The sequence below is a fragment of the Nocardia sp. NPDC050712 genome, assembly GCF_040654295.1.
GTDB lineage: Bacteria > Actinomycetota > Actinomycetes > Mycobacteriales > Mycobacteriaceae > Nocardia.
Window position 1 is genome coordinate 479751 of the sequence record NZ_JBFAHT010000004.1, and the last position, 461373, is coordinate 941123.

377 protein-coding genes, 6 tRNA genes and 2 pseudogenes (2 of these 385 running past the window's edge) are annotated in these 461373 nt (G+C 69.1%); 152 read left to right on the forward strand and 233 right to left on the reverse strand.

Annotation, left to right across the window (positions count from 1 at the left end; translation table 11 throughout):
* The 6 genes in view from AB0H76_RS30480 to AB0H76_RS30505 are tightly spaced (each overlapping or abutting the next) and all read right to left on the reverse strand, a layout consistent with a single transcriptional unit that may run on beyond the window.
* Positions 1–178, reverse strand: the 5' end (the start) of a protein-coding gene (locus AB0H76_RS30480) for a nitroreductase family protein (RefSeq protein ID WP_357330470.1). The gene continues 434 nt to the left of window position 1, outside the view; the window shows 178 of its 612 coding nt (coding positions 1–178); it begins with the start codon at positions 176–178; the stop codon falls past the left edge of the window.
* Entirely contained in the window at positions 178–1152 is a 975-nt protein-coding gene (locus AB0H76_RS30485; protein WP_357330471.1) for a ScbA/BarX family gamma-butyrolactone biosynthesis protein, read from the reverse strand. Before AB0H76_RS30485 ends, AB0H76_RS30480 begins: the two co-directional genes overlap by 1 nt.
* Positions 1149–2051, reverse strand: coding sequence for a nucleoside-diphosphate kinase (locus AB0H76_RS30490; protein WP_357330472.1), 903 nt, complete (start codon positions 2049–2051; stop codon positions 1149–1151). Before AB0H76_RS30490 ends, AB0H76_RS30485 begins: the two co-directional genes overlap by 4 nt.
* Positions 2048–3127 carry an SDR family oxidoreductase gene (locus tag AB0H76_RS30495; protein ID WP_357330473.1) on the reverse strand — a complete coding sequence of 360 codons (1080 nt, stop codon included), beginning with the start codon at positions 3125–3127 and terminating at the stop codon, positions 2048–2050. Before AB0H76_RS30495 ends, AB0H76_RS30490 begins: the two co-directional genes overlap by 4 nt.
* Positions 3124–4863, reverse strand: a complete 1740-nt coding sequence (locus tag AB0H76_RS30500) for a nucleotidyltransferase domain-containing protein (RefSeq protein ID WP_357330474.1) — start codon at positions 4861–4863, stop codon at positions 3124–3126. Before AB0H76_RS30500 ends, AB0H76_RS30495 begins: the two co-directional genes overlap by 4 nt.
* Positions 4853–7591, reverse strand: a complete 2739-nt coding sequence (locus AB0H76_RS30505; protein WP_357330475.1) for a phosphoenolpyruvate synthase — start codon at positions 7589–7591, stop codon at positions 4853–4855. The genes AB0H76_RS30500 and AB0H76_RS30505 overlap by 11 nt, the downstream gene beginning before the upstream one ends.
* Before the next feature lie 203 nt (positions 7592–7794).
* On the opposite strand from AB0H76_RS30505, the gene AB0H76_RS30510 reads away from it, so the two are divergent.
* The 3 genes from AB0H76_RS30510 to AB0H76_RS30520 all read left to right on the forward strand — a co-directional run bounded on the left by AB0H76_RS30510 (position 7795) and on the right by AB0H76_RS30520 (position 10195).
* The gene (locus AB0H76_RS30510) at positions 7795–8505 is read left to right on the forward strand and encodes an ESX secretion-associated protein EspG (protein WP_357330476.1); all 711 of its coding nucleotides are present in this window, start codon (positions 7795–7797) and stop codon (positions 8503–8505) included.
* A gap of 83 nt (positions 8506–8588) precedes the next feature.
* A complete protein-coding gene (locus tag AB0H76_RS30515) occupies positions 8589–8963 on the forward strand; it encodes a hypothetical protein (protein WP_357330477.1) in 375 nt (124 codons plus the stop codon).
* Entirely contained in the window at positions 8960–10195 is a 1236-nt protein-coding gene (locus AB0H76_RS30520; RefSeq protein WP_357330478.1) for a hypothetical protein, read from the forward strand. Before AB0H76_RS30515 ends, AB0H76_RS30520 begins: the two co-directional genes overlap by 4 nt.
* 10 nt (positions 10196–10205) lie before the next feature.
* On the opposite strand, the gene proB is transcribed toward AB0H76_RS30520, so the two are convergent.
* The 10 genes from proB to AB0H76_RS30570 form a co-directional block, all read right to left on the reverse strand.
* Complete coding sequence (proB, locus tag AB0H76_RS30525) at positions 10206–11306, reverse strand: glutamate 5-kinase (protein WP_357330926.1); 1101 nt, start codon at positions 11304–11306, stop codon at positions 10206–10208.
* A 73-nt stretch (positions 11307–11379) separates the two neighbouring features.
* On the reverse strand, positions 11380–12858 hold the full coding sequence (gene obgE, locus AB0H76_RS30530) for a GTPase ObgE (protein ID WP_357330479.1): 1479 nt from the start codon (positions 12856–12858) through the stop codon (positions 11380–11382).
* Between the two features lie 112 nt (positions 12859–12970).
* A complete protein-coding gene (gene rpmA / locus AB0H76_RS30535; protein WP_194819063.1) occupies positions 12971–13237 on the reverse strand; it encodes a 50S ribosomal protein L27 in 267 nt (88 codons plus the stop codon).
* Between the two features lie 22 nt (positions 13238–13259).
* Positions 13260–13571, reverse strand: coding sequence for a 50S ribosomal protein L21 (gene rplU, locus AB0H76_RS30540; RefSeq protein WP_357330480.1), 312 nt, complete (start codon positions 13569–13571; stop codon positions 13260–13262).
* Positions 13572–13778: 207 nt separating this feature from the next.
* On the reverse strand, positions 13779–16883 hold the full coding sequence (locus AB0H76_RS30545) for a translation initiation factor IF-2 N-terminal domain-containing protein (protein ID WP_357330481.1): 3105 nt from the start codon (positions 16881–16883) through the stop codon (positions 13779–13781).
* A 529-nt stretch (positions 16884–17412) separates the two neighbouring features.
* A complete protein-coding gene (gene ndk / locus AB0H76_RS30550; protein ID WP_357330482.1) occupies positions 17413–17829 on the reverse strand; it encodes a nucleoside-diphosphate kinase in 417 nt (138 codons plus the stop codon).
* Between the two features lie 52 nt (positions 17830–17881).
* Complete coding sequence (locus AB0H76_RS30555) at positions 17882–18223, reverse strand: DUF4233 domain-containing protein (RefSeq protein ID WP_357330927.1); 342 nt, start codon at positions 18221–18223, stop codon at positions 17882–17884.
* 77 nt (positions 18224–18300) lie between these two features.
* Positions 18301–19674 (reverse strand): folylpolyglutamate synthase/dihydrofolate synthase family protein, encoded by a 1374-nt coding sequence (locus AB0H76_RS30560; protein WP_357330928.1) that lies wholly within the window; start codon positions 19672–19674, stop codon positions 18301–18303.
* Between the two features lie 104 nt (positions 19675–19778).
* Complete coding sequence (locus AB0H76_RS30565) at positions 19779–22451, reverse strand: valine--tRNA ligase (protein ID WP_357330483.1); 2673 nt, start codon at positions 22449–22451, stop codon at positions 19779–19781.
* A 172-nt stretch (positions 22452–22623) separates the two neighbouring features.
* A complete protein-coding gene (locus tag AB0H76_RS30570; RefSeq protein ID WP_357330484.1) occupies positions 22624–23562 on the reverse strand; it encodes an NAD(P)/FAD-dependent oxidoreductase in 939 nt (312 codons plus the stop codon).
* 92 nt (positions 23563–23654) lie between these two features.
* Here AB0H76_RS30570 and AB0H76_RS30575 point away from each other — a divergent pair, with 92 nt between their 5' ends.
* Positions 23655–24242, forward strand: a complete 588-nt coding sequence (locus tag AB0H76_RS30575) for an XRE family transcriptional regulator (protein WP_357330485.1) — start codon at positions 23655–23657, stop codon at positions 24240–24242.
* 143 nt (positions 24243–24385) lie between these two features.
* Complete coding sequence (locus AB0H76_RS30580) at positions 24386–25072, forward strand: AAA family ATPase (protein WP_357330486.1); 687 nt, start codon at positions 24386–24388, stop codon at positions 25070–25072.
* 20 nt (positions 25073–25092) lie between these two features.
* On the opposite strand, the gene AB0H76_RS30585 is transcribed toward AB0H76_RS30580, so the two are convergent.
* Together AB0H76_RS30585 and AB0H76_RS30590 are read right to left on the reverse strand one after the other, a co-directional pair.
* On the reverse strand, positions 25093–26043 hold the full coding sequence (locus AB0H76_RS30585; RefSeq protein WP_357330487.1) for a YegS/Rv2252/BmrU family lipid kinase: 951 nt from the start codon (positions 26041–26043) through the stop codon (positions 25093–25095).
* Positions 26043–27692, reverse strand: coding sequence for an FAD-binding oxidoreductase (locus tag AB0H76_RS30590; protein WP_357330488.1), 1650 nt, complete (start codon positions 27690–27692; stop codon positions 26043–26045). The genes AB0H76_RS30585 and AB0H76_RS30590 overlap by 1 nt, the downstream gene beginning before the upstream one ends.
* A 45-nt stretch (positions 27693–27737) precedes the next feature.
* Between AB0H76_RS30590 and AB0H76_RS30595 the strand changes: the two genes are divergently transcribed.
* Positions 27738–28337, forward strand: coding sequence for a helix-turn-helix domain-containing protein (locus tag AB0H76_RS30595; RefSeq protein ID WP_357330489.1), 600 nt, complete (start codon positions 27738–27740; stop codon positions 28335–28337).
* 39 nt (positions 28338–28376) lie between these two features.
* Positions 28377–29912 (forward strand): glycerol-3-phosphate dehydrogenase/oxidase, encoded by a 1536-nt coding sequence (locus tag AB0H76_RS30600; RefSeq protein ID WP_357330490.1) that lies wholly within the window; start codon positions 28377–28379, stop codon positions 29910–29912.
* Between the two features lie 6 nt (positions 29913–29918).
* Here AB0H76_RS30600 and AB0H76_RS30605 read toward each other — a convergent pair whose 3' ends face one another.
* Both AB0H76_RS30605 and AB0H76_RS30610 read right to left on the reverse strand, forming a co-directional pair.
* Positions 29919–30446 carry a GNAT family N-acetyltransferase gene (locus AB0H76_RS30605; RefSeq protein WP_357330491.1) on the reverse strand — a complete coding sequence of 176 codons (528 nt, stop codon included), beginning with the start codon at positions 30444–30446 and terminating at the stop codon, positions 29919–29921.
* Between the two features lie 19 nt (positions 30447–30465).
* Complete coding sequence (locus tag AB0H76_RS30610; RefSeq protein WP_357330492.1) at positions 30466–31131, reverse strand: TetR/AcrR family transcriptional regulator C-terminal domain-containing protein; 666 nt, start codon at positions 31129–31131, stop codon at positions 30466–30468.
* A 108-nt stretch (positions 31132–31239) separates the two neighbouring features.
* Here AB0H76_RS30610 and AB0H76_RS30615 point away from each other — a divergent pair, with 108 nt between their 5' ends.
* The 5 genes from AB0H76_RS30615 to AB0H76_RS30635 all read left to right on the forward strand — a co-directional run bounded on the left by AB0H76_RS30615 (position 31240) and on the right by AB0H76_RS30635 (position 37460).
* On the forward strand, positions 31240–32070 hold the full coding sequence (locus AB0H76_RS30615) for an NAD(P)H-binding protein (protein ID WP_357330493.1): 831 nt from the start codon (positions 31240–31242) through the stop codon (positions 32068–32070).
* A gap of 246 nt (positions 32071–32316) precedes the next feature.
* Positions 32317–33684, forward strand: a complete 1368-nt coding sequence (locus AB0H76_RS30620; RefSeq protein ID WP_357330494.1) for an FHA domain-containing protein — start codon at positions 32317–32319, stop codon at positions 33682–33684.
* Between the two features lie 48 nt (positions 33685–33732).
* Entirely contained in the window at positions 33733–36042 is a 2310-nt protein-coding gene (locus AB0H76_RS30625) for an FdhF/YdeP family oxidoreductase (RefSeq protein WP_357330495.1), read from the forward strand.
* A complete protein-coding gene (fdhD, locus tag AB0H76_RS30630) occupies positions 36039–36851 on the forward strand; it encodes a formate dehydrogenase accessory sulfurtransferase FdhD (protein WP_357330496.1) in 813 nt (270 codons plus the stop codon). Before AB0H76_RS30625 ends, fdhD begins: the two co-directional genes overlap by 4 nt.
* A gap of 75 nt (positions 36852–36926) precedes the next feature.
* Positions 36927–37460, forward strand: coding sequence for a hypothetical protein (locus tag AB0H76_RS30635; RefSeq protein WP_357330497.1), 534 nt, complete (start codon positions 36927–36929; stop codon positions 37458–37460).
* Between the two features lie 52 nt (positions 37461–37512).
* Here the strand turns inward: AB0H76_RS30635 and AB0H76_RS30640 are convergent, their stop codons facing one another.
* Together AB0H76_RS30640 and mihF are read right to left on the reverse strand one after the other, a co-directional pair.
* Complete coding sequence (locus AB0H76_RS30640; protein ID WP_357330498.1) at positions 37513–37920, reverse strand: NUDIX domain-containing protein; 408 nt, start codon at positions 37918–37920, stop codon at positions 37513–37515.
* Between the two features lie 38 nt (positions 37921–37958).
* On the reverse strand, positions 37959–38273 hold the full coding sequence (gene mihF / locus AB0H76_RS30645) for an integration host factor, actinobacterial type (protein WP_194819046.1): 315 nt from the start codon (positions 38271–38273) through the stop codon (positions 37959–37961).
* 196 nt (positions 38274–38469) lie between these two features.
* Between mihF and AB0H76_RS30650 the strand changes: the two genes are divergently transcribed.
* Together AB0H76_RS30650 and AB0H76_RS30655 are read left to right on the forward strand one after the other, a co-directional pair.
* Positions 38470–38700 carry a hypothetical protein gene (locus tag AB0H76_RS30650; RefSeq protein ID WP_357330499.1) on the forward strand — a complete coding sequence of 77 codons (231 nt, stop codon included), beginning with the start codon at positions 38470–38472 and terminating at the stop codon, positions 38698–38700.
* Between the two features lie 293 nt (positions 38701–38993).
* Positions 38994–39371 (forward strand): nuclear transport factor 2 family protein, encoded by a 378-nt coding sequence (locus AB0H76_RS30655; protein WP_357330500.1) that lies wholly within the window; start codon positions 38994–38996, stop codon positions 39369–39371.
* Positions 39372–39454: 83 nt separating this feature from the next.
* Here the strand turns inward: AB0H76_RS30655 and AB0H76_RS30660 are convergent, their stop codons facing one another.
* The 6 genes from AB0H76_RS30660 to AB0H76_RS30685 form a co-directional block, all read right to left on the reverse strand.
* Positions 39455–39877 carry an STAS domain-containing protein gene (locus AB0H76_RS30660; RefSeq protein ID WP_357330501.1) on the reverse strand — a complete coding sequence of 141 codons (423 nt, stop codon included), beginning with the start codon at positions 39875–39877 and terminating at the stop codon, positions 39455–39457.
* Positions 39878–40105: 228 nt separating this feature from the next.
* The gene (gene clpX / locus AB0H76_RS30665) at positions 40106–41386 is read right to left on the reverse strand and encodes an ATP-dependent Clp protease ATP-binding subunit ClpX (protein WP_357330502.1); all 1281 of its coding nucleotides are present in this window, start codon (positions 41384–41386) and stop codon (positions 40106–40108) included.
* Between the two features lie 390 nt (positions 41387–41776).
* Positions 41777–42442, reverse strand: a complete 666-nt coding sequence (locus tag AB0H76_RS30670) for an ATP-dependent Clp protease proteolytic subunit (protein ID WP_357330503.1) — start codon at positions 42440–42442, stop codon at positions 41777–41779.
* A gap of 43 nt (positions 42443–42485) precedes the next feature.
* Positions 42486–43073: an ATP-dependent Clp protease proteolytic subunit gene (locus AB0H76_RS30675; RefSeq protein WP_357330504.1), complete on the reverse strand. Its 588-nt coding sequence runs from the start codon at positions 43071–43073 to the stop codon at positions 42486–42488.
* A gap of 190 nt (positions 43074–43263) precedes the next feature.
* Complete coding sequence (gene tig / locus AB0H76_RS30680; protein ID WP_357330505.1) at positions 43264–44628, reverse strand: trigger factor; 1365 nt, start codon at positions 44626–44628, stop codon at positions 43264–43266.
* Positions 44629–44828: 200 nt separating this feature from the next.
* Positions 44829–45344, reverse strand: coding sequence for an FKBP-type peptidyl-prolyl cis-trans isomerase (locus tag AB0H76_RS30685; protein ID WP_357330506.1), 516 nt, complete (start codon positions 45342–45344; stop codon positions 44829–44831).
* A 121-nt stretch (positions 45345–45465) separates the two neighbouring features.
* On the opposite strand from AB0H76_RS30685, the gene AB0H76_RS30690 reads away from it, so the two are divergent.
* The 3 genes from AB0H76_RS30690 to AB0H76_RS30700 are packed head-to-tail and all read left to right on the forward strand — an operon-like array spanning position 45466 to position 52118.
* Positions 45466–47934 carry a phosphoketolase family protein gene (locus AB0H76_RS30690; RefSeq protein ID WP_357330507.1) on the forward strand — a complete coding sequence of 823 codons (2469 nt, stop codon included), beginning with the start codon at positions 45466–45468 and terminating at the stop codon, positions 47932–47934.
* Positions 47935–47958: 24 nt separating this feature from the next.
* On the forward strand, positions 47959–49515 hold the full coding sequence (locus AB0H76_RS30695) for a 3' terminal RNA ribose 2'-O-methyltransferase Hen1 (RefSeq protein WP_357330508.1): 1557 nt from the start codon (positions 47959–47961) through the stop codon (positions 49513–49515).
* Positions 49515–52118, forward strand: a complete 2604-nt coding sequence (locus AB0H76_RS30700) for a polynucleotide kinase-phosphatase (RefSeq protein WP_357330509.1) — start codon at positions 49515–49517, stop codon at positions 52116–52118. The genes AB0H76_RS30695 and AB0H76_RS30700 overlap by 1 nt, the downstream gene beginning before the upstream one ends.
* Here the strand turns inward: AB0H76_RS30700 and AB0H76_RS30705 are convergent, their stop codons facing one another.
* Positions 52119–53045 carry an AraC family transcriptional regulator gene (locus tag AB0H76_RS30705; protein WP_357330510.1) on the reverse strand — a complete coding sequence of 309 codons (927 nt, stop codon included), beginning with the start codon at positions 53043–53045 and terminating at the stop codon, positions 52119–52121.
* Between the two features lie 122 nt (positions 53046–53167).
* Here AB0H76_RS30705 and AB0H76_RS30710 point away from each other — a divergent pair, with 122 nt between their 5' ends.
* Positions 53168–53842, forward strand: coding sequence for an NAD(P)H oxidoreductase (locus AB0H76_RS30710; protein WP_357330511.1), 675 nt, complete (start codon positions 53168–53170; stop codon positions 53840–53842).
* Between the two features lie 3 nt (positions 53843–53845).
* On the opposite strand, the gene AB0H76_RS30715 is transcribed toward AB0H76_RS30710, so the two are convergent.
* The 7 genes from AB0H76_RS30715 to AB0H76_RS30745 form a co-directional block, all read right to left on the reverse strand.
* On the reverse strand, positions 53846–54562 hold the full coding sequence (locus tag AB0H76_RS30715) for an ESX secretion-associated protein EspG (protein WP_357330512.1): 717 nt from the start codon (positions 54560–54562) through the stop codon (positions 53846–53848).
* Positions 54559–55128, reverse strand: coding sequence for a hypothetical protein (locus tag AB0H76_RS30720; RefSeq protein WP_357330513.1), 570 nt, complete (start codon positions 55126–55128; stop codon positions 54559–54561). Before AB0H76_RS30720 ends, AB0H76_RS30715 begins: the two co-directional genes overlap by 4 nt.
* The gene (locus tag AB0H76_RS30725) at positions 55125–55493 is read right to left on the reverse strand and encodes a hypothetical protein (RefSeq protein ID WP_357330514.1); all 369 of its coding nucleotides are present in this window, start codon (positions 55491–55493) and stop codon (positions 55125–55127) included. The genes AB0H76_RS30720 and AB0H76_RS30725 overlap by 4 nt, the downstream gene beginning before the upstream one ends.
* A gap of 242 nt (positions 55494–55735) precedes the next feature.
* Positions 55736–56812 carry a CaiB/BaiF CoA-transferase family protein gene (locus AB0H76_RS30730; RefSeq protein WP_357330515.1) on the reverse strand — a complete coding sequence of 359 codons (1077 nt, stop codon included), beginning with the start codon at positions 56810–56812 and terminating at the stop codon, positions 55736–55738.
* Between the two features lie 62 nt (positions 56813–56874).
* Entirely contained in the window at positions 56875–58143 is a 1269-nt protein-coding gene (locus tag AB0H76_RS30735) for a DUF6596 domain-containing protein (RefSeq protein ID WP_357330516.1), read from the reverse strand.
* The gene (locus tag AB0H76_RS30740) at positions 58140–58541 is read right to left on the reverse strand and encodes a YciI family protein (RefSeq protein WP_357330517.1); all 402 of its coding nucleotides are present in this window, start codon (positions 58539–58541) and stop codon (positions 58140–58142) included. Before AB0H76_RS30740 ends, AB0H76_RS30735 begins: the two co-directional genes overlap by 4 nt.
* A 100-nt stretch (positions 58542–58641) precedes the next feature.
* Complete coding sequence (locus AB0H76_RS30745; RefSeq protein WP_357330518.1) at positions 58642–59856, reverse strand: FAD-dependent oxidoreductase; 1215 nt, start codon at positions 59854–59856, stop codon at positions 58642–58644.
* Positions 59857–60034: 178 nt separating this feature from the next.
* Here AB0H76_RS30745 and AB0H76_RS30750 point away from each other — a divergent pair, with 178 nt between their 5' ends.
* A complete protein-coding gene (locus AB0H76_RS30750; protein ID WP_357330519.1) occupies positions 60035–60679 on the forward strand; it encodes a disulfide bond formation protein DsbA in 645 nt (214 codons plus the stop codon).
* Between the two features lie 4 nt (positions 60680–60683).
* Here the strand turns inward: AB0H76_RS30750 and AB0H76_RS30755 are convergent, their stop codons facing one another.
* The gene (locus AB0H76_RS30755) at positions 60684–61571 is read right to left on the reverse strand and encodes a M48 family metallopeptidase (protein ID WP_357330929.1); all 888 of its coding nucleotides are present in this window, start codon (positions 61569–61571) and stop codon (positions 60684–60686) included.
* A gap of 201 nt (positions 61572–61772) precedes the next feature.
* Here AB0H76_RS30755 and AB0H76_RS30760 point away from each other — a divergent pair, with 201 nt between their 5' ends.
* Positions 61773–62246, forward strand: a complete 474-nt coding sequence (locus AB0H76_RS30760) for a ribose-5-phosphate isomerase (RefSeq protein ID WP_357330520.1) — start codon at positions 61773–61775, stop codon at positions 62244–62246.
* Position 62247: 1 nt separating this feature from the next.
* Positions 62248–63045 (forward strand): DNA-formamidopyrimidine glycosylase family protein, encoded by a 798-nt coding sequence (locus AB0H76_RS30765; RefSeq protein ID WP_357330521.1) that lies wholly within the window; start codon positions 62248–62250, stop codon positions 63043–63045.
* Positions 63046–63139: 94 nt separating this feature from the next.
* Here AB0H76_RS30765 and AB0H76_RS30770 read toward each other — a convergent pair whose 3' ends face one another.
* Positions 63140–64093 (reverse strand): GGDEF domain-containing protein, encoded by a 954-nt coding sequence (locus tag AB0H76_RS30770; protein WP_357330522.1) that lies wholly within the window; start codon positions 64091–64093, stop codon positions 63140–63142.
* A 428-nt stretch (positions 64094–64521) separates the two neighbouring features.
* Here AB0H76_RS30770 and AB0H76_RS30775 point away from each other — a divergent pair.
* Positions 64522–64592: transfer RNA gene (locus tag AB0H76_RS30775), tRNA-Gly, on the forward strand.
* A 47-nt stretch (positions 64593–64639) separates the two neighbouring features.
* Positions 64640–64713: transfer RNA gene (locus AB0H76_RS30780), tRNA-Pro, on the forward strand.
* A gap of 127 nt (positions 64714–64840) precedes the next feature.
* Here the strand turns inward: AB0H76_RS30780 and AB0H76_RS30785 are convergent.
* From AB0H76_RS30785 to AB0H76_RS30805, 5 genes are all read right to left on the reverse strand, one after another.
* Positions 64841–65002 carry a hypothetical protein gene (locus AB0H76_RS30785; protein WP_357330523.1) on the reverse strand — a complete coding sequence of 54 codons (162 nt, stop codon included), beginning with the start codon at positions 65000–65002 and terminating at the stop codon, positions 64841–64843.
* 92 nt (positions 65003–65094) lie between these two features.
* Positions 65095–65379: a hypothetical protein gene (locus tag AB0H76_RS30790; protein WP_357330524.1), complete on the reverse strand. Its 285-nt coding sequence runs from the start codon at positions 65377–65379 to the stop codon at positions 65095–65097.
* 55 nt (positions 65380–65434) lie between these two features.
* Entirely contained in the window at positions 65435–65986 is a 552-nt protein-coding gene (locus AB0H76_RS30795; RefSeq protein ID WP_357330525.1) for a dihydrofolate reductase family protein, read from the reverse strand.
* Between the two features lie 88 nt (positions 65987–66074).
* On the reverse strand, positions 66075–66569 hold the full coding sequence (locus AB0H76_RS30800) for an AAA family ATPase (RefSeq protein ID WP_357330526.1): 495 nt from the start codon (positions 66567–66569) through the stop codon (positions 66075–66077).
* 10 nt (positions 66570–66579) lie between these two features.
* Positions 66580–67287: a GNAT family N-acetyltransferase gene (locus AB0H76_RS30805; protein WP_357330527.1), complete on the reverse strand. Its 708-nt coding sequence runs from the start codon at positions 67285–67287 to the stop codon at positions 66580–66582.
* A 215-nt stretch (positions 67288–67502) separates the two neighbouring features.
* Between AB0H76_RS30805 and AB0H76_RS30810 the strand changes: the two genes are divergently transcribed.
* Together AB0H76_RS30810 and AB0H76_RS30815 are read left to right on the forward strand one after the other, a co-directional pair.
* Positions 67503–68807, forward strand: coding sequence for an NtaA/DmoA family FMN-dependent monooxygenase (locus AB0H76_RS30810; protein WP_357330528.1), 1305 nt, complete (start codon positions 67503–67505; stop codon positions 68805–68807).
* A gap of 15 nt (positions 68808–68822) precedes the next feature.
* Complete coding sequence (locus AB0H76_RS30815) at positions 68823–69299, forward strand: NUDIX domain-containing protein (RefSeq protein WP_357330529.1); 477 nt, start codon at positions 68823–68825, stop codon at positions 69297–69299.
* Here AB0H76_RS30815 and AB0H76_RS30820 read toward each other — a convergent pair.
* Positions 69296–70120, reverse strand: a complete 825-nt coding sequence (locus AB0H76_RS30820; RefSeq protein ID WP_357330530.1) for a phosphoribosylaminoimidazolesuccinocarboxamide synthase — start codon at positions 70118–70120, stop codon at positions 69296–69298. The two genes, AB0H76_RS30815 and AB0H76_RS30820, sit on opposite strands and share 4 nt — an antisense overlap.
* Before the next feature lie 143 nt (positions 70121–70263).
* Between AB0H76_RS30820 and pepN the strand changes: the two genes are divergently transcribed.
* Positions 70264–72843: an aminopeptidase N gene (pepN, locus tag AB0H76_RS30825; RefSeq protein ID WP_357330531.1), complete on the forward strand. Its 2580-nt coding sequence runs from the start codon at positions 70264–70266 to the stop codon at positions 72841–72843.
* 49 nt (positions 72844–72892) lie between these two features.
* On the opposite strand, the gene AB0H76_RS30830 is transcribed toward pepN, so the two are convergent.
* The 4 genes from AB0H76_RS30830 to AB0H76_RS30845 form a co-directional block, all read right to left on the reverse strand.
* Positions 72893–73693 (reverse strand): NAD(P)H-binding protein, encoded by an 801-nt coding sequence (locus AB0H76_RS30830; protein ID WP_357330532.1) that lies wholly within the window; start codon positions 73691–73693, stop codon positions 72893–72895.
* A 115-nt stretch (positions 73694–73808) separates the two neighbouring features.
* Positions 73809–74678, reverse strand: coding sequence for an alpha/beta hydrolase (locus AB0H76_RS30835; protein ID WP_357330533.1), 870 nt, complete (start codon positions 74676–74678; stop codon positions 73809–73811).
* 55 nt (positions 74679–74733) lie between these two features.
* Positions 74734–75933, reverse strand: a complete 1200-nt coding sequence (locus AB0H76_RS30840; protein WP_357330534.1) for an MFS transporter — start codon at positions 75931–75933, stop codon at positions 74734–74736.
* Complete coding sequence (locus AB0H76_RS30845; protein WP_357330535.1) at positions 75930–76079, reverse strand: hypothetical protein; 150 nt, start codon at positions 76077–76079, stop codon at positions 75930–75932. The genes AB0H76_RS30840 and AB0H76_RS30845 overlap by 4 nt, the downstream gene beginning before the upstream one ends.
* 227 nt (positions 76080–76306) lie before the next feature.
* On the opposite strand from AB0H76_RS30845, the gene AB0H76_RS30850 reads away from it, so the two are divergent.
* On the forward strand, positions 76307–77311 hold the full coding sequence (locus tag AB0H76_RS30850) for an AraC family transcriptional regulator ligand-binding domain-containing protein (protein ID WP_357330536.1): 1005 nt from the start codon (positions 76307–76309) through the stop codon (positions 77309–77311).
* A 60-nt stretch (positions 77312–77371) separates the two neighbouring features.
* On the opposite strand, the gene AB0H76_RS30855 is transcribed toward AB0H76_RS30850, so the two are convergent.
* From AB0H76_RS30855 to AB0H76_RS30870, 4 genes are read right to left on the reverse strand one after another with little or no spacing between them, the layout of a single operon-like run.
* The gene (locus AB0H76_RS30855) at positions 77372–77836 is read right to left on the reverse strand and encodes a DUF5130 domain-containing protein (protein WP_357330537.1); all 465 of its coding nucleotides are present in this window, start codon (positions 77834–77836) and stop codon (positions 77372–77374) included.
* A complete protein-coding gene (locus AB0H76_RS30860; protein ID WP_357330538.1) occupies positions 77823–78095 on the reverse strand; it encodes a hypothetical protein in 273 nt (90 codons plus the stop codon). The genes AB0H76_RS30855 and AB0H76_RS30860 overlap by 14 nt, the downstream gene beginning before the upstream one ends.
* Positions 78096–78152: 57 nt before the next feature.
* Entirely contained in the window at positions 78153–79736 is a 1584-nt protein-coding gene (locus AB0H76_RS30865; RefSeq protein ID WP_357330539.1) for a glycoside hydrolase family 13 protein, read from the reverse strand.
* A 56-nt stretch (positions 79737–79792) separates the two neighbouring features.
* Positions 79793–80194, reverse strand: coding sequence for a globin (locus AB0H76_RS30870; protein WP_357330540.1), 402 nt, complete (start codon positions 80192–80194; stop codon positions 79793–79795).
* Positions 80195–80435: 241 nt separating this feature from the next.
* Here AB0H76_RS30870 and AB0H76_RS30875 point away from each other — a divergent pair, with 241 nt between their 5' ends.
* On the forward strand, positions 80436–81143 hold the full coding sequence (locus tag AB0H76_RS30875; RefSeq protein ID WP_357330541.1) for an HNH endonuclease: 708 nt from the start codon (positions 80436–80438) through the stop codon (positions 81141–81143).
* On the opposite strand, the gene AB0H76_RS30880 is transcribed toward AB0H76_RS30875, so the two are convergent.
* Complete coding sequence (locus tag AB0H76_RS30880; protein ID WP_357330542.1) at positions 81140–81694, reverse strand: XRE family transcriptional regulator; 555 nt, start codon at positions 81692–81694, stop codon at positions 81140–81142. The two genes, AB0H76_RS30875 and AB0H76_RS30880, sit on opposite strands and share 4 nt — an antisense overlap.
* 120 nt (positions 81695–81814) lie before the next feature.
* On the opposite strand from AB0H76_RS30880, the gene AB0H76_RS30885 reads away from it, so the two are divergent.
* Both AB0H76_RS30885 and AB0H76_RS30890 read left to right on the forward strand, forming a co-directional pair.
* Positions 81815–82537, forward strand: coding sequence for an AzlC family ABC transporter permease (locus AB0H76_RS30885; RefSeq protein ID WP_357330543.1), 723 nt, complete (start codon positions 81815–81817; stop codon positions 82535–82537).
* Entirely contained in the window at positions 82537–82845 is a 309-nt protein-coding gene (locus tag AB0H76_RS30890) for an AzlD domain-containing protein (protein WP_357330544.1), read from the forward strand. Before AB0H76_RS30885 ends, AB0H76_RS30890 begins: the two co-directional genes overlap by 1 nt.
* Before the next feature lie 6 nt (positions 82846–82851).
* Here the strand turns inward: AB0H76_RS30890 and AB0H76_RS30895 are convergent, their stop codons facing one another.
* The 3 genes from AB0H76_RS30895 to AB0H76_RS30905 form a co-directional block, all read right to left on the reverse strand.
* On the reverse strand, positions 82852–83517 hold the full coding sequence (locus tag AB0H76_RS30895; protein ID WP_357330545.1) for a hypothetical protein: 666 nt from the start codon (positions 83515–83517) through the stop codon (positions 82852–82854).
* A 56-nt stretch (positions 83518–83573) separates the two neighbouring features.
* Positions 83574–83990 (reverse strand): thioesterase family protein, encoded by a 417-nt coding sequence (locus AB0H76_RS30900; RefSeq protein WP_357330930.1) that lies wholly within the window; start codon positions 83988–83990, stop codon positions 83574–83576.
* A gap of 317 nt (positions 83991–84307) precedes the next feature.
* Positions 84308–87433 carry a BTAD domain-containing putative transcriptional regulator gene (locus AB0H76_RS30905; protein WP_357330546.1) on the reverse strand — a complete coding sequence of 1042 codons (3126 nt, stop codon included), beginning with the start codon at positions 87431–87433 and terminating at the stop codon, positions 84308–84310.
* Between the two features lie 125 nt (positions 87434–87558).
* Between AB0H76_RS30905 and AB0H76_RS30910 the strand changes: the two genes are divergently transcribed.
* From AB0H76_RS30910 to AB0H76_RS30925, 4 genes are read left to right on the forward strand one after another with little or no spacing between them, the layout of a single operon-like run.
* Positions 87559–88131 (forward strand): NAD(P)H-dependent oxidoreductase, encoded by a 573-nt coding sequence (locus tag AB0H76_RS30910; protein ID WP_357330931.1) that lies wholly within the window; start codon positions 87559–87561, stop codon positions 88129–88131.
* Between the two features lie 15 nt (positions 88132–88146).
* Positions 88147–89586 carry an MFS transporter gene (locus tag AB0H76_RS30915; RefSeq protein ID WP_357330547.1) on the forward strand — a complete coding sequence of 480 codons (1440 nt, stop codon included), beginning with the start codon at positions 88147–88149 and terminating at the stop codon, positions 89584–89586.
* Between the two features lie 32 nt (positions 89587–89618).
* Positions 89619–90491 carry an NAD(P)-binding domain-containing protein gene (locus AB0H76_RS30920; RefSeq protein ID WP_357330548.1) on the forward strand — a complete coding sequence of 291 codons (873 nt, stop codon included), beginning with the start codon at positions 89619–89621 and terminating at the stop codon, positions 90489–90491.
* On the forward strand, positions 90488–91381 hold the full coding sequence (locus AB0H76_RS30925; protein ID WP_357330549.1) for an arylamine N-acetyltransferase: 894 nt from the start codon (positions 90488–90490) through the stop codon (positions 91379–91381). Before AB0H76_RS30920 ends, AB0H76_RS30925 begins: the two co-directional genes overlap by 4 nt.
* Here the strand turns inward: AB0H76_RS30925 and AB0H76_RS30930 are convergent.
* Positions 91351–92226, reverse strand: a complete 876-nt coding sequence (locus AB0H76_RS30930) for a LysR family transcriptional regulator (RefSeq protein ID WP_357330550.1) — start codon at positions 92224–92226, stop codon at positions 91351–91353. The genes AB0H76_RS30925 and AB0H76_RS30930 overlap by 31 nt on opposite strands.
* 82 nt (positions 92227–92308) lie before the next feature.
* Here AB0H76_RS30930 and AB0H76_RS30935 point away from each other — a divergent pair, with 82 nt between their 5' ends.
* Both AB0H76_RS30935 and AB0H76_RS30940 read left to right on the forward strand, forming a co-directional pair.
* On the forward strand, positions 92309–93553 hold the full coding sequence (locus AB0H76_RS30935) for an MFS transporter (protein WP_357330551.1): 1245 nt from the start codon (positions 92309–92311) through the stop codon (positions 93551–93553).
* 112 nt (positions 93554–93665) lie between these two features.
* Positions 93666–93935 (forward strand): GlsB/YeaQ/YmgE family stress response membrane protein, encoded by a 270-nt coding sequence (locus AB0H76_RS30940; protein WP_357330552.1) that lies wholly within the window; start codon positions 93666–93668, stop codon positions 93933–93935.
* A gap of 64 nt (positions 93936–93999) precedes the next feature.
* On the opposite strand, the gene AB0H76_RS30945 is transcribed toward AB0H76_RS30940, so the two are convergent.
* From AB0H76_RS30945 to AB0H76_RS30965, 5 genes are all read right to left on the reverse strand, one after another.
* Positions 94000–98964, reverse strand: a complete 4965-nt coding sequence (locus AB0H76_RS30945; RefSeq protein WP_357330553.1) for an NAD-glutamate dehydrogenase — start codon at positions 98962–98964, stop codon at positions 94000–94002.
* A 477-nt stretch (positions 98965–99441) separates the two neighbouring features.
* Positions 99442–101118: an energy-dependent translational throttle protein EttA gene (gene ettA, locus AB0H76_RS30950; protein WP_357330554.1), complete on the reverse strand. Its 1677-nt coding sequence runs from the start codon at positions 101116–101118 to the stop codon at positions 99442–99444.
* Positions 101119–101171: 53 nt separating this feature from the next.
* Positions 101172–101687 carry a single-stranded DNA-binding protein gene (locus AB0H76_RS30955; protein WP_357330555.1) on the reverse strand — a complete coding sequence of 172 codons (516 nt, stop codon included), beginning with the start codon at positions 101685–101687 and terminating at the stop codon, positions 101172–101174.
* A 212-nt stretch (positions 101688–101899) separates the two neighbouring features.
* Positions 101900–102886 (reverse strand): threonine/serine dehydratase, encoded by a 987-nt coding sequence (locus tag AB0H76_RS30960; protein ID WP_357330556.1) that lies wholly within the window; start codon positions 102884–102886, stop codon positions 101900–101902.
* Between the two features lie 10 nt (positions 102887–102896).
* The gene (locus AB0H76_RS30965) at positions 102897–104939 is read right to left on the reverse strand and encodes a cytochrome c oxidase assembly protein (RefSeq protein ID WP_357330557.1); all 2043 of its coding nucleotides are present in this window, start codon (positions 104937–104939) and stop codon (positions 102897–102899) included.
* A gap of 187 nt (positions 104940–105126) precedes the next feature.
* On the opposite strand from AB0H76_RS30965, the gene AB0H76_RS30970 reads away from it, so the two are divergent.
* From AB0H76_RS30970 to AB0H76_RS30980, 3 genes are all read left to right on the forward strand, one after another.
* A tRNA-Arg gene (locus AB0H76_RS30970) sits at positions 105127–105200 on the forward strand.
* A 363-nt stretch (positions 105201–105563) separates the two neighbouring features.
* Positions 105564–106838 carry a hypothetical protein gene (locus AB0H76_RS30975; protein ID WP_357330558.1) on the forward strand — a complete coding sequence of 425 codons (1275 nt, stop codon included), beginning with the start codon at positions 105564–105566 and terminating at the stop codon, positions 106836–106838.
* Position 106839: 1 nt separating this feature from the next.
* Complete coding sequence (locus tag AB0H76_RS30980; RefSeq protein WP_357330559.1) at positions 106840–108159, forward strand: lipase family protein; 1320 nt, start codon at positions 106840–106842, stop codon at positions 108157–108159.
* Between the two features lie 6 nt (positions 108160–108165).
* Here AB0H76_RS30980 and AB0H76_RS30985 read toward each other — a convergent pair whose 3' ends face one another.
* Both AB0H76_RS30985 and AB0H76_RS30990 read right to left on the reverse strand, forming a co-directional pair.
* A complete protein-coding gene (locus tag AB0H76_RS30985; RefSeq protein ID WP_357330560.1) occupies positions 108166–109584 on the reverse strand; it encodes an NAD-dependent succinate-semialdehyde dehydrogenase in 1419 nt (472 codons plus the stop codon).
* The gene (locus AB0H76_RS30990; protein WP_357330561.1) at positions 109581–110699 is read right to left on the reverse strand and encodes an alcohol dehydrogenase catalytic domain-containing protein; all 1119 of its coding nucleotides are present in this window, start codon (positions 110697–110699) and stop codon (positions 109581–109583) included. The genes AB0H76_RS30985 and AB0H76_RS30990 overlap by 4 nt, the downstream gene beginning before the upstream one ends.
* A gap of 96 nt (positions 110700–110795) precedes the next feature.
* Between AB0H76_RS30990 and AB0H76_RS30995 the strand changes: the two genes are divergently transcribed.
* Positions 110796–112664, forward strand: a complete 1869-nt coding sequence (locus AB0H76_RS30995; RefSeq protein ID WP_357330562.1) for a helix-turn-helix domain-containing protein — start codon at positions 110796–110798, stop codon at positions 112662–112664.
* Positions 112665–112864: 200 nt separating this feature from the next.
* Entirely contained in the window at positions 112865–113527 is a 663-nt protein-coding gene (locus AB0H76_RS31000; RefSeq protein WP_357330563.1) for a response regulator transcription factor, read from the forward strand.
* Here the strand turns inward: AB0H76_RS31000 and AB0H76_RS31005 are convergent.
* Positions 113521–114489 (reverse strand): hypothetical protein, encoded by a 969-nt coding sequence (locus AB0H76_RS31005; RefSeq protein ID WP_357330564.1) that lies wholly within the window; start codon positions 114487–114489, stop codon positions 113521–113523. The genes AB0H76_RS31000 and AB0H76_RS31005 overlap by 7 nt on opposite strands.
* 146 nt (positions 114490–114635) lie before the next feature.
* Positions 114636–115319, reverse strand: a complete 684-nt coding sequence (locus AB0H76_RS31010) for a TetR/AcrR family transcriptional regulator C-terminal domain-containing protein (RefSeq protein ID WP_357330565.1) — start codon at positions 115317–115319, stop codon at positions 114636–114638.
* A 106-nt stretch (positions 115320–115425) separates the two neighbouring features.
* Between AB0H76_RS31010 and AB0H76_RS31015 the strand changes: the two genes are divergently transcribed.
* Positions 115426–115911 (forward strand): nitroreductase family deazaflavin-dependent oxidoreductase, encoded by a 486-nt coding sequence (locus AB0H76_RS31015; RefSeq protein WP_357330566.1) that lies wholly within the window; start codon positions 115426–115428, stop codon positions 115909–115911.
* A gap of 21 nt (positions 115912–115932) precedes the next feature.
* Here AB0H76_RS31015 and AB0H76_RS31020 read toward each other — a convergent pair whose 3' ends face one another.
* The 5 genes from AB0H76_RS31020 to AB0H76_RS31040 all read right to left on the reverse strand — a co-directional run bounded on the left by AB0H76_RS31020 (position 115933) and on the right by AB0H76_RS31040 (position 123297).
* Complete coding sequence (locus tag AB0H76_RS31020) at positions 115933–117633, reverse strand: AMP-binding protein (protein ID WP_357330567.1); 1701 nt, start codon at positions 117631–117633, stop codon at positions 115933–115935.
* Complete coding sequence (locus AB0H76_RS31025) at positions 117630–118673, reverse strand: MaoC family dehydratase N-terminal domain-containing protein (protein WP_357330568.1); 1044 nt, start codon at positions 118671–118673, stop codon at positions 117630–117632. Before AB0H76_RS31025 ends, AB0H76_RS31020 begins: the two co-directional genes overlap by 4 nt.
* A gap of 131 nt (positions 118674–118804) precedes the next feature.
* On the reverse strand, positions 118805–121297 hold the full coding sequence (locus tag AB0H76_RS31030) for an FtsX-like permease family protein (RefSeq protein WP_357330569.1): 2493 nt from the start codon (positions 121295–121297) through the stop codon (positions 118805–118807).
* Positions 121294–121992 carry an ABC transporter ATP-binding protein gene (locus AB0H76_RS31035; protein WP_357330570.1) on the reverse strand — a complete coding sequence of 233 codons (699 nt, stop codon included), beginning with the start codon at positions 121990–121992 and terminating at the stop codon, positions 121294–121296. Before AB0H76_RS31035 ends, AB0H76_RS31030 begins: the two co-directional genes overlap by 4 nt.
* A gap of 270 nt (positions 121993–122262) precedes the next feature.
* Positions 122263–123297 carry a helix-turn-helix domain-containing protein gene (locus tag AB0H76_RS31040; RefSeq protein WP_357330571.1) on the reverse strand — a complete coding sequence of 345 codons (1035 nt, stop codon included), beginning with the start codon at positions 123295–123297 and terminating at the stop codon, positions 122263–122265.
* 97 nt (positions 123298–123394) lie between these two features.
* Here AB0H76_RS31040 and AB0H76_RS31045 point away from each other — a divergent pair, with 97 nt between their 5' ends.
* From AB0H76_RS31045 to AB0H76_RS31055, 3 genes are read left to right on the forward strand one after another with little or no spacing between them, the layout of a single operon-like run.
* Complete coding sequence (locus tag AB0H76_RS31045) at positions 123395–124285, forward strand: alpha/beta hydrolase (RefSeq protein ID WP_357330572.1); 891 nt, start codon at positions 123395–123397, stop codon at positions 124283–124285.
* A gap of 47 nt (positions 124286–124332) precedes the next feature.
* Positions 124333–125277: an alpha/beta hydrolase gene (locus AB0H76_RS31050; protein ID WP_357330573.1), complete on the forward strand. Its 945-nt coding sequence runs from the start codon at positions 124333–124335 to the stop codon at positions 125275–125277.
* A 32-nt stretch (positions 125278–125309) separates the two neighbouring features.
* Positions 125310–126122, forward strand: coding sequence for an MBL fold metallo-hydrolase (locus AB0H76_RS31055; RefSeq protein WP_357330932.1), 813 nt, complete (start codon positions 125310–125312; stop codon positions 126120–126122).
* On the opposite strand, the gene AB0H76_RS31060 is transcribed toward AB0H76_RS31055, so the two are convergent.
* Together AB0H76_RS31060 and AB0H76_RS31065 are read right to left on the reverse strand one after the other, a co-directional pair.
* Complete coding sequence (locus tag AB0H76_RS31060; RefSeq protein ID WP_357330574.1) at positions 126123–127445, reverse strand: bifunctional o-acetylhomoserine/o-acetylserine sulfhydrylase; 1323 nt, start codon at positions 127443–127445, stop codon at positions 126123–126125.
* 68 nt (positions 127446–127513) lie between these two features.
* Positions 127514–128044, reverse strand: coding sequence for a CGNR zinc finger domain-containing protein (locus tag AB0H76_RS31065; RefSeq protein WP_357330575.1), 531 nt, complete (start codon positions 128042–128044; stop codon positions 127514–127516).
* Between the two features lie 38 nt (positions 128045–128082).
* On the opposite strand from AB0H76_RS31065, the gene AB0H76_RS31070 reads away from it, so the two are divergent.
* Complete coding sequence (locus AB0H76_RS31070) at positions 128083–129084, forward strand: DMT family transporter (RefSeq protein ID WP_357330576.1); 1002 nt, start codon at positions 128083–128085, stop codon at positions 129082–129084.
* Here AB0H76_RS31070 and AB0H76_RS31075 read toward each other — a convergent pair.
* The 3 genes from AB0H76_RS31075 to AB0H76_RS31085 form a co-directional block, all read right to left on the reverse strand.
* Positions 129044–130660 carry an AMP-binding protein gene (locus AB0H76_RS31075; protein WP_357330933.1) on the reverse strand — a complete coding sequence of 539 codons (1617 nt, stop codon included), beginning with the start codon at positions 130658–130660 and terminating at the stop codon, positions 129044–129046. The genes AB0H76_RS31070 and AB0H76_RS31075 overlap by 41 nt on opposite strands.
* A 138-nt stretch (positions 130661–130798) precedes the next feature.
* Positions 130799–131659 (reverse strand): LuxR C-terminal-related transcriptional regulator, encoded by an 861-nt coding sequence (locus tag AB0H76_RS31080; RefSeq protein WP_357330577.1) that lies wholly within the window; start codon positions 131657–131659, stop codon positions 130799–130801.
* Positions 131660–131761: 102 nt separating this feature from the next.
* Positions 131762–132928 carry a hypothetical protein gene (locus tag AB0H76_RS31085; RefSeq protein ID WP_357330578.1) on the reverse strand — a complete coding sequence of 389 codons (1167 nt, stop codon included), beginning with the start codon at positions 132926–132928 and terminating at the stop codon, positions 131762–131764.
* A 135-nt stretch (positions 132929–133063) separates the two neighbouring features.
* Here AB0H76_RS31085 and AB0H76_RS31090 point away from each other — a divergent pair, with 135 nt between their 5' ends.
* The 3 genes from AB0H76_RS31090 (at position 133064) to AB0H76_RS31100 (ending at position 134732) form a co-directional block, all read left to right on the forward strand.
* The gene (locus AB0H76_RS31090; RefSeq protein ID WP_357330579.1) at positions 133064–133501 is read left to right on the forward strand and encodes a MarR family winged helix-turn-helix transcriptional regulator; all 438 of its coding nucleotides are present in this window, start codon (positions 133064–133066) and stop codon (positions 133499–133501) included.
* A gap of 100 nt (positions 133502–133601) precedes the next feature.
* On the forward strand, positions 133602–134045 hold the full coding sequence (locus AB0H76_RS31095; RefSeq protein WP_357330580.1) for a hypothetical protein: 444 nt from the start codon (positions 133602–133604) through the stop codon (positions 134043–134045).
* A gap of 24 nt (positions 134046–134069) precedes the next feature.
* Positions 134070–134732: an HD domain-containing protein gene (locus AB0H76_RS31100; protein WP_357330581.1), complete on the forward strand. Its 663-nt coding sequence runs from the start codon at positions 134070–134072 to the stop codon at positions 134730–134732.
* 3 nt (positions 134733–134735) lie between these two features.
* On the opposite strand, the gene AB0H76_RS31105 is transcribed toward AB0H76_RS31100, so the two are convergent.
* Genes AB0H76_RS31105 through AB0H76_RS31170 form a run of 14 tightly spaced genes read right to left on the reverse strand, consistent with a single transcriptional unit; the run spans position 134736 to position 156915 of the window.
* Positions 134736–137297, reverse strand: coding sequence for an FtsX-like permease family protein (locus tag AB0H76_RS31105; RefSeq protein WP_357330582.1), 2562 nt, complete (start codon positions 137295–137297; stop codon positions 134736–134738).
* A complete protein-coding gene (locus AB0H76_RS31110) occupies positions 137297–137986 on the reverse strand; it encodes an ABC transporter ATP-binding protein (protein WP_357330583.1) in 690 nt (229 codons plus the stop codon). Before AB0H76_RS31110 ends, AB0H76_RS31105 begins: the two co-directional genes overlap by 1 nt.
* Positions 137986–139620 (reverse strand): SDR family NAD(P)-dependent oxidoreductase, encoded by a 1635-nt coding sequence (locus AB0H76_RS31115; RefSeq protein WP_357330584.1) that lies wholly within the window; start codon positions 139618–139620, stop codon positions 137986–137988. The genes AB0H76_RS31110 and AB0H76_RS31115 overlap by 1 nt, the downstream gene beginning before the upstream one ends.
* 20 nt (positions 139621–139640) lie before the next feature.
* On the reverse strand, positions 139641–140570 hold the full coding sequence (locus AB0H76_RS31120; protein ID WP_357330585.1) for a diacylglycerol kinase family protein: 930 nt from the start codon (positions 140568–140570) through the stop codon (positions 139641–139643).
* Entirely contained in the window at positions 140555–141298 is a 744-nt protein-coding gene (locus AB0H76_RS31125; protein WP_357330586.1) for an HAD family hydrolase, read from the reverse strand. Before AB0H76_RS31125 ends, AB0H76_RS31120 begins: the two co-directional genes overlap by 16 nt.
* Complete coding sequence (locus tag AB0H76_RS31130) at positions 141295–142662, reverse strand: nucleotidyltransferase family protein (RefSeq protein WP_357330587.1); 1368 nt, start codon at positions 142660–142662, stop codon at positions 141295–141297. The genes AB0H76_RS31125 and AB0H76_RS31130 overlap by 4 nt, the downstream gene beginning before the upstream one ends.
* Positions 142659–143927: a pyridoxal phosphate-dependent aminotransferase family protein gene (locus AB0H76_RS31135; RefSeq protein WP_357330588.1), complete on the reverse strand. Its 1269-nt coding sequence runs from the start codon at positions 143925–143927 to the stop codon at positions 142659–142661. Before AB0H76_RS31135 ends, AB0H76_RS31130 begins: the two co-directional genes overlap by 4 nt.
* A complete protein-coding gene (locus AB0H76_RS31140) occupies positions 143924–146626 on the reverse strand; it encodes a PEP/pyruvate-binding domain-containing protein (RefSeq protein ID WP_357330589.1) in 2703 nt (900 codons plus the stop codon). The genes AB0H76_RS31135 and AB0H76_RS31140 overlap by 4 nt, the downstream gene beginning before the upstream one ends.
* Positions 146623–148053 (reverse strand): cytochrome P450, encoded by a 1431-nt coding sequence (locus tag AB0H76_RS31145; RefSeq protein WP_357330590.1) that lies wholly within the window; start codon positions 148051–148053, stop codon positions 146623–146625. Before AB0H76_RS31145 ends, AB0H76_RS31140 begins: the two co-directional genes overlap by 4 nt.
* Positions 148050–149759, reverse strand: coding sequence for a fatty acyl-AMP ligase (locus AB0H76_RS31150; RefSeq protein ID WP_357330591.1), 1710 nt, complete (start codon positions 149757–149759; stop codon positions 148050–148052). Before AB0H76_RS31150 ends, AB0H76_RS31145 begins: the two co-directional genes overlap by 4 nt.
* The gene (locus tag AB0H76_RS31155) at positions 149756–150031 is read right to left on the reverse strand and encodes an acyl carrier protein (RefSeq protein ID WP_357330592.1); all 276 of its coding nucleotides are present in this window, start codon (positions 150029–150031) and stop codon (positions 149756–149758) included. Before AB0H76_RS31155 ends, AB0H76_RS31150 begins: the two co-directional genes overlap by 4 nt.
* A complete protein-coding gene (locus tag AB0H76_RS31160; protein WP_357330593.1) occupies positions 150024–150869 on the reverse strand; it encodes a hypothetical protein in 846 nt (281 codons plus the stop codon). The genes AB0H76_RS31155 and AB0H76_RS31160 overlap by 8 nt, the downstream gene beginning before the upstream one ends.
* Positions 150866–156679, reverse strand: coding sequence for an aminotransferase class III-fold pyridoxal phosphate-dependent enzyme (locus AB0H76_RS31165; RefSeq protein ID WP_357330594.1), 5814 nt, complete (start codon positions 156677–156679; stop codon positions 150866–150868). The genes AB0H76_RS31160 and AB0H76_RS31165 overlap by 4 nt, the downstream gene beginning before the upstream one ends.
* On the reverse strand, positions 156679–156915 hold the full coding sequence (locus AB0H76_RS31170) for an acyl carrier protein (protein WP_357330595.1): 237 nt from the start codon (positions 156913–156915) through the stop codon (positions 156679–156681). The genes AB0H76_RS31165 and AB0H76_RS31170 overlap by 1 nt, the downstream gene beginning before the upstream one ends.
* A gap of 555 nt (positions 156916–157470) precedes the next feature.
* Here AB0H76_RS31170 and AB0H76_RS31175 point away from each other — a divergent pair.
* From AB0H76_RS31175 to AB0H76_RS31185, 3 genes are all read left to right on the forward strand, one after another.
* Entirely contained in the window at positions 157471–158397 is a 927-nt protein-coding gene (locus AB0H76_RS31175) for an SMP-30/gluconolactonase/LRE family protein (protein ID WP_357330596.1), read from the forward strand.
* 200 nt (positions 158398–158597) lie between these two features.
* A complete protein-coding gene (locus AB0H76_RS31180) occupies positions 158598–159212 on the forward strand; it encodes a TetR/AcrR family transcriptional regulator (protein WP_357330597.1) in 615 nt (204 codons plus the stop codon).
* 26 nt (positions 159213–159238) lie between these two features.
* A complete protein-coding gene (locus tag AB0H76_RS31185; RefSeq protein ID WP_357330598.1) occupies positions 159239–159580 on the forward strand; it encodes a hypothetical protein in 342 nt (113 codons plus the stop codon).
* A 16-nt stretch (positions 159581–159596) separates the two neighbouring features.
* On the opposite strand, the gene AB0H76_RS31190 is transcribed toward AB0H76_RS31185, so the two are convergent.
* Positions 159597–160460, reverse strand: coding sequence for an NAD-dependent protein deacetylase (locus AB0H76_RS31190; protein ID WP_357330599.1), 864 nt, complete (start codon positions 160458–160460; stop codon positions 159597–159599).
* Between the two features lie 291 nt (positions 160461–160751).
* On the opposite strand from AB0H76_RS31190, the gene AB0H76_RS31195 reads away from it, so the two are divergent.
* Positions 160752–164246, forward strand: coding sequence for an indolepyruvate ferredoxin oxidoreductase family protein (locus tag AB0H76_RS31195; RefSeq protein ID WP_357330600.1), 3495 nt, complete (start codon positions 160752–160754; stop codon positions 164244–164246).
* 163 nt (positions 164247–164409) lie between these two features.
* Here the strand turns inward: AB0H76_RS31195 and ectB are convergent, their stop codons facing one another.
* The gene (gene ectB, locus AB0H76_RS31200) at positions 164410–165669 is read right to left on the reverse strand and encodes a diaminobutyrate--2-oxoglutarate transaminase (RefSeq protein ID WP_357330601.1); all 1260 of its coding nucleotides are present in this window, start codon (positions 165667–165669) and stop codon (positions 164410–164412) included.
* A 188-nt stretch (positions 165670–165857) separates the two neighbouring features.
* On the opposite strand from ectB, the gene AB0H76_RS31205 reads away from it, so the two are divergent.
* Genes AB0H76_RS31205 through AB0H76_RS31215 form a run of 3 tightly spaced genes read left to right on the forward strand, consistent with a single transcriptional unit; the run spans position 165858 to position 168485 of the window.
* Positions 165858–166664, forward strand: coding sequence for an ABC-2 family transporter protein (locus tag AB0H76_RS31205; RefSeq protein WP_357330602.1), 807 nt, complete (start codon positions 165858–165860; stop codon positions 166662–166664).
* Complete coding sequence (locus AB0H76_RS31210) at positions 166657–167490, forward strand: ABC-2 family transporter protein (protein WP_357330603.1); 834 nt, start codon at positions 166657–166659, stop codon at positions 167488–167490. Before AB0H76_RS31205 ends, AB0H76_RS31210 begins: the two co-directional genes overlap by 8 nt.
* Before the next feature lie 2 nt (positions 167491–167492).
* Positions 167493–168485, forward strand: coding sequence for an ATP-binding cassette domain-containing protein (locus tag AB0H76_RS31215; protein WP_357330604.1), 993 nt, complete (start codon positions 167493–167495; stop codon positions 168483–168485).
* On the opposite strand, the gene AB0H76_RS31220 is transcribed toward AB0H76_RS31215, so the two are convergent.
* Positions 168467–169180 carry a DUF4389 domain-containing protein gene (locus AB0H76_RS31220; RefSeq protein WP_357330605.1) on the reverse strand — a complete coding sequence of 238 codons (714 nt, stop codon included), beginning with the start codon at positions 169178–169180 and terminating at the stop codon, positions 168467–168469. The two genes, AB0H76_RS31215 and AB0H76_RS31220, sit on opposite strands and share 19 nt — an antisense overlap.
* A gap of 171 nt (positions 169181–169351) precedes the next feature.
* Between AB0H76_RS31220 and AB0H76_RS31225 the strand changes: the two genes are divergently transcribed.
* The gene (locus AB0H76_RS31225) at positions 169352–169675 is read left to right on the forward strand and encodes an excalibur calcium-binding domain-containing protein (RefSeq protein WP_357330606.1); all 324 of its coding nucleotides are present in this window, start codon (positions 169352–169354) and stop codon (positions 169673–169675) included.
* 356 nt (positions 169676–170031) lie between these two features.
* Here AB0H76_RS31225 and AB0H76_RS31230 read toward each other — a convergent pair whose 3' ends face one another.
* The gene (locus AB0H76_RS31230) at positions 170032–170352 is read right to left on the reverse strand and encodes a hypothetical protein (RefSeq protein ID WP_357330607.1); all 321 of its coding nucleotides are present in this window, start codon (positions 170350–170352) and stop codon (positions 170032–170034) included.
* Between the two features lie 421 nt (positions 170353–170773).
* Between AB0H76_RS31230 and AB0H76_RS31235 the strand changes: the two genes are divergently transcribed.
* Positions 170774–171316 carry a DUF4254 domain-containing protein gene (locus AB0H76_RS31235; protein WP_357330608.1) on the forward strand — a complete coding sequence of 181 codons (543 nt, stop codon included), beginning with the start codon at positions 170774–170776 and terminating at the stop codon, positions 171314–171316.
* Positions 171317–171320: 4 nt separating this feature from the next.
* Here the strand turns inward: AB0H76_RS31235 and AB0H76_RS31240 are convergent, their stop codons facing one another.
* From AB0H76_RS31240 to AB0H76_RS31250, 3 genes are read right to left on the reverse strand one after another with little or no spacing between them, the layout of a single operon-like run.
* On the reverse strand, positions 171321–171650 hold the full coding sequence (locus AB0H76_RS31240; RefSeq protein WP_357330609.1) for a hypothetical protein: 330 nt from the start codon (positions 171648–171650) through the stop codon (positions 171321–171323).
* A complete protein-coding gene (locus AB0H76_RS31245; RefSeq protein ID WP_357330610.1) occupies positions 171651–172799 on the reverse strand; it encodes an acyl-CoA desaturase in 1149 nt (382 codons plus the stop codon). It abuts the gene before it with no gap.
* 25 nt (positions 172800–172824) lie between these two features.
* Positions 172825–173937: an FAD-binding oxidoreductase gene (locus AB0H76_RS31250; RefSeq protein ID WP_357330611.1), complete on the reverse strand. Its 1113-nt coding sequence runs from the start codon at positions 173935–173937 to the stop codon at positions 172825–172827.
* Positions 173938–174111: 174 nt separating this feature from the next.
* On the opposite strand from AB0H76_RS31250, the gene AB0H76_RS31255 reads away from it, so the two are divergent.
* The gene (locus AB0H76_RS31255; protein WP_357330612.1) at positions 174112–174726 is read left to right on the forward strand and encodes a TetR family transcriptional regulator; all 615 of its coding nucleotides are present in this window, start codon (positions 174112–174114) and stop codon (positions 174724–174726) included.
* 151 nt (positions 174727–174877) lie between these two features.
* Entirely contained in the window at positions 174878–176284 is a 1407-nt protein-coding gene (locus AB0H76_RS31260; protein ID WP_357330613.1) for a serine hydrolase domain-containing protein, read from the forward strand.
* A 40-nt stretch (positions 176285–176324) separates the two neighbouring features.
* Here AB0H76_RS31260 and AB0H76_RS31265 read toward each other — a convergent pair whose 3' ends face one another.
* Complete coding sequence (locus AB0H76_RS31265; protein WP_357330614.1) at positions 176325–177680, reverse strand: MFS transporter; 1356 nt, start codon at positions 177678–177680, stop codon at positions 176325–176327.
* 106 nt (positions 177681–177786) lie between these two features.
* Here AB0H76_RS31265 and AB0H76_RS31270 point away from each other — a divergent pair, with 106 nt between their 5' ends.
* The 3 genes from AB0H76_RS31270 (at position 177787) to cmrA (ending at position 181265) form a co-directional block, all read left to right on the forward strand.
* Complete coding sequence (locus tag AB0H76_RS31270; protein WP_357330615.1) at positions 177787–178371, forward strand: PadR family transcriptional regulator; 585 nt, start codon at positions 177787–177789, stop codon at positions 178369–178371.
* Positions 178368–180398: an NADPH-dependent 2,4-dienoyl-CoA reductase gene (locus AB0H76_RS31275; RefSeq protein ID WP_357330616.1), complete on the forward strand. Its 2031-nt coding sequence runs from the start codon at positions 178368–178370 to the stop codon at positions 180396–180398. The genes AB0H76_RS31270 and AB0H76_RS31275 overlap by 4 nt, the downstream gene beginning before the upstream one ends.
* A 72-nt stretch (positions 180399–180470) precedes the next feature.
* Positions 180471–181265 carry a mycolate reductase gene (cmrA, locus tag AB0H76_RS31280; protein WP_357330617.1) on the forward strand — a complete coding sequence of 265 codons (795 nt, stop codon included), beginning with the start codon at positions 180471–180473 and terminating at the stop codon, positions 181263–181265.
* Here the strand turns inward: cmrA and AB0H76_RS31285 are convergent.
* The 4 genes from AB0H76_RS31285 to AB0H76_RS31300 form a co-directional block, all read right to left on the reverse strand.
* Positions 181262–182800 carry a polyamine aminopropyltransferase gene (locus AB0H76_RS31285; RefSeq protein ID WP_357330618.1) on the reverse strand — a complete coding sequence of 513 codons (1539 nt, stop codon included), beginning with the start codon at positions 182798–182800 and terminating at the stop codon, positions 181262–181264. The two genes, cmrA and AB0H76_RS31285, sit on opposite strands and share 4 nt — an antisense overlap.
* The gene (locus AB0H76_RS31290; RefSeq protein WP_357330619.1) at positions 182800–183231 is read right to left on the reverse strand and encodes a DUF350 domain-containing protein; all 432 of its coding nucleotides are present in this window, start codon (positions 183229–183231) and stop codon (positions 182800–182802) included. Before AB0H76_RS31290 ends, AB0H76_RS31285 begins: the two co-directional genes overlap by 1 nt.
* A gap of 24 nt (positions 183232–183255) precedes the next feature.
* Positions 183256–183789, reverse strand: a complete 534-nt coding sequence (locus AB0H76_RS31295; protein WP_357330620.1) for a DUF4247 domain-containing protein — start codon at positions 183787–183789, stop codon at positions 183256–183258.
* 88 nt (positions 183790–183877) lie between these two features.
* Complete coding sequence (locus AB0H76_RS31300) at positions 183878–185533, reverse strand: helicase HerA-like domain-containing protein (protein ID WP_357330621.1); 1656 nt, start codon at positions 185531–185533, stop codon at positions 183878–183880.
* Positions 185534–185715: 182 nt separating this feature from the next.
* Here AB0H76_RS31300 and orn point away from each other — a divergent pair, with 182 nt between their 5' ends.
* The 3 genes from orn to AB0H76_RS31315 all read left to right on the forward strand — a co-directional run bounded on the left by orn (position 185716) and on the right by AB0H76_RS31315 (position 186964).
* Entirely contained in the window at positions 185716–186360 is a 645-nt protein-coding gene (gene orn / locus AB0H76_RS31305) for an oligoribonuclease (protein ID WP_357330622.1), read from the forward strand.
* 55 nt (positions 186361–186415) lie between these two features.
* Positions 186416–186488, forward strand: a tRNA-His gene (locus AB0H76_RS31310).
* Positions 186489–186688: 200 nt separating this feature from the next.
* Positions 186689–186964, forward strand: a complete 276-nt coding sequence (locus AB0H76_RS31315; protein WP_357330623.1) for a hypothetical protein — start codon at positions 186689–186691, stop codon at positions 186962–186964.
* A gap of 73 nt (positions 186965–187037) precedes the next feature.
* Here AB0H76_RS31315 and AB0H76_RS31320 read toward each other — a convergent pair whose 3' ends face one another.
* Positions 187038–188243: an Ig-like domain-containing protein gene (locus tag AB0H76_RS31320; RefSeq protein ID WP_357330624.1), complete on the reverse strand. Its 1206-nt coding sequence runs from the start codon at positions 188241–188243 to the stop codon at positions 187038–187040.
* Positions 188244–188600: 357 nt separating this feature from the next.
* On the opposite strand from AB0H76_RS31320, the gene AB0H76_RS31325 reads away from it, so the two are divergent.
* Positions 188601–188673: transfer RNA gene (locus tag AB0H76_RS31325), tRNA-Lys, on the forward strand.
* 52 nt (positions 188674–188725) lie between these two features.
* On the opposite strand, the gene AB0H76_RS31330 is transcribed toward AB0H76_RS31325, so the two are convergent.
* On the reverse strand, positions 188726–189589 hold the full coding sequence (locus AB0H76_RS31330; RefSeq protein WP_357330625.1) for a helix-turn-helix transcriptional regulator: 864 nt from the start codon (positions 189587–189589) through the stop codon (positions 188726–188728).
* Positions 189590–189689: 100 nt separating this feature from the next.
* On the opposite strand from AB0H76_RS31330, the gene AB0H76_RS31335 reads away from it, so the two are divergent.
* The 3 genes from AB0H76_RS31335 to AB0H76_RS31345 all read left to right on the forward strand — a co-directional run bounded on the left by AB0H76_RS31335 (position 189690) and on the right by AB0H76_RS31345 (position 193377).
* Positions 189690–190406 carry an SDR family oxidoreductase gene (locus AB0H76_RS31335; RefSeq protein WP_357330626.1) on the forward strand — a complete coding sequence of 239 codons (717 nt, stop codon included), beginning with the start codon at positions 189690–189692 and terminating at the stop codon, positions 190404–190406.
* 80 nt (positions 190407–190486) lie between these two features.
* Positions 190487–190888 (forward strand): hypothetical protein, encoded by a 402-nt coding sequence (locus tag AB0H76_RS31340; protein ID WP_357330627.1) that lies wholly within the window; start codon positions 190487–190489, stop codon positions 190886–190888.
* A gap of 425 nt (positions 190889–191313) precedes the next feature.
* Positions 191314–193377 (forward strand): BTAD domain-containing putative transcriptional regulator, encoded by a 2064-nt coding sequence (locus tag AB0H76_RS31345; protein ID WP_357330628.1) that lies wholly within the window; start codon positions 191314–191316, stop codon positions 193375–193377.
* Positions 193378–193383: 6 nt separating this feature from the next.
* On the opposite strand, the gene AB0H76_RS31350 is transcribed toward AB0H76_RS31345, so the two are convergent.
* From AB0H76_RS31350 to AB0H76_RS31375, 6 genes are all read right to left on the reverse strand, one after another.
* Entirely contained in the window at positions 193384–193875 is a 492-nt protein-coding gene (locus AB0H76_RS31350) for a nuclear transport factor 2 family protein (RefSeq protein WP_357330629.1), read from the reverse strand.
* A 7-nt stretch (positions 193876–193882) separates the two neighbouring features.
* On the reverse strand, positions 193883–194740 hold the full coding sequence (locus AB0H76_RS31355) for an ABC transporter permease (RefSeq protein WP_357330630.1): 858 nt from the start codon (positions 194738–194740) through the stop codon (positions 193883–193885).
* Positions 194740–195594, reverse strand: a complete 855-nt coding sequence (locus AB0H76_RS31360) for an ABC transporter ATP-binding protein (RefSeq protein WP_357330631.1) — start codon at positions 195592–195594, stop codon at positions 194740–194742. Before AB0H76_RS31360 ends, AB0H76_RS31355 begins: the two co-directional genes overlap by 1 nt.
* A complete protein-coding gene (locus AB0H76_RS31365; RefSeq protein WP_357330632.1) occupies positions 195591–200591 on the reverse strand; it encodes an acyltransferase domain-containing protein in 5001 nt (1666 codons plus the stop codon). The genes AB0H76_RS31360 and AB0H76_RS31365 overlap by 4 nt, the downstream gene beginning before the upstream one ends.
* A gap of 14 nt (positions 200592–200605) precedes the next feature.
* Positions 200606–211231 (reverse strand): type I polyketide synthase, encoded by a 10626-nt coding sequence (locus AB0H76_RS31370; protein WP_357330633.1) that lies wholly within the window; start codon positions 211229–211231, stop codon positions 200606–200608.
* A 150-nt stretch (positions 211232–211381) separates the two neighbouring features.
* The gene (locus AB0H76_RS31375; RefSeq protein WP_357330934.1) at positions 211382–212134 is read right to left on the reverse strand and encodes an alpha/beta fold hydrolase; all 753 of its coding nucleotides are present in this window, start codon (positions 212132–212134) and stop codon (positions 211382–211384) included.
* Positions 212135–212423: 289 nt separating this feature from the next.
* Here AB0H76_RS31375 and AB0H76_RS31380 point away from each other — a divergent pair, with 289 nt between their 5' ends.
* The 6 genes from AB0H76_RS31380 to AB0H76_RS31405 all read left to right on the forward strand — a co-directional run bounded on the left by AB0H76_RS31380 (position 212424) and on the right by AB0H76_RS31405 (position 229873).
* Positions 212424–220667, forward strand: a complete 8244-nt coding sequence (locus tag AB0H76_RS31380; RefSeq protein WP_357330634.1) for a type I polyketide synthase — start codon at positions 212424–212426, stop codon at positions 220665–220667.
* Positions 220668–220671: 4 nt separating this feature from the next.
* Positions 220672–226482, forward strand: coding sequence for an SDR family NAD(P)-dependent oxidoreductase (locus AB0H76_RS31385; RefSeq protein WP_357330635.1), 5811 nt, complete (start codon positions 220672–220674; stop codon positions 226480–226482).
* Positions 226483–226512: 30 nt separating this feature from the next.
* Entirely contained in the window at positions 226513–227667 is a 1155-nt protein-coding gene (locus tag AB0H76_RS31390; protein WP_357330636.1) for an acyl-CoA dehydrogenase family protein, read from the forward strand.
* 788 nt (positions 227668–228455) lie between these two features.
* Entirely contained in the window at positions 228456–229040 is a 585-nt protein-coding gene (locus AB0H76_RS31395) for a transglycosylase SLT domain-containing protein (RefSeq protein WP_357330637.1), read from the forward strand.
* Positions 229041–229121: 81 nt separating this feature from the next.
* On the forward strand, positions 229122–229451 hold the full coding sequence (locus AB0H76_RS31400; RefSeq protein ID WP_357330638.1) for a hypothetical protein: 330 nt from the start codon (positions 229122–229124) through the stop codon (positions 229449–229451).
* Positions 229452–229579: 128 nt separating this feature from the next.
* On the forward strand, positions 229580–229873 hold the full coding sequence (locus tag AB0H76_RS31405) for an excalibur calcium-binding domain-containing protein (RefSeq protein WP_357330639.1): 294 nt from the start codon (positions 229580–229582) through the stop codon (positions 229871–229873).
* 71 nt (positions 229874–229944) lie between these two features.
* Here the strand turns inward: AB0H76_RS31405 and AB0H76_RS31410 are convergent, their stop codons facing one another.
* Positions 229945–230169 carry a DUF3618 domain-containing protein gene (locus AB0H76_RS31410; RefSeq protein WP_357330640.1) on the reverse strand — a complete coding sequence of 75 codons (225 nt, stop codon included), beginning with the start codon at positions 230167–230169 and terminating at the stop codon, positions 229945–229947.
* 73 nt (positions 230170–230242) lie between these two features.
* Here AB0H76_RS31410 and bcp point away from each other — a divergent pair, with 73 nt between their 5' ends.
* Complete coding sequence (gene bcp, locus AB0H76_RS31415) at positions 230243–230713, forward strand: thioredoxin-dependent thiol peroxidase (protein WP_357330641.1); 471 nt, start codon at positions 230243–230245, stop codon at positions 230711–230713.
* Here bcp and AB0H76_RS31420 read toward each other — a convergent pair.
* Positions 230710–231441: a TetR/AcrR family transcriptional regulator gene (locus AB0H76_RS31420; protein WP_357330642.1), complete on the reverse strand. Its 732-nt coding sequence runs from the start codon at positions 231439–231441 to the stop codon at positions 230710–230712. The two genes, bcp and AB0H76_RS31420, sit on opposite strands and share 4 nt — an antisense overlap.
* Positions 231442–231619: 178 nt before the next feature.
* Here AB0H76_RS31420 and AB0H76_RS31425 point away from each other — a divergent pair, with 178 nt between their 5' ends.
* Together AB0H76_RS31425 and AB0H76_RS31430 are read left to right on the forward strand one after the other, a co-directional pair.
* A complete protein-coding gene (locus tag AB0H76_RS31425; protein ID WP_357330643.1) occupies positions 231620–232570 on the forward strand; it encodes an ATP-binding cassette domain-containing protein in 951 nt (316 codons plus the stop codon).
* Positions 232570–233364, forward strand: a complete 795-nt coding sequence (locus AB0H76_RS31430) for an ABC transporter permease (protein WP_357330644.1) — start codon at positions 232570–232572, stop codon at positions 233362–233364. The genes AB0H76_RS31425 and AB0H76_RS31430 overlap by 1 nt, the downstream gene beginning before the upstream one ends.
* A 57-nt stretch (positions 233365–233421) precedes the next feature.
* Here AB0H76_RS31430 and AB0H76_RS31435 read toward each other — a convergent pair whose 3' ends face one another.
* A complete protein-coding gene (locus AB0H76_RS31435) occupies positions 233422–234723 on the reverse strand; it encodes a hypothetical protein (RefSeq protein ID WP_357330645.1) in 1302 nt (433 codons plus the stop codon).
* A gap of 252 nt (positions 234724–234975) precedes the next feature.
* On the opposite strand from AB0H76_RS31435, the gene AB0H76_RS31440 reads away from it, so the two are divergent.
* Both AB0H76_RS31440 and AB0H76_RS31445 read left to right on the forward strand, forming a co-directional pair.
* Positions 234976–235596, forward strand: coding sequence for a TetR/AcrR family transcriptional regulator (locus AB0H76_RS31440; protein ID WP_357330935.1), 621 nt, complete (start codon positions 234976–234978; stop codon positions 235594–235596).
* Between the two features lie 16 nt (positions 235597–235612).
* Positions 235613–236281 carry a Uma2 family endonuclease gene (locus tag AB0H76_RS31445; protein ID WP_357330646.1) on the forward strand — a complete coding sequence of 223 codons (669 nt, stop codon included), beginning with the start codon at positions 235613–235615 and terminating at the stop codon, positions 236279–236281.
* Between the two features lie 11 nt (positions 236282–236292).
* On the opposite strand, the gene AB0H76_RS31450 is transcribed toward AB0H76_RS31445, so the two are convergent.
* Both AB0H76_RS31450 and AB0H76_RS31455 read right to left on the reverse strand, forming a co-directional pair.
* Positions 236293–236730, reverse strand: a complete 438-nt coding sequence (locus AB0H76_RS31450) for a holo-ACP synthase (protein WP_357330647.1) — start codon at positions 236728–236730, stop codon at positions 236293–236295.
* Positions 236731–236821: 91 nt separating this feature from the next.
* Positions 236822–246151, reverse strand: coding sequence for a fatty acid synthase subunit beta domain-containing protein (locus AB0H76_RS31455; RefSeq protein ID WP_357330648.1), 9330 nt, complete (start codon positions 246149–246151; stop codon positions 236822–236824).
* A gap of 387 nt (positions 246152–246538) precedes the next feature.
* Here AB0H76_RS31455 and AB0H76_RS31460 point away from each other — a divergent pair.
* Positions 246539–246620 (forward strand) — tRNA-Leu (locus tag AB0H76_RS31460).
* 201 nt (positions 246621–246821) lie between these two features.
* Here the strand turns inward: AB0H76_RS31460 and AB0H76_RS31465 are convergent.
* The 29 genes from AB0H76_RS31465 to AB0H76_RS31605 all read right to left on the reverse strand — a co-directional run bounded on the left by AB0H76_RS31465 (position 246822) and on the right by AB0H76_RS31605 (position 272705).
* Positions 246822–247583 (reverse strand): hypothetical protein, encoded by a 762-nt coding sequence (locus AB0H76_RS31465; RefSeq protein WP_357330649.1) that lies wholly within the window; start codon positions 247581–247583, stop codon positions 246822–246824.
* Between the two features lie 122 nt (positions 247584–247705).
* A complete protein-coding gene (locus AB0H76_RS31470) occupies positions 247706–248443 on the reverse strand; it encodes a hypothetical protein (protein WP_357330650.1) in 738 nt (245 codons plus the stop codon).
* Positions 248444–248545: 102 nt separating this feature from the next.
* A complete protein-coding gene (locus tag AB0H76_RS31475) occupies positions 248546–251428 on the reverse strand; it encodes a hypothetical protein (RefSeq protein WP_357330651.1) in 2883 nt (960 codons plus the stop codon).
* A gap of 290 nt (positions 251429–251718) precedes the next feature.
* Positions 251719–252162: a hypothetical protein gene (locus AB0H76_RS31480; protein ID WP_357330652.1), complete on the reverse strand. Its 444-nt coding sequence runs from the start codon at positions 252160–252162 to the stop codon at positions 251719–251721.
* Between the two features lie 26 nt (positions 252163–252188).
* The gene (locus AB0H76_RS31485) at positions 252189–252539 is read right to left on the reverse strand and encodes a hypothetical protein (RefSeq protein WP_357330653.1); all 351 of its coding nucleotides are present in this window, start codon (positions 252537–252539) and stop codon (positions 252189–252191) included.
* 63 nt (positions 252540–252602) lie between these two features.
* The gene (locus tag AB0H76_RS31490) at positions 252603–252938 is read right to left on the reverse strand and encodes a hypothetical protein (protein WP_357330654.1); all 336 of its coding nucleotides are present in this window, start codon (positions 252936–252938) and stop codon (positions 252603–252605) included.
* A complete protein-coding gene (locus tag AB0H76_RS31495) occupies positions 252935–253327 on the reverse strand; it encodes a hypothetical protein (RefSeq protein ID WP_357330655.1) in 393 nt (130 codons plus the stop codon). The genes AB0H76_RS31490 and AB0H76_RS31495 overlap by 4 nt, the downstream gene beginning before the upstream one ends.
* Before the next feature lie 133 nt (positions 253328–253460).
* Positions 253461–254885 carry a hypothetical protein gene (locus tag AB0H76_RS31500; RefSeq protein ID WP_357330656.1) on the reverse strand — a complete coding sequence of 475 codons (1425 nt, stop codon included), beginning with the start codon at positions 254883–254885 and terminating at the stop codon, positions 253461–253463.
* 12 nt (positions 254886–254897) lie between these two features.
* The gene (locus tag AB0H76_RS31505) at positions 254898–256238 is read right to left on the reverse strand and encodes a hypothetical protein (RefSeq protein WP_357330657.1); all 1341 of its coding nucleotides are present in this window, start codon (positions 256236–256238) and stop codon (positions 254898–254900) included.
* Complete coding sequence (locus tag AB0H76_RS31510) at positions 256235–256555, reverse strand: hypothetical protein (protein ID WP_357330658.1); 321 nt, start codon at positions 256553–256555, stop codon at positions 256235–256237. Before AB0H76_RS31510 ends, AB0H76_RS31505 begins: the two co-directional genes overlap by 4 nt.
* Positions 256556–256631: 76 nt before the next feature.
* Positions 256632–258020: a hypothetical protein gene (locus tag AB0H76_RS31515; protein ID WP_357330659.1), complete on the reverse strand. Its 1389-nt coding sequence runs from the start codon at positions 258018–258020 to the stop codon at positions 256632–256634.
* The gene (locus tag AB0H76_RS31520) at positions 258017–258454 is read right to left on the reverse strand and encodes a DUF2744 domain-containing protein (RefSeq protein ID WP_357330660.1); all 438 of its coding nucleotides are present in this window, start codon (positions 258452–258454) and stop codon (positions 258017–258019) included. Before AB0H76_RS31520 ends, AB0H76_RS31515 begins: the two co-directional genes overlap by 4 nt.
* Before the next feature lie 42 nt (positions 258455–258496).
* Entirely contained in the window at positions 258497–260176 is a 1680-nt protein-coding gene (locus tag AB0H76_RS31525; protein WP_357330661.1) for a phage tail protein, read from the reverse strand.
* Positions 260173–261057 carry a phage tail protein gene (locus AB0H76_RS31530; RefSeq protein ID WP_357330662.1) on the reverse strand — a complete coding sequence of 295 codons (885 nt, stop codon included), beginning with the start codon at positions 261055–261057 and terminating at the stop codon, positions 260173–260175. Before AB0H76_RS31530 ends, AB0H76_RS31525 begins: the two co-directional genes overlap by 4 nt.
* Before the next feature lie 34 nt (positions 261058–261091).
* Positions 261092–261490: a hypothetical protein gene (locus AB0H76_RS31535; protein ID WP_357330663.1), complete on the reverse strand. Its 399-nt coding sequence runs from the start codon at positions 261488–261490 to the stop codon at positions 261092–261094.
* 27 nt (positions 261491–261517) lie between these two features.
* Complete coding sequence (locus AB0H76_RS31540) at positions 261518–261907, reverse strand: hypothetical protein (RefSeq protein ID WP_357330664.1); 390 nt, start codon at positions 261905–261907, stop codon at positions 261518–261520.
* A complete protein-coding gene (locus AB0H76_RS31545; protein WP_357330665.1) occupies positions 261904–262350 on the reverse strand; it encodes a hypothetical protein in 447 nt (148 codons plus the stop codon). Before AB0H76_RS31545 ends, AB0H76_RS31540 begins: the two co-directional genes overlap by 4 nt.
* 38 nt (positions 262351–262388) lie before the next feature.
* Positions 262389–262721, reverse strand: coding sequence for a hypothetical protein (locus tag AB0H76_RS31550; RefSeq protein ID WP_357330666.1), 333 nt, complete (start codon positions 262719–262721; stop codon positions 262389–262391).
* A gap of 30 nt (positions 262722–262751) precedes the next feature.
* Complete coding sequence (locus tag AB0H76_RS31555) at positions 262752–262922, reverse strand: hypothetical protein (RefSeq protein WP_357330667.1); 171 nt, start codon at positions 262920–262922, stop codon at positions 262752–262754.
* Between the two features lie 140 nt (positions 262923–263062).
* Entirely contained in the window at positions 263063–263725 is a 663-nt protein-coding gene (locus AB0H76_RS31560; RefSeq protein ID WP_357330668.1) for a hypothetical protein, read from the reverse strand.
* 101 nt (positions 263726–263826) lie between these two features.
* A complete protein-coding gene (locus AB0H76_RS31565; RefSeq protein ID WP_357330669.1) occupies positions 263827–264276 on the reverse strand; it encodes a hypothetical protein in 450 nt (149 codons plus the stop codon).
* Positions 264276–264509 carry a hypothetical protein gene (locus tag AB0H76_RS31570; protein ID WP_357330670.1) on the reverse strand — a complete coding sequence of 78 codons (234 nt, stop codon included), beginning with the start codon at positions 264507–264509 and terminating at the stop codon, positions 264276–264278. The genes AB0H76_RS31565 and AB0H76_RS31570 overlap by 1 nt, the downstream gene beginning before the upstream one ends.
* A gap of 244 nt (positions 264510–264753) precedes the next feature.
* The gene (locus AB0H76_RS31575) at positions 264754–265419 is read right to left on the reverse strand and encodes a hypothetical protein (RefSeq protein ID WP_357330671.1); all 666 of its coding nucleotides are present in this window, start codon (positions 265417–265419) and stop codon (positions 264754–264756) included.
* Positions 265420–265438: 19 nt separating this feature from the next.
* Positions 265439–266218 carry a PE-PPE domain-containing protein gene (locus AB0H76_RS31580; RefSeq protein WP_357330672.1) on the reverse strand — a complete coding sequence of 260 codons (780 nt, stop codon included), beginning with the start codon at positions 266216–266218 and terminating at the stop codon, positions 265439–265441.
* Between the two features lie 429 nt (positions 266219–266647).
* Positions 266648–267076 carry a hypothetical protein gene (locus AB0H76_RS31585; RefSeq protein ID WP_357330673.1) on the reverse strand — a complete coding sequence of 143 codons (429 nt, stop codon included), beginning with the start codon at positions 267074–267076 and terminating at the stop codon, positions 266648–266650.
* Entirely contained in the window at positions 267076–267552 is a 477-nt protein-coding gene (locus AB0H76_RS31590; protein WP_357330674.1) for a DUF6301 family protein, read from the reverse strand. Before AB0H76_RS31590 ends, AB0H76_RS31585 begins: the two co-directional genes overlap by 1 nt.
* A gap of 30 nt (positions 267553–267582) precedes the next feature.
* Positions 267583–270612: a hypothetical protein gene (locus AB0H76_RS31595; protein ID WP_357330675.1), complete on the reverse strand. Its 3030-nt coding sequence runs from the start codon at positions 270610–270612 to the stop codon at positions 267583–267585.
* Between the two features lie 304 nt (positions 270613–270916).
* Positions 270917–271696, reverse strand: a complete 780-nt coding sequence (locus AB0H76_RS31600; RefSeq protein WP_357330676.1) for an N-acetylmuramoyl-L-alanine amidase — start codon at positions 271694–271696, stop codon at positions 270917–270919.
* A gap of 262 nt (positions 271697–271958) precedes the next feature.
* The gene (locus tag AB0H76_RS31605) at positions 271959–272705 is read right to left on the reverse strand and encodes a hypothetical protein (protein WP_357330677.1); all 747 of its coding nucleotides are present in this window, start codon (positions 272703–272705) and stop codon (positions 271959–271961) included.
* A gap of 373 nt (positions 272706–273078) precedes the next feature.
* Here AB0H76_RS31605 and AB0H76_RS31610 point away from each other — a divergent pair, with 373 nt between their 5' ends.
* Positions 273079–273504, forward strand: coding sequence for a hypothetical protein (locus tag AB0H76_RS31610; protein ID WP_357330678.1), 426 nt, complete (start codon positions 273079–273081; stop codon positions 273502–273504).
* An 82-nt stretch (positions 273505–273586) separates the two neighbouring features.
* Here AB0H76_RS31610 and AB0H76_RS31615 read toward each other — a convergent pair whose 3' ends face one another.
* From AB0H76_RS31615 to AB0H76_RS31635, 5 genes are all read right to left on the reverse strand, one after another.
* Entirely contained in the window at positions 273587–275224 is a 1638-nt protein-coding gene (locus AB0H76_RS31615) for a fatty acyl-AMP ligase (protein ID WP_357330679.1), read from the reverse strand.
* Entirely contained in the window at positions 275221–275493 is a 273-nt protein-coding gene (locus AB0H76_RS31620; protein ID WP_357330680.1) for a phosphopantetheine-binding protein, read from the reverse strand. Before AB0H76_RS31620 ends, AB0H76_RS31615 begins: the two co-directional genes overlap by 4 nt.
* Positions 275494–275553: 60 nt before the next feature.
* A complete protein-coding gene (locus AB0H76_RS31625) occupies positions 275554–276384 on the reverse strand; it encodes a BTAD domain-containing putative transcriptional regulator (RefSeq protein ID WP_357330681.1) in 831 nt (276 codons plus the stop codon).
* A 776-nt stretch (positions 276385–277160) separates the two neighbouring features.
* Positions 277161–277946 carry a helix-turn-helix domain-containing protein gene (locus AB0H76_RS31630; RefSeq protein WP_357330682.1) on the reverse strand — a complete coding sequence of 262 codons (786 nt, stop codon included), beginning with the start codon at positions 277944–277946 and terminating at the stop codon, positions 277161–277163.
* Positions 277947–278031: 85 nt separating this feature from the next.
* Positions 278032–278766 (reverse strand): hypothetical protein, encoded by a 735-nt coding sequence (locus tag AB0H76_RS31635; RefSeq protein ID WP_357330683.1) that lies wholly within the window; start codon positions 278764–278766, stop codon positions 278032–278034.
* A 245-nt stretch (positions 278767–279011) separates the two neighbouring features.
* Here AB0H76_RS31635 and AB0H76_RS31640 point away from each other — a divergent pair, with 245 nt between their 5' ends.
* The 6 genes from AB0H76_RS31640 (at position 279012) to AB0H76_RS31665 (ending at position 290728) form a co-directional block, all read left to right on the forward strand.
* Complete coding sequence (locus tag AB0H76_RS31640) at positions 279012–284918, forward strand: amino acid adenylation domain-containing protein (RefSeq protein WP_357330936.1); 5907 nt, start codon at positions 279012–279014, stop codon at positions 284916–284918.
* Between the two features lie 339 nt (positions 284919–285257).
* Positions 285258–286325, forward strand: coding sequence for an acyl-CoA desaturase (locus tag AB0H76_RS31645; RefSeq protein WP_357330684.1), 1068 nt, complete (start codon positions 285258–285260; stop codon positions 286323–286325).
* 31 nt (positions 286326–286356) lie between these two features.
* Positions 286357–286833, forward strand: coding sequence for a MarR family winged helix-turn-helix transcriptional regulator (locus AB0H76_RS31650; protein WP_357330685.1), 477 nt, complete (start codon positions 286357–286359; stop codon positions 286831–286833).
* Between the two features lie 73 nt (positions 286834–286906).
* Positions 286907–288337, forward strand: coding sequence for an MFS transporter (locus AB0H76_RS31655; RefSeq protein ID WP_357330686.1), 1431 nt, complete (start codon positions 286907–286909; stop codon positions 288335–288337).
* Positions 288338–288365: 28 nt separating this feature from the next.
* Entirely contained in the window at positions 288366–289604 is a 1239-nt protein-coding gene (locus tag AB0H76_RS31660; protein WP_357330687.1) for an SGNH/GDSL hydrolase family protein, read from the forward strand.
* A 98-nt stretch (positions 289605–289702) separates the two neighbouring features.
* Positions 289703–290728 carry a 2-oxoglutarate and iron-dependent oxygenase domain-containing protein gene (locus AB0H76_RS31665; RefSeq protein WP_357330688.1) on the forward strand — a complete coding sequence of 342 codons (1026 nt, stop codon included), beginning with the start codon at positions 289703–289705 and terminating at the stop codon, positions 290726–290728.
* A gap of 4 nt (positions 290729–290732) precedes the next feature.
* On the opposite strand, the gene AB0H76_RS31670 is transcribed toward AB0H76_RS31665, so the two are convergent.
* Together AB0H76_RS31670 and pucD are read right to left on the reverse strand one after the other, a co-directional pair.
* Positions 290733–291323, reverse strand: a complete 591-nt coding sequence (locus tag AB0H76_RS31670; protein WP_357330689.1) for a phosphatase PAP2 family protein — start codon at positions 291321–291323, stop codon at positions 290733–290735.
* A 333-nt stretch (positions 291324–291656) separates the two neighbouring features.
* The gene (gene pucD, locus AB0H76_RS31675; protein WP_357330690.1) at positions 291657–293969 is read right to left on the reverse strand and encodes a xanthine dehydrogenase subunit D; all 2313 of its coding nucleotides are present in this window, start codon (positions 293967–293969) and stop codon (positions 291657–291659) included.
* 235 nt (positions 293970–294204) lie between these two features.
* Between pucD and AB0H76_RS31680 the strand changes: the two genes are divergently transcribed.
* Positions 294205–295203 carry a LacI family DNA-binding transcriptional regulator gene (locus tag AB0H76_RS31680; RefSeq protein ID WP_357330691.1) on the forward strand — a complete coding sequence of 333 codons (999 nt, stop codon included), beginning with the start codon at positions 294205–294207 and terminating at the stop codon, positions 295201–295203.
* A gap of 47 nt (positions 295204–295250) precedes the next feature.
* On the forward strand, positions 295251–296042 hold the full coding sequence (locus tag AB0H76_RS31685) for a GntR family transcriptional regulator (protein WP_357330692.1): 792 nt from the start codon (positions 295251–295253) through the stop codon (positions 296040–296042).
* 4 nt (positions 296043–296046) lie between these two features.
* Here the strand turns inward: AB0H76_RS31685 and AB0H76_RS31690 are convergent, their stop codons facing one another.
* Entirely contained in the window at positions 296047–297042 is a 996-nt protein-coding gene (locus AB0H76_RS31690; protein ID WP_357330693.1) for an amidohydrolase family protein, read from the reverse strand.
* A 435-nt stretch (positions 297043–297477) separates the two neighbouring features.
* Here AB0H76_RS31690 and AB0H76_RS31695 point away from each other — a divergent pair, with 435 nt between their 5' ends.
* The 9 genes from AB0H76_RS31695 to AB0H76_RS31735 all read left to right on the forward strand — a co-directional run bounded on the left by AB0H76_RS31695 (position 297478) and on the right by AB0H76_RS31735 (position 307038).
* Positions 297478–298884, forward strand: a complete 1407-nt coding sequence (locus AB0H76_RS31695) for an amidohydrolase (protein ID WP_357330694.1) — start codon at positions 297478–297480, stop codon at positions 298882–298884.
* Positions 298885–298990: 106 nt separating this feature from the next.
* Positions 298991–300340, forward strand: a complete 1350-nt coding sequence (locus tag AB0H76_RS31700) for a nucleobase:cation symporter-2 family protein (RefSeq protein WP_357330695.1) — start codon at positions 298991–298993, stop codon at positions 300338–300340.
* A gap of 6 nt (positions 300341–300346) precedes the next feature.
* Positions 300347–301693 carry a nucleobase:cation symporter-2 family protein gene (locus AB0H76_RS31705; RefSeq protein ID WP_357330696.1) on the forward strand — a complete coding sequence of 449 codons (1347 nt, stop codon included), beginning with the start codon at positions 300347–300349 and terminating at the stop codon, positions 301691–301693.
* Positions 301690–302298, forward strand: a complete 609-nt coding sequence (locus AB0H76_RS31710) for a UbiX family flavin prenyltransferase (RefSeq protein ID WP_357330697.1) — start codon at positions 301690–301692, stop codon at positions 302296–302298. The genes AB0H76_RS31705 and AB0H76_RS31710 overlap by 4 nt, the downstream gene beginning before the upstream one ends.
* On the forward strand, positions 302295–303698 hold the full coding sequence (locus AB0H76_RS31715; protein ID WP_357330698.1) for a UbiD family decarboxylase: 1404 nt from the start codon (positions 302295–302297) through the stop codon (positions 303696–303698). Before AB0H76_RS31710 ends, AB0H76_RS31715 begins: the two co-directional genes overlap by 4 nt.
* On the forward strand, positions 303691–304677 hold the full coding sequence (locus AB0H76_RS31720) for a GTP-binding protein (RefSeq protein ID WP_357330699.1): 987 nt from the start codon (positions 303691–303693) through the stop codon (positions 304675–304677). The genes AB0H76_RS31715 and AB0H76_RS31720 overlap by 8 nt, the downstream gene beginning before the upstream one ends.
* Positions 304678–304705: 28 nt before the next feature.
* Positions 304706–305584 carry an FAD binding domain-containing protein gene (locus tag AB0H76_RS31725; protein WP_357330700.1) on the forward strand — a complete coding sequence of 293 codons (879 nt, stop codon included), beginning with the start codon at positions 304706–304708 and terminating at the stop codon, positions 305582–305584.
* Positions 305584–306054 carry a (2Fe-2S)-binding protein gene (locus AB0H76_RS31730; RefSeq protein ID WP_357330701.1) on the forward strand — a complete coding sequence of 157 codons (471 nt, stop codon included), beginning with the start codon at positions 305584–305586 and terminating at the stop codon, positions 306052–306054. The genes AB0H76_RS31725 and AB0H76_RS31730 overlap by 1 nt, the downstream gene beginning before the upstream one ends.
* A 12-nt stretch (positions 306055–306066) precedes the next feature.
* The gene (locus tag AB0H76_RS31735) at positions 306067–307038 is read left to right on the forward strand and encodes an XdhC family protein (protein ID WP_357330702.1); all 972 of its coding nucleotides are present in this window, start codon (positions 306067–306069) and stop codon (positions 307036–307038) included.
* Here the strand turns inward: AB0H76_RS31735 and AB0H76_RS31740 are convergent.
* Positions 307006–307644 carry a TetR/AcrR family transcriptional regulator gene (locus AB0H76_RS31740; RefSeq protein WP_357330703.1) on the reverse strand — a complete coding sequence of 213 codons (639 nt, stop codon included), beginning with the start codon at positions 307642–307644 and terminating at the stop codon, positions 307006–307008. The two genes, AB0H76_RS31735 and AB0H76_RS31740, sit on opposite strands and share 33 nt — an antisense overlap.
* 105 nt (positions 307645–307749) lie before the next feature.
* Here AB0H76_RS31740 and AB0H76_RS31745 point away from each other — a divergent pair, with 105 nt between their 5' ends.
* From AB0H76_RS31745 to AB0H76_RS31760, 4 genes are all read left to right on the forward strand, one after another.
* On the forward strand, positions 307750–308679 hold the full coding sequence (locus AB0H76_RS31745; protein ID WP_357330704.1) for a metal-dependent hydrolase: 930 nt from the start codon (positions 307750–307752) through the stop codon (positions 308677–308679).
* Complete coding sequence (locus AB0H76_RS31750; protein WP_357330705.1) at positions 308679–309830, forward strand: hypothetical protein; 1152 nt, start codon at positions 308679–308681, stop codon at positions 309828–309830. The genes AB0H76_RS31745 and AB0H76_RS31750 overlap by 1 nt, the downstream gene beginning before the upstream one ends.
* 88 nt (positions 309831–309918) lie before the next feature.
* Entirely contained in the window at positions 309919–310464 is a 546-nt protein-coding gene (locus tag AB0H76_RS31755) for an N-acetyltransferase (protein WP_357330706.1), read from the forward strand.
* Between the two features lie 29 nt (positions 310465–310493).
* Entirely contained in the window at positions 310494–311315 is an 822-nt protein-coding gene (locus tag AB0H76_RS31760; protein ID WP_357330707.1) for a hypothetical protein, read from the forward strand.
* Here the strand turns inward: AB0H76_RS31760 and AB0H76_RS31765 are convergent, their stop codons facing one another.
* The 5 genes from AB0H76_RS31765 to AB0H76_RS31785 all read right to left on the reverse strand — a co-directional run bounded on the left by AB0H76_RS31765 (position 311316) and on the right by AB0H76_RS31785 (position 317334).
* A complete protein-coding gene (locus AB0H76_RS31765; RefSeq protein WP_357330708.1) occupies positions 311316–312329 on the reverse strand; it encodes an SCO2521 family protein in 1014 nt (337 codons plus the stop codon).
* A 3-nt stretch (positions 312330–312332) separates the two neighbouring features.
* Entirely contained in the window at positions 312333–313328 is a 996-nt protein-coding gene (locus AB0H76_RS31770) for an SCO2522 family protein (RefSeq protein WP_357330709.1), read from the reverse strand.
* Entirely contained in the window at positions 313328–314266 is a 939-nt protein-coding gene (locus AB0H76_RS31775; RefSeq protein WP_357330710.1) for an SCO2523 family variant P-loop protein, read from the reverse strand. Before AB0H76_RS31775 ends, AB0H76_RS31770 begins: the two co-directional genes overlap by 1 nt.
* On the reverse strand, positions 314263–316107 hold the full coding sequence (locus tag AB0H76_RS31780; protein ID WP_357330711.1) for an SCO2524 family protein: 1845 nt from the start codon (positions 316105–316107) through the stop codon (positions 314263–314265). The genes AB0H76_RS31775 and AB0H76_RS31780 overlap by 4 nt, the downstream gene beginning before the upstream one ends.
* 174 nt (positions 316108–316281) lie before the next feature.
* On the reverse strand, positions 316282–317334 hold the full coding sequence (locus AB0H76_RS31785; RefSeq protein WP_357330712.1) for an alpha/beta fold hydrolase: 1053 nt from the start codon (positions 317332–317334) through the stop codon (positions 316282–316284).
* A gap of 134 nt (positions 317335–317468) precedes the next feature.
* Between AB0H76_RS31785 and AB0H76_RS31790 the strand changes: the two genes are divergently transcribed.
* The gene (locus AB0H76_RS31790; protein WP_357330713.1) at positions 317469–317921 is read left to right on the forward strand and encodes a flavodoxin domain-containing protein; all 453 of its coding nucleotides are present in this window, start codon (positions 317469–317471) and stop codon (positions 317919–317921) included.
* 103 nt (positions 317922–318024) lie between these two features.
* Positions 318025–319557, forward strand: coding sequence for a protein kinase (locus tag AB0H76_RS31795; protein ID WP_357330714.1), 1533 nt, complete (start codon positions 318025–318027; stop codon positions 319555–319557).
* Between the two features lie 13 nt (positions 319558–319570).
* On the opposite strand, the gene AB0H76_RS31800 is transcribed toward AB0H76_RS31795, so the two are convergent.
* On the reverse strand, positions 319571–319996 hold the full coding sequence (locus tag AB0H76_RS31800) for a DUF4189 domain-containing protein (protein ID WP_357330715.1): 426 nt from the start codon (positions 319994–319996) through the stop codon (positions 319571–319573).
* Positions 319997–320010: 14 nt separating this feature from the next.
* Positions 320011–320463, reverse strand: a complete 453-nt coding sequence (locus tag AB0H76_RS31805) for a DUF4189 domain-containing protein (RefSeq protein ID WP_357330716.1) — start codon at positions 320461–320463, stop codon at positions 320011–320013.
* Between the two features lie 89 nt (positions 320464–320552).
* Here AB0H76_RS31805 and AB0H76_RS31810 point away from each other — a divergent pair, with 89 nt between their 5' ends.
* Complete coding sequence (locus AB0H76_RS31810) at positions 320553–321203, forward strand: NAD(P)H-binding protein (protein WP_357330717.1); 651 nt, start codon at positions 320553–320555, stop codon at positions 321201–321203.
* On the opposite strand, the gene AB0H76_RS31815 is transcribed toward AB0H76_RS31810, so the two are convergent.
* The gene (locus AB0H76_RS31815; protein ID WP_357330718.1) at positions 321200–321730 is read right to left on the reverse strand and encodes a gluconokinase; all 531 of its coding nucleotides are present in this window, start codon (positions 321728–321730) and stop codon (positions 321200–321202) included. The genes AB0H76_RS31810 and AB0H76_RS31815 overlap by 4 nt on opposite strands.
* Positions 321731–321926: 196 nt before the next feature.
* On the opposite strand from AB0H76_RS31815, the gene AB0H76_RS31820 reads away from it, so the two are divergent.
* Positions 321927–322973, forward strand: coding sequence for a glucose 1-dehydrogenase (locus AB0H76_RS31820; RefSeq protein ID WP_357330719.1), 1047 nt, complete (start codon positions 321927–321929; stop codon positions 322971–322973).
* 6 nt (positions 322974–322979) lie between these two features.
* Here AB0H76_RS31820 and AB0H76_RS31825 read toward each other — a convergent pair whose 3' ends face one another.
* Genes AB0H76_RS31825 through AB0H76_RS31845 form a run of 5 tightly spaced genes read right to left on the reverse strand, consistent with a single transcriptional unit; the run spans position 322980 to position 331060 of the window.
* On the reverse strand, positions 322980–324407 hold the full coding sequence (locus tag AB0H76_RS31825) for a sugar porter family MFS transporter (protein ID WP_357330720.1): 1428 nt from the start codon (positions 324405–324407) through the stop codon (positions 322980–322982).
* Complete coding sequence (gene narI, locus AB0H76_RS31830) at positions 324404–325135, reverse strand: respiratory nitrate reductase subunit gamma (protein ID WP_357330721.1); 732 nt, start codon at positions 325133–325135, stop codon at positions 324404–324406. The genes AB0H76_RS31825 and narI overlap by 4 nt, the downstream gene beginning before the upstream one ends.
* A complete protein-coding gene (gene narJ, locus AB0H76_RS31835) occupies positions 325132–325764 on the reverse strand; it encodes a nitrate reductase molybdenum cofactor assembly chaperone (protein WP_357330722.1) in 633 nt (210 codons plus the stop codon). Before narJ ends, narI begins: the two co-directional genes overlap by 4 nt.
* The gene (narH, locus tag AB0H76_RS31840; protein ID WP_357330723.1) at positions 325761–327362 is read right to left on the reverse strand and encodes a nitrate reductase subunit beta; all 1602 of its coding nucleotides are present in this window, start codon (positions 327360–327362) and stop codon (positions 325761–325763) included. The genes narJ and narH overlap by 4 nt, the downstream gene beginning before the upstream one ends.
* Positions 327362–331060, reverse strand: a complete 3699-nt coding sequence (locus AB0H76_RS31845) for a nitrate reductase subunit alpha (protein ID WP_357330724.1) — start codon at positions 331058–331060, stop codon at positions 327362–327364. Before AB0H76_RS31845 ends, narH begins: the two co-directional genes overlap by 1 nt.
* Before the next feature lie 449 nt (positions 331061–331509).
* Between AB0H76_RS31845 and AB0H76_RS31850 the strand changes: the two genes are divergently transcribed.
* Together AB0H76_RS31850 and AB0H76_RS31855 are read left to right on the forward strand one after the other, a co-directional pair.
* Positions 331510–333498 (forward strand): ATP-binding protein, encoded by a 1989-nt coding sequence (locus tag AB0H76_RS31850; RefSeq protein ID WP_357330725.1) that lies wholly within the window; start codon positions 331510–331512, stop codon positions 333496–333498.
* An 84-nt stretch (positions 333499–333582) separates the two neighbouring features.
* Positions 333583–334176, forward strand: a complete 594-nt coding sequence (locus tag AB0H76_RS31855) for a phosphoribosylanthranilate isomerase (RefSeq protein WP_357330726.1) — start codon at positions 333583–333585, stop codon at positions 334174–334176.
* On the opposite strand, the gene AB0H76_RS31860 is transcribed toward AB0H76_RS31855, so the two are convergent.
* From AB0H76_RS31860 to AB0H76_RS31880, 5 genes are all read right to left on the reverse strand, one after another.
* Positions 334173–334571 carry an NYN domain-containing protein gene (locus AB0H76_RS31860; protein WP_357330727.1) on the reverse strand — a complete coding sequence of 133 codons (399 nt, stop codon included), beginning with the start codon at positions 334569–334571 and terminating at the stop codon, positions 334173–334175. The genes AB0H76_RS31855 and AB0H76_RS31860 overlap by 4 nt on opposite strands.
* Positions 334572–334668: 97 nt before the next feature.
* Complete coding sequence (locus AB0H76_RS31865; protein WP_357330728.1) at positions 334669–335544, reverse strand: metal ABC transporter permease; 876 nt, start codon at positions 335542–335544, stop codon at positions 334669–334671.
* A 2-nt stretch (positions 335545–335546) separates the two neighbouring features.
* Complete coding sequence (locus tag AB0H76_RS31870; RefSeq protein WP_357330729.1) at positions 335547–336302, reverse strand: metal ABC transporter ATP-binding protein; 756 nt, start codon at positions 336300–336302, stop codon at positions 335547–335549.
* Positions 336299–337234 (reverse strand): metal ABC transporter substrate-binding protein, encoded by a 936-nt coding sequence (locus AB0H76_RS31875; RefSeq protein WP_357330730.1) that lies wholly within the window; start codon positions 337232–337234, stop codon positions 336299–336301. The genes AB0H76_RS31870 and AB0H76_RS31875 overlap by 4 nt, the downstream gene beginning before the upstream one ends.
* A gap of 157 nt (positions 337235–337391) precedes the next feature.
* Entirely contained in the window at positions 337392–338633 is a 1242-nt protein-coding gene (locus AB0H76_RS31880) for a VWA domain-containing protein (RefSeq protein WP_357330731.1), read from the reverse strand.
* 176 nt (positions 338634–338809) lie between these two features.
* Here AB0H76_RS31880 and AB0H76_RS31885 point away from each other — a divergent pair, with 176 nt between their 5' ends.
* Positions 338810–340588: a DUF3556 domain-containing protein gene (locus tag AB0H76_RS31885; RefSeq protein ID WP_357330732.1), complete on the forward strand. Its 1779-nt coding sequence runs from the start codon at positions 338810–338812 to the stop codon at positions 340586–340588.
* On the opposite strand, the gene AB0H76_RS31890 is transcribed toward AB0H76_RS31885, so the two are convergent.
* Complete coding sequence (locus AB0H76_RS31890; RefSeq protein ID WP_357330733.1) at positions 340526–342031, reverse strand: YfcC family protein; 1506 nt, start codon at positions 342029–342031, stop codon at positions 340526–340528. The genes AB0H76_RS31885 and AB0H76_RS31890 overlap by 63 nt on opposite strands.
* Positions 342028–343377 carry a M20/M25/M40 family metallo-hydrolase gene (locus AB0H76_RS31895; RefSeq protein ID WP_357330734.1) on the reverse strand — a complete coding sequence of 450 codons (1350 nt, stop codon included), beginning with the start codon at positions 343375–343377 and terminating at the stop codon, positions 342028–342030. The genes AB0H76_RS31890 and AB0H76_RS31895 overlap by 4 nt, the downstream gene beginning before the upstream one ends.
* 117 nt (positions 343378–343494) lie before the next feature.
* Here AB0H76_RS31895 and AB0H76_RS31900 point away from each other — a divergent pair, with 117 nt between their 5' ends.
* Together AB0H76_RS31900 and AB0H76_RS31905 are read left to right on the forward strand one after the other, a co-directional pair.
* Positions 343495–345537: a M3 family metallopeptidase gene (locus tag AB0H76_RS31900; RefSeq protein ID WP_357330735.1), complete on the forward strand. Its 2043-nt coding sequence runs from the start codon at positions 343495–343497 to the stop codon at positions 345535–345537.
* Between the two features lie 107 nt (positions 345538–345644).
* Positions 345645–346583 (forward strand): hypothetical protein, encoded by a 939-nt coding sequence (locus tag AB0H76_RS31905; protein WP_357330736.1) that lies wholly within the window; start codon positions 345645–345647, stop codon positions 346581–346583.
* Between the two features lie 10 nt (positions 346584–346593).
* On the opposite strand, the gene AB0H76_RS31910 is transcribed toward AB0H76_RS31905, so the two are convergent.
* Complete coding sequence (locus AB0H76_RS31910; protein ID WP_357330737.1) at positions 346594–347250, reverse strand: TIGR03086 family metal-binding protein; 657 nt, start codon at positions 347248–347250, stop codon at positions 346594–346596.
* A 103-nt stretch (positions 347251–347353) separates the two neighbouring features.
* Here AB0H76_RS31910 and AB0H76_RS31915 point away from each other — a divergent pair, with 103 nt between their 5' ends.
* The gene (locus tag AB0H76_RS31915; RefSeq protein ID WP_357330738.1) at positions 347354–347782 is read left to right on the forward strand and encodes a MarR family transcriptional regulator; all 429 of its coding nucleotides are present in this window, start codon (positions 347354–347356) and stop codon (positions 347780–347782) included.
* Positions 347783–347789: 7 nt separating this feature from the next.
* On the opposite strand, the gene AB0H76_RS31920 is transcribed toward AB0H76_RS31915, so the two are convergent.
* From AB0H76_RS31920 to AB0H76_RS31940, 5 genes are all read right to left on the reverse strand, one after another.
* Positions 347790–348617: an SGNH/GDSL hydrolase family protein gene (locus AB0H76_RS31920; RefSeq protein WP_357330739.1), complete on the reverse strand. Its 828-nt coding sequence runs from the start codon at positions 348615–348617 to the stop codon at positions 347790–347792.
* A 24-nt stretch (positions 348618–348641) separates the two neighbouring features.
* Complete coding sequence (locus AB0H76_RS31925) at positions 348642–349292, reverse strand: response regulator transcription factor (protein ID WP_357330740.1); 651 nt, start codon at positions 349290–349292, stop codon at positions 348642–348644.
* Positions 349289–350434: a histidine kinase gene (locus AB0H76_RS31930; RefSeq protein ID WP_357330937.1), complete on the reverse strand. Its 1146-nt coding sequence runs from the start codon at positions 350432–350434 to the stop codon at positions 349289–349291. The genes AB0H76_RS31925 and AB0H76_RS31930 overlap by 4 nt, the downstream gene beginning before the upstream one ends.
* A gap of 103 nt (positions 350435–350537) precedes the next feature.
* Positions 350538–351266, reverse strand: coding sequence for a hypothetical protein (locus AB0H76_RS31935; RefSeq protein ID WP_357330741.1), 729 nt, complete (start codon positions 351264–351266; stop codon positions 350538–350540).
* Between the two features lie 91 nt (positions 351267–351357).
* Complete coding sequence (locus AB0H76_RS31940; protein ID WP_357330742.1) at positions 351358–351948, reverse strand: TIGR03086 family metal-binding protein; 591 nt, start codon at positions 351946–351948, stop codon at positions 351358–351360.
* Between the two features lie 167 nt (positions 351949–352115).
* On the opposite strand from AB0H76_RS31940, the gene AB0H76_RS31945 reads away from it, so the two are divergent.
* On the forward strand, positions 352116–352463 hold the full coding sequence (locus AB0H76_RS31945) for a DoxX family protein (RefSeq protein ID WP_357330743.1): 348 nt from the start codon (positions 352116–352118) through the stop codon (positions 352461–352463).
* A gap of 60 nt (positions 352464–352523) precedes the next feature.
* On the opposite strand, the gene katG is transcribed toward AB0H76_RS31945, so the two are convergent.
* Positions 352524–354746 (reverse strand): catalase/peroxidase HPI, encoded by a 2223-nt coding sequence (gene katG, locus AB0H76_RS31950; RefSeq protein WP_357330744.1) that lies wholly within the window; start codon positions 354744–354746, stop codon positions 352524–352526.
* Positions 354747–354779: 33 nt separating this feature from the next.
* Positions 354780–355220, reverse strand: a complete 441-nt coding sequence (locus AB0H76_RS31955) for a Fur family transcriptional regulator (RefSeq protein ID WP_357330745.1) — start codon at positions 355218–355220, stop codon at positions 354780–354782.
* A 225-nt stretch (positions 355221–355445) separates the two neighbouring features.
* Between AB0H76_RS31955 and AB0H76_RS31960 the strand changes: the two genes are divergently transcribed.
* The 4 genes from AB0H76_RS31960 to AB0H76_RS31975 all read left to right on the forward strand — a co-directional run bounded on the left by AB0H76_RS31960 (position 355446) and on the right by AB0H76_RS31975 (position 365345).
* Positions 355446–356891, forward strand: a complete 1446-nt coding sequence (locus AB0H76_RS31960; protein WP_357330746.1) for a cytochrome P450 — start codon at positions 355446–355448, stop codon at positions 356889–356891.
* Complete coding sequence (locus AB0H76_RS31965) at positions 356884–357516, forward strand: GNAT family N-acetyltransferase (RefSeq protein WP_357330747.1); 633 nt, start codon at positions 356884–356886, stop codon at positions 357514–357516. The genes AB0H76_RS31960 and AB0H76_RS31965 overlap by 8 nt, the downstream gene beginning before the upstream one ends.
* A gap of 84 nt (positions 357517–357600) precedes the next feature.
* Positions 357601–363948 carry an SDR family NAD(P)-dependent oxidoreductase gene (locus AB0H76_RS31970; protein ID WP_357330748.1) on the forward strand — a complete coding sequence of 2116 codons (6348 nt, stop codon included), beginning with the start codon at positions 357601–357603 and terminating at the stop codon, positions 363946–363948.
* Positions 363945–365345, forward strand: coding sequence for an aminotransferase class I/II-fold pyridoxal phosphate-dependent enzyme (locus AB0H76_RS31975; protein ID WP_357330749.1), 1401 nt, complete (start codon positions 363945–363947; stop codon positions 365343–365345). Before AB0H76_RS31970 ends, AB0H76_RS31975 begins: the two co-directional genes overlap by 4 nt.
* Here the strand turns inward: AB0H76_RS31975 and AB0H76_RS31980 are convergent.
* The 5 genes from AB0H76_RS31980 to AB0H76_RS32000 form a co-directional block, all read right to left on the reverse strand.
* Positions 365338–365958 (reverse strand): Uma2 family endonuclease, encoded by a 621-nt coding sequence (locus AB0H76_RS31980; RefSeq protein ID WP_357330750.1) that lies wholly within the window; start codon positions 365956–365958, stop codon positions 365338–365340. The genes AB0H76_RS31975 and AB0H76_RS31980 overlap by 8 nt on opposite strands.
* 42 nt (positions 365959–366000) lie before the next feature.
* On the reverse strand, positions 366001–381678 hold the full coding sequence (locus AB0H76_RS31985; protein ID WP_357330751.1) for an amino acid adenylation domain-containing protein: 15678 nt from the start codon (positions 381676–381678) through the stop codon (positions 366001–366003).
* A 192-nt stretch (positions 381679–381870) separates the two neighbouring features.
* Complete coding sequence (gene hrpB / locus AB0H76_RS31990; RefSeq protein WP_357330752.1) at positions 381871–384300, reverse strand: ATP-dependent helicase HrpB; 2430 nt, start codon at positions 384298–384300, stop codon at positions 381871–381873.
* Between the two features lie 46 nt (positions 384301–384346).
* A complete protein-coding gene (locus AB0H76_RS31995; RefSeq protein ID WP_357330753.1) occupies positions 384347–385918 on the reverse strand; it encodes an alpha/beta hydrolase in 1572 nt (523 codons plus the stop codon).
* Positions 385919–386016: 98 nt separating this feature from the next.
* On the reverse strand, positions 386017–387918 hold the full coding sequence (locus tag AB0H76_RS32000) for a CocE/NonD family hydrolase (RefSeq protein ID WP_357330754.1): 1902 nt from the start codon (positions 387916–387918) through the stop codon (positions 386017–386019).
* A gap of 330 nt (positions 387919–388248) precedes the next feature.
* Here AB0H76_RS32000 and AB0H76_RS32005 point away from each other — a divergent pair, with 330 nt between their 5' ends.
* From AB0H76_RS32005 to AB0H76_RS32015, 3 genes are all read left to right on the forward strand, one after another.
* Positions 388249–389526 (forward strand): cytochrome P450, encoded by a 1278-nt coding sequence (locus AB0H76_RS32005; RefSeq protein ID WP_357330755.1) that lies wholly within the window; start codon positions 388249–388251, stop codon positions 389524–389526.
* Positions 389527–389663: 137 nt separating this feature from the next.
* Positions 389664–390971 carry a phosphatase PAP2 family protein gene (locus AB0H76_RS32010; RefSeq protein ID WP_357330756.1) on the forward strand — a complete coding sequence of 436 codons (1308 nt, stop codon included), beginning with the start codon at positions 389664–389666 and terminating at the stop codon, positions 390969–390971.
* A 55-nt stretch (positions 390972–391026) separates the two neighbouring features.
* A complete protein-coding gene (locus AB0H76_RS32015) occupies positions 391027–391314 on the forward strand; it encodes a hypothetical protein (RefSeq protein ID WP_357330757.1) in 288 nt (95 codons plus the stop codon).
* A 4-nt stretch (positions 391315–391318) separates the two neighbouring features.
* On the opposite strand, the gene AB0H76_RS32020 is transcribed toward AB0H76_RS32015, so the two are convergent.
* Complete coding sequence (locus AB0H76_RS32020; RefSeq protein WP_357330758.1) at positions 391319–391588, reverse strand: DUF2277 domain-containing protein; 270 nt, start codon at positions 391586–391588, stop codon at positions 391319–391321.
* 382 nt (positions 391589–391970) lie between these two features.
* Between AB0H76_RS32020 and AB0H76_RS32025 the strand changes: the two genes are divergently transcribed.
* On the forward strand, positions 391971–392603 hold the full coding sequence (locus tag AB0H76_RS32025; protein ID WP_357330759.1) for an NlpC/P60 family protein: 633 nt from the start codon (positions 391971–391973) through the stop codon (positions 392601–392603).
* 4 nt (positions 392604–392607) lie between these two features.
* Here the strand turns inward: AB0H76_RS32025 and AB0H76_RS32030 are convergent, their stop codons facing one another.
* The 4 genes from AB0H76_RS32030 to AB0H76_RS32045 all read right to left on the reverse strand — a co-directional run bounded on the left by AB0H76_RS32030 (position 392608) and on the right by AB0H76_RS32045 (position 394311).
* The gene (locus AB0H76_RS32030; RefSeq protein ID WP_357330760.1) at positions 392608–393084 is read right to left on the reverse strand and encodes a lytic transglycosylase domain-containing protein; all 477 of its coding nucleotides are present in this window, start codon (positions 393082–393084) and stop codon (positions 392608–392610) included.
* An 80-nt stretch (positions 393085–393164) separates the two neighbouring features.
* A complete protein-coding gene (locus tag AB0H76_RS32035; protein WP_357330761.1) occupies positions 393165–393356 on the reverse strand; it encodes a hypothetical protein in 192 nt (63 codons plus the stop codon).
* A gap of 4 nt (positions 393357–393360) precedes the next feature.
* Complete coding sequence (locus AB0H76_RS32040; protein WP_357330762.1) at positions 393361–393828, reverse strand: hypothetical protein; 468 nt, start codon at positions 393826–393828, stop codon at positions 393361–393363.
* A 60-nt stretch (positions 393829–393888) separates the two neighbouring features.
* Positions 393889–394311 carry an Rv3235 family protein gene (locus AB0H76_RS32045; RefSeq protein WP_357330763.1) on the reverse strand — a complete coding sequence of 141 codons (423 nt, stop codon included), beginning with the start codon at positions 394309–394311 and terminating at the stop codon, positions 393889–393891.
* 394 nt (positions 394312–394705) lie between these two features.
* On the opposite strand from AB0H76_RS32045, the gene AB0H76_RS32050 reads away from it, so the two are divergent.
* Positions 394706–396283 (forward strand): ATP-binding protein, encoded by a 1578-nt coding sequence (locus AB0H76_RS32050; RefSeq protein WP_357330764.1) that lies wholly within the window; start codon positions 394706–394708, stop codon positions 396281–396283.
* Between the two features lie 5 nt (positions 396284–396288).
* Here the strand turns inward: AB0H76_RS32050 and AB0H76_RS32055 are convergent, their stop codons facing one another.
* From AB0H76_RS32055 to AB0H76_RS32085, 7 genes are all read right to left on the reverse strand, one after another.
* On the reverse strand, positions 396289–396975 hold the full coding sequence (locus AB0H76_RS32055) for a Mut7-C RNAse domain-containing protein (RefSeq protein WP_357330765.1): 687 nt from the start codon (positions 396973–396975) through the stop codon (positions 396289–396291).
* A gap of 54 nt (positions 396976–397029) precedes the next feature.
* Positions 397030–398424, reverse strand: a complete 1395-nt coding sequence (locus AB0H76_RS32060; protein WP_357330766.1) for an AIM24 family protein — start codon at positions 398422–398424, stop codon at positions 397030–397032.
* Between the two features lie 85 nt (positions 398425–398509).
* Positions 398510–399379 (reverse strand): PHB depolymerase family esterase, encoded by an 870-nt coding sequence (locus tag AB0H76_RS32065; RefSeq protein WP_357330767.1) that lies wholly within the window; start codon positions 399377–399379, stop codon positions 398510–398512.
* Between the two features lie 79 nt (positions 399380–399458).
* A complete protein-coding gene (locus tag AB0H76_RS32070) occupies positions 399459–400202 on the reverse strand; it encodes a hypothetical protein (protein WP_357330768.1) in 744 nt (247 codons plus the stop codon).
* A complete protein-coding gene (locus tag AB0H76_RS32075; RefSeq protein WP_357330769.1) occupies positions 400202–400366 on the reverse strand; it encodes a hypothetical protein in 165 nt (54 codons plus the stop codon). Before AB0H76_RS32075 ends, AB0H76_RS32070 begins: the two co-directional genes overlap by 1 nt.
* A gap of 74 nt (positions 400367–400440) precedes the next feature.
* On the reverse strand, positions 400441–402981 hold the full coding sequence (locus AB0H76_RS32080) for an MFS transporter (protein ID WP_357330770.1): 2541 nt from the start codon (positions 402979–402981) through the stop codon (positions 400441–400443).
* Positions 402982–403277: 296 nt separating this feature from the next.
* Positions 403278–404963: a hypothetical protein gene (locus AB0H76_RS32085; protein ID WP_357330771.1), complete on the reverse strand. Its 1686-nt coding sequence runs from the start codon at positions 404961–404963 to the stop codon at positions 403278–403280.
* Between the two features lie 556 nt (positions 404964–405519).
* Between AB0H76_RS32085 and AB0H76_RS32090 the strand changes: the two genes are divergently transcribed.
* A complete protein-coding gene (locus tag AB0H76_RS32090) occupies positions 405520–406236 on the forward strand; it encodes a PaaX family transcriptional regulator C-terminal domain-containing protein (protein ID WP_357330772.1) in 717 nt (238 codons plus the stop codon).
* Here the strand turns inward: AB0H76_RS32090 and AB0H76_RS32095 are convergent.
* On the reverse strand, positions 406233–407864 hold the full coding sequence (locus AB0H76_RS32095; RefSeq protein ID WP_357330773.1) for an acyl-CoA dehydrogenase family protein: 1632 nt from the start codon (positions 407862–407864) through the stop codon (positions 406233–406235). The genes AB0H76_RS32090 and AB0H76_RS32095 overlap by 4 nt on opposite strands.
* Positions 407865–407936: 72 nt before the next feature.
* Here AB0H76_RS32095 and AB0H76_RS32100 point away from each other — a divergent pair, with 72 nt between their 5' ends.
* Both AB0H76_RS32100 and AB0H76_RS32105 read left to right on the forward strand, forming a co-directional pair.
* A complete protein-coding gene (locus AB0H76_RS32100; RefSeq protein ID WP_357330774.1) occupies positions 407937–408965 on the forward strand; it encodes a crotonase/enoyl-CoA hydratase family protein in 1029 nt (342 codons plus the stop codon).
* A 169-nt stretch (positions 408966–409134) separates the two neighbouring features.
* Positions 409135–409341, forward strand: a complete 207-nt coding sequence (locus AB0H76_RS32105; RefSeq protein WP_357330775.1) for a CsbD family protein — start codon at positions 409135–409137, stop codon at positions 409339–409341.
* Between the two features lie 55 nt (positions 409342–409396).
* Here AB0H76_RS32105 and AB0H76_RS32110 read toward each other — a convergent pair whose 3' ends face one another.
* The 3 genes and pseudogenes from AB0H76_RS32110 to AB0H76_RS32120 all read right to left on the reverse strand — a co-directional run bounded on the left by AB0H76_RS32110 (position 409397) and on the right by AB0H76_RS32120 (position 411065).
* On the reverse strand, positions 409397–410065 hold the full coding sequence (locus tag AB0H76_RS32110) for a S1 family peptidase (protein ID WP_357330776.1): 669 nt from the start codon (positions 410063–410065) through the stop codon (positions 409397–409399).
* A gap of 110 nt (positions 410066–410175) precedes the next feature.
* Positions 410176–410319, reverse strand: a pseudogene (locus AB0H76_RS32115) (ANTAR domain-containing protein); the annotation flags it as partial.
* Between the two features lie 74 nt (positions 410320–410393).
* On the reverse strand, positions 410394–411065 hold the full coding sequence (locus AB0H76_RS32120; RefSeq protein ID WP_357330938.1) for a PAS and ANTAR domain-containing protein: 672 nt from the start codon (positions 411063–411065) through the stop codon (positions 410394–410396).
* A gap of 177 nt (positions 411066–411242) precedes the next feature.
* On the opposite strand from AB0H76_RS32120, the gene AB0H76_RS32125 reads away from it, so the two are divergent.
* Positions 411243–412019 carry a DUF72 domain-containing protein gene (locus AB0H76_RS32125; protein ID WP_357330777.1) on the forward strand — a complete coding sequence of 259 codons (777 nt, stop codon included), beginning with the start codon at positions 411243–411245 and terminating at the stop codon, positions 412017–412019.
* 3 nt (positions 412020–412022) lie between these two features.
* Here the strand turns inward: AB0H76_RS32125 and AB0H76_RS32130 are convergent, their stop codons facing one another.
* Both AB0H76_RS32130 and AB0H76_RS32135 read right to left on the reverse strand, forming a co-directional pair.
* A complete protein-coding gene (locus AB0H76_RS32130) occupies positions 412023–412952 on the reverse strand; it encodes a phosphatidylinositol mannoside acyltransferase (RefSeq protein WP_357330778.1) in 930 nt (309 codons plus the stop codon).
* Between the two features lie 336 nt (positions 412953–413288).
* Entirely contained in the window at positions 413289–414572 is a 1284-nt protein-coding gene (locus tag AB0H76_RS32135) for an acyl-CoA desaturase (protein WP_357330779.1), read from the reverse strand.
* Positions 414573–414871: 299 nt separating this feature from the next.
* Between AB0H76_RS32135 and AB0H76_RS32140 the strand changes: the two genes are divergently transcribed.
* Entirely contained in the window at positions 414872–415207 is a 336-nt protein-coding gene (locus tag AB0H76_RS32140) for a DUF5994 family protein (protein WP_357330780.1), read from the forward strand.
* On the opposite strand, the gene AB0H76_RS32145 is transcribed toward AB0H76_RS32140, so the two are convergent.
* The 3 genes from AB0H76_RS32145 to AB0H76_RS32155 all read right to left on the reverse strand — a co-directional run bounded on the left by AB0H76_RS32145 (position 415208) and on the right by AB0H76_RS32155 (position 418217).
* Positions 415208–416476: a hypothetical protein gene (locus tag AB0H76_RS32145; protein WP_357330781.1), complete on the reverse strand. Its 1269-nt coding sequence runs from the start codon at positions 416474–416476 to the stop codon at positions 415208–415210. It lies immediately after the preceding gene.
* A 92-nt stretch (positions 416477–416568) separates the two neighbouring features.
* Positions 416569–416757: a ferredoxin gene (locus AB0H76_RS32150; protein WP_357330782.1), complete on the reverse strand. Its 189-nt coding sequence runs from the start codon at positions 416755–416757 to the stop codon at positions 416569–416571.
* Complete coding sequence (locus tag AB0H76_RS32155; protein ID WP_357330783.1) at positions 416754–418217, reverse strand: cytochrome P450; 1464 nt, start codon at positions 418215–418217, stop codon at positions 416754–416756. Before AB0H76_RS32155 ends, AB0H76_RS32150 begins: the two co-directional genes overlap by 4 nt.
* Positions 418218–418317: 100 nt before the next feature.
* Here AB0H76_RS32155 and AB0H76_RS32160 point away from each other — a divergent pair, with 100 nt between their 5' ends.
* Positions 418318–418974: a TetR family transcriptional regulator gene (locus AB0H76_RS32160; protein ID WP_357330784.1), complete on the forward strand. Its 657-nt coding sequence runs from the start codon at positions 418318–418320 to the stop codon at positions 418972–418974.
* On the opposite strand, the gene AB0H76_RS32165 is transcribed toward AB0H76_RS32160, so the two are convergent.
* Positions 418971–419879: a cation diffusion facilitator family transporter gene (locus AB0H76_RS32165; RefSeq protein ID WP_357330785.1), complete on the reverse strand. Its 909-nt coding sequence runs from the start codon at positions 419877–419879 to the stop codon at positions 418971–418973. The two genes, AB0H76_RS32160 and AB0H76_RS32165, sit on opposite strands and share 4 nt — an antisense overlap.
* 330 nt (positions 419880–420209) lie before the next feature.
* On the opposite strand from AB0H76_RS32165, the gene AB0H76_RS32170 reads away from it, so the two are divergent.
* Positions 420210–421019 (forward strand): SAM-dependent methyltransferase, encoded by an 810-nt coding sequence (locus AB0H76_RS32170; RefSeq protein ID WP_357330786.1) that lies wholly within the window; start codon positions 420210–420212, stop codon positions 421017–421019.
* 25 nt (positions 421020–421044) lie between these two features.
* Positions 421045–422334 carry a diguanylate cyclase gene (locus AB0H76_RS32175; protein ID WP_357330787.1) on the forward strand — a complete coding sequence of 430 codons (1290 nt, stop codon included), beginning with the start codon at positions 421045–421047 and terminating at the stop codon, positions 422332–422334.
* Here AB0H76_RS32175 and AB0H76_RS32180 read toward each other — a convergent pair.
* Positions 422331–422498, reverse strand: coding sequence for a hypothetical protein (locus AB0H76_RS32180; protein ID WP_357330788.1), 168 nt, complete (start codon positions 422496–422498; stop codon positions 422331–422333). The genes AB0H76_RS32175 and AB0H76_RS32180 overlap by 4 nt on opposite strands.
* 25 nt (positions 422499–422523) lie before the next feature.
* On the opposite strand from AB0H76_RS32180, the gene AB0H76_RS32185 reads away from it, so the two are divergent.
* Positions 422524–423045: a CGNR zinc finger domain-containing protein gene (locus tag AB0H76_RS32185; protein ID WP_357330789.1), complete on the forward strand. Its 522-nt coding sequence runs from the start codon at positions 422524–422526 to the stop codon at positions 423043–423045.
* A 49-nt stretch (positions 423046–423094) separates the two neighbouring features.
* Here AB0H76_RS32185 and AB0H76_RS32190 read toward each other — a convergent pair whose 3' ends face one another.
* Positions 423095–423481, reverse strand: a complete 387-nt coding sequence (locus AB0H76_RS32190) for a hypothetical protein (RefSeq protein ID WP_357330790.1) — start codon at positions 423479–423481, stop codon at positions 423095–423097.
* A 245-nt stretch (positions 423482–423726) separates the two neighbouring features.
* Between AB0H76_RS32190 and AB0H76_RS32195 the strand changes: the two genes are divergently transcribed.
* Entirely contained in the window at positions 423727–424626 is a 900-nt protein-coding gene (locus AB0H76_RS32195; protein ID WP_357330791.1) for a bile acid:sodium symporter family protein, read from the forward strand.
* Here AB0H76_RS32195 and AB0H76_RS32200 read toward each other — a convergent pair.
* The 6 genes and pseudogenes from AB0H76_RS32200 to AB0H76_RS32225 form a co-directional block, all read right to left on the reverse strand.
* Positions 424623–425801: an ROK family protein gene (locus tag AB0H76_RS32200; protein ID WP_357330792.1), complete on the reverse strand. Its 1179-nt coding sequence runs from the start codon at positions 425799–425801 to the stop codon at positions 424623–424625. The two genes, AB0H76_RS32195 and AB0H76_RS32200, sit on opposite strands and share 4 nt — an antisense overlap.
* A 20-nt stretch (positions 425802–425821) precedes the next feature.
* Positions 425822–427063 (reverse strand): ABC transporter permease, encoded by a 1242-nt coding sequence (locus AB0H76_RS32205; RefSeq protein WP_357330793.1) that lies wholly within the window; start codon positions 427061–427063, stop codon positions 425822–425824.
* Positions 427060–427833, reverse strand: coding sequence for an ATP-binding cassette domain-containing protein (locus tag AB0H76_RS32210; protein ID WP_357330794.1), 774 nt, complete (start codon positions 427831–427833; stop codon positions 427060–427062). The genes AB0H76_RS32205 and AB0H76_RS32210 overlap by 4 nt, the downstream gene beginning before the upstream one ends.
* A gap of 123 nt (positions 427834–427956) precedes the next feature.
* A complete protein-coding gene (locus tag AB0H76_RS32215; RefSeq protein WP_357330795.1) occupies positions 427957–429033 on the reverse strand; it encodes a substrate-binding domain-containing protein in 1077 nt (358 codons plus the stop codon).
* A gap of 114 nt (positions 429034–429147) precedes the next feature.
* Positions 429148–429852: a 2OG-Fe(II) oxygenase gene (locus tag AB0H76_RS32220; protein WP_357330796.1), complete on the reverse strand. Its 705-nt coding sequence runs from the start codon at positions 429850–429852 to the stop codon at positions 429148–429150.
* Positions 429845–430331 (reverse strand): annotated as a pseudogene (locus tag AB0H76_RS32225) (methylated-DNA--[protein]-cysteine S-methyltransferase). Before AB0H76_RS32225 ends, AB0H76_RS32220 begins: the two are co-directional and overlap by 8 nt.
* Before the next feature lie 361 nt (positions 430332–430692).
* Here AB0H76_RS32225 and AB0H76_RS32230 point away from each other — a divergent pair.
* From AB0H76_RS32230 to AB0H76_RS32265, 8 genes are all read left to right on the forward strand, one after another.
* Positions 430693–431358, forward strand: a complete 666-nt coding sequence (locus AB0H76_RS32230; RefSeq protein ID WP_357330797.1) for a phosphoribosylanthranilate isomerase — start codon at positions 430693–430695, stop codon at positions 431356–431358.
* 53 nt (positions 431359–431411) lie between these two features.
* Positions 431412–432512, forward strand: coding sequence for a BMP family ABC transporter substrate-binding protein (locus AB0H76_RS32235; RefSeq protein ID WP_357330798.1), 1101 nt, complete (start codon positions 431412–431414; stop codon positions 432510–432512).
* Between the two features lie 3 nt (positions 432513–432515).
* Complete coding sequence (locus AB0H76_RS32240; protein WP_357330799.1) at positions 432516–434033, forward strand: ABC transporter ATP-binding protein; 1518 nt, start codon at positions 432516–432518, stop codon at positions 434031–434033.
* Positions 434030–435286, forward strand: a complete 1257-nt coding sequence (locus tag AB0H76_RS32245; protein ID WP_357330800.1) for an ABC transporter permease — start codon at positions 434030–434032, stop codon at positions 435284–435286. The genes AB0H76_RS32240 and AB0H76_RS32245 overlap by 4 nt, the downstream gene beginning before the upstream one ends.
* Entirely contained in the window at positions 435283–436572 is a 1290-nt protein-coding gene (locus AB0H76_RS32250; RefSeq protein WP_357330801.1) for an ABC transporter permease, read from the forward strand. The genes AB0H76_RS32245 and AB0H76_RS32250 overlap by 4 nt, the downstream gene beginning before the upstream one ends.
* A 137-nt stretch (positions 436573–436709) precedes the next feature.
* Positions 436710–437852: an RNA-guided endonuclease TnpB family protein gene (locus tag AB0H76_RS32255; RefSeq protein WP_357330802.1), complete on the forward strand. Its 1143-nt coding sequence runs from the start codon at positions 436710–436712 to the stop codon at positions 437850–437852.
* A gap of 40 nt (positions 437853–437892) precedes the next feature.
* Entirely contained in the window at positions 437893–438942 is a 1050-nt protein-coding gene (locus AB0H76_RS32260) for a MerR family transcriptional regulator (RefSeq protein WP_357330803.1), read from the forward strand.
* Positions 438943–438968: 26 nt separating this feature from the next.
* Positions 438969–439460 (forward strand): hypothetical protein, encoded by a 492-nt coding sequence (locus AB0H76_RS32265; protein WP_357330804.1) that lies wholly within the window; start codon positions 438969–438971, stop codon positions 439458–439460.
* 46 nt (positions 439461–439506) lie between these two features.
* Here AB0H76_RS32265 and AB0H76_RS32270 read toward each other — a convergent pair whose 3' ends face one another.
* Together AB0H76_RS32270 and AB0H76_RS32275 are read right to left on the reverse strand one after the other, a co-directional pair.
* Positions 439507–439920: a nitroreductase family deazaflavin-dependent oxidoreductase gene (locus tag AB0H76_RS32270; RefSeq protein ID WP_357330805.1), complete on the reverse strand. Its 414-nt coding sequence runs from the start codon at positions 439918–439920 to the stop codon at positions 439507–439509.
* Positions 439921–439993: 73 nt separating this feature from the next.
* Complete coding sequence (locus AB0H76_RS32275; protein WP_357330806.1) at positions 439994–441451, reverse strand: NAD(P)/FAD-dependent oxidoreductase; 1458 nt, start codon at positions 441449–441451, stop codon at positions 439994–439996.
* Between the two features lie 9 nt (positions 441452–441460).
* Between AB0H76_RS32275 and AB0H76_RS32280 the strand changes: the two genes are divergently transcribed.
* Positions 441461–442522 carry an AraC family transcriptional regulator gene (locus tag AB0H76_RS32280; RefSeq protein ID WP_357330807.1) on the forward strand — a complete coding sequence of 354 codons (1062 nt, stop codon included), beginning with the start codon at positions 441461–441463 and terminating at the stop codon, positions 442520–442522.
* Here the strand turns inward: AB0H76_RS32280 and AB0H76_RS32285 are convergent.
* A complete protein-coding gene (locus AB0H76_RS32285; protein WP_357330808.1) occupies positions 442519–443226 on the reverse strand; it encodes a DUF5642 family protein in 708 nt (235 codons plus the stop codon). The genes AB0H76_RS32280 and AB0H76_RS32285 overlap by 4 nt on opposite strands.
* A gap of 165 nt (positions 443227–443391) precedes the next feature.
* On the opposite strand from AB0H76_RS32285, the gene AB0H76_RS32290 reads away from it, so the two are divergent.
* From AB0H76_RS32290 to AB0H76_RS32320, 7 genes are all read left to right on the forward strand, one after another.
* Positions 443392–443769, forward strand: a complete 378-nt coding sequence (locus AB0H76_RS32290; protein WP_357330809.1) for a hypothetical protein — start codon at positions 443392–443394, stop codon at positions 443767–443769.
* Positions 443770–443800: 31 nt separating this feature from the next.
* Positions 443801–444361, forward strand: a complete 561-nt coding sequence (locus AB0H76_RS32295) for a YdcF family protein (RefSeq protein ID WP_357330810.1) — start codon at positions 443801–443803, stop codon at positions 444359–444361.
* 69 nt (positions 444362–444430) lie between these two features.
* Complete coding sequence (locus AB0H76_RS32300) at positions 444431–446011, forward strand: GMC family oxidoreductase (protein WP_357330811.1); 1581 nt, start codon at positions 444431–444433, stop codon at positions 446009–446011.
* 39 nt (positions 446012–446050) lie between these two features.
* Positions 446051–446773 (forward strand): VIT family protein, encoded by a 723-nt coding sequence (locus AB0H76_RS32305; RefSeq protein WP_357330812.1) that lies wholly within the window; start codon positions 446051–446053, stop codon positions 446771–446773.
* A gap of 166 nt (positions 446774–446939) precedes the next feature.
* Positions 446940–447710, forward strand: coding sequence for a GAF and ANTAR domain-containing protein (locus tag AB0H76_RS32310; protein ID WP_357330813.1), 771 nt, complete (start codon positions 446940–446942; stop codon positions 447708–447710).
* Between the two features lie 108 nt (positions 447711–447818).
* Positions 447819–448526, forward strand: coding sequence for a phosphoribosyltransferase family protein (locus tag AB0H76_RS32315; protein WP_357330814.1), 708 nt, complete (start codon positions 447819–447821; stop codon positions 448524–448526).
* Positions 448527–448651: 125 nt separating this feature from the next.
* Entirely contained in the window at positions 448652–449332 is a 681-nt protein-coding gene (locus AB0H76_RS32320; RefSeq protein WP_357330815.1) for a phosphoribosyltransferase family protein, read from the forward strand.
* Between the two features lie 70 nt (positions 449333–449402).
* Here AB0H76_RS32320 and AB0H76_RS32325 read toward each other — a convergent pair whose 3' ends face one another.
* From AB0H76_RS32325 to AB0H76_RS32335, 3 genes are read right to left on the reverse strand one after another with little or no spacing between them, the layout of a single operon-like run.
* A complete protein-coding gene (locus AB0H76_RS32325) occupies positions 449403–449612 on the reverse strand; it encodes a CsbD family protein (RefSeq protein ID WP_357330816.1) in 210 nt (69 codons plus the stop codon).
* A gap of 9 nt (positions 449613–449621) precedes the next feature.
* Entirely contained in the window at positions 449622–449777 is a 156-nt protein-coding gene (locus AB0H76_RS32330; protein ID WP_357330817.1) for a hypothetical protein, read from the reverse strand.
* Between the two features lie 55 nt (positions 449778–449832).
* On the reverse strand, positions 449833–450258 hold the full coding sequence (locus AB0H76_RS32335; protein WP_357330818.1) for a hypothetical protein: 426 nt from the start codon (positions 450256–450258) through the stop codon (positions 449833–449835).
* A gap of 129 nt (positions 450259–450387) precedes the next feature.
* Here AB0H76_RS32335 and AB0H76_RS32340 point away from each other — a divergent pair, with 129 nt between their 5' ends.
* A complete protein-coding gene (locus AB0H76_RS32340; RefSeq protein ID WP_357330819.1) occupies positions 450388–450582 on the forward strand; it encodes a hypothetical protein in 195 nt (64 codons plus the stop codon).
* On the opposite strand, the gene AB0H76_RS32345 is transcribed toward AB0H76_RS32340, so the two are convergent.
* Entirely contained in the window at positions 450579–452159 is a 1581-nt protein-coding gene (locus tag AB0H76_RS32345) for a Na+/H+ antiporter (protein ID WP_357330820.1), read from the reverse strand. The two genes, AB0H76_RS32340 and AB0H76_RS32345, sit on opposite strands and share 4 nt — an antisense overlap.
* A 150-nt stretch (positions 452160–452309) precedes the next feature.
* Between AB0H76_RS32345 and AB0H76_RS32350 the strand changes: the two genes are divergently transcribed.
* Positions 452310–453473, forward strand: a complete 1164-nt coding sequence (locus AB0H76_RS32350; protein WP_357330821.1) for a cytochrome P450 — start codon at positions 452310–452312, stop codon at positions 453471–453473.
* A 6-nt stretch (positions 453474–453479) separates the two neighbouring features.
* Here AB0H76_RS32350 and AB0H76_RS32355 read toward each other — a convergent pair whose 3' ends face one another.
* From AB0H76_RS32355 to AB0H76_RS32400, 10 genes are all read right to left on the reverse strand, one after another.
* Positions 453480–454481, reverse strand: a complete 1002-nt coding sequence (locus AB0H76_RS32355; protein WP_357330822.1) for a DUF418 domain-containing protein — start codon at positions 454479–454481, stop codon at positions 453480–453482.
* A gap of 66 nt (positions 454482–454547) precedes the next feature.
* Positions 454548–454748: a hypothetical protein gene (locus AB0H76_RS32360; RefSeq protein ID WP_357330823.1), complete on the reverse strand. Its 201-nt coding sequence runs from the start codon at positions 454746–454748 to the stop codon at positions 454548–454550.
* A gap of 143 nt (positions 454749–454891) precedes the next feature.
* Positions 454892–455140 carry a hypothetical protein gene (locus AB0H76_RS32365; RefSeq protein ID WP_357330824.1) on the reverse strand — a complete coding sequence of 83 codons (249 nt, stop codon included), beginning with the start codon at positions 455138–455140 and terminating at the stop codon, positions 454892–454894.
* A gap of 8 nt (positions 455141–455148) precedes the next feature.
* Entirely contained in the window at positions 455149–455784 is a 636-nt protein-coding gene (locus AB0H76_RS32370; protein WP_357330825.1) for a hypothetical protein, read from the reverse strand.
* Between the two features lie 243 nt (positions 455785–456027).
* On the reverse strand, positions 456028–456990 hold the full coding sequence (locus tag AB0H76_RS32375) for an MlaD family protein (protein WP_357330826.1): 963 nt from the start codon (positions 456988–456990) through the stop codon (positions 456028–456030).
* Positions 456987–458069: an MlaD family protein gene (locus AB0H76_RS32380; protein WP_357330827.1), complete on the reverse strand. Its 1083-nt coding sequence runs from the start codon at positions 458067–458069 to the stop codon at positions 456987–456989. The genes AB0H76_RS32375 and AB0H76_RS32380 overlap by 4 nt, the downstream gene beginning before the upstream one ends.
* Positions 458066–459169 (reverse strand): MlaD family protein, encoded by a 1104-nt coding sequence (locus AB0H76_RS32385; RefSeq protein WP_357330828.1) that lies wholly within the window; start codon positions 459167–459169, stop codon positions 458066–458068. Before AB0H76_RS32385 ends, AB0H76_RS32380 begins: the two co-directional genes overlap by 4 nt.
* The gene (locus AB0H76_RS32390) at positions 459169–460200 is read right to left on the reverse strand and encodes an MlaD family protein (RefSeq protein WP_357330829.1); all 1032 of its coding nucleotides are present in this window, start codon (positions 460198–460200) and stop codon (positions 459169–459171) included. Before AB0H76_RS32390 ends, AB0H76_RS32385 begins: the two co-directional genes overlap by 1 nt.
* Positions 460188–461192: an MlaD family protein gene (locus AB0H76_RS32395; RefSeq protein WP_357330830.1), complete on the reverse strand. Its 1005-nt coding sequence runs from the start codon at positions 461190–461192 to the stop codon at positions 460188–460190. The genes AB0H76_RS32390 and AB0H76_RS32395 overlap by 13 nt, the downstream gene beginning before the upstream one ends.
* On the reverse strand, positions 461189–461373 hold the 3' end of the coding sequence (locus tag AB0H76_RS32400) for an MlaD family protein (protein WP_357330831.1). 871 nt of this gene lie beyond the right edge of the window; only the last 185 of its 1056 coding nucleotides appear in the window; its start codon lies off the right edge, out of view; it ends in the stop codon at positions 461189–461191. The genes AB0H76_RS32395 and AB0H76_RS32400 overlap by 4 nt, the downstream gene beginning before the upstream one ends.

A 461373-nucleotide genomic window follows, 5' to 3' on the forward strand; every position in this document is an offset into this window, starting at 1 on the left:
CCGCCTCCTTGAGCGCCGGTTCCTCGACGACGAGGAAGCGCCACGGCTGCCGGTTGGTGCCGCTGGGCGCGTGCACGGCGATGTCGAGGCAGTCCAGCAGTTCCGGGCGAGTGACCGGGCGGGTCAGGTCCAGGCGGCGGCGGAAGGCGCGGGTGGTGGTGAGCAGGTCGGCATTCATCAGGGTGTCCCGTCCAGGTCGGAAAGAACCGGATCCGTGCCGAATTCCAGATCGACCCGGGCCGCCACCGCGCCGGCCTGCTCGAGGACGCACCGCACCACCAGCGGGTCGACCTCGGACTCGACGATCTCCGCCACGCACCCGGCGGGGCGATCCAATTCCACGAATCGCTCGAATCCACTGGCCACACTGACCAATCGCGGCAGCTCCGGCAGCAGGGTCAGCGCGGTCTGCCGCGCGGCTTCGATCAGCAGGCTGCCGGGCACGTGGTCGAGTTGATGATCGAACAGGAACGGGTGCGTGAGATCGGGCACCAGCGCGGCCCGGGCGGTGCGGCCGGCCACCTCCGGCGGGCCGATCACCACATTGCGCCGGTTCTCCCGGCCCACCGAGGCGGAGCCGGCCCGCTCCGACAGCGGGCTCGCGCCCTGGAAAAGGCCCAGCCCCAGGCTGTTCCGGAAATCGGTGCGCATCGCCTCCCACCGCTGCGGCGTCGTCCAGGAGAAGGACCCGTCCACGGTCATCATCGGCGCACCGCCGCAGGCGATCTCGAGCACCAGGTCCAATCCGTGCGGCACGCCGCCACGCTCATGCCGCCCAGACACCCGCACGACCATCACGAGATCTGCTGGGGCGGTGCAGGTTTCCCACACCGCGGTATCGCTGCCGGTGCCGTTGAAGGTGCGCACGATGAACGCCATCTCGGGCGGCACACCGAAGAATTCGTGGGTCACCGCGATCGCCGCCTGCCGGGCCGCCTCCATCACCACCAGCGGATCGTGGCGCAGCCCGAGCGCGCCCGTGTGATCGCCGTAGTAGGCGTGCATGCGCGGCAGTTGGGCGCCCACCAGGAACTCGTCCGGCCCGATCCGGTCCAGGGAGGTGACGAACACCTCCGACACGGCACACCGGTGCGCCAGCACCCGGGAAACGGTGCGCAGATGCGATGCCGCCACGGCAGAGGTCTGGGTCATGATCGGCCCTCCAACCAGGTTTTCGCCGTCACCGGCGGTAGCGTCTGCGAACCGCTGCCGGTCCGCATCGGGAGTACGAAGGAGCCGAGCACGAGCACCGACCACGGGTCGAGTGCGCGGCCGGCGTCCCACGCGTCGTACAGCAGCCGCGCGCAGTCGGCATCGGAGCGTGCCGCCGCGACCGGCACCCCGGCGTCGGCGCATAGGCGCGCGAGCGCCTCGGCCCGATCGAAACTGCGCGCCGGGGCCGCCGCGTAGAGCTCCTGTGCGAGCTCGGCGGCCACCGCCGCACCGTCCACGGTCCGGGTGAGCAGGTCCCGCCGGACCGCTTCGTCGAAGAAGATCGTGAACTCGCGCAGCACGTCGGCCGGATCGTCGGGCGAGTGCACCAGGTTCAGCAGGAAGTTGTGCCGACCCAGGACATAGCGCAACTCGCCGGGCTGCCGCTTGCGCGGGTCGGTGGGCCCCTTGGCCTCGGTGAGCCGCACCGAGACCGGCAACTCGCCGTCCGCGCCGCGCACCACCAGCACCAGGGCGTCGGAGATATCGACGAGCAGATCCGCCAGCCGCCGCCGTTCCGCCGTGGCGATGTTCCAGGCGAAGTACCAGACCGCGCGCGCCAGGTGCCGGTTCACCGGCAGCCGGTGCGCCCCGATCACCTGGAAATCGTTCTCCGCCAGCCACTCCAGGGTCGGCTCGACCGCGCGGGCGACGATGGCGTCCGGCTTGAGCAGCAGCAGGGAATGCTGTCGCGCGAACGCGTCCGGCTCGATGCCGAGCCGCTCGAGGTGCTGGACGGTCTCGTGGACGTAGGTGTCCTCGGCGTAGATATCGGCCTTCGCCGCCGTGGGCGTCAGCGCGGCCAGCAGGGTCCGCACCTCGAGCTCGACGGCGGTCACCGGTGCGCTCCGTCGGGACCGTCGGTCGCGAGCGCGACTCCGGGCAGCGCGCCCAGGAATCCGGATTCGAGGCAGTAGTCCAGCAGCACCCGCAGGTACTCCTGGCCCGAGGGCGGTGCGGGCCGGCCGAGCAGGATCTCGGCGTGCGTGGTGTCGAAAGCCAGGCGGCGCTGGAAATAACTGGTGTAGCGGGAGCCGACCCGGCGATAGGCGACCCGCTCGGCCTCGGTGAGTTCGGACTCGTCGAACGCGGTCTCCGGGACGAAGGTCGCCACCTCGAAGGACGGATACTCGGCGAGCACATCGGAGATCTCCCGCAGCGAGAGCGCGTCCCGGCCCACCGCGTGCAGCGTGCGACCGGAGGCCGAGTCGAAATCCAGGACGGCCGCGGCGATCACATCGGCGACGTGATCGATCGGTGCCAGCGCCAGCGTCGCGTCGTAGCGCCCGGGCAGCCGCCGGAGTTTGCCCTCCACAATGTGTTTCACCACCGAGTAGAGGTTCTTGTAGTCCCGGATCACGCCGGTGCCGCTCGCGCCGGTGACGATGCCCGGCCGCACCACCGCCCACTTCACCTCCGGCGCGGCGGCCCGCACCAGCTGTTCGGCCCGGAACTTGCTCTGCTCGTAGCCGTTGGCGAAGCTCTGACCCGCGTCCAGCTCGTCCTCGCCGATGGTGCCGCCGCGCGCGCCGCACACGTACGCGGTGCTGACGTGGACCAGCGGAACATCCCACTGCCGGGCCAGCTCGAGGGCGTGCGCGGTGCCGCGCACGTTCAGTTCCTCGTAGTCGGCGGCAGCGGCGTTGAAAGCCGTTGTCGCCGCGCTGTGCACGATGATCCCGACCCGCTCGGCCAGATCCTCGAGGTCGCGATCGGACATGCCGAAGCTGGGCAGGCGGATATCACCGGAGACCGAGGTGCCCGGCTCCAGCACCGTGCCGTCGTTGCGGACGATGCTCGAATCCTTGTGCAGCAGCGCGGCTATCGGCCGGCCGGCGGCGGCCAGGCGGGCGACCACTTCGGCCCCGACCAGCCCGCTGGCGCCGGTGACCAGGACGGTGTCTCGCAGGCTCATTCGGCCCCTCCCGAGCGTAGATGCGGCTGCTGCCCGCCGGTGGTGAGCAGATCGCGGGCTTCGTCGAGCGGCAGCTCGGTATCGAGATAGGCGGCCAGTCGCAGCCATTCGTAACTGATCGCCAAGGTCCGGCTCCACTGTTCGCGCGAATCGAAGGAGGACGGGAACCCGGTCGCCGCGCCGCCGCCGGCCACCCAGCGGACCAGCCCGGCGAACTCGTCGAGCAGTGCTAGACCGGCCTCCGGGTCCGCGTCCGCGCGCAGGAGCCGCGAGAAGCGCACCCGCTGCGCCGATTCCAGCGCCGCGAGCAGATCGGCCCGGCGCAGCGCGTCCGGCGGCAATAGCCGACGCACCGTCTCCAGCGGCGCCACGTCGGCGGGCAGCGGATGAATACCGAAGGTGGACACCAGTATTCGCACGGCCATCGCGATCAGCCGGTGCGCGGCGAGATCGGCGACCGCGCCCTGTCCGTCGGCGACCGCGCCGGCCAGATCCTCGCGGGCATTCTCCAGCACGATGTTGGACCACACCACGTTCATCCCGCAGGCGATGAACCGGGCCGCGGGCAGCGGGCACAGGGTGGCGATCTCGTCGTCGCGGGACGCGCCGGTCAGGCCGAGGGCAGGCGTCTGACCGCCGGGGACGGGCGTGTAGGGCCGCAGCGGCTTACACATGGCCAGCACCGGCTCGAGCGCACCGGCGCCGCGCCAGTGCAATCCGACCAGGCCCAGCCGCACGAACACCGCGAACTCGGCCCGCACGTCCTGCGGGGCGCCGTCGAGCACCTCACGCAGCGAGCGGCGGAACACCACCGACCGCCAGGCCCGCGCGGCCCGGGCGGAGAAGACGAACACATCGCGGTCCTCGCGCAGCACGTGCACACGCTCGCCGATGGACCAGGTGGTCACCTTCGGCAGCCGCGCCAGCAGTACCTGCCCCGGGTCGTCGGTGACACCGGCGACTCCGAGAGCGGCGGCCAGGTCCCACACCTGATCCCAGGTGATCTGCTCGCCGAGCAGCCGGGCCGGTCCGTCACCCAGCACGCCGGGCAGGTCCCCGAAGTCGCGGTCGGCGTCGAGCAGCCAGGAGTCGGGATCGGCGAGTTCGCGGTATCGGTCGATGAGCTCGTGCTGCCCCATCCGATCCAGTTGGTGCGGTAGCCATTTCGTTTCCAGGTAGGTCTCGCCGCGGCCCGCGGCCCACCCCTTGATCGCCTGGAGCAGGCCGTCGCGCGCCCAGCCGCCCGCCTCGGCGCGCGCACCCATGGCGCGCAGCGCGACCGCGTAACGCAGCGCCTGTACCGCACGGCCGGTCCACCAGCCGGCCAGCTCCGCCGCGAAATCGGGGTACCGCTTCCGGGCGCGCAGTTCGCCGAGATCCACTGCCCCGCCACGGATCTCGATCGCCCGCAGGAAGCGCTGACAGCGGTTGAACAGATCCTCGTCGCGGTCGGTGCCGAGCCGGTCGAGCTGGTCGCGCAACTGCCGTACCGAGCGGGTGCGCACCTCCACGCGCCGGTTCTCCACGAACAGCACGGCGGGCAGGGTGGGCAGCTCCTCCGTGCCGGGCACGACGACCAGGAAGTCCACGTCCGAACCGGCGTTGCCGAAGCCCTCGGCGATCGAGCCCTCCAGCAGCACGGCCGAATCCTCGGGAATCACCACGATTTCCAGCGTCCGCTCCAGCAGCTTGCGGACCCAATCCGGAGCCTCGCCCGACGCGGTGTCAGGTCCCATCGCCCGCCCCTTCCACGGGCAGCACGGTCACCGTGCCGCCGGAACCATCGACCCGCAACCGCATGCCTGTGCGCACCTTCTTCGTCACGTCCTTCACCTGAACCACCGTCGGCACGCCCATCTCCCGCGCCACGATCGCGACATGGGTGAGCGGGCTGCCGCGCTCGATGATCAGCGCCGCCGCCGACGGCAGCGCCGCCACCCAGCCCGGATCGGTGCGATAGGCGACCAGAATGCCGCCCTCGATGTCGCGCGGCTCGTCCACCACCACGGCACTACCGATGGCCGACCCGGCGGACGACGGCGTACCGGCCAGCACCGTGCCCACGGTCACGGCCGGGATCTCGGTGATCGGCACCCAGCCCTGCCCGGCCAGCTCGGCCCGGCCGAAACCCGAGCCGATCGTGACGAAGCGCGGCGGCGCGACGAGCTCGGCGTCCTTGGCGCGCTGCGCTTTACGCGCGGTGACCAGCTTGCGCAGATCCGCCGGATCGGCGCCCTCGTAGCAGCCGCGCAGTTCCTGGACGGTCAGGTAGAACACGTCGCCGAACTCGTCCAGCAGGCCGCGCTCGGCCAGATCGCGCCCCATGGCTCGGATCATTCGCTTGACCATTCCGAAAGCTCTTGTGCGGCAGAACCGTACGCGCTCCCGGTGTCCGGCGCAGCGGGAAACCTTGCGGCGCAGCCGCTGATAGATCCGGCGACGCAGACCGCGCAGGTGACCGTCGAGGTAGGCCTCGGCCTCGGCGCGCCGATCCGCACCGCCTTCCGGGCGGCCGTGCTGGCGCAGCGAGGCCAGCGTGCTGCGCAGCATGATGAACAGGCTCGCCGGGTCTTCGCGCAGGTCCGGGGTTTCCAGCTTGAGTTCGTCCAGGCTGCGATAGCCGTACCGATCGAGGTAGTCGTCGACCTCGGCGCGGAATCCGGGATGCTCGGCCAGGCGGTCGTAAACCTCTTGCGGCGGCGTCGAGTTCACTATTTCGGTCAATCTCGCGTCGGTGCCGACCCGCTCGGCCAGGGCCGTCATCGCCCGCGCCGGTTCGGCCGATTCGACATCGGCGCCCGGGCCGACCACGGTCAGCGCCAGCCACTCCGGCGCCTTCGGCAGCAGCAGCTTGGTCAGCCCGAACAGTAACCCGGTGCAGGTCAGCAGAATCGCGTCGAGCACCATCAGCGGACCCCAGCGCGCCACCAGGTCGCGGTCGACCTCGCGGTAGGCCCGATAGGCCTGCTGGCCCGACATGCCGGTGTAGTCCCGCGCTTCGTAGTCGTCGTAGACGCGATAGAACTCGGCCAGGAATTGTTCGACCAGCTCGTCGATCCCGAACAGCCGCCGCAGATAGACCACGGTGCTCGCACCGCGCGCCCAGACCCGGCCGAAGGGTGTGCGAAAGGTGAAGGGGCGCAGCGTATCGGCGATGTCGTCGGCCAGGGGCTCTTCGACGCCGAGCGCGGCCTCCAGCACCTTGCGGTTGAGCCGGTACCCCGGCGCGATACCGACCATCCGATACCAGTGCAGGAGGTTGTAGTACACCCGGCCGTGGAAACTGCCGAGCAGCACCGGCGTCCACCGCTCGGTCTGACGCAACTGCCGCCCGCGCACCCGCAGCGACCGCGCGTAGCCGTGATACACCCGCCCGTAGATGTCGGCGGCGGTGCTGTAGGTCAGCGGTGAGGTGAGCCCGCTGAAGCTCTCGATGATGTTGGCGTTGTCCCAGATTCGCAGCTCACCCTCGGGCACCGGCTCCCCCGCGCCCTGGATGACCGCGGCGGCCCAGCGGGCGTCCGCACCGCCGCGCACCGCGGTGGTGATCGGACGGGACTGCAGCACCCAGATACCGGTGTCGTCGATCGCCCACTCGATGTCCTGCGGTGTGCCGCAGTCACTTTCGAGGTGCCGGGCCAGCTTGGTGAGCTCCGCCAGCTCGGCATCGGAGAGCACCGGGCTTTCCCGGTCGTCCGGGTCGACCTCGTCCACCACGCAGCCCTGATCCGTGGCCGGGCCGTAGCGGCGGTCCTTGTCCCCGAGCACAGTCTCGAGCACCGTTCCGGTGGACTTCTCCACCGTCACCGAATCGGCGTCCACCGCGCCCGAGACCAGGCCCTCCCCCAGCCCGTACACCGCGCTCACCACCACCTCGTCCGGTGCGCCGCTGATCGGATTCGCCGAGAACACCACCCCGCTGGCCCGGGCCGCCACCAGGCGCTGCAAGACGACGGCCGCCGCGCCCGCGCGGGGCTGCTGCTGGGCGAAGCGGTAGCGGATGGACCGTTCGGAGAAGGCCGAGGCCCAGCAGTCGCGCACCCGGCCGGGCACCGCCTCGGCGCCGTTGACGTTCAAAAACGAGTCGAACTGGCCGGCGTAGGAATGGCGTGCGCCGTCCTCGGCCAGCACCGAGGACCGCACCGCGATCGGCCCCGCGCCGACCCGCTCGTAGCCCTCGGCGATCAGGTCGCGCACCACGTCCGGCAGGTCGGCGGCGGTCAGATCGGCCCGTAACGCCGCGCCCGCCGCCAAGGCCTTGTCCAGATCGTCGAGCGCCGCGAACTCGGCCACCGCCCCCGCCAGCCCGGCGTCGGCGACGAACCGCTCGAAGACATCGGTACCGAGCACCACCCACTCCGGCACCCGGAAACCGCCGTTGTGCGCGCTGTGCAGGCCGCGCGCCTTACCGCCGGCCAGCGCGGTGATCGTGGCCTGATCGGTCCATGGACCCAGTACCTGCACAGCGTCTCCCATCACCCCGTCGAAACGGAGCGGAGTAGGGCACTCGACCAGTCCGACGAGGGAACTCGCGCGGACCCGAGCGAAACCGAGGGGTTGTGTTTTGGTATATCCGATAATCGCCCGCGACGTTAGCGCGCGATCTCGCTGCCGGTACCCGTTATGCTGCCACCAAATATGTGGGGTTTGTGAGGAGTGATTCGGGCGTGGGTTGGATATTCACTCCGGACGAGTTCGCGCACCTGTGGCGCGAGACCGAACTGGACCGTCATCCGTACCCGCTGCGCATCCTGGAAACACCGCGGACCGAGGACGCGGCGCACAAACTCCGGGGGCAGCTGGCGCAACGGCTGCCGCGGGGCCACGATCCGGACCTGTCGGCCTGCCTGCGGATCCTGGCCGCGCCGCACACCCGGATCGTGGCCATCGGCGGCGCGCACACCGCCGGCACCGAACTGCGGCTGCTCGCCTGCGTGGTCTACGACCGCGCCGTGCTGGCCGTGCAGGAACCCGGCACCCGCCCGGACTTCGGTGGACGCGTGAACATCTCGATCGGGCGCGCCGACAAACTCGGCACGCGGATCGCGGCGCTGCTGCCGAAATCCCCGGCCGGACGCGAACCCTCGCGAGCCGCCACCGCGGAGGCCGTGCGCGACGCCGAGACCGTCGCACCGCAGCCCGGCGCCACCCCGATCCGCCGGCTGCTGCTCAAACCCCATACCGCCGAGGGTCATATCCGGATCGAACCCCGGCTGGACCGGTCCGAACCCACCCCGCCCATCCACTACACCTGGATCGACGTGCGCGGCGACGGGCGCTACCTGATCAAAGCCGGTGCCACCGTGCACATCGTGCCCGCCTCCGCCGAGCAGCTCGCGAGCCAACTGCAGAAACGTATTCCGGCGCAGACACGGTAAGGAAAACAGCGGCCGTCGTTGCTTGGCTAACTGCCGGTCCTTGCGGTTAGTCTGGGTCGGACCGAGAGTTAGCAGGGGTGCGTATGACGATCGAGACCAGCCGAGCCGATATCGCCACGTTCCAGCAGCAGGCGCAGGCCGGCACCGTGAAGTTCGATCCCGCGGCGGCCCGGCGCTGCGCGGAAATGTATCAGCACGAGGCGGATCGGCTCGGTCACCTCAAGCGGCGTCTCGAATCCATCTCCGAGCTACAGGGTTTCGGCGGCTTCGCCTCCGCCCGCGAGCTACAGGCCGGGTTCGGCGCCAAGGCGCGCGATGCCGCCGAACTCCTGGACAACTACATCGAGGCCGCCTACGCCATGCAGGCCGCGTTCCTGACCAGCGCCGGGCTCTACGAAGAGGCCGACGCCGCCAACGCCGCCGCCATGCGCGCGCTGGAAGCGAGGGTGCAGGCATGAGCGGAAACGATCCGAATTACATCACCGCCATGGAGCATTTCGAGTCCATGGCGCACGAGGAGATCCACGCGGGCACCCAGCAGATCGACGCCGCCGAGATCCTGCGCGCGTCGGTCACCTGGCTGGAAGCCGCGGGCACCCTGGCCACCTCGTTCCCGCTCACCCGCGCCAGCACCGACCGCGTCATGAACTCGATGGCCTGGGAGGGCGCCGCGGCCGACGCCGCCTACGCCAGCACCCGCAGCTTCGCCGCCTCCGTCGACGAGCTGAGCGCCATCATGGGGCAGGTCGGCGCGCGGCTCGGCGGGCTCGCCGCCGCCGCCGAGGCGGTCAAGGTCGCGGTGGTACCGCCCGGGGGTTCGGGGCCGGTCGGCGCGATCGCCAGGCTGCTCGAGGCCGCGAACGTCATCAGCGCGCAGATGGCGCAGGAGGCGCTGCGCCAAGAAGCCGTGCTGGCCATGAACATGATCTACAAGCCGGCCTACGGCCTCGCCGGCACCTCGGTGCCCGCGCTGCCGGAGCCGCCGGTGATCCCGGGATTGACCGACCAGCCCGTGGTGACGCCCGAGCAGCCGGAATACGTTCCACCGCAGGAGCTTCCGCCGTCGGACTACACGCCGGAGACGCCCGATACGCCGGAAACTCCGGATCCCGAGCCGACACCTTCCACGCCGGAACCCGCTCCTTCTACACCGGAACCTTCGACCCCCGAGCCGACGCCTTCTACGCCCGAGCCGACACCTTCCACGCCGGAACCCGCTCCTTCTACACCGGAACCTTCGACCCCCGAGCCGACGCCTTCTACGCCGGAGCCGACACCTTCCACGCCGGAGCCGTCGACCCCGGAGCCAGCGCCGTCGACCCCCGAGCCGACACCGGAACCACAACCGGCCCCCGACCCGGCACCGACCACCCCGGAACCGACGACTCCCGCACCACCGCCCGCCACCCCGGAACCGACCACACCCGCGCCGCCGCCCGTCACCCCCGAGCCGGCGCCCGCTCCGACCCCGGAGCCGACAACCCCCGCACCACCCCCCACCGAGCAGGCCCCGCCGCCTCCTCCCCCTACACCCGAACCACAACCCGGGCCCCCGAATCAGATCCCCGACGCCGTCCAGCCTCCGCTGCCCGACCCCGGCGGCCAGCCGGGCGTAACCGGCCCCATCCCCGAAGACCCCAACCAGCCCACGCCGACCGCCAATCAGCCAGGTCTTTTCCCGACTCCCTGACGCTGACCGCTCAGGTGCCGACGAGGTCGTCGGCGTGAATTACCGGGCGGCGCATGGTTTCCGGGAGATCGGTGGTGGAGCGGCCGAGCATCGTGGATAGCTCGGTGCTGTCGTATTCGACTACGCCGCGGGCTATTACGCGCTCGTCGGCGGATACCAGGTCGACGACGTCGCCGCCCGAGAATTGGCCGCGGATGCCGGTGATGCCCGCGGCTAGTAGCGAGCGGCGGCGTTCAGCGACGGCCTGCACCGCGCCGTCGTCCAGGATCAGCGCGCCGCGGCTGTCGGCGGCGTGCCGGACCCAGAACTTGCGGGCGGACAGGCGGACCGGGCGGGCGGCGAAGGCGGTGCCGACGGTGCCCGCGCCCAGGGCGACATCGGCTTCGGCGGCCGCGGCCAGCAGCACGGGGACGCCGGCGTCGGCGGCGAGCCGGGCGGCCGAGAGTTTCGAGGCCATGCCGCCGGTGCCCAGCGCGCCACCGCTACCGGCGATCACGCCGTCGAGGTCCGCGCTGCCGCGCACCTCGGGAATGAAGTTCGCGCCGCCCTTGCGCGGGTCGCCGTCGTAGAGACCCTCGACGTCGGAGAGCAGCACCAGCGCGTCCGCGCCGACCAGGTGCGCGACCAGCGCGGCGAGCCGGTCGTTGTCGCCGAAACGGATCTCTTCGGTGGCGACCGTGTCGTTCTCGTTCACCACCGCGACCGCGCCGAGCGAGCGCAACCGGTCCAGGGTGCGCTGGGCGTTGCGGTGATGTTCACGACGGGAGAAGTCGTCGGCGACCAGCAGCACCTGACCGACGGTGCGGCCGTAGCGCGCGAAAGAGGTGCCCCAGGCGTGCGCCAGCGCCAGCTGGCCGACACTGGCGGCCGCCTGCTTGGTCGCCAGATCCCTTGGGCGAGTAGCCAATCCGAGCGGAGCCAGACCGGCCCCGATAGCGCCGGAGGACACCACCACCACATCGGAGCCCGCGCGCATGCGCGCCTCCACCGCGTCGGCGAGCCGGTCCAGCCGCTCCATATCCAGCCCGCCCTGCAGGCTGGTCAACGCCGACGAACCGATCTTCACCACGACGCTGCGCGCGGACGCGATCGACTGCCGCGCCGCGCTCAGCCCCGAATTCACCTGCGTCACAATCGAACTCCCTCACCGCACGACCCACGGCCGCCGCATGCGGCGGCACGGACTACTGCTTCACGTCCCGGTTGATCTCGTTGCCGTCCTCGTCCACCAGACCGCGCCGCACCCGCGAGGCGTGCTTGCGTTCGGCGGCGCTGATCCGGTCGTCCTGCTCCAGGCGCAGGTCGGTGCCGCGGCCGGTGGGCACCATGTCGACACCCGCCGAGATCGCGGGCTCCCACTCGAAGGTGACATCGCCGATGGTGACCGGGGCGCCCGGCTGCGCACCCTTCTTGACCAGCGCCTCTTCGACGCCGAGGCGAGCGAGCCGGTCGGCCAGGTAGCCCACGGCCTCGTCGTTGTCGAACTGGGTCTGCTTGATCCACCGCTCGGGCTGCACGCCGCGCACGATGAAGGCGCCTTCCTCCTCGGGATCGCGCAGGACGGTGAAGCCGGGGGCGTCGGTGGCGATCGGACGGATCACCGGACGCTTCGGCGCCGCCTTCGGATGCGCCTCGCGGTACTGGCGCACCATCTCGGCGAGCGCGAAGGTCAACGGGCGCAGGCCCTGCCGCGTCACCGCGGAGATCTCGAACACCGGCCAGCCGCGCGCCGTGAACTCCGGCGTCACCATCTCGGCCAGCTCTTGGGCGTCGGGCACGTCGGTCTTGTTCAGGATGACCACGCGCGGGCGGTCGGCCAGATCACCGAGACCGGTATCGGCCGACATCTCCGACTTGTAGGCGGCCAGTTCGGCTTCCAGCGCGTCGACATCGGAGACCGGATCGCGACCCGGCTCCAGCGTCGCGCAGTCGACGACGTGCGCGAGCACCGCGCAGCGCTCCAGGTGGCGCAGGAAGTCCAGGCCCAGACCGCGGCCGTCGCTGGCGCCCGGGATCAGGCCGGGTACGTCGGCGATGACGAAGGTGGTGTCGCCGCTGGAGACCACGCCGAGGTTCGGCACCAGCGTGGTGAACGGGTAGTCGGCGATCTTGGGCTTGGCCGCCGAGAGCACCGAGACCAGCGAGGACTTACCCGCGGAGGGGAATCCGACCAGCCCGACGTCGGCGAGCGACTTGAGTTCCAGGACCAGGTCACCCGAGGCGCCGTCCTCACCGAGCAGCGCGAAACCGGGGGCCTTGCGCGCCTTGGAGGCCAGCGCGGCATTGCCGAGACCACCCCGGCCACCGCGCGCGGCGATGTACTGGTTACCCGCGCCGACCAGATCGGCGAGCACTTCGCCGTCGGCGCCGAGCACCACGGTGCCGTCGGGCACCCGCAGCACGAGCGGCTCACCGCGCTTACCCTCGCGGTTGCTGCCCTCGCCCGGCTTGCCGTTTCCGGCCTTGGCGTGCGGATGGAAGTGGAAGTCCAGCAGGGTGTGCACGTTGGAGTCGACCTCGAGGATCACATCTCCGCCGTTGCCACCGTTTCCACCGTCCGGTCCACCCAGGGGCATGAACTTCTCCCGGCGAACCGACGAGCAGCCGTGGCCGCCCTTGCCTGCACTCACATGAAGCACGACACGGTCGATGAATTTGGACATACGCCGAATCATCCTCCTTCTGAATGAGCGTCCCGACGGGACAGGCTGGTGGAAACGCAAAAGCGGGTCAGGGCTTAACCCTGACCCGCTGTGAAGCTTGGAACGGCGCGGCTCAGGCCTGCACCGGCTCCGGGGTAACGATGTTGACGGTCTTGCGGCCCCGCTTGGTGCCGAACTCGACCGCGCCCGCGGCGAGCGCGAACAGGGTGTCGTCACCGCCACGGCCGACGTTCACGCCGGGGTGGAAGTGGGTGCCACGCTGACGGACCAAGATCTCGCCGGCGTTGACCTTCTGGCCGCCGAAGCGCTTGACGCCGAGGCGCTGGGCGTTGGAATCGCGACCGTTCCGGGAGCTGGACGCGCCCTTCTTGTGTGCCATAGCTGATTCTCCTCGGGATGTCTTACTTGATGCCGGTGACCTTGATGACCGTCAGCGGCTGACGGTGACCCTGGCGCTTGTGGTAGCCGGTCTTGTTCTTGAACTTGTGGATGCGGATCTTCGGGCCCTTGGTGTGCTCGACGACCTCGGCGGCCACAGAGACCTTGGCCAGCTTCGCGGCGTCGGTAGTCAGGTCGGATCCGTCGACGACGAGGACCGGCGCCAGCGCGACAGCGCTGCCCGGCTTGCCTTCGATCTTCTCGACCTTCACCAGGTCACCGACCGCGACCTTGTACTGCTTTCCGCCGGTCTTGACGATTGCGTACGTTGCCATCGGTCGGCTTCCTCCACTCGAATGATGTCTACTCGTGCTGAGACACGCCGCAGGGTGCGACGCGACTCGTTTCTTGGCTGGTTGCTGCACGGGGCGCGGCATCTGTGCGAACAGGCACGCGCATCACCAGGCAGCGACCGGCCAAGGTTACCAGACCTGGGGTGCGGGACCCAATTCGCGGGTCCCGCAGCCATCTGGCAACTCTTTCTACTCGACGGGCGGGCCCGCCGGACGGCCCACTGCCCGCCGCCGCGGCTTGCGCTGCAACAGCTCGGCAGGCACTGGCTCGGCCTCGAAATCGACCACCGGTGCGGTGGGCTCCTCGACGCTGGACAGCACGAACACCGCGCCCGCGCTGTCGGCCGCCGGTGCGGCGGCCGAACGGGCCACCCGCCGCCTGCGGGCCGGTCGCTCCGCCGGCGCCTCCGCCGCACCGTTGGCAGCCGCGGGGCTGACAGCGGGCGGCTCGGGTGCGGCAGGCTCGGGTGCGGCCGGTTCGGGTTCCGGCGACGGCTCGGCCACCGGTTCGGTGGCGGGCTTCGCCGCCGCCGGCTCGGACCGGCGGGAACGGCGCCGTTCCCGCTTCTCGGCCACGGGGGCCGGTGCTTCGGGTTCCGGCGTCGCGACTTCCTCGGCGACCGTCGCGACGGCCTCCTCGGACACCGCGACCACCTCGTCGGCGGCGTCCTGCTCGGGCGTCGCCACGACGGCCTCGTCGTCGTCGTGCTCGTGATGCGCGGCCATGGCCAGGGCCACCGGATGCGCCCGCTTGACCGCGATCTGCTCGGGCGACTCGTGCTCTTCCTCGACCGGCGCGGTCGCCGTGGTCTCGGCGGCCGGTGCGGCCGGGGCAGCACCCTTGTCGCGACCGCGGCGACGCCGTGAACCCGGCTCCTTGTTGCGGCCCGCGCCGTCGTCCGAGGAGGACGACGAAGACGACGACGGCTCCACCGGGTAGTTGTGCACCACGATGCCGCGACCGTGGCAATGCTCACAGGTCGTGGAGAACGCCTCCACCAGGCCGGTGCCCAGCTTCTTGCGCGTCATCTGGACCAGGCCCAGCGAGGTCACCTCCGACACCTGGTGCCGGGTGCGATCCCGGCCCAGCGCCTCGGTGAGCCGGCGCAGCACCAGGTCGCGGTTGGACTCCAGCACCATGTCGATGAAGTCGACGACGATCATGCCGCCGATATCGCGCAGCCGCATCTGGCGCACGATCTCCTCGGCCGCCTCCAAGTTGTTGCGAGTGACCGTCTCCTCCAGGTTGGAGCCGCCCGCACCGGTGAACTTGCCGGTGTTGACGTCGACGACGGTCATCGCCTCGGTGCGATCGATCACCAGGGTGCCGCCCGAGGGCAGCCACACCTTGCGATCCAGGGCCTTGGCCAGCTGCTCGTCGATCCGGAAGGCCTCGAAGACGTCCACGCCGTTGTTCTCGTGCCGCTGCACGCGATCCAGCATGTCCGGTGCGACGGTGCGGACGTAGGTCTCCACCGTCGACCAGGAGCGGTCGCCCTCGATGACGAGCCGGGAGAAGTCCTCGTTGAACAGGTCACGCACGACCTTGACCAGGAGATCGGGCTCCTCGTACAGGGTCTTGGTGCCGCTGCTCTTGTCGGTCGCGGCCTTCTCGATGGTGCGCCAGGCGGCCTGCAGCCGCTCCACGTCGCGCGCCAGCTCGTCCTCGGCCACGCCCTCGGACGCGGTGCGGATGATGACGCCGGCGTCGGCGGGCACGATGTCGCGCAGGATCTCCTTGAGCCGCTTGCGCTCGGTATCGGGCAGCTTGCGGCTGATACCGGTCGAGGTACCGCCCGGCACGTACACCAGGAAGCGACCGGCCAGGCTGATCTGAGTGGTCAGTCGGGCGCCCTTGTGCCCCACCGGGTCCTTGGACACCTGCACCAGCACCTGATCGCCGGGCTTGAGCGCCTGCTCGATCTTGCGCTCGCGACCGCCGAGCCCGGCGGCCTCCCAGTTCACCTCACCGGCGTAGAGCACGCCGTTGCGGCCGCGGCCGATGTCGACGAACGCCGCCTCCATCGAGGGCAGCACGTTCTGCACCCGGCCGAGGTAGACATTGCCCACCATCGACGCGGAACCGGTGTTGGTGACGAAGTGCTCGACCAGGATGTCGTCCTCGAGGACGGCGACCTGGGTGGTGATCGGATGCTCGGAGTTGCCGACACCGGCGAAGTGCTTCTCGCGCACCACCATGACCCGGTCCACCGCTTCGCGGCGGGCCAGGAACTCCGACTCGGTCAGGATCGGCGGACGACGGCGACCGGCTTCCCGGCCGTCGCGGCGGCGCTGACGCTTGGCCTCGAGCCGGGTGGACCCGGTGATGCCCTGCACCTCGTCGACGTTGGCGCGAGTGCGGCTCTTGTTGCGCGGCTCACGCTCGTGCACGACGGTGTTCGGCGGATCGTCCTCGGAGGAATCGCTGTCCGCGCCCTCGCCGCCGACCTTGCGGCGCCGCCGGCGCCGGCGCCGGCGGGTGGAGCCGTCGCTGTTCGTCTCGTCGTCGTCGCCGTCGTTGTCATCGTTCTCGGCGGCATCGCCGGACTCCGCGGACTCCGGCGCGTTGCTGTCCTCGTCGGCGTCGTTGTCGTCGCCCTCGCCGTCGGCGTTCTGCTCGCCCCGGCCCCGGCCCCGGCCACGGCGGCCACGACGGCGGCGGCGCGGCTGATCGCCGTCGTCACCGGACTGGTCGTTGTTGTCGCCTTCGTCCTCGACGCTCGTGTCCTCGACCTCGTCGGTCTCGGCCGGCGGCTCCTCGACGCGGCGTTCCTTCTCCTCGGTGCGGCGCGAGCGGCGCTGCTTGCGCACCTGCTCGACCGCGGACGCGTCCGGGGGCAGGAACAGCGGCACGGCGACGCTGGTCGCGGCCTCGAACACCACCGGCTCGGCGTGCGGTTCTTCCCGATCGAGATGGGTGAACAGCTGCACCGACGGCTGGTGAGCCGGTTCGGTGGAACCACTACCCGGGTTCGGCAGACCGTGCTGCGGCTCGGGCGCGGAGAACAGCGAGCCGGACTGCGCGGCCGGCGCGGGCTCGGGGGCGGCGGCTGCCGCGGGCTCGGGAGCTGGGGTTTCGGCCTCGGGCTCGGCCAGCGCGTCGCGCACGGACTCCGCGACGGCCCGATCCACGTTCGACTGTGCGCTACGCGCGTCGGAGCCCAACTCGGTGAGTTTGGCCAGGATGCGTTTGCTCGTTACTCCCAGCCGCTTGGCAAGTGCATGAACTCGGATTCGTTCCGGCAATTGATCGGCATCCTGTGATGTTGTTTCCTGCGGCTCTTGATCGGCCACGAAGTCTCCTCGGGCCCCCGGGCGCGTCCCTCCCGGTATGGAGTAACGCGGCCGACGCGGGGGCGCTGTTCGTTCACCTCACGCCGGTGGCGCGAGGTTGTGTGGTCTCGCACCGCGTGTCCGGTTACCGCCAACGGTTCGCGTCGGTCGGGCTCACTGGTCATACGGTGCCTGGCTGTTGGCTGAACTCCGCGGGGTGAGCGTTCATCCAGCATGCCGACGCGAACCTCCGCGCCCCGATGTGGGCGCGGACATCCGTGGCAGCGATGATCGGCATCGAACCGCGGTGTCATCCGGTTGCCCGGCTCCGATAATCCGCGTACCTGCGCGAATAGTCGGCGCCTGTGGCAACCACTGCCAGTATCCCACACCGGGCACCGCTCGTTCGCCATCGGCGCACGACTTAACCTCGCTAGCGCTCGGTCAAGTCGCGCCCCGTGGGCGCTGTGCTTGTGGTTCGCTCGCAAGCTCGCTCACGAACCTGACACGCCGATGACGACCGCTCAGTGCACTCCACGTGCGGTGAAAATCAGGCGGGGAATTCCGGGAACCAGAGGGCGATCTCGCGCTTGGCGGAGTCGGTCGAATCGGAGCCGTGCACCAGGTTGTACTGGGTTTCCAGGCCGAAATCGCCACGGATGCTGCCGGGTACGGCCTTCTCGACGGGGTCGGTGCCGCCGGCGATCTGACGGAACGCGGCGATGGCGCGCGGACCCTCCAGGATGGCCGCGACCACCGGGCCGGACGTGATGAACTCGATCAGCGAGCCGAAGAACGGCTTCTCCGCGTGTTCGGCGTAATGCGCCTTGGCGACCTCTTCGGTCACGTTCTTCTGCTCGAGCGCGACGATCTTGAGGCCCTTGCGCTCGATCCGGGCGAGGATCTCACCGGTCAAGCCGCGCGCAACGCCGTCCGGCTTGATGAGTACCAACGTCTGTTCAGTCACGGCGACAGCATAGAGGGCGCCGTCGAGGCGACAACGGGGCAACCCTGCTCGACTAGGACGAGCGCTGGATCCGCTGGCTCGGCAGCAAACCGGCCTCCATGCGGCGGCGCACATCGTTGCGCAGGATCAGGATGAAGCCCCAGACCACCGCGAACAGCACGCCGATGACCCCGATCGACGGGTGGAAGAACACCCCGAGCAGCACCAGGACCTGCAGGCCCAGGTTGAACAGCATCGCCCAGGACCGGCGCTGCACGCCCGCGCCGAGGATCATCAGCAACGCCAGCGCCACACAGTAGGTGCCCGACACCCAGGTCACCCCGCCACCGACCGCGGCGAGCACGGGCAGGGCCAGCAGCACCACGATGGCCTCGAGGATCAGCGTCCCGGCCATCACACCGCGGAACCCCTTCCACGGATCGGTCGCGGGGGCGGGAACGGTCTCCTCGGCAGCACTCACGGATAACACCTTTACGCTGGATTCTTTCCGAACAGGGAGCGGGCCGCGCCCGCGGTGACGACCGACCCGGTCACCACGACACCGGCGCCGGAGACCATCTCCCCCGCCTCGCTCGCTTCCTCGGCGAGCGCGATGGCGGTCTCCAGGGCGTCGGGCAGGGTGTCGGCGGTGACGACGCGCTCGTCGCCGAACCGCTGCACCGCGAGATTGGCCAGGCTGTCCACGTCCAGGGCGCGCGGCGAGCCGTTGCTGGTGACGACGATCTCGTCGAGCACCGGCTCCAGCGCTTCCAGGATGCCCGCGGCGTCCTTGTCGGCCAGTACGGCCACGACGCCGACCAGTTTGCGGAAGTCGAATTCCGCGGTGAGCGTGGCGGCCAGCGCCTTGGCGCCGTGCGGGTTGTGCGCGGCGTCGATGAAGATGGTGGGCGCGTTGCGCATCCGTTCCATCCGGCCCGGGCTCGCGACGGACGCGAAGGCCGACCGCACGGCCTCGATATCGAGCTGACGGTCCTTGCCCGCGCCGAAGAACGCCTCCACCGCGGCGAGCGCGAGGACGGCGTTGCGAGCCTGGTGCTCGCCGTGCAGCGGCAGGAAGATCTCGTCGTAGACGCCGCCGAGGCCTTGCAGTTCGAGTTGCTGTCCGCCGACGGCGATCTGGCGGGCCAGCACCCGGAACTCCGCGCCCTCGCGGGCGACGGCCGCGTCGACCTCGACGGCCCGGCGCAGCAGCACCTCCATCGCCTCGGGTTCCTGCTCGGCGATCACCGCGACGGTGTCGCGCGGTACCAGCAGGTCGTCCGGCGCGCGCTTGATGATTCCGGCCTTCTCCCCCGCGATCGAGGTGAGGTCGGAACCGAGGTAGTCGGTGTGGTCCAGCCCGATGGGGGTGATCACCGCGACCTGGCCGTCGATCACGTTGGTGGCGTCCCAGGTGCCGCCGAGCCCGGTCTCCACCACGGCCACGTCGACCGGGGCCTCGGCGAAGGCGGCGAAGGCCATCCCGGTGAGCACCTCGAACTTGCTCATCTGCGGCCCGCCCGCCTCCGCGGACTGCTTGTCGATCATCTCGAGGTAGGGCTGCAACTCGTGATAGGTCTCGACGTAGCGGGCCGGGCTGATCGGCGCGTTGTCCACGCTGATCCGCTCGGTCGCCAGTTGCAGGTGCGGGCTGACGATGCGGCCGGTGCGCCGGTGCAGCGCGGTGAGCAGCGCGTCGATCATCCGGGTGACCGAGGTCTTGCCGTTGGTGCCCGCGATGTGGATGGCCGGGTAGCTCTGCTGCGGCGAGCCGAGCAGATCCATCAGGGTGGCGATGCGGGTGAGCGACGGCTCGATCTTGGTCTCCGGCCAGCGCCGGTCGAGTTCGGCCTCCACCAGGGCCATTTCGGCCAGATCCACCGGCGAGGGGCTCGCACTCAGTTCCGGCGCCGCGAACTGCCGCTCCGGTTCCGGGTTGTCGCCGTCGTAGTCGATACCTTCCGGGTCGCTCACTTGCCCTCCAGTTCGGCCAGGCGCGCCTTGATCCGGGCAGCCTCGGCGGTGGCGACCTCGCGGCGGCCCTTGATCTTGTCGACCACGTTCTCGGGCGCCTTGGCCAGGAAGGCCTCGTTGCCGAGCTTGGCGGCGGTCTGGATCAGTTCCTTCTCGGCGGCGGCCAGGTCCTTCTCCAGCCGGCGGCGTTCGGCGTCGAGGTCGATGGAGCCGGAGGTGTCGAGTTCGACGGTCACGGTGCCGGTGCTGAGGCGAACCTCGAGCGAGGCGGTCGCCGCGAAGTCGGCACCGGGTTCGGTCAGGCGGGCCAGGTTGGCCACCGAGGCCTGCTGGGCGGTCAGGTCGGCGGCGTCCAGGCCGATCAGCTTGGCGGCCACCTTCTGCTTGTCGGCCAGACCCTGATCGCTGCGGAACCGGCGGATCTCGGTGATGAGGCGCTGGGTGTCGGCGATGCGGCGGTCCGACACCGAGTCGGCGGGCACGCCGGAGCCGGTGGGCCAGGCCGAGATCACGATGGACTCGCCACCGGTGAGCGCCTGCCACAGCGATTCGGTGACGAACGGGATCGCCGGATGCAGCAGGCGCAGCAGCGAATCCAGCACGTTGCCGAGCACGATCCGGGTACTGGCGGCCCGCTCTTCGGAGTCGGTGAACTGCACCTTGGCCAATTCCAGGTACCAGTCGCACAGTTCGTCCCAGGCGAAGTGGTACAGGCCCTCGAAGGCCTTGTTGAACTCGTAGCGGTCCAGCGTCGAATCCGTGTCCGCGACAACCTCGTCCAGGCGGTCCAGGATCCAGCGGTCGGCGTCGGTCAGCGTCTCGCGCGCGGGCAGCTCGCCCGGCTCGGCGCCGTTCATCAGCGCGAACTTGGTGGCGTTGAACAGCTTGGTGATGAAGCTGCGCGAGGCGGTCACGTGCGGGGTGCCCACGGACAGGTCACCGCCCGGCTGCGCGCCCCGGGCCAGGGTGAATCGCGTTGCGTCCGCACCGTATTCGGTGATCCAGTCCAGCGGATCGATGCCGTTGCCGCGCGACTTCGACATCTTCTTGCCGAACTGGTCGCGAATCAGGCCGTGCAGGAACACATCCTGGAACGGCACCTGCTTGCCCGTCTTGCCCGCGGCCAGCGCCGGGTCGTCGGAGACGAACATGCCGAACATCATCATCCGGGCCACCCAGAAGAACAGGATGTCGTAGCCGGTGACGAGAACACTGGTGGGATAGAACTTCTGGAGCTCGGCGGTGGACTCGGGCCAGCCCATGGTGGAGAACGGCCACAGGCCCGAGGAGAACCAGGTGTCGAGCACGTCGTGGTCCTGCACGAAGCCTTCCGGCGCCTGCTCGTCCGGGCCGACACAGACGATCTCGCCCTCGGGGCCGTACCAGATCGGGATGCGGTGGCCCCACCACAGCTGGCGCGAGATGCACCAGTCGTGCATGTTGTCGACCCAGTCGAACCAGCGCGGTTCCTGGCTGGCGGGGTGAATCTTGACCTCGCCGTTGCGGACCGCGTCGCCGGCGGACTTGGCCAGCGACTCCACCTTGACCCACCACTGCATGGACAGGCGCGGTTCGATCGGTTCGCCGGAGCGCTCGGAGTGGCCGACGCTGTGCACGTACGGGTGCTTGCGCGCGACCACGCGGCCCTCGGCCGCCAGCCGCAGCCGGATCTGCTCGCGCGCCTCGAAGCGGTCCATGCCGTCGAATTCGGTTCCGGTGCCGGCGATCTTGCCGGACTCGTCCATGATCGTCGGCATCGCCAGGTTGTGGCGCAGGCCGAGTTCGAAGTCGTTCGGGTCGTGTGCGGGGGTGATCTTCACTGCGCCGGAACCGAATTCGGGGTCGACGTAGTCGTCGGCCACGATCGGGATCTGCCGCTCGGTGATCGGGTGGTAGAGGGTGGTCCCGATGAGGCTCCGGTACCGCTCGTCCTCGGGGTGCACGGCCACGGCGGTGTCGCCGAGCATGGTCTCCACCCGGGTAGTGGCCACGATCACGTGCGGCTCGTTGTCGTCGAGCGAGCCGTAGCGCAGCGACACGAGTTCGCCGTCGACGTCCTTGTAGTCGACCTCGAGGTCGGAGATGCCGGTCTTGAGCACCGGCGACCAGTTCACCAGCCGCTCGGCGCGGTAGATCAGGCCCGCGTCGTAGAGCCGCTTGAAGATGGTCTGCACGGCGCGCGAGAGGCCCTCGTCCATGGTGAAGCGGTCGCGGCTCCAGTCCACGCCGTCGCCGAGGTGGCGCATCTGCCACTGGATCTGGCCGCCGGATTCGCGCTTCCAGTCCCAGACCTTGTCGATGAACAGCTCGCGGCCGAAATCTTCCTTGGTCTTGCCGTCGACGGCGAGCTGCTTCTCCACCACGGACTGGGTCGCGATGCCCGCGTGGTCCATGCCGGGCAGCCACAGCACCTCATAGCCCTGCATGCGCTTGCGGCGCGAGAGGGTGTCCATGATCGTGTGATCCAGGGCGTGGCCCATGTGCAGGCTGCCGGTGACATTCGGCGGCGGCAGCACGATCGAGTACGGCGGCTTGTCACTGGAGGCGTCGGCCGCGAAATAACCGGCGTCTACCCAGCGCTCGTACATCGCACTCTCTACCTGGCTGGGGTCCCAGCTCTTGGGGAGGGCGTCGGCACGATTCGGCTTCTCAGAGGCTGCGCTGGTCACCCAGGCATTCTAGTAGTCGGCGCGGACGCGCATCCCCCGCGCCCTTACCGGCGAGCATTCGGCGGAAATACAGAAGGCGAAGTCTTCGGTGGATGAGGGACACCGAAGACTTCGCCTACACCCATGAGCTTACCGGCGATCCGAGGCCAGGCCCCGAATCCATAAGTAATTCTCAGTTTCTCGCGCCGACGCGGACCTGGGTGTCCGCGAGCACCAGATCGCCGTTGATCGCCATGGCCGCCGCCGAGCCCGCGCCCGCGGCCACGATCACCTGCGCGGCCGGGTCGACGACGTTGCCCGCCGCCCAGACGCCGGGGACGCTGGTGTGCCCGGAGCGGTCGGCCCGCACCCAGCCGGCCTCGTCGAAGTCACAGCCCAGTTCGGACAGCACCGCCGAATTCGGCACGAACTCCGGCGTGACGAAGATCGCCTCGCGCCCGACGGCGCGGCCGTCGGCCAGTTCCACGCCGCGCAGCGCGCCGTCGACGACCAGGCGGGCCACCGCGCCCTCGATGACGCGCACGCCTCGCGCGTCGAGCCGGTCCCGCTCGTCCGCGGACAGGGTCATGTCGTTGCCGAACAGGATGACGTCGGCCGACCACTGCGGCAGCAGCAGCGCGACGTGCACCGCGCGGGCCCGGGCGCCGGCGTCGGTGCCGCCGAGCACGGCGATCGGCCGGTCGCGGACCTCGTAGCCGTGGCAGTACGGGCAGTGCAGCACGTCGACGCCCCAGCGTTCCCGCACGCCCGGCACCTCGGGCAGCACATCGCGCAGCCCGGTCGCGACGAGCACGCGACGAGCGCGCAGGACCCGGCCACCGGCCAGCCGGAGGGTGAATCCCGCGGCATCGGCGGCACTTTCGGCGCCGATCACCTCGTCGTCGACGAGTTCGCCGCCGTACCCGGCCACCTCCGCGGCCCCGGTCGTCAGCAGGTCCAGGGGCGGCATCCCGTCCCGGGAGAGAAAGCCGTGCATGTGCTGGGCGGGCGCGTTGCGCGGCGCGCCGCCGCGGATCACCGCGACCCGCCGTCGCGCCCGGGTCAGCACCAGGGCCGCCGACAGCCCGGCCGCGCCGCCACCCACGATCACTACGTCATATGTTTCGTTCATTCGACGATCACCTCCGCCGACCAGGTTGCCGCCTGGATGCGATCTCGGCAACAAAGATTGCCATTTCCGGGAAACCGAGGTGAACTGGAGACATGCAGAACGAGCCCGGCATCGCCGGCACCCTGGCCGGGATCGGACCCCGGCTCAAGGCGCTGCGCACCCACCGCGACATCACGCTGACCGCACTGGCCGAGACCACCGGCATCTCCAAGAGCACCCTCTCGCGCCTGGAGTCCGGGCAGCGCAAGGCCAGCCTCGAATTGCTGCTGCCGGTCGCGATGGCCTTGCAGGTGCCGCTGGACGAGCTGGTCGCCGCGCCGAAGATCGCCGACCCGCGCGTGCACTCGGCCCCGCGCAAGGTCAACGGCATGACCGTCCTGCCGCTGACCCGCCAGCCCGGGCCACTGCAGGCGTTCAAGATGGTCATCCCGGCGGATCGCTGCGACCCGGATCCGCGGGTGCACGACGGCCACGAGTGGCTCTATGTGCTCTCGGGGCGGCTGCGGCTGATCCTGGCCGAGCACGATCTGATCCTCGGCCCCGGCGAGACCGCGGAATTCGATACGCGCCAACCACATTGGTTCGGCAGTACCGGGCGCGGGCCGGTGGAGATCCTGAGCCTGTTCGGCAGTCAGGGCGAGCGCATGCACGTGCGGGCCCGCCCGAAGAGCAAAGCGTAGGCCCGGCAAAACCGGCTGGTCGGACGGGTAATCGGGTCCACATCGGGGCAAATCCGGTGGAAATTCAGGGTTTTCCCGGTTGCCGAACCGTGGCGAACTGGTGAACGCTAGGAGGGGTGAACCCCCCGCTCGACGCTCTACCCGTGCCACACTTCCCCGATCCCGGGTACCGCGCCGCGTCTTTCGAAGATTCCGGCACGCACACCCTGACGCCGGCGGCGATCCACGATCTACGCGGCGCCGCGCTCGACGAATTGCGTTACCCGCCAACCTCGGCGCTGATCTTCGCGGGCGTCCCCGGGGCGGGCAAGAGCACCGCGCTACGGATGTTCTTCGGCGCGACCGCCGACCTGGAGGCCGCACCGCAGGGGCCCGCGGGTTCGATCGTGCTGGATTCCCAGCACACCCGAAATCGGCTGCGGCACAGGCTCGGCTGGATTCCGTACCCGCTGTGGCGGCCGGTGGTGCACGTCGCGCACTACGCGGGCATTCGCGCGGCCCTGCGCGACGCGCGCGGCCCGGTGGTGATCCACGACTGCGCCACCTTCGGCTGGGCCCGGCGGCTGATCGCGCGCTGGTCGGTGCGCTACGGGCGCGAGCTACACCTGGTCATGCTCGATGTGCCGCCCACGGTGGCCCGCGCCGGTCAGTACGCGCGCGGGCGCCGGGTCAACGGGTTCTTCTTCACGCTGCACTGCCGCCGGTGGGCCCGGATGACCGAGCGGATGACGGCCGAGGAGCCGCGCTCCCCGGTCCGCTCCGCCCGCTCCGCCGTTTTGGTCGATCGCACCACCATCAATCGCCTGCACCGCGTCGCGTTCGAACCCTGAGCGGAACCCCAGCAGGAAGCTCAGGGCACCAGCACCGTCAGCGCGCCCGGTACCGCGCGCAGCGTGATCGGGAGCGTGCCCGCCGGTTCACCGTCGGCGGTGGCCGGTGCGCCCTCGGCCGTCAAAGTGACGGCGACCGAACGGTATTGGGTGACCGCCGGGTGATCGATGCGCTTGCCCGCGGACAGCGCCGGGAGCAGCTTGAGCATTTCCAGGCGCGGGACCGCACCGACCACGGTGATGTCGAGCAGGCCGTCGTCGGGTTCGGCGTCGGGACAGATCAGCATGCCGCCGCCGTAGGTGCGGGTGTTGCCGATCGCGACCATGACCGCGTCGGTGTCCAGGACGGTGTCGCCCGCCGGATTGTCGACCACGCCGGGCACGACGCCGGTGAGCTCGATCCGGTAGGGCACCGACAGACCGCCCGTGAGTTCGGCCAGCGCCGCGAAGGTGTAGCGCAGCGGGCCTTTGGGCCAGCGCATGTCGTTGGCGCGCAGCGTGACCCGCGCGTCGAAGCCGGTGCCGGTGATGGTCGCGAACCACATCGGGGCCGCGCCGGCCGCTTCGATGCGGCCCAGGTCGAGCACCCGGGTCTTGCCCGCCACCGCCAGATCCGCGGCGGCCTCCGGGGCGTCGGTGGGCACGCCGAGCGCACGAGCCAGGTCGTTGCCGGTGCCGCTGGGCACCAGACCGAGCGGAACACCGGTCTGCGCAACGGCTTCCAGCATCACGTTCATCAAGCCGTCGCCGCCGACGCAGATGACGGCATCGGGCCGGGAATCCGGCGAGCCGAGTGAATCCCGCACCAGGCGAACCGATTCCGCCGCCGAGGGGGCGCGGATCTCGGTGACTTCGACGCCGCGCTCGGCCAGCCGGGCGATGGCGGCCGTGGCGACATCGTGGCCCTTGCCGAGACCGGAGAGCCGGTTGGTGACGACCAGGGCCGAGCTGAGGGGTGACGCCGATGTCATCAGATCAGTTTTCCAGGGTTGAGGACGCCCGCGGGGTCCAATTCCTTTTTCACCGCGCGCAATACGCGCACGCCGAGATCGCCGACCTCGCCCGGGATCCACTGGCGGTGGTCGGTACCGACCGCGTGGTGGTGGGTGATGGTGCCGCCGGCCGCCATGATCGCGTCGCCCACGGCCTGTTTGGCGATGCGCCACTGCGTGATCGGGTCGGCGAGCTGCTTGGCCACGACGGTGAAGTACAGCGAGGCGCCGGTCGGGTAGGTGTGCGAGATGTGGCACATCACCAGGGCCGGTGTGCCCTGCTCGGTGAGCGAATCCGTCAGGGCCGCGGTAACCTTCGCCTTGAGCTCGGACAGGTTGGACCAGGTGGTCGCGGTTTCCAGGGTTTCGCACAGCACGCCGGCGTCGAGCAGCGCGTCGCGCATGTAGGGGGCCTTGAAGCGGCCGTGCTCCCACTCCCGGGCCGGGGTCTCCCCCAGCGCGGTGCCGCCGGCGGCGCTCAGCAGCGCGCTCGCTTCGGCGCTGCGGGCCGCGACGTGAGCGTGTGAGCCTTCGAAGGTGGTGAGCGCCAGGCAGCCGGTGACCGACTGCCCGCCGATGTCGCCGGCGCGGGCCAGGTTCAGGCCGGTCTCGGCCTCGTCGGAGAGCCGGAGCACGGTGGGCGCGGCGCCGGCCTGCACCACGGCGCGCAGCGCGGCGGCGCCGGTGGCGAAGTCGGGGAACGACCAAGCTTGGTAGCCGATGGTTTCCGGCTTCGGATGCACCCGCAGGGTGACCTCGGTGAGCACGCCCAGCGTGCCCTCCGAGCCGACGAACAGTTCGCGCAGATCGGGACCGGCGGCCGAGGCCGGGGCGCGGCCCAGCGCCAAAGTCCCCATGGGCGTAGCGACTTTCAGGCGCTGGACCATATCGTCGAAGCGTCCGTAGCCGGCCGAGGCCTGCCCGGAGGACCGGGTGGCGGCGAAACCGCCGATGCTGGCGAATTCGAAACTCTGCGGGAAGTGTCCGAGCGAGAGACCATGCGCACCGAGCAGCTCCTCCGCCTGCGGGCCGGTGAGACCGGCGCCGAGCGTCGCGGTGCCGCTGACCGGATCGATCCCCGAGACCGCGGTCAGGCGGCGCAGATCCAGCGCGATCACGGTGGCGAAGCGCCCGCGCACCGGGTCGACGCCGCCGACCACGCTGGTGCCGCCGCCGAACGGGACGACCGCGACCTCGTTGCTGGCGCAGTACTCCAGCACCGCGAGCACCTCGTCGTGATCGGCCGGGAACACGACCGCGTCGGGCGCGTCCTGCGGGGAGTCGGCGCGGCGGCGCAGCAGATCGGGAGTGCTCTTGCCGCCGGCGCGCACCAGGCGATCGTGATGGTCGGTCGACACGTGTGCCGCGCCGACCACCGCGACCAACCCGCTGCGCTGCACCGGCGTCAGGGCCGACTCGCGAAGCGGCACGTCGCCCTCATCGCGGCGCGCCACCGGGTCGCCGGAGACGCCGAACACCTGCGCCAGCAGGCCCCGGATCTGCGCCGAAAGTGGCTGCTGTCCGGCGGTGACACCCCAGGCGTCCCACACCATACTCGCCGCGCGCGGGGGCTCGCCCGGGTTTGCGACGGGTTCGGATTCCGGCTCGGTGCGCTGCGTCTCGACCATGCGTTACAGTTTGACATAGAGTGTCAAGCAGTAACGAGGAGACACATGCCTGAGCACGACACCGAACCCGAGCAGTCCCGCATCGACCTCGCGATCTTCGATGCCGCCCGCGGCTGCGTCGAGGAATTCGGCGTCCGCCGCACCACCCTCACCGAGGTGGCGCGCCGCGCGGGCGTCAGCCGGCCCACCGTCTACCGCCGCTGGCCCGACACCGGCGCCCTGGTCGCGGAGCTGCTGGTGCGCGAACTACGCACCATCCTCGCCTCGGCCATGCCCACTTCGGGCACCGGACGCGCCCGCTTGGTCGAGGGCATCGTCGCCGGAGCCGCGCAGATCCGAGCGAACCCGCTGTTCGGCAAGATCTTCCGTACCGACACCGACCTCATGCTCACCTACGTCTTCGGGCGCCTGGGCCGCAACCAGCGCACCCTGATCGAGCTGTTCGCCGCCGGGATCCGGGACGGTCAGCGCGACGGGTCCATCCGCTCCGGCGAGCCCGCGCACCTCGCCACCATGCTGCTGCTGATCTCCCAGTCGGCGGTGCAGTCGGCGGGCACCGTCGAACCGGTGCTCGCCGGGGCGGCGCTCGACACCGAGCTGGCCCGCGCCATCGACGGCTATCTGCGACCCGAAGCCGACAGCTGAGTAACCGCCCGAACCATTCGGCACTGGAAAGGCACTGTGATGACTGCGAATTCGGCTGACTCCGCGCTGAACGCCGTGCGGCGGGCACGGGAGCTGCAAGACCTCGGCGACATCGATCTGCTGGTGATCGGCGGCGGTGTCACCGGCGCCGGCGCCGCACTCGACGCGGCCGCGCGCGGCCTGCGCACGGTGCTGGTGGAGCGCCACGACCTGGCGTTCGGGACCAGCCGGTGGAGTTCGAAACTGGTGCACGGCGGCCTGCGCTATCTGGCGAGCGGGCAGGTCGGCATCGCGCACGAGAGTGCCGTCGAACGCGGCATCCTGCTCCGCACCACGGCCCCGCACCTGGTGCGGCCGCTGCCCCAGGTGGTGCCGCTGCTGCCGAGCGTCGGGGTCGCACAGCGCGCCCTGATCCGTGCGGGGTTCGTGGCCGGAGACGTGTTGCGGCGCACCGCCGGAACGCCGCCCGCGCTGCTGCCCCGCTCCCGGCGGATCGCCGCCGCCGAGGCCCTGCGGCTGGCGCCGACCGTGCGCCGGGACGGGCTGCGGGGCGGATTACAGGCCTGGGACGGCCAACTCGTCGACGACGCCCGTCTGGTGGTCGCGCTGGCCCGCACCGCCGCCGCGCACGGCGCCACCGTGCTGACCCGGGTGGAAGCCCTCGACGTGCAAGGCGATTCGGTGACCCTGCGCGACACGCTGACCGGCGAGACCCAGCACGTGCGACCGCGCGCGGTGCTCAACGCCACCGGCGTCTGGGCCGACCAGGTCGATCCGAGCATCGAACTGCGCCCCAGCCGCGGCACCCACCTGGTCTTCGACGCCGCGGCCTTCGGCGGCCTCACCGCCTCGCTGACGGTGCCGGTCCCCGGTTCCACCAGCCGCTTCGTCTTCGCGTTCCCCGCCGCGCACGGCCGCGTCTACCTCGGTCTCACCGACGAGGACGCGCCCGGCCCGGTGCCCGACGAGCCGAAGCCCACCGAGACCGAGATCGATTTCCTGCTCGACACCATCAACACCGCCCTGCGAGAACCGCTGACCCGCGGCGATATTCGCGGCTCGTACGCCGGCCTGCGCCCGCTGCTGAAGACCGGCGACGGCAGCACCGCCGACATCTCCCGGCAGCACGCCGTCCTGCACTCCCCCAACGGTGTCATCACCGTTGTCGGCGGCAAGCTCACCACCTATCGCCAGATGGCCGAGGACGCCGTCGACGCGGCGGTCAGCGCGCGCGGGCTCGCCGCCGCTCCGTGCCGCACCAAGCGACTTCCCTTGGTGGGCGCGGTATCCGGCGCCGCCCGGGACCGCATCCCCGCGCCGCCGATCCTCGTCGAGCGCTACGGCTCCGAGGCGCCGGAGGTCCTCGCGGCCGCCGCGTACCTTCCGGCGCCGCACGAGCCGGTCGCGCCCGGAATCGATGTCACGGCAGCCGAATTCGCCTTCGCCGTCAGCCACGAGGGCGCGCTCACCCCGGACGATCTACTCGACCGCCGTACCCGCATCGGCCTGGTTGACGCGGACCGCGCCGCGGCCCTGCCCGCCGCGGCCTCGGCCTGCATCACGACGATCGCCTGATCGGCGTCAGTCGAAGGTCCAGTCGGCGAGGTCGGCGCGCATGCAGGCGCGGGGCCAGCGGTCCAGGCCGTGGGTGGATTCGGCGGCACGGAGTTCCCGCAGGCCGGGGGTTTCGGCGCCCGGAGCCAGGTAGTGGAAGCCGAGGCGCTCGTAGTACGGGCCGTTCCAGGGCACCTCGGTGAAGGTGGTCAGGGTGATCGCTTGCAGGTCTTGATCTTTCGCCCAGCGGACGGCGTGATCGATCAGGCCCTTGCCGATGCGGTGACCCGCATGGTCGGGATCCACCGAGACCTGGTCGATGTGGGCGTTGCCGTCGACCAGGCCGAGCACCAGGTACGCGATCGGGTGATCGGTGTCGTCGGGAAGGACCCAGGCGCGTCCGGCCCGCTGGAACTCGCGCAGCGTGGCCAGCGTGGGCGGGTCGTCGTCGGCGACGGCCTGCATTCCGATGCCCGCGAACGGTTTTCCCGCGGCGCGTTCGATATCTTGGAGTACCGGCAGGTCGGACTCGCTCGCCTGCCTGATCTTTCGCATCATCGATCCTGGCACGGATTCAGCCGGCCGGCGTAGCGAGTATTCCGTTGATCAACACCCGCAGCGCCCACGCCTCGCGCGCGTCCCCACCGGCCAGCATCTCCGCGCCCAGGCCGACGATCATCGGATAGCGCTCGGCGGGCAGTTCGTCGAAGGTCCGCTGCGCGGCCGCGACCGTGTCCTGCTCGTCACCGCCTTTGACGTTGTAGGCGCTCTGTTCGGCCGCCTGCGCGGTGATGTACAGGTACAGCAGATCGACGGCCCAGGCCTTGGTGCGCGCGTCCAGTCCGCCCTCGTCGAGCACCGCCAGCAGGCGTTCGATCAGGGCCAGGGCGTTCGGGCTGGTGGGTATCGCGCCCAGCGCCACCAGCGCCAGGCCCTCGTGCTTGCTCATCACCGCCACCGCCGCCTCGACCAGCGCGTCCAGGCGCTCCCGCCAGCCGCCGCCCGGCGGGTCCGGCACGGTCCCGAGCACGTGGTCGAGCATGGCCGCCATCAGGTCGTCGCGGTTGGCGACGTAGACGTAGAGCGAGGCCGCTCCGGTGTCGAGATCCTGGGCCACGCGACGCATGGTGAGCGCGGATAGGCCCTCCCGGTCCAGGATCCGCAGACCGGTTTCGACGATGACCTCGCGGCTGAGCGGCGCTTTCGCCGGGCGGGCGCGGCGGCTGACGGGAGCACTCATGGCGTTGAGCATACGCCCATGACGAACGCCGTTTGACACGAACAGTGTTCGGATCTACGGTTTATTTCAACGAACAACGTTCGTTCACCTCCCGTTCAGGAGCTTCCCATGTTTCTCATCACCGGCGGCCGCGGCGCGGTCGCCACCCACCTGTCCGTTCTCCTCCGCGCCGATGGCCACACCGTCCGCGTCGGTTCCGCCCGCCCCGAAGCACTCGACCAGCCTGCCGTCGCCTGCGACCTGCGGGATCCGAGCACCTTCGCCGGCGCCCTGGGCGGCGCCGACGCCGTCTTCCTCTACGCCGAGGCCGCCCACCTCACCGAATTCGTCGGTGCCGCGGCCGAAGCCGGTGTCGGCCATATCGTGCTGCTGTCCTCGTCGTCCACGCTGGATCCCGACGCCGCCGCCAATCCGGTCGCGAAGACCCATCTCGACGCCGAACGCGGTCTCGACGACGCCCCCATGACGGTCACCGTGCTGCGCCCCGGCGCCTTCGCGGGCAATGCCCGCAGCTGGTCGCACCCGATCCGCGCCGGGCATCCGGTCGAGCTGCCCTTCCCGAACGCCTACACCGATCCGATCCACGAACACGACCTCGCGGCCGTCGCGCACGCGCTGCTCACCCGGCCGGCGCACCGCGGTCGCCGCCACACGCTGACCGGCCCGCAAACCCTCACCTTCCGCGAACAGCTGGCACTGATCGCCGGGGTCATCGGCCGGCCGGTCGACTGCGCGCACGTCACCCCGGAGGCTTGGCGCGCCACCGTGTCCGAGTACATCCCGCCCGCCTATGCGACGGGGCTGCTCGACTACTGGGCGCGGTGCGACGGCCTGCCCACCCCCCTTACCGATGCGGTCGAACAGATCATCGGACGACCGGCGCGGCCGTTCACCGAGTGGGTGATCGATCACGTCGATGAGTTCGCGCCGGGCGCATGATCCTCATCACCGCAGGCAGTGGCGAAGTCGACGGCGCGAGTGCGGTGCCGCGGCGGTGAATCCGCACTGCACGGGGTGGACGCGCGCCGCCGGGCAGTCGCGATCCGGTTCCGCGCGAGCCGGATCGGGCCGTCCGGGACAACCTATGCTGGACGCCGGTATGAGCGGGTGCGACCACCGAATCCGCCGCTCGTGCCGCGGCCGCGCGTCAGCGTGCCGCACGCGGGTGCTCGGAAGGAGGCGCGGGTGGTCAAGAACCCGTCGACCGTCGGGATCGCGCCGGGCGAAGGTCTCATCGCACGCTTCGGCGAGGTCGTCATCTATCTGGGCGGCGAAACCGCCGCTACCGACCGGATTCTCGGCGCCATCGAGGCCGTGGCGGTGGGCGACCATCCCGGCGCGGCGATAGTGCAGCGGCTGGCCGCCGTCATCTTCGTCGGCGGATCGGAGCCGCCGCCGTTCGGGCTGGTGGCGCCGACCTCCGACGGCACCGTCATCCTGCTGCGCGGCTCGCTGATCGCCGAAATCCAAGGCGCCGAAGGGACCCGGCGACTATCCGGGGCCCGCGCCTTCACCTGGGTCGACGAGATCGTGCGGGAACCGGTGCGCCGCATCACTGTCAGCGGCAATATCGACATGCCGGTGCACCCGCGTTCGAATCTGCGCGACGGGATCGTCCCGGGCGGCGGCTTCGAACTCCGCGTCGGGTTGCGCCGGGCCGGAAAACGACCGGCCCAGCGCCCCGCCACCAAACCGCAGGCCGCCGATACCGCCGAGCCCGCCCAGACCATGCCCGCGGGCTTCGACGCCCTCGACGCGCTGGACGAACCCACCGTGCCGGAGAGCTCGCGCCGCGACCGGACCGCCCGCTCCGACCGTGCGTCGGACACCTCGCCGAAAACCGCTGCCGCGGGAACCGCCGCGCAGAGTGCGGAAACCTCCAGCTCGAGCCGGTCCCCGGCCACCGCAGCGCACAGTCCCGAAACCTCCGGGCCGAATCGCCTCGTCCGCGGCGACACCTCCGGCCCCGTCCGCACCACCGGCGGTAAACCCGTCCAGCCGCGCCGTGTCTCGGATGCCGACGGCCCCACCGCCAAGGCCGAGGGCGGGCGCGCCGAGCCGGCGTCCACCGAGGCCATGCCGAAGGCCTGGTCCCAACTGCCCGACTCGGACCCGGTGGTGCTGCGGAAGGACTCGATGCCGGCCGCGCCGCAACCGCCCGCCACCGCGCCGGACTCGCGCGGTTCCGGTGCGCTCGTCTACGCGGACACCGTGTTTCCGCTGGACCGCCCCTATGTGATCGGCCGCAGCCCCGGTGCGGACGACTCGGTGCGCACCTCGGCCGCCGCCCCGCTGCAGATCCCGCGCGACCGGCACGTCTCCCGGGTGCACGTCTACGTGACCCTGGAACGCGGCAAGGTCTTCGTCCGGGACGCCGGCACGCCCGCGGGCACCTTCATCGCCGCGCCGGGCGCGGACGGGTGGACGCGCATCGGCGCCGCGGCCACCGAACTGCCCCCGGGCTGGAGCATCCGCATCGGCGAACGCGTGGTCACCTACCGCCCCGGTGAGCGCCGTTCGGCGGTGCCGAAGATCTTGCAGAAGCGCCGCTGATCGGGGGTTGCCGCCGGTTGCGGGCGAGGAGAGAGGACAATATCGAGCATGCACCGCAGCGGTCCCAGACAGGACATCGACGAGTCGGCCCTGAGCGTGACCCCGCCGAAGCAGCGGGCTGCCGGACTCACCGCGGTCGCCGTCTCGCTGAAGCGGTCGGTGGACGAGATGGGTGTCGTCCGCACCGCGCGCACGCTGGCGCGGGTCAACCAGGTGCACGGCTTCGACTGCCCCGGGTGCGCGTGGCCCGAGCCCACCGGGCATCGCCGCCCCGCCGAATTCTGTGAGAACGGCGCGAAGGCCGTCGCGGAGGAAGCGACGCTGCGCACCGTCACCCCGGAGTTCTTCGCCACCCATTCGGTGGACGAGCTGGAGAGCAAATCCGGATACTGGCTGGGACAGCAGGGCCGGCTCACCCACCCCATGGTGCTGCGGCCGGGCGCCACGCACTACGCGCCCGTCGACTGGGACGACGCCTACCGGTTGATCGCGGATGAGTTGCGCGCCTTGGCTTCTCCCGACGAGGCGGTGTTCTACACCTCCGGGCGCACCGCCAACGAGACGGCGTTCCTCTACCAGCTGCTGGTCCGCAGTTTCGGCACCAACAATCTGCCGGACTGTTCGAACATGTGCCACGAGTCCTCCGGGACGGCGCTGAACAGTTCCATCGGCATCGGCAAGGGTTCGGTGTCGATCGACGACTTCGGCCAGGCCGACCTGATCATCGTGGCGGGCCAGAACCCGGGTACCAATCATCCGCGCATGCTCAGCGCCCTGGCGGGCGCGAAAGCCAACGGCGCCAAGGTGATCGCGGTGAACCCGCTGCCCGAGACCGGCCTGCTCGGCTTCCGGGATCCGCAGACGGTGCGGGGCGTGACCGGCGGCGTCGCCATCGCCGACGATTTCCTGCAGATCCGCCTCGGCGGCGATCTGGCGCTGTTCCAGGGTCTGGGGCGGCTGCTGTTCGAGGCCGAGGACCGCGCACCGGGCACCGTGGTGGATCGCGCGTTCGTCGACGCGCACTGCGCGGGGTTCGACGCCTACGAAAACCACACGCGCGCGGTCGATCTCGGCACCGTGCTGGAGGCGACCGGGCTCACCCGCGCCGATCTGGACCGCACCGCCGCGCTGTTCGCCCGGTCGCAGCGCGTCATCATCTGCTGGGCGATGGGCTTGACCCAGCAGGTGCACGGCGTCGCCACCATCGAGGAGGCCACGAATCTGCTGCTGCTGCGCGGCATGATCGGCAAGCCGGGCGCGGGCGTCTGCCCGGTGCGCGGGCACTCGAACGTGCAGGGCGACCGCACCATGGGCATCTGGGAGAAGATGCCCGCCGCCTTCCTCGACGCGCTGGACCGCGAATTCGGCATCACCAGCCCGCGCGCGCACGGCTTGGACACCGTCAACGCGATCCGCGCCATGCGCGAGGGGCGGGCGAAGGTGTTCTTCGGCATGGGCGGCAATTTCGTCTCCGCCACTCCCGACACCGAGGTGACCGAGGCCGCGCTGCGCGGCTGCGGCCTGACCGTGCAGGTGTCGACCAAACTCAATCGCAGCCACGTGGTGCACGGCCGCACCGCGCTCATCCTGCCCACCCTGGGCCGCACCGACGCCGATGTCCGCGACGGTGTGAAACAGCAGGTGTCGGTGGAGGATTCGATGTCGATGGTGCATCTGTCCACCGGGCGATTACACCCGGTGAGCGAGCACTTACGCAGCGAGGTCGGCATCGTCTGTGAACTGGCCGTCACGCTGTTCGGCCCGGACCATCCGGTGCCCTGGGACCGGTACCGCCGCGACTACGACAAGATCCGCGACGCCATCGCCCGGGTGATCCCCGGCTGCGCCGATTACAACAAGCGGGTGCGCGAACGCAACGGCTTCGTCCTGCCGCACCCGCCGCGCGACGCGCGCGAATTCCGCACCGCCACCGGCAAAGCCAACTTCGCGGTGAACGACCTGTACTGGCTCCCGGTGCCGCCGGGGCGGCTGATCCTGCAGACACTGCGCAGCCACGACCAGTACAACACCACCATCTACGGCTTGGACGACCGCTACCGCGGCGTGCACGGCGGCCGCCGCGTGGTCCTCGCGCACGGTGCGGACATCGCCGAATTCGGTTTCGCGGACGGCGATCTGGTGGACGTGGTGTCGGAGTGGACCGACGGCTCCGAACGCCGCGTCACCGGCTTCCGCCTCGTCGCCTACCCGACCCCGCGCGGCAACGCCGCCGCCTACTACCCCGAGACCAACCCGCTGATCCCGCTCGATCACGTTGCGGCCCGGTCGAATACGCCGGTCTCGAAGGCTGTGACGATTCGCCTGGAACCGCATGTGCATGTCGGTGCGCAGTCGTGAGCCGGGTTACTGCCCGCCGCCCTACCGTTCGCATCACCCAGGCCGGTGAGATCAGACGCCCTGACACGCTCGCGGTCGAGGAGCCACTCGAAATCCGGCTCGACGGCCAGTCTTTGACGGTCACCATGCGCACCCCGGGCAGCGATATCGATCTGGTGCACGGATTCCTGTTGAGCGAGAACATCATCGCCACCGCCGAGGATATCGTCAGCGCGCGCTACTGCGCGGGCACCGACGAGAACGGCCAGAACACCTACAACGTGCTCGACGTCCAGCTCCGCACTGCCGCGCCGGTGCGGCCCCGCGCGTTCCTGACCACCGGCGCCTGCGGCCTCTGCGGCAAGACCGCTTTGGACGAGGTCCGTGCCCGCACCCGCTACCCCATTCCCGCCGCGGGGCTCACCGTCGAGGCCGCCGCCCTGGCCGCCATGCCGGGCACGCTGCGGGCCGAGCAGGCGGTGTTCGACGCGACCGGCGGCCTGCATGCCGCCGGGCTGTTCACCGCCGACGGCGCCGTGCTGGCCGTGCGCGAGGACATCGGCAGGCACAACGCCGTCGACAAGGTTCTCGGCTGGGCGCTGCGCGAGAACCGTGTGCCCGCGCACGATCTGGTCCTCATCGTCAGCGGCCGCGCCTCGTTCGAGCTCGCGCAGAAGGCGGTGCAGGCCGGTATCCCGCTGCTCGGCGCCGTGTCCGCCCCGAGTTCGCTCGCGGTCGATCTCGCGGCCGATTCGAATCTCAGCCTGGTCGGCTTCCTGCGCGGCGAGACGATGAACATCTACACCGGCGCCCACCGCATCACCCGATAGCGGCTGCTTGCCGGTAGGTGTGTCGCCGGTTTACGGTGACAGCACCGATCTCCTTCGGCAGAAATGGGGCGACCGATGCGGTTCAGGTTGGAAGGCGATTCCGGCGGCGTCCGCGTCCGGATGCATTTCGAACAGCATCGGCGGCGCTGGCTGGCCGTGCGAATCATGTTGGGAATCCTGGCGTTCACGGGGCTGACGATCGGCCTGTGGGCCGTGCTGGCGCCGCAGTCCTGGTACAACAGCTTCCCCGGCTTCGGCATGCACTGGGTCTCCGTGGACGGTCCGTACAACCACCATCTGGTCGGCGATGTCGGCGGCTTCTTCCTGGCACTGGGCGCGATCTCGGCGTTCGCCCTGTGGCGCGGCGGCGCCGCGCTGGCGCAGGCCGCCGGTATCGGCTGGCTGGTGCTTTCGGTGCCGCACACGATCTATCACGTCTCGCACAAACCGGCCGAACTCGGTTCGGTCAGTTACACGTTGAGCCTGCTCGCCGTGCTCGCGCTGTTCGGGCTCGGGCTGGCGTGCCTGCTGGTGCCGCCGCGCGGCGCGCAGGTGCCCGATCCGGAACCGATCGAATTCCGCTTTCCCCGCCGGCGGGGCTCCCGCTGAAACTGTTTACGCCCCACAGCCTTCGGCTGCGGGGCGTATTCAGGTCTGCGGGTCAGGCCGGCCGGTCCCACCCACCGATCGAGGTGAGGTGGTGCAACGCGAGCACCACGGCCGGGGCGCACAGGTGGCCGTCTTCCGGTCCGAGCCAAGCCATTTCGGCGATCTCCGCGGCCGGGGCGGGCCTACCTTGTCCCGGTGCGCGAAAACAGTGCATCTCGACGAGGGTGCCGGGGCGACCGTGGGCCGGAGCCGTAATGGTCACCTCGGGCGTGAGGGCGTGCTCACTGAGCCGCACGCCGACTTCCTCGCGAACTTCACGGACGAGCGCTCGCGCCAGGGTTTCCCCTGGCTCCGGCTTGCCGCCGGGTAGATAGAAGGCGTCGCGGCCCTGAGTGCGAACCGCGAGCAGCCTGCCATCCTCGACACACAACCAAGCAACGGACGTGAGCGTTCGTTCCATGCCCAGCAGACTACGACGCAGGCGAAACCCGGTGGGGCTCAGGCCTCGAGCGCGTCCAGCAGGGCAGCCCGCTGGCGGGCGCCGAGCCCACCGATGCGGCGATCCTCGGGGATCTCGGCCTGGTCCATCAGCTTCGCGGCCTTGACCGGTCCAACTCCGGGCAGCGCCTTGATCACGGCGGCGACCTTCGTCTTCTTCACCAGGTCATCGGTCTCCGCCTTCTTCAGCAGTTCCGCGACCGAGACCTTGCCGGCCTTCACCTTGCCGATCAGTTCGGAGCGCGCCTTGCGCACCGCGGCCGCTTTGGCCAACGCCTCGGTGCGCTGCTCGGCGGTCATCGTGGGCAGTGCCATAACTCCTCCGCTTTCACTCGTCACTCGAACATCTGGATCGAACATCTGCTTGACCGGACCGAGTAAACAGCACGTACCTGGCGGTTCGGTGCCGACACACCGCGTAGTGATGGCGATGAGTTTTCTGGTGTCGCCGCGTCAGACCTGGTGTACCGCCCGCAGATAACGGGCGAAACGGACGAAAGGAATACGGAATATGCAGCTTTCACTTACCCGGTTCGCCACCTTCGACAGCGACTACCAGGCGCCCGGCGGTCCGGAGGAAAATACCAGTGCCGGATTGCCGCCCGGCGAGCGGACGGGCCTGGTCCCGAAAGTGCTTGTTCCGCAATGCTTTCCAGCAGACCGGCCGTCGGGCCGCGCAGTTTCGGGGCACCGGAACGGATTTGGCGACAGCGCCTACGGAAAGGCGAACGCACCCGAATAAGCCCCGCCGGGGAGCGACCCATTACGGCCCACCGTCTGCCGTAACAGCGGGCCCGCACCGGCCGACACAATTAGCAGAGAGACCTGCACAGGACAAAGGTTCAACGGCGAACCAGGGGGAGCAACGAGGCTCCCCATCCCGGGCGCGACCCCGCGTCGTCACCGGTCCGCAGCAGCGACCAGCACCTGTCACAGCCGGGATTCCGGGTCGTCGGCGATGGCTAATCGCCCGGGCGACCCACCTGGTGCGCTACCCTCCGAACTGGAACACGTTTCAATTCGCAAGGGGTTTCCATGACACAGCAGATCCGCGATGTCGTCGAGCAGTACGTCAAGCTGGTCGGTTCCGGTCCGACCGAGGACATCGTCCAGCTCTACGCGCCAGACGCCACGGTGGAGGACCCCATCGGCACCGAGCCCCGGGTGGGCCACGAGGCCATCCGGGAGTTCTACGAGGTGATCGCCAACCTCGACCGGGAGACCGAACTGCGCCCCGAGACGGTGCGGATCGCCGGCAACCACGCCGCCTTCCTGTTCACCCTCGTCACCAAGTTCGGCGATCAGCGCTTCACCCTCTCCCCCATCGATGTGATGGAGTTCGACGACGCCGGCAAGATCACCCGCATGCGCGCCTACTGGAGCCAGGAAGACATGAGCAGCGCCCCCGACTGAAGAAGTCGAGGGCGCTCCGAGAGTGCGGTAGCGGTGTGTCCCGGCCCCGGTTCTGGAGGCCGGACCCACCCGCCGCCGGGCGGCTAGGCGACGTCCAGCACGGCCGCTGCCACATTCGGGGCGATCTCGAAAGCGGCTGTGCCGGCGGCGACCTCGAGCAGCCGATCCACGCAGTGCGGCCCGGTCACCAGGCGCAGCGTGCGCCCGGTGTGCCCGGTCCAGTCCCGGGCCTCCAGCAGGACCCGCAGGCCGCAGACGCCGAAGAAGCTCACCATCGAGAGATCGACGACCACGGTGGGCGCCGCGGTATTCAGGCAGCCGATGAGCTCGCGGCGCAGAATGTCGGCGGTGAACTGGTCGATCTCGCCCGCGACGGCGCAGAGGGTGACAGTGGCGGCGGGCTGGGTGAGGGAGATACTGAGCCGATCCGCGGGATGTGGCGGCTTCGGTGTAGCCAGGCGCCGTTTTGTCGACGTGGCTGTGACGTGGGTGGCAATGACGGACATGGGAACCCCGGTCCTGTCGCGCACGGCAGCCGCGAAACCGCTACCGGCGAGAATTTTTCACCACGAGCAAATGGGGCTCGTAACTAGGCTGGTTGCTCAACCCTTACTCAGGTGTACCCCAACAGACAGGTCTGTACACCTCGGATGGCGAATTCGTCCCATATTCCCCGGGCAGCAGAAAGCCCGGTGTCGCGGACGGGACACCGGGCTTCGGTACTGCTGGGGCTACTACGCCGACTTCTCGCGGCGCTCGGTGCGCTGCGCCTTGCGGGGCACGATGGTGGGCAGCACGTTCTCGGTGACGGTATCGGCGTTCACGACCACCTTGGCGACGTCGTCGCGGCTGGGGATGTCGTACATCACCGGCAGCAGGACTTCCTCCATGATGGCGCGCAGGCCGCGCGCGCCGGTGCCGCGCAGGATGGCCTGATCGGCGATCGCCTCCAGCGCGTCCTGGGTGAATTCCAGGTCGACGCCGTCCATTTCGAACAGCCGGATGTACTGCTTCACGAGCGCGTTCTTCGGCTCGGAGAGGATCTTGACCAGGGATTCCTTGTCCAGATTGGTCACCGAGGCGACGACCGGGAGGCGGCCGATGAACTCGGGGATCAAGCCGAACTTGATCAGATCTTCCGGCATCACCTCGGCGAAGTGGTCCATGGTGTCGACCTCGGCCTTGGAGCGCACCTCGGAACCGAAGCCGATGCCGCGATGACCGGTGCGCTCGGAGACGATCTTCTCCAGGCCCGCGAACGCGCCCGCCACGATGAACAGCACGTTGGTGGTGTCGATCTGGATGAACTCCTGGTGCGGGTGCTTGCGTCCGCCCTGGGGCGGCACCGAGGCCTGCGTGCCCTCCAGGATCTTCAGCAGCGCCTGCTGCACGCCCTCACCGGAGACGTCACGGGTGATGGACGGGTTCTCGCTCTTGCGGGCGATCTTGTCGACCTCGTCGATGTAGATGATGCCCGTCTCGGCGCGCTTGACGTCGTAGTCGGCGGCCTGGATCAGCTTGAGCAGGATGTTCTCGACATCCTCGCCCACGTAGCCGGCCTCGGTGAGCGCGGTGGCGTCGGCGATGGCGAACGGCACGTTCAGCATCTTGGCCAGCGTCTGCGCCAGGTAGGTCTTGCCGCAGCCGGTCGGGCCCAGCATCAGGATGTTGGACTTCGCCAGCTCGACCACCTCGCCGCGGCTGTCGCGGCTCTTGTCGCCGGCCTGGATCCGCTTGTAGTGGTTGTAGACGGCCACGGCCAAGGTGCGCTTGGCGGTGTCCTGCCCGATGACGTAGTTCTCCAGGAAGTCCCGGATTTCCGCCGGCTTGGGCAGCTCATCGAGCTTGACCTCGCTGGACTCGGCCAGCTCCTCCTCGATGATCTCGTTGCAGAGGTCGATGCACTCGTCGCAGATGTACACCCCTGGTCCCGCAATGAGCTTCTTGACCTGCTTCTGGCTCTTTCCGCAGAACGAGCACTTGAGCAGATCGCCGCCATCTCCGATGCGCGCCATCTCGTGGGTCCCTACTTCCTTGTCCGCGTGCAACCGTCTGTCCAGGTTGCCAGCTATCCGCCGTACTCGCGTGTAATCACGAACACTTCGAGCATTTCGCGCGGGTCGGGCGGAGCCGTCAACCGGGAGCAAAGGTCCCTAGCTCGACCGTACCCGGTGAGTGTGACGGAGGTCGACAACTCGAGCATGTTTCTCGCCCCGGGATGTGCGAGTTCTCACTGCTTTGTAACACGTTCCGCGCTACGAGGGCGGATTCACCCCACCGTAGGCCCGGAATCGCCGATCCGCGCGTCGCCGCGCGCGGATCCACCGTAGAAAACAGGCCGGGCAGTTTGCCGTTAGGCCCACCGCCCGGCCGAATTCACCTGACAAACAGCAACTTCCGAGCGATTACTTCTGCGCGCTCAGCTTGCGGTAGTCGAACACCGTGTCCACGATGCCGTATTCCTTGGCATCGGCCGCGGTGAGGATCTTGTCGCGGTCGGTGTCCTTGCGGATGGTGTCCGCGTCCTTGCCGGTGTGGTAGGCGAGCGTGGTCTCCATCAGGCGCCGCATGCGCTCGATCTCGGCCGCCTGGATCTCCAGGTCCGACACCTGACCCTGGATGCCACCCTCCAGCGACGGCTGGTGGATGAGCACGCGGGCGTTGGGCAGGCAGGCACGCTTGCCGGGGGTGCCGGCGGCCAGCAGCACCGCGGCGGCCGAGGCGGCCTGGCCCAGGCAGACGGTCGCGACGTCGGCGCGCACGTACTGCATGGTGTCGTAGATCGCCATCAGCGAGGTGAACGAGCCACCCGGCGAGTTGATGTACATGGTGATGTCACGGTCGGGATCCAGCGACTCCAGCACCAGCAGCTGCGCCATGATGTCGTTGGCCGAGGCGTCGTCCACCTGCACGCCGAGGAAGATGATGCGCTCCTCGAACAGCTTGTTGTACGGGTTGGACTCCTTCATCCCGAAGCTCGAGTGCTCGATGAACGAAGGCAGGATATAGCGCGCCTGTGGGCTCGCCGGTGCGATGCCGGACAGTCCGGCGCGCGGGTCGATCAGGGCCATCTCGTCTCCAAAGTCTCTGTGGGTGAGCGGTTTTCGCTGCGGCTCAGTTACCCGCGCCGTTGGCCTGGTTCGCGTGGCCGATCACGTGATCGATGAAGCCGTACTCGAGGGCCTGCTTCGCCGTGAACCAGCGATCGCGATCGGCGTCGATGGTGACCTGCTCGACGGACTTGCCCGTGTGGTGCGCCTGCAACTCGTTCAGCTCACGCTTGGTGTGCGCGAACTGCTCGGCCATGATGGCGATGTCGGCGGCCGAGCCACCGATACCGGCGGAGGGCTGGTGCATCATGATGCGCGCGTGCGGCAGCGCGTAGCGCTTGCCCTTGGTGCCCGCGGTGAGCAGGAACTGCCCCATCGAGGCCGCCAGGCCCATGCCGAAGGTGGCGATATCGCACTCGACGAACTGCATGGTGTCGTAGATGGCCATACCCGCGGTGACCGAACCACCCGGCGAGTTGATGTAGAGCAAGATGTCTTTGTTGGAGTCCTCGGCCGCGAGCAGCAGGATCTGAGCGCACAGCTTGTTGGCGATATCGTCGTCGACCTGCGTCCCCAGGAAGATGATGCGCTCACGCAGCAGGCGCTCGTACACCGAATCACTGAGGTTGAGTCCAGCAGTCGCTGCTGTCATGACGACCCCTGCCTGGTTGTTTGTCACGGATACCTGCCTTCTCTTCTCACCGGCTTGCTTGTCTGGAGAAAACCTACACAGCGTCTGCTGTCACAAACACTAACGAAGCGGGGCGGCACCGAACTCCCGGTACCGCCCCTTCTTCGCTCAGAGCGCAATCAAGGCGTTGCTGCCCTGGGCTTTTCTGAAATTATTCGGCGGCTTCGGCTTCGACCTCGTCGGCGACCTCATCGGCCGGATTGCCGAACATCTCGGCGGTGTCGACGACATCGCCGTTGGAGTCGGTCACCTTCACCGAGCCGACCACACCGGCGAGCGCCTTGCCGCGGCGCACGTCGGCGAAGATCGCGCCGAGCTGGCCCGCCTGCTGCACCTGCTGGATGAACTGCTCCGGCGACAGGCCGTAGCGCTGGGACTGGAACAGGATGCGCTCGGTGAGCTCCTCCTGGCCGACCTGGGTGCCCTCGGCCTCGGCGATGGCGTCCAGCAGCAGCTGGGTCTTCACCGACTTCTCGGCCGATTCCTTGGTGTCCTTCTTGAACTCTTCCAGGCTGGAGCCCTGCGCCTCGAGCGCCTCGCCCAGCTTGGCCTCGTCGTGGTCGAAGCTGTGCACGGCGTCGTGCTCGACGGCCTCGATCTCGGCCTTGACCACGGCCTCGGGCAGCGGGACCTCGACCTTGTCGAGCAGGGTCTCGAGCACCTTGTCGCGGATCTCGCCGGCCTGGGTGACCTGCTTGTTGCGCCGGACGCGGCTCTTCAGATCGTCCTTGAGCTCTTCGAGGGTGTCGAATTCCGAAGCCAGCTGGGCGAACTCGTCGTCGGCCTCGGGCAGCTCGCGCTCCTTGACCGACTGCACGGTGACCTTGATGGCGGCTTCCTTGCCCGCGTGCTCACCGGCCACCAGCGTGGAGGTGAACTCGCCGGTCTCGCCGGCGGACAGGCCGATGACGGCCTCGTCCAGGCCCTCGATGAGCTGACCCGAGCCGACCTCGTGCGAGAGGCCGGTGGTGGAGGCGTCGGCCACCTCTTCGCCGTCCACCGTGGCGGACAGGTCGATCGAGATGAAGTCGCCGTCCTGGACCGCGCGCTCGACCGGGTTCAGGGTGCCGAAGCGCTGGCGCAGCGACTGCAGCTGCTCGTCGATGTCGGCGTCCTCGATGGTGAACGCGTCGACGGTGACCTCGATGTCGTCGTAGGCCGGGAGGGTGATCTCCGGGCGCACGTCGACCTCGGCGGTGAAGGCGAGCTCCTGGCCGTCTTCGATCTTGGTGATCTCGATCTCCGGCTGGCCGATGACCTTGATGTCGGCGGCGGTGACGGCCTCGCTGTAGCGGCCGGGCAGCACGTCGTTGACGACCTGCTCCAGCACGGCGCCGCGGCCGACGCGGGTCTCGATCAGCTTGGCCGGGGCCTTGCCGGGACGGAAGCCGGGGATGCGGACCTGCTGGGCCAGCGCCTTGTACGCCTTGTCGAAGTCGGGCTTCAGCTCCTCGAAGGGCACCTCGACATTGATCCGGACCCGGGTCGGGCTCAGCTGCTCGACGGTGCTCTTCACGGACATGCTCCTTGTTCGTTGTTCGGTTCGGTGTTCGTTCTGGTCGCGCAAAAACTGTGGGTGCGCACGACGAAGCCCGCCCCGATGAGTGGAGGGGACCCGCCCGTCTGGACGACGAGGCGGTGTACGCATCCCGACCAGGTTAGTTGAACGCCGCCGAGGGCGTATTTCCGCCCCCGGCGGGGGGTGCTACGACAGGTTTACTGGCCGATCTTCACCGCGTCGGTGACGAACACCAGCGTCTCGTTCGGCTTGACGCCGTTGCCGCCGGCGCCGTAGCCCAGGGTCGGCGGCACGATCAGCAGTCGGCGCGCGCCCTGCTCGATGCCGACCAGGCCCTGATCCCAGCCCTGGATGACCTGGCCCGCGCCGAGGGTGAGCGGGAACGGCTTGCCGCGATCGAAGGAGCTGTCCAGCTTCTTCTTGTCCGACCAGGTGACCAGGGAGTAGTTCATCGAGAGCGCCTGGCCCGCGGTGGCGCCCGGGCCGCTGCCCGCGACCAGATCCTTGCTGATCAGCTCCGTGGGCGGCTTGCAGTCGTCCGGGATGGTGATCTTCGGGTTCTCGCCGAAACCGCCGGTGACCCCGATGTCGTCGGCGGTGCAGACGCGGGTCGGTGCGGCGGCCGCCTTGTCGTCGTCGCCGCCGCAGGCGGTCAGCGTGAGCGCGGCCATGGCAACGGTGCCGATTCCGATGATCCTGCCGAGTGTTCGCATGCGGCGGACACTATTGCACCGGCCCGCCGCGCGCCTATCCGGCCTCGGTCCGGCCGTGCCTCACGCAGAATGGGTACGGCACGCAAGACGGATGGACACACCGAGCGTGAGGAGTCCGGGAATGACCCAGGCGAGCGGCACCGAGGATGACACCTCGGCCGACAATGTGGGCGGCAGCGGCGGCGACACCGTGGCGCCCACGCCCTATCGGCTCGGCGACGCGCCGGGCCCGCTGGATCGGGACGAGCTCACCTCGATCGACGCCTGGTGGCGCGCGGCGAACTATCTGGCGGTCGGCCAGATCTATCTGATGAGCAATCCGCTGCTGCGCGAGCCGCTGGCGGCCGAGCACATCAAGCCGCGGCTGCTCGGGCATTTCGGCACCGTGCCCGGGCTGAATCTGGTGTGGGTGCACGCCAATCGCGCGATCCGCCGGCGCGGCCTGAACGCGGCGTTCGTCGCGGGTCCCGGGCACGGCGGGCCGGGGCCGAACGCCTGCGCCTGGCTGGAGGGCACCTACTCCGAGCTGTACAGCCACATCCCGCGCGACGGGGCCGGGATGGGCGCGCTGTTCGCGCAGTTCTCCTTCCCCGGCGGCGTGCCGAGTCACTGCGCGCCGGAGACGCCGGGCTCGTTCCACGAGGGCGGTGAGCTCGGGTACTCGCTGCTGCACGCCTTCGGCGCCGCGCTGGACCACCCGGATCTCACCGTGTTCTGCGTCGTCGGCGACGGCGAGGCCGAAACCGGGCCGCTGGCCACCAGCTGGCACGCCAACAAGTTCCTCAATCCCGGGCGCGACGGCGCGGTGCTGCCGATTCTCGCGCTGAACGAATACAAGATCGCCAATCCGACCATCCTGGCGCGGATACCGGAGTCGGAGCTGATCTCGCTGCTGCGCGGCTACGGCTACGAGCCGCTGGTGGTCTCGGGTCAGGATCCGGCCGCGGTGCACCAGGACATGGCGACCGCGGTGGACACCTGCCTGGAACGCATCGCCCAGATCCAGCGGGCCGCGCGCGGCGGCGCCGACCACGAACGGCCGATCTGGCCGATGATCGTGCTGCGCACCCCGAAGGGCTGGACCTGTCCGCCGCGGGTGGACGGCGAGCAGGTCGAAGGGACCTATCGCGCCCATCAGGTGCCGCTGCCCGCCGCCCGCTCCGACGACGGTCACCGCGTGGTGCTGGAGCAGTGGCTGCGCTCCTATCGGCCGGAGGAGCTGTTCGACGAGGCCGGCCGGCCGGTCTCGGAGCTGACCGACCTGGTGCCCGCCGGCGAGCGGCGGATGAGCGCGAGCCCGGTGGCCAACGGCGGCATGCTGGTCCGCGATCTGCGCCTGCCCGACTGGCGCGACTACGGCGTGCCGGTCGACGCACCCGGCAGCGGCCAGCACGAGGCGACCCGGGTGCTCGGTGCCTGGCTGCGCGACGTCACCGCCGCCAACCCGGACAACTTCCTGACCTTCGCCCCGGACGAGCTGGCCAGCAATCGCCTCCAGGACATCCTGGAGGTCACCGGGCGGGACTGGCAGGCCGAAATCGGCGAGTACGACACGAAATTGGATCGCACCGGCCGGGTGATCGAGGTGCTCTCCGAGCACATGTGCCAGGGCCTGCTGGAGGGGTATCTGCTCACCGGCCGGCACGGGGTGTTCACCTGCTACGAGGCGTTCATCCACATCATCGACGCCATGTTCAATCAGCACGCCAAATGGCTGGACGCCAGCGCGCAGGTGCCGTGGCGGCGGCCCATCGCGAGCCTGAACTACCTGCTCTCCTCGCATGTCTGGCGGCAGGACCACAACGGGTTCACCCATCAGGATCCCGGGTTCCTGGATGTGGTGCTGAACAAGAAGCCCGAGATCGTGCGGGTCTACCTGCCGCCGGACGCGAACACGCTGCTGTCGGTGTACGACCACTGCCTGCGGTCCAAGCACTACGTCAACGTGGTGGTGGCCGGGAAACAGCCGCAGGCGGACTGGCTTTCGGTCGCCGACGCCGCCGTGCACTGTGCCCGCGGCGCGGGAATCTGGGATTGGGCGGGCCACAACGACGCCCTCGGCTCCACGCCGGACGTGGTGCTCGCCTGCGCGGGTGACGTGCCGACGCTGGAGACGCTCGCGGCCGCCGCGATTCTGCGGGATCGCATGCGGGACTTGCGTATTCGGGTGGTCAATGTCGTCGACCTGATGCGGCTGCTGCCCGAGCGGGAGCATCCGCACGGCCTGCCGGACCGGGAGTTCGACACGCTGTTCACCCGGGACCGCCCGGTGATCTTCGCCTTCCACGGCTACCCGTGGCTGATCCACCGGCTCACCTACAAGCGCACCAACCACGCCGAGATGCACGTTCGCGGCTACAAGGAGAAGGGCACCACCACAACACCTTTCGACATGGTGATGCTCAACGACATGGATCGCTTCCATCTGGTGATGGACGTCATCGACCGGGTGCCGGGGCTGCGCGAGAAGGCGGCGGGGCTGCGGCAGGAAATGGTGGACGCGCGCTGGAATGCCCGCGCCTGGACCCGCGAGCACGGCGAGGACATCCCCGTCGTCGCGCGGTGGGCCTGGCCCGACCCGAGCCGCTGAAACTCCCTTGCGACGTTCGCACAGGTGAGCGACGATCGCAGCATGCTCTTGACGATCACCTGTACACCGCCGGAGGGCGCGGGCTGGCCCGCGTCCGATCTGGGGTTCTTGCTGCACAAGAACCCCGGGCGGGTACAGGAGTTCGAGCAGTCCTACGGCACCGCGCACGTGCTGTATCCGGAGGCGAGCGCGCGGCGCTGCACCGTCGCGCTGCTGCTCGAGGTGGACCCGATCCGGCTGGTGCGCGGGCGATCCCGCAGTACCCCGGATTTCAGCCTCGGGCAGTACGTGAACGATCGGCCCTACGCGGCCTCCTCGCTGCTGTCGGTGGCGCTGGGCTCGGTGTTCCGCACCGCGCTGCGCGGGCGCTGCGAGCTGCGCCCGGAGCTGGCGCAGACGGAACTGCCGCTGCGGATCGAGTTGCCGGCCGTGCCGTGCAAGGGCGGCCCGGAGGCGGCGGAGCAGGTGTTCGCACCGCTGGGCTGGACGGTCCAGGCCACTCCCCTGCCGCTGGATCCGGCCTTCCCGGAGTGGGGTGAATCCCATTACCTGCGCCTGGAACTCACCGGAACCATGCGCCTGTCCGACGCGCTGTCGCATCTGTACGTACTGCTGCCGGTCCTGGACGGCGCCAAGCACTACTGGCTGGCCGCCGACGAGGTCGACAAGCTGATCCGCACCGCGGCCGGGTGGTTGGCCGAGCATCCGGAACGCGCGTGGATCACGCGCCGGTACCTGGCGCGCCGGCAGTCGCTGGTGCGGACCGCGCTGGCGCGGCTGGCCGAAGTGGACGAGGTGGAGCCGGAGCTGCTGGACGCGGTCGAGGTGGACGACGGCACCGGCCAGAGTGCGAGCGGCGCCGCGCCGACCGAACCGACGAGACAATCGAGCGCGGCAGCGATCCAGACCGGCTTGGACGATCCCCCGCCGGCCGAATCCGATACGCGCACACCCGCACTGGCGGTGCAGCGGCGGGCGGCGGTGCGGGCTCAGCTGCACGAGGCCGGCGCCCATCGGGTGCTCGATCTCGGCTGCGGCGAGGGCGTGCTGTTGCGCGAGCTGTTGTCGGACACGACGTTCACCGAGATCGTCGGTGTCGACGTGTCGATGCGCGCGCTCAACATCGCCAAGCGGCGCTTGCGGCTGGATCGGCTGCCGGAGCGGGTGGCGAATCGGCTGACCCTGCTCCAAGGCGCGCTCACCTACACCGATGCCCGGCTGCGCGGCTATGACGCGGCGGTGCTGATGGAGGTGATCGAGCACATCGATCCGCCGCGCCTCGGCGCGCTCGAACATGCCGTGTTCGGTTCGGCCGCACCGGCTTCCGTAGTGGTGACCACGCCGAACTCGGAGTTCAACGTGCGCTACGAGACGCTGCCGCACGGCGATTTCCGCCACGACGACCACCGGTTCGAGTGGACCCGTGCGGAATTCGCGGCCTGGGCCGAGGGTGTCGCGGCCCGCTACGGCTACGACGTGCGCTACCTCCCGATCGGCACACCCGACGAGGAAGTCGGGCCGCCCACCCAAATGGCGGTCTTCACCGAGCTCACGCGCAACGACGAGAAAGGAGCCGCGTGATGACCGAACTGAGCATCCCGGAGCTTTCGCTCGTCGTGCTGGTGGGCAGTACCGGCTCGGGTAAGTCCACCTTCGCGCGCAAGCATTTCCGTTCGACGGCGATCGTGTCCTCGGACGCCTGCCGCGGCGTCGTCAGCGATGACGAGAACGATCAGTCGGCGACCCCGGAGGCATTCGCGCTGGTGCACCACATCGCGGGCGTGCGGCTGCGGCGCGGGCTGCGCACCGTCATCGATGCCACCAACGTGCAGCCGAAGGCGCGACAGGAACTGGTCGCGGTGGCCCGGGCGCACGACGTGCTGCCGGTGGCGATCGTGCTCGACGTCCCGGATTCGGTCTGCCTGGAACGCAATTCGGCGCGCTCGGAGCGAGCCCACCTCGGCGCGCACGTGGTCACCCGGCAGCAGCGCGACCTGCGCCGGAGCCTGCGCGGTTTGGAGCGCGAGGGCTTCCGCAAGGTCTACGTCCTGCGCGGCGTCGCGGAGATCGAGGCCGCGACCATCGCCGACGAGCGGGCGTGGAACGACAAGCGCGAGGTCACCGGTCCGTTCGATGTCATCGGCGATGTGCACGGGTGCCGTTCCGAACTGGAGACCCTGCTGAGTGTCCTGGGTTATGACCTGGAGCGCGATGCCGTGGGCCGCGCGGTCGGCGCGCGTCATCCGGCCGGCCGCACGGCGGTGTTCGTCGGCGACCTGGTCGACCGCGGGCCCGATACCCCGGGCGTGCTGCGCCTGGTCATGGGCATGGTCGCGGCGGGCACCGCCCTGTGCGTCACGGGCAACCACGAGTACAAGCTGGTGCGGGCGCTCAGCGGCAAGAAGGTGAACCCGGCGCACGGTCTGGCCGAGTCCCTGGCGCAGCTGGAGGACCAGGACGAGGACTTCCGCAAGTCCGCCCTGGACTTCTGCCGCGGCCTGATCAGTCACTACGTCCTGGACGGCGGCAACCTGGTCGTCGCGCACGCGGGCCTGAAGGAGGAGTTCCACGGGCGCGCCTCCGGGCGGGTCCGCTCGTTCTGCATGTACGGCGAATCCACCGGCGAGACAGACGAATTCGGCCTGCCGGTGCGCTACCCGTGGGCCGAGGACTATCGCGGCCGCGCCACGGTCCTCTACGGGCACACCCCGATGACCGAGCTGCGCTGGGTCAACAACACGCTGTGCCTGGACACCGGCGTGGTCTTCGGCGGGCGGCTCTCCGCGCTGCGCTATCCGGAGCGGGAGCCGGTTTCCGTTCCGGCGGAGCGGGTTTGGTACGAGCCGGTACGTCCGCTGGAAGCCACCACCCTGGCCACTCCGGCCGGTGTGGTGCACCGCGACCCGGGCGTGCTCGACCTCGACGACGTCGTCGGGCGGCGCGTGGTGGAAACCCGCCACCACGGCCGGGTCGGCGTGCAGGAGGAGAACGCCGGCGCCGCACTGGAAGTCATGAGCCGCTTCGCGCTGGACCCGCGCTGGCTGGTCTATCTGCCGCCGACCATGTCGCCGTGCGCGACCTCGGCGCTGGAGGACTACCTGGAGCATCCGGCCGAGGCCTTCGCCTACTACCGCTCCGAAGGCGTGCGGCGGGTGGTGTGCGAAGAGAAGCACATGGGGTCACGGGCCATCGTCGTGGTGGCGCGCTCGGCCGCGGCCGCGCGTGACCGGTTCGGCGTCGGCGACGGCAGCAGCGGTGTCGTCTACACCCGCACCGGACGCCCGTTCTTCGACGACGACGCGCAGACCGAGGCCCTGCTGGGCCGGGTCCGGGCCGCCGCCGACCGCGCCGGGCTCTTCGAGGAGCTGCACACCGATTGGCTGGTGCTCGACACCGAGCTCCTGCCGTGGTCGGCCAAGGCCCTCGGCTTGCTGCGCAACCAGTACGCGGCGGTCGGCGCGGCCGCGCGCGCCTCGCTCGGCGCGGCATCGGAACTCCTTGCCGCCGTGGCGGATCGCGGCATCGATGTGGCCGGCCTGTCGGCCCGCACCGCTGCCCGGCGCACCGACGCGGCCGCCTTCACCACCGCCTACGGCCGCTACTGCTGGCCGGTCGACGGGCTCGACGGCATCCGCCTGGCGCCGTTCCAGATCCTCGCCGGCGAGGGCGTCAACTACGCGACCAACGAACACCGGTGGCATCTGGAGCGGATCGATCGCCTGGCCGACGCCGACGCCGGGCTGTTCACCAGGACCGACCGGATGTTCGTCGATCTGGGCGACACCGAACAGGTGGCCGCCGCGACGGCGTGGTGGACCGAGCTGACCACCGCGGGCGGCGAGGGCATGGTCGTCAAACCGGCGGAGTCGCTGGTTCGCGGGCCGGGCAAGACCGACGATCAGGGCGGCGCGACGAGCACCGGCCGGCTCGTCCAGCCGGGCGTGAAATGCCGTGGCCCGGAGTATCTCCGGATCATCTACGGCCCGGAATTCCAGCGTCCGGACAACCTGCGGCGGCTGCGCACGCGGGGCCTCGGCCGCAAGCGGTCGATGGCGCTGCGGGAATACGCGCTCGGCCTGGAAGCCCTGGACCGCTTCGCGGCGGGTGAACCGCTCTGGCGGGTGCACGAGGCCGTTTTCGCGGTCTTGGCCCTGGAGTCCGAGCCGGTCGATCCGCGGCTGTGACTACGCCGCCGCGGTGCGGAAGGCGGTGGGGCTCAGGCCCCGGTAGCGCTTGAAGGCGGCGCTGAAGCCGAAGGGGTCGGCATAACCGACCGACTTCGCGACCTGGGCGACGGTGAGATCGGTGTCGGCGAGCAGTTCCTCGGCTTCGTCCATCCGGAAGTCGGTGAGGTAGGCCAGGGGCGGGCGGCCCATGAGCTCGGTGAAGCGCTTGGCGAACAGGGCGCGCGAGACGCCCGCCTCGGCGGCCAGGGTGGCCACCGACCACGGGCGGGAGGGGTTGCCGTGCATGGCTTTCAGTGCCGGGGCGAGCAGCGGGTCGGACATGCCGCGGTACCAGGTCGGCGCGTCGGCGCCGGCCTGCTCGAACCAGGTTCGCAGGGTGCAGACCAGCGCCCAGTCCAGCAGGCGGTCCATCAGGGCCTGGGAGCCCGCGAGGTGGGCGGCGCAATCCATGGCGGCCCGCTCCAGCCAATCGCAGGTGTCGACGTCCTCCTGGATCACCAGGGCGGGCGGGAGCGCGCGCAGCAGGCGTTCGTGGCGGCGGCCCGCGGCCCGGTAGGCGCCGACGATCAGTGCCGTCTCGGAAGACTCCGCGCCCCAGCTGATTCCGCTGATCTCCGCGGCGGTGCACACGGGATTCTCGGTGAAGCAGGCGATTTCGTATTCGAGATGATCCCGCTGTAGCGAATCGGGACTGTCGGCGAGGTGGAAGGGGGCGCTCGCCCGGATCACCGCGGTGTCGCCCTTGCCGACGCGCTGCTGGGTGCCGTCGGGCAGCAGCAGCGTGCCGCCGCCGCGCAGCACCGAGATCATGGTCAGCGGGGCGCGATCGGCGAAGCGGATGGTCCAGGGCGCCTCCAGGCGCGCGTTGCTGACCACCGACCCTTCGGCGCGGATGCCGTTCAAAAGTGCGCTCACCGGATCCATAGCGCCCATCGTAGACGAACTCCTATCCATCGAAGGGTTTCTCCTATGGATCGTCCACACGATCGGCGGTCTACTGGAGACCTCGCCAGCCAGAACGACGCAACCGGATCAGGAGATACATCGTGCCGAACACCACCCAGCCCACCGCCCTCGTGGTCGTTTCCCATCACCGCACCGACTCGCTCACCGCGCACACCGCCCGCCGCGCCACCGAGCGGCTGGAATCGGCGGGCTACCGCGTGGACTACCTCGATCTGCACGCCGAGGGCTTCGACCCGCGCATGAACGCCGAGGACCAGCCGGACTGGGGCAACCGCGACAAGCCGTATTCGGCCGAGGCGCAAGCGCATATGCGGCGGATCCTGGCCGCGGACCTGGTGGTGGCGGTCTTCCCGGTGTACTGGCAGACGGTGCCGGGCCTGCTCAAGGGCTGGATCGACCGGGTCTGGAACTACGGATTCGCCTACGGCCGCAGCAAGCCCAAGCTCGCGGGCAAGCGCATGCTGTGGCTGGGCCTGGCGGGCATGACCAGCGACGACGCCTTCCTGCCCGATATGCACGCCACGCTCGAGGCCAATCTCAGCGCGGGCATCGCCTACTACTGCGGCTTCACGCACTCGCGCGTCGGCCTGTTGCCGGATGCCGAGGAACGCCCGCAGCGCCTCGACGACGCGGGCAACCTGCTGGTCGGCGCGGCGGTGGCGGGTGCCGAGCGGACGGCCCAGTACCGCGAATTCGACCGGCGCACACAGGAATTCCTGGACGAGTTCCTGGCCGCCGAGGTCGTCCCGGCCTGATCCTCAGCCGATCGCGGCGAGCCGTTTGAGCTGCCCCGCCAGCGCCTGGTCGGTGACCGGGGCCAGCGTGAGATCGGTGCTGGTGGTGAGCAGGTAGCGGCCGTCGCCGGTGAAGTCGAGCCAAGTGCGGTGCCGGGTGGGCGGGGACATCGGGTCCTCCGGGGCGACGGTGACGGTGATGAAGCCGCGCGCGTCGATCGGGCGATGCAGGGTGCGGCGCAAGGAGGCCGCGCGGCGGGCGGTTTCGGTGTGCTGCCAGTGATTCGGATCGTCGTAGAGGACGGCCTCGCGCGGTTCGCGCATCGCGGCCAGCCGGCCCGAGGGCGCGGTGCCGATGGCGTCGACCAGGTGCTGGGGGACATTGCGGGCATGGCACGCGATGACGGTGACATCGCAGGGGCCCGCGATCAGGACCGTGCCCCACACCAGGTGGGTGGCGCCGAAGGCGAGGATGGTCTCCTCGGACTGCCCGTCCGGGGTGTAGCGATCGCCGGAGACGGTGATGGTGGTGGCATCGGAGCGGGCGCACAGGGTGAGCGCGCCGGTCAGGTCCGGGTCGGCGTTGCGCTGGAAGCGCTCGGCGAGTTTCAGTTTGTCCCAGTCGTTTTCGCTGCGCACCGTGCCACGGTGCGCCATGTTGATCGGGTACGGCCTGCGGTCCAGGCCGGTCTCCACCGACCACACATAGGTGAATTCGTCGGGATCGAATTGCCATCTCACGGCGCGCACTCTTTCCGAGCGAAGGCGGGCACCGCATCCCCGGAGGCCACCAGCGTCGAGTTGTAGAGGAAAGTCAGCGCGTCCTGGGCGTCGGCGAGCGCGTCGGCGGCGGCGATGTCGTGCGCCATCTTCCGCGGCCCGCCCTCCACCACCTCCACCACCGGATCCGGATGCGGCACATAGGATTCCGGTAGCTCGGGGATGGCGTCACGCACCTTCTGCGCGGCCGCGGAATTCGCTTCCATCAGGCGCTGCACCTCGCCGCAGACCTGCTGCGCCGCGGCGCCGGCCTGGACGAAAGCCTCGGTCGACTCGCGCGCCGCGGCCGCGGCGCGCCCCTCCCAGTCCCCGAACTCGCGGCGCACGGCGCCGGTGAAGGCGTCGAAGGACTCGGCCAGCGTCTGCGCCGCCGCCCGCCACCCGTCGGCGGTGCGCCCCAGCGCGGCCGGGTCCAGCGCCTCGTGCACCAGGTCCCAGATCTCCCGGTGGGTGTAGGCGTCGAAGGATTCACGATCGGGAACATAAGCCGGATCGGCCCCCGCCGCACCCGGACCGTCGTCGGTCACCGTGTGCCCTCCAGTTGCTCGGTCGCCGCCCGCAGCGCCGCCCGCTGGGCGGCATCCGCCTGCGCGATCAACTGCCCGGCGGCCAGGTAGCCGACTTTCACCCGCAGCGCGGTCTCCTCGAAGGCGGCGAGCAGCGCGAGATATTCCGCCCCTTTGGCCTCGAACCCCCGCGCCAGCGCGTGCCCGGAGGCCAAGTCCGGAAACCCTTGCACCGCAGCGAGATCTGTCCCCTGCTCGCGCGCCCGGCGCAAGCCCGCCACCAGCGCGTCACAAGCCACGCCGAGCCGTCGCGCGGTATCCGCAGGTAGGTGGAACCCACCACTCGCGGCCGCGTCGAGCAACCCGCGCCCCTCGTCCGATCGCACCAGGTTTGCCCCCTCGAGCTAGGCCTGCACCACTGTCACCGAGCCCCGGCAGCCTATCAGCGGGGGCGAGCACGGACGGCGCGAACCCGATCGGCGGTAGCAGATTCCAATCACACAGGGCGGCTGTTGTATTCGGTCACCGCCGGGCCCGCGCGTGCCACCGGGGCGTTGGTCCGATAATTGCAAGCAGCTTGCTCGCGGCGACTGTAACCCGCGTCACTATGCCGGTCCCGGCGGCTCGACTACCGCCAGATCTCCTGGATCGGCGTGGCGAACTCCGGCACCGGGGCGGGGTCGGACGGCGGCGTGCGCGAGAAGCGGGGCGCGGGGGCGGGCTGCCGGACACCGTCGATGTCGACCAGCGCGCCCCGCGCGCTCAGGTGCGCGTCGTCGGCGGCCTCGGTGAACGTGCGCACCGGCGTCACGCAGGCGTCGACGCCGTCGAACAGCGCACACCACTGCGCCTGCGTCCGGGCGGCGAACTTGTCGGCGAAGATCTTGCGCAGCACCTCCTGTCCGCTCCTGTCCCGTTGCGGCGGCAGTGTTTCCGCGTCCAGTTCGAGCACGCGCAGCAGCTCGGCGTAGAACTGCGGCTCGTAGGCGCCCACCGCCATATACCGGCCGTCGGCGGTGGAATACGTGTCGTACCAAGCCATTCCGGTGTCGAGCAAGTTGGTGCCGCGCTCCTCGGACCACAGGCCCTGCTGGGCCATGGTCGCGAACACGTGCGACAGGGTCAGCACGCCGTCCACCATCGCGGCGTCCACCACCTGGCCCTGCCCGGACCGTTCGCGCTCCAGCAGCGCGGCGAGGATGCCGAGCACCAGGAAGACCGAGCCGCCGCCGTAGTCGCCGAGCAGGTTGATCGGCGGCACCGGCCGGTCCCCCTTGCGCCCGATCGCGTTCAGCGCGCCGGTGAGACCTATGTAGTTGATGTCGTGCCCCGCCTGCTGCGCGCGCGGGCCGTCTTGGCCCCATCCGGTCATGCGGGCGAAGACGAGTTGCGGGTTGCGCTGCAGCGCGACCTCGGGGCCGAGGCCGAGCCGTTCCACCACGCCCGGCCGGAAGCCCTCGATCAGCACGTCGGCGCGCTCGACGAGAGCCAGCACTGCCGCCAGATCGGCCGGGTCCTTCAGATCGGCCTCGGTGATGGTGCGGCCACGCAGCTGCGCGGCCAGGGCCGTGCGGTCCGGTACGCGCTGGACGCGCACCACGTCCGCGCCCAGGTCGGCCAGCATCATGCCCGCGTGCGGCCCGGGGCCGATGCTGGCCAGTTCGATGATGCGGATGCCCGCCAGCGGGCCCTTCGCGGTGCTCAAGTCGGTTCCCCCTGAGATGTCGTGCCGATCCCCGTCAGTAGAACACGTTCTAATTTCGGCCGCTAGTGTTCTGGATCGGAGTGCGGGGCAAGGGGTTCGGCCGGAACCGCCCCGGCGGCACGCAACCGGGCGGCGCGCAGCAGGAGGTAGTCCCGCTCGGGGGTGCTTGTGGTGCGCGCCGCGGCCGACAGGTAGGCCGCAACGGCGGCGGGCCGATCCCCGGCCATCTCGGACAGGTGCCCGCGCACGGCCGCGAGGCGGTGGTTGCCCGCGAGCTGCGCCTCGAGGGTGTCGGCCAGCGCCAGCCCGGCGGCCGGGCCTTCGACCATGGCGCACGCGACCGCGCGGTTGAGGGTCACCATCGGATTGGGGGCGAGCCGCTCGAACACGTTGTACAGGGCCAGGATTCGCGGCCACTCGGTGTCGTCGGCATGCCGCGCCTGCGCGTGCACGGCGGCGATCGCGGCTTGGATCTGATACGGGCCCGAAAGACCTTGGGCCAGTGTGCCCGTCGTGAGCCGCACCCCTTCACGAATGAGCGCGCGATCCCACAGCGCGCGATTCTGCTCGGCGAGCGGGATGAGCTCGCCGTGTGCGCCGGTCCGGGCCGCGCGCCGGGCATCGGTGAGCAGCATCAGCGCGAGCAGGCCGGTGACCTCGGCGTCCCGCGGCAGCAGGGCGTGGATCGAGCGGGCCAGGCGGATCGCCTCACCGGAGAGGTCGGTGCGCTGCAGTTCCGCGCCGGCGCTCGTGGTGTGCCCCTCGGTGAAGATCAGGTACAGCACGTGCAGCACCGGGCCGAGGCGGCTGCGCCATTGCGCGTCACCGGGCCGCGCGAACGGCCGGTCCAGGGTGGAGAGTTTCTTCTTGGCGCGCGTAATCCGTTGCGCCATAGTCGCTTCGGGTAGCAGGAAGGCGCCGGCGATCTCGGCGGTACCGAGGCCGCCGACCGCGCGCAGCGTCAGCGCGATCGAGGCGGCGTCCGACAGCGCCGGATGGCAGCACAGGAAATACATGGCCAGGGTGTCGTCGCGGTCCACCACCTCCGCGTCGGCGACCTCGCGGTCGAAAACCGTTGCCTCCCTGCGCCGCCGCGCCACCTCGGCGCGCACGGCGTCGGCCATCCGGCGCTGCGCCACCTGGATCAGCCAGCCGCGCGGGTTCGCCGGCCGGCCCGCCTCGGGCCACTGCGTCGCGGCCGCCAGCAGCGCCTCCTGCAAGGCATCCTCGGCGGTGTCGAAATCGCCGAAGCGGCGCACCAGTACACCGAGGACCTGCGGCGCCAGCTCGCGCAGCAGGTCCGCCTCGGCCCGGGCCGGGGCCTCGGTCACTGGTCGACGGTCGGGGCGCTCATCACCGCGCGCACCTCGATGTACTCACCCACCGGCTTGCCACCCGGGCCGGGGCCGGCCGAGGCCTGCGCCGCGATCTCCAGGGCGCGCTCGGGGCTGTCTACGTCCACCAGCCAGTACCCGGCCAGGAATTCCTTGGTCTCCGGAAAGGGACCGTCGGTGACCACCGGCGCCGAGCGCCCGTCGGAGCTCACGATGCGCGCTTCGTCCGGCCCGGCCAGGCCCTGCGCGGAGATCAGTTCCCCGGATTTGGCCAGTTCCGCGCTCAGGGCCCGCTGGAACTCGATGTGGGCCATGATGTCTTCCGGCGCCCACTCGGCGATCGGGATGTCGCAGTGGGCGGTGGCGCTGTAGGTCTTCAGCAGCATGTACTTCACGGTTCGGCTCCTTGCCGTTCGGTGCGCCCGTCCGGCGCTCTCGAGGGTAGGTCGGAACCACGGGTCCGCTCTCGACACATTCCCGGATCTGTGATCCAGTTCACAAATCGAGGGCGGTATCGGCCAGGCGCTCGGGGTCGACCGGCGCACCCGAGCTGATCAGTTCCTTGATCCGATCGGTGACATCCCAGACGTTGACGTTCATGCCGGCCAGCACCCGGTCCTGGGCGTCGAGCCAGAACGCGACGAACTCGCGCCCGGCCTGATCGCCGCGCACCACCACGCGCTCGTACTCCCCCGGCGCGGTGTAGCCGGTGTACTCCATGCCGACGTCGTACTGATCGGTGAAGAAGTAAGGGAGCCGGTCGTATTCGGCGGGCTTGCCGAGCATCGTCGCGGCCGCGACGGCGGGCTGGTTGAGCGCGTTCGCCCAGTGCTCCACCCGGATCCGCCGGTGCAGGCGGGGATGGTCCTGGGCGGCGATGTCACCCACGGCGACGATATCGGGATCGCTGGTGCGCAGGCCGGCGTCGACTAGGACGCCGTTGTCGACGTCCAGACCCGCGGCGCGGGCCAGCTCGACAGCGGGTGTCGCGCCGATGGCGACGAGCACCGCGTCGGCGGCGATCGCGGTGCCGTCACCGAGCCGGATGCCGTCCGCGTCGATCCCGGCGAGTTCGGCGCCCAGCCGCAGGTCGACGCCGTTGTCCCGGTGCAGCTGGGCGAAGAACTCCCCCATCTCGGGCCCGAGCGCGCCCAGCAGCGGCAGCTCGGCCGACTCGACCACGGTGACCTCGACCCCGGCCGAGCGCGCCGCGGCGGCGACCTCCAAGCCGATCCAGCCCGCCCCGACGATGGCCAGGCGGCCGATCTTGGCGGTGCCGGACAGCAGCCCCAGGATCGCGTCGGAATCCTCGATGGTGCGCAGCTGGTAGACGTTCGCGCCGTCCGCGCCCGGCAGGTCCAGCCGCCGCGGCGCGGAGCCGGTGGCCAGCGCCAGCTTGTCGTAGGTGAGGGTCGAATCATCGGGCAGCGTCACGGTTTTCGCGGCGCGATCGATGGCCCGCACCGCGGTGCCGAGCCGGACGTCGATGCGGTGGTCGCGATACCACTCACCGGGCACCGCGACGAAGTCGGCGAGATCCTTCTTGCCGAACAGATGGTCCTTGGACAGGGGTGGCCGCTCGTAGGGCAGATGATCCTCGGCCCCGAGCAGTGTGACCTGCCCTTCGAAGTCGCTCGCCCGCAGGGCTTCCGCGAGCTTGGCGGCGGCCAGACCGCCGCCCACGATGACGAAATGCCGTTCCGAGGTCATAGCGGACTCCTTGGGAGAGTACGAACCGGGACTCCGAACCCACCCTACTGTCGGCGTGGCGGCGAAATGCCGGGTTCCGGGAACGGGGAACGAATCGGCCGGTCTCGTGGTTGGTCTCCGATAACGGCCCCGCCGCGCGTTGTCGTGGCTGCCGAACCACCGATCGAGAGGAAATTCCGTGACCGACACGGCCGAGAAGAATGTCGCCGACTTCTGGTTCGACCCGCTGTGCCCGTGGTGCTGGATCACCTCGCGCTGGATCCTCGAGGTCGAGAAGGTCCGCGATATCGAGGCCAATTTCCACGTGATGAGCCTGTCGGTCCTCAACGAGGACCGCGAGGACCTGCCCGAGAGCTACCGGGAACTGCTGTCCACCGGCTGGGGCCCGGTCCGCGTCGCCATCGCCGCGGCGCAGGAGCACGGCGACAAGATCCTGGCGCCGCTCTACACCGCGCTGGGCAGCCGCATCCACGACCGCAAGGCCGAGTACGAGCGCCCCACCCGCAAGGAATCCCTGGACGCGATCATCGTGGACGCCCTGGCCGAGCTGGGCCTGCCCGCCGAACTCGCGCAGGCCGCCGAGAGCACCGACTACGACGAGGCGCTGCGCAAGAGCCATCACGCCGGCATGGACAAGGTCGGCAAGGATGTCGGCACACCGACCATCCACGTCAACGGCGTCGCCTTCTTCGGCCCGGTGCTGTCACGGATCCCGCGCGGTGAGGACGCCGGCAAGGTCTGGGACGGCGTGGTCGCGCTCGCGTCCTACCCGCACTTCTTCGAGCTGAAGCGCACCCGCAACGAGGACCCGGTCTTCGACTGAGTGCCTACGGGACAGGTTTCGGCGGCTGCGCCGGAACCTGTCCGTGCGGGGTCGCGCCGAGCGGCGGCGGGGTCTCCGGGCGCCAGAACAGCTTGCCGTGCCGGCTGCGGTCGCGCAGCGCCCACATCCGCCAGGTCAGCACCGGATGGCTGGACATCGCGTTGTAGATCCAGACGAAGAAGCCCTTCTCGGCGGCGGCCCGGTTCGCCATCTCGTCGTAGGCGACCAGCGCATTGAGGTATTTGCCCGCGGCCAGGGTGCCCATCGCGGCGGGCGTGCCGGAGTAGCGGAAGCAGACGCCGTGATTGTCGGCGGTGTACTCCTGGGAGCGCAGCAGCGCCGGGCCGAGCAGCGGCAGGAACGGCGCCAGATACATGCCGAGCATCCGCCAGTACGAGGCGTGCCCCGCCGCGATGTGCCCGACCTCGTGGCCGATGATGAACGCCAGCGCGTCGGGTTCGCGCGCGGCGCCGCCGATTTCGAACAGGTCGCTGTTGACGGCGACGAAGCGCCGGAACCCGTGCCCGGAGGCGAAGGCGTTGATCTGGCCGTTGCCGAGCACCACGTAGGCGTCGGGCACCGTCGGCATCCCGAACCGGGCGGCGGCCTCGACCACCATCTGATAGCCCTCCGGAAACTGGGTGGGCGACATCTTCACGCCGTCCACCCGCAGCCGGGCGTAGAGGGTGCCGCGGCCGAACCACACCAGCAGCGGCGCGGCGAGCAGGAACACCAGGTAGTCGTAGATGGTGCCGGACAGGGTGACCAGCAGGGCGAGCAGGAAGATCAGCACCGAGATCCCGACCACCACGCACAGCAGCGCGATCTCCCAGCTGTGCCGGGCGGGTCTGCCGTAGGGCGACAGACCCCTGGGTAGCTGGGGCGGCGGCATCGGCGGCCCGCCGTAGCCATAGGGCGCCGGGTACCCGCCCGTCGGGTACGGACCGTAGGCGGGGGCGGGGCTGCCCGCCGGTTCGTCCTTCGCGAGCGGATCCGGGTTCGACTGTGGGTCCTGCGGCTGCATATTTCGACCGTACCGTTCCCTTCCGGCCCTCTCGACGACGTCGCTGACCGGCCTGACAGAATCGCTGCCATGCGCGTATACCTGGGTGCCGACCATGCCGGTTTCGAACTGAAGAATCACGTGAAGGCCCATCTGGAACAAGCGGGCCACGAAGTCGTCGACTGCGGCGCCCTCGAATACGACGCCCTCGACGACTACCCCGCCTTCTGCATCGAGGCGGCGCGCCGCACCGTCGCCGACCCGGGCAGCCTGGGCCTGGTGTTCGGCGGCAGCGGCAACGGCGAGCAGATCGCCGCCAACAAGGTGCCCGGCGCTCGCTGCGCGCTTGCCTGGAGCGTGGAAACCGCCCAGTTGGCGCGCCAGCACAACAACGCGCAGCTGATCGGCGTCGGCGGCCGCATGCACTCGACCGAAGAGGCACTCGCCATCGTCGATGCCTTCCTCGCCGCCGAATGGTCCGACGAAGCGCGCCATCAGCGCCGCATCGACATCCTCGCCGACTACGAGAAGTCCGGCGAGGCCCCGGCGGTCCCCGCGTACTGACGTGCCGGAAGGGCATACGCTGCATCGCCTCGCCCGGGCGCATCAGAAGGCGTTCGGCGGGGACGTGGTGCGGGTGTGGAGTCCGCAGGGAAAGTTCGCCGCCGGCGCGGCCCGGGTCGACGGGCAGACACTGGTGCGCGCCGAGGCGTGGGGCAAGCACCTGCTGCATCGGTACGAGTCCGGGCTGATCGTGCACGTGCATCTCGGGTTGTACGGGGCGTTCACCGAATCCGCTGTGCCCATGGGTGAGCCGGTCGGGCAGGTGCGGATGCGCATGGTCGGGGCGGCGCACGGCACCGACCTGCGCGGACCGACCGCCTGCGAGATCTTCACCCGCACCGAGGTCGACGCGCTGACCGACCGGCTCGGGCCCGACCCGCTGCGGCGGGGCGCCGACCCGGACCGGGCCTGGCAGCGAATCCGCCGCTCCCGCAGGCCGATCGGGGCGCTGCTGATGGATCAGTCGGTGCTGGCCGGTGTCGGCAACGTGTACCGCGCGGAACTGCTGTTCCGGCACGGGATCTCACCGCACCGGCCGGGCACCGCGGTGAGTGCCGAAGCGTGGCAGGCGATGTGGACCGACCTGGTCGCACTGATGAAGGTCGGTGTGCGGGTCGGCAAGATGGTCGTCGTGCGGCCCGAGGACGACCACGGGGATCCGTCCTACGCCGCGGACCGGCCACGCACCTACGTCTACCGCCGCCAGGGTTCGCCGTGCCGGATCTGCGGAACGCCGGTGCTGCACGCGGTCATGGACGCGCGGAACCTGTTCTGGTGCCCAACCTGTCAATCGGACTGAACAGCGTGCCGCTCCCGGGCGGCGAGCACGTCGGGCGCGTGCCGGACTTCGGCCGGACCCCCTGACGAAGAAGCCTCCCCGCCCGGCTTCTCCGTCAGCCGGCGACGGCGGCGTCGATCTCCGGTTCGCCGGAATCCGAGAACGCGAACCGGCGGCCGCCGGCGGTCTTCGCCGAGTACATCGCCCGGTCGGCGCGGCGCAGCAGATCGGTGAAGTCGCAGGAGGTGCCCGGCGGGTTGTGGGCGGTGCCGACGCTGGCCGAGACCGGGACCGGGCCGGCCGAGGTCCACACCGGGTCGCGCAGGGCGCCGACGATCTGGTGGGCGATATCGGTCAGGGTGCCGTGCGACCTGTCGACCGCGAGCACGAACTCGTCGCCGCCGTAGCGGCAGATGACCGTGTCCGGCGGGCACACCTCACGCAGCCGGTTGGCCAGTTCCACCAGGACCTCGTCGCCGACCGCGTGCCCGTAGCCGTCGTTGATCTGCTTGAAGCGGTCCAGATCGATCAGCAGCAGGCCGACGCTGCCCGCCGGATCGGCGGCCATGCGGCGGACGCGGTCCTGCAGCAGGGTGCGGTTGGCCAGGTCGGTGAGCGCGTCGTGGGTGGCCTCGTGCCGCAGCCGGTGCTGCAGCGCCGCGATCTCCTGCACGCGCAGTGAGACTTTCGCGGAGATGTTCTGCTCCTGCTGGGCCAGGGCGCGCTCCTGCAGCGCCTGGGCATAGCTGTCGATGGCCTGGCTGGCGACGAACGGCCACCGGGTGGCCACCAGCGACCCGGGGCGCCCCGCGGGGAAACCCAGTAGCCAGCGGCTGGCCTGAGCCAGCATCCGAGTGCGCTCGAACGGCGGTTCGGCCAGGCGGGCGCCCAGGGCGCGGGCGTCGAGCATCGGGAAGGGTTCGGAAGCGGCCAGTCGGAGCAGTCGATTGACGATGTCCACGAGAACAGGTTCTAGGTCTTTCATCGTGGTGTGCGCGCCCGGTTCGGCGCACACGGCCTGCGCCCAGGCGCGTGCCATGTGCTTGACCGGAGGTGTCGATTCGGACATCGCGATCACCCGCCACGGGTGGCGTCGGTGGCCGGGCGCAGGGCGCCCAGGCAGGAGCCGGCCTCACCTCTACTGCTACGCGGTTCGGTCCACCAAGCACGGCGCACGCTCACCGCCCCCTTTCCAGATACCCCCGTCCGGCAAAAAGGATCCTAGCAAGCCACCCGGCGCCGAAAAACGTCGTTTTACAACGAGTTTCCGTTGCCTCGCGAATGGCGATCGGATGTGTGATCGTTCTCGGGCGCCGAGCGTTACACCTAATCTTGGTTCGCTGGAGAGTCGCCAGGAGACACGCCGAAAGTGTGCCGGGACCTGCCGATCCACACCCGCCGGCCGCCCCGGCCCGGGCGATTGGCATTTCCGCGGCGACATTCGGTACAGTCGTTGCGCACACGACATCTGGCGATCCCATCGATGTCGTTTGCCTTGCGGGTGTAGTTCAGTGGTAGAACTTCTGCCTTCCAAGCAGATAGCGCGGGTTCGATTCCCGTCACCCGCTCTTCACAGGGGGATCATTCGTCCACGGCGCCTCTGGGCCGTGGCTCACGGGGTGTAGCGCAGCTTGGTAGCGCATCCGCTTTGGGAGCGGAGGGTCGCAGGTTCAAATCCTGTCACCCCGACATAGGTTCGAGGGCTTCGGCCCAGGTCACAGGCCGTTTGGTGCCGCCGCAGCGAGAAGCCGGAACTTACGACGGCACCCGCGGCATTCCTTGTCATCGAGATAACCGGCGCGGGAGTGGATTTCGCTCAGCTGTAGTCGTCCTCCGCGGCCTCGCAGGCGGCCCAGTGCTCGGCGAGGCAGGCGCCGCAGATCTGAGCGGTTTCTTCGCGTGGGGTGTTGAGGGGCAGGATCGCGGTGGCGGGGGTACGGCAGAAGGCGCATGCGCGGGTGGGGGTAAGGGTGCTCATGGTCTGTTCCTCTCCGGGGGGCCGTGTTGCGGAGGGTGCTTCGATCATGAGTTCGTTGGGCGGGGCGGGCAGGTTTGTACCAGTTGTTGCCGCTAGTCGGTGCGCGGGAGGCGGCCGGTGCGGCGTTCGCAGTCGCACAGCGGTTCGTCGAGTGGGGGGCGGTAGTGGATTTCGCCGCACTCGGGGCATTCGTGGGTGCGATGGCCGGTTCGGCCGGCGCCCGGGCACGGGATCCAGCCGACCAGTGCCCGGCCGGTGAGGGGGTGGCCGGCCGGGCAGTGCGTGGGCGCGGGTTCGGCCCAGCCGCGGGCGGTGCGGATCAGCTCGCCGGGCGGGACGATTCGGCCGTCGACGGTGTAGCGGATGCGGCGGGACACTCCGTGAATCTAGACCGTATCGAACATATGTTCGGTATTTGCCTGGTGAAAACCCTCAGTCGACGAGGTAGCGCAGCATCACCGCCGTGTTGAAGTGCCGCGTCTCGGCCAGACTGAGCCGAATGCGCTTGTCCAGCGCGGGCAGGAACGGCGTGCCGCCGCCGAGCACGATGGGCAGCAGGAACACCTGGTACTCGTCGATCAGTCCGTGCGGCAGCAGCGCGGCCGCGAGGCTCGCGCCACCGACCTCCATCAGACCGTCGCCGTCGGCCTTCAGCTTGCGCACCTCCTCGACCGCGTTCTCGCTGACCAGCGTGCTGTTCCACTGCACCTCGGTGAGCGTCCGGGAGAAGACGACCTTCGGTTTCTCGGTCCAGAGCCCGCTGAACTCACGCTCGATCGGCGGCGCGTCCGTGGGCACGTGCGGCCAGTACTCGGCCATCAGCTCGTACAGGCGACGACCGTGCAGCGAGATCTCGATGTCCCGGTAGCGGTCGTTGTGGAACTGGTGCAGCTCGTCATCCGGGTCGGTCCAGTCGATGTTCCCCTCGCGGTCGTTGATGTAACCGTCCAGGGACACACTGAACCCATACGTCAGTTTCCTCATGACCGGATAGACCTCCTGCGCGCTCGAAACTCATCGGCGGACCTCGGCATGCGCAGGCAATCGTATCCGGCACGAGCCACCCGGCCCCTTACCGAACGAGGTCGGAATACAACCGCTCGACGGCATCGGCCGTGCTCCACGTGGCATCGAGACGAACCTCGCTGACGAAGCCGAGTGGGTCCCACCCGTGATACCAGGCCCGCATCTCGGTGACGCCGAATTCGGCGGCCTGCGGCCTGGTGGCGTGGCGGCGCGTGGTTTCGCCGAAGGTCAGGTCGTAGGCGTAGAAGTCGCTGCGGGTGGCGGCGGCCGAAAGGCGTTGCAGCATAGGCCCGTAGCGAGCGGCGCGCAGGATGCCCTCGACGAGGACGATCCGGCCCCGGGCCAGGCCGAACGTGGCGATGTGCTCGATCAGTTCGACATTCAAGCCGTCAGGTTTGTCCTGCTCCCGCAGCATCTGACGCCGGACCACATCCTGCGGCACGACGAGCACCGCGCCGGGCTCGAAGCGGTGCTGCACCGCCCGCGCGACCGTGGACTTGCCGGAACCCGAATTACCCCGCAGGACAACCAGTATCGACATCCAGGGATGTTTACGGTGCCTGGAGGAAGGTGAGGGTGCCGCGTTTGCGGAGGGTGAAGCCGAGGGTTTCGTAGAGGCTGATGGCGGTGGTGTTGGTGGCGAGGGCGTGCAGGAACGGGGTTTCGCCGCGGGCGCGGATGCCGGCGCCGACGGCGCGGATGAGGCGGGTGGCCAGGCCGCGGCCGCGGTAGGCGGGGTCGGTGCAGACGGCGCTGATTTCGGTCCAGCCGGGTGGGTGCAGGCGCTCACCGGCCATCGCGATGAGGCGGCCGTCGACGCGTAGACCCAGGTAGGTGCCCATTTCGATGGTGCGGGGCGCGTACGGGCCGGGCTCGGTGCGGGCGATCAGGTCCAGGATTTCGGGGAGTTCGGCGGGCGTCAGCACCTCGAGTTCCGGGTCGGCGGCCACGTGGAGTGCGGTGCCGTCCATCTGTACCGAGCCGACGTGATCGAGCACCGTCCAGCCCGCGGGCGGCACATGCCGGGCGCCGCGCAGGGCGGTGCTGCCGCCGGGGCCGAGCAGGGTGGCCAGATCGGCCCAGTCCTGGTCGTCGAGCACCGGTGGATGCCCGACGAAACGGGCGACCTCGGGGTCGTAGCGCCCGATCCGGCCCGACCAGTCCGCGAAGCGGCGATGCTCGCCGCGCAGCGAGGCCCGCACCGGATCGTCGAGCGGGTGCAGGGCGAGTTCGGTTTCGATGGTCGCGTCGATGGTCACCGCGAGCTCCTCCCGTATCGGTCCGACCCGGGAACGCTAGTCCGGACCGCCGCCCGCGGGCACCGGTTGCGATCACGACGATTTCGAGCCGCACTTCGAACGCTTTCCGCCCCAGGGTATTTCCCACTACTCAGGCTGATCGCAACCGTTGACCCGCCACCGGACCCACCGACAGTCTGACGCTGCGGGAACACGATCCGGAGGAGGCCTGCGCCGTGAGCACCAGACGACGGTTGAAAACCGTTACGGGAGTCAGTGGTTCGACCGATGTCTACAGCGCGGCGCTGGATCCCCAACGGTCGACCCTGGAATCGTCGATCGAGATCGCGAAACTGGCCGAGGCCAACGGCTTCGACGCCCTGTTCGCCGCCGACCTGCTCAGCTTCGGCGCCCAGGGCGCGATCGGCGCGCAGGAGCCGCTGATCTTCGTCGCGGCGCTCAGCGCGGTGACCGAACGGATCGGCCTGATCGCCACCGTCACCACCACCTTCCACCACCCCTACAATCTGGCCCGCCTCTTCGGCACGCTGGACCACGTCAGCAACGGCCGCGCCGCGTGGAACGCGGTGACCTCTTCGCTCGGCGAAGAGAACTACGGCGACCAGGAGTTGCCCGCCCCGGAGCAGCGCTACGCCCGCGCCACCGAGGTCATCGAGGTGGTCAACGCCCTGTTCGACAGCTGGCAGCCCGACGCGCTGACCCGCGACGCGCACGGCGGCGCGATCCTGCATCCGGACCGCGTCCGGCCGATCGACCACGCGGGCGAGTTCTTCACGGTGCGCGGCCCGCTGAACATCCCGACGCTGCCGCAGCGCCGGCCGGTGCAGTTCCAGGCCGGTCAATCCGCGGCGGGCGTGGAACTCGGGGCGCGCCTGGCCGAGGTCGTGTTCACCTCGCTGCCGACGCTGGCCGACGCCGTCGCCTTCACGACGAAGATCCGGGCCCGTGCCGCCGAATTGGGCCGCGCGGACGGCTTGCCGCTGATCATGAGCTCGTTCCACGCGACCTACGGCTCCTCCGAGGCCGAGGTGGCGCGCCTGGTCCGCGAACAGCACGAAGCCACCGACTTCGAGGCCGGGCGGATCGCGCTAGCGGACATGCTCGGCGGCGGTGTCGATCTCTCCGAACTGCCGCTGGACCAGCCGATCCCGGAGAAATTGCTGCCGGACGTGGCCTCGGTGCAGCGCCGGCGCGGGCGGGTGGAGATCTTCAGTGCCTTCGCCCGGCAGGGCAAGACCCTGCGCGAGTTGATCATCGCGGCCAAGGACACCGGCCACTGGGCCGCGGCGGGTACGCCCGAACAGCTTGCCGACGCCATCGCCGAACGCTACGACGCGGGCGTGCTCGACGTCATCTCGCTGGGCGGCCTGGCCGACCCGCGCACCCGCGACTTCCTGCTCAACGGCCTGCTGCCGGAACTGCGCCGCCGCGACATCGTCGCGAAGGACTCGATCGAGGGCACCTTCCGGGAGAAACTCGAACTCCCGCCGCTGCCTTCGCCGATCGTGTCGGTGGCGTGAGGCAGACTGCACGGCGTGGCAGCGACATTCAGCGCGGGGGTTGTGTTGTTCCGGCGGGGCGAGGCCGGTCCGGAGGTGTTGCTCGGGCATATGGGCGGCCCGTTCTGGGCGCGCAAAGATCTCGGCGCGTGGTCGATTCCGAAGGGCGAGTATCTGCCCGAGCAGGAGGACGCGCAGGCCGCGGCCCGGCGCGAGTTCACCGAGGAGCTCGGCCTTCCGGTGCCCGAGGGCGCGTGGGTGGAACTCGGCGAGGTCGCCTACGGCAGTGGCAGCAAGCGGAAAACGGTGGTCGCGTGGGCGATCGAGGCCGACCTCGACCCGGCCGCGATCGTGCCGGGCACCTTCGAGATGGAGTGGCCGCCGCGGTCGGGCAAGCGGGCCGAGTTCCCGGAGATCGACCGCGCGGAATGGTTCGCGCTGGCGACGGCCCGGGAGAAGCTCACCAAAGGCCAGCAGCCCTATGTCGAGCGGCTGGCCGAGCGGCTCGGCTAGGCCCAGGTGCGGCCGGTGATGAGCTCGTAGGCCTCGACGTACTTCCGCCGGGTGGCCGCGACGATGTCGGCGGGGATCTCCGGGCCCGGGGGCTCCTTGTCCCAGCCGGTGGAGGTGGACCAGTCGCGGACGAACTGCTTGTCGAAGGACGGCTGCGCGTGGCCCGGCTCCCACTGGTCGGCGGGCCAGAAGCGCGACGAATCGGAGGTGAGCACCTCGTCACCGAGGGTGAGAACCGCACCGTCCCAGCCGAATTCGACCTTGGTGTCGGCGACGATGACACCGCGCGAGGCGGCGTGCTCGGCGCCGCGGGTGTAGATGTCCAGGGTCAGGTCGCGCAGTTTCTCGGCGACCTCGCGGCCCTCCTGACGCACCACGTCCTCGAAGCTGATCGCCTCGTCGTGGCCCTCGGAGGCCTTGGTGCTCGGCGTGAAGAGCGGCTCGGGCAGCTTGTCGCCGTCGCGCAGGCCGGGCGGCAGCGCGATACCGGAGACGGTGCCGGTGGCCTGGTACTCCTTCAGGCCGCCGCCGGTGAGGTAGCCGCGGGCGACGCACTCCACCATGACCATCTTCAGCGGCTTCACCCGAATGGCGCGACCGGCGAACTCGGCGGGCACATCGGTGGTCGACAGCACGTGGTTGGGCACGTCGGCGAAGAACTCGAACCACCAGTTCGACAGCTGGGTCAGCAGCGCGCCCTTGTCGGGAATGGGGGTAGGCAGCGCGACGTCGTAGACCGAGACCCGGTCGGAGGCCACGAGCAGCAACGTCTCGCCGTCCTCGTACAGGTCGCGCACCTTACCGGCGTGCACATGCTTCAACGTCGAGCCTCCGAATCGTGGGTAGTGGATCCGAGCAGCACAATACCGGCGCCGGAAAACCCAGCGAAGCGCGGCGGTCCGGAGGATTAGGGTGGTGAGCAGAACCGTCCGCTGTGCCCGTTCTTCGACACCGAAGGAGCCTCATGTCCGCACCCAACCTCACACGTGAACAGGCGATCGAACGCGCCTCGACCGTGCAAGTCGAGAACTACCGCATCGAACTCGACCTGACCGACGGGGCGGGTAAACCGGGCGAGCAGCTCTTCTTGTCGCGCAGCACAGTCACTTTCACCGCGCAGCCCGGCTCGGGCACCTACATCGACATCGTGGCGCGCGGCATCCGGTCGGCCGTGCTCAACGGGACCGCCGTCGACGTCTCGGGCTACGACGAGGAAAAGGGCATCGCCCTGTCCGGTCTGGCCGAGCGCAACGAGCTGGTGGTCGAGGCCGACTGCGAATACTCCAACACCGGTGAGGGCCTGCATCGCTTCGTCGATCCGACCGACGACGCGGTGTACCTGTACACCCAGTTCGAAACGGCCGACGCCAAGCGCATGTTCGCCTGCTTCGACCAGCCGGACCTGAAGGCCACCTTCGACATCAGCGTGACGGCCCCGCCGCAGTGGCGGGTCATCTCCAACGGCGCCCCCGTCGAGACCCTGATCGGGGAACCGGGCAAGCACGTGTTCAAGACCACCCCGCGGATGAGCACCTACATCGTCGCGCTCATCGCCGGCCCGTACGCGGAGTGGACCGACGAGTACACCGACGAGCACGGCACCATCCCGCTCGGCATCTACTGCCGCGCGTCGCTGGCCGCGCACATGGACGAAGAGCGCCTGTTCACCGAGACCAAGCAGGGATTCGGCTTCTACCACAAGAACTTCGGCGTGCCGTACGCCTTCGGCAAGTACGACCAGCTGTTCGTGCCGGAGTTCAACGCGGGCGCGATGGAGAACGCGGGCGCGGTCACCTTCCTGGAGGACTACGTCTTCCGGTCCAAGGTGACGCGCGCGTCCTACGAGCGCCGCGCCGAGACCGTGCTGCACGAGATGGCGCACATGTGGTTCGGCGACCTGGTCACCATGCGGTGGTGGGACGACCTGTGGCTGAACGAGTCGTTCGCGACCTTCGCCTCGGTGCTGTGCCAGTCCGAGGCCACCGAATACAAGAGCGCCTGGACCACGTTCGCGAACGTGGAGAAGTCCTGGGCCTACCGCCAGGACCAGCTGCCCTCCACGCACCCGATCGCCGCGGACATCCCGGATCTGCACGCGGTCGAGGTGAACTTCGACGGCATCACCTACGCCAAGGGCGCTTCGGTGCTCAAGCAGCTGGTCGCCTACGTCGGCTTGGAGCCTTTCCTGGCGGGCCTGCGCGCCTACTTCGCCGAACATGCCTACGGCAATGCCACGTTCGACGATCTGCTCGCGGCGCTGGAGAAGTCCTCGGGCCGCGACCTGTCGGATTGGGGCGCGCAGTGGCTCAAGACCACCGGCCTGAACATCCTGCGCCCCGACTTCGAGGTCGACGCCGCGGGCAACTTCACCTCCTTCGCCGTGATCCAGGAGGGCGCGGCGCCCGGTGCGGGTGAGTACCGCGTGCACCGCCTGGCGGTCGGCGTCTACGACGATCAGGACGGCAAGCTGGTCCGCACCAAGCGGGTCGAGCTGGATCTGAACGCCGCCGAGCGCACCGACGTTCCGGAACTCCTCGGCGTCGCGAGCGGCAAGTTCGTGCTGGTCAACGACGACGACCTGACCTACTGCTCGGTGCGGCTGGATCCGGAGTCGCTGGAGGTGCTGATCAACCGGATCGGCGACATCGCCGAACCGCTCCCCCGCACCCTGGCCTGGTCGGCCGCGTGGGAGATGACCCGCCAGGCCGAGCTGCGGGCCCGCGACTTCGTCGCCCTGGTGCAGCGCGGCGTCGGCGCGGAAACCGAGATCGGTGTGGTGCAGCGGCTGCTGCTGCAAGCCAGCACCAGCATCGGCAGCTACGCCGACCCGGCCTGGGCGGCGAGCACCGGCTGGCCCGAATTCGCCGACCGGCTGCTGGAATTGGCGCGCGCCGCCGAGGCGGGTTCGGATCATCAGCTCGCCTTCGTCAACGCGCTCACCGGCGCGAAGCTGGAGCCCCGGCACGCCGAGGTGCTGCGCGCGCTGATCGACAACGATCCGGCCGACTCGGGTCTGCCCGGCCTGACCATCGACACCGATCTGCGCTGGCGCTTGGTGACGGCGCTCGCCGCGGCCGGCGCGATCGATGCCGAAGGCCTGGAAAGCCCGTTCATCGACGCCGAATTGCAGCGTGATCCGACCGCCGCCGGCAAGCGCCAGGCCGCGACCGCGGCGACCGCGCGCCCGCAGGCCGCGGTCAAGGAGCAGGCCTGGAACACGGTGATCGGCGACGACACGGTCGCCAACATCACCGCCCGCGCCATCGTCGGCGGCTTCGCCCCGGCCGGCCAGGGCGACCTGCTGCACCCCTACACCGACCGCTACTTCTCCGAGGTGCCCGGTGTCTGGGAGCGGCGCTCCAGCGAGGTCGCCCAGACCGTCGTCGTCGGCCTCTACCCGTCCTGGGATATCAGCCAGGACGCGGTGGCCAAGGCCGACAAGTTCCTCGCCGACAATCACCCGCCGGCGCTGCTGCGCCTGGTGAGCGAGGGCAAGGCGGGCATCGAACGATCGCTGCGCGCCCGGGCCGTCGACGCCGAGTAAGAACTGCGAAAAGGGCCCGTATCCCGTGGGATACGGGCCCTTTTCGTGCTCAGCGGAACAGCTCGACGCTGGCCGCCGCCCACTGGGCGAAGGTGGTGGCCGTGCCGGTGATCTCCGCGACGACGGTGTTGGCCTGCTGCGGGTGCGCGACGGTACTTCCGATGCCGTCGACATACCACTCGGCGTACTCACCCATTTCCGGTTCGAACAGCCGGATCGCATCGGCGCGCGGGATCGTCACCACGTCGAGGTCGCGACCGAGTGCCGCGCCGATCTGGCGGATCTTCTCGCCGCGGGTCAGGGTCTGCGGCCCGGTGAGTTCGTAGATCCGGCCGGCGTGCCCGTCGGACAGCAGAACCGTCGCCGCGACGCGGGCGATGTCGTCCATCGTGATCGGCGCGTTCGCGGCCTCGGGGAACGGGTCCCGCACCTGGTCGGACTGCCGGATCTGCTCGGCCCAGCCCACGGCGTTCTCGCTGAACTCGCCGGCGTACAGGTGGGTCCAGGCGAGACCGGAGCCCTCCACGGCCCGCGCGATCGGCTGCCAGTCGGTGTTCTCGTCGCCGGACAGATCGACGATGTGCTGGACACCGGCCTTGGCGGCCAGCTCGACGACTGCCTCGACGGTTTCCAGTACCGGGGCCAGATACACGCGGTCCACACCCTCGAACGCCTCGGGCAACGTGGACACCTTGCCCAGATATCCACGCACCACTTCTACGCCGTCGGGGAACGCGGCCCGCTCCGGATGGTTGGACAGCGCGCGGACGTCCTCGGCGCCGGCGGCGAGGAGATGATCGACGACCTTGCGCCCGATATTGCCGGTGGCAGCCGTGACAAGAATCTTCATCCTCCCAACGTGCCCGGAAAATTCGCCATGGCGCAAGCCCGAAAATGCCGTGCGCCAAGCAGTCCCGTCGACGCGACCGGCGCGCGCACCGGGTGGGTGCGCGCGCCGCATCGCCTCAGCCGCCGAGGTGCCGGCCCAGGAAATCCCGGATCAGAGCCGCGATTTCGGGTCCGTGCGTCTCCAGCGCGAAATGCCCCGCGTCCAGCAGATGCAGTTCGGCCTCGGGCAGGTCGCGCAGGAACGCCCGCGCGCCGTCCGGGCCGAAGATCTCGTCGTGCTCGCCCCAGGTGATCAGGACCGGCGGCCGGTGCTCGGCGAAATACTTCTGGAAATCCGGGTAGCCGTCGAGGTTGACCTTGTAGTCCGCGAACAGGTCGAGCTGGATCTCCTTGTTGCCCGGCCGATCCAGATAGTGCTGATCCAGGGTCCAGGTGTCGGGGCTGATCAGCGCCAGTCGCTCGGCCGGAACACCGTGCGTGTACTGCCATTTCGTGGCGTCGGCCGTGAGCAGCTCACGCGCCTGCGCCTCGTGGGCGGCACGATCGTCGGCGTGCGCGAACAGCACCTCCCAGAACGGGGTAAAGCCCTCCAGGTAGGCGTTGCCGCTCTGGGTGATCAGCGCGGTGACCCGGGCGGGATTGCGGGCGGCGATGCGCAGTCCGATCGGTGCGCCGTAGTCCTGGATGTAGAGGGCGAAACGTTCGATACCCAGCGTGTCCAGCAGTTCCAGGGTGATCTCGGTGAGCTTTTCGAAGGTGTAGTCGAACGCCTGCGCCGCGGGCATCGCCGACTGCCCGAACCCGATGTGGTCGGGCGCGATCAGGTGATAGTCGGCGGCCAACTCGGGCAGCAGGTTGCGGAACATTGCCGAGCTCGTCGGAAATCCGTGCAGCAGAACAAGTGTCGGCTTACTCGGATCACCAGCCTCGCGGTAGAACACCGGTAGACCCTGGATCTCGACGGTGTTGTGACGTACTGCGGTCATGTGCGTTTCTCCTAGTTCTTGACGGAATCGCCACGGCACGAAGTGGTGGCGGGCGCTATCGGGAATAGTGGGCAACTCGCGCCTCGTGCTCGCCCGGGAATCGAGGCGGCAGCGCCGCGGCGGTGGCCCGGGCAGGTGCGAGCAACAGCAGGGCCGCGACGCTGAAGCCGAGTCCCAGCGCGAAATACCCTCGGTAACTGTCGGTTTGACTGTGGATCAGGCTCGCGACGGCCAGGCCCGCCGCGGCGGCCAGCTGGTGGATCACCCAGGCCGGGGACAGCGTGCGGCCCATCCGCGCCGGGTCCAGCCCGCGCGACAGCACCGCCATGGTGAGCGGGATGATCGGGAAGGACGCGGCCCCGAACAGCACCGCGACCACGCCGAGCGCCGCCGAGCCGAGCGGCGAGATCGCCAGTGCCAGAGCGGCGATCCGCACCAGATACAGGCCGCGCAGCAGGCTTTCCGGCCGAAACTGGCGTTGCAGCCGCACCATGACCAGCGCGGTCAACCCGGCCGCCAGCGCGGCCAGCGCCACCAACCGCCCGGCGGCGACCACCGACCAGCCCTCCTCGATCGCATGCCGGGGCAACATCAGGATCACCACGTACAGGGTGGCCGAGTGCAGGCCGAACGAGACCAGCACGCGCGCCCGGCCCGACAGTGATTCCGCCTGTCCCGCAACGGGACTCGACACCTGATCGCCGGGCAGCACGGCCCACAGGATGCCGGTGACCGCCAGCCCGACCGCCCCGAACAGCGCGTAGGTGGCCCGGACGCCGATCGGGTCGAACAGCGCGGTCGCGGCCCACGGCCCGATCAACTGCCCGAGATTGATACCGATCGCCGCCCGGGTGAGCGCGGGCCCGACCCGGTCACCGAGGGCGCGCCCGATCAGGGTGGTGACGGCCAGCGTCGAGGAGGCGGCGAAGCCGAGCCCGCCGAGCACCATGTACGCCGCGACGAATTGCCAGGTCCCCCGGACCATCGACAGCAGCAGGTAGCTGCCGGAGATGAGCGCCAGCCCGCCGACCAGCACCGCCCTGGCGCCGACGCGGTCCAGTAACCGTCCGACGAACGGCTGCGCCAGCCCGGTCACCGTGGTGCCCAGCGCCGCCGCGACGGCCAGGGCGGTGGCGCTGACCCCGTAGGACGCGGCGGTCGGCGCGAAGAACACGCCCATCGAGAAGTTCAGGCCGAACGAGACGGTCATCGCCGCCAGCCCCGCCCAGGCCAGGTGTTCGCGCCGCATCGTCATCGCCGCGCGATCTGGCCGTCGATGGCGTTCTTCGGTAGGCCGGGAACGGAGTAGTCGAACTCCGGCGTGGGGGTGTTCAGATCCCGGTCGTAGGGCGGGATTTCGCGCAGGCTGCCGGAGCGGGCGCAGATCTGATAGCTGGTCATGGTCGTCCTTGGTCGGGGTCGGTCGGCGAACGGCCGAGTCGACTAACCGTTAATACAACTTTAAACGGTTAGTACGGTGAAAGCTATTCCCGCTCTGCGAAAGTCGCTGTCGGAAATGCGGCCGACTCGGCGCGCCCTTCGAATCTAGGCCGGGCCGCGGGCCCCGGGCAGGGACCGCGCACGTCACGATGGGGACCGAATACGCCACCGCCCGATATGCTCCGGCGGTGATAGAGGGCACGGTGCCGATTCAGTTGATCCGGCTGATTCACACGGCAGCGCTGCACGCCGGTGTCGCACCGGCGGAACTGGCCCACCTGCGCGGACTGGATCCGGCGCTGCTCGCCGACGACCTGATCCGGGTGCCGGTCGCCACCCCGTTCCGGATCTGGGAACTGATCGAGGCGCATGCCGGGCCGGAAGCGGGCCTCCGGGTGAGCGCCGCCGCCGCGCTGGGCAGCCTGCAGGTGTGGGACTACCTGTTCACCACCGGGCAAACCCTGCGCGAGGGCCTGGCGGCCGCCTCGGACTTCCACGCCACCATCACCGACCCGGCCGTCGGCCTGTCGGTCCTCGACGACGGCCGGTTACTCACCGTCCGCTACACCGGGATCGAGCCGGAGGCCGCCATCGGCGCCACCAACGAATTCGCGATCTCGCTGCTGCTGCGCCGGATTCGCGAAGCGACCGGCCGCCCGATGACGCCGGTCCGGGTGCGGCTCGGCCACCCGCCGCGCGGGCGCTACCGCCACCTGGTGGACGCCTTCGGCACCAGCCGCATCGACTTCGACGCGCCACACAGCGAACTCACCTTCCTCGACGCCGCCGAGCTGCCGACCGGCAACGATCCGCACCTCGGACACCTGATCCGGAGCCACGCCGGACTCACCCTCGACTCCGCCAAGACCATCCCCGGCTGGCCGGACCTGTTCCGCGCCGCCATGGCCGACGCACTGACGCGCGACGAACTCGGTCTCGACGCCGTCGCGCAGCGCCTGGCCATGAGCGCACGCACCCTGCAGCGCCGCCTGGGCGAGCACGGCACCAGCTGGCGGGCCGAGGTCGAGGCCGCCCGGCTGGCCAAAGCCACCGCGCTGCTCCGCGATACCGCGCTGCCGGTCGGTTCGGTGGCGACCCGGCTCGGCTACGCCGACGCCCGCGCGCTGCGCCGCGCCTTCCAGCGCTGGACCGGGCAGACCCCGGCCGAGTTCCGCGCGCGGAGCACCGGATAACGCGAACGGCGTGCGCGGCCCTTCGAAAAGGACTGCGCACGCCGTTGTGGTGCGAAGGGGTCAGCGGCCGATCGCGGCGGCCATGACGCGGATCGCGGAGACCAGGCCGTCGATGAGCTCGCCCTGCCGGAACGAGCTGCTGGCGGCGGTCACGCCGAGCTGGCAGACGCGATCGTTGGCGCGGTCGGCGACCTCGTGGCCGGAGCGCACCTCGATGGCGTTGTCGTTGGGCGAGACGGCGACGAGCACCGAGCGCGCGGCCTCGGGGGTCGAGGGGAAGACCGCGTCCGCACCGGCTGCCGGATCGGCGCCGAGATCGCCGATGTAGACGTTGAAGCGCACCTTGGTGGCGCGGGTGGCTTCGGTGAGGACGTTGTCCAGCAGCAGGCGCTCGTGATCGCTGAACGGCGCCTCGTAGAAGACGTCACCCGCCTCGTGCACGCCGGACACCCGTCCGCTGCTGGTCAGTGCGTACCCGTGCGGTAGATCGGACTCGACCACCGCGGGCCACTTAGAACCTGCCACTTGCCCGTCCTCCGATCAGCTCCACACCGGTGGATTCGATGGCCGCATGGGTGCCATGCGACTCAGTGTGGTGACCGTGCCCGGTCACCTCGTCGGTGGCACTCCACAGCACCGGCGGCTGCGTCCACTTCTGACCGAGGTCGAAATGGGCCGGCTTCTCACCGGCGAGTGGCTTACCGAGATACGACAATCCGGCGATCGCGCCGTAGATCACCAGCGGAATGCCGACGAAGATCAGCACTGTCTCGAGAATGCTCACGACGCCAACGGTATCCGATCGCGTGTAGTAGTTCAGCTACCACCCGCACGTGTCCGGTCACACCAGCCAGGCCGCGGCGTTCGCCGGCAGGTGGCCGAGCTCCAGCGGCACGCTGGCCAGCAGGAATTCCCCCGCGGGCAGGGGGATCGGCGCGCCGGTCGTATTGAGGACACAGAGCATTCCGCCGGGCCGCCGGAATTGCAGGACGCCGTCGGGGGTGCTGAACCACGCCAGGTCCGCGCCCGCGAATTCTTTCCGCATGCCCCGCAATTCGATCGCCATCCGATACAGCGAGACGGTCGACCCCAAATCCTCGAGTTGCTTCTCCGGGGTCAGCGCCGCCCAGTCGGCCGGCATCGGCAGCCACGGCTCGCCGGTGGTGAAGCCGAACGGCGGCGCGTCCCCCTCCCACGGCATCGGCACCCGGCAACCGTCGCGGCCGCGTTCGGTGTGCCCGGAGCGTTCCCACATCGGATCGCGCAGCGCCGCCTCGGGCAGGTCGTCGACATTCGGCAGGCCCAGTTCGGCGCCGTTGTAGATGAAGACGGCGCCGGGCAGCGCCAATTCGACCAGGATCATGGCCCGGGCGCGCGCCACTCCGACCGCGCCGCCGCCGTAGCGGGTGACCTCACGCTCGATATCGTGGTTGGACAGGGTCCAGGTCGGCGGTGCGCCGACCGGCTGCACGGCGGCCAGCGAATTCTCGATCGCGTCGCGCACCGCGGCGGCCTCGAACCCGATCTCGGCGAGCCGGAAATTGAACGCCAGATGCAGTTCGTCGGGACGCACGTATTCGCCGAACAGTACGTTGTCGTCGACCCAGACCTCGCCGATGGAGACCGCGCGCGGATATTCGTCGAGCACCTTGCGGAATCGGCGGTGGATCTCGTGGACACCGGGGTTGTTGAATCGGGGATCGTTGCTGTCGTGCGCCAGTAATCGCGAGGTGTCGACCTCGGGCATATCCGGTAGGCCTTCGGGTTTGGCCATACCGTGCGCCACGTCGATGCGGAATCCGTCCACGCCCCGATCCAGCCAGAACCGCAGGGTCTGCTCGAAATCCGCGAGGACGTCCGGGTTATCCCAGTTCAGATCGGGTTGTTCCGGGGCGAAGATATGCAGGTACCACTGCCCGGGTCTGCCGTCGGCCGCAGGCACCCGCGTCCAGGCCGGCCCGCCGAAAATGCTCGGCCAATTGTTCGGCGGCTCGGCGCCGTCCGGCCCGCGCCCGTCGCGGAAGTGATAGCGCGCCCGCTCCGGGCTGCCGGGCGCGGCCGCCAAAGCCGCGGTGAACCAGGGATGTTCGGCGCTGGTGTGATTGGGCACCAAGTCCATCGTGACCTTGATCCGGCGGACGTGCGCCTCCGCGATCAGGGTGTCCAGCGCGCGCATCCCGCCGAAGAGCGGATCGATATCGCGCGGATCGGACACGTCGTAGCCGCCGTCGGCCATCGGCGAACGCATCACCGGGGAGATCCACAGGGCGTCGACACCCAGCAATTCCAGGTAGCCGAGCTTGTCCCGGACCCCGGCCAGATCGCCGATGCCGTCACCGTCACCGTCGGCGAACGAGCGGGGATACACCTGATAGAAAACGGCGGAACGCCACCAGGGCTGGGCTTCGCGATCGGAGTCGGTCACACCGCCATGGTGCCAAAACTATGAGTCGAAAACGTTGAGGCGACGCGGCGCGGAAGTCACCACTCGCTGTTGATCAGCGAATTCGCGGCCATTTCCATGTAGTCCAGCAGCTGCTTGCGGTGCGCGTCGTCCAGGGTTTCCGGCCCGATCTCGGCCACGCCGATGCGCATGCAGCGCAGCCAGGCGTCGCGCTCCACCGGCCCGATCTTGAAGGGGTGGTGCCGCATGCGCAGGCGGGGATGGCCGCGCTCGTCGGAATAGGTGCGCGGGCCGCCCCAGTACTGCTCCAGGAACATGCGCAGCCGGCGCTCGGCCGGGCCCAGATCCTGTTCCGGGTAGAGCGGGCGCAGGACTTCGTCGGCGGCGACCTCGCGGTAGAACGCCGCGACGATGCGGTGGAAGGTTTCCTCCCCGCCGACCGCCTGGTAGAACGACGTCGCTTGCTCTCCGGAAGTCATCAATGCCTCTCGATTCGCGGTATTCGCCGTGTCCATTGTGCCCGCCGCTATCGAGTGCGGCACCGGCGGTGGACCTCCCCGGATAGCGCTGCGGCAGCACTTCAGTCGCAGTTAACCGAACATTGTGCGAAATCACCGTGCAATCAGCCGGTTTCCATGGTCATATTGGGGTCAGTCCCTGCTGACTACCACACGATCTTGAAGCCGACGCGGTCGGCCTTCCCGAGAACGGGGTCCGCACATGAAACAACGGCACGGCCGCCCACACGAGGCCCGGACGCACCGACAACTCCAGCCCGCCGACGTCCACAATCGTGGCTCGGGGGCTACTCCGCTGCATATCTTGTCCGATCATCATCCGGGCGGGGCCCATCGCTCCGGTGAGGCTCATCACGGTCCGCACCTCACCGCCGTCCCCTCCGAGCCCGTCCACTGGTTGAAGCGCCGGGTGCTGCTTCTCAACGCCACCTTCGAGCCGCTCACCGCCCTGTCCGCGCGCCGCGCGGTCGTCCTGCTCATCTGCGACAAAGCCGACGCCGTGCATCACAGTGCCGAAGGGCCGGTCGTGCATTCCGCCGAGTCCGCGGTCGCGGTGCCCTCGGTGATCCGCCTGCGCAACTACGTGCATGTGCCCTACCGCGCCCGCGTGCCGATGACCCGGGCCGCGCTCATGCACCGTGACCGCTACCGCTGCGGGTACTGCGGCGGCAAGGCCGAGACCATCGACCACGTCATCCCGCGCAGCCGCGGCGGCGAGCATTCCTGGGAGAACTGCGTCGCCAGCTGCGCACCCTGCAACCATCGCAAAGCCGACAAGATGCTCAGCGAACTCGGGTGGACCCTGCGCTCGCCGCTGGTGTCGCCGAAGGGGCCGCACTGGCGGCTGCTGTCGACCTCCACCGAGCTCGATCCGGTGTGGTTGCAGTACCTCGGTGAGGGCGCCGCCTAGGGCGCGTACTCGTTGACCAGCGTCGCCCAGGTGCCCGATGCCAGGGCCTCGAAGACGTGCGGCGCGTCACCCGGGTAGCAGATGTAATCGCCGGGGCCGAGTTCCACCGGGGCCTCGACCGGGCCGACGAGCGCGCGTCCGCTGCCGAGCAGGACATGCTCGGTGCAGCCGGGCATGTGCGGATCCGACACCCGGGCGTGGCCGGGTTCGGCGGTGATCCGGAACAGGTCGCGCCGGCTGTTGGGCGGGCTGACCGCGAGCAGGGTGGCGCTGTAGTCGGCGTGCTCGGCCGCCAGCCGCGGCCCCTCCCCCGCGCGGATCACGTGCACATTGGGTCGCGGCGGGTCGAGCAGGCGCGAGAAGGGCATGTTCAGGGCGACGCAGAGCGCCCACAGGGTTTCGATGCTCGGGTTGCCGCTGCCCGATTCCAGTTGCGACAGTGTGGATTTCGCGACCCCTGCGCGGTGCGCCACCTCGGTCAGCGAGAGCCCCGTGCGGGCGCGCTCGCGGCGCAGCGACTCGGCGATGACCGCCTGTGGTGACGCCGTCATCGGCTCGTCCTGCACCATCCCAGCTCCCGTTCCCGTCGGAACGCCGAGTTTAGCCGCGCCGCGTTCCGGCGCGCGGAGCCGTGTTGACTAACCCGGCCCCGAGCGTTCACCATAAACAACATGCGTTCGATATGGCGAACACTCGGCCGGGATACCGCCTCCGGTATCGCGGCCGTGCTGCTGGCGGTGTGGGTCATCGGGTTGTCCTACGGCGCCACCGCGATCAGCTCGGGGCTTCCACTCTGGCTGCCGGTGGCGCTGAGCTTCGCCGTGCTCGCGGGCGGGGCCGAGTTCCTGTTCATCGGCATCATCGCCGGTGGCGGCAGCCCGATCGCGGCCGTCCTGGCCGGGCTCGTCGTCAACGCCCGGCACCTGCCCTACGGGCTGTCGGTGCCCGACGAGGTGGTCGGCCAGGGCTGGCGGCGCGCACTCGGGGTGCACCTGATGAACGACGAATCCGTCGCGCTGGCGCTGGCCGAGTCCGATACCGCGCGCAAGCGGGTCGTCTACTGGGTGTGCGGGATCGGGGTGCTGCTGGCCTGGCCGGGTGGCGCGGTACTGGGCGCGCTGATCGGCACGGTCGTGCCCGACACCGCGGCGCTCGGGCTCGACGCGGTGTTCCCGGCGGTGCTGCTGGCGCTGGTGGTGCCCGCGCTGCGCGATCGGACCACGCTCGGCTCGGTCTGCGTCGGCGTCGCGGTCGCGATGGTGACCGCGCCGTTCCTGCCCGCGGGCCTGCCGGTGCTGATCGCGCTGTCGGGGGTGCTGTGGGCGGCGTTCACGACCCGGTCCACCGAGGCGACCGAGACCGCGCCACAACAGCTTTCCGAGGTGCCGCGCTGATGTTGATCGCGGGGATCGTCGCGCTGGCGATCGGCACCTACACCTTCCGCTGGCTGGGCCCGGCCCTGCGCAGCCGGATCCGATTCCCGGACCGGGCGAAGCGATTGCTCGAAGTGGGCGCGACGGTGCTGCTCGCCGCGCTGGTGGCGGTCGAGACGCTGCCGTTCACCGAGGGGAATGTCGGTGCCGCCCTGCCGGCCGGGGTGCTGGTGGCCGGGGTATTGGCTTGGCGGCGTTGGCCGTTGCTGATCGTGATCCTGGCGGCGGCCGTGACGACCGCCGGGTTGCGGTTGCTCGGCGTGGCCTGAGCCGGGTCAGTTCGGGAACAGCGGGATCGCGCCCGCGCGGCGGCGGGCAACCGAGCCGTAGCGCGCATCGATGCGCAGCCAGGTCCGGGTGGCGCGCACGCGCACGATCTCGGTGGGCTGGATGCGGCGGGATTCCGCCTTCTCCCCCGAGTGCGGGATGAAATCCATTGCGGTGAGCGCGAAGACGACCCGCATCGGCACCTCGACCTCGAGCCCCGGCGCCGACACCGTGAGCACGGTCTGATCGAGCAGCGCGGCCGGCGGGCCGTGCGCGCTGCCGTGCTCCTTGGCCAATTCCGCACCGCGCTCGGCGAGCTCGACCAGGGTGCGCGCCGGCACGTCGTCGACGTGCGCGAAGCCGTCCACCGGCGGCAGCGCGCCGCGCCAGGCCGAATCCATCGAGTAGCCCAGGTCGACGGGGCTACCGGAGGGCAGGCCCGCGAGCACCAGGTCCGCGCCGACGGTGACGTCGTCGACCCCGAGTTCGGCGACCACCGTGCGCACCGCGAGCGTTTCGAAACCGGTTGCCACCCAGGCGGAGACGAGGGTGGCGCCGCGGCGGCGCAGGCGCACCACGGCGGCCGGATCCAAGCGGACCGCGCGGCCGAGGAAGGTGGCGAGGTTCTCCCGCTCGGCAGGGTCGGCCACGTGCAGCACCCGCTGCTCCGCCATCACGAACGCCCTACCCGCACCACAACTCCGCCGTCACTCGATCGAAACTACCGGACTTACATCCACTCGCTGAGATATTCGCGCTCGCCCTCGGTCAGGCGGCGCAGGCGCTGGGTCTGGATATCGAAGGCCGCCAGCTGGGTGGAGGCGATCACGGCGGCCGGTGAATCCGGCGCCGCACCGGCGGCCCGCACCTCGTAGGCGACGGTGAAATCGACCGCGCGCAACTGCTCGATCCACATCGAGATGTCGAGCGGGGTGTCCTCGTGCCGCAGCTGCCCGCGGTAGCGCACCCGCAGATCGGCCAGCACGCAGCCCTCACGCAGCGCGACGGTGGGGCGCCCGTCGTCGAACAGCCAGGGAATCCTGGCCTCCTCCAGCAGCGTCACCATGCGGGCGTGGTTGACGTGCTGGAAGGCGTCCATATCCGACCAGCGGACCTCCACCTTGGCATGGAAACGCTTGGGTAGCAGGGCCGACGCACCGGCCTGCCGCCCATGCCCATTCAACGAACTCGTCAACGTGGTTACCTCCGATTGATCGCCCGCCGCACACACCCTGCCACGCTGCCCTAGGCGATCCGGCGAGATCGTGGACTTCGAACTTCCGACTCCCGGCCCGGACAACACCGGAGCCGCGGATCGATCTCGGTCCCCAGTATGGCAATGACCGTCGCCGCGAGCAGGACAGGGGCGCAAGCATGGCGCACCGCACAATCGCCGGGCCCCGGGATAGTGCGGTCGTCCAGTGGGTTCGCCGACGATCGGGGGCGGCCGGGACCGGCCGCCGCTCAGCCGGGTCGATCGGCCGCCGCGCGAATGGCCGCCGCGATTCGGTCGACGTCGAAACGTTCCGCCTCCGGCAGGGGCGCGCCCGCTTCGTGCCGGGTTCTGGCTGCCTCCGTCAACAGCTGCCGCGCTTCCTCGGTGTGGCCGGCTAGGACGGCGGCCCCGGCGAGCCCCTCCAGCGCGAGGGCAACCGCGCGTGGGTCACCGGTACGTCTGGCGACCGCCAGCCCTTCGTCATGGTGATCCCGCGCCTGTCCGGCGTCGCCGCGCAGTTCGGCGATGAAGCCGAGTTCGGCGAGTCCGTGGGCGATACCGGGCGCGTAGCCGACGCCGCGATTCCAGTCCAGGGCCGCGCGGGCATGTCCTTCGGCCTCGTCGAGCCGGCCCGCGCGCCTGGCGCCCAGGCCGAGGCCGACCTCGGCGAAGACCCGCCCGAGTTCGTGGCCCTGATCCACCGACAGCGCGAGCGCGCGCTCGTGCAGCAGGTGCGCTCGGTCCAGATCGCCCGCCAGCAGTGCCAGCCGCCCCAGACCGGACACCATATCGGCCACCCGTGGCCAGAGCCCGAGTTCCTCGGCCCGGCACAGGCCGTTCCGGCGCAGTAGATCGGCTTCGAGATACTCGCCGACGATCTCGGCTCTGCGGGCCAGCAATTCGGCCGCCCGGAGCTGCCCCCATCGATCACCGAGAACCGCGAAAAGACCGGCACTTTCGGCGGCGTCCCGGGCCATCGCCGAGAGGTCGCCGCGCAGCATCGCGTGGTGGGCCGCACTGCTCAGTGCCGCGGCCCGGCCCCAATCATCTTCGGCCGCGACAAATCCGGCCAGCGAGCGCTGCGCGAGCGCGGCGCTGACCTCTTGATCACCGCCGCCGAGCAGCACCTCACCCAGCAGCCACTCGGTGAACGCCCGGCCCGCCGGATCGTCCACCCGGTCGAACTCGGCCAGCCCGTCACGCACCAGTGCCGCCCGGTCGCACTCGCCGCGGCCGAGCAGGATCAGCGCCGACCGCCAGCCGTTGGCCCGGGCCCACAGCACCGGCGCGGCGGTACGGTCCGCGCCCAGCGCCGCGTCGAGCAGCCGGACGCCCTCCCCGATCCGCCCGCGCAGGAACCAGTACCAGGCCAGCGCGAGGACCAGGCGCAGCGCGACGACAGGCGCACCGCGGCGCACCGAATCCTCCACGGCGGAACGCAGATTCGCGTATTCGGTGTCCAGGTCCGTGAGCCACCGCCGCTGGTCCGGACCCCGCAGGTGATCGTGCGCCTGCTCGGCGAGCGTCGCGTAATACTCATTGCGGACCGCGCGCACCGTGTCGGCCTCGCCGGCCGCGAGCAGCCGTTCCGAGCAGTACAGCGCGACCGATTCCAGCAGCCGATACCGCGGGCCCGCCGCGGTGTCGGTCATCGCGACGAGGGACCGATCGACCAGCCGCGCGAGCAGATCGAGAATGCGGCCGGACGTCAGCTCCGCGGTCGCGCAGACCTGCTCGGCCGCCGCCAGCCCGAACCCGTCGGCGTGCACCGAAAGCCGGCGCAGCACAGCCTGTTCCGGCACGGTCAGCTGCTCCCAGCTCCAGTCGATCATCGCGCGCAGCGTCCGTTGCCGGCCGGGCCCGCCCCGGTGCCCGGTGACCAGCAGCTCGAATCGATCGTCCATCCGATCGGCCAGTTCGCGGACGCCGAGGGCCCGCACCCGGGCGGCGGCCAGCTCCAGGGCCAGCGGGATCCCGTCCAGCCGACGGCAGATGGTGGCGACGGCCGCCGCGTTTCCCGCATCGAGCGCGAAGCCGGGCGCCGCGGCCGCCGCGCGGGCGGTGAACAAACGGATGGCGCTGAACTTCGGCAGCGCCGCCACCCCGATATCCGCCGGGGAGTGCGGTAATTCGAGGGCGGCGACCGGGTAGACGGCTTCGCCGGGCACACCGAGCGGTTCGCGGCTGGTGGCCAGGACGCGCAGCCCCGGGAGCGCGCGCAACAGCCGCTCGGTCAGCCCGGCGGTCACGACCACCAGGTGTTCGCAATTGTCCAGCACCAGCAGGACCTGCTTGCCCGCCAGCGCGGTGATCAGCTGATCGACCGGGTCCGCGGTGGACCGGATGTCGTCGCGCAGCCCCAGGACCGCGTGCACGGTGTCCACCAGGGTGGCGAGTGCATCGGCGGTGCGGTCGATCCCGGCCAACTCGACGAACCACAACCCATCCGGGTGCTCGGTCGAGGTGCGGGCCGCCTCGATCGCCAGCCGGGTCTTGCCCACGCCGCCGGGTCCGACCAGGGTGACCAGGCGGCACCGGCCGAGCAGCGCGCGCACCTCGTGCGTGGCCTCGGCCCGGCCGATCAATTCGGTCAGCTGGCCGGGCAGGTTCGTCGACGCGGTGGCCGCGCGGGGAGCCAGCAGCGGATCCTGAGTGAGGATCGCGCGATGCACGGCGACGATCTCGGGGCCCGGATCGACGCCGAGCTCGGTGCGCAGCCGCTCCCGCAGATCGGTGAAGCCCGCCAGGGCCTCGCTCTGCCGTCCGGCGCGATAGAGCGCGCGCAGGTGCGCCGCCCGCAAGCGTTCGCGCAGTGGATGTTCGGCGACGACCGCCCCCAATTCCCCGGCCAGCGTGTCGTATTCGCCGAGTTCGAGCAGCGCCTCGGCACGGGCTTCCACCGCGGACAGCCGCAGTTCCGCCAGCCGGGCCGCCTCGACCGCCGCGAAATCCTCGTCCGAGAATTCGCCGAATGCCGGGCCGCGCCAGAGGTTCAGGGCGGTGGTCAGGGCGTCGGCGCGCGACCGGGCGTCGGCCGCGGGCACGAGCAGCGCTTCGAACCGGCCCGCGTCGATCGCGTCGGCTGTCACGTCCAGGCTGTAACCCGCGCCCCGGGACACCACCAGCGCGCGGGCCGCCGGGTCGGCGGCGGCGAGAGCGGCACGCAACTGCGAGATCTTGACCTGCACCGCGGCGGCCGCGGTCCGGGGCGTCCGGCGCGGCCACAGCAGATCGATCAGCCGATCGGTCGACACCGCCCGCCCACGATGCGCGAGGAGCACGGCGAGCACGGTCCGCACCTGCCCGGCCGGGATCTGGACCGGATCACCCTGATCCGTCCACACCAGCAGTGGGCCGAGCACACCGAACCTCATCTTCGTGACGATACGGACTTCCCCGCGGGCGCCCGATCGCCGTGTAGGGCAGCTGTAGGCGCGGGGTAAGCCGGTCCGGCGAAGGTCGTGACGTGACAACGACTTCAGCCGGAAAGGCGGATCCGATGCAGGCGACCGACCCCTTGCGCATAGCGATCATCATCGGCAGTACCCGAGCGCAGCGCTTCGGGCCGACGGTGGCCGACTGGTTCCACGACCACGCCCGCGGGCACGGCGGGCTCGACCTCGACCTGATCGATCTCGCGGAAACCGCGCTGCCCGATGTCCTGGACCACCCCGGCCCCGCGGTCCAGGCCTTGGCGCCGCGCCTGGCCCGGGCCGACGCCTTCGTGATCGTCTCGCCGGAATACAACCGCGGCTATCCCGCGCCGCTGAAGACCGCGATCGACTCCTACGTCGAGGAATGGAAGGCGAAGCCGGTCGCCTTCGTCTGCTACGGCGGCGTCTCGGGCGGCCTGCGAGCCGCCGAACAGCTGCGCCAAGTGTTCGCCGAACTGCACGCCATCACGATCCGCGACACCGTCAGCTTCCACTCCTGCTGGAGCAAGTTCGACGACAACGGCCGGCCGCTGGACAGCGCCGGCGCGGGCGCCGCCGCGACGGCACTGCTGAATCAGCTCACCTGGTGGGCTCGCGCACTGCACGAGGCCCGCGGCGCGCACCCCTACCCGCTCTGAAACCGGAGGACACCGATGCGGAAAAACCCGGCGGCAACACTGGCGCTGCTGGCCTTCTCCAGCCTGATCACCTCACTGGACTTCACGATCATCTACGTCGCCCTGCCCGACATCGCCCGCGACGTCGGATTCTCCGGGCACTCGATGCAGTGGGTGGTCAGTGCCTACGCCATCTTCTTCGGCGGGCTGCTCCTGCTCGGCGGGCGATCCGCGGACCTGCTCGGCCGGCGGCGGATATTCGTCCTCGGTCTGGTGCTGTTCGGTGGCGCGTCGCTGCTGGGCGGTGCGGCCGGCACCACCACGGCGCTGATCGCCGCCCGGGCGCTCCAGGGTGCCGGCGCGGCGCTGCTGTTCCCCGCGACGCTGTCGCTGGTCAACACCATGTTCGAGGAGGGCAGGCAGCGGATCCGGGCGCTCGCGGTCTGGGCGATGGCCGGTGCGGGCGGGCTCAGCCTCGGCGCGCTGCTCGGCGGGGTGCTGACCAGCGTATTCGGTTGGCAGGCCGTCTTTTTGATCAACCTGCCACTCGTGGTCGCCGGTGTGGTGGCGGCGTTCCCGCTGCTGCGCGCGGACGGTCCGCGCGATCGCGGGCGCGGCTTCGATGTCCCCGGTGCCCTCACCGGAACACTGGGCGTCACGCTGCTGGTGTTCACCGTGGCGCAGGGGCCGGAATCCGGCTGGACCTCGACCTCGGTGCTGGGCGGCGGCGCGCTCGCGATCCTGCTGCTGGCCGCGTTCCTGATCATCGAAGCCCGCAAGCACGACCCGCTCCTGCCGCCGCGGCTGGCCCGCGCACTGGGGCCGGTGCTCGCCGTCATCTTCGTGTTCGGCGCGACCATGCAGAACATCGTCTACTTCCTCACCCTGTTCCTGCAGAACGTATGGCGCTACAGCGCGCTGGTCACGGGGCTCGTGTTCCTGAGCCTGTCGGTGGTCATCGCGGTCGCGAACTTCACCGCCGAACGGCTGCTCGTGCGGATCGGCCTCCGCACCACCCTGATCATCGGCTTGCTGCTCGGAGCGGCCGGCGGTGCGGTGCTCGCCGCGGGGATGGTCGCCGACGGCTCCTACCGGACGATCCTGGCCGGAATCCTGGTCTACGGCGCGGGCATGGGCACCGTCTTCCCGGCGATGTTCGCCGCCGCGGGAACCGGTGTCGCCGAACCGGAGCAGGGCACCGCCGGCGGGATGGCCAACACCGCGATGCAGGTCGGGGTCGGTGCGGGGCTCGCGGTGCTCGTCGGCGTCGCGAACGCCGGCACGGCCGGGCTCAGCGGTGACGCCTTACGCACGGCAGCCGGGGACGGCCTGCGCACCACGGTCTTCCTCGCCGCCGCCCTCACCCTGCTCGGCCTGCTCGCCGCAGCCCGGCTGCCCGGCCGGCGCACCCGCGACTCCGAGGTCACGGTGGCCTCCGCCGCATCAGCTTTACCTCAACCCAAGTTGAGTTCCTAACGTCGAATCGACAGCCACAAGAACGGAGCGAAATGCGAATCTCTGCAATCGGTTTGGGAGAGATGGGCGCCACGCTGGCCGCGGCCCTGCTGGCCGCCGGGCACGAAGTCACGGTGTGGAACAGATCGGCGGACAAAGCCGAACCGCTGGTGGCCGCAGGGGCTCGCCTGGCCGAGTCACCAGAGGCGGCGGTGCGCGCGGCCGAGCTGGTACTGATCAATGTCCAGGGCGGAGCCGTCGCGGCCGACCTGTTGCGGGCCGCGGGCGCCGCGCTGCCGGGCCGGACCGTGGTCAACCTGACCGACGGCCCGTCCGAGCAGGCGACCGCGGCGTGGGAACTGGCGACCGCGCACGGTGCGGACTACCTGCACGGCCAGATCATGACGATCGCACCCGCGATCGGCTCGCCGGACGCGGTGATCTTCTACGGCGGATCCCGGCAGGTATTCGATCGGCACGAAGCGGTGCTGCGGGTCTTGGGCGGGCGCACGACCCACGTCTCCGAGGACCCGAGCGTGCCACTGGTGTACGGGATGGCCTTCCACGACATCATGTGGGGGCTGCTGAACGGATTCCTGCATGCCGCGGCACTGCTCCGCGCCGCCGGGATCCCGATCGGCCGCTACACCGAACAGGCGGAGGCCTCCCTGGCAGCGCTGCCGTCGCTGTTCCCGATGTTCGGCGGCGAGATCGACCGCGGCGAGTACGCCACGCCGTTCGGCGCGCTCCTGCACCACCTGCCCTCCCTCGACGATCTGGTCACCGAAAGCCATACGCGCGGTATCGATGTCGTGCTGCCCGCGTACACCAGGCAGCTCGTCGCCGACGCGCTGGCGGCGGGCCACGGCAACGACAGCTACTCCCGATTGGTCGAACACTTCGGCCGCCGGGCGAGTGACGCGTGAGCACGTCGATCGATCCGTCCTACCGATGGGACGGTGAAGAACTGGACATAGCGGCGTACCTGGCCCGGATCGGCTTCGACGGCGAGCCCACACCGACCCCGGCCACGCTGCGCCGCCTGGTTTTCCTGCACACCACCTCGCTACCGTTCGAGAACCTGGAGATCATCCTGGGCCGGCCGGTGCGCCTGGACGTGGCGTCGTTGCAGGACAAGATGGTTCGGCGGCGGCGCGGCGGCTACTGTTTCGAGCTCTGCGCGCTGTTCGCCGCCGCGCTGGAACGGCTCGGCTTCGGTGTCACCGGGTTGGCCGGACGGATTTTCCTGGGTCAGGACAACGCATTACTGCCCGCCACCCACGCCCTGCTGCGCGTGACCACCGCCGAGGATGACCGAATCTGGCTGTGCGACCCCGGTTTCGGATCCGGCCCGCTGGCGCCGATCGAATTGGCCCCCGGGCGAGGCGAGTTCGTCGCGGGCGCCTGGCGGTTCCGCCTCGAGCACGGCCGGGACGAACTGGGCGGCGACCTGTGGACCCTGCGCCACTTCGCGCGCGACGGCTGGCGGACCCGGCGGACCGTCTCGATGACTCCGCAGTATCGGATCGATCAGGAGGTAGGCAGCTACTACGTGTCGACCTCGCGGCATTCGCCGTTCACCACGCGCCCGATCGTGCAGCGGATTCGCCCGGAGGTACATCACATGCTGGACGGCGTCACCCTGCTGACCGGCTACCCGGACGGAACCGGCGCGACGCGTCAGGTGGCGCGCGCCGACCTGCCCGAGATCCTGGCCGAGATCTTCGATATCGAACTCGACGCGGCGGACACGGATCAGCTGGTCCACGCGCCGTGGCCCGCCGATCAGGGTGTGGTCCAGGCGGTTTCGAGGTAGCGCAGGAAGCGGGCGGCGGGCGGGGCGAGCGGGTGGTCGGTGCGCCAGGTCAGGGCGATGGTACGGCGGGCGGCCGGGGTGGTCAGGGGCAGGCCGATGGTGCCCGAGGCGCCGGCGAATTGTTCGGGCAGGATCGCGACGCCGAGGCCGGCGGCGACGAGGCCTTCGATGGTGGCCAGGTCGGCGCTCTCGAAGGAGATCTTCGGCGCCACCCCGGCCTCGGCGAAGAGGCCGTCGAGCAGCGTGCGATAGCCGAAACCGACCGGGGTGGTGACGAATTCGTCGTCGCGCAGGTCGGTCAGGGCGACGCGTTCACGGTCACGCAGGCGGTGCGCCGGGGGGACGACCAGGACCAGCCGTTCGCGTTGCAGCGGGAGCCAGCCGAAGGCGCCCGGTACCTGCCAGGAGGTGACGGCCAGTTCCACAGCGCCGGACTGCAAGTCGCCGATGATGTGGTGATGCGGTTCCTGGCTGAGCAGCACGCGCACGGCGGGCGCGTGTTCGTGGAACCCGCGCAGCAGTTGCGGCACCAGCGAGGTCGCCATCGAATCGAGGAAGGCCAGGCGGACCACGCCGCTGTCGGGGTGCAGGCGCCCGGCCAGTTCCACGGTCAGCTGTTCGTAGCGGGCGATGAGGTCGCGGGCGGCGGTGACGACGAGGTCCCCGTTCGGGTTCAGGTGCACACCGGTGGGCACGCGCTCGAACAGGCGCGCGCCGAGTTCGGCTTCGATACGGGCCAGCGCACGCGACAGGGTGGGCTGACTGACGCCGAGGATCGCGGCGGTGTCGGTCATGTGCCGGTGGTCGGCGAGGGCCACCAGCCAGTCGAGGTCACGCAGCAGCACACCCGCATCATACGTTCGACGCATCGAGAAACCGCGATCATGACATTGGACGTATGAGGCGAGGCGGCACAGGATCGGTCGAGTGACCACCGCCATAGCACCGGACCCGCAGACCGACCTGGGCCACCTCCCCGGCAGCCCCGGCTACCGGCGAGTCCTGGTGGCGCTCTTCGCCGCGGGGATGGCGACGTTCGTCCTGCTCTACGACACCCAGGCGCTGCTGCCGGAGTTCGTCGACGCCTTCGGCATCTCGCCCGGGGAGAGCACGCTGGTGATGTCGGTGACCACGGCCGCCCTGGCCTCGGCGCTACTGGTGTGCGGGCCGCTGTCCGAGGCCGTCGGGCGCACCCGGCTCATCCATGTCTCGCTGATCTCTTCGGCGGTGCTCGCCCTCGCCTGCGCGTTCGCGCCCAGTTGGCATGCGCTGCTGGCCTTGCGGCTGCTCGGCGGCATCGCGCTGGCCGGCCTGCCCGCCGTGGCCACCGCCTATCTGCGGGAGGAACTGCATCCCTCGACGCACGCCCGCGCGGCCGGCCTCTACATCGGCGGCACCGCACTCGGCGGCATGACCGGGCGCGTCGTGACCGCGCCGATCGCCGAGGCCGCCGGGTGGCGGTGGGCGCTGGTGGCCGCCGCCGCTGTCGCACTGCTCTGCGCGGTGATCGTCGCGGTGACCCTGCCGCCGTCCCGGAACTTCGCCGCCCGCCCGGCCCGGCCCCGCGACATCCTGGCGATGGCACGCGACGCACTCACCGACCGGGCGCTGCTCGCGCTCTACGTGATCGGCGCGTGCTCGGTCGGCGCGCTGGTCGCGGCGTTCAACGCGCTCGGCTTCCGGCTGACCAGCGCACCGTTCCACCTGGGCGTCGGGGTGGTCAGCCTGGTCTATCTCGTCTACCCGCTGGGCACCATCGGCGCCACGGTGTCCGGTCGCCTGGCCGACCGGCTGGGCCGCCGGGCGATCATGCCCCTCGGCAGCGGTCTGGCCCTGCTCGGCGCCGGGCTGACGCTGTCCGGGCGGCTGCCGATCGTCGTCACGGGCATCGCCGCACTGACTGTCGGCTTCTTCATCACCCACGGTTTGGCCAGCGGCTGGGTGGCGGCGCGCGCGCATGCCGGCGGCGTCAGCACGAGTCAGGCCGCCGCGTTCTATTTGTTCGCCTACTACGTCGGCGCCTCGGTGTTCGGCAGCCTGGGTGCGCACGCGTGGACCGGCGCGGGCTGGCCGGGCGTGGCCGCGCTGACCGCCGGACTGGTAGCCGTGGCGGGCGCGCTGTCGCTCGGACTACGCCGCGTACCGGTGCTGGGCGCCAACACTATCCGCTGAAACTCGCGCTCGGACGATTCGAAAACGTTGCCGGGCAACCGTATCGACAAATGGCTCCGCGGTCATACACTGGCAAAGCGTTTTTGCGCGCAGAGTTCGAGAAAGGCTCCCCATGCGCATACTCGGGATGCTGTTGTTCGCCATTCTGATCGGGCCGTTCGTCGGTGCCCTTGCCAGGCTGATCCTGCCCGGTAAACAAGAAATTTCCTTCTTCAAGACCTGGGGCCTCGGCACGCTCGGCGCCTTCCTCGGCGGGATCGTCGCGCTAGTGCTGGGTCTCGATTCGACCAGCGGTATCGACTGGGCCCAGTGGATCCTGCAAATCATCTGCGCGGCGATACTGATCGCCGCGGCCAGCCGCAGCAGTTTCGTGCGGCGCTAGCTCCGAAGACCGAAGTGCCGCTGGGCGGCAGCCTGAATCAGGCTGCCGCCCAGCGGCGTTCACCTCAGCGCGGGACCTCCGACTGGGCCCCGACACCGCTGACCATGCTGCGGACCTGCCGCGCCGCCACCGACAGGGTGGCCAGGTCGTGCGTGCCGGATTCGAACAGTTCCGCCAGGGCGGCGCGGGCGCGCCCGAGGCGGGACTGGTTCTTGGACTCCCAGTAGGCGATCTTCTCGTCGGCGGTCTCCTCCGGATCACCGGCGGAGAGCACGTCCAGGGTGAGCGAACGCAGCGACCCGTACATGTCGTCACGCAGCGCGAGCCGGGCCAGCGCGTGCCAGCGATCGCCACGCTCCAGATGACTGACCGCCTGGAGCAGCCAGTCGATCTTGAGGTGCTCGTTGAGCGCGTAGTACAGCGACCCGACCTCCTCGCCGCTGCGATCGGTGATGTCGGCGATATCGATGACATCGAGCAGCGGGAACAGCGTGAGCAGGCCGTAGACCTCGTTGGTGAGGTCACCGGGCGCACCGCGGCCGATCAGTTCGGCGGACTGATCGGTGAGCATGGCGACGTGATGGCCCCGCAGCCAGCCCGGAACCTTCGGCGCGAGTTCGCGCACGCCCCGGCTGTAGCGGTTGATCTCGGCGCCGACCGCGATGGGCTGCGGCCGGTTGCTCAGCAGCCAGCGCGAGGCTCGATCGAGGGTCTTCTTGGTCTCGAGTTCGAGCTCGTCGCGGACCGCGATCGAGGTGTCGCTCGTGCGGATGCGCGCCCACATGTCGTGCAGGCCGAAGATCTCGGCGGCCGCCGCGAAGGCCCGCACGGAATCGGTGGTGCTGGCGCCGATCTCCTCGTTGAGCCGGTGCGCGTAGGTGATGCCGCCGAAGTCGACCGCCTCGTTGACGATCAGCGTGGTGAGGATCTCCCGGCGCAGCGGATGCTTCTTGATCGCCGCGCCGAAACGCTCGCGCAACGGCACCGGGAAGTAATCCGGCAGCCGGGCCGCGAAATGCGCCATATCCGGCAGGTCCGAATCGAGCAGGTCGGCCTTGAGCGAAAGCTTCACGTGCGCCATGAGATTGGCGAGCTCCGGCGAGGCGAGCCCGGAACCCTCCTCCAGGCGGCGCTTCATCTCCGCTTCCGACGGCAGCGCTTCCAGCTCGCGATCCAGGCCGCGCCGCTCCTCCAGATCCTCGATCAGCCGCATGTGCACGTTCAGCATGCGGGCCGCGTTGAAGCGCGAGATGCCCATCAGGAAGTTCTGGGAGACGTTGTCCTGCAGCACCATCCGGGCGACATCGTCGGTCATCGAGGCCAGCAGCGGATTACGCTCGGCCACCGGCAGCAGGCCGGCGCTGACCACGCTGTCCAGCAGGACCTTGATATTGACCTCGTGGTCGGAGCAGTCCACACCCGCCGAGTTATCCAGGGCGTCGGTGTTCATCTTGCCGCCGTGGCGGCAGAACTCGATCCGGCCCAGCGCCGTGGCACCGAGGTTGCCGCCCTCGCCGATCACCTTGACGCGCAACTGGTTCCCGTTGACGCGCACCGGATCATTGGCCTTGTCACCGACTTCGGCATTGGATTCGGTGCTCGACTTGATGTAGGTGCCGATGCCGCCGTTCCAGAGCAATCCGGCCGGGGCGAGCAGGATCGCGCGCACCAGATCCGGCGGGGACAGCGAGACGACGTCGTCGCTCAGCCCCAAGGCCTGCCGGGCCTGCGGGCTGATCGGCACCGCCTTCACGGTGCGGTCGAACACGCCGCCGCCCGCGCTGATCAGCGCGGTGTCGTAGTCGGCCCAGGACGAGCGCGGCAGCTCGAACATGCGCTGCCGCTCGGCGTAGGAACTCGCCGCGTCCGGATTCGGATCCAGGAAGATGTGCCGATGGTCGAACGCCGCGACCAGGCGGATGTGCTCGGAGAGCAGCATGCCGTTGCCGAACACGTCGCCGCTCATGTCGCCGACGCCGACCACGGTGAAATCCTGGGTCTGGGTATCGAGATCCATCTCGCGGAAGTGCCGCTTCACGCTCTCCCACGCGCCCTTGGCGGTGATGCCCATCGCCTTGTGGTCGTAGCCCGCCGACCCGCCGGAGGCGAACGCGTCGCCGAGCCAGAAGCCGTAGCGCTGCGCCACATCGTTGGCGATATCGGAGAACGTCGCCGTGCCCTTGTCCGCCGCCACCACCAGGTAGGTGTCGTCGCCGTCGCGCCGGACCACCCGCTCGGGCGGGCGCACCGCGCCGGTGGCGCGATCGACGTTGTCGGTGATGTCGAGCAGACCGGAGATGAAGGTGCGGTAGCAGGCAACGCCTTCCGCGCCCAGCGCCTGGCGGTCCACGCCCGGATCGCCGGTGGCGGCGGGCGGCTGCTTCACCACGAAGCCGCCCTTCGCGCCGACCGGCACGATCACCGCGTTCTTCACCGCCTGCGCCTTCACCAGGCCCAGGATCTCGGTGCGGAAATCCTCCAGCCGGTCGGACCAGCGCAGCCCGCCACGCGCCACCGGGCCGAAGCGCAGGTGCACACCCTCGATCCGCGGCGAGTACACGAAGATCTCGAACTGCGGCTTGGGCTTGGGCAGTTCGGCGATCAGCTGCGGCTCGACCTTGATCGAGAGGAAATCGCGTGGTGCGCCCTCGAGATCGGTGACGTAGTAGTTGGTGCGCAGGGTGGCCCGGATCAAGCCCAGGATGGCGCGCAGGATGCGGTCGGCGTCGAGGCTGACCACGTCGTCGATGCGGCCGCGCAGGTGGGCTTCCAGCTGCGCGGCGTCGCCCTCGTCGACGGTGTCGGGATCGAAGCGGGCCGCGAACAGGTCGACGAACAGCCGCGCCACATCCGGGTAGGTGAGCAGGACCCGGGAGATATTGGCCTGGCTGTACGGGAAACCGGCCTGCTGCAGGTACTTCGCGTAGGTGCGCAGGATCGAGACCGCGCGCCAGGGCAGCCGGGCCCGCAGCACCAACTCGTTCAGGCCGTCGGCCTCGGCGCGGCCGTACCAGACCGCCTCGAAGGCGTCGGTGAACCGGTCACCCAGCCCGCGCACCTCGGCTTCCAGCGCGTCCGCGCGGGCCGAGGCCTCGAGCAGTTCGGCGTCCAGGTCGCGATCGAGGGAACTGCGCAGCAACTCCGGCCGGGCGAGCAGGCCGAAATCGTAGATCCAGCGTTCGACATTCCGGCCGCCCGGCCGGTCCAGCAGAATCTGGTACGGACGCTCGTCGACCACCTCGACGCCGAGGCTCTGCAGCACCGGCAGCACCTGGCTCAGTGAGACGCCGCTGCCGCCGATGTAGAGGCCGAAGCGCCACGAGCCCGGATCCGAACCCTGCTTGCGATACAGGTGCTGATCGATCTGCCCCTCGGACAGCCGCTCCAGCCGGTGGATGTCGCCGAGCGCGTGCCGCGGGCCGAAATCCTGCTTGTAGCCCTCGGGGAACGCGCTCGCATAGCGCTGCACCACACCGGGATCCAGCACCGTGGAGGTGCTGACCTCGTCGTTGAGGTAGTCGTCCCAGGTGTGGCTGGCGTCGGAGAGCAGACGCTGGATGCGCAGCCGGTTGGTCTCGGAGGTGTCGGCCAGCGTCCGCGCCGCCCGGGGCTTGCCGGACTCGGTATCGGGCATCTGGACTGTGAAATAGACGCTGGCGAGCTCGCTTTCGCTGACCCGCGCCGAGTAGTCGATGGAGACGCCGCCGAGTTCGCGGACCAGGATCTCCTGCATCTCCAGCCGGACCCGGGTGGTGTAGCGATCGCGCGGCAGATAGACCAGGCAGGCCACGAAGCGGCCGTAGGTGTCCTCGCGCATGAACAGCCGCACCTGCCGGCGCAGGCTCACGTTCAGCACCGCGACCGCGGTCTTGCGCATGGTCGCGATATCGGAGGAGAACAACTCGGTGCGCGGGAACGACTGGATGACCTCCAGCATCACCTGCCCGGAGAACGAATCCAGGTCGAAGCCGCTGTCCTCGATCACCGCGCGGACCCGGCGCTCGATCACCGGGATGTCGAGCACGTTCTCGTGCACGGCGGTGACGGTGAAGACGCCGATGAACAGATGCTCACCGACGATGTTGCCCTGCTCGTCCCAATCGGCGACGCCGACGAAGTACGGGTAGACCGAGCGGTGCACGGTGGCCGGGACCAGCCCCTGGGTCAGCATGAGCAGCGGGCGGCCGCCGCCGTTGATCGGCACCCGGAAGTCGGTGCCGACATCGGGGCGCAGCACGCCCAGGCAGGTGCCCGGCATCGGGTTCGAGGTGGTCGGGCCGTCGGCGCCGGTATCGAGGCGATACTGGGCGAAACCGAGCACGGTGAAGTTGCCGCTGGCCAGCCAGCGCAGCAGGTTCGCGGTATCGATCAGGTCGGCCGCCGGGAACGGGGCGTCGCCGGCCTTGGCGGCCAGCTCCAGATCGTCGGCGAGCTTGCTCTGCACCGCCTGAATGGCGTCGGTGTCGCCGATGACCTGGCGCACGTCGGCCACCACGTCGGGCATCGACTGTTCGATCCGTTCCAGCAGTTCACGACTGGTGGACGGGTGTAATTGCAGGTGCATCCAGGATTCGCGCAGTACTCCGCCATTGCGGTCGACCTCGTGCGGCACGGCCTTGGTCAGCCGGCCGGTGTCGTCGCGCTCGACCTCGAAGATGGGGTGGATGACCTCGCTGACGCTGACGCCCATCCGGCTCAGCGACGAGGTGATCGACTCCACCAGCAGGGCCATGTCATCGGTCACCAATTGCACGGCGGCGCCCAGGCCGGACGAGTCGTCCGGGTGATACACCCGGACCAGCGCCCGGCCCCTGGGGCGAACCATCGCCAATTCCAGGTGCCGTCGGAAGATTTGCGTGATTCCGGTGACCGCACAGTCCACATCGCCCGCGTCGACGTGGCGGAAGTACGCCTCCTCGAGTGTCCCGAGCGCGTCCCGGAGTTGCTCGGGCAAACTCGCGGACCACGCCGCGGAGTCCGACCGCTCCAGATGCCGCCCGCCATTGGACAATTCGGACGAGACCGTCATAATTTTTCGCCAACTCCTCGGATTCGGTTCCGCAACAAAGTGACGCCGGTCCGAGAGTAGCTGTGCGATAGACGCGCGGGGGTGAAATCCCTTCCAAACACAGGGTGTTCACCACTGCCGTAGTGGTAGCCGCCTAATTGCCGTTGTCGAAACGCTGGCACAGCACCGATCGGACCGACACCCTCATGTAGATGCGAACGCAGTGAGTACGAACCATTGCTTGGACTGCGCCTGCGCATGCACGGACCCCACACTAGCGAGTGTTCCGGCGGCGCGTCGGACGACCAAATTTCCTTCGGCCGACCCGGCTTCGGGCGGGTTGCCCTCGCAGGTCCTTCGGCGAGATGGCGCTTTTGTGACACCTTCGGCGGAAATCGCGCGCTCGACAGCATGTTCGGGCGCGCCAACGCCGGACGGCGGGGCGAAGCGCGGGTGCGCTCGCCCCGCCGTCCGGTCGGGAAGTAGGTCGGCCCGAGATCAGTCGCGGGTCAGCCTGCGGTGCGTAACCCGGTGCGGGCGGGCCGCTTCCAGGCCCAGACGCTCGATCTTGTTGGCCTCGTACGCCTCGAAGTTGCCCTCGAACCAGAACCACTTGGCGTCGTTATCGGAGTCGCCCTCCCACGCCAGGATGTGGGTGCAGGTGCGGTCCAGGAACCACCGGTCGTGCGAGATGACCACGGCGCAGCCCGGGAACTGCTCGAGCGCGTTCTCCAGCGAACCCAGGGTTTCCACGTCCAGGTCGTTGGTCGGCTCGTCGAGCAGGATCAGGTTGCCGCCCTGCTTGAGGGTGAGCGCCAGGTTCAACCGGTTGCGCTCACCACCGGAGAGCACACCCGCCGGCTTCTGCTGATCGGCGCCCTTGAAGCCGAACGCGCTGACGTAGGCGCGCGAGGGCATTTCCTGGTTGCCGACCTCGATGAAGTCCAGCCCCTCGGAGACGACCTGCCAGACGTTCTTCTTCGGGTCGATGCCTGCGCGGTTCTGGTCGACGTAGCTCAGCTTGACCGTCTCGCCGACCTTGACCTCGCCGCTGTCCGGGGCCTCGAGGCCGACGATGGTCTTGAACAGCGTCGTCTTACCGACACCGTTCGGGCCGATGACGCCGACGATGCCGTTGCGCGGCAGGGTGAACGACAGATCCTTGATGAGCTGGCGGTCGCCGAAGCCCTTGTCCAGGTTCTTCACCTCGACCACGATGCTGCCCAGGCGCGGGCCGGCCGGAATCTGGATCTCCTCGAAATCCAACTTCCTGTGCTTGTCGGCCTCGGCCGCCATCTCCTCGTAGCGGCCCAGGCGCGCCTTGTTCTTGGCCTGCCGTGCCTTGGCGCCGGAGCGGACCCAGGCGAGTTCGTCCTTGAGGCGCTTCTGCAGCTTCTGGTCCTTCTTGCCCTGCACCTCCAGACGCTGGGCCTTCTTCTCCAGGTAGGTGGAGTAGTTGCCCTCGTACGGGTAGGCGCGGCCGCGATCCAGCTCGAGGATCCATTCCGCGACGTTGTCGAGGAAGTACCGGTCGTGCGTGACGGCCAGCACGGCGCCCGGGTAGGCGGCCAGGTGCTGTTCGAGCCAGAGCACGCTCTCGGCGTCGAGGTGGTTGGTCGGCTCGTCGAGCAGCAGCAGGTCGGGCTTGCTCAGCAGCAGCTTGCACAGCGCGACGCGGCGGCGCTCACCACCGGAGAGGTTGGTGACCGGCTCGTCCGGCGGCGGGCAGCGCAGCGCGTCCATGGCCTGCTCGAGCTGGGAGTCGACATCCCAGGCGTCGGCATGATCCAGGAACTCCTGGAGCTTGCCCATCTCCTCCATGAGCTCGTCGGAGTAGTCGGTGGCCATCAGCTCGGCGATCTCGTTGAAGCGATCCAGCTTCACCTTGACCTCGCCGAGGCCCTCTTCGACGTTGCCGCGAACGGTCTTCTCTTCGTTCAGATGCGGTTCCTGCATCAGGATGCCGACGCTGGCACCCGGCGCGAGGAAGGCTTCGCCGTTGTTCGGCTGGTCCACTCCGGCCATGATCTTGAGCACGCTGGACTTACCGGCGCCGTTCGGGCCGACGACGCCGATCTTGGCGCCGGGAAGGAAGTTCAAAAAGACATCGTCGAGCACAACTTTGTCGCCGTGCGCCTTACGAACTTTCTTCATCGTGTAGATGTACTCAGCCATATACGAAAGCCTATCGGTCTAGGGGTCGGTGGAGCGAAGCCGAGGGGTACGGATCAGGCGTCGACCGGCTGTGTTTCGGCGCGGTCGGAGGAGGCGCTCTGCACGGCCCGCGCGTCCCCCTGGTCTTCGCTGACACGTGCGCGTTCTTCAGCGCTCGATCCGGTGCAAGTATTCCGTATCAGGCTCACGGGGCCGGAGCCGGACCCGTGCTCGGAGTTGCGGGTGACCGCGGTGGTGCAGCGCGACAGATCCGGGCCGACGGCGTAGGCCCGCAGTTCCAGCTCGCGCCGGTCGGTGCCGTCCTTGGCCCGGTATTCGACGGTACGCCACTGCCCGTGCGCGATCACCGGATCACCGCGGCGCAGCGAGGCGTCGACGCCGACCGCGAGCCGGCGCCAGCAGGTGACGGTGATGAACAGGGTGCCGCTGTCCACCCACTCGCCCGCGGCGTCGCGGCGGCGTGAGGTGCTGCCGAGCCGGAAGGTCAGCACCGATTCCCCGGTGGGCAGCTCGCGCCGCACGGGAGTGGTGACGACATTGCCGATGACGGTGCCCGTGGTCTCGAACATGCTCACGCCCCTTCGGATTCCGGCCCCGGGCAGGCGCTCCGGGTGCTCGCTCCCCCTTGCGAGGGCTCCTCCAGCGTGCGCGCCGCGGGCTCGGAACGGACCGCCGATATCGAATTTGGGGACAGCTTTTCCGACTGTGGACATCTCCCTCTTCACACGACGTGACCAGGGCTTTCAGGTCGCGCAGCCGGTAACCCGGGGGAAGGACAGGACTACGATGCCGAGCCGATGTCGAGATCGGTGTTCGCGCCGCAGAGCACCACCACCGGCCGCTCGCCCCGAGCGGGCACGTACGCACCGCTCTGGATCGCGGCGAACGCGGTCGCGCCCGAGAACTCGACGACGATGCGGAACTCGCGCCACAGATAGTCGCGGGCGGTGACGATGGCGTCGTCGGTGACCAGCAGCGAGCGCACCCCGTAGCGGGCGGCCACGTCGAGCGCGAGCCCCCCGATCGTGGTGGCCCCCAGCACTTCCGCCCCGCGCCCGGCCGCGCGCACCTGCACCGGCCGGTGCGCGGCCAGCGCCGCGTGCAGCGCGGGCACGCCCTCGGGTTCGATGCCGATCACCGGTTGCCGCCGCCCGAGCGCCGCCGCGACGCCCGCGATCAGGCTGCCGCCGCCGACCCCGGCCAGCACCGGCGGCCGCCCGCGCACCTGCTCGGCCAATTCCAGCCCGATCACCCCGGCCCCGGCGACCACCGCCGGCATGTCGTAGGCGTGTAACTGCAAGGCCCCGCGTTCCACGGCCAGTTCCTGGGCATACCGGCGCGCCTCGACGTAGGTCGTGCCGTGCCAGAGCACTTCCGCGCCGTAGGACCACATCGCGGCGACCTTGGTGTGCGGCGCCGACTCCGGCACCACCACCGTGCAGCGCTTGCCGAGCTGGGCCGCGGCCAGCGCGGCCGCGATCCCCGCGTTGCCGCCCGAGGCGATCACCACCTGATCGGCCGAGTGCCCCGACTCCAGCAGCGCGTTCAAGCTGCCGCGCACCTTGAACGTGCCGCCGTGCTGGAGGTATTCGAGTTTCAGCGTGACCGGCACCGGGCCGTTCGGCCCCAGCACGGAGGTGTGGAACACCGGCGTCTTGCGCACCCGCCCGGCCAGCCGTTTGCGTGCGGCGCGCACGTCGGAGCGATACACCCGCCCCTCGATCTCCCGCTCCCCCACACACTCCTCGAACAGCCCCCGATCTGTCACCCGCGCCCACTCACTCGCGCGTCCCGCGGTCGCGTCTGGACAGCTGGGCGTACATCGCGTTGTGCGCGGCGAGATCGGCGTCGTGGTCCCGGTCCGCGGCCCGGTCGGTGCGCTTGGCCAGGCGCTCGTCGCTGCGCGACCACTGGATCAGCAGCGCCAGCATCACCACGACCAGCGGTATCTCGCCGCTGGCCCAGGCCACGCTGCCGCCGGTGCGCTGGTCGTCGAGCAGGTCGACGTCCCAGCCGAGGGCCAGGCTGCGGAAGAACCAGCCGCCCATCACCGTGGTCATGCTCATCAGCGCGACACCGAAGAAGGCGTGGAACGGCAGCGAGCCGAACACCATGCCCAGCTTGGTCAGCGGCTCGACCCGGCGCGGTTTGGGATCGATGCCGATCACCACCCAGTAGAAGAGATAGCCGCTGAGCAGGAAGTGAATGTTCATCATCAGGTGCGCGGCGTGCGAGTCGAGCACCGAGTCGTAGATGCCGCCCAGGTACAGCGCGTAGAAGCCGCCGACGAAGATGACCGACGCCACGATCGGGTGGGTCAGGAAGCGTGAGACCGGATTGTGCACCGCCGCCAGGATCCACTCGCGCGGGCCCGGCGCGCCGGTCTTCCCGGCCGCGGGCAGGGTGCGCAGCGCGAGGGTGACCGCGCCGCCGAGCGCGAAGAGAATAGGGGCCAGCATGGACAACGCCATGTGCTGGACCATGTGCACGCTGAACATCGCGGGCGCGTAGCGGCCGACGCCCGAGGACGTCGCGATCAGCAGCACCGCGCAGCCGGACAGCCAGGCCAGGGTGCGCCCGACAGGCCAGGCATCCCCGCGCGAGCGCAGGCGGCGCACCCCCATCAGATACAACACCGCCGCCACGATGGCCAGCGTGCCGAAGATCAGGTCGAAGCGCCAGTCGAACAGCAGCCGGCCGGCCGTCGGCGGCCCGGCCAGGTTGTAGCCGATTTCCACCTCCGCCGGCGTCGGGACCGTGGTCAGCGGGGGCGGCGGGGTCCGGCCGAGCCCGACCGCGAGGCCGATGGTGGCGGCGAAGATCAACGCTTCCACGCCGCCGAAGCGGATCAGCGCGGCGCGGTCGCTCGGATCGGCGGCCAGGGCGGGCAGGGCCGCGCGCCGTTGCAGGTAGCCGACGCCGCCGAGCACGCTCAGCGCGACCGCCTTCGCCACGATCAACTGCCCGTAGGTGGTGCCGAACAGATCCGCCCAGGACACCCGGACCACCGAGTTGATCACGCCGCTGACCGCGATGACGGCGAAAGCGACCGTCGCGACCAGCGAGAACCGCCGGGCGGCCAGCGCCGTGTGGGTGCCGCCGCGCAGCGCGTAGGCGAGCACCGCGAACAATCCGCCGACCCACACCGCGCACGAGATCAGGTGCAGGATGAGGCTGTTGGTCGCCACGTCGTGCGCGCCGCCGGAGGACGAGTGCCCGGTCAGGGCCAGCGGCATCATGGTCACGATCGCGGCGCCGAACAGCACCGGCGCCCAGCCCCAGCGCAGCGCCACACGGCAGCCGACCGCGACGATCAGCGCGAGGATCACCGTGGTGCGCCAGGCCTGGGCCAGGTCGACCAGCCCGATCGCGCGCCACAGTTCCTCGGGCCGCCAGACCTGCCCGACCGGCTGGCCCGTCGTGTCCGACACCGTCAGCGGAACCAGCAGCGCGGCGCAACACGCCCACAGCAGGGCGAAATTCGAGGCGCGGCGCAGCGCGCGATAGCCGCCGACATCGAGCAGGCCGTTGGCCTGCGGCGGCGTCAGGAAGGCCGCGAACAGCAGCGAACCCACGGTCAGCGCGGCGAGCAGGTCGGCCAGCGCCCGGATCGCGGGCAGGCCGTAGGTCGTCAGCGCACCCGGGTCCGGAATACCGAGCAGGCTCAGCGCCTGCGCCGCCGACAGGCCCACGACCAGCGCCGCGACCACGGCGGCGACGGCGATCGACAGGGCGGTGACCACGGCGAACGTTCCCGATGAACCTGTCCCGGCGGAGTCCGATCCCTCTGCTTCGGTGTGCGGGTCCAGCGGTGACGACATACGACTGAGCGTAGTTGGATGCTTAATACGTAGCCCGGCCGGGTTTGGGCCGATAACCTGTTCCTGGACCGGCACCGGCCGACACGGTAAGAACTGTTTCCGTCGCTAAGAAGTACCGATCTGGACGGTCGCTATACTTACCGTGCTGCTGGACAGCAAGGCCGTTGTCGGCCATGGTGGACGCACTGCCTCCGTAGCTCAGTTGGATAGAGCAAGGGCCTTCTAATCCCTAGGTCGCAGGTTCGATTCCTGCCGGGGGCGCTTCACCGGATGTACCTGCGGTTCTACCGCAGGTACTTCGGTACCCGCCACACTCGTCGCTCAAACAGGCCTGGACGGCGGCCTTCTCCCCCGAAAAGCGCCCGCTACCGCCACATCTCGCGCGGCCGAGCAGTAGCAATTATCAGGCAACTTTGAGTTCGAAGTATCTCGTGCGCGGTTCGTCGGGGATTCCCGGGTTGTCCGTCCCTATGATCTGTGTGTTTCCGCGCTTGCACCCTGCTGATCTATCGAGGTCGAGCGGGCGGCCCGCTTCTGCTCGATGTGGTAGCTATCAGACGGATACCTCCTTCGGCCTCGGTGAATGTTCGATTCGAACTTCTAGAGAGGACGGATGAACACCTGATGCCTATCAGTGTTTCGCGACGCACGATGACGGTGGCGCTGGCGGCCGCGGTCGGACTAGGGCTCACCGCGTTCGCCCCGGCGGGGGCGGCGGAGCCGCTGGACCAGTATCTGGATCTGCCGCTGGTGAATCGGGACGCGGCGAGCAGTCCCGGTGGGGTCCATCCCGAACTGCCCTACGACGTCGCGGAATTGCGCGACCTGCTCGATCGCGCGCGGGCGCAGCGGGTGGCGCCGACGCGGTATGCGGCGCTGCTCTACCAGTATTGGCTGGTCGACGTGACGAACAAGGCCGGCATCGACCTGCGGTCCTGGGATCCGCGCGTGGGTGTTCAGGCCAACCGCGACAACCTGATCAAGTCCTATCGCTACTACGAGGATCTGCAGCTGGCGCATCGCGAGTTGCAGTGGGCGGGGATGGGTGGGCAGGTCGGGGCCGACTTCGGCGGCGGGCTGCTCGATTTCGAGCTGATGAGCACCCTGTACGGCGTGCCCGGGATCGCCGAGTCCGCGCGTGCCGTGATCGGCGCGGTGACGCAGACCGCGGGTCCGCAGGCCGTCGATCTACTGCCCAGCGGACTGCGGGCGCTGGCCGAGGCGGGCAGCGCGATCACGCCGGAGGATCTGCACTACATCATCGGGATGATCCTGGTGATGCAGAAGAACATCTTCTCGGATCTGATGCCCATGCACGACGCGTACGTCACCGAGGGCCTGCCCGCGCTCGCCGAATTCCGCGCCGCGGGCCTGTTCGGCGACGACATCATGAATGCCTGGCGCGATGTCGCCTCGGGCGAGGACGTCCGGATCGCCGCGGGCAACGCCGCGTTGCTGCGCCGCGAGCAAGACCACGTGATCTCCAGGCAGTGGGACGAGACGCGCGCCTACAAGGGCAGTGTCGGCGAGGCGATCACCTACGCCAGCGGCGCGGCCGGGTCGCCCTCGGTGGCCGGTGTGGTGCCGCCACGCGAATTCCATCCCGTGCGGGTGCCGTTCACCATGGCCGACGGCCGGCCCGCGCTGCTGACCCTGCCGCTGCCGGACTGGAACTGGTCGGTGCTGGACGCCCGCTGGGACTACATCACCACCCAGCTGCTGCCGAAGTACCGGGACCAGGTCCAGAACGACTGGCCCGCACTCGAAGCCGCGCTGCGTACACCCTACGAGATTCAGCTGGAGTCGCACCGGCCCTTCCTGAATATCCCGCAGCTGCTGGATTCGGCGATCCGGCAGATCACCGTGACCCCGGTCGACGCCACGATGGCGGTGCGCTGAGATGCGGCGCTGGACTCTCGCCGCGGCCGCGGCCCTGCTGACCCTGGCCACCGGAACCGCGGCGGCCGACCCGGTTCCGCCGCGCACGCCCGGTCTGGGCGAAGTGTTCAACGGCTATGTGATCGGGGCGCTGCAAGGCGCGACGCCGGGCTCGCCCGAGGAGATCTTCCAGGCGCTGCTCGTCAACGACCCGTTCTATCAGGAGCCGCCGCTGACCGGCTCCGAGAAACCGGGAACGGTGATCAAGGCCAAGAAGGTGGATGTGATGTTCACCGGACTGAAGCCTGCCGACCTCGACGCCTACAAACTGATGTACGTCACCACCGGCGTCGACGGCGTCACCCCCGCCGTCAGCACCGGCATCCTGATGATCCCGCGGGATGACAAGCCGCACAGCGCCAAACACCTGATCTCGTATCAGGCGGCCAACGACAGCGTCGGCTGGGGCTGTCATCCGAGCACCCAGTGGACCGGCGGCGATCCGCTCGACGGCGCGTCCTGGTCCGCGCTGGGGCCGCTCGCGCTGATGTTCGGCAAGGGGCACGCGGTGATGATCTCCGATGTCGGCAACGACGCCGACCGGCGGCCGCACGGGGTGTTCGCGGGCAAGTTCGCCGCGCATGCCCAGCTCGACGGCGCGCGTGCGGCGTTGCACCACACCGACGCCGGCCTGGATCCGCATGCGCAGGTGGCGTTGTTCGGGATCGCGGGCGGCGGTGTCGGCGCGGCGTTCTCGGCCGAGTTGCAGCCGGAGTACGCCCCGGAGCTGGACGTGAAATCGACCGTGCTGGAGGGGATGGTCGTCGACCAGCGCAACTTCCTGCGGGTCGCCGACGGCGGCCTCGGCTCCGGTTTCGGCTTCGCGACCCTGCTCGGACTCGAGCCGTGGTACCCGGAGATGGCGCTGGACTCGCGGCTGAATCCGGCCGGGCGCGCCGTGGCCGACGTCTTCCGGTCACAGTGCCAGGACGCCTATTTCGCGCTGCCGTTCCTGCCGCTGCGCGCTTATTTCACCTCCGGGATCAGCCCCGCCGACGAGCCCGCTTTCCAGCACGTCTTCGACGACAACCGGCTCGGTGTCGGGGGTGCGCCCACCTCCAAGGTGCTGATCGCCTCGTGCGCCAAGGACGATTCGTTCATGTCGCTGGTGCCGGCCAAGGACGCCAGTGATCTGGCCGAGAACTACCGATCCCGGGGCACGGACGTCACCTACCAGCCGACGGACTGCGGGCTGGTCAAGATGCTCACCGATCTGTACGGCTGGGGCACCGATCTGTTCGGCATGCAGACCGTCGAGTGGCTCGACAGCACCTTCGACTGAGCCGGGTCAGAGGGCGAGACCGAGGTATTTGGTCTCGAGGTATTCCTCGAGACCTGCCCGGCCGCCCTCACGGCCGAGCCCGGACTCCTTGACGCCGCCGAAGGGCGCGGCGGGATCGGAGACGACGCCCGCGTTCACCCCGACCATGCCGGTCTGCAGGGCCTCGGCGAATGTCAGTGTCTCGCTCAGCTTCTCGCCGAAGACGTAGCCGATCAATCCGGCGCTGGTGGCGTTCGCCGCCGCCAGCGCCTCGGCGGTGTCGGCGAAGGTCCGGATGGGCGCGACGGGCCCGAAGATCTCCGTGCGCAGGATGCGGGCGTCGGCGGGTACCTCGGTCAGCACGGTCGGTTCGAAGAAGTGGCCCGGTCCGGGTCGGCGGTGCCCGCCGGTGCGTACGCGGGCGCCGCCGCGCACGGCCTCGTCGACCAGACGCTCGACCGCGGCCACCGCCGCCGCGTCGATGAGCGGTCCGACCTGGGTGCCGGGTGCGCTGCCGTCGCCGACCCGCAGGGCCGACAGCTCGGCGCTCAGCCGGTCCGCGAACTCCGCGGCCAGCGTCTCGTGCACCAGGAACCGGTTGGCGGAGGTGCAGGCTTCGCCGGAGTTGCGCATTTTCGCCTCGACGGCGCCGGCCACGGCCTTGTCAAGATCGGCACTGGCCAGAACGACGAAGGGCGCGTTGCCGCCCAGTTCCATCGAGGTGCGCAGCACGCGCGGGGCGGCCTGCGCCAGCAGCGCCCGGCCGACCGCCGTCGAACCGGTGAAGGTCAGCTTGCGCAGTCCGGGGTCGGCGATCAGCGGCGCGCACACGGCCGCGGCGTCGGAGGTGGTCACGCAGTTGACCACGCCAGGCGGGAAACCCGCCTCGTGTAGCAGTTCCATCAGGGCGAGGCTGGTCAGCGGCGTCTGCGGCGCGGGTTTGAGCACCAGGGTGCACCCCGCGGCCAGCGCCGGGGCGATCTTGCGGGCGCCCATCGCCAACGGGAAGTTCCACGGCGTGATGGCCAGCACCGGTCCGACCGGCTGCTTCATGGTGACGATGCGCCGCGCGCCCGAGGGCGCGAGCCGGTAGCCGCCGTCCGCGCGCACACCTTCCTCGGCGAACCAGCGGAAGAACTCGGCGCCGTAGGCCACCTCGCCGCGGGCCTCGGCCAGCGGCTTGCCCATCTCCGCGGTGATCAGCGCGGCGAACTGCTCGGTGCGCTCGTGCAGCAGGTCGAAGACGCGCATCAGCAGATCGGCGCGCGAGCGCGGGCTGGTACGGGCCCAGCTGTCCTGTGCCGCCACCGCGGCCGCCAGCGCGCGCTGCCCCACCGCGGCGTCGGCGTCGGCGACCCGCGCGATGATCGCGCCGGTGGCCGGGTTCTCCACGGCCAGCGTCGGCGCGTCACCGGTCCAGGCGCCGTCGATGTAGTGGCCCGTCATCGGGTCGGCTCGTCGAAGGTGATGATCTGGCGGATCGCCTGCCCGTCGGCCAGCCGGTCCATCGCCTCGTTGATCCGCGACAGGTCGATCCGGTCCGAGATCAGGCGCTCGACGGGCAGCACGCCGTCGCGCCACATCCGCACATAGCGTGGAATGTCGCGGGCGGGCAGCGCCGATCCGAGATAGCTGCCGACGACCGTCCGCGCCTCGGCGGTCAGGGTCAACGGCGAGATGGATGCCAGGGCGTCCGGGCCGGGCAGCCCCACCGTGACGGTGCTGCCGCCGACCGCGGTCGCGGCGTACGCGGTCTCGAAGGCCCGTGGATGACCGGCACATTCGATGACATAACGGGCGCGAATCCCCTTGTCCACCAGTTCCTCCGGCGTGTAGGCCGCATCCGCACCCAGCGCGAGCGCCTGCTCGCCCTTCGCCCGCAGCGTGTCGACCGCGACGACCCGGCGCACGCCGAGCGCCTTGGCGACCAGCACCGCCGCCATCCCCACCCCGCCCAGGCCGACGACCATGACCTCGTCGTCCGGGCCCGGGCGCGCGACGTTGAGCACCGCGCCGCCGCCGGTCAGCACGGCACAGCCGAACAGGGCCGCGACCTCCGCGGGGACATCGGCGTCGACCGGCACCACCGAGGCGCGGTCGACCACGGCGTGCGTGGCGAAGCCGGAGACACCGAGATGATGGTTGACGCGCACTCCGTCGCGCGACAGCCGCCCCGGATGGTGCAGTAACTCCCCCGCGTTGTTGGTCCGGCTGCCCGCCGGGCACGGCAGCCGCCCGCCCTCGGCGCAGGCCGGGCACTGCTCACAGCGCGGCAGGAACGACATGACCACGCGCTGCCCGACCGCGAGATCCGAGACCGCGGACCCGGCGCGGACCACCAGCCCGGCCGCCTCGTGGCCCAGCAGCATGGGCAGCGGGCGGACCCGATTGCCGTCGACCACGCTGAGGTCGGAATGGCAGACCCCGGCCGCCTCGATCCGGACGAGCAGTTCGCTCGGGCCGGGCTCCCCCAGCTCGAGCTGGGCGACGCTGAGGGGCTTGGAGTGCGCGAACGGCCGCCCGCGGCCGATCTCTTCCAGAACGGCTCCGGTTATCTGCATGCACCAGACGTTAGAAGCGGCCGAGCTTCCGGTATATAGCTATATTGCATACAGAAATGTCGTCGGACAGTTCATTCCGCACACGAGGATGGGACTATGGATTCCTCGGTCTCTGGAATTCTGGAAGGCCTCCACACCGGTATCCCCCAGCGCGAATTGGACGACCGCGTCGCGGCGGCGCTGGCCCGGGGCGAGCTGACCGAAGCGGCCGCGGTCGCCGCCCGCGAGCTGGGCGTGCGGGCGGCCGAACGCGACCGCCGCGAGGAGGTGCTGCGCGCACTGCACGACACCGCCACCGACCTCACCGGCATCCGCGATGTGGAGGCCGTGCTCCAGGCCATCGTGGGCCGCACCCGCACCCTGTCCGGCAGCGATATGGCCTACCTCAGCCTCAACGACCACGCCAGCAACGAGACCTACATCCGCAAGTCCGACGGCGTGCGGACCGAGGCCTACCGGCTGCTGCGCATGCCGATCGGCACCGGCATCGTCGGGCGCGCGGCCGCCGGGGTCACCTCGTATCAGAGCGCCGACTACCTCGGCGATCCCGAGATCACCCATCTGCCCGAGGTGGACGCGATCGTGCGGGCCGAGGGCGTCCGGTCCATCCTCGGCGTCCCGATGTACCTGCACGGCAAGGCGATCGGCGCGCTGCTCATCGCGGATCGCGCGCGACGCGCGTACCCGGACGCGACCGTCGATCTGATCGACACCATCGGCAAGCACGCCGCGGTCGCGCTGGACAACGCCGAGCGGTTCTCCTCGATCCGCGGCGCCCTGGAACGGCTCGGCCGCGAGCAGGTCTCCCAGCAGCACGAGATGTCGGAGTTGCAGAGCCTGATGGCGCTGGACCGGCGGCTGATCGAGACGGTGATCGGTGGCGGCGGTTACGCGGGGTTCGCCGATCTGGCGCAGCGGATCGCGGCGTCGCGGGTCGCCGTGCTCGACGCCGCCGACGGGGTGCTCGCGACCGGTCCCGGCGACCAGTGGTCCGCTCGCATCGCCGAGCTCGCGGCCGGCCCGCTCGCGCAACCCCTCCGCGCGGCGGCAGAGACGGGGGAACCTCGCGAATTCCGCACCGCGGGTGCGACATTCACACTGATCCCGGCCCGCACCGCGAGCGACCACCTGGCCACCCTCGTGCTGGCGGACCGCTTACCCGACCTGCCCGCAGGACTCCTGGAGCGGCTGTCCATCTTCCTCACCATCCTGCGCCTGTTCGACCGGGCCGCGCACGACGCGACCCAGCAGCTCCAGATCGAGCTGCTCGACGATCTCCTGTCCGGGCGCGACGTACCGGCGGATCGGAAACGGCAGCGCGCCAGTAGATTCGGGCTGCGGCCGAGCGATGCCCTGACCGTCGTCGTCCTCGCCGCGCCCGGCGCGGACGACCGGCGCATGGAGAGTCGACTGCGGTCGGCCGTAGCGACGCCGCGCGCGCTGATCGCCCGCTATGACGGTGACTTCTGCGTGGTGGCCGCCGACGACGGCGCGGTGGCCCAGCGCGTGCACACCGCGCTCGACGGCACGGCGACAATCGGATTCTCCGGCCCCGCAACCGGATTCGACCAGCTGACCACCTCCTACCGGCAAGCGCGCCGCGCTCTGTCCACGCTGCAGATGCTCGGCCGCACCGGCGCGCTGCTCGACGGCGCCCGCCTCGGCGCGGTCGGCCTGCTCCTCGACGCCGCGCACACCCTCGACCCGGCGTTCGGCCCGCTCACCGAAATCCAGCCGCTGCTGGACTACGACGCGCGGCACCACACCACCCTCACCGAAACCGCCTGGGCACACCTGGAATTCGGTGCCAACATCGCCCGCACGGCCGAGGAGTTGTTCATCCACCGCAACACCGTGCGGCAGCGGCTGTCCCGGATCGGCGCGCTGCTCGGCCCGGATTGGCTGGACGGCCCGCGCCGCCTGGACGTTCACCTCGCCGTGCGCGTGTGGAAACTGTCCGGATAGCAATTTCGTAGCAATGAGACCGCGAATGCTGAATTCTTGATACTCCCCGCGCACCGCGCCCGAGATGGGCGGTCCGATCCTTCATAGCCTCGAAGGGCTAACCTCCAGCATGGAGCGTGGCTTCGTTTCAGCGTGCCCGCCGGTGATACTTGGTAGAGGGAAGCCCGTGCTTCCGCAGAGGTGGAGGAGGTGGTGCTGCGGTGGCGACGGTTTTCCTGGTCGACGACCACGAGATCGTGCGGCTCGGCCTCCGCGATCTCCTCGCCGGCGCGGCCGACCTGCGGGTGATCGGCGAGGCGGGCACCTGCGCGGAGGCCCGGCTGCGGGTCCCGGCGCTGCGCCCGGACGTCGCCGTGCTCGATATCCACCTTCCCGACGGCAGCGGCGTCGAGCTGTGCAGCGAACTGCTCGCCAAGACCCCGGGCCTGCACTGCGTGATGCTGACCGCCTACTTCGACGAACACACCATGATCGGCGCGGTCCTCGCGGGCGCGAGCGGTTATCTGGTCAAGGACATCCGCTCCGGCGAACTGGTGGACGCGATCCGGGCGGTGGGCGCGGGCCGCTCGCTGCTGGACGAGCGCGCCGTCGCCGCCCTGATGACCAAGCTGCGCACCCAGGCCGCGACCGCGCAGGGACCGCTGGCGACACTGACCGATCGCGAACGCACCGTACTCGGCATGCTCGGCGAGGGCCTGACCAACCGCCAGATCGCGCGCCGAATGTTCTTGTCGGAGAAGACCGTCAAGAACTACGTCTCCCAGCTGTTGTCGAAACTGGAGGTGGGCGGCCGCACCGAGGCCGCGGTGCTGGCCACCAAACTCGGCCTCTCCGACAACCCGGACAGCGAAGCCGCCTACTGATCGAGCACCTCGGCCAACGGCCGGCGCGGCGTCTGCGGTAGCGGCGCCGCGCAGGTCGGGACCCAGCCGACGCGCATCATGGCCTGCGGATAGGCGCAGTCGTAGAGCACGTGGGTGCGGATATCGTCGCGCAGCTCGGGCAGGCCGAGCGGTTCGGTTTGCAGGCAGCTCGACAACCCCAGATCGGTCGCGGTCAGCAGCGTCGCGCTGATCGCCTCGCCCGCGCGCACCCGGGACTTCCGGTCGTCGGCGGGGGTGCAGATCACCAGCCATTCGGCGGCGTCCGGATGCCTGGTCCGGTCGGGCAGCGCGGGCTCGCTGAACCCGCGCACGGGGATCTCGTCGCCGGGGTCCGGTAGCGGGCTGTTTTCCGCGGGCACGCCGTCGGAGGTGCCGTGCCGCCCGCTCCAGGCGGCCAGTTCTCGTTGATAGGCACGGTCGGCGGCATGCTGGTCCACGGCTGCGCGGGCCGGTCGCGCCAGGTGCGGGCGCAGTCCCGCGGGCACGTGCCGCACCACCGCCCCGTGCGCGGAGGCCCGGGTGGCAAGCGTGCGGATGTAGCCCGAGGGCACCCGCCACGAGCTGTAGCGGCGCCGGTCGGACTGGCGGTGCAGCACCGCCGCGCTGAGTTCGAAATCGGTCCGGCTCGCCGCTCGCGGCGTGAATCGCACGGTGGCCAGATGATCGGGATCGTCCGGCTTCGGCAGGTAGTCGACCGCGGCCTGCCAGCCGAGCATCGCCATCGCCACGGTGCAGTGGTGCAGGGCAGCACCGCAGCTGAGGACCAGTCCGCGTTGCTGCGGATCGGTGGCGGCCAGGTGCCGGTCCGGATCGGCGTACAGCTCGACGGTGGGACCGGCAATCCGCCAGCGCCAGGGCTGGCTGTTGTGCACCGAGGGCGCGCGGAGCGCCATCTCGATCGCGGCGTGCATGGTCTCGGAGTCCGGCTGTGCGGAGCACATGGCTTCGGTGGCACCTTCCTGGTGGACGCGTGCGCGATCGGATCGCACGGGGAACCGCGCCACCTTGACCAGTTTGGGTAAATCCCCGGCAACCCGCACCGATCCGAAGGTCCCGAAAATTCGGGACAAATGCCCGGGACCGCCCCTCAGGCGGGGGTGCGCAGCCGTTCGAGGCCGTCCAGGATCAGGTCCAGGCCGAATTCGAACTCGGTCTGGTCGTCACACCAGCCCAGTTTCGGATCGGCGTCGTCGTGTACCGGTTCGTCGGCCATCATCCCGGCGATGTTCGGGAACTGGTCGGCCATGGCGGCCAGCATGGCGGTGGCCTCCTCGTCGGACGGCCCGCCCGCGGACTCGAACAGTTCCTGGGTGAAGCCGAGGGCCCGGCTGCCGAGCGCGTGCATGGCGTGGTGCGCCAGGTCGTAGGAGAAACCGCCGGTGCGCAGCAGGCCGATCACCGCGTCGAAGTAGGTGATCAGGGGCAGGGTCATCGGCGAGCGCGTGCCGATCAGCGCCGGCGCCCAGGGGTGCCGGAGCAGGACCCGGCGGGCGAGCAGGATGCGGCTGCGCAACACCGGTTTCCAGTCGGCGGGCGATTCGGCGGTCAGCGGCTGGACCTCGGCGTTGATGGTGTCGAGCACCACCTCGATCATCCCGTCGAGGAGTTCGGCCTTGTTCGCGACGTGGTGGTAGAGCGACATCGCCTCGACCCCGAGGTCGGTGGCGACACTGCGCATGGTGACCGCCGCGACCCCGTCGCGGTCGGCACGGGCGACGGCGGTGCGCAGGATCTGCTCGCGGCTCAGGCGGGGACGGTGCTCGGTAACCATTGCCGGCCAACTTTACCGTACGCAGTAAGGCGGCGACCCTTGACAGCCTTACGTTGTAATGCTTCCCTTACGGCAGCGGACTTACAACGTAAGAGAGAAGTTGATCATGTGGATTTGGATCGTGACCATCGTGGGCACGCCGGTCGGCCTGGTGCTGGCCCTGCTCGTGTTCCTGGTTGTGTCGATGCGCACCGGATATCGCCCCGGCCTCTCCGCCGTGCGCCGTTTCAACCGGCGCTTCACCAATCGCCACAACATGAAGACCGCCGGACAGCCCGGCGCCGGCTCCTCGGTGATCCGGCACGTCGGCCGGTCCAGCGGCAAGGCCTATGCGACGCCGATCGGCATCGCCGAGTCGGGCTCCGATTTCCTCACCCTGCTGCCCTACGGCACCTCGGCCGACTGGCTCCGGAACGTGCTCGCCGCCGGGACCGCCGAGGTCGTGCACGAGGGCGTCACCTACCGGATCACCGACCTCGGCCTGGTCCCCTGGGCAACGGTCGCCGCGCGGCTACCGCGCGGCGAGCGGATGGCCGCGCGGGTCTTCGGCGTCGATCAGGTGCTGCGCCTGGGCAAGCCGATCGCGCCGTAGGACGCTCGGGCGCGGCGCGCCTCAGCGCTTGTCATCAGCGGTTCCTTGTTCCGGGACCAGCAGATGCACGCGGCCGTGCGTGGCGAATTCGGTGGCCAGCGCGTGCTTGTCGGCGGCGGTCATGAGCGCGTACCGAGCGGGCGGGCGGCCGGTCCACTGGTGGACCGGGTCGTCGGTGTCCCAGCGTTGCTGCTGCAGAACACCTTTGACTATCTTGTTGGACCCGGTCGCGGGCAGGCGGGACGAAATCCGCAGCAGTCGCGGAATTCCCTTGCCGCCCAGATCCGGCTGACCGCTCAGCCACTCCGCCAGCGCCTGCGGATCCAATTCCGCGGGATCGGCCACCTCGACCGCGGCCATGAGCCGATCACCCGACCGCGGATCGGGCACCCCGTACGCGGCCGCGGCCAGAATTCCGGGATAGCGGCGCAGCACGCGCTCGGTGACGAGCGTCGAGGTGTTCTCGCCGTCGACTCGCACCCAATCGCCGCGGCGGCCGGCGAAATACAGGAAGCCCTTGTCGTCGAGGTAGCCCAGATCCCCGGACCAGTACCAGCCATTGCGCAGGCGTTGCGCGTCGGAATCGGAATCGGCGTAGTAGCCCTCGAAATTCGGAGAGCCGGTCTTGTCGACGATCTCCCCCACCGCCAGGTCGGCATTGCGCAGCTGCCCGCGCGAGTCCAGCTCGGCGACCGGGCATTCCCGCAGGGTCTGCGGATCCAGGATGACCACCCCCGCGTGCGCGGGGCGACCGAGTGCGGCGGCCGGGGCGGCCGGATCCGCGATGGCGACCGCTCCGCCCTCGCTCGAGCCGTAACCTTCGGCCAAGGGCGCGCCGAAGCGGTCGAGGAATCGTGAGCGATCGTCGGGTGCGGCTTCGGTGCCGAATCCGCGGGTGAGCCGGTTGTCGGAATCGTCCGGGCTCTCGGGAGTGGCCAGGACGTAGGCGATGGCCTTGCCGACGTAGGTGAAGTAGGTCGCGCCGAAGAACCGGATGTCGGAAACGAACTGCGAGGCAGAGAATTTCGGCGTCAGGCATACCGTCGCGCCGACGGCGAGCGCGGGCGCCCACAATGCCATCAGCGCGTTTCCGTGGAACAGCGGCATGCAGCAGTAGTCCACGTCTTGGCGGGTGTGCCCGAACTTGGCCGCCGCGGCGTAAGCGATACGCGCCAGACGGCCCTGGGTACAGCGCACGGCCTTCGAGCGGCCGGTGGTGCCGGAGGTGAACAACAGCAGCAGCAACGAATCCGCGGTCCCCGTCCCTGCGGTATCGCTCTCCGCGACAGCTGAATCCGCGAGCAACTCGCGGTACCGGGCGGAGGTGATGTCCAAGATCCGATCGTGCCCCACCCCGAGATCGAGGGATCGCAGCCGCGCCGCCCCGGCGGTGTCGGTAATGATCAGCCCGCAGTCGGTGTGCCGGACCTCCCCGGCCAGGGTGTCGTCGTCCCGGGTGGGGTTGATGCCCACGATCGTCGCGCCGGTCAATGCCGCACCGCCGAGCCAGAATACGAATTCGGGCACATTGTCCAGCAGTACCCCGATGTGTCGCGGACCCGACCATCGCAGCCGGGTCGCCAACGCTCCGCGGCGGTAGGACTCGGTCACCACCTCGTCCCAGGACCATTCCTGTTCGCGGGTGCGCAATCCCGGGTGCGGATCGCCGATCCGAGCGCGCAGCAGCGAGGCGATATCGGGCGCGGGATGCACCCCGTTCACAGCGCGTCCTCGCGCGTGGCGGTTCTGTCCATGATCAATTCCACGGTCGCGATGATGTGTTTGCCCAGCGCGCAGGTCCCGGTCACCGCTACCGAAACCCGTTGCCCCGCCACCGCGCTCACCCGGCCGGACAGCGTCACGGTGTCGTAGGCGTACCAGGGCGCGCCCAATCGCAGGTTGATCGAGGTGATCTGCGCGCGGGAACCGGCCCAGTCGGTGACGAAACGCTGCACCAGGCCGGTGTCGGTGAGGATATTGGCGAAGGTGTCCTGGGAGCCACGCGCGCGGGCGTAATCGCGGTCGTGATGCACCGGCTGGAAATCGCGCGTAGCCAGGGCCGCCGCGACGATGAAGGTCGGCGTCGCCGAGATGACCAGCTCCGGCAACCGGTCGTCCACCTCGGCCAGCGGCGGCTGCTCGGGCACCAATCGGGTCGGCGCGCCGCCGTATCGAGCGTTCTCGCCCGCCAGCGGCGCACCGGGGTCGTGTTCGGCGGGCGCGGCCGCGGCCGAGTCGGATCGTGCCGCAGGCCGGAACTTGAGCATCCGGAAGTTCATCTCGGCCACGACTTCGGCGCCGACGAGCCAGGTGCTGCGGACGGTGCAGAACCAGCCCTCCCCGAGCGCGGTCTGCTTCGGCCCCGCACACGCCGTCAGGGATGCCTGGAGCGAAACCTGCTCTCCGAGAGCGGTATAGCGGTGGTAGACGGTGTCGCAGTCGGTCGCCAGCAGCGAGGTGTAGCCCGCGCTGTCCAGCAGTTCGAAGAGTTTGACGGTCGGGTGGTCGTCATCGCGTTCGGCGCCCAGCGCGGGCATGGTCCACGCCTGTGTCATCGCCGGCGGCGCGACCACCGTGTCGTATCCGGCGGCGCGGGCGGCGGCGGGGTCGAGGTAGATCGGATTGGCATCGCCCAGGGCCTCGATCCAGTTGTTGATCATCGGCTGGTTGATCGGATCGCGGGCGGGGCGGGCGGCGGCCTCGGGGCCCGCGATCAGGGCCTGGGCCGCAGCGTAGAGGTCCGATAGCGCTGCTTCGCTCATGAGTTGTCCTGGGATAGAGGGGATACGAATCGGTCGATGCAGGGTAGGCGAATCCCGGTCGGGGTTGGCCGGATTCGACCTGATGGGCGACAACCGATGCACCGACGACATCCCGAAGATGTGCGACCGGACTAGTCGGCGCCGATGGCGCCGATGATGCCGAGTCGCGCGGCCCGCACGGCCGGCGGGATCGAGCCGAGCAGGCTCAGCAGCACCGCGCCCGCCGCGAACAGCAGCGCCGTAGCGCCCGGCCGATAGGGCACCTCGATGTTCATGATGTCCGGGGTCACGGTGCCGAAGAAGTACTGACTGGCCAGGCCGAAGCCTAAACCCAGGACGCCGCCGACGATTCCGAGGCCGGCCGCCTCGGCGAGCACCATGCGCACGGTGACGCGGCGGCTGGCGCCCATGGCCCGCAGCACCCCGATTTCGCGGCGGCGCTCCAGCACCGACAGCGTCAGCGTATTCAGCAGGGCGATCGCGGCGATCAGCACGACGATCACCCACATGGCGGTCGCGACCGCCATGCCCTGCCTCGCCGAGCCTTCGACGGCCGCCAGAGCCGTCGCACCGGAATACACCTCGGCCCCGGGGGCCAGCCCGCGCACCGTCGCCGCGAGCCGATCGGGGTCGGCGCCCGGTCGCGCCCGGACCTGGAGCAGGGTGGCGCCGGGCCGGTCGAACCACTCGCGCATCTGGGCCAGGCCCAGGCCGACGGTGCCGGTGAGCGCCGAGAAGTACGACACCACACCCAGCACGGTGGTCTCGTGCGGCCCGGTCGGCGTCTGGATGGACAGCGCGTCGCCCGCCGAAACGTCGAGGGTGCGGGCCATGTCGCGAGACAACACCACGCCGCGACCGGCGACCAGCGCCGCGCGCGTCTCGGGCGTCGAACCGTCGTAGAGCGGATTCACCGCGCCGGCGGCCATGCCGTACAGCAGCACCTTGTGCTCGCCGAGGGTCGCGTAGGCCACCTGCGCCTCGATCACCTGCTCGACCTCCGGCAGGGCGGCCACCGCCGCGGGCAGCGCCGCGGGAAGGGCCGGGCCGGTCGGAAATTGGTCCGGCGGATGCGAGGAAACCCAGATGTCGACCGCGCCCATCGAACCCATCGAGCCGCGCATCGATGCGAGCAGATCGTTGTTGGCCCCGGTGGTGGTGACCGTCACGGCGACCGCCATGAACACCGTCATCATGGTGGCCCAGACCCGCCGCGGCGCGCGTTCCAAAGTGGCGCCCGCCAATTCACCGGCCCGGCCGAAGCCGCGCGCGACCCGGGCGGTCGCGCCGACCAGCGGCCCGGCGGCCGCGAAGCACACCAGCACACCGGCTCCGAAGAACAGACTCAGCGCGACGCCGGACCAGAGGAATCCGTCGAGGTGCAAGCGCACCAGGACAATCGCGGCGACGAGGTCGAACACCGCCGCACCCGCGGCGGCCAGCCGCAGCCGGACCGCCACCTGATCGCCGACGCCCGCGCCGACCGGCGCCAGCGCCTCGACCGGCGAGACCTTGTACACCTGGTGCGCCGCCACCGCCGAGGCCGCCATGCTGGTGAGTACCGCGGCCGCGATCGCGATCGGAATCGCGGTCAGCGGCACCGAATACACCGTGCGCGCCTCCACCGACTGCACCAGCGCGGCGGGCAGCGTGCCGATCGCCATGCGCCCCATGGCGATTCCCAGCAGCGCGCCGATGCCGCCGCCGAGCACGCCGATCACCGCGGCCTCGACGAGCAGATCGCCGACGATCGTCGAGCGCTTGCCGCCGACCGCGCGCAGCATCGAAATCGTCTGCCGCCGTTGCACGATCGCCATGCTCATGGCGGTGTAGATGAGGAACGCGGCGACGATGAACGCCAGCGATGCCCCCAGCAACGTCATGGTCTGCATCATTCGCACGCCGCCGCCGGTCTGCACGGCGCGCGTGCCGGGCTCCGCGACCAGCGCGCGCCCCGCCACCACCGCGCCGACGGCGGTCCGCAGCGCCGCCGGGTCCGCCTCGGGGCGCGGCACGATCAGCACGGAATCGAGCCGGTCGGTGCGGCCGGTGACGCGCTGCGCGACCGGCAGTGAGGTCAGCACGTAGTGGCCCGCGTTGAGCCGCTCCAGCTTCTCCCCCGACAGCACGCCCGCCACCGTCACCTCCAGCGCGCCCAGTCGCAGCCGGGTGCCGGCCGCGACGCCCACGCCGGGTCCGACCAGCACACCGTTCGGCGTCGAGGCCAGCGCGAAGATCTGGCCGTCGACCGCCTCCTGTAGATCACTGTGCAGCGCGGTGGCGCCCCCGTCGGCGCCCAGCACCAGCACCGGCCCGACGCCGCTGGGCACCTTGGCGCGCAGCATCGGCACCGCGTGCGCGACGCCCGGTACGGCGGCCACCTGGGCTTGGAGCGCGGCGGGGAAGCCCGCGTCGGTGACACCGGAGATTTCGAGGGTCGCGCCCCCGGCCAAGCCCGCGACCAGCTGGTCGACCGAACTCGACAGCGAGCCGAAGATGCCGAGCACCGCGACGAGGAACGCGGACGACACCGCCATCACGGCCATCGAGGCGAAGGTCCGGCCCCGGTGCGTGCCGAATTCGCGCAGGCTGAACAGGCGCCAGCGGTCGAGCAGGGGTGTCATGGGCGTTCCGCGAGGGTCAGCGCGGCGGAGTCGGTGACGATGCGGCCGTCGCCGAGGGTGAGCACCCGGTCGGTGGCGGCCGCGGCCTCGGTGTTGTGGGTGACCATCACGACGGCGCGGGCGGCGTCGTGGGCGATCTCCGCGAGCAGTTCCAGGATGGCCGCGCCGGTCTTGGAATCGAGGTTGCCGGTCGGCTCGTCGGCCAGGATCAACGGCGGGTCCAGCACCAGCGCGCGGGCCAGCGCGACCCGCTGCATCTGGCCGCCGGACAGCTCGGCGGGGCGGTGCGCGGCGCGGCCGCTCAGCCCGACCAGGTCCAGTAGCTCCAGCGCCCGGCCCTTGGCGGCCCGTAACCTGGTGCCGTCCAGCAGTTTCGGGACGGCCACGTTCTCCCAGGCGGACAGCGTGGGCAGCAGGTTGAAGAATTGGAAGACGAAGCCCACGTGCTGCCTGCGGAATTCGGACTGCCGGTTGTCGTCCAGCCCGCCGATCTCGGTGCCCTGGAAGCGAATCGATCCGGAGTCGGGTGCGTCCAAGGCGCCCAGCAGATGCAGCAGCGTGCTCTTGCCCGCACCCGACGGTCCGACCACCGAGACGAACTGCCCGGCGGTGAGCCGCAGGCTGACCTGGTCCAGCGCGCGCACGGTCGCGCCGCCGATGCGGTATTCCCGCACCACGTCGGTCAATTCGAGCATGGGCCCTCCCGCTCAGCACAGCGGCTAACCCAGCGCAACGGATCACCCGCCGCGTACCGCGCATCAGCCTGTTTTGCTACACGTTCCAGCGGTCCAGCCGGAGCGCCGCTGCGATGCTTTAGCATCCTCAACGGTTCCGCCAAGACAACCAGAGTTGCGAACGGCCGTCAATCTAGAACACGTTATTTGCGATCGAGCAGGCATGATCGGAGGAATCGAGATCCCCGAGACGCCTACCGCGAGAATGCCAAAGCACACTTCCGGCAAGCGTTATCCATCGGCTAGTCGCCAGGCGCTCAAGGCGAGCTGGGCGCGCACCAACCCCGCGGGCTCGGTGAGTTCGAACCCCAATGTCCGGCCGAGCTGCTCGAGCCGGCGAGCGACACTGCTGTGATGCAGGTGCAGCAGCTCCGCGGCGCGGCGCAGCGAGCCGGTACCGCAGTAGACCTCCATGGTATCCAGATCGTCGGGGCTACCCGCGATTCCGGCGACGGCACCGACATCGGCGTTGTCCCGCAACGTATCCCGGGGCACCTGCGCGAGCAGCGCGAGCACACCGAGACTCCGGTAGTGCACCACCGGCTGCCGAGCAGTACTGAAGCGCAGCGCGGTACTCGCTTCGTACCACGACTTTTCCGGTCGCTCGGAGTTGCCGAGACCCGCGCGGACACCCGCCGGGAATCCGGCCGGGTCGAGCGCCGCGGACAGGAGCACACCGACGTCGCCGACCGTCGCGGCTTTCACCGGGCGGCCCGGGCAGACCAGGCCGCCGATCCGATCCAGCGGCAGATCCGAGCGCACGGCGGCGACGCGCACCGGCAGTTCGGCGGGAAAACCCAAGAGCCGCAACGCCCGATCGCGCGCCGCCGCCTCGGTGCCCGAGCTGATCACCAGCTCCACCAGCGCCGGGTCGGCCATGGTGGTGCGGGCCGGGCCGTAGCGTTCGACCACCGCCGCGGTGGTGATGGCGAGCCGGTCCAGCAGCAGGTCGTCCAGCGCCCGGGACGGACCGGTGCGTTCCAGCCAGACACTGCCGATCTCCTCCTCGTCGAGCAGGATCGGCAGCGTCAGCGACGCGACCGGCGGCGGTTCGGCGACCTCCCGGCCGTCCGGCCCGAACCGGAACATCCGCCCGGTGCCGTGCACCCGGATGCCCGCCGCGCATTCGGCGAGATTGGCCGAGGCGCGGGCCAGCGCCGGCAGGTCCACCCGCCGGCGCAGCAGGGTGTCGTAGAACATCACGACCCGCAGCGCGCCCTCGGCCTCGGTGTCCAGCTGCGAGAGCCGCACGATCAAGGCGTCCATCCCTGGAGGATAGGCGCGGCGATCGTCGCGCGGGAAGGCCCGGACACGCGACGATCGGCGGATGATCTCGCGGCCGCGGGCCACGACGATAGGTGTCATGGATCCCGAACTCGAACCGTTCACCGCGCTGTTCCCGCCGGCCGATCTGTCCGACCCGGCCGCCGCGCGCCGCCAGCTGGCCGCGCTGTCCGCCGCGATGCCGGTGGACACCACCGGCTTGGACATCGAAACCCGCACGGTCCCCGGCGATCCCGGGGTGCCGATCCGGATCTATCGGCCGCAGGACGCGCAGGGCGCGATCGTGTGGCTGCACGGCGGCGGGTTCGTGATGGGCGATCTGGAGACCGAACATCCGTGGGCCGCCATGCTGGCGCGCAACTCCGGTGCGACGGTCGTCTCGGTGGCCTACCGGCTGGCCCCGGAGCAGCCCTTTCCCGCCGCGCCCGACGATGTCTACGCGACGCTGCGGTGGCTGGCCGGGCACGCGGACGAGCTGGGCCTGGACCCGGCGCGGATCGCGGTCGGCGGGCACAGTTCCGGCGCGGGGATCGCGGCGGCGGTCGCCCTGCGGGCGCGCGACGAGCGCAGTGTGCCGATCCGCTTCCAGCTGCTGCACCAGCCCGGCCTGGACGATCGCCAAACCTCTTGGTCAGCAAGGAATTTCACCGACACGCCCTTCGTGACCCGGACGAAGATCGCGCAGATGTGGGGGCACTACCTGGGTGACATCCCGGCCACCCCGTACGCCGCGGCGGCCCGCGCCGAGGACCTGTCCGGGCTGCCGCCCGCCTACCTCGCCACCGCCGAGTTCTGCCCGAACCGGGACGAGGGCATCGAGTACGCGCTGCGCCTGCTGCGGGCGGGCGTGCCGGTCGAATTGCACCAGTGGCCCGGCACTTTCCACGGCTCGCAGGCCATCCTGTCCGCCGAGATCTCCCAGCGCCAGAACGCCGAACTCGGCGCGGCCCTGCGCCGCGCCCTGCACTGACCATTACCGACGAAAGGCACATCATGCGAGGCACGATTCCCCGGAGAATGCGGCTGCTGTCCGCGCTCACACCGAAGGTCGACTGGGATGCGCTCACCCCCGAGCAGGCCATCGACCTGCGCGCGGCGCAGGATCGCAAACTCGGCAGCGCGGTGGGCAAACTCATCACCGGGAAACCCGACCGCGGCGCGGACATCAGCACACACACCCTGGAGCTGCCGGGCCGGCGGCTGGATGTCCGCCTGTACCGGCCCGTCCAGGGCGGTACGGCGCTTCCGCTGATCGTCGCGTTCCACGGCGGCGGTTTCATCGGCGGCACACCCGCACAGGACGATTGGCTGCTCAGTCACCTGGCGGCCCGGCTGCCGGCCGTGGTGGCCGCGGTCGACTACCGGCTGGCGCCCGAGCATCCCGCGCCCGCGCAGGTCGAGGACGCCTACGCCGCGGTACCGCGGCTGGTCGAGCAGGCCGCGCGGTGGGATGCCGATCCCGGGCGGCTCGTCCTGCTGGGTTCCAGCGCGGGCGCGACGCTCGCGGCGCTCACCGCCCTGGCCGCGAACGATCTCGAGCTCCGGGTGCGCGCGCAGGTGCTGATCAACCCGCAACTCGACTGGACCGATCAGCTGTTCCGGTATCCCTCGTTCACCGAGAACGCGGACGCGCCGACGGCCTCGCCGGCCAACTGCCGGGCCTTCGGCCGCCTGGTACTGCCCGCGTCCTTCGAGGCCCGGGCGATGTCTCCGCTGTATGCCGCGGATCTCACGGGTGCCGCCCCGGCGATCATCCTGGCGGCGGGCCTGGACACGCTCGAGGATCAGGCACCCGCCTACGCCGACGCTCTGGCCCGCGCGGGCGTCGAGACGACGCTGATCCGCTATCCGGAAGCCACGCACGCTTTCCTGAGCATGCCGGGCGCGGTGCCCGCCGCCCGGACCGCGCGCGCCGACATCCTCGGCTATCTGCGCGACCACGTCCTGGCGGCACGCCTGTAGGTTCCGCCGCGTGTAGAAACGTGGAGGTGAGCATGTGGAAGATCTGCCGGACCTGCGCGGTCGAGCACGAGGCGGCCGCCGAACGCTGCGCCATCTGCGCCGACGAGCGCCAGTGGGTGCCCGCCACCGGGCAGCAGTGGGTGACGCTCGAAGAGCTTGCGGCGCAAGGGCATACGGTGGCGATCCAGGAGCTGGAGCCGGATCTGTTCGGCCTGACCGTGCGGCCCCAGGTCGGCATCGGCCAGGAATCGCATCTGCTGCGCACCCCCGCCGGGAACGTGCTGTGGGACGTCACCGGATATGTCGACGCCGACGCCGCGCGGCGGGTGCTCGAACTCGGCGAGGTGGTGGCCATCGTGCCCAGCCACCCGCACCACTACGGCGTGCAGGTCGAGTGGAGCCGGGCGCTCGGCGGGGTGCCGGTGCTCGTCGCCGAAGCCGATCTGGAGTGGATCGCCCGCCCGGACAGCGCCATTCGGCCGTGGTCCGATCGGCTGGACGTGCTGCCGGGTGTCGTCCTGCGTCAGCTCGGCGGGCACTTTCCGGGCAGCGCGGTGCTGCACTGGGCGGCCGGGGCGGCGGGCAAGGGCGTGCTGTTCAGCGCCGATACGGTCCAGGCGAACCCGGACCGCACCTCGGTCGCGTTCATGCGCAGCTACCCCAACCGCATCCCGCTGTCCCCGGCCGTGGTCGAGCGTGTCACCGAGGCGGTCGAGGAATTCGACTTCGACCGCCTCTACGACAACTTCGGCAAAACCATCGACCGCGACGCGCGCGCCGCGGTCCGCCGCTCGGCCGATCGCTATATCGGCTGGGTGCGCGGCGATTTCGACCGGCTGACCTGACTACGACGCGGCGTCGAAGCCGGTGCGCAGGTCGGCGAGGATGTCCTCGATGCCCTCGATGCCGACCGCCAACCGGACCAGGCCCGGGGTGACGCCGGAGCTGAGCTGCTGCTCCGGGGTGAGCTGGGAGTGCGTGGTCGAAGCCGGATGGATGACCAGCGACCGGACATCACCGATGTTCGCGACGTGGCTGTGCAGGGTCAGCGCGTCGACGAACTTCTTGCCCGCGTCGATACCACCGGCCAGCTCGAAGCCGATGATCGCGCCGGTGCCCTTGGGTGCCAGCTGCTTGCCGCGCTCGTACCACGGCGAGGAGGGCAGGCCGGCGTAGGAGACGGAGGTGACCTCGGGGCGCTCGGCGAGGAACTCCGCGACCTGCTGCGCGTTGCTGACGTGGCGCTCCACGCGCAGGCTCAGCGTCTCCAGGCCCTGGCTGATGAGGAAGGCGTTGAACGGCGCGATGGCGGCGCCGAGGTCACGCAGCAACTGCACCCGGGCCTTGATGGCGTAGGCCGGCGCGCCCAGATCCGCGTAGACCACGCCGTGGTAGCTCGGGTCCGGCTCGACGAAGCCGGGGAACCGCGGCGCGTCGCCGTCGCGCACCGACCAATCGAAGGTGCCGCCGTCCACGATGACGCCCGCGATCGCCGCGCCGTGCCCGCCGAGGTACTTCGTCGCCGAGTGCACGACGATGTCGGCGCCGTGCGCGAGCGGCTGGATCAGGTACGGCGTGGCGACGGTGTTGTCGACGATGAGCGGCAGCCCCGCGGCGTGCGCGACGTCCGCGATCCCGCGAATGTCGAAGATGTGGTTCTGCGGGTTGGACACGGTCTCGCCGTAGAACGCCTTGGTGTTCGGGCGGGTCGCCGCGCGCCACTGGTCCAGATCGTCGGGATCCTCGACGAAGGACACCTCGATGCCCAGCTTCGGCAGCGTGTAGGTGAACAGGTTGTAGGTGCCGCCGTAGAGCCGCGGGCTGGACACGATGTGGTCGCCCGCGTTGGCGATGTTCAGGATGGCCAGGGTCTCGGCGGCCTGCCCGGAGGACAGCAGCAGCGCCGCCACGCCGTTCTCCAGCGCGGCGATCCGCTGCTCGACCGCGTCCTGGGTCGGGTTGCCGATGCGGGTGTAGATGTTGCCCGGCTCGGCCAGGCCGAACAGCGCCGCGGCGTGCGCGGTGTCGCGGAAGGTGTAGGAGGTGGTCTGGTAGATGGGCAGGGCACGGGCCTGCGTATTGGTATCAGGGACCTGCCCGACGTGGATCTGCTTGGTCTCGAAGCTCCAGCTGGACGTCGGGTCTGCCACGGGGGTCGGTTCGCTCATTCCCCGACGCTAGGAACGATGCCGCTACCTGGCAAGTCTTTCGTTCGCATTGACGACAATGGTGGCGCTTATTTCTTCCGGGCCCGGTAGGCCGCTACGGCGTTGCGGTTCCCGCAGGCGGTGCTGCAATAGCGGCGCGAGCGGTTGCGGGACAGGTCGAGCACGATGCCCGCACACCCGGTGTCGGCGCAGATCGACAGGCGGCTGAGCTCGTCGGCGCGAATGAGGTCGATCAGGGCCATGGCGGTTTCGACGGCGATGCGGACCGGTAGCGCGGCGTCCGGCGCGACCGCGTGCACGTGATAGTCGACCTCGCCGTGCCGGACCAGCTGCGGGATCGCGTGATGCTCGGCCAGGGTCTCGTTCACCAGGTGCACGGCGGTGTCGCGATCGCTGGTGAGCAGGCGGCGCAGCGCCGGTCGCAGCGCGCGCACCGCCGCGAGTTCGGCGGCGGTGCGCGCGTGCGCGCCGGTGTAGACGTGCTTGGCGAAAAACCGGTCCAGGTGCGCGATTTCGGTCAGCGTGTCCGGATCCTCGCCCGAGTTCACCAGCTCCACCGCAGCGACCAGCGACGCTTCGGTGTCATGAGCAAAGTTCATGTTGACATATTACCAAGCCGCTCGTAGCGTCATCAGTCATGACGATGTTGACTCATGACATGAACGTCCGCCGCCTGCGTTCCGGGCTGCTCATCGCGGTGGCGTCGGCAACGTCGTTCGGCCTGGCCGGGTCGCTGGCCCGCGGCCTGATGGACGCCGGCTGGAGCGCCGCGGCGGCGGTCGCGGTGCGCGTGCTGGTCGCGGCCGTCGTCCTGCTGCCGATCGCGGTGATCCAGTTGCGTGGCGAGTGGCAGCTGCTGCGCCGCAACGCCGGGCTGATCACCGCCTACGGTTTTCTCGCGGTCGCCGGTACCCAGCTCGCGTACTTCAACGCCGTCCGGCACATGGAGGTCGGGGTCGCGCTGCTGATCGAGTACACCGCGCCGATCGCGGTGATCGGCTGGCTCTGGGTGCGCCACCGCGAACGGCCCGGGATCACCACCGTCGCCGGCGGTCTGATCGGCATCACCGGCCTGATCCTGGTCATCGATCTGCGCTCCGGCCTGGCCGCCAGCTGGGTCGGCATCGTCTGGGCCCTGGCCGCGATGATCGGCGCGGCAGCGTATTTCGTGCTCTCGGCCCAGGGTGACGGCACCCTGCCCGGCACCGTGCTGGCCGCGGGCGGCCTGCTGATCGGCGGCCTGGCCCTGCTCGTGGCGGGCGCGGCCGGCCTGGTGCCGCTGCGCTTCGCCACGAATCCCGTTGTCTTCCAGGACTTCACCGTCACCTGGTGGCTGCCGGTGCTGGCCCTGGGCACGGTGACCGCGGCCTTCGCCTACGTCTCCGGCATCGCCGCCACCCGCCTGCTCGGCTCGCGCCTGGCCTCCTTCGTCGCCCTGTTCGAGGTGCTGGCCGCCTTGAGCTTCGCCTGGGTGCTGCTCGGCGAGGCCCCGCGCCTGATCCAATTGCTGGGCGGCGCACTGATTCTCGTGGGCGTCGTGGTGGTCCGCCGGGGCGAGCTCGCCACGGCGGACCGGCAGGCCCAGGAGCGGGCCGAGATCAGCGTTGCCGCAGCAGGAACCGCTGAACCTTCCCGCTAGGCGTCTTGGGCAGGCTGTCGACGAAGTGCACGGTGCGCGGGTAGGCGTGCGCCGCGAACTTCGTCTTCACCAGCCGCTGGAGCTCGGCCGCCAGTTCCGGGCTGCCCGCCACTCCCTCGCGCAGTACCACGAAGGCCTCGACGACCTCGCCGCGCAACTCGTCCGGCATGCCGACGACCGCGGCCTCGATCACCGAGTCGTGCAGCACCAGCACGCTTTCCACGTCGAACGGCCCGATCCGGTAGCCGGCCATGATGATCACGTCGTCGTCGCGGGCGGAGAAGTAGAAGAAGCCGTCCTCGTCGACCATGCCCGCGTCGCCGGTGATGTACCAGCGGCCGTCGGCGGCGTAGCGCGAGGCCGTCTTCTCCGGCGCGTCCTGGTACCCGGAAAACCACAGGGCCGCGCTCGCCCGGGTATCGACGGCCACGCGCCCCGGCTCGCCCGGGCCGAGAACACGATCGGAGTCCTCGGCCAGGATCGCCAGGGCGAAGCCGGGCAGCGGCTGCCCCATCGATCCGGCCCGGGTCTCGGCGCGCACGTCGTCCTGCCAGGCGTTGGCGATGAGCATGCCGGTTTCGGTCTGGCCGTAGTGGTCGCGCACCGCCAGCCCCAGCGTCCCGGTCGACCAGGCCGGAATGTCCGGCGTCAGTGGCTCACCCGCCGAAGAGGCCCGCCGCAACGTCAAACCGGCCGGGGCCGCGGCACTGTCGGCGCGCAGTGCGCGGTACACCGTCGGCGCGGCGGCGAAATTGGTGACGCCGAACTGTTCGAGCACCTGCCAGGTCAACGGGGCCGAGAACCCGGAATGCAGGAGCAGGCTGCGGATTCCAGTGACCAGCGGAGTGAGCAGGGTGTAGTACAACCCGTAGGCCCAGCCGGGGTCGGCGATGTTCCAGTACACGTCGCCAGGCCGGACATCGAGCCCGAACTCCTGGTAGAGCTGCAGGCTCGCGAGAGCCCGCAGCGGCACCGGCACACCTTTCGGCGTGCCGGTGGTGCCGCTCGTATAGAGCTGCACGAGCAGCCCGTCCGGTCCCACCGCCACGGCCGCGCCGCGCGGGTCGTCCGCGGTGTATTTCGCCAGCAGCGCGCCGACCGACAGCTCGGCCTCGGCCCCCGCCACGATCACCTGCCACGCCGGGTCACCCGCGACCTCCGCCTCCGGTGCCAGCTTGGGCAGCTGATCCGCGTCGGCGACAACCACTTTCGCGGCACTGGAGGTCAGCCGGAAGGCGACGGCCGGGGCCGCGAACGCCGTGAACAACGGCACGTGCACCGCGCCCCGCCGCCAGATGCCCAGCAGCACCGTCACCAGATCGGCGGACTTGCCCATCAGCACGCCCACCCGGTCACCGGGTTCGACGCCGAGATCGGCCAGCGCCGCCGCGAACCGGCTGGACCGCTCGCGCAGCTCGCCGTAGGTGAGATCCACCGCCGTCGTGTCGCTTTCGATGATGGTGAAGGCGACGGCGTCGGCCGGATGCCGATCGCAGAGCAGGTCGGCGGCGCACACCCGCGGCGCGCTGTATTCCTCGAGTAGCTGCCGGACACGGGCGGTGGGGTCGGTCATGATCTCTCTCCTGATCGAACGTGACTGGCTGAAACGATTACCGCTGCGCACCGCCGGCCCGACCGGGTGCGCAGGATGACAGGGACCATAGTGAGGCGGGTCACGCCGCGACTACCCCCGGAAGAGGGGAGCCGGCGCCCGTTAGGGCAGCAGCCGCAGCCGGCGCGCCCGCACCACGGCTTCGTGCCGGGAGCCGGCCTCGAGCTTGCGCATGGCGCTGCGCAGATAACTCTTCACCGTCTCGGTCCGCAGCGAAAGCCGCTCGGCGGCTTCGGCATTGGAGCAGCCGAGGGCTACCTGGGCCAGGACGTCGAGTTCGCGCGGCGCCAGCGTCACCGTCGTCTCCAGCGGGCTCTGACCCGCCACCACGGCGGCCAGCCGCTCCGACAGCCCGGCCAAGGCGCGCCGCAGCCCGGGGTCGTCGACGCCACCGGCGATGCCGCGCAACTCCGCGTGGATGCCGCGAATGCCCTCGGCCCGGGCCGAATCCGCCGTGCTCGCGACCGTCGCCGCCGCGCGGGCCAGGCGCATGCGCCGGTCCACCTCGTCGCGGATCGCGAACTCGGCGGCGAGCCGCGCCGCCGACCGGGCGATGACATCGGTGGCCCGATCGCCGACCGGCGCCGCGCGCCCCGCGGCGTACAGCACCGCCCGCGCGTTCCCGCTCACCACGACCGGCACCGCCACCACCGACCGGATACCCTCGCCGACCACCATGCGGTCGTAGTCATGGCTGATCGAGCGCGCGTTCGCGTAGTCCGCGACACTGGCCGGCCGCCCGAGCGCGACCACCCGCCCGCCGAGCCCGCTGGCCGGAGCGACCAGCAGGCCGTGCAGCCCGCGCGTCCGGGTGCCGACGAATTCCGACAGTTTCAGCACGCCACCGGCGTGCACGACACCGCCGAACACCACCGGCACCGCCAGTTCCCGCACGAGCCGGCGTAGTTCGGCCCGCAGGGCGTCATCGTCACGAGGGCGCAGCGAAGCCGGTGTCTCGGTCATCGGCGATCCCTTCGTCGAGCGGCTGCGGACCGGCAGCGTAAGCGGATGCTAAATCCCGCGACGCGACGCCGTCCCGATTTCCGCCGAACGAGCCCCTCGCCGCTACCCGCCGGCGACCCGGCTCGGGCACCCGATCTCCCACCAGATCCGCCAGCACGCGTGCAGCAGATGCGCGCGGACGCCGCCGGCCGAGGTGCGGTGCGCGCCGCGCGCGACGGTGACGTCCATGAGCAGGTCGCGGACGTGGCCGTCGCGGGTGTCGATGCCCTGGGGATCGGTGCCCGAGATCGCGAAGGGCACGGCCGGGATGAAGCCGATCCGCTCCGCGACGGGAGCGAGGGGTTCGGGGTCGGGCAGGTCCGAGTCGCGGCGGTAGAGCACCTGGTCGTGGTAGCAGCGATCGTCCTCGATCTGCTTGCGCACCAGCATGTCTCGCCAGCGGGTGCCGTCGAGGATCTCCTCGACCGACAGGATGTCGCCGACCCCGTGATAGGGGGTGCACAGGCCGTTGGAGACCGAGAGCAGCTCGCGGTGTTCCGGATGCAGATAGCCGCCCAGATTGCGGTGCAGCAGCGCCAGTTCGTAGTCGGTGGCGCCTGGCCGCACCGGTGACGGGCTGTCCGGCCGGCCCAGGGCGTGCAGTTCGTCGATCTTCGCGACGATCTCGGCCAGCGCCGGTGGATGGGTGCGTAGATTGCGGCCCCACCAGGGTTCGGAGTACTCGCCGAGGGTGGCTTGGTCGGCCTCGGCGATCATGCTGTCGAGTTCGGCGCTGAAGAAGCTGTAGAGATCCGGATAGGTCATCTCCGGCGGCAGCGGCACCGCCGCACCGGTGCCCAAACGCGTGGCCCGCCCGGCGAACAGGAAGATGTTCCCGGCATAGCCGATGTCGTTCTCTACGACCAGCTGGTACTGCTCGGGATCGTTGGGCGCGCCGACCTCCTCGGCCCACTCCTCGTCGTCGAACCAGATGTCGGCCTGCATCAGGCCCGACGCCCAGCGCGCACCCAGGCCGAGGTCCTCGGTGCCGAGCAGCGAGTAGGACAGGTCGAAGTACTCCCACCCGTCGGCGACGGTCAGCAGCTCCCGGTACTGCGGGTCCAGCTCGCGGCCCAGCCGCTGCTCCGCGGCCCGCAATTGTTCTTCGCTCGCACCCGGATTCGGCCGGGTATCCGATTCGTACTCGCGGAACTCGACCAGTCGCCGCTTCTGCACGACCATGCGGCCGATCAGTTCCTGCCAAGCCTCCCGTCCCACGGCCGCGCCCATCCGACTCCTTCGCTGGCAGTTTGCTACCAGCGGAGCCTAGTCAGCTCGGGCGGATCGGACGGGGAGCCGTGGCCGGGCGGATCGGCGTGTCGGGCTCCGTGGCCGCCGCGGCGGCGGATGCGGGAAAATGAACGCGTGAGCACCGACAATGCCCGACCCACTCCCCCTGTGACCAGCGCTTCGATCATCGTGCTGACGCTCGCGCGCAAGGTGGAGACCGAGTTGGGAGCCGCGCTGGCGCCGCTGGACCTGACCATCGGGCGGCTGGGGTTGCTCGGGCATATCTCCGGGGTGCCCGGGGTGTCGTTCAGCGATCTGGCACGCATGTCGGGCACGAGCGTGCAGAGCGTGCACAACGCGGTGAAGGCGCTGGTGAGCGCCGGGCTGGTACAGGATCGGACGGCGCGGGCCGGGTCCGCCTCGACGATCGAGCTCACCGCGAAGGGCAAGCGGCTGCTGGCCGCCGCGCGCGTGGCGGTCTCGGAGGTCGACGCCCGGCTCTTCGGGCCGGAGTCCGATCCGATTCTGCGACAGGTGGGTGCCGCGATTCTGGCCGCGTTCGCCGAGTCCTGACAACCGCCGGTGCACCGCCGGTGATTCCGGCCACATCCTTCAATGTAGTTGAAGCTTGCGCTAGGCTTCAACCACATTGAAGGATGAGAGGGGTTCGTTCGTGGAGCAGGTACTGCTGTCGATCCATGTGGTCGCGGGCATCGTCTTCGTCGGCGGCTCGGCCGTCGCGACCAGCTTGTTTCCCCGGTACGCACCGGTCACCGGCGGGCCCGCGGACTCCGAGCGCAGCCCCGGCATCGCCCGGGCCATGCACCGGATCACCGGCGGCTACGCCAAACTCGGCCTGATCGTGCCGCTCATCGGCATCGTGCTGGCCGCCGTGCAGGGCCGGATGGGCGAAATCTGGATCACCGTGGCGATGATCCTCACCGCGATCGCCGGCGGTCTGGTCGCACTGCAGATCTATCCGCTGCAGCAGACCGCGCTCGCCGACCCGGACGACGGCCGCCGCCTGCGCACCCTGTCCATGCTCGCGGGCATCTACAACCTGCTGTGGACGGCGGTCGTCGTCCTCATGATCGTCCGGCCCGGTTCCACGGCCTGATTCCATCCTGCAAGGAGACAAGACATGTCGAGCACGACCGATGTGCTGGCGCTACCCGCCACCCCGCTGACGGACAAGGCCGACGAGCTGATCACCGGGGCACTGACACCGCACCTGCGCCACCACAGCATTCGCGGCTTCCTGTTCGCCCGCGCCTACGCCGCGGCCGAGGGCCTGTCTCCGGATCGGGACTACAACGCGGAGAACCTCTTCCTCATCTGCGCGCTGCACGACATCGGCCTGTCCGACGTCGCGAACGGCGACCAGCAATTCGAGATCGACGGCGCCGATTTCGCGGCCCGGTTCCTCGAGGACAACGGCGTCACCGACGAGCGCGTCGACATCATCTGGGAGGGCATCGCCGCGCACACCAACAATTTCACCGACTCCCCCGTCTTCCGGCGGCGCCGGCCCGCCGAGATCTGGATCGCCGTGCACGGCATCGGCATCGATGTCGGCGGCAGCCCGGCCGGCCTCCCGCCGGGCTGCGCGGACCTGATCCACCGCGCCTATCCACGCCTGGGCGGTACCCCCGCCCTGATCCGCGCCGTCGAAGACCAAGCCCTGCCCAACCCGGCGAAGCGGCCGCCGTGCACGTTCGCGGGCGAGCTGGTGCACCAGCGGCATCCGGACCTGCCGTATCCGACGCTGGACATGCTCTTCGCCCACGGCGGCTGGGACGACTGAGGGCTATTCGGCGCGCAACACGTCGACGGTTTCCAGCCGGCTCGCGTGATAGAGCGGGTAGGCCGCGGCCGCGGCCACCAGTGCCAGCACTCCGGCCAGGCTGATCAGCAACGGCCGGGGCAGCACACCCCAGTCGAGCTGGAAGCCGTAGAAGACCGGGGAGGCCAAGGCCTGCAGATAGATCAGGCCCAGCCCGCCGAGCGCCGCCGCGGCGCCGGTGAGTACGGCCAGCAGCGCCGCCTGGACGACGATGGTGGCCTGTTCGGTGCGGGTGGTCACGCCGATGGCGCGCAGCACGGCGCGTTCGCGGCGGCGCTGGATCAGGCCCAGCACGAAGATGTTCAGGACGCTGATCCCGGCGGTGATCATCACGACGAATCCGGTGACGGTGAAGGGTTCGAAGAAACGGGTGATGGCGGCATCCGCGGCGCGGGCCCATTCTTCGTTGTCGTAGACCGAGAGACCGGCTTGCAGGGCGAGGAAATCCGCACGGTGCGCACTGGCCTCCGCCGGGGAGGAGTAGCGGACCACCACCTGATCGCGGACCGCCTGCCAGTCGCGGGCGGCCAGCGTGTCGGAGACCAGGACGATGTCGCCGAGCGTGGAATCGTTGATGACCCGCGGCTCGAAGGTGCCCGCCACGCGATAGTTCTTGCGGCCCTGCGGAGTCGGCAGCTCGACGCGGTCTCCGGTGGCCGCGTTCAGGCGGCCCGCGGCAATGCCGCTGAGCGCGACCTCGCCGTCGGCCAGCCCGCGCCACAGGGCAGCCGGATCGCTGGTCGGCTCGGCCACGGCCGTGGCGTGCCAGGTGCCGGGCGAAATACCGAGCACCATGCGGGGTTCGGTCTTCGACGGCAGGAAAGCCGTTCGGCGAGCGGATATCTCCCGGTCACCGGCGGCGCGGACGATCTGCTCGTAGGTCTGATCGGCGAGCTGACCCTGGCGCTGATCGAGGATGGCCTGCGGCGCGATGACGAGCGCATCGGGCAGCCGCGAAGCCTTCTGCGCCGCAACCTGATCCGCGGCGAGCAGTTGCACACTGGCCGAGCCGATAGCCAGGCCCGCCCCCACCGTGAGGACGGCGACGGTGGTGGCGAACAGCACCGAATAGCGGCGCAGGTCGGCGGTGGCGAGCCGGCCGACACCGGCGCGCCGCCGGGTCAGCAGGCCGAGTAGCCGGGTGGCGACCGGCGGGGTCAGCCAGACCGTCACGGCGGCGAGACCTGCCAGGCCGAGGAATAGGGCGGTGCTGCCGGTGTCCAGCGAAACCTTGCCGCCGTTGAACTCTCGCATCAGCAGCACGGCGCCGAGCAGCATGGCCACACCGAGCAGAACCGTCCACAGCGAGACCGAGCGGGTGCGCCGCACGACGCCGAAACTGGCCATCGAGGCGAGCGGGCCCTCGCGCACGAGCCGCCAGGCCGGACCGGCGATGGCGAGCACGCCACAGAGCACGCCCGCGCCGATGCCGTAGCCGAGCAGGAGCGGGTCCCAGTGCGCCGAGATGACCGCGCCCGAACCGTCCAGCATGGAGCGGCCGAACCGGTCGACCAGCACTCCGCCCAGCAGGAAACCGGTTGGCACGGCCAGGATTCCCCCGATCGCGCCCACTACCGCGCCTTCGCCGAGGAAGCCGAGCAGCATGGAGCGCGGCGCCGCGCCGATCGCCCCGATGGTGCCCAGCACCGAGCGGCGATCCTCGATGCCGAGCAGGATGGTGTTGATGGCGATCAGGATGCCGACGATGATGCCGCTCAGTGCCGTCAGGTTCAGCGTCTGCTGCCCGGTGGCGTAGATGACGGGGACCTGCGGGCGTGGCGGGCCGAGTTGTCCTACCGCACCCACGATCTCGCGCACCGCCGCCTCGAGATTCGCGCCGGACTTGGGCACCACGAACGCGGCGGTGACGAAACCCGGTGCGCCCAGCAGCCGGGCGGCGTCGTCCGGGGTCGGCGCGAACAGCAACTGCCCGTTGTTGATCCCGGCGACCCGGTCGAACTCGGGGAAGGTCCAGCCGAGGTGCGTGGAGCCGGCGGGCTGCCCCGGAATCCGTACCTCCTGACCGAGTTGCAGGCCGAGCCGCTCGGCGATCGCGGTGGGGATCTCGAAGGGCATGCCGGGGCCGTCGGCGGGTTTCTCGGTGCGGGCGCGCTGCTCGCAGTCGAACGGGCCGACCAGCAGCTCGATGGTGCAGGGCGCGCCCATCACGAAGAATCCGTGCCGATTCCCGCCGATCTCCAGCGGGGCCAGACCGGCCACGAACGGCACCACCGCGACGGCGTCGGGCAGTTCCCGGCTCAACCGCTCGACCACCGAATTCGGCAGGCGCCCGGCCACGTCCGGCGTCACCTGGATGACCTCGGCGCCCGCCGCGGCGGTCAGCGCCGGGCCGAACGAGTCGAACGGCCGCGATACCTCCGCGCGCAGCATCATCATGCCGAGCACCAGCGTGACGCCGATGCTCACGCCCAGGACGCTGGATATCGTGCGCCGCCAGTCGAAGACGAGCGCCCGGAGATGGACACGATGAAACCGGGTGGCACTGCCCCGACCTAGCAAACCCACTACCCTTCCCGCACTGTTTCCCGCACCCGGCCGTCGACCAGAGTGATGTGCCGCGAACCGAATTCGACGACCGACGGGTCGTGGGTGACCATGATGACCGCCGCGTCCTGCTCCGCGGCCAGCTCGCGCAGCAGCGCGAGCACCTCCGCCGAGGAGTGGCTGTCCAGATTGCCGGTGGGCTCGTCGGCCAGCAGCAGCGCCGGTTCGGCGGCCATCGCCCGCGCCACCGAAACACGCTGCATCTGACCGCCGGACAGCTCGGCCGGGCGGTGACCGGCGCGCGCGCCGAGCCCCACCCGCTCCAGCAGTGTCCGGGCCCGCTCGTCGGCCAACCGGGCCGGGACGCCGTCCAATACCAAAGGCAGCGAGACATTTTCGACCGCGGTGAGCATCGGCACCAGATTGAAGAACTGGAACACGAAGCCCAGGTTCCGGCGCCGGAACGCCGAGCGCGCGTTCGGCCTCATCGCCCAGATATCCGCGTCGCGGAACAGGACTCGCCCCGCGTCCGGTGCGTCCAGCCCGCCCGCCACGTGCAGCAGCGTCGACTTCCCGGATCCCGACGGACCGGTGACGACCACGAATTCCCCGGGGCCGACGGTGAAGTCGAACTCGCGCAGCGCGTGGATCTGTTCACCGCCGCGCGCATAGGTTTTGGTGACACCGGCCAGCTCGAGCACCGCCGGCATCAGGCCGCCCGGCGGGCGCGGATGAGCAACTGGTGGCCGTTGTGCACGGTCTCCACGGTCTCCAGCCCGGCCTTGGCCAGCAGCTGATCGACGTCGGCGATCGTGAAGTTGGAGGTGATGGTGCCGGTGGCGACGGCGCGCTCGATGAGCCGGTCCTTCCAGCCCACCCCGGGGCTGGTCAGCACCGACAGCGACAGTTCGCCGTCCGCGGCGAGCAGGGAGGCGAGGTGGTTCAGCACCGCGTGCGGATCCGGGAAGACGTGCAGCGCGCCGTAGCAGCCGAGCCGCTCGACCGAGCCCGGTGCGAGACCGAGCGTGGTGGCGTCGGCCACCAGCGAGACCACGGTGCCCTGCTTGCGGAACCGCTTGGCGGCCTTGCGCAGCATGTCCGGGGACAGATCCACGAACAGGATCGGCGGCAGCCGCTTCACCTTCGCCGCGCCGAGGGCGAACTTGGTCAGGCTGCCGTCACCGACGCCGACCTCGACGAACGCCGTGCCCCGGGACTCGGCGGTGCGCACCTGTTCGCCGCAGAACCGGCCGAGCACCCGCAGGTTGCCGCGCCACACGATCCAGAACAGCAGCGTCGCGACGATCGGGTAGGCCTTGGAATAGATGCGGTAGGCGAAGCGGATGGTGTCCTTGCGGTCGGCTTCGGCCGGCGCCGCGGCGGGCGCGTCGCCGTAGAGCCGCAGACCCTTGTCGAGCACCGGCACCGCGACCGCGCCGGAGGCGGTCACCAGGGCGCCGTCGGGGCCCTCGGTCAGCGGTTCGCGGGTGGCGGGATCGACCAGCGGGGGCAGGGCGGCGAGGGTAGTCACTGGGGCTGACACTCCAATTCCGTAGTAGTCGTTGACCATTCGCTCGTAGAGCGCGGCCGGGGTGAACCGGCGGGCCAGATGGGATCGGCGCACGTCCGGGCCGACCCGGTGGATCGCGCGGACCTTGCGCGCGGACAGGATTCCGGCGACGGCCCGGGCCACCACCTCGGGGCTCTGGCCCGCGTCGAGGTAGTCGTCCAGCCGCTGCTCGACTTCGGCCGCGGCGCCGCGATATTCGGCCAGCCGGGTGCCGGACTGCTGGGCGGCGGCGAAGATCGGGGTCTTGGTCCAGCCGGGCACCAGGGTGGCGACCTGCACGCCGGACCCGGCGGTCTCGGCGCGCAGGGCCTCGCCCAGCTTCTCCACCGCCGCCTTGCTCGCCGAGTACCAGCCGCCGAACGGCATCGCGGTGATCGCGGCACCGGAACTGACCAGAACGATCCGGCCGTGCCCCTGCGCGCGCAGGGTCGGCAGCACCGCGCGGACGACTCGGGCGGTGCCGAGCACGTTGATGTTGAAGATGTCGGCGGCTTCCGCGGATTCGGTCTCCTCGACCGCGCCCTTGATCGCGTATCCGGCGAAGGTGATGACCGCGCCGAGCGTTTCGTGCCGGGCGCGCACCTCGGCGACCCAGCGCCGGACTGTCGCGTCATCGCCGACATCCACGACGCTGATCGGAAACCCGAGGTCCGGTGGCGCGACGAGATCGGCGCCTTCCACCGCGTAGCCCTGTGCGCGCAGCACCTGCGCGGTGGCCCGCCCCATCCCCGAGGCCGCGCCGGTGATCAGGACCACGCCCGATTGCTTGCCCATACTCCGCCTTCCGATTCGGCTCACCCGCATACCCGCAGTACCGCGGGCAGTACCTCCAGTCGCGCGGAGCCCACGACAATGACCTCGCCGTCGAGTTCCAGTGCGCTCGGCGCTCCCGGAATCAGGTCGACCACCGCGCCGCGGCGGCAGGTCGCCAGCGGTGACTGCGAGAACTTTCCCTGGTAGAGCCCGGCGATCAGCCCGAGGATCCGGAGACGGCTCGCCGGGGACCAGATGTTCACGTCGAACTGCCCGTCGGCGGCGCGCACGCCGGTGTCATAGCGCATGCCACCCGCGAAGTGCGGCGTCTTGAGTACTCCGACATTCGTGATCGGGCCCTGGTGTTTCCAGTCCGCGCCGAGGATGTCGATCGCGAGCGGGCGGAAGGTCGCGATATTCCGCAGCGCCGAATAGATGATCGCCGCTTCGGTATTGCGGCGTTTGAGCCGCTGGACCAGGCCGGGGGCGGTGTTGAAGAAGTGGTTGCCCGCGGCGACCAGGCCCATGCTGGCGTTGAGCAGGAAGTACCGCACCTCGGTGCGGCCGTCGGTCAGCATCATCGTCGCCTTGCCGACGTCGACCAGGGTCGCGGCGTCCGCGTCGATCCGCACGGGGACACCGGCCACCGCCCGATCGGCGGCGAACGGTTTGTGGAAATCGTTGGAACTACCCAAACCCACCGCACCCAAGGCTGTTTCGGGGTTGCGTGGGCGATCGGTGGCGGGGTCCATGAGCGCGTTCAGCACCAGGTTCACCGTCCCGTCACCACCGGCGGCGACCACCGTCGAGGTCCCGGCCGCCAGCTCCGCGTGCACCGCCCGCTCGGCCGCCACCGCCGATTCCGGTGCCGCCCAGCGCAGTTCCGGCCGGCGCCGCTCGAGCTCGGCGCGCACGCCGGGCCAGCGGGACTCGGTGCTGCCGTTGGCCTTCGGATTCACGACAACGAACATGCCGCGCCTCCCACACCGAGCCAGTCGGCCAATTCCGTCCAGTCCCCGGCGGCGACGTCGCCCCGGGTCGTCCCAGCCCGTGCCCGGCCGGTTTCCAGCAGAAACACCGGAATCCCGAGCTCTGCGGCGGGCCCGTCCTTGATCGCGTCGTTGCCGATCATCACGCACTCCCCCGGCCGCGCGCCGAGGTCGTCGAGCAGCTCGGTATAGAACTCGAGCCGCGGTTTGGATCGTCGCATGGTCTCTCCACTCGTGATATGCGTGAACGTCGCCGGATCGAAACCGCCCCAGCGCAATCGGGCGGTGACGGTCTCCAGCGGCCACAGCGGGTTGGTGGCGACCACCTGCCGAATCCCGGCCCGCGCCAGCCGGTCGACCACGGCCCGGGCCGGCGGCAGCGGATAGAAGCACCGCCGCAGCCGCGGAAACTGTTCGTGGGCAAGGGCGCGGAAGCGCGCGTCGGCCGTGGCCGGTTCCAGTCCGGTCACCTCGCCGAGCAGCCGGACGATCTGCGCGTGATTGGTTTCCTCGGAATCGTTGGCCCGCACCCGCTCCAGTACCCCGTGCAGGGCGCGCAGGAACCGGACCGGCGGCACCACATCCCGGAAGGCGGCGGCGGCCACCACCGGCATCAGCACGCGAAACATGCGCTGCCGCAGCCCGATCAGCGTGCCGTCGAGATCCCACAGCACCGTGTGCACGCCGCGCGCGCGGAGCAGGTCACTCATTCCTGGCCGTCCAGCACCGCTTGCAACTGGGCCCGGGTCATCCCCACCGAGGCGGCGAAGGCGTCGATATCGGCGGCTTGCCCGCTGGCCCGCCGCGGCAGCGTGGCCAGGCCGAGGTCGACCACGGTTTTGACCAGCGCCGCCGGGAACAGCCACGGCCCCAGGTCGCGCTGGAACACCCGGGTCAGCCGGTAGGGCGCGGACAGCCGGGCGCCCAGCCGGGCGGGCGCGGCGGCATCCGGTGTCAGCGAACTCATCTTGGCCGCTTCGCTTCCGGGCACCACCAGCAGGTTCGACCACAGCGCCCGGAAGCGATCCAGCTTCTCCCGCGGCGCGCGGGTGGCGTTGAACTCCAGGTAGGCCTTCTCGATCACCGAGGTGTGCGTGGACCGGCTGCTCAGCAGCGTCGCCGCCGCGCGCGTCTTGCGCGCCACGTCGTAGCGGTAGAACCGGGTGGCGTGTGCCGCTGTCGCGTCGATCAGCTTCGCGCACAGCGGATCCGGGACCAGCCGGTGTGCCAGCGAGAGCGCGTGGAAGACCAGGTTCTGCGAGCCGGCCTTCGCGATCTCCGCGCCCAGCAGCTCGGTGTCCAGGTCGCCCGCCGCGTAGCGCACCAGGTTCCAGATATCGGCGAGTTCCCGCAGGCCGGTCTTGTAGTACGGCAGGTGGATGCACAGGTGGTGCAGGTTGTCCTCGGACGCCATCGCCCACGCCGGGACGCCGTAGAAGTCGATCTGCCGCACCCGCGACCAGATCGCCTGGTAATCCACGGAATACCCGGCCAGCGGCGTGATCAGCCCCCAGTGCGTGCCGACCACGAGCGCCCCGTCGCGCGAGACGAACGACGGCAGATGATGGGTGCGCCGCTCGCGCACCTTCGGCGCCTTGCCGAGCAGCTCGGACACGCTGAACAGCCGGAATTCCCGGTAGACCTCGAGCACGGTGTCGATGTCCTCGACCCGCACCAGGATGTCGATGTCGTTCATCCGCTTGTAGAGCGGATCGCCGTAGATCTCCGCGCCGAACAGCATGCCCTTGAGCACCACCACCCGCACCCCCGCCTCGTGCAGGCGGCGCAGCAGCGGCAGCGCGGCGTCCAGGCGGGCCTGATTGGTGGCCGAGATCGCCGCGGCGATCTCGTCGAAACGCGCCTGGACCGCTGTGGGCACCAGGTCGTAGACCCCGGCCTCGCCCAGGTTCGCGGCCACCAGCGGCGCGGTCGCGCCCGCGGCGGCGAGATCGAACACCTGGGCCCAGTCCCGCACCCGCTGGGCCAGCCGGACCAGTTCGGCGCGCTCCACCGTGCTCGGCGCGGCGAGGGTGGCCAGCACGGTCAGCCGCTGCTCGTCGGTCAGGGTGCTCATGCCGCTGCTCCTTGCTCGGGATGGAAGCCGAAACTCTTGGCGACGGTGTCGATCCGGTCGACCGCGAGATCCAGCTGGGCGCGGGTCAGCGTGGCCATCATGGAGATGCGGATGCGCTGTTGATCGCGCGGCACGGCCGGGAACTCGACGCCGTTGACGAACACCCCGGCCGCGTCCAGGGCCGAAACCACTTCGGCGACCGCCACATCCGGGGGCAGCAGGATCGGAATGATCGCGGTCTCGGGACGAACGTCGAAACCCCGGGCCCGCAGGGCACGACAGAAATAGCCGACGTTGTCGTGCAGTGCCGCAACTCGTTCCGGATGCGCCTCGATGAAGTCGAGCGAGGCCAGCACCGAGGCGACCACCGCCGGCGACAGGGCCGCCGAGAACATGTACGAGCGCGCGAAGAAGCGCAGGTAGTCGACCATGTCCTTGGTGCCCGCGACGAAACCGCCGGTGGTGGCGAACACCTTCGAGAAGGTGCCCATGGCCACCTCGACCCGGCCCTCCAGGCCGTAGTGCTCGGCGGTGCCCCGGCCGCGCGCGCCCAGCACTCCGGTGCCGTGCGCGTCGTCGACCGCCAGCCAGGCCCCGAAGCTGTCGCACAGCTCCCGGATCTCCGGCAGCGGCGCGATATCGCCGTCCATCGAATAGACCCCTTCGACCGCGACCACGATGTTCGCGCCCGGATTGCGCCAGCGCGCCTGCATCAGCCGCAGCCGCAGCTGGTCGAGATCGTTGTGCGCGAACGACATCGAGCGCACCCGCCCGAGCTGGATGCCGTCGTAGAGGCTGGCGTGGTTCTGCACGTCGTAGACGAGCACGTCGCCCTTGCCCAGCAGACCGGTGATCCAGCCGACGTTGGCGGCGAAGCCCGAGGAGAACACCAGCGCCGATTCACAGCCTTTGATCTCGGCCAGCCGCTCTTCCAGCCGCATATGCAGCGAGGTGGTGCCGTTGAGCAGGGGCGGCCCGCCACAGCCGACACCGTATTCCCGGGTGGCGGCGACCGCCGCCTCGATGATGTCCGGCTCACTGGCCAGGCCGAGATAGTTGTTGGAGCCGAGCATGATGACCTCGCGGGTGCCCGCGCCGTCGCGCACCGGCACCGCGGCGCCGGCCGGGCCGGCGATCTCGCGCAGCACGAATCCCAGTTCCCGCGAACGGGTGACGTACGGCCGGAAATCGGCGAAGCGTTCCTCGAAGGTGGACGCCTTGGGATCCAGGTAGTCCGCCAGGCTGAAGTTCTCCCCGTGATTCATTCCGCCCTCCTTTCGGTGATCGTGACCGTCCCCGCCCGGCCGTCCAGCGCGACCAGGTCGCCGTCGTGCAACAGCCGGGTGGCATCGCGGACGCCGACGACGGTGGTGATGCCGAGTTCGCGGCCGATGATGGCGGTGTGCGAGAGCACGCTGCCCTTCTCGCTGACCAGTCCGCCGGCGGCCACCATCAGGAACACCCAGCCGGGGTCGGTGGTGGTGGCGACCAGGATCTGGCCGTCGATCGCGGTCTCGGCGTTCGGCTCGTGCAGGACCAGCGCCGGCGCTTCGACCCGGCCCGGCGCGCAGCCGATGCCGGTGAGAACGGTCGCGTCACTGTCGAATTCGGTGAAGTCGACGGCGTTGTCCGCGGCCGCGGCGATGCCGGCGGTGACGATGCGCGAGGGCATCGGCTGTCCGCGCCAGCGCTCGTGGTCGGCCTGGCGGGACGCCACCAGTGTGCGCGGATCGCCGTCGACGGCGGTGCCGCGCACCAGTGCGGTGATCTCCTCGTAGGTGAGGAAGAAGATGTCGCGCGGGTCGTCGAGCAGTCCGGCCTCGTGCAGCTGGCCGCCCAGCACCCGGAAGACCCGTTTGACCAGTCCGAAGGTGCGGCTGCGGCCCAGTCGCATGTTCTCGCGCTGCGCGACCGTCTTGCGGGCCTGCCGCAGCGTCAGCCGGAAGAGGACGCGGTGCCATCGATTACCGCGCAGCAGGGTCGCCACCCGGGCCTCGGCCGCCCGCCGGATGCCGCGCTCGTGCGCTTCCATGTGGTCGATGTTCTGGCCGCCGCGCACGTAGTTGCGCAGGATCGGCACCAGGCGGTGCGGGTGCAGGCCGAGCGGGTCGGTCTCCAGTTTCAGTTCGTCGACGGTGCGGTCGCCGAACTCCGCGATATGGGTCGCGCAGGCGGCGTGGAAATCCGGGAACCGCGTGTGCACTTCGGCCCAAACCTGTTGCGCGTCGCGTGCACTGGCGAAGAGCTCGGTCAGCGCCGCGTCCGCGCGGATCCGCGCGGCGAGCGCGACCGCGGAGCGCACCGGCAGCACGCTGTCGACACCCTGTTCCCCGCAGAACAATTCGTTGCGAAGGGTGATCGCGTCGTCGCCGGTGACACCGGCCTTTTCCAGCAGCCCGCCGACGATGTGGAAGAGCTGCTGGGCCAGGAAGTCGTTGAAGATCTGCACCGAGTACGCGGGCACCAGCTGGGCGATGCACCGCTCCAGCCAGCCGAGCAGCTGATGCGGATCCCGTTCGGACTCCGCGGTTTCCGGGGCGAGCCGGCGGTGCAGATCAGCGGTGAACTCGGCCAGCACCGTGAAGAAGCTCGCGAGCCGCCGGGGCAGCCGCAGCCAGCCGAACAGCAGGATGAGCACGATCCGCAGCTTCTGGTAGCCCGCGACCAGCCGCCGGGGCAGCGATTTGGCCGGCGCCGGCCGCCGGTAGCGGTTCTCGATGCCGAGCGCCGCCTCCCAGCCCTCGATCGCCGACTCCATGCCGGGGATCTGCAGAAACAGGCGATACCAGTTGCTGATGTTGTAGTAGAGGTGACCGTGCGCCGAACCGACCAGGAATGGGTACAGGTCGGCGGCATTGCGGCGCACCACCGCGCCGGTGGCCCCGAAGTCCCGGTGGCAGGCCCGGAAGACCTGCTCGTAGGCCAGCCGGACCACCGAGAAGGTCAGCGGGCTGGACAGTCCCGGATAGGACTCGGCCACGTTGACGTTGTCGAAGATGGTTTCCCGGGCGCCCGTAGCGGTCACCGGGCGCACCTGCAACAGGTGCAGCACCCCGGCCGTGTCGATGGCCCACTCCACGTCCTGCGGACCGCCGAGTTCACCGGCCAATCGCAGTGCGGTGTCCACCAATTCGAGTACCTGGTGCTCGGCGAGCGCGGGCGCGGTGGTCGCGGGGATCTCCTCGACCCGGGTGCCGTCCGCGCCCAGGGTGACCCGGCTGCGCTTGTCCGCGATGTCGCGCGAGAGGATGCCGCGCGAGCGCACGTCGACGAAATAGGTATCGCACTCGACGGTTCCGGAGACGACGCCCTCACCGAAGCCGAGCCCGGCCGAGACCACCGCCTCGGCGGTGTCGCCGGATTGCGGGTTACAGGTGAAGACCACACCGGCGACGGCGCTGTCGATGAGCACCTGCACGATCACGGCGGGCTCGGCGACGGCGTTGTCCAGCCCGCGCCGGGCCCGATAGAACAGCGCCCGTTCGGAATACGCCGACGCCAGGCAGGTCAGCACGGCGGCGTCCACCTGATCCGGGCGCACCCCGAGCACCGTATCCAGCTGTCCCGCGAACGAATCCGCCCCGGAGTCCTCGCCTCGGGCCGAGGACCGCACGGCCAGTGTCGCCGCGCCGAATCCGGCGACGCGGTCCGCGAGATCGCCGCGAATGTCGGCGGGCAGGGTCAGCCCGGTGATCAGCCGTCCGATGCGGGCGGCGCTGTCGCGCAGCGAGATCCGGTCGTCGACGTCGAGAGTGTCGAGCACGGTGCCGATCTCGGCGGCGACCGGGCGCAGAATCCGCGTGCACGCCTCGACCGTCAGGACGCAGAACGGCGGGACCCGGTGCCCGCGGGCGGCCAGCCAGGCCAGATTGGCCGCTTTGTTTCCGGCCTGCGCCGCGGCCGACTCGGCGGTCGCGCGCTCGTCGAGCACCGAAATCGGCGTCGTATCCACGGTATCGGTCATCGACCCGCCTCCGTTCGCTCAGCTGCCACCGGGCAGACGGCGACCGCGCCTGCCGTCGCCGGGACCACGGCGGGCCCGGGCCGCCCGCGCCGGCGGGTGATCCGGACCAGCACCGGACCCGGCATGTTCGAGATCTCCGGATGCTCACGCACCCGCATGCCGTTCACCAGCTCGATGTCGAACTGCGACAACAGCATCGCCAGCCCCACGCGGACCTCGGTCAAGGCCATGTGCTGCCCGACGCACAGGTGTGCTCCCCACCCGAACGGGAAGTAGTGGAACGCGGGCCGGGCCCGCACCGCCTCGGTGGTGAACCGATCCGGATCGAAACGCAGTGGTGAGGACCAGAATTCCGGCAGCCGATGGTTCACGAACGGACTGATCGCGATCATCGCCCCGGCCTCGACGTCGAACCGGTCGAAGGAATCGGCGGCCACCGCGGTCCGGCTGAACGCCCACGCGGGCGGGTGCAGTCGCATGCTCTCGTCGATCACCCGGCCGGTCAGCTCCAGCTTGCCCAGCGCGGCGGTGTCCGGCGCGCCCGCGCCGAGTTGCCCGTCGACCTCGTCGACGACCTCGCGCAGGACCGCCGGATTCCGGCACAGCTGATAGATGGTCCAGGCCAGCGCGCCGCCGGTGGTCTCGTGCCCGGCCAGCAGGAAGGTCAGCACCTCGTGGCGCAGCTGCTGCTCGTCCATGGCGTGCCCGTCGTCGTCCCGGGCGCGCAGCAGGCGGCTGAGCAGATCCGTGCTGCCCGGGTCGTCGCGGTGCGCGGCGATCACGTCGTCGACCACGCCGTGCAGCCGGGCCAGCACCGCGCGGAACCGGCGGTTGGCCGGGGTCGGCACGCTCGGCGGCAGCGGCAGCGGGGACGCCATGTGCCGCATCACCCAGTCCACCCCGGACCGCACGTCGGCCTCGATCCGCGGCATCACATCGGCCACGTCGGTGCCCATCACCGCCCGGCAGACCGTGTCGGCGGCGAAACCCATCACCTCGGGCACCAGATCGAAGGTCTCGCCGGTGTCGGCGCGCGCCGCGAGCCGGGCCAGCATCCGATCCGCGCAGTCCACCATCAACGGCACCTCGTCGGTGACGTGCTTGCGGCCGAATGCCGGTTTGATGAGGGCGCGCTGGCGCTTCCACAGCGGGCCGTCGCTGGTCAGCAGGCCGGGGCCGAGCAGGTGGTCCAGGCTGCGGTAGCTGATGCCCTTGGTGTAGCCCTCGACGTTGGTCACCATGACCTGCCGGATGTGCTCCGGGTCGACGAGCAGATGGAGCTGCTCGTGCACCAGCCGCAGCCGGACGCTGCCGCCCGCCGCGACGGCCTGGTCGTAGAACAGGGTCAGCGGGTCGCGCCGGTATTCGAGGTAGGCGCCGAGCGGGTGCCGGAACGCTGGTCCGGCGAGCTGCCGGGCCGCGCTCATCGGCCGCTCCCGGCCGCGGCGGTGGCCGCGTCGGCGACGAACTGCTGATAGGCCAGCGCGCGTTGCACTTTGCCGCTGGTCGTCTTGGGGATGGCGCGCTTGGGCACCAGGTGCACGGCCGCGGCGAGGACGCCGGTGCGCGCGCTGACGGCCGCGCGCAGGGCCTGGCGCAACCGGGTGTGCTCGCCGCTGTCGAGTTCGGTTTCGACGATCAGATGCAGCGCCTCGGAGTCCTCGCCCGGCGCGCGATGACCCACCGCCACCACACCGCCGAGCCGCACGCCCGCGACGGATTCCGCCGCGTGCTCGAAGTCGGTCGGGAAATAGTTCGCGCCGCGGATGATGATCAGGTCCTTCTGCCGCCCGGTGATCCGCAGGCGGCCGTGCCGCAGGTAGCCGAGATCGCCGGTGGTCCACCAGCCTTCGGCGGTGCAGGAACCGGCGGTCACCTCGGGGAGATCGAAGTAGCCCGGCGTGCGCGACGGCCCGCGGAACTGCACCTGCCCCAGCCGGTTCTCGCCCAGTGCCCCGCCCTGCTCGTCGGCGATGCGCAATTCGGTGCCCGGCACCGGCGGCCCGCAGTCCACGACACGCAGCGCGTCCGGGTCGTCCTCGGCGACGTCGACGACCGTGCCCGCGCGCGCCAGGGCGTCGCGGCTCACCGCGTCGTAGTCCAGCCGCGGGCTGGGCGCGGACACCGTGATCGCCAGCGCCGCCTCGGCCATGCCGTAGCAGGGCACCAAAGCATTCGCGGGCAGGCCCCAGGCCGTGAAACGGTCCACGAACCGCCGCACGGTCTCGGGCACGATCGGCTCGGCGCCACAGAACAGGAAGCGCCACGACGACAGGTCGACACCGTCGATCTCGGCGTCGCGAATCCGCGCGGCGGCATAGCCGTAGGCGAAATTCGGTGCGGCGGTGATGGTGCCGCGATAGCGGCCGACGGCCCGCAGCCACTCGGCCGGTGCGCGCAGGAAGCGGCTCGGGGGCAGCAGCACGGCGTCACAGCCCGAGAACACCGGCGTCAGCGAGCCGCCGATCAGGCCCATGTCGTGGTGCAGCGGCAGCCAGCCCACCCAGGTCTCCCCCGTGCCCGCGCCACAGACCCGGGTGATCTGCTCGCAGTTCGCGGCCAGGTTGCCGTGGGTGATCTGCACACCCTTCGGAGTGCCGGTGGATCCCGAGGTGCACTGGATGAACGCCAGATCGTCCGGGCTCGGCAGCACCGGCGTCGCGGCCGGCGCGTCCGGGGACAGCGCGGTGCGATGCAGGGCGTCGCCGTCCAGCACGGTGATCTCGCCCGCCACCGCGGCCAGCTCCTCGGCCAGGGCGGCGACGGTGACGATCGCCGCGGGCCGCAGGTAGGCCACCAGCCGGGCGAACTTCGCCGTGAAGACCTCGAGCCCGCCGAAACCGCCGGGCGTGGCCACCGCCGTCGGCACCGCGCCGAGCATTTGCAGGCCGAAGAACGCGGTCAGGAAGCCGGGCGAGGTCGGCAGGCAGAGCAGCACGCGATCGCCCTGCCGCACACCGGCTTCGGCGAGGGCCGCGGCGGAGCGGCGGGCGGCCGTGCTCAGCTGGGCGAAGGTCAGCTCGCGCTGTCCCTCCGGTTCGGCGGCGAAGACGACCCGTGCCGGTCGCGGGTCCGCGTCGCCGTAACCGAGCAGCGCGTGCAGGATGCTCTCGTGCCTGGGTGTCACGCTCACGCCCGCTGCTCCCGTACGTAGGCGACGATCTGATCGACCGTCTCGAGCCCGATCGCGACGTCCTCGGGGATGGCGATGTCGAACACGTCCTCGAGCCGGACGGTGAGATCGATGGAGGTGGGTGAGTCCAGCCCGTAGTCGATCAGCGCGGTCGCGCCGTCGATGTCGGCCGCCGACAGCCACAGCACCTCGGCGACCACCGTGCGTACCTGATCGGCGAGGTCGGCGGCGCCGACCGGGGTCGCCTCGACGGGGGAAGTGGTGTCACTCATCGAACAGCCGCCCTTCGGTGATGCAGGTGTAAACGGACTTGTCCAGATCGACGCCGTCACTGGTGTCGATCGTGTGGAACCGCAAGCGCGGGAACGCTTCCGCGAACAGATCGCGGGCACGCAGATAGCCCTCGCGCAGTGCGGCCAAATATTCCGGCGTCTCGTGCGCCTCCTTGCTCGCGCCCGCACCGCGCTGCGCGCACCGGGCGGCGGCCTGCTCCGGCGGCACATCCAGCCACAGCACGTCGTCGGGGAGCGTGGTGCGGAACCGCTCGCCGAAACCCGCGACGGACCCGGCCGGATCGCGCCCGACCAGCCCGGCGATGTCACCGAGCAGGTCACGCAGCTCGATATCCAGTCCGAGCCTGCGCATTTCGCGGTCGTGCCAGCCCCGGATGCGGTCGAGCGCGCCCGGCTCGAGCACGGCGCCGAGTTCGGCGTAGGCGGCGGTGAGATCGCCGTCGATGCCCGCCAGCAGCAGATAGAACGGGCCGTAGACCTGGGTCTCGATCAGCGGGTGCCGTTCCAGCACCAGCACCGAGGGCCGGTAGGTGTCGGTGTAGAACCGCTCCACCGGGCCGTACAGCGTCATCTGCAGATACAGGGCCACCGCCTTGACCTGGAGGTTGCCGATGGTGTCCGCGCCGTCGCTCATGGCCTTGAGCTGTCGCGACAGCGCGGCGAGCGGCACGTCCGGGGTGTCGTGGAAGTCCGGGCAGGTGAAGGACTCGAAAGCCGTTGTCGCCGGGGCCAGCTCGCGCAACCGGGTCATGACCGAGGTCTTGCCCGCACCGTCGATGCCCACCACCGCGACCCGCCGGGTCTGCGGCGCGTTCACTTGTCCTCGCCCTCCAGCTCGGCGAGGATCGCGGCGGTGATCTCGGCCGCCGGTGCGGTGCCGTCCAATTCGGACCAGCCGAACTCCGCGGACAGCGCCTTGATGGCCTGGTGCGCGCGGGACTGGAAGTCCAGGAACTCCTGCTCGTCGCCGTAGCCGCTCTCGTAGTCGCTGCGGTTCTGCTTGCGCGCCAGCGCGTCCTGCGGCGCGATCGCGAGATGGAAGGTGCGGTCGGGCTCCGGGAAACCGGAGGCCAGCGCGCGCAGCACGGTCGGATCGCCGCCGTAGGCCACCTCGGTGGCGTAGTACTTGTACCAATAGGCGTTGACGAGCAGCACATCCGGGCCGCGCGCGGCGGCCAGGTCCAGCGCCAGCTGCATGGCGTGGAACAGGAAGTGCGTGCGCGCCAGCGGGTTCAGCACCTGGAGGTATTTGTAGATGTCGGCCGGCTTGTCGAAGGGCAGCTTGGAGGCCACCTTCGGATCCAGGAACGCATCCCAGATCGTCACCGCGGCAACGGTTTGCCCGTTCGCCTCGAAGGCGGCGGCCAGGCGGGCCACCTGGGTGGTCTTGCCCGAGCCGTCGCCACCGGCGATGCAGATCAGGCGCTTGCGGGCGGTCAGGGGTTCGACGCGGGGCGACGCTGCGGCAGACATGAGTGCTCCTGTGAGATCGAGAGAGAGGGAACCGAATTCGGCCGCGAGCGGCGCTTCGGTGGCGACAGGTTCGGTGCCCGCGGCCGGTTCCGGATCGAGGATTTCGATCGTGCCCGCGCCGCCGTTCACCCGGACCCGCTGCCCGGAGCGCAGCGTCCGGGTCGCGTCCGCCACGTTGAGGACCGCCGGGATGCCGTACTCGCGGCCGATGACCGCGGCGTGCGAGAGCATGCCGCCGACCTCGGTGACGACGCCGGCGACCAGGCCGAGCGCCGGGGTCCAGCCGGGGTCGGTGAACTGGGTGACCAGGATGTCGCCGGTGCGCAGGCGGCCGATGTCGCGCAGCGAGGTGAGCACCCGGACCGGGCCCTCCACCACACCCGGGCTGCAACCCAGGCCGCGCAGCAGCGAGCCGTCGCCGGCCTCGACCGCGACCGGGGCGATGCCCGCGCCGAGTTCGTGCGGCGGGACCAGGTCGCGGTAGCCCTGATACATCGCGCGCCGGTAGGCGATCAGCGCGCTGAATTCCGCGGTGCTGCCGCTCGTTCCGCCGAGCTCCGCCAGCTCGTGCACGGTCAGCAGGAAGACGTCGTCCGGGCCGTCCAGAGCGCCGGCGGCCGCGCAGCGCCGCCCCGCTTCCACCACGTATGCGCGCACGATCGCGTAGCAGCGCGCGGAGAACTCCCGCATCCGTTCGCGGGCAACCAGATACTCGCGGGACCGCCGCACCTGCTTGTCCAGCCCCGCACCGAACCGGATGCGCGCGAGCGGATCCGAGCGCACCCGAGCGCGTACCGCGGCCAGCGTGCTCTCGAATCGCCTGCGCTGCTCGGCCAAGCCCTGATCCGGATCGGCGGGCGGCGTCCCCGAGTCGAGCATCGACTCGATCATCGAGCGCATCCGCTCCGGCTGCTCCGACCAGCGCGGGCAGGTCAGTTCGAGCTCGGAGTCGGCATGGAAGCCGTGCTCGTCCAGAAACGCCGCGAGCGCCGAATCCCAGCCCGGGCTGTCGAATCCGTGCTCGGTGGCGGCCCGGTAGAGCGCGACGATGCCGCGCTGCATGGCCATGTGCCCGATATCGCCGAGCCCACCCATCAGATCGATGCTGGCCGTGCTGCCGCCGGTGCGGGCGTCGATCTTGTCCAGCAGCGACTTGACGTCGGTTTGGACGCTGGTGTTGTAGTAGATCGTGGTGAAGTAGGTGCGCTCGGTGCCGGCGTGGAACTCGAGCAGACACGCCCGCAGGTCGCGGTAGAAGGCCTCGTCGCCGGTGCCGGGCAGCGCGTCCACTTTGGCGCGCCAGCCGGCGTAGGTCGACGGCCACCCGGTGGCGAACCGCTCTACCACCGAAAGCTGTTCGCGGTAGCCGGAATACAGGGCCCGCACGACGGGCAGGGCGCGGGCCACGGACAGCGGTGTGATCGGGGTGCGGGCCGGGCCCGCGGGGCCGTAGTCCTTGCTGACGCCGAGGTCGAGATCGAAGTGCTGCTCGTGGTACCCGGGAATCTTGGCGTAGCACTGCTTGACGGCCGCCGCGTTCCAGTAGGGACGGCCGTAGTAGGTGGCGAGCCAATCCGGCTCGGTCCGTGGATCGAGCAGCTTCAAGCCGGACCAGAAGGCCTGCATCGAATGGTGGAAGGCGTTGTCGTACAGCGAGGCCATCAGCGGCGTGCACACCGCCGAGGACACCCCGCCGTCCCGGAAGTCCGCGTCGCTGAACAATTCGATGTCGGCGCGCCAGCTCACCGCGGTGATGGCCCGGGACTGCAGCAGCCACAGCACACCGTCGTCGTCGATCGCCCACTCCAGGTCCTGCGGGCGGTGCCTGTGCGCCTGCACCCGCAGCATCAGCTCGGCCAGCGCGGCGATCTCGGCGTCCGCGCACTCGACGTCCTCGCTGCCCTCGGTCCGCTCCAGCACCTGCCCGTCGCGCAGGCGCACCCGCAGGTTGGTCGGGGTGATATGCCCGGAGACCAGGCGCTCGCCCAGGCCGCGGCAGCACTCGATCATGCCGTTGTCCTCGAGGCCGGAGAGCGGATCGAGGGTGAACGCGACGCCCGCCGTGCGGGCGGGCACCAGACGCTGCACCAGCACGGCCACCCGCGCGGCGGCGGGGTCCAGGCCCGCGCGGGCGAGATAGCTCTGCACCCGGTCGCTTTCGGCGGAGTGGCGGCAGTCGACGATCCGGCGGCGCAGGGTGTCGATATCGGCGACGTCGAGATAGGTCTGATAGAGACCGGCGAAGCTCGCGTCGTCCAGATCCTCGAGCACCCCGCTGGACCGGACCGCGACCGGGAACCCGCCGAGCTGGTCGATCAGGGCGCGCAGATCGCCGTCGGTCAGATCGCCCAGTTCGACATCGGCGGTCACCACGAAGCCGGGCGGGACCGGGAACCCGGCCACGCGCAGCTCGTGCAGGGTCGCGGCCTTGCCGCCGGCGTGCTCGACCGGGAAGTCGCCGGCGCCGAGTAGCGCGGGCGTGGAGCGCGATTCAACCATGGAGATCGTTCCTGACCTGGGCAGACGAAGTGGCTCGAGCTCGTGGCGCGCGGCCAGCGCACGCGCCGCGCGGACGCCGTCGACGGTGAGGGCGCCGTAGGAGGGACTCGCGGTGTCCGGTTCGAAGCCGAGCAGGATGGTCTCGGCCATGCAGGCGTAGAGCACGCCCGGCGCCATGCCGGTGCCCGGGAACTCGGGAGTCTGCCCGAGCGGCAGCGACATCCGGCCGCCGGACAGCACGGTGACGGTCGGCAGGGCGTCCACCTCGGGTGCGACATCGCCGGGTACGGCGAGGTCGCAGACCAGCACGGACGCGTCGGCGGCCAGGTGCGCGGGCTCGATCAACGGGGCCGCGGCGTTGCTCGCGGTGACGATCACCCGGCAATCGCGCAGCGCGCTCATGTCTTCGCGCACAACGATTTCCGCCCGGAACTCGGCCCCGCCGGACGCGGGGGCGAGCCGGTCCGCGACTTTCCGCAAGCGCCGTCCGGACCCCGCGCGACCGACCAGCACGAGTGAATCGGCGTGCGGTGCCAGAAGTTCCGCCATGACCGCGCCGATATTGCCCAGCGCGCCGACGATGCCGACCCGCCGCTCCCCCGGCGGGAGGTCCGCCAATTCGGCGCGCACGAGTTCATAGGCCGAGGCGGCGGTGAGCGAGTTCCCGGAGGTGACGCGCGCCTCGTCCTCGATCACCGCGCGGGAGCCGTCGGTGACGATCGAGGTGTAGCCGCCGAGACCGATCACCGAGGCGCCCAGATCTATCGCGAGATCCACTGCGTCCAGGACCAATTGACGGGCCCACTGGATCTGGCCCGCGCGCTGGCTCTCGACGATCTGCTCCGCCGAGACCGGCACCGCGATCATGCGCACGTCGACGCGCGCTCCGGTCGGCGAAAGCACCTCGGTACCGGTGATTTCGAACGGTTCCAGGACACCGCGCACCCGATCGAACAGGGCCGCGCACTGCGCCGGCGACCAACTCGCCAGCTCGGGCACCAGCGCCCGCAAGGTGCCCGGGGTATCGAGGTTCGCCAGAAACGCCACCCGCCCCGGATCGGCCGCTACCGGCGCGCGATCCCGGCGCGGTCGCGGAACATGCTGCGGCGCGATCCATTCGGCGCGCGCGGGGCGCGCGAGGTGGGCGAGCAGCCGGGCGTAGTCCCCGTCCCGGATCAGCGCCGCGGTGGCGTCGAACGCCGCGATCACGCGATCCACCTCGCCCGCACTCAGATAGGCCGAGGGTTGCAGGCGCAGGGTGTCGGGCGCGGACAGGGTCGGCATGATCCGGATGGCGTGCTCGTGCAGGAACACACCGGAGATCAGATAGCCCCACAGGTGCTGGTCCACGAGGGCGCGCAGCAGCCCGGAATCCGGCCGGGGCGGCCGCAATTCGAGACCGAGCAGCAGGCCGCGACCACGCGCCTCGACGAAGACATCCGGCCAGCGCGTGACCAGTGCGTCGAGCCGGGCGCGCAGCCGCGTACCGAGTTCGGTGATCCGGGTCTGGTTCCGCGCGAGCAGGTCCAGCGTGGCGGCGGCGATGGCCGCCGAGAAGTCGTCCTCGCCGAAGGTAGAGGTGTGGTGCCTGCCGAAGTCGAGCAGATAGCGCCGCGCGTCCACGAGCAGCGCGGAGATCTTGGCCAGCCCACCGCCCAGGGATTTCGAGAGCAGGTAGTAGTCGGCGCGCACGCCGGACGGTTCGGCGGCCAGGAAGGTGCCGGTTCGCCCCATCCCGCACTGGATCTCGTCGAAGACCAGGGCGGCCCCGTGCCGGTCGGCGAGTTCGCGCAGCGCCGCCAGGGTCGCGGCGGGCACCTCGTGCACACCGCCCTCGCCCTGGATCGGCTCGGCGAAACACGCTGCCACGCTGGACAGTTGCCGGATACCGGCGCGCGGACCGCCGGTCGCGTCGAAGTCCACGGCGCAGTAGTCGCGTAGTTCGGTGTCCAGCGCCCCGAGGACCAGGTCCGGTTCCCAGCTCGTCAACCGGACCCGGCGCGGGCCGGGAACCGCCAGATCACCCGGCGTGCCCGGGTTGTCGGTGAGCGCCGCCGCACCGGCCGATCGACCGTGGAACGCACCGTCCAGAGTGACGTATACCGGATCGGTCGCCCGCATCGCCGCGACCGTCTCCAGCCCCGCCGCCAGCACGTCTCCGCAGCGGCGACCCGCGGCGGGTCCCCCGTCGAAGCGCACGTCCAGCACGCCGTCGCGGCGCGCCCGCCGCTGCGCGCGCTCCAGTTCCTCCTGGATGCCGGACAGCCGCCGATTGCGCTCGGCGGCAGCGTGTTTGATCGCCGATTCCACCGCGTCGGCTCCGGTGCTGCCGAAGGTGACGACGTACTCCGCCCCGGTCGCCGCGCCTACCAGATCGGACAGCCGCCGCGCCAGATCCCCGGCGGCGCCCCGAATGCTGGCCTGCGCGGCGAACGGCGCCCGCGCCCGCAATGTGTCCTCGGCCATACCGACCAGCTCGGGATGGTTGTGCCCGAACAAAGTTGCTCCGTGCCCACCAACCAAATCGAGAATCTTTGTGCCCGCGACCAATTCGTCACCCTGCGCACTGCGGTAGGAGACATCCAGGTGCAGGGCGCGCAGCAACCGGGCCAGCTCGGGGCGCGCGTGCGCGCCGTAGGCGAGGTGCGCGTCCATCAGTTGCTGCCGGTCGCGGCGGTCGCCTTACCGAGCACGTGCTCCGCGATCTCGCGGGCAGTCCGCAGCCCGGCCGCCTCGTCGTCCGAAATCTCCACCTGGAAAAGGTTTTCCAGCTCCACAACGAGATTGACCGAGCGCACCGAGTCCATGCCGTAGTCGGTGAGCGGCCGGTCGGGATCGACGTCGGAAATCTGCAGGTACTCGCGAACGAGTTCGCTTACTTGGTCTAACACTGTGTGCCTCAACAGCTTTCAGTACCTCCTCGGACTTCGGCAGCACGCGACCGGCACAACGGGGCGACGGCGGAGCGCGACGAAGCAGCGACGTAGGTGGATCCGGCAACACCGCCGGCGGATCAAAGGGGACTAAGCAAATCCCTTGCGGAACACAGTGATTGCGGTACTCATCGAGGGAGGCGGTCATTGCCTCCGGGTCGGCGGGTCACACGGGACGCTGTGTCAGGTCATGACATTCGGCGTCGATTCGCTGTGTGACTTCACCGTAGGGCCACCCCCCGGACGCCGCAAGTTCTCACGGGCCTTTTTTATTGCGAGTGATCTTTATCTAAGTTGCACGAGGGCCACTTCAGGGCTACCGTTACGACATGTCGTGCGTCACATCGTGACCCGAATAGTGATGCCGGCCACGCCCTCGGCACGCGGTCGGCCCCGGATCCGGAGCTGTCCGAAATTTACGTGAATGTAACTGTGCCCCGGGTCTTTTCATCATCCGACGACTTCCGACAGCACGGCCGGTCGCGGCCGGCGTGCCGAGATGAGGCTTCAGACATGAGAATTCGCGGCAACGTTGCCGTATCGGCGTGCACGGCGCTGACCGGCGTGGCCCTCACCCTGACCGGCGGCGCGCCGAGCGCCGTCGCCGAACCCGCCGCCGGTTGCGGCGCGTGGACCAAGACCGTCGTGGCTTCCGGCTACAACATGCTGGAGGGCTTGGGCTTCGACGGCCGCGGCGGCCTGCTGCTGTCGGACCAGTCCGCCACCGGCGTGGGCGGCGCCATCCGGCGCCTGGACGCGGGCGGCGCGCGCAGCACCGTCACCGAGGTGGACGGGCCGGGCGCGGTGCTGGTCGCGCAGGACACCGCCTACTTCGTCTCCGGGCTCAGCGTGCCGCACGTGCTGGCCGGCAAGACCGACGGCAGCATCAAGTCCATCGATCTGGACACCGGCGCGATCGCCACCGTCGCGGCGAATCTGCGCCTGCCCAACGGCCTCGCGCAGTTACCCGGCGGCGATTTCGTCTTCACCTCCGACATGGGCCCGGATCAGCGGATCTCGCTGGTGCGCAACGGGTCCTACGCCGGGCCGTTCGCCGGGCTGACCTCCACCAACGGCATCTCCTACGACCCCGCGCGCCGCCGGCTGTTCGTCTCGACCACCTTCGACCCGATCACCACCGTCGCCATGTACGACGTCGACCGTCCCGGCGCGGACCCGGCGCTGTTCACCCTGCCCGGCTTCGGCCCGCTCAACGGCGGCGACGATCTCACCGTCGGCCCGGACGGCAAGGTCTACCTGGCGCTGAGTACCGGCGGGAAAGTGGTGCGGCTGGATCCGGACACCGGCGCCTCCTGCACCGTCGCCGACGGCCTGCCCCTGACCACCGCCGTGGAGTTCGGCGCCGGACCCGGCTGGGATCCGAACGCGCTGTACGCCACCAGCTATCTCGGCACTGTGACCAAGCTGACTCGCGAATAGTAGTTCGGCACACCACGTTTCCCGATTCGGCGACGCCGCCGCACCCCACCGCCCGGGTGTGACGGCGTCGCTCGTCCTGTCTCCGGTCACAATCGACGGTCCGAATTTTCTGTTCGAATGCACAGGGGGAAGCCGCCCGCGTTGGGCACCTTGCGGGATGATGATGGCGCCAGCGTCACCCCGAGGGGAGGATCCCACCGTTGTCGAGCCCACCCCCCGGGCGCCGCACGCAAGCCGAGCGCCGTGCCGAAACCAGCGCGAAACTGATCGAGGCCACCATCGCGATCCTCTCCGAACAGGGCTACGCGCAGACCTCGGTGAAAGCCATCTGCGATCGCGCGGGCCTGTCGCACGGCGCCCTGTTCGGCCGCTTCGCCACCCGATTGGATCTCGTGGTGGCGGCCGCCGCCGAAGTCTCGCGCCGCCAGGTAGCGGACTTCACCCGGCACGTCGCGCACTTCCCCGACACCGACGATCTGGCGGTGGTGCTGCCCCTGCTGCGCGAATCCTCCCGCGCCGCGATCAATGCCGTCTGGGCCGAGTTGCTGATCGCCGCGCGCACCGACCCCGAGTTGCGCGCGCACCTGGCTCCGGTGACCGCCGACTACGGCCGGGCGATGCTGGCGGCCAGCGCCGAGGTCCCCTCCATGCATCGCATCCCCGAGGAGTTGCGCTCCGGGCTGGTCGCGGTCATCATCACCCAGTTCTGCGGTGACGCCCTGACCCGCCTGCCCTTTCCCTCCGAGGAATCCGATCAGCGCACGATGGAGGTGCTGGTCGCCATGTTCTCGACCTACCGGGATTCGCTGTCCTGAGCTGTCCGCCGCCTAGACTGGACGGTGTGAAAGCTCGACGGCTCGTAGCCCTGTCCCTGTTCGCGCTCCTGGTTCCCTTCGGTGCGATCGCCTGCTCGGCCGAGGGCGCGGGCAGCAAGACCGAGTGCCAGCTCAGCGGCTGCACCATCACCTTCGACCGCGGCGTGAACGCGAAGGCGTCGGTCCTCGGTATCGACGCCGAACTCGTCGCGGTGAACGGGAACACGGTGACCTTGAAGGTCGGCGGCCAGCAGGTCGACGTGCCGGTCGGCGACACCCAGCCCGCCGACGGCTTCAACGTGACCGTGCAGGAGGTCACCGCCGACAACGTCGTGGTCAAGATCGCGACGGGTATCACCGTCAACTGAGCCGCGGCGGGTGGGTCTAACTCGCCCGCGCCAGGCTGTCGCCGGCCGCCAGCGCCGACAACGTGCTCGAGCAGCCCGCGTCGATCCGCAGTGCCGCCAGGTCGTCGCCGCGCGTACGGCCCCGGTTCACGATGATCACCGGATGCCCCTGCTTGGCGGCGTGCCGGACGAAGCGCAGGCCCGACTGCACCGTCAGCGACGACCCCGCGACCAGCAGCGCGTCCGCCTCGTCGACCAATTCGTAAGCGGCGGCGACCCGTTCGCGGGGCACGTTCTCGCCGAAGTAGACGATGTCGGGCTTGAACAGGCCGCCGCAGCGCTCGCAGTCGACCATGCGGAAGGACGCGGTGTCCTCGACGACCGCGTCGGCGTCGGGCGCCACCTCCACCCCGGTGGCCGTGGCCGCGGTGACGAAGCCGGGGTTCGCGGCTTCCAGGCGATCGGCCAGGGTCATCCGCGAGATGAGCGCCGCGCAGCCCAGGCAGCGCACGCGGGCGTAGGTGCCGTGCAGGTCGATGACCCGGCGGTGCCCGGCCTTGGTGTGCAGCAGGTCGACGTTCTGGGTGATCAGGCCGGTGACCACGCCGAGGCGTTCCAGCCGGGCCAGCGCGCGATGACCGAGATTGGGCCGGGCCGCGTCCATCCGGCGCCAGCCGATGTGATTGCGGGCCCAGTACCGCTGCCGGAACACCGGATCACCGACGAACTGCTGGTAGGTCATGGGATTGCGGGGCGGCGCGGCCGGGCCGCGGTAATCGGGGATGCCGCTGTCGGTCGAGAGCCCGGCGCCGGTCAGCACGGCGACGCGGCGGCCGGCGAGCAGCTCGAGCAGCGCCGTCAGATCCGCCTCGGGCAGGCCCGGTGTCGAAAGGTCCGGCATGGGATTCAGGGTACGGATCCGGCACAGTCCGCCGGCTACCGGATCGGCGGACAGCGCGGCCCTATCGTGTGATCCTGAATACGGGATACGGGTAACCCCCATCACGTGGTGACGGTCACATTTACCACGCACCCTGCGCAGCCCGTGCCCAGCCCGAAAGCTCCATATTGCGCACTTTGCTCAACTTGTGACACGTCTCTTGTTCATTTCGCGCTACAAATACAGACTGTGGTCAACAAGTGCTCAACTATGCGAAGCGCCGTCCGGTGCCGAGCGGATGGGTGGATCCTGATGACCGAGCTCGCGGACCGCGAACTGATCCCAGCCCCCTACGACCTGGCCGACCGGTATCGCGTCGGCGCGGGAACCGTCGTTCTGACCGGCGTGCAGGCCATTGCCCGCCAGCTGGTCGAGCAGCACGTGCGTGATCTGCGTGCCGGACGCCGCATCGGCACCTTCGTCTCCGGATATCAGGGCAGCCCGCTGGGCGGCGTCGACAAGATGCTGGGCGGCATGCCGGCCGTGCTGTCCGAGCACGACATCTCCTTCGTTCCCGGCCTCAACGAGGAACTCGCCGCCACCTCGGTGTGGGGCAGCCAGGCCGAACTACCCGAGGGCGCCGCGACCCACGACGGCGTGGTCGGCGTCTGGTACGGCAAGGGCCCGGGCCTGGACCGCGCCACCGACGCGCTGCGGCACGCCAATATGTACGGGGCGAGCGCGCGTGGCGGGATGCTGCTGCTGGTCGGCGACGATCCGGCCTCCAAGTCCTCGACCGTGCCCGCGGTCAGCGAGCGCTCGCTGGCGGCGATGAACATTCCGGTGCTGTTCCCGCGCAACGCCCGCGAGATCATCACCATGGGCCTGCACGGCGTGGCGCTGTCGCGAGCCAGCGGCTGCGTCGTGGCGCTCAAGATCGTCGCCGATGTCGCCGACGGCGCCTGGGCGGTCGACGGCGCGGCCGGCGACATCGACATCACGATTCCCGAGATCACCTGGGCGGGCCGCCCGTTCGTCTACCAGCAGCGGCCCATGGCCGCGCCCACCGACAGCGTCATCGCCGAGGCCGACCTCTACGGCCCGCGCTGGGAGCTGGTGCACGCCTACAGCACCGCCAACGAGCTCGACGTGCTCGAGGTGAACCCACCGCACGCCACCGTCGGAATCGCCGCCACCGGGACCACGTTCGACGCCGTGCGCCAGGCCCTGCTGGATCTGGGCGTCGAGGACGCCGACCTGATGCGCGCCGGGGTCCGTCTGCTGCGCATCGGCATGCCGTTCCCGATCGCGGGCCCGCGGGTCCGCGAATTCGCCGACGGCCTGGACCATCTGATCGTCGTCGAGGACAAGACCGCCTTCCTCGAGACCCAGATCCGCGACATCCTCTACGGCAGCGCCGACGGCCCGCGCATCCTCGGCAAGCGCGACCTCGACGGCAAGCCGCTGTTCGCCCAGGACGGCGAACTGACCACCGGCCGGATCATCGCGCCGCTGCGCCGCGCCCTCAACGCCCACCCCGACATGCTCGGCCTGACCAAGAAGCGGCCGCTGCCGCCGCCGCTCACGCTGTCGGTGCTCAGCGCCAAGCGCGCCGCCTACTTCTGCAGCGGCTGCCCGCACAACCGCTCCACCGCGGTACCGGAGGGCTCGCTGGCCGGCGGCGGCATCGGCTGCCACACCATGGTGACGATGTCCGGCCGCGAGGACTCCAAGGTGCTCGGCCTGACCCAGATGGGCGGCGAGGGCGCGCAGTGGATCGGCCAGGCGCCGTTCACCCAGGTACCGCACCTGTTCCAGAACGTCGGCGACGGTACCTATTTCCACTCCGGCCAGCTGGCCGTGCAGGCCTGCGTGGCGGCCGGGGTGAACATCACCTACAAGCTGCTCTACAACGACGTGGTGGCGATGACCGGCGCGCAGGACGCCGAGGGCGCGCTGGCGGTGCCGAAGCTGACACACAAGCTCACCATCGAGGGCGTCAAGCAGATCATCGTCTGCGCCGCCGAGCCCTCGAAGTACCGCAAGCGCGACCTCGCGCCCGGCACCAAGCTGTGGCACCGCGATCGCCTGGACGAGGCCCAGCGCGCGCTGCGCGAGGTCCCCGGCGTCACCGTGCTCATCTACGACCAGCACTGCGCCGCCGACGCGCGCCGCCAGCGCAAGCGCGGCACCCTGCCGACCCGGCGCACCCGCGTCGTCATCAACGAGGCGGTGTGCGAGGGCTGCGGCGACTGCGGCACCAAGAGCAACTGCCTGTCCGTGCAGCCGGTGGACACCGAATTCGGCCGCAAGACCCGCATCGACCAGACCTCCTGCAACACCGACTACACCTGCATGGACGGTGACTGCCCGTCGTTCGTCACGGTCGAGCTGCCCGATCCCGCCGCCGCGAAGACCAAGAAGCGCAAGAAGACCCGGCACCCGGAACCGCCCGTCCTGCCCGCGCTCGCGCAGACCGCGCCGACGTCGACGCAGAACGTCTTCCTGGCCGGCATCGGCGGCACCGGCATCGTCACCGTCAACCAGGTGCTGGCCACCGCCGCGCTGCGGGCCGGCTACGACGTGGCCAGCCTGGATCAGATCGGGCTGAGCCAGAAGGCCGGCCCGGTGGTGTCGCACCTGCGGTTCGTGGCGGGCGCGCTGGAACCGGCCAACCGCCTCACCCCCGGCTCGGCCGACTGCATCATCGCCTTCGACCTGCTCGCCGCGACCGACACCAAGAACCTCGCCTACGGTTCCGCCCAGACCACGGTGTCGGTCGCCTCGATCAGCCAGACCCCGACCGGGGACATGGTCTACGACAAGTCGGTCGACTACCCGGAGACCGGGCTGCTGTTGTCGCGACTGGAGGGGGTCTCGCGTTCGGTACGGTCCTTCGACGCGCTCGCCGCCGCCGAGATCCTGTTCGGCAACACCGCCGCCGCGAACTTCCTGCTGGTCGGCGCGGCCTGCCAGTCCGGCGGCCTGCGGCTCCCGGCCGAGGCCGTCGAGGAGGCCATCACCATCAACGGCGTCGCGGTGGCCGCGAACATCGCCGCCTTCCGCTGGGGCCGCGCCGCCATCGCCGAGCCGGACCTCTTCGCCGCGGCGACCACCCGCACGGCCCGCGCACAGGCCGAGATCGTCGTTCCCCCGGCGCTGTTCGACGGCTTGACCGCCACCGGCGAGACCCGCCGCCTGGTCGAGTCGCGCGCCGCGGAGCTGATCGGCTTCCAGGGCCCGAAGGTGGCCCGGGAGTACGTCGCCGCCGTGCAGCGGGTGTGGGCTGCCGAGCAGCAGCGCACCGGCCGCACCGAATTCAGCGAGCAGGTCGCCCGCGGCCTGTACAAGTTCACCGCCTACAAGGACGAGTACGAGGTGGCCCGCCGCCTCACCGACCCGGCCTTCCTGGACGAGGTCAGCGCCCAGCTGCCCGAGGGCGCGAACCTCACCTACAAGCTGCACCCGCCGGTCCTGCGGGCGCTGGGCCGCAAGAAGAAGATCGGCATGGGCCCGAACAGCCACGTCGCCCTGCGCGTGCTGGCCAAGGGGAAGCGGCTGCGCGGTACCAAGTTCGACCTGTTCGGCTACGCGCACGTGCGCAAGGTGGAGCGGGCCCTGCTCGCGCACTACACCGCCATGGTGGCCGCCCTGGCCGAGGAGCTCTCGGAGCAGAACTACGACCGCGCGGTCCAAGCCGCCGGGCTGACCGATCTGGTCCGCGGCTACGAGGACATCAAACTCGCCAATATCGAGCTCTACCGAGTTCAACTGCGCGAGCTGGGTATCGAGCCGCCGCAGCTCTGATCGGCGCCGAGCGGGACGTCCGGACCTCCAGGCCGGGCGTCCCGTTCGCGCGTCCGGCGTTACCGCTCAGCACCGCAGCCGTATGAATCGCGCGATCGAATCGATCACCCAGCCGTGATCGAATCCGGGTCACGAACGGCGATAAAGGGATATGGGCACTCGATCAGCCCCCGCAGATCGCCGAGACCGCCCCGGACAACACCGCCAGGCCGTGCTCGAGTTCGTCATCGGCGATGGTCAGCGGCGGCAGCAGCTTGATCACCTCGTCCTCCGAGCCGGAGGTCTCCACCAGCAGGCCGCGCTCGAAGGCGAGGCGGCAGGCCTTGGCGGCCTGCGAGGCGTCCTCGAAGACCAAGCCCTGCACCAGCCCCCGGCCGCGCACCGACAGGCCGGAGTGCTCGGCCGCCAGCTCGGTCAGCCCGGCCCGCACGCGCTCGCCCTTGGCCAGGGTGGACGCCGTCAGCGCACCGTCGGACCAGTACCGCTGCAAGGCCACCCGGGCGGTGACGAAGGCGGCGTTGTTTCCCCGGAAGGTGCCGTTGTGCTCGCCGGGCGTCCACTGATCGAGCTCGGGCCGGAACAGCACCAGCGCCATCGGCAAGCCGTAGCCGCCGATGGACTTCGACAGCGTGACGATATCGGGGGTGATGCCGGCGAATTCGAAGGAGAAGAACCCGCCGGTGCGCCCGCAGCCCATCTGGATGTCGTCGACGATGAGCAGAATGCCGCGCGCGGAGCACAACTCGGCCAGCTCGCGCAGCCAGGCGGCCCGGGCCACGTTGACGCCGCCCTCCCCCTGCACGGTCTCCACGATGACGGCGGCGGGCTTGTCCAGCCCCGAGGACGAATCGTCGAGCGCGCGCCGCATCCACCGGAGCTCGTCCTCGACGCCGAGGAAGCCGTCATAGGGCATCGGCGCGACGTGCACCAGTGGCACTCCGGCACCCGCCCGCTTGGCGGCGTTGCCGGTCACCGACAACGCGCCGAGCGACATGCCGTGGAAGGCGTTGGTGAAGTTCAGGATCGGCTGCCGCCCGGTGACCTTGCGTGCCAGCTTCAGCGCCGCCTCCACGGCGTTGGCGCCGGTGGGTCCGGGAAACTGCACCTTGTAGTCCAGGCCGCGCGGCTCGAAGATCGTGTCGCGCAGGGTCTCCAGCAGATTGCGTTTGGCCACCGTGGACATATCCAGCCCATGGGTGATGCCGTCGCCCGCGATGTAGTCCAGCAGCGCGCGTTTCAGCACGGGATTGTTGTGGCCGTAGTTCAGCGAGCCCGCACCCGCGAAGAAGTCGAGGTAGTCCTTGCCCTGCTCGTCGCGCAGCCAGGAGCCGCTCGCGGTATCGAATACGGTGGGCCAGGACCGGCAGTAACCCCGGACGTTCGACTCGAGGGTTTCGAATACGGTCCCCTGAACGACAGTCATCGGCGTTCCTTCCACGAGCGTCAGAACGAATCTGAAGTGCCTGTGTTTCTAACACCGGGGCGACAGGTCTGTCTCGCTTTTCCCAAAACCGCGCGGAACCCTTCCGCGTGTCCGCGCCCGCGCACTACAGTTGACTGCTTGTGCGCTGCAGTGCGGAGGGGGCAGGAGGACTGTCTGCGGCAGCGAAAATGTGGCGGGCCCAACGGGTCTACGTCCAACTCGCCGTCGCCGGATTTCGCAGGCAGGCCCAGTACAAGCTGGCCATGTTCGCCGGTCTGTTCACCAACTGTGTGTTCGGCATGGTCCGGGCGGCCGTGATGGTGGCGGCGGTGCGGGCCGGCAGCGAGTTCGGCGGCTATGACGAAGGCAGCATCGGCGCCTACGTATGGTTGTCGCAGGGGCTGCTCGGCGCCATGCAATTCATGGGCCCACCACTGGAATTGGTCGACCGGGTCAAGAACGGGGACATCGCGATCGACTTCCTGCGCCCGGTGGACATCCAACTGGGCTACCTCGCAGCCGATCTCGGCCGGGCCGCGTGCACCATGCTGCCCCGCGGCATCCCCAGCGTGGCCTTCGGCATGCTCACCTTCGGCCTGGCCATGCCCAGCACGCCGGGCCCCTACCTGCTGGGCGCGCTGAGCCTGCTGTGCGCGGTGTCGCTGTCGTTCCTGTGCCTGTTCGCCGTCGGCCTGATCGGCTTCTGGGTGATCGAGACCCGGGGCCTGCGGGTGCTCTATCAGATCTGCGGCACCTTCCTGGCCGGACTGTTCGTCCCGGTGCACATGTTCCCCGACTGGTTGCGCACCATCGCGCACACCACCCCGTTCCCGTCCATCCTGCAAACGCCCATCGACATCCTGTCCGGCCGGGTGGCCGGGATGGAATCGGTGACCCTGGTCGGCATCCAAGTGTTCTGGGTGCTGGTGGTCGGCGCGATCGGGCGCATCCTGCTGGCGGCGGGCCGCCGCAGACTGGAGGTGCAGGGTGGTTGAGGCCCGGATCGCCGAGGTGCCGTCCGGTACCTGGCTGACTCCGTACTCCGCGGTGCTGCGCTCCCGGATCCGCGCACAGCGGTCCTACCGGCTGTCCTTCGTCAGCGAGGTGTTCAGCGCCTTCCTGATCGGCATCGTCGAATTCGCCGAGGTGTGGGTCATCTTCCATCAGGTGCGCGTGCTCGGCGGCCTGGACATGGACGCGGCGCTGCTGCTGTTCGGCCTGAGCAACACCGGTTTCGCCTTGGCGCAGGTGCTGGTCGGCCATCTCGATTCGCTGCCCACGCTGATCCGCCAGGGCACCCTGGACGCCTATCACCTACGGCCGCAACCGCTGTTGCTCCAGCTCATCACCGGCGACATCTCGCTGCGCCGGCTGGCCCGCGCCTCGGTCGCCATGGTGGTATTGGGAATCGGATTGGTACGCAACGACATCGACTGGAACCTGAGCGCGTTCACCCTCCTTGCCATTACCTTGATAACCGGCGTTCTCTTGTTCTCCGGCATCTTCGTCTGCGCGGCCGGGCTGCAGTTCTTCCTGATCGACGGTGCCGAACTGACCAACAGCTTCACCTACGGGGGGTCTTTCGCCGCTATGCAGCCCGCCTCCGTCTTCCCCACGCCGCTGAAACTGTTGTTCGGGTTCGCCATTCCGGTGGCGTTCACCGCCTATCTGCCGACCATCGCGCTGCTCCAGCTACCCGGACCGGACATCCTGCCTGCCTGGCTGGCGTGGTTCTCCCCGCTGGCCGCACTGTGGGTATGGGGAGCCGCGTTCTGGCTGTGGCGGCTCGGAACCAGGCACTACCAGGGAGGTGGCGGATAAGCGTGGCGGACAGCGATTTATCGGATCCGATCGTCGACATCGAGAACCTCACCAGGCAGTTCACGCTGTACCGCAAGAACGGCCGGCGTTGGCGCAGACAGCGCGACACCCTCACCGCGGTCGACCGGATGTCGTTCCGGATCGAACGCGGCGCCGCGGTCGGCTACATCGGCGCCAACGGCGCCGGTAAATCCACGACGATCAAGATGCTCACCGGCATCCTGGTGCCCACCTCCGGCAGCGTGCGCACCTGCGGGCTGGAACCGGTGCGCCAGCGCCGGGAGCTGGCCGCGCGGATCGGCGTGGTGTTCGGGCAGCGCTCGCAGCTGTGGTGGGATCTGCCGCTGCGCGAATCGTTTTCGATCCTGGCCGCCATCCACCGCCTGGAGCCGGACATGACCCGCAAGCGCACCTACGAGCTGGTCGAGCAGCTGGAGATGGCCGAGACCCTGGACACCCCCGTGCGCCAGCTCTCGCTGGGCCAGCGGATGCGCGCGGAAGTCGCCGCGGCCCTGCTGCACTGCCCGGAACTGGTGATCCTGGACGAGCCGACGATCGGCCTGGACGTGCTGTCCAAGCAGCGACTGCGCGAATTCCTGCGGGCCGAGCGGGTCGACCGCGGCACCACCCTGTTGCTTACCACCCACGACATGGGCGATATCGAGCGGCTGTGCGACCGGGTGCTCGTCGTCGATCACGGCAGCCTGGTCTACGACGGCTCACTACCCGGCCTGGGCGCCACCGTGGGCGCCCGGCGCGTGCTGGTGGTCGACCTGGCCGAGCCGACGCCCGACCTGGTCGACCTACCCTGCCACGCCGAACTCCTCACCAGCGAGGGCGACGGCATCCGTCAGCGCCTCGCCTTCGACGCCCAGACCACCACGGCCGCGCAACTTCTCGCGGCCGTCTCACACCGCGCCGAGGTGCGCGATCTGTCCATCGAGGAACCCGATGTCGAGGACATCGTCCGCCGGATCTACGAATCGGCGCGGTGAACCGGCGTCGTTTCCCCGGGCTCGCGCGGCCCCTGATCCAACCGGAACGGCGGATACTCGTCGCGCAACAGCGAGGCGTACACCTGTACACGCAACGACCAACGGTGCAGGCCGAGCAGTAAATCGAACAGGCGCGCCGGGTAGACGGCCGTGAACAGCAGGGCGATCACCGCGATCAGCGTCAGGATCGGCTGCAGCGCGACCCAGGACATCCCGTAATCGTCGGAGAAAGCCATGTATCCGCCGCCGGCGAAAGCGGTGACCACGAGATAGTGCGGAATCGCCAGGAGCCACCATTTCACCAGCACCAGGCCGCGGCTGAGCTGCTCGGGATAATCGACTTCCAGATCGGCCGGGTAATTGTCGTCGCCGCGCAGGCTGAACGGCGGATATTTGTCCGTGCCCAGCGGCGACCAGGCATAGAAGCCGACCCGCCAGCTCCAGCGCAGCACCCCGACCGAGTAGTCGAACAACCCGCGCGGGTACCTACCGGTGAACAAGATCGCCAGCAACGCGATGATCCACACCACCACGTAGCCGATGCTCAGGAAGAACAACACGATCACGTGCGGGATCGCCAGAATCCATTTCACCAGCCACATCCACCGCGAGACGGCGGGGTCGAGATCACCTCGGATGCGAACGGGACTGGTCGGACCGACGGCGGGACCCTGTTTCTCGAGTTCCATGTCCATGATCGACGCTCCTTCCGGGCGCTCGATTCAGCGGAGAAACCGTTGCGAATGCCGAAATTATCCCGTACTGGACGGGCGTTTACCGGGATATCGGCTTGCGGCATCCGGACGCGCCGAGCCATACTGCGGGGCGTCTTTGCCGAAACTCGTTGCCCTGGGGGGTATCTCGATATGCACAAGTCTCGTACGGCCGTGGTCGCCGTCGGCGTCATTTTGATAACCGTGCTGGTGCTGACCATGAGCGGCTGCGGCAAGAGCAAGAAAAAGAAGAAGTACTCGAGCTCCTCGCCCGGTACCTCGCAGAGCACCGGCACCCCCTATCGCGACTGCGAGGAGGCCTGGCGGCTGGGCAAGCCGCCGATCCGCAAGTCCGACCGGGGCTTTTCGGTGACGCTGGACCGGCTCGACGGCAAGGAAGACGGTGTGGCCTGCGCCACCCGCCCGAGCCCGACGACGACGAAGTCGCCGACCCGGACCCCGACGAAGACGCGCTGAGGCCCGGAAACGACAAACCGCCCCGGATGCCGAAGCATCCGGGGCGGTTCGGAAGCGGTCGCTTCTAAGTCATCAGCCGCCGAAGGAGCCGGTGAACAGGGTGCTGAAGATGCCCGACAGCGCGGCGGAGCCAGTGCTGAGCAGGCCGCTGAGGGCAGCGGAACCGGTATCGATGATCACGGGAATCATATAGAGCAACCTCCATTGTCGGATTCAGTCCGCCGGTCTCCCTTGTGGGGCGACCGACCACACAGACGATGCCGGGATCGCCTGTGAAAGCCCTGGCCGCAACCTGATAGCGAACTTAGAGGCGCTGGTGTTTCAAATCACCGTAACGGAAAATATTGCGCTCCCGATCAGCTGGGTGATCGTCCGTGCGAGGAATACAGGCTGATATCGCCGCCTTCACCGAGGAACGCGTTCACCAGCAGGATCCGCTCCGCGGCCAGGTCTTCCGGATGCGGCGACTCGGTGGTTATCGAGATCTGCGGGATAGCCGCCCAGTTCACCACGTAGCGTTCGGGCGGCCCGTCGTCATCGGACAGCCGCGCGAGCCGGAACACCGACACCGTTTTCCGGACGACGAGGTTGCGGACGACCTCCGCGATTCGCTCGGGGTCTTCCAGCGCGAACATGAAGCCGAATGTCAGCTCGGGCGAGGACACGTAGGCAGGCACGAATAGGGAGGTTAGTGCATCTGTTCACAGTGCACAGCAGCCCCGCCCAAGGCGGTTGCCACTCATACGCTCTCACGCGCGGGTAGTGCCCGGTGGCCGGCGCGGGCCGACGGAAAATGCGGAGCGCGCGTGACCTGCCCGTAACGGACCATAACGATTTCCCGCCAGCTGGTTGTCTTTTACGCTATACGGTTGCACTGTTCCGACTATCGCGCTTTCCTGAATATGTCCCGATTTTCTCGGGCCGTCTTCCTCATCGCATCGTCGCGGATTTCCCCGGTTTCTTTGCCGTGCTGGTGGACCTGTGTGGGGGACGTCCGAGGCGCGGGGCTGTGCCGGAGCCGAGGGGTGCCCCTCCCTGAAATCCTCCTCGGCCCTGGCGCATCCACAGTCGAATCGAAACACCGCAAGGGCGTGCACGATGCAATACGCCGAGCCCACGAGTTCCCACCCCCGCGTCGGAACCCACGAGTTACCACACCGCTCGGCGTTGCTCCGCGCCTTCCGCGAACCCCACGATCCACACCAGCGCAAGCATCGGGTACTGCTGACCGCGCACGAATTGGTCGAATGCCACGAGCGCCGCAACCGCGCCCTGCAAGCCGCACACGCGCCCGAGGCCGCCCCCGGCCTCGTCGCGGCGTGCAGTCAACTGGTCGAGGACATCGACGAGCAGCGGCGCGAGCTGATCGCGCGCATCGACGACTGGGTGGCGACCAACGTCGCGCACCGCACCGGCGCCTCCCTGCACACCGAGACGCTGGGCGCGGTCATCGACCGTATGGCGGCGAAATGGATTGCGGCACAGCAAGCTTTAGGAATGAATGGGCACGGCGCGACGCCGCCACCGCAGGTGGACTCGGATGCCCACCTGCAGTGGACGCGGCTGGCCGAACTGGCCGACGGCTATCAGGATCTGATCACCGACGTGGTCGAGCACCGGCGCCGGCTGCCGGTCTGGTGAAGCGCTAGCGGTGCTCGCCGGGCTCGACGATCTCCGGTTCGACGATCTCCGGCTCCACGACCTCGGCCGTGACGAACGGGCTGCCCGCGGGCTCGAACTCCTCGTCGTAGGCCGGGTCGACGTCGGCGAAGTCCGGATCGGACTCCATCGCGTCGCGCCGGGCCGCCGCGGCCGCCTCGTTCATCTCGATGGCGTCGGTGATCCAGTCCCCGATCTCGCGGGTGACCTCGGCGACCGTGCCGGTGATGATCGAGGCGATATTACCGACGTGCCTGGCGCCGGAAGCGGTTAATTCTTGAATCAAATCCTTGTTGCTTTCGAATTTCCCGATCATTCACACACCGACTTCGCTCGCCTTTCGCTGACGCATCACGATAACACCGGGAGTGGGCTCCGAGGCGACGAGTGAAGGCGGCAGCGCGAGCTTGCAAATCTTCCACCACACCGAGCCGACCTGCTTGCTGAACGGGCCGATGTTGTAGGGCAGACCGTATTTCTCACACAGCGCGCGCACCTCCGGCGCCAGCTCCGGATAACGGTTCGCCGGCAGATCCGGGAACAGATGATGTTCGATCTGATGCGACAAATTCCCGGACATGATGTGGAACAGCCGGCCGCCGGAGATGTTCGCCGAGCCCAGCATCTGCCGGACGTACCACTCGCCGCGGGTCTCCTCGGCGGTCTCGTCCTCGGTGAACGTCTGTACGCCGGTCGGGAAGTGCCCGCAGAAGATGATCGAGTAGGCCCACACGTTGCGCACCAGGTTGGCGGTCACGTTGCCCGCCAGGGTGCTCAGGAACAGCGGACCCGACAGCGCCGGGAAGACGACGTAGTCCTTGAGGACCTGCTTGCCCGCCTTGCGCCACTGGCCGCTGACCAGCTTCTTGATGTCGGACCAGGACCGCTTGCCGCGCACGATGTTCTCGACCTCGAGGTCGTGGCCCATCACGCCCCACTCGAACAGCATCATCAGCGCGAAGGCATAGAGCGGCTGGCCCAGGCGCAGCGGATTCCAGGCCTGCGCCTCGTCCATCCGCAGGATGCCGTAACCGATGTCGCGGTCCTTGTTGTGGATATTGGTGAAGGTGTGGTGCATGTAGTTGTGCGAGTGCCGCCACTGATCGCCCGGGCAGACGTTGTCCCATTCGAACTCACGGGAATTCAGGTCCGGCTCACGCATCCAGTCGTACTGGCCGTGCATCACGTTGTGGCCGATCTCCATGTTGTCCAGGATCTTGGACACACTGAGCGAGGCCACCGCCGCCAGCCACACCGGCGGCAGGAAACCCAGATACATCAGGCCGCGCCCGGCGATCTCGAAACCGCGCTGCGCCTTGATGATCGAGTAGATGTATTCGCGGTCGCGGTCGCCCAGGTCGGCGACGACGCGGTTGCGCAGATCGTCGAGCGCCTTGCCCAGCTCCTCGACCTGATCCGGCGTCAGGACCAACGGCCCGTCCTTGGTTTCGGTCAGAATAGTCATGCTTGTTCCCCTTGTCGTTTGCTCGTCAGACGTCGATCTCGACGTCGCCCACCGGCGCGCTGATGCACAGCTGGATGGGCTGATCCGGGTCACTGCCGGTCTCCCCGGTGCGCACGTTGCGCGTGCACCCCGTGCGGCGAACCGCGGTGCAGGAGAAGCAGATTCCCATTCGGCACCCGTACTCCGGGCTCAATCCGGCGGCCTCGGCCTGCTCGAGCAGCGTGGCGCCGCTGTTGGCCGCGCTCACCCCGCTCGCCGAAAAGCTCACCGTCCCGTGGACTTCGCTGTCGTCGACCGGCGCGAGGCTGAGCGTGAACTCCTCGGTGTGCAGCCGGTGATCCAGCTGCTCGGCCTCGTAGACCTTGCGCACCGCGGCCATCAGGGCCCCCGGTCCGCACACGAAGGTCTCGGCATCCGCGAACCAGGGTGCGACGCGCTCCAATTCGTCGTAGTCGAAGTACCCGGCTCCACTGATCTCGGTGCACGAGCGGACGGTGACGGGCTCGAGGTCGTCGGCCGCGCGGCGCCCGGGATAGCGCAGTTCGATCCGGACGTTGTCGTGCGCCTGCGCGATCGCGTCGAGTTCGGCGCGATGCGGTACCAGCACGGGCGATTTCGCGTAGTGCAGGAAGGTGATCGGGCCCTGGTAACCCTCCGACGTCAGCGTACGCAACATCGACAGCACCGGGGTGATGCCGCTGCCGCCGCTGATCAGCAGCATCCGGTCGGGCCGGGCGGTGGGCAGCCGGAAGGTGCCCGCGGCCGGCTCGAGGTCGACCACCAGGCCGGGCGCGGCGTGCTGGTACAGGTGCTGGGAGACCAGCCCGCCGGTATGCGACTTCACGGTCAGCTGAATATGCCGATCGCGCCGGCTCTCCGGATTCACCGGCGAGTAGCACCGCTGGTGCCGGACGCCGTCGATCACCACGCCGAGCTGAATGTATTGACCGGCGTCGTGGCCCCGCCACTGCCGGGTCGGACGCAACGTCAGCGTCACCGAGCCCGGCGTCGAGCGGCGCACGTGGGTGACCTCGGCCCGCAGCTTGCGCGCGGTCAGCGTCGGCCGGATCAGTTCCAGGTACCGGTCCAGCGGGTGCGGCGTGGTCAGCGCCTGCACCATATCGATGAGATCCACCATTCGGTTCTCCATGCCTCTTTTCGGGCCGACGGCGTGCGATCCGAAATTTCAGTGCACGCCTGTACACTCAACTAGTGTGACCGATGACCCCGTGCAGCTGTCAACCGGCAGATTGTGTGACCCGAACAACATCCCCAGAAGGTGCGTATGGTGAACGGATGTATGCTCACCGAGATGAATGAGCAGGCAGCGACACGTATCGAGCGCAAGGAACGGACCCGGCAGGCACTGCTGGACGGCACCCTCGCGCTCGCCGCGGAACGCGGTTTCGCGGCATTGAGCCTGCGTGAGATCGCCCGCTCGGCCGGCATCGTGCCCACCGCCTTCTACCGGCACTTCGCCTCCCTGGACGACCTCGGCGCGACCCTGGTCGACGAGGGCGTCACCGCATTGCGCCTGGCCCTGCGCGAAGTTCGCCGCAGCCCGAACGCGGGCGCGGCCGCCTCGGTCCGCTTCGTCTTCGAACAGGTGGACCCCAAGCGCGACCTGTTCGGCTTCCTCATCCGCGAACGCCACGGCGGCGCGGCGGCATTGCGCAACGCCATCAGCACCGAACTCCAGCTGATCGTGCGCGAACTCGTCGCCGACCTGTCCCGCATCCCCGCCCTGGACTCCTGGGCGCCGCGAGATCTGGAGATCGCCGCCGATCTCATCGTGGGCACGGTCACCCACGGCATCGGCGTCTACATCGCCGCGCCGGCCCGGGAGCAGAAGTCGATCGTCGACCGCACCGTGCACCAGGTCCGCCTGGTGGCGCTCGGCATGGGCCTCTGGAAGCCGGGCCGCTAGCCCACACCCCCACCACCGGGAAGCGAACTTCGCCGCACCCTCCGACCTGACCTCTTCATGCCCGCTTGCGCACACTGTTCGCATGTGCGTACATTGTTCATCACACGGGAACAGCGTTCGCAAGAACGGCACGGAGCACGAGGAGCAGGACATGTCGAACACCATCAGCCGCACCACCGAAACCCGCTTCAGCATGGCGAAGTGGCAGCAGCGGCTCGATACGCTGCGCGCCGCCCACAACGTGCCGGGCGCGGCGCTGGCCGTGGTCGTCGACGGGCAGGTGCACGAGCTGGCCAGCGGCGTGCTGCACCGGGGCACCGGCGTCGAGGTCACCACCGACTCGGTGTTCCTCTGCGGCTCGATCGCCAAGGTCTACACCGCGACGCTGATCATGCAGCTGGTCGACGAGGGCAAGCTGGATCTCGACGCCCCGGTGATCGAGGTCCTGCCCGAGTTCGCGGTGCCCGATCCGGAGGCCACCAAGACCATCACCACCCGCCAGTTGCTCTCGCACACAGCGGGTTTGACCAACGACTTCAATCACGACACCGGCCGCGGCGACGACTGCCTGGCGAAGTTCGTCGAGGCGGCGCGCGAGGTGCCGCAGGACTGCCCGGCGGGCACCATCTTCTCCTACGGCGGCATCGGCTACGTGGTGATGGGCCGGATGATCGAGGTACTGACCGGTCTCACCTGGGACCAGGCCGTCGCCGAACGACTCGCCGCGCCGCTGGGCGTACGGCATCTGGTCACCCTGCCGGAGCAGGCACTGAAATTCCGCACGGCGATGAGCCATCTCGGCGAACCGGGCGTCGACCCCGATCCGGCGCCGGAGTGGGATCTGATGCCGCGCTCGGTCGCCCCCGCGGCCCGGGTCATCTCCAGCGCGGGCGCCATGGCGCGCTTCGCGCAGATGCACCTGGAAGGCGGTGTCGCACAGGACGGCACCCGCGTGCTCAGTGCGGCCAGTACCGCGGCCATGCAGCGCCGCGAGGCGGACTGCCTGGACAAGTGGACCGTCAGCGGTGACGGCCAGGGCCTGGGCTGGGTACTCAACAACTGGAACGGCGTCGGCGGCTTCGGCCACGACGGCGCGGCCATCGGGCAGTACGGCTACCTGCGCGTCATCCCGTCCGCGAAAATGGCGATCGTACTGCTGACCAACGGCGGCGGCGCGCGCCAGCTCTACTCGGATCTGTTCCGGGAGCTGCTGGCCGAGCTGGCCGAGGTCACCATGCCCGCGCCGTTCGCGCCGGCCGAGAACCCGCCCGCGGTGGCTATCGCCCCGTACACCGGCGTCTACAAGCGGGCCGGTGTGGTCGTCACGGTCAGCGAGCGCGACGGCAAGGCGCACATGCTCTACGAGTTCGTCGACTCGATGGCCGGGATGTCCCCGCCGCTGCACATCGACCTGATCCCGGTCAGCGAAACCGTCTGGGCCGGAACGGGTGCGGGCCCGTCCTTCAGCGAAGGCTATATGCCGGTGATCTTCTCGGTGCTGGCCAACGGCGTCCCGTGCGTGATCGTCGGCACCCGCGCCACCCCCAAGACCGACTGATCACGAATGCCGCTGCCCCGCCGGTCGATCCGGCGGGGCGTCAGGCGTCGACCGGCTCGGACGTGCGCTCCGGCGGCGAGACCGCCAGCAGGGCGGCCAGCCCGACCGCGAGCACCAGCAGCAGCCCGATGATCCCCACCCGTTCCGCACCGTCCCCGTCGCCGCCGAACACCGCGACGAAGACGCCGAACAGCGTGGGCGCGAGGAAGGATGCGGCCCGCCCGGTCGTGGTGTAGAGCCCGAAGTACTGGCCCTCGCGTCCGGGCGGGGCCAGCCGGGTCAGGAACGAACGCGCCGAGGCCTGGGCCGGGCCGACCGAAATCGTCAGCAGCAGACCGAAGATCCAGAACATCAGCGACCCGGACACGAACAGCAGCACGGTCCCCCACACCAGCATCGACGCGAGCGACACCACGATCACGATCTTGGGCCCGAACCGGTCGTCGAACCGCCCGGCCACGATCGCGCCCAGGGCCGCGACGACATTCGCGGCGATGCCGAACAGCAGCACCCGGGCATCGGTGAAGCCGTAGACCTGCACCGCCAGCACCGCGCCGAAGGTGAACACCCCGGCCAGGCCGTCCCGGAAGATCGCGCTGGCGATCAGGAAGCCGACGGTGCGGCGATCGGTGCGCCACAGGTCCCGCAGGTCTCGCCACAGCACTTTGTACGACCCGAGGAATCCGGCCCGCGCCGCGCCGGGATCGGCGGTGGTGCGCGGGATTTCGGGCACCGCGAAGAAGACCGGCAGCGCGAAGAGCGCGAACCATATCGCCGCCAGCACGGCGATCAGGCGGATGTTGAGGCCGTCCGCCGTCGAGACGCCCAGCAGGCCGCGGGTGTCGCCGTCCCCGGAGATGAAACCGAGGTAGCAGGCCAGCAGCAGGAAGATGCCGCCGAAATAGCCCATGGCCCAGCCGAATCCGGAGACCCGGCCCAGGGTGGCCGGGGTGGATACCTGCCGCAGCATGGCGTTGTAGGGGATGTTGGACAGCTCGAAGGCGGTCGAACCGATGGCCAGCAGCAACAGGCCCAGCCACAGGTAGCGATGGTCGTCGCGCACCGCGAACAGCGCCGCCATCGACAGCACCGTGATGCCGGTCAGAACGGCAAGGGAGAGTTTGCGTTTGGCCGAGGCGTCGAACCACTGCCCGCTCACGGGCGCGGTCACCGCGACCACGAAACCGGCGATGCCGAGCGCGAATCCCAGCCAGGCCCCGGCCGAGATGCGGCCCGGCAAATCCTCGCCGACCTCTTTGACCAGGTAGACCGAGAATACGAAGGTCAGAATGACAGCGTGGAACGCGGAGGACCCCCAGTCCCACAGCGCCCATGCCACTACTTGCCCGCGCCCAGCGGCTTGACCAACAGTCGCCTCGGCGTTCACCTCCGTCATGCGGCGGAGCATAACCGGGCGAGACGTCCGGTGGGGGTCAACTCGGACCACCTCGGCGCTATGCACTCAGTTGCATAGTACCGCGTGTTACGGCTACCCTGTCCGCATGGCACTCGAGCATGCCCTGCTGGTATCGCTGACCGAGCGCGCCGGCTCGGGGTATGAGCTGGCGCGCCGCTTCGACAAGTCCATCGGTTACTTCTGGAGCGCCACGCACCAGCAGATCTACCGGGTGCTCAAGCGCATGGAGGAGTCCGGCTGGGTCGACGGCCAAGCCGTGGCCCAGGACGGTAAGCCCGACAAGAAGGTCTACTCCGTCAACGAGTCCGGCCGCGCCGAACTGGCCCGCTGGATCGCCGAACCCTCCAGCACCGACCTGCCGCGCAGCGAATTCGGCGTGAAGATCCGCGCCGCCGCGCACGGCGATATCGAGGCCCTGTGCACCGAGGTCGCCCGCCAGCGCGACCAGCACGCGCAACGCCTCGAGGTGTATCGCCTGCTGGAGAAGAAAGACTTCCCCGCGCCGGAACAGCTCTCCGGCACGCCCCTGCACCAGTACCTCGTCCTGCGCGGCGGCATCCGCGTGGAGGCGGGGTTCGTCGAATGGTGCGACGAGATATTGCAAGCCCTGCGTCCACGCGCGTCAGCCCCGCGCGTGGACAACGACGGAGAAAGTGGAGCTCACCCATGAGTTCGTTCCCCCACCTGTTCGAGCCGCTGGATCTCGGCTTCACCACGCTGCGCAATCGCGTGGTGATGGGCTCGATGCACACCGGCCTGGAAGACCGGGCCTGGGACACCAACCGGCTGGCCGCCTACTTCGCCGAGCGCGCCCGCGGCGGCGTCGGCCTGATCATCACCGGCGGCTACGCGCCCAATCGCACCGGCTGGCTGCTGCCCTTCGGCGCCAAGCTCACCAACAAGACCGAGGCCTACCGGCACCGCGCCATCACCAAGGCGGTGCACGACGAGGGCGGCAAGATCGCCATCCAGATCCTGCACGCGGGCCGTTATTCCTATATGCCCGGCAGTGTTTCGGCCTCCTCGATCAAGGCGCCGATCAATCCGTTCCGCCCGCGCGCGCTGAGCGCCAAGGGCGTCGAGCAGACCATCGAGGATTACGCCCGCTGCGCGAAGCTGGCCCAGTTCGCCGGCTACGACGGCTGCGAGATCATGGGCGGTGAAGGCTATTTCATCAACCAGTTCCTCGCGGCGCGCACCAACAAGCGCAAGGACAAGTGGGGCGGTTCGCCGGAGAACCGGCGCCGGATCGCGGTGGAGATCGTGCGCCGCACCCGCGCCGCGGTCGGCCCGGATTTCATCATCGTGTTCCGGCTGTCCATGGCCGAACTGGTGGAGAAGGGCCAGACCTTCGAGGAGATCATCGCGCTGGCGAAGGAACTCGAAGCCGCCGGCGCGAACATCCTCAACACCGACATCGGCTGGCACGAGGCCAGGGTGCCCACCATCGTCACCTCGGTGCCGCGCGCGGCGTTCGTCGAGTTCACCGCGAAGATCACCAAGCAGGTGAACATCCCGGTGTGCGCGTCCAACCGCATCAACATGCCCGAGATCGCCGAGGAAATCCTGACTCGCGGTGACGCCCAGCTGATTTCGCTGGCCCGCCCGTTCCTCACCGACCCGGAATGGGTGAACAAGGCCCAGCAGGATCGCGTCGACGAGATCAACACCTGCATCGCCTGCAACCAGGCCTGCCTCGATCACGCCTTCCAGCACAAGACCGTCTCCTGCCTGCTGAATCCGCGGGCCGGCCACGAGACCGAGCTGAAGCTGCTGCCGACCCGGCGCAAGAAGCGCGTCGCCGTCGTCGGCGCGGGCCCGGCCGGGCTGTCCGCCGCGGTGAGCCTGGCCGAAAGGGGCCACCAGGTCGACCTTTTCGAGGCCGACGACAAGATCGGCGGCCAGTTCGATATCGCCCGCCGCATCCCCGGCAAGGAAGAGTTCAACGAGTCCATCCGCTACTACACCCGGATGCTCGAGGTGCACGGCGTGAATGTGGTGCTGAACAAGCGCGTCACCGCCGAGGAGCTCATCGCCGGCCGCTACGACGAGGTCGTGCTGGCCACCGGTGTGAAGCCACGTATCCCCCGGATCCCCGGTGTCGACCATCCGATGGTGCTCTCCTACGCCGAGCTGGTGCGCGACGGTAAGCCCGTCGGCAAGCGCGTCGCCGTCATCGGCGCCGGCGGCATCGGCTACGACGTGTCCGAATTCCTCACTGTCGAAGGCCATCCCACGCTCAAGCTGGACGAGTGGAAAGAGGAGTGGGGCGTCGACTCGGAGAACGAGCAGGTCCCCGGCCAGCTCGCCAAGCCCAAGCCCGCACCCGCCGCCCGCGAAGTCGTGCTACTGCAACGCAAGAGCTCCGCGTTCGGCTCCGGCCTCGGCAAGACCTCCGGCTGGGTGCACCGCGCCGCCCTCAAGGCCAAGGGCGTCGACCACGTCGGCGGCGTCAACTACGAGCGCATCGACGACAACGGCCTGCACATCAGCTTCGGCGAGAAACGCGAACGCCCCCAACTGATCCCGGTCGACAACGTCATCATCTGCGCCGGCCAGGAATCCGTCCGCGACCTGGAAGAACCCCTGCGCGCCGCCGGCATCGACCTGCACCTGATCGGCGGCGCCGACCTCGCCTCCGAACTCGACGCCAAACGCGCCATCGACCAGGGCACCCGCCTGGCCGCCAAGCTCTGACCCCTCGGGTGCGCCGCAGCGGGCGTCACGCGGTTGGACGGGGGGCTGACGGCAGGCACTAGGCTCGCACGCGTGAGCTTGCCTTCTCCTTCTTCCGAGAACCGCGCCGTCGTGACCGGTGCCTCCTCCGGCATCGGCATGGCGCTGGCGGCCGAACTCGCTTCGCGCGGGTATTCGCTGATCCTGGTCGCGCGGCGCGCGGATCTGCTGACCGAGCTGGCGGAGCGGTTGACGCTGGCGCACGGCATCACCGCCGAGGTGCGGGCGGTGGATCTGTCCGATCGGGAGCAGCGGGCGCCGCTGACTGCGGAGCTGGCCAAGCGGGAGATCGCGATCCTGGTGAACAACGCCGGGGTGGCGACCTTCGGGCCGCTGGCGAAGCTGGATCTGGATTACGAGCGCGCCATCATGGAACTGAACGCGGTCGCGGTGCAGGATCTGTCGCTGGCGGTGCTGCCGGGCATGATCGAGCGGCGCAGCGGCGGCATCCTGATCACCGGGTCGGCGGCGGGCAATATGCCGATTCCGAACAACGCGACCTACGCCGCGTCCAAGGCCTTCACCAACACCTGGGCCGAGTCGCTGCGCGGGGAGATGAAGGAGTACGGCGTCAACGTGACGCTGCTGGCTCCCGGCCCGGTGCGCACCGACAACCCGGACCAGGACGAGGTCAGCTCCAAGATCCCGGAGTTCATCTGGGTCACCGCCGAGCACACCGCGAAGATCACCATCGACGCGCTCGCCAAGAACAAGATGCGCGTCGTCCCCGGCCTGATCAGCAAGGGCATGAGCCTGGCCGGCCAGTACGGCCCGCGCGCCATCACCTCGGTCGTCGCCGGCGCCGCCTACAAGAAGCTCGGCGGCTAGCGGGTCGACCATTCCTTCCGGTTGTACTCCAGAATGACCGGATGCAGCAGGCTGGACACGGTGTCGCCGCCACTGCGCCGGTCGGGCGGGAAGACGGTGGCGGCCGCGAGGGTCGCCTCGTCCAGCGACCGCGCCCGGATACCGCTCGCCAGCCCCGCGCGGGGCTGGGTTTCCCGCGTGGCCAGCACGAAACCCCAGTCCCCGAAGCTGGGGACGTTGAGGTGGTACGGCCGGGTGTGCAACCCGGCCGCCCGCACCGTCGCCTCGATGCACCAGAACGAGGTCGGCGCGTAGAACGGTGACCCGGATTGGATCACCGCCGCCCCACCGGGTTCCAGTGCGCGCAGGAGCAATCCGTAGAACTCGCGGGAGTACAGCTTGGCGATCGAGGTCTGATCGGGGTCCGGAAAGTCCACGACGGCGGCATCGAAGCGGCAACCGCAGTCACGCAGCCATCCGAAAGCGTCCGCGTTGACCACGTGCACGCGCGGGTCGTCGAAGGCGCCACGGTTGAGTTCGGCCAGCGCCGGAAAGGTGCGGGCCAGCCGCACCACGGCCGGATCCAGCTCCACCAGGGTGACCCGCTCGACATCCGGGTAGGCGAGAATCTCGCGCAGTGCCAGCCCATCGCCGCCGCCGAGCACCAGCACGTGCCGCCGCCGCTGCGCCAGGGCGGGATGAACCAGCGCCTCGTGGTAGCGGTACTCGTCGACCGAGGAGAACTGCAGATCCCCGTTGAGGAACAGCCGGGTGTCGAGATCGCGCAGCGGCGAAGCGGATTGGGTGACCACGATCTTCTGATACTGCGACTGTTCGCTGTAGACAATGGGATTGGCGAACAGCGCCTGCTCGGCACTGGCCTCGAACCGGTCCGCGTACAGATAACTCCCACCGAGCGCGACAGTGACCAGAAGCGCTGCCACCGTCAGGAATCCGCGCGCCAGCGCCCCGAGTTCCCGGCGGAACAGGATGAGCACCAGCACGAGTCCCGCGACCGCGTTCACCGCGCCGACCACCAGCGCACCCCGGATCTGCCCGAACACCGGCAGCAGCAGGAACGGGAACGCCAAACCGCCCAGCAACGCCCCGATGTAGTCGGCCGCGAACAGATCCGCCACCGCCGAGCCCGCGGCCTGGGCCCGAATCCGTTGCAGCAGCACCATGAGCAGCGGAATCTCCGCGCCCACCAGCATCCCGATCACGAACGCGACCAGCACCAGCGCGCCGGTGTAGACCTTCAACCAGGCGAAGGCCGAGTAGAGCAGGATCACCGAGAACCCGCCCACCATCGCCAAGGCCAGTTCGATGGCGGCGAAAGCCGGTGCCGCCCAGCGCTGTAGCGGCTTGGCCGCGAGCGCGCCCACACCCATCGCGAAGATCATCACGCTGAGCACGACCGAGGCCTGCACCGCGGTGTCGCCGATGAGGAAGCTGCCGAGCGTCACCAGCGCCAGCTCGTACACCAAACCGCAGGCGGCACAGATGAATACGGTGAGCAGCAGCCCGAGCCGGGCCACCCGCGGGGGCAGCGGCACTAGGACAGACCGGCGGCCACGACCAGCGCCACCGCGATGTGCAGCGCCGCCGACACCCACACCGCCGGGTTGCGCCCGGTGCTGTCGTCGATCAGCAACTCGCCCAGCTTCCCGGGCGTCAGCAGGTCCAGTAGCACGAAGGCGACCGCCATGACGGCCAGGCCGATCAGCCCGTAGACCACGCTCGCCGCGAGTGCGCGACCGATGCCGCCCTCGGAGGTCCAGATCGCCATGGCCACAATGATTCCCACGCCGAGTACGTTGGAGGCGGCCAGCAGCGCGGCGTTGGGGTTGCGGTCCACCCAGATCTGCTGCCGCAGATTACCCGGGGTGATCACGTCGACCAGGACGAAACCCAGTGCGATCAAGGCGATTCCGACAGCGCTGTAGGCCAGCGCCGCACCGCCGTCACGGGCCAGATCGGCGAGCATGTACTTCTCCTAGCTGTTGTGGCGCTATTTGCCAGAGTTGTTGCCGCCGTTGGAGCTGGAGGCAGTCGAGGTGGAGGGCCAGTTCGAATCCGCCAGTCCGCCGCGGTGGCGGCGATACCCGTTGTCGTAGGAATCGATGTCGACCTTCGTGCTGCCGGCCAGCGCACTCACCACCACCAGCCACTGGTCGTAGCGCAGGTAGACCGTGTTGTCCCGGTTGCGGTGCGCCGCAACCGGTTGCACGGCCTTCGAGACGTCCTTCTCGACCTGGTTCACCGATTTGGCGGTGGTGTAGACCTTCCCGCCCAGGCGGTCGTCCAGCTGTGCCGCACGCTGATAGTGCTTGGCCAGATACGGCCCCGGATCGGTGGGATTGAGCGCGTCGACCAGACCGACGACACCGCCGCCCAGCACCAGCAGGGTGACCAGGGCGCCGGCGATCCCGCCCCACATGACACCCATCAGCCCCCGGCGCTTACTCCGGATCGCCAGCCACACCGCGACGACGAACCCGATGGCCGCCAGCACGAGCACGGCGATCCATAGACCTGCAGACAACACTCCACCTCCCAGCGCGGAGCATCATAACGGTCGAATGCCGCAAAACGCCCACGCGGGAGGTGGATTGGGTGTGCTCCGCCGGCCCCTACCGTCGGCGCGTGCCGAAAATGCTGCGGCTGATCTCGCGGCCCGCCGCCGTCGCCGCCGACCGCAGGAAGCTCTTGACCGCCGGATTCTTCATGATCCGGTCGGCGGCGCTGTCGTCCTCGACTTGCCGGGAGCGGCCCGGTGTGGGCGGCGCCTGCGGCGCCTCCTGCGCGGCGGCGGCCATCTTCGCGGCCAGGATCTCCGAGGCGGATTCGCGGTCGATGGTCTGGCCGTACTTGGCGTAGAGCGCGCTGGACAGCGCGCGCGAGTGGATGCCCTCGTCGCCGATGGTGTCCATCAGGGAGCGCGGCGGCTGAATCCTGGTCCACGCCACCGGAGTCGGCGCGCCCTTCTCCGAGAGCACCGTCACGATCGCCTCGCCGGTGCCGAGCGAGGTGAGCGCCTGCTCCAGGTCGTAGGCGCCGGTCTTGGGGTAGGTGCGCACGGTCTTGGACAGCGCCTTCTGATCGTCCGGGGTGAAGGCGCGCAGCGCGTGCTGGATCCGCGCGCCCAGCTGCGAGAGCACCGAATTCGGGATGTCGGTGGGCAATTGGGTGCAGAAGAACACGCCGACGCCCTTCGAGCGGATCAGCTTGACCGTCTGCTGCACCTGATCGAGGAAAGCCTTGGACGCGTCGGCGAAGAGCAGGTGCGCCTCGTCGAAGATGAAGACCAGCTTCGGCTTGTCGACATCCCCGACCTCGGGCAGCGTCTGGAACAGATCCGCCAGCACCCACATCAGGAAGGTGGAGAACATCACCGGCCGGGCCGCCTGCGCGCCCAGTTCGAACAGCGTGATCACACCCTGCCCGCCGGCGATGCGAACCAGATCGGCCGGATCCAGTTCCGGTTCGCCGAAGAAGGTGTCCCCGCCCTCGCTCTCCAGGTTCACCAGCGCACGCAGGATCACGCCCGCCGTCTGCGCCGAGACTCCGCCGATGCCCTTGAGGTCCTCCTTGCCCTCCGGGCTCGTCAGATGCGTGATGACCGCGCGCAGATCCTTCAGATCGAGCAGCGCCAGGCCCTGCTGATCGGCCCAGTGGAAGATCAGGCCGAGGGTGGATTCCTGAGTGTCGTTGAGCCCCAGCACCTTGCTGAGCAGCACCGGACCGAACGCGGAGATGGTGGCGCGGATCGGCACCCCGACCCCGCCGGTTCCCAGCGAGACGAACTCGGTCGGGAAACCGCGCGGCGCCCACTCCCGCACACCCGTTTCCAGCGCCCGCGCGGCCAGCTTCTCGTTCGACTCCCCCGGCGCGCTCAACCCGGAGAGATCACCTTTGATATCGGCCATCACCACCGGCACGCCCGCCGCCGACAGCTGTTCGGCGATGCCCTGCAACGTCTTGGTCTTGCCGGTGCCGGTGGCGCCCGCGACCAGCCCGTGCCGGTTCAGCGTGCGCATCGGAATCTTGACCAGCGCGGTCGGATCCACGGTGCCGTCGATGAGCACCGTGCCCAGCTCCAGCGCCTCGCCCTCGAAGGCGTATCCGGCGGCGATCTCCTGCGCCTGCGGCGAACTGCCCGCGGCCGGTTCATGCTCGGCCAGTTCGCGTTCGGCGGCCTCCGCCGCCGCCTGAGCCTGCGCCGCGACTCGCGCGGCCTCGGCCGCCGCCGCCCGCGCCGCCGCGGCCTTCTCCTGTGGGCTGGTCATCGCACGTCCTCCGTCTGGGTCTGACACCGCTAGCGGATAGCTGTCGTACCGAAAACGCTTGCACCGAACTGTGGAGCTGGACTGCCTTGCGAAACTCTATCCCCGCCGATCACCTTCGGACCGGGTAAAGCGCGGTGGCGTCGGCGTCAACCGGCGGGGCGGTTGCCACTAGTGTTGCCGGGGTGTCCGACAAACTAGTGGTGTGGATGGATTGCGAGATGACCGGCCTGCGTCTCGACGGCGACAAGCTGATCGAAGTGGCCGCGCTCGTGACCGACAGCGACCTCAACATCCTCGGTGAGGGCGTGGACATCGTCATCCACGCCGACGACGCGGCGCTCGCGGCGATGCCCCCGGTGGTCGTCGATATGCACGCGCGCTCCGGCCTGACCGAAGAGGTGCGCCGCTCCACCGTCACCCTCGAAGAGGCCGAGCAGCAGGTGCTCGACTACATCCGCCAGTACATCCCGCTGCCGGGGACCGCACCGCTGGCCGGCAATTCGATCGCCACCGACCGCGGTTTCCTGGCCCGCGACATGCCCGCCCTGGACAAGCATCTGCACTACCGGATGATCGATGTGAGCTCCATCAAGGAGCTGTGCCGCCGCTGGTATCCCCGCATCTACTTCGGCCAGCCGGAGAAGGGCCTGACCCATCGCGCCCTGGCCGACATCAAGGAATCCATCCGGGAACTCCAGTACTACCGGCGCACCGCCTTCGTCGCGCCACCGGGCCCGTCGACCTCCGAGATCGCCGCCATCGCCGCCGAAGTGAGCGGCGCCACGACCGAATCGGTGCAGCTCAACGGCGCCTCGGACACCGATTAGGGACTAGCGGGGTAGACACGCTAATATCTATCGCGCCGGTGATTCACCGGTAATGGTGGCCGTAGTTCAGTTGGTAGAGCACCAGGTTGTGATCCTGGCTGTCGCGGGTTCGAGTCCCGTCGGCCACCCCGCCAGAACCCCGGGTTCCGAGCAATCGGACCCGGGGTTCTTTCGTTGTGTGCCACAACCGAACTCACCCTTTTCTAGTGTGAAACGCACATTCTCCTGAATCTCTCGCGCCGCGGCGCCCGGCCCCATACACTGCGATCTTCAGGGGTGGGTGTCGAGTCGGGGCACCCCCGATCGACCAGAGAGACACAAGTACGTGATGCGTTCCGCGGTAATCGCAGCAGTCGTCGGCGCCACCTTGCTCACCGGTACCGGGACCGCGGGCGCCGAGACCTCCTCGGGGTCCGGCAGTGCGACCACCGGGTCCTCCGGCGGATCCTCGGGCGGGGCCACCACCACCGGTTCCGGTACGTCCGGCTCGGCCGGCGGGCTGGAGCGGGTGATCTTCGGCGGGCCGCTGCTCTGCGCCGCCGTCGGCAGCGCGTTCAACGCGAATCTGAGTTGCCCGGGTACGCCGGGACCCAACATCCCGTAAGCCGAGCAGTACCGAGAAAAGGCCCCCAGCGCGTGCGCTGGGGGCCTTTTCCGGGGTTGCGGAGGGTCGAGTATCAGCCGATGTCGGCGTTGCCCGCCTTCCACTCGCCCCACGGGACGTTCCAGTCACCGAGGCCGTCCACGCCCGACAACGTGCCGCCCACGGTGTTCTTGACGATCGTGATGTCGCCGCGCTTGGCGTTCTCGAACACCCAGCGCGCGTTCGACGGGCTCAGGTTCAGGCAACCGTGGCTGGTGTTGGAGTTGCCCTGTGCACCCACCGACCACGGCGCCGAGTGGAAGAAGATGCCGCTGTAGGAGATCCGCGTCGCATAGTCGACCGGGGTGCGGTAGCCGTCGGGCGAGCCGACCGCGACACCGTAGGTCGAGGAATCCATGATGATCTTCTCGTGCCGGTCGGCCACGATGTAGATGCCGTTGTCGGTGGGTGTGTTGCTCTTACCCATCGAGGTCGGCATCTCCTTGATGACCTGGCCGTTCTTCTCCACCACGACCATCTTCGTGTTGTCGTCGGCGGTGAAGACCATGGCGTCGCCCACGATGAAGTGCGAGGTCAGGTTGTCCTGGCCGTAGAGCCGGTTGCCGAGATCCTTGCCGTAGACGTTGACGTCGATGCTGACCTTGGTGCCCGGGGCCCAGAAGTGCTCGGGCCGCCAGCGCACCTCACGGTTGTTCACCCAGTAGAAGGCGCCCTCGACCTTGGGTTCGGTGGTGATCGTGATCGCGTCCTGCGCGGCCTTGCGGTTCGGGATGTTCTCGTCGAACTGGATCGCCACCGGCTGGCCGATGCCCACGACCTCGCCCTCACCCGGGATCAGGTACGGCTTGGTCTGGTTGCCGGGCGAGCTGGTGGTGAAGCTCATCGTCGTCGAGTTCGCACCGCCCAGGCCGATCGCGTCGGCCTGCAGCTTGTAGGTCTTGCCGTAGCCGAGGACCTCCGCGGTCTCCCAGGTCTGGCCGTCGCCGCCGAGCTTGCCGCTGACCGGCCGGCCCTCGGCATTGAGCAGCTGCACGTTCGTGAACTTGCCGTCCTCGACCTTGAAGGTCATCGGCATGGCGGGCGAGACACCCACATCCCCGTTCTTCACCGGGGCGACCAGCTTCGGCTTGATCAGCTCGGTCATCGGGTTGCGATCGATCGCGACGGGAGAACTGATTCCTCCCGACGACGAGCACGCCGACAGACCCAGCGTCGCCACCGCGAGCAAGACCAGCGGCCCGCTGAGCATTCGCACCGAACGACCACGACCTAAGCGCATATTCCAACCCCGTTTCAAGTCCCGACGCCGTTCGCCAACGCGCCGATGGCTTCGGATCCAAACCGACTGCACAGCTCAACCCACCGCGCCGACGGGATCGGTCGAGACCTCTTCCGCCATTCTGCCAGCCCGACCGGCCCGAACCAACGCCAACACCGCCCCGGACGTGGCGGAGTTACACCGGTTAGATACGCCGAAGGGCCCCGGTTGTTAACACTTCTCGCCAACCTCGTTCGCGCACCGGATCCGACGCCACGAAACCGCCGCTCACCAGGCGATTTCACTTCTGGCGCACCTTCCTGTTAATGTTTGTCCCGCACCGGAACGGAGCCAAGCGCACCGGCCTGGAGCAAGCAAGCGCCATTAGCTCAATTGGCAGAGCAGCTGACTCTTAATCAGCGGGTTCGGGGTTCGAGTCCCTGATGGCGCACAAGCAAAATCCCTGGCAGATCATCTACCAGGGATTTTCTCATTTCCCGGCATCATGCCACGGTTCCTCCGCGCTCGGGGCTGAACTGTTCGAGGCCGGTGATGCGCAGCAGTTCCAGGGCCGAGGCGGACGGCGTGCCCGGGGCGGCGGAGTAGACGACGACGGTTTGATCGGCCTCCGGAACCAGCAGGGCGTCGCAGTCGAGTTCCAGGATGCCCAGTTCCGGATGGGCGACGGTGGCGGTGAGCCCGCGCAGCTGCCCGGAGCGCCCGGCCCGCCACAGCTGGTCGAATCGTGGGCTGCCCGTGCGCAGTTCGGTGATCAGCTGCGCCAGACCCGGGTCCTTCGGATATTTGGCCTGCACCGTGCGTAGACAGCCGACACAGTCGACGGCGTTGGCGGCTTCCTCCTCGGGGGTCAGCACCAGCCGGATCAGTCCGGGGCCGAGGAATCGGTGCCACATGATGTTGCGCCGGGCCGGCGGCTGCTCGGAAAAGTCGCCGAACAGGGCTGCCGCGAGTGAGTTCCACGCCAGCACATCGGATTTGGCGGACAGCACCAGGGCGGGCAGGTCGGACATGCGGTCCAGCAGGCGCAGCACGCTGGGCCGGATCGCCAAGGGGATGTGGCCGGCCTGCGGCGGCTCGCCGCCCGCGAGCCGGAAGATCAGATCACGATCGGAGTCGGTGACCCGCAACGCCCGCGTCAGCGCGCGCAGCACCTGATCGGAGGGCTTCGGGCCGCGGCCCTGCTCGAGCCGGACTATGTAGTCGACGCTGACCCCGGCCAGCTGCGCGACCTCTTCGCGCCGCAACCCGGGAACCTGCCGGCGTGGGCCACGCGGCAGTCCGACGTCGGTGGGATCGACGCGCGAGCGCGCGGTGCGCAGCACTACAGCCAGCTCGGTCCGGTCCACCCTCCCATCGTGCCGCAGGGCCGCCGGCCAGGGGTGGTACCGGCGGTCCCAGGCCGCCCAGGCCCTGGAGCCGACCGGCGGGCGGCGCGAGGCTGGCCGCATGACAACGACAATCGCCCTGGTGACCGGGGCGAACAAAGGACTCGGGCGCGAAACCGTGCGCCGGCTGGCCACATCGGGGTGGGAGGTCTTCCTCGCCGCGCGCGACGCCGCCCGCGGAATGCGGGCGGTGGCCGAGCTCGCGGCGGAAGGACTCACAGTCCACTTCGTCGCCCTGGACGTGACCGCACAGGAATCCGCGCTCGCGGCAGCCGAGACGGTCCGGGCCGCGGCCGGTCGCCTCGATGTGCTGATCAACAACGCCGCCGTCGCCGGACCGTCCACGCACCCGGCCGAGACGCGCGTCGAAGAGTTGCGCGAGGTATTCGAAACCAATGTCTTCGGCCCGGTCCACGTGATCAACGCCTTCCTGCCGCTGCTGCGCGCCGCCGGACACCCGCGCATCATCATGGTCTCCAGCGGCATGGGCTCGATCGCGACGATCACCGACCCGCGGTGGAAAGACCTGGTGCGCCCGGCGCTGGGATACCCCGCGACCAAAGCGGCCCTGAACATGCTGACGACCCAATATGCCCAAGCCCTCGGCGATATCCGCGTCAATGCCGTCGACCCCGGATACACAGCGACGGACCTCAACGGCCGGACCGGTTTCCAGACCGTCGCCGAAGGTGCCGAGGCCATCGTCGCACTGGCGGTCTCGGGACCGGAGGGCCCCACCGGCGGATTTTTCGACCGGAATGGAACCATCCCGTGGTGAGGGCCGCAGCGATCGTCCTCGCACTGGCGGGGGTAGGCCTTGCCCTCGCGCAACTCACGCCGGAACCGAAGGACCATCCAGTGGAACAACGACATTCGAGCGCCACCGTGCTGTCGCTCGGACTGCACCCCAGCGCCGTCGACTACAGCCGCTATCCGGGGCTGGACGAGGTGACGCTGACCGCCCGTATCGCGGCCGGCGAGGCCGCGCTGCGCGACGCGGGATTCGACATCGTGTCCTGCCAGGTGCCCGCCGACCCCGATGCCGCCGAAGCGACACTGCGCGACTGCGCGTCGCGCGGATCGTTCCGGGTCGCCATGATCGGCGCGGGGGTGCGTATGGCCGCCGAGCACACTTTGCTGTTCGAACGTCTGGTTAACGTGCTCATCGAAACCGCACCCGGCGTCCGGCTGTGCTTCAACACCTCACCGGAGACCACCATCGACGCGCTGCGCCGTTGGGTCCCGGCCACCGAAAGGTAAGTCCGCCAACGATTCCGGCCGGTCTGCACGCATACGACCCGCGCGCTGCCGCTGTTTGCCGTAGCGGCAACGGCGGGCGCCAGGGCTAACTGTGGCATCGGTGCGCGCACCCCGCATCGTAGTCAAGCCAGCTACACCGCGGAGACAGTGGGTCGACGCCGATCAGCCCGCGCCACAACATCATTCACCGCGCGGCCGGGTTCGTTCAAGCCGCGACACCGAACCTACTGAGCAGTTAAGATTGTGTTCGGAACTCGATCGAAACGCATTGCACTGAGACAAATCCCGGATCAGACACCCGGATCCGGACGGAGGGCTGCGAGATGGATTGACGACGATGCAACTACGTAGCAATGAGTCGGCGTCGGGGCTACATCCTCTCAGTGAATCTTCCTGGGAGATTTGGTTTTTCGCGGGAGTTTGCCATGCTTTTCCGAATACTTGGTCCTCTCGAAGTCCTACATCGAGACCAGCAGGTTGCCATCGGCAGCGCGAAGCAACGAGCTACGCTCGGTTTTCTACTGCTGCACGCCAACCGGGTCGTCCCGACCAGCGCATTGCTGGACGCGCTGTGGCCGAAGTCCGAGTCCCCCGCTACCGCCCGAAAGATTCTGCAGAACGCGGTCTCGGGGCTGCGCAGCACGCTGTCGGCCGATCCCACGCACCCCGGCACCTTGGTCACCAAGGCGCCGGGATACATGGCGCGGGTGGACGACGATCAGATCGACCTGTTCCACTTCCAGCGCCGGGTGCAGGAGGGGCGTGCCGAATTGGCATCGGGCTCGGCCCGCGCGGCTTCGGTAGTACTCGGTGAGGCGTTGGCGCTGTGGCGCGGCTCGGCACTGGCCGATCTGGTCGAGGCGGGCACGACCTGGCCCGAGCTGACCGCGCTGGAGAACGCCCGCATCGACGCCATGGAGGATTATTTCGACGCCGAACTGGCCTGCGGGCGGCATCGCACCATCCTCGGCGAGCTCGAACGCATCGTCGAATCCGAGCCCTTGCGTGAGCGCTTACGCGGTCAGTTGATGCTCGCGCTGTACCGCTGCGGCCGCCAGGCCGCCGCGTTGAACACCTACAGCCGGGTCCGGGCCACGCTGGTGGCGGATCTCGGCGTGGAGCCCGGCCGGGAATTGCAGCTGTTGCAGCACGCGATCCTGAATCAGGACGCCTCGCTACAGCTGGCCGCGCCGGGGACACCGCTGGTCGTGCAGTGGCCGCGGCCGGCCGAGGCGAGCGCGCCGACCGAGGTCGTTCGCGACTTCCCGGCGGTGCGCCGCGAACAGGTCAGCATGCTGCTGGCGCAGACCGAATTCGGTTGCGACCACGGCGATCCGGTCGAACCCGGTGATCTGGTCCGGCGTCGCGAAGAGGTGGCGCGCGATATCCGGGGCATCGTCGAGGACTTCGGCGGGTCCGTCGTCACCGCGATCGGATCCTTCACGCTGGCGGTCTTCAATCCCCCGGAGTGGACCCAGGATCACGCCGAGCGCGCCGTGCGGGTGGCCGACGCGATCGTGCGCCGCCTGGGTGATGTGCCCGCCGGGCCGCTGCTCCGGGCGGCCGTGGTCACCGGTGAGACGTCGATCCGGTACTGGTCCGACGACATGGACATCCCGCAGCCGGAGAGCGGTGCGGTGCTGGAGCGATGTCAACGGCTCCTGGCCGGTGCGCCTTTCGGCGCGATCCGGGTGTGCGACATCACCCAGGGCGCGACTACTCCCCAGGTCGGTTACGACCTGGTCGACGACGGTCCCCGCACCTGGCAGGTCACCCATGTGCACGCGACGCCGAGCGCGACGTTCTCGATCGGCACACCGGATCGCGAACTGGAACTGGAGCTGGAACTGCTGCACGGCACGCTGAAGCGGGTACAGCACCGGGCCGCACCGCATCTGGTCACGGTGCTCAGCGACCGGGGAGTCGGCGACAGCTGGCTGATGCGGGAGTTCGAACGCCGCATCCACGAGCAGGACGTGCACACCCGATTCGTGGTCTGCCAGACGCCGCCCCCGCACAGCGCGCACCGTCATTCCCCGGTGCCGTCGGCGATCGTGTCGTCCTGCTGCGCCATCACCCCGGCCGATTCGGCCACGGTGGCGGCCGGCAAGCTCACCGGTTTTCTGCGGCAACTGCTGGGGTCCGGCGAGTCCGCGCGCAAGCTCACCCAGTTGCTGCGGCCGCTCGTCGATCCGTCGCTGTCCCCCAGTGCGGCAGAGGTATTCGAGAGCCTGCGTTGCTTCCTGCACGCGCTCGCGCTGGACTGCCCGCTCACCCTGGTGCTCGAGGACCTGCACTGGGCCACCGACGATCTGCTGGATTTCGTCGAGAGCCTGGGCGCCAGCCTCGGCGACGTACCGGCACTCATCGTCGTCACCGCCCGCGACGACCTGCTCGGCCGGCGGCCGGACTGGGGCGGCGGCATGCGCCGGTTCAGCACGATCGCGCTGGATCAGCCCCTGGCCGGCAACCAGGAGCCCGCTGCCTAGGCTCGATCAGCCCGCGTTGCGGTGCAGATCGGGGCGCGGGGGCGGCGGCGTGCCGATGGGTGCGGCCACCGCCTCGGGAACGCCGCTGTCGCGCAGGCGGCGCAAGAACTCGCTGAAGGCGGCGGTGTCACAGTGCACGCGCTGCGACACCGTGCGGCCCCAGCGCAATTTGATGAGATGCACGCCGGTGTTGAAATACGGCCCGACGCCCGGGGTTTCGCCGGTTTGCACCCATTCGACGACGACCGCGGTGCTCCTCGGGCTACCGGAGACGAGGACATCGGTGACGTCGAATTTCAGATCGGGCAGCAGGCGAGCCCAGCGGGCATACCAGGTCTCGATGTCGGCGAGGTTGTCCCGGGAGCCGCCGAGGGTGTGGTCGCCCGCGAACCAGTGCGCCGGATCGGGACCGAAGCGGTCGATGACCGCCTGATAGTTCCCCGCGCTCACCTCGTCGAACGTCTTCAGGATCCGGCGCTTGACCATTCTGCGAAACATGGTGCCTCTACTTCTCGTTCGACCAGCGGAACAGCGTCACGCAGGCAATCAGGCCGCCCACGCACCAGGCCGCGAGGACGAAGAAGATCCGCCAGAGCTCCCAGGTGCCGGCCGGCTCGTAGATCGCCGCGTCGGCGGGCAGCAGCGTGGCCCGGAAACCCTGGGCCATCCACTTGACCGGGAAGATCGAGCCGATGGTCAGCATCCAGACCGGCAGGGTGGTCAGCGGCACCACGAACGTGCCGGACAGGAACTGCAATCCGATCGCCGGGGCGTTGGTCACCGCCGCGGCCGCCACCGCGTTACTGGCAAAATTGCTCACCGCGATGCCCAGCAGGGAACAACTCACCACGCCGAGCAGGAAGACCCAGGCGAAGGTGAGCCAGGTGGACAGATCGGTGGGCAGCGTCAGATCGAAGGCGAAGACGCCGACCAGCAGGAGCAGCACGGTCTCCGCGATGCTGGCGATGAGCACCAGCATGATCTTGCCGATGAAGTACGACACCGCCGTGGTCGGCGTGCCGCGGAAGCGGCGCAGCGCCCCGGTATCCCGGTCGTCGGCGATGCTGATACCGAGGTTGATGAACGAGGTCGACAGGATGCCGTAGGCGATGATGCTGGCCGCGATGATCGTTCCGGTCTCGACGTGCGCCTCGGGCAGCTCGGTCTTGAAGATCGACCCGAGGAGCACGCAGATGACGGCCGGCATGGAGAAGGTCAGCGCCAACTGCTCGGGACGCCGGAAGAACATCTTCAATTCCGGTACGACACGGGATAATCCGATGCGGAGCGGCGAGGGCAGTTTCACCGGCGTGGCGCCGGCGTCGGCCGGGGCCGGGTTCTCGGTGGCGATGTCTGCCTCCATCACGCGGCTCCGATCAATCGCAGGTAAGCATCTTCGAGGGTCGGCCGGGTGACCGTGAGTTGATCGAGTTCCGTTCCCGCCACCGAGTTCTCGAGGATCACCTGGGTCGGGTTGTCGGTGTGCACGGTATGCACCTGGTCACCTTCCTGCCAGCGCACCGTGGCCGAGGCATCGGCGAATTTCACCAGCTGGGTGGGCGTATCGATCGCGACCACCTTGCCCGCGGCGATCACACCGACCCGGTCCGCGAGCGCGGACGCCTCGTCCAGGTAGTGGGTGGTGAGCAGGATGGTGATGCCCTCCCGCGCCAATTGCTTGATCAGGTCCCAGAATTGCCGGCGGGCCTCCGGATCGAATCCGGTGGTCGGCTCGTCCAGGAAGACGAGTTCGGGTAGTCCGATGATGCCCAGTGCGACATCGAGGCGGCGGCGCTGACCGCCGGACAGGGTGCGCACGATGGAGTTGGCCTTGTCCTCGAGCCCGACCAGTTCGAGCACGTCCTCGGGTTTGCGGGTGCGGCCGTAGCTGCGGGCGAACATCCGCACGGTCTCGAGCACGGTGAGCAGGGCGGCGTCGCTCGCGTCCTGCAGCACGATGCCGATCTTCGAACGCCACACCCGGTCGCCGCGGGCGGGATCGACCCCGAGCACGCTCACCTCGCCGGAATCGCGTTTACGGTGGCCCTCGAGGATCTCCAGCGTCGTCGACTTACCCGCGCCGTTCGGCCCGAGCAGGGCGAAGATCTCCCCGCGCTCGACCTGGAGATCCAAGCCGTCGACCGCCCGCTGCTTGCCGTACGACTTGGTCAAACCTCGAATCTCGATGGCGGGTGAGGTAATCGAGTCTGCGGTCATCGGAGGCTCTCTTCCGCTTCGGCGACGGCGGGGAACATGCGCGATTCGATGTATCCCGCGACAGCACGGCAGGTCTGGTAATCGAAGATCAACGTTACCGGCATGCGAACCCCCGAACCATGGGAAACGCGTTCCCTGATCTCCATGGCGGCAAGGGATTCCACGCCCAATTCCTCGAACAGCCGATCCGGCGACACCGAGTCGGGGGAAGCGTGCCCGAGTGTCGCGGCCACCTCCCGGTGCACCAGTGCCAGCAGGGCCGCGCCGCGCTCTTTCGCACCGAGGCCGGACACCGCCGCGGTCCAGTGCCCGTAATCCACGGCGACCTCGGCGGCCGGGGCGGCGCTCGCGCGGGCGAGGTTGCGGAAGAGCGGGTCCGCACCGGCGGTCTCCAGATCCAATCCCGCGGCGACGACCGGCAGGTCCGTTGCGTAGACCAGATCCAATGCGCCGTAGAGCTCTTCGCCCGTTGCCGGGCCCAGGCACACGACGCGCGCGGACTTTCCCGCGGCACGGCACCGGGCGGCCAGCGCTTCGGCGGATACCCGAATCCCGCGCGCGGCCTGATATTCCGGCCCGTCCCGCAGTCCGTCGGCGGGGACGAAGACGGTCAACTCCGTCGATCCCGGAACCTCGTGCAGCGCCCAGAACTCGGAATCGGCTGCCGGAGAATCACTCCCGGTGAAATAGAACAGCGAGAATGCCGTCTCCGCGCCGGGTCCCGGCTCCGCCCACGACCCGAACTCGACCTGCGCTCCGTACCCGGCGAGCCGGTCCCGCACCGCCTGCCGGTCCGCCTCGTCGCGGGCGAGGTAGCGGATCCGGTCGACTCCGCGCTCGCGCACCAGATGCTCGACCACCGGCCACTCCACCGCTCCGCCGAGGACCACCGTCGCCGGCGTATTCGGCGGCGCTTGCCGATCGGTGTCGCCGACCCGGGCCAGGCGCCGGACCGACACCGTTCCGTCCCGCAGGCGCAGCTCCGGTTCGTCGATGGCGGCCAGCCACGGCATCAGCTCCCACGCATCGGACACCTGCACCAGGGTGAACCGCCCGAAGGCCCCCGGCAGCGCCGTGTCCGGTCCGCCGACGAGGCCGATCCTGCTCGACGCGAAACAGTCGAGCCCGCCCCAGGTTTCGCTCGACCGCAGCTCGGCGTCGTCATCCAAGAGCACGATGTCGGGCCGGGCGTCGGCGCTGTCGAGCCGCGCGGCAAGTTCCGCCATGGTGTCCGCGGTCCAGGCGGGCTCGAAGGGCAAGCGCCCGAGCGTCTCCGCGGTGCAGCCAACCGCCGCCCAGCGCGCCGGACGCGGCGCCGAGCGCAAAACCGCCGGCTGCCAACCCACCTCGTACAGGCGGCTGCTCTGCACACGGAAGGCCGCCGCCAGCTGCCGGCGGGAAATCGGACGGCCGACCACCGAGCCGATCGCACCGACCGGCCGCCCCTGCTCATCGGCGATGGCCAGCGACACCGCGTTGCCGCTCGGCCCCGTGGCGCCGCCGGTGATCCGCACCCGGATGGCCTCGGCGCCGGTGCGATACAGCGTCGCGTCGGCCCAGAGAAAGCCGACGATCATCCCGTCGGCGACCATGCCCGCGGCCCCGGCGATCATCACGTGCATGGCCGCGTCCAGCAGCGCCGGATGGATCCGGAAGCGCTCGGCCGTGCGATGCTCCGGCGCGGGCAGTGCCACCTCGGCGAACATTTCGGCGCCGCGCTGCCAGGCTGCCCGCAGACCGCGGAAGGCGGGCGGAAAGCCGTAGCCCTCGGCGGTGAGCCGGTCGTGCAGATCGCCGATCTCGATCGAGGTGGCCGCGGTCGGCGGCCAGGTGGCGAAGTCCTCGAATTCGGCCGGATCCGGTTCCGGCACCGCGGAACTCAGCCGACCGGCGGCCTGACGGATCCAGCCCTGATCCGGTGCGGCGCCCGCCGGGCGCGCGTAGATGGTGAACGCGTATCCGGGCCCGGACGGCTGGAGCTGGATCCGAGCGCTGGTCCCCTCGTCCGAAATGACCAGCGGGGCTTCGATAACCAGCTCGTCCAGATGCGGATGCCCCACCTGGGCGCCCGCCTCGAGCGCCAGCTCCACCAGGCCGGTGCCCGGCAGCATGGTGCGACCGAGCATTTCGTGCCCGTTCAGCCAGGGCTGCCGGGCGAAGGAGAGCAGCCCCTCGAGCGCGACCATGTCGCTGCCGGGAACCGGCACGGCCTTGCCGAGCATCGGATGGGCGACGGTGCCCTCTTCTTCGAGCTGTGATCCGTCGATGGTGACCGTCGGCATCAGCCAGTACGGTTCGCGCTGGAAGGGGTACAGCGGCAGATCGACACGGTGCGGTGCGGGCCAGGCGCAGAACGCGTCCCAGGCCACCGGCACGCCGTGCACGAAGATCCGTCCCGCCGCGCCGGCCAGCTGCCGCAGCCCGCCGTTGTCGCGGCGCAGCGTGGCCACCACGGGCACATCGAGCCCGGCGTCCTCGAGCGTGCTCTCCATGCCGATCGCGAGCACCGGATGCGGGCCGACCTCGAGGAACACCGCGGACTGCGCGGCCAGACCGCGCACAGCCTGCTCCAGCTCCACCGGTTCACGCAGATTGCGATACCAATACTGGGCGTCCAAGCGGGTGGTATCCAGCCAGCCGCCGGTCACCGTGGACCACAGTGCGATCGAGCCCGACCGGGGCTCGATGTCGCGCAGCTGGGTCAGCAGTTCCTCGCGCACCAGATCGACCTGTGCCGAGTGCGCGGCGTAGTCGACCGCGATCCGGCGGCATCGAACACCTTCGGCGGCAAGGCTTTCCGCCAGCTCGTCGGTCGCGTCGACCGCGCCGGACACGATGGTGTCCCGGGGCCCGTTGACCGCGGCGACCGAGAGCCGGCCGGCCCAGCGCTCCAGGCGCCGGGCCAGTTCGGTGCGCGGCAGCGACACCGCGAGCATGGCGCCCTGGCCGGACAACCTAACCAGCGCCTGGCTGCGCCGGGCCACCACGCGCGCCGCGTCGGCCAGCGACAGCCCGCCCGCGACACAGGCCGCCGCGATCTCGCCCTGCGAATGTCCCACCACCACATCGGGTGTCACCCCGAGCGACTTCCACACCGCGGCCAGCGACACCATGACCGCGAACAGCACCGGCTGCACGACGTCGACCCGATCCAGCGTCGGCGCGCCGTCGGCCTCCTGCAACACCGCCGACAACGACCAGTCGACGAACGGGGCCAGGGCCTTTTCGCAGTCGGCCAGCGCCGCGGTGAAAACCGCTGAGGTGGCGAGCAATTCCCGGGCCATGCCGGGCCACTGCGTGCCCTGGCCGGGGAAGACGAAGACCGTGTCGCCCCGGCCGGGCCGGACCGCGCCGGTCACCACGTTGTCCGCGAAGCCGCCGTCGGCAACGGCGCGCAGGCCCACCAGCAGTTCGTCCCGGTCGGCACCGACTACGACAGCACGGGTTTCGAACAGGGTCCGGGTACGCAACAGGGCCAGGCCGATATCGACCGGGTCGACATCGGCGGGAAGTTCGGCCAGCCGCTGGGCGACCGCCCGCAATGCCGGGCGGTTCCGGGCCGACAGCACCCACGGGATGATCGACGGAACACTGTGCGCGTCAACCGGTTCCACCGCGGGCTCGGGCGGCGCTTCCTCCAGAATCACATGCGCGTTGGTCCCGCTGATACCGAACGAGGACACCGCCGCCCGTCGCACCCGCTCCCCCGCCGGCCACGGCTGCGGGTCGGCCAGCAGTTCCACCGCGCCCGCGGACCAATCGATCTTCGAGGACGGCGACTCCGCGTACAGCGACCGCGGCAGCATTTCGTGCTGCATGGCCAGCACCATCTTCATGACGCCCGCGACGCCCGCGGCGGCCTGCGTGTGCCCGATATTCGATTTGATCGACCCCAGCCACAGCGGCCGGTCCCGTTCCTGGCCATAGGTGGCCAGCAGTGCTTGCGCCTCGATGGGATCGCCGAGCGCCGTGCCGGTGCCGTGCGCCTCCACCACATCCACCTCGGCGGCCGTGACCTTGGCGTTCTGCAGCGCCTGCCGGATGACGCGCTGCTGGGACGGCCCGTTCGGCGCGGTCAACCCGTTGGACGCGCCGTCGGAGTTCACCGCCACCCCGCGCACCACCGCCAGCACCCGGTGCCCGTTGCGCTGCGCGTCCGAAAGCCGTTCCAGCGCCAGCATTCCCGCGCCCTCACCCCAGCCCACGCCGTCGGCGGCGTCGGAGAACGACTTGCACCGGCCGTCGGAGGACAGGCCCTGGTTGGCCGCGAACCCGAGAATGGTGGTCGGCGTCGCCATCACCGTGGAGCCACCGGCCAGCGCCAGTTCGCACTCCCCCGCGCGCAGCGAGTTCACCGCCAGTTGCAGCGTCACCAGTGACGCCGAGCACGCGGTGTCCACGGTGACCGACGGGCCCTCCAGCCCCAGGAAGTACGACACCCGGCCGGACAGCACCGACGGCGCGCAACTGGTGCTGAAGTGCACGATGTCCGCGCCCGAGAGCATGACCATGGTGCCGTAGTCCTCGTTGTTGATGCCCGCGAAGACACCGACCGCGCGACCGCGCAGCGCCGCGGGATCGATGCCGGCCCGTTCCACCGCCTCCCAGGCGACCTCGAGCAGCACCCGCTGCTGCGGACTGATCGTCGCCGCCTCCCGGGGCGAGATGCCGAAGAAGTCGGCGTCGAATTCGGTTGCCTCGTAGAGGTATCCACCCGGCAGTGCCAGGCCGGGCGGCCGGTTGCCGCGCGTCACCAGTTCGATGAATTCGTCCCAGCCGCGATCACGCGGATACTCCGCGGCGACGTTCGCGCCCTCGGACAGCAGCCGCCAGAGGTCCTCCGGCGAACCGACCCCGCCCGGCAACCGGCAGGCCATGCCCACGATCGCGATGGGTTCGGTCTGTTGCGCCTCCAGCCGGCGCAGCCGCCGCTTGGTCTGCTGCAACTCGGTGGTGGCACGTTTCAGGTATTCCCGGAGCCGGTCGTCGGTGGTCATCGATGTCCCCTCGCTCACTGCGGGTCCAGCTCGTCGTCGAGTACCGCGAACAGTTCGTCGTCGGATACCTCGCTGTAGTCGGTGATCCGGTCCTCGCCGCGCCCGTTGCCGCCGCGCCACTTGTCGATCAGCAACTCGAGCTGGCCGAGCACCTTGGCGCGTTCCCGATCGTCGGTGAGCAGGGTCGATATCGACTCGCCCAGCCGGTCGACCTCCTTGATGAGCACCGAGGCGCTGTCGGCCTTCTCGATCCCCATCGCCTCGACGATGTGCCGCGCCAGCGCGGCCGGGGTCGGATAGTCGAAGACCATGGTGGCGGGCAGTTGCAGCCCGGTGGCGCCGCTGAGGTGATTGCGGAACTCCACACTCATCAGGGAATCGAAGCCGAGTTCGCCGAAGGCCCGGTCCTCTTCGATGTCGTTGGCCGAGCCGTGACCGAGGATGGCCGCCGCCACCGAGCGCACCAGCTTCAGCACCGTCGCCTGCTGCTGCTCCGGTGACATGTTCGCCAGCTGCCCGCGCAGGGCGCTCGCGTCCCGGCCCGCCTTCGCGGCGCCGCCGGCCAGTCCGCGCAGCAGCGGCGGCACCATGGCGCCCGCCGCGGCCAGCGCGGAGCGCTCGAACTTGGCCAGCACCGCGACGTCGGCGTCGGTGCGCACGGCGTCGTCCAGCATCCGCAGGGCCTGCGGCGCCTCCAGTGCGCCCAGGCCGATGCGGGCCATGCGCTTGCGATCCTGATCGGTCAGACCCTCGCCCATGCCCAGGTCCCACAGGCCCCAGGCCACCGCGATACCCGGCAGCCCCTGCGATCTACGCACTGCGGCCAGCGCGCCGAGCGCGGTGTTGGCGGCGGCGTAGTTGCCCTGCCCCGCCGCGCCGAGCACACCCGCGATCGAGGAGAACAGCACGAACGCCGACAGCGGCAGGTCGGCGGTGAGCTCGTGCAGATGCCAGGCGGCATCGGACTTGGGCCGCAGCACCGTATCCAACCGATCCGGGTTCAGCGATCCGATCATCCCGTCGTCGAGCACGCCGGCGGAGTGCACCACCGCGGTCAGCGGACGGTCCGCGGGGACAGCGGCCAGCACCCGGGCCAGGTCGGCACGGTCGGTCACGTCGCAGGCCTCGATCTCGACCCGCGCGCCCGCTTCGGCCAGCTCGGTGCGTAACTGTTCGGCCCCGTCGGCGGCCGCGCCACTGCGAGAGACCAGCAGCAGGTCGCGCACGCCGTGCGCGGCGACCAGGTGCCGGGCGACCACCGCGCCCAAGCCACCGGTGCCGCCGGTGATCAGCACCGTGCCGGCGCCGAAGGAAGGCGCCGAGTCGTCCTCGGGCCGGGCCAGCCGGACCAGCCGCGGCGCGGCGAAAGAGTTCGCGCGGTGGATCAATTCGGATTCACCGGTGCTGACCGCGGTGCCGGCCAGGCCCGCCGCGTCGGCGCCGGGTGCGAGATCCAGGACGAAGATCCGGCCCGCGGCCTCCGATTGCGCCGAGCGCGCCAGACCCCAGACCGCCGCGCCGGGCAGATCCGGTGCGGTATCGATACCGGTCGCGACGGCACCGCGGGTGACGACCACCAGAACGGCTCCGGCATAACGCTCTTCGCCGATCCACTCCTGGAGCACCGCGAGCGCTTCGTGCGACGCCCGGCGCACCGCGTCCGGCGTATCGCCGCCGGCGACCTCGGGCTCCCAGAACACCACCGTGCCGGTAGCGGCCTCCGCTCGATGCGCCCAATCCAGCACGGGCAGCGAGCTTTCGGTGGGTTGCGTGGCCAGCGGCAGCCAGTCGACCCGGTACATCGGGGCCGGCGGCGCGGATCCGCCGGGCGCCAGCTGTTCCATGCTGACCGGGCGGGTGTGCAGCGATTCCACCGCCAGCACCGGCACGCCGCTTTCGTCGGTGGCGAGCACGCGCAGGGTGTTGTCCGCCACCGGCGTCATCCGGACCCGCAGGGCATTGGCGCCGGTCTCGCGCAGGGTGACCCCGCGCCACGAGTACGGCAGCAGCATCTGCCGGTCACCGCCGAGATTCCAGTTCAGCACGATGGCGTGCATGGCCGAGTCCAGCAGCGCCGGATGCAGCCCGAACCGGCCGGCATCGGCGAAGGCCTGCCCGCTCAGCGACACTTCGGCGAAGAGCTCGTTCCCGCGCTGCCAGGCCTGCCGCAGGCCCTGGAAGGCGGGGCCGTAGTTGTAGCCGTTGTCGGCGAGGGTCTGATAGGCGCCGTCCAGATCCATCGGGGCGGCGTCGCGCGGCGGCCACTCCAGGAGCTCGGCGAAGCCCGGCGGCACCGGCTCGTCCTCGGCGGGCGCGCCCACCGCACCGTCGGCGTGCAGCGTCCAGGGCGCCTCGGCCCCTTGGCTTTCCAGCCGGCTGTGCAGGTGGATCGGACGGTGCCCCGCCGCACCGGCGACGCCGATCGCGATCCGGACCTGGACGCCGCCGGAGGGCGGAACGAGAAGCGGCGCATGCAGATTCAGTTCGCGCACCGCGGGGCATTCGACCCGGGCGCCCGCCTGCTGCGCCATATCGATCAGGCCCGTGCCGGGCACCAGGACGGTGCCCATGACCGCATGATCGGCCAGCCAGGCTTGGGATTTCAGGGCGAGGCGACCGGTCAGCACCAGCCCGCCGTCGGGCAGGTCGATCGCGGCGCCCAGCAGCGGATGAACGGACCCGCTCTGGCCCAGCGCCGCGACATCGCCGGTCTGCTGGTCGGCGGGCATCCAGAATCGCTCGTGCTGGAATGCGTAGGTGGGCAGGGCGATCGGCGTCCGCCGGCCGAATACCCGGTCCCAGCCGATCCGGGCGCCGCGGGTGAACAGGCGGCCCACCACCTCGATCACCCCGCGCACCTCGTTCCCACCCGAGCGCAGCACCGGCAAGAACGTCGCGACATCCTCGGTGGCAATGCATTCCGGGCCCAGCACCGACAGCGCCGCACCCGGGCCGACCTCGACGAAGGTCGATATCCCCTGCTCCACCAGCGCCGCCACCGCGGTGGCGAAGCGGACCGGCGAACGCACCTGATCCACCCAGTAGCGCGGATCGGACCACTGGTCGGCGACGGCGGCACCGGTGACGGTGGAGACGGCAGCCAGGCGCGGCTGCGCGAATTCCAGCTTGGCGACCACCCGCTCGAACTCGGCGAGCATCGGCTCCATGAGCGGCGAGTGGAAGGCGTGCGACACCCGCAGTTCCCTGGTGCGCCTGCCGCTTTCGCGCAGCGGCGCGAGCACGGCTTCGACCGCCTCGGTGGTGCCGGAGACGACCACGGACTGCGCGCTGTTCACCGCGGCCAGACCGGCGTCCGACTCGTGTCCGGCCAGCAGGGGCACGATCTCTTCCTCGGTCGCGACGACCGACACCATCGCACCACCCGCGGGCAGCCGCTGCATCAACGCGCCGCGTGCCGCCACCAGGGCACACGCATCCGCCAGCGTCAGCACACCCGCCACCTGCGCGGCCGCGATCTCGCCGATCGAATGACCTGCCACCACATCGGGTTTCACACCCAACGACTCCAGCAGCCGGAACAGCGCGACCTCGAACGCGAACAGCCCGGACTGCGCGAAGACCGTCTGCTCCAACTGATCGGCGTCGGTGCCCCACACCACCGCACGCACCGAGACCGGCTCGGGCAGCCACTCGGCGAGCCGTGCGTCGAGCAACTCACAGATCTCGTCGAACGCAGCGGCGAACACCGGGAACGCCGCGTGCAGTGCCGAACCCATCTCCAGCCGCTGCGATCCCTGTCCGGAGAACAGCAGACCGACCCGGCCGGCGCGCCGCACCAGACCACGGCTGATCGAAGGCGCGACCTCGTCCACGAGCAGGGTTTTCAGGGCCGACGCCAGCTCGCCGCGGTCACCCGCGACCAGGACGGCACGGTGCTCGAACGCCGGGCGCGCGGCCAGCCCGGCCGCGATATCCGTCAGCGGCACCGCCGAATCCAGCTCGGTCAGCCATGCCGCCAACCGCTCGGCCTGGCCACGCAGGCCCGCGGCCGACTTGCCGGTGACGACGAACGGCAGCACCGCGGGCTCGACGACCCCGGCGGGCTCTACCACCGCGACCGGCGCGGTCCGCGGCGCCTCTTCGAGAATGACGTGCGCATTGGTGCCGCTGATCCCGAACGAGGACACACCCGCCCGGCGCAGCCGCTCGGCGGCGGGCCACGGCTGCGCCTGGGCGAGCAGTTCCACCCGCCCGGCGGACCAATCCACCTTCGACGACGGCGTTTCCGCGTACAGCGACCGGGGCAGCACGCCGTGCTGCATGGCCTGCACCATCTTGATGACCCCGGCCACACCGGAGGCGGCCTGGGTGTGTCCCATATTGGATTTCAGCGATCCCAGCCAGAGCGGCTGATCGCGATCCTGGCCGTAGGTGGCCAGCACGGCCTGGGCCTCGATCGGGTCACCGAGCACCGTTCCGGTGCCGTGCGCCTCGACCACGTCGACATCGCCGGTACCGAGCCCGGCATTGGCGAGCGCGTTGCGGATCACGCGCTGCTGCGCGGGGCCGTTGGGCGCGGTCAGACCGTTGGACGCGCCATCGGAGTTGATCGCCGAACCGCGCACCACCGCCAGCACCCGATGGCCGTTGCGCTCGGCGTCCGAGAGTCGTTCCAGGACAAGCATGCCCACGCCCTCGCCCCAGCCCACGCCGTCGGCCGAGTCGGAGAAGGACTTGCACCGGCCGTCCGAGGCGAGACCGCGCTGCCGGGCGAACTCGACGAACATCGCGGGGGTCGCCATGACGGCCACGCCACCGGCCAGCGCCAAACCGCACTCCCCGTTGCGCAGCGCCTGCACCGCGAGATGCAGGGCCACCAGCGATGACGAACACGCGGTGTCCACCGTCACCGACGGGCCCTCCAGGCCCAGCGCGTAGGACACCCGCCCGGAGATCAGGCTGCCACCCGTGCTCGACGCGGGATTCCGGCCGTAACCGTAATCGTGATACATCGACCCGGCGAACACGCCGGTCGCGGAGCTGCGCAGTGCGGTGGCGTCCACGCCGGCCCGCTCGATCGCCTCCCAGGACACCTCCAGCAGCAACCGCTCCTGCGGGTCCATGGTGAGCGCCTCGCGCGGCGAGATCCCGAAGAACGCGGGATCGAAATCGCCCGCCTCATAGAGGAATCCGCCCTCGACGGCGTAGGTCTTGCCCTCCGCGCCCGGCTCGGGGTCGTACAGCTCACCGGCGTCCCAGCCACGATCGACGGGGAATCCGGCGACCGCGTCGACACCCTGATCGACGATGCGCCACAGGGCTTCCGGCGACATCGCGCCGCCGGGATAGCGGCAGGCCATGCCGACGATCGCCACCGGCTCATCGCGCGCCGCCGAGGTGACCGGGGTGGCGCTCACCGCCGCCGGAAGATCGCTCAGCAAGCTCGACAGGAACTCGGCCACCGCCCGGCTGGTCGGATAGTCGAAGACCAGCGTGGCCGGTATTTGCAGGCCGGTGGCCGACTTCAGGCTGTTGCGGAACTCGACACCGGTGAGCGAGTCGAAGCCGAGTTCGCTGAAGGCCCGGTCTTCTTCGATCCCGCCGTCGGCACCGTGGCCGAGCACCGAGGCCGCCGTATTCCGCACGAGGGTGAGCAGCAGGTCATCCTGCTGGTCGGGGGTGAGCCCGGCCAGCTGGCGGCGCAGCGCGCCGGCGTCGCGTCCACCGGACTTGCCGAGCCCGCCGACCAGGCCGCGCAGCATCGGCGGCAGGGCGAAGATGCGCCCGCCCAGGTCCGCGCGCTTGCGCAGGGCCGCCAGGTCGACCAGGGTCGCCACCACGACCGGCTGCTCCGAGGCGAGACCGCCGTCGAACATGCGCAAGCCCGAGGCGGCGGACAGGGCCGGGAAACCCAGGCGCTGCATGCGTTTACGGTCGCCGTCGTCGAGCAGGCGGCCCAGCCCGGCCTCGGTTTCCCACAGGCCGTACTGCAGGCTGGTGGCGGGCAATCCACGCGCGCGTCGCTGGGTGGCCAGCCCGTCCAGGAACGCGTTGGCCGCGGCGTAGAGCCCCTGGCCACCCGGCACCAGCACACCGGCGATCGAGGAGAACAGCACGAACGCCGACAGCGGCAGGTCGGCGGTCAGCTCGTGCAGATACCAGGCGGCATCGGCCTTGGGGCGCAGGACGAGATCCAAGCGCTCCGGCGTGGATTCGCCCAGCAGTCCGGCGTCGGCGACACCGGCGGAATGGACGACGGCGCTCAGCGCCCGATCGGCGGGCAGGTTCGCCAGCAGCGCGGCCAGTTCGTCGCGGCGGGACACATCGCAGGCCGCGATCTCGACCTCGGCGCCCAATTCTGTCAATTCAGCCCGCAATTCGTCGGCGCCGGCCGCGCCGGAGCCGCTGCGGGAGACCAGCAGCAGGCGGCGCACACCGTGCTCGGTCACCAGGTGCCGGGCCGCCAGCGCACCGAGTCCGCCGGTACCGCCGGTCACCAGCACGGTGCCCGAACCGAAGGCCGGCTCGGCGGCCTCTTCGCGCGCGGCGGGCAGACGGATCAACCGCGATGCCGCGAATACCTCGTCTCGCCAGAGCAATTCGGGCTCATCCGTGGCCACCGCCGCGGCGACCGCCGCCGCGGCATCGGCCGCCTCGTCGAGATCGAGCAGCACGATGCGGCCGGTGGCCTCGGCCTGCGCCGAACGGGCCAGGCCCCACACCGCCGCACCGGCCAGATCCGTTACCGCGCCGCTTGCCGCGACCGCGCCGCGAGTGACCACCACCAGGGTCGCCTGTGCGTATTTCTCGTCGCCGAGCCACTCCCGCAGCACCGCAAGCGCTTCCGAGGTCGCCATGCGTGTGACGCTGGGAACATCGTCGCCGACCGTGCGCGCGGTGCTCTCCCAATAAACCACCGCGTCGGCGGCGGCCTCGGCGCGCTGCGCCCAATCCAGTACTGGTACCGCGTGATCGGCGGCCGGCTGCGCGATCTGGGCCCACTGCACCCGGAACAGCGGCTCCCGCACGGGCCGGTTCGACTGCGCCAGTTGCTCGGCGCTCACCGGCCGGGTGTGCAAGCCCTCGACCGAGAGCACCGGGACGCCACTGGCATCGGCGGCGACCACGCTCAACTTGTTGTCGCCGGAGGGAGTGAGCCGCACCCGCAGTCCGGTCGCGCCGACCAGGCGTAGCGACACGCCCCGCCACGAATACGGCAGCTGCAACTGCCGCTCGCCGCCGACGCCCCAGTGCAGCAGGATCGCGTGCATCGCCGAATCCAGTAGCGCCGGATGCAAACCGAAGCGCCCGGCGTCGACCACGCCGCGCTCGGGAATCTCCACCTCGGCGAACAGTTCCTCGCCGCGCCGCCAGGCCCGACGCAGGCCCTGGAAGGTGGGGCCGTAGTTGTAGCCGTTGTCGGCGAGGGTCTGATAGGCGCCGTCCAGATCCATCGGCACCGCCTCGCGCGGTGGCCAGTCGAGCAGCTCCGCGAAGCCCGGCACGTCCGCCTCGACCGCGTCCATCCCGAGCAAGGTGCCCTCGGCGTGCAGGACCCAGGGCGACTCACCGGGATCCAGGCCCTGGTCGAGGGTTTCGATCCGGCTGTGGATGAGGACCGAGCGGCGCGCCGAGTCGTCGGGCAGGCCGACGGTGACGCGCACCTGCACACCGGAGCTCGCCGGGACGAGCATCGGTGCGTGCAGGGTCAATTCGTCGAGCCGGGCGCAGCCGACCTGGCTGCCCGCTTGCAGCGCCATGTCGACCAGGCCGGTGCCGGGCACCAGGGTGGTGCCCATCACCGCGTGGTCGCCCAGCCAGGACTGCGACATGAGCACCAGTCGCCCGGTCATCACGATCGTGCCGTCCGGCATGGCGACCGCCGCGCCGAGCAGCGGATGCCCGGTGGAGAGCTGGCCGAGGCCGACGGCGTCACCGGTCGACGGATCGGGTTCGAGCCAGAAGCGTTCGTGCTGGAAAGCGTAGGTGGGCAGGTCGATCCAGGATCGAGCGACGAAGGTGGCGGCCCAGTCCAGGCGCACGCCCCGGGTGAACAGCCGGCCGAGCGCCTCGACCACGGCGCGGGCTTCGTCCGCGCCGGAGCGCAGCACCGGCAGGAAGGCGGTGCTGTCGTCGTCGGCGACGCACGCGGGACCGAGCACGGACAGCGCGGCGCCGGGCCCGATCTCCAGGAAGGTCGAGATACCTTCGGATGCCATGGTTTCCACGGCGGTGGCGAACCGGACCGTCGCGCGGACCTGGCCGGTCCAGTACCGCGGATCGGTCAACTCCTGGTCGACGTATTCACCGGTCACCGTCGACACCAGTGGCAGTCGCGGCCGCGCGAAGGTCAATCCCGCGACCACCTGCTCGAAGTCGGCCAGCATCGGATCCATCAGCGCGGAATGGAAAGCGTGCGACACCCGCAGCCGGGTGGTCTTGACGCCGCGCTCTTCGAGCTCGGCGACCACCGCCGAAACCTGCTCCGCGGCACCGGAGAGCACGAGCGACCGCGGGCTGTTCACCGCGGCGATGCCGACCCCCGGCCGCAGCAGCGGGGTGACGTCGGATTCGGTCGCGGCGACCGACACCATCGCACCGCCCGCGGGCAGCCGCTGCATCAGCGCGCCACGCGCCGCGACGAGCACACACGCATCCGCCAGGGAAAGGACGCCCGCCACCTGTGCGGCCGCGATCTCACCCACCGAATGACCGGCCAGCACATCGGGTTTCACACCCAGCGATTCCAGCAGCCGGAACAAGGCCACCTCGAAGGCGAACAACCCGCACTGCGCGAAGACCGTCTGCTCCAACTGATCGGCGTCGGCGCCCCACACCACCGCACGCACCGAGACCGACTCCCCGAAACGGGTATTCAGCTCCGCGTCGAGCAACGCACAGATCTCGTCGAACACCCCGGCGAACACCGGGAACGCCGCGTGCAACGCGCGGCCCATCGCCAACCGCTGCGACCCCTGGCCGGAGAACAGCAGACCGAGGCGGCTCGAGCGGCGCACGTGTCCACGGCTGATCGCCGGCGAATCCGCCCCGGCCGCCAGCGCGCGCAGAGCCGTGACCAGTTCCTGATGGGTACCGGCGACCACGGCCGCGCGATGCTCGAGCGCCGCGCGCCCGGCCGCGGCGGCCGCGATATCGGCCAGCGGCACCGACTGATTCGTCGTAGACAGCCAGGCGTCGAGTTGCTCGGCCTGGCCTTGTAAACCGGCAGGGGAACTGCCGGACAACACGATCGGCGTCACCGGCAGGTCGAACCCGGGCTCGGCCGCCGCCGCGGCGTCTTCGCGCGGCGGTTCCTCGATGATGACGTGAGCATTGGTGCCGCTGATCCCGAACGAGGAGATGCCCGCCCGCCGGACCTGCTCGGAAACCGGCCACGGCTGCGCCTGCGCGAGCAACTCCACCCGGCCCGCGGACCAATCCACCTTCGAGGACGGCGCGTCGGCGTACAGCGAGCGCGGCAGGGTCTCGTGGCGCATGGCCTCGATCATCTTGATGATGCCCGCGACACCGGCGGCGGCCTGGGTGTGGCCGGTATTGGCCTTCAACGAGCCCAGCCACAGCGGGCGCTCGTCCGGACGGCCCTGCCCGTAGGTGGCCAGGACGGCTTGCGCCTCGATCGGATCGCCGAGCACCGTTCCGGTGCCGTGCGCCTCCACCACATCCACGTCGGCCGTCGTCAAGCGCGCGCTGGCCAGCGCCGCGCGGATGACGCGCTGCTGCGACGGGCCGTTGGGCGCGGTCATGCCGTTCGACGCGCCGTCGGAATTGATCGCCGAGCCGCGCACCACCGCCAGCACCCGCCGACCGTTGCGCTGTGCGTCCGAAAGGCGCTCCAGGACCAGCACACCCACGCCCTCGGCCCAGCCGACGCCGTCGGCCGCCTCCGAGAACGACTTGCAGCGCCCGTCCGGGGACAGTCCGCGCTGGCGCGAGAACTCGATCATGGCGCCCGGCGTGGACATCACGGCCACGCCGCCGGCCAGTGCCAAACCGCACTCCCCATTGCGCAGCGCCTGCACGGCCAGATGCAGACCGACCAGCGAGGACGAGCACGCGGTATCGATCGTCACCGCGGGCCCTTCCAGCCCCAGCGTGTAGGACACCCGGCCCGAGACCAGACTGCCGCCCGCGCTGGCGGCGGCGTTCACGCTGCTGCCGTAGTCGTGGTACATGACGCCCGCGAACACGCCGGTGTCGGATCCGCGCAGCGATGCCGGATCCAGGTTCGCCCGCTCGATCGCCTCCCAGGTGACCTCCAGCAGCAACCGCTGCTGCGGGTCCATGGTGAGCGCCTCGCGCGGCGAGATCCCGAAGAAGCCGGGATCGAAATCGCCGGCCTGGTAGAGGAATCCGCCCTCGATCGAATACGTCTTACCCGCCACACCGGGTTCCGGGTCATAGATCCGGTCGATGTCCCAGCCGCGGTCGGTCGGCATGCCGGAGACCGCGTCGACGCCCTCGTCGACCAGTCGCCACAGATCCTCCGGCGACATCACACCCCCGGGATAGCGGCAGGCCATGCCCACGATCGCCACCGGCTCGCTGCTCTGTGCCTCGGCATTTCGCAGCCGCCGCCGGGTCTGCTGCAATTCCACGGTCGCCCGGCGCAGATATTCGCGCAGTCGATCGTCGTTTCCGGTGACTCTTTCGTCGGTCATTCTCTACCCCGCTACCGCAGTTCTAATTCTTATCGATCAGGTCGATGCTGTCGCCGACCGGCGCATGGCGGAGAAATCGGCGGCTAGTATTTTTCGCTAGAACGTTCCTCTAAATTCCTGGACCGCCGCGAAAATCATCGATGGACGGACCTACCCGGTCAATTTCTCCGATATCAAACGACCCACGGCCGCGCGCTGCGACTCCACGAAGAAATGACCACCCGGGTAGGTGTGCAGTTCGAATTCCCCGGCCGTGCACGAGCTCCAGGCCTTCGCTTCGTCCGCGTCGACATAGGGATCGCCGGCGCCGGTGAGGGTCACGATCGGGCATTCGATCGGCGGACCGTCCTGGTAGACGTAATTCTCGATGGCCCGGTAATCCTCCCGGACCACGGGCAGCAGCAGGTCGCGCAGCTCCGGATCGGTCAGCCAGGTCTGCGGGGTATCCGCGACCCGGTCGAGTTCCCGGACCAGCTCGGCGTCGGTGTACAGATGACTGTTCTCGGCCCGGACGGTGCCCGGCGCGCGACGGCCCGAAACCACGAGAAGCTTTGGCGCGGAATCGCTTCCGGCCAGCCTGCGGCACACCTCGAAGGCTACGATGGCCCCCATGCTGTGCCCGTACAGCGCGACCGCGCGCCCCGCGGCCACCGCCGGCAGTTCGGCGACGACTCCGTCCACCAGTGCCTCGATCGACCCGTGCCACTCCTCCAGGCGCCGGTCCTGACGGCCCGGGTACTGCACCGCCAGCGGTTCGATCTCCGGCGCGATGTTCCGCGCGAACGGCGAAAAATAAGATGCCGACCCACCGGCATGCGGGAAGCAGATCAATACTGTTTCTACTTGATCACGCGGCAGCGCTATGCGCCGAATCCAATTTTGCCGCATCGGCTTACCCGACATAGTCCATCTACCCGCCACTTCGACCACCGAGAGAACCTTGCTCCGGACGACGGTAGTAGCGGGATGAAAGTCCGTCAACGCGAATCGAGCGGCTCGGCCAACCGCACGGCAATAAAACACTCATTGCCCGGTAATTGGCCGGTAATCGCCGATTACCGGCCCCCCATTCGCCAGTTGTCGTGTTGCACAGCAACACCGGACTCGCCTACGATCCTTCTCGCTCGGATTATCGAGATATTACGGCGGGACTCTTTTCCTCAGTGGGGGTTCGTTTATGAATCGACAACCAATGGACCGCGAACAGATCGCGGTAATCGGGATGTCCTGCCGGCTGCCGAAGGCGGCGAACCCGGAGGCCTTCTGGGCGTTGCTGCGGGACGGCGCCAGCGCCCTGGGCGTCCCGCCGGCGGGTCGATGGGCCGGCACCTCGGCCGAGCCGGGCGTGCGGCGGGGCGGCTTCCTCGACGAGATCGGCCACTTCGACGCCGAGTTCTTCGGCGTCTCCCCGCGCGAAGCCGTCGCGATGGATCCGCAGCAGCGGATCGTGCTGGAGCTGGCCTGGGCGGCCCTCGAGGACGCGCGGATCGTCCCGGATGACTTGCGCGCGAAAACAACCGGTGTTTTCGTCGGTTCACATCGCGACGACTACGCGAGCCTGGTGCACCAGCACGGTGCGGCCGCGATCACCGAGCACACCATGACCGGCGTCAACCGCGGCGTCATCGCCAATCGGATCTCCTATCAGCTCGGCTTCCGCGGGCCGAGCCTGGCCGTCGACACCGGGCAGTCCTCCGCGCTGGTCGCCGTGCATCTCGCCTGCGAGAGCCTGCGCTCGGGCGAGTCCACCGTGGCCATCGTGGCCGGGGTGAACCTGAACATCCTCGCGGAGAGCGCGCTGGCCGAGGAACGCTTCGGCGGGCTGTCGCCGGACGGGGAGTGCTACACCTTCGACGAGCGGGCCAACGGGTTCGTCCGCGGCGAGGGCGCCGTGGTCCTGGTGTGCAAACCACTGACCGCCGCGCGCGCCGACGGCGACCGGATTCACGGCGTGCTGCTCGGTAGCGCGATGAACAACGACGGCGCCACCGCGGGACTGACGGTCCCGAGCGCGCAGGCCCAGGAACTGTTGCTGCGCAAGGCTTATGCGAACGCGGGCGTCGAACCGGACGCGGTCCAGTACGTCGAACTGCACGGCACCGGCACCCCGGTCGGCGACCCGATCGAGGCGGCCGCGCTCGGCGCCGCGCTGGGCGCCCGCCGGACCGAGGGCAACCCCCTGCCGGTCGGCTCCGCCAAGACCAATATCGGGCACCTCGAAGGCGCCGCGGGCCTGGTCGGCCTGCTCAAGGTGTTGCTGAGCATGCGGCACCGGCAGCTGCCCGCCAACCGCAACTTCGCCGTGCCCAACCCGGACATCGCGCTGGACGAACTGAACCTGACCGTGCATCGTGCGCTGACGCCATGGCCCCGGCCGGACCGTCCGCTGATCGCCGGGGTCAGCTCGTTCGGGATGGGTGGCACCAACTGTCATGTGGTGGTGCGGGATTCGCCGCTACCGACTGCTCCGGACGGGATCGATCCGCCGGACGCGCGCCCGTGGGTCCTCAGCGGACGTTCCCCGGCCGCACTACAGGGGCAGGCGCGCCACTTGGCGGACCGGCTCGAGGCGGACCCCGGATTCGATCCGGTGCGGGTGAGCCGCTCCCTGATCACCGACCGGGCCACCTTCGAGCATCGCGCCGTCGTGCTCGGCGCGGACCGGGCCGAACTGCTGGCCGGAGTGAGCGCGCTGGCCGACGGGGACGTGGTACCCGGCATCGTGCGCAGCCCCGCCGCGGGTGCGCTCCCGCACCCGCGCGTGGTGCTGCTGTTCCCCGGCCAGGGCCATCAGTGGGCCGGCATGGCGCTGCGGCTCTGGGCGAGCGAGCCGGTGTTCGCCGCGGCCATGACCGAATGCGCCAGTGCGCTCAGCGAATTCGTGGACTGGGACCTGGCCGAGGTGCTGCGCGCGACCGACGGGGCGGCGCTGGACCGGGTGGATGTGGTGCAGCCGGTGCTGTTCGCGGTGATGGTCTCGCTGGCCCGGCTGTGGCGCGCGTTCGGGGTGGTGCCGGACGCGGTCGTCGGCCACTCCCAGGGCGAGATCGCCGCGGCCTGCGTGGCGGGCGCGCTGTCGCTGCGGGACGCGGCCCGTGTGGTGGCGCTGCGCGCCAAACTGCTCACCCGGATCGCCGGGCAGGGCGGGATGGCCTCGGTGTGGCTGCACCGGGACGAGGTCGCCGCGCGGATCGCGGCCTGGGCGGGACGACTGTCGGTGGCCGCGCACAACGGCTCCGGCTCCGTCGTCGTGGCCGGCGAGGTCGCCGCGCTGACGGAATTCCTGGCGGGCTGTGCCGACGACGGCATCGAAACACGCCGCATCGCAGTCGATTACGCCGCGCATTCCGCGCAGGTCGATCAGGTTCGGGAGGAACTCCTGGCCGTGCTGGACGGCATCGAACCCCGCCCGGCCGAGGTGCCGTTCCATTCGACGGTGACCGGGGAGGTCATCCCGGGCACCGACCTCGATGCCGAGTACTGGTATCGCAGTATGCGGCAGACCGTGCGCTTCGAGGAGACCGTCGAAAGTCTGCTGGCGGATGAACGCGGCACGGTCTTTATCGAGGTGTCCGGGCATCCCATGCTGGCCGTCGGCGTCGCCCAGACCGCGGAAGCGCACGGAACGGCAGCGGCCGTGGTCGGCTCGCTACGCAGGGGCGAGGACGACGCCGCGCGCTTCCAATCCGCACTGGCCACCGCCTTCGTGCACGGCGTCGCCGTGGACTGGACCGTCCTGCTTCCGAAACGCGAAGTGCCCCAGGTAGATCTGCCCACCTACGCGTTCCAGCGCAGGCGGTTCTGGGTCGGCGAGCGGACCCGGGCGGTCACCGCGTCCGAAACCGGTCTAACACAGCGGCTCGCGCACGCCGAGCCCGCCGAGCGGCGCCGGGTGCTGACGGAACTGGTGCGCACGCAGGCCGCCGTCGTGCTGGGGTACGCGGACACCGCCGAGGTGGCCGACCGCAAGACCTTCAAGGATCTCGGCGTCGATTCGCGCACCGCGGTCGAATTGCGCAACCGGATCCACGATCTCACCGGCCTGCGGCTGCCGACCTCGCTGCTCTTCGATCAGCCGACTCCCGAGGCGCTGGTTCGCTATCTGGACTCCGAATTGGTCGAGATACCCCAGGCCGCAACGGAACCCGTCGCGGCGGCCACCGAGGAGCCTATCGCGATTGTCGGCATGGCCTGCCACTATCCCGGCGGGATCGAGTCGCCGGCGGATCTGTGGCGCCTCGTCGCCGCGGGCGGCGACGCCATCTCCGAGTTCCCGGGGAACCGGGGCTGGGACCAGCCGGTCAACAGTTCGGTGTCCCTGGGCGGCTTCCTGCACCAGGCGGACACCTTCGACGCGGCGTTCTTCGGTATCTCCCCGCGCGAGGCGCTGGCCATGGACCCGCAGCAGCGACTACTGCTGGAAACCGCTTGGGAAACAGTAGAAAACGCCGGGATCGACCCGGAGACTTTGCGCGGCAGCCGAACCGGCGTCTTCATCGGCGCGATGGCCTCGGACTACGGGCCCCGCATGCACGAGGCGCCCGAGCAGGTCGCGGGCCACCTGCTAACCGGCGGCCTGGCCAGCGTGATGTCCGGGCGCATCGCCTACCAGCTGGGCCTGCTCGGGCCCGCGACCACGGTGGACACCGCGTGCTCGTCCTCGGCCGTCGCGCTGCACCTGGCGATCCGGTCGCTGCGCTCGGGTGAGTCGTCGCTCGCCCTGGCGGGCGGTGTGACGGTGATGTCGACACCCGGTATCTACGTGGAGTTCTCCCGGCAGCGGGGACTCGCGGCCGACGGGCGATGCAAGCCGTTCGCGGCGGCCGCCGATGGCACCTCCTGGGCCGAAGGGGCGGGCCTGCTGCTGGTCGAGCGGCTGTCCGACGCACAGCGCAACGGGCATCGAGTGCTCGCCGTGATCCGTGGTTCCGCGGTCAATTCCGACGGCACGTCCAACGGACTGACCGCGCCGAATGGACCGAGCCAGCAACGGGTGATCCGGGCCGCGCTGGCCGACGCGGGACTGTCCGCCTCGGACGTGGACGTGGTCGAGGCGCACGGCACGGGCACCACGCTCGGCGATCCGATCGAGGCCGAGGCGATCCTGGCCACCTACGGTCAGGCCCGCACGGCCGAGCGGCCGCTCTTCCTCGGTTCGCTCAAGTCCAATATCGGCCACGCCCAGGCGGCGGCGGGTGTCGGCGGGATCATCAAGATGGTGCAGGCCCTGCGCCATCGCGTCCTGCCCAAGACGCTGCACGTCGACGAGCCCACGCCGCATGTGGATTGGAGCTCGGGCGCGGTCGAGTTGCTCACCGAGGCGCGGCCATGGCCCGCTACCGGCGCGCCCGAGCGCGCCGCGGTGTCCTCGTTCGGGATCAGCGGCACCAACGCGCACGTGATCCTCGAACGTTTCGACGAGGAACCGGCGGTGGCCGAGCCGCCGGGAAAGCCTGTCCCCTGGTCGATTTCGGCGCGTGACAACGAATCGCTGCGTGCCCAGGCGACTCGACTACGGACGTTCGTCGCCGACCATCCGGAGACCGGTCCCGCCGAGATCGGCCGGGCGCTCAACGCCCGCAGCGCCTTCGAGCACCGCGCCATCGTGACCGGCCGCGACACCCCCGAGCTGCTGGCCGGGCTGGAAGCACTGAGCCGAGACAACGCGGCTCCGAACCTGGTGCTGGGCAATGCCCGTGGCGCGGGGTCGACCGCTTTCCTGTTCGCGGGGCACGGCGCACAGCACGCCGGGATGGGCCGTGAGCTCTACGCCGAGTACAACGTCTTCGCCGATACGCTGGACGAGGTCTGCGCGGAACTGGATCGCGGTGGCACGCGGCCCCTGCGCGAAGTTTTGTTCGACACCGATCCCGCGCTGTTGCAGCGGGCCGAATACGCCGAACCCGGCTTGTTCGCCTTCGAGGTCGCGCTGTTCCGTCTGCTCGGCCGGTTCGGCCTCAGCCCCGATCTGCTGGCCGGATACTCGGTCGGCGAGCTGACGGCGGGCTATGTCAGCGGACTGTTCTCCCTGGCCGATGCCGCCGAATTGGTCACCGCGCGTGGTCGTCTCATGCAGGCGGTGCCGGCCGGGGGTGCGATGTTCGCGATCGCCGCCGGGGAGGTGGAGATGAACCGCACGCTGCTCGGGTACGAGAACGACATCCGGATCGCGGCGGTGCACACGCCGGACTCGGTCGTCCTCTCCGGAGACGAGAGCATCGCCGAGTTCCTCGCCGCGGGGTGGGCCGCGCAGGGCCGGGCCACGGACAAGCTGCCGGTGAGCAATGCGTTCCATTCGCCGTACATGGACGAGATCGCCACCCGGTTCCGGGAGGTCGCGCAGGGTGTCGTCTTCCGTACCCCGGCCCTGCCGATCGTATCCACGCTGACCGGACGCCTGGCCTCGATCGATGAACTGCGCTCGGTCGAGCACTGGGTGCGACAGGCCACCGGGACCGTGCGCTTCCTCGACGCGGTGCGCACCCTCGAGGCGCAGGGCGCCGGCCATCTGGTCGAGGTCGGCCCGGATGCCACCCTCGCCCCGATGGCTCGGGCCGGGCTCACCGCGCCCGCCACCGTCATCGCCCCGCTGCGGGCGGGTCACCCCGAGACCGACACGTTCCTCACCGGGCTCGCCACCGCCCAAACAACCGGCCTACCAGTCGATTTCGCACCACTGCTGCCCGCGGCCGGGCAGGTCGACCTGCCGACCTACGCCTTCCAGCGCGAGCGCTTCTGGCTCACGTCCCGGGCGAGCACCGACCCGCGCGCCCTCGGGCTCGACGCGACCGGGCACCCGCTGCTCGCCGTGACCGTCGAACTCGCCGAGCGCGGCGGCGCGGTGCACACGGGAACGCTGGCGGTGGACACGCTGCCGTGGCTCGCCGATCACGCGATCGACGGTCACGTCCTGGTGCCCGCGACCGCGTTCCTCGAGCTGGCCCTGGCCGCCGGGGAGCGCGTCGGCGCGCACCGGGTGGAGGACCTCACCCTCGTCGCCCCGCTGTTCCTGGCCGGTACCGGCGCGGTGCGGATCCAGGTCGCGGTGACCGCGGCCGATGCGAGCGGGAACCGGGCCTTCACCGTTCACTCCCGTTCCAGCGCAGACGAATTCGGCCCGTGGACCCAGCACGCGACCGGCGCGCTGAGCACCGCGCCCGCGCCGAGCACCGCACCGGTCCAGTGGCCGCCCGCCGGTGCGGAACCGATCGACCTGGCGGACGCCTACACCCGGCTGTCCGAACTCGGCTACGAGTACGGCCCCGCGTTCCAGGGTCTGCGCGCACTCTTCCGTCAGGGCCCGGATCTGTTCGCCGAGGTGCGGTTGCCCGACGAACAACACAGTGACGCCGCACGTTTCGGCCTGCATCCGGCCCTGCTGGACGCGGTGCTGCACGCGCACGTGCTGAGCGCACCGGTGGCGGCGGGTCACGTCGAGCTGCCGTTCGGCTGGGCCGGGGCGATACTGCACGCGGCCGGGGCGACCGAGGTGCGAGCCCGCATCACGACGACGGGACCGAGCAGCATCGCGATTGCGATCGCCGATCGGAACGGCTCTCCTGTCGCGGAGATCGAATCGCTGTCGCTGCGAGCAGTCGCCAAGGAGCAACTCGCCGAGTCCGCGCGGCGGAGCGGCCAGGCGTTGCTGACGGTGCACTGGCCGGTTGTCGACGCGCCGGTCGCACCGACACCACGGTGGGCCAGGCTGTCCGAGGACGAGCTCGCGGGCGCGGTGGGCGTCGAATACGCGGTGGTCGATCTCCGCGCTGCGACGTCCGGCATCGCGGCCGCGCACGAGGTCACGCGGCGCGCGCTCGGCTGGGTTCACCGATGGCTCTCCGACGATCGATTCGCCGATGGGCGACTGGTTTTCGTGACCTCCGGTGCGGTGGCCGTCCGCCCGGGCGAAGACCTGCCGGACTTGGCGGCCGCGCCGGTGTGGGGGCTCATCCGGTCCGCGCAAACCGAGCATCCCGGTCGATTCGTGCTGGTAGATCTCGACGATCCCAGCGACGACGCTGGGTTGACCTCCGCACTCGCGAGCGGTGAACCGCAGATCGCCGTTCGCGGCGGAGAACTGCGGGTGCCGCGGCTGACTCGCGCGTCCGAGCCGGAACGTGCGGCACCGGCGTTGAACCCGGCGGGCACGGTGCTCATCACCGGCGGCACCGGCGGGCTCGGTGGGCTGTTCGCCCGGCACCTCGTGCGCCGACACGGCGTGCGCAGATTGGTGCTGTGCAGTCGCCGGGGCACGCAGACTCCCGGGGTCGCCGAATTGGTCGCGGAGCTGACCGGTCTCGGTGCCGAAGTGACGGTGGCCGGCGTCGATGTCGCGGACCGCGCCGCCGTCACCGAAATACTCGCGAACATCCCAGCCGCGCATCCCCTGACCGCTGTGTTGCATACCGCCGCTGTCCTCGCCGACACCACGGTGACCGCACTGTCCGACGACAGCATCGACACGGTCTTCCGCCCCAAGGTCGACGCGGCCTGGCACCTGCACGAGCTGACCGAAGACAGCGACCTGGCCGCGTTCCTCCTGTTCTCCTCGGTATCCGGGCTGGTGGGGATGGCGGGCCAGGCCAACTACGCCGCCGCCAACACCTACCTGGACGCGCTCGCCGCGCACCGCGCCGCGCGCGGCCTGCCCGCGACCGCGCAGGCCTGGGGCCTGTGGGACGCCACCGTCGGCCTCGGCGGCACCCTGCGCGAGGGCGACATCGCCCGCTGGGCCCGCCTCGGCGTCACACCGCTGACCCCGGACCAGGGACTGGCACTGTTCGACGCGGCGCTGGGTAGCGCCGCACCGCTCGTGGTCCCGGCCGCGCTGCACCTCGCCGCCCTGGGCGACGCGGACGAAACACCGGTGCTGTTGCGCGAACTGGCGCCCAGGCGAGCCCGGCGGAACACGACGAGCGCACCCGCCGAGGACTCGACCGGATCCTGGGTGCGCGAGCTCGCGGCGCTGCCCGAGGACGACCGATCCGCCGACGTGCTGGCCCTGGTCCGCTCGACCGTCGCGACCGCGCTCGGCTACACCGACCCCAAGGCCATCGAGCCGGAGCGCGCGTTCACCGAGCTGGGTGTCGACTCGCTGGCCGCGGTCGAACTGCGCAATCAGCTCGGTGCGCTGACCGGGCTGCGCCTGCCGAGCACGGTGGTGCTGGACTACCCGTCGGCCCAGGCGCTCACCGCGTATCTGGTAGCGCGCGTTGTTGTCCAGGAGGCGCCCCCGGCCGATCCGATTCACACCGGGCTGGATTCGGTGCAGGCCTTGATCGAGGCGGCGGGACCGGACGAACAGATCGTCCTGCGCCTGAAGGAACTGCTGGAACTGGCGGGCGGGAGCGCCGAGCGTGGCGCCGACGCGCACGAGGACCTGGCGGCGGCAAGCGATGAAGAGCTCTTCGCCTTCGTCGACGATGGACTCGGGTGAACGCGTGGCTGATGAGAACGAACTACGGGAGTACCTGCGCCGGGCGATCGCGGACGCGCGGGCCGCGCGCAAGCGCCTGCGCGAAGTAGAGGAACGCGACCGCGAGCCGATCGCCATCATCGGCATGGCCTGCCGGTATCCGGGCGGGGTCGCCTCGCCCGCGGACCTGTGGCGCCTGGTGGACGAGGGTGTCGACGCGATCTCGGAGTTCCCCGCCGACCGGGGCTGGGAGGAACTCGGCGATCTCTACGATCCCGATCCGGACAACGTCGGCAAGTCCTACGTCCGGCACGGCGGATTCATCGACGACGTCGCCGCTTTCGACCCCGACTTCTTCGGGATGTCGCCGCGCGAGGCGATGACCATCGATCCGCAGCAGCGCCTGCTGCTGGAGAACACCTGGGAGGCCCTGGAAAGCGCGGGCATCGTGCCCGCGAGCCTGCGGGGCAGCCGGACCGGTGTGTTCGTCGGCCAGATGTACCACGACTACGGCGCCCGGCCCGACCTGCCCAAAGAGGGCTTCGAGGCCTACCTGACCAGCGGCAGCATGGGCAGCATGGCGGCGGGCCGGGTCGCCTACACCTTCGGGCTTGAGGGCCCGACCGTCGCGGTCGACACCGCGTGCTCGTCCTCGCTGGTGTCGATGCATCTGGCCGCGAACGCGCTGCACCGCGGCGAATGCACGCTGGCCTTCGCCGGCGGCATGACGGTGCTCGCCACCTCCCAGCCGTTCAAGGAATTCAGCAGGCAGCGGGCGCTGTCCCCGGACGGCCGCTGCAAATCGTTCGCGGCGGCCGCCGACGGCACGTCCTGGGCCGAGGGCATCGGGATCCTGCTGCTGGAACGGCTTTCCGACGCGCAACGGCACGGGCATCGGGTCTTCGCCGTGCTGCGCGGGTCGGCCGTCAACCAGGACGGCGCCTCGAACGGCCTCACCGCGCCGAACGGTCCCGCGCAGGAGAAGGTCATCCGGCAGGCGCTGGACAGCGCCGGCCTGCAACCGGCCGAGGTAGACGCGGTGGAGGCGCACGGCACCGGGACGCGGCTGGGCGACCCGATCGAGGCGCAGGCCATCCTGTCGACCTACGGTCAGGGCCGGGCCGCCGACCGGCCGCTCTGGCTGGGCTCGATGAAATCCAATATCGGCCACGCCCAGGCCGCCGCCGGGGTCGGTGGCGTGATCAAGATGGTCGAGGCGATCCGCCGGGGCAGTCTGCCTCGCACTCTGCACGTGGATGAGCCCTCGCCGCATGTGGATTGGGAGTCGGGCGCGGTCGAACTGCTCGTGGAGCCACGAGCGTGGCCGGAGACGGGTGCGCCGCGCCGGGCCGCGGTGTCCTCGTTCGGGCTCGGCGGCACCAACGCGCACGTCATCCTGGAGCAGGCTCCCGAGGTGGCGGCGGAGACCACCGCGACCGCCGCCCCGGCCACGCTGCCGTGGGTGCTGTCCGCGCGGACCGCGGCCGGGCTGCGGGACCAGGCGCGCAGGCTACGCGGCTTCGTGGACCAGCGTGCGCCCGAAACCGCCGATGTGGCATGGACTCTCGCGACCGGACGTGCGGTACTCCCGCACAGCGCCGTGGTGATCGGCCGGAGCCGCACCGATTTCCGGCGTGGACTCGACATCGTCGCCGCCGGTGAATTCGGGCCGGGGGTGACGCGGATCGACCGCACCGAGCCCGGCCGGCTGGCGGTGCTGCTGAGCGGTCAGGGCGCCCAGCGGCTCGGGATGGGCCGTGAGCTCTACGGTTCGTCGCCGGTGTTCGCGGCCGCGCTCGACGCGGTGTGCCGGCAGGTGGACGGGGAGCTGGAGCGACCGCTGCGCGCGGTGCTGTTCGCGGCGGAGGGTTCGGCGGACGCGGCACTGCTGGACCGGACCGCCTACGCGCAGGTCGCACTGTTCGCGGTGGAGACCGCGCTGTTCCGGCTGCTCCAATCCTGGGGCGTCACACCGGATTACCTGCTCGGTCATTCGATCGGCGAGGTGACCGCCGCGCACCTGGCGGAGGTGCTGAGCCTGCCGGACGCGTGCCGCCTGGTCGCCGCCCGCGGCCGGGTGATGCAGGCCGCGCGCACGGACGGTGCGATGGTCGCGATCGAGGCCAACGAGGACGAGGTCAAGTCCTCTCTCGCGGGTTTCGTGGACACGGTCGCCATCGCGGCGGTCAACGCCCCCGACTCGGTGGTCATCTCCGGTGACGAGCGCGCGACCGAACGGATCGCCGCCGAGTGGAAAGCGCTGGGGCGCAAGACCAAACGCCTCGCCGTCAGCCATGCGTTCCATTCGCCGCATATGGACGAGGTACTGGGCGAATTCCGGGCGGTCGCCGTCACCGTGACGTTCGGTGTGCCGCGCATTCCGATCGTGTCCAACGTGACCGGTGCACCGGCGACCGCCGGGCAGTTGTCTTCGCCGGACTATTGGACCCAGCACATCCGGGAGCCGGTGCGGTTCCTCGAAGGGGTGCGGACCCTCGAGGAACTGGGCGTCACCGACTACCTGGAGCTCGGCCCGGACGGAATGCTGAGCGCGCTCGTCGCGCGCGGTACCCACGGCGCGGTCGGGCTGGCGCTGCCCGCACTGCGCGCCAACAAGCCCGAGACCGACACCATCGCAACGGTTCTGGGCGCTCTGCACGCGCGCGGACGCGCCGTGGACTGGCCGGCGATCCTGCCCGGCGCCACGCGCACCGAGCTGCCGACCTACCCCTTCCAGCGGCAGCGCTACTGGCTGGAACAGCGGAAACCGCCCCTCGACACCGCCGAACTCGGGTTGACGCAGACCGGTCATCCGCTGCTCGGCGCCGCGGTGCCGCTCGCGGGCGAGGACGGAATACTGTTCACCGGGCGGGTATCTCAGCAAGCGGAACCTTGGCTGGCCGATCACGCCCTCTCGGGTGCGGTACTGGTACCCGGCACCGCCCTGCTCGAACTCGCGCTGCGGGCGGGCGCCGAAGTCGGCTGCGACCGGATCGCGGAACTCACCCTGACCACGCCGTTGGTCCTGCCCGATCACGGTGGGATTCAGCTCCAGGTCCGGGTCGGTGCCGCAGACGAATCCGGTTCCAGGACAGTCGATGTGCACTCGCGCGCAGAGACCGTCTGGCAGCACCACGCCAGCGGCCTGCTGACCGTCGCCGAGCCGAGCACCGCTGTGCCGCAGGCCTTCCTGTCCTGGCCACCCGTCGACGCCGTCGAGGCCACCCTCGTGGACGTCTACGAACGGCTGGCCGAACAGGGCTACGCCTACGGCCCGGCGTTCCAGGGCCTGCGCCGAGCGTGGCTGCGGGGCAGCGACATTCTCGCGGAGGTCGCACTGCCCCCGGTCGCCCATACCGGGGCCGACCGTTTCCTCGTACACCCGGCGCTGCTGGACGCCGCGCTGCATCCGCTTCTGCCCGGTGTGCTCGGCGACGGCGCGACCGGACTGCCCTTCGCCTGGCGCGGTGCGCGATTGCGCGCCACCGGGGCGACGATACTGAGAGTTCTTCTCACCAAAGCTGATTCGACCGTCACGCTCATTGCGACCGACGAGTCAGGCTCCCTCGTCGCCGAGGTAGAAGCGCTGGCGCTGCGCCCCTTCGCCAAGGAGGGGCCTTCCCAGCCGAGCATCCTCCGCGAGGGAAGGTTCCAGGTCACCTGGACACCGGTCGACACCGGACTCCTTACCGCCGACCCCGGAGACTGGGCAGTACTCGGCGCGATGCCCCACTCGATCGACGGCGTCATCACCCACCACTACCCCGACCTGGCCGCCCTGACCGAGGCCATCGATCAGGGCGCGAAACCCCCAGCCGCACTGCTACTTCCGCTCATCCCGGCAGAGGTGAGCAACCTCCCCACCGCAGCACACGAAACATTGAGCACGACACTGCGCACCACTACGTCCTGGCTCACCGACAACCGCTTCGCCAACACAACCCTGATCATCCGCACCACCGGCGCCATCGCCGCAGGCGAAGAAGACGTCCCCAATCTCACCCACGCCGCCACCTGGGGTCTACTCCGCTCCGCCCAAACCGAACACCCCGGCCGGATCATCCTCATCGACACCGACACAACAGCCACCCCCCTACCGCCGGGCATAGCGAACGGCACCGAACCCCAACTCGCATTACGCAACAACACAATCCTGGCCCCCCGCCTCACCCGCGTCACCACTCCCCGCGGGCTCACGGCACCTCCGCAGCCCACACCCGGGGAGCGCGCCGCAGCCCCGGAAACCGCCGCAACCGCAGAACCTAGCGCGACCAGGAAGCTTACAGCCGCAACGGAAGCCACAGCCACGCTGGAAACCATCGTGACCCCTGAGCCCATCACGGCCGGGGAACCCACCACGGCCTTGAAATCCGCCATGCCCCTGGAGCCCACGCCAGTCCCGGAATCCACCGCGGTGCCAGAATCTAGAGCGGCCAGGAAGCACACAGCTGCAATAGAACTCGGCGTGAGCTGGAATTCGGGTACGGCGACGGCCTCGGAATCCACCGCGACCGCTGAGCGCAGGGCGGCAGCGGAACCCGCCGCGAACTGGGATCAGGGCACGGTGCTGATCACCGGCGGTACCGGCGGGCTCGGTGCGGCGCTTGCTCGCCACCTCGTAACCGAGCGTGGCGCAAGGGATTTGCTGTTGTTGTCACGGCGCGGGGCGGATGCTCCGGGTGCGGGCGAGCTGCGTGCCGAGCTGACCCAGCTCGGGGCGGCAGTGCGCATCGTTGCCTGTGATGCCGCTGATCGGGATGCGCTGGCGGGGGTGCTCGCGGCGATCCCGGCCGACCAGCCACTGTCGGCCGTGGTGCACACCGCGGGCGTGCTCGATGACGGGGTGCTCACCGCGCTCACCGAGGACCAGCTCGATCGGGTGCTGCGGCCGAAACTCGATGCGGCGTGGCACCTACATGACCTCACTCGCGATCTGGAGCTGTCGGCGTTCGTGCTGTACTCCTCGCTCGCCGGGCTGCTCGGCACAGCGGGCCAGGCCAATTACGCGGCCGGAAACACCTTCCTGGACGCACTCGCGCAACACCGCCGCGCGCACGGGCTGCCTGCGGTGGCGCTGGCCTGGGGGCTCTGGGAGGAGGCCAGCGCGATCAGCGCGACGCTCGGCGAGGTGGATCGGAAACGGCTGGCGCGCAGTGGTATTCGGGCACTGTCCGGGGCCGATGCGATGACCCTCTTCGACGCCGCACCGGCTTCGGGCTCGGCGGTGCTGGCGCTGACCCGGCTCGACACCACCCTGCCGCGGACCGCGGGCGAGGAACCACCGGCGTTGCTGCGCAACCTGTTCCGCCCCGCGCCGAGTGGCCCGCCGGGTGGCGGGAGCCTCGCGACCAGGCTGACCGGGCTGACCGCGGAGCAACGCGGCCGGCTGCTGGTCGACCTCGTCTGCGCTCAGGTCGCGGGGGTGCTCGGGCACAGCGACGCGGACAGCGTCGAACCCGCTCGCCCCTTCCAGGAGCTGGGCTTCGACTCGCTGACCGCCGTGGAGCTGCGCAATCAGCTCGGCGCGGTGAGCGGGATCCGGCTGCCGAGCACCGTGGTGTTCGACTATCCCTCCGCCGCCGCGCTGGCCGCCTACCTCGCCGAACAGCTGGCGATCGAGCCCGCCCAGCCCATCTTCGCCGCCCTCGATTCGCTGCGATCGATGCTGGCGGGGGTGGCCGAGGACGAGCCCACCCGGGAGCGCATCGCCGCCCGCCTCCAGGAACTGCTGGAACTGTCCGGAACGGGCACCGGACTCGACGCCCGCGAGCACGACAATCTGGCGTCCGCGAGCGACGAAGAACTGTTCGCCGTCATCGACGGCACCGACGGGTAGCGACCGCACAACTGAGGACGGATGGTCACCATGCCGGAAACACTGGACACCGTGCGCGGATTCGTCAGCGCCGAACTCGAGGGCAAGCGCGAGTACCTCGACTCCCTTGCCGAGGCGCCGCTGCCGCTGTACCAGAAGTTCGCCGACACCGGGCTCGCCAATTGGTGGCTGCCCACCGAGTACGGCGGCGCCGGATTGAGCCTGAGCGAGAGCGTGGACATCACCAACGAACTCGCCTACGGGGACGCGGGCGCGGCCTTCACCCTGTTCATCTCGGTGCTGGGCACCAGCATCGTGTCCCTCTACGGTTCGGCCGAACTCAAGCAGCGCTACCTGACGCCGATGGCGAAGCAGGGCAGCTCCTGCGCCACGCTGGGCAGCGAGCGCAACGCGGGCAGCGAGCTGGCCAAGATCGAGACCGTGGTCTCGCGTTCCGGCGACGAACTGGTGCTGACCGGGGAGAAATACTTCTCCACCAATGCCGGATTCGCCGACTTCCTGGTCGTCATCGCGGCCTCGGCCGACGTGCCCGGCGACTTCGCCGCGGTGCTCGTTCCGGCCGACACCCCCGGGGTACGCGTGGTGAAGCGCTGGGACATGATCGGCCTGCGCGCCTCCGGCACCTATCAGATCAGCCTCGACAACTGCCGGGTGCCCGCGGCCAACCTGCTGCACGGCTCCGGGTTGCGCCTGCTGGAGGTCGGCCTCAACGCCAGCCGCATCCTGATCGCGACGACCGCGCTCGGTCTGGCGCGACGGATCCGGGATCTGTGCATGGAATACGCCAAGACCAAGCCGTTCCGGGATTCGACGCTGCTCGCCGCCCCGGTCTTCGCCGCCAAGCTCGGCCAGATGGAGATGCAGATCGACGTCATGAAGAGCCATCTGCGCTCAGCGGCCGCGCAGTACGACGCCATCATGACCGGCCCGGATCCGGCCACGACGTTCGCCCGGACCGGCACCCTGAAGGCCGCGGTCACCGCGAAGATGTTCTGCGGTCAGACGGGCTGGGACATCGCGAGCGTCGGCTCCGAGATGTTCGGCGGCCTCGGCTACACCAGCGAATCGCCGATCGGCAAGCTGCTGCGCGACATGCGCTACGTGTCGATCGTCGAGGGCGGCGACGACGTACTGCGCGATCTCGTCTTCAGCCGATACGTGGTGCCGGTGTCACGCCGATCTTGAGACCGCTTTCCGCTGCCGGAGCCGGAGCCGGCGGATGCATCCCCCGATGCTGTACGTAGGGGATATCGACCGCGGCCGACCTGTCGGTACACCTCGATGAGCTGTCCCCACCACTTTTAGGTCACGGGCTCCGTGACATAGTGGCCAGAAATGGGACAAAAGTACATCAATCGGACTCCTGGACGGTTGACCAGTCCGTGACCGAATCGCCTCTGGAGTCCCAAATCGGGCACGGGAGCAGCGGGTAAACCTCCCAGCAAGGTGTTTACACCAGAAAAGTTTGTGACGCCGGTCACCAGTTTACGAGCAGCAAACTCCCCGCACAGGTGCCGTTTCATCGGTCCTGGCCAGTGCAAACCAAGATCGCCACCACCTTGCGTTCATTTCTCGTTCACCTTCTGTTAAACAACCGTGATCACTCTGTAACGAGGTCGCAAACAGACCTAAAGTTGGTTAGACCGAGGAGTACAACAAACCCCATTCGGAAATGACCCGCTTTGGCCAGGAACAGATCATGATCCTGCGGCGGTTGGCGGAGCGAGCATCCAGCTCGTGATCCCCGTTCCAATTTTATCCTCTTCGTCGGTGTGACGAGGAGATCCGCGCGACGCGGACCAGGGAGCGCCTAGGAGCGCCGGCCCACTGTCCGGGGACAGAGTTCCCCCCACAACCAAACCTCACAACAGCACAGCTCTGCGGCGAGCCACCCGATGTGACCCGCCAAAGATCCTCGCGCTGGCTGCGCGGCCGGATCGACCCCTGTCCCCGACGCAAGGACCGATTACGTAATGAAGCTCTCCACCCTCCGCCGACCGAACCTCCGTGAAGGCATCACTTTCGCAGTGGCCGCGGCGGGCATCGCGGCCGTCGCCGCCTCCGGCGCGGTGTCGGTGGCCGACGACAGCGTTCCCTCGCGTGCCGCCATGATCTCCGAGGCCAAGCCGGCCGTCCCCGCCCTCGCCGCCGCACCCGCGCCGGCCAAGGAAGAGGCGCCGGTCGTCGAGAAGGCCGCGGCTGCCGCTCCGGCGCCGATGCCCGCTCCGGCCGAGTACCCGGACAACCTCGACGGCTGGATCCGCGAGGCCCTCGACATCCTCAAGGCCAACAACATCCCGGCCTCCTACGACGGCATCCACCGCAACATCATCCGCGAGTCGGCCGGCAAGCCGGACGCGATCAACCTGTGGGACTCCAATGCCGCCATGGGCATCCCGTCCAAGGGGCTGCTGCAGGTGATCGACCCGACCTTCCAGGCCTACCACGTGCCCGGCACCTCGACCGACGTCTGGGATCCGGTCGCCAACATCGTCGCGGCCTGCAACTACGCCGCGCAGCGCTACGGCTCGATGGACAACGTCAACTCGGCGTACTGAGTCCGCCGAACGACAACCGCAGCACTTCCGGAAGCCCCGCGACCACCGACTGGTCCGGGGCTTCCGGCATAGACTCGCCCCGTGGCCGATGATGATGATTACGCGCATTCCGACGTGTCGGTCAGCCGCCGCGCCGAGAAGGCGCGCCGCCTGGCCACCTACCTCTGGGACCGCGACATCAGCGGCGCCGAACTCCTGGCCCTGCCGGCCGCGGCCCGTCGCAAACTGGCCCGCGCCGCCGCGACGAACCCGCCGTCGACCGAGGAAACCTGGACCGTCGCCGCACGGCTGCTCGACGAGAAGAATGCCTGGGCGGCACGCAATCCCGAACATCCGGCCGCCGGAAGGCCTTTCGCCGAGGAAAAAATACTGTGGGTGAAACCGCCTGTCAGACCATGGACTAGCGGCTGAGCGCGCGATGATCTGTGTCGCGCGCGGTTGACAAGCGGCCGGACCGTAACCACAGTGTGATGCGGCGTCGCTTGTCCGATCGCCGCTTCCAACCGCAGCAAACCACCGCAGTAGACACAGAGGAATACATGAACGTTCGCCGGCTCACCGTCAGCGCCGCCGTCGCGGGCCTGACGCTCCTCGCGGCGCCCGCCGCTATGGCCAACCCCACCGGTTCCTCGGGTACCGGTTCGTCCGCCATCGACACCGGCTCCTCCGCGACCGGTTCGGCCGGTCTCTCCCAGACCGGTTCCGCAGGAGGCGCTTTCCGCAATTGCGAAGAGGCCAAAGCGGCCGGTCGGGCTCCCCTCTTCCGTGGGGAACAGGGCTACGGCCCGCATCTGGATCCCGACGGCGACGGATTCGCCTGCCCGACGGTCTGATACCGCTGAAAACGAAAACACCCGGTGTGGTTACACCGGGTGTTTTTTGTTGCCGCGCTGCGGGTTTCGCCTCAGCGGCGGAAGACCTTGACCAGCACCAGGCCCACGACCAGCGCGCCCGCGCCGATCAGGCTGTACTTCACCTTGGGTTCGTTCAGCTTCGCCAGCACCAGGTGCTTGGTGTCGTCGGCGATCCGCTGCGGATCGGCGCGCACGGCGATCTCGTCGAGCGTGCTCGCCAGCCGGGTGCGGGCCAACTCGATGTCCCGCTCGATCCGCTCGGTATCCCTAGCCACTCTTGTGTCCTCCTGTCGGATTTGCGTCCGAGTGTATCCGGCACTGTCGGGGTGTTGGGTTACCGTGCAGGGCGTGACCGACAAACGACTCTCCCCCGGCGATACCGCCCCCGCGTTCACGCTGCCCGATGCCGACGGCAAAGAGGTCGCCCTTGCCGACTACCGCGGCCGCAAGGTGATCGTGTATTTCTACCCGGCCGCGAGCACCCCGGGCTGCACCAAGCAGGCCTGCGACTTCCGGGACAGCCTCGCCGAGCTCGAAGGCGCGGGTATCGAGGTCCTCGGCATCTCCCCCGACAAGCCCGCGAAGCTGGCCAAGTTCCGCGACGCCGAGCAGCTGACCTTCCCGCTGCTCTCGGATCCGGACAAACAGGTGCTGTCCGCTTACGGCGCGTTCGGCGAGAAGACGATGTACGGCAAGACCGTCGTCGGCGTCATCCGGTCCACCTTCCTGGTGGACGAGCAGGGCAAGATCGAGGTCGCCCAGTACAACGTGCGGGCCACCGGGCATGTCGCCAAGCTGCGGCGCGATCTGTCGGTCTAGGTCTCGAAGGAGCGGATGAAGCTCGCGTAGCCGTCCAGCATCCGCTCCAGACCGAAATCGAAATCGAGCTTCTGCCAGTCGATTTCGTCATCCTCGTAGGGCCACCGGGCAAAGGCCGCGAGCACGTGCGGGAAGCGCTGCGGGTCGATCAGGCGGGCCAGCACCGCGTCGTAGTCCTCGTCGTCGCCCTCGTCCGGGTTGATGCTGCGGCCCACCCGCGCGCGCCCCATGACGTAGAACGTCAGATTCATCACCAGCTGCATGCGGATGGGCGGCGGCACCCGGGTCTCGCCGAGCGCGGCCAGCCCGGTCTCGAGCCAGGCCATGTTGTTCGGACCCATCGGCGGGTCGTTCATCGGAATGTCGAGCCACCACGGGTGCCGCTCGATGGACTCGTACTCGGCCAGCGCCCAGCGCTTCAGGTTCTCGCGCCATCCCGCGCCGGGCACGATCTCGGGGGGTAGCCCGATCGCCCGGTCCAGCAGCATCTCGAACAAGGTCTGCTTGCTGTCGACATAGCGGTACAGCGACATCGCGGTGAAGCCGAGTTCCTTGGCGATGCGTCCCATCGAGATCGCCGACAAGCCCTCGGCGTCGCCGACCTCGATGGCGGTGTCCAGGATCCGATCCAGGCTGAGCCCGCGTTTGGGGCCGCGTTCCCCGGCCACGTCCAGCCCCCACAACAGCGCCAGCGACTTCGGTATCGCCGCGTCCCCTGGTGTCGCCATCGACTCCGCACTCCTTTCCCGCACCCGGACCTGCACTGGCCCGTGTGCCTCAATCCTGCGCGCCGCGGACCCGGGCCGCGCACGCGGTCCCCGATCAGACCATCCTCTTGCGCGCATTAACTGTTTACCTTATAAACTTAGTTTAGTGCATACACAGTTTTGGATCGGAGCCTTCCTGATGTCCCCTCACCCACCACCCGCCCTCGCGGTCCGCCGGCTCGGCAAGTCCTTCGGCGACCACGCGGTGCTCGACGGCATCGACCTGAATGTCGCGGCCGGCACCGTCTTCTCCCTGCTCGGCCCGAACGGCGCGGGCAAGACCACCCTGGTCCGCATCCTGGCCACCCTCAGCGCGCCCAGCACCGGCGAGGCCCGCGTCTTCGGCCACGACGTGGCGGCCGAGGCCGATACGGTGCGGCGGCTGATCGGTCTCACCGGCCAGTACTCCGCTGTCGACACAGTGCTGACCGGGGCCGAGAACCTCCGGCTGACCGCCAGACTGCTGCACCTGGACCGCGCCGAGGCCGGGCGCCGCAGCACCGAACTGCTCGATCGTTTCGAGCTCACCGCGGCCGCCGACCGGCGCGCCGGCACCTACTCCGGCGGCATGCGCCGCCGCCTCGACCTGGCGATGAGCCTGATGGGCCGCCCGCGCATCATCTTCCTCGACGAACCGACCACCGGCCTGGACCCGCGCAGCCGCCGCGACCTGTGGCAGGTCATTCGCCGCCTCGCCGCCGACGGCGCCACCGTCTTCCTCACCACGCAGTACCTCGAGGAGGCCGACCAGCTCGCGGACCGAATCGCGGTGCTGGACAACGGGAAGATCGTCGCCGAGGGCACCCCGGCCGAACTCAAGCGGCTCGCACCGGGCGGCCACCTGCTGCTGCGCTTCGCCGACCAGCCCGCGCTCGCCGCCGCCGCGCGGGCCGTCGACGGGCAGGCCGACGCCGAACAACTCACCTTGCAGGTGCCCTCCGACGGCCACGCCGACGAGGTGCGCAAGCTGCTCAACCGCCTCGCCGAACTCGGCGTCGCCGTCGACCAGGTCACCGTCCACGTGCCGGATCTCGATGATGTGTTCTTCGCGCTGACCGGCCTCCCCACCCAGACCGAGAAGGCCGCCTGATGACCACCGTGCCCACCGCCGACCGCCCCGCGCTGCTGCGCGCCGTCCAGGATTCCGGCACCATGCTGGACCGCAATCTGCGCCACACCCTGCGCAGCCCCGACTCGATGATCATGACGATCGCGCTGCCGGTCATGATCCTGCTGATGTTCGTCTACGTCTTCGGCGGCGCCATGGACATCGGCCCCGGCGCCTACATCGACTACGTGGTGCCGGGCATCATCCTGCTGTGCGCCGGATTCGGGGCCGCGACCACCGCGGTCAGCCTGTCCAGCGATCTCACCGACGGCATCATCGACCGGTTCCGCGCCATGGCCATCTCCCGGACCGCGGTGCTGACCGGGCACGTGGCCGAGAGCCTGATCCGCAACATGCTCACCACCGGGCTCGTCATCGTGGTGGCGGTGGCGCTCGGCTTCCGGCCGACCGCCGATCCGCTGCGCTGGCTCGGGGCGCTCGCGGTCCTCGCGATGTTCATCTTCGCGCTGTCCTGGGTGGCCGCCGCGCTCGGCGTGCTGGCCAAGAATCCCGAGGCGGCCAGCGGCTTCACCTTCATCTTCATGTTCCTGCCCTATGTGAGCAGCGCATTCGTGCCGCCGGAGTCGATGCCGAGCGCACTGCACTGGTTCGCCGAGCATCAGCCCGTCACGCCCGTCATCGAGACCGTGCGCGGCCTGCTGATGGGCACGCCGATCGGGAACAGCGCGCTGCTGGCGGTGCTGTGGTGCGCCGGCATCGCGCTGGCCGGCTACCTGGCGGCGGGCGTGCTGTTCCGGATTCGCACCAGGGACTGAGCACGAACGCGAAAGGCCCGGCGCCACAACAGCGCCGGGCCTTTTCGGTGCGAACTGTCAGGCGGGCATGACCTGCTGGGTCGCCCACGTCATCATCATGCGGACGTGGTTGTCCCACCACTGGTAGGACTCCGGGGTGAACGCCGCGGGCGGCGGCGTCTCACCCGGGAACAGCAGCGAACCGTTCGGCGCGCCGACCTTGGTGGTGGCCCCGGGCACGCCCGTGCCCGGCAGCATCGAGGCCAGGCCGCGCTCGGTCTCGTGCGCGCCCAGCTCCTCCAGCGGCATGGTCGGCTCCGGCCGGGGCTGGCCCCAGCGCGAACCGACCAGCGCCTGCGGACCCGAACCCAGCGCGACCGGGGTGTCCAGCACCACGATCGTCGGCTGCGGCGCCGCACCCGGCCCGGCGACCGGGCCCGTTGTCTCCTCGCGCGCGGGATCCACCGAGATACCGGCCGAGGAACCGCTCGCCGAACCCGTGTCGGGTGCGGCGCTGTTCTCGATCAGCCGATTGTCGGAACCCAGGCGGGCATCCGCGACCACCGCCGGGGTGGAGCGGGAATTGGTGGCGTAGAGACCGCCGACGACGAGCCCGCCCGCCAGCACGCTGGCCGCCGCGAACACCGCCGCGGTGCCCCGTACCGGATGCGACGGCTCGACCATCTCGGTCAGCCCGCCGAGATCGGCCAGGGCAAACAGCGCCGCACCGATCGCGGGCGCGGTCGTCTCGATCCGGCACGGGAGCACCGGAGCGCCGAACCCTTCCACGGCCTCGCGTACCGCGGGGCTATCCGCGGCGGACCCGACCAGTACCACCGCGTCCGGGCGCACGGCGGCCGCCTCGAACTGATCCCAGGCGGCGGTGACGGCCGCGCCGAGGGACTCCTCGGTGGCGCCGCCGGTCTGACTGGTGGCGGCCAGCACCCGGCCGCGATACCTGTCGATGAGGGTGAACGCCTGATAGCCCGGGACGACCTCGCAGATCACCAGATCGTCGAACTCGCTCAGCCAGGTCATGGCGCCCGCGACGCTGAGGTGCGCGGCCTTCGCCGACACCAGCGAGGCCGTCTGCCACGGGCCGGACGCCAGTTCGGTGACGATGGCGCGCCGCTCGGCGGCATCGCGGTAGGCGACCGCCGCACCCGCGATGACCATGTCGTCGTCGAGCTCGGCGGCGATCTCGTCCATCGCCGCGTGCACCGCCGCGGCCACGTCTGCCTTGGTGTCACCCTGCGTCTTCGCGACCCGGTGCACCAGCACCCGCTCCGGTAGCCGCTCGCCGGATTCGGCCAGCGCCACCGCGTGCACGGCACCACGTTCGGTCGATACGCCAAGAGTGACCACTAATGGAGCTACCACAGATACGCCTTCCGGTGTGAATCCTGAGCCTCGGTCAAGGCACGCGAACGCACGCGTGCTCGGTATGGGTTCGGCACTGCACAAGGCCCGGATGGGTGGTGAAATGTGACAGACCTTGGACACGCAGAACGCATGCGCGTGTCGTGCGCGTGTCGGTACCGCTAGCCTGGGGATGTGGATGTGCACACGGAAGCCAGGGCAAAGCGGCGTGTGGACCCCGCGTTGGAGCTGCAGGACGACCCGCAGGAACTCATGCCGCGCCGCCGGCCCACCCAGGAGCGCAGCAAGCGAAAGTTCGACGCCCTGCTGCAGTCCTCCCGCGAACTGCTCACCGAAGTCGGGTTCGAGTCGTTCACCTGTGAAGAGGTCGCGGCGCGGGCGGAAGTGCCGATCGGCACGCTGTATCAGTTCTTCGCCAACAAGTACGTCATCGTCTGCGAACTGAATCGTCAAGACCTGGTGGCGGTTTCCCAGGAGCTCGCCGACTTCCACGGCGAGGTCCCGTCCCTGGACTGGCTGCGCCACATGAACCAGTTCGTCGACCACATGGCCGGGCTCTGGATGACCGATCCCTCGCGGCGCGAGGTCTGGCTCGCCATGCAGTCCACCCCGTCCACCCGGGCGACCGGTGCGATCCATGAGAAGGAATTCGCCGAAGTCGTCGCGCAGATGCTGCGCCCGCTCACCCCGCGCACGCCCCGTGTCCGGCGCACCATGATGGCCGAGGTGCTCGTCCACGTCGTCTATTCGATGCTGAATTTCTCGGTGCAGGACGAGCAGTCGCACAAGGACGCCGTCTCCGAACTCAAGCGCCTGATGGTCGCTTATCTGCTTGTCGCGGAAAAAGAATCACGTACCGCCAGCGGCGGCTGAGGCCTAACATGCCGTTATGTCGATTCCGCATATGACGCAGGACGATCAGGGCCGGCCGGATCTTCCCGAGTACATGTCATGGGACGAGCTGGAAAAGCTGCCCGAGGAGATCGCTCGCTGGATCGAACTGTGGGACGGCCGCGTGGTGTGGAACCATTCGGGCACCCCCGCCCACCAGCACTACACCATCGAGCTCAGGAACGCGCTGAAGCAGTGCGCTCGGCTCGATGCGTCATCGCATCCTGAACAATGCTGGCGAGCAACCGCCGAAACCGATGTCTTCCTGCAGTACGAGACCAGCAACGACTTCCTGACCCCGGACTTCATGGTGTATCGATGTCTGCCGGACGAGCACGCGCGCATCCACTTCGATGACGTGGTTCTGGTCGGCGAAGTGCGATCGCCGTCGAACACCGACGGCTACATCAGGCAGAAGAAACGCCGCTACGCCTCGGCGGGCATCCCGTTCTACTGGGAGGTCGAGCTCGCCGAACGCACTGGTATCGCCAACGTGACGGTCTCGGCGCTGGAAGTCCGAACCGGGCAATTGGCTGCCGGCGCGATCCCGCTGCGGCCGGCGAACTACATCGAGATCGCCGAGTGGACACCCGATCAAGATCCCGACGGCGTCAATATCCTTCTGCCCTACCGAATCCATATCCCTTGGGCGGATTTGGAGCCCTGAGCTCGGCGCCCCTACTTGGTGGCGCTGCGCCCCTCGATGATGTCGGCGAGCTCGCCCGGATCCTCCAGCACCACCATCGCGGCCGCCGTATCCCCGTCGTGGGTCAGCGAAAGGTGCACCCGCACCCGGGGCAGGAATTCCGCGGCAAGTCCGTGCAGCTTGATGCTGGGCCGCCCCCAGGCGTCGTTGATGACCTCGATGAGCGGGTACGGGTTGTCGCCGATCTGCGGACTGCGCGCGAAACGCGAAGAGGCCCAAGCCTTGAGCACCGCTTCCTTGGCGGCCCAGCGGGCGGCGTAGCTGCGGGCCGGGTCGGTGCTCTTGCTCTGGCAGTAGCGGCGCTCGCCGGCGGTGAAACTCTCCCGGACCATGGTGGTGCCGGGACGTTCGAGTTGTTCGGCGAACTCCGAGATGGTCACCAGGTCCAGACCGATACCCAGGATGGTCACTGCGTTGTGGCTCCTCAATGTGGAGAGAAGGGGCAGCCGCTGTGCAGCGGCTGCCCCTCGGTTTCTCAGTGCAGCGTAGTGGCAGAGGTCACTACGAGGTAGCACCCTCGTCCATTTGGCCCACGATGACAGCGCCGGTGCCGCAACCGAATCCGTCGGCGCGGTAGGTGCCGTTCTCGCTCAGGCGGGCCTGCGGCGAGAGCAGAACGTCGGCTTCGAGCTGCCGGATCTGCTTGGCGGGCGTGCCGTCCGCGCCGAGGCGTCGGTCGGCGGGGCGCTCGTAAAGCGGTGCGCCGCCGCACATGGCCTCGGCGAACCGCTGGCGGCCCGAGAGCTGCCGTTCCTGCGCCCTGGCCTGGTACTCCTCGCGCCGGCCCGGCTCGATCGCCTGGACGAAGGCCTCCGGATGCACGATCGCGAGCAGACCGGACACGTGCCCGAAGCCGAGCGAGGTGACCAGGCCGGCCTTGAGCGGGAAACGCTCGCCGAAGCGCAGCGGCTCGCGCGCCCACACCAGGTGCGGGTAGGCCTGCATCTTCTCGTCGACACAGTCCAGGCTCCGGTTCGGCGGCACCACACCGTTTTCCAGCACCTGGCACAGGCCGATCAGCTGGAACGCGGCCGCGCCGCCCTTGGCGTGCCCGGTCAGGCTCTTCTGCGACACCACGAACATCGGGGCGCCCGCGGAGCGTCCGATCGCCGTGGCGAGCCGCTCGTGCAGCTCGGACTCGTTGGGATCGTTGGCCGCCGTCGAGGTGTCGTGCTTGGAGATGACGGCGATGTCGTCCGCGCCGACGCCGAGCTTGCGCAGTTCGACCGCGAATCGCGAATCCGCGCCGCCCCGGCCCGCACCCAGCGCACCGAGTCCGGGCGCGGGGATGGAGGTGTGCACGCCGTCGGCGAAGGACTGGGCGTAGGCCACCACACCGAGTACCGGCAGGCCCATTTCCAGCGCCACGTCACCGCGGGCCAGCAGAACCGTTCCGCCGCCCTGCGATTCGACGAAGCCGCCGCGGCGGCGATCGTTGGCGCGGGAGAAGTAGCGGTCGCTGATGCCCTTGGCGCTCATCGCCGCCGAGTCCGCGGTGGCCGACATGTCACCGAAGCCGACGATGCCTTCGATGCCGAGATCGTCGTAACCGCCGGCCACGACCAGTTCGGCCTTGCCGAGCTTGATCTTGTCGACGCCCTCCTCGACCGACACCGCGGCCGTGGCGCAGGCCGCGACCGGGTGAACCATCGCGCCGTAGCTGCCGACGTAGGACTGCACGACGTGCGCCAGCGCCACGTTCGGAAGCGCCTCTTGCAGAATGTCGTTCGGGCGCGACTCACCGAGCAGGTTGTCGATGTAGAGCGAGCGCATCGAGGACATGCCGCCCATGCCGGTGCCCTGGGTATTGGCCACCAGCGACGGGTGCACCCAGCTCATCAGCTCGGCCGGGCTGAACCCGGAGGACAGGAACGCGTCCACGGTGCAGACGATGTTCCACAGCGCGACCCGGTCCACCGAGGCGGCCATGTCGGCGGAGATACCCCAGATGGTGGGGTCCCAGCCGGTGGGGATCTGGCCGCCCACGGTGCGCGACAGCTTGGCCCGGCGCGGCACCCGAATCTCGGTGCCCGCCTTGCGCAGTACGGTCCAGTCGCTCGACTCGGCGACCGGGGTGATGATCGTCTGCTCCGGGTTGGCGGCGTAGAAGGCGCGCGCCTCGGCCTCGCTGCCGACGGTGAAGGACAGATCCTGATCCAGGAACACCGACGTCATCAGCGGCGCGGTGTTGTCGACCATGGCGCCCTCGTCCGCGTAGCGGCGGACACCGCAGCGCTCGACCACGGCGTCGTGGTAGCGCTCGGCCACTTCGGCTTCCGGGACGAAGTCACCGGATGCGGTGTCGTACCAGCCCGGCTTGGGATCGTTCTCCCAGGTCACCATGCCGGTGGTCCAGGCCAGCTCGAGCACGCCCGCGGCGGAGAGCTCGTCGTCGACCTCCACCTCGAAGCGGGTGCGGGCCGAGCCGTAGGGGCCCAGCTCGCCGGCGCCGACGATGACGACCATGTCGACCAGGTCGGCGGTCACATCGCCCCACTCCGGCACGGGCAGCGCCGAGCTCCGGGTGGGCGGTGCGGGCAGCGCCGGAATGGTCGCGGCCGCATCGGCTTCCACCGTCTCGGCCTCGGCCTGCTCGGCCGCCTGCTTGGCCAGGGCGGGCAGGTCCAGCTTGGCCCGCGCCAGGCCGCCGGTGAGGTCGATCTGCTGCGGTCCGGCCGTGGTGACCTGACGGGCCCGCGAAGTGCACCACTTGAGCAGCTCGTCGGCCATCTCGGTGGTCGACCAGGTCTGCACGCCGGCCTTCTCGACCGCCGCGACCATCGGGTCGTTGTGGCCCATCAGACCGGTGCCGCGCACCCAGCCGATCAGCGCGTGCACCAGGGTGACCCGCGCCGACCAGGACTTCTCGGCGCGCCACTTGGCCACGACCGCGTCCAGCGCGGCCTTGGCCTCGCCGTAGGCGCCGTCGCCGCCGAACAGGCCGCGGTTCGGCGAACCCGGCAGCACCACATGCAGTTTCGCGTCCACGTCGTGATCGGCGCCGAGCTTGGACAGTCCGCCGATCAGCCGCTCGACCGACCAGAGCAGGACCCGCATCTCCATTTCGGCGCGGGCGCCGGCGTCGGCGAGGTCACCCGCGACCCGCGGTGCCGCGAACGGCAGCAGCAGGGTGGGCGTCATCGCGTCCTTGGTCTTGATCTTCGCGCCGCCGGCGTTGTCGACCTGTTCGGTGCCGACCCAGTCGATCAGTGCGTCGATGTCCTGGTAGGACGCCATATTGGCGGGAACGACCCAGAGCGCCGCACCGTGGCGGGCGTTTTCCCGGTACAGCTTGCGGTAGAAGGCGAGCCGGTCGTCGTTCAGGCTCGAGCTGGTCACCACGACGGTCGCGCCGCCGCCGAGCAGCCGCCCGGTGACCGCCGCCGCGATGGAACCCTTACTCGCGCCGGTGATCACGGCGACATCGTCGGACCACAGGCCCGCGTCGTCGGTGTTCAGCGCGGCATCGGCGATCTGGCCGTACATCCCGGCCAGCACCGAGCGAGCCTCGTGCTTGGCCCGGTCGCGCCACCAGTTCGCCTGTGCGGCAACGGCTTCGCCCGCACCGAGGTAGCTGTCGACCACGAAGTCACCGGTACCGGCACCCAGCCACAGGCGGGCCAGATCCTCACGGGCGGTGGCCCAGCGGTCGTCGATCAGCACGGCCTTCTTGGCGTCGAACGCGGGCGCGACCAAACGCGGCCAGTCCGAACCCAATTCGGCCGAGACCAGATCCACCAGCGTGTCCGGAGTGGCTTCGGGGGTCGAGATCTGCTCGGTCAGGCCGAGCTGCTCCAGCACCACGCGGGCCGTCGTGGCGAGCACGCCGTCGCGACCGGTGATCTGCTCGGTGAACTCACCGAGGGCGGCCGCGTCCACGGTCGCTCCCCCGCCGCCACCGGCGGAGGGCAGCGAGACCGCGACACCGCGCCGGGCGGCGACCGCCTGCACCGCGGCGTCGATGGCCGCGTCGACCGACGCGCCGTCACCGAGCGCACCGGAGACCAGTCCGCCCAGATCGCCGCCGCGCACGCTGGCGCCCTCGCGGGTGCCCAGCGACACCTCGGCGGTGACATGGCTGGCCCAGCCGTCGCCGAGCTCCCAGACCTTCTTGACACGCTCGGCGATGGCGGCGGGCCGCTTGCCGGACGGGCCGAAGACCTTGCGCAGGTGGTCGCCGATCGAGTCGGAGAGCACCGAGCCGAACGGCTTGTAGGTACGGGCCAGGCGCTCCACGGTGGCCGAGAGCGCACCCATGTCGGCGTCGGCCGCACCGTCGATGGCGCCGAGCGAGAGCTCCGCGCCGAGGTCGACGAGCAGCTGGTTACGGCGCGAGGAGACGCCGTCGCACAGGCCCTCGATGGTGTCGACCGGGCCGATCTGGTCCAGCCGCAGCTTGGTCCACAGCGCGATCAGCACGCGGGTGGCGTCGGCGGCGGCGAACACGATGTCGTCCGGACGCGGGCCACCGGAGGACGCGGCCGGTGCCGGGGCGGCCGCGACCGGCGCTGCGGCAGCGGCGGTTTCGACCGGCGCGTCGGCGGGCTCGTCGTCGACCGGCGCGGGATCGGTGTCGGTCGAGTACACGACCGCCGCCTCCCGCTCGATGTTGAGCACCTCGACGGCGACGCCGCCGAAGTCCGGCAGCTTCAGCGTCTGGCTGGCCAGGTTGGCCACGGTAGGCGTTGCGCCCAAACCGATCTCGACGAAGCGCTCGACCCCGAGGCCGCCGTGCGCGGTGTCGGTGAACAGCAGGTCCTGGGTCTCGATCCAGCGCACCGGGCTGGCGAACTGCCAGGCCAGCAGCTCGATCAGCACGACCCGGCACAGTTCGGCCGGGCGCTGCGCCCAGCTGTCGTAGTCGGCCAGCACCGCGTCCAGCGGCTCGGACGGCACCAGATCCGCGATCTCCTGCAGGAATTCGCGCTCCAGGTTGAACGGGCGCGGCACCAGGTTCGGGATGTAGCGGCCCAGCAGCACCGCCGGATCCAGATCCGCGGGCAGCAACTGCCCGAGCTTGTGCCGGAACTCCGGCACGCCCTTGCGCAGCACCGTCGAGTGGAACGGCACGTCGATGCCGGGGACCAGGATGAAGGCCCGCTTGCCGCCGAATTCGGCGCGGCGGCGGTCGATCTCGGTCTCCAGCGCCTCCAAGCCGGCGACCGTACCCGCGATGGCGTACTGCGAGCCGCGCAGGTTCAGGTTCACGACCTCGAGGAACTCGCCGACCTGCTCTCCGATGCCGGAGACGAACCCGATCACCTCGGCATCGGGCAGCCCGATCTGCGAGGGCCGGATGGCGGCCATCCGATAGTCGCTGCGGCCCTTGGCATCCCGGGGCACCAGCTCGTGCATGGCGGATCCGCGCTGGAACACCACCTCGAGCACCGCCTCCAGCGGCAGCACCCCGGCGACGGCGGCGAGCGCGTTGTATTCACCGACCGAATGCCCGGCCAGCATCGCGCCCTCGACGTAGGCGCCGGCCTCGCGCAGCTCCGCGACCTGGGCCACGCCGAGGACCGCCATGGCGACCTGGGTGAACTGGGTCAGGTGCAGCACGCCGTCCGGGTGCCGGTGCTCGACACCGCGCGCCTTGAGGTAGGTCGGGTTGTCCCGCACCACCGCGAGGATGGAGAAGCCGAGCGCGTCGCGGGTGTGCTTGTCGGCGCGCTCCCAGATCTCCTTGGCGGCCTTGGACCGCGAGCGCGCGTCCAGGCCCATGCCCTTGCGCTGGATGCCCTGGCCCGGGAAGGCGTAGACGGTCTTCGGGGCGGCGGTGCGACCGGTCGCGGTCATCACCAGGTTGCCGCCGGTGCGGCAGGAGACCTCGATGATCTCGCTGCCCGCGTCCACCGCGACCCGCTCGACCCGGACGTCGATCTCGGCGCCGGGGCGGACCATGCCCAGGAAGCGGGTGGTCCACGCGGTCAATGTGCGTGCGGGAACCGAACTTTCGGGATCCACCGCGGACACCGCGTGCTGCGCCGCGGCCGAGAGCCACATGCCGTGCACGATCGGAGCACCGAGCCCGGCCAGCTTGGCCGCCGACTCGCTGGTGTGGATCGGGTTGTGGTCGCCGGACACATGCGCGAAAGCGTGCATGGCGCGCGGCGCGACGATGGTGACGTCACGCCGGCGACGGCGCGCGGTGTCGACCGCGGCCTCGGACAGGGTGCCCGCCGCGCGCGGCGGATCGGACAGCTCGCCCGCGCCGTTGCGGCCGCGGATGGCGAACCGCTCGGTGAGCGTGGCGACGGTCGGCATCGACATTCCGGTCTCGGGCCGATCGAGCATCCCGGTGATCTTCACCTGGACCTCGACGACCCGGCCCATATCGGTGTCGACGGTCTCGCCGGCCCGCGCCCGGACCACCAGAACGCTGGTGTCGGAAGGCAATTCGCCGGCCAGCTCGATCTGGTGATCGAGGTGGACCAGATCCAGCATGCCCTCGATGACGCTCGAATCCGAGGCGGTACGCGTCGCACCGAGCACCGCGAACACGGCGGGCCAGCAGGCGCCGACCAGCACGTCGGGCACGGTGCGGCCGAGCGTGCTCAGCGTGGCGGGCATGCCCGACCCGGTGACACCGGCGTGATCGGCGATCAGATCCGGGGTCCAGGCGATGTTGAGGTGTGCGACACCGCCCTTGACCTCGGGCAGCGACCGGCCCGCGGCGACCGCGAGCAGCGCGGACATGGCCGCGTCGGCGTCGGCCTCGGTGATGACGGGCGCGCCGCCGTTGTAGGTGGAGACCGGGACGGTGATGCGGATGGTCACCGCGTCCCGGCCCAGCAGCGGCACCGTCAGCTCGACGTAGGAGTGATCGGCTTCCGGCCCTTCGGTTTCGACCAGGGTGGCGCCGGTGCGCGGGTGCACCGCGCCGTTCTCGTCGACGGCCCACTCGTGCAGGTCGCCCAGGCGGTGCACGGGGTTGATCGTGGTGCGGCCCGCCCACTCGACGTCCGGTGCGGCCAGCACGGCGTCGATCGGACCGGCGGTGACGCCCGCGACGCGGCGCGCGTCCACGGCGATCGGCACCACGCCGGCGCGGACCAGCGAGTACGCCGTGTCCTGCTCGAAGCGGTCCAGCAGTTCGCCGACCGGCTCGTCGACGCGGGTGATGCCCGCGACCGCGACCGTGCCGGGAATCACGCAGACCTGGTCGGCCGAGTAGCGCGGATCATGGGCCTGCCACAGCGAATCCGAGCGCCACCAGCGGCGCACGTCGCCGTCCACGACCGGCACGAAGTTCACCGGCTTGCCCGGGGTCTTGCACAGGCTGACGAAGAACGGCACGTCGGCCGGGTGCAGCAGGGTCTGCGCGGCGGCCGGGTACTGCTCCTTCAGCGTGCACAGCGCGTCCACCGGCCGCTCGAAGGCGGCGTCGGCGGCGAACAGCGTCGGGATCTCGCCGCGGTCGGCTGGGTGCAGGCGGGATTCGGTGCGGCGCACCATCTCCGCGAAGCGGTCCCGCCAGGTGATGTCGAGCCAGACCGAGCTGGTCGCGTCGAGGATGGCCTCGCCCAGGTCGCTGCCGCAGTCGAAGTCCTTGCGGCGGTCCAGGCCGACCGCCAGCTCGACGTAGCGCTCCAGCCACTCCAGGTAGGTCATGGTGGTGACATCACCGAAGTAGGGCTTAGCGGTGCCGTTCAGGGCCGCGATGATCTCCTCGCGACGCTGCGCGACGGCCTCGGCGTCACCGGCGACCTCGTCCAGCAGACGGCCGGTGCGCGAGGCGGCGTTGTCGATCTCGTGGATATCCGCGCCCAATTGGCTACGGCCGGAGGCCATTCCGCCGTTCGCGTGGCCCGCGCCGACCCAGTCGGGGGTGCCGGGAGTGTCCACCAGCAGCTGCTTGACCTCGGGCGCGGTGGTGGCCTCGAGCGTCGCCATGGCGGCGGTGCCGATCAGCACACCATCCAGCGGCATCAGCGGGTAGCCGTGCGGGGTGGCCCACTCGCCGGTCAGGTACTCCGTCGCGCGCTCGGGCGTGCCGATGCCGCCGCCGACGCAGACCACGACGCCGGGGCGGTTACGCAGCTCGGCGTAGGTCTCGAGCAGCAGGTCGTCCAGGTCTTCCCAGGAGTGGTGCCCGCCGGCCTTGCCGCCCTCGATGTGCATGATCACCGGGTAGTCCGGCACCTCGTCGGCGATGCGCAGCACCGCGCGGATCTGGGCGACGGTGCCCGGTTTGAACGCGACATGGGAGATGCCGGCCTCGCCGAGCTCGTGGATCAGCGCGACGGCCTCTTCGAGCTCCGGGATGCCCGCGGTGACGATGACGCCGTCGAACGGCGCGCCGGCCGCGCGGGCCTTCTGCACCAGGCGCTTGCCGCCGAGCTGCAGCTTCCACAGGTACGGATCGAGGAACAGCGAGTTGAACTGCACCGCGCGACCCGGGTGCAGCAGCGTCTTCAGTTCGGCGACACGGTCGGCGAAGATCTGCTCGGTCACCTGGCCGCCGCCGGCCAGCTCCGCCCAGTGCCCCGCGTTGGCCGCGGCCGCGACGATCTTCGCGTCGACGGTGGTAGGCGTCATGCCCGCGAGCAGGACCGGCGAACGACCGGTCAGCTTGGTGAACGCGGTCTCGACGACGATGCGCCCGTTCGGCAGCCGCACCGGCTTGGGCGCGAACGCCGTCCACGGCTCGGCGACCTCGGGTGCGGCGCCCGGCGTGAGCAGGCTGCGCTGCCCGGGCCGGGTGGCGGCCGCGACGATACCGACACCGGCGCCCTTGAGCGAGCCGGAGGTGACCCGGCTCAGCAGATCACCGGGGCCCAGATCCAGAATCCACTGCGCGCCGGCCGAGACCGCACCGTCGATGGTGGCGACCCAGTCGATCGGGTCGACCAGGATCTCCCGGGCGAGCGAGCCCGCGAGCGCGACATCGAGCCCGCACTGCTCGGCCCAGCCGCCGACCAGCTCGACCGTGTCCTCGAGGGCCGGGTGGTGGAACGCGACGTCGACCGTCAGCCCCTCGAACACCGGCGCGAACACCGAGCCGCCGCGCTCCTTGGCATCGCGCGCCTTGGCCTGCTCGTCATGAATCTGGGCGCAGCGCTGGCGAACTCGCTCCAGCTGCGCCGGCGTGCCCGACAGCACCACCCGGCGGCGGCCGTTGACGATCGAAACCACCGCGGCGGCAAGCGGATCCACGCCCGCGCTCACCTCGGCAACGACCTGGCGCAGCCGCGCCGGATCCACATTCGACACCGCCACCATCGGCGAGTTCGCGCCGACCGGCATCAGCCCGCGCCGACGCGCAACCAAACCCGCTGCGGCGCCGATCAACTGGGCGATCGCGAGCAGTTCGGCATCGCGCGCGCCCGCGGACTCCACCGCGGTCGCGGCCAGCCGGCCCTGCGAATGCCCGACCACGGCCACCGGCGCGTGCTCGGCCGGATCCAGCCCCTGCAACTTCAACGCCTTCAACGCGGCCAGCTGGGTCAGCAGCACGCCGGGCATCGACACCGCGGCCGAGCGCAGCACGTGCTCCGACGGCGCGGCGGAGGCCTCCTCGTCGGCGAGCTCGTCCTCGAGCATCCAGCCGACCGGGTCGAAGCCGACCGGCCGTACCACCAGCAGTTGCGCCGCAACGGGTTCCAGCAGCGCGGCCGCCTCGTTGACGAGCGCGGTCAGCTCCGGCTCCAGCGCGCTGTCGCGGCCGATCTCCTCGAGCTCACCCAGCCACTGCGCGCCCTGCCCGCCGAATGCGAGCGCATACGGAGTACCGCTCAGCAGACGATCCACCAAGGGCGCCCGCATATCCCGCTGGGCACCCACCTTCGCGTTCGGTCCGGTCCCGGTCTCAGTGCTCTCGTTGATCGTCAAGACGCTTCGACTTCCTTACTCGCTGGCGACGTGCCCACCGACACACCGCTCCCTCCGATACGCAGGGTGCTGTTCAACCTCTAGGCCTGATACGGGCGAGGATGGCACAAAATCATGAGGAAAGCCTCACGTTTGCCTCCCCAGTCGACCCTTACCGCCGAGTATTCATGCACAGGCGTACCAGAATGCCGACAAACATGAGGCCCACTCACGTTTGAACCCACAGGTCAACCGGTTACTAACCCGTACGAAACATGAGTGCCCCTCATATTGACCGTTACTCAATCGTTATAACCCCAGGTCGGGTTACTCGCCAGTACGCCACGCCCGCACAGAGCTTCGCGATCCCGGTCAAGCCCGGTAGAGTTTGGACGGTCGTACCACCAAGCGCGAGTGGCGAAATTGGCAGACGCGCCAGATTTAGGTTCTGGTGTCTTAGGACGTAGGGGTTCAAGTCCCCTCTCGCGCACCCCCAACCGGCATAATTGTCGCGCTCGCCACCGGCCGCATGTCGCGGCCACCGGAAAGCGACTCATCGAGCTGCGCCCCCCAACAAGGCTTGCCGGGCGGCCTTATCGACGGTGCAAGCCCGTCGATCGCCAAACGGAGCCTCATGTTGTTCAGAAGCTGAGGACACTCACAGGCGCAGAGGCACCTACCCAGCAGCAGATCAACATCCAACAAGCAGCTCGCGCATCCACAAGGGAACCTTGTAGTCGGCACGCGGATAGTCGGCAAGCTCCTGAAGAAAGTCACGCTGATTCCGCGTGACGCCCCATCCTGGGAGAGAGTCCCACGAGAACTTCGCGTAATATCGCTCTGTGCCCGTGAGGTCGATCCACCCGCTCAACCACGCCCCACCGGCCTCCTCATAAGTGGCCTGCTTGTGCCCGAGCAGCAACCCACGTACCACATCCGGTAGTTCCACATCGACCTCCGTGTGGTCGGCACACACAACCCGTATGACGCCTCCGCCCCAATCGCCGATCAGCGAGACCCACAGGCGTGCCGATCTCCAACCAGGCGTCGCCTGCGCCAAGAGCCAGCTTGCCTCTGCAACCACCGCCTGCTCGTACACCTCCGGTGTGATTTCGTCGATATCCAGCGGCTCCCATCTGGCCGAGATCCCCTGCACACCCAGTTTTGAGTTGACCACGTTCAACATCTCGAACACCGTCGGCGGCGGTTCGTTCGCGCTGAAAAATACGATTTCGATCCGTTGAATTCCTTCGATCCCAGCCTTTTCCGCCATGCGTAGCACCTCGCCAGATTGCACAGCGCCGACGTAGGAATTCAGCTTGAGACGGAAGTCCTCGGTCAAGTCTGCATCCGCACCGGAGCCGTAGGTGCGGTCCTCGGTCATTGCCAACAGCAGCCCACCGTCCATACCCACCGCAAGCTGGTCGATCCGATCGTGCTCTTGCACAGTCATTCAGGCTCATCCAATCGTTGTTCATACTGCCAGTTGACCGGCGACGCGGCTGAGACTTGCGGCATCTCGGCATTCGATAGTGCATACCTTTTGTCGTCAGATATTTGTTCTCATGCCCGTCTTCAGTTGATAGACTTACGTGCACGCGCATAGGTAGGAAAAATCTCTGCCAGAGCGACATCGAATGCCGCTGCACGCTCCCGCGAATCACGGTTTCTGTAACTATTCCGGTTCAAATACCATGCCATCAGAATTGCCGCATCATCTTCACGCCCATTCAAGATCTGCAAGATCACCACTGACCTCAGCCGATCTGCTCCCGGATTATCCTGATCCCACGGTGTTGCCAGCGGCCGACGTGCGAGTTCAGTCAGTTCGGAAAGGGTCGAACGCGCGTCGAACCAGCCCGAAATAGCGCCCGAAACGACCGAAGCGAATGATGTCACTTCGCGTTGAATGTCGCTCGGCGCAGCAATTGAGAAGTACAACGGCGCGCGCTCCGGAGCTACAATCTGCCCGAATTCTTGAGATTCGACCACGCCAAGCAAATTTGGATCAGATATAGTATCGACCAAATTTGCCTGTCCATCCATTTGGCTTCGCACTTCTCCGATAGATCGAGAGAAAAGGTTAGACCATCCAATCAGCACAAGGCCAGGAGATTTCTTTTTGCTGATCACTGCAGTAATCTGCTGATTGACTGCGACTAGCGGCGAATCAAAGCGATTGAATCGTATCTCTACATCCCGCTCAGCAACGCGAGCGGCACTCAACTGGCCTAGAGGGCCGTAGCCACTCTCGGCCATCACCTCAACAAGGGCCAGACCGATTTGCTCTGCCAGTTTTTCCAACGCGCCCATTGCGCTCCCTTCAACTCCTGATGAACTCCGCATGTACCTCCACACGCTACATCCCCTGGACGCAAGGCGGAAAGACCATCTGACATACGATCGCGATAAACCTCACAACGACGACGAAAGCGCCTCCACTCGAACGATTTCATCGTCGTAGGATGCCTGGCTATCCGCACTGTTCATCATGATATTGACCGTTAATGCCTGGTTGGCCTTAATCGCTGACGTCATGCGGCCCCCGGTTGTATCGACCGAATATGGGAGAGGGGCAACCATAGCCAAACCGGCACTCAGCGGATACTGAATGCTTTCGGCTAGAGCTGCCGAGATATTCCCAGCGCCTTCTCCGTCCGGTTCGCCGTCCCACCATGGGGCTAAACCTAACGGCAGCAGAGGAAGCATCGAAAGCGGAATCACCGACCCACCAATCGGCGGAAGTTTCGGTTTATTAATTTCACGTTGAAGCTTTATAAGATTCTTCGGATCACGGAGCCATGCCGCAGCCGCTAGATCGGTAGGAGTGCTTCCTAGATACCCTGGGGCAGATTCAAGCATTTCCACACTCGGAAGGTATTTGCTATTCCAAGCGTCGACTTCAACATGAGATACCGTCGGACTGTTACCCAGCTCGAATTGTGCTAGATTATTTCGCAATTCCGACGACATCGAAGAGTCGATGCGGACCGCGCCACTATTGAAGGCTTCATAAGCATCGAACTGTCCCGGTGTGAATTTTGCTTTCGAGCCAAATTTTGAATCGACAACAACTACCTTACCGTCCTTCAATGCCACGAAGTCCGGAATAATATAGCCACCCGGCGTATCGGGCCATGGGATTTTCGGCTGTCTTGCCAGAATATCGTATCCCTGAGCCCTCAGACGTGCTTCGGTTAGAGCCTCACCAATTCTGCCCTTAATATTGCCATTTAGCCCTCGCGGCCACCATGGACTCGGAGTGTCTCGACCTTTCTCGATTCGAGTAAGTCCTGTGGTATCGGGCGGTGCGGCGTCTTTGAGCGCCTCTGCTCGTGCTAATTCCTCGGCCGTCTCGTAGGGGCTGTGGGGTGAGTCCCACCACTGACGTCGTTTTGGCGGCGTCTCTGGTACCAGCGCCGTTTCCGGAGCGGCTGGACCGTCGCCCCCGTTGCGAGGCGGCTGCGATGTGCTGGGACGGGATGGGTTCTCACCATGGCCCGATGCGCCTTTACCCGTCTGTGGTCTGCTCGCTGGCGGTTTCTTCGGCGGGGGTACGGGGCCGCCACCCCCGCCGTTGCCAGCATTTCCGCCGGACTTCGGACCCACGCCGGACATTACGGGCTCATTCGTTGACCCACGACTGGTTGGTCCTTGAGCGGTACCCCCTGGTCGATCACCACCCGGACGCCGACTGGGCGGATTCATATCGCCGGGGCGGGATGGGGGCATCTCGTTTCCCCCGCCCACTCGCCTGGAGGGCGGCAACTCATCGCCACCGACATGGACAGTGCGTCCGGGCATGGATTGACCATCAGTTGCTTCGGGGATCCCCCAGCCTCCGTTGTCAATCGTGTTCGGCGCACCCGGGTGTTCTAGTGGCATGTGTTCTGGGCTGGCGGCACCACCGATACCCTCAGTAATGCTTGGCCACGGGTGATCTGGCATGGCTGCACGAATCCCTGCTTCGCCCAGCCCATCAATGGCGCCCGCGCCTTTGCCGAGTGCCCCCATCCCTTTCGGCCCCGGGATGAAGAAGGTACCGATTCCGAAGCCGGCAGTCCCGAGCGTCTCGAGAGGCTTGTCGCCGAAATCGGCCCAGTCGGTACCGATCACGGCCATAGACAGGTCGTTGTAGAAGTCCAGCTTCGCGTGCAGCTCGTCGAGCTTGCCGTCCGGGCTGTAGATTGGGTTGCCGTTGGCATCTTTGGAGGTGCCCTGGAGATAGGCATACTTCGTCGTAAGATTCTTGCCGGTGTCGTAGAGGCCGTCGAAGGCCTGATCTTGTGTCGGGAGGTTCAGGGAAGAGGGCACGTCGTCCCAGGCCCCGAGCATGGCGCCGAGACCGACTACAGCGTGGACTCCGGCCTTGTTGCCGCCTTTGGCGATAGGGTTCCAGAAAAAGACCGTATCGATGACCTTGTCGGCGATACCAACGGTATCGATCCCAGGCTTGGGGGGTTTGGGGCCCTCATGACTGAGGGTGTTTCCTTCGCTGTCGAAGACGGTGACGCCGAAATTCGAGTAGAGGCGCCTGATCGTCGTCTGGCCTTTGTCGTCGGTCTCGGTGGTGTCGCGGAACCACTCGCCGGGCTTGTTACCGCGATGTTCGCGAGTGCTTTTCCCGCTGTCGTCCATGCGGTAGAGGTCCACACCTTGATCGGTCTCCACCGTGCGGGTCAGGACCGGCTTGCCCTGGCTATCCGGAGAAACTTGCCAGCGCACCGCTTTACCGTCTTTGTCGTCGATATCCCGCCAGCCGTAGCCCTCGCTGTCGACTTGACTGGTGAATTTGCTTACCAATCCGCCTTTTTCATCGCGGGTGGTAGTAGATATCGTCTTGTTGCCGTAGTTGTCGACATGAACGTTGTCGTAGAGTCCGTTACCGTTCGCGACCCCGAGGTCGGTGCCGATCCGGTTTCCGTTGCTGTCATAGGAGGCCGTGGCGGTAGTCTTGTAGTCGCTGGACATCCCGAACTCGTGGCTGGCCTTGCCCGTCGTCGATGTCCCCGGGTTGAAGTGCTGGCCGTAGACCTCGGTGTCCTGCTTGTCCTTGCCGGCGTAGGAGGAGGTGCCGGTGGAGTCGTCGTTCCACCGTTGCCACCCGCCGTCACCGTTACCGGCAACACGCGAATTGGTCGTGCTGCCATCAGGATTGGTGATGACCTGATCGACAGTCTGGTTGCCGTTTCCTTTCGGGATGGTGTTAGAGACAGTTCGACCGTCGGGCAACGTGGTGGTCCAGGTATCGCCCTCCTTGCGGCCATTGGTATCGGGCAGACCGTAGATATCTGACACGGCTCATCGCCTCCTCAAAGATTTCAGGCGCGCCGCGACCGGACTCGAAATGCTGCAAGCTACGCGGCACCCAGATCAGGTGCGGCGGCGAGCAATTCGGCGTGCGCGCGCAGAGAGTTATCGACTGGCCTGTGACAAGTCGAGAAAAGACATGTGCCGCGCTCAACCAAAGGTTGAGCGCGGCACATGTAGGACGCGATCCCTAGTACCGAACCTTGACCAGGAACGGCTCCGGCGCCAACCGGCGGGCGGTGCCGCCGGGTGCGCGAAACACGGAATCGCGCACCGGATTACGGTGCGACCGCGACCGCAACCGAAAGGTCGCCGGTGGCGGTGGTGACCGCGTTGGCGGTACGAGCCGTCGCCGCGGCGCCGAACCCGGCGGCGATGACGACCTTGCCGCCGGAGCCGACAGCGGCACGGGCCGTGGCGGATCCTTCACTGCCGAGCGAGAGAGTCGCCCGCGGTGCGGGTTTGGTAGCGAAGGTCAAAGACCCGAGCCCGGTCGCCTCGGCGGCGAGCTTGGCGGAGGGCTTGAAGGTCACGGCTGGGGTGGCGGTTCCGCCGAACGCGGCGTACACGAACACCGGGATGACCGGGACCTGTGCGCCGTCGACCCGGCTGATCGGCGACCCCGGCAGTGCCACCACCATCGTCGGTGGCGCCGCGACCGCGGTGAGCACTGTCGGTTGCGTGGGCAGTGCGGCCACGATCACCTGTGCTGGTGCTGGCATAGCAGCCTCCAAATCGAAGAGGTGAATCAGCTCACGGCGAAGGTCGGGGTGATCAGCAGGGTGCCCTGGGCACCCAGCGTGGTCGGGGCGATCGCGACCTTGTCGATGAAGGTGCCGCCGGTGGCGGCGCTCCACAGACCGGCGTGGGTGTATGTGCCGGCGGGCAGGTTCACGGTGACCTGGCTGCCGGTGATCTGGCCGTTGGCCGGCGCGCTCCACGTGGTGGCCACCCGGACGTAGGCCGGCGAACCACCCGAAGCCTCCGCGAGGCCGGTGGGGCCCGGGTCGCCGGTATGGACCGAAACGTACACGGTGGGGGCCGTATTGGCGTAGGCGACGCACAGAGCGTTCTTGGTCGATGTAACGGCGATAGCCATGATGTTCTCCTTGGGAATTGTTTCTTTGCAATGAATTTCGCCGCTCTAGAGCGGCGAAGGAAGTCAGTTGCGGATGACGGAGCCGACGTACCAGGCGTAGGTGGTGGTCGGGGTGGTCGAGTAGGTGACCAGCATCGTGTAGCGCGAGTTGGTCGGGATCGGATCGGACGTGGCGGCGGGCACAGTCCAGCTGGCCGCGGTCGGGGTGACCGTGGCAGGCCAGGTGCCCAACGCCGCGCCGCCGGGGGCGGTGAGCACGATGGAAACCGTGGTCCCGGCGGGGAATACGGCCCCGCCGGACGGCTGGATGGTCTGCACGAAGCCGGCACCGGTGGTTAGCCTGAGTGGTTCGATCTTCGGCTGGTAGCCGAGGTATCCGGGGTCGATCGGTGATGTCATGTGATTCCTCTGCTGTGTTCGACCTCGTCCATGAGTTCTCTGGACAGGTTCAGTTCCGGGATGCGGCCGTGTTGGGCCGCTTCGATCACGCCGCGCAGGACGGCGAGCGCCTCGCGGAACAGGCCGGTGACACGGTCCAATTCCTGCATGGACGCCGCCTGCGCGGCCTCTACTCCGTCGAGCCGCAGGGAGACGACCCGCAGTTCTTCGGACACTCGTGACAGCGTCGCCAAGGCGATGTCGTTGACCTGTTTGGCGGCGGACACTTCGTGGCGAATGTTGTGTGCCGGTTGAGCTTTCCGGGCCCGAAGCCAGGAGTAGAAGCTGGTGGCGCCGGAGCCGCCCAGGAAGGTGGCGGCACTGATAAGCGTGGTTTCGAGAAGCGGCATCAGGTCCTTTCGGACCTGGCTGCGGTCGGCTGGTGATGGCTCGGCGCCATTGCGAACTCCAGGGGTTGTAGGGTCGCCAACGGGACAGGGCACGACCGGGTCGGCCCTCCGAAGGCGTTGAATTGGGCGCGGGCTAAGCGCGGTTGATCAGGGCCCCGTCGAAATAGGTGTTGGAGCCGACGAGGTTGTTGTTGACACTGCAGCCGTAACCCGGGCTGACGACCGCCCCCGCCGGCAGATAGACGACGAATGTCGCGCCGACGCTCGAGGCGTATCCGTAGTAATTGGTCGTATATACCGGGTTGCCGTCACCATCGGTGCCGCTCATGACGGTCTCGGACCTGAGCTGAGTAGTCCTCGGCCCGGTGCGCATCTGCTGCCAGGTCGCGCCGGCGGTCGGGGACCACCAGAGTTCGGCCCGGATCTCGGTGGCCGCAGCCGAGGCGTAGGTCAGGCCGACGCTCATCCGGTACCAGCCCGAGACCGGAACCTGAACTTGCCCGGGCCCCAGCGCGGAGACCGTCACGCCGGAGCTCTCTCGGACGGTGTCGAACGTGTTCGCCGCGACGGCGCGCGAACCTGAGGGCTGGAGCGCGTTCGTCGAGCTGATGCGGGCCAGTGCCCATCCGATTCCGGTCACCGGCAGCCGGACGATATCGGTCGCGGCGACGGAGTTGAGTGCGAAGGAGAAGTAGCCGAACAGTCCCGACCAGTAGTAGCTGCTGTCGAAGCCGAAGGAGCGATTTGCCGCGCCGACCGGGGAGGTTCCCGCACTGTCGTTGTAGGCCACCACCGGGGCACCGTTCACGAACACCTGGTAATTCGGTCCGACGGCCTGAAAGGTGACAGTGTCTCCGGTTCTGATGGTCATCGGCACGTTGACCCAGGTGCTGTAACTCGGGTTGGTGGTGCGGGTACCCCGACCCATCCAGATCCCGTCGGAGCGAACCGACGCGTACGCGAAGCTGGAGAACGTGGTCGTCGAACGCAGGTACAGGATGGTGGGGGTCATATTGGCCTGGTTCACGCGACCCATGACCGCCGTGACCGCTTGGTCATCGGTGTTCAACGTCATCTTCGACAGCGCGACAACAGAACCGGTGCCCTCGTCGCCCTTCTGGTTCAGTGCGACTTGGCCGCCGACGATTTGCAGGTCGGCTACTCGACCGAATTTGTAGGTCGTGTAGCCGGTTCCGAGATCCGCGCGCTCGAAGTCATCGGAAAATGTCGTGCCACTCGTTGGTTCGCCGGGCGGTCGCGGTTTCAGGGCTTCGATGGTGGCCGCGTTGGCGGCGCTGGCCGCCTGGGCGTCGGCGACCGTCGAGTTGGCATCCGAGGACCTCGACTGCGCTGTCGTGGTAGCGGATTGGGATTTGTCGGTGATCGCTTTCCAGTTGCCGCCGATGGCCGTCACGCCGGCGAACGAGCCGATGACACCGGAGACGATCGACTCCCGGGCACCCTCCCAGGTCAATTTCTGGAGGTTGCCGATGTTGTTCGAGGCCGCCGAATCGCCGACGTAGGCGCCGGCGGGGACCGATTTGTCAGGTGAGGTCACAGTGGGGCTCCATCAGTAGCTCAGCAGCGCGCCGTCGAAATAGGTTGCCGTGCCGACGAACCCGTTGTTGGTGGAGAGGTAGTAGCCCGGCGCTACCACGGATCCCTGCTGCAGAAAGGCGGTGAAGGAGCTGCCGACGCTGTTTACACCGGTGTCGTTGGCCGTGCGCGCCCCGACCCGCGCCAGCGACCAGGTTCCGCCGGGCGCGGGCGCGGTCCACAGGCCGACCCGTGCTTGGGTGGTGTAGTTGGAGAAGGCGTACGCGGTCGTGATCGCATACCAACCTGCCTTCTCGATCTGCACTTGGCCACGTCCGAGGTCGGGTACGGCAATACCCTTGGCGGCACCGAGGGTATCGAAAGTGTTTGCCGCCAAGCGCGCTTCACCGGCAGGCTGGGCGACGGAGGTCGAGTTGAGCCGGTACAGCGACCACCCAGTGCCGACGATCGGCGGCGAGGAGAGATCGGCCGCCGCGAGCGCGTTGATCGCGAACGAGAAGTACCCGAACAACCCGGTCCAGTAGTACTGGCAGCCGAATCCGAAGGACCGGTTATTCGCTCCGACAGGCGATTTGACCGCTGTGTCCGCGTATCCGGCTACGGGCGCGCCGTTCACCAGGACCTTATAGTTGCGCCCCACGGCTTCCACGGTGACGGTATCGCCGGTGTTGACAGCGGTCGACGCCGACGTCCAATCGTTGTACACGGTGGTGTTTCCACTGCGCGTGCCCCAGCCGAGATAAACGCTGTCCCGATAGACACGGGCGTAGACGAACGTCGACAGGTCCGTAGCGGAGCGGACGACGATCCGGGCAGCGGCGCTGTGAGCCTCCTGAATCCGGCCGACCACCACGGACACGCGCTGGTCATCGGTGCCTGTCACGGTTTTGGACAGGGCGACGACATTTCCGGTGTTCTCGTCACCGGAGCGATTGAGCTGCACCTGGCCGTCGATGACCACCAGATCAGCCACCGGGCCGGTCTTGAATGTGGTGTAGTCCAGACCCAACTCGGTGCGCCCGAATGCATCGGAAAACGCTGTACCGCCCGTGGTTTGGCCGGACTGCGTGGCAACCAACTCCACCAAAGAGGCGGAGTTCGCGGCCGTGGTGTTCTGCACGGCCGCGGCCGACGCCTGCGCCTGGGAGGCGCCGGACTGTGCGTCGGTGGCAGCGTTCAACGCCTGCTTTGTCGCCGAGTTGAGGTTCGAGCCGATCGCTTCCACACCGGCGAAAGACGCGGTGACACTGGACAAGATCTGTGACCGGGCCGAGTCCCAGGTGACTTTCTGCAGGTTGCGAATCGAGCCGCCGGTATACGCACCCGACGGTACGGCCCGGTCCGGGCTGGTCATCGGACGCCACCCTTCGAAATATGTTCCGACACTTCGTGATCGGAGTCCGTGACACCGATCGCGTCGGTGAACGATTCGACCAGATCCGCCGCGGCGTCCGCGGCGGCCTCCAGCACCGGCTCGTTCTTGACGATCCACACGTTGACGGTGCGCAGCACCTCCAACGCGGTAAGCAGCGCGGCGCCTACGCCGACCGCGGAAGCCGGCGCGTACTGCAGCAATGCCACCGAAACGGTGAGCACGCTGATGACACCGCCGATCAGCGACACCACCGCTTTCGCGTTGCGAGCGACGAATGCTCCAACGTTCTGAGCCATGAGCAACTCCTAGGGAGACAATTGCGCCGAAAGGCGCGAGAAGTGAATTGGAGACGGCACAATGACGGCTCCGCGCTCACGAATAGGAGCAGAGCATGCCATCGAAGTAGGTGTAAACGCCGGACGTATCGCCGACCATGCTCTTGGCAAGGGGCGTGTAATAGCCAGGGGCCCAGACACTTCCGGCTGATGCGAACACGACGAACGTACCGGCGGCGATGAACCCCGCCGGGCCCGTTGTATCCGCAGAACCCCGGATCGCTTTCCATAAGCCGTCCGGGCTCGGCGCTGTCCACAAGACCGCGTTGTACGAATAGGCGTCGCCCGCCGCCGCCGACCACCGCACGCCGATGCTCATCGTGTACCAGCCGGGTTTGACGATTTGAATCCGTCCGGACGGCAAATCGAGCACATTGACATTGTTGGTTTGCCGCGTGGTGTCCAGAACAGCACCGAACCGGGCAGTTCCCCCGGTCTGCGCGACCGCCGCCGTACTCTGCCGATACAGCGACCAGCCGGTACCGACGACGGGTGGTGAGACGGTATCGGCGGCGGCGAAGGATTCGAGATCGAACCCGAACGAGTACGACTTCGAGCCATCCCAAAGCGCGGAAGCATTGCAGGCGCTGTAGAAACCTATCCACCGATTGTTGGCGCCTACCGGAGAGCTGACCGCGGTGTCGCGATAGCTGAACTTGCCGACGCCGTTGATCATGACCTCGTAGGCAGGTCCCGACGTTGAGACCGTAACAGTGTCGCCGGTACCCAGCGTCAGCCCGTTCGACTCGCCCCACGTCGTGACATTCAGGTTGCCGCCGGTAAAGGTAGCGCGCTGCAGCAGGATCCGACCGGCGCCGATCTGAACCATGACGAAGGTCGAGAGATCCGCGGCGGCCCGGAGCAGAATCCCGCTACCCGTGAACGCGCCGGCGTTATTGGGTCGGCCGAGGACCACCGACACCGACTGGGCATCGGTCATCATGGGGGTCTTCCACAGTGCGAGATCGGCACCGGTGCCGGTGTTTCCGCTCTTGGAAATGCCCGCCTGATCCGCGACGACAGTGACGCCGGCCACTGTCGCGCCGTCGGGTTTCCACTGGGCCACAGTCCATTTCGCAGGGTCCCAGGCCTGGAAGTTGTCCGAGGCCGACGCACCGCCCACCTGTTCCTGGGTCTGCTTGGTCTGTAGATCGGCGATCGCCGAGGCATTCGCGGTCGAGGTGTTCTGCGCGGAGTTTGCCGTGGATTGTGCCCCCGCTGCTCCGACTTGAGCCGTATTGGCCGTATTCAGAGCGCGGTTGGTCGCCGAGTTGAGATTAGAACCGATCGCTTCCACCCCTGCGAAAGACGCGCTGACACTGGACAGGATCGATGCCCGCGCCGAGTCCCAGCTGACCTGTTGCAGATTCCGGATCGAGCCGCCGGTATACGCGCCAGGGGGAATTGACTTGTCCGGGCTCGTCATAGGCTTTTGTCCGCCGGGAGTGTCTCGGCAGCACCGACTTTCGCGGTATTGAGGTCGAGATCGCGCGGATCCACCAGGTGCTTGAGTTCACCGGATTCCCTGAGCTGCTCTACCAGGTGCGCCCTTTCGTCCGGCGTCAGCTCGGTGACGTCCGGTGCCGAACTCTCCGGCGGACGCGGCGCGCCCTTCTCCGCCCACTGGCCGGCGCCGTTGAGCCAATGCGAGAGACCGCGAGCGGGCGGGTGGTATTCCTTGGTCTGCTCGCCGGCGTAATGACGAAATCCGAGGTCCCACAGGTGTTTCGACCACTGCCGTAGCACATCGGGGTGCACGAGAAGCGGTGAGTTCTGGGGTCCGGGTAGACCGACCAGCGCCCATACGAAGGCCTCGCTGGGGTCGTCGGGGTTGCACTGCTCGAGGGAAGGGATGGACATGTTCTCTCCGGAGGGTTTTCGATAGGGATTCGGTGGCCAGGACTACATCTGGACGGCGAGTGCGTGGATGTCGTCGACGATGTCGGCGACCACGCGCATGGACTTGGCGAAGGGCATATCGTGGTCGCGTTCCGAGCCGACAGTGACCTGCCAGGCCGGGCTCGCGGTCCGCGACCAAGCCAGCTCGAGTTCGGTGACCTGGTCGACGTAGACCGAGCCCTCGGGCATGCCCTTGACGGTGGAACCGACACGGTCGCCGAGGAAGAAGTGCCCCTGGCCTTGGTCGCCGATCAGATAGGGCTCGCCGTTGGCGACGATGAACTTATGGGTGAAATGCTGGCGGGTCTTCCACATGCCTTCACCCAGGGTCAGCAACGCCCCCAAGGTGTAGGCCCGGTCGGCACTGTTCTCGAAGTGCTCCCAGTAGTGCGACCAGCCCGCGTCCCGGACACGCTGTCCCGATTTGTGTTTCTGCCAGGCCAGCAGCGTGTCCGACAACAGCGACGTCGCGATCGTGTTCGCCACCGCCGTGGCGGCATTCACCACACCACCGGCGATGGAACCACCGAACGGAATCTCACCGAGTGCGCCGGCGACCAGCATGCCGACCACCTGGATCGCCGAGGAGATCGCCTCGTTCACACCGGGCATCGAATGACCGCCGGTGAGGACCTGCACCGCCGACGAGGGATTGACGATGAACTGGGAAGTCTGAATGCCGGTGTTGTCGTTCTGCCGGTAGACCACCCAGGGATTGGACGGGAGCGTACCCATCCAGCCCGGATTCTTGTACAGCTCCGGCACGTTCTGGTCCGGCAGCACATTCGGGCTGTAGTCGAGCATGGTGTTGTCGAACACCTGCTTGGTGCGCTCGAGCCCATCCCACATGTCGCCGCCGGTGCTGGTACCGGTCCAGAAGCCGGACTTGTCGACGATGTCGACAACCAGGCAGCCGTGCCGGACCTGCGCGCCCGGCCACGGCGGCGGATCACCCTGCAACCACCGCCGCGTGACGATCGCCAGCTGTGCCGTCTCCAGGGTCCCCGACGAGGCTTCGTGGAAATTCTGAAAACGGGACCCGAAAATTGTCCACATCGACGTATCGGCCTGGAATTCACCCGGTTTCACCACGACGCCCCACGTGGACTGATCGAGGCTGCCCCACTGGCTGGGGTCCATCGGGTCGTCGGGCAACGTCCAGAGCCCACCCTGCAGGCGAAGCAGATTCAGATGCAGCGCGGTCTTGAGCACCCAGACGCTGGGTCCGGCGAGCAGGAACTGCCTCGGGAACTGAACCTGTTCCGGCAGAAACGGATTCGACCAGCAGTAGATGTGCTTGAGATCCTGGTACGAGTGCATGAACAGAAGCTCGACGGTGGTGACACCGTGGCCGTCGGTCTTGATGACAGCCTTCTCTAGCCGCCCGTCCCAGCGCGCACCGTCCTTGTCGACGGTGATGTGCACGTTCTTCTTGGTGCGGCCGTTGATGTCGACCGCCCACTTCGCCAAGTAGTAGTCGTAGGGCAGCACGAGCAGCCCGGTGCCGGCCTGGTTCAGGATCCAGCGGAAATCAGCGCTGATCTCCGCGCCGCACACACCGCGCAGGTTCCAGTCGCCATCCCACAGGCGGATCAGGGGCCGCGAGAACCGCTGCTGCTTGCGAACCGTCTTGGCCGATTGCGCGTCCGCGTAGATCGCGGGGAGATCCAGTACCGAAGTCACTGCAGCCCCCACGGGCGCGACCAGTTACGCGGTTGCACCACCAGCACCGACGCACCCGTCGGCGCACCGCTCACCGAAACCGGCACCGCGGTGGCCGGGGTGTACGGGGGCACCGGATAGAGGAAGCTGACGCCGTTCATCAGCGCCCAGACCTGGGAGCCGTCCTTGGCGACGATCATCTCTTCCATCGGGTCGGTATCGACCGTCAGGTCCTTACCCGCCGCGGTCAGCGGCAAGGTGATCACCCGTGTGCCGTCGCGATCGACCGCACCCCACGAGAAGTCCGGCAGGGTCCACTTACCCGGTGCGGAACACACCCACTTCAGCCACATCGGCTGATCGGTCGGGTTGGCGATGGTGATCGTGCCCGACTGGCTCTTGCCCGCACCGGTGGTATCGGTGGTGGAGATCCAGGACCCGGTCACATCGGACTCGACCCACCACGGATTGCCCGCGGTGCAGGTCATGACGACCTTGCCGATCGACTTCAGATGCGGGTCCTTGTCCGGCTTGAAATCCGGCTGCTCCGACATCCGCAGCTTCAGCGTTCGCGTACCGAAATCGGTCGTGATCGTCAACGTCGCGTCGCGGTCGTAGGCCCAGGCCTTGCGCCACGCGGAATCCACCGCCTCCCACGAACTGCCCGCAGTCTGAAAAACATTGACCGCGAAGACAACATCGCGCTTGTTCGTCCGGTAGCCACCGAACGAGGAACCGGCCTGGAACGCCGACTGGTTCCAAATCGTCGTCACCGGCGCGTCGTACAACCCGGTCGGCGACGTAGCCAGCTCTACACCCTCACGACCACTCCCCTGACCGGCGATCGTCCATCGCGAACCATCGACACCGGTCACCGTGATCATCGCAGCATTGGACGCCACAGATTCACCTCAATCCATATCATTACCGCGGCGACTACTGAGACAATTCCCATTGCGCCGCAAGAATTTTCAATCTTCCGATGATGTCTTCATTGCTCGACATCGAGATATTCACCGTCGCCGGCTGCCCACCGGGGGCCGACTGGGCCGGGCCGCTACCGCCGCCGGATCCACCGCCCGGCGAACGCGCCGCCAGCATCTTCTGCAAGAAGGACGGATCGGCGTTCAACGCCTGCAGGAACGGGCGGTTCGCCGCGGTCGATCGTGCGTTCATCACGAATTCGCCGTCGGAAAGGTAGGCCGGAATCTTGTCGCCGATCGACGATCCCGGCCCCTTGATATCGCCGCCGGAGGCGTACGCGGGCACGTTTCCGCTCTGTCGCAGGAAACTCTGCAGCCTCCTGCTCGCGTCACTATTATCGTTCATAGTCATATCGATTCGTTTGCCATCGTCTGCGCGTCAGCTCACAAAGACCGATACGAACAGTCCATTGCCGATGGCCTTGCCCGTGCCGTTCTGATGCAGTTGCACGTCCAGCACATCGCCGGAACGCAGAACCGGTTGTGTGGTCAGCGGAATGGTGACGGGAATTTCCGCGGCCAGGTTCAGGCCGGCGTTGAGCGTGAGGCTCGCAAAGGTCTGCAGCACAGCGCCATTGCGGAGCTGGCGGACAGAGATGGTGGCGTTGTTGGTCGCGGTGCCGGTGACCGTGGCGAACCCCGGCGGGGCGACGAGCTGGACGTCGGTGACGGTGTCGCCACTGTAGAAGGCCGGGGAATAGACGCCGGCCAGGGTTGTGGTGTCGGCTGCGCCGGCGGCTTGGGCCGGCAGCGTTGCGGAATAGATCATTCGTCCTCCCAGGTGGATCCGGTGAACTGGTCGATGAGGCCTTGCATCGACTCGTCTCGTTGTGCGTCGCGGACGATGTCCACCGCGGTGACCGGGCGGGGCATCGGGCTGAGCCGGGGCGGATCGCCACCGGCGGCGGCGATCACCGCCGCTTGTACGCCCTGGAGTGCGTCGATGATCGACAGCAACAGATAGCTGTCGATGGAGTAGCCCTCTGGTGTGGGGCCGGTAGTTTCGGCCTTTTCCTCATAGAGGTCGAGCTCGGCCTCGGCTTGTTCGGCGGCGAGCATCTGCTCGGCGAGCTCACGATCCATCGCAAGCGCCGAGCGGTATTGCGAGCCGTGCGGCAACCGGTCCTTGAGGAACCAGATGGTGCGCCAATCACGGTCGCGAATGGTGTTGGGCCCGAAGCATTCCCGGATGTCGATGCCGCGCTCGAGCAAGTCGTAGTCGAGCGCGGCACCGAAACGTTCCCAGAACTCTACGAGCCCTGCGATCCCCCCGGCAGCTCCGAGGAGCCTTGGCCGAAGAGGTGTGCGTAGAGGTCCTTCTGGAAGGCGAACCACTCGTCGAGCGGCCGATCGGCGAACAGTGCTTCGACGGCTTCGTACTGGTCGCCCAGCACGATGACCATCTGTTCGTCATCGCTGGCGGTCCGGCGCAGCGCAAGGACCTGGCTGCGGGTGACCGGTGCGATCGCGATGTCGTCGGTGAGGCGGTAGGGCGCGCGTCGGCGCGGGGCGAGCTCTTGCTGCAGCTCGTAGAAACGACCGCCGACCTCGGCCTGGTCGGCCGCTTCGGATGTGGATGCCATGATGCTATTTCTCCGGGTTATGTTGTATTACTAGGACTTCGAGGCGCGGCTGCGGGCCGGCTTGCCGACAGCTTCGACCTCGGCCTTCTCGGCGTGGCCGAGCTTGAAGACCGCGGTGACGTATTCGGTCGCGTTGGCAACGATGTAGTCGTCGACGCCGTCGGTCATGGTGACGGGGTACTCGGTGGGGATGGCGGACACGGTGGACCCGCTTTCTTCTCCGGCAAGAATGGATAAGGAATGTGTGGGGCGTGCCATGACCGGAGACACATGACACGCCCCACGCCCAAGTCCGTGGACCTGGGAGATCGAGAAACCGTCAGAAGACGGTTGGAGCCGCTTTACGCAGCGTTCGGGATGTTGGTCTGGGCCAGGATCTTCTTCCAGCCCGAGCCGCCGAAGCCGTGGGCGATGGCGTAACCGGCGGTGTCGTCCTTGAAGGCGACCATGGTCAGCTTCTGGGCGAGCACCTCGGTGGGGTTCCACTGCTCGCCGCCGTACTTGCTGACCGCGACCTTCGGCAGCACCTTGTAGACGTAGATCGGGTTGGCGTCGTTGCCGTCCTTGCCGATGATGATCGCCGAGTAGTAGGTGATCTCCTCCGACGCCGGCTGGGCGAAGAACACTTCACCGGAGGTGGCATTGGCCTTGATCGCCGCCACGGCGGTGCCGGTGGCCAGGTTCAGCGTCAGCGCGGTCGTCTGCTGCGGCTGGAACTCGATGGTGGTGATATCGCTGGTGACGTCGTTGCGCACCGGCTGCAGTTCACCGTAGGACTCGATCGGCGCGGCGGTGATGCCGCGAGCGAAGGCCACACCGGTCTTCTTGTCGATCAGGCCGACAGCCTGGTAGGCGGGCGGCAGCGTCTGCAGGGCGCCGGAGGCGTCGGTCAGCGCGGACGGCGCCGCGGTGTAGTGCGGTGCGATGAAAACGGCCGCGTCGAGCGGCTTAAGCAGCAGCGACCGCTGCGCGTTCTTCAGCGCGGTGAGGTTGGTGGCAGGCATGTGTCTCCATTCGAGCGCCCGCGGATGCGGGCATGGTTAACAGGAATCGGCACCGAGTGGCGCCGGTGAAAGCCCCGTCGAGGACGGGATTCACCCACCGCCTACTGGCGGCGAGCTTCGATCGAGAACGCGACCTCGACCATCTGGTTGAGCGGATCGAGGTCGGGCACCTCGGTGAGACCGCGGCTGCGGCGCAGAATCGGCGGATGGAACTTCGGTTCCTCGGCCGCGATCTCCTCGGTGTAATCGACGAGCACACCGTTGACCCGGTTGGCCGGGGCATCGAGCAGCGCCGTGCGGATCTGCACCGAAAGCTGCTGCGCCTGAGCGCGAGTGGTGCCGAAGGCCACCACACTGACTTTCGCCTTGTAGGTGATCGCGTTGATGTCGAGGGTTCCCCCGGTGGTCCGCACCCAGATCAAGGGCAGCTTGGACTGCAGGTCCGCCGAGGTGGCGGGCAAGGTGGTGACAGTGGTGGCGGTCGGGGTGAACAGGTCGACCATGAACTGCTCGAAGTCGGGGAACTCCCCCGGAACGGGATAGGTCGGCATTACACCACTTCCGGTGCCGGGCCGACTGTCACTTCGGCGCCGAGAGCGCCCTCGGGGGCACCGTCGGAGGTCGCCGGCGGCGGAATGGCCGCGGCCACTGTCATCGCGACGCCTTGGGCGAGGTTGGACAGCACATTGACATCGGCCTTCAACGTCGCGAGTCGCGCAACCACGGCCTGCACTTCGGTCTGGATACGTTCGGCGAGACCACTGGGATCATCGGAACTGGGCACGAGATTCTCCAAATGTTGGGTTCACGGGTAATCCGTGGAAACGAATAGGTTCGAATACGGTCCGATTGCATCGGCGACGACGCTGGACCCAGCGGGGTTTCCACGAACCCCGTTCTGACACTGCGGATTACAGACCGAGCAGCGGCAGCAACAGCGGAAGAACCACGCTGATGATTTTGAGGACGTCGACGACGGTACTGAGCATTTCGCATCACCCCCTTTCACTCTTGCGAGCGGGAGCGCTTCAGCGCACGTGGCTCAGATAGGTTGCGAGTCGGTCGCGCAACGGGTCATTCGTGAAAGTCGCGCCATAGGGGGCGGTCTTGATCACGTTGATGGTGGTGCTCCGGTCGATTTCCGGGCTCAGACGCTGTTCGAGGGTGCGCAATTGGGGCTGCACCAGCTTCGGCGCGTTCTGGCGGAGGTTCTGCGACGCGGAGGACAGGGTCTGCACCACGGTGCTGACCGTGCTGGTCAACGCGGTGGCCGCGCCGGCGGCGGCGGCTCCGGCCGGGCCGGTGACGGCGCCCACCATAGCCGTGATGGCGGCTTCGCCACCCGCGGAGACGATTTCGTCCCGTGTGCCTTTGTAGATGTTGTACCAGTTGTGCCACTGCAGGAAAGGGAAGAGAGAGCCGACCGGAGCGGTGGAGAGGAAGCCGCCGGCGTCGGTGGGGCCATGTTCGTCCTCGACCTCACCGCCCGAGGCGTAAGCCTTTGTCTTGAACAGCGCCTTGCCCATCGCCTGTCCGGCGCTGCTGGCCATCATCGACCATTGGAGAAAGGGAGCGAGACGCCCGGGGCGTGAAACCGACAGTGCGCCATCGTCATAGCCGGGTCGGCGCCCTTCCAGTTCCCCGTCGGCGAAGCGCACGAACTGCGCATCATCTCGTACATCTTCGAAAGACATTTCGACCATCCATTAGGTTCTAAGTGGTGACCGCGGGTCGGTGCGCGTTGAGCAGCGCGGCCAGCCGGTCGCAGTAACCGTCGGTTCGGTATTTGGCGTTATGGGCGCCGCCCCGGACATAGCCATCCATGAGCGCGGCGGCCTGAGACCACGACTGCCAGTGGCGGATCGGGTCACGCCACCAGTCCCGGTGGTCCAGCTGCCAGCGGTTGCCGCGGATACGTTCGGCCAGTGCGCTCCCCCACCCACCCAGGGCGGCAAAGCTGAAAGCCGACATGGTGTCGGCAAGCGTGCGAAGCGGTGAATCGGCAGGGCAGCAGGTGATTCCATCGGCGTGGTGCGCTACTTCCCAGGTGGTGATACCCTCGGGCCACCGATCGTGCTGACCATTGATACCGAAGCCCCTCGCCCTCGGACCGATCGAATCACCCTCTGCGCGTAGCGGGTTCGCGATATTTGCTGCCCACTCGACCTCGCAGTCCGGATACTCACCTCGAGCCTTCGCCTCCAGGAACCGAGTGACCACGATGGCGCCCAGGCTGTATCCGAGGATCCCCACCCGGTTCGGGGTAGCCCGGATGTCCGCGACCAGGGCCTCGACGCCCATCGCCACCGACTGCTCCTCGGAGCAACCGGCAAAAAGGTTCTGCGGGTTAGCGGGACCGACACTGGCCGGGTAGTCGACGTCGGGGCCGATCAGGTATTTGTTGCTGTCGAGCCGGCGCGTGACGCACGAGAGCATGTTCACCGGTGCGCCTCGACGCTCTCCGGTGCCGCGACACGTCAGAACAGTGATCACGCCAACGGCCTTTCTGTATTGCGGAAATCCCGGTGCGGGAATCCATTCGATGAGTTGGAGAAGTCCCGCCCCCGGAGTCGAGGGAATTCGCTCCGGGGGCGGGACTATGACGCCCCTGCGCTGCGACGACGTCTGCGACCGCGGACCACCCGCGGGAGACGGGCGCGCAAGGGGCGGGGCATGCGGAACGCTCTGAACCCGCTTTTCAACTAGATAGTTGTTCGGGGGCGAGCCGCATGGGCTGGGAGTGACGGGCTATCAGCACCGTCGAGATTGTTGTGTACGAGAGGCGAGAAACTTTGGAAGGAGTTCCGATTCGTTTCTTGCCTGTGGCTAAAGCCTACAACGGGGTGTGTGACAACTGGCCGGAAAACGACCAACAGTGCAGGTAAATCATGGTTTTCGGGCCCCACGCGGCCCTCGATAGGTTCAGGTCAACGCGCTGACATCGAAATCGCCATCGGTGAAATTAACCCAGGACTGAACCACCAATTCGGAAGGCGCGGTGACCTTCAAGATCTCATGTAGAGCGGTGACAGCCTGCCGCGACAGATCTTCGAACGCTCGATACCGGGCCGGCCAGGCGACATCCCTGTGCCAGTTCGGCCACGAGTTCTCCGTCGGCGGAGCCCAGCCGTCAGCAACCAAACGCGCCTTGTCATCCCACGACAGCCGATATTCTTCAGCCAACACGGCATCATCGACAATCTCCGCATGTACTACATCCGCCATGAGGGTGAACTGAGCGAATCTGTTTCCACTTGCGCCGATGATCAAACATCCGTCCGCAGGCATCCGCGTCAATGTCAACGCCAAGGCAGCAGCGTAAGTCGTCCAGTCAGTGATAGTTGTAGCCATCAAGAATCCTCATCGTCCGGAGCGTCGATCCATGCTTGATGTTCCGGGTTCACGAGTTCGAAATAGATACTGTTCTCGAACAGTCGCAGCCGAACAACGACATGGGCTAAGTCCCACCGCACCTCACCGTCGGCCCCTGATCTCCGCCGCGTGGCCGGCCCCAGAATCCGTTCAATGGCGGACGTGATGTCGACAAACCCATCGTAGGTGCGGCGCACGGCGTCGACCGTGTCTTTTGCGGGTTCATCCACGACCCAAACACTGACCCGCTCGACTGTGCCGTCCTTCGAAGACCACCGCGCTTCCGGACGGTCCAACTCCAGATCGGTCGCCAGCACAGCACCCCGGCGATCCCGCTCCTTAACTCGCCACCCCTGCGCTTCGCAAAATGCTGCCAAGTCGCTATCGGACCAGGTCCAGGCGAAACTTGCGGCCACGCCGACCTTAGATGCTATTTTATCGCTGTCGACCTGCATGTTGGGATAGTACTTCCTGTTGGATTGGACCTAGCCGCGGATCCCTGAACCGTATGTCAGCCAGTGGAACAGCTCACTATCGCCGTTGTCTTCGCTGGGCAGGTTGGCCGCTGAGATGTTGACGGTCAACGATTGATCGGTACGAGTGGAATTACGGGCAACCCCGGCGACGACCCCCGTTGCAGCACCCAGCAGGGAGACTGTAAGCGCGGCTTGGGTGTTCAATGTCGCAAGTAGCGAGTTTGTGGCGGATTCCAACCATGCTGTTTGTAGCGGTGCGGCGATGTCTGCTGCAGGGGCAGCTGCGACAGCCGGTGTCACAGCGCCGGGCTGGCCAAGTTGCCGAATTGCCTCAGGTGGGACAGCCGGGCTGTCTTCGATGTTGAACCTCGACCACTGAGGCTGCCCAACCTTCGGGTTGTAGCGGATCATGTCGTACACAACGTCCATCTCACCGTTGCGGACCGCCTCCAAGAGCCCTCGGTCTTTTAGTGCCTTGACCAGGTCAGGATCGTTGTCGAGCATCCACTTCAAATACTGGGGCGTGCCCTGCTGAACCCGAATGAGCTGACCTGGATCCCCATCGACCCACCGCGTGCCCAACTGGGCCCCGCCACCTTTGGCCTCCACGACGACGAGCTTGCCATTCACGATGCCGACGACGTCGAGCTTTCCCGATCCGGTGAGAGCATCGTCCAAACCGGTTATGACCTCACCACCCATCTGGTGGATGTAGTCGCGGGCCGCAATATTGCCCATCGTCTCAGTCAGCTTATTGGCTTGGTACTCCGCCTTATTCACGGCGGACATCGCGGCTTCAAGACGTCCGATCTCCGCAGATGAATACTTTCTTTCGAGAGTCGCCATCTGTTCGTTCAGGTACTTTTCCGTCAACTTGTCAGGCTGGAGTCCGAGCTCACCGGCGATATCGTCCCGCTCACTTCGCAAGCCGTCAACGACTAGATCTTGCGCATCTCTAGCAGCTTGTACCTCGTCGATTTTCGACCGTGCACCAGACGTAAGCGAAAATTGTTGCTCCGGAGTGTATTGCGACTTCACGTACTTACTGGGCGGGACCTTTGCCCATCCCGGCATAGTGACGTACCCCTTGCTGATGTCGCTATACCACCGCATAGCGGCACCTTCGCCCACCTCACGGACACCAACCGGCATTACGCCAGGCGGCGCGTCCTTGGAGGGCCCCGTATACGGGGCCGGGTCCCCATCGGGCGTTGGGCGAGTGCTGTTTTGCCGCGGCCCGTTGTGCGCGCCTGGCTCATCACTACGCCCAAACCGCTTATACCATCCGGGCTTTTGATTGAATGGCCCGTGGTTGTTGAAGAATGGCATGTAGTCCGGGTCCCACGGGCGATCGATATTAGGTGGCGGCTGTCTCCAGGGAGATACCGCTGGACCATCGCCCGGAAGCCTTCGGGGCGCTTCCGGCACGGGTCCATGCCCCATGTTCGGCACGCTTTCAGGTAGGCCGGCATCGGGAGTCGGTTTGGGTTTGCCCGGAACCGCGACCGCTCCATCCCAACTGGCAGGTAGCGGATCGTTCGACCGGGGCACATGGAGGGTCGGCGTGGGTGGGTCAATATTCCTGAGCAGCGGCGCAAGATTGTCGGCTGTGCCGCCGCCGGCACCAAGCCCGTGCAGCAAACCGTTGGTTGCGGGTCCGGCGACAGCGGGCGGAATATCGTCTGCCCACCGGCCGATTTTGCCGAACATTGCCATCAGCGGCTTGCCGAACACGCCGGGAGTGAAGGTCAGGGCCGTCATGGCGCTGCCCCACGCGACTTGCCCAGGATCGCCGTTGTAGAGACCTTCTTGCAGGTCCTTGAGGCCGGTCATCTCACCGAGAAAGTTGCGGAAGTCTGTCTCGTTGAGCCTATGCGGCTTGCCCTCGTACGGGGAATTGTCCGCGACGAGCGGTCGGCGTGGATCGGTAGCATAGAGCCGCGGCGTATTCTCGAGTTGCTCAGCTTGTGCTCGATCGAGCAGCGGAATTCCGGCCTGGTTCAGACGGTTCCGAGCATCGTAGGCATTGCGCCACACAACACTCTGCGCTTGAGCCGGGGTGAGACCAGACTCGACAAAGCGCTGAACCTCTGCCTGGCGGCGTGGATCATCGAATGGAAGGTACTGGTACTGCGCGGCGAACTGGTCGTCGTCCTGATCCTGCTTTGTGTACGCAAACTTGTCGAGCCGTTCTCGTGCATCCTGCCGGAGTCGTTCACTGGCCTCATCGAGAACGCCGGTGGTACTGGCCAGATTCAGGTCGTTCGCCAACTGAACTGGGCTGTAACCCGGTCTGGGCAAGACTGTCGCCCCGTCCGGTCCGCGCACCAGTCCGCTCTGGTTCCAGTGCGCGTTCAGTCGCTGACTTGCCGCCGCTTTAGCAGCAGCCTCGGAGGCAAGCGCGCCAGCAGTGTACGGACCCATTTTTCGTGGACCATTGAGGAGCGCCAAGTCGCGGTCCCGCTGCTCGGCGGTGTAAGCATCGTCAGTGGCGAAAAGGCCAGCCAGCCGTTCGGGCGAGTATCTCGCCTGCGGGCGCGATACGAGCGGCTGATCCATGCCAGGGACATTCATCGTCGACTGAAGCCCAGTAAGCCCATTCGACAGTCGCACGCCCTCGTAATCGATCGTGGTGCCGCTGGGCAAAGTGACTGTTTGACCGGGCTTCGGGGCGCCATTTTTGACAAGCGCAAGCGTGTCCGGCAGGCCCATCGCACCGGGGGAAGCACTTGTGGCGCTATCGGCAGGTCCGAGCAGGCCCGGGTACATCGCCGCCACCGACGGCGATACCGGCTTTTGCGGTTCCTTCGGTTGCTGCGGAATCGGCTTCGGCGCCACACTGGGCGGATCGATTCCGACCGCCTGCAGCGAACTCGGTTTGGCGGGTTGCGGTTTGACGATCGTGGATAGGACGGGATCCTGCTGGACCTTTTTGTCGTTCTCCGCCGCCGAGTTCGACTGCGGGTTGGCCATTGTTGCCGGATCTAGGCCCAGCGCCTGCAGTGAGTTGGGCTTGTTGTATTCGACGGTGGAATCCATTGCGGGTGAACCTCGGGAAATCGCTGATCGAGCCGGACCTGCTGTGCAGGAACGACTTCGGATGGATACGGGAGCGCACGCACTCCGCCGATTCGGTCGGACGCGGCGCTGGGAGGCTGCTGAGAAAGGAGCGGTCCCGCCCCTGGGATACGAGTGGAGCCAGGGGCGGGACCGGGCGCCCAGTGCGCGGCGGCGTCTGCGACCGTGGACTTGCACGGGAGGCGGCGCGCAACGGGGCGGGCTTGAATGAAGCTGACCGGCTACTGCCGGGGGTACTGCGCGAGCGGGATGGCGCCCGTACGAATTAGGGGGTGGGCGGGATGAAGCGGCGTTCGAACTTGTCCAACCGGCCGATGACGTCGGCGAGGGCGTCGACCACGGTGCGGCCACCCAGCTGCGGCCAGCCGGCGAACTGGCCCAGGTCACGCTGTTCCAGACCGCACAGCTGTTCGCGAATGTCCTTGACATCGCTGCTGATCGGGCCGCAGAACTTGGTGATGAAGTCCTGGAGTTTGCTCACTTCTGAAGCGCTCATCGGCGCGTCCTTTCTCTCGATGAAAGCCGCGACGTCGCGGCGGAATTCGTCCATGTCGATGCCGGCGGGGTCGATTTTTCCTTCGCGGCTGTACTCGCGGTGGGCGACGCAGTCCTCGGCGGTGCGGCCGATGCGGGCCAGGATGGCGGCGCAGCCGCGTTTGTAGGCATCCAATTGTGCTGGGGTCCAGTCGGTTCCGTCGCCGCGGGAGACGGCCTCGATACCGATTACGTGGTAGTTGGCGTTGTCGGTGGGCCAGCCGGGCCAGGAGCCGCGGCCGGCGTGCCAGCACACTCCGGCGGCGATGACGCGGAAGGTGCCGTCGCGTTCCAGGACCAACTGAGCCAGCGGCCCCTCCAGATCGGGGCGGCCATATTGGACGATGCGCCAATCCTGGCTGCCGCCACCGGCCGTGTGATGACACAGCACACCGCGCAGGTCACGGAAGTCGCCATGCCCGCGGTCACGCCACCCTTCGTGCTCGATTACCCGCAGACCCGCTGCGCGCAGCACGTCGGCGAGCCAGATCGGATCTCCGGACCAAGACATCGTCGTTTCCTTTGCTTTATGTATTCGTTTGCGGGGATTTCGAATAGTCCCGCAGAGGGGTGAAGGCTCACATGTGATGAACTGACTTGGCGGGCAACGGAATAGCAGATATTCCGGATCGCCGCATTCGAACCTTCGGGCAGGACGAACGGTTCTGTATCGGTATCAATCCTGCGGCGTCAGCCTATCAGCGGAGGCGTGACGAACCCCGAAAAAATGTCCAACAGCGCAGGAAAACGGCCATTTCCAAATCCGCTCCGGATCAGGCGGATCGACGCAGGTCGCTTCGCTGAGCCGTGCACAGCTCGAGCACGTCGCCGAGTCGATACACGGTGCGGTTGCCGACGACTCGGCCGGTCAGTTTGCCGCGCCGGGCCCACTGCCTGATCCGCTCGGCGGTGATACGGCCGGCGCCGAACCCGTCGGGCACGATCCGGGCGAGTTCGGCTGCGGTGCCCATCATCTCGTAGGCCTGGTTCAGCAACTGACGGCGCTGCTGCCGCACCGAGACGACGATTCCGCAGCCACCGCATCGGACGATGTCGATATCCGGCTGGGAGTAGAGCCCCACACCGCACACACAATCGCCGATCCTCGACAGCGATTCCGGCCGGTCGATCGTGCGGTATGCCCCCTGAACCGCCCTGGCCAACGCGACGTCCAGACCGGCGAGTGCCTCCGAATCATCCGGGATCCGGGGCAAGTGCCGGGCGAGGAAGCGGACCTGATCGACGGAAGCCACCGGTGCGCGGTGGGCAACGGCGACCGCTACCCGCGCGGTGTAGCTGTTCAACACCATCTTGATGTCCCGATGTGCTTTAGCAGCACCGGTATTGAACGGCAGGGCCTGTTCCGTCTTCGTCGCGCGCACGTACCCCAGCGAACCCGCGGGTGCGAGGGAGTCCGCACGACTGAGAGTGATGTCGAGTTCGGCCAATAGCGCCGGAATCGCCTCGAGCGCTGCCATGACGGCGGCGCGACGCTCGGGACTCAGTGGTTCGGTGTACATCTGACCTTCTCGACTAGGGCGGAGGCCTGCGAGGGATACCGCAGGAAGATGGGTGGGCCGACCTCGGATAGCCATCCGAAAGCTTTGGCCCGCAGACACACTCGCGACGGAGTCGGCGCGAGGCAAGACAGACGAACGATACATCCAAACATACAATTAAGACAATATTAGATGTACCGCAGCGCGTAGACGATGGTTGAGCACTCCAGCAGGCCCCGAACTTCGACAGCAGAATGTCTGCGATATCTGCAGTAAATGTGTGTAAACGTAGGCAATCGATAGCATTCGTCTCCAAGTGCGTGGGAACTCGTAGCCGCGCGCCGACTATCGCCTGAATGCATACAACTAACATTTTTCGTTGTAATCTAGCGTGGTGAACGAACAACCCCCGTGCCTTGGACTCCCCGGCTTCCTGGAGCCCAAGGACACCAGCGGCTGGCAGGTACTGCCGGCAACAATCGCCGCGCAGGCACTGTGCCGGGACAGCTGCCCGCGCGACCTCTTTCTCGACTGCGCGCGTTCAGCTTTGAGCGCCGGCAACTCTGTCGGGGATGACCAGGACCGCGTCGCCGACGGGGTGGTGATGGCGGGAATCGTCTGCCGCGGCGACGCCCTGACCGGGAAAGCGCTCCGACGCGTCATCAAGCAGTACGCCGAAACACCCGCCAATAGACCCAGGCACTGCCTGAACTGCCACAAGCCCATGACTACTCGACGCCGCAAACTGCTCGGTCACGTCATTCACGAGAGTGGTGGACTATGCACCAGATGCCGTCGCGCGGAGCAACGATCGGCGTAGCCTAGCACCGACAACCGTGACAGACCCGCGGGAAGTGTTGAACAGCGCAGGTAGACGCGCATTTCCATCGATCGTTTCGGAATCAGCCTGCCGCTGTGACGATTGCGCGCGCACTGGATCGACGCAGCTTGCCAGACGTCGTTTTGGGGAGTGCGCCGGGAGCGAGAATGGCCACCGATCGCGGCGGGATACCCACCGCTCGGAAAACCTCCATGCTGATTGCACGCCGTAGTTGGAGCGCGCGGGATTCGTCTGCGTGCGAGTCGGATTCGGCGAGCACGGCGAACCCCTCACCGGCGCCGCCCGCACCGAGCGAGACGGCGACGCTGTTGCCGACCCGAACCCCTTCCACACGTTCGACCGCTCGCTCGATGTCAGTGGGATACAGATTGCGCCCAGAGATGATGATGACGTCTTTCCGGCGCCCGCAGATGACGGGTTCGCCGCCCTCGGTCAGGTATCCGAGGTCACCGGTTCGCAGCCAGCCCTCGGCGTCCTGGGCCGCGCGACTACCACGGGCGGTCAGGTACTCACTCGTCATACTGTCGCCACGCAGTTCGAATTCGCCCACCTGCCGGGTTCCGCGTGCGACCCCGGTAGTCGGGTCGACAACGCGTATCTCTATTCCGGCCAACGGCTTTCCGAGCTCGGCGTAGGCGACGCCTGTGGCCAGGGGTGCGGCGATGCCCTCGCCTTCGAGGACACGGCGGTCGACGTGATCGACCCGCAAACCGCTGCCCCGGTCCGGCGTAGAGACGGCGACCACGGCTTCGGCCAAGCCGTAGCACGGCGCCAATGCTGTTTCCGGCCAACCGAATCGGGCCGCTTGCCGGGTAAAGGTGTCCATCGCGGCGCAGTCGATCGGCTCGGCGCCGTTGACGGCCACCTGCATGCTCGACAGGTCGTAGGCGCGGTCGTCGGCGACGCGGTCGAGGCGATTCCCGAGCAACGCGTAGGCGAAGTTCGGGGCGCCGGTGAAGGTGCCCCGATAGCGGCTGATCAGCTGCGCCCACAGCAAGGGGTCGCGCAGGAAATCGGCGGCGGTGATGCTAACCAACTCGACACCGGCGAGCATGGGCATGGCCAGGAAGGTGATCATGCCCATGTCGTGCGACAACGGCAGCCACGAGATCATGACCTCATCGGCGGCCGTGGTCAGACCGGAGCGCTCCATCATCGCGGTGATGTTTGCGTAGAGGTTGCGGTGGGTGATGACGATGGCCTTGGGGTCGCCGGTAGAACCCGAAGACAGCTGGAGCAGGGCCGCATCGTCCTCCGCCGGGGCGGCTGGTTCGGCCGCCGGACCGGACGCGAGGTGGCCGACGTGCACTACCGGGACCGGCAGTCCGCCCTCCGCCAGGGCGGTGTCGAACGACGAGCCCACGATCAGCACGTCGGCGTCGATCATCGCCAGCACGCCCGCTGTCGCCGCGACCCACTGCCCGAGATCTGTGCGGGCGGTGGGCAGCTGCAGCATGGTGAATGCCGCGCCACGCATCCAGATCGCCTGCACCACCGGTGCGATATCGGCAGGGTCCTCCATCAGGACGGCAACTCGTCCGCCCGGCTCGACGTGCGACGCCAGGGCGCCGGCCATCCTTCTTGCCAGTTGGTGCACGTCGCCCCAGGTACGGCGACTGGGAGCCGACGGCTCCCCCGTCACCATCCCGCGGGCGGTACTCGTAGCCGTCCGGTACAGGCGGTCGGTGAAGCTGCTCACCGACCGCCTGACTCAGGTTCTGCCGCGCCTCGGCCGGCTACACACTCTTCGATCAGTTCGGTCAAGTCGCCGAAGGTCATGCATGCCATGGCCGCGCGTTCGGGCGGGGTGATGCCGAAGCGGGCCTCGATCGAGGACATGGTGATCTTGAATGCGAGGGAGTCGAACGCCAGGTCAGCGACCAGGTAGGTCTGTGGCGTCAGTTGGCTTGCTTCGATCTTGAGGTCTTCGACAAAAAGCTGCGTCAACTGCTCCGCGGTACTCGCCATGCGTGTGGTTCTAGCAGCGCACGGTTATTAGCCGGTTAAGGTTTGTGGCCATCGGCTTCCTCAGATCGCGGTGCACTGTTCATCGACGGCCGTCGAGGCACGCCGCCGCCGTCTGGGCCGTCGGCTCCGGCCGATACCGCGGGGCTCCGAGAGATCACCGTTGCGGGCTCGGTGCAGCAGTCTCCGGGTCTCCTCCTGCGGGGAAGCGTCGAGTTCGCGGGCGAGCCGGCCGACACAGAGTTCGTACCAGTAGTTCACCTGATCGAGCTCGGCGCGCCGACCATGAACCAGAATCATCGCCTGAAAGGCGCGTTCCTCGGTCGGGTCCAGCTCCAGCATTCGACGGGCATGCTGAATCGCCGTTACCGCGTCATCGACATCGTTGGCGTGTCGCAGCAAACGGCCGAGCGCGTGCATCATCTTGGCCCGCAACCACTCTCGCTGTTCCAGCACCCATTCTTCGCCCCGGCCGTCCATGAAGTCCCCCTGGTAGAGGTCGACCGCCCGGCTGTAGCAGTCGAGCGCGGCATCCACGGCCCCGTGCCGGGAGGCTTCGCTGGCCGCACGGCACAACCGCTCGAATTCATGGATGTCCGCTCGGACGCGCTCGCCGAGCTCCAATCGGTAGCCGCCCTCCCCGCTGCCGATCCGCAAGAAGTCACGTTCCGCACCGAAGGCGGCGTCGAGGGCTCGGCGCAACGAATGGACTAGCACCTTCAACGCCGTCGGACCGGCGGGCCGCTCCGGCTCCGGCCACAGCAATTGCTCGAGGCGGGGCCGGCTCACCAACCGGCCATGATTGATCAACAGAAATGCGAACAGATTCGTGCATTTCTTCGATCTCCACGGGATCATCTCGGCGCCTTCGAACCCGATCTCGAAGGCGCCCAACAGTCTTACGACCACCGACCCCGATTGCGTATGCTCCACTGACACCCATTCCATACTTGATTTCCGCGCCCCAACTCCGGCACCCGGATGGGCAGACGATACTGACCAGAACCCCAAGGAACTTATTTCTGGAACTGGTGTTCGATTACACCGGCATTCATTAGACCGGGCCAGCCGGAAACAATTCCGAAATGATCTTCAGGCCGCACGTCCGGATGCTCGATAACATCCGTAGCAGCGACCACCGCTGCCATGCAGGACATGCCCGGGCCGGCGACGCCTACGCGTGCACATCGGTCGTTCACAGTCGGTGCACCGACGATCGGGCCCGTCGGAGTCCTGCGCCTCAGCAGCCAAGATCCTGCGCAGAATACGCGCTGTTGCCGCGTCACCTCGGCAGACGACGCCGGCCATCACCACACCGTCCGCGACGTGCGGCCGGCCGATCTCGTCGAAGATCTCACCGGCCCGAAGCGCCGATTCCGCGCAATCGCGAAACCGCTCGGGCGGACAGGAATTCCGGCAAATATTTTGCGCGGCAACGGTTTCTGGATGGACGGGCCAATTACGCAAGGTACTACGCTGAATGAATCCTCGGATTCCGAAGCAGGGCGGTAGGACAGGGTTCGACGACATTAGGGGATCTCCTGAGAGCGAATTGGCGCATGCTCGACTACCGCATCGCCAGCAATTGCCTGGATGCGGGCACGTACAACGGAGATGCGCCGAGAGAAGAATTCGGTAGCCGGTCAGCAGGCTGGACCGGCGGCAGCGGCCTAGTCGGCCTGGGGCTTGATGAGTTCGACCGGACCCGAGTAAGGACGAACGACTCCCACGCACAGGTGCAACCGGTCCAGACGGGCAGCGACCGACTGCAGTTGCATGATCACGGTGACCGGTCCCGTGGCGGTATAGATGTGCTGGGGCTCGTCGACCGCGCGATCGAAGCCCACCTCGCGACGCATCCAGATCTCGACGAAATCGGGATCTTTGGCCAGCTCGTTCAGCAGCACCGCCCCGAGGGCGGGGTTGCCGAAGTGGGCCAGAATGCCGCGCATTCTGGAGACGGTGCCCGTCACCTCGGTGTCCCAGTTCACGATCGTCTTGCGGCCGATGGCACTGAACTGCCAGAGCAGGATGTTGCCGGCCTCCACGCGACCTGGGAAAAGCTCCCGGTAGGCAGCGTTGGCGGCGACGACGGTCCAGCTCTCGTTGCAGTACGCGGCGGGCTGGGGCATCAGATCGTCGAGCATCGCACGCTCGTCCGCGGTCGCATCGAATCGGAGCTCGGTGGGGAGCCACGGCCGGGGCTTGTGCACGCGGGTCAGCTCGTCCAGGTGCCGGCGCTGATCCTCATGGTTGAGGTCGAGCGCGCGGGCGAGTGAATTCAACGAGGACTCCGTGAGACTCAGTTGTTCACCGGTCTCGAGTTTCTGAATCGTGCGGGCCGCCAGATGCGCGCGACCCCCCAGGGCCGCTCGGGTCAGCTTCAGGCGCTTGCGATGAAAGGCGACATAGTCGGCCAGGGTCGGCAGGGGCACGGTCAACTCACCGTGGGACACGAGCACTCCTCCGACCGCACCTGCGCGGAAACATAACAACTGGTCTGTACTTCTAAATGGTAACGCCTGTGGAACACGGCTCAGGTCACCGGCAGCCGGAGACGAGGGCCAGAACATCACCGACGCGATACAGGGTTCGACCATCCACCGAGTGGGCGGCCAATTTGCCGCGCACCGCCCACTGCCGAATTCGATCGGCGGTGATACGGGTCTCACCCATCCACGGCAACAATCGAGCCAGTTGCGCCGCGGTGGCAAGCTTGTCGGCCGCGCGGACCAACGCCGTAGCGCGTACATCGGCAGCCGAATGGGTTCGCCCGCAGCTCTCACAGGCCAGGACATCCCGGATTTCGGCAGCGTAGAGCGGGGCACCACAGCCGCAACGGCCGAGGACGCGGTGCACCTCCGGTCGATCGATAGCCGCCCGGGCGACACGCACCGCTCGCGCGACGTCCCCGATGCCCGCCCATACAGCCGAATCGTCCGGCAGATCCGGCAAGCACGCGGACGCGAACAAAACGCGGTCCCGCGGCGCCGCGGGCGCGGGCTGGCCGACAACCGCCGACATCTGGGCCACGACGCGGCCGAGGATGTCCAGGAGGAGCGCTCGCGCGTCTGCGGCGACCTTGTCGTAGGGCAGGATCGGCTCCCGGCCCTTGATCGAAGTTCGCCCACCGACCGACTGCGTGCCGCGAGCATCGGATCGCGACATCGTCGTCTCGAGCTCGACGAGCAGACCCGGTATAGCGAAGAGGCTTTGCGTAGCCGCGGTGTTTCGAGTCACGTGAGCGGCGGCGCGGTGATGCTGTGTGCTGGTCATAGCGACGAGTGAAGCGTTAGCGAGCCCTCCTGCACAAGTAAACATTTTGACCCTAAATGGGGTTAATTCGCCGCGTAACGCCCGGTCAGAGCATGTGCCATCGAAGGGATCCGCGCTGACCGTTTCATAACCGAGGGGTAACCAGAACTGTCTACCCTGACGTCGAGCCATGCGGATGAGTAAGGGGTTTTGGGACTGTGTCGGGGTCGGCGAGCGACGAGAGGGCTGGGTGCGAGCCGATCGCGGTGGTGTCGATGAGTTGCCGCTTCGGCGGCGGGGTGCACTCGGTCGAGGCCATGTGGGACACCATGGTCTCGGGCCGCGACACCGTCTCGGAGTTGCCCGGCGATCGAGGCTGGGACCTGCCGCACCTGGTAGGTGCCGAAGGGCGCCGCGCTGCCAGCTCCACGAAATTCGGTCACTTCCTGAGTGAAGCAACAACTTTCGATGCCGAATTCTTCGGAATCAGCCCTCGGGAGGCCGTGGCGATGGAGCCGCAGCAGCGGCTGCTGCTCGAAACATCCTGGGAGGCGATCGAACGCGGCGGTATCGATCCGCGATCGTTGCGCGGGAGTCGGACAGGGGTCTATTTCGGGCTGATCCAGGCCGAGTACGGGCCACGGATGGCGGACATGACGCGGACCAAGGGCTATCTGGACACCGGCGTCGCGGCGAGCGTGGCCTCCGGCCGTGTGGCCTATGTGCTAGGCCTGCGCGGGCCGTCTCTCAGCATCGATACCGCCTGCTCGTCGTCACTGGTGGCGATCCACACCGCGATCAGGGCATTGCGATCGGGCGAGTGCTCGATGGCGCTGGCCGGCGGCGGGACCATCCACAGCACGGCCAGCCTGTTCGCCGGTTTCTCCGTGCTGCGCGTGTTGTCCAAGGATGGCACGACGCGCCCATTCTCTTCTACCGCAACAGGTTTCGGACTGGGCGAAGGCATCGGGGTCGTGCTCTTGGAGCGACTCCGCGATGCGCAACGGCTGGGGCATCCGGTGCTGGCGGTGCTGCGCGGCAGCGCCGTCACCTCCGACGGAGCATCGGCATCATTGAGTACACCCGACCGATACGCCCAGCAGGAGACCATCGAGTACGCGCTGGCCGATGCTCGACTGAGCACAGCCGATATCCAAGTCGTCGAGGCACACGGCACCGGCACCGAAGTCGGTGATCCGACCGAGGTCGCGGCGCTGGCCGCGACCTACGGAAGGGTGCGCACTACCGATCGCCCATTGTGGATCGGATCGCTGAAATCGAATTTCGGTCACACCCAGGCGGGTTCGGGAGTCGCCGGCGTGATCAAGATGGTCGAATCGATCCGTCGCGGAATTCTGCCTGCGACAGCACATTACGACCTACCGTCACCGGCGATCGATTGGTCGGCGGGCACGGTGCGGGTGGCGAACGAACTCGTCGCCTGGCCCGCCGAGCCCGAGGCGCCTCGACGGGGGGCGGTTTCCTCGAACGGCATCAGTGGCGTGAACTGCCACGTCGTCATCGAACAGGCGCCCGCGACCGCCGATCCCGTAGTGTTCCCCCGCCGCGAACCCCCGATCGTGCCGCTGGTGCTCTCCGCCCGCACCGACGCCGCGCTCAACGCCCGGGCGGCTCAGTTGTCCGCCCACCTGCAACGCCGGCCACAGCTGCGAGCCGCCGACGTCGGGTACACGCTGGTCACCGGCCGGTCGGAGTTCGCCAAGCGCGCAGTGGTTCTCGGCGCGGACACCGCCGAGCTGATCGCCGGCTTGGCCGAGGTGCACGCCACGTCCGCACCGGCGGATGCCTCCGGGGGCGTCGTCTTCGTCTTCCCCGGCCAGGGGCCGCAGTGGCAGGGGATGGCGCTCGAATTACTCGATACAGCACCGGCTTTCGCGGAGCACGTAACCCGTTGCGAGGAGGTTCTCGCGGAGTTCGTGGACTGGTCGGTCACCGATGTGCTGCGTAGCGCGCGCCACGCGCCGCCCATGGAACAGGTGGATGTCATCCAGCCCGTGTTGTTCACGGTGATGGTGGCGTTGGCGCGGATGTGGGAGCAGTTCGGCGTACGACCCGCCGCGGTCATCGGCCACTCGCAGGGCGAAATAGCCGCCGCCCACCTCGCGGGAGCACTGACACTGCGCGAGGCCGCTCTGGTGGTGGCACATCGCGGCAAAGTCATGGCGCGGGTCACCGGCAATGGCGCCCTGGTGTCCGTCCCGCTACCCGCCGCCGAGGCCGGCGCACTTCTCGATGGCGCGCTCTCGGTGGCGTGCGTCAACAGTCCCAGCTCTTGTGTGTTATCCGGCAGCACTGCCGATGTCGTGCGACTGCTGCGATATTGCGACGCCAACGACATCGATGCGCGACAGGTCCCCGCCTCCGTGGCTTCGCATTCCCCGCTTGTCGAGCCGCTGCGCGCGGCAATCGAGGACACGCTGGCGACCGTCATTCCTCGCAGCTGTGCCATCCCGTTCTTTTCCACGGTTACCGGTGATCTGCTCGACACCGTGCACCTCGATGCCCACTACTGGTATCGCAATACCCGCGAGACTGTTCGTTTCGAGAGTGCGGTGCGTGCCGCGTACAGCGGTGGTGCCAGGGTGTTTCTGGAAGTCAGCGCGCATCCGGTGCTCAGCCTCAGCGTGCACGAAACCATCGCGGCCATGGACGCGGAGGCCGGCCGGCCCGCGGCGACAGCGGTCGTCGCCACAGTACGACGCGACGACGGTGGGCTCCGCCGATTTCTGACCTCGGCAGGTCAGCTGTATTCGGCCGGTGTCGCGGTGGATTGGCATGCCAGCTTCTCCGGTGCGGGTGCACACCTGGTCGACCTTCCGACTTATCCCTTTCAGCGCCAGCGATTTTGGATGATGCCCGAGGAGGGAGTGAAACTCCCCGGCATCCCGCCGCGCGAGTTCGCGGCGCCCGCACTGCCGCCGATCATCGAAAAACCGACTCGGCGGCCAGATCTCGTCGTGCAGCAGGCGGTAGCGGCGGTGCTCGGATACGGCGGCGATGATCTGCCCGCCGGCACCGCGACATTCAGCGAGCTCGGGATCGACTCGCTGGCTTCGCTGGAGCTGCGCAACCGGCTGGAAGTTGCGACGGGGGTCCGATTCGAGGTCGCCGACCTTGTCGATCACCCCACCCCGGCCGCGCTCGCCGAGCGGCTCCGCATCAATCTCTCCGGAGAGAGCCCCACCCGATCCACCTGGCCGTTGACGCCCTACCAGGCCGATCTCGTCGTGGTCGGCGCACGCTATCCGGAACTGCCGGTTGTCCAGGCCGCGCACTACATTCGCGTCGGCGGCGCGACCGACGTCGATCGTCTACGTGCGGTGCTCCTCGATTTGCAACGTCGGCACGACGCCCTGCGCCTGCGATTCGACATCGACGCCGTGCCGCCACGACAGACCCTGGCCGTCACACCCGCGGCAGTCGGTTTCGTGGACTTTCGTGACAGCCCGGATCCTGCTGCAGCCCTTGCACAGTGGACACAGAGACGCATCGCTGTGGTGCTACCGCTCGACGGACCGCAGAGTGAGTTCACCATCCTGCGCGATAGCGGCGACTCCTTGATCGTGTTCAGCCGGTTCCACCACGCGGTGAGCGACGGCTGGTCATCGGTCGTGATCGCGCGGGAGATCTCCGCCGCCTACAGCGGCATCGCACCACCCGAGTCCGTCCCCAGCTTTCTTTCGCTGCTCGACGGATACCGGCGCTACCGCGAATCCGGCGCATGGACCATCGACCGCGATGCGCTCGTCGAACGGTTCCTACCGCTCGCACCCGCGCTATTCACCCGCGACGCAACCAGTACCGGCCTGCGTCGCTATGCCCGGAGTTTCCAGCGGACAGCTGTAGCGGGCGTGCGCGCAACAGGTTCGGTGGTAGCGCTCACGCTCGCGGCTGTCGGTATCCAGCTTCACCGACTGCACGAGCGTGGCGACATCATTGTCGGCATCACCCTGCTCAACCGCGAGACGCCCGCCGAGCTGTCGATAGTCGGTGATCTCACCAATATTCTCCCCGTGCATATTCCGGTCGACGAGGCGGCGACACTCATCGATCTCGGCAGCCTGGTCGAAGCACAGGTGCGCGAGCTACAGGGACGCCAGCGATTCCCGTTCGGGGACTTGCTGCGCGCTCTGCGCGAGCACACCGGCACGACTCCGCGATTGTTCGATATTCGACTGACCTACAACAAGATTCCAGACGGCGAGTACGCGGAACGACTGCGGCGTGATGTGTCGACACTCGCGGCCGGCTACGCCTTGGACGCGATGACCATCGTGATCAGCGAGTACGCCTACGACGGCACCATCGATCTCGAAATCTTCTATGACCCGGCAACTTTCGACCAACCGACCTTCGGTCACGCCCTGCGCGGAGTCCTCGCGACGCTGACCGGTCACCGCAATGAATTGGCCAGTACACCTGTAGACCTCGAGACCACCTCGACGCTCTCCACCTTGCTCACAGGGGTGGCCGCGCGCAACCCGAACCGGACGGCACTGACCTGGAGGAACGCGGCCGACCAGACCGAAGCGCTCACATACCGTGACTTTCACAACCGCGTCCATACTCTCGCGGCATCTTTGCGCGAACGTGGTCTTCGCGCCGAAGAATTCGTCCCCGTCCTGCTGCCACGCTCGCCGGAGTTGCTCATCGCGATCCATGCTGTGCTGGCGGCCGGCGCCGCCTATGTGCCGATTTCGCCGGACTACCCAGAGCGGCGCATTCACGCACTGCTGGCAGATGCCGGCGCCCGCTTCCTGATCGGCGATCCGGACAACACTTCCGGATTCGGTGTCGACGTCATCGCGCCGGACACTCGTCCGACGGGGCACACCGAGCCGCTACCAGGGCGACCAACCGACCTGGCGTACATGATCTATACCTCCGGCTCCACCGGCATGCCGAAAGGAGTGCTGATCGAGCACCGGTCGGTTGTCAATCTCATGGCATGGATGCAGCAGCATTATTTATTGACCGAGTCCGACGTGATCCTGCACAAGACGCCGCACACCTTCGATGTGTCCGTGCCAGAAATGTTCTGGTCCACCCAGTTCGGCGTCGAGGTGGCGGTCCTCCGCGAGGGCGCGCACAACGACCCGCGTCAGATCATCGAGGCCGTCGACCGGCACCGCGTCACAGTGGTCCAGTTCGTGCCGTCGATGTTCGGCCCCTTCCTCGACGAACTCGAAGCAGCACCGGATAGGCTTCGCCGAGTACGCGCCTTGCGCTACATCCTCTGCGCCGGTGAAGTTCTGCCGCCCGCACTGGTCCGCCGTTTCGGCGAGCTGTTTGCCGCCGCCGGTCTCGACAGCGTCGTCCTGGCCAATCTGTACGGACCCACCGAGGCGACGGTGTACTCCTCGTACTTCGACATCACCGTGGCCGATGCCCGCAAGGCAGTGCTCGTGCCCATCGGCAAACCGATCGACAACGTCGTGATCACGGCTGCAGCGACCGGGACCAGCGGGCAGCTCACCATCGCCGGCACGGGGTTGGCCCGTGGCTATCACCGGCGCGAAGAGCTGACCGCTGAGGCCTTCACCACCACCGGCGGCGCGCGCGGCTATCGAACCGGCGATGTCGCGCGCCTGAACGCCGCGGGCGATCTCGAATACCTCGGCCGCCTCGACGACCAGGTCAAGATCCGCGGCAACCGGGTCACCCTCGGGGAAGTCACCAGCCATCTCGCCGATTGCCCCGGCATCAGCGCTGCCGCGGTTCTCGACGACACCACCGCGACCGGCGCGACCATTCTGGTCGCGTACTACTCCGGGGTCGCCACACCAGGCGAAATCGCCGGCTTCCTTCGCGACCGCCTACCCGGCTACGCACTCCCCACTGTCTTCGTCCCCCTGCCCTCGCTCCCGCGCACCCATAACGGCAAAGCCGACCTCAGCGCTCTCCGGAGCCTGCGCCATCGATCACGAAACACGCAGTCGCGCAGTGCGACCGAGGCGATCCTCGCCGAGGCCTGGGCCGAGGTTCTAGGCACCGCGCCCCACCCGGATGACGACTTCTTCACCACCGGAGGCGACTCCATCTCCGCCCTTCAGCTCCGTGCGGCGATCGAACGGCGAGGCCTGGCGCTAACCCTCAACGACCTCTTCACGAATCCGTCGATCGCGGAACTGGCCAGAGTGTTGTCGTCGTAGGCCCGAAGTCCCGGCGACGGATTCACGCTGACGTCCAGCGGATAGCTCCCCCGTCTCGTAGACTGCGACCAGGATTCGAAGTGATACCGCTGATTTCGCTGTCGACAACACACGTTGCCGGCGCTACGGCCGTATCTGGACGTAAATCCGTTGCAGCACATGCTTGATCGCGGGCGTCTCATCTCGGAAGTCGGTCGCGAGCCGACTCCAGTCAGGATTGTTAGTGGTTTCGAATTCTCCGCGGGGGCCGTGGGCACGCGCCGATCTCACACCGCAGTGCTATTGCCTGTCATACCAAGGGGTTACAGGTAACGAGAATTCGGCCGTTAGCTTCAGGAGATGACGAAACCCGCCATGGTTCCCGAGTCCGCTCCCCGGCCACCGCGGCGCGGCGCCGACGGTGATTACGCCCGCCTGTTGCGCCGTATTTCCGAGGCGGGGCTGATGAACCGCCGGCCTGTCTATTACGCCGTCCGCCTCAGTCTGGTCGGGCTGGCGTTCGTGGGTGGCTGGGTGGCGTTCGCGCTGGTCGGCGACTCGTGGTGGACGTTGCTGGTCGCGGCGGTGATGGCGGTGACGTTCGCGCAGGTCGCGCTGGTCATGCACGATGTGGCGCATCGCCAGGTCTTCCGGCTACGGCGGCCGACGGAGCTGACGGGGCGGATCGTCGGCAACGCCGGCATCGGGCTGGGCTATGGCTGGTGGCAGGACAAGCACACTCGCCATCACGCGAACCCGAATCATGAGGAACTCGATCCCGATGTCGCGCCCGACATTCTGGTCTGGTCCCAGCAGCAGGCGCGGTCCAGCCGTGGTGTGGCCCGGTTGCTCGGGCGGGCGCAGGCGTTCCTGTTCTTCCCGCTACTGCTGCTGGAGGGCTTGAACCTGCATGTGGCGGGCGTGCGCGCGCTGAAGAATCGTTCGGTCAAGCATCGCGGCCTGGAGGGCGCACTGCTGTTCGGCCACTTCGCGCTCTATCTGGGCGCGCTGTTCGCGGTGCTGCCCGCGGATAAAGCGTTCGCGTTCCTCGCCGTCCACCAGGGCCTGTTCGGCCTGTACATGGGGTGCATCTTCGCGCCGAACCACAAGGGCATGCCGACGCTGACCGGCGACGATCGGCCCGACTATCTCCGGCGCCAGGTGCTGACCTCCCGCAATGTGCGCGGCGGTCTGCTGACCGATGTCGCGCTGGGCGGGCTCAACTATCAGATCGAGCACCATCTGTTCCCGAGCATGCCGACGCCGAATCTGCGGCACGCCCGGCTGATCGTGCGGGACTACTGCGCCGAGATCGGCGTGGCCTATCACGAGACCGGACTGCTCTCCTCCTACGGCGAAGCGCTGCGGCACATGCATCATGTCGGCGCCCCGCTGCGCTCTCCCGACCGGGAGCATGCGGAGGTGTGAAGATTATCCGCAACGAAACTATGATGGGTGCATGACCGCACTGGCACCCAAGCGCGATGCGCCCGACCTGTCGTTCCTACTCGACCACACGAGCCATGTGCTGCGCACCCGGATGGCGGCGGCGCTGGCCGAGATCGGCCTGACCGCGCGCATGCATTGCGTGCTGGTGCACGCCCTCGAGCAGGAGCGCACCCAGATTCAGCTCGCGGAGATCGGCGACATGGACAAGACCACCATGGTGGTCACCGTCGACGCGCTCGAGAAGGCCGGGCTGGCCGAGCGCCGGCCCTCGAGTACGGATCGGCGGGCGCGGATCATCGCGGTCACCCCGGAGGGGGCCAAGGTCGCCAAGCGGAGTCAGAAAATCGTCGACGGGGTGCATCGGGATGCCCTGGAGGCGCTGCCGCAGGGCGATCGCGACAACCTCTTGCACGCCTTGAATTCCCTGGCAGAAGGACATCTCGCGGCACCGGCGGAGGCGTCGGCGGCGCGGCGCGCGCGGCAATAATCCACTGACATATTGTCTGCAACGGAACTATCTAGTACGGTCTCTCTTGTTGGTTTCGAACGGGAGAAGACCTATGACAATGTCCAAGCGCCTCGCCCTCGCCGTCCTCTCGGCGTCGACGTTGATGACCATCCTCGACGGCAGCATCGTGACCGTGGCGATGCCCGCGATCCAGAACGATCTGGGCTTCACCGCGGCCGGGCTGAGCTGGACGGTGAACGCCTACCTGATCGCCTTCGGCGGACTGCTGCTGCTGGCCGGACGACTGGGTGACCTGATCGGCCGCAAGACCATGTTCCTCACCGGCAACGTGGTTTTCACGGCCGCCTCGCTGCTCGCCGGCGCGGCCACCTCGCCGGAGATGCTGATCGCCGCCCGCTTCCTGCAGGGCGTGGGTAGCGCTCTCGCCTCGTCGGTGGTGCTGGGCATCCTGGTCACCTTGTTCACCGAGAATCGGGAGCGGGCCAAGGCCATCGGGATCTTCAGTTTCACCGGCGCGGCCGGCGCCTCCATCGGCCAGGTGCTGGGCGGTGTGCTCACCGACGCGCTGAACTGGCACTGGATCTTCCTCATCAACGCGCCGATCGGGCTGGTGACCATCGCGCTGGCGGTGAAGGCCCTGCCCAATGATCGGGGTATCGGGCTGGCCGCGGGTGCGGACGCGCTCGGTGCGCTGCTGGTGACCGGTGGACTCATGCTGGGCATCTACACCGTGGTGAAGATCGAGGAGCACGGCTGGACCTCCGCGCACACGCTGGGCCTCGGTGCGGTCGCGGCCGGTCTGCTCGCCGCCTTCGTCCGGCGTCAGCAGACCGCGCGGACCCCGCTGCTGCCGCTGCGAATCTTCCGCTCCCGCAATGTTTCCGGCGCCAATATCGTGCAGATGCTGACGCTGTCGGCGATGTTCGCCTTCCAGATCATCGTCGCGCTGTACATGCAGAAGGTGCTGGGCTACAGCGCGCTGGCCACCGGGCTGGCCATGCTGCCCGCGGCCGTCGCCATCGGCGGGGTGTCGCTGTTCGCCTCGGCGCGCTTGATCGCCCGCTTCGGCGAGCGTGCCGTGCTGGTCGCCGGACTGGTGCTGCTGCTGGCCGGAATGAGCTGGCTGACCAGGCTTCCGGTGCAGGCCTCCTATGTCGTGGATCTGCTGCCGATGATGGTGCTGATCGCCGGTGGCGGGCTGGTGCTGCCCGCGCTGGCCACGCTGGGCATGTCCGACGCGGATGCCGAGGACGCCGGGCTGGCGTCCGGGTTGTTCAACACCACGCAGCAGGTCGGCATGGCGCTGGGTATCGCCGTGCTGTCCACCCTCGCCGCCTCCCGCACCGGGAGCCAGGTGGTCGCGGGCGCTTCCGAGGCCGCGGCGCTGACCAGTGGTTACCGCTTGGCCTTCACCGTCGCCGCCGGGCTGCTGGCCGCCGCGCTGGTGGTCACCCTGACCGTGCTGCGCCGACCGGCCGCCACCGTCGCCGCGCCCGACCAACTCGCTGTGCCCGCGCTCTGACATCCCCTGCTGCTGAACGGACTTCGTCATGCGTCTTCTTCGAGCCCTGGTCGTCAGCCTCTTCCTGCTCGTCGCCGCCGTCACCGCACCCGCGGTGACGGCGGCGGGGGCCGGATGGACCTCCGTGTGGACCACCTCGGCCCAAATGCCGAGTAAGACAATGGGACCCAGCTGGTCCCTCGAGGGATTCTCGAATCACACGCTGCGGCAGGTCATCCGGGTGAGCCAGGGTGGTCTCGCCACCCGGGTGCGGCTGACCAATCGATACGGCACCGGCACACTGGCGATCGCCGGTGGCACGGTCGCGGTGACCGGCACCGGCGCGGACATTCGACCGGACACCCTGCGGCCCTTGACCTTCGGCGGTGCAGCGGAGTTCCGGATCCCGGCCGGGGCCGAGCTCGCGACCGATCCGGTGCCGCTGCCGGTCGCGCCGTTCCAGTCACTGACCATCACGCTCCACCTCGCCGCGCCGACCGGCCCCGCGACCCACCACGCACAGGCCCTCACCACCAGCTACCGCGCCACCGGCGACCATCGTGCGGACGCGGCGGGCACCGCCTTCACCGAGACCACGCAGTCCTGGTACTACCTCTCGGGCGTCGAGGTCTTCGAGGTGCTGCCGCAGCGCTCCGGCGTGGTCGCCTTCGGCGACTCCATTACCGAGGGCGTCGGCTCGACCGTCGGCGCGGACAACCGGTACCCCGACGAATTGGCCGAACGTCTTGCCGCCGAGGGCATTCCCCGCGCGGTCATCGACCAGGGCATCGGCGGCAACCGGCTCACCGTCGACTCGTCCTGGCTGGGTGCGAGTGCGCAGCGCCGCTTCCAGACCGACGTTCTCGAGCAGCCGGGCGTGGGCACCGTCATCATCCTCGCGGGCATCAACGACATCGGGCTCAGCGCCGCGGGCCCGGGAGCGGCCGACACCGTCGTGCCCGTCTCCACCGACCAGCTCGTAGCCGGGCATCTCGACCTGATCCGCCGGGCCCGCGCCAAGGGCCTTCGAGTCATCGGCGCCACCCTGACCCCGATCGACGGCTCGCCCTACTTCTCCCCCGCCGCCGAGTCCGCCCGCCAAGCCCTCAACAGCTGGATCCGCACCGCCGGCGCCTACGACGCCATCGTCGATTTCGATGCCGCACTGCGTGATCCGGCCAACCCCCGGCGCTTCGCCCCGCAGTTCGACAGCGGCGATCACATCCACCCCGGCGACGCGGGCTACGCCGCCATGGCCGCCGCGGTGAACCCGGCCGATTTCGGCTGACACGGTTAACGCGATCGATACCCGCACGAACATCCCGGACACACCGGTCACCCACCCTGGGTGAGGTCCTTCGTCTCTACTGCGTCCGGGAGCGTGCCGTGCAAGTACCTGTCATCGATATCGCGCCGTATGTGCGTGGTGGGTCCGCGGAGCTGCGCGACCGGGCCGCCCGGGATTTCGATCGGGCGGCCCGGACGGTCGGGTTCATGCAGATTGTGGGGCACGGGATTCCACGAGCGGTGATCGAGGGGTTCGCCGACGCGCTGGACGGGTTCTTCGGGTTGCCGCTCGAAATGAAGGGGCGGTATCGGACGCCGCCGGACGTCAACCGCGGTTACGCGCCGCCCAAGAGCGAGAGTTTGAGCCTGAGCCTCGGGGTGACGGCGGCCAATCGGATGAACGATTTCTTCGAGGCATTCAATATTGGCACCGCCGTATCCGACTATCCGGGACTGGACCTGCCCGCCACCGACTACGCGGAAAACGTGTGGCCGCAGCGGGTTCCGGACTTCCAGCGAGCGGTGCAGACCTACTTCGCCGAGGCGGGGCGGGTGGCGCGGGCCTTGACCACCCTGTTCGCCGACGCACTCGACCTGCCGGCCGGATTCTTCGATCGATTCACCGATCACTCCCTGGATGTGCTGCGCATGAACAACTACGCACTGCCGCCGGGCACGGTCGACCTGGACGGCGACCTCACCGGCATGGGCGAGCACACCGACTACGGGATCGTCACCGTGCTGTGGGCCGATCAGGCGCCGGGCCTGCAGGTGCTGGCCGCCGACGGCCGGTGGCACGACGTCCAGCCCGCCCCCGGTGCGCTGCTGGTGAATCTCGGTGACCTGATGGCGCGGTGGACGAACGAGGAGTGGCTGTCCACGCTGCACCGGGTCAAGCCGCCCATCGTGAACGGCACCATCCAGCGCCGGCGCAGCGCGGCCTTCTTCCACGACGGCAATATCGACGCGGTGATCGAGACGCTGCCGTCCTGCCTGGGTGCCGGAAACAAGTACGCGCCCGTCACCGTCGCCGAGCATATTCGCGCGAAACTCGCGGGATCCCGCGCGGGACAGGCGAATACGAATGCCACGCGGGAGGCCGCCCGGCTCGCCCGGGCACGGTGACCGGCTAGCCGGCCACCACCTGATAGGCCGCCGCGGCGAGCGCGGCGCCGACGAGCGAGCCGGCGACGACCTGGCCGCGGGTGTGGTCACCGAGCCACACCCGGGACCAGCCGTTGACGGCCGTCAGCGGCAGCGCCGCCAGAAACCAGGGTGAAGCGATCAGCGCCAGCAGGACCGTGGTCCCCGCGCTCACCGCGGTGTGCACGCTCACCTTCCAGCGACCGATCACGGTCACGATGCCGATACCGAGCAGGACGACCAACCCGGCGACCGTCCAGGCGATCAGCGCGCGCGGCGCGCCCCGCACGATCTCGACGAGCAGGCCCGCGCCCACGATGCCCAGGATCGCCGGGATCACCCAGCGCCGGCCGTCGATCTCGGTGACATGGTGATCGCTCGCGAGACCCCGGCGCACCCCGGCCAGGATCATGATCATCGGCAACCCGCCGGTGATCGCGGCGACGAAAAGCCCCCAGCCGAGCGCACCCACGGCGTATCCGGCGACCGTCCCGGTCACGATATTGACCACCCAGGGCGCACCGAGCTCGGTGATCACCCGAGCCGCGCGCGCCTGCGACGTCGTCGTATCCGTCACGCCGAAACCTCCGTTGTCCATCCGGTACGACGGCCAATCTGCCACTCGCGCGGCGCGGCGGCTTGCGCACCCCGGGCGGACCGGCCGCGGATTCGCCGCTTGCGCGTGGCGATCGGCGGCGCACCAGATGCATTTCGCGCCCTGCGATTTCAGCGGTTTTCGCCGAATTGCGCATTACGGAGGTTTCACCTCTAGGATGGTGCCGGGCGACACCCTTATCCCCCCCAAGGGTGTCGCCCACCCTGACGGCGCATCGCACCCCTCGCGGGTCGGTAGCCGTCGCTGATGTCGATGCCGCCGGGCAACTCCCCCCCTTCGCCCGGCGGCATCGCTTCACCCCACCGGTTGCAGTGCGATGTCGTCCGGCCGCACCGGGATCCGGGGCAGATCCAGTCCGGTGGCAGCGCGCAGCGCGTTGAGAATCGCGGGCGTCGAGGACAGCGTGGGTGGTTCGCCGACACCGTTGAGCCCGTACGGCGAGTCCGGGTGCGGGAATTCGAACATCGAGATCGGCATCGGCGGCACATCGAGAATCGTCGGGATCAGATAGTCGGTGAACGACGGATTGCGCACGCGCCCAAGGCTATCCACCACGACCTCCTCCATCAGCGCCAAGCCGAGCCCCTGCGCGCTGCCGCCCTCGATCTGGCCTTCGACCGCCAGCGGATTCATGGCCTTGCCGACATCCTGGGCCACCGCCAATTCGACGACCCGCACCAGTCCGAGATCGACATCGACGTCCACCACGGCGCGGTGCGCGCAGAACGCGAAGGCGATGTGCGCGTTGCCTTGGCCGCGCTCGGGATCGATACCCTCGGTCGGGCGGTGGTGGTACTCGTGCACGCCCTCCACGGTTTCCGCGCCGACCACGTCGGCGATCGAGAGCAGCACCGAACCGGTGCCCGCGTCGAGGATCGCGTCGCCACCGAGGGCGAGCCCGGCAGCGTCGCGACCGGTCGCCGCCGCGGCCCGGCCCAGAATCTGCTGCGCGACGATCCGGCACGCACCCTGGACCGCGCCGCTGGACATCCAGGTCATCCGGGAGGCCGACGCGGACCCCGCATCGCCGATCTGAGTGTCGGCGGGCAGTACCACCACCCGGGTGACGCCGAGTTCGGTGGTGGCGATCTGCGACTGCACGGTCGTGATTCCCTGCCCGCATTCGGCGGCCGCCGTGTGGATCGATACGACGGGCGCGCCGGCGGCGATCGAGAGGGTCACCCGCGCGGTCGAGATGTCGTCGACGCCACCGGAGTAGCCGATCGCCTTGACGCCCACCGCGTATCCGATGCCGCGGCGAATGCCTTCGCCGTGGGTGGTGTTGCCGACGCCGCCGGGCAGGGTGCGCAGGTCGGGAGCCGCCTCGGTCGCGGGCAGCGGCCGCCGGCGCAGGGCCTCGAGCAGTTCCCGGACCGGGGCGGGGCCGTCCACGGCCTGGCCGGTCGGCAGCACCGTGCCGGTGGTCATGGCGTTCTTCAGCCGCAGTTCGAGTGGATCCATGCCGAGCGCGCGGGCGAGCTTGTCCATGTTGGACTCGCACCCGTAGGCCGACTGCACCGCGCCGAAGCCACGCATCGCGCCGCACGGCGGGTTGTTGCTGTAGACGGCCAGCCCGTCGATCTCCGCGTGCGGCACCGCGTACGCGCCCGCCACGAAGTACGACCCGTTCGCGATCACGACCGGCGAGGTGGAGGTGTAGGCGCCGCCGTCGAATACCAAGCGCGCCTTGACGTAAACGAGCTTGCCGTCCCGGGTGGCCCCGTGCTCGAAGCGCATCTTCGCGGGATGCCGGTGCACGTGGCCGAAGAAGGATTCGTAGCGGTTGTACATCATCTTCACCGGCTTGCCGAGCCGCAGCGCCAGCATGCAGGCGTGGACGTGCACCGAGAGATCCTCGCGCCCGCCGAAGGCGCCGCCCACGCCGGCCATCGTCAGCCGGACCTTGTCCAGGGGCAGCGCGAGACACGGCGCGAGTTGCTCGAGGTCCTTGTGCAGCCACTGCGAGGAGACATAGAGCTCCACGCCGCCGTCCGCCGCGGGGACCGCGAGGCCCGATTCGGGTCCGAGGAAGGCGGGATCCTGCATGCCGACCTCGTAGTCGCCGACGACAACGACCTCGGCTTCGGCGCGGGCCCGCGCCATATCACCGTGCCGGATCTTGACGTGCCGCACCAGATTCGAGCCGTCGTGCAGGACTCGCGTGCCCTCGTCCAGGGCCCGTTCGGAATCGGTGACCGGCTCCATCGGTTCGTAGTCGACCGCGACCAGCTCGGCCGCGCGGCGCGCGGTCTCGGGATCGTCGGCGGCCACGAGGGCGACCGGTTCACCCTGGTACCGGACCTGGTCGATGGCCAGGACGGGCTGATCGGCGATCTTCATCCCGTAGGTCTTCGCGCCCGGGACGTCCTCGTGGGTCAGGACCGCGTAGACGCCCTCCAGGGCCAGCGCCTTACTGGTGTCGATCGACCGGATCAGCGCTGCCGCGTGCGGGCTGCGCACCGTGGTCGCCCACACCATGCCGTCGATCCACAGATCCGAGGAGTAGGCGAACTCGCCGGTGACCTTGAGGTTGCCGTCCGGGCGCAGCGCGCTGCTGCCGACGCCCTTGCCCTGCTGAGTGTGTGCGCCCTGCACCAGAGTTGTCATAGCGACCTCCGGCCGGGTGCTGCGGGGCGAGAAGTATCGGGCGCTCTACGCATGAGCTGACTCCTTGGAACTGCGGCGTTTTCGACACACCGGTGGCTGATCGAGGCCGCCGGTCCATTCCCGCCCATCGCCGCCAGTCCATCGCGACCGTCGGCACATCCCCGACCGGAGCCCGGCCCGAGTCTACACGTGTAGACAAGGGCCTGCCAGGGTTTGGTGCCCGTACGCTGAGCCCGTGCAGCGGACCACTCGCAACGATGTCGCCCGGCTGGCGGGTACCTCACCCGCCGTGGTGAGCTACGTGATCAACAACGGCCCCCGGCCGGTCGCCGCCGCGACCCGGGAGAAGGTGCTCGCGGCGATCGCCGAGCTGAACTATCAGCCGAACCTGGTGGCGCGGGCGCTGCGTTCGACGCGCAGCAACACGATCGGGCTGGTGGTTCCCGACAGCAGCGAGGGCTTCTTCACCGAGTTGGTGCGCGGTGTCGAGCGCGCGGCCTTCGCCGACGGTTCGCTTGTGCTGCTGGGCAACTCGGGCTACTCCCAGGAGCAGGAGCTCCGGTACGCGCGCACGCTGGCCGGCTTTCAGGTCAGCGGGCTACTGCTGGTACGCGCGGAGGTCGACGAAAAGCAGGCCACCACAAATGCTTTCGATGTCCCGGTGGTCTATCTCAACTACCGGGCCCCCCGGGGCATCGAGGCGACCTCGGTGACGCTGGCCAACCGGCACGGCGGCCGGCTGGCCGCCGAGCATCTGCTCGCGCATTCCTATCGCCGGATCGGCTGCCTCACCGGCACTTCGCGATCCGGCCCGGTGGCGGAGCGAGCACTGGGCTGGGCGGACGGAATCCGGGCCGCGGGCGGCGATCCCAGCCTCGTCCGGCGGACCGGGCTGGACCGGCTGACCTCGCGCGCGCAGGTCGCGCAGTGGCTGCGGCAAGCGGATCGGCCGGATGCCATTTTCGCCGCCGCGGACGGCCTGGCCCTGGATGTGCTTGCCGCGGCGCAGGAATCGGACCTGCGGGTGCCCGAGGACCTGGCCGTGCTGGGTTTCGGCGCGACGCAGCCCGCCGCGCACAGCTGGCCGCCGCTGACGACGGTGGGCCGTTCGTTCGACGACTTCGGCCGGGCCGCGGTCTCGACCTTGCGGGCGGTGCGGGACGCGGGAGCGCGCCAACCCGATCACACCCTCGAGGTGCACTTGGTGCGGGGACGCAGCTGCGGCTGCCCCTGAGATTGCATGTAATATGGCGACGTTGACGCACAAGGAGGCGCCCCGCCATGTCAGAGTCGCCCGTTCTGCCGCGCATCCCGTCCGGCGAGCTGCTCACCGACCGCACCTACGAGGCCCTCAAAACCGCCATCCTCCGCAATCAGCTGGCCCCCGGAACCGCGCTGAGCGTCCCGGAATTGGCGCGCCAACTCAATGTCAGCCGCACGCCGGTGCGCGAGGCGGTACAGCGCCTGATCTACGAGGGACTGGCCAACCACGTATCGCGACGCGGCGCCGAAGTGAGCAAGGTCGACATCGCCGACCTGCGGGAACTGTATGTGGTGCGGGAAATGCTGGAGGGGCTGGCCGCACGACTGGCGACCGAGCGGCTCGACGCGACCGGATTGACCACGCTGCGCGAGATTCTCGCCGAGCACGAGCGGGTGCTCGGCAGCGGCACCGACCATGCCGCGCATGTCGAACTGGATATCCGATTTCATCGCACGCTGCGCGAGATCGCCGCGAATCCGCACCTCACAGCGACTTTGGAGCCCATCGCCGGGCGCTCGCACCTCGCGCTGCATTCGCTGTGGCGCAGCGTGGACGCGCCCCGATTCGCGCTGGACGAACACATTCAGATCGTCGAAGCCATGGCCACCGGCGATCCGGAGTACGCCGAAACCGTGGCCCAGCGCCATATCTCCCGGCTGCGAGTGCGGCTGTCGCAGGCAACAACCCGGGAGGATATGACCGGCGATTCCCCGCGGCGCCGGGAGTTCTCCCTGCTCACCGGCGACGCGGCGCCCAAGGGACCCCAGCGGCGGACAAGCAGCCGCACACCACTGGAGTCCCCCCGCTAGCGGGTTACTTCGCGGCGTCCAGCGCCGCCTCCTCCGCCCAGGCCGACGGCGTGTAGCCGCTGTAGTGGTCGGCGTGCGAGTTCGTCGCCGAGGCCTGGACGATCTCGCCGCGCAGGTAGGCCTCCGCCTCCGCCTTGTCCTTGGGCGGCGGGGTCGGGGCCAGCCCGAGCAGCTTGGCCATGTTGTTGCCCAGGTAGCCCTCGAGATCGTCCTCGGACAGGTCCAGGCCCTGCGGGGGCTTGTGGCACAGCACTTCCAGCTCCCGCGCCCACATTCCGGGCTCGTTCGGCGGCGAATCGGTGCCGAAGACCATCTTGCTCTTCTTCATCTCCTTCGCGAATTCCACGATGCGCGACTGGAGCAGCCAGCCGGATTCACCGATGACATTGGTCGAGTCCTGGATCATCCAGAAGGCCTCGAAACAGTAGACGCCACCGGTCTGAATGCCGAAGTGGCCCAGGATGAAGTTCACCCCGGGGAACTCCCGGATGATCGGATAGAACTGGGTGGGAATGGAGTACGGGCCGTCGCCGGTGTGGATCAGCACGGTGACACCGAGCTCGTCGCAGACGCGCAGGGCGGGGCGCAACCAGTCCAGCGCCCGGTCCGGGCGGTAGGAGTGCATGTTGGCGTGCAGCTTCATCATCTTGTAGCCGTGTTCACGCACATGGAAGGCCAATTCGGCGGCGCCGTACTCCGGGCCGAAACGGGGGTTGTAGATGAAGTTCCCGACGAAACGGTCCGGGTACTTCTGCACCAGCGAGGTCACGTAAGCCTGGTAGTCGCGAATGCCCTCGCGGCCGCTGCGGTTTCCCTCCCGCCAGGCGGTGTTTCCCGGCGGCGGCATGATGCAGCTGACGTCGACCCGGCGCGGTTTCCCGTTGATCCAGAACGGGCCGTCCATCATTTCCAGGGTGCGCTCACCGGTGAACGGTTCGCCGGTATGCCGCCACGCCTCGTCGACGAGATTCGTCGGGTGGACATGAGTATCGATGATCAATGTGTGATTCTCCTCGATCAAGTCGGGATCTGATCCCCGGCCGCGAATCACCGCACCTACGGGCCGCGGTCGATACCGCGGCGGGCCGGCCCGACTGCCGGCGCCATGAGACCGAGTTCAGCACAGGCGAACCGACGTGTCAACGGATTGCATGTAATCCTTGCGCCTCCGTACTGCCGATCCCGGCAGGTCAGGCCCCACATCACTCGATCCAAGGATTCCGACTCGATCCGATTGAGGGTTGACAACCGTCACGGCTTCCCGTTTACATGTATCCGTGACCCGGACATGTGGGCCAGGTCACACTGCCGGTGACCTCCCGCTCTGGGTTAAACCGTTCGGCACGCGCCAGGCCTTTGCCTGGCCCGGGGAGCTATCTCCCCCTACGCCAACGGAATTGAGGCGGCTCAGCCGCCCGGGAAGGCAGCGGCGGCCATGACACCTCCACTCCCCCAGCACTGCGATCTACTCCTCACCGGCGGGACCGTGATCACGGTCGACGACGCCCGCACCGTGCACGAGCCGGGCGCGGTCGCCATCACCGGGACGCGGATCGTCGCGGTCGGCTCGAGCGCCGAAATGGCCGATTGGCAGGCGGATACGGTCATCGACTGCACCGGCCGGGCGGTGCTGCCCGGGTTCGTCGACGGCCACAATCACCTGTACCAGGCGCTGGCCCGCGGGCTGGGCGAGGGCATGTCGATCGTGCCCTGGCTGTGCGAGTTCATGTGGCCCTACTCGATCGCCATGACCACGGCGGGCGCGATGGCGGCCGCGCGTCTCGGTGCGGCCGAGGCGCTCCGGACGGGCACCACGACCATCGTCGACAATCATTACGCCCCAAGCGATTTGGCGACGACGATCGCGGTCGCCGACGTGCTGGAAGCGGCGGGGCTGCGCGGTGTCATCGCCCGCGGGGTGATCGGCGACCGTACCGAAATCGCCGCCAAGCGGGGCCAGCCCCAGGGCCTGTTCCGCTACAGCGCCGCCGACGAACTCGCCATGACCCGGGAGGCCGTGCAGCATCGGCCCCGCGGCTCGAAGGTCGAAATATGGCCCGCTCCACTGAATCTCACCTACGTGGATCAGGATCTGGTTCGCGGCTGCGTCGAACTCGCGGCGGAATACGACACCAAATGGCACACCCACTGCTGTGAGAGCAGCAAGGATCCGCAGAGCTACCAGGAGACCTACGGCGTCCGCCCGGTCGAGTGGCTGGCCAAGGAGGGGCTGCTCGACGAGCGCGCGACCCTGGCCCACGCCATCTGGCTCGATGACTACGAGATCGAGCAGGTCGGCGCGGCCGGTGCGGGCGTGGCGCACAACCCGTCCTCGAACGCCTACCTCGCATCGGGCACCATTCGGCTCCGCGAACTCCGGAACAGCGGCGCGGCAGTGTCTTTGGGCAGTGACGGGCCGAGCTGCGGTCACCGCCAGGATCTTTTCGAAGCCATGAAGCTCTCGATCTTCGCCCAGCGGCTCTCCACCCTGGACCCGACCAGCTGCCGGGCCGAGGACGCGCTCGAGCTGGCCACCCGCGAGGGCGCGCGCTACGCCGGCATCGATGCCGGCGTGCTCGAACCCGGCCGGCTGGCCGACGTCATCGTCGTCGGCCTGGACCGGCCGCACCTGCGCCCGCTGCATCGCGCGGTGAGCTCGCTGGTCTACGCGGCCCGCGGCTCGGATGTCGAGATCACCATCGTCGGCGGCCAGATCGTCTACCGCGACGGGACCTGCCTGCTGATCGACGAGGACGCCGCCATCGAGCAGGCCGACTACCAAGCCGAACAACTGATCTCGCGCGCGGGCATGTCCGCACTGCGCGCGCCCTGGTTGTTCTGACCCGACCCCGCCCGGCCCAGGAGTAGTTATGAAGATCTTCCCCCGACCACGCAGCCGGTCGGTGGCACCGAGAGACGCTGTCGATTCGGTTCCGCCACTGCGCCATATGATTCCGCTCGGCCTCCAGCACGTGATCGTCGCCTACTCCGGCATGGTCACGCTACCGCTGGTCATCGGCTTGGGCATCGGACTGTCCCCGGCCCAGATCACCACCCTGGTCACCGCCAACGTGTTCGTCAGCGGCCTCGCGACGCTGTTGCAGACCCTTGGCCTGTTCAATGTCGGCGTGCGGCTGCCCATCGTCATGGGCTCCACCTTCACCGGCATCACCCCCGCCATCATCGTGGGCACCGAGTCCGGCCTGCCCGCCGTGTTCGGCGCGACCATCGTGGTCGGCCTCGTCACCTGGCTGATCGCACCCTGGTTCGCCCAGCTGACCCGGTATTTCCCACCGATCGTGACCGGCACGACCATCGCGATCATCGGGTTCTCCCTCCTGCCCAAGACGGCGACCATGATCGCGGGCACCGCGTCGGCGCCCGATCACGGCGCACCCAAGCGACTGCTGCTCGCCGCCGCGACCATCGTTCTGGTGGTCGTCCTGGAGCGGGTGATGCGGCCCAGCATCGGCCGCTTCGCCATCCTCATCGCGCTGGCCGTCGGCACCCTGGCTGCCTGGCCGCTCGGGCTGACCGACTTCTCCGCCACCCAGAACGCCCCGATTTTCGGCCTGGTGGAACCGTTTTCGTTCGGCACGCCGACCTTCGTACTCTCCGCGATTCTCCCGATGCTGATCGTGCAGGTGGTCAACATGGTGGAGTCCACGGGTGACACCCTGGCCGTCGGCCAGGTGGTCGGCCGCAAGGTCGGCGCGAGCGATATCGCCCGGGCGCTGCGCGCCGACGGTGTCGGCACCGCCCTGGCCGGGGTGTTCAGCAGCTTCCCCTTCGTCACCTTCGGCGGCAATGTCGGGCTGGTCAGCATCACCCGGGTCATGAGCCGCTACGTGGTCGCCACCGCGGGCGTGATTCTGGTGCTGATCGGCTTGCTGCCCAAGCTCGGCGCGGTGGTCGCCTCGCTGCCCGGACCGGTGCTCGGCGGTATCGGCGTGGTCATGTTCGGCACGCTGGGCGCGATCGGCATCAAGCTGATGCTGGGCGCGGACTTCAGCAACCCGCGCAACCATCTCGTCGTCGCCATCGCGTTCGGATTCGGGCTCATCCCGGTGGGCTCTCCCGACTTCTACGACCAGCTGCCGGGCCCGGTGCAGACCGTGCTGTCCAGTGGCATCGCGGCGGGCGGCATCGCGGCGTTCCTGCTCAATCTGCTGCTCAACGGCGTCGAACCGGACGCGGTGGCGGAAGAAGAGAAAGAATTGGCCCCGGAGCCGGCGGAGCCGGAGCCGGCGCGCGCCGTCGAGCCGGTCAAACAGGCCGATCCCCAGGCCGCGAGCTGAGTTGTCATGACCGACAAGGAAGTCAGTCGCGACGCGCAGCCGCAGGCCACGGTCGACGACCGGCCGGGTCTGCTGCATATGGTGCTCCTGGGCTTGCAGCACACCCTGGTCATGTACGCGGGTGTCGTGGTGGTGCCCATCGTGTTCGGCACCTCCATCGGCCTCTCCGATGCCGACCTGGCCAACCTGGTGAGCATCGATCTGGTGCTGGCCGGCATCGGCACCCTGATGCAGGCCCTCGGGTTCTGGAAGTTCGGCATCCGCATGCCGCTGGTCGTCGGCGCGGCCTCCAGCGGCATCGTGCCCATGGTGCTGGTCGGCCAGAACCAGGGCATGGCAACGGTTTACGGGTCTCTACTGGTGGCCGGCGTGATCTGGATCCTGGTGGCCCCGTATTTCAGCATGCTGCTCAAGCTGTTCCCGGCGGTGGTGACGGGCACGGTCATCGCCCTGATCGGACTGACACTGATTCCGGTCGGGATCCGGCTGATCGCCGGATCCGACCCGAACGCACCGGATTACGGCCGGCTCGGCCATATCGCGCTGGCCGCGCTGACCATGGCGTTGATGGTGCTGTTCCGGCGCCTGTTCAAGGGCATCCTCGGGCAGCTCTCGATTCTGGCGGCGCTGGTCATCGGGGCGATCGTCGGCTGGTCGACGGGGATCGGCAGTCTCAGCGGCGTCGGCGACGGGCCGCTGGTGGGCATGATGCGCCCGTTCCACTTCGGCGCGTTGCAGTTCCACGTCCCCTCGATCCTGCTCTTTCTGGTCATCGTCTTCGTGCTCATGGTCGAAGGCGCGGGCCAGGGGCTGGCCGTCGGCGAGGTGGTGGGTAAACCGGTGGGGCCCAAAGAGATCGCGCGGCTGCTGCGGGTGGACGGCTTGATGACCGCGTTCAGCGGCATCTTCAACGGCTTCGTCTACACCACCTTCGGCCAGAACATCGGGCTGATCGCGCTGACCGGCGTGCGCAGCCGATTCCCGGTGGCCGTCGGCGGGGTGATCCTGCTGGTCCTCGGCCTGGTCCAGCCCGTCGGCCGGGTGGCCGCCGCCATTCCGCCACCCGTCGTCGGCGCGGCCGCGCTGGTCACCTTCGGCGCGCTGGCGGTGGCGGGGATCCAGATTCTGGCGCGGGTCGATTTCGGCCGGCCGAGCAACCTGATGATCGTCATGCTCTCGCTGGCCATCGGACTGGTCCCGGCCTACGCGCCGCGCTTCTACCACCAGCTGCCCACCTACGCCGAGATGTTCTTCAAGAGCGGCGTCGCCACCGGCACCCTGCTCGCCCTCGTGCTGAATGTCGTGTTCCACGAGCTCCGCAAGCCGGCTCGAAAGTCAGAAAGTCCGACATGACCCATGAACCACCCCGGTTACTGATCGGGATCACCGGGGCCAGTGCCCCGCACCTCGCCATCCATCTGCTGACCGCCCTGCACCGCCTGAAAACCGTTGAGACACACCTGGTCATCTCCCGGGCGGCGCATCGCACCCTCGAACTCGAGGCGGGGCTGCGGCCCGATGACCTCATCGGACTCGCGGACGTCTACCACCAGCGCGGCGACATCGCCGCGAGCATCGCCTCCGGGTCCTTCCTGACCATGGGCATGGTCGTGGTCCCCTGCTCGATGAAGACCTTGGCCGCGATCACGCACGGCTTTTCCGACGACCTGCTGACCCGGGCGGCCGATGTCTGCCTCAAGGAACGGCGGCGGCTGGTACTCGTCACCCGGGAAACACCGCTGAGCCTGGTGCATCTGCGCAATATGACGGCGGTGACCGAGGCGGGCGCGATCGTGCTGCCGCCGGTGCCCGCGTTCTATCAGCAACCCGGATCCATTCAGGATCTGCTCGCGCACCTGAGCGGCAAGATCCTCGACCAGTTCGGCATCGAGCACGACCTGTCACCGCGCTGGCAGGGACCGACCGTCGCGCGGCACCTGAACGGAGCGACCCGATGACCTATTCCGAACTTTCGCGGCGACAGGACCCGCACGACTTCCTCGAGCGGTATCTCGCGGCACATCCCGAGGACGCGCTCGCGATCGCCGATGTCGTCCCCGCCGACCAGGGCGTGACCGGACTGATCTACGAGCTGGCCGCGCGCGGCCGGGACGAACTGCTGTACTGCCCCAAGGTGGACGGCATCGCGGTCCCGGTGGTGAGCAACGTGTTCGCGTCCCGGCAGCGGATCGCGCGTCTGCTCGACACCGTGCCGAGCGGACTGCACGAGACCTTCGCCGCACGGGCCGCCCGCCCGTTGCCGCCGCGGCAGGTCGAGACCGGCCCGATCCTCGAAATCGTGCAGACCGGCGCCGACGTCGACCTGTCGACGGTGCCGATGCTGCGCCATTTCGCGTCGGACCGGGCGCCGTACATCACCAGCGGCATCATCGTCGCCGAGGATCCCGAGACCGGGGTGGGCAACCTCAGCTATCACCGCTCGATGGTGCACTCGCCCACCGAACTGGCGACCAGCCTGCATTCGCGGGGTGACCTGTGGCGCATGCTCGCCAAGTACGCCGAGCTGGGCAAGCCGATGCCCATCGCCATGGTGATCGGCGGCCACCCGCTGTTCATGCTCGCCGCCTCGGCCCGGGTCGGCTACGAGGTCGACGAGCGCTGGATCGCGGGCGGCCTGCTGGGCGAGCCGCTGGAAGTGGTGCGCACGCCCCGGCACGGCATCGGCGTGCCGGCCTGGTCGGATTTCGTGCTGGAGGGCGAGATCGATCCGGTCGCGCAGGTCGAGGAGGGTCCCTTCGGCGAATTCTCGGGCTACTCCTCGAACCGGTCCACCAATAATCTGGTGCGGGTCACCGCGATCATGCGGCGGCGGCAGCCGATCCTCTTCGACGTCGAAGGCGGCAATACCGCCGAGCATCTGAACCTCGCCCGAATTCCGCGCGAGTCGGAAATGGCGGAGAAACTCAAGTCGCGTTTCCCGGATGTGACCGCGGTGCATTACCCGACCTCCGGCACGCATTTCCACTGCTATGTGGCGGTGCGGCAGAGCCGGCCGGGCCAGGCCCGCCAGATCATGCTGGGCCTGCTCGGCTGGGATCCCTACGTCAAGACGGTCATCGCCGTCGACAGCGATATCGATCTCACCGACGACTCCGCGGTGCTGTGGGCGCTGGCCACCCACTTCCAGCCGCATCGCGACATCCTGACCGTCGACGGGCTCCCGGGCTCACCCCTGGATCCCTCCTCGGCCAGCGACGGAACCACGTCCCGGCTGGGGCTCGACGCGACGCGCGGGCCGGCCTTCGAAGGAAAACGGATCGAGATCTCGCCGGACGCCCTGGTCCGAGCGCGAACCATGCTCCATTCCCTGACGCAACAAGGAGATTCCCATGTCTGACACCGGCAAGATCCCGGTCACCGTGCTCACCGGATTCCTCGGCTCGGGCAAGACCACCCTGGTCAATCACATCCTCACCGCCAACCACGGCCACCGTATCGCGGTGATCGAGAACGAATTCGGTGAGATTCCGATCGACAACGATCTCGTGCTGAACGCGGACGAGAAGATCATCGAGATGAGCAACGGCTGCTGCCTGTGCTGCACCGCGCGGACCGATCTGATCGAGATCCTGCGTTCGCTGCTGGCGCGCAGTGATCGCTTCGATCGCATTCTGATCGAGACGAGCGGGCTCGCCGACCCGAACCCGGTCGCACAGACCTTCTTCGTGGACGACGAGATCGCCGCGCATTTCGCGCTCGACGCCATCGTCACGCTGGTCGACGCCAAGCACGTCCGCGGGCATCTGGCCGAGGTCGGGCACGACGGCGTGGGGCATCAGGTCGTCGACCAGATCGCCTTCGCGGACCGGATCATCATCAACAAGGTCGATCTCGTCGCGGCCGAGGACGTGCGGGCGATCGAGCAGTCGGTGCGCGCGATCAACGCGACCGCCGACATCCTCACCTCGCAGTACGCCGCCATCGACCTCGACGACGTGCTGGGCATCGGCGCGTTCGACATGGCGCGGACCATGGCGGGTGATCCGCACTGGCTCGACGAGGACAACCATCAGCACGATCCGAGCCTGACCTCGGTGGGCATCGAGCTCGACGGCGGGTTCGATCAGCACGCCCTGGAGTCCTGGCTCACCACCCACCTCGCCGAACGCGGCGGCGACGTGTTCCGGCTCAAAGGCCTGTTCGCCGTGGCCGACGACGACCGTCGCTTCGTGCTCCAGGGCATCCACAGCATGTTCGAAATCCGCCCGTCCGCGCCGTGGCCGGGCGAGAAGCCGCCCGGCAAGGTCGTTTTCATCGGCCGTGACCTAGACCGCGCGGAACTGACCCGCGGCTTGCGGTCCTGCCTGGCCGGCTGATCCGTTCTACGCACAGGAGTGCTCTGCTATGGAATTCTTGCGACCCGGCTCGTGGGCCGAAGCGCTGGCGGCCAAAGCCGCCTACCCCGAGGCGATTCCGATCGCCGGTGGCACCGACGTGATGGTCGAGCTCAACTTCGATCTCAAACGACCCGACGTCCTGCTGGATCTGACGCGAATCGCCGACCTCACCGAGTGGGCGCCGGCCGGCAGCTCGCTGCGCATCGGCGCGGGGGTCAGCTACACCCGGCTCATCACCGAACTCGGTACCCGGCTACCCGGATTGGCGATGGCCGCGCGCACCGTCGGCTCACCGCAGATCCGCAACCGCGGGACCGTCGGCGGCAACCTCGGCGCGGCTTCCCCCGCCGGTGACGCACATCCACCGCTGCTCGCCAATGACGCTGTTGTAGAAGCACATTCGGTGCGCGGCGTCCGCCATATCCCGATCACCGACTTCTACGTCGGGGTCAAACGCAGTGCCCTGGCGGCCGACGAACTGATCGCCGCGTTCTGGCTCCGGCCGGCCGCGGGCCCGCAGCAGTTCGCCAAGATCGGAACCCGGAACGCGATGGTCATCTCCGTGACCGCCTTCGCGCTGTCGCTGCATCCCGAACAGGGTGCGGTGGGAACCGGATTCGGCTCTGCGGCGCCCACGCCGCGTCGGGCCGGAGCCGCCGAGCAGTTCCTGAGCGACGAATTGACCGCCACCGGACGGTGGGAATCGCGCACCGAACTCGACCCCGCGGTGCTCACCCGCTTCGGGGAACTGGTCGCGGCGGCCGCCGCGCCCATCGACGACGTGCGCGGCACCGCCGAATACCGCCGCCACGCCCTGGCGGTACTGGCCCGGCGAACCCTCGCCTGGGCCTGGAAAGACTATGCAGGAGAAAGGAAGGCGGCCTGATGCGTGTCACCTTCACTGTCAATGGCGCACCCGTGACCGTCGACGATGTCTGGCCGGGCGAGAGCCTGCTCTACATCCTGCGCGAGCGCATGGGCCTGCCCGGCTCCAAAAATGCCTGCGAGCAAGGCGAATGTGGTTCCTGCACCGTCTATATGGACGGGATCACCGCCTGCTCGTGCCTGGTGGCGGCCGGGCAGGTGGAGGGCCGCTCGGTGCGGACCGTGGAGGGTCTGGCCAAGGGCGCGCAGCTGGATCCGATGCAGCAGGCCTTCGTGGAAGCCGGTGCGGTCCAATGTGGTTTCTGCACACCGGGTCTCATTGTCCAGGCCAGTGACCTGATCGAACGCAACCCGGAACCCTCCGACGTCGAGATCCGGGAGGCCCTGGCCGGAAACCTGTGCCGCTGCACCGGATACGAGAAAATCCTGGACGCGGTGCGGCTGGCGGCCGAGCGCCAGGCGGCGCGGTGACGGGCGCACACCGTGCGTGACATCGCGCACCGGCTGCTGGAATGGCACGCCGCCGGTGTCGATTACGCGCTCGCGACGGTGATCGGCACCAGCGGGAGCGCGCCCCGGCAACCGGGCGCGGCGATGGCGGTCTCGGCCGACGGGCAGGTGGTGGGCAGCGTGTCGGGTGGCTGTGTCGAAGCGGCCGTGCACCAGTTGTGCTTGGACGCACTGGAATCCGGGCGCGCGGTCCGGCAGCGCTTCGGCTACAGCGACGACGATGCCTTCGCGGTCGGGCTGACCTGCGGCGGCGAGGTCGAGATCTTCGTGCACCCGGCACCGGGCGCGGCGCTGGCGCCGGCCGTCGCGGCGCTGGCGCGCTCGGAGCCGGTGACAGTGGTGCGAGCACTCGACTCGGCCGCCCGCACCACCGTCATCCTCGGCGAGCCGTCGCACGAGACCTGTTTGCGCGGTGCCGAATTCGTGGAGACCTACAGTTCACCGCCACGCATGCTGATCTTCGGTGCGATCGACTACGCCGCCGCGCTCGCCGCGCTGGGCCGGTTCCTCGGCTATCGGGTCACGGTGTGCGACGCCCGCGCGGTGTTCACCACGCCGGACCGGTTTCCCGAGGCGCACGAGGTCGTTGTGGACTGGCCGGATCGCTATCTGCGTTCGGTCACCGTGGACGCCCGGACGGTGGTGTGCGTGCTGACCCACGACGCCAAGTTCGACCTGCCGCTGCTGGAGGTCGCGCTCCGGCTGCCGGTCGGCTACGTGGGGGCGATGGGTTCCCGGCGCACCCACGACGACCGGCTGCTCCGACTACGCGAAAGTGGTTTGACCGAAGGGGAATTGGGCCGCCTGCGCTCGCCCATCGGACTCGACCTGGGTGGCCGGACACCGGCGGAGACCGCGCTGTCGATCGCCGCCGAGATCATCGCCGAGGTGCGTGGCGGCACCGCCGCGCCGTTAGCTCTGCTGGACGGCGCTATTCATCGCTAGGCGGGTGGGCTGGGCCAGAATGGCCGAGCCCATCCAGCGGCGCAGGTACCGGCGCAACTCGGCTTCGCCGCGCGGCGGATTACCGGGCGCGGTGAAGAACGACTGCTGGGTGCGCAGGCAGAATTCGACGAGTTCGTGCAGCGATTCCTCGTCGTAGCCGTAGCTTTCCCAGTCGACGTCGAACCGGCGGATCATCTGCATCCCGAAGTCCAGCGCCTCGTCGGAGACCAGGCTGCCGGGATCGACATTGGCGTAGGAGCTGGAGACCAGCCAGCCCAGGTGCGGTGTGCGACTGACCTCGGCCAGGGTGAAGACCACGCCCTCGGTCATTGCCTCGGCGGGGTCGTGCAGGCCGGCGACCTGCTCGGTCAGCCGATCCAGGAATTCCGCGACCGAGGCGATGGCGACCGCGCGCATCAGCGCGTCCGTGCTGGGGAAGTAGCGGTAGACGGTCTGGCGGATGACACCCAGGGCTTCGGCGACATCGGAGATGCCGATCGCCGTTCCGGTACGACTGGTCAATTCGATGGCGACGGCGACGATTCGGCGCGCCGCCTCGTCGTCATCGCTCGGCGGATTGCCGCCCCACCCGCGCCTGCCTGCCACTGGCCCGACGGTACCAGAGCATTTCCTGGGCGTGTTTGCCCAGTTCCGGTGAGTGAACGCTATTTCAATCATACAAACATACGACTCTGTGTATGGTGTCTATCCATGACCGACCTGCAAGTCCGAAAGATGCGGTTCGCCTTCGCCGACTACGACGTGCCGTTCCTCTGGAACCCCCAGAATCCGGCCTTCTCGGCCATGGCCAACGCGGTCTCGCTGCTCGCCATCGGCTTCGAGAAGATGATCGTGAACATGATCCGCGAGGCCATGCCGCTGATCAGCGATCCCGACGTCGCCGAGGAAGCCGACGCGTTCGTGCGCCAGGAGGGCCAGCACTCCACCGCGCACCGCCAGCACGTCAACGCGCTGATCAGGGCATACCCCGGGCTGGAGGAGACATACAACGCGGTGATCGCGGAATTCGACCGCCTCACCACCCATGCCACGCTCGATTACCGCCTGGCCTACACCGCGGACCTGGAGGCCACCTTCACCCCGGTGTTCAAGCTGATGCTGGACAACGACTCGACTTTGTTCGCGCCGGGCGACGATCGCGTTGCCTCCCTGTTCATCTGGCATTTCGTCGAGGAGGTCGAGCATCGCAGCTCCGCGCTGATCATCTTCGATCACGTGGTGGGCAGCGACGCCTACCGGATGCGGCAGGCGCCCTCGATCTTCGCGCACGTGCTGCGCGTGATCCGGATCGCCAACGAGGGCTTCAACAAGCATGTGCCGCTGGCGGATCGGCAGGTCGACGCGCTCGCCATGCACGCGACCTACCGCCGCAAACAGCAGCTCCGACGACTATTACCCGGCTTGCGAGCCGAGGACAACGGCCCCATGCCGCGCGCGTTCGACGGCCTGTCGCTGCGTGAACAGCTCGTCGCGCTGGTCGGCATCGTGCGCAGTCAGCTGCCCAAGCACAATCCCGATCACGAGCAGCTGCCCGACCTGGCCGACCTGTGGTTCAAACGTTTCGACGCGGGTTACGACGTCTCGCACTGGTACACCGCCGAGACGCGGGAGGTGCGGTGATGGCGGCCGGTTGCGCGTCCACATTCGCGAAACTCTCCGAAGCCCTCGGCTTTTCCTGCGCCGAGGCCGGTGGGCTCGTCGAGTTCCGTAACCCCTTCGCGCTGGAGAACTGGACCCTGCCGGTCCTCGAGTTCACCATCGTGCTGGGCGCCGTCCTGGCTCTGATCTATGCCATCGTGCGCCTGCGCCGGCACGGGGACCCGACCAACCTGGTGCTCTGGTTCGGCGCCACCGCCTACCTGTTCATCATCGAACCGCCGCTGTACTTCCCGCACGAGTTCGGGATCTCCGAACACGTCGACACGATGTTCGCGCACAACGTCTTCACCGTCGATTTCCTGTGGGGCCGGCTGCCGCTCTACATCGTCGCGATCTACCCCTTCATGGCGACGCTGGCCTACGAAATCGTCCGTATGCTGGGCGTTTTCCAGCGCTACGGCGTGCTCGCCGGTGCGGCCTGCGTGGGTTTCGTCCACCACGGGTTCTACGAGATCTTCGATCACCTCGGCCCGCAGTTGCGGTGGTGGGAATGGTCGGTCGACAACCCGATGAACCAGCCCATGTTCGACGCCGTGCCGCTGCCCAGCGTGGTCGTGTTCGCGGCGCTGTGGCCGATGTCGCTGGCGCTGTGCGTGCGCTGGTTCGTCGGGCGGCAGGTCGACGCGGGCCAGAGCTTCACCGGTCTCCAATTGACTTGGCGCACAATCGTCATCGGCGTGCTCGCCTCGCTCGGCACCGCCATCCTGCCGATTCCCGCCACCGTGCTCGGCGCCGGCAGCACTCCCGTGCGCGGCTTCCTCTACGCGGCGGAATTGGTCGTCGTCAGCGTGGTCGCCGTGGTCGTACTCACCCGGCAGTGGCGCACCCTGCGCGGCGACGACGCGCAACCGGCCCCCTACCGCAACCGCTTCGTCCAGATCTACGGCGCGATCTATCTGGGTGTCATGGGCCTGCTCTGGATCTCGGCGCTGCCCGACTTCTTCGCCGCCGAGCACGGTGTGACCGCCAACGGCGATCCGCTCGGAAACCTTTGGTACACACTGGCTTGCTTCGCGATCGCGATCCTCTGCCTGCTGGCCGTCGCGACGGTGCCGACCCGCCGCACCGACACGCAGGGCGTTACGGCGGGGACATTGTCAAGTAAAGCCTGAGTACACTGCCTCCGATTTCGATTTCCGGATCCAGTGCTGCGTCTAGGCTTGACTTCATAGGTTCTTGTGTCCGAACGCAAGGGAGCAGATGACCACGACCGCGGGGGACCTTCGATCGGCGGGGAAGTCGGCCATGTACCGGGAGCCGACGCGGGCCGACTTGCCCGACATCCAGATGATCGATGGTCAGGCCTTTCGCGATCAGCGCTATCCGTTCTTCGTGCTCCGTCAACTGCTGGAGGCGCACAGCTACCGCAGCGTCGTCGCGGTCGAACCCGAGGCCAACGGGGAGGACAAGGTGGTCGGGTACGCGCTGACCATCGGAGAAGGCAAGCGGGCGTGGCTGATCAGTCTGGCCGTCTCCCCCGAACGGCGCGGCTACGGCTACGGGCTCGGCCTGCTGCGGCGCAGTGTCGAACTGTGCCGCGAACGGTCGGACGTGGACGAGGTGCTGCTGACCGTCGACCCGAAGAACCGGGCCGCCTACACCCTGTTCCGGAACTTCGGGTTCACCCTGCACGAGCACGACGAGCGGTACTTCGGCGACGACGAACCCCGCGACGTGCTCATCTACAAACTGCACCGCATCACGCCCCCGGTCGGCATCCGCGAAAACGGCTACTCTGGAACCTGATTGCCACTGCGCGACAGGGGAGTAAACGTATGCCGGGGGGTGATGCGTCATGGCGGCTGAATTCGGTGATCGACGATATCGCCAACCGCGCGCTGCGCTATACCAAGCGCCTCGATCGGCACGAGATCGCCGACTCGGCCGCGCTGGATGATCTGGACACCCAGATCGAGGCTCTGATCGATCGGCCCGAACTGCTCGCACTGGGCCGCCAGAGCAACAAGCTGCGCTTCGGCACGCTGTACGCGCAGGTGCCGGACGCGGCGCCGGGCGAGGAGGCGTGGCGCGCACCGCTGCTGGCCGGGCTGATCGCCGCCGAGGTCGAATTCCGCGGCCCGCTGCGGCTCAGCCCGATCCAGAACTCGCTGCTCGCAGCCCAATACGAGACCCTGGCCGGCGAACTGACGCGCTGCGGCATGCCCGCGTACGCGGTGCGGGCGTGGAGCGCGGCGGTCGAGCTGTACCGGCGCAACAAGAACGTCGGCGCCGAGGATCGGTGCGGTCTGGCGCTGGCCCGGGCGCGCCGCGCGACCTTCGCCCGGGGCTGGCGCCGCGGGCTGAGCGCGGTCTCGGATCTACTGTGCGGCTACGGTTATCGGCCGTTCTGGCTGCTGGGCTGGGTGGTCGTGCAGATCGTGATCTGCACCGCGCTCGGACTGCTGTGGGCCGGGGACAAATCCTGGACCGACGTCGTCTACCTGGGCGTCCTCACCTTCCTGAACCCACTCGATCCGACCAACGCCGTCGGCATGGCGCCGCAGGCGCGCATCCTGTTCGCGACCGAGGCATGGCTGGGCGCGGTATCGATGTCGGTGTTCTTCGCGTTGCTGGTCCGCCGCTGGTTCCGGCTGTGATCACCAGTCCCCGGCCGGGTTTCCGCCGCGCGCGGCGTAGTACGTCGCCACCTCGATCCGGCGTTGCACCTGTTCGACGCGGGTCGTCCACTGCTTGGAGAAGCTCGCCTCGGCTTGCAGGTCGCGCCACGGCGAGCGCATGGTGCCGGGTACCTGCGCGCCCGGCATCCACAGGTGCGCCAGGTGTTCGAGCACCGGGGCGAGCACGGCGACCTGCCGCCCGTCGCTGATCCCATCCGCCGCGCGCACTTTCGCGTCGATGACGGTCAGCAGCCAGTCGTGCACCGCGACGTCCTGGCAGAACCGCAGGGCATCGGGGATCTCGGCGGGCACCCGCACGATGACGTTCGCGGTGCGGGTCAGCTCACCATCGAGCCGGAAGGACACCGCGGGCCCGGCGCTGCCGCCGATCTGGGCGGTCCAGCGCAGCCGGGTGGTGGGCGCCTGCAGCGGTGGCTGCTGGTCCAGCTGGGGCGCTTCGCGCAGACCGGCCAGCTGCCGGGCGCAGATCGAGGACAGATCCAGCGTCGTCTTCGCCGGGCCCTGCGCGGCAAGGTAACCCGCCACCAGCTCCTCGTCGGCGATGGCGGGATCGGGCAGCGTGCCGATCAGTTCCGTCACGCCCACTTGACCGATGTAGTGCGCCCAGGGGCGGCGCTTCTTCTGTGGCGCCCGCACCACGATGGTGTGCACCGACATCTGCGACAGCCGCCCGCCCACCAGGACCGCCGTGGAGGCCACCGTGCCCACCACCCGCGCCGAGGTGGTCGAGCCCCAGGCCAGATGACAGTCGACCCCGACCGCCCGGCGCGGCGAAAAGGCCAGGGGGCCGGGACGTTCGCGGCGGCGCACCGTCGCCCCGGGCACCAGCGCCAGCAGTTCGTCGGTGGCCTGACCGTCCAGCGTGCTGGAATGCGGCAGCAGGCAGGTGCGGATTTCGCCGAGCACCACCAGCGGGATGGGCGCGGTGCGGCGCGCCGCGGGATTCGACACGGTCTGGGTGTTTCGCGTCATGGCTCACGTCCCGTCGAGCAGCAGGTGCCCTACTCGTTCGACCACCTTGGGCGGCACCGTGACCTGCTCGGCGGCGCCGAGCGCGGCGACATGGGCGGCGACATCGTCATCGAGGGCGAGATGGTCGAGCATGACGCGCACCGCGTGCTCGATCGGCAGATAGCGCTTGGGCAGCATGGACAGGGTCCGGTAGGCCGTGAACGGCTCGGCGTAGGGGTTGAGCCGCACCACCGGCGGCAGATCCTTCCAGCGGCCCGGCCACTCCCGCTCGGCCGACCACTGCTGGGGTTCCATCACCGCGGCGCCGTGATAGCGCAGCATGCCCAGCCGCAGTAGTTGCCAGACGGCCGCGAGAAACGGGCAGGACCAGCGCCGCGCCTCGCCGCGGTCGTGCCACAGTTCCACGTCCAGGAAGATCGAATGCTCGCGCCGGCCGTATTCCTGTGGGGGCCGGTACTGTTCGGGATGCATCGCCGAGCGGGATCGGCCGGTGCGTTCCCGGCGGCCGTTGCACAGCCACCCGGATTCGGAGGTCGGCGGTCGGCCGCCGGTGGCGGTCTCCTCGTCCTCGGGCTGGGCGACCAGACGAGCCGCCACCATCTCCGCGACCGGGATCGGGTCGCCCACGGCGACGCCGCCCGCGAACACCGGGGCCTCGTGGCACCCGGATTCCCGGGCCAGATAATCGATCTGCAAGCCTGCGTCGCCGGCGGCGTCGAGCAGCCGGTCCAGGACCTTCGCCGGTTCGAAGCCGGGCTGGAAGTAGTCGTCGAGCAGATAGCAGGTGCTCACCCGGGCCTCCGGGCCGAACTCGACCCGGGCGCGTTCGGTGAAGGCGTGCACCAGCGGCACGACGCCGCGGAACTCCGAGCGCACCCGCTCGGTCTCGTCGAGGATCTCCTCCAGCGAGAAGTGGCCGATCTCGATCGACAGGTGCGCCATGGGTAACGGCGCGATGGATGATTCCTCCGACGCCTCACGATAGGTTGGCAAACGCATTACTCGATATCCCAGGTCGACTTGTCGGTCAGTCGCCGCGCCAGATCCGTGTACGCCTCGACCGTGGCCTCGTTGGCGAGCTGGGCGTTCACATCGACGTCCAGGATCAGCTGTTCCCGCCACTGCAGCATCGGTTCGATGGGGGTCTGGCCGAGCATCATGGCGGCGCCGATCCGGTTCGCCATCGCCAGTTCGCGCAGGGCGACGGCCTGCTCGTCCAGCCAGGCGGACTGGGGCGGGCGATCCCCGCTGCGGGTCCGGTCCGCGGCGGGCACGGCGGTGCGCACACAGCGCGTCGAGGCGAGCAGGGCTTCGGAATCGTGCCCCCATTCGCCGCCGGTCTTGATCAGCCCGTGCGCGCCGTGCACCAGACCACCGGCCGCCAGCACGTGCTGGTGTGTCCAGCGATGGAAGACCAGCCACCGATGCGCGCAGTTGCGCAGCGGACCGGACGCGGTGGCGCGCAGCGCGAGTTCCAGGGCCACCGAGCGCCCGGCGCTCAGATCGACCATGACCACGCTGAATTCGCCGAGCAGCGACGACAGCAGAGTCGCGACCCGCTCCACTTTCACGTCGTCACAGCCGAACTCGGCGCCGCCCTCGTCGCCCGGAAAGAGCACCAGCTTTCCGGACCCCGGCGGGTCCCGGCGCAGCTGGGACCGATCGGTGGACCGGGTGACGTTCAGCCGGGCCGGCTCGCCGATCTGATCCTGGAGATAGGAATGCAGCCCGAGACCCTCGGCGATGCCGCGTTCGACCCCGCCGATCTCGAACAGCGCGCCGGCGGTGGGCGACCCGAAATCGAAATCGACATAGGCGACGTCGTGGCCGCGCAGGCACAGCCGGTAGGCGATATTGCAGCTGGTGACCGACCGGCCCGTGCCTCCCTTGTCGGAGGTCGCGAAGACCAGCATCGGGTCGCTGCCCCGGGCTCTCATCGGGTGGCGTCCTCCCGGGCGTAGGCCAGCGAGTCCAGCCGCAGCAAGGCGTCGGCGGCCAGGCTTTCCGCGGTGTGCGGCCGTTTGTTCAGGATCGACCGGGCTCGGTCGAGGGCCTGCTCGATGGCCTCCAGTTCCTTGAGGCGCGGCGAGTAGGCGGCGTCACTGATCTGGAGCATCTCCTGATTCAGCAGGTGCTCGGCCTCGCTGATCCGGCCGACCGCGACGGTCACCATCCCCGAGGCTGCCAGCGGCGGGCGCTGGAAGGTGTTGTGCGCGACGACCAGGCACTCCATCATGCGCTCGGTCAGGAACCACGAGGGCGCGGGATCGCCCGGACCCGCGACCGGGGCGAGGTTGTCCCACAGGCCGGTCGAGCGGCCGTCGTCGATGGCCCGGCCGCGCATGTGATCCATGGCGGCGGTGGCGAGGTCGAAGAGTTTCTCCCGGGTTTCGACGTCGCGAGCCAGGCGCGCGGCTTGCAGACTGCGCTTGAGCAGCAGCGTGGTGAAGTCACCGACGTGGTAGCCGAGCAGCGGGCCGTCCTCGATGCCATCGGAACCCTTGAGCGTCAAGGTGACTCCGGGGTAGTGCATGGCGGCGGCCGGATCGTCGGGGACCTCGCGGTTGATGATCCGCGCCCGCTGGGCCAGCTGGGTGAGCACCTCGACGGTGCGCGCGAGATCGGTGGTGGACTCCCGTTCCAGCAGGTCCTGGATCAGGAAGGCGGTGACGGCCAGGCTGTAGTAGTCGGAGTACTTGCCGTCCGAGGTCCGCCACGGCAGGTCCTCCAGCGGCCAGCGGCCGGTCCCGAAGCGCGAGATCGTGGACCAGTAGCGCTGGGTCAGCTCCGCGCGCCGCTTGAGCGCCTCCGCCAGCTGGAGCTGATGGCCCTCGAGCAAGTCCGGTTCCTGAGTGCGCTGGGAGTACAGATCCTTGATGCCGTCGAGCGCGACCAGGGTGAAATAGAGGTAGGGCTCGGTGACCGCGTGCCCCGGCTGCTTGCCGATCCGGATCGAGACCTCCTTGACCTCACCGGCTCTGGTGTCGATGCCCCAGCTCCAGCCGCACTCGAAGGCCAGGTTCTCATCGCGCAGGTCGATATCGGCGGCGTGACCGCTGCGGACGTCGTTGGCGGCCTGCACGCGGATCTGCTCGAGGGTGGCCGACAGATCGGCGGTGACGTCCTTGAAGGCGGCCCCGGTCTGGTTGACCAGCTTCAGGATCTCCTGCCCGGCAGGGGAGGTGAACGGCGGCGTGTGGATGACGAAACTGCGGATCAGGCCCGCCATCGCGGCGGTGAGGCGGGCGCTCACCCGCGGCGTCAGCTCGTTGATTCGCTCGTCCAGGCGCTTGGCCTCGCGGCGTACCTCGCGATGCAGGTAGCGCTTGAGGCCGCGCACGAAGCGCAGCACCGCGATGCACAGGCTCAGCGACATCGAGTAGGCGTCCACCACGTCGAGTTCGCGCTGCTCGGCAGAGGGTTCGCCGAAGCCGACGTCGCGAAAGTAGCTGCCGCCGGCGAAGAGCGGCTCGCCGTCGGCATCGGTGTAGCGGTCGAAGAATTCCTCGATCATCTCCACCAGCGCGCCGCCGATGCGGATGTCCTCGCCCAGCACCGCCATGACCGAGGCCACGTCGTCGGAGGTGGCCACGCTGTCCGGGTCCAAGGCGAAACTCAGGATCTCGGTCGCCGGGTAGAGCAGGCACATCAACTGTTCGGCGTCGCTGATCGCGTTGCTGCCGTCGCGGCCGCCCCAGACCCACGCGCCGTCGCGATAGGACGTACGCAGGTGCGCGCGCCAGAGCTCGAGAAGTTGTTGCCGCGGTCGAATTCTCATCGATGCCCCTCCGTACAACCAGCCCCTCAAGTGTGAGCGCAGGACGGAGATCTTGTCATCGGTTGCGCCGGAATATGTTTCGCCCGTGTCCCAAGGGGGACGAAACGCCCACACCGACTCCGGATCGACACCGCGCGGTTGCCGGGGTCGACGCCGGTGCGCCGGCGCCCGGGGCTAGGCGGCCGTCAGGAATTCGTCGATCAGCGGCCAGGTCGCCGTGCGCGCCTGCGGACCGGCGATCAGCGCCAGGTGGTTCAGGCCAGGGATGCTGGCGAACTCGACTTCGGCTGCGCCGGTAAGTATTTCGACGCCGGGAGCGATGGTGGCGGCGGGGGCCAGGGTGTCGCCGTTGCTGCCGATTAGCAGGACCCGGCAGCTGAGCTTGCTCAGATCGATGACACGCTCGGAGCTCAGGTGGACCTGGCCGCGAGCCAGCTGGTTGGCGACGATGAGCTGGCGATAGGTCTGGCGGTAGAGGCGGCCGGGGTAGCCGGGCATGGCGTCGATGAAGCGGTCGATGGCTTCCATGCGGGCCAGCGCCTCGGTGTCGCCGGCGTTGCGGGCGATGAACAGCGGGCGGGTCAGTTCGCGCGACAGCGACATGCCGCGGAAGCCGGCCTGCACGAAGAGGCCGGGGATGCCGCCGAAAAGGTGTGTGGCGTAAGCGATCTCGCGGCCACCAGTCATCTTGGCGAACATCCGGACGGGCTTGAGCAGCACGTTCTTACCGAAGTCCATGGGCGAGCCGAGCGTGGTGACCGAGCCCAGCGGCAGGTCGGCGTGGTCGGCGGCGGTGAGCAGGCTGATGATGCCGCCCAGCGACCAGCCGATCACGTCCACGTCGGCGCCGTCGTGCTCGGCGCTGAGGCGGGCGACGGCGGTGGGGACGATGTCGTCCACCCACTCCTCGAGGCCCAGGTCGCGGTCGGCGGAGGTAATGCGGCCGTAGTCGAGCACGTAGGGCTGGCGTCCGGTATCGAGCAGGTATTGGGCCAGGCTCTGGCCCGGCCGCAGGTCGTAGCAGGAGGAATCCACGGCCAGGGGCGGCACCAGCAGCACCGGATTACCGGTGGCCGGGGTGGCGCGATCGAAGCGGCGCAGCTGCCGGTGCGGGAGGTCGTACAGTACGGTCGACGGTGTGCGCGTGGGCATTTCGATGCCGTTGCCGAACGTCAGCGCCCAGCCGTTGCGCAGCGCCGGGGGCAGGCTGGTGATGGGCCACGTCATCCGGGGTCGATTCCTCTCGGCCGATGGACGGACACGACCGTCCAAACTAGACGTTACAAACTGTAACAGACATTCCCGCCCACTTTTGCCGTGAGTTAGGATAGCCTTGCCTGACTTACTGGAAGGGGTTGCGCGTGCGCGTCGTCATTATGTTCGGAACGGAGATGGGCACCGCGGAGGCCGTCGCGGAGTGTCTGGCCGAGGAGCTGTCGGGTCACGAGGTCTCGGTGCACGACATGGCCGAGCTACACCCCGCCCGCCTCGACGTGACCGATCTCCACCTCGTGGTCTGCTCCACCTACGGCGACGGCGACCTCCCCACCGGCGCCGAACCCTTCTTCGACCTGCTCGACGCCACCCGCCCCGACCTCACCGGCCTGCGCTTCGCCGTCTTCGGCCTCGGCGACAGCGTCTACGGCGACACCTTCAACCGCGGTGGCGAGATCGCCGCCGAAGAACTCACCGCTCGCGGCGCCACCCAATTCGGCGAGCACGCCCGCCACGACGCCTCCACCGAAATCCGGCCCAAAGACCTGGCCCGGGCCTGGGCCCGCACCCTCCCGCTGCACGAACTGCTCGGCGTCTGACGACCACCGCAGCTCGCGCCGCTGTCGGGCGGTTCGGCTAGATTGTCTCAGGGTCGCAGCACATTTCGGGTGGGCGGTCCGAGGCTCGGCGGGGAGGGTGGTCGTGAGTTTGCAGCCCGGGGACCGGTTCGCCGGGTTCACGATCGAGCGGAAGCTCGGGGCCGGTGGGATGGGGACGGTCTACCTGGCCGTGCATCCGCGATTGCGGCGCAAGGTGGCGCTGAAGGTGCTCGCCAATGCCTTTGTCGCGGATCCCAAGACGCGCGCGGCGTTCGATCGTGAGGCGCGGGTGGCCGCCGGGCTCGATCACCCCAACATCGTGGCGGTCTACGACCGCAGCGCGGCCGATGACCCGGACCTGTGGCTGACGATGCGCTACATCGACGGCGGTGATGCGTCCGTGCTGCTGGACACCCATCCCGCGGGGCTGGATCCGGCCCGGGCGGTGCGGTTGCTGACCGGCGCCGCGCACGCGCTGGACTACGCGCACGCACAGGGCGTGCTGCACCGGGATGTGAAACCCGCGAATCTGCTGATCGAGCACAGCCCGGGGCAGGGCGAGCGGGCGGTGCTCACCGACTTCGGGATCGCCCGCACCCTCGACGACACCGTCACCCTGTCCGGCATCGCCGCCACCTTCGCCTACGCCGCACCGGAGCGGTTCACCGACGCGGCCGCCGACCACCGCGCCGACATCTACTCGCTGGGCTGCACACTGTTCCAATTGCTCACCGGCAAAACACCTTTCCCGCGCAAGGACCAGGCGGCCGTGATCGGCGCGCACCTGAGCGCGCCACCACCCGCGCCGCGGGAGCAACGGCCCGAACTCCCGGCCGAACTGGATGCGGTGATCGCCACCGCACTGGCCAAATCGCCGCAGGACCGATTCGCCACCTGCACCGAACTCGCCGAGGCCGCGGCCCGCGCGCTGCCGCCCGAGGTGCCTGTGGTGCACCTGGAAAAGGCACGGCCGGTACAGATTTCGAGTCCGGCACCCGATCAAGCGCTGGTGCCCACCGTTATTCGCGCGCCACAGGCAGGCGCGAGCACTTCTCTCCCAGCGCTTACGCCACAGGCAGGCGCGGGCAATCCTCCGGCAGCGCTCACGCCACAGGCACGCGCGAGCGCTCCTCCCGCGGCGCCCACAACACAGGCAGGCGCAAGCGCTGCTCCCGCAGCGCCCACGCCGCGGGCCGGTGCGGGCGATCCTCCGGCCGCGCCCACGCCACAGGTCGGCGCGAGCGCTCCTTCCCCAGCGCCGACGCCGCGGGCCGGTGCGGGCGATCCGGCCGCCAGGCTGAACCGCCGCCGCCGGTACGCGCTGCTATCGGCGCTGGCGCTGGCCGGTGTCGCTGTGCTGACAGGTGTGGCCTTCACCGCTCGTGACCAGCCCGCCGCCGATCAGACGACGACCTCGACCACCGTCAGCACCGAGCAACCGGCTTCCACCACAACCACACCGGCTCCGAGCGCACCGCCGCCGCCCGAGGCCGCAGCGCAGGCCGAGACCCACGAGTCGATCGCGCCCGCACCGCCGACTCAGCAGTATGTGCCGCCGGTCCAGCGCCCGCAGAACCCCGCCACCCAGGCGCCCCAGGTGGTCCCGCAGACGCGAGTTCACCAGTGGCCCGGGTGATTCCGGTCCCCGCTCAGCCGGCGTTCGCGGTGCAGAGGGCGTCGAGGACGAACAGCGGCCGGGTGAGCTCGTAGAACGGCAGGACGGTATCCGGGCCGGCCAGCTTCCGGGCATTCTGCTCGGCTTCGGCGATCGAGCGGCCGGTACCGGCGAAGTACATGGGACCGGAGCCGAAGGGGCTCCGGTAATCCCGTTCGAGCACCACACCGCATTCGTTGTGGATCCGCGCCACGATGCGGCAGCCCGGATCCGCGCAACTGTCCAGAGCGGCATTGTCCGCGCCGTACTGGGTCGGATAATCGGTGGCCGCGCCGACCCGGAAGACAGTCACGGCGATCGCGCCGTACAGGTCACCGGCCGCCTGCGCGCTCCCGGACCCGGCCATAACAAGTGCCCCGGCCGCCGGAATCACCATGACCCGCAACAACTTTCCCAGCATCGCCCTACGTCCCCTCATCGCGCGTTCGCGGTGCACACGGTGTCCCGGATGAAACCCTGCTCGATCACGGAGCTGCCCCAGACCAGCGGGATCACCGTGGCGCCCCACCACATTTTCTCCGGTACCTGGGACAACGCCATCCGCTCCGCGTCGGCGGCATTGGCTCCGGTGCCGTAGTAGTAGACGGGGTGCACGCCCCACAGGCCACGCGAATTCATCTGCGCGGCGGCGCCGCAGGAATTCTTGATCTCCAGCGTGACCCAGCACCCGCTCCCGCACGCGTCCAGCGCCGCCTGATTGGCGGCGGCCTGCGAGGAATGGTCCGTGGACGTGCCGAGCGCCTCGTAACCACCCCGCGCGATGGCGCCGTAAAGGTTGGCGGCCTGCGCGTTCCCGGCCCCGGCGACCAGCAACGCCCCCGCCGCCGGAATTACCATGGCCAGCGCGGATTTTCGCAACAGCGACATCAATTCACCCCGAGATCGAAACAGCGATACCGGCCGATCATCGCGGCAATGCCGGGGACTGTCCAGCCAGTTCCCTAGAGTGAACCTTTATGAAGGTATTCCAGATCGGTGCCGCCGGAGGTGTCGGCCGCAGGCTCACTCGATTGCTCGCCGAGCGCGGGGACGAGGTCACCGGGATGTACCGCAAGCCGGATCAGGCCGAGGCGGTGCGCGCGGCCGGGGCCACTCCCCTGCCCGCGGACCTCATCGCGGATTCCGTCGAGGAGCTGGCGGCGAAGATGGCCGGGCACGACGCGGTGGTGTTCTCGGCCGGAGCCCACGGCACCGGCATGGATCAGACCACCCTGATCGACGGCGAGGGCCTGGCGAAGGCGGCCGACGCCGCCGTGCGGGCCGGCGTCTCCCGCTTCGTCCTGGTGTCGGTGTTTCCGGAGGCCGGTCGCGATCGCGCGCCCTCGGAGGGCTTCGAGCACTACATGCGAGTGAAGAAGACCGCCGATGTCTATCTGACCGGCACCGATCTCGACTGGGTCATCGTGCGGCCCGGCACGCTGGTCGACGAGCCCGGTACCGGCCGCGTCACCGCGGGCTGGGCGATCGAGTACGGCACGGTGCCGCGCGACGACGTGGCGGCTTTCCTGGCCGCCGCACTGCACGAAACGGCCCTCAGCCGGGCCATCGTCGAACTCACCGGCGGCGACACTCCGGTCGCCGACGCGGCCGCGCGGCTGATCCGCTAGCCGATCGCGGCGCGAGCCGCGGCGGCCACCTCATGGGGCGGCCGCTCGACGTCGATGGTGACGACATCCGTCTCGCCGGTCGGATCTTCGAGCGTGGCGAGCTGGGAGTCGAGCAGGGAGGCGGGCATGTACTTGTGGTGCCGCGTGGTGACGCGGCGCCGCAGTTCCTCGTGGGTCGCGCGCAGATAGATGAAGGTCAGCGTGGCCTCGGGATGCCCGGCCACGCCCTGCCGCAGCACGTCGCGATAGGAGCCCTTCAACGCCGAGCAGGCGATGACGGCCGACCCGCCGTCTTCGACGCGCCGGGCGATCCACTGCGCGATCGTCTCCAGCCACGGCCACCGGTCCGCGTCGGTGAGTGGGTGCCCGGCCGCCATCTTCGCGACATTGGCGGGCGGGTGGAGTTCATCGCCCTCGAGCATCGGCCACGCGAGGTCGGTGGCCAGGGTGCTCGCCACCGTCGACTTGCCCGACCCGGACACCCCCATCACGACCACGATCCGGGGCCGGGGTCCTGCGCTCGACATGAATCCTCCTCGAATGACCGGCACTGCGCGGTCGAGTGCCCACGTCCGACCTTACTGGGACGACCGAGACCGGATCGTTTGCCGCAATCCTGACAACTCACCCGCCGATGTGTGCAGGATGGAGTTGTAGCGTCCGCACGGCAAACCCATGGACCGGCGGGCCGGGCACCCGGCCGCGGCGAGGAATCGAGGTCGCATGCGCGCACTCACGATCATCCCCGAACAGGCCGGTTCACTGGCCGTCACCGAGGTGCCCGATCCGGTGGCCGGGCCGGGTGACCTGCTCGTACAGGGGATTGCCGTCGGCATCTGCGGCACCGATCGGGAGATCGCCGCGGGCGACTACGGCTGGGCCGAACCCGGCAAGGAGCGCTTGGTCATCGGGCACGAATCGCTGGGCCGGGTGCTGACCGCGCCCGAGGGCAGCGGATTCACCGCGGGCGACCTCGTCGCCGGGATCGTGCGCCGCCCCGACCCGGTCCCCTGCGGCGCGTGCGCGCACGAGGAATTCGACATGTGCCGCAACGACCAGTACACCGAGCGCGGCATCAAGCAACTCGATGGCTACGCCTCGGAGCGGTGGCGGGTCGAGGCCGACTACGCGGTACGGCTCGATCCCGAACTGGGACTGACGGGCGTGCTGATGGAGCCGGCGAGTGTCGTCGCCAAGGTCTGGGAGCAGATCGAGCGTGTCAGTCAGCGCGCCTGGTATCGGCACGAGCGCGTGCTGGTCACCGGCGCCGGGCCGATCGGACTGCTGGCCGCGCTGCTGGGCAAGCAACGCGATCTCGACGTGCACGTGCTCGCGCTGGGCGAGGACGGGATCCAGCCCGCGATGGCCCGGGCCCTGGGCGCCACCTATCACAGCGACCCGCTACCGGAGGTGTCCGGCAAGATCGAGCCCGGCATCATCATCGAGGCCACCGGCTCGGCCCAGGTCGCGGTGGACGCGGTGACGAACAACCCCGCCGCCGCGATCGTCTGTCTCACCGGCGTCTCGCCCGTCGGCCGCGAGGTCACCTTCGACGCCGGCGCCGCGAATCGCAACATCGTGCTGGAGAACGACCTGATCTTCGGCTCGGTGAATGCCAACAAGCGGCACTACCAGCAGGCGGCCGAGGCGCTCGCGGCCGCGGATCCGGACTGGCTCGCCGGTCTGATCACCCGCCGCCTGCCGCTGGACCGGGCGCTCGACGCCTTCGCACCCGGCCACGACGACATCAAGGTCGCGGTCGAACTCTGACCGCGATCAACCCATGGATTCCAGTGTGCGGCCCTTGGTTTCGCGCACCAGGCGGCGGACGAACGGAATGGAGACGAGGGCGGCGAGTGCGTACAGCCCGTACGCCCCGGCCAGACTCCATTCCGACAGCGACGGGAACGAGACTGTGACCAGCCAGTTGGCCAGCCACTGGGCACACGCGGCCACCGACAGCGCGATGGCGCGAATGCGGTTGGGGAACATTTCCCCCAGCAGCACCCAGACCACCACGCCCCAGGACAGCGCGTAGAAGAGCACATAGAGGTTGGCCGAGACCAGCGCCACGGTGCCGGGCACCTTGGGCATGGACGGATCGTCCTGCGTGCCACCGACATAGGTGAACATCCACGCGCACAGACCCAGCGTCACCGCCATGCCCGTCGAGCCGACCAGCAGCAGCGGTTTGCGGCCGACCTTGTCGACCAGCGACATCGCGATGACCGTGCCGACGATATTGATGACCGAGGAGATCATCGACACCAGCAGCGAATTGGAGGTGTCGATGCCGACCTGCTGCCAGAGCAGCGAGGAGTAGTAGAAGATCACGTTGATCCCGACGAACTGCTGCAGCGCGGAGATTCCGATGCCGATCCAGACGATCGGCAGCAGCACGCCGCGGCCGTGGCTGAGCAGGTCCCGCGGCCCGGAGCGGACCTCGCCGGCCATCGCCTTGCGAATCTCGTCGACGCGCTGGTCGAGGTGCGCGGGGTCGTCGTTCTCCACTTCCGCGAGCACCTTGCGGGCCTCGTCCTCGCGCCCGTTCGCGATCAGGTAGCGCGGCGATTCGGGGATGAGGAAGGCCACCGCGCCGTAGACCAGCGCGGGCACCACCTCCGCGCCCAGCATCCAGCGCCAGGCCTCCAAACCGCCGATCTCGGCCTCGTTCGACCCGCCCGCCGCGGTCGCGATCAAATAGTTGACCAGCGCCGAGAACGCGATACCCAGCACGATCGCGAGCTGCTGGAACGAGGCGAGCCGCCCGCGATAACTCGGCGGCGCCACCTCGGCGATATAGGCCGGCGCCACTACCGAGGCCTGCCCGATGGCAATGCCGCCGAGGAAGCGCCACACCGTCAGATCGACATCCCCGAAGGCGAACATGCTGCCCACGCCGCTGACCGCGAACAGCAGCGCACTGAGTTGCATGACGCGGGTGCGGCCGAAGCGATCGGCCAGCCAGCCCGCGGCCAGGGCGCCGACGGCCGCGCCCGGCAGCGCCGCGGCCACGATGAATCCCATGGTGGCCGAGGAGATCCCGAAGTGGTGCTGGATCCCGGTCACCGCGCCGTTGATGACCGAGGAGTCGTAACCGAACAGGAAGCCGCCCATCGCCGCGGCGGCCGCGACGAAGACGACGTTGGCCCCGATGGCGCCCGGGTTCGCGGTGGCGTCCGGGTGCGGCCGGGAGGCGGTCATCGGCCGGAGTCGATTCGTTCCCAGCCGCGCCGTGCCGGACGCTCCGCCAGCTGGCGGGGGTCGCGGCTGCGGTAGACGATGTAGGGCCGGAACAGGTACTGCACCGGCGCGCTGAACATGTGCACCAGCCGGGTGAAGGGCACCAGCGCGATCAGCAGCATGCCGATCACCGCGTGCACGTGGAAGGCCAGCGGCGCCTGGGCCATCAGGTCGACCTCGGGTTGCAGCGTGAAGATGCTGCGCGCCCACGGCGCGATGGTGTCCCGATAGTTGTAGCCGTCGTGGATGTTCGAGTGGCTCAGCTTGGCGTACAGGCCGGTGAAGATCGCCCCCACCAGCACCACGTACATGAGCTTGTCGTTGCGGGTGGTGGCCTGGAAGACACCGGTATTGGTGCGGCGGCGATAGACCAGCATGCCGATGCCGAGGATCGCCAGCACCCCGGCCGCCGTGCCGCCGAACAGCGACATCAGGTGGTAGGCGTGCTCGTCGAAATGTAAGGCGTCGGTCCACGACGCCGGAATGAACAGGCCCATCAGGTGGCCGAGGAAGACGAACAGGATGCCGTAGTGGAACATAGGCGAGGCGATGTTCAGCAGCCGCGATTCGTACAGTTCCGAGGAGCGGGTGGTCCAGCCGAACTTGTCGTAGCGGTAGCGCCAGGCCAGGCCGGTGGCGAGCAGGCCGATGACGAGGTACGGCAGCGCACCCCACAGGAAGATGCTCATCGTTGGTCTCCAGTCAGCAGGGGAAGCATTCCGAGATGTCCATAGGGCTCGAGGCCGACGGTCTCGCGCGGCGGCCCGCCGCGCGCCATGGCGCGCGCCGCCGCGCGGTCCTTGGGTGAGGCGCCGGGGAGCGTCGCGCACACGCCGGTCAGCACGGCGGCGTAGGCGTTGCCCTGGTCCCCCAGGGCCAGGCGCAGCAGTTCCAGGGCCGGGCGATGCTCGAGTAGCAGCGCGTCGGTGCGGGCCAGGGCGCTGAATTCGAGGACGGCGGGCAGGAAGTCGGGCAGCTCGGCGTCGTCGAAGTCGAACCCGTGCGCCCGGTAGCGGTCTTTGAATCCCACCAGCGCGGTGCCGCGGTTGCGGGTGTCACCGTCGGTCCACCAGGTCAGGTACAGGCTGTGCCGGTTGGTGAAATCGAAGGTGTCGACGTAGGCCGAGGTGCGCTGCTCCGGCGCGAGTTGCGCTGTGGCAGCGAAGAACTCACGCACACTGCGCGCCGCAGCATGTTTCGACGACGCCAGCGCGCCGTCCAATTCCGGGATGTCCGAGATGAATTCGGCATCCGGATAGGCCAGGCAGGCCGCGGCCACCCGGTAGACGATCGCGGCCTCGTCGTGGACCCGAGTCACTGGTGCAGCTCCTCGGGGGTGTCGGCGGTCTGCTGTTTGCGCATCGCGTGGAAGCTCTCGATGGTGACCAGGGGCAGCGATTTACGCCCGGACCCGGCGCCGAACGCGCCGTCCTCGGCCATGCCGGGCCCGCCCTCGACGTCGAGGCTGCACCCGCTGTTCACCACCGACTCCTCCAGGTTGTGCGCCTCGGCCATGGCGGCGGTCGGAATCACGTAGCGGTCTTCGTATTTCGCGATCGCGAGCAGATGGAACATCTTCTCGATCTCGGCCGCGGTCATGCCGACGGCCGCGGCCTTGTCCTCCGAGACCTCGCGCCCGAGGTTGATGTCGGCCATGTGGGAGCGCATGGCCGCCAGGCGGTTCAGGCTGGCGCGCACCGGGCCGGTGTCGCCGGCGGTGAACAGCTCGGCCAGGTATTGCAGCGGGATGCGCAGGGCGTCGATCGCGCCGAACAGGTTGCCGGCGTCCTCGCCGTCGAATCCGCTGCCGGACACCGCGTCCACCACCGGGGACAGCGGCGGGATGTACCAGACCATCGGCATGGTGCGGAACTCCGGATGCAGCGGCAGCGCCACCTTGTAGGTGCTGATCAGCGCGCGCACCGGGGACCGTTGCGCCGCGTCCAGCCACTCCCGGGAGATGCCGTCGCGCTCGGCCGCCCGGCGCACCTGCGGATCCTCGGGATCCAGAAAGCAGTCCAATTGCGCTTGGTAGAGCTGCTTTTCGTCTTTGGTCGCGGCCGCCTCGGTGATCTTGTCGGCGTCGTAGAGCATGACGCCGAGATAGCGCAGCCGCCCGACGCAGGTCTCCGAGCACACCGTGGGCAGGCCGACCTCCACGCGCGGATAGCAGAACGTGCACTTCTCGGCCTTGCCGGTCTTGTGGTTGAAGTAGATCTTCTTGTACGGGCAGGCGGTGACGCATTGGCGCCAGCCGCGGCACTGGTCCTGATCGACCAGCACGATGCCGTCCTCGGCGCGCTTGTAGATCGCGCCCGACGGGCAGGCCGCGACGCAGGCCGGATTGAGGCAGTGCTCGCAGATGCGCGGCAGGTAGAACATGAAGCTCTCTTCGAAGGTGAACCGGATCTTCTCGCCCACCTCCTCGCGCATCTTGATCACGTTCGGGTCCTCGGGGCCGTGCTCGGCCGCGCCGCCGAGGTTGTCGTCCCAGTTCGAGGACCACTCCACGGCCATCGGCTTGCCGGTGACCAGCGAGCGCGGCGGGGCGACCGGGTAGTCGTCGCCCAGCGGCGCGTCGGTCAGGTTGCGGTAGTCGTAGGTCCAGGGCTCGTAGTAGTCCCGCAGGGTCGGCAGCACCGGGTTGGAGAATATGCTCGCCAGCTTCCAGGCGCGCGAGCCCTGCTTGAGCTTCAGCTTGCCGCGCCGGGTCAGCGTCCAGCCGCCCTTCCACTGCTCCTGGTCCTCGTACCGGCGCGGATAGCCCAGGCCCGGCCGGGTTTCCACATTGTTGAACCAGGCGTACTCCATGCCGGAGCGGTTGGTCCAGGTCTGCTTGCAGGTCACCGAGCAGGTGTGACAGCCGATGCACTTGTCCAGATTCATCACCATCGCGATCTGTGCCATCACGCGCATCAGTACGTCACCTCCTGGGAGCGGCGGCGGATCACGGTGATCTCGTCACGCTGGTTGCCGGTCGGACCGAAATAGTTGAAAGCCCAAGACAATTGGGCGTAGCCGCCGATCAGGTGGGTCGGCTTGAGCAGCACCCGGGTCAGCGAGTTGTGGAAACCGCCACGGCGGCCGTTGGTTTCGGACTTGGGCACGTTGATCGTGCGTTCCTGGGCGTGATGCATGTACACCGTGCCGCGCGGCATCCGCGGCGACACGATGGCGCGGGCGACCACCACGCCGTTGCGGTTCACCGCCTCGATCCAGTCGTTGTCGGCGACACCGATCGAGTCGGCGTCCTCCACCGACATCCAGATCCCCTGTCCGCCACGGGAAAGCGAGAGCATGAACAGGTTGTCCTGGTACTCGGAGTGGATCGACCACTTGTTGTGCGGCGTCAGATAACGCACCGTCACCTCGTGCTGCCCGTCCGGGCCGAGCGCGGGTTCGCCGAAGAGCCGCCGCATGTCCAGCGGCGGCCGGTAGACCGGCAGCGCCTCGCCCAGCTCGTGCATCCAGTCGTGGTCGAGGAAGAAGTGCAGCCGCCCGGTGAGGGTGTGGAACGGCTTGAGGTGCTCGGTGTTCAGCGTGAACGGCGCGTACCGCCGCCCGCCGGATTCACTGCCGGACCACTCCGGCGAGGTGATGACCGGCACCGGCGCGGCCTGGGTGTCGGCATAGGTGATGCACAGGCCCTCCTTCTCGGTGGCCAAGTGCGCCATCGGCTGGCCGGTGCGCTTCTCCAGTGTCTCGAAGCCTTGCACCGCCAAGCGCCCGTTGGTCGTTCCGGACAGCGCCAGAATGGTGTTGGCGGCCTTGATCGCGGTGTCCAGCGCGGGGCGGCCGGCGGCGATGCCCGAGGCCACCACGCCGTTGATGCCGCGCAGGTAGTCGATCTCCGCGTCGGGGCGCAGCATGATGCCCTTGGCGGGCAGGCCGAGCTTGTCGGCCAGGGGGCCCAGCGCGGCGAACTTCGTCGCGATGGCGGTGTAGTCGCGTTCCACCACCGCGAGCCCGGGCATGGTCTGTCCGGGGATCGGCTCGCATTCGCCCGCACGCCAATCCAGCGCCACGCCGCCGGGTTGCGCGGTCTCCCCGACGGTGTCGTGCTGGAGCGCGGTGGCCACCACGTCGTGGCGGGTGTCCAGGTGTCCCACGGCCAGTTCGCTCAACCGCGCGGCCAGATCGTAGAAGGCGTCGAAGTCGGTGCGGGCCTGCCACGGCGGGTCCACCGCCGGGGCGAACGAGTGCACGTAGGGGTGCATGTCGGTGGAGGACAGATCGTGCTTCTCGTACCAGGTCGCGGCGGGCAGCACCACATCCGAGAGCATGGTCGAGGAAGTCATCCGGAAGTCCAGGGTGAGCAGCAGATCGAGCTTGCCCTCCGGAGCGTCCTCGTGCCACACCACATCCCGGGGCCGCGACTCCGGGGCCGCGGGTTCGGCGCGCAGCGAGTGGTGCGTGCCCAGCAGGTGCTTGCTGAAGTACTCCGCGCCCTTGGCCGAGGAGCCGAGCAGGTTCGAGCGCCACAGCGTGAGCACGCGCGGCCAGTTCTCCGGCGCGTCCGGATCCTCGTTCGCGAAATTGAGCCGCCCACTGCGCAATTCGTCGACGACATAGTCGGCGGGCGCCATGCCCGCGGCCTGCGCCTCGTCGGCCAGATCCAGGGGGTTGCGGTTGAAGGTCGGATACGACGGCATCCAGCCCATGCGCGCGGACTGGGCCAGGACGTCGGCGCCGGTCATCCCCGCGAACCGGCCGGTGCCCAGCGGCGAGGACATGACGTCGGCGGTGAACTGGTCGTAGCGCCACTGGTCGGTATTGAGGAAGAACCAAGCGGTGCCGATCATTTGACGCGGCGGCCGGGACCAGTCGTTGGCCGAGGCCAAAGTCGCCCAGCCGGTCACCGGGCGGCACTTCTCCTGGCCGACGTAGTGCGCCCAGCCACCGCCGTTGCGCCCCTGACAGCCGGTGAGCAGCAGCAGCGACAGGAACGAGCGGTAGATCGTCTCGGAGTGGAACCAGTGATTGGTGCCCGCGCCCATGAGAATCATGCAGCGGCCCTTGGATTCCTCGGCGACGCTCGCGAACTCGCGCGCGATCTTGATCGCGCGCGCCGCGGGCACCGAGGTGATCTGCTCGGCCCACGCGGGCGTGCCCGGCGTGCCGGGGTCGTCGTAGCCGCTGGGCCAGGCACCGGGCAATCCCGTTCGGGCCACGCCGTATTGGGCCAGCAGCAGGTCGAAGACCGTGGTCACCAGCGGCCCGTCCGCGCTCAGGCGCTGGGCCGGGACACCCCGCCGGATCGTCTCGCCGCGGCCCTGCCCGTGCTCGCCGCCCTCGGTGTCGAAGCGGGGCAGCAGCACCTCCACCCCGCTGCCGCGCCCGGCCAGCGAGAGCAGCGGCCGGACCTGCTCGAGGTCCAGATTCCAACGGCCCGCGCCGGTTTCGGTCCAGCGGAAGCCCAGCGAACCGTTCGGCACCACGGGCTGACCGCTGGTCTCGTCCAGCAGCACCGTCTTCCACTGCGCGCCCTCACCGGTGTCACCCAGGTCGGCGGCGCGCACGAATTTGTCCGGCACGTAGGCGCCGTCGCGTTCGACCAGCGTCACCAGGAACGGCAGGTCGGTGAACTGCCGCACATAGTCGCCGAAGAACGGGACCTCGCGATCGACGAAGCACTCCTTGAGCACCACGTGGCCCATCGCCATCGCCAATGCGCCGTCGGTGCCCGGATGCGGGTGCAGCCACTCGTCGGCGAACTTCGCGTTGTCCGCGTAATCGGGGGCGACCACGACGACCTTCTGGCCGCGGTAGCGGGCCTCGGCCATCCAGTGCGCGTCCGGCGTGCGGGTCACCGGCACGTTGGAGCCCCACATGATCAGATACGCGGCGTCCCACCAGTCGCCGGACTCGGGTACGTCGGTCTGGTCGCCGAAGACCTGCGGCGAGGCGACCGGGAGGTCGGCGTACCAGTCGTAGAACGACAGCATGGGCGCGCCGATCAGACCCATGAACCGCGCGCCCGCCGCGTGCGAGACCATCGACATCGCGGGGATCGGCGAGAAGCCGGCGACGCGGTCCGGGCCGTAGTTCTTGATCGCGTGCACGTGTGCGGCCGCGGCGATCTCGATCGCCTCGTCCCAGGTGGCGCGCACCAGCCCGCCCTTGCCGCGGGCCTGCTGGTAGCGGCGCCGGCGTTCCGGGTCGGCCTGGATGTCGGCCCAGGCGCGGACCGGATCGCCGAGGCGGCCGCGCGCCTCGCGATACATCTCCAGCAGGACACCGCGCACATACGGATAGCGGACCCGGGTCGGCGAGTAGGTGTACCAGGAGAACGACGCGCCGCGCGGGCAACCGCGCGGCTCGTACTCGGGGCGATCCGGCCCGACCGACGGATAGTCGGTGGCCTGGGTCTCCCAGGTGATGATGCCGTCCTTGACGTAGACCTTCCAGCGGCAGGAGCCGGTGCAGTTCACGCCGTGGGTGGAGTAGACGATCTTGTCGTGGCTCCAGCGGTCGCGATAGAACACATCGCCCTCGCGCCCGCCGACGATCTGTTCGCTGTGCAGGTCCGCCGCGGGTTTGCCCGGCCGGAAGTAGCGCGCCGAACGCAGCAGCAGTTCGCCGGTCTCGCCCGGGCCGGGAGCCTCCCGCATCATCGGGCGCCCGTCCCGATCGCCGTGCCGCACCGCCGTGTCTGGCCCATCCCCATCACCCTTTCAATCGGCGCACCCGTGGAAAGGCCGCCGCCGTGGAAGCCTGCAATGGACAGCAATTGATCAGCAATAGGACTTGCGAGTCGAGTAGAGCACAGACGAATGCCCATATTCTGGGGGCCACGCCGGGCGGGCACTCGCCAGTCAGCAGACCTTCAGCAACCGAAGTTCGCGGAGCGATAGCGACTCCCGGCGCACCGAGCCGCCGATAGCGGCCATACCAGCGACGCGCGGACGAAGTTAACTGAGGTTCGCTCTAGCTGGGCATTTGCGGTGGCGCACAGCGGATTTCAGATCCCAAGCAAGTGCTTGCGTAGAGATACGTCAACCATTAGGTTTCCGTGCACCCAGTGGTCAGGGGGCAGCGGTGCCCGGAAGTAGGCAAGTCTTCGGTGAGCGGCACTAGTTTTCCCCGTATTTCGCTGTCCCGGATCCGGCGCCTGGGCGGCGTGCGAGCCCGGCTGCTGGCCATCGTGCTGATCCCGAGTATCGCGCTGCTCGGCGCCGGGATCGGCGGCTCGGTCTATCTGATCCAGGACGGGCGCGAAGCCAACCGCTTCGCCGAACTGTCCACTGTCGCAATCGCACCCGCCATCGAGCTGATCGAGGCCTTCCAGGAGGAGCGGCGCGTCTCGCTGCTGTATCTGGCCGGCGAAGGCACCGCCGACGCGGCGCTGCCCGCCGCCCGCAACCAGTTGGACGGGGCGCTGGCCGCACTGGTCTCTACGAGCGCCACCATGCAGGAACTCCGGCCCGACCTCACCGCCCCGATCGAGGGTTACCGCACGCTGTACAAGAAGCTGCCCCAGCTGCGCGGCGGCATCGACGCCCGGGCCGTCCCGGCGCAGCAGGTCTTCACGGCGTTCAGCCAGATCGTGCACACCGTCACCAGCGCGTCGCTGCAGGTGGCCGAGGTCGCGCCGGAGGCCCGGGTCGCAGTCGAGCTGTACAAAGCGGTGCATGTGCTGCGGGCCGCCGAATCCGTCTCGCGGACAAGCAGTCTCGGATCGGTCGCGGTGCTGACCGAAGAGGTCTCGCCGGAGTTGCTCACCGAGCTGGGCAGCTACATCGGCGACGGGCGCGGCGAACTCGCCTACGCCGGTGCGACGCTGCAAGGAAAGCGGCTCGAACAATTGCAGGCGATCACCACGGGCGCCGACTGGCAGCGGCTGCTTGCCATGGAGAACGCGATCATCGAGCGCGGGCCGTACTCGGCGGAGAACGAAACCGGCTCACGCACAAGAAGTTCGGCCGTGCAGCTGCCGCTGAATATCGTCGAGTGGCAGCAGGCGGCCGGCACGGTGCGCAAGGACCTGATGCAGCTGTGGCGGGACCAGTCCGCCGACAGCCACCACATCGCCGCGGCACACGGTGATCGAGTGCTGATCAATTCCTACCTCGGCGGCGCCGGCATCCTTTCGCTCGCCGTGCTGGCGTTTCTCGCCGCCCTGCTGCTGGCCAACCGGTTCGTCGCCCGGATGCGACGGCTGCGCAGCGACACCCTCGAACTCGCCGACGAGCGGTTGCCCGACACCATCCGGCGGTTGTCCCTCGGCGGCGATATCGATTCGAAAGGCCAACTGGCCGAACTGGATTACGGCTCCGACGAGGTCGGCCAGGTCGCCAACGCGTTCAACCGCGCGCACCTGGCGGCAGTTTCGGCCGCGGTCGCCGAATCCAAGACCCGCGAGGGCGTGAACGCGGTGTTCCTCAATATCGCGAATCGATCGCAGGTCGTCGTGCACCGGCAGCTGGCCCTGCTGGATCGCGCCGAACGCTCGGAGGAGGATCCCGCCTACCTCGATCTGCTCTTCCAACTCGACCACCTGGCCACCCGCGCCCGCCGCAACGCCGAGAACCTGATCATCCTCGGCGGCGAGCAGCCGGGCCGGCAGTGGCGCCACCCGATCCCCCTGTTCGACGTCATCCGCGGCGCGGTCGCGGAAAGCCTGGACTACACCAGGATTCAGGTCGGCAGACTGCCCGACACCCACGTCACCGGCAGTGCGGTCGCCGACGTCATCCACCTGCTGGCCGAGCTGGCCGACAACGCCACCGCCTATTCGCCGCCGGACTCCCGGGTCGAGATCATCGGCACGCCGGTCGGCCGCGGCGTCGCCATCGAAATCGCCGACCAGGGCTTGGGGATGTCGCGCGACGAACTCGCCGCGCGCAACGCGCTGCTGGCGAATCCGCCCGACTTCAGCGTCGCCGCGCTGTCCGGCGACGCCCGCCTCGGCCTCTTCGTCGTCGCCAAACTCGCGGCCCGCCACCACGTCACTGTGCGCCTCACCGAATCCGACTACGGCGGGGTGAAAGCCATCGTGCTGGTGCCCACCACGCTCACCACCGGCGCGGAGGCGCTGCCGGCCGGCCGGTAGCGCGGCCGGGCGGCCGGTAGCGCGGCCGGGCGGCTCCGGGTGGCCTTCGGCGGGCGGGCGCACCGCTGGCATAGGGTTTCCGGCATGTTCGTGAAGCTGTGCGGCCTGCGCACCGAGGAGGATGTGGCCACGGCGGTGGCGGCCGGGGCCGATGCGGTGGGGTTCGTGTTCACCGCGAGTCCCCGGCAGATTTCGGTCGAGGCGGTGCGGGGGTTGCTGGAGGGGGTGCCGCCGCAGGTGCTTTCGGTCGGGGTGGTGCACGGTATTCCGGCCGCCGCGGCCGGGGAGCTGGCGCGCGCGGCCGGGGTCGACGCGTTGCAATTGCACGGTTCCTACCCCCGTGCGGCGTTCGAGGAGCTGGCGGGGCTGCGGCTGTTGCGCGCGACCGCGCTGACCGCCGAGACCGACGTGCGGACCGGCGCCTACGGCGAGGAATGGCTGCTGCTCGATTCGCCGGTGGCCGGCTCGGGCGAGCGCTGGGACCTCGCCGCCCTGAACACCAGCCGCCCGACCGGCAGGTGGCTGCTGGCCGGTGGCCTGTCCCCCGACAACGTCGCGGACGCGATCGCGGCCGCGCGGCCCTGGGGCGTGGACGTCTCCAGCGGGGTCGAAGCCGGCCGGGGCGTCAAGGACCATGGGCGGATGCGCGCGTTCGTGGCCGCCGCCCGCGAGGCCTAGGGTTCGAAGCGGTCCAGGAGCCAGCGCGGGCCGACCGTGGCGGCGCCCAGCGCTTCGACCCGGTCGCGTAGCCCGCGATCGGCGGTGACGACGATGATCGACCGCTTGCCGTCTTCCTTGCGGGCACTCGCCACGACCCGCACGATCGTGTCGTCGCCCTCGCCGTCGGCCGAGACCACCCGCAGCACATCGGATTCCGGCGTGTCACTGCTGATCGCCGCCTTGGCGGCACCCTCCAGCACGACCACCACGTCACCGGGCTGCTCGTTCAAGGTGGCGATTTTCAGCAGCAGGCGGCGGGCCGCGCCGGCCCGATCACGCCACCAGCCGTCGGGTTTGGAGCCGACGACATTCGCCGCGTCGACCACGATCAACTGAGTCCGATCATTCGCCACGCCTCCCAGTGTCCAGGATGCGCCGCGGCAGCCGGTGGACTTCGGCTCCCGCGCCGGCCATGTCGCGCGATCCCGCTCGGACGGTCGGGCGTGCGGCTCAGGCCTTGACCGGCAGCGCGGTTCGCCGGCGCGACGCGGTGAGGCGCTTGCCGATTACGCCCTGCCGCGGGGCGAACAGGTAGACCAGGGTGAAGACGGCGCCTTGTACGAGCACCACCATCGCGCCCGGCGCGGTGTCGAGGTGATAGCTCAGGTACAGGCCGAGCACCGAGCAGGTGGCCGAGACCGTCGGGGCGATCAGCAGCATCCGCCCGAAGCGATCGGTGAGCAGGTAGGCGGTCGCACCCGGGATGATCAGCATCGCCACCACCAGGATGACGCCGACGGCCTGCAAGGCCAGCACCGCGGTGAGCGCCAGCAGGGCGAGCAGCGCCGCGCCCAGGATGCGCGGGCGCAGGCCGAGGGCGTGCGCGTGGGTGGGATCGAACGCGTAGAGCGTGAAGTCGCGGCGTTTGAGAACCAGTGCGGCCAAGACGATTACGGCGAGGACGGCGACCTGGAGCAGTTCACCCCGGCTGACGCCGAGCAGATTGCCGAAGATGATGTGGTTGAGGTCGGTCTGGCTGGGGGTGACCGAGACCAGGACCAGCCCGAAGGCGAACAACGTGGTGAACACGATGCCGATTGCGGCGTCCTCCTTCACCCGGCTGGTGCTGCGCACGACACCGATCAGGGCCACGGCGAGGAACCCGAAGACGACCGCGCCGACCGCGAACGGCGCACCCACGATGTAGGCCAGGACGACCCCGGGCAGCACCGCGTGCGACACCGCGTCACCCATCAGGGACCAGCCGATCAGCACCAGCCAGCAGGACAGCACCGCGCACACCACGGCGGTGATCACACAGGTGATCAGGGCCCGGACCATGAAGTCGTAGTCCAGCGGCTCGATCAGGAATTCGGTGAGGCTCATGGTCATCCGGCCTTCGGGAGCTCGTCGGTGTCGCGGTCGAGCACGTCGATCCCGAAGGCGCGCGCCAGATTCGCCGGTTGCAGCACCTCGCGCGGATCACCGTGCGCGAGCACGCTGCGCATCAGCAGGATCGCGTCGTCGGCCAGGCTCGGCAGGGAATGCAGATCGTGGGTCGAGATCAGCACGGCCGCACCGGCGGCGGCCAGCTCACGCAGCACTCCGGTGATGGTGGCCTCGGAGCGTTTGTCGACGCCGGCGAACGGCTCGTCGAGCAGCAGGATGGTGGCGCCCTGGGCCAGGCCGCGGGCGACGAACGCGCGCTTGCGCTGCCCGCCCGAGAGCTGCCCGATCTGCCGGTGCGCCAACTCGGTGAGCTCCACCCGGGCCAGCGCCTGCGCGACGGCCGCGCGGTCGGCACGACGGGGACGGCGGGTGAAACCCATGTGCCCGTAGCGCCCGGTCATCACGACGTCGTGCACCGAGAGCGGGAAGCTCCAGTCGACGTCCTCGCTCTGCGGGACATAGCCGAGCTTGCCCGCGCGGCGGGCCGTCGCGTGCGAACCGCCGTCGATGCGCACCGCCCCGTGATCCGGATTCGCCAGGCCCATAATGGTTTTGAACAGCGTCGACTTGCCGGATCCGTTCATCCCGACCAGCCCGCAGATCCGCCCGTAGGGCAGGGAGATCGAGACGTCCTCCAGCGCGAGCACCTCCCCGTAGTGCACGGTGACGGCGTCGACTTCGATGGCCAGGCTCATGGTTTTCTCCCCGTCAGTGCGGCGCTGATCGTGTCGGCGTCGTGGCGCAGCAGTTCCAGATAGGTGGGTACCGGGCCGTTCGCCTCGGACAGCGAATCGACGTAGAGCGTGCCGCCGAAGCGGGCCCCGGTGGCCTCGACCACCCGCTGCATCGGGGCGTCGGAGACGGTGGACTCGCAGAACACCGCGGGCACCGCGTTGCCCCGGACGAATTCGATGACCGAGGCGATCTGCTGCGGGGTCGCCTGCTGCTCGGCGTTGACCGCCCAGATGTACTTCTCGGTGAGCCCGGCGTCGCGCGCCAGGTAGGAGAACGCGCCCTCGCAGGTGACCAGCGCCCGCTCGTTGGGCGGCAGCGCGGACAGCGTGCTGGTGAGATCGGTGTGTACGCGCTGCAATTCGGCCTTGTAGGCGGCGCCGTTGGCGCGGAAGTCGGCGGCGTGCGCCGGATCGAGCCGCTCGAACGCGCGCACCATGTTGTCCACGTAGATCTGCACGTTCAGCGGCGACATCCAGGCGTGCGGATTGGGCTTGCCCCGGTAGGCGTCCTCGCCGATCGCGATCGGGGTGATGCCGTCGCTGACCACCACGTGCTCGACCTCGGCGTCGCCCACGAACTGGGCGAACCAGGCCTCCAGATTCAAGCCGTTGTCCAGGATCAGATCGGCCTTGGACGCGGTGCGGATATCGCCGGGCGTCGGCTCGTACCCGTGGATCTCGGCGCCCACCTTGGTGATCGACTCCACCGTCAGATGGGTGCCGGCGACATTGCGGGCGATATCGGCCAGCACGGTGAAGGTGGTCAGCACCACCGGCTTTCCGTCTCGTGCGGCGCCGCTGCCGCCACAGGCGGTGAGTGTGGCGCACACCGCGACGGTCAGCACGAGCGCACGCAAGGGGACACGCCGTAAGCGGAGCAACCAAACCTTCATACGCCTGAATGATAAGTTCGGTTAACCTAACTTACAAGTCCCGGTGTTACGAACAGACCGGCCCGAACGGCACCGATCCCCGGTTTCCCAGCCCGGTCGCCGCTCAGCTTCCGGTGAAATCGGCGGGGATCAGACCCCGGGCAGGCGGGGCGCTACCTCAGCGCGTGGCGACGATGCCCGCCGACCGCGCCGCGTGCAACCAGTCGGCGAACTCGCCGAGCAACCGCTGATAGAGCTCGGCGTCGTCCATCCGATCGATGTCGTCGGCGGTGAAGAAGCCCGCGTTGTCGACGACCCGGCCGTCCATCTCGTCGAGGTTGCGCAGCACGCCGTAATTCGCCTTGCCCAGGCCGACGAACTGCCAGAACGCCGGCAGCCGGGACGCTTCGCGCATCAGCTCGGTGATCTGGGGCTTCTGCTTGAACCCGCCGTCGGTGAAGAACAGCACCAGGGTCGGCGCGGTGCCCGGCCGCAAGGTATCGATCAGGGCGCGCATGATCGGCAGTTCGTCGTTGCGCAGGCCGAGTGGGTCGTATTCGATGCCCGCGTGGGTGCCGGTCAGGTGCAGATAGGTCTGGGACCACTGCTCACCGTCGGCCACGGTGATGTCGGGCAGCTTGACGAATTTCAGCGCGTAGAGGTACGCCTCCAGGGTGCCGTCGTCGTCGAGCTGGGTGGCGATCGGCAGGATCCGGTCGACCACCCGGTGCACGACCTTGGTGTTGTACTGCTTGGCGATGCTGCCGGTCTTGTCGATCACCAGCACGACCCGCGCGCGTTCGCCCAGGGAGCCGCGGCTGTGCAGCACCTCGGCCACGGCGCGCTTGCGCAGATCGAGCCGCTCCCGCTTCACCAGCGAGAGCTCGGCTTCGCCCGGCACCGTGCGGATTTCGAGCGCGGCCGGTTCCGGCGCGTCGTCGACGCTGACACCGTGATCGGTGACGAGGTCGGCGAATCCGCCGGCATACCCCTGACCGACCGCCCGCACCTTCCACTCGGCGCCGCGCCGGTAGAGCTCGAGCGCGATCAGCACCGACTCGCTGCCGAGACCTTCGATCCGATACTCGTACAGCACATTTCCGCTGTCGTCGGCGACGGTGACGACCGGCGCCGCGCCCGCCCCGAACGTGGCGTTCGTGTCGGCCAGGGTGAGAACCGCACGCAGCTGGTCGATCTCGGGCGGCACGTCGGCGAGCGCCACCGTGAGCGCCGCACCCCGCAACTCGACGCCCGGCGCGGTGGGCTGATTGAAGAACACGAAGTCCGCGTCGGAGCGCACCTTGCCCGCCGCCGTCACCAGCAGCGCCGACAGATCGGTGGCGGCCCGCGCCTGGAACGCGACCACCACCCGGGCCGCCGCCAGCGCCCCGTTCTGCCCTTTGATCAGTACGTTGCCCACCGGCTCACTCCGATCTCCTCCGCGATCGCGTCAGCGTATCCGCACCTTGCCGCGCACGGCGCAAGATGTGGTCTCACCGTGCAGGACTCGCCGTTGACACCCGCCGGCACGGCTGCCACGGTGTCGAAAACTCGGGACCGTGTGCGCCCGGGGAACGTGGGATCGGAGCGTGCGCGATGGGGTTTCTTCAGCCCGAACTGCCGGAGGTCGACCTGACGGAGTGGCGCAAAGGCACGCGCGGCGAACGGATCCGGCCGATGGCGCGGCACTGGGCCGAGGTGGGTTTCGGCTCGCCGGTGGCGCTGCACCTGTTCTATGTCGGCAAGATTCTGCTCTATGTGCTCGGCGCGTGGCTGATCGTCCTGTCCACCAAGGGAATCGACGGGTTCACCGCGGTCGGAGACTGGTGGTCGGAGCCGATCGTCTTCCAGAAGGTGGTGCTGTACACGCTGCTGTTCGAGGTGCTCGGGCTCGGCTGCGGCTTCGGGCCGCTGAACAACCGGTTCTTCCCGCCGATGGGTTCGGTGCTGTATTGGTTGCGCCCCGGCACGATTCGGCTGCCACCGTGGCCGGTCCGGGTGCCGCTGACCAAGGGGGACACCCGCACGCCCGTGGACGCGGTGCTGTACGCGGCATTGCTGGTGACGACCGCGGCGACGCTGTTCCTGGACGGCACCGGCCCGGTGCCGGAGCTGGACACGACGGTGGGGCTGCTGCCGGTCGCGCCGGTCGCGGTCGTCCTCGGCCTACTCGCGGTACTCGGCCTGCGCGACAAGGTGATCTTCCTGGCCGCGCGCGGGGAGGTCTACGCCACGCTGACGGTCGCGTTCCTGTTCGGGGCCGACCTCGTCGTCGCCGCGAAGCTGGTCTTCGTGGTGATCTGGATGGGCGCGGCGACCTCGAAGCTGAACAAGCATTTCCCGTTCGTGGTGTCGACGATGATGTCGAACTCGCCGGTTGTGCGGTGGAAGCCGTTGAAGCGCAGCTTCTTCGAGAACTTCCCGGACGACCTGCGCCCGGGCCGCTGGTCCCGGCTCGTCGCACACGGCGGCACCGCCGTGGAGATGCTGGCGCCGCTGGTGCTGCTGTTCAGCTCCGGCGGGTGGCCCACCGCGCTCGCCGCGGCCGCGCTGGTGCTGTTCCACCTGATCATCCTCACCGCCATCCCGATGGGCGTGCCGCTGGAGTGGAACGTCTTCATGATCTTCGGCCTGCTGAGTTTGTTTGTCGCGCATGCCGATCTGGGCCTGGGCGAGCTGGCGAACCCGCTGCCGGTGGCGCTGCTGTTCGTGGTGATCGCGGGCATCGTGATCGCCGGAAACATGTTCCCGCGCAAGATCTCCTTCCTGCCCGGCATGCGCTACTACGCGGGCAACTGGGACACCACCATGTGGTGCGTCAAGCCCTCGGCGGCCGCGAAGATCGAGCAGGGCATCGTGGCCATCGCGAGCATGCCGCAGGCCCAGCTGGAACGCTTCTACGGCAAAGATCGCATGGAGATCCCGATGTTCATGGGATATGCCTTCCGCGCCATGAACACCCACGGCCGCGCCCTGTTCACCCTGGTGCACCGCGCCATGGCCGACGGCCGCGAGAGCGACTACGTCATCACCGACGGCGAGCGCCTGTGCAGCACCGCCGTCGGCTGGAACTTCGGCGACGGTCACATGCACAACGAGCAGCTCATCGCCGCCATGCAGCGGCGCTGTCACTTCGAACCCGGCGAAGTTCGGGTCGTGCTGCTCGACGCCCAGCCCATCCACCGGCAGACCCAGCAGTACCGCCTGGTCGACGCCGCCACCGGCGAGTTCGAGCGCGGCGAGGTGCGCATCGCGGACATGGTGACCCGCCAGCCGTGGGAAGACGACGTGCCGGTGCTGGTGCACGGCCCGCTAGCCGAACAGCGCCCCGAGCGCGAGGAAGGCGCACGTCAGCACGAACAGGATGCCCAGTAGCGGCGCGACGAACTTGACGTAGCGGTCGTAGCGGACCTTGGCCAGCGCCAGACCGCCGGTGACCACCGCGGTGGTGGGCGTGACCAGGTTCGCCCACCCGGAGGCGGACTGCCAGGCCGTAACCACCAGGGAGCGCGGCACATTCGCGAAATCCGCGAGCGGCGCCATGATCGGCATCGCCAGCGTGGCGTGCCCCGAGGTGGACGGGATCAGCAGTGCCAGCGGGATATTCACCAGATAGACCGCGATGGCGAAGACCGCCGAGGAGGTGCCGCGCACCACGCCCTCCAGCGCGTGCAGCACCGTGCTGGTGATCTGGGTGTTGTTCATGATGACGGTGACGCCGCGGGCCAGCACGATCACGATGCCCGCGCCGACGAAGTCGCCGAAGCCCTTGCCGATGGCCTCGGTCATCCGGGTCTCGCCCAGGCCACCGACCAGGCCGATCACGGCCGCGCCGACCAGGAACCAGGCGGTGAGCTCGGGGAAGAACCAATCCAGCTGCCAGGGGAAGGATGTCGCGTCCGGCCCGTTGATCACCTCGGCCCACGGGATGATCGCGAAGATCATGAAGGCGAAGGTGAAGGCGACCAGCCACAGCACCGCGCGCTGGCGCCCGGTCATCGCCTCCGGTTCGTGGTCTTCGGCTTGCACGTCCTGATCGCCGGGCAGCCAGCCCGACCAGGACCGGTCCGGGGCGGCCTTGACCCGGCGCGCGTACCAGAGCACGTAGGCGATGGTGGCGGCGGTGAGCACCACCAGCATGGCCAAGCGCAGCACGATGCCCTGCCCGAGCGGTATCCCGGCCGCCGAGGACGCGGTGCCGGTGGCGAACGGGTTCACCGTCGAGCACAGCACGCCGACGCCGGCGCCGCAGATGATCATGCCGACCGCGGTCATCCGGTCGTAGCCCAGGGCCAGGGTCAACGGCACCAGCAGCGCGTAGAAGCCCAGGGTCTCCTCGGCGAAGCCCTCGACGGTGCCCGCGATCGAGAAGACCACCATGATGCCGACGATGAGCAGCAGGGACCGGTTGCGCAGGCGGTAGGCGAGCCGGCCGATGCCGCGATCCAGGGCACCGGTGGCGAAGGCGACGGTGATGAACGCGCCGACGGCCAGCACGAACAGGAACACCGCGGCCGCGCCGTAGAGTTCGCCGGTCAGATCGGGCCCGACCTGACCGGTCGTGCCGTCCTGGATGCCGTAGAGCCCGTTGACCGGCGCGAGGAACAGATCGCGCAGCCGTCCGCCGAAACTCTTGGTGTCCTCGACCCGGTGATAGCTGCCCGCGACGGTGCGGCCCTTGTCGTCGACGTCGTAGGCGCCCGCGGGAATGATGAACGCCAGCAACCAGACCGCGACGGTGACGCCCGCCAGAATCGTGTACGTCGAGGGGAAGGAACGCTTCTTGTGCTCGGGCGCTGCGGTCAACGGCTCGGTCATTTGCGTGTCCTGTCTGCGAAGAGCTGGAAGAACTCGGCCTCGGCCAGCGCGACATTGCGCAGCTCGCCGAGCAGGACACGCTCGTTGTAGCCGTGCAGGTTGCACTTGGCGTCCTCGGCGCCGAGCAGCAGGATCTCGGCGTCCGGGTTGGCCGCGGCCAGCGCGTTGGTGAGCGGGATGGAACCGCCCATGGCGGAATCGACGACCGCCGCGCCCCAGGCCCGCCCCATCGCGTCGCGCATGGCGGCGTAGGCGGGCCCGCTGGTGCGCGCGGAGAATCCGGCGCCGACCTCGCCGCCGGTGACCTTCAGTTCGATGCCGTAGGGCCGCACCCGTTCCAGATGCTCGATGACGGCCTGCTGGCCCTCGGTCGGGTTCTGGTCCGGGTGCACGCGCACGTTCAGCGCGGCCTTGGCGTAGGGCACCACGGCCGAGGCGGCGGTGGCGGTCGGCGGCGCGTCCAGCCCGATGACGGTGATCGCGGGCCCGTACCAGATGCGCTCGCCGATCGGGCCGGTGCCGAGCAGCGGCATGCCCGAGGCCATGCCGGTGATGTCGGCGAATTCGCTCGGAGTGAAGTCCGCGCCCGTCCACGTGTCGCGCCGCAGGCCCTGGACCGCGACATTGCCGTCGGCGTCGTGCAGGGTGGCCAGCGCGGCGAGCAGCGCCAGCAGCGCATCCGGCGCCGCGCCGCCGAACTGGCCGGAGTGCACCGGGGCGGCGAGCGTGCGGACCTCGACGAAGACATCGGCGACCCCGCGCAGCGCGGTGGTCAGGGTCGGTGTGCCCGCGCGAATGTTGCCGGCGTCGCAGACCAGCAGGGCGTCGGCCTGGAACAACTCGGGATGCTGGACCGGATAGTCGTCCAGGACCGAGCCGTACTCCTCCTGGCCCTCGATGACGATGGTGATGCCGCACGGCGGCTTACCGCCGTGCGCCCGCAGCGCGCCGAGGTGGGCGATCACGTTGGCCTTGCAGTCGGCCGCGCCGCGGCCGTAGATCGCGCCGTCCCGCTCGGTGGCCGTGAACGGCGGGGTGTGCCAGAGCGATTCGTCTCCGGCAGGCTGAACGTCGTAGTGCCCGTAGAGCAGCACTGTCGGCGCACCGGGCGGCGCCGGAATGTGCCCGTAGACGACCGGGGAGGTGTCCGGCAGATCCAGCACCCGAATGTCGTCAACCCCGGACTTTCGCAACTCTTCGGCAATGAAGTCGTGCGCCCGCTTCACATTCTCGGGCGGATAGCCGGGGAAGGCGATCGAGGGAATCTCGACCAGCTGTTTCAGCAGTTCGGTCAGCTCGGGCTGCAATCCGTCGATCAGGGTGGGCAGGTCTCCACTCGGAGTCATGCGCACATGCAACCACCCATTTCGGCGATGGCAGTTATTTGCTAGCCACCTTTACCCAAGCGAGACCCGATTCCGGGTCCGCCCGTGCCGGGCGGATTCGGGCATAGAGTGCGAAAGGTGACCAGCAACCCCTTCTTCGAGCCCAGCCCGCTCCCCTACCAGCTGCCGCCGTTCGCGGATATCCGCGAGGAGCACTACCTGCCCGCCTTCGCGCGCGGGATGAGCGAGCAGCTGGCCGAGGTCGCCGCCATCACCACCACCGCCGAGGCGCCGACCTTCGCGAATACCCTGGTGGCGCTGGAACGTTCGGGGACGATGCTGACCCGCGTGTCGAACGTCTTCTTCAATGTCGCGGGCTCGGATTCCGGCCCGGGCACCGACCTGATCGAGGCGCAGATCTCCCCGCAGCTGGCGGCCCACCGGGACGCCATCCTGCTGAACGCGGAGCTGTTCGCTCGCGTCGAAGCGCTCTACGAGCAGCGGGACGAGCTCGGGCTGGCGGAGGAGGATCTGCGGCTGCTGGAGGAGCACCGCACCCGATTCGTCCGCGCGGGCGCCTGGCTCGACCCGGCCGGGCAGGCTCGCCTGCGCGAGCTCAACGCCGAATTGGCCGCGGCGGCAACGCAGTTCGGTCAGAACAATCTGGCGGCGATGAACGCGGCCGCCGTGCTGCTCGACGCCGAGGCCGAGCTGGCCGGGCTGACGTCCGCGGCCGTGGCCGCGGCGGCCGAGAACGCCGAAACCCGGGGCTACCCGGGCAAATGGGCACTGAGCCTGCAGAACGTCTCGAACCAGCCGATCCTGGCCGAGCTGGACAACCGGGAGGTGCGGCAGCGCGTATTGACCGCCTCGCTCGGCCGCGGCTTCGGCGAACAGCCCAATGCCGCGCTCGCCGTGCGCATCACGGGCCTGCGGGCCGAGCGGGCGGCGCTGCTCGGCTACGCCGACCATGCCTCTTACATCGTCGAGGACCAGACCGCCAAGACCACCGCGGCCGTAGAGGAGATGCTGGGGCGGCTGGTCCCGCCCGCGGTCGCCAACGCCGAACGCGAGCAGGCCGAGCTGACCGAGGCGATGCGCGCGGCCGCGCCGGAGGCCGGCGAGCTGCGCGCCTGGGACTGGCTGTACTGGTCGGAGAAGGTTCGGGCCCAGCGTTTCTCGTTCGACGCCGACGCGCTGCGCCCCTACCTCGAACTGAACCGCGTGCTGCACGACGGCGTGTTCTACGCCGCCGAGCAGGTCTACGGCATCACCCTGCGGGAGCGGACCGATCTGCTGGGCTACCACCCGGAGGTCCGGGTCTTCGAGGTGTTCGACGCCGACGGCGGCGAGCTGGGCCTGTTCCTCGGCGACTTCTTCGCCCGCCCCTCCAAGCGCGGCGGCGCCTGGATGAACGAGCTGGTCAGCCAGTCCGGGCTGTTCGGCGCCAAGGCGGTGGTGGTCAACAATCTCAATATCGGCAAACCCGCCCCCGGCGAACCCGCACTGCTGACCTGGGACAACGTCCGCACCCTGTTCCACGAGTTCGGCCACGCCCTGCACGGCCTGTTCTCGAACGTGCGGTATCCGAGCTTCTCCGGCACCGAGGTGCCGCGCGATTTCGTGGAGTTCCCGTCCCAGGTGAACGAGATGTGGATGGCGCGGCCGGAAATCCTGGCCAACTACGCCAAGCACGTCGGCACCGGCGCACCGATCCCGGTCGAGCTGATCGAGCGGATGGCGGCGGCCGAGCAGTTCGGCGAGGGCTTCCGCACGGTCGAGTACCTCGGTGCGACCCTGCTGGACTGGGCCTGGCATCGCCTCTCGGGACCGGCCGGGACCGACGCCGCGACCTTCGAGGAGGAGGCGCTGCGCAAGGCGGGCGTCGCGCCGGCGGCGATCCCGCCGCGCTACCGCACCGGCTACTTCGCGCATATCTTCTCGGGCGGCTACTCCGCGGGCTACTACTCCTACATCTGGAGCGAGGTGCTCGACGCCGACACCGTCGACTGGTTCGAGGACGGGTCGGCCACGATCCGCGAGAAGGGTGAAACGTTCCGGCGGGCACTGCTTTCCCGCGGCGGCGCGGTGGACCCGATGGCGGCCTTCGCCGCCTTCCGCGGCCGGGGCCCCGACATCCGGCCGTTGCTGGAGCGCCGCGGCCTGACGACGCCGAACTGACCGAACCCGCCTGCTCGAGCGAGATTCCCCGAGGACGGCCGAACGGTCGGCTAAGTTGACGGCGTGGTCCGTGGGACCCGGTGGACCGCCTGACAACGAGGTAGGCAATGAACACCATCGACAAGGTCGGCACGGCGCTGACCGCCGTGGCCTTCGCCGTCCTGACCACCGCGACCGCGCCGGCCGCGAACGCCGCGCCGGTATGCCCGGGCAGCGGGCAGCCCGCGGTGCAGGTCGCCGCCATTCCCGGCACCGCGCTGGAGGGCTTGACCGTCGATCCGCTCGGGCGGGCCTACACCACCGATCTGTTCAGCGGGCGGGTGTTCCGCATCGATGCGCCCGGTGCGCCCGCCGTGCCCATCGCGACGGTCCCCAGTGGCGGCGGCGGGGCGCTGGCCTGGACTCCGGACGGCGCGCTGCTGGTCGGTTACGGCGCGGACCCGCGCGTGTTCGCCGGCGACACGCTGCGCCATGCCGGAATCGTGCGGCTCGATCCCGACTCCGGCGCGATGACACCCTTCGCGGCCGGGCTCAGCGCCGCCAACGGTATGGATGTCGCCGGCAACGGCATCGTCTACGCCACTAACGACTTCGCCAGTCTGATCGGCCGGGTGTACCCGGGTGGGGTCGTCCAGGCCGACTGGGGGAACCTGCCGAGCGCCAACGGCGCGGTGCTGAGCTCCGACGACGAGTACCTCTACGTCTCGCGGACCTTCGTCAACCCCGGGGTGAGCCGGATACCCACCGCCCGGCCGGACGCCCCGGAATCCCTGCTCGACCTCGGCAGCGAAGCGCCGGACGGGCTGACCCTGGATTCGCTGGACCGACCGGTGGTGCCGCTCAACGTGTCCGGCGAGATCATCCGCATCGACGCCCCGGGCCAGTCCTGCCGCCTCGGCGTCGCCGGGCCGTTCACCAGCGTGCTCAGCTACGGGCGCGGCACCGGCGGCTTCGGCGCCGGCCGGCTCTTCGGCGCGACCTTCACCGGCGCGATCTTCGAGATCCCCGGCGGCTTCGACCCGAACGCCCGCACCGCCACACCCTGATCGGCGCCGCTCAGGGCGCGTCCGGCCACCCCGGCGCGCGCCCGAGCATGGCCACGATCGCGTCGAGTGTGCGCCCGTCCGGCCAGGGCACCGCGGGCCCGAAGGCGGCGCCGGGCGCCAGGCGCACGTCGCCGCCGGGAACGGCCGCCGCGATCGGCAGTGCGGCGGCCAGCACCTCGCCGTCGAAGTGCACCGGAAAGCCCAGGGTCTTCGCGACATCCCAGGCGTGCACCACGTAGTCGATGAAATGGAAGCTGACCGCCTGCGTGCCGGGAAACCGGAAGTCGGCGCTGAATTCCGGCAGCGGGAATCTCCGGTCCAGCACGCCCGGCTCGGCGAAGGCGGCGAGCACGTGCTCGGCCGCGGCCCGGTAGTCCTCGGCCGGATCGGGGCCGAGCGGGCGAGTCTTCCAGTGCCGCGGATCGGCATCGCCGCGCGCGGCCGCGGCGAAGCCGTAGTGCTGGGCGATCATGTGGGTGAGCAGGCCGTGCAGGGTCCAGTCCGCGCACGGCGTCGGCTTGGCCAGGTCCACGCGGGCGACTTCGTCGACCACGTCGAGGCCGACCTGGATGGCGCGGGCATGCAGCGCGATCAGATCGTGCCGGGCGGCCAGGGCGTCGAGGGTGCGCAGCTCATCGGCCACTTCGGTATTCGAATCGGTTGTCACGGTGATCCTTTCGGTTCCGGCGGCTTCCGCCACACTTCCTATAATACGCGCATACTTATGATGTGCAAGTGCTTATGATCTGTGCAGGCAGTATTTTCTAGCCATGGAGGAAACCCGCCGACCCGACCTGGCCGCGATGATCGCGCCGCTCGGCCGTGCGCTCATGGCCGCGGAACTGCCGATCCTGGAGCGCCACGGCCTGTCCATGTGGGGCTATTCGGTACTGCTCGGGCTCGGCCGAGAGCCCGTCTACACCCAGGCCGCGCTCGCGAAGACCATCGGCGCCGACAAGACCCGCATCATCGCCGTGCTGGACGAGTTACAGCACCGCGGCCTGATCGAGCGCCGCCCCGACCCGGCCGACCGCCGGGTCAATCTCATCGAATTGACGTCTGACGGCCGCGCGGCCCGCGACCGGGCACAGCGTGAGATCCAGCGGCAGGAGGAGGACCTGCTCGGCCGGCTGTCACCGGCCGATCGCAAGGTCTTCCTGCGCGCCCTGCAGACGCTGGCCGCGAACCTCGACGACTGACCCGGCCTCAGCCGCCGAAGCTGCCCGTGGGCCTGCCCGGACCAAGCTGTGCCAGCACCTGGGCCGACATCGCCTGGTGGCCGAAGCGGTTGGGGTGGATGGTGGGGCCGTCGCTGCCGGCGGCGACCTGCGCGCCGTTGATCCAGCGCTCGGCGGCCGGGCGGCACATGTCGTGGCCGGTGGTGGCGGCCTGGGTATCGACGTAGGTGACGCGGTCACCGGCGTGCGCCCGCAGCATCGCGTTCAAGCCCGCGATCACCGTGTCCCGCGCCCAGGCCAGATCCGCGGCGGCGAAGGGCTGCACGCCGGTGCAGCTGTTCTCGTCGTCGGGCACGATCTTCGGGTAGCCGACGAGCAGGATCTCGGCCTCGGGTGCTCGCTCGCGGAGGCTGTCGAGCAGATTCCCGACGGCGGTGCCCGCCTTGGCGATACGAGCCGGCATGTCCGGGTACTTGTTCCGGCAGCCCGCGCCGCCGATCAGCAGGAGGCAGCTACCCACGATCTCACTGAACCCGATGTCGTTGCCGGAGATACCGAGGGTGATCACCTCGGTGCTCGCCCCGACCGCGGCGATCTGGATGGCGGCGACGTCGGAGGTGGTCGCGCCGCCGCAGGTCATGTCGGTCAGCTGGTAGCCCCGCGCGGCGGCGACCAGGTGCGCGTAGTTGTGATCGGAGCGGTCGCAGGCCGGATCGATGACCGCCGGGATGCCGACACCGGCGGCATAGGAGTCACCCAGCGCCACATACGGTTGCCCGCTCGCCTGCACGGGGCCCGCCGAAGCCGTCAGCAGCGCGGCGGCGGCCAAGACCGGCAGGCAGTGCTTCACCTTCATACCCCGAGGCTATGCCGTGCGGGTTCAGCTCGGGTGGATCAGCCGGTTTTCATAGGCGTAGATGGCGACCTGGGTGCGGTCACGCAGGCCCAGCTTGTCCAGCACCCGTCCGACGTGCGTCTTCACCGTCTGCCCGGAAATCACCAGCTCCGCGGCGATTTCGGCGTTGGAGTACCCGCGGGCGATGAGGACCAGCACCTCGGTCTCCCGCGCGGTCAGCCCGGTCGAGCGGGCCGGCGCGCTGAAACCGACTGGGCGCGTGAACTGTTCGAGCAGCCGCCGGGTCACCGACGGCGCGAGCATGGCGTCGCCGGCGGCGACCGCGCGCACGGCGGCGCCGAGGGTCTGGGTGGAGGCGTCCTTGAGCAGGAAGCCGCTGGCTCCGTATCGCAGTGCGGTGTAGACGTATTCGTCGAGATCGAAGGTCGTGAGCATGATGATCCGGGCCGAACTGCCGGACGCGGTGATGCGGCGGGTCGCCTCCAGGCCGTCGAGGCCGGGCATGCGGACGTCCATCAGGACGATGTCGGGTCGCAGCCGGGCCACCGCCTCGATGGCCTGGACGCCGTCGGCGGCATGACCGACCACGGTGATGTCGGGTTGACTGTCCAGCAGGACGGCCAGGCCTTCGCGAACCAGGTGCTGGTCGTCGGCGATCACCACGCGAACGGTCATCCCGGCCCCGCGGCGGGCAGGCTGGCGGCAACCCGGAAGTGCCCGTCACCGGTCGGTCCGGCCGCGAAGCTGCCGCCGAGAGCCGTTGCGCGTTCCCGCATTCCGGTCAGACCGTGGCCGGGCTCGACGCCCGCGCCGGGATGCGGATTGTCGACCGTCACGCCGATTCCGTTGTGATCGCGCCGGATTCGAACGCGCACCGGCGCACCGGGCGCGTGCCGCACGGCATTGCTCAGTGCCTCCTGCACCAACCGATAGACGGTCAGGCCGAGGCCCTGCGGCAGTTCCGGCCCGGGCTCCGGCAGATCCAGATCGACGCGAGTTCCCGTGGCGCGCACCGAGTCCACCAAGTTCGCCACATCATCCAGGCCTGGTTGCGGCGCGACACCGGTGGCACCGGAGCGCAGCACCTCCAGGATGTGGCGCATCTCCCCCAGCGCCGTCACCGCGCTGGAGCGGATCGCGGCCAAGGTCTCGGGCATCGACTCCGGGGCCCGGTGCCGGGCGGCTTCGGCCTGGATGGCGATCACCGACATATGGTGCGCCACCACATCGTGCAGCTCGCGGGCGATACGGGCGCGCTCCTCCAGCAACGCGGCGCGTTCGCGCTCCCGCCGGGTGGCGTCGCGCTGTTCGCGCAGGCTGTGGCGGGTGGCGACGAGACCGCCCAGCGCCGAACCGGCCACCAGGACCACCCCCGCCAGCAGCGCCATGTCGATCGAGGCGGCGAGCCGATCCGCCGGGCGCAGCATCGAAACCAGCAGGCCGGTCACCGCGAGCGTCGCGCACCAGTAGCCCGCGGCGACGTGCGGGGTACCCCGCAGCGCCGCCAGCCCGAGCACGATCAGATAGCTGTTGAGCGTCGCGTCGACCCACAGACCCGCGTCGACCCACAGCGCCGACAGGCCCACCACCGTCAGCGAAAGCGCCCATCCGGTATGCGGTCTGCGGACCACCAGCAGCAGCGCCAGCCCCTGGGCCAGGGCCAGCCCGATCGCCTGCCGGTCGGTCAGCGTGGTGTCCGATTGCAGCGTGTGCAGCACGACCGCGGACACCGCCCCGGCCAGGACGAGCACGGCGGCCAGGACCGGTGCTCCACCGAAAGGCCGAGCACCGGTCAGGATCTCACCGAATCGCCGCATCACCCGTCAACGCTAGAGCCGGCGCGGCCCGGGCGCATCCAGCGCGAGAGTGGTCTGCCGACTACCGCTCAGGTATCACCCGCGCCGTGCGCGCCCGATCGGATCAGGGCGCCTGCAGGGCCTGCTCGAAGGTGAGCCCTTCGATCCGCGCGAATTCGGCGCCCAGCGGCGAATTCGCACCGGACAGCGGGAATCGGAAGGCACAGGAGCAGGCGTCGGAGGCGTGGCCCGCGCCGCCGGACTCGGGGGTGGCGCCGAGGCGGATGGGGCGCGTCATCCGGTACCGGGCACCGCCGGCGGCGGCGCCCTTCAGAGTCGACTGCTGCGGTGGCGGCGGAAACTGTGGTAGTTCGGCGGTCCATTCCGCCGGCTCGAGGGTGTGGAAGCCGAAGGGCCCCGGGCACTGCCCGCATCGCTCGAAGGTGACGTACATGTTCTGGTGCCAGGTCTCGATCAGGTGGCGGCCGCTGGGAGCCAGGGCGAGAACGCCATTCGAGCCGGCCTCGGTGTTCGGCAGGCCGAGGGTGATCTTTCCGAACGTCGGATGCGTGGCCACGGCGGTGAACATCCGGGTGCGCAGGCCCACGAAGTCGGTGGCGCCGTCGAGCACCGTCACCATGCGCGCCCCGCGAAAATCCAGCTTCGGCAGCGGGGGCGGCAGATTCACGACCAGGGTGCCGCCGGTTCCGTCGACGCTCAGAGCGAGGGTCTGCCCCGGTCTCGGCGCCTGCGGGCCCTGCTGCGCAACCGCTCTGCCGGAACCCGCGAGCAACCCGAGCCCGACAGCGGCCCCGGCGTGCCCGAGCAAACCACGTCTACTGATCGGCATCATGTCAGCTATTATGTAGCAAACATTCGATTGCGCTGAGCCGACTGGCCATGGGAGCGGCCCCTTTCCGGATCCGCTCCCGACCGCACGCCGATCAGGCGTGCCACTCCGGATCCCGGCCGAGGTAGCGCAGCAGCGCCTCGACCGCGCCGGAGCCGTTGTCGCCCAGCGCCTCCGCGAAGGCGAATCCGCGCAGCGGTTCGACGAGCACCTGCGCGACCGGCAGCAACTGCCGGGCCAGCTCGGGGGTGAGCGGCGAGGGCTGTCCGGTGGCGACCGCGAGATCCCAGGCGTGCACCGCCGCGTCCAGCGCGCACGCGCCGGCGCCCAGCTCCGCGGACAGCTTGTTCGGCGGGATCGGCACCGGAACCTCCTCGGCGTCAACCGAAATCGTCGCCCAGGCGGCGGCCGCCGCGTCCACCGCCCGCTCGACGAGCACGGTGACCGGCTCGGCGAGAACACCCGAGGGCGCGAACGGGTTCTCCTCCGGCCCGGGCCCGCCGGTGATGAACGCCGCGTACCCGACCTGATCGCCGGCCGCGTGCTGAATCACCTGCGTCACAGTCCATTCCGAGCAGGGCGTCGGCCGCCCCAGATCGGCCTCCGTCAGCCCACGCACCACCGCGCGCAGCGCGGCGTGCGCCTCGGTCAGAACTGCCCACTCGGTGCCGGTGTTCTCGCCCATCAGGTCCTACCTCCCATTGGGGACCGCCGCTGCGATCCTGTTACGACAACTCTAACAGAACGGAATGATTCATTCCAATAGGAATCCGGAAAAAGTTTCCGACCGGATGTCACATCCCGGCGCGCTGCGTCGTCACCTCGATGAACCCACTCACTAGGAGAACCAAGATGCACACCGCCTACCTCGTCGTCACCGTTATCGCCGCCCTGTGGGTGGGGTTCTCGGCTGTCTCGCTGCTGCGGCGGGCCGCGTTCGTGGTCGAGCCGCTGGTCGAGTACGGCGTGCCCGAATCGTGGTGGACGCCACTGGGTGTGGCCAAGGCCCTCGGTTCGATCGGGCTGCTCGTCGGCCTGGCCGTGCCCGCGATCGGGATCGCCGCCGCAATCGGCCTGATCCTCTACTTCGCCGGCGCCGTGGTCACCGTGCTGCGAGCGCGGTCGTACAAGACCGTGGCCTTCCCGATGCTCTACCTGATTCCCGTCGCGGTGGCGCTGGGGCTGGGCGTCGCGGCCTAACACAACGACGGCGCCCCGCGAACCGGATCGGTTCGCGGGGCGCCGTTGTTTATTGCCGGATCAAGCGTCGAAGCGGTCCAGGTCGGAGACCTTGGCCCAGGCGGCGACGAAATCGTCGACGAACTTCTGCTTCGAGTCGTCCTCGGCGTAGACCTCCGCGAGCGCGCGCAGCTGGGAGTTCGAGCCGAACACCAGATCGACACGGGTACCGGTCCAGCGCTCCTTGCCGGTGACGCGGTCGGTACCGAGGTAGGTGCCGTCCTCGGCCGCGGACGGCTTCCACTCGGTGGCCATATCGAGCAGGTTGACGAAGAAGTCGTTCGTCAGCGTGCCCGGCGCCTCGGTGAGAACGCCGTGCGCGGACTGCTGGTGGTTCGCGCCGAGCACGCGCAGGCCGCCGACCAGGACGGTCAGCTCCGGCGCGGACAGGGTCAGCAGGTTGGCCTTGTCGATCAGCAGGTACTCGGCGGAGAGGCGGTTGCCCTTGCCGAGGAAGTTGCGGAAACCGTCGGCGCTGGGCTCCATCGCCGCGAAGGATTCCACATCGGTCTGCTCCTGGGTGGCGTCGGTGCGGCCCGCGGTGAAGGGCACCTCGACGCTGAAACCCGCGTCCGCGGCGGCCTTTTCGACCGCGGCGTTACCCGCGAGCACCACCACGTCGGCGAAGGAGACCCGCTTGGCGCCGGTCTGCTCGGCGTTGAACGCCTCCTGGATCGACTCCAGCGCCGGGATGACCAGCGCCAGCTGATCGGGCTCGTTGACCTCCCAGCCGCGCTGCGGCTGCAGGCGCAGCCGGCCACCGTTGACGCCGCCGCGCTTGTCACTGCCGCGGAACGACGAGGCCGCCGCCCACGCGGTCGAAACCAGCTGCGCCACAGTCAGACCCGAGTCCAGCACGCGCTGCTTGATGGCGGCGGCGTCGGCGGAGTCGATGAGGTCGTAGTCGCGGGCCGGGATCGGGTCCTGCCACAGCAGCGTCTCCGCGGGCACCAGCGGGCCGAGGTAGCGGACCTTGGGTCCCATGTCGCGGTGGGTCAGCTTGTACCAGGCCTTGGAGAACGCCTCGGCGAGCTCCTCCGGGTGCTCCAGCCAGCGCCGGGTGATCTGCTCGTAGCTCGGGTCCACCCGCATCGACAGGTCGGTGGTCAGCATGCCGGCCTGGCGGGTCTTGCCCGGCTCGAACGCGTCCGGCACCGGGGAATCGCTGCCCTTGGGGGTCCACTGGTGGGCGCCGGCGGGGCTCTTGGTGAGCTCCCACTCGTTGCCGTAGAGGACCTCGAGGAAGGTGTTGTCCCACTTGGTCGGGGTCGGGGTCCAGGTGACCTCGAGGCCGCTGGTGATCGCGTCCTTGCCGACACCGGTGCCGAACGAGCTCTTCCAGCCCAGGCCCTGCTCCTCGAGCGGGGCGGCTTCGGGCTCGACGTCGACATGGTCGGCCGGGCCCGCACCGTGGGTCTTGCCGAAGGTGTGGCCGCCGACGATCAGCGCCGCGGTCTCCTCGTCGTTCATCGCCATCCGCGCGAAGGTCTCGCGGATGTCGGTGGCGGCGAGCAGCGGATCCGGGTTGGCGTTGGGGCCTTCCGGATTCACGTAGATGAGGCCCATCTGCACCGCGCCGAGCGGCTTGTCCAGGTCGCGCTTGCCGGAGTAGCGCTCATCGCCGAGCCATTCGCGCTCGGGACCCCAGTAGACGTCCTCTTCGGGCTCCCACTGGTCGACCCGGCCGCCACCGAAACCGAAGGTCTCGAGGCCCATGTCCTCCAGCGCGACATTGCCCGCGTAGACGATGAGGTCGGCCCAGGACAGGCTCTTGCCGTACTTCTTCTTCACCGGCCACAGCAGACGGCGGGCCTTGTCCAGGCTGGCGTTGTCGGGCCAGCTGTTCAGCGGCGCGAAGCGCTGCATGCCGGCGCCGGCGCCACCGCGCCCGTCGGTGACACGGTAGGTGCCGGCCGCGTGCCAGGACATGCGGATGAAGAACGGGCCGTAGTGACCGAAGTCGGCGGGCCACCAGTCCTGCGAGGTCGTCATGATCTCGACGATGTCCTGCTTGACCGCGGCCAGATCCAGGGTCGCGAAGGCCGCGGGGTAGTCGAAGTCCTCGCCCAGCGGATTCGCCACGGCCGGGTTCTTCTGCAGGATCTTCAGGTTGAGCAGATTGGGCCACCAGTCACGGTTGCTGCCGCCCTCGGTCGGGTATTTGAGCCGACCGGCTCCGACCGGGCAGCCACTTTCCGCGGGTTCGGTGTTGGCTTCGGCGATCGGCGGGTGTTCTTGTGCCACAGCAACTTTCCTTTCGATGGGGGTCGGGCTGTGTTACGCGAGGGTGCGCGTTTCAGCGGCCGCGCAGTCGGGGCAGATGCCCCAGTAGATGACCTCGGCTTCATCCAAGACGAAACCGCTGTTATTGGAGGCGGTCAGGCACGGCGCGTCGCCGACGGCGCAGTCGACATCGGCGATGGCCCCGCAGGACCGGCAGACGACGTGGTGGTGGTTGTCCCCCACCCGCGTCTCATAGCGAGCCACGGAGCCCATGGGCTGGATGCGCCGTAGCAGGTTCGCGGCGGTCAATGCGCGCAGGACGTCGTAGACCGCCTGGTGGGACACCGCGCCGAGCGACTGGCGCACGAGCCCCAGAATCGAACCGGTATCGGCGTGCGGATGGCTGTGCACCACGTTCAGCACAGCGAGCCGCGGGGCCGTGACGCGCAGTCCGGCCTCACGCAGCATTCGCTCGAACTCCGAATTGGTGGACACGATCGTTATTATGACTCATTCAAGTCTAGAACGCTCGTGATCTTCCGAAACCGGTCGCTGACCGGGGCCCAGCCCCCGAACTTTATGCTTCGGAATTAACTACTGTGCGGTAGCATTCCGACGAACCCCTACGGGGCCAGGACTTCGGGAATGTGGAGGTGGCAGATGACCACGTCTGCCGGCGGTGGAACGCGACTGTATCCACCCAGATGGTTGCCCGCGCCCATGCGGTGGCACCGGACCCGGGTTTCCTGGGCGCGGTCGTGGCGACTGGCGGCGGGGCTGGCGCCGCACTACCGGGACCGCACGCTGGTGCACTATCTGGCCGCGGAATTGCCCGGTCAGGACGACGTGCTGGTCACCCGGCTGCCGCTGCTGAAATACCTGGTGGTGCGCAGCCCGGAGCTGGCCCGCCACATCCTGGTCACCAACCAGGAAAACTGGGCCAAGAGCGCCGAGTACGACATGATGGCGGTGACCTTCGGCCAGGGCCTGGTCACCGACATGGACGAGCAGCGCTACCAGCGCAATCAGCGATTGGTGCGGCCGATCTTCTCGCGCGCGAATATCGATCGCTTCGCGGGCCCGATCACCGCGGCCGCGCAGGACGCGGCGGACCGGTTCCAGCAGCGCGCCGACGCGGGCGAGACGGTGAACATCGGCGCGGAGATGAACCGGCTGATGCTGGACATCGTGGCGCGCACCATGTTCGGCACCGATCTGTCCGGCCCGATCTCCAAGATCAGCCTGACCCGGCTGTTGCAGTTCTACGGCGTCGGCTTCAGTTCGGGGCTGAGCCGCCCGTTGCGCGCGCTGTCGACCTGGGTGGTCAAGCACACCCAGCCGCCCGAGCGGCGCGCGGGTTCGCGGCTCTCGATCCGGGCGATGCGCGCGCTGACCTGGACCTCCGCGCCGCATCTCATGCTCGAACTGCGCGGCATGGAACGCGCGGTGGACACCCTGATCGCCGATCATCGCGGCGGCCGGATCTCGGGCCGGGACAATCTGCTCGGCTTGCTGATGGCGGCCCGCGATCCGGAGACCGGCCACAGCTACAGCGATCTCGAGATCCGCGACGAGCTGATGACCTTCATCGGCGCGGGCATGGAGACCTCGGCGACGGCGATGACCTGGATGTGGGCGCTGCTGGCCCAGCATCCCGAAGTGCGCGAGCGGCTCTACGACGAACTGGATGCCGTGCTGGCCGGCCGGGTTCCGGGCGCCGAGGACGTCGACAAGCTGGTCTGGTGCAAGGCGATCTTCCTGGAGGCCATGCGGATCTACCCGCCGGTGATCGGGTTGACCCGGGTCGCCAAGGCCGCGGACGAACTGGCCGGATTCCACGTGAAGGCGGGCACCACGGTGGTGGTGAGCGTGCACGGCGTGCACTACAACCGGCGCGTGTGGGACCGGGAGGAGGAGTTCGATCCGACCCGGTACCTCCCCGAGAACATGACCACCGAGCGGCGGCACGCGTCGCTGGCCTTCAGTGCGGGCAAAAGGATCTGCGTGGCACAGGGTTTCGCCACCATGGAGGTGGTGCTGTCGCTGGCGACGATCGCGCAGCGCTTCCGGCTCGACGTCACCTCCGATGAACCGATCCGCCGCCAGATGTCGTTCATCGGCTCGCCGGAGCAGCCGTTGCACATGCGGATCAGCGCCCATGGCTGAGCTCGAGCCGAAGGTGGTCGTCCGGGCGGCCACGAAGGCCGATATCCCGGGTATGACAACGGCATTGGATCAGGCGTTCGGCGCGGACGATCCGTTCGGCGAATACTGGTTCCCGAATCCGGAGCGGCGCAAGCGGTCTCAGCCGCGGCTGTACCGGGCGATGATCCGGCACCAGTTCGTGCCGCTCGGCGGCGCCCATGTCGCCACGATCGACGGACAGGTGGCGGGCGCCCTGCTGTGGCAGCCGCCGGGCTACCGGTTCGGGCCGCTGCGCTACCTCGCGTCCATTCCCGAGTTCACCTGGGCGATGGGTTCGGCCGGGGCGCGGGTGCTCGCGACCGATGGCACGCTCGCCGAACTGGCGCCGGGCTTGCCGCATTTCCTGGGCATCACGCTGGGCGTGGACCCGCGCTTCCAGGGGTCGGGCGTCGGAAAAGCCTTGTCGCTGTTCGTGCTCGGCCAGGTCGAAGCGGCGCGGGTGCCGCTGCTGGGGCTGTGCAAGGACGGGAACGTCGGCTTCTACACCGCTTTCGGCGGCCTGCGGCTCGGCAAGGTCCGGATCGGGCGGTCCGGCCCCGAGGTCAACGTCATGATGTGGCTGCCCTCCAGCTTGCGTGAGAACTGAATCCTTCACTGCCGAAGGCTATTTCGACCATCCACAGGCGCGCCCGGCGACAGGCGCGCCGGGCATTCGTATAGGAGCGCTTCCTTGTCCGACATCGCGATCGTTGGCATCGGATGCCGGTACGCCGGCGGCATCGATTCACCGGCGTCCTTCTGGGATTTCATTCTCGACCGGCACGACGGCATCACCGAAATCCCCGCGGACCGCTGGGATTACCGGCGCTTCTACGATCCGGAGCAGCGCGCGCCGGGCCGGATGTACACCAAGCGGGCGGCCTTCCTGACCGATGACCCGTGGGCCTTCGATCCGGACTTCTTCGGCATCTCGCCGCGCGAGGCGACCGCGATGGATCCCCAGCAGCGGCTCATTCTCGAGGTCGCCTGGGAAGCCCTGGACGACGCGGGCGTGGCGGGCCGCAGCGCCGGTGCGCCGATCGGGGTGTACGTGGGCGCGTTCACCCTGGACCAGCTGGCGGTCGGATTCACCGGCGCGGCCCTGGCCCACATCGACATGCACTCCTCGGCGGGCACGTCCTACACCATGCTGTCGAACCGGATCTCCTACGCGCTCGACCTCGGCGGGCCCAGCTACACCGTCGACACCGCGTGCTCGTCCTCGCTGGTGGCACTGCATCTGGCGTGCTCGGCGCTGGACAGCGGGGACTGTGAGACGGCGCTGGCCGGCGGTGTGAATCTGATGCTGCAACCGGGCACCTTCATCTCGATGTGCAAGGGCGGGTTCCTGGCGAAGGATGGGCGCAGCAAGTCTTTCGGGGCCTCGGCGGACGGGTACGGGCGCGGCGAGGGCGCGGGCATGGTGGTGCTCAAACGGCTCGCCGACGCCGAGCGCGACGGTGACCGCGTCTACGCGGTGATCAAGGGGACGGGATCGAATCAGGACGGGCGCACCACGGCGATCACCGTGCCCAGCGCCGACGCGCAGGAGCGGCTGGCCAAGGCGGTCACGCGCCGGGCGGGGATCGATCCGAGCCGGGTGCGGTACGTGGAGGCGCACGGCACGGGCACGCCGGTCGGAGATCCGTTGGAGCTCAAGGCGATCGGCCGGGCCTACGGTGCGGCGACCGGCCGGACGGACCCGGTCGGGGTGGGCTCACTCAAGTCGACGCTCGGCCACACCGAAGCCGCCGCGGGTATCGCGAGCGTCATCAAATCCGCACTAGCGGTGTATCACCGGACGTTGCCGCCGCAGGGCTGGTTGGACGACGAGCTCAATCCGGAACTGGCGCTCACCGAGCTGGGCCTGGAGATCCAGACCGAGGCTCGCACGCTCGATGGCGCGGAGCCGATGACGGTCGCGGTCAACGGTTTCGGCTACGGCGGCACCAACGCACACGCGATCCTGCAGGAGTACCGACCTGTCGAGCCGGAAACCACCACGTGGGTACCGCATTTCGGGGTGCTGCCGGTCTCCGCGCGCAGTGAGCGCGCGGCCCGGGAGCTCGCGGGCGCCTACGCCGCACTCCTCGGCGGCGGCGCGGACGCCGACCAGCTCGCCGCCGCGGCGTGGACGCGGCGCCGGCACCACCAGTTCCGGCTCGGCGTGCCCTTCGACTCCCCCGCCGAATTGCTCGACGCCCTGCTGAGTTTCGCCGCGGGCGAGGGCCGCGAGGCTGCCCGCACCGTCGCGAACACCGGGCCGGTCTTCGTCTTCACCGGCATGGGGCCGCAGTGGTTCGGCATGGGCCGGGATCTGCTCGCCACCGATGCGGACTTCGCGGCCACCGCACAGCGCGTCGACGACGCGTTCGTCGCGATCGCCGGCTGGTCCATCCTCGACGAACTACGCAAACCCGAGGAACAGTCCCGGGTGACCGCGACCGAGGTCGCCCAGCCCGCCAACTTCCTCATCCAGGTGGCGCTGTACGAGAAACTCACCGCGCTCGGCATCACGCCCGCGGCGGTCGTGGGCCACAGCGTCGGCGAGGTGTCGGCGGCCTACATCAGCGGTGTCCTCTCGCTGCCCGAGGCCCTGACCGTGGCCTATCACCGCGCCCGGCTCCAGGCCCGGACCGCGGGAACCGGCGGCATGCTCGCGGTCGGTCTGCCCGCCGCCGAGGCCGCCACGCTGATCGAGGGCCTCGCGCGGCGATTCGGCGAGGACCCCTGGTCGGGCGACGAGTGGGCCGCGCGCGTCGATATCGCGGCGATCAACAGCCCGGGCTCGTGCACGCTCTCAGGCGCGCTGGACCAGCTCGCCGATCTCGCCGAGGAACTCACCGCCCGTGGCGTTTTCGCCAAGTTACTGCACGTCGAGGTGCCCTATCACAGCGCGTTGATGGATCCGATTCTCGACGAACTGCACAGTGCGCTGGCGGATCTCACGCCGTGGCAGCCGGCGCTGCCGCTGTATTCCACAGTCACCGGTGCGCGTAGCGACGGGCAGTGGGATGCCGACTACTGGTGCGCCAACGTGCGCGAGCCGGTGCGTTTCGCCGAGGCGATCGGCGCGCTGGTCGCCGCGGGCGAGCGGGTCTTCGTGGAGGTCGGCCCGCATCCGGTGCTGGGCGGCAACATTCGGGAGATCCTGATCGCCGCGGGCGAAAAAGGCGCGACCGTGCCCACTCTGCGGCGCAAGCAACCGGATCAGCAGAGCCTGCGCCAGTTCCTGGCCGGGCTGTACGCCGCGGGCGCGCTGGACGTCACCGCGCTGTTCCCGGTGACCTATCCACACCTGGAACTGCCGCGCTACCCGTGGCAGCGCACCCGGTTGCGGGCCGACATCCCGGTCTTCACCCAGCATCGCTACGGCAGCCCCGAAACACCCGCGATGCTCGGCGATCCGGACCTGGAGCAACCGCGGCGGTGGACACTCGAGATCGCCGCGGGCACGATGCCCTGGATCGACGAGCACGTGGTCGACGGCACCCGCATCCTGCCCGGCGCCGCCTATCTGGACGCCGCGCTCAGCGCCGCCTCGCTCGAATTCGCCACCCGCCCCGGCACTTCGGTGGAGCAGGTGCGTTTCGTGGCGCCGCTGGTCATCGAGTCCGGCGATGTGCCGGTACTGGAGACCAGCGTCGAGGAGTCCACGCACCGGTTCACCATGCGCTCGCGCACCGCCACCGGGAGCAGTTGGACGGTGCACGCGACCGGACGCCTGGTCGACGGCGGCTACGAGCCCGGCAAGACCGAGGTGCCGGCCCTGGACGCCATGACCGAGGTCGCGCCCGCCGCGCTGTACGCGGAGCTCGCGGCCACCGGGGTCGAGCACGGGCCGGCGTTCCGGCTGGTCCGCCAGGCCTGGGTGGACGGCAACACCGTGGTCGCACGGATCGACGCGAGCATCGCGGCCGGCTCCGGGCACCTCGCGCACCCCTGCGTGCTCGACGCCGCCTGGCAGGTGGTCTCGCTCGCCGACACCGGGGGCCCGGCGCGGGACGGGGCCGTCATCCCGATCGGGGCGGAGTCGGTGCGGCGCTACGCGGCGCTGCCCGACGAGGTGCTGGTGGTGGCGCGGCTGACCGCCGCGCTGCGCGCCGACATCGACATCCTGGACACCGATCACAATCCGGTGCTGCGCATCGTCGACGCGCGTTTCCAGGCGGTGCCGTTCGGCGGTGGCCTGCAACGGCGGCTCGAGCAGATCTACTACGAGGAGAAGTGGGTGCTCCGCGAGCCGCTCGACCGGGGCGCCTGGGCACCGGACGAATCGACGGCCACCGTCGTGGTCACGCTCGGCGCCGCGCATGGGGGCCGCGCCGAGCAGATCACGCGGGTGCTCCCCCAGGCTCGGATTGTCGATATCGACACCAGTGCAATCGATTTCGCGGCGCCGGTGATCGAAGAACTACGTGCGGCGCACGGCGGTGTCGGCATCGCACGCCTGCACCTGTGTGTGGTCGCGAGCGCGGGTGACGTCGTCGCCGACCTGTGGGTGCTGAGCCAACTCGCCTTGGCTGTCGACGAATTCGTCGACAGCGTCAATCCGGAGCCGCTGCCGCTGACCGGTGACGGCTCGCTCTACGCCACCCTGGTGACCGAGCGCGCGATCGTGCACCCGCAGGACGCCGCCGAACCCGACCCCGATCACGCCGCCCTGGCGGGCGCGCGGCGGGTGCTGCTCAACGAACAACCGCACGTGCGCTGGCGGTTGGTGGATATCGAACCCGACACCACCGTCGAGGAGCTACTCGGCGAGCTGGCGGTGCCCGGTGCGTTCGCACCCGGTGATACCGACGAGGTGTTCCTGCGCAACGGATTACGCTGGTCGATCGTTGTCACGCGGGCGCTGGCCGACCGGCTGGCCGCGCTGGATCAGGCCGAGCCGCTGCCTGACCCCGAAGCCAATTTCGCGCTCGATATCCCCAAGTCGCGCCTGCTTTCTCAGCTCGGCTGGCGGCGGGCCGAGCGCCGCGACCCCGGTCCCGGCGAAGTGGAAGTGCGGATGGAGGCCATCGGTCTCGGCTTCAAGGACCCGCTCAAGATCCTCGGCGTGCTCGGTGTGAACGAGCTCGGAGCAACCCAATTCGGTGTCGCACCGGGCATGGAGGGCGCGGGCACCGTGGTCCGGGTCGGCGCCGAAGTGGCCGCGTTCCAGGTCGGCGACCGGGTCGGTTTGGCCTCGCCGGGCATGGTGGAGCGCTACCACGTGGCCGACGCGTCGCTGATCGGCGCGGTGGCCGGCAGTATCCGGCCCGAGCTGTGCACCTCGATGGTGTCGATGGTCACCGCCGAATACGCGCTGCTCGACCTGGCCCGGGTGCGGCCCGGTGACGTCGTTCTCGTGCACGGTGCCGCCGGCGGGGTCGGCAGCTGCGCGATCCAGGTGGCGAAACTGCACGGCGCCACCGTCATCGGGGCGGCGGGCACCGACGAACGCCGGGCCTGGGTGCTGGAGCGGGGCGCGGACGCGGTGGTGGACTCGCGGTCGCTGAACTTCGTCGACGACGTGCTCGGCCTCACCGGCGGGCGGGGCGCGGACATCATCGTCAGTACCGCACCCGGCGAGGTCATCCACCAGAACTTCAAGGCGATCGCCGAATTCGGGCGCATCGTCGAGATCGGCAAGGCCGATATCTACGCCGGCGGCGTGCTGGATCTGCGCAACTTCGACAAGAACGTCGCCTACTACTCTTTCGATCTGGACCGCATGCTGAAAGTGCGGACCGCCGAGGTGATGTCGCGGGTCTCGGAGGTGTTCGGAAAGCTCGCGGACGGGGTCTACCGGCCGGTCGCGGTCGAGTCCTTCGGCACCGACCAGGTGGTCAGCGCCTTCGAGGAGGCGCTGCGCTCCACCCGGCTCGCCCGCATCGCCCTGCACCTGGGCACCGAAAACCCCGCCGTCCGGCCACAATCCGCCGACGTGCCGATCGATCCGGACGGCCGCTATCTCGTCACCGGCGGGTACGGGGCGTTCGGGCTGGCGACCGGTCGCTGGCTGATCGGCCGGGGCGCACGGCATCTCGTGCTGGTCGGCCGTGGCGGGGCCGGGACCGAGATGGCGCGGCGGCAGCTGGACCGGTGGCGGGACGAGGGCATCGAGGTGCTCGCCGAGCGGGCCGATATCACCGACCCCGCCTCGATCGGAGCGGTGGTGCGGCGGGTGCACACGGCCGGGCATCCGCTGCGCGGCGTGTTCCACGCCGCGGGCGTACTCGACGATCAGCGGATCACCACCATGGATCGGGACAGTCTCACCAATGTCTTCCGGCCCAAGCTCGACGGCGCGCGCACGCTGTACGACGCGCTGACCGCCGCCGACGTGCGCTTGGACCTGTTCGTGCTGTTCTCCTCGGGCAGCGCGATCATGGGCGGAATCGGCCAATACTCTTACACCGCAGCAAATCTCGCGTTGCAGTCGTTCACCGAACTGCTCGCCCGGCGCGGTGAGCGGGTGCTGTGCATCGGGTGGGGTGCGATGTCGGGTGGCGGCATGGTCGACGCCGACGAGACGGTGCAGCGGTATCTGCGCATCGCGGGCTTCGACGCCATCGACATGGATCAGGGCACCGAATATCTCGGCGAGGCTTTGCGACTCGGGATCCGGCAGGCCGCGATCATTCCGGTCGACTGGAGCAAGGTGGTGCTCGCCGCACCGCAGGCGGCCTACACCGCGCGGGTCGCCGACCTGATCGCGGCGGCCTCGCAGGATAATTCGGCCGCCGCCCAGCTGCGCGCACAGATCGGCGCGCTCGACGAAGGGCAGCGCGCCACGGTGGTGGGGTATCTGCTCGCCGAACAGCTGGCCGCGGTGATGGGGGTGGCGGCCGATTCCATCGCGCTGGACGTGCCACTGCCCGAGCTCGGGCTGGACTCGCTGATGGCGGTGGAATTCGGTGCGCTGGTGACCAAGACGCTCGGGGTGGAGATCAACAGCATGCAGCTCGGGCGCTCGTTCAGTTTGGCGCAGGCGGGTGCGCGGATCGCCGACATCGTGGTCGGTGGATCGACACGGCAGGAGGTGCTCGCGTGAGCGAGGCCGAACGTGACATCGCCCGGCGGCTGCTCGCCGGGAACGGAGGCGCCGCCGCGGGTACGGCACGGCCGCAGGCGATTCCGGTGCGGCCGGTCCGGGCCCGGCGCGGACGCGGGAAGCAGTTCGCCGATCATCCCGCCGTGGTGGACGCGCTGTGTAAGCAGGCGGCGATCCAGCAGCTGATCGATTCCACCGGGCTGCCGCATCCGCTGTACCTGTCGCCGGAAGGCTACAACGGTGCCGTGATCCGTTCCGGTGGAAGGGAACTGGTCAACTACAGCTCCTACAACTATCTGGAGCTGGCACAACACTCCCGGGTGATCGCCGCGGCCAATGCCGCCGCCGCGCAGTACGGCACCTCCGCCTCGGCCACGCGCATCGTCACCGGCGAGATTCCGCTCTACGGGCAGCTCGAACGCCGGCTCGCCGAGATCTACCAGGTCGGCGACGCGCTGGTCACCTCCAGCGGGTTCCTCACCAATGCCGCCGTGATCGGCTTCCTGCTCGGCGAAGGCGATGTGGCGGTGTGTGATTCGCTCGCACACGCCAGTCTGGTGGCCGGTACCCAGTGGGCGGGTTGTCGCCGGGTCACTCTCCGGCACAACGATCCCGAGGCACTGGAGGCCCTGCTGCGCACCTCCCGGCACCAGTTCGATCGGGCGCTGGTCATCATCGAGGGGCACTACAGCATGGACGGCGATCTGGGGCGGATCGCCGAAATCGCCGAGGTGGCACGCAGATACGACTGCGCGGTCCTGGTGGACGAGGCGCACGCGCTCGGCGTGCTCGGCCCGAACGGACTGGGCAGCCGGGAACATTTCGGTCTGCCCGGCGATCTCGTCGACATCTGGGCGGGCAGTCTGTCCAAGGCCATGGGCAGCACCGGCGGCTTCATCGCCGGCGACGCTGACCTGGTGCGCGCCATCAAATACGCCGCACCCGGCATGGCGCTCTACACCGCGGGCCCCTCCCCCTCGAACGTGGCCGCCGTCCTCGCGGGCCTCGATGTCCTGGCCGACGAACCGGACCGCCTGGCCCGCCTGTGGTCCAACGCCCGCCTGTTCTGCGCCGCCCTGCGCGAGCACGGCATGAACCTCGCGGACTCCGAATCCACCCCCATCGTCCCGGTCATCGTCCCCGGCGAGATCCGCGCCGGCTACGCCGCCGCCGCCCTACTCCAGCGCGGCTACAACGCCGGCGCCATCCTCTCCCCCGTCATCCCCGCCGGCACCGAACGCCTCCGCTTCTTCCTCACCAGCGAACACACCGAATCTCACCTCCGCACCACCGCCGACCACCTGGCCGACATCCTCACCATCGTCGACCACATCCCCGACCTCCCCCTCGGCCCCGAATCCGCCACCGTCCACGGCCTCCCACCGGGAGCTACCTAGTAACCAAATCCAAGCGGGAGAACGGAACCACCAGTTTGATCGGCTGGTCCAAGACGAGTTCGCCATTGTCGTGGCTGGCGTGCAGCGAGTAGCGACGCCCGGACCAGTCCAACCTGAATTCCTCGATGCGGTCGATCATCAGACCGTCATCGGTCAAGAACACGATCAGATACACCGGAATGCCGGCCCTCGCGTACAACGCGTGCTTGACGACAGTGTCTCGATAGCCGCTGTCCGAGGAGACGACCTCCACGGCCAATTCGATGCCGTCCAGCACGGTGTTGACGTCGTATGCGCCGCAATTCCGGACGTAAAGATCCGGGTAGCGCACGTTCAATCGCCGATCGGCCTCGACGGATTCGGCATCGGCGAATCGCACAGCGACATCGTCGGCCACCTCGAAACACGCACCCGCCGGTACCGCGTCCTCGAGAGCGGTACCGAGGCGGCGAATGACGCGCCCGTGCACCTCGCTCTGCGCCATGCACCGGACGACGAGCCCGTCATTGATCTCGAAGCGCCCACCGAACCGTTGCGCCAACTCCCCCGGCTCGGCCGCCAGGAACTCCGCAGCCGTGAGCCGCTGCTCCGGCTCCCGCTCTACTACCGCCATACCTGAGCAGTCTAGCGACGCACCGGTACCGGTCGGCGCAGCTCAGCGGCGCCACTGTTCGTGCAGGGTGTGGGCGATGTGGTGGAGGGCGGGGGTGGTGGTCATGGTCCAGTGGGTGACGGGGAGGGGGTGGTTGTGTACGGAGCCGGAGATGGCTTCGGTCCAGGTGGTGGCGTTGCGGGTGGCGGTGGGGTCGTCTTGGGCGGCGGTGAAGAAGACGAGGTCGCCGTCGAAGGTGCGGGGGTGGTAGGCGGCGTCGAGGTCGGCGGAGGCGACGGCGGCGTCGATGACGCGTTCGATGCGGGCGGCGCCGAAGGAGGCGAAGGGTTCGGGCAGGGCGGCCAGGTGCTCGGCCAGGCGGGGCGGGTCGAGGGTGGCGTCCGGGGCCAGTTCGGGGGCGTGGTCGCCGAGTAGGCCGCCCAGCAGATCCCCGGCGGTGACCTCGGTCGGGGCGAGAGTGGGGCCGGCCTGACGCAGGCGGCTGTCCATCATGCCGAGCAGCGCGACCTTCTCGCCCTCGTCCTGGAGTCGCACGGCCATGGCGTGGGCCAGGACACCGCCGAGGGACCAGCCGAGCAGGTGGTAGGGGCCCTCCGGCTGCACGGCGCGGATGTGCTCGACGTAGAGCCGGGCCCAGTCCTCGATCGAATCCGGAAGCGGCGCGGCCGAACTCAGAGCCGGGGACTGCAAACCGTAGATGGGGCGGTCGGGATCGAGATGGGCGGAGAGACCGGCGAAGGACCAGGCGACGCCGCCGATCGGATGGACGCAGAACAGCGGCTCGGCGGTACCGGTGGCGCGAATCGGCAGCAGGATGTCGAACGCCGCCTCGGCGGTGCGGGATTCGGCGCTGAGCCGGGCGACGATGCCCGCCGGGGTCGGCGCGGTGAACATCCACAGCACCGGAACCGGCTGGCGCAGCGCGGCACTCAGTCGAGCGGTCAGCTTCGTCGCGAGCAGCGAGTTGCCGCCGAGTTCGAAGAAGTTGTCGTCCAGCCCGATTCGAGGCCGGCCGAGCACCTCGGCGAACGTCTCGCACACGGTGGTTTCCAGCGCGGAGACCGGTGCGCGCCAGACGCTGGGCTCGAAGTCCGGATCCGGCAGCGCCTTCCGGTCCAGCTTGCCGCTGTCGTTGAGCGGGAGCGCGTCCAGCACCACGAAGGCCGACGGCACCAGGTAGCCGGGCAGGGCGGCGGCGAGCGCCGACTTCACCTGGGCGATGTCGAGGCCGCCGGCGCGCGGCACGAGATAGGCGACCAGCCGATCACCTGTCCGGGCATCGGAGGTGGCGAGCACGGCGGCCCGGGCGATCCGCGGGAGGGCCGCGAGCGCCGACTCGATCTCACCGAGCTCGATCCGGAAGCCACGAATCTTGACCTGGAAATCGGTGCGGCCCCGGTAATCCAACTCCCCGTTGCTGTTCCAGGCCACCAGATCACCGGTGCGGTACATGCGCGCACCGGGTCGGAACGGATCGGCCACGAAACGCTCCGCGGTCAGATCCGGGCGGCCGAAGTACCCGCGCGCGAGTTGCGCACCGGCCAGATACAGCTCACCGGACACCCCGCCCGGAACCGGGCGCAGGCGCGCGTCCAGCACATACACCTGACTGTTCCACTGCGGAACACCGATCGGCACCGTCACCGCGTCGGCGTCCGTCACGCGATGGGTGGTCACCGACACCGCGGCCTCGGTCGGACCGTAGAGGTTGAACAGCTCCACCCGCGGCAGCTCCTGCCGGAACCGCTGCGCCAGCGCACCGGGCAGGGCTTCACCGATCGCCAGCACCCGCCACAGCGAATCCGGCAGGTCACCGGCGCTGAGCAGGGCGTCGAGCATGGACGGGACCACGTGCAGTGTGGTCACCCACTCGCGGGCGATCAGCTCGTTCAGATACGTCGGGTCACGATGCCCGTCCGGCGCTGCGATGACCAGGCGGCCACCGCACACTGCCGCCGACCAGAACTCCCACACCGACAGGTCGAAGGTCGCCGCCGTCTTCAACAGCACGGCATCCGCGGCATCGAGCCCGAATTCGGTGGTCTTCCAGAGCAACTGGTTCACGATCGCGGCATGGGAGACCGCGACGCCCTTGGGGCGGCCGGTCGAGCCGGAGGTGAAGATGACGTAGGCGGTGTGCTCGGGCCGCAGCGCGGCCAGGCGCTGTCCGAACGGATCACCCGAATCCCCTTCGGCACCCGCCGGATCCACGATCGCGGTGCCCGGATACGCGGACCAGTCGATGTCGTCGAGGCGAACAACCGGCACGCCGGCCGTGCCGAAGCCGGTGTCCGCGTTGGTCAGCACGCACACCGGCGCGGCGGTCTCGAGAATGTAGCCGGTGCGCTCGGTCGCCTGGTCCGGATCGACCGGCACATACGCGCCACCGGCGACGGTGACCGCGTACATCGCCACGACCAGATCGATCGAGCGGCGAATGGCCAGCGCCACCCGCGCTTCCGGGCCCACTCCGAGCGAGATCAGGTGGCGGGCCAGCTGATTGACCCTGGCATCGAGTTCGGCGTAGGTCAGCCCGGTGCCGTCGTCGGTGACCAGCGCGGTCGCCTTCGGATCCGCCGCGACCGTGGCGGCCAGCAGCGCAACCAGCGTCGCCGGGGAATCCAGCTGACGCGCAGTCGCATTCCGGGTGACCAGCGCGGCCCGCTCGGCGCCGCCGAGCAGTTCGAGGTCGCCGACCGCGGTGTGCGGCGCGGCGACGAGCTCGCCGAGCAGCCGGACGAACCGATCCGCGAAACTCTGTGCCGTGGCGCGGTCGAACAGATCGGTGGCGTAGGTGAGCAACCCGCCGATGCCGGTGGGCGCACCCTGGGCGTCGTAACCGTCGGCGACGATCATGTGCAGATCGAATTGGGACAGTTGACGATTCGAGTGCAGCGACTCGATGGTGAGGCCGGGCAGTTCCAGGCCCGACAGCGCCAGGTTCTGGAACGACAGCCCGACCTGGAAGAGCGGGTGCCGCGCGGTGGAGCGCGCCGGGTTCAGGACTTCCACCAGGCGCTCGAAGGGGATGTCGGCGTTGGCGAAGGCGTGCAGGTCGGTTTCGCGCTGGCGGGCAAGCAGATCGGTGAAGCCCGCGGCCGGGTCGTAGTGCGTGCGGAACACCAGCGTGTTGACGAACATGCCGATGAGGTCGTCGAGGGCGGCCTCGCCGCGGCCCGCCATGGGAGTGCCGATCGCGATGTCGTCGGTGCCCGAGAGGCGCGCGAGCAGCACGGCGAGCGCGGTGTGCACCACCATGAACAGGGTCGCGCCCTCGGCCCGCGCCAGGTCCGCCAGCGCGGCATGGGTGGCCGCGTCGACGCGCAGCTCCACCTGGTCACCGGCGTAGGACTGCACGGCCGGGCGCGGCCGGTCCCGGGGTAGTTCCAGCTGGTCGGGGAGCCCGGCCAGGGCCGTGCGCCAGTAGTCGAGCTGTTCGGCCGCCGCCGAGCCCGGCTGGTCTTCGCTGCCGAGCGCTTCGCGCTGCCACAGCGTGTAGTCCGCGTACTGCACGGGCAGCGGATTCCACTGCGGGACAGCGCCGCCGGCTCGGGCCGTATAGGCCGCCGCCAGGTCCCGGGTGAGCGGCCCACCGGAGAAGCCGTCGGCGGAGATGTGGTGCACGACGACCGCCAGCACGAATTCGCCGTCCGCGTCGGGCGTCTGGAACAGCACCGCGCGCAACGGCACCGCGGTGGTGACCTCGAAGCCGGTCGAAACGAGTTCGGCGACAGCGGATTCGAGGTCGGCCGCCGTGCTGGCGCGCACGTCCAACCGGGGCAGTCCGGCATCGCCGGGCGGCAGGATGACCTGCACCGGACCGTCGGCGGTCTGCGGGTAGACGGTGCGCAGGATCTCGTGGCGCTCGAGGACATCGCTGAACGCCCGGCGCAGGGCCGCCACATCCAGCGCGCCCGTCAGCCGGATCACGAGCGGGATGTTGTAGGCCGCCGAGCGGGCGTCGAAGCGGTTGAGGAACCACATCCGCTGCTGCGCGGAGGACAGCGGAATGTGCTGCGGCCGTGGCCCGGCCGCCAGCGCGCGGCGTCCGCACGAGTCGGCGGCGGCCAGCCGGGTGGCGAGCTCCGCGACGGTCGGCGCGGCGAACAGCATGCGCACGGGGACCCGGGCCGACACCGCCTCGCCGAGCCGCGCGGTGACGCGGGTGGCGAGCAGGGAGTTGCCGCCGAGGGCGAAGAAGTTGTCGTCGGCGCCGACCCGGTCGGCGCCGAGCACCTCGGCGAAGACGGCGGCGACGGTCCGCTCACCCGCCGAAGCGGGCGCGCGGTAGGCCTGCGTGACGAAAGCCGGTGCGGGCAGGGCATTCCGATCGAGCTTGCCGACCGCGGTCAACGGGACCTCGTCGAGCACCACGACGACTGCGGGCACCATGTGCGGCGGCAGGGTCCGGGCGGCGAAGCGCACCAGCTCCTCGGAATCGAGCGCACCGCCCGTGACGTAGGAGACCAGAACTGTTTCACCGCAGGTGTTCTCGCGTCCAAGAGTGATCGCGTACTCGACCTCGGGATGCCCGGCGAGCACCGCGTCGATCTCGGCCAGTTCGATGCGGAAGCCACGGATCTTCACCTGGAAATCGGTGCGGCCCAGGTACTCCAGTTCCCAGCCGGCCGGGTCGGTACCGACCCAGCGGACGAGGTCACCGGTGCGATACATCCGCTCCCCCGGCGCGCCCCAAGGGTTGGCGACGAAACGCTCGGCGGTGACGCGGGCGCGGCCGTGATAACCGCGGGCGAGGGCGGGGCCCGCCAGATACAGCTCACCGGTGGCGCCGGCGGGCGCGGGGCGCAACCGCGCGTCGAGCACCGCGGCCCACACGCCGGGTACCGGCGGCCCGAGCGTGACCCGCTGTCCCGCAAGCAGAGTGGTGTAGGTGGCGCCGATCGTCGCCTCGGTGGGGCCGTAACCGTTGATGAAGCGGCGGCCCGGCTGCCAGCGCGCCAGCAGTTCGGGTGTGGTGGCCTCGCCACCGGCCGAGACCACCGCGAGCTCGTCCAGGCCGGACGGATCCAGGGTGCCGAGCAGCGCCGGGGTGATGATGGTGTGCGTGACGCGCTCCGCGCTCATCAGGTCGTGCAGTTCGGCGCCGCCGAGGAGGTCTGGCGGCGAGATGACCAGCGCGGCACCGCTGTAGAAGGCGGTGCACAGCTCCTCCACCGACTGATCGAAGCTCGGGGAGCAGACGTGCAGCATGCGGTCCTGCGGGCCGAGCCGCAGCAGGCTCGCCGAATACCCGACCAGACCGCCGAGCCCGGCGTGGGTGACGGTGACGCCCTTGGGCAGACCGGTCGACCCGGAGGTGTAGATGACATAGGCCGAGTTCGACAGGTGCAGGGGCGCACGACGATCCGCGTCGGTGACGGCGGTGCCGGGCTGGGCCGCGCACAGCCGCAGCGTGTTCGGGTCGTCGAGGACGAGCCAGTCCAGCGCGTCGGGCAGGTCCGAAGCCGACGCGCCGGTGGTGATCCCCACGGCCGCGGCGGAATCGGCGAGCATGTAGCGCACCCGGTCGGCCGGATAGCCCGGGTCGATCGGCAGGTACGCGCCACCGGCCTTGGCCACCGCCCAGACCGCGACGACCATGTCGTAGGAACGCCGCAGCGCCAGCGCCACATTCGTCTCCGGCGCGACGCCGCGCGCGATCAGCACGCGTGCCAGCCGCGAGGACTGCGCGTCGAGCTCGCCGTAGGTGTAGGAGCGCCCCGCCTCGCGGACCGCCACGCGATCCCGGCCGAAACAGACACCGCGCGTGAGCAGGTCGGGCAGCAGCGCGACATCCGCCGGCGCCCCGCCGCCCATCCGGGTCAGGCGCGCGGTCTCCGGCTCCGAGAGCAGCGGAACATCGATCACCCGGTCCGCGGGCCGCGCCACGATGCCCGCGAGCACCCGGCGCAGCCGATCGGTCACGTCCTTGGCGGTCCCGTCGGCCACCAGGTCGCGGCGGTACTTCACCTGCACCAGTGTCTGTGCGCCGAGGAAGACCAGCACCGTGATCGGGTAGTGCGTGTAGTCGGCGCCCTGCAAGCCGTCGACCCGCAGTCCGCCGAGCGCGCCGCCCGCCTCGCGCAGGCCTTCGACGTCGACCGGGTACGACTCGAAAACCAGCATGGTGTCGAACAATTCACCCTGACCGGCCATCCGCTGGATCGCGCTCAGGCCCAGGTGATGATGATCGAGCAGCGAGACCTGTTCGACCTGCACCGATTCCACCAGTTCGCCGACCTTCGTGCCGGTCCCGAAACGGATCCGCACCGGGATCGCGTCGACGAAAAGACCGATCATGTCGCCGATGCCGTCCAGCTGGGCCGGACGACCGGAGATGGTGGCGCCGAAGACGATCTCGTCGCGACCGGTGGTGCCCGCGACGACCAGACCCCAGGCGGTCTGGATCACCGTGTTCGCGGTGACCTCGGCCGCCGCGGAGAATGCCGTCAACGCGGCGGTTTCCGTGGTGGACAGGCTGAATTCGCAGAGGCCGAATCCGGTGCCCGCCGGCGACGGTGCCGCCAGCTCGGCGCCGAGCATGGTCGGCGTGACATCGGCCAGCACCTCGGCCCAGGCGCGTTCGGCCGCCGCGCGGTCCTGCTGCGCCAGCCAGCGCAGGTAGTCGCGGTAGGGACGCACCGGCGCCAGCAACCCGGCATCGCCGCCCGCCGCGTACAGCACCAGCAGTTCCTTCATCAGCAGCGGCATCGACCAGCCGTCGAGCAGGATGTGATGGCCGGTGAGTACCAGGTGGCTCCCGCCGGAGTCGTTGCGGTACACCGTGAATCGCAGCAGCGGAGCGACCGCCGGATCGAACCCGCGCGCGCGTTCGGCGGCCAGCAGTTCCGGCAGCTCGGCGTCGGACACGCCCTCGGCCACCCGCCACGGCACCTCGACCGCGTCGATAACCAGCTGTACCGGCGTTCCGTCGGCCGTCGCGACGAACGCGGTCCGCAGGTTCGCGTGCCGATCCAGGATGGCCTGCGCGGAGCGCCGCAGCCGGTTCAGGTCCAGCTCGCCGCTCAACCGGGCGGCCAGCTGGATGATGTAGGCCTCGACCGAATCGTCCAGCAGTTCCATCAGTACCCGCAGCGCGCCTTGCAGCGGCGCCAGCGGCAGCACTTCGGTCAGCCCCGGATAGTCCTGCCGCCACCGGTCCAGCTCACCCTGCGTGACCCGCGCCAGCGGCACGTCCGAGGGCGTCAGGCCGCCCGCGGCCGGATGCCGGGCGTGCTCGGCGAAGGCCGCCAGCGCCGCCGACCACTCGTCGGCCAGCTCCCGCACCTCCGCCGCGCCGAGGATCTCGCCGGCGTAGCGGAAGTTCGCCTCCATCCGCGGCCCGTCGGCGGTGTCCGCGACGATCGCGTTGATGTCGATGACCGCGCCGACCGGCAGGTCGTGGTCGATCTCCAGCTCGCCGAGGGCGCCGGTGGGCAGCCAGTCGGTCAGCTCGGCGGGCGCTCCGGCCGAGGCGCGGCCGAGATAGTTGAAGCCGATCTGGCCGAGGTCACCGTCGAGCAGGTCCGCGGTCCGCGGGTTCAGGTGGCGCAGCAGGCCGAAGCCGATGCCCTTGTCCGGCACCGCGAGCAGCTGTTCCTTGACCGATTTCAGCACCGCCGCGAGGACCGCGTCCGCCGCCCCGTCGACCTCGGGCAGCTCGAGCGCGACCGGATACAGGCTGGTGAACCAGCCGAGCGTGCGGGTCAGATCGGCGCCGGGCACGACGGTTTCCTCGCGCCCGTGGCCCTCGAGCCGGACACGGGTGACCGGCGTGCCGACCCCGCGCCGCGCCCGCCAGGCGCGGACGGCGAGCGCCAGTGCGGCGAGCAGCGCGTCGTTGACACCCGTCCGGTACAGGGCGGGCACCGTGGTCAGCATCGCTTCGGTGACCTCGACCGGCACCGAGACGGTGAACGTCCGCAGGGTGGCCGCGGTGTCGATCGCGCTGTCGACGGCGCGGGTGCCCAGCAGCGGATCCGGCGTGGCCAGGACGCGTCGCCAGTGCGCGATCTCCGCGGCCCGGCCGGGTGCGACCGCGGCTTCGGCGAGACCGTGCGCCCAGCGCCGGAACGAGGTACCGACCGGCGGCAGCGCGATCTGCTGCCCGGCCGCGTGCTGGGCCCAGGCCTGTGCCAGATCGGGGATCAGGATGCGCCAGGACACACCGTCGATCACGAAATGGTGGGCGGCGACCGCCAGCACGTCGGGAGCGCCGGTACGGCGCACCCGGACACAGCCGAGCATTCGGGCATTCGCCGGATTCAGTCCGGCGAGGGCCGAAGCCATTGCGGCGCTGCCGATTCGCGTGAGTTCGGTTCCGGCCGCGTCGGCCGCGTCGACCTCGGTGAGCAGCTCGTCGACAGCCACCGCGTCATGCGGCAAGGACTCGAACCGCCAGCGACCCTGTTCGGACCAGACCCGCGAGCGCAGGATCTCGTGCCGATCGAGCACCGCGGTGAGTACGGCTACCAGACCGGCCCGATCGATGCCCTCGGGCAGCGCCAGCACCATCGTCTGCGCGAACCGGTCGGGCGCGCCGGTGGCGAGGAATTCGGCGAGGATCGGCGTCGGCGGGATGTCGCCGACACCGCCACCGGGCAACTCCGCCAGCACGATCGGGGCCGCGTCGCCACCGGCGGACGCGATCCGGGCCAGCCCGGCGACGGTGCGCTGTTCGAAGACGTCGCGGGCGGTGAAGACGAGCCCGGCCGACTTGGCCCGGGAGACCAGCTGGATCGACATGATGCTGTCGCCGCCGATCGCGAAGAACGAATCATCGGCGCCGACTTCGGGAATGCCGAGCACCTGGGTGAACAGCTGGGCCAGTTCGGCTTCCACCGGGCCCAGCGGGGCACGCGACGGCGCGACGCCGAAGGCCGGTTCCGGCAGCGCTTTTCGATCCAGCTTGCCGTTGCTGGTCAGCGGCAGCGCGTCGAGCACGACGAGCGCGGCGGGCACCATGTGCGACGGCAGGGCCGCCGCGGCGTGCTCGGTGAGCGCGGCGGTGTCGATCGTATGCCCCGGCGCGGCAAGCAGATACGACACCAGAGCGGTCGAGCCCGCGGGTGTGGTCCGGCCCAGCGTGAGCGCGAAGTCGACGGCGGGGTGCCCGCTCAGCACCGCGTCGATCTCGCCGAGTTCCACGCGGAAACCGCGCACCTTCACCTGAGCGTCGCTGCGCCCGACATAGTCGAGTTGCCGTGCGGCGCCGTACCAGCGCACGATGTCGCCGGTGCGGTACATCCGCGCGCCCGGTGCGCCCCACGGGTTCGGGACGAACCGTTCGGCGGTCAACCCGGGCCGATTCCGGTACCCGCGCGCCAAGCCGCCACCGGCCAGGTACAGCTCGCCCGCCACACCCGGCGGCACCGGGTTCAGCCGGGCGTCGAGCACCAGCGCGGTCATGCCGCGCACCGGCAGGCCGATCGTGATCCGCTGTCCCGGCAGCAGTTCCGCGCCGGTGGAGATGATCGTCGTCTCGGTCGGACCGTAGGCGTTGAAGTAGCGGCGGCCCGGCTGCCATTTGGCCAGCAGTTCGGGGGTCGTCACGTCGCCGCCGACGGAGACCACCTCGAGCTGGTCGAGCCCGGCCGGATCCACCGTCCCGAGCACCGCCGGGGTGATGATGGCGTGCGTGACCGCCTCGGTGCGCAGCAGCTCACCCAGTTCGGTGCCGCCCGCGATCGAGGGCGGCACGATGACCAGCGTCGCGCCGGTGGACAACGCGCACAACCACTCCAGCACCGACGGGTCGAAGCTCGGCGAGCAGATGTGCAGGAATCGGTGCCGCGGGCCCAGCCGATAGCTGCGGACCGCTTCGGTGAGCAGCCCGCCGAGTCCGGTGTGGGTGACGGTGACGCCCTTGGGCAGGCCGGTCGAGCCCGAGGTGTAGATGACGTAGGCGGGATGCCGAAGCCGCAGCGGCACCGGGCGATCCGCGTCGGTCACCGGATCGCGCGGCTGCGCGGCACACGCGGCCGCGGTCGCGGGGTCGTCGAGCAGCAGCCATTGCACGCCGCCCGGTAATCGATCTACCAGCTCGGAGGTGGTGATGCCGAGCACCGCACCGGAATCCGCGATCATGTGCCGCATCCGGTCGGCCGGATAACCGGGGTCGACCGGCACGTGCGCGCCACCGGCCTGCGCGATGGACAGCACCGCGGCGAGCATGTCGTAGGAGCGTGGCAGCGCGACCGCCACCAGTTCCTCGGGTCCCACGCCGCGCGCGATCAGCAGGCGCGCCAATCGCGCGGTGCTGTCCGCGAGTTCGCCGTAGCTGATCGATCGGCCCTGGTAGCGCACGGCCAGTCGCTCACGTCCGAGCGCGACACCCTGGCCGAGCAGATCGGGGAGCAGTCCGGTCGCCATCACATCGTCGCCGATAACCCGCGTCAGCGCGGCGAGTTCACCGGCGGCGAGCAGCGGCAGGTCACCCACCGGCGTCTCCGGTTGCCGGACAGCGGCATCGAGCAGGCGCACCAGGCGCTCGGCGAAGGCGTCGACGGTGCGGCGATCGAACAGCGCGGACGCGTACCCGAGGTCCACGGTGATACCCGCGGCGTTCCGCCACTCCCGAATATGCAGCGAGAGTTCCACGTTCGGCCCGTCCTGCGACAGCTCGGAGACCGCCGCGTCAGCGGGCCGCTCGACGGCGTGATCCTCGATCGACAGCAGCACCTGCGCCAGTGGACGCCGCGACCCATCGGTCCGGGCCAGCGCGGTCAGCGCCTCGAAAGTCAGATCGGTATGGGTAAACGCTTGCAGCGCGGTTTCTTTCGCGTCCCGCACCAGATCGTCGAAGGACCGCTCCCCCGGAACCCGGGTGCGCAGCACCACGGTGCCGTCCAGTGCGTCGGCCGCGCGCACGGGTGTCCCGATCGGGATGTCCGCGCTACCCGATAGTCGGGCGAGCAACACCGCGAGGGCCGCGTGCACGACGGTGAACACCGTGGTGTCCCGGCTCCGCGCGAACTGACGTAGCCGGTGGTGTGATTCGGCGTCGAGGCCGAACTCGACGCGGGCGTCCACGCGGGCGAGCTCCGCCGTCCGCGGGTGGTCCACCGGCAGGTTCAGGTCCTCCGGCAGGTCCGCCAGCGCCGCGCGCCAGTACCGGGTCTGCGCGATCAGGTCGTTGCGCTCGCGGAAGTGCCGCTCGAGGTCGGCGGGCGTGCGCTCGGGCGCGGCGGCGAATTCCGCGAGCACCGCCCGCAATCGGTGCGCCAGCGCCTGCGCGGTCGCGGTGTCGACGAACTCGTGCCGATGTTGCAGGCCGATCCGCAGTTCGGCACCGAGCTCCACCTGCACGGCCACCGGGTAGTGCGTGAGGTTGCCGCCGTGCAGACCGGCGATCTCCAGGCCGTCGATCGAGCCGTAGGCCTGCCGCAGACCGTCGGCGTCGACCGGGTAGGACTCATAGGCCAGCAGCGAGTCGAACAGCTCACCGGCGCCGGCCACCCGCTGGATCTCGGCCAGGCCCAGGTGATGCGATTCCAGCAGCGAAACCTGTTCGGCCTGTAGTCGTTTCAGCAGATCACGCACCGGCTGGTCGGCATCGAACCGGACCCGCACCGGAATGGTGTTGGCGAACAGGCCGACCATCGCGTCGACGCCGTCCAGCTGCGGGGGCCGCCCGGACACCACCGCGCCGAAGACGATGTCCTCGGCGCCGGTGCCGGAGGCGAGCACCAGACCCCAGGCGGCCTGCACCACTGTGTTCACGGTGACCTCGTGCGCCGCGGCGAAAGCTTGCAGCGCGGCGGTCTCGACTGCGGCCAGGTCGGCGGCGCACAACCCGTGGCCCGCACCGGTATTCGTGGGCGGCGCAAGGGCTTCGACCAGCCGAGTGGGGCGCACACCGGCCAGCGCGGTCCGCCAGGCGTCCAGGGTGGCGTCCCGGTCGTAGCGGGCCAGCCAGGCCAGATAGTCCCGATACGGCCGGACCGGCGGCAGCGCGGCCGAATCACCGTCTGCCGCGTAGGCCAGGAGTAGTTCCTTCATCAGCAACGGCATCGACCAGCCGTCGAGCAGCAGGTGATGCGCGGTCAGCACCAGCTGGGTGCGCCCGGAGCCGTTGCGGTACACCGTGAAACGCAGCAGCGGCGCGGCGGCCGGGTCGAAGCTCGTGCGCTGTTCGGCGGCCAGCAGGCGCTCCGGTGTGACGTCGTCCGTCGACACGACCTGCCACGGCACCGAAAGGCCTTCGGCGACAAGCTGAACCGGCGTGCCGTCCGAGGTGGCGCCGAACGCGGTGCGCAGGATCGCGTGCCGGTCCAGCACGGTCTGCGCCGAGCGCCGCAGCCGCTCCGGATCGATCACCCCGGACAGTTCCACCGCGAGTTGCAGCAGGTAGGGGTCGGCCTCGGAAACCTGTGCGAGATAGAGCAACCCGAGCTGGAGCGGCGAGGGCGGCAGCACATCGGCCAGCCCGGGGCGCTGCTGCTGCCAGCTGTCGAGCTCGGCCTGCGTCACCGGGACGAGCGGCACGTCGGAGGGTGTCAGGCCACCGGCGGCCGGATCGTGCGCGTGCGCGGCGAGCTGCCGCAGCGCCGCCACCCAGTGCTCGGCCAGCTCGCGCACGTCGTCCGGGCCGAGAATTCCCGACGCGTAGGCGAAGGAGGCGTTCAGTTGCGCACCGTCCGCGCCGTCGGTGACGATCGCGTTGATGTCCAGCACGGCGGCCGCCGGCAGCGCCGGGTCCTGGGCGGCGCCGGGCTCGCCCCACTCGCCGGTCGGCAGCCAGCCGAGTCCGGCCGCACCCTGCTCGCCGCCGGAAATCCGGCCCAGGTAGTTGAATCCGATCTGACCGAGCGAGCCGTCGAGCCGGCCTGCGGTATCCGGGTCGAGGTGGCGCAGCAGGCCGAAGCCGATGCCCCGGTCCGGCACCGCGAGCAGCTGCTCCTTGACCGACTTCAGGACCGCGGCGGGGGTATCCGGGTGGCCCGCGAGATCGAGCGCGATCGGGTACATCGAGGTGAACCAGCCGACGGTGCGCGTCAGATCCGCACCGGCGACGGCGTTTTCCTCCCGGCCGTGCCCTTCGAGCCGGATCCGGGTGACGGCCGCGTCCACGCCGCGCCGCGCCCGCCAGGTTCGCACCGCCAGCGCCAGGGCCGCGAGCAGACCGTCGTTGGCCCCACCGCGGTAGCGGCTCGGCAATTCGGTCAGCACCGCGTGGGTGACCTCGGCCGGAACGGTGACGGTGAAACGGCGCACGGTGGCCGCGGTGTCGACCGCAGGATCGAGAGCGCGCGCGCCGAGCAGCGGATCGGCCACGGCCAGAATCCGCTGCCAGTACGGCAATTCGGCCCTGCGGTCGACGGCGCTCAGCCCGTGCGCCCAGCGCCGGAACGAGGTCCCGATCGCGGGCAGCGCCACCGGCTGCTCGCTCGCCCGCCGCGCCCACGCCGCCACCAGGTCGGAGATCAGGATCCGCCAGGAGACGCCGTCGATCACGTAGTGGTGCACCGCCAGAACCAGGGCGTGCGGCCCGTCGGGCCGCGCCAGCCAGGCGCCCGCGAGCATGCGGCCCGCGGCCGGATCCAAGGTATCCAGCGCGGCATCCATTGCGGCGTCGGCGGTTTCGGAAAGCACCTCCGCACTCGCACCCGCGGGCAGCTCGACCCGGGTCAGCAGCGCGTCCACCTCCACCGCACCGGCGGGGTGGGTGCGCACCCGCCACTGCCCGTCGACGGAACGCACCTGCGCGCGCAGCATGTCGTGCTGGTCCACGACCGCGGACAGGGTGTCCACCAAGCCTTTTCGGTCGATTCCCGCCGGGAGCTCCAGCACCAGCTGCTGGGTGAACCGGCCGAAGGACCCGTGCTCGAGGTAGGCCGCCAGCACCGGCGTCAACGGGATCTCCCCGACCCCGCCGCCGGGCAGCTCCGCGAGTACCGCCGTCGCCTCGGCCCCGGCCACGGCGACCCGCGCCAGCCCGGCCACCGTGCGCTGCTCGAAGACATCCTGCGGCGTGAACACCAGCCCCGCCGCCCGGCCTCGCGAGACCAGCTGGATGGACAGAATGCTGTCGCCACCGGCGGCGAAGAACGAATCCTCCGCGCCGATCCGCTCCACCCCGAGCACCTGGGTGAACAACCCCGCGATCCGGGTTTCCAGCGCACCCTGCGGCGCGCGCGAGGCCGCCGCCTCGAAAACCGGCTCCGGCAGCGCCTGTCGATCCAGTTTTCCGTTGGGGGTCAGCGGAATCGCGTCGAGCGCCACGAAGGCCGACGGCACCATGTGCCCGGGCAGCGACGCGCCGAGAAAGCGGGTGAGGTCGGCGCGCTCCGGCGTGAAACCGCTGCGCGGCAGCACATACGACACCAGCAGCGTGGCGCCCGACGGCGCGCGCTTGCCCAGCGTCGCGGCGTAGTCGATGTCGGGGTGCGCGGCCAGCGCCGCGTCGATCTCGCCGAGTTCGATGCGGAAACCCCGGACCTTGACCTGGAAGTCGCTGCGGCCCAGGTATTCCAGCGCGCCGTCGGCCCGGCGGCGCACCAGGTCGCCGGTGCGGTACATCCGGGCACCGGAGGCGCCGAAGGGATTGGCGACGAACCGCTCCCCCGTCAGCGCGGGCCGGCCCAGGTAGCCCTGCGCGAGGGCGGGCCCGGAGAGGTAGAGCTCACCGGTCACCTCGGCCGGCACCGGCCGCAGCCGTGAATCCAGCACCACCGCACCGACTCCGGCCAGCGCGGCGCCGATGGTGATCGGTTCGCCCGGCGTCAGCGCGCCGGTCCCGGTGGCGAGAATGGTGGCCTCGGTCGGCCCGTACCCGTTGAAGAAGCTGCGGCCGGGCGCCCAGCGCTCGACCAGACCCGGGCCGAACGCGTCGCCCGCGACGATCACGGCCCGCAGCTCGTCCAGGCCCGCCGGGTCGACGGACTCCAGCGCGGCAGGGGTGATCAGCAGGTGCGTAACCCGTTCGGCCCGCAACAGATTCGCCAGATCGGGACCGCCGAACACCGACGGCGGCGAGATGACCAGCGTCGCACCGGAACTGAACGCCAGCAGCAACTCCAGCACCGAGACGTCGAAATTCGGCGAGCAGACGTGCAGCACCCGGGAATCCCCATCCACCGCGTACTGCTCGCGCTGCGCGGTGACCAGCGCGGCCAAGCCGGTGTGGGTGACCACGACGCCCTTCGGGCGGCCGGTGGACCCGGAGGTGTAGATGACATACGCCGGGTGCAGATCGCTGAGCGCGCGCGTGCGATCGAGGTAGGAGACCGGGTGTGCGGGCTGAGCCGCGATGCGCTCGCGCGTCTCCGGCTCGTCGATCGCCAGCCACGGCGCGCCCGCGCTCCGGTGCAGTCCGGGGAGCCGGGCCGAGTCGGTGAGGCCGAGGACGGCTCCGGAGTCGGTCAGCAGATAGTCGATGCGATCGGCGGGCAGGCCGGGGTCGACCGGGACATAGGCCGCGCCGGTCTTCGCGACCGCCCACACGGCCAGCACGGATTCGAGGGACCGCGGGAACCCGACGGCCACGACGTCGCCCGGTCCGACGCCGCGCTCGATCAGTTCGCGGGCAAGCCGCGAGGATGCCTCGTCGAGTTCGGTGTAGGTCAGCTCGCGCGGCCCCGCGGCGGCGTCGGCCGGGTGGTAGCGGACGGCTATGGCATCGGCCGCGGTTTCCACGGCGGCGGTGAGCAGCTGGACGAACAGCGGACTACCCGAGCGGCGACGGCTTCGACCTCGAACAGCGCGACGAACCCCATCCATCCGAGTACTACGTCCCTCTCACGCCGAGCTGATCTTGTTCCGAAATCCCCGAAACGAACAACGCAAGACCGAAGCTTTCGGGGCAATTCGGTCCCCTATCAGACCACAGTCCGCACAGTCTTGCCGCGCCAGCGCTGTGATCTGCGACAACACCGATTTATGGTTGCCAGAGCATAGCCAGCGGGCCGGTACTCAGTCCCGGCGGGCGTTGCGGGCGGTGCCGCGATGGGCGGTGACGGTGGCGGGGTCCTCGGGCCAGGCGTGCTTGGGATAGCGGCCGCGCAGGTCGGCCCGGACCTGCGGCCAGCCGGTGCGCCAGAACGAGGCGAGATCGGCGGTCACCGCGGCCGGGCGCTGCGCCGGTGAGAGCAGGTGCAGCACGACGGGCACCCGGCCACCGGCCAGGCGCGGCGTCTCCGCCCACCCGAAGATCTCCTGCACCTTGACCGCCAGCACCGGCGGATCGGCGGCGTAGTCGAGGCGGATCCGGCTCCCGGAGGGCACCTCGAGCCGCTCCGGAGCGAGCTCGTCGAACCGGGCCGCCTCGGGCCAGGGCAGCAGACGGCGCAGAGCCGATTCCGCGCCGATCCGGGCCAGGTCGGCCCGGCGGCGGGCGCCGGCCAGCTCCGGGCCGAGCCAGCGGTCCAGGTCCGCGAGCAGGGCGGCGTCGTCCACGGCGGGCCAGGGTGCGCCCAGCGTGCGATGCAGGAAGTCCAGGCGTTGCCGCAGGGCCAGCGCGTCGGCGTCCCAGCGCAGCAGGCCGAGCTCGAAGCCGCGCCGGACGGCCGCGGTGACCAGTGCGGGGTCCGGATCGCGCAGCGGCTTCTCCGACAGCACGATCGCGCCGAGGCGCGTCACCCGGCGGGCCACGACGTCACCGTCGACCCACTCGACTTCGTCGGCGGTGCCGAGCAGATTCGGCGCGGCGCGGCGGGCCAGCTCCGCGTCGGCGATGGCGGCCAGGCGAATTCGGGCGTCGGTGCGGCCCGGGTCCCGCGCGGCGCCGGCGATCGCGAGCCACTCCGCCTCGCCCAGACCGGAACCCGGCGGCAGCGTGGCCGCGGTGCCACCGGCCATCAGATAGCTTGCCGAGCCCGGCGCGCGGCGGCGCGCCAGCCGCTCCGGATAGGCAAGCGCGGCAACGTAAGCCGGGTCGTCCGCACCGCCGGGGCTGTCGGCGACCAGCCGGGCGATGCGATCCACCTCCCGTTTCCAGCGCGCCGGGCGGTCCCGGCGCAGCGTCTGCAGCGCGGCGCGGAGATCGGTTGCGGGCGCGATGCTGTCGTCGTCGAGCAGCGCCACCACCTCGGCCGCCGCCCGCGCGCCCACCACGGGCGCGCCGTCCAACAGCGCCCGGGCCAGGCGCGGATGCAGCCCGAGCGCGGCCATGCGGCGGCCCCGATCGGTCACTGCCCCTTCGGTTTCCACCGCACCCAGCGCCCGCAGCACGGCGCGGCCCGCGGTCAGCCCACCCACCGGCGGCTCGTCCCACCAGGCCAGGCCGTGCCCGTCCGCGGTGCCCCAGCAGGCCAGCTCCAGCGCCAGCCGGGTGAGGTCGGCGGTGCGGATCTCCGGTTCCGGATAGGCGGGCAGCGTGGAGTGCTCGTGCTCGGGCCAGCACCGCCAGGCCCGCCCCGGCGCCTCCCGGCCGGCGCGACCGGCGCGCTGCTCGGCCACCGCGGCCGACACCCGGACCGTGGCCAGCCCGGACAGGCCGCGCCGGTGATCGATGCGCGGCACCCGCGCCAGCCCCGAGTCCACCACCGCGCGGACGCCGGGCACGGTCAGGCTGGATTCGGCCACCGCCGTGGACAAGACGACCCGGCGGCGCGCGCCCGGACGCAACGCGGTGTCCTGGTGCGCCGCCGACAGGCGCCCGTGCAACGGAACGACATCCACCTCGCCCAGCCCGGACAGCAGGTCGGCGGTGCGGCGGATCTCCGCGGCGCCGGGCAGGAAAACCAGGACGTCACCGTCGGTTTCGGCCAGCGCGGCGCGGGTCGCGCGCGCCACCTGCGCTTCGATCCGCTCGCGCGGCAGCGCGGGCAGGTACGCGAAGTCGACCGGGTAGGCCCGGCCGTGTACCTCGAGCACCGGCGCCGGGTCGCCGAGCAGAGCCGCCAGGCGATCGGCGGCGACGGTGGCCGAGGTAGCCAGCACCCGCAGATCCGGGCGCAGGCCGGCGCGCGCGTCCAGCAATAGCGCAAGCAGGAGATCGGCGTCCAAGTGACGTTCGTGGCATTCGTCGAGCACCACCGTGTCCACACCCGACAGTTCCGGGTCGCCCTGCAACCGGCGCACCAGCAGGCCGGAAGTGACGACTTCGATGCGTGTGCCCGGCCCGACCCGGCGATCGCCGCGCACCGAGTAGCCCACGGTCGCGCCGACCTGTTCCCCCAGCAGGGCCGCCATCCGGGCCGCCGCCGCGCGGGCCGCCAGCCGGCGCGGCTCGGCCACGACGATCCGGCCGCCGGTCCCGGCGGCCAAGGCCAGCGGGACCAGCGTGGTCTTGCCGGTACCAGGCGGCGCAACCAGCACGGCCGTGCCCGCGGACGCCAGCGTGGCGGCGATCCGGGACAGGTGCGGCCGGACCGGGAGGTCGGGCAGTTCGGGCAGCTTCATCGCAGATCAGTGTGCCTGGCCCGGGCGGGAGCGCCCACGCCGCCGGTCAGTCGAACGGTGACCGGTCGATACCGCAGCGGGTGCCGTCCGGCGGCAGCTCACCGGTGAACAGGTACTCCCGTTTGATGCGCTCGGCGCAGCTGCTGGGCACGTACATGCTGCTGTGGCCCGCGCCTTCGATCACCACGACGCGCGCCGCCGCGAGTTGCTCGGCGCCCGCGTAGGCGCCGGGCAGCGGGGTCGCGGGGTCGAATCGGCTGTTGAGCACCAGGATCGGCGCGGCGGTGCGCCGATTCCACGGGCCGGTGTAGCGGTCGGCGTCGTGCGCCTGCCAGAAAGCGCAAGTGGCGCTGCCGAATACCGGGATGCGACCGAAGAAGGGCACCCGCTGATCTTCGGAAAACGCCGCGCGGGTGTAGATCTCCGGATCGGTGGGCACGGTGCTGTCGGCGCACTGGATGGCGTGGAAGGCCTCGGTGCGGTTACCGGTGTAGGACGCGCCCTTGGCAATCGGCAGGATGCCGGGCAGCGTGGTGCCCGCGTCGAACAGGCGCTGGAGCAGTGTGGCCAGCTCCGGGTAGGTCGAGGACTGGGACAGTTCCGCCGCCGCGTTGATGATCGCCGAATAGGTCCAGGCCTGGCCGTCCAGCCGGATCGGGGACAGCCGGGCCCGCTCGGCCAGCACGACCCACTTGAGCTTCGGATCGCCGGCCGCGAAGTCGCAGCGCGGCCCGGCCGCCGTGCACTGTCGCAGGAAGGCCTCGAAGGTCTCCGAGATGCCCTGGGCGACATCCTGTCTGGTGTCCAGCGGGACGACCGTGCCCTGGCCCTCGTGCCCGGTGACGTTGCCCTCGAAGTCCATCGACCCGTCGAAGGCCATGGCGCGCACCCGGCTCGGGAACATGTTGGCGTAGACCGCGCCGACCTGCGTGCCGTAGGAAATACCGTGGTAGGACAGTTTCGGGTCGCCCACCGCGCGGCGCAGCAACTCCAGATCGCGCGCGGTGTTGGCGGTGGAGGCGTGGTCCAGGATCGGGCCGGCCTGCTGGCGGCAGCGCTCGGCGAAGTCCCGGGACCAGTTGTAGTAGGCGGTCTCTTCGCCGGGGGCCGTGGGCATTTCGGGCACCGAGCCGAGGAAGGCCAGCTGCTGTTCCACCGAGGAGAAGCAGCGCGCCGCCGAACTCCGCGCCACCGCGCGCGGATCCCAGGAGACCAGATCGAATCGGGCGCGCAGCTCCGGGGAGAACAGCCACGGCCACTGCGCGCGTTCCCGCAGCCGGTCCACGCCCGAGGGGCCGGGGCCGCCGAAGTTGACGAACAGCGTGCCGAGGCGCTGGGCGGGATCGGTGGCCGCCAGCTTGAGCACCGCGAGGTCGATCTGCTCGCCGTTGGGCTGGTTGTAGTCCAACGGGACCCGTGCGGAGGCACATTCGAAGCCGTCCTGGCACTCCGACCAGGCGAGCACAGGCGTATACGCGGCCGAGGCCAGCGGATCTACGTAGGCGTCGGCGCCGTCGTCCGCGTGCGCGGGCACCGGAAGCCCGAGCACGCCCACCGCCAGCACCACCGCCGAGACAGCGCGCCGGACGCCGCGAAACCTGTTGGGTCTCAACCGCACATCCACACCGAAGCCTCCCGCAACCGAGCAACGAACCGCGTGATCGTGCCATACCCGTGATCGCGGGGGCCACAAACGGAGACCTTGGCCACACCGGCTCAGAAGCCGGGCCGCCCGTGCAGCGGCAGGGTGAGGTAGCTGGGTTCGGCCGGATCCAGCCGCACCTGCTGTGGGCGCAGGCCGCCGGCGGCGATCGAGGCGCCGATCGGCAGCGCGCGCGGCACATTGAAGGCATAGACGTCGATGCGCAACCGGTGCCCGGGCTGGATCACGGCATCGGTCGCCAGCAGGCCGATGTCGAGAACCGTTGGCGCACCCGGGGTCTGCGGTGCGACGGCGGCGATGTCCAGCGGGTGGTAGGGCTCGAGGTAGTCGCCCTCGGGTGTGCGCGTGCTGCGCGCCTCGTCGACAGCGCGCAGGCCAGCGACCAGCTGGCCGGTGGACAGGACCGTCGAGGTGCCGTCCGGCGCGACGTCGTTGACCGATACCGCCCAGAAGCCGTCGGTGGCGTCGAGCACCGTATTCAGGTGCAGGTTCATCCGGCCCGACAGGACCGTCGCCGTCTCGGCGGGCGCGGTACTGAAGGTCAGAGCCTCGGCTTCGGCGAAGCGGGAATCGAATTCGCAGGTGGTGCCGCCGGGCAGCATGGCGACCATGCCCGCGGTGCCCTCGATGGCCTGGCGCGAACACAGACCGCGCAGGCCGGGCGCCACGGTCAACTGGTCGACGGCCGCCGGGCCGGTGCGGCTCAGGCTTCCGTCGAACACGGCGTGCGGCGCGCTCGCGCTCGGATCGGCGGTGAGATAACGCCTTTGGTAGTCGACGCCCGCGCGCGGGAAGCTGTCGCCGGAGGTCCAGCCGCCGCCCTGCTGGTAGAGCGTGACGGGTCCGTAGTTCTCGATGCCGGTATCGATCCCCTTGAGCCACTTGTCGAACCAGGCGCGCTGGAAGGCCGTGACCGACGGCGGTGCGCCGGGCTCGCCGAAACCCTTGGTGGCGGTGGCGTGGTAGCCGTTGCCCATCAGCAGTTGCTTCTGCCCGGGCGGCAGCGGGATCGCGTCGTAGATGGCGGGCTGGCTGTTGGCGAAGATGTCGTGCCAGCCACCGATGACGAAGGTGGGCACCTGAATTCGGCTCGGATCGGACTGCCGCGCGCGGTACCAGTCGCTGTAGCCGGCCAGGTCGACCGTCGCCGGTGGCAACGCGGCCAGATCCGGGCTGGCAAGTACGGCAGCGAGTTCCGGCAGCATGGTGGCGGGTGCGGCCAGCCGGTCGGCCAGCCAGCGCGGATCGAATCGGCCCTGCTGCATGGCTTGCAGGCCGGAGGCCCACTTGCCGCCGTTGACGATGCTCAGCCACATCGGCATGAAGCCGAGGCCGATCGCGCCGCCGGTGCCGACGATGTCGCGGAACAGATCCGAGCCCGGGATGACCGGCAGGATCGCCTTCAGCGCGGGCGGGCGGTGCGCGGCCGCCTGCACCGTGTTGATGCCCAGATAGGAGGCGCCGCTCATGCCGACCGAGCCGTTCGACCAGGGCTGGCGCGCGGCCCACTCGATCACCTCGAGCGTGTCGGCCTGCTCGCGCGGGCCGAGCACGTCCCACACGCCCTGCGAGACCCCGGTGCCGCGCACATCCACGACCACCGAGACATAGCCGCTGCGGATCAATTCCTGGGACAGACCGATCATTCCGCCGCCCGCCACCGGATCGGCGCCCTGCTTCAGGTAGGGGGTCATCGACAGGAGCACCGGCAGCGGCGTGTCGGTGGCCCGGCCGTCGGCCGCCGCGGGTCGGAAGATATTGGCCCGCAGCGCGATTCCGTCACTCATCACGATCGCGGTGTCGCGCTCGGCCGCGATGGCGGGATAGCTGGTCTGCTGCCACCCGTCGGCCCATCCGGGCGTGCTCACGGCGTCGGCCGCCGCCTGCGGCGCGAGGGCGCAGACCATCGTCATCGATACGACCGCGACCAGAAGCCGCCACCGCCGGACCATCATGTCGAACCACCACTATCCAATTGCTGTGCGTCACAACGATCCCGACCGTGACCGGCTCACCCTGACACAGCTTTACTCGCAAGTAAAGCGTGACGCCCGGTCCCGGAAAGGCGCGTCCCGCACCGCTGTGCCATAGTCTTCCGACCGGCCGGGCCGCCACGCTGCCGCCGGTTTCGCAGACCGTGCTCCACAGCTCGACCCACTCACAGTCGCAGACCGGTCGATTCCGACGAAGTTCCACTGCCGAGCAGGTGCGTCCTGCTGCCTCGGCCCCCGGCTGCTCTGCGCGACATACCGACACCCGATCGTTTGTCGAAAGGACCTGAGCACGTGAATATCCTGGATTCCGCCGCATCGACGGCGGGGCCGAGCACGCCCGAGATCATCGAGCTGACCGACGAGTTCTACCAGGATCCGCACGCGGTCTACCGCGAGCTCTACCGGCTCGGGCCGATCCACAGAGTCAGAGTGGACAGCGTCGAGGGCTGGCTCATCGTCGACCACGACGTCGCCAAGCAAGCCTGCGTCGAACCCAACATCAGCAAGCACATCGGCTCCCCCGCGGGCCAGGCGGTCCTCGCCAAACACGGCGCGGGGGAAAACTTCAACGCCGCCATCACCGACAACATGCTCTTCGCCGATCCACCGCAGCACACCCGGCTGCGCAAGCTCGTGCAGAAGGCCTTCGCGGGGCGCGCGATTCGCGAACTCGGCCCGCGCATCACCGACATCGCCGACCAGTTGCTCGACCAGATGTGCGCCGAGGGCTCGGTCGATCTGCTCGACAGCTACGCCTTCCCGCTGCCGGTCGCGGTGATCTGCGAACTGCTCGGCGTCCCCGAAGACGACAAGGACGACTTCCGGGCCTGGACCGCGGGCGTGGTCGACGAATCCACCTCCATCGAGGAGCGCACCAGCGCGGGCATCAGCTTCTTCACCTATCTCAACAATCTCATTCCGGCGCGCACCGAGCAGCCCGGCGAGGACCTGCTCTCCGAGCTCATCGTCGCCATGGACGACGGCGATCGACTGGATCAGCAGGAACTGATCTCCATGCTGCTGCTGTTGCTGGCGGCCGGGCACGAGACCACGGTCAATTTGATCGGCAACGCGGTGCACCAACTGCTGCGCGAGCCGGCGCTGGCCGAGCGGCTGCGGGCGGATCCGGCGGGCATCCCGGCGTTCGTCGAGGAGATCCTGCGGACCCAGGGCCCGGTGCATATCGCCACCTCCCGCTTCACCACCGCGCCGGTCACCCTCGGCGGTCAGCGGATCGAGGCGGGCGAATTCATCATGATCTCCCTCGCCGCGGCCAACCGGGACGAGAAGCGCTTCCAGGACGCGGACCGCTTCGACGCCGAGCGCTCCGACCGGAGGCACATCGCGTTCGGGCACGGCATCCACTACTGCGTGGGCGCCGCCCTGGCCCGGATGGAGGCGACCATCGCGCTCACCCGACTGCTGGAGCGGACCTCGAACCTGACCCTCACGGGCGAGTTCGGCGACCTGTCCTGGCGCAAGAGCATGCTGATCCGCGGGCTCACCGCGCTGCCGGTCCAATTGACCGCCGCACCCGGCGCCCGCTCCCGGTGGTCGATCGCCTCGTGACCGAGACCCGCTGGGCTCGCCACACAGGGACCGGCGAGCTCGGCGGGGACCCGGCCGAGCCGCTCGATACCGTGCGCCGGCAGCCGGATGTCAACCACGAATTACGGCCGCGTTCACATCGTGTTTACGATGTCCGAATGCTCATTCTCGACCCGCACGACCGTTCGGCCCGCTCGGCGGGGATCGAGCGGCGGGATGGGCATTTTCGGCCGATCACCATCTGGGGCGGCATCGCCGCCGCACTGCTCGTCCTGATCGCGGGTCAGGTGATGGCCGTGCACATCGGCGCACTCGGCCCGCTGACCAGCCTCTTCCGCGATTACGCGGGTATTCCGAAATCCGCGAGTACCTCCTGGGCGGGCTTCCTGCTCGCGCTGGTCGGCGTCACCAATCGGGTGCGCGTGACGGCACTCGCCTCCGCGGTCGCGCTCGATCTGGTGTTCGTGGCGATCCGCGCGATCGAGGGCGCGAAGTTCACCATCGGCAACGGCCCGACCATCGTGCTCACCGTGCTGGCGATCCTGGCCGCGGTGCGCTGGAGCGGCACCCAGCGCGAAACCGCGCTGCGCACCATCGCGCTCGGTGCGCTGCTGATCCTCGCGACGAAGGTCGGCGAGATCTGGCTCGACATCACCGCGTGGGCCCGGCCGATGGTGCTCGACCCCTACGTCCAGGTGGCGGACCGGGCGCTGGGCAACCCGTCGTGGCTGGTGGGGCAGGTCCTGGAGGCGGCGCCGTGGTTCGAGAGCCTGGTCCGCTGGGTGTATTTCGAGTTGCCGGTCGCGGCCATCGTGGTCGCCGTGTGGCAGTTGCGCGGCGTCACCGCGGGCCGGTGGCCCAGCCATCACCTGGTGCGGACGTTCCTGACGATCGGCCTGGTCGGGCCGCTGTTCTATGTGCTGTTCCCGGTCGTCGGGCCGATCCTGGCGTTCGGATCCTGGGGCCACGGCATGGAATTGGCGAATGTCTGGCCCGATGTCGTTCCGCCGGTACCTGCCACGCTGACGGCGATGCCCTTCGACGGCATCACCCCGCGCAACTGCATGCCGTCCCTGCACACGGCGTGGGCGCTGTCGCTGTTCATCCATTCCAGACGCGGGCCGGCCTGGCTGCGCTGGGGCGGGGTGTTCTGGCTGGTATGCACGCTGACCGCGACCCTGGGCCTGGGCGCGCACTACGGCGTGGATCTCATTGTGGGCGCGGCATTGTGCCTGACCATCGAATCCGTGCTGCGCAATCCGGAGCGGGGCTGGGACCAGGCCCGGGTGCGCGTGGTGGCGCTCGGCGTCGCGACGTTCGCGACGGTGCTGCTCAGCGTGCGCTATCTGCCGCTGACCATGGCGGCCCATCCGCTGCCGTCCGGCCTGGCGATCCTCGGACTGTTCGCCACGCTGGCAATCACGTTCTACCGCACCTGGTTCGCGCCCACCCGAGGCACCTCGTAACGAATTCTCTTTTTGCAAACCTCGAGTTTGCTGGATACCCCACTTTCCTGCATCGATGGCGAACTCGCCGCAATACCAGGGGAATAGCAATATTCTCTGTCACATGGTGCGCACGGCATTAGCCGGAGCCGACCCGGACGAACCTGAACGTCCTGTGGCGGCGCCCCGGCCGGATCACCTATCGGTGGTCACAGAAACGCCCGAACCTGACGAGTACCAGGTGCAGGTGCCCAGCGAGCCGGTGCTGACGGCCGCGGACATCGCCCGGCTCCCAGCCGCCGCGCGACATCGAATAGCGGCCTATGTGCACACCCAGTTGGCCGATCTCGAAGAGATGGCCTGACACCTCAGTCGTGCGCGTGCAGGCGCGCCTGGACCTCCGGGCGGCGCAGCGGCGGGATCGTCTTCGGCGGTACCTTGCGGTCCGGGAGCTGCGCGAGTAACCGAGCCGTTGCGGCGGCAATATCCGCGACCGCCTCCTCGACCGCCGGCTTAGTTGCTGCGGAAATGCTGGAGAGGCCACCGACCTTGCGCACATACTGCAGGGCCGCCGCCTGAATTTCCTCGGGTGTTGCCACGGGCTCGAGGCCGCGCAGCGCGGTGATGTTTCGGCACATACTCCGAGGCTACGAGCCGCCACCGACAAGCGCCGCCTTATAGGCCAGATTTTTGCGATTGGCAACACTCGAGCGCCACTCGGCGAGCCGCTGCCGTTACCTTCGATTTATCGGCTTTGAACAGGCGTTTTCCGACTCTGAAACGATCCTGATTTGAACTCCGTTATTGAATCGTAGTAAACTTGAGGCAATCTTGCGATCAAGCAAGTCACCCGCCCTGGTCGGCCCAGAGCCGAGCCGGGACCCATGGCGCCGGGGGTGATAGCGACCGCGTGCGTAAAGCCCGGTCGCGTTGGGCCGAACTCCGGTCCGACCCGGCTGCCGCTGCGCATTCCATGCGAGCCGGCGGGTGCACGACGAATAACGGAGATTGCCGAACCTCATGGGTAAACATCACATCCGGAACTCGCGCCTGCGCGGAACCGCTCGCCTGGCCATCCTGGCCGGCGCCGTCGCCGCGACCGCCGCCCTGCCCGCCGTCCCGGCGCTCGCCCAGACCCTGCAGGTTCCCGGCGTCGGCGCGGTCGAGATCCCGGACGTGCCGCAGCCCGTCAAGGATCAGCTCGCCTCGCCGCAGGCCCAGGACCTGCTGAACCAGGTGCCCCAGCCCTACCAGGACCAGGCCCGCGACGTGGTCGGCCAGATCGTCCCGCCGCCGCCGTCGGCCGCCGGGCTGCGCGCCCTGCAGGCCGCCGAATCCCAGATCGGCACCCCGTACGTGTGGGGCGGCAGCGAGCCCGGCGGCTTCGACTGCTCCGGCCTGGTGCAGTGGTCCTACGAGCAGGAGGGTGTCGGCCTGCCGCGCACCAGCCAGGAGCAGGGCTACGTCGGCACGCCGGTCCCGCTGGACCAGGCCCGGCCCGGCGATGTCGTGATCTACAACGGCGGCTCGCACACCGGCATCTACGCCGGCGACGGCCAGGTCGTGCACGCGCCCAGCTCGGGCCAGAACGTCACCTACGCGCCGGTCGACCAGATGCCGATCGACGGCATCCGCCGTCCGGTCGACGCCTGATCGTTCAGTACCAGTGGTTGGCCTGCCAGAAGGCCCAGGCGCCGTCGGGACCGCCGTAGCGCTTGTTCATGTAGTCGTAGGTCCAGCGGATCTGGGTGACCGGGTTGACGGTCCAGTCCAGGCCGTGGGTGAACATCTTCTCCGGCGGTAGCGCCTGGCCCAGGCCGTAGGCGCCGCTCTGCGGATTGCGGGCCAGATGGTTCCAGGCGCTCTCGCGCATGATGATGTTGTCGAAGGCCGGGAACTGGTGCGCGGGCACGATCGACAGGGCGATCAGCTTGTTCGTCGCGCGCAGCAGGGCCATTGTCATCCCGGCCTGGCGGATCGCGGACTCGCACTCCGGGGTATCGCAGTGCGGGATCTGCGCGGCGGCGTATTCGGCGGCCGTGGGGCCGCCGCGGCCGGGTTCGGCCGCCGCCGGGGCGGTGCACAGCAGCACGGCACAGAAGACAGCAACCCCCAGTGCAGGCATTCGGACCATAGGTTTTGCTCCTTCCGCATTCGGAACGCGGATTCGAGCAAACCATTAGTTACACATTCTCCGACGAAGGACACGCCGGGCTACTCGCGCTGTGCGCGCCAGGCCCGTTCCGAGAGCGCCTGCTTGGTCCACATCCACAGCGTCTCGTAGTGCACGCCGACCGTGGGCCCGATGAGCCGGGCCGCGGCGTAGGCCGAGCCGTGCGCGTCGACATATTCCAGGGTGAGCCGGACCGCCTCGGCCCGGACCTGCGGTGAATATCGCTTCGGCATTCGCTCACCGGCCCGGGAACGCAATGGTGCTGGCGCACACCGTATCCCGTAGCTCCCGCGGGATCGCGCCGACCGGGAGGTCGTACCAGAGATCCAGCTCCAGCCGGTTGCCCGCGCCGATTTCCAGATCCGACAGCTGCCGCTTCACGCGCATCGCGTCGATGCTCATCCGGTGACCCGCGGCGGCGGTGTCGACGAGCTGATAATCCTCCGACCGGGTGTCGTGCACGCGGTTGCCGGTGTTGGTGATCGCGATCCGCACCCGGACGAACTGCCCCTTCGGCAGCAACTCCGCATGGGTGCCGAACAGATTGGCCACCCCCGGCTGGACCTCGAGCGCGGTGATCGCCAACTCCGAGCAATCCTCGGGAGTGCGCGCGAAGGAGGTACTCGCGGGGATCGGCGCCGACTCCGGCTCCGGCGCCCCGCAGGCGACGAGCGGCAGGGCCAGCAACAGCATCAACCGGCGCACGTCATCCAGGGTAGCCGTGGCGCCCGGCTCGGGGCACTGAAATGCGTTGTGCCGCATGCGCTACAGCCCCAGCACCCGGAAGACCGTCAGCTGCCAGCCGTTGCCGCGGGTGCACTGCGCGCGGGCGGCGATCGCCAGTGTGCGCGGGCCGCGCTCGTACCGTGCGCAGATCTCCGCGGTCACCGCGTCGACCAGCACCACGTCCACCGGGCCCAGCACCGCCGCCCCGAGATCCCGGCTCGGCGCCGAATCACACACCACCATCGTGCGCACCGCCTCCAGCACCTGCGGACTCACCATCGCGCCCAACTGCGCCACCGGCCGGCGATGATCGAGCACCTCCAACGTTGCCCGCAACACCCGATCCGCGAACCTGCGCGCCCCCGCCCGCGCCGCCCCGGCGACCGGCGACCGCTCCCCCGCAACCGTCGTTCCAGCCCGCGGCACAATATCGCCCGCACCCGCCGGCACCGCCTTGCCCACATCCGCAGACTCGGCCGGTGCCGCACCCTCCTGTGCCCGGCCACCCCGCAAGCGCGGCGAAATCGCCCGCCGATCAACCGAACACGGCTCCTCGCGACTTACCGGCAACGGATCCACCCACGCCTCCGCCCCCACCCGCCGCCGCGGCTCACACCCACAACTCCGCAGGGGCGGTTCATAATTCGGCGCCGGCCGCACATACCTACGTACTTCGCTCACACCGTCGTCCCCTCATCGAGCCCGACCCCGCAACCGAGCACCAACACCGCGGGCAGTCATGCATATTCCGCATGAGTTGCCCTCTACTCGTCGGCGCCACGGAAGCTGTTACACATTTTCCAGGCCTGGTGAACGCCCGGGCGTGTCGGAGTCTCGCCTGGGTAGGGTGTGCGCGGTGAGGTACTTCAACACGGTTGGTCCGTGTGATTCGGACCTGCACTACATGCTTCCGGCCGACGAGCGGCTGCCCGATGCGCAGATGTACTTCGAGTTCGGGTTCTACTTCGTTGTCCATGCACCTCGCCAGAGCGGCAAGACGACGGCGCTGTTGGGCATGGCTCGGCAGCTCGCAGCCGATGGCCACTTCCTCGCGTTATCGGTCTCCTGCGAGACCGTGGCTCCGTTCGGCGACGACTTCACCGGGCTGGAAGTAGCTCTGCTCAGCGAAATTCGCGAGGCCGCTGCACTCCAGGGCTGGGACGGGGATCTACTGCCGCCCGAGGTGTGGCCGGATGTAGCCCCCGGCACTCGCCTCAAGGCAGGACTAGCTGCTTGGGTCGCCAAATGCCCGCGTCCGCTGGTGCTGTTCCTCGATGAAATCGACACGCTCTCCGGAGCGGGTCTGATCAGCGTCCTGCGACAGTTGCGCTCCGGATACACCCAGCATCGTAAGCATTTCGTGCACTCCGTGGTGCTGTGCGGGATGCGTGATGTACGCGATTACAAAGCAGCCTCTGGCGGCGACCCCGGGCGCCTCGGCGGTACCAGCCCATTCAACATTGCCATCGAATCGATCCGCCTCGGCGATTTCACCAAGGCCGAGATGACCCAGCTGTACCACCAGCACACCGCCGAGACCACACAAGAATTCGACGACAAAGCCATAGATCTGGCGTACTGGTACACCCAGGGCCAGCCCTGGCTGGTCAACGCGCTGGCCTGGGAGATCATCGGAAAGATGCGGGTCCGCGAGACAATCACTCTCGATCACGTGGAGGAAGCCAAGGAACGACTGATCCTGGCGCGCGCCACGCACCTGGATTCGCTCATCGACAAACTGAACGACCCACGCGTGCAGCGTGTGCTCGAACCGGTCATCGTCGGCAACGTCCGCCCACCACGGTCCGACTTCGATGACGACACGAGCTACGCCAAGGATCTGGGTCTGATCGCCCAGGGCAAGCAGCTCCGCATCGCCAACCCGATCTATCAGGAAGTGATCGTGCGTGTCCTCGGCGCCAGCGCCGAGTCCGCGGTGACCGCGAAGCCGTCGAGTTTCCGGTTCCCGGACGGCCGCATCGACTTTCCCCACCTACTGCAAGAGTTCGCGGCTTTCTGGATCCAGCACGGCGATGTGCTCGCGAATCGGGACAACTATCACGAGGCGGCCGCTCAGCTGGTGTTGATGGCTTACCTGCACCGCATCGTGAACGGTCGCGGATACGTCGAACGTGAAGTCGGTGTCGGGCGCGGCCGGATCGATCTGCTTGTCCGGCAGCCATATACGGATACCGAGGGCCGTCAGGCCGAACAGCGCGAAGCATTGGAACTGAAGGTCTGGGCCGGTCATCAAGCCGACCCGCTGACGGACGGGCTGGCTCAATTAGACAGCTATCTGGACCGACTCGTTCTGGACACCGGCACCCTGGTTATCTTCGATCGCCGCCCCACCGCCGGATCGATCGCCGCACGCACCGCTTTCGACAAAGCACAGACTCCGGCCGGCCGAAGCGTCACGCTGCTGCGGGCCTGAACCGTTCAGCCGGGTTGGGGGACCTGGGTCAGGGCGTGGGTGACTATGGCGTTGAGGCGGGCGTGGTGGGCGCCCTTCCAGTAGGTCTGGCCGCAGGTGGTGCAGCGGGCCAGGGTGGGGTCGGGGGTGGTGGAGCGGAGCAGGCCGTTGCAGGTGGTGCAGCGGGTCCAGGGGGCCAGGGGTGGGGCGAAACGGGTGAGGACGTCGTCGAGTTGCTCGGGTGGGCGGTGGCTGTAGATGTAAGCGCCGGCGAAGATTTCGCGGCGGCGGAGCAGGCCGCGGTCGCGGGAGAGCAGGATGCGGTGCTCGGCGGCGGAGCGGGTGGCCAGGGCGGCGTCGCCGATATCGGGGTTCTCGTAGGCGGCGTCGAGACCGAGCAGGCGCAGGCGGCGGGCGAGGGTGCCCAGGTGGATGTCGAGCAGGAAGCGCAGCGGTTCGGTGCGGGGTTGCGGGCGCGCGACGGCGCGGACCTCGATGGATTCGCCGGTGGCGGGAACGTGCGCGGGCCGGACCGGGCGGCCGTCGACCAGGAGTTCACCGACCTCGGTCAGCGGAACGCCCATGGACTCCACGGCATGCCCGAGACTCGAGACGCCGTCGGTGCGTACCACTGCACCCCCGTTGCGCAGCGCCGCCGCGACGAACACGTGTAGCTCCGGCGCGAACTCGATGGTGATCCCCGATTCACTCATCTCGTCAGCATGCCAGCGGGAACCGCCGGTCAGCCAGCGTATTTCGCCGACGGCTCAGCCGAACAGACCACCGAGGGCGCCGCCGGACTGACCGGCCTGCTGGCCACCGCCGGTGCCGCCGAGCAGACCACCGGGCGGCAGCTCCGAGGGCTGCACGATGACGAACCCGCGACCGGAGAACGACAGCGTCAACCCCTCCCCCGTGCTGCGGCCCATGAGCCGGCCCAGGCCGAAGGAGTCGTTGCGCTTGATGCCGGTGTTCAGACTCGAGGACCACGCCACCGCCGCCTGCGGATCCGCGAAGGTGGGCTGGTCCACCTGTAGCACTACCGGGGAGCCGTGCGTGGTGATCGCGATCCGCCCGCGCCCGCTGAAGACGCAGTTGAAAAGCCCGGCGTTGCTGGCGATTCCGGCGGCGCCGGAGACCATCTTCACGTCGTAGCGCAGGCTCGAGTCGAAGGCCAGGACATTGGAGCCGTTGATGGTGAGCCCGTCCGACCCGTCCAGATCGACGGTGTGCACATCGGCGGCGGCGTTGGCCAGGAACAGATCGCCGTGGCCGGTGACCTTCATCAGCGGCACGCCCTCGCCGGTCAGCCGCTGCTGGATGGCGCGGCCGATGCCGCCCGAGCCGAGCGCCTTGAACTGCAGATCACCCTGGTAGGCCACCATCGACCCGGCCCGCGCCATCACCTCGCCGGCGACGGCGACCTTGATCATCTTGCCGCCCTGCTTCTGGATGCCGGGGCCGCTGGCCTCCGCGAAACTCGGGTTGAACAGATCGCTCTGCATCGGCAGTGCTCCTTGCTGGAATTGCGGCGGGGCGGAGTAGGCGGGCTGCGGCGGCGGCGGCTGATACCCGGGCGGCGGCTGATAGGCCGGCGGCTGCGGTTGATATGCGGGCGGCTGTTGATAAGCGGGCTGCGGCGGCTGGTAGGGCGCTTGCTGCGGCGCGGGGTCGTCATCGATGTCGACCCCGAATGCCGTGGCGATACCGGCCAATCCGTTGTCGTACCCCTGCCCGACGGCCCGGACTTTCCACGCACCCTGGCGGCGGTAGATCTCCACGCACACCACGGCCGTCTCGGTGCTGAGCCCGGTCATCGGGAAAGTCAGTGTGCCGGCGGCGGATCCGATGGTGGCCAGCAGCGAACCGGCGGCGGCGAAGGTGCCGGGCCGATCCAGGCTGGCGGTGACCACGACCTTGTCCACGTCCGGCGGTAGGGCGGGGATCTGCACATCGACCACGTCGGGCCCGCCGCCGCCGTGCCGGTAGGTGACACCCGGCCCGGCCGGCTGATTGAAGAACACGAAGTCGGCATCGGAGCGCACCTTGCCGTCCGCCCCGAGCAGCAGCGCGGAGACATCGACAGGATCGATGCAGGTGACGGTGACCGTGAGCCGGTCACCGGGCACGGGCCGGTTCTCACCACGAGCCAGCGCGGTCACCGGTTCGCTCCGCTGTTCTCAGCCACTCCGGGGAGTTTGTGAAACACAGCATCGAGTGTGCCGTGCGGCGCGCTCGAGTGCCAGTTCACCTGGCGCGATTCTTGAAGAAGTCCCACAGGAGATCGGTGGCGCTGATCCCGGCGGAACCGTCGACCAGCACCCCGCGCGTGCCGCCGGGCCAGGCGTGGCCCATCTCCGGGAGCCGGTAGACCTGCAAATCGCTGCCGTCGCCGCATTTCCCGGCGGTCAGCGTGATGCCCTGGGGCAGGGTCTGCGCGACCGGCTGGACCGTGCAGCCGAGCCGCTGCCGCCAGGTCTCGATGCCCTGGCCGAGTTGCGCGACGGCCCGGTCCTTGCCGCCGAGGAAGGTGATCACCGAGACCGGCGTCTTCGGTTTGTAGGTCTCGTCCTTGAACGCGACGTCGCCGATGAATCCGCCACTCACCGGCGCGATGGCCGCGAAAACACCGGGCACTTCCACGGCGAGCTTGAACGCCATGTCCGCGCCATTCGAAATACCGGTGGCATAAACGCGTTTCGGATCGGCTTTCCACAGCTCGGTCATCCGTTCGACCACCTGCTCGATGAACCCGACATCGTCCTCGGAACCGCAGCACACCAGGGCGTTGTAGGCATCGTTCAGACCCTGCGGATAGACGACGAGGAAATTCTCCTGATCGGCTTTCGCGTTCATGCCGGAGCTCTGGGCGATCGCGGCGGAAGTGCCTGGGCGGAAATGCAGCACGACCACGAGTGGCAACGCGGTCGCGCCGTCGTAGCCCGGCGGCGCGTGCACGGTGTAGGCCCTGGTCTTGCCGCCGGATTCGAACGTGACGGTCTGATCACCGGGTCCGGGTTTGTCCGCGGGTGGCGCCTCTTCGGAATCGCCGCAGGCCACCGCGACCACGGCGGTCAGCGCGACAGCGATGGCACCGATACTGCGTAGCCACGACATGCCCAACTATGACATGCCCACCCGATCGATAATGCCGAAATCGTTGCGCCACAATGGCATTTCCGCGCCGCCGACGGGCTCAATTCAGATCGGAAAAGAATGTATAGCTGTCCGGATCCGCGGTCGGCTGCCAATGCAGGCCCTGCAAGAAGAAGCACGCGATCAGGTTCGCCAGGGCGAACAGCGCCAGCACACCGAGGGTGCACAGCGCGGCGGTGCGAGTATCCGCGGGCCGGATGACGAACTCCCGCGGGCCGACGGCGGGGGTCAGGAACAGCACGAGTCCGGCCGCCAGCACCGCAGCCGCGGACACGATCAGCGCCCAGGTATCGAGGTGCAGGCCGAACAGCCCGGCCGTGAAATCCCGGTCCGGGTCGGCGATCTGCGTCAGCACCCGGGCCGCGGCGAGCACGGCGCCACACCCGGCCGTGCTGACCGCCCAGCCCCAGCCACACGCCCAGTCGCGCGCGGAGATCTCGCCGTCGCGCGCCCGGGCGATGAGGTAGCCGGGCCCGATCGCACTGAGCAGGAAGAACATTCGTTGCAGCAGGCCCATCGGCCCGGGATACTCCCAGCGCCCGAACTGGGTCCAGAACGCCAGCGCCAGGATCGCGCACATGGCCAGGACGTAGAGGTGCGCGAGCACCAGGCCGAACCGGCGGCCGCCGCCGCTCCCGAAGACCTCGGCGGCCAGGAACGGCTCGGCGGTGGCCGTGCGGCCGATGAATCCGTCTCCGGCGCCGCGGGTCTCGGCGGCTCTGAAGCGCCGGCCGGCCACCCGCCGATCGCCGGTCATCAGTGGCCGGTGCTCCGGTGCGCGCATCAGAACTCCAGACTGAAGGTGTGGTCGGCGACATGCGGAACAGACGCGGCGACAACGGCGATCAGCGTCATCGTCCACAGGGCACGCGAACCCGGACCGGCCCGGCCGCTCAGCAGAACGGTCAGCACGCAGAGCAGGGTCAGCAGGAAGAGCAAGGTGTACATGGGCATCCTCGCTGGTGGCGTAGTCAAGTGTGAGTTATCACACAGCTAACGCACTATAGCGCCAATTGTCCGTTTTAATTCATGGCTACATCTTGGTCGTGTTCCAGCAGTTCAGTGTCGATGTCGCGGCCGTAGCCCAGGCGCACATCGTGCTCGACTTCCCCGCCGGACACGGTGACCCGGCTGGTGACAGGCGGATAACCCCGTGCCACCACGGTGTATTCGCCCTCGGGCAGATCCGGAACGACGTACTGACCCGCCTCGTCGGTGCGCACCGTCGCGGTGAGATCGCCCGCCACGTCCAGCACCATGATCTGCACGTCCGGCACCGCGCGGCCGTCGGCCACGGCCGCCCCGGCGAGCACCGCCATCGGATCCATATCGATGTCGTGGCGCAGCAAACCGCTGTGCGGCACGGTGAGCGCGGCCGCGTAGGGGCGCATGTGCTCGGCGATCACGACCAGGGTGTAGCTGCCCGAAACCACGTCGTGGCAGACGAAGTGGCCGTCCTCGGTGCTGAGCGCGGCGCCGACGACATCGCCGCTCCGGTCGGTGAGCGTGACCGTCGCGCCGTCGATCGGATTGCCGCTGACCACCGAGCGGACCACGCCCGACACCTCGCTCGAACCCATCAGGGTGAGATCCAGTTGCTGCGGCCAAGGCCCGGCGACCACGCTGATCGCGGTGGGCTGATGGCCCGCGGCCGAGACGATCAGGACGTAGGTGCCGGGCTCGGGGGCGAAGATGGCGTAGTCGCCGTAGCCGTCGCCGGTGGCGCGGGTGACCTGGAGCCCGCGTTTGTCGATGAGGGTCAGGGCGGCATCGGGAACGGGCCGGCCGTCTTCGTGATGGATGCGGCCGGTGAGCGAGGGATTCTCCTGATCGAGATCGGCGAGCGCGGCGATGTCCTCGTCCTCGTCTTCGTCCTCGTCGTCACCGTCGCCGCCGAGATCCAGTGGCGCGGTGACCTCCAGGGCCGGTTCGGGTTCCGGCGGCAACGCCTGCGCCGCGTCGTCCCAGTCGTGCGTCTCGTCCGCGTCCCGCGGGTGGCGCCCGGTCTCCGCCGCGACCAGCAGTTCGATCGGATCATCCTGGAGCGGCAGCTCTTTCATGAACAGCAGCACCAGGCCGGCCAGCAGGGCCACGCCCGCGGTGGTGTAGAACACGCCGTTCATGGCATCGGTGAAACCGACCAGCACCGGGACTCTCAGCTCCTCGGCCATCCCGGCGATGCCGCTGGTGTCGCTGGTGATGGCGCCGAGCTGAGCCGCGTCGAAACCCGCGGGCAGCCGGCCGCCGAACGCGTCGATGATCTTGTTCGGCAACAGGTTGAACAGGATGGTGAGGAAGATCGCGACACCGAGGGTGCCGCCCATCTGCCGGAAGAAGGTCGCCGTCGCGGTGGACACGCCCATGTCCTGGCGGGGGCCGGCGTTCTGCGCGGCGATGATCAGGGTCTGCATGCAGAAGCCGAGCCCGGCGCCGATCACTCCGCTACAGGCCAGCGGCTGCCACAGCGGGCTGTCGAATTCCACCTGCGCGTGCAGCAGCGCGCCGAGCGAGATGAGGAAGCAACCGCCTACGGGCAGCATCTTGTATCTACCCGTGCGCTGGGTGACCAGCCCCGAGATCTGCGCGCCGATCATGATGCCGACCACCAGCGGCAGCATCAGCAGACCGGACTTCGTCGGCGAATATCCGCGTACCACTTGGAAATACAGCGGCACCAGGACAATGGCGCCGAACATGGCGACGCCGACGAGGAAGGCACCGGCAATGGACACGCTGAAAGTGGAATTGTCGAACAGCCGCATCGGAATCAGGGCGGCATCGCGCATCAGCAATTCCACGATGATGAACAGCAGCACACCGGAGGCCGCGACGCCGTAGCAGATCAGCGCGCGCTGGGATTCCCAGCCCCAATGGCGCCCCTGCTCGGCGATGATCAGCAGCGGCACCACGCCGACGGTCAGCGTCAGCGCGCCGAACCAGTCGATACGTTGCTTGCGGCGCACGTGCGGGACATTCAGGAATTTACTCACCACCAGGAAGGCGAGGATGCCGATCGGCACGTTCACCAGGAACACCCAGCGCCAGCCGTCCAACGCCGCGAGTTCGTCGTAGCCGGAGAAGAAGCCGCCGAGCACCGGGCCGAGCACCGTCGAGGAACCGAAGACCGCCATGAAATAGCCCTGGTAGCGCACCCGTTGCCGGGCCGGGACGATATCGCTGAGGATGGTGAACGCCAGCGACATCAAACCGCCCGCGCCCAGCCCCTGGAAGGCGCGGAAGGCCGCCAGCTGATACATCGAGGTGACGAACGCGCAGGCCACCGACCCCAGGACGAACAATCCGATCGCGATGAGATAGCACGGTTTTCGGCCGTAGATGTCGGCCAGCTTGCCGTAGAGCGGGGTGCTGATCGTCGCGGTGATCAGATATGCCGTGGTAGCCCAGGCCTGTTCGTCGAATCCGTGCAGGTCGTTGGCGATCGGCACGATCGCGACGCTCACGATGTTCTGATCCAGGGCGGCCAGGAAGATACCCAGCAGCAAACCGGACAGGATGGTCAGGATCTGCCGATGCGACAGAGAGGTGGTTCTCGAGTTCGTCATGGAGGGGCCTCGGCTCTGATCGACCATCCGGAAAGGGACTGCGGTGCGAGCTCAGCGCCCGGAGGCGGTAACGCAGCGGAGCCACGGAGGGCGTTGCGAACACCGCCGATCAGGCACTGGGTAAATCGAAGTCCTGCGGTATATCTCGAACATCGCAGGCCCGTCGTAATCGACAGGCCATGCGCCACAAGCGATCTGCGAGCAACTATAGATACCGCGCACCGGGTGCGCGTGGACACCCCTCCCCCGCGACCGGGTTCGGGCGCGGGGTCAGGGTGTCACGGGGCCGGAATACCTCAGCGCGTGGCCGTGCGCTGCTTGCTCGTGCGGGCCTTGCTCCGCTCGGCCCGCAACGCGGCGAGCTCCTGCTCGAGGATGTCGGCGACCCGGAACTGACCGGTGTCGTAGAGCGGATCCGGCTCGGGCGTGCCGGTCTTCTCGGGTGCGACGGCCTTGCCGGCCGCCTCGCGGTCGGCCACCACGGTGATCTCCGAGGCCGCCGGGGCCTCGGCCTTGCGCCCCTTCACGGGCGCGGACTTCACCGCGGTTTTCACCGGAGTGGTCTGCGCGGGTGCGGCTTTCACCGGCGCGGGCGCGGCCTTGACCGGTGCCGGCTGTGCGGCCTTCACCGGGGCGGGCGGTACCGGCGCGGCCTTGGCCGGAACCGGCTGTGCGGCTTGCACCGGAGCCGGCTTCACGGCAGGCGCGGACGGCACGGCCACGACCGGCTTCGGCGTGCTGACGCGCGCGGCCGGGCGCGGCGGCTCGGCCGCCACGGGCACGGTCTCGACATCGACTGGCGCGAGCTGCTTTTCGGCGGCCGCCGGAGCGGCGGGACGGCCGTTCACCTTGGCCGGAACCGCCTGGTCGGCCTTCGTGACCGCGACGGTCTTGCCGGAATCGACTGGTGCACGGCGCTTCTCGACCGCCACCGGACCACCGTTGGCGGCCGGGACACCGTTCGGTACCGGTGCGCCGTTCGCGACCGGCGCACCGTTGCGCCGGACATTGCGCACGGGCGGCTCGACGACTTCCGCGACCTCCGCGACCTCTTCGGCCTCGACCACCTCGGGCTCGGCTTCCAGCTCCGCGGCCGGCTCTTCGAGCACCTCGAGCTCGACGGCCGGCACCGGCTCCTCCTCCACCGGCCTGGCCACGGCGCTGCGCGTGTAGCTGGCCATCGAGGGCAGTTGCCGCCGGATGCGCTCGGCCGGATCCGGCATCTCCTTGACCTGCTCGGTGGCCCGGGCGATAGCTAGCCCGTAGCGGGCGCTCGCCGCGTCGTGGATGAGTAGCGCGACGCCGATCATCACCGGCGCGATGGCGTGCACGGCGACCTCGTACCATTCGCCGCCACGCAGATACGGATAGGTGTTGAGGGAGACGGTCAGACCCAGCAGGGCCAGCTCGGCGAGGGCGACCTGCCCGCGACTGTCGACGACACCCCACTCGGACACCTTGTTGGTGCCGATCATGATGATGATCAGGCAGACGCTGATCATGCCTTCGAGCAGATAGCTGAACCAGAACAGCGGATCCGAGGGCCCGCCCGGCGCGATGTTGTGCTGCACGTTCACCGCGGACCACAGCATGCCCGCGCCGACCACGCCGGCCAGGGCACGCAGCGACCAGGCCCGGTGCCGGTACAGCGAGGCCAGCCGGGCATGCGGGCTGGATTCCCGCCGCTGCGCGGCGATTGCCTTGCGGGCGACCAGGAGATCACGCATGTCGGCCTTCTCGATTGCTTCGGTGGTCAGCCGAGCCCGGTCGGCAGCCGCGGACAGGGCCTGCACTTCCTTCCAGCGCTGGCCCCGATCCTGCTCCCGGATCCGCTCGGCGAGTTCGCGTTCGGCGTGTAGCTCGTCCTCGGACAGCGCTTCGGTGAGCGCTGGGTCGAACTGCCAAGCCAGTCGGCCGCGGGCCCGCTCGACCCGTCTTGCCAGCTGTGTCACCTCGTCCTCGATGGGGTGCTCGATGGTCACTTGGACCCCCCACTGCGGACGCTCGGGGGGAGACTTGTAGTCGCGGTTGGGTTCGGCACCCAAGCATTCTTAGTCGATGGCCGCCGACTGCGAAACCGTTGATTTGCCAATGGCACGCCAAACTCGGCGTGGCGCGCGACGACACACGGTGTGCTGCGATATCCGGAACGCCTATCACGGCAGCGCATTGCGGACACTTCCCATAATTCGGAAGTGAAATGAAGTCTGATCGAAAGCCCCTGGGCAGCAAGGTAAATGATGCGTCCCAGATTGCCATATGCCGATGCGGCCGAGATCGCCGGGGCCGGTACCGGACGGCGCTCCCCGGCACCCCCCGCCGGACCGGCGCCAGCAACGCACCCGCACATTCCCGGGTCACCACGCCGATAGGGGAACGCCGGCATCGGTGCAGCTCTGTAGAATTTCCCGCTGGCCGGTGCCCCGGCCCGCTTTCCCGGACGAGGTGGACGACAGTGGCTGACCCTTTCGAGCGACCAGCAAGCAGTCGCTATACCGGCGGTTTCGAGCGACCCGCAAGCCGTCGCTAGCGGTGCGCATGCGAAAGCTGACCGCCCGGTCGGCGATTTTGAGCGCGCTGCTCGGGGCGCACCCGGCCGAGGCGCCGGTCAGCTGGATCGTGACGGTGGCCGAGGAGCTGGGCCTGCAGCAGTCCGCCGTGCGGGTCGCGCTGACCCGGATGGTGGCGGCCGGGGATCTGGAACGCGCGAACAGCGTCTACAAGCTGTCGCGCCGCCTGATCGAGCGTCAGCGCCGCCAGGACGCCGCGCTGCGCCCGGTCGAGAAGGAGTGGGACGGCCGGTGGTACATGGCGGTGGTGACCGCCGTCGGCGACGAGGCCAGCGCGCGCATCGCCTTCCGCGACACCATGCGGGCCGGCAAGCTCGCCGAGTTGCGTGAGGGGGTGTGGACCCGGCCGGACAACATCGAGATCGCCCTCGGCCGCGACGCCACCCGGCGCATCGCGCGCTTCACCGCCGAGCCGCAGGGCAACCCGGCCAAGCTCGCGGAATCCCTGTTCGGGCCGAAGGTCTGGGCCCGGGACGCGGAACGCCTGCTGCGCGCGTTCGAGTCCGCGCGGACGATGGCGGACCGCTTCGAGGTCGCGGCCGCCGCGGTGCGGCACATCCTCGACGACCCGCTGCTGCCCGAACCACTGCTACCCGCGAACTGGCCGGGCCCCCAGCTGCGCGCCGAATACGAGGCGTTCCGCACCGAATTCATCGCCTTCGCGGAGCGGAACTTCGTCTCCTAGCCGAGCTTGGGCGTCGCCCGCTCCAGGATCGCGGCGAGGTCCAGGCCGGTGGGCAGCGTGCCGAAGACATCGCCGTGCTCGCCGCCGAGCCGGCTGACCGTGTACGCGTCGGCGACCGCCGGGTGGCCGTACCGGACCAGCAGCGCGGCCTGCAAGATCTGCGCCATGTCGCCGACCACGCGCCGGGCGCGGTGCTGGATGGTGTCGAAGTCGGCGAACTGCCCTTCCAGGCGGGCGATCGCCGCGTCGAGGTGGCGATCGGCGCCCGCCGATTGTTTGACCTCGTCGAAGAAGGCGGTCAGCGTTTCCGGCTGTTTGGCCATGGCGCGCAGGGTATCCAGCGCGGCGACATTGCCGGAGCCCTCCCAGATCGAGAGCAGCGGCGCCTCCCGGTACAGCCGCGGCATCCGCGACTCCTCGACATATCCGTTGCCGCCCAGGCACTCCAGCGCCTCGGCGGCATGGATCGGCCCGCGCTTGCAGACGTAGTACTTGCTGACCGCCAGCGCGATGCGGCGCAGCGGATCGGCGCCGTCCGCGCCCGCCACCGCCCGGTCGGTGAGATCGGCCAGCCACAGCGCCACGGTGCTCGCACCCTCGGCCTCGATCGCCAGATCGGCCAGCACGTTGCGCATCAGCGGCTGCTCGGACAGGCTCGCGCCGAACGCCCTCCGGTGCGCCGCGTGGTGCGCGGCCTGAGCCACGCCGGTGCGCATGGCGGTGGCGGCGCCGAGGGTGCAGTCGAGCCGGGTCAGGTTGACCATCTCGATGATGGTCGGCACACCCCGGCCCTCGGGACCGACCAGCCAGCCGAGCGTGTTGTCGTATTCGACCTCGCTGCTGGCGTTGGAGCGGTTGCCGAGCTTGTCCTTGAGCCGTTGCAGCGCGAAGGGATTGCGCGACCCGTCGGGCAGCACCCGCGGCACCAGGAAGCAGGACAGCCCGCCGGGCGCCTGCGCGAGGGTGAGGAACAGATCCGACATCGGGGCCGAGGTGAACCACTTGTGCCCGGTGATCCGATAGCTGCCGTCGGCCTGCGGCACCGCGACGGTGGTGTTGGCCCGCACATCGGAGCCACCCTGCTTCTCGGTCATCGACATGCCCGCGATCAGCCCGCGCTTGCTCAGCGGCGCGCGCAGGCCCGGATCGTATTCACGGGCGCCAAGCAGCGGCTCGTATCGCGCGGCCAGTTCCGGGTTCGCGCGCAGCGCGGGGACCACGGCGTAGGTCATGGAGATCGGGCAGCCGTGCCCGGCGTCGACCGGCCCCCACACGCTCAGCTTCGCGGCCCGGGTCAGGTGCGGGCTGGGCCGGGTGTCAGCCCAGACGGCACCGTGCAGGCCGAAGCGCACGGCGTGGGTCATCAACTGGTGGTAGCTGGGGTCGTAGACGACCTCGTCGATCCGGTTGCCGTACCGGTCGTGCGACTTCAGGACCGGCGGGTGCGCTTCGGCCAGATCGCCCAGCTCCTGCGCCGCGGCGCTGCCGGCCAGCCGCCCGATCTCGCGCAGCTCGTCGAGCACGTGCCCGGCATCCGCGCGGGCCAGCGCCTCCAGAATGACCGGCTGCTCGGCCGCGTCGTAATCGACAAGGGGCGGAACCTGATTCGTCACCGCGTGCGTGCTCATGGAACTCCTAACGCCGGACTCAGTATTACAATACATGATCACTCGGCACAAGTATGTAATATCATGATCGGCATGGATTCCGAGAAGCACTCCGGCACCCGCCCCGCTGCCTGGTACGAGGGGCTCACCGAGGGCCCCGACGCGCCCTGGGCCGGGCGGCCCGCGCCCGAGAACGAGGTCACCTACCGCACCCTCACCTATGAGGTCGACGGCCGGATCGCGCGGATCACCTTCAACCGCCCCGAGCACGGCAACGCCATCACCTCCGACACCCCGGTCGAGCTGGCGCACGCCGTGGAACGCGCCGACCTGGATCCGCGCGTGCACGTCATGGTGGTCTCGGGGCGGGGCAAGGGTTTCTGCGGCGGCTACGACCTGTCGATCTTCGCCGAGAACAGCTTCGACCTCGGCGTCGGCGCGCACGACACCACCGGCACCGTGCTCGATCCCGCGATCCAGGCCGCCAACCACAATCCTTGGGGCACTTGGGATCCCATGGTCGACTACGCCATGATGAGCCGGTTCAACCGCGGCTTCGCCAGCCTGCTCTACGCCAACAAGCCGGTCGTGGCCAAGCTGCACGGTTTCGCGGTGGCCGGCGGCACCGATATCGCGCTGTACGCCGACCAGATCATCTGCGCCGACGACACCAAGATCGGCTACCCGCCCACCCGGGTGTGGGGCATCCCGGCGGCGGGCATGTGGGCGCATCGGCTCGGCGATCAGCGCGCCAAGCGGCTGCTGTTCACCGGCGACTGCCTGTCCGGCAAGCAGGCCGAGGAGTGGGGCTTGGCGATCGAGGCGCCGCCCGCCGACGAACTCGACGCACGCACCGAGGCGCTGCTCGAGCGCATCGCGCGAATGCCGGTCAACCAGCTCATCATGGCCAAGCTCGCGCTCAACAGCGCGCTGCTGGCCCAGGGCGTGCAGAACTCGGGGATGATCAGCACCGTGTTCGACGGCATCTCCCGCCACACCCGCGAGGGCTACGCCTTCCAGCTGCGCGCGGCCACCACCGGCTTCCGGGAGGCGGTGCGCGAGCGCGACGAGCCGTACGGCGATTGGAAGCGCGGGCAGTTCAAAAAGCCGGAGCAACAGTAGCCATGGGATAACAATTCAGGCACTTTCGGACCGCCATCGTGCCAAATTACCCCTCTGACCGTTGTACGCATCTGCTCGTCAATATTTGCCAAGTGCGCGCTAACGCGACGCGAGGCAGTATCGGAGAAGCGCCCACCGCGGGCGCGGCAAACGAATCGGAGGTTCTTCGATGTCTCTTGGAGACAAGATCGACGAAGCAACGGGCAAGGCCAAGGAGAACGTGGGCCGCGCCGCCGGTAACGACCGGATGGAATCCGAGGGCAAGGTCGAGCAGGCCGAAGCGAAGGTCAAGGAGGGCTTCGAAGACGTGAAGAACTCCATCAGCGGCCTGGCCGAGAAGGCCAAGAACGCGCTGCACTCCGACAAGAAGAGCTAGCCGACGGCCACCGTGGCGTGCGGACGACGGTCCGCACGCCACAGCCGTGCCAGGGTTACTGGATGGGGTGGAAACCGGCCCCGACATCGTCGCGAGCCTCGAGATCGGCGCTGATCGCACTCATGTTCGTGCCCACCTCCGGGCCGAGGCAGCCGACCGCCAAGTAGGCGTTCACCATGCCGACCAGCGTGGAGCCCGACATCACCGGCGCTCCCGAATCTCCTTCGAGCACGCACAGCTGGGTCCAGGTCTCGTGGTGGGCCGCCCGCAGATTGCCCCACACCACGCCGCAGCTGGTGCCGGTGGTCCGGCCCTTCTTGCACACGACAGCCGGGAACTGGGCCGGCGCGCCGATCCCGGTGATCGTCGTTTCCCCCACACGCGCCACCGGATTGATCTTGCCCAGCGTGAACTCGATGAGCGCGTAGTCCAGCTCCGGGTTGGAGTAGACGAACCGGCCGACCACGCCGTAGTTCGGGTTCGCCTCGGTCACCACCTTCGCGCCGGCCTGACCACAGTGCCCCGCGGTCAAGCCCAGCAGGCGACCACCGCGGTCGTAGCCGACGGTGGTCAGCGTGCACTGTGCCTGGCTGTCGACGATGATGCCGGAGCCACCGCCCACCATCGGCGGATCGGCCGCCTGCGCGGTACCCACGGCGGCGAAGGTGATCGCGGCGGCCACACCGGCCACACCGAGTGATCGGTGCCGGGCTCGTTCGTTCATCGCACTCTCGCTTCCGACGTCATCCAAAGGAACTCGTGGTGCAGCATTTGATCGAACCGAACCCGGAGATTCGCGACCGCGGCCCGCGATCTCGACATCTCCGGTAACTCCGCTACCAGTCTGCTCGCCAGGACCCGCAACTTGATGTTGGTCTCCTGGGAACGCTTGCGCAGCACGTCGAAAGCTTGCTCCGCGGTCAAGCCGTACACCAGCATCAGCGCACCCTTGGCCTGCTCGATGATCGCCCGTGAGGCCTCCGGGTCGAGCAGTTCCCCGTCCACGCCAGTCATACCTGTGCACTACCCAGGGAACCCGGGTACACACGTACCTAAATCCGGCGGGGATCCTCGTGCATGGTGAGCAACAGGTGATCGAACCGGGACCGGAAGCCGACCGGCGCGCCGCCGAGCCCGCCGATGGCCCCGACCAGCAACTCGGCCACCCGCCGTAGCTTGACGTTGGTCTCCTGGGAACGCCATTGCAGCACCTTGAACGCCTGCTCCGGGGTGATCCCGTAGACCAGCATCAGCACACCCTTGGCCTGCTCGATCACCGCGCGGGCCTCGATCAGATCCGGCAGCGCCTCGTCGAGCGTGGCGCGGCGGTTCTCCAGCAGGGTGTGGGTGACGTCGATGTAGTAACCGCTGGTACCCATCACCGCGCCGTCGTCGTCCAGCAGTTGATCGCCGACGACGAGCACGTCGTGGATCTCACCGGCGGTGTCGATGATGCGATGGCGCGAGCAGAACGCCTCGCCGGTGGTGGTCACCGCGGTGAGCGTGTGCGCCACCTCGGCGCGATCCTCGGGATGCTTGTGCGACAGCAGCAGCGCGGTGGTCGGGACGACCGTGCCCGGCTCGTAGCCGTGCAGCAGCGCCACCTCGTCGGACCACTCCCAGCGCTGATCGGCGAACAGGAAGCGGAAGCTCCCGATGCTGTGCGGGCGGCCCGCGATCACGCGTTCGACAACACTGGCGCTGTCTGGGTCGAGCTGCCCGATCTCGGTCACCGACCAAGTATCCGCTGAGCCCCTCCGACATGCGGCATTGGGACTTCACGGCGCGCGATTGTGGCCGACCCGCAATCTCGAGGCGCGCGGCCCGGCGGATAGCGTTTTGCCATGCGGCTTCACGTGGGATGTGCGATGTGGAGACACGCGGCGTGGCAGGAAGGGCAATTGCCCGCGAATGAGGCGCTGCGGGTCTATGCGAGTAATTGCACTGCGGTAGAGGGCAATACGACGTTCTACGCGACGCCTGCCTTGGATACCGTGCGGTCCTGGGCCGCGCAGACCGGGCCGGATTTCCGGTTCCTGGTGAAGCTGCCGAAACCGATCACGCATGAACGCCGGCTCGTCGAAGCCGAGGCGGCGCTACAGGAATTCGTGACCGCGATGGCGCCACTCGGTCCGCGGGTGCACGCCTGGTGGGTCCAATTGCCCGCCTCCTTCGGGCCGAACGAGCTCGGCGCGCTGGCCGGATTCCTGCGGCTGCTGCCCTCGCACGCGGCCGTCGAGGTCCGGCACCCGGCCTTCTTCGAGGACGAGCGGGCCGCGCGGCAGCTGGAATATGTGCTCGGGCGGGTCGGCGCGGAGTGGGTAACCTTCGACACCACACTGCTTTTCGACGGCCTGCCGCAGAGCGCCGCGGAGCAGGAGGCGCGGTCGAAGAAGCCGCGGGTGCCGCGAAGAGCGGTGGCGCTCACCGAGTTTCCGGTCGTCCGGTATCACGGCCGCGACGATCCGGAGCGCACCATCGCGGGCTGGCAGCCGTGGCTGGAGACCGTCACCGGCTGGCTGCGCGAGGGCCGCTCCCCCACCGTGTTCCTGCACACGCCCGACAACGCGAGTTCGCTGCCGCTGGCCCGCCGCTTCCACGCGGAAGTGCGGGCCTTGGTCCCCGAGCTGGAACCGCTGCCCGAACCCGAGCCGACCGAGCCGATGACGCTGTTCTGAGGCTCACTCGGGGATGCCGGCCGCCTGCCTGCGGGCCCGCATCCGCGCCTGCCGCGCCGGGGAGAAATCCGCGGTCCACAGCGGCTGGAGCATGTGCCAGTCGGCGGGGTGCGCGGCGATGTTCGCGGCGAAGCGGTCGGCCAGCAGCTGGGTGGCCACGGCCACCCCACCGGAGGTGTCGATGGGCGCACCGACCGAGAAACCCCAGCCGTCCCGGGTGAACCAGCAGTGCACCGGGAGCAGGTCCGCGCCGGTCTCGATGGCCAAGCGGGCGGGCCCGGCGGGCATGCGGGCCGATTCGCCGAAGAAGCTGACCGCGATGCCGGTGCCCGCGATATCGCGTTCGCCGAGCAGACCGACCAGGCGACCGGCCCGCAGCCGATCGGCGAGCCGGTCGAAGGGCGGCGCCTCGCCGCCGGTCAGCGGGATGAGTTCGAAGCCGAGGCCCTCGCGGAACCGGACGAAACGCTGGTACAGCGACTCCGGGCGCAGGCGTTCGGCCACGACGGTGGGCGTGCCGATCCGCTGCACCACCCAGATTCCGGCGAGGTCCCAGTTGCCGCTGTGCGGCAACGCCAGAATGATGCCGCGCCCAGCGGCTTTGGCCGCGCGAACGTACTCGGTGCCGGTCGCGGAATCCTCGATCCGTCCGGCGAGCGTGATCGGGTCCATCCGGGACAGGCGGAAGGCCTCGCGCCAATACCGCGCGTAGGAGCGGAGATTCGCGCGGACCAGCTCCGGCGGCACCTGCTCGGGAGTGACCCCGAGGACGCGGGAGAGGTTGCGCCGCAGTTGTTCCGGGCCCCCGTCCCGGCGCGCCGCGTAGTCGGCGCCCGCGTCGAACAGCCACACCGCCCAGCGTTCCGGCAGGGCGCGTACCAGTCGCCAGCCCGCCGCGTAGCCGAGATCCGCCGTCCGTTCCTTGAGATTCACCCCTCGATTGTTCCCGGGCACGGGGAAATCGGGGCGCAGATCGGATCGGCGTGGCGAACCGGTTCGGAGTCAGTTGTCGTCGCGCCCGCGCGGGTGCGGTGGTTCGTGACCGGCGAAAGGTATTCGTCGCTCGCGAATATCGCTGTCGTCGAACCACATTCGAAACAGGCCGAGCAGCAGCCCGCGTACCGGGGCGCGCGGCTCGCCGACCGCGGGACCGAAGGGGGACTGTGAAATCGGGCCGGACATAGCTGCCTCGCGATCTCCCGGGCGCAGCGGTCAGCAGCCAACTGCGCTGTTGTGCGGGTCACCGGGGGCTAGGGCAACTTCTGAAGATTACCCACCGGCGTTCGGCGAGAAACCCGATCGCGAAAACATGCCCGTGAACACGCGCGTCGCCGTCAGCGCGGCGACCGGGCGCAAACCACCGCGGCGTCTTCGTGTTTCGCGCAATGCGGTCCGCAATCCGCGCCCCGCCGTGTGCGGTTCGACCGCGCCGTCGAACTTGCGCTCGGAGGCGGTTTCCGGCGCGTCGTCGGACGTGGCGGTGAGCAGCCAATCCGGAAAAGCCAATTTGTGAATCGTGCGCAGCGTCAGCAGATACTGATGCGACAGGGAGCCGGTGGTATAGGGGAGATCGTATTTTTCACACAGTGCCCGCACTCGTACCGCTATTTCGGCATAGCGGTTGCTCGGTAGATCCGGGAACACGTGGTGCTCGATCTGATAGCACAGGTTACCGCTCATGAAGGCGAGCGTTTTTCCGGCGTCGAAATTCGCGGTGCCGAGCATCTGACGTAAATACCACTCGGGCTTGGTCTCGTCCAGCAGAGCCGCCTGCGTGAATTTCTCCGCCCCGTCCGGAAAATGCCCGCAGAAGATGACCACATAGGCCCAGATATTGCGGAGCGTATTGGCGGTCACGGTGGCGGCGAGTGTGCGTTTCCAGCGCCGCCCGCTCAGTGCCGGGAACAGCAGATAATCCTTGCCGGCCTGGCGGGCGACCTTGGCCAGCAGCGCCCTGGTGTGCGCCCGCTTCGCCGACTCGTCCGCGACGCGCTCCTGCTCGGAGTACAGGTCGTGCAGTGCGATGCCCCATTCGAAGGTCGCCGCCAGCAACAAGTTCTGGAACGGTTGCAGCAGCATGCGGGGCCGCCACGGCTCGTCTCTGGTGACCCGGAGGACGCCGTACCCGATGTCCTCGTCCAGGCCCAGGACATTGGTGTACACATGGTGCCGGTAGTTGTGCGAATAGCGCCACTGGCTGGACAGCCCGGCCATATCCCACTCCCAGGTGGTGGAATGGATTTCGGGGTCGTTCATCCAATCCCACTGGCCGTGGCAGACGTTGTGCGCGATCTCCATATTCTCGATGCTCTTGGCCACCGCCAGCGCCGCGGTACCCGCCAGCCACGCGGTCCGGCCGCGGCCGCACAGGAGCAGCAGCCGGGCCGCCGCGTCCAGGCCGCGCTGGGCAGCGATCGTACGGCGAATATAGGCGGCGTCGGCGGGGCCGCGCTGCTCGGTGATATCGCGGCGAATGGTATCCAGCTCCTGCCCGAGCGCCTCGATATCCGCCGCACTGAGATGCGCGTAGACAGCGACATCGGTGATAGCCATTTTTCCAGTCCTCCAGGCGATGGAGCAGCTCGGTGGTCATGCCGAAGAAAAGCGGCGCTCCGTACGGCGAGGACTGGACCGGGGAGTGTGAGCACTGGCTACTGGTTACCAGCGTACCCGGCCGGGAATTTTTGTTCACCGACCGCGAAACCAGGAGTATCCGAAGTCAATTCGGCGGACCCGGACCGGCCGAATAAGTGATCATGAACCACGTGTAGGGTGAGAACGTCGGATAAAGGAGCCGTACCGTGGCGCCAAACCATCTTCGGCTGCTCTGCGGCCGTCAACATCTGCCCTCTGTGAATACCGCGCAGGTGAAATTCACGCCTACCCCGCCCCGGTTCGGCGGGATAGACGGGGTGTGGTGGCCCCGGACCCGGCATCTGACCGCCGAACTGCCCCTGCTCCTGCAGGAGTTGAAGCCGCATCTGGGCACGCCCTGGCGAGTCGCCTACCACCCGCACGGGTGGGCACTGGGCGCACCGCGGATGCTGAGCCTGGGCGAGCGTTCGGTGCAATTGGTCCCGCAGCGCTTCGAGCTGGGCAATATCGTGCACATCCTCGGGATCGACGGCGCCAAGATCGTGCTCCGGGTGATTCCGCCGGCCTCCCGGCCCCGCATTCCGTTCCGCTGATCAGTTCGTCTCGGGCCGCCGTAGTCGGCGCACCAGGAGAAAACAGCCGGCGCAGCCGACCGCGACCAGCAGCGCGGCCACCCCGGGGGTGACATCGGAGAGCAAGCCGGGCTCGGCGTACATGCGGGCCCGCCCCGTTTCCCGGAATACCCGCCCGTGCATCGCGACCACCAGGCCGGGCACGAAAAGCATTGCGATACCGAGCATCAGACTCGCGCTGTGCACCGGCAGCGCCGCGGTGAAGCAGTATCCCGTGACCGCGGCCAGGGCGATCCCGGCGGCGGCCAGCACGGCGCCCTGCGACTCCCCGATCAGCACGGCGAGCACGGCCAGCGCGACGATCGCGGCCATGCCCAGCGGCGGCAGCGACAGCTTCGCGCCCAGCCACAACCCGGCCACGCACGCGCCGACCAGCATCGGCACCAGCCAGTTCGTCTCCGCGGTGAACACGATCGCGCCGCCGACGGCCGAGATCGCCACGGCCTGCAGCAGCAGCAAGCCGTCCCGGCCCGGCAGCAGCAGCGCCGCGACCGTGCCCGCCACCACCGTGGCCGCCGCGACCAGGAGGATGTCGAGGAAGGTGCTGCCGTGCCGGGTCAGCCACTCCGACCCGAGCAGCGGTACCGACGTGGTCACCAGGGCGGCCAGGATCGGCCGCAACGGCAGCTCGACCGTCGTTTCCACGTCGTCCGCGTGCCGGCCGCCCAGGGCGCACAGCACCGCCAGCGCGGCCGTGGGCCAGATCAGCCACAGCGGCGGCGAGCCGACGATGAACCCGAACACGGGCGATTTGTGGGCCGTGCCGCCGCCGTCGGCCGCGGAGACGCTGACGTCGCCCACCGCCAGACTGAGCAGCGCGCCGAGGGTGAACACCATGGTGGGCAGCAGTCTGGGCGACACCGCCGCCGCCGCCCCGCCCAGCAGGATCCCGCCGCCGAGTGAGTCGACATAGTTCAGGGTGGTCAGCGGCGCCGTCTCGGCGGCGAAGCTGCCGAGCAGATGGTTGACCAGCAGGATCACGACGCCGGCCGCGGACACCCACCAGGCCAGCCGGGGCGAATCGGCGGTGCTGACGAAGACCGCGACCATCACCGCCATGACGCAGCCGATGGCGGTGGCGCGGGGCATGCTGTAGCCGAGCAGCTCCATCTGCAAGGTGGAGGTGCCCTCGGCCCAGGCCAGCGAGATCGGTGTCGTGAGCGCCAGCCCACCGATCACGGCCGAAACGAATGCCGTGACCAGTTCCAAGGGACCGGCGATGCGTCGCACCAGCTCACGCTATCCGAGCCGGAGGTGAATCCCCTTCATTTGCGACCGAAAGCCGCGCGCGCGAGGCACGGTGCCGCGCCCCGGCGGCCGCCTCAGTCGAGCCGCAACGCCTGGACCGGGCAGCTGTCGACCGCCAGCGCGATCAACTCTTCGTCCGCCGCGGCCACGGCCTCGGACAGCAGTACCACCGTGCCGTCGTCGTCGATCCGAAACAGGTTGGGCGCCAGTGCCTCACACATCCCGTGCCCCTCGCAGCGGGCCCGGTCGGCCAGGATTCTCACAGGCGCTCCAGCCGGATGGGCAGGCCGTCGGCCGGTGTCGGCCCCGTGCCCGCCACCAATGGCACCCGGTAATCGGCGGGGACGGTCCAGCGGTAGCGCAGCAGCACCTGGTGCAGGACGGCCTTCACCGTCATCCCGCCGAAGTAGAGGCCGATGCACTTGTGCGCGCCGCCGCCGAACGGGGCCCAGGTGAAGCGGTGTGTCTTGTCCTCGCGACGGTCGGGCGCGAAGCGCTCCGGATCGAAAAGGTGTGCTGCCGGCCAGTATTCGTCGGTGTGCATCATCGAGTACGGGCCGCACATGAGCAGCGTGCCCCGGGGCAGGTAGTAGTCGAGGACATGGGTGTCGGCGATGGTCTCGCGGGCCTGCTGTGCGACCGGCGCGTACAGCCGCAGGGTCTCGCGGAACGCCAGATCCAAGGCGGGCAGGCGGTCCAGATCGGCGTAGTCGAGCGAGTCCTTGCCCAGTGCAAGCGATTCCGCGCGTAGCCGCTCCTGCCACTCGGGGTGGCGGCCGAGTTCGTACATCAGCATGGACGCGGCGATGGTGCTGGTGTCGTGGGCGGCCATCATCACGAAGATCATGTGCTCGACCACTTCGTCGTCGGTGAAGGTCTGGCCGTCCTCGGTGGTCGCCCGGCTGAGCACGCTGAACAGGTCCGCGCCCGCACCGGCCCGCTTGGCGGGCAGTTCACGCCGGAAGTAGTCGGCGAGCAGGCGGCGGCCACGCAGGCCGCGTGCCCAGACGCCGCCCGGAATATCCATCCGGACAAGGGCTTTGCCGCCCGCCACCGCGTCTTCGAAGGCGCGGGCCAGCCGGGCGCCCTCCGGCCCGAGCCGAGCGCCGGCGAACACCTCGGTCGCCTGCTCCAGCAGCAACTGCTTGATCGCGCTGTAGGCGTGGAAGTTCCGGCTCGGCTGCCAGGCGGCGACGCCGCGGGACAGGCGTGGCGTGGTCAGATCCAGATAGCCGACCAGCCGCGGCCGGGTGAAGGCCTGCTGCATGATCCGGCGATGGAACAGGTGCTCGTCGAAATCGCGGAGCAGCAGCCCGCCGTGGAAGAACGGGCCGATCAGGAATTCCCAGCCGCGCTGCGCCGAGAACACCTTGTCCCGGTCCAGCAGGACGGCTTCCAGCGCCGCCGGACTGCCGATGGTGACAGTCTTGCGGCCCAGGATCCCGAACCACTGCACCGGGCCGAACCGCTCGAACCGTTTGCGCGCGAAGGGGATCGGATCGGCCAGTGTGCTCAGCGTGTAACCGATGCCCGGTGGGCCGAAATTGCCGAGCACCGGCCGCAATCCACTACCGGGCGGCGGCTCGGCCAGCGCGCGCACCGGCGCGGGGTAGCGATCGGTCAGGCGGGCACCGACCCGTTGGACCCGGCCCGCCACCTGGGCTCTGGCCTGGCGCACGGCCCCGGAGACGTCGTTGAATGCCGGTGGCGCGAGAAGACTCATGTCTGCACCCTTCTTGTGATGCGAGTCACTCGACCATATCGGAAACAGAGGTTTCCGTAAACATTTGTTTCCCAACATCTTCCGTGCCAAGCTGGGCAGGGTGACCAGAGCATTCACCGGCACCTACCGCGGCACCTCCACCGAAGAGCGCCGCGAGGACCGCCGCCGTCGGCTGCTCGTTGCCGCGCTCGACATCATCGGCACCCAGGGCATGGCCGCGCTCACGGTGCGCGGGCTCTGCGAACAGGCGCGCGTCGGCCCGCGCTTCTTCTACGAGGCCTTCCCCGACCTGGACACCCTGGCCGCGGAATTGCTGGTGCAGATCCAGGATTCGGCGCTGGCTCGAGCCCGGGCCGCCGTCGCGGCGACCGGCGGCACGCCCGCCGACCGGATCCGGGCCGGGGTGGCCGCGCTCATCACCGACCTCACCGACGACCCGTGCCGGGCCAAACTCGTCTTCGCCCAGGCCTACGGCAGCGAAGCCCTGATGCGCACCCGCTTCGCGGGCATGCACCGGGTCGCCGAGGTGATCATCGAGCAGACCCGGTTGGTGCTGGATCTGCCCGAGGGCCAGGACACGGCCGTCGCCGCGGTCTCCCAGTTGATCACCGGCGGCGCGGCCGAGCTCGTACTCACCTGGATCGACGGGCACCTGCCGGTCGACCGGCCCACCCTGATCGACCTGCTCGCCGACTACGCGATCGCCATGATCAACCGACTGCCCGAGGTGGGCACGCGGCTGGGCGGCGCCGGCTAGGAGCGGTGCACCGGCCCGTGCGCGTCGGCGCAGTGCAGGTCGTCGGCGGGCAGCGCCGCCGCACCGCAGTGGTCGACCTGGAGCGTGGTGTGTTCCAGGTGGAACTCGTCGTGCAGCACCGATTCGATCACCGAGCGCACCGCGTGGCAGTCCGCGCCGTCGTCGACCAGGACGTGCGCGGACAGCGACGGCTGCCCCGAGGTGATCAGCCAGACGTGCAGATCGTGCACCTCGTTGACGTACGGGATGCCGACCAGGCGGGTGCCGATGGCGTCGGGGTCGAGATTCGCCGGCGCGGCCTCGAGGAAGATGCGCCCGGATTCGCGCACCAGGCCCCACCCGGCCTTGAGCATGAGGGCGGCCACCACCAGGGCGGCGATCGCGTCGGCCCGGGGCCAGCCCGCCAGCCAGACCACCGCACCCGCGATGGCGGTGCCGATGAAGGCGTAGAGGTCGTTGAGGATGTGCTGGAACGCGCCCTCGACATTGAGACTGCTGCGGTTGGCCTTGCTGATGCACCAGGCGGCGATGATGTTCACCACGATGCCGAACAGCGCGGTGATCAGCACCAGCGGCCCCTCGACATCGGGCGGGTCGATCAGGCGCTGGATGCCCTCGTAGACGAACCAGGCCGCGAGCAACAGCAGCGTGATGCCGTTGGCCTGGGCGGACAAGATCTCGGCGCGCTTGTAGCCGTAGGTGTACTTGCCGCGGGCCGGGCGCTTGGCCAGGCCGATGGCAATGAGCGCGAGCACGATCGAGGCGGCGTCGGTGAGCATGTGCGCGGCATCGGAGATCAGCGCCAGCGAGTGCGCGAGCAGGCCGACCACGACCTCCACCGCCATGAACGACGCGATCAGCGCGAGGGCGATACCCAGCCAGCGCCGGTCCGAGTCGGCGGACACGCCGTGATCGTGACTGTGCCCGTGATCAGCGCTTTTGCTGTGATCATGGGACGGCGCCGGTGCGACGGCGGCCGTGCCCTCCGGCTGCTCCGGCCCGCAGTGATCTCCACCCATGACCCAACGCCCTCATTTCCTGTCAACGATTCCTGGCACACCCTAGCCGAAAGTGCAGGCATGCGCATGTCTGCATTTATTGCTTTTCGGGAAGTATCCGAATGGTTGCTCCGTGCCCAATCGTGATCTTCTGCGGTGCACCGGGATTCACCCGGCCGATTAGTATTCGAGCATTGCCTTTCGGGGCATTCGGATGAGGGCAAGGGGTTTGACGGAATGGATAGGCCGGCGTGGGCGCCCGAAGGCGTGGATATGCAACAGGCAAGCCCGGCACGCATGTACGACGCCCTGCTGGGCGGCTCGCACAACTTCGAGATCGACCGCCAGGCCGCCGAAATGGGCAAGAAGCTGGTGCCCGACCTGCCGCGGGTGGCGCTGAGCAACCGGGCGTTCCTGCGCCGGGCGGTGCGGTTCATGGCCGAGGCCGGGATCAAGCAGTTCCTCGACATCGGGTCCGGTATCCCGACCGCGGGCAACGTGCACGAGGTCGCGCAGAGCATCGATCCGGCGATTCGGGTGCACTACGTCGACATCGATCCGGTGGCCGTCGCGCACGCCAATGCCATCCTGCTGGGCAATGACCGGGCTACGGCCACCGAGGCCGACCTGCGCAAGCCCGAGGTGCTGCTGGCCCAGGTGCGCGAAGCGGGCCTGATCGATTTCGATCAGCCGGTCGGCCTGCTGCTGGTCGCGGTGCTGCATCTGCTGTCCGATGCCGACCGGCCCGCCGATATGGTCACCGACTTACGCGGTGCCGTCCCGGTCGGCAGCTATGCCGCGATTTCGCATCTGACCTCCGCGCTGCGACCGGAAGATGCCGCTCAGCTGGGCGCGAACGCGGCAAATCAGAATCGAATCGGTATCCACTTCCGCGACCGCGCGGGTATCGAGACTATGTTCGATGGGTGGGACCTGGTCGAACCCGGAGTCGTCGAGCTGCCGGCCTGGCGGCCGGAGTCCGAGCGCGATCAGCACGAGGCACCGGGCCGGTCACTGGGCCTGGCGGGTGTCGGCCGCAAGAGCTGAACACCGCTCGAGTAGCAGGGGGACGGTGAGCGGGTTGGGTGAGCTGGCAGTGCGCTGGGCCGACGCGCTCGACGGCGTCGTCGCACCCACCCTGACCCGCAACCAGATCGAGGCCCTGCTCGCCGATCTGGCCGACGTGCTCATCGCCACCCTGCGCGAGGAGGCGGCCGCGCGGGTCGCCTTCGACGCGGCCGCCGTGCTGGTGGCCGCGAACTACCGGGATCCGGTGGCGGTCAGCCGATCCGTCGGCGTGATCTGCCGCGACATGGTCGCCGAGATCTGCCCGGGCCGCGCCGGTCCCGAGTACGAGCGCCTGCGCGATCGGGCCATCACCGTCGCCGCCGAGTTCGCGGCGGGCTTCACCGCCGCGCTGCGCAGCGCGGCGCTGGGCGAGCAGGAGACCACCCTGGCGGCGGCGCTGGCCGCGGCGCAGGACGCCGACGCGCGAAGACAATTGTCCGAGGCCAGATTCCAGGCCGTGTTCGAGGGCGCCTCGGTCGGCATCGGCACCCTCGACATCATGGGCCGGGTGCTCGATGTCAATCGCGCCTTCGCCGAGATGCTGGGCCTACCGGCCGAACTCATGCCGGGGCGTTCGGTGGCGGAACTACTCGGCCCGGACAACATCGGCTACGCCTTCGAGCGGATGCAGCAGATGCTGGCCGGGCGGATCGATCGGTTCCGGTTGGAAACCGAACATGTGCGCCCCGACGGGGGTTTCGCCTATATCGACCTGTCGATGTCGGCGGTGCGCGATGTCAGCGGCCGGGTCCGCTTCCTCATCGGCGTCGCGGTCGACGTGACCGAGCGCAAGCAGCTGGCCAATCAGCTGTGGCACGACGCCAATCACGACAATCTCACCGGTCTGCCGAACCGGGTGCTGTTCTTCGAGCGGCTGGCCAACGCCACCGCGCCGCTGGGGGTCTGCTATCTGGACCTGGACGGGTTCAAGGAGATCAACGATCAGTGGGGGCACACGGTCGGTGACCGGGTGCTGCGCAATGTGGCGCAGCGATTACGCGCCGCCGTCGAACCGGCCGGCGGGCTGGCGGCCCGGATCGGCGGCGACGAGTTCATCGTGCTGGTCGACCGATGCGAGGGCGAGCACCAGCTCACGGCGATCTCGGGGCGCATCCGGGTGGCGCTGGCGGCGCCGATCGAGGTGGCGGGTCATCCGGTGACGGTGGGCGCCAGCATCGGCACGGTGTTCGCCGAGGAGAAGCCCCGCGATATCGACGGTCTGATGCACACCGTCGACACCGCGATGTACCGCGACAAGGCCGCCGGCGGCGGCCCGCAGGCGCGCCACCACTAATTCACCTCGGCCAGCTGGAAATCGCTGCCGCCCGCGGTCGCGACGACCGCGGCGTGCTCGCTGATCAGCCATTGCCCGCAGACGCACCGCAGGTAGCGGGTCGATCCGTGTACCGAGACGAGGGTCGGCGAAGGCCACTGGCAGGTGGGGCAGCTGGTTTCCATGCCACCAGCCTGATGTAATGGGTCAGTGCATTTCAACCCTTACGGCGGCGCGGCCGCGGAACTGGCCGCCCAGCTGGTGAATTCGACGCCCGAGACCGACTTGCAGCAGCTGCTGGACGACGCGGACTACAAACCGCTCGGCGCGCTGGACCCGGCACAGGTCGGTGCGTTGCGCCGCTGGATCCGCCGGCTCGACGCGGCCTTCGACGCGCCCTCGGTCGAGCTGCTCAACGGATTGCTGGCCGAGACCACCAGCGAGCCCTACATCTCGACCCACGACGGACGCGAGCCGCACCTGCACTTCTCCCGGATCGACCTGCCGACGGTCGAGCGCGTCAAGGCCTACACGGCGATGGGCCTCGCGGAGTTGTACTGCGCGGCACCGGACCGGATCGGGCGGTGCGCGCGGCCGGGATGTTCGTGGGTGTTCGTGGATACCTCACGCAATGGGCGGCGGCGGTTCTGTACCACCCGATGCTCCAACCGGGTTCATGTGGCGGAGCACCGGCGCGGGCGGTCAGGCCCCGGAGGCGGTAGCGCAGCGTAACCACGCAGGGGCCCCGCCCGCGCCGTGGCACACACAGTGAACGGGCGAGCTAGATCGAGGTGCGCTGGCCGGCGCGGAAGCCGGGCAGCTGGTCGGCGACGATCCAGCGGCCGTAGGTCTTCGCGCCGGTGTCGTCGTCGCGGCGGATCGCGCTGACCCAGGTCGGGCGCGCCATGGTGGCCGCGCGCTGGCCGCGGCCGATCAGCGGCACCTGTTGCGCCACAAGGTAATAGTCGCCTTCGCCATTGGGCTCGGGTAGGTATTCGCAGAGTTGCTCGGCCGCGTCACCGAGGTGCGCGGCGGCGACCACGCCACTCCACGGCCGGGAGTCCTCGTCGCGCACGACGACCGCCGAGACGGTCCACATGCGATTGCCGGTTGGGTGCTGCTGAGGATCGGCAGTATCTCCCGCGCCTGCGTACGTGTTGTCGATCATCTTGCACCTCCGGTTGCTGCCCGGGGGAGGCCGAGCCTCCCGGTCTAGCTTATTGCGCTCGCGGCCGATTCGAGGGAATTCATAGGAGAACTGGCCTGCAAATGAGTGTATCGCCCTCTCAGCTGATCTTGGCGCAATTTTCTCGGCTGAAACACGTTCTCGTGCAGCCTGATTCATATGAATTCCGGTAACAGGTGTGGCACCGGTTACTGTGGTTGACACGTTCGACCTGACGAGGTGACCGCATGGATGGCTGGCCTGTCACCGTCGCGCTTCCGATCGCGCTGGCACTCATCATGTTCGGACTCGGCTTGGCCCTGCGCGTGGCGGATTTCGCCCGCGTCGTGAAATACCCGAAAGCCGTGGTGGTGGCGCTGAGCTGCCAGCTCGTGGTGCTGCCGCTGATCGCCTTCGGCCTGGTGCAACTGCTGGGCCTGGCGCCGCAATTGGCGGTCGGGGTGCTGCTGCTGGCCGCCTCCCCCGGCGGCGCGACGGCGAATCTGCTGAGCCATCTGTTCCACGGCGATGTCGCGTTGAATGTCACGCTGACGGCGGTGAATTCGGTGATCGCGGTGGTGACGTTGCCCTTGGTCACCAACTTCGCGCTGGAGTATTTCGCACCCGCCGGCGCGGGCGGGCTCGGATTGCAGTTCGGCAAGGTGCTGCAGGTATTCCTGATCGTGCTGGTGCCGGTGGTCGCGGGCATGCTGACCCGGCGGTGGGCGCCGCGGTTCGCGCACGCGATGGACCGCCCGGTGCGGATCGGATCGCTGGTGTTCCTGGCCCTGATCACGGTGGCCGCACTGATCGCCGAGCGCGCGAACATCCTGGACTACGTGCTCCAGGTCGGCCTGGTGATGGTGCTGTTCGCCGTCGCCAGCCTGGTGATCGGTTACTGGGCGCCCACAATCGCAGGCGTGCGGCACGAGCAGGCGATCGCCTGCTCGATGGAGGTCGGCATCCACAACAGCACGCTGGCGATGACGATCGCGATCAGCCTGCTCGACGACGTGCGGATGGCGGTGCCGGCCGGGGTCTACGGCGTGGCGATGGCGCCGCTGGCGCTCGGTGCGGGCCTGCTGATGGCCCGGCGCTCCCGGACCCAGGCCGTGATGGCGGCCGACCCGATTCGGGAGAGCGGCTAGACCGGTGACCGCAGCGGATCGGTGAGCAGGTCGGTGAAGGCCAGTTCGGCGGCGCCGAGCAGGGTGGCGTCGGCGGCCAGCGCCGAGGTGCGCAACCGGACCCGCTCGCGCAGCGCGAGCAGTCCGTCGACCGCGAGCCGGCTGCGGACCTGCGCGGCGGAGGCCAGGTAGACCTCGCGCAGCACGCCACCGAACACCACCACCGACGGATTGAAGATGTTGACCAGATTGGCCACGCCGTACCCGAGCCAGTCCCCCACCTGGTGCAGGGCGTCGCGGGCGCGGATGTCGCCGCGCGCGGCGGCTTCCACGATCGCCTCGACCACCGCCCGGCCCGGCGGATCGGTGCGCCCGGCCGCCGCGATCAGGGCGAGCTCGCCCGCCTCGGCCTCCAGACAGCCGCGCGACCCGCAGGCGCAGGGCCGCCCGCCGGGGTTCACGATCATGTGACCGACCTCGCCGCCGTAGCCGCCCTCGCCGCCGATCAGATTGCCGCCCAGGATGATTCCGCCGCCGATACCGATATCGCCGTGCAAATAGATCAGGTTCTCGACGTCCACGCCGACGCCGCGTTCCCGCTCGGCGAGCGCGCCGAGATTGGCGTTGTTGCCGACCACCACCGCCAGGCCGAGTTCCTCGGACAGCAGCGCGCCGATGGGGACGTCGACCCAGCCGATGTTCGGTCCGTAGCGCACCACGCCGTCGGACTGGCGGACCATCCCGCAGAACGCGACGCCGACCCCGGCGCAGCGCGAGTCCGGCCCGGCGCTCTCGATCATGGTGCGCGCCATCCGCGCCAGCGCGGCGATCACCTCGTCCGGATCGAAAGCGCGACTGGTGCGCGGAGTCTCGACGCGCTCGAGCACCGCGCCGCCGAGCCCGACCCGGCCCGCGACCAGCCGGTCCGCGCCGACGTCGAGGGCCACCACATAGACCTGCTCGGACGGGCGCACCACCAAAGAGGGGCGGCCCGCTTTACCGGTCTGGCCGGGCAGTTCTTCGCTGACCAGTCCGGCCGCCGCAAGATCGGCGGTCAGGGCCAGGATGGTGCTGCGGTTCAAGCCCATTCGCTCGGCCAGCACGGCCCGTGACATCGGGCCGCCGCGATGGATGTGGCGCAGCAGCACCGCCAGATTGCGCCGCCGGATCTCCTCCGGTGAGGGGGCCGCTCGCATGGTGATCGTCCCCCCTCTCCCTAACTGTGGGATTGCGCCCGCTTGCGCGACAACGCGTCCACGCCCGCGGCCAACAGCAGCACGAATCCTGTCACAACGAATTTCGTACCAGCACTGAAGCCCATCAGCCCCATGCCGTTGTTGATCACCGCCACCACGGCGGCGCCGAGTACCGCGTCCAGCATCCGCCCGCGCCCGCCGAACAGGCTGGTACCGCCGATGACGGCCGCGCCCACCGCGGTGAGCAGCACATCGCTGCCGCCGGTATTGGGGTCGACGGAGTTGGCGCGCGACGCGGCGATCAGACCGCCGACCGCCGCCATGGTCGAGCACAGCACGAACGCGGTGATCTTGATGCGGTCCACATTGATGCCGGCCCGGCGGGCGGCCTCGGCGTTCCCGCCGACCGCGTAGATGTGGCGTCCGAACGCGGTGCGGCGCAGCACGAATGTCCACAGCAGCAGCAGCGCCGCGATCAGCGGCACCACGATCGGCATGCCCTGCAACGAGTTCATCACCGGGTTGCGGCTGCGTTCGTCGTTGAGCACGCCCACGACGATGCCGACCACGAGCGCGACCGCCGCGATCCGCAGCGCGATCACCGGCAGCGTCTCGCCGGTGAGCCCGAGTTTGGTGCGGGCCCGCAGCTTCCGGAACTGGATGACCGCGAACCCGGCCAGCAGGATCGCGTACATCACCCACCCGAGCAGCGGCGGGACGTTCTTGTTGGCGATCGCCACGATGGTCGGGTCGGCGATCGAGATATTGCGCCCGTTGTCCATGATCTTCAGCGCGACGCCCTGCAACGCCAGGAACGCCGCGAGGGTGACCACGAACGACGGGATCCCGATCCGCACCACGACCGCGCCGATCGTCAAGCCGATCGCGACACCGGTCAGCAGCGCGGCGACCACGGCCGCGTACCAGGGCCAGCCCTTGTCGGTGAGCAGCACCGCCAGCACCGCCGCGCAGACGCCACTGGTGAACCCGGCCGAGAGGTCGATCTCGCCGAGCAGCAGCACGAAGATCAGGCCCATCGCGATCACCGCGATCGCCGCGCCCTGAGTGAACAGGTTCGCGAAGTTGGCCTGGGTCAGGAAGACCGGGCGAGCGACGGAGAAGATCACCGACAGCACGATCAGCGCGATCACCGACGGCAGTGCGCCCATGTCGCCGCTGCGCACCCGGACGACGTAGGAGTTCACCAGGTCGGTGAACGGCGCAGTTTTGGCCGCGGGTTCTTTGGTGAGCGCCACGCTCATCGGCCGGCTCCGTTCGTGCTCAAGCCGAGTTCGCCGCTGCGGCCGGCGGTGATCAGTTCGACGATCTGGGCGTGGGTGACATCGGAGGTCCGCACCTGGGCGGCCATGTGGCCCAGGTACAGCGCGGCGATCCGGTCGGAGACCGCGAAGACGTCGTTCATGTTGTGCGAGATGAGCACGACGGCCAGGCCGCGGTCGGCCAGGGTGCGGACCAGTTCGAGCACCTGCTGGGTCTGGGCGACGCCGAGCGCGGCGGTCGGCTCGTCCAGGATCACGACCTTGCTGTTCCAGAGCACGGCCTTGGCGATGGCGACGGTCTGGCGCTGGCCGCCGGACAGGCTGGACACCTGCTGGCGCACCGACTTCACCGTGCGCACCGACAAGCCCGCCAGTGTCTTTCCGGCCAGCTCCTCCATGCCGTACTCGTCGAGGACCAGCCCGTGCCGGCGCTCCCGCCCGAGGAACATGTTCTGCACGATGTCGAGGTTGTCGCAGAGCGCGAGGTCCTGGTAGACGATCTCGATGCCGAGCGCGGCCGCGTCGCGGGGGCTGTGCACGTGCACCGGGGATCCCTCGAACAGGAACTCGCCCGCGTCGATGGGGTGGGTGCCGCCGATGCATTTCACCAGCGTCGATTTGCCCGCGCCGTTGTCGCCGACGAGCGCGGTCACCTCACCCGCGTGCGCGGTGAAGGCCACGTCGTGCAGCACTTGGACCGCGCCGAAACTTTTGTCGATACCCCGTAATTCGACGATCGGGGGGTTTGTCATTCGGAAACTCCCTGGGGGGGATGGCAGTCGGCGGAGCTTGCGGAGCCGACGGGGCGGGTAAACGCAGCCCCTTCCGCGGTCCCCTCATCGAAACCGCGGAAGGAGCGTGGTGCGGTGGGTGCGTCAGATTCCGTTGTCCGCGCAGAGTTTCGCGACGTCGCCGGTGCACAGCTCGCTCTTGGAGACGTAGCCGTCGGCGATCACGTCCTTGACGTTGGCCTTGTAGATCGGCTTGGGCTCGAGCAGCACCGAGGGCACGTCCTTCTTGGATTCCGGGTCCGCCACCGTGCCGTTGGTGGTGCCCTTCTCGCCCTTGGTCAGCGCGATCGCCAGTTCCGCGGCCGCGGCGGCTTCCTGCTTGATCGCCTTGTACACCGTCATGCACTGGTCACCGGCGAGCACGTTCTGCAGGCCCTGCACCGTGGCGTCCTGGCCGGTGACCGGGACCTGCCCGTTCAGCTTCTGCTTCTTCAGCACCGCGATGGCCGCGTTGGCCATGCCGTCGTTGGCCGCGGCCACGCCGCCGAGATTCGGGGTGCCGGTCAGCATCTGCTCGAAGATGGTGCCCGCCTTGGTGTTGTCCCACTCCGGCACGGCCTGGTCCGGGCCCTTCAGGAAATCACCCGAGTCGAACTTCGGCTTCAGGACGCCGTCGTAGCCGCTGCGGAACAGCGTGGCGTTGTTGTCGGTCGGGCCGCCGTTCAGGTACGCGACGACCGGCTTCTGCGCGTTCTTGTCGGTCAGGCACTTGACCAGGCCCTCGCCGATCAGGTTGCCCACCTTCACATTGTCGAAGGAGACGTAGTACGCCGCGTTGCCGCCGAGGGTGAGCCGGTCGTAGTCGACGACGGTGACGCCCTGCGAGCGGGCCTTCTCGATGACGGCCTTGCCGGTGCCGCTGTCCAGGTTGGTGATCAGCAGGACCTTCGCGCCGTTGGTGATCATCTGGTCGGCGATGGTCTGGAACGCGCCCTTGTCGCCCTGCGCGTTCTGGATGTCGGCCTTCACCCCCGCCTTGTCGAACGCCTCCTGCAGGTACTTCCGGTCGGCGGTTTCCCAGCGCGCGGAAGTCTTGCTGTCCGGCAGGATCACCCCGATCTCGGCGCCGGAACCCGTGCTGCCCTCGTCGTCGCCACAGCCGGTCAGTGAGGTGAGCAGCGCGGCCGAAACAGCGGTGATGGTGAGAATGCCCTTGCGCATGGTGGGCCTTTCATCGGACCTCCGGGCAACCCCGGGACGGTCGAGTCGAGCGAATGTTGTTCGCTGCAACATATTCCACTGTGACCTGGCGCACAACCAATTCGGGAAAATCGGTCAGGTCGCGTCGTGGAACACGAGGCCCAGGGTGTGGCGCGTGCCGGAGCGCAGCACGCTGACGCCGTGTCGCATCGGGGCGATGGACCAGCCGCGCTTGCTCGGCACCGGGCGATCGCGGGTGGTGAAGACCAGGCCGTGCCCGGGCGGGACGCGGGTGGCGTAGCCGCGCGACTGCGCCCGGGCCCGCTGCTCGACCATCAGGAACTCGCCGCCGGCGTAGTCCGCGTCCAGGCCGATCACGACCTGGAGCGGAAAGACCATTTCGCCGAACACATCCCGGTGCAGGGCGTTCCAGTCGCCCGGGCCGTAGCGCAGCAGGATCTGCGCGGAGCGGTCCTGCCCGGCCGCGTGGCACCGCGCGAGCCACTCGTCGAGCGAGTCCGGCCAGGGTGCCGGGCGGCCGAGCTTGTCGGCCCAATCCCGCGCGATCGGCAGCAGTTTCGGATAGAACGCCTGCCGCAGCTCGGCCACGACGGGCGGCAGGTCGTGGGTGAAGTAGCGGTACCGGCCCGATCCGAAACGGTGCCGGGCCATGTCGACGGTCGTGCGGAACCGGTCGTCCTGCGCGAAGTACCCGGCGATCTCCCGGCAGCGGCCCGGAGTGAGCAGCGGGCCGGTCAGCGCGTGGCCGTACTCGCCGAGCTCCGCGGCGAGCGCGGGCCAATCCTGCGCGGCCACCGCCGAATTCGCGACCTCAAGCACCGAGCAGCACCCCCTCGAGTTCCAGCAACCGCTGCTTGCGCTCCAGGCCGCCCGCGTACCCGGGTCATCGCGCCGTTCGCGCCGATCACCCGGTGACACGGCCGCACGATCAGCAGCGGGTTGGCCCCGATCGCCGCCGCGACCGCCCGCACCCGCTCCCGCGGCGCGCCGATCCGCGCGGTGATCTCGCCGTAGCTGACGGTCGTCCCGTACGGAATGTCGTCCAGCGCCGCCCACACCCGCCGCTGGAATTCGGTGCCGTGATCCGCGGACGCCAGCGCGAACCGCGTCAGCTCACCGGCAAAGTACGAACGCAGTTGCGCGGCGACCTCCGCGAAAGCCGCCGGATCGTCGTTCCGGCGCTCCGGCACCACTCCGTCCACCATGGACACCGAGGTCAGCACCACACCATCGGCGGTGCGCTCACCCGCCAACCGCAACTCCCCCAGCGGGCTGTCCACATCCGCGTGCACCGTCATCTCCGACTCCTCTCGTCAACGTCCTGACCCCAATCTGCAGCACCCCCGGCGCATCGGCTGGCGGAATTCAGACACGGCACTGACGCGGAAACCGGCCGCCCGGGCACTCCCCTCCATGGATGCCCGGACGGCCCGGCGCACCGCGGTGAGCCGACTAGAACGCTACGAAGCGACACGCCATCCGGGCGCCGCCATTCGCGGCGTTCCGACCGAATGGCCAGGCCGGAGCGTCGCGCGAGCTTTCCGGACCGGACACCATCCCGCGGAATTGCGTGCGCCGAAGTCGTTGTCGCCCCGGAGCCGGTTGGCATCGAGCACAATTCGGCGAGGGCCTTCCCGGTGGCGGACTAGGGTCGGGCGTATGGCCGTGCGAGCGAAGATTTGCGGGATCAGGTCCGAACACGATCTTCGGGTGGCGGTGGCGGCGGGAGCCGACGCGGTCGGATTCATCTGCGGGGTGACGCATTTCAGTGAGGATGCGCTCGAGGTCGAGGAGGCGGAGCGGCTGGCGGGGCTGGTGCCGCCGTTCGTGAGCCGGGTGCTGGTGACGCATCTGGAGGAGGCCCAGGAGATCGTCGAGCTGGCGGACCGGGTGGGGGTGGACACGATTCAGGTGCACGGCGTGGTCGGCGCCGATGTGGTGCGGCAGGTCCGCAAGGGCGCGCGAGGGCGGCGGATCGTCAAGGCGGTGCACGTGACGGGGCCCGAGGCGCTCTACGTCGCGCGCGAGGAGGCGGTGGATTGCGATGCGGTGCTGCTGGACTCGCGAACCATGGACCGGCTCGGCGGGACCGGGCAGACGCACGACTGGTCGATCAGCGCGCAGATCGCGGCGGAGCTGCACTGCCCGGTGATCCTCGCGGGCGGGCTGACCCCGGCGAACGCCGGTGCGGCGATCGGCGTGGTCGCCCCGTTCGCGATCGACGTCAACAGCGGCGTGGAGGACGAGGCGGGCAATAAACACCCGGAGGCGTGCGCGGCATTCGTGCGCGCGGCGCACCGCGACACCGATGCCGAAATTGTGTAAATCAATGTTTCAATTTCAATCGCGCACACCGCGAATGGGGTAAATGTGAGCAGATGAGATCTGCCACTGCCCTGAAGACCATAGTCGCCGGCGGTGCCGCCGTGGCGATCGCTCTGCTCTCCGCCTGCGGTTCGCCCCCGGCCGACAAGGACGCCAAGGGGTCCGGAAACACCTACGGCGCCGGTGACGCGAAGTTCCGCGCCTGCATGGTGACCGACGCGGGCGGCGTGGACGACAAGTCGTTCAACGAGTCCGGCTGGAACGGGGTCAAGGCGGCGGTCGACGCCAACAAGGAGATCTCGGGCAGCTACCGCCAGTCCAACAGCACCGCCGACTACGAGCCCAACCTGCGCGCCTCGGCCGACGACGAGAAGTGCGGCCTGGTCATCGGCGTCGGCGGCCTGATGGCCGACGCGATCACCACCGTCGCCAAGGAGAACCCGAACAAGCGGTTCGCCCTCGTCGACTCGCACGTCGACCTGCCCAACGTGTACTCGATGGAGTTCAACGCGGCCCAATCCTCGTACCTGGCGGGCTATCTCGCGGCCGGCACCACCAAGACCGGAAAGGTCGCCACCTGGGGCGGCATGCAGATCCCGGCCGTCACCATCTTCATGGACGGCTTCGCCGCCGGTGTCGCCAAGTACAACCAGACACACAACACCAATACCGCGGTACTCGGCTGGGACACCCAGGCCCAGAAGGGTTCGTTCACCGGCAATTTCGACGACACCAGCGCGGGCCGCTCGCTCACCGAGAACTTCCTGGCCCAGGGCGCGGATGTGATCCACCCGGTGGCCGGGCCGGTCGGCCTCGGTGGCGCCTCCGCCATCAAGGACGGCGGCAAGGCCACCATGATCTGGGTGGATTCCGATGGCTACGAAGCGGTTCCGGAGTACAAGCAGATCATCGTGTCCTCCTCGATGAAGGACATCTCCTCGGCGATCCGGGTCTCGATCGACAACGCCTTCAAGGAGGGCGCCAAGGACGGCCGCTACATCGGCACCCTGAACAACAAGGGTGTGGCGCTGGCGCCGTTCCACGATTTCGACAGCAAGGTCCCCGAGGCTCTGAAGCAGGAACTGAAGCAGCTGGAGGCCGACATCATCGCGGGCACCGTGGTGGTCACCTCGCCCGCCGCGCCGAAGCCCTAGCGTATGCGCCTCGAATTACGCGGCCTGACCAAGAAATTCGGCGACTTCGTCGCGGACGACGCGATCGACCTGGAGGTACTGCCGGGTCAGATCCACGCCGTCCTCGGCGAGAACGGCGCGGGCAAATCCACGCTGATGAACATGCTGTACGGGATTCTGGAACCCACCGACGGACAGATCCTGATCGATGGCGCGCCGGTGCGGTTCCGCTCCCCCGGCGATGCCATCGCCGCCGGGATCGGCATGGTGCACCAGCATTTCAAGCTGGTGGGCCCGTTCAGCGTCGCCGACAACGTCCAGCTGGGCCGCGAGCACGCCCGGGCCGGGATCCTGAATCGCGGCGCGGCCCGGCAGGCGGTGCGCGAGGTCTCCGAACGCTATGGGCTGGCACTGGATCCGGACGCGATCTGCGAGAACCTGCCCGTCGGCGTGCAGCAGCGGGTGGAGATCGTCAAGGCGCTGTCGGGGCACACCGAATTGCTGATCCTGGACGAACCCACCGCGGTGCTCACCCCGCCGGAGGTCGCCGAATTGCTGGCGATCATGCGGAATCTGGCGGCCGCGGGCATGTCGATCATCTTCATCAGCCACAAGCTGAAGGAGGTGAAGGCGGTCGCGGACACCATCACCGTCATCCGGCGCGGCAAGGTGGTCGCCGAGGCCGCGCCGACGGACGGCGAGGCGGAACTGGCCGCCGCCATGGTGGGCCGTGAGGTCTCGCTGACGGTGGCCAAGACGCCCGCCGCACCGGCCGGAAACGCCTTGGAGATCAAGGATCTCACCGTGCTCGACGATCGGGGCAGCGCCGTCCTGGACGGGCTGAACCTGACCGTGCGCGCGGGTGAGATCGTCGGCCTGGCGGGTGTGGAGGGCAACGGCCAGACCGAACTGGCCCGCGCCATCCTGGGCACCCTCGCCCCCGCGTCCGGCTCGATCGAGATGACCGGCGCGGAGGTCACCCGCTGGCATCCGTACCGGCGCATCGCGGCCGGGCTGGGCTACATCCCGGAGGACCGCGCCCGGGACGGGCTGGTCGGCGATTTCACCGTCGCCGAGAACATCGCGCTCAATCAGTACCGCGAGCCGCCGCTGTCACGGCGCGGTGTGGTCGACGACGCCGCGGTCCGAGCCGTCGCCACACAAGCCATCGCGGAGTTCGACATTCGCACCCAGGGCCCCGAGGAGCTGGTCACCGCGCTCTCCGGCGGCAACCAGCAGAAGGTCATCATCGCGCGCGAATTCTCCCGGCCGCGCAAGGTGCTGGTGGCCGCGCAGCCGACCCGCGGCGTGGACATCGGCGCCATCGAGTTCATCCACGCCCGGCTGGTCGCCGAGCGCGACACCGGCACCGCGGTGCTGCTCATCTCCGCGGAGCTGGATGAGATTCTGGCGCTGTCGGATCGGGTGGCCGTCATCTACAACGGCCAGATCGTGGGCGAGGTGGCGCCCGACAGCCCGCGCTCCGACATCGGCCAGCTCATGATCGGACACCGACCCGAGACCTCGTCAGGCGACGCGTGAACACGACAACCGAACCGGACACCGAATCGAGCCGGAAGGGCTTCGGCCCCACCTTCGTTCGCTATCTGACCGAAGCCAACAGCGTGATGGTGACGGTCTACTCGCTGCTGCTGGCCTTCGTCATCGGCGCGCTCCTCATCATCGTCTCCGATCCCGGCGTGCGCGGCACCTTCGGTTACCTGTTCGCGCGCCCGGGCGATGCGGTCAGCGCCTGCTGGTATGCCGTGAGCACGGCCTATCAGGATCTTTTCGAAGGCTCGATCCTCGATGTCGGCCGCCTGCAACAGTTCCTGGAGGGCGAGGCCACGCTCGCCCAGGTGCTGCGCCCGATCTCGGAGACCCTGACCTACGCCACGCCGCTGCTGTTCACCGGGCTGGCGGTCGGGCTCGCGTTCCGGGCGGGGCTGTTCAATATCGGCGCGCAGGGCCAGTTCATCTTCGGCCTGCTCGGCGCGCTCATCGTCGGCTTCGCGGTGGATCTCCCCCCGCTGCTGCATCTTCCGCTGGCGCTGCTCGCGGGCGGCCTGGCGGGCGGCTTCCTCGGCGCGATCCCCGGCTATCTCAAGGCGAGAACCGGTGCGCACGAGGTCATCTCGTCGATCATGCTGAACAACATCGCCACCTACTTCCTGATGTGGGCACTGGGTACGACATTCATCCATTCGGTGACCTCCCAGGAGCTGGTCTCCAAACCGGTCGACGGCTCCGCACGGCTGCCGCAGCTGCTCGGCTGGGCCGGGTCGGGCCTGCGGGTCAGCGTCGGACTGCTGCTCGGGCTGGCCCTCGCCGCCGGAACCTGGTGGCTGCTCAGCAGATCCACCTTCGGCTTCCGCATCCGCGCGGTGGGCGCCAACGCCAACGCCTCGCAGACCGCGGGCATGGATATCGGGCGCACCTTCACCACCACCATGGCCGTGGCCGGCGGGCTGGCCGGGCTCGGCGGCGCCGCGCTGGCACTCGGGTTGAGCCCGTACACGGTCAACCCCGGCACCGCGGTGGAATACGGCTTCGACGGCATCACCGTGGCCCTGCTCGGCCGCGCGCATCCGGGTGGGATCGTCGCCGCCGCACTGCTTTTCGGGGCGCTCAAGTCCGGCACGCTGCACATGCAACCCGCCATCCCGGTGGAGATGTCCACGCTGCTGCAAGCCGTCATCGTGCTGTTCATCGCCGCACCCTCGCTGGTCAAAACCCTGCTGCGGCTGCGGACACCGCGCGGCGGGCTCAACACTCTGGAAGCGAGGGGCTGGTGAACGCATCGACCGGCACCGAAGAACAGATCGCGGTGCCCGACAAGCTCTTCCGGCGGCACACCGCCGGCGGGTTCGGGCTCTGCGGCACAGGCGTCGTGCTGGGCGGGCTGGGCCTGCTGCTGATCGAGGGCGGCCGGACCACCACCTATCGGCTGGACCAGACCGTCGACTCGAGCTGGACGGTGAGCACCCTGGCCGTGGTCTCGGTGCTGAGCGTCCTCGCGGTGCTGGCCGGGGCGGCGCTGCTCGTGCTGCCGGCGCCGCTGCTGCGCCGCTCGGACAGCGCGCTGATCGGCGGCGGGGTCGCCGCGCTCGTCGTCGGAGCGCTGTCCTGGACCGTCACCCCCGGTGTCGGCTTCCCGGTCGAATTCGTCTTGGCCACCACACTTTTCCTGGCGCTGCCGTTCATCTTCGGCGCGCTGTCGGGCGTCGTCGCGGAACGCTCCGGCGTGATCAACCTCGGTATCGAGGGGCAGTTCCTCACCGGGGCGTTCACCGCCGCGCTGCTGGCCTCGATCAGCGGCAACGCCTATGTCGGCATGCTGGCCGCCACGCTGAGCGGCGTCTGCTCGACGCTGCTGCTGGCCTGGCTGGCCACCCGGTTCCAGGTCAACCAGGTCGTCACCGGCATCATCCTGAACCTGCTCGCGCTGGGCCTGACCGGCTTCCTCTACGAGCGGCTGATGCGCGCCGACGGCTCGCTCAATCAGCCCGCCACCGTGCAGCGGGTCGGCGACTCGCTGGGCTTCCTGGCCCGCATCCCGATCCTCGGGCCGGTGCTGTTCGACCAGAACATCTTCGTCTACGTGGCGCTGGTCTGCGTGTGCGTGGTGTCCTATCTGCTGTTCCGCACCAGCTGGGGCCTGCGCACCCGCGCCGTCGGCGAGCACCCCGCCGCCGCCGACGCGGCCGGCATCAATGTCAACCGGCTGCGCTTCTGGAACGTCACCCTGGCCGGCGCGCTCTCCGGTTTCGGCGGGGCGTTCTTCACCATCGCCAACAATGTGTCGTTCAGCAAGAACATGACCGCGGGCCTCGGCTTCGTCGCCCTGGCGGTGATGATCGTGGGCCGCTGGCATCCCTTCGGCGTGCTGGCCGCCGCCCTGCTCTTCGGCTTCTCCAGCGCCCTGCAACGGTTCCTCAACACCATGCCCGGCAACCCCATCCCCACCGAGTTCCTGGGCATGCTGCCCTACGCGGTCACCCTGGTGGTGGTGGCCGGGTTCATCGGCCGGGCGGTGGCGCCGGCCGCCGACGGTATTCCGTACACGCCCGGGAGCAAATAGCCGCGGGTTGACCTTCGAGTTACCTGAGGCTCCATGATGGCCGGGTGACCAGAAAACGTAGCGCACAGGCCCTGTCATTCAAGACAGTAATAGCACATTCGTTCGAATCATACGGACAGGAATGATAGCTTGTCGCCATGACATCGAAGGTGGTGAAGCGGGCATACAAGTACCGCTTTCATCCGACCCGCGAGCAGGCCCACCAGCTCGCGCAAACCTTCGGTTGCGTCCGCTACGTCTACAACCGGGCCTTGACCGAGCGGTCCCGCGCATGGACGCAGGAGCAGCGCCGCGTTTCCCACGCGGAAACCGACAAAATGCTCACCGCGTGGAAACGCGATCCCGAAACCGAGTGGCTCACCGAGCCCTCCAAGGGGCCGCTGCAGGCGACTCTACGGAACCTGCAAGGCGCTTTCGACAAGTTCTGGCGCAAGCAAACCGCATACCCGAAGTTCAAGAAGAAGGGCAAATCGCGAGATTCGGCTACCTACTTCGCCAACTGCTTCTCCTACCGCGATGGTCACCTGAAGTTGGCGAAGCAATCCGAACCGTTGAACATCCGCTGGTCGCGTCCACTGCCCGAAGGCGTCATGCCATCACAGGTGACGGTATCCACGGATTCAGCAGGGCGCTACTTCGTGTCGATCCTGGTCGAGGACACAATCACCGAACATGCGGCCACGGACGCGACGTTGGGCGTGGACGCTGGGATCACTTCCCTCTACGTGTTCTCAACCGGGGAGAAGGTTGCGAATCCTCGGCACGAGAAGAAGGACCGCACCCGGTTGGCGAACACTCAGCGGGTGTTGGCGAAGAAACAAAAGGGCTCCGCGAATCGGGCGAAGGCCCGATTGAAGGTGGCTCGGGTTCATGCGCGAATCGCGGATCGGCGCAGGGATCACCTGCACAAACTCTCGACTCGGTTGGTGCGCGAAAACCAAGTGATCGCCATCGAGGATTTGAGCGTGCGGAACATGGTCCGGAATCATTCGCTGGCGCGGGCGATCTCGGATGCGTCGTGGTCGGAATTCCGGTCGATGTTGGAGTACAAGGCGGATTGGTACGGGCGCACGGTCGTGGCGATCGACCGGTTCTATCCGTCTTCGAAGACCTGCTCGGCCTGTGGGCGGATCGCGGACAAGATGCCGTTGAACATTCGGGAATGGACGTGCCGGTGTGGCGCGCTCCACGATCGGGATGTGAACGCAGCCATAAATATGCGCGCCGCAGGGCTTGCGGTGCTCGCCTGTGGAGATGGTGTGAGACCATCCCGCAGCTGATGCGGGAAGGCAACTGTCGATGAAACAGGAACCCCCTGTCGTGAGGCAGGAAATCCAGGTCCGTCAGGGCCGGGAGGAAGTCAATGAGTTGACGATCGGCGCGATGGCCCGGGCCACCGGTGTGACCGCCAGCGCGCTGCGGTTCTACGACGATTGCGGGCTGCTGCCGCCCGCCCGGGTAGACCCCGCCACGGGCTATCGGTACTACACCGAGGAGCAGTGCGGGCAGGCGGTGGTTATCCGGCGGCTACGCGAGATCGAGGTGCCGCTGGAGCTGGTTGTCCGGATCCTCGCGGCGGAGCCCGCCCAGGCGGCGCGACTGCTCGATGAGCACGTGGCGGGTTTGCAGCAGCGGGCCCGAGCGGCGGCGGCGGTCGCCGCGGCGATCAAGCGGGGACTCGGCGGGGTCGTCGTGCCCGGGGCGGCGCTGGCCGAGGCCTTCGAGCAGGTGCGCGCCGCGGCCGCGACCGGGGGCGAATTCCCGGTGCTGACCGGGGTTTTCCTCGAGGCCGACGGCTCGGCCCTGACCTTGACCGCGACGGATCGGTATCGCCTGTCGACCCGGACGCTGGTGCCGCGGCAACCGGCCGCCCCCTGGTCCGCGGTGGTGGCGGCCGCGGATCTGGCGGCGGCCGGTGCCTGGTTGCGGGCGGGCGCCGAGGTCGGCCTCGCGGTCGAGGACGGTGCGCTGACGCTGACCGCCACCGGCGGGGTGCGGCGGTGCGCGCTGATCGACGAACCGTTCCCGGACTACCGGGCGGTGCTCGCGGGTCTGGCGCCGGTCCGCACGCGCGTGGTGGCCGAGCGCGCGGCGCTGCTCGCGACGGCGAGCACGGGTCCGCTGGTGCTGTCCATCACCGAATCGGTGCTCACCGTGCGTGATTCGCGCGGCGCTCGCGCGCTTCCCGCGGTCGTCCGGGGCGCACCCCTGGACATCGCCTTCGATCCCGAGGTCTTGCGCGCGGCCCTGACCAGTGCCGTCGGGCCCGAGGTCATGCTCGATCTCGCCGCCGCCGACCAGCCGGCGATGCTCCGGTCGGCCACCGACGGTGACCTCACCACGCTGGTCATGCCCGTACACCTGCCCTGATCATGTTGAGCGACAAGGAGATTCCCATGAGTACCACAAGTGCCGACCCCACGATGGAAGCCATCATGCGAGCCGTCACGCTGGGCCGCGCCGGCGATCCGCAGCGCGCCCGTACCGAACTGGACGATATCTGGAAAGGCCTTGGCCCGCAGGGTGATCCGCTGCACCGCTGCACCCTGGCCCACTTCCTGGCCGATCTCCAGGACGACGCCGCGCAGGCGCTCGCCTGGGACGTACGGGCCCTGGACGCCGCCGACAGCCTGACGAATGACCGTGCGCGGCAGCATCATTCGACTCTCGACGTGGCAGGGTTCTATCCCTCGCTGCATCTCAACCTGGCCGACAACTACCGGCAGCTCGGTTCGTTCGAGGCCGCGCGGCGCGCCCTCGACGCCGCCCGCGCCTGCCTGCACACCTTGGGCCAGGACGGCTACGGCACGATGCTGCGCGGCGCGGTCGAGGAGATCGAGTCCGCTATCCGCGCCGGCGACACAGCCCGGCGCGCGACCGCACCCTGAGCCGCGCCTCGCACCCGGCAACCGGGTGCGAAGCCGGCCGGGCGCATCAGGACAGCGACGCGAGCGTGACGACGGGGATGACGCGACTGGTCTTCTCCGCGTACTCGGCGAAGCCCGGCATGACCTCGACCATCGCGGCGTAGAGGCGGTCGCGCTCGGGCCCCTCGGTGATCGCGGTGCCTTCGGCCTGGAACTTGTCGGTGCCGAGCTCGACCGTGACCTCCGGGTTGGCCAGGATATTGTAGTACCAGTCGGGGTTGGTGGGCGCGCCGGCCTTGGAGGCGATGATCACGATGCGCTCGCCGTCGCGGACGTAGGCGAGCGGCGAGGTCCGCGGCAGACCGGAGGTCCGGCCCGTGCTCGTCAGCAGCAGCAGATCGCGGCCCTCGAACGGTCCGCCGACCTTGCCGGAGTTGGCCCGGAATTCCTCGATGATGTTCGCGTTCCAGTCGTTGGCCACAGGGTTCCCTTCCTCGGATTGATCCTAGGAACGTACCGACCCCGCCGCCGAATTCCCGGCAGCCGCACCCGAATCAGCGGGCGCGGGTTCCCGTCAGCGTCTTGTGCAGGTTGGTGCGCATGGTGGTGGCGGTGTCGAGCAGGTAGTTCTGGCGCACCTTCCAGGGATGCCGGTCGCCCTGGCGCGGGAAGTCCGCGATGGAGCGCTGGACATAACCCGAGGCCAGGTCCAGCAGCGGGCGCTCGCCGAGGGTGCCCTCGGGTTCGGGGACCACGGCCGCGAAACGGTTGCGGTCCATGTGGCGCAGCACCTTGCACACCAGCCGGTGCGTGAGGTCGGCGCGCAGGGTCCAGGAGGCGTTGGTGTAGCCCAGGCAGACCGCGAAGTTGGGGATGCCGGTGAGCATGGCGCCCTGCCAGACGAATTGGTCGGCCAGTTCGACCTTGCGGCCGTCGACGATGGGCGTGATGCCGCCGAAGGCGAGCAGTTGCAGGCCGGTCGCGGTGACGACGACATCGGCCGCGAGCACCCGGCCCGACCGCAGCCGGATGCCCTCGGGGACAAAGGTTTCGATCTGATCGGTGACGACCTCGGCCTTGCCCTTCTTCATCGCTTTGAAGAAGTCGGCGTCGGGCACCGCGCAGAGCCGCTGATCCCACGGGTCGTAGGACGGCGTGAAGTGCTCGGCGACCAGCTTCTCGTCTTTGAGGATGCGCGTGGTCAGACCGGTGAGCAGCTTGCGCGCGGCCGCCGGCCGGCGACGGCAGTACTGGTAGAAGCCGATATTGAACAGGATGTTCTTGGTGCGGATCACCCGGTGCGCGAGGTCCGGCGGCAGCAGCTCGCGGATCTTGTCGGCCTGCTTGTCGCGGCCGGGGACCGCGCTGATCCAGGTCGGGCTGCGCTGCAGCATGGTGACCGAGGCCGCCGTGTCGGCCATGGCGGGAACCAGGGTGACTGCGGTGGCGCCGCTGCCGATCACCACGACGCGCTTGCCGGCGTAGTCGAGGTCCTCGGGCCAGAACTGCGGATGCACGGTCTGCCCGGAAAACTCCGCGGCGCCGGGGAATTCGGGCGCGTGGCCCTGGTCGTAGTTGTAGTAGCCCGCGCAGGTGTAGAGGAAGTTACAGGTCAGGGTGCGCTCGCCGGCCTCGGTCGCGACCGTCAGCGTCCACTGCGCTACATCCGAAGACCACTCGGCGGCAACGACTTTGGTGCTGTACCGGATGTGCCGATCGATGCCGAACTCGGCGGCGGTCTCCTTGATGTAGCGCAGGATGGACGGGCCGTCGGCGATCGCCTTCGCGTCCCGCCAGGGCTTGAACGAGTACCCGAGGGTGAACATGTCGGAGTCGGAGCGGATGCCGGGGTACCGGAACAGATCCCAGGTGCCGCCGAGTGCCGCGCGCGCCTCCAGCACCGCGTAGCTCTTGCCGGGGCATTCGGTCTGCAGCCGGTAGGCCGCACCGATGCCGGACAGGCCCGCACCCACGATCACGACATCCACATGGTCCCGAACCTCAGCGTTCATGTCTCCAGTGTGGAAAAGCAGCAGACCGGATTCTTGACTTTGCGCGACAACTATTTGATTCTGGACGACATGTCGGTGATCAGGTCCGCGGGGCTGCGCGGTTTCCGCGCGGTAGTGGCCGAACTCGGCGGCCACGCCGAGGAGCTGGCCGCCGCGGTCGGGCTCCCGATCGCCGCGCTCGACGCCGACGACATCTTGGTCCCCGACGATGCCATGGCCGCGGTGCTCGAACTCGCCGCACACCGCCTGGACTGCGCCGACCTGGGGTTGCGCATCGCCTACCGGCAGGACCTGGACATGCTCGGGCCGCTCGCCCTGGCCATCCGCAACTCACCGACCCTGGCCGACGCGCTGGAGTGCACCTCGCGCTACCTGTTCGTGCACGCGCGTTCGCTGAGCCTGACCATGGAGCCCGATCCGTACGCGGACCGCGGCGTGGTGGCCCTGCGGTACGGTGTGCAGCCCGGCCTGCCGACGCCGGTGCAGGGCACCGATCTGGGTCTGGGATTTCTGCACCGCACCATCCAGCGGCTGGCGGGCGACCGGTACGGCCTGCGCTCGGTCGAACTGCCCTACCACCCGCAAGCCCCGCTGCGGACATACGAGGACTTCTTCGGCGCACCGGTGCGGGTCGGGCGGTCGGCCGCCGTGCTGCGGGTGCCGGGCAACCTCACCGGCAAATCGCTGTCCGGTGGCGACGAGAACCTGCACCGCCTAGCCATCGCGTTCCTCGCCGAGCAGGCCCGGCACGCGGGCGTCTCGCTCGTGCCGCAGGTGCGGGCGGCCATTCAGCAGCTGCTGGGCACCACGCCGCCCGAAATCGGCATCGTGGCAAAGCTTCTCACGCTGCACCCGCGCACGTTGCAACGCCGGCTCGCCGCGGAGGACACCACGTTCGCGGCCATCCTCGACGATGTCCGCCGCGACGAGGCCCGGCGCTACCTCAGCACGACGGACATGCCGATGACCCAGATCGCCTCGCTGCTCGGCCTTTCCGAGCAGGCCACCTTCACCCGCTGCTGCCGGCGCTGGTGGGGCCTGACCCCCAGCGCCGCGCGCCGGGAGCGCTAGGCGGCCTGCTCGACCTTGCGCACCGCGTCGACGAAGACCTTCTGGAAGGCGGCCTCGTCCAGCGAATCCTTGATCGCGCTCACGCGCACGACCACCGTCGTCCCGCGCAGCACGGCCATGCCCTGGTAACCGACCGAGGTGAGCGGCTTGCCCGAGCCGACGGTCGAGACCGTGGTGGTGAGGTAGGCGATCGCGGTGGCGCCCTTCAAATCGGCGGGCGCGCTGAGGTTTTCGACCTTGGCGGTGGTGCTGATCTGCTTGCCCTCGACCGAGCTGGTCACGGTGACCTCACCGCAGCGCTTGTTGCCGTCGGTGATGGCCTGCAGGTCACCGGTGCGCCCGGCGAGGAACTCGATGTACATGACACCGGACTTGCCGTCGGTGGCGGCGGAGACGGCCGAATCGGTGAGCAGCGTCTTGCTCGCGGTGCCGAGATCCTTGGTGATCGAGGCGCATTCCGCCGGGGTGAGCGTGGCGGTGTCCTGCAGGCCGGCCATGTCCGCGGCGGCCGCCTCCAGCTTGTCCTTGGGCAGCTCCACCTTCCGGGCCCCGGCCGGGAATTCGTCCTGGGTCAGCAGTAGCTGATCGCGCGGCGTGCTCGGCGCCGCCGTGCTGCCCTGTGACGCCGATTCGCTACATCCGGCCAGCAGCAGCGCACCCGCCGCGAGACCCGCCATCCACCGTGCACCCCGCTGATTGATCATGGCGTCAGCATGCCAGCCCCGCACCAGGTCTCGCGCACCGGACCGGACATGACAAAGGCGGCGCGAATCACCTCTAGGCACTGTCCTGGGCGGCCCCTAGACTTCTGCCGCGGATCCGGCATGCGCCGGGATGACCGCGGCGGAGCCGGGTGAGAAAGGGGCCGTATGGACACGGTCAGAGAGGTTGCCGAAGAGGGCAAGCGCCTGATCGATCGGGCATGGCTGGGTGAGCTGTCGCGCGACGAGGCGGTGCACCGGTTCATCCAGGTCGGCGACGGCATGGTCTGCGCGGTGACCGCGCGCGAGATCATCGATGACGGTGTGCGCTGGCTGGATTCCAACGCCACGCGACTACGCGTCCTCGGCTGGTGCGCGCTGCTGGAATTGCCGCTGTTCGGCGGCTTCGCGATGCTGGCGCTCCTGCTCGGCGACTACCTGACCGCCACCCTGGCCATGTTGCTGCTGGTGGCGCTGCAACTGATCCACCGCAAACTCATGCCGCATCCCACCCCCGTCCGGAAGGTGCGCCGCGTCCGTCATTGAGCCGCAGTGGCTTTCGCGTATCGTCGGACGCATGCGGGGCCACGGCCGCGGCGCCTGCTCGCGGGTCGCTCGAATAGGTTTGCTGTTGCTCGCCCTCGTCGCGCTGTCCGCGGTGGCGGGCGTGCCGGTCTACATCCATCCCCAGACCGATCCCCTGCGCCGCGCCGACGCCATCGTGGTGCTCGGCGGCACCGCCTACGAACGCTTCGATCTCGGCCTGGATCTGGCCCGCCGCGGCTACGCGCCGGAGCTGCTGATCTCGCGTTCCACCGGCAACGACGACACGGTGATGGACCGGTACTGCGCCGGTCATTTCGACTTCACCGTGTCCTGTTTCGTCCCCGATCCGTGGACCACCGACGGGGAGGCACAGGAGATCCGCCGTCGCGCACAGCGATTCGGCTGGCACCACCTGATCGTGGTGACCTACACCCCGCACGTATCGCGGGCCCGCTACATCGTGTCCAAGTGTTTCGACGGTGACCTGACGATGGTGGCCAGCCCCAGCGAGTCCGGGCCGAAATTCTGGACCTGGATGTACATCCGCCAGTCGGCCGGGTACGTGCGCGCGTTCCTGCATCGCGGTTGCTGAACACCGACTGAAAATGCCTCTTCCCACTTAGAGTTGCCCCTACCGGCAGCGGTGTAGGGAGGAACGCTGATGCGCATCGACGAGCTGGACACGGTCGCCGACGACGAGCTGACCGCCGACATCTGCGTCATCGGTTCGGGCCCGGCCGGGTTGACCCTCGCCGCCGAGCTCGCCGGGACCTCGCTGCGAGTCCTGGTGCTGGAGAGCGGCGGGCGCGAGCCCAGCGAGCAGGCCAACGCCCTGGACGACATCGACAGCACCGGCGCGGTCCGCGCGGGCACGGGTCGGGTGGCGGGCGATCGAATCCTGGGCGGCAACTCACACAGCTGGAGCGGGCGCTGCGGCCTGCTCGACGACCTCGACTTCGGCGCCCGCCCCTGGGTACCCGGATCCGGGTGGCCGATCACCGATCTGGACCCGTACCTGGAACGCGCGGCCCGCCATGTCGGTATCGGCTACGGCACCGGATTCACCGGCGACGCGTTCTGGGAGCTGGCCGGGCGGGCCCGGCCCCGGGACACCCTCGACCCGAACCGCTTTCGCGCCTACTTCTGGCAGATCAGCCGCGACCCCGTCGATCCGTTCGACTGCAAGCGCTTCGGCAGGCACGTCCGGGAGCTGACCGCACCCAATGTCCGGGTGCTGGTCAACGCCACCGTCACCCATATCGACACCGACGCGGACGGCCGGAAGGTGCTGGCGCTGCAAGTGGCGGGCAGCAAGGCGCGCACCGTCCGCGCCGGGCGCTTCGTGCTGGCCGCGGGCGGCATCAGCACGCCGCGCCTGCTGCTGGCCTCGCGCCGGATCCGCCCGGAGGGGGTCGGCAATCGGCACGGTCTGGTCGGGCGCTACCTGATGGATCATCGCTGCGGCGCGGTCGGCGCGCTGGAACCGGCGCAGGCCCACACCGCGCTGCACCGGTTCGGCAAGTACGTGGTCAAGAGCGCGCACGGGCGGCACACCTTCCTGCACGGCTTGGCCCTGTCCCCGGCCGTGCAGCGGGCCGAGCAGCTGCTGAACTGCGCACTGTGGCTGCAGGAGGTGCCCGCCGACGACGACCCGTGGGAGTCGGTGAAACAGCTGATGCGCGGGCGCGGCACCCGGCACGACGCCCGGGTGGCGCTGGCGAATTCCGGGCTGCTGCTGGCGGGGGCGCGCCGCCGGCTGATCGAGCACGCCGGGCTGCCGCACAAGCTGGACCGCATCGAGGTGCGCTGCATGGTCGAACAGGTCCCCGATCCGGACAGCCGGGTCGCGCTGAGCGAGCGGGTGGATCGGTTCGGGGTGCCGCTGGCCCGGATCGACTGGCGGGTGCACGAACTGGAGGACCGCACCGTCCGCCGGGCCGCGGCACTCGCGGTGGCGGAGTTCGCGCGGCTGGGCTATCCCGAACCGGCGCTCTACGACTGGGCCCGCGCGGACAGCGACGGTCCGGCGCGGCTCACCGACTGGGCGCATCCGACCGGGACCACCCGGATGGCGGCGCGCCCGGACGCGGGGGTCGTCGATACCGACTGCCGGGTGCACGGGGTCGAGAACCTCTACATCGCCGGCAGTTCGGTGTTCCCCACCACCGGACACGCCAACCCGACGCTGACCCTGGTCGCGCTCGCGGTGCGGCTGGCCGACGAACTGCGGCGCGATCGGTGAGCGCACGCCCGGCGCGCTCGAGCGGATAACCTCCGAGCCATGGCGCAGCCGACGAGCGGAGCACATCCCCACGAGCCGCACACCGAGGGGTTCTCGTCCCGCCTGAATTGGCTGCGCGCGGGCGTGCTCGGCGCCAACGACGGCATCGTCTCCACCGCCGGGCTGGTGGTCGGCGTGGCCGCCGCGAACGCGAGCACCGCGGCCATCCTGACCGCAGGCGTCGCCGGACTCGGCGCGGGCGCGATCTCCATGGCGGTCGGCGAATACGTCTCGGTCAGCACCCAGCGCGATTCCGAACGCGCGCTGCTGGCCAAGGAAGCCCGGGAGTTGCGGGAGGAACCGGAGAGCGAGCTGGCGGAATTGGCGGGCATCTACACCGCCAAGGGCCTGACGCCGGAGACCGCGCGCAAGGTCGCCGAGGAGCTCACCGCCCACGATGCCTTCACCGCACATGCCGAAGCCGAGTTGGGCCTGGACCCCGCCGAACTCACCAATCCCTGGCAGGCCGCGGCCTCCTCGGCGGTCTCGTTCACCCTCGGCGCGCTGCTGCCGTTGTTCGCCATCCTGCTGCCGCCCGCGCACCTGCGTATCCCGGTGACCTTCGTCGCGGTGCTGGTCGCGCTGGCCGCCACCGGGTCGGTGAGCGCCCGGCTAGGCGGCAGCGACCGGGGCCGAGCGGTGCTGCGGGTCGTCGTCGGCGGCGCCCTCGCCATGGCCGTGACCTATGGAATAGGCCAGCTGGCAGGTCTTTCCGGAATCTGACGGCCCCGTTTCCCTAGCCGGCGAGCGGGTATCCGCCTATCGAGTTCGATACCACCGCTACGGCCCAGCACCGGGCCGGGAGCCTGTGGCGCCGAGCCGGACCGCAGCGAATTCGCAGCGCGGACGGCACATCGGTGATGCATCCGACAGCCGACGGAGGACAGCCATGTCGCAGGACATGAGGGAACGAGATGACGAGAAGGCGGCGTACGAACTCGTCTCCGGAATGTCGGAACTGACCGCACTACTGCTGTCCACCAGCGACATCGAGGCGGCGCTACGCGACCTCGCCACGGTCGCCTCCCGGATGCTGCCGGGCCGGCCGATGGCCGGCGTCTCCCTCAAACGCGCCGCGGACACCGTGACCGTCGGCTCGACCGGCGCCGAGGCGAGCCGGGTGGACGAGATCCAATTCCAGCAGCGCACCGGCCCCTGCCTGGAGGCCATGCACACCGCGGAGCCGGTCTCGGTGCCGGACGTGGCGCGCGAACGGCGCTGGGGCGACTACCCGGCCCGGGTGATGGCGCACGGCATCCGGTCCATCTACTCCCAGCCGCTGCTGGCCGACGGCGAGCCCATCGGCTCGCTGAACCTGTACGCGACCACGCCCAACGGCTTCGACGAGCAGACCCGCTGGGCGATCAAACTGACCGGCGAGCACACCAGCCTCCTGCTGACCACCGCCCTCACCGTGGCCCGGCAGAACGACCGCACCGCACAGTTGCGGGCCGCGCTCGCCTCCCGGTCGCTCATCGATCAGGCGCTGGGCATCGTGATGGGACAGCGCGGCTGCACCCGCACCCGCGCGTTCGACATGCTGCGCAGCGCTTCCCAGCATCGCAACGTCAAACTCGTCGAAATCGCCCGCGAGATCATTCGCACTGTCACGGGCGCCGAGCCCGAGGGATCGCATTTCGCCGAGGGCACACCGCAATAGTTCCGTTACCTCCCTGATCAATTGATCAGGTGGCTAAACTCCGAATCCTCCCGAGTCCCGAAGCGCGGCTCATCTTCGTGATCAATCCATTGATTCAGGAGGATTCCCATGCCCTTTTCCGATCGCCGCGACGCGGGACGCCGCCTGGTCGAGCGCCTGCGCGCGTTCCGCGGCGCCGAGGTCGTCGTGCTCGCCGTGCCGAGCGGCGGCGTGGAGGTCGCCTTCGAGGTGGCCACCGCGTTACGGCTACCGCTGGAGGTCGTGGTGGTGCGCAAACTGTGTGTGCCGTTCCAGCAGCCGCTGGTGTTCGGCGCCGTCGCCGAGGACGAGGTCCAGGTCATCGAGGACGACGAGATGGTCCGCGCCTTCGTGTCCGGCAAGCAGCGCCAGCAGGTGCTGCTCGAGGCACGAGATACTTTGGCGCGCAACGTCATAGCCTTCCGGAACGGGCGGGCGCGGCTGCCCCTGGCGGGCCGGACCGCGATGATCGTCGACGACGGCGTCACCAGCGGCGCCACCGCGCGGGCCGCGTGCGCCAGCGCTCGCGCGCAGGGCGCGGATCGCGTCGTCTACGCGGTACCGGTCGGCTCCTGCCGGCCGATCCGGGACCTGGCGGCACTGGCCGACAATGTGGTCTGCCTGGAGACGCCGGCCCTGTTCGACTCGATCGGCCGGTGGTACCGGGATTACCACGAGGTCGGCGACGCGGAGGTCGTCGACCTGCTCGATCGGGCGAACAATCGGTGGTTATCGGCGGCATCGGGCAATGCCGGACCACCGGAGGAATTGATCTCCGACGGGTGCCGCGCCGAATGAGCCGCGCGCCTGAGCCTTTCGACGCCGCTCGCGACCCGATCTGTTCGGGCGTAAGCTACAAGCACTCTCCGAGTCCAGAAGCGCGGCTCGAGTCCGTGGCGGAGTCGACTCAGGAGGTCCCCCAGATGCCATTCCACGACCGTCGCGACGCCGGTCGGCGGCTTGCCGAACGGCTACGGGGATTCCACGGCCCCGATGTGGTGGTTCTGGCTGTCCCGCGCGGCGGGGTGCCGGTGGCCTGTGAGGTGGCCGCGGCGCTGGGTTTGCCGCTGGAGGTGGAGGTCGTCCGCAAACTGCGGGTGCCGTTCCAGCCGGGTCTGGTGTTCGGCGCGATCGCCGCCAACGGCGTGCAGGTCATCGACGAACCGATCCTGTTACGCGCCTTCGTCTCCGATCCGGAACGCCACCGGGTGACGCGCGAGGCACGGAACACCCTGTCCCGCAGCATTATCCGCTATCGAGGCGCGATGACGCCGTTCCGGCTGGACGGCCGCACGGCGGTCATCGTCGACGACGGCGTCGCCACCGGGGCCACGGCCCGCGCGGCGATCGAGGTGGCCCGGTCCCGGGGTGCGGAGCGCGTGATCCTGGCGGTGCCGGTCGGTTCGCCCCGGGCGATCCGCAGTCTGAGCCGCACCGCCGATATCGTCGTCTGCCTGGAGACCCCGGCCATGTTCCATTCGATCGCGCAGTGGTATCAGCGTTTCGACGATGTCACCGATACCGCGGTCTGCGAATTGCTCGCGCGGCCCAGCCCGCCGAAACCCCCGGTGGTATTACCCGCCGAGGTCGATCCGGTTCTGTAAAAGCTGCCCCGCACACGCCGATGCCGGCCGATGGGCTCGGTGCCCATCGGCCGGCATTATCGCGACCAAGTCAGCGTTTGAACGCGTCCCTCAGTTTGTCCGCGGCGCGCTTCAGATTGCCACGGGCCTGATCTCGGCGTCCCTCCCCTTCGAGCCGGCGATTGTTCGTCGCTTGGCCGAGGAGCTTCTTGACTTTGCCGGTGGCCGCCTGAATTTGATGCGAGAATCCGTTACCCCGCCTCGGGCCGGAACCCGCGGGACGGTCATTCAACCCTGACATCGCTCAACCTCAGTAATAGTGTCGGCGGCCGCCGACCGGACGGCCGACCGAGCCGGCGATCAGCAGGACAGCGCCGATGAGCAGCACGATGATGCCTGCGGTGACCAGCAGCTGAATGCCGAGCAGCCAACCGACTACCAGGAGCACCAATCCGAGAATAATCATGTTCTTATCCCTTTCTTCGACGATCGAACGCTGATCGCCAGGCTTTTGTGAAAAATCACCGAGTGGGGGTGGCCCCGGTACGGTGCGTGGCGTCCACCGAAGCGGAGGACGACTTGGGCATGAACCGATTCAGGCTCCAGACCGGCTTGCTGGCAGCCGGCTGCTTCGCCATGTCGGGTGTGGTGTTGGTCCGCTGTGCGGCCGCCACCTCCCGCCGTGACTGCCGGAGTTCCCGGCGCGTGGCACGGCTACGTGAGGAGGCGCGGAAGAGCCCCACCAGCAGCAGTCCCAGACCGAGCATTCCGACGGCCCCGACGGCCATGCCGTAGAGGAACAGCTCACCGGCCGACGCCGTGAAGCTGTAGTCGAATACTGCGAATTCCCCTGTCGAGGCATCGAATTCGCCGGTGTTCGCCGCTACACCGGCGACGCCGACGATGGTCGCCCCGATGAGGACGAGCAGCCCGATGAGAATGATCATGACAATCCCGTAGTCGCTGGAGTGTGTATTACACCGGAGCTATTCCCGGCATATACGAACCCAAACAACGTTTGGACCAGCTGTTTTCGTCTATGCGCGCTAGACACCCCTAATACAAGGAGAAGCGCCATGGCTACCTACAACCTCGACCTCACCGATTACTCGGACGAGACGGCAGTCGTCGCCGAGCAGGCGATGCGCAGCCTGGGCGGTGTCGACCACGTCTCGGTCGACCGCACCGCCGAAACCATCACGGTGAACTCCGATCTCAGCTACGGCGAGGTGCTGGCCGCGCTGCGCTCGGCCGGTGTCTCCGCGAACTAGACGAGCTTGGCCGGGCCCAGATCGAGCCGGCGGGTGACCCGGTCGACCACGTCCGGGGGCATCCCCGGGTCGCGGCGCGCGGCCAGCGCCTCGTGTCGACCGGCCTCGACGATTTCCTCCCGCACCTGGCGCATCACCCGCAGGTCCTGGCGGGCCTGGGCGCGGGCGTCCTCCTCGTCGGCGGCCTGCGGATCGGCGCGGGCCAGGCGCGCCCGGAATTGCTCGCGCAGGCCCTCGTAGAGCTCGTCGGGCAGATTCTCGCGCACGGCAAGCTCTTTCAGTTTGGTCAGCTGGGCGCGCATCACCCGCTCCCACAGCTGCCGCTCCAGGTCGCGCTCGTGCTGGGTATCGGCGTGCACCTTGGTCAGGCGCACCACCAGCGGCAGCGTCGGGCCCTGCACCAGCAGCGTGAACAGCACCACGGCGAAGGCGGTGAACAGGATCTCGGTGCGCCCGGGGAACTGTTCACCCGCCTCGGTGAGCAGCGGAATAGCCAGCGCCAGTGCGACGCTCGCGACCCCGCGCATGCCCGCCCACCAGGTGACGATGGTCTCGCGCCAGGTGTAGGGCTCGTCGGCGTCCAGGCGGCGCCACCAGCCCTTTCCGAGCGCCCAGGTGACCATCAGCCAGACCAGCCGGAGCCCGACGACCACCGCGATCACCGCGCCCGCCACCCCGAGCAGCCGGACCCAATCGTGGCCGGTCGCCTCCAGCACCGTCGCCAGTTCCAGGCCGATCAGGCCGAAAGCGAAGCCGGACAGCAGCATTTCGGCGATCTCCCAGAAGGCGTCACCGACCAGCCGGTAGTCCCGATCGCCGATATCGGTGACGGCGTCGGTCAGATACAGCGCGCACACCAGCACCGCGAGCACGCCGGAGCCCTGCCAGGCCTCGGCGAAACCGTAGGCGGCGAACGGCAGCAGCAGGCTCACCGCCACCTGCCAGGCCGCCTCCGCCAACGACGCGGTCAGTTTGCTGCCCACCCAGCCCAGGGCGAGTCCGACCAGCACGGCGACGACCGCGGAGATCACGAACTCACCCAGCGCGTGCGCCGTCGAGAAGTGCCCGGACACCACCGCCTGCACCGCGACGCTGTAGATGACGATCGCGGTGACATCGTTGAACAGGCCCTCGCCGTCGAGCACGACGACCAGTCGGCGCGGCAGCCCCAGTTTGCTCGCGAGCGCGGTGGCCGCGATCGGATCCGGCGGCGCGACCATGGCGCCGAGCACCACCGCCGCCGCGATCGGCACACCCGGATACCAGTGGTGGAACACCGCGGCCACCGCCGCCGCGGTCGCCACCACCAACCCGACCGCCCGCAGCGCGATCGGCGCCCAGTTCTCGGCGAACTGCTGCCAGGAGGTCCGGCGGGCGGCCGCGTACAGCAGCGGCGGCAACACCAGCGGCAGAATCAGATCCGGCGGAATGTGGATGTGCGGCGCCACCGGGATCAGCGCCACCGCGCACCCGAACAGCGTCATCAGGACCGGCGCGGCCACCCCGATGCGCCGCGCCAGCGGCTCGGCCAGGATCGTGGCGAACAGCAGGGTGAGCATCAGCACCAACTGGTCCATGACCGACCAGTCTGCGGTGCCCGGCCAGGTTTGCCGTCCAGCCGCGCCGACGACACTCCGCCCCGCGTGCCGCCCCGGCCCGGGCCGGGTACCTTGGTGCGCATCGGACGGGGCCGAGAACGGTTGGCAGACAATGCGAATGGGGGCAGAGTGCGGGCAATCTTCGATGCCGGATTCACGGCGGAGCCGTGGCCGGTGCTGGATCGGCTGCGCCGCGAGGGCGGCGTGCATCGGGTGCGGACCCCGGACGGCCCGCCCGCCTGGCTGGTCACCGGGCACGCCGCGGTGCGGGCCGGCCTGCTCGACCGGCGGCTCACCACCCGCACCGAATACGCCGACCAGCGCGACTACCGCGGCTTCACCGTGCCACCGGGCTTCGGTGTCCTGCTCGAGGCCGCCCCCGACGAGCACGCCCGCCTGCGCCGGTTGCTCACCGCGGAGCTCTCGCCGCGCCGGTTGGACGACTGGGCCCGGCGCACACCCGACCTCGTCGACACGCTGCTGAAAGATCTGGACGCCCAGCACCCGGTCGATCTGGTCGAGCGGCTCGCGGTCCCGCTGCCCGCCGCGCTGCTCGGCGACCTGATCGGGCTGGCCGGCTCGGACCGCGAAGCCCTGCTGCGCTGGGCGAATTCGACGCTGCTCGCGCCCGCCGGTCAGCCGCTGCCGCAGTCCCGCGAGACCTTGCGCACGATGCGCTCGATCGTCGAGCAGAGCATCGAGCACGCCGCCGGCAGCGACACCGTCCTCGGCCGGCTCGGCGCGGCGCGCGACCAGGGTGCGATGAGCGGCGAGGAGCTCCAAGGGGTGCTCTTCTATCTGCTGTTCGTCTGGTACGAGGTGATGGTGGACCTGCTGGCGGGCGCGATCCTCGCCCTGCTGGCCCATCCCGATCAGCTACCCGTGCTGCGCGCCGCCCCGGCCCGCGCCGTCGACGAACTGGTCCGCTACCTGTCACCGCAGCTGCTGGCCGGGCCCCGGTTCGCACAGGTCGACCTGCGACTGGGCGACTACACCGTCCGCGCCGGGCAGACGGTGCTGCTGGGCCTGGGCGCCGCCAACCACGACCCGTCCGTCTTCAGCGCCCCCGACACGCTGGACCTGCGCCGCAAACGCAATCCGCACCTGGGTCTGGGCCACGGTCCACACGCCTGCGTCGGGACCGTGCTGATCCGCACCATCACCGCGGCCACGCTGAACCACGTCTACTCCCGATGGCCGGAAACGACCTTGGCCGTCGAGCCCGCGGCGATCGGATGGCGCTCGGGTTTCCGGCACCGGGGGCCGCTGGCCCTGCCGGTCCATCTCGGGTGAGCGCGGCTAGCGCAGATTCGGCAGCCCCAGGCTCGCGGCCCGGGCGGGGCGCGGCCGGGCCATCGGCACCCACTCCCACCAGGTGGCACATCGCCAAAGCCACTCCACCGGCCCGTAACTCAACCGGCGCAGCCACAGCGCGCTGAACCCGCCCAGCACCAGGACGATCCCGGCCGACACGGCCAGCAGCACCGCGTAGTCGTTCGACCTCGACGGCCCGAGCGTCGCCGCCGCGACCAGGATCAGTGCCGTCGCCAGGAGGTAGTTGGTCAGCGCCATCCGGCCCAGCGGTGCCAGCAACTCACCGGCGAGCGCGCCGGGCCCGGTGCGCAACACCAGCAGCAACCCCGTCGCGTAGGCCAGCGCGCCGAGCAGTCCCGCGATCGCGGGCGCCGAACTCGCCAGATCCAGATACGAGGTCCGGAACTCCCACTTGCCCGCGACCACCGCGGCGGGCAGCGCCAGCGCGAACGCCGCCGCCGGCATCCAGGCGCGGTCGCGCAGCGCCTCGACCACGCCGAACCGCCCGGCCGCCAGGCCGAGCAGGAACAGCCCGGGGACCAGGCCGAAGCCGTCGCCGAGCAGCAGCGCCGCCCCCGTCGTCGCCGCGAGCCCGGCACCCAGCACCGCCCAGCGCGGCAGGCCCGCCGCGGGCAGCAGGATCACCGCGCCCGCCACCGCGTAGGGCAGCAGCGCCTCCCCCGGCTGGAAGACCTGGTGGATCAGCCCCAGCCCACCCAGCGCCAGCATCCGGCGCAGCAGGACCGGCCACGGCCGATCCGCGAGCATCGAAAAGCTCAGTCCGAACAGGAAAGCGAAGATCGGCAGGAAGCAGCCCTCGACCACGACCGCCAGCACATGCCGCAGTGGATCCAGCACCCCGGGCGTCACGGTGGCCGGTATCCCCGTCACGTGCCAGGCCTGCACGATCACCATCCCGGCCACGGCGAGCCCCCGCAGCGCGTCCAGCTCCGGCGCCCGCGTCGGCCCAGCACCACCACCTGACATAGCCATACGCTATCGAGAGTTGGTGGGACTCCCCCACATTTCCCGGCGATGTCGGCCGGTGCGCGGCTACCAGTGCCGCAGCGGCCGGGCGGCGGGCCGGTTCGGCGGCCGCGTGGCGCTCGGATTCGGTCTGAGCTGATTACCCCAGGGCGCGGGCGCCGGCCGGGTGATGCGGCGCTCGGGCTTCTTGGCGGAGAAGCGGCGCCACCACATCGGATTCAACGGGCCGCCCAGCACCCGGCCGGTCCGGGCGAACAGTCCGGCCACTCCCGGCCCGGGTCAGCGATTCGGACCAGCCGTCGTGCGAAGAACTCCGGAACATCGATCACCCTTCAACGATCCCAGCCGCGTCCACCGAATTTCGGGAACGGCTCCAGGCGACCCCGTCACGCAGCGTGTTCGCGGTCCGGTCACCGCGGAAGTTGCCGGCAGGTCCGGGTGGGCGCGGCGGGTCCCGACTCGTCGAGGTCCGCGTGCGGCGCGTGCAGCCGATGCAGCCAGGGCCGTGGTCCGCCCGCCCGCGGCACGCGGGCGGGCGGGTCGGGCAGGGGCGCGGGCGGGGCGTGGCAGAGCCGGCCGGCCCGCCAGAGTAGGAAGAGCAACAGAGCGATCAGGGTCTGCCTGAGAGCGGCCCAACGGTCGCTCGGTACGGCTGCCATCTATGCGGTCACCTCGGCGGGAAGAAGGGTAGGGGCGGTAGCTCGATATGGGGCAACATCGGGGGCGGCGGCGGTGGCGGAGGCGGCGGCGCGGGTGCCTCCTCGACCGGCTCCGGCGCGGGCGGCGGCGAGTATTCGGGGACGTACTGCGGCTCGTACGCGGGCGGCGGCGCGACGGGTTCCGGCGCGGGCGGCGGAACCTCGGGCACGGGCGGTGGCGGCGGGGGCGGTGCGGGGACCGGCGGAGCGGGCGGCGGCGGTGGGGCGCCGGCGACCGTCGCGGGCGGCGGGCTGCACGCCCAACTCCCGTCGGGCAGGAAACCCCAGCGCTTGGCCACGCCGTCGCGGGAGCAGTCCTCGCCCACCGTCTTTCCGTTCGGGCCCAGCTTCACCGCGGCACAGTTCCAGGTGCCCCGTCGCATCTCCCAGCGCGCCTGTACGCCGCCGGCCGAGCAGTCGTCACCGACCTGACGCGCGGGAAACGGCGGGGCGGGCGGCGGGGCGACCGTCGGCGAATTCGGGATGGCCGAATAGGCGGCGGAGACCCGCGCGGCATCGTCCGCGGGCTCCTCCGAGCGCATGATCATGGCGACGGAAACGATCACCGCGGCGCCGGCCGCCAAGGCAGCGACAATCGACAGCACGCGGGTGTTATCGCGCCAATCTTCTCTCGGTCCGGGGTCGCCCTCGGATTCCACCATCGCACCGCCTTCTCTGCTGAACAGGGAATACCGTCACGAATAGCTGGTCTCCAGGGAGGCTACCGGAAGTTTGCTGGAAACTTCGTAACCTTTGACACGCCATATTTTCGCAGTTCAAAACTGCGAATTCAGTTGTCTATTAATTTGCTGCAATATCGGCTTCGTGTCGTGTTCTGGAAGCGCGCCTTACTTGACCGCGACCCGCACGCGGACCGCGTCGTCCCCGGTGCCTTGCAGCGCCTGCGAGATCAAGGTGCTCAGATCGAGTTTCGGCGCACTCGAGGTGACCGCGTCGGTCAGTGGCCGCAGCCCCGGAATCAGCGATTTCAGTTCCGGTCCGACTTCGTTGAGCCACTGGGTGATCTGCTCCAGGAACGGCACCAGGCCATTGCCTTCCAAATACATCTCCGGCGCGTTCCCGGACGCGACCAGCCGGCCGACCGATTCGACCAATCCGTCGAGCACCCGACCGAACTCGACGAAGTTCGGCGCGGCTTGCGACAGCGCCGGATTCGCCCAGTCGATGTCCTTGGCGGTGTACTGGAAACTGTTGAGCAGCTCGGCGATCTTGGGCGAGCGGGTCATGATGGTGGAGGCCAGCAGATCACCCGAGCGCGCCAGTTCCGGCATCACGGCCTCGGTGCCGGTCAGCGATTTGCTCATGGTCTGCACCAGCGAGTCGACCACGTTCGGGTCGAGCTGGTTCATGGTCTTGGTGACCATGCGCGCCACCTCGGCGATGGACAGCGGCGTCTTCACATCGGCGGTGTCCAGGCGCTGCCCGTCCCGCAGGTACGGGCCGCCGCCCCGCTTGGGGAGGAATTGCACATACGGCTCACCGAGCGCGGACAGATGCTCGATGGTGACCACGCTGTCGGTGGGCAGCCGCTGCTCGCCGTCGACCCGGAAGCCGACCTCGACACCGGCGGCGGTGCTGTCGACCGAGGTCACCTTGCCGACCGGGATGCCGGTGAGCAGAATCGGCGATCCGACGCCGAGCCCGCCCGAATTCTTCAGCACCATGGAGGCATTGGTGTAGTCGGCGAACGGATCGAAGCGCACCACCCCGAAGGTGAGGTAGGCCGCGCCGAGCACGAGGATGGTGGCGATACCGGCCAGCGAGGCCAGTGAGCCCGGCTTGATCTTCATCGCACAGCTCCGATCATGCGCAGCGCCTGCACCATCCGGTCCACCTGTTCGGCGTCGGTCTCCTGCGAATTCACTTGCACGCCGGTGATATTCACTTTCGGACCGCGTTCGGCGAACGGGATCACCTTGTCCCGCAGGAAGGCCACGAGCATGGCCAGATTCGACGGGGAGCGCACATCGAGCGGGCCGCCGGTGGCCAGCGGCACGAACGCCTTGGCCGCGGCGTCACCGGACTGCACCAGCGGGGCCAGCCACACCAGCGACTCACCGACCGGGCCGAGGACACCGAAGATCTTGGCGACACCGTCGATCGACTGCACGGTCCCGTTCACCCGCTGCACCGACTCGGCGCTGAGGATGTTGTCCAGTTCGGGCCGCAAGTCGTGCAGCACCTCGGCATTGGTGCTCAGACCGGCCAGCGCCTTGTCCACCTCGTCCAGGTGCGCGGCCAGGTCGGCGGCGTCGGCGCCCATCACCTGGGAGATCCGCGCCGTTTCCTTCGGATCCTGCGGCAGCACGGAGTTGAACCGGTTGATGATGTCCTGCATCTGACCGACCGCGCCGCCCTGGATGAAGAACGCCATGGCGGCCATGGTGTCCTCGAGCTGCACAGGCGGGCGGCTGTGCGCCAGATCGATGACGGGCTCGGCGCCGAGCAGCGAGCCGAAACCGTCCGTGGGCGTGGTCAAAGCGATGTGGATGTCACCGAGCACGGTGTTCTGGCGCAGCTCGGCGATGGTGCTCGCGGGCAGCCGCACCGACTCGGCGATGTCGGCGTCGACCACCACGTAACCGCCGCGCCCGGCCGGGGCCTTGTCGGCCGGCACCACGGTCACGTCCTCGACGGTGCCGACCTGGGCGCCGTTGGCGATGACCTTCGCGCGTGCGGGCAGATTCAGCACATTCGCGAATTCGATCCGCAGCCGATAGGTCGGGCCGGAGACCGAGGTGCCGGGCACCGGCACCGTCGCGGGGTCGAATCCGCAGCCGCCGACCGCGACCGCGGCCGTCAGTGCCAGCGCCAGCGCCCCGCGCCGCACGGCTTTCCGATCCGGAATCCGCAGGGTCACCGATCTCATTGCGCACCAACCGATCCCAGCACCAGCTGCGTCAAGGAAACCTGCATCATCCCGTCGGCCGCGCCGGCGCACCGCCCCGGGGTGAGGACGTTGAGCGCGGCACACACCTGCTCCGCGTCCGGCTGCGGGATCGCGACCTTCGGCGGCGCGTAACTGATCCCGGCCGCCCCGGTCCGCGGATCGAGCACACTCTGGAACGCCGAGGCCACCACGGGGGTGGTCAGCACGATCTCGCGCAGCGAGCCGACATTGGCGCGCAGCAGCTTGATCAGCGGAACGCTCTGGTCGAGCAGCGCGCCGATCCGGCCGCCGAACATGGTGGTGATGTCGTTGAGCATCGGCAGCAGTTGCCGCAGCCCGTCGAACAGTTCGGCGCCGGGGCCGAGCAGCTCGGCACTGGCCTGGTGCAGGGCGGGCCCGAGCCGGGTCAGCATCGACTGCAGATCACCCCAGTGCTCCTGCACCTTCACCGACACCGAGGCGAACGCGTCGAAAATACCGGCGAGGTTGGCGATGTCGGCGTCCGGCGTCTTCAGCGCCGAGCCCAGCTTCTTGATCAGCTCGTTGATCTGCGGGCCGGTGCCCGCGGTCGCCCGGTCCAGCGACGAGAGGCCGTCGGCGAGCGAATTGGGCTGCGCCGGATCCGGCCCCACGATCTGATCGGACAATTGCGCCAGCGCGGTGAGCGTCTGGGTGAGGCTCTTCGGGGTCAGCGTCTTGGTGATGCACTGCCCGCTGTTCCAGCGCTCGGTGTCCTTGCCCGAGGACAGCACGGCCAGCTCCCGATCGGCGACCACGGTGTCGGACACGGTGGTGGCCGCGGCGTCGGCGAGCACCGGGTGATCGGCGTCGACGTCGAATTCGACGCGCACGTCGGTGCCCTGGTTGCGCACCGAGGTGACGGTGCCGACGGTGATACCGCGCATCGTCACCTGATTGCCGGGGTAGAGCCCGATGCTGTCGGTCATGATCGCGCAGTAGCTCTGCGTCTTGTGCAGCGGATCGAAGGCGACGAAATAGCCCGCGATCGCGAGCATCCCGATGACGACGGCGCCGGCGATCGACATGAACGCCTGGCTGCCCAGTACCCGGTTCAGCATCAGCACTCCTTCCCGGGTAGCGGCACACACAGGCCCGCGGGCGCCGGCACGGTGTCACCGGACTGGTCGATCACGATCCCGCCCTCGGGGATGGCCAGCTCACGCAGCTTGGCGGTCAGGGCGTTCGCGGAGGCGATCACCGGCTCCAGCCGGCCGCCCATGTCCTCCAGCCTGGGCAGCGCGTCGGCCAGCTCCTGCGCCCGGGGCTTCAGGGTGGAATCCCAGGTCGGGGCGAGCAGCGCGAGGCGCTGCACGACGCTGTTCAGCAGCGCCACCGCCTCGCGCATCTCGGCGCGCTTGTCGATCAGCACGGTCTCGAGCTGATTGGCGCTGTCCATGAGCAGTTTCAGGCTGCTCTTGGCGCCGTCGTACATCCGGACGTATTCGCTGGCCACGGCAATGGCGTTGGAGACCTGGGTGCGCTGGCGATCGATGGCGTCGATGTAGCCGCCGACGGTGTCCAGGGTGGTGCGCACCGCGTCTGGGGCGTCGTCGATCGACTTGTTCAGGCTGGCGAGATTGTCGCGCAGGGTGTTGCCGTCGATCTTGCTCAGCGGCGTCGTCGCGTCCTGGAAGGTCTGCACCAGGCTGTAGGGCAGGCGTACCCGGTCCGCGGGAATCGCGTTGCCGCCCAGCGGGTTGTCCCCGGCCGGGAACAGCGCGACGTAGTGGCCGCCGACCACGGTCAGCATCCGGATGTCCAGCGAGCTCTTGTCCCCGACGAACACCTCGTTGTCGACGGTGAACTCCATGACCACCCGATCCGGCTTCAGCTCCAGCGATTTCACCGAACCCACCGAGATACCGGCCAGCCGGACGTCGTCGCCGGGCTTGACGGACTGGGCTTCGGACAGCTCGGCGGTGTAGGTGGTCTTGCCGAACGGCACCACGTAGAGCGCGCCGGCCGCGATCACGCCGACCACCAGCAGCACCACGCCGAGGATGCCCAGGCGCACCTCGCGGCGGCGCTTCGCGGTGTCGTCGAGCACGCGGCGGTCGCCGCCGAACAACCGGGAGATCATGCCTGGCATACCGCCACCTTCTGTCCGGCGATGAGCACCTGCACCGGGGCCGGGAGGTCCGCGGCGCCCTTGCTGCACTGCGGTTTCCAGCCCGCGACGTGCTGCGGCAGCGCGTTGTCGACCGCGTCGAGCAGGCCGGGCAGCTTGCCGAACACCTCGACCGCCTGTTGCGGATCCGGGAACAGGCCGCGGATCTGCGCGTCCAGATCGGCCGCGCCGGACTGGTCCAGCCCGAGCGTGCCGAGCAGGCGATCCAGCGGCCCCAGCACCGAGGGCGCGGTCATCGCGAATTGCGCCAGGCCGCCGATGTTCTCCTGCAGCGAGACGAAGATGTCGGTGAGCCGCGCCAGCAGCGGGACCAGGTAGTGCACCCGCCCGCCGACCCGGTCGGAGATGTCGGACATGTTCTTGACCAGCGTGCCGATCACCTGCTGCCGGTCACCGACGTAGGCGCTGAGCTCGGCGATGGACTCCATCGCGGGCCCCAGGCCGTTGCCGTCACCCTGCAGCACCGCGAGCATGTTCTCGGTGAACTTGTTGACCGCCTCCGGCGACAGCGTCGCCAGCACCGGCTTCAACCCGTTGAACAGGCTGGTGACATCGAAGGACGGGATCGTCATGTCGGTGCCGATGGTCGCGTCGTCGACCAGGCGCAGCCCGGGATTCGGCTGCTGCTGCAGGTCGATGTAGCGCTGCCCGGTGAGGTTCTGATACCGGATGGCCAGCACCGAGTTGTCGTAGACCGGCGTCGAATTCCGCACGGTGAGATGGATTCTGGCCTTCACGCCGTCGAGCGAGACGCGCTCCACCTTGCCCACCTGGACGCCGTACATGCGCACGTCGTCGCCGACCTTGAGGCCGTTGGCGTCGGTGAACAGGGCGTCGTGGGCGTGGGTGTCGCCGTCGACGGGGCGCTTGATCGCGGTCAGCACCAGGGCCAGCACCACCATCATCACGCCCGCGAACAGCACCAGCCGCCAGGCCGCACTTCGTACGGTCATCGCTGACCTCCTTCGGGGACGGCGGCCGCGGGCCGGCCCAGCAGCGGCACCGCGATACCGGGCACGTTCTGGAGATCGACCCGCAGATTCAGCACCGGGCCGTCGGGGGTATCCGGCATCGCCGCGCGCAACCGCTCCAGCAGCAGGCGCAGTTCCGCCGCCGACTGCTGCGGCCGCGGCA

Coding starts and splice junctions, on each gene's coding strand:
- AB0H76_RS30485 (WP_357330471.1), bottom strand. CDS start 1,152: ATGACCCAGACCTCTGCCGTGGCGGCATCGCATCTGCGCACCGTTTCC.
- AB0H76_RS30495 (WP_357330473.1), bottom strand. CDS start 3,127: ATGAGCCTGCGAGACACCGTCCTGGTCACCGGCGCCAGCGGGCTGGTC.
- AB0H76_RS30500 (WP_357330474.1), bottom strand. CDS start 4,863: ATGGGACCTGACACCGCGTCGGGCGAGGCTCCGGATTGGGTCCGCAAG.
- AB0H76_RS30515 (WP_357330477.1), top strand. CDS start 8,589: ATGACGATCGAGACCAGCCGAGCCGATATCGCCACGTTCCAGCAGCAG.
- AB0H76_RS30520 (WP_357330478.1), top strand. CDS start 8,960: ATGAGCGGAAACGATCCGAATTACATCACCGCCATGGAGCATTTCGAG.
- obgE (WP_357330479.1), bottom strand. CDS start 12,858: ATGTCCAAATTCATCGACCGTGTCGTGCTTCATGTGAGTGCAGGCAAG.
- rpmA (WP_194819063.1), bottom strand. CDS start 13,237: ATGGCACACAAGAAGGGCGCGTCCAGCTCCCGGAACGGTCGCGATTCC.
- rplU (WP_357330480.1), bottom strand. CDS start 13,571: ATGGCAACGTACGCAATCGTCAAGACCGGCGGAAAGCAGTACAAGGTC.
- AB0H76_RS30555 (WP_357330927.1), bottom strand. CDS start 18,223: ATGGCCGGGACGCTGATCCTCGAGGCCATCGTGGTGCTGCTGGCCCTG.
- AB0H76_RS30560 (WP_357330928.1), bottom strand. CDS start 19,674: ATGGCCCTGGTGGAGGCCGAACTCGACCGGCGCTGGCCGGAGACCAAG.
- AB0H76_RS30570 (WP_357330484.1), bottom strand. CDS start 23,562: ATGAACGAAACATATGACGTAGTGATCGTGGGTGGCGGCGCGGCCGGG.
- AB0H76_RS30575 (WP_357330485.1), top strand. CDS start 23,655: ATGCAGAACGAGCCCGGCATCGCCGGCACCCTGGCCGGGATCGGACCC.
- AB0H76_RS30585 (WP_357330487.1), bottom strand. CDS start 26,043: ATGACATCGGCGTCACCCCTCAGCTCGGCCCTGGTCGTCACCAACCGG.
- AB0H76_RS30590 (WP_357330488.1), bottom strand. CDS start 27,692: ATGGTCGAGACGCAGCGCACCGAGCCGGAATCCGAACCCGTCGCAAAC.
- AB0H76_RS30595 (WP_357330489.1), top strand. CDS start 27,738: ATGCCTGAGCACGACACCGAACCCGAGCAGTCCCGCATCGACCTCGCG.
- AB0H76_RS30600 (WP_357330490.1), top strand. CDS start 28,377: ATGACTGCGAATTCGGCTGACTCCGCGCTGAACGCCGTGCGGCGGGCA.
- AB0H76_RS30605 (WP_357330491.1), bottom strand. CDS start 30,446: ATGCGAAAGATCAGGCAGGCGAGCGAGTCCGACCTGCCGGTACTCCAA.
- AB0H76_RS30610 (WP_357330492.1), bottom strand. CDS start 31,131: ATGAGTGCTCCCGTCAGCCGCCGCGCCCGCCCGGCGAAAGCGCCGCTC.
- AB0H76_RS30615 (WP_357330493.1), top strand. CDS start 31,240: ATGTTTCTCATCACCGGCGGCCGCGGCGCGGTCGCCACCCACCTGTCC.
- AB0H76_RS30625 (WP_357330495.1), top strand. CDS start 33,733: ATGCACCGCAGCGGTCCCAGACAGGACATCGACGAGTCGGCCCTGAGC.
- AB0H76_RS30635 (WP_357330497.1), top strand. CDS start 36,927: ATGCGGTTCAGGTTGGAAGGCGATTCCGGCGGCGTCCGCGTCCGGATG.
- AB0H76_RS30640 (WP_357330498.1), bottom strand. CDS start 37,920: ATGGAACGAACGCTCACGTCCGTTGCTTGGTTGTGTGTCGAGGATGGC.
- mihF (WP_194819046.1), bottom strand. CDS start 38,273: ATGGCACTGCCCACGATGACCGCCGAGCAGCGCACCGAGGCGTTGGCC.
- AB0H76_RS30650 (WP_357330499.1), top strand. CDS start 38,470: ATGCAGCTTTCACTTACCCGGTTCGCCACCTTCGACAGCGACTACCAG.
- AB0H76_RS30655 (WP_357330500.1), top strand. CDS start 38,994: ATGACACAGCAGATCCGCGATGTCGTCGAGCAGTACGTCAAGCTGGTC.
- AB0H76_RS30660 (WP_357330501.1), bottom strand. CDS start 39,877: ATGTCCGTCATTGCCACCCACGTCACAGCCACGTCGACAAAACGGCGC.
- clpX (WP_357330502.1), bottom strand. CDS start 41,386: ATGGCGCGCATCGGAGATGGCGGCGATCTGCTCAAGTGCTCGTTCTGC.
- AB0H76_RS30670 (WP_357330503.1), bottom strand. CDS start 42,442: ATGGCCCTGATCGACCCGCGCGCCGGACTGTCCGGCATCGCACCGGCG.
- AB0H76_RS30675 (WP_357330504.1), bottom strand. CDS start 43,073: ATGACAGCAGCGACTGCTGGACTCAACCTCAGTGATTCGGTGTACGAG.
- AB0H76_RS30685 (WP_357330506.1), bottom strand. CDS start 45,344: ATGCGAACACTCGGCAGGATCATCGGAATCGGCACCGTTGCCATGGCC.
- AB0H76_RS30690 (WP_357330507.1), top strand. CDS start 45,466: ATGACCCAGGCGAGCGGCACCGAGGATGACACCTCGGCCGACAATGTG.
- AB0H76_RS30700 (WP_357330509.1), top strand. CDS start 49,515: ATGACCGAACTGAGCATCCCGGAGCTTTCGCTCGTCGTGCTGGTGGGC.
- AB0H76_RS30705 (WP_357330510.1), bottom strand. CDS start 53,045: ATGGATCCGGTGAGCGCACTTTTGAACGGCATCCGCGCCGAAGGGTCG.
- AB0H76_RS30745 (WP_357330518.1), bottom strand. CDS start 59,856: ATGACCTCGGAACGGCATTTCGTCATCGTGGGCGGCGGTCTGGCCGCC.
- AB0H76_RS30755 (WP_357330929.1), bottom strand. CDS start 61,571: ATGCCGCCGCCCCAGCTACCCAGGGGTCTGTCGCCCTACGGCAGACCC.
- AB0H76_RS30760 (WP_357330520.1), top strand. CDS start 61,773: ATGCGCGTATACCTGGGTGCCGACCATGCCGGTTTCGAACTGAAGAAT.
- AB0H76_RS30770 (WP_357330522.1), bottom strand. CDS start 64,093: ATGTCCGAATCGACACCTCCGGTCAAGCACATGGCACGCGCCTGGGCG.
- AB0H76_RS30785 (WP_357330523.1), bottom strand. CDS start 65,002: ATGAGCACCCTTACCCCCACCCGCGCATGCGCCTTCTGCCGTACCCCC.
- AB0H76_RS30795 (WP_357330525.1), bottom strand. CDS start 65,986: ATGAGGAAACTGACGTATGGGTTCAGTGTGTCCCTGGACGGTTACATC.
- AB0H76_RS30800 (WP_357330526.1), bottom strand. CDS start 66,569: ATGTCGATACTGGTTGTCCTGCGGGGTAATTCGGGTTCCGGCAAGTCC.
- pepN (WP_357330531.1), top strand. CDS start 70,264: ATGTCCGCACCCAACCTCACACGTGAACAGGCGATCGAACGCGCCTCG.
- AB0H76_RS30830 (WP_357330532.1), bottom strand. CDS start 73,693: ATGAAGATTCTTGTCACGGCTGCCACCGGCAATATCGGGCGCAAGGTC.
- AB0H76_RS30835 (WP_357330533.1), bottom strand. CDS start 74,678: ATGACCGCAGTACGTCACAACACCGTCGAGATCCAGGGTCTACCGGTG.
- AB0H76_RS30840 (WP_357330534.1), bottom strand. CDS start 75,933: ATGACGATGCGGCGCGAACACCTGGCCTGGGCGGGGCTGGCGGCGATG.
- AB0H76_RS30845 (WP_357330535.1), bottom strand. CDS start 76,079: ATGACCAGCTATCAGATCTGCGCCCGCTCCGGCAGCCTGCGCGAAATC.
- AB0H76_RS30870 (WP_357330540.1), bottom strand. CDS start 80,194: ATGACTTCCGGAGAGCAAGCGACGTCGTTCTACCAGGCGGTCGGCGGG.
- AB0H76_RS30875 (WP_357330541.1), top strand. CDS start 80,436: ATGAAACAACGGCACGGCCGCCCACACGAGGCCCGGACGCACCGACAA.
- AB0H76_RS30880 (WP_357330542.1), bottom strand. CDS start 81,694: ATGACGGCGTCACCACAGGCGGTCATCGCCGAGTCGCTGCGCCGCGAG.
- AB0H76_RS30885 (WP_357330543.1), top strand. CDS start 81,815: ATGCGTTCGATATGGCGAACACTCGGCCGGGATACCGCCTCCGGTATC.
- AB0H76_RS30890 (WP_357330544.1), top strand. CDS start 82,537: ATGTTGATCGCGGGGATCGTCGCGCTGGCGATCGGCACCTACACCTTC.
- AB0H76_RS30895 (WP_357330545.1), bottom strand. CDS start 83,517: ATGGCGGAGCAGCGGGTGCTGCACGTGGCCGACCCTGCCGAGCGGGAG.
- AB0H76_RS30905 (WP_357330546.1), bottom strand. CDS start 87,433: ATGAGGTTCGGTGTGCTCGGCCCACTGCTGGTGTGGACGGATCAGGGT.
- AB0H76_RS30910 (WP_357330931.1), top strand. CDS start 87,559: ATGCAGGCGACCGACCCCTTGCGCATAGCGATCATCATCGGCAGTACC.
- AB0H76_RS30915 (WP_357330547.1), top strand. CDS start 88,147: ATGCGGAAAAACCCGGCGGCAACACTGGCGCTGCTGGCCTTCTCCAGC.
- AB0H76_RS30920 (WP_357330548.1), top strand. CDS start 89,619: ATGCGAATCTCTGCAATCGGTTTGGGAGAGATGGGCGCCACGCTGGCC.
- AB0H76_RS30940 (WP_357330552.1), top strand. CDS start 93,666: ATGCGCATACTCGGGATGCTGTTGTTCGCCATTCTGATCGGGCCGTTC.
- AB0H76_RS30945 (WP_357330553.1), bottom strand. CDS start 98,964: ATGACGGTCTCGTCCGAATTGTCCAATGGCGGGCGGCATCTGGAGCGG.
- ettA (WP_357330554.1), bottom strand. CDS start 101,118: ATGGCTGAGTACATCTACACGATGAAGAAAGTTCGTAAGGCGCACGGC.
- AB0H76_RS30955 (WP_357330555.1), bottom strand. CDS start 101,687: ATGTTCGAGACCACGGGCACCGTCATCGGCAATGTCGTCACCACTCCC.
- AB0H76_RS30965 (WP_357330557.1), bottom strand. CDS start 104,939: ATGTCGTCACCGCTGGACCCGCACACCGAAGCAGAGGGATCGGACTCC.
- AB0H76_RS30975 (WP_357330558.1), top strand. CDS start 105,564: ATGCCTATCAGTGTTTCGCGACGCACGATGACGGTGGCGCTGGCGGCC.
- AB0H76_RS30980 (WP_357330559.1), top strand. CDS start 106,840: ATGCGGCGCTGGACTCTCGCCGCGGCCGCGGCCCTGCTGACCCTGGCC.
- AB0H76_RS30985 (WP_357330560.1), bottom strand. CDS start 109,584: ATGACGGGCCACTACATCGACGGCGCCTGGACCGGTGACGCGCCGACG.
- AB0H76_RS30990 (WP_357330561.1), bottom strand. CDS start 110,699: ATGCAGATAACCGGAGCCGTTCTGGAAGAGATCGGCCGCGGGCGGCCG.
- AB0H76_RS30995 (WP_357330562.1), top strand. CDS start 110,796: ATGGATTCCTCGGTCTCTGGAATTCTGGAAGGCCTCCACACCGGTATC.
- AB0H76_RS31005 (WP_357330564.1), bottom strand. CDS start 114,489: ATGTGCTCCGCACAGCCGGACTCCGAGACCATGCACGCCGCGATCGAG.
- AB0H76_RS31010 (WP_357330565.1), bottom strand. CDS start 115,319: ATGGTTACCGAGCACCGTCCCCGCCTGAGCCGCGAGCAGATCCTGCGC.
- AB0H76_RS31015 (WP_357330566.1), top strand. CDS start 115,426: ATGTGGATTTGGATCGTGACCATCGTGGGCACGCCGGTCGGCCTGGTG.
- AB0H76_RS31025 (WP_357330568.1), bottom strand. CDS start 118,673: ATGAGCGAAGCAGCGCTATCGGACCTCTACGCTGCGGCCCAGGCCCTG.
- AB0H76_RS31030 (WP_357330569.1), bottom strand. CDS start 121,297: ATGACACCCCTGCTCGACCGCTGGCGCCTGTTCAGCCTGCGCGAATTC.
- AB0H76_RS31035 (WP_357330570.1), bottom strand. CDS start 121,992: ATGCTCGAATTGACCGACGTGGTGCGGGAATACCGCATCGGCGGCGCG.
- AB0H76_RS31040 (WP_357330571.1), bottom strand. CDS start 123,297: ATGGACGCCTTGATCGTGCGGCTCTCGCAGCTGGACACCGAGGCCGAG.
- AB0H76_RS31045 (WP_357330572.1), top strand. CDS start 123,395: ATGGATCCCGAACTCGAACCGTTCACCGCGCTGTTCCCGCCGGCCGAT.
- AB0H76_RS31050 (WP_357330573.1), top strand. CDS start 124,333: ATGCGGCTGCTGTCCGCGCTCACACCGAAGGTCGACTGGGATGCGCTC.
- AB0H76_RS31055 (WP_357330932.1), top strand. CDS start 125,310: ATGTGGAAGATCTGCCGGACCTGCGCGGTCGAGCACGAGGCGGCCGCC.
- AB0H76_RS31060 (WP_357330574.1), bottom strand. CDS start 127,445: ATGAGCGAACCGACCCCCGTGGCAGACCCGACGTCCAGCTGGAGCTTC.
- AB0H76_RS31065 (WP_357330575.1), bottom strand. CDS start 128,044: ATGAACTTTGCTCATGACACCGAAGCGTCGCTGGTCGCTGCGGTGGAG.
- AB0H76_RS31070 (WP_357330576.1), top strand. CDS start 128,083: ATGACGATGTTGACTCATGACATGAACGTCCGCCGCCTGCGTTCCGGG.
- AB0H76_RS31080 (WP_357330577.1), bottom strand. CDS start 131,659: ATGACCGAGACACCGGCTTCGCTGCGCCCTCGTGACGATGACGCCCTG.
- AB0H76_RS31085 (WP_357330578.1), bottom strand. CDS start 132,928: ATGGGCGCGGCCGTGGGACGGGAGGCTTGGCAGGAACTGATCGGCCGC.
- AB0H76_RS31100 (WP_357330581.1), top strand. CDS start 134,070: ATGTCGAGCACGACCGATGTGCTGGCGCTACCCGCCACCCCGCTGACG.
- AB0H76_RS31110 (WP_357330583.1), bottom strand. CDS start 137,986: ATGCCGGCGGTGCTCGAGCTGGCCGGTGTCACCAAAACCTATGCGCGC.
- AB0H76_RS31115 (WP_357330584.1), bottom strand. CDS start 139,620: ATGGGCAAGCAATCGGGCGTGGTCCTGATCACCGGCGCGGCCTCGGGG.
- AB0H76_RS31120 (WP_357330585.1), bottom strand. CDS start 140,570: ATGTTCGTTGTCGTGAATCCGAAGGCCAACGGCAGCACCGAGTCCCGC.
- AB0H76_RS31125 (WP_357330586.1), bottom strand. CDS start 141,298: ATGAGTGACCTGCTCCGCGCGCGCGGCGTGCACACGGTGCTGTGGGAT.
- AB0H76_RS31130 (WP_357330587.1), bottom strand. CDS start 142,662: ATGAGCACCCTGACCGACGAGCAGCGGCTGACCGTGCTGGCCACCCTC.
- AB0H76_RS31135 (WP_357330588.1), bottom strand. CDS start 143,927: ATGAATCACGGGGAGAACTTCAGCCTGGCGGACTACCTGGATCCCAAG.
- AB0H76_RS31140 (WP_357330589.1), bottom strand. CDS start 146,626: ATGACCGATACCGTGGATACGACGCCGATTTCGGTGCTCGACGAGCGC.
- AB0H76_RS31145 (WP_357330590.1), bottom strand. CDS start 148,053: ATGAGCGCGGCCCGGCAGCTCGCCGGACCAGCGTTCCGGCACCCGCTC.
- AB0H76_RS31155 (WP_357330592.1), bottom strand. CDS start 150,031: ATGAGTGACACCACTTCCCCCGTCGAGGCGACCCCGGTCGGCGCCGCC.
- AB0H76_RS31165 (WP_357330594.1), bottom strand. CDS start 156,679: ATGGACGCGCACCTCGCCTACGGCGCGCACGCGCGCCCCGAGCTGGCC.
- AB0H76_RS31175 (WP_357330596.1), top strand. CDS start 157,471: ATGAGAATTCGCGGCAACGTTGCCGTATCGGCGTGCACGGCGCTGACC.
- AB0H76_RS31190 (WP_357330599.1), bottom strand. CDS start 160,460: ATGCCGGACCTTTCGACACCGGGCCTGCCCGAGGCGGATCTGACGGCG.
- AB0H76_RS31195 (WP_357330600.1), top strand. CDS start 160,752: ATGACCGAGCTCGCGGACCGCGAACTGATCCCAGCCCCCTACGACCTG.
- ectB (WP_357330601.1), bottom strand. CDS start 165,669: ATGACTGTCGTTCAGGGGACCGTATTCGAAACCCTCGAGTCGAACGTC.
- AB0H76_RS31205 (WP_357330602.1), top strand. CDS start 165,858: ATGTGGCGGGCCCAACGGGTCTACGTCCAACTCGCCGTCGCCGGATTT.
- AB0H76_RS31220 (WP_357330605.1), bottom strand. CDS start 169,180: ATGGACATGGAACTCGAGAAACAGGGTCCCGCCGTCGGTCCGACCAGT.
- AB0H76_RS31225 (WP_357330606.1), top strand. CDS start 169,352: ATGCACAAGTCTCGTACGGCCGTGGTCGCCGTCGGCGTCATTTTGATA.
- AB0H76_RS31235 (WP_357330608.1), top strand. CDS start 170,774: ATGCAATACGCCGAGCCCACGAGTTCCCACCCCCGCGTCGGAACCCAC.
- AB0H76_RS31240 (WP_357330609.1), bottom strand. CDS start 171,650: ATGATCGGGAAATTCGAAAGCAACAAGGATTTGATTCAAGAATTAACC.
- AB0H76_RS31245 (WP_357330610.1), bottom strand. CDS start 172,799: ATGACTATTCTGACCGAAACCAAGGACGGGCCGTTGGTCCTGACGCCG.
- AB0H76_RS31250 (WP_357330611.1), bottom strand. CDS start 173,937: ATGGTGGATCTCATCGATATGGTGCAGGCGCTGACCACGCCGCACCCG.
- AB0H76_RS31255 (WP_357330612.1), top strand. CDS start 174,112: ATGAATGAGCAGGCAGCGACACGTATCGAGCGCAAGGAACGGACCCGG.
- AB0H76_RS31260 (WP_357330613.1), top strand. CDS start 174,878: ATGTCGAACACCATCAGCCGCACCACCGAAACCCGCTTCAGCATGGCG.
- AB0H76_RS31265 (WP_357330614.1), bottom strand. CDS start 177,680: ATGACGGAGGTGAACGCCGAGGCGACTGTTGGTCAAGCCGCTGGGCGC.
- AB0H76_RS31270 (WP_357330615.1), top strand. CDS start 177,787: ATGGCACTCGAGCATGCCCTGCTGGTATCGCTGACCGAGCGCGCCGGC.
- AB0H76_RS31275 (WP_357330616.1), top strand. CDS start 178,368: ATGAGTTCGTTCCCCCACCTGTTCGAGCCGCTGGATCTCGGCTTCACC.
- AB0H76_RS31290 (WP_357330619.1), bottom strand. CDS start 183,231: ATGCTCGCCGATCTGGCCCGTGACGGCGGTGCGGCGCTGGCCTACAGC.
- AB0H76_RS31300 (WP_357330621.1), bottom strand. CDS start 185,533: ATGACCAGCCCACAGGAGAAGGCCGCGGCGGCGCGGGCGGCGGCGGCC.
- AB0H76_RS31315 (WP_357330623.1), top strand. CDS start 186,689: ATGCGTTCCGCGGTAATCGCAGCAGTCGTCGGCGCCACCTTGCTCACC.
- AB0H76_RS31320 (WP_357330624.1), bottom strand. CDS start 188,243: ATGCGCTTAGGTCGTGGTCGTTCGGTGCGAATGCTCAGCGGGCCGCTG.
- AB0H76_RS31335 (WP_357330626.1), top strand. CDS start 189,690: ATGACAACGACAATCGCCCTGGTGACCGGGGCGAACAAAGGACTCGGG.
- AB0H76_RS31345 (WP_357330628.1), top strand. CDS start 191,314: ATGCTTTTCCGAATACTTGGTCCTCTCGAAGTCCTACATCGAGACCAG.
- AB0H76_RS31350 (WP_357330629.1), bottom strand. CDS start 193,875: ATGTTTCGCAGAATGGTCAAGCGCCGGATCCTGAAGACGTTCGACGAG.
- AB0H76_RS31355 (WP_357330630.1), bottom strand. CDS start 194,740: ATGGAGGCAGACATCGCCACCGAGAACCCGGCCCCGGCCGACGCCGGC.
- AB0H76_RS31360 (WP_357330631.1), bottom strand. CDS start 195,594: ATGACCGCAGACTCGATTACCTCACCCGCCATCGAGATTCGAGGTTTG.
- AB0H76_RS31365 (WP_357330632.1), bottom strand. CDS start 200,591: ATGACCACCGACGACCGGCTCCGGGAATACCTGAAACGTGCCACCACC.
- AB0H76_RS31370 (WP_357330633.1), bottom strand. CDS start 211,231: ATGACCGACGAAAGAGTCACCGGAAACGACGATCGACTGCGCGAATAT.
- AB0H76_RS31375 (WP_357330934.1), bottom strand. CDS start 212,134: ATGTCGGGTAAGCCGATGCGGCAAAATTGGATTCGGCGCATAGCGCTG.
- AB0H76_RS31380 (WP_357330634.1), top strand. CDS start 212,424: ATGGACCGCGAACAGATCGCGGTAATCGGGATGTCCTGCCGGCTGCCG.
- AB0H76_RS31390 (WP_357330636.1), top strand. CDS start 226,513: ATGCCGGAAACACTGGACACCGTGCGCGGATTCGTCAGCGCCGAACTC.
- AB0H76_RS31395 (WP_357330637.1), top strand. CDS start 228,456: ATGAAGCTCTCCACCCTCCGCCGACCGAACCTCCGTGAAGGCATCACT.
- AB0H76_RS31405 (WP_357330639.1), top strand. CDS start 229,580: ATGAACGTTCGCCGGCTCACCGTCAGCGCCGCCGTCGCGGGCCTGACG.
- AB0H76_RS31420 (WP_357330642.1), bottom strand. CDS start 231,441: ATGGCGACACCAGGGGACGCGGCGATACCGAAGTCGCTGGCGCTGTTG.
- AB0H76_RS31425 (WP_357330643.1), top strand. CDS start 231,620: ATGTCCCCTCACCCACCACCCGCCCTCGCGGTCCGCCGGCTCGGCAAG.
- AB0H76_RS31430 (WP_357330644.1), top strand. CDS start 232,570: ATGACCACCGTGCCCACCGCCGACCGCCCCGCGCTGCTGCGCGCCGTC.
- AB0H76_RS31440 (WP_357330935.1), top strand. CDS start 234,976: ATGCCGCGCCGCCGGCCCACCCAGGAGCGCAGCAAGCGAAAGTTCGAC.
- AB0H76_RS31445 (WP_357330646.1), top strand. CDS start 235,613: ATGTCGATTCCGCATATGACGCAGGACGATCAGGGCCGGCCGGATCTT.
- AB0H76_RS31465 (WP_357330649.1), bottom strand. CDS start 247,583: ATGACTGTGCAAGAGCACGATCGGATCGACCAGCTTGCGGTGGGTATG.
- AB0H76_RS31470 (WP_357330650.1), bottom strand. CDS start 248,443: ATGGGCGCGTTGGAAAAACTGGCAGAGCAAATCGGTCTGGCCCTTGTT.
- AB0H76_RS31480 (WP_357330652.1), bottom strand. CDS start 252,162: ATGCCAGCACCAGCACAGGTGATCGTGGCCGCACTGCCCACGCAACCG.
- AB0H76_RS31485 (WP_357330653.1), bottom strand. CDS start 252,539: ATGGCTATCGCCGTTACATCGACCAAGAACGCTCTGTGCGTCGCCTAC.
- AB0H76_RS31490 (WP_357330654.1), bottom strand. CDS start 252,938: ATGACATCACCGATCGACCCCGGATACCTCGGCTACCAGCCGAAGATC.
- AB0H76_RS31495 (WP_357330655.1), bottom strand. CDS start 253,327: ATGCCGCTTCTCGAAACCACGCTTATCAGTGCCGCCACCTTCCTGGGC.
- AB0H76_RS31505 (WP_357330657.1), bottom strand. CDS start 256,238: ATGACCAGCCCGGACCGGGCCGTACCGTCGGGTGCGTATACCGGCGGC.
- AB0H76_RS31510 (WP_357330658.1), bottom strand. CDS start 256,555: ATGGCTCAGAACGTTGGAGCATTCGTCGCTCGCAACGCGAAAGCGGTG.
- AB0H76_RS31515 (WP_357330659.1), bottom strand. CDS start 258,020: ATGACGAGCCCGGACAAGTCAATTCCCCCTGGCGCGTATACCGGCGGC.
- AB0H76_RS31520 (WP_357330660.1), bottom strand. CDS start 258,454: ATGTCCATCCCTTCCCTCGAGCAGTGCAACCCCGACGACCCCAGCGAG.
- AB0H76_RS31535 (WP_357330663.1), bottom strand. CDS start 261,490: ATGACTATGAACGATAATAGTGACGCGAGCAGGAGGCTGCAGAGTTTC.
- AB0H76_RS31540 (WP_357330664.1), bottom strand. CDS start 261,907: ATGATCTATTCCGCAACGCTGCCGGCCCAAGCCGCCGGCGCAGCCGAC.
- AB0H76_RS31550 (WP_357330666.1), bottom strand. CDS start 262,721: ATGGCATCCACATCCGAAGCGGCCGACCAGGCCGAGGTCGGCGGTCGT.
- AB0H76_RS31560 (WP_357330668.1), bottom strand. CDS start 263,725: ATGCCTGCCACCAACCTCACCGCGCTGAAGAACGCGCAGCGGTCGCTG.
- AB0H76_RS31565 (WP_357330669.1), bottom strand. CDS start 264,276: ATGCCGACCTATCCCGTTCCGGGGGAGTTCCCCGACTTCGAGCAGTTC.
- AB0H76_RS31575 (WP_357330671.1), bottom strand. CDS start 265,419: ATGTCTTTCGAAGATGTACGAGATGATGCGCAGTTCGTGCGCTTCGCC.
- AB0H76_RS31585 (WP_357330673.1), bottom strand. CDS start 267,076: ATGGCTACAACTATCACTGACTGGACGACTTACGCTGCTGCCTTGGCG.
- AB0H76_RS31590 (WP_357330674.1), bottom strand. CDS start 267,552: ATGCAGGTCGACAGCGATAAAATAGCATCTAAGGTCGGCGTGGCCGCA.
- AB0H76_RS31595 (WP_357330675.1), bottom strand. CDS start 270,612: ATGGATTCCACCGTCGAATACAACAAGCCCAACTCACTGCAGGCGCTG.
- AB0H76_RS31600 (WP_357330676.1), bottom strand. CDS start 271,696: ATGTCTTGGTCCGGAGATCCGATCTGGCTCGCCGACGTGCTGCGCGCA.
- AB0H76_RS31605 (WP_357330677.1), bottom strand. CDS start 272,705: ATGTACACCGAACCACTGAGTCCCGAGCGTCGCGCCGCCGTCATGGCA.
- AB0H76_RS31620 (WP_357330680.1), bottom strand. CDS start 275,493: ATGGCGAGTACCGCGGAGCAGTTGACGCAGCTTTTTGTCGAAGACCTC.
- AB0H76_RS31635 (WP_357330683.1), bottom strand. CDS start 278,766: ATGACCAGCACACAGCATCACCGCGCCGCCGCTCACGTGACTCGAAAC.
- AB0H76_RS31645 (WP_357330684.1), top strand. CDS start 285,258: ATGACGAAACCCGCCATGGTTCCCGAGTCCGCTCCCCGGCCACCGCGG.
- AB0H76_RS31650 (WP_357330685.1), top strand. CDS start 286,357: ATGACCGCACTGGCACCCAAGCGCGATGCGCCCGACCTGTCGTTCCTA.
- AB0H76_RS31655 (WP_357330686.1), top strand. CDS start 286,907: ATGACAATGTCCAAGCGCCTCGCCCTCGCCGTCCTCTCGGCGTCGACG.
- AB0H76_RS31660 (WP_357330687.1), top strand. CDS start 288,366: ATGCGTCTTCTTCGAGCCCTGGTCGTCAGCCTCTTCCTGCTCGTCGCC.
- pucD (WP_357330690.1), bottom strand. CDS start 293,969: ATGACAACTCTGGTGCAGGGCGCACACACTCAGCAGGGCAAGGGCGTC.
- AB0H76_RS31685 (WP_357330692.1), top strand. CDS start 295,251: ATGTCAGAGTCGCCCGTTCTGCCGCGCATCCCGTCCGGCGAGCTGCTC.
- AB0H76_RS31695 (WP_357330694.1), top strand. CDS start 297,478: ATGACACCTCCACTCCCCCAGCACTGCGATCTACTCCTCACCGGCGGG.
- AB0H76_RS31700 (WP_357330695.1), top strand. CDS start 298,991: ATGATTCCGCTCGGCCTCCAGCACGTGATCGTCGCCTACTCCGGCATG.
- AB0H76_RS31705 (WP_357330696.1), top strand. CDS start 300,347: ATGACCGACAAGGAAGTCAGTCGCGACGCGCAGCCGCAGGCCACGGTC.
- AB0H76_RS31710 (WP_357330697.1), top strand. CDS start 301,690: ATGACCCATGAACCACCCCGGTTACTGATCGGGATCACCGGGGCCAGT.
- AB0H76_RS31715 (WP_357330698.1), top strand. CDS start 302,295: ATGACCTATTCCGAACTTTCGCGGCGACAGGACCCGCACGACTTCCTC.
- AB0H76_RS31720 (WP_357330699.1), top strand. CDS start 303,691: ATGTCTGACACCGGCAAGATCCCGGTCACCGTGCTCACCGGATTCCTC.
- AB0H76_RS31725 (WP_357330700.1), top strand. CDS start 304,706: ATGGAATTCTTGCGACCCGGCTCGTGGGCCGAAGCGCTGGCGGCCAAA.
- AB0H76_RS31730 (WP_357330701.1), top strand. CDS start 305,584: ATGCGTGTCACCTTCACTGTCAATGGCGCACCCGTGACCGTCGACGAT.
- AB0H76_RS31745 (WP_357330704.1), top strand. CDS start 307,750: ATGACCGACCTGCAAGTCCGAAAGATGCGGTTCGCCTTCGCCGACTAC.
- AB0H76_RS31750 (WP_357330705.1), top strand. CDS start 308,679: ATGGCGGCCGGTTGCGCGTCCACATTCGCGAAACTCTCCGAAGCCCTC.
- AB0H76_RS31755 (WP_357330706.1), top strand. CDS start 309,919: ATGACCACGACCGCGGGGGACCTTCGATCGGCGGGGAAGTCGGCCATG.
- AB0H76_RS31760 (WP_357330707.1), top strand. CDS start 310,494: ATGCCGGGGGGTGATGCGTCATGGCGGCTGAATTCGGTGATCGACGAT.
- AB0H76_RS31765 (WP_357330708.1), bottom strand. CDS start 312,329: ATGACGCGAAACACCCAGACCGTGTCGAATCCCGCGGCGCGCCGCACC.
- AB0H76_RS31770 (WP_357330709.1), bottom strand. CDS start 313,328: ATGCGTTTGCCAACCTATCGTGAGGCGTCGGAGGAATCATCCATCGCG.
- AB0H76_RS31775 (WP_357330710.1), bottom strand. CDS start 314,266: ATGAGAGCCCGGGGCAGCGACCCGATGCTGGTCTTCGCGACCTCCGAC.
- AB0H76_RS31780 (WP_357330711.1), bottom strand. CDS start 316,107: ATGAGAATTCGACCGCGGCAACAACTTCTCGAGCTCTGGCGCGCGCAC.
- AB0H76_RS31785 (WP_357330712.1), bottom strand. CDS start 317,334: ATGACGTGGCCCATCACCAGCCTGCCCCCGGCGCTGCGCAACGGCTGG.
- AB0H76_RS31800 (WP_357330715.1), bottom strand. CDS start 319,996: ATGCTGGGAAAGTTGTTGCGGGTCATGGTGATTCCGGCGGCCGGGGCA.
- AB0H76_RS31805 (WP_357330716.1), bottom strand. CDS start 320,463: ATGTCGCTGTTGCGAAAATCCGCGCTGGCCATGGTAATTCCGGCGGCG.
- AB0H76_RS31810 (WP_357330717.1), top strand. CDS start 320,553: ATGAAGGTATTCCAGATCGGTGCCGCCGGAGGTGTCGGCCGCAGGCTC.
- AB0H76_RS31815 (WP_357330718.1), bottom strand. CDS start 321,730: ATGTCGAGCGCAGGACCCCGGCCCCGGATCGTGGTCGTGATGGGGGTG.
- AB0H76_RS31820 (WP_357330719.1), top strand. CDS start 321,927: ATGCGCGCACTCACGATCATCCCCGAACAGGCCGGTTCACTGGCCGTC.
- AB0H76_RS31825 (WP_357330720.1), bottom strand. CDS start 324,407: ATGACCGCCTCCCGGCCGCACCCGGACGCCACCGCGAACCCGGGCGCC.
- narI (WP_357330721.1), bottom strand. CDS start 325,135: ATGAGCATCTTCCTGTGGGGTGCGCTGCCGTACCTCGTCATCGGCCTG.
- narH (WP_357330723.1), bottom strand. CDS start 327,362: ATGCGCGTGATGGCACAGATCGCGATGGTGATGAATCTGGACAAGTGC.
- AB0H76_RS31845 (WP_357330724.1), bottom strand. CDS start 331,060: ATGATGCGGGAGGCTCCCGGCCCGGGCGAGACCGGCGAACTGCTGCTG.
- AB0H76_RS31855 (WP_357330726.1), top strand. CDS start 333,583: ATGTTCGTGAAGCTGTGCGGCCTGCGCACCGAGGAGGATGTGGCCACG.
- AB0H76_RS31865 (WP_357330728.1), bottom strand. CDS start 335,544: ATGAGCCTCACCGAATTCCTGATCGAGCCGCTGGACTACGACTTCATG.
- AB0H76_RS31870 (WP_357330729.1), bottom strand. CDS start 336,302: ATGAGCCTGGCCATCGAAGTCGACGCCGTCACCGTGCACTACGGGGAG.
- AB0H76_RS31875 (WP_357330730.1), bottom strand. CDS start 337,234: ATGAAGGTTTGGTTGCTCCGCTTACGGCGTGTCCCCTTGCGTGCGCTC.
- AB0H76_RS31885 (WP_357330732.1), top strand. CDS start 338,810: ATGGGGTTTCTTCAGCCCGAACTGCCGGAGGTCGACCTGACGGAGTGG.
- AB0H76_RS31890 (WP_357330733.1), bottom strand. CDS start 342,031: ATGACCGAGCCGTTGACCGCAGCGCCCGAGCACAAGAAGCGTTCCTTC.
- AB0H76_RS31895 (WP_357330734.1), bottom strand. CDS start 343,377: ATGACTCCGAGTGGAGACCTGCCCACCCTGATCGACGGATTGCAGCCC.
- AB0H76_RS31905 (WP_357330736.1), top strand. CDS start 345,645: ATGAACACCATCGACAAGGTCGGCACGGCGCTGACCGCCGTGGCCTTC.
- AB0H76_RS31915 (WP_357330738.1), top strand. CDS start 347,354: ATGGAGGAAACCCGCCGACCCGACCTGGCCGCGATGATCGCGCCGCTC.
- AB0H76_RS31920 (WP_357330739.1), bottom strand. CDS start 348,617: ATGAAGGTGAAGCACTGCCTGCCGGTCTTGGCCGCCGCCGCGCTGCTG.
- AB0H76_RS31925 (WP_357330740.1), bottom strand. CDS start 349,292: ATGACCGTTCGCGTGGTGATCGCCGACGACCAGCACCTGGTTCGCGAA.
- AB0H76_RS31930 (WP_357330937.1), bottom strand. CDS start 350,434: ATGCGGCGATTCGGTGAGATCCTGACCGGTGCTCGGCCTTTCGGTGGA.
- AB0H76_RS31935 (WP_357330741.1), bottom strand. CDS start 351,266: ATGATGCCGATCAGTAGACGTGGTTTGCTCGGGCACGCCGGGGCCGCT.
- AB0H76_RS31940 (WP_357330742.1), bottom strand. CDS start 351,948: ATGGGCGAGAACACCGGCACCGAGTGGGCAGTTCTGACCGAGGCGCAC.
- AB0H76_RS31945 (WP_357330743.1), top strand. CDS start 352,116: ATGCACACCGCCTACCTCGTCGTCACCGTTATCGCCGCCCTGTGGGTG.
- AB0H76_RS31960 (WP_357330746.1), top strand. CDS start 355,446: ATGCGGTGGCACCGGACCCGGGTTTCCTGGGCGCGGTCGTGGCGACTG.
- AB0H76_RS31965 (WP_357330747.1), top strand. CDS start 356,884: ATGGCTGAGCTCGAGCCGAAGGTGGTCGTCCGGGCGGCCACGAAGGCC.
- AB0H76_RS31980 (WP_357330750.1), bottom strand. CDS start 365,958: ATGGCGGTAGTAGAGCGGGAGCCGGAGCAGCGGCTCACGGCTGCGGAG.
- AB0H76_RS31985 (WP_357330751.1), bottom strand. CDS start 381,678: ATGGATGGGGTTCGTCGCGCTGTTCGAGGTCGAAGCCGTCGCCGCTCG.
- hrpB (WP_357330752.1), bottom strand. CDS start 384,300: ATGAAGCTGCCCGAACTGCCCGACCTCCCGGTCCGGCCGCACCTGTCC.
- AB0H76_RS32000 (WP_357330754.1), bottom strand. CDS start 387,918: ATGATGGTCCGGCGGTGGCGGCTTCTGGTCGCGGTCGTATCGATGACG.
- AB0H76_RS32010 (WP_357330756.1), top strand. CDS start 389,664: ATGCTCATTCTCGACCCGCACGACCGTTCGGCCCGCTCGGCGGGGATC.
- AB0H76_RS32015 (WP_357330757.1), top strand. CDS start 391,027: ATGGCGAACTCGCCGCAATACCAGGGGAATAGCAATATTCTCTGTCAC.
- AB0H76_RS32020 (WP_357330758.1), bottom strand. CDS start 391,588: ATGTGCCGAAACATCACCGCGCTGCGCGGCCTCGAGCCCGTGGCAACA.
- AB0H76_RS32025 (WP_357330759.1), top strand. CDS start 391,971: ATGGGTAAACATCACATCCGGAACTCGCGCCTGCGCGGAACCGCTCGC.
- AB0H76_RS32030 (WP_357330760.1), bottom strand. CDS start 393,084: ATGGTCCGAATGCCTGCACTGGGGGTTGCTGTCTTCTGTGCCGTGCTG.
- AB0H76_RS32035 (WP_357330761.1), bottom strand. CDS start 393,356: ATGCCGAAGCGATATTCACCGCAGGTCCGGGCCGAGGCGGTCCGGCTC.
- AB0H76_RS32055 (WP_357330765.1), bottom strand. CDS start 396,975: ATGAGTGAATCGGGGATCACCATCGAGTTCGCGCCGGAGCTACACGTG.
- AB0H76_RS32065 (WP_357330767.1), bottom strand. CDS start 399,379: ATGTCGTGGCTACGCAGTATCGGTGCCATCGCTGTCGCGCTGACCGCC.
- AB0H76_RS32070 (WP_357330768.1), bottom strand. CDS start 400,202: ATGCGCGCACCGGAGCACCGGCCACTGATGACCGGCGATCGGCGGGTG.
- AB0H76_RS32075 (WP_357330769.1), bottom strand. CDS start 400,366: ATGTACACCTTGCTCTTCCTGCTGACCCTGCTCTGCGTGCTGACCGTT.
- AB0H76_RS32080 (WP_357330770.1), bottom strand. CDS start 402,981: ATGACGAACTCGAGAACCACCTCTCTGTCGCATCGGCAGATCCTGACC.
- AB0H76_RS32090 (WP_357330772.1), top strand. CDS start 405,520: ATGCGAAAGCTGACCGCCCGGTCGGCGATTTTGAGCGCGCTGCTCGGG.
- AB0H76_RS32095 (WP_357330773.1), bottom strand. CDS start 407,864: ATGAGCACGCACGCGGTGACGAATCAGGTTCCGCCCCTTGTCGATTAC.
- AB0H76_RS32100 (WP_357330774.1), top strand. CDS start 407,937: ATGGATTCCGAGAAGCACTCCGGCACCCGCCCCGCTGCCTGGTACGAG.
- AB0H76_RS32105 (WP_357330775.1), top strand. CDS start 409,135: ATGTCTCTTGGAGACAAGATCGACGAAGCAACGGGCAAGGCCAAGGAG.
- AB0H76_RS32110 (WP_357330776.1), bottom strand. CDS start 410,065: ATGAACGAACGAGCCCGGCACCGATCACTCGGTGTGGCCGGTGTGGCC.
- AB0H76_RS32135 (WP_357330779.1), bottom strand. CDS start 414,572: ATGGCTATCACCGATGTCGCTGTCTACGCGCATCTCAGTGCGGCGGAT.
- AB0H76_RS32155 (WP_357330783.1), bottom strand. CDS start 418,217: ATGAGTCTTCTCGCGCCACCGGCATTCAACGACGTCTCCGGGGCCGTG.
- AB0H76_RS32170 (WP_357330786.1), top strand. CDS start 420,210: ATGGATAGGCCGGCGTGGGCGCCCGAAGGCGTGGATATGCAACAGGCA.
- AB0H76_RS32180 (WP_357330788.1), bottom strand. CDS start 422,498: ATGGAAACCAGCTGCCCCACCTGCCAGTGGCCTTCGCCGACCCTCGTC.
- AB0H76_RS32190 (WP_357330790.1), bottom strand. CDS start 423,481: ATGATCGACAACACGTACGCAGGCGCGGGAGATACTGCCGATCCTCAG.
- AB0H76_RS32195 (WP_357330791.1), top strand. CDS start 423,727: ATGGATGGCTGGCCTGTCACCGTCGCGCTTCCGATCGCGCTGGCACTC.
- AB0H76_RS32200 (WP_357330792.1), bottom strand. CDS start 425,801: ATGCGAGCGGCCCCCTCACCGGAGGAGATCCGGCGGCGCAATCTGGCG.
- AB0H76_RS32205 (WP_357330793.1), bottom strand. CDS start 427,063: ATGAGCGTGGCGCTCACCAAAGAACCCGCGGCCAAAACTGCGCCGTTC.
- AB0H76_RS32210 (WP_357330794.1), bottom strand. CDS start 427,833: ATGACAAACCCCCCGATCGTCGAATTACGGGGTATCGACAAAAGTTTC.
- AB0H76_RS32215 (WP_357330795.1), bottom strand. CDS start 429,033: ATGCGCAAGGGCATTCTCACCATCACCGCTGTTTCGGCCGCGCTGCTC.
- AB0H76_RS32230 (WP_357330797.1), top strand. CDS start 430,693: ATGGCCGTGCGAGCGAAGATTTGCGGGATCAGGTCCGAACACGATCTT.
- AB0H76_RS32235 (WP_357330798.1), top strand. CDS start 431,412: ATGAGATCTGCCACTGCCCTGAAGACCATAGTCGCCGGCGGTGCCGCC.
- AB0H76_RS32240 (WP_357330799.1), top strand. CDS start 432,516: ATGCGCCTCGAATTACGCGGCCTGACCAAGAAATTCGGCGACTTCGTC.
- AB0H76_RS32255 (WP_357330802.1), top strand. CDS start 436,710: ATGACATCGAAGGTGGTGAAGCGGGCATACAAGTACCGCTTTCATCCG.
- AB0H76_RS32265 (WP_357330804.1), top strand. CDS start 438,969: ATGAGTACCACAAGTGCCGACCCCACGATGGAAGCCATCATGCGAGCC.
- AB0H76_RS32275 (WP_357330806.1), bottom strand. CDS start 441,451: ATGAACGCTGAGGTTCGGGACCATGTGGATGTCGTGATCGTGGGTGCG.
- AB0H76_RS32285 (WP_357330808.1), bottom strand. CDS start 443,226: ATGATCAATCAGCGGGGTGCACGGTGGATGGCGGGTCTCGCGGCGGGT.
- AB0H76_RS32290 (WP_357330809.1), top strand. CDS start 443,392: ATGGACACGGTCAGAGAGGTTGCCGAAGAGGGCAAGCGCCTGATCGAT.
- AB0H76_RS32295 (WP_357330810.1), top strand. CDS start 443,801: ATGCGGGGCCACGGCCGCGGCGCCTGCTCGCGGGTCGCTCGAATAGGT.
- AB0H76_RS32300 (WP_357330811.1), top strand. CDS start 444,431: ATGCGCATCGACGAGCTGGACACGGTCGCCGACGACGAGCTGACCGCC.
- AB0H76_RS32305 (WP_357330812.1), top strand. CDS start 446,051: ATGGCGCAGCCGACGAGCGGAGCACATCCCCACGAGCCGCACACCGAG.
- AB0H76_RS32310 (WP_357330813.1), top strand. CDS start 446,940: ATGTCGCAGGACATGAGGGAACGAGATGACGAGAAGGCGGCGTACGAA.
- AB0H76_RS32315 (WP_357330814.1), top strand. CDS start 447,819: ATGCCCTTTTCCGATCGCCGCGACGCGGGACGCCGCCTGGTCGAGCGC.
- AB0H76_RS32320 (WP_357330815.1), top strand. CDS start 448,652: ATGCCATTCCACGACCGTCGCGACGCCGGTCGGCGGCTTGCCGAACGG.
- AB0H76_RS32325 (WP_357330816.1), bottom strand. CDS start 449,612: ATGTCAGGGTTGAATGACCGTCCCGCGGGTTCCGGCCCGAGGCGGGGT.
- AB0H76_RS32330 (WP_357330817.1), bottom strand. CDS start 449,777: ATGATTATTCTCGGATTGGTGCTCCTGGTAGTCGGTTGGCTGCTCGGC.
- AB0H76_RS32335 (WP_357330818.1), bottom strand. CDS start 450,258: ATGATCATTCTCATCGGGCTGCTCGTCCTCATCGGGGCGACCATCGTC.
- AB0H76_RS32340 (WP_357330819.1), top strand. CDS start 450,388: ATGGCTACCTACAACCTCGACCTCACCGATTACTCGGACGAGACGGCA.
- AB0H76_RS32345 (WP_357330820.1), bottom strand. CDS start 452,159: ATGGACCAGTTGGTGCTGATGCTCACCCTGCTGTTCGCCACGATCCTG.
- AB0H76_RS32355 (WP_357330822.1), bottom strand. CDS start 454,481: ATGTCAGGTGGTGGTGCTGGGCCGACGCGGGCGCCGGAGCTGGACGCG.
- AB0H76_RS32365 (WP_357330824.1), bottom strand. CDS start 455,140: ATGGCAGCCGTACCGAGCGACCGTTGGGCCGCTCTCAGGCAGACCCTG.
- AB0H76_RS32375 (WP_357330826.1), bottom strand. CDS start 456,990: ATGAAGATCAAGCCGGGCTCACTGGCCTCGCTGGCCGGTATCGCCACC.
- AB0H76_RS32380 (WP_357330827.1), bottom strand. CDS start 458,069: ATGAGATCGGTGACCCTGCGGATTCCGGATCGGAAAGCCGTGCGGCGC.
- AB0H76_RS32385 (WP_357330828.1), bottom strand. CDS start 459,169: ATGCTGAACCGGGTACTGGGCAGCCAGGCGTTCATGTCGATCGCCGGC.
- AB0H76_RS32390 (WP_357330829.1), bottom strand. CDS start 460,200: ATGCCAGGCATGATCTCCCGGTTGTTCGGCGGCGACCGCCGCGTGCTC.
- AB0H76_RS32395 (WP_357330830.1), bottom strand. CDS start 461,192: ATGACCGTACGAAGTGCGGCCTGGCGGCTGGTGCTGTTCGCGGGCGTG.